456 protein-coding genes, 7 tRNA genes, 18 pseudogenes and 1 riboswitch (2 of these 482 running past the window's edge) are annotated in these 448,488 nt (G+C 63.0%); of the genes and pseudogenes, 280 read left to right on the top strand and 201 right to left on the bottom strand.

Annotation, left to right across the window (positions count from 1 at the left end; genetic code table 11):
- On the top strand, positions 1–1,167 hold the 3' portion of the coding sequence (locus G7077_RS08485) for a TonB-dependent receptor (RefSeq protein WP_166411322.1). 846 nt of this gene lie to the left of the window's left edge; the window shows 1,167 of its 2,013 coding nt (coding positions 847–2,013); the start codon falls outside the window, past its left edge; the stop codon is at positions 1,165–1,167.
- On the opposite strand, the gene G7077_RS08490 is transcribed toward G7077_RS08485, so the two are convergent.
- Together G7077_RS08490 and G7077_RS08495 are read right to left on the bottom strand one after the other, a co-directional pair.
- Positions 1,164–1,316, bottom strand: a complete 153-nt coding sequence (locus G7077_RS08490; protein WP_166411323.1) for a hypothetical protein — start codon at positions 1,314–1,316, stop codon at positions 1,164–1,166. The two genes, G7077_RS08485 and G7077_RS08490, sit on opposite strands and share 4 nt — an antisense overlap.
- A 174-nt stretch (positions 1,317–1,490) precedes the next feature.
- A tRNA-Ser gene (locus G7077_RS08495) sits at positions 1,491–1,581 on the bottom strand.
- A gap of 137 nt (positions 1,582–1,718) precedes the next feature.
- Between G7077_RS08495 and G7077_RS08500 the strand changes: the two genes are divergently transcribed.
- The 3 genes and pseudogenes from G7077_RS08500 to G7077_RS08510 all read left to right on the top strand — a co-directional run bounded on the left by G7077_RS08500 (position 1,719) and on the right by G7077_RS08510 (position 3,314).
- Positions 1,719–2,114, top strand: coding sequence for a metallopeptidase family protein (locus G7077_RS08500; protein WP_166411324.1), 396 nt, complete (start codon positions 1,719–1,721; stop codon positions 2,112–2,114).
- A complete protein-coding gene (ccmA, locus tag G7077_RS08505; protein ID WP_166411325.1) occupies positions 2,111–2,680 on the top strand; it encodes a heme ABC exporter ATP-binding protein CcmA in 570 nt (189 codons plus the stop codon). Before G7077_RS08500 ends, ccmA begins: the two co-directional genes overlap by 4 nt.
- Positions 2,653–3,314 (top strand): annotated as a pseudogene (locus G7077_RS08510) (heme exporter protein CcmB). The gene ccmA and the pseudogene G7077_RS08510 overlap by 28 nt, the downstream one beginning before the upstream one ends.
- On the opposite strand, the gene G7077_RS08515 reads toward G7077_RS08510, so the two are convergent.
- The 8 genes from G7077_RS08515 to G7077_RS08545 are packed head-to-tail and all read right to left on the bottom strand — an operon-like array spanning position 3,311 to position 8,971.
- Positions 3,311–4,174: a class I SAM-dependent methyltransferase gene (locus G7077_RS08515; RefSeq protein WP_166411326.1), complete on the bottom strand. Its 864-nt coding sequence runs from the start codon at positions 4,172–4,174 to the stop codon at positions 3,311–3,313. The pseudogene G7077_RS08510 and the gene G7077_RS08515 sit on opposite strands and share 4 nt — an antisense overlap.
- Complete coding sequence (locus tag G7077_RS08520; protein ID WP_166411327.1) at positions 4,171–5,391, bottom strand: M16 family metallopeptidase; 1,221 nt, start codon at positions 5,389–5,391, stop codon at positions 4,171–4,173. Before G7077_RS08520 ends, G7077_RS08515 begins: the two co-directional genes overlap by 4 nt.
- On the bottom strand, positions 5,388–5,984 hold the full coding sequence (locus G7077_RS08525) for an SURF1 family protein (protein ID WP_166411328.1): 597 nt from the start codon (positions 5,982–5,984) through the stop codon (positions 5,388–5,390). The genes G7077_RS08520 and G7077_RS08525 overlap by 4 nt, the downstream gene beginning before the upstream one ends.
- Positions 5,985–5,994: 10 nt before the next feature.
- Positions 5,995–6,504 (bottom strand): DUF3291 domain-containing protein, encoded by a 510-nt coding sequence (locus tag G7077_RS08530; RefSeq protein ID WP_166411329.1) that lies wholly within the window; start codon positions 6,502–6,504, stop codon positions 5,995–5,997.
- Positions 6,504–7,391, bottom strand: a complete 888-nt coding sequence (locus G7077_RS08535) for a cytochrome c oxidase subunit 3 (protein WP_166411330.1) — start codon at positions 7,389–7,391, stop codon at positions 6,504–6,506. Before G7077_RS08535 ends, G7077_RS08530 begins: the two co-directional genes overlap by 1 nt.
- Positions 7,392–7,428: 37 nt before the next feature.
- Entirely contained in the window at positions 7,429–7,974 is a 546-nt protein-coding gene (locus G7077_RS08540) for a cytochrome c oxidase assembly protein (RefSeq protein WP_166411331.1), read from the bottom strand.
- Entirely contained in the window at positions 7,971–8,096 is a 126-nt protein-coding gene (locus G7077_RS14320; RefSeq protein ID WP_281347025.1) for a hypothetical protein, read from the bottom strand. The genes G7077_RS08540 and G7077_RS14320 overlap by 4 nt, the downstream gene beginning before the upstream one ends.
- Positions 8,093–8,971 (bottom strand): heme o synthase, encoded by an 879-nt coding sequence (locus tag G7077_RS08545; RefSeq protein WP_166412410.1) that lies wholly within the window; start codon positions 8,969–8,971, stop codon positions 8,093–8,095. Before G7077_RS08545 ends, G7077_RS14320 begins: the two co-directional genes overlap by 4 nt.
- Before the next feature lie 414 nt (positions 8,972–9,385).
- Between G7077_RS08545 and G7077_RS08550 the strand changes: the two genes are divergently transcribed.
- The 7 genes from G7077_RS08550 to G7077_RS08575 all read left to right on the top strand — a co-directional run bounded on the left by G7077_RS08550 (position 9,386) and on the right by G7077_RS08575 (position 16,437).
- Entirely contained in the window at positions 9,386–10,432 is a 1,047-nt protein-coding gene (locus G7077_RS08550; RefSeq protein WP_343039917.1) for a glycosyltransferase, read from the top strand.
- Positions 10,429–10,755: a glycosyltransferase family protein gene (locus tag G7077_RS14410; RefSeq protein WP_343039918.1), complete on the top strand. Its 327-nt coding sequence runs from the start codon at positions 10,429–10,431 to the stop codon at positions 10,753–10,755. The genes G7077_RS08550 and G7077_RS14410 overlap by 4 nt, the downstream gene beginning before the upstream one ends.
- Positions 10,752–11,816 carry a hypothetical protein gene (locus G7077_RS08555; RefSeq protein ID WP_166411332.1) on the top strand — a complete coding sequence of 355 codons (1,065 nt, stop codon included), beginning with the start codon at positions 10,752–10,754 and terminating at the stop codon, positions 11,814–11,816. Before G7077_RS14410 ends, G7077_RS08555 begins: the two co-directional genes overlap by 4 nt.
- Before the next feature lie 50 nt (positions 11,817–11,866).
- A complete protein-coding gene (locus G7077_RS08560) occupies positions 11,867–12,775 on the top strand; it encodes a sulfite exporter TauE/SafE family protein (RefSeq protein WP_166411333.1) in 909 nt (302 codons plus the stop codon).
- A gap of 44 nt (positions 12,776–12,819) precedes the next feature.
- Positions 12,820–13,536: a TIGR02186 family protein gene (locus G7077_RS08565; RefSeq protein ID WP_166412411.1), complete on the top strand. Its 717-nt coding sequence runs from the start codon at positions 12,820–12,822 to the stop codon at positions 13,534–13,536.
- Positions 13,537–13,644: 108 nt separating this feature from the next.
- Entirely contained in the window at positions 13,645–15,285 is a 1,641-nt protein-coding gene (locus G7077_RS08570) for an ATP-binding protein (RefSeq protein ID WP_166412412.1), read from the top strand.
- Between the two features lie 363 nt (positions 15,286–15,648).
- A complete protein-coding gene (locus G7077_RS08575; RefSeq protein ID WP_166411334.1) occupies positions 15,649–16,437 on the top strand; it encodes a class I SAM-dependent methyltransferase in 789 nt (262 codons plus the stop codon).
- Here the strand turns inward: G7077_RS08575 and G7077_RS08580 are convergent.
- Complete coding sequence (locus tag G7077_RS08580) at positions 16,412–17,356, bottom strand: Kdo hydroxylase family protein (RefSeq protein ID WP_166411335.1); 945 nt, start codon at positions 17,354–17,356, stop codon at positions 16,412–16,414. The genes G7077_RS08575 and G7077_RS08580 overlap by 26 nt on opposite strands.
- Before the next feature lie 6 nt (positions 17,357–17,362).
- Positions 17,363–18,163 (bottom strand): hypothetical protein, encoded by an 801-nt coding sequence (locus G7077_RS08585; RefSeq protein ID WP_166411336.1) that lies wholly within the window; start codon positions 18,161–18,163, stop codon positions 17,363–17,365.
- 187 nt (positions 18,164–18,350) lie between these two features.
- On the opposite strand from G7077_RS08585, the gene G7077_RS08590 reads away from it, so the two are divergent.
- Both G7077_RS08590 and G7077_RS08595 read left to right on the top strand, forming a co-directional pair.
- Positions 18,351–19,304, top strand: coding sequence for an FkbM family methyltransferase (locus G7077_RS08590; RefSeq protein ID WP_166411337.1), 954 nt, complete (start codon positions 18,351–18,353; stop codon positions 19,302–19,304).
- Positions 19,305–19,380: 76 nt separating this feature from the next.
- Positions 19,381–19,677, top strand: a complete 297-nt coding sequence (locus G7077_RS08595) for a hypothetical protein (protein ID WP_166411338.1) — start codon at positions 19,381–19,383, stop codon at positions 19,675–19,677.
- Here the strand turns inward: G7077_RS08595 and G7077_RS08600 are convergent.
- Positions 19,674–21,029, bottom strand: a complete 1,356-nt coding sequence (locus G7077_RS08600) for a M23 family metallopeptidase (RefSeq protein ID WP_166411339.1) — start codon at positions 21,027–21,029, stop codon at positions 19,674–19,676. The two genes, G7077_RS08595 and G7077_RS08600, sit on opposite strands and share 4 nt — an antisense overlap.
- A 104-nt stretch (positions 21,030–21,133) precedes the next feature.
- On the opposite strand from G7077_RS08600, the gene G7077_RS08605 reads away from it, so the two are divergent.
- The 3 genes from G7077_RS08605 to fdxA are packed head-to-tail and all read left to right on the top strand — an operon-like array spanning position 21,134 to position 24,296.
- On the top strand, positions 21,134–23,650 hold the full coding sequence (locus G7077_RS08605) for a helicase-related protein (RefSeq protein ID WP_166412413.1): 2,517 nt from the start codon (positions 21,134–21,136) through the stop codon (positions 23,648–23,650).
- A gap of 3 nt (positions 23,651–23,653) precedes the next feature.
- A complete protein-coding gene (locus tag G7077_RS08610; RefSeq protein WP_166411340.1) occupies positions 23,654–23,926 on the top strand; it encodes an RNA-binding S4 domain-containing protein in 273 nt (90 codons plus the stop codon).
- Positions 23,927–23,957: 31 nt separating this feature from the next.
- On the top strand, positions 23,958–24,296 hold the full coding sequence (gene fdxA, locus G7077_RS08615) for a ferredoxin FdxA (RefSeq protein WP_166411341.1): 339 nt from the start codon (positions 23,958–23,960) through the stop codon (positions 24,294–24,296).
- 107 nt (positions 24,297–24,403) lie between these two features.
- On the opposite strand, the gene G7077_RS08620 is transcribed toward fdxA, so the two are convergent.
- Positions 24,404–25,189, bottom strand: coding sequence for a MipA/OmpV family protein (locus tag G7077_RS08620; RefSeq protein WP_166411342.1), 786 nt, complete (start codon positions 25,187–25,189; stop codon positions 24,404–24,406).
- A gap of 154 nt (positions 25,190–25,343) precedes the next feature.
- On the opposite strand from G7077_RS08620, the gene G7077_RS08625 reads away from it, so the two are divergent.
- Entirely contained in the window at positions 25,344–26,840 is a 1,497-nt protein-coding gene (locus G7077_RS08625) for a hypothetical protein (RefSeq protein WP_166411343.1), read from the top strand.
- A 13-nt stretch (positions 26,841–26,853) separates the two neighbouring features.
- Here G7077_RS08625 and cysC read toward each other — a convergent pair.
- The 7 genes and pseudogenes from cysC to G7077_RS08660 all read right to left on the bottom strand — a co-directional run bounded on the left by cysC (position 26,854) and on the right by G7077_RS08660 (position 34,599).
- Positions 26,854–28,670: pseudogene (cysC, locus tag G7077_RS08630) on the bottom strand (adenylyl-sulfate kinase).
- Positions 28,671–28,760: 90 nt separating this feature from the next.
- Positions 28,761–30,929, bottom strand: a complete 2,169-nt coding sequence (locus G7077_RS08635) for a sodium-translocating pyrophosphatase (RefSeq protein ID WP_166411344.1) — start codon at positions 30,927–30,929, stop codon at positions 28,761–28,763.
- Positions 30,930–31,228: 299 nt separating this feature from the next.
- Positions 31,229–32,056, bottom strand: coding sequence for a thiamine-phosphate kinase (thiL, locus tag G7077_RS08640; protein ID WP_246167117.1), 828 nt, complete (start codon positions 32,054–32,056; stop codon positions 31,229–31,231).
- A gap of 12 nt (positions 32,057–32,068) precedes the next feature.
- A complete protein-coding gene (gene nusB, locus G7077_RS08645; RefSeq protein ID WP_166411345.1) occupies positions 32,069–32,515 on the bottom strand; it encodes a transcription antitermination factor NusB in 447 nt (148 codons plus the stop codon).
- A gap of 106 nt (positions 32,516–32,621) precedes the next feature.
- Positions 32,622–33,422, bottom strand: a pseudogene (locus tag G7077_RS08650) (alpha/beta fold hydrolase); the annotation flags it as partial.
- Positions 33,419–34,318, bottom strand: a complete 900-nt coding sequence (locus G7077_RS08655; RefSeq protein WP_166411346.1) for a pirin family protein — start codon at positions 34,316–34,318, stop codon at positions 33,419–33,421. The pseudogene G7077_RS08650 and the gene G7077_RS08655, both read right to left, overlap by 4 nt.
- The gene (locus G7077_RS08660) at positions 34,315–34,599 is read right to left on the bottom strand and encodes a BolA family protein (protein WP_166411347.1); all 285 of its coding nucleotides are present in this window, start codon (positions 34,597–34,599) and stop codon (positions 34,315–34,317) included. The genes G7077_RS08655 and G7077_RS08660 overlap by 4 nt, the downstream gene beginning before the upstream one ends.
- A gap of 38 nt (positions 34,600–34,637) precedes the next feature.
- Here G7077_RS08660 and G7077_RS08665 point away from each other — a divergent pair, with 38 nt between their 5' ends.
- Entirely contained in the window at positions 34,638–35,213 is a 576-nt protein-coding gene (locus tag G7077_RS08665) for a J domain-containing protein (protein WP_166411348.1), read from the top strand.
- Here the strand turns inward: G7077_RS08665 and G7077_RS08670 are convergent.
- The 7 genes from G7077_RS08670 to G7077_RS08700 are packed head-to-tail and all read right to left on the bottom strand — an operon-like array spanning position 35,210 to position 39,758.
- Complete coding sequence (locus G7077_RS08670) at positions 35,210–35,860, bottom strand: glutathione S-transferase family protein (protein ID WP_166411349.1); 651 nt, start codon at positions 35,858–35,860, stop codon at positions 35,210–35,212. The genes G7077_RS08665 and G7077_RS08670 overlap by 4 nt on opposite strands.
- Positions 35,857–36,579, bottom strand: coding sequence for a dihydrofolate reductase family protein (locus G7077_RS08675; RefSeq protein WP_166411350.1), 723 nt, complete (start codon positions 36,577–36,579; stop codon positions 35,857–35,859). The genes G7077_RS08670 and G7077_RS08675 overlap by 4 nt, the downstream gene beginning before the upstream one ends.
- Positions 36,572–37,069, bottom strand: a complete 498-nt coding sequence (locus G7077_RS08680) for a VOC family protein (RefSeq protein ID WP_166411351.1) — start codon at positions 37,067–37,069, stop codon at positions 36,572–36,574. The genes G7077_RS08675 and G7077_RS08680 overlap by 8 nt, the downstream gene beginning before the upstream one ends.
- Before the next feature lie 11 nt (positions 37,070–37,080).
- Positions 37,081–37,875: a VOC family protein gene (locus G7077_RS08685; protein ID WP_166411352.1), complete on the bottom strand. Its 795-nt coding sequence runs from the start codon at positions 37,873–37,875 to the stop codon at positions 37,081–37,083.
- On the bottom strand, positions 37,868–38,605 hold the full coding sequence (locus G7077_RS14415) for a DUF1428 domain-containing protein (protein ID WP_166411353.1): 738 nt from the start codon (positions 38,603–38,605) through the stop codon (positions 37,868–37,870). Before G7077_RS14415 ends, G7077_RS08685 begins: the two co-directional genes overlap by 8 nt.
- On the bottom strand, positions 38,602–39,276 hold the full coding sequence (locus tag G7077_RS08695) for a glutathione S-transferase family protein (RefSeq protein ID WP_166411354.1): 675 nt from the start codon (positions 39,274–39,276) through the stop codon (positions 38,602–38,604). Before G7077_RS08695 ends, G7077_RS14415 begins: the two co-directional genes overlap by 4 nt.
- A 41-nt stretch (positions 39,277–39,317) precedes the next feature.
- Complete coding sequence (locus G7077_RS08700) at positions 39,318–39,758, bottom strand: VOC family protein (RefSeq protein WP_166411355.1); 441 nt, start codon at positions 39,756–39,758, stop codon at positions 39,318–39,320.
- A 66-nt stretch (positions 39,759–39,824) separates the two neighbouring features.
- Between G7077_RS08700 and G7077_RS08705 the strand changes: the two genes are divergently transcribed.
- Positions 39,825–40,514, top strand: coding sequence for a winged helix-turn-helix transcriptional regulator (locus tag G7077_RS08705; protein WP_166411356.1), 690 nt, complete (start codon positions 39,825–39,827; stop codon positions 40,512–40,514).
- Positions 40,515–40,546: 32 nt separating this feature from the next.
- Positions 40,547–41,551 (top strand): cobaltochelatase subunit CobS, encoded by a 1,005-nt coding sequence (gene cobS, locus G7077_RS08710; protein ID WP_166411357.1) that lies wholly within the window; start codon positions 40,547–40,549, stop codon positions 41,549–41,551.
- 61 nt (positions 41,552–41,612) lie between these two features.
- On the opposite strand, the gene G7077_RS08715 is transcribed toward cobS, so the two are convergent.
- A complete protein-coding gene (locus tag G7077_RS08715) occupies positions 41,613–43,166 on the bottom strand; it encodes a M10 family metallopeptidase C-terminal domain-containing protein (protein ID WP_166411358.1) in 1,554 nt (517 codons plus the stop codon).
- A gap of 210 nt (positions 43,167–43,376) precedes the next feature.
- Between G7077_RS08715 and cobT the strand changes: the two genes are divergently transcribed.
- Together cobT and G7077_RS08725 are read left to right on the top strand one after the other, a co-directional pair.
- Positions 43,377–45,197: a cobaltochelatase subunit CobT gene (gene cobT, locus G7077_RS08720; RefSeq protein ID WP_166411359.1), complete on the top strand. Its 1,821-nt coding sequence runs from the start codon at positions 43,377–43,379 to the stop codon at positions 45,195–45,197.
- 343 nt (positions 45,198–45,540) lie between these two features.
- Positions 45,541–46,290 carry an esterase-like activity of phytase family protein gene (locus G7077_RS08725; RefSeq protein ID WP_166411360.1) on the top strand — a complete coding sequence of 250 codons (750 nt, stop codon included), beginning with the start codon at positions 45,541–45,543 and terminating at the stop codon, positions 46,288–46,290.
- Here the strand turns inward: G7077_RS08725 and rpmB are convergent.
- Entirely contained in the window at positions 46,287–46,577 is a 291-nt protein-coding gene (gene rpmB, locus G7077_RS08730) for a 50S ribosomal protein L28 (RefSeq protein ID WP_166411361.1), read from the bottom strand. The genes G7077_RS08725 and rpmB overlap by 4 nt on opposite strands.
- 161 nt (positions 46,578–46,738) lie before the next feature.
- On the opposite strand from rpmB, the gene G7077_RS08735 reads away from it, so the two are divergent.
- From G7077_RS08735 to G7077_RS08745, 3 genes are read left to right on the top strand one after another with little or no spacing between them, the layout of a single operon-like run.
- A complete protein-coding gene (locus tag G7077_RS08735; RefSeq protein WP_166411362.1) occupies positions 46,739–47,011 on the top strand; it encodes a hypothetical protein in 273 nt (90 codons plus the stop codon).
- A gap of 35 nt (positions 47,012–47,046) precedes the next feature.
- The gene (locus tag G7077_RS08740) at positions 47,047–47,499 is read left to right on the top strand and encodes a nucleoside deaminase (RefSeq protein WP_166411363.1); all 453 of its coding nucleotides are present in this window, start codon (positions 47,047–47,049) and stop codon (positions 47,497–47,499) included.
- 45 nt (positions 47,500–47,544) lie between these two features.
- Positions 47,545–48,897, top strand: a complete 1,353-nt coding sequence (locus G7077_RS08745; RefSeq protein ID WP_166411364.1) for a hemolysin family protein — start codon at positions 47,545–47,547, stop codon at positions 48,895–48,897.
- On the opposite strand, the gene G7077_RS08750 is transcribed toward G7077_RS08745, so the two are convergent.
- The 4 genes from G7077_RS08750 to purD all read right to left on the bottom strand — a co-directional run bounded on the left by G7077_RS08750 (position 48,898) and on the right by purD (position 54,182).
- Positions 48,898–51,753 (bottom strand): putative bifunctional diguanylate cyclase/phosphodiesterase, encoded by a 2,856-nt coding sequence (locus G7077_RS08750; protein ID WP_166411365.1) that lies wholly within the window; start codon positions 51,751–51,753, stop codon positions 48,898–48,900. It lies immediately after the preceding gene.
- A gap of 156 nt (positions 51,754–51,909) precedes the next feature.
- Positions 51,910–52,359 (bottom strand): helix-hairpin-helix domain-containing protein, encoded by a 450-nt coding sequence (locus tag G7077_RS08755; RefSeq protein ID WP_166411366.1) that lies wholly within the window; start codon positions 52,357–52,359, stop codon positions 51,910–51,912.
- Complete coding sequence (locus tag G7077_RS08760) at positions 52,359–52,922, bottom strand: hypothetical protein (RefSeq protein ID WP_166411367.1); 564 nt, start codon at positions 52,920–52,922, stop codon at positions 52,359–52,361. Before G7077_RS08760 ends, G7077_RS08755 begins: the two co-directional genes overlap by 1 nt.
- Positions 52,923–54,182 carry a phosphoribosylamine--glycine ligase gene (gene purD / locus G7077_RS08765; protein WP_166411368.1) on the bottom strand — a complete coding sequence of 420 codons (1,260 nt, stop codon included), beginning with the start codon at positions 54,180–54,182 and terminating at the stop codon, positions 52,923–52,925.
- On the opposite strand from purD, the gene xseA reads away from it, so the two are divergent.
- The 6 genes from xseA to G7077_RS08790 all read left to right on the top strand — a co-directional run bounded on the left by xseA (position 54,175) and on the right by G7077_RS08790 (position 61,202).
- Positions 54,175–55,584: an exodeoxyribonuclease VII large subunit gene (xseA, locus tag G7077_RS08770; protein WP_166411369.1), complete on the top strand. Its 1,410-nt coding sequence runs from the start codon at positions 54,175–54,177 to the stop codon at positions 55,582–55,584. The genes purD and xseA overlap by 8 nt on opposite strands.
- A gap of 3 nt (positions 55,585–55,587) precedes the next feature.
- The gene (locus tag G7077_RS08775; RefSeq protein ID WP_166411370.1) at positions 55,588–55,797 is read left to right on the top strand and encodes a DUF2093 domain-containing protein; all 210 of its coding nucleotides are present in this window, start codon (positions 55,588–55,590) and stop codon (positions 55,795–55,797) included.
- A 217-nt stretch (positions 55,798–56,014) separates the two neighbouring features.
- Entirely contained in the window at positions 56,015–58,141 is a 2,127-nt protein-coding gene (locus G7077_RS08780) for a TonB-dependent receptor (RefSeq protein WP_246167118.1), read from the top strand.
- Positions 58,142–58,146: 5 nt separating this feature from the next.
- Positions 58,147–59,277 carry a hypothetical protein gene (locus tag G7077_RS14195; RefSeq protein WP_246167119.1) on the top strand — a complete coding sequence of 377 codons (1,131 nt, stop codon included), beginning with the start codon at positions 58,147–58,149 and terminating at the stop codon, positions 59,275–59,277.
- A gap of 69 nt (positions 59,278–59,346) precedes the next feature.
- A complete protein-coding gene (locus tag G7077_RS08785; protein ID WP_166411371.1) occupies positions 59,347–60,795 on the top strand; it encodes a tetratricopeptide repeat-containing sulfotransferase family protein in 1,449 nt (482 codons plus the stop codon).
- 41 nt (positions 60,796–60,836) lie between these two features.
- Positions 60,837–61,202 (top strand): DUF6491 family protein, encoded by a 366-nt coding sequence (locus G7077_RS08790; RefSeq protein WP_166411372.1) that lies wholly within the window; start codon positions 60,837–60,839, stop codon positions 61,200–61,202.
- Here the strand turns inward: G7077_RS08790 and clpB are convergent.
- The 3 genes from clpB to G7077_RS08805 form a co-directional block, all read right to left on the bottom strand.
- Positions 61,199–63,799: an ATP-dependent chaperone ClpB gene (gene clpB / locus G7077_RS08795; RefSeq protein WP_166411373.1), complete on the bottom strand. Its 2,601-nt coding sequence runs from the start codon at positions 63,797–63,799 to the stop codon at positions 61,199–61,201. The two genes, G7077_RS08790 and clpB, sit on opposite strands and share 4 nt — an antisense overlap.
- Before the next feature lie 64 nt (positions 63,800–63,863).
- Complete coding sequence (locus G7077_RS08800; protein WP_166411374.1) at positions 63,864–65,471, bottom strand: M28 family metallopeptidase; 1,608 nt, start codon at positions 65,469–65,471, stop codon at positions 63,864–63,866.
- Between the two features lie 177 nt (positions 65,472–65,648).
- Positions 65,649–66,350, bottom strand: coding sequence for a hypothetical protein (locus G7077_RS08805; protein WP_166411375.1), 702 nt, complete (start codon positions 66,348–66,350; stop codon positions 65,649–65,651).
- Positions 66,351–66,412: 62 nt separating this feature from the next.
- Between G7077_RS08805 and G7077_RS08810 the strand changes: the two genes are divergently transcribed.
- From G7077_RS08810 to G7077_RS08820, 3 genes are all read left to right on the top strand, one after another.
- A complete protein-coding gene (locus G7077_RS08810) occupies positions 66,413–66,736 on the top strand; it encodes a polyhydroxyalkanoic acid system family protein (RefSeq protein WP_166411376.1) in 324 nt (107 codons plus the stop codon).
- A gap of 52 nt (positions 66,737–66,788) precedes the next feature.
- Positions 66,789–68,093 carry an FAD-dependent oxidoreductase gene (locus G7077_RS08815; protein WP_166411377.1) on the top strand — a complete coding sequence of 435 codons (1,305 nt, stop codon included), beginning with the start codon at positions 66,789–66,791 and terminating at the stop codon, positions 68,091–68,093.
- A gap of 85 nt (positions 68,094–68,178) precedes the next feature.
- Positions 68,179–68,255 (top strand) — tRNA-Pro (locus G7077_RS08820).
- Position 68,256: 1 nt separating this feature from the next.
- Here G7077_RS08820 and G7077_RS08825 read toward each other — a convergent pair.
- The 11 genes and pseudogenes from G7077_RS08825 to G7077_RS08875 form a co-directional block, all read right to left on the bottom strand.
- Complete coding sequence (locus G7077_RS08825; protein ID WP_166411378.1) at positions 68,257–70,086, bottom strand: acyltransferase family protein; 1,830 nt, start codon at positions 70,084–70,086, stop codon at positions 68,257–68,259.
- Positions 70,052–70,693, bottom strand: a complete 642-nt coding sequence (maiA, locus tag G7077_RS08830; protein ID WP_166411379.1) for a maleylacetoacetate isomerase — start codon at positions 70,691–70,693, stop codon at positions 70,052–70,054. The genes G7077_RS08825 and maiA overlap by 35 nt, the downstream gene beginning before the upstream one ends.
- Positions 70,694–70,702: 9 nt before the next feature.
- A complete protein-coding gene (locus G7077_RS08835) occupies positions 70,703–71,107 on the bottom strand; it encodes an acyl-CoA thioesterase (protein WP_246167120.1) in 405 nt (134 codons plus the stop codon).
- Positions 71,104–73,164 carry a S9 family peptidase gene (locus G7077_RS08840; protein WP_166411380.1) on the bottom strand — a complete coding sequence of 687 codons (2,061 nt, stop codon included), beginning with the start codon at positions 73,162–73,164 and terminating at the stop codon, positions 71,104–71,106. The genes G7077_RS08835 and G7077_RS08840 overlap by 4 nt, the downstream gene beginning before the upstream one ends.
- 37 nt (positions 73,165–73,201) lie before the next feature.
- Complete coding sequence (yjfF, locus tag G7077_RS08845; protein ID WP_166411381.1) at positions 73,202–74,155, bottom strand: galactofuranose ABC transporter, permease protein YjfF; 954 nt, start codon at positions 74,153–74,155, stop codon at positions 73,202–73,204.
- Complete coding sequence (locus G7077_RS08850) at positions 74,152–75,150, bottom strand: ABC transporter permease (RefSeq protein WP_166411382.1); 999 nt, start codon at positions 75,148–75,150, stop codon at positions 74,152–74,154. The genes yjfF and G7077_RS08850 overlap by 4 nt, the downstream gene beginning before the upstream one ends.
- Positions 75,147–76,664 carry a sugar ABC transporter ATP-binding protein gene (locus tag G7077_RS08855; RefSeq protein WP_166411383.1) on the bottom strand — a complete coding sequence of 506 codons (1,518 nt, stop codon included), beginning with the start codon at positions 76,662–76,664 and terminating at the stop codon, positions 75,147–75,149. Before G7077_RS08855 ends, G7077_RS08850 begins: the two co-directional genes overlap by 4 nt.
- Positions 76,665–76,676: 12 nt before the next feature.
- Positions 76,677–77,639, bottom strand: a complete 963-nt coding sequence (gene ytfQ, locus G7077_RS08860; protein WP_166411384.1) for a galactofuranose ABC transporter, galactofuranose-binding protein YtfQ — start codon at positions 77,637–77,639, stop codon at positions 76,677–76,679.
- A gap of 11 nt (positions 77,640–77,650) precedes the next feature.
- A complete protein-coding gene (locus G7077_RS08865; protein WP_246167121.1) occupies positions 77,651–79,270 on the bottom strand; it encodes an alpha-N-arabinofuranosidase in 1,620 nt (539 codons plus the stop codon).
- Between the two features lie 32 nt (positions 79,271–79,302).
- Positions 79,303–80,285 (bottom strand): annotated as a pseudogene (gene araD1, locus G7077_RS08870) (AraD1 family protein).
- The gene (locus G7077_RS08875) at positions 80,282–81,028 is read right to left on the bottom strand and encodes a FadR/GntR family transcriptional regulator (RefSeq protein ID WP_246167122.1); all 747 of its coding nucleotides are present in this window, start codon (positions 81,026–81,028) and stop codon (positions 80,282–80,284) included. The pseudogene araD1 and the gene G7077_RS08875 overlap by 4 nt, the downstream one beginning before the upstream one ends.
- Positions 81,029–81,164: 136 nt before the next feature.
- Here G7077_RS08875 and G7077_RS08880 point away from each other — a divergent pair, with 136 nt between their 5' ends.
- The 3 genes from G7077_RS08880 (at position 81,165) to G7077_RS08890 (ending at position 84,177) form a co-directional block, all read left to right on the top strand.
- On the top strand, positions 81,165–82,064 hold the full coding sequence (locus tag G7077_RS08880; protein ID WP_246167532.1) for an alpha/beta hydrolase: 900 nt from the start codon (positions 81,165–81,167) through the stop codon (positions 82,062–82,064).
- A 124-nt stretch (positions 82,065–82,188) separates the two neighbouring features.
- Positions 82,189–83,805 carry an FAD-dependent oxidoreductase gene (locus G7077_RS08885; RefSeq protein WP_343039920.1) on the top strand — a complete coding sequence of 539 codons (1,617 nt, stop codon included), beginning with the start codon at positions 82,189–82,191 and terminating at the stop codon, positions 83,803–83,805.
- A gap of 33 nt (positions 83,806–83,838) precedes the next feature.
- The gene (locus G7077_RS08890) at positions 83,839–84,177 is read left to right on the top strand and encodes a hypothetical protein (protein WP_166411388.1); all 339 of its coding nucleotides are present in this window, start codon (positions 83,839–83,841) and stop codon (positions 84,175–84,177) included.
- Here the strand turns inward: G7077_RS08890 and G7077_RS08895 are convergent.
- From G7077_RS08895 to G7077_RS08905, 3 genes are all read right to left on the bottom strand, one after another.
- The gene (locus tag G7077_RS08895) at positions 84,174–84,446 is read right to left on the bottom strand and encodes a hypothetical protein (RefSeq protein WP_166411389.1); all 273 of its coding nucleotides are present in this window, start codon (positions 84,444–84,446) and stop codon (positions 84,174–84,176) included. The two genes, G7077_RS08890 and G7077_RS08895, sit on opposite strands and share 4 nt — an antisense overlap.
- Positions 84,443–84,760, bottom strand: a complete 318-nt coding sequence (locus G7077_RS08900) for a Dabb family protein (protein WP_166411390.1) — start codon at positions 84,758–84,760, stop codon at positions 84,443–84,445. Before G7077_RS08900 ends, G7077_RS08895 begins: the two co-directional genes overlap by 4 nt.
- A 73-nt stretch (positions 84,761–84,833) precedes the next feature.
- Positions 84,834–85,007 (bottom strand): hypothetical protein, encoded by a 174-nt coding sequence (locus G7077_RS08905; RefSeq protein WP_166411391.1) that lies wholly within the window; start codon positions 85,005–85,007, stop codon positions 84,834–84,836.
- 95 nt (positions 85,008–85,102) lie between these two features.
- On the opposite strand from G7077_RS08905, the gene G7077_RS08910 reads away from it, so the two are divergent.
- Positions 85,103–86,905 carry an aminopeptidase P family protein gene (locus G7077_RS08910; protein WP_166411392.1) on the top strand — a complete coding sequence of 601 codons (1,803 nt, stop codon included), beginning with the start codon at positions 85,103–85,105 and terminating at the stop codon, positions 86,903–86,905.
- A complete protein-coding gene (locus G7077_RS08915) occupies positions 86,902–87,324 on the top strand; it encodes a cupin domain-containing protein (protein ID WP_166411393.1) in 423 nt (140 codons plus the stop codon). Before G7077_RS08910 ends, G7077_RS08915 begins: the two co-directional genes overlap by 4 nt.
- On the opposite strand, the gene G7077_RS08920 is transcribed toward G7077_RS08915, so the two are convergent.
- Positions 87,303–87,377 (bottom strand) — tRNA-Thr (locus G7077_RS08920). The genes G7077_RS08915 and G7077_RS08920 overlap by 22 nt on opposite strands.
- A 171-nt stretch (positions 87,378–87,548) precedes the next feature.
- The gene (locus tag G7077_RS08925; protein WP_206367612.1) at positions 87,549–88,376 is read right to left on the bottom strand and encodes a phytanoyl-CoA dioxygenase family protein; all 828 of its coding nucleotides are present in this window, start codon (positions 88,374–88,376) and stop codon (positions 87,549–87,551) included.
- Positions 88,377–88,440: 64 nt separating this feature from the next.
- Between G7077_RS08925 and G7077_RS08930 the strand changes: the two genes are divergently transcribed.
- From G7077_RS08930 to G7077_RS08960, 7 genes are all read left to right on the top strand, one after another.
- On the top strand, positions 88,441–89,442 hold the full coding sequence (locus G7077_RS08930) for a threonine aldolase family protein (RefSeq protein WP_166411394.1): 1,002 nt from the start codon (positions 88,441–88,443) through the stop codon (positions 89,440–89,442).
- On the top strand, positions 89,439–90,278 hold the full coding sequence (locus G7077_RS08935) for a DMT family transporter (protein ID WP_246167123.1): 840 nt from the start codon (positions 89,439–89,441) through the stop codon (positions 90,276–90,278). Before G7077_RS08930 ends, G7077_RS08935 begins: the two co-directional genes overlap by 4 nt.
- Positions 90,279–90,451: 173 nt before the next feature.
- Positions 90,452–90,664: a KTSC domain-containing protein gene (locus G7077_RS08940; RefSeq protein WP_246167124.1), complete on the top strand. Its 213-nt coding sequence runs from the start codon at positions 90,452–90,454 to the stop codon at positions 90,662–90,664.
- Between the two features lie 81 nt (positions 90,665–90,745).
- On the top strand, positions 90,746–90,955 hold the full coding sequence (locus G7077_RS08945) for a hypothetical protein (protein ID WP_166411395.1): 210 nt from the start codon (positions 90,746–90,748) through the stop codon (positions 90,953–90,955).
- 102 nt (positions 90,956–91,057) lie between these two features.
- Positions 91,058–92,335 (top strand): homogentisate 1,2-dioxygenase, encoded by a 1,278-nt coding sequence (hmgA, locus tag G7077_RS08950; RefSeq protein ID WP_166411396.1) that lies wholly within the window; start codon positions 91,058–91,060, stop codon positions 92,333–92,335.
- A complete protein-coding gene (gene fahA, locus G7077_RS08955) occupies positions 92,332–93,618 on the top strand; it encodes a fumarylacetoacetase (RefSeq protein WP_166411397.1) in 1,287 nt (428 codons plus the stop codon). The genes hmgA and fahA overlap by 4 nt, the downstream gene beginning before the upstream one ends.
- 262 nt (positions 93,619–93,880) lie before the next feature.
- Complete coding sequence (locus G7077_RS08960; protein ID WP_166411398.1) at positions 93,881–94,597, top strand: hypothetical protein; 717 nt, start codon at positions 93,881–93,883, stop codon at positions 94,595–94,597.
- 19 nt (positions 94,598–94,616) lie between these two features.
- On the opposite strand, the gene G7077_RS08965 is transcribed toward G7077_RS08960, so the two are convergent.
- Both G7077_RS08965 and G7077_RS08970 read right to left on the bottom strand, forming a co-directional pair.
- Positions 94,617–95,684, bottom strand: a complete 1,068-nt coding sequence (locus G7077_RS08965; protein ID WP_166411399.1) for a glycosyltransferase family 61 protein — start codon at positions 95,682–95,684, stop codon at positions 94,617–94,619.
- 18 nt (positions 95,685–95,702) lie between these two features.
- Positions 95,703–95,778 (bottom strand) — tRNA-Thr (locus G7077_RS08970).
- Between the two features lie 154 nt (positions 95,779–95,932).
- On the opposite strand from G7077_RS08970, the gene G7077_RS08975 reads away from it, so the two are divergent.
- From G7077_RS08975 to G7077_RS08985, 4 genes and pseudogenes are all read left to right on the top strand, one after another.
- Entirely contained in the window at positions 95,933–97,321 is a 1,389-nt protein-coding gene (locus tag G7077_RS08975) for a PAS domain-containing protein (protein ID WP_166411400.1), read from the top strand.
- Positions 97,322–97,402: 81 nt separating this feature from the next.
- Positions 97,403–97,771 (top strand): annotated as a pseudogene (locus G7077_RS14420) (hypothetical protein); the annotation flags it as partial.
- A 494-nt stretch (positions 97,772–98,265) separates the two neighbouring features.
- Positions 98,266–102,021 carry an NAD-glutamate dehydrogenase domain-containing protein gene (locus tag G7077_RS08980; RefSeq protein ID WP_343039921.1) on the top strand — a complete coding sequence of 1,252 codons (3,756 nt, stop codon included), beginning with the start codon at positions 98,266–98,268 and terminating at the stop codon, positions 102,019–102,021.
- A 1-nt stretch (position 102,022) separates the two neighbouring features.
- Positions 102,023–102,886, top strand: coding sequence for an ATP-grasp domain-containing protein (locus G7077_RS08985; protein WP_206367613.1), 864 nt, complete (start codon positions 102,023–102,025; stop codon positions 102,884–102,886).
- Here G7077_RS08985 and G7077_RS08990 read toward each other — a convergent pair.
- The 6 genes from G7077_RS08990 to G7077_RS09015 all read right to left on the bottom strand — a co-directional run bounded on the left by G7077_RS08990 (position 102,860) and on the right by G7077_RS09015 (position 107,132).
- The gene (locus G7077_RS08990; RefSeq protein WP_166411401.1) at positions 102,860–103,099 is read right to left on the bottom strand and encodes a ribbon-helix-helix domain-containing protein; all 240 of its coding nucleotides are present in this window, start codon (positions 103,097–103,099) and stop codon (positions 102,860–102,862) included. The two genes, G7077_RS08985 and G7077_RS08990, sit on opposite strands and share 27 nt — an antisense overlap.
- A gap of 136 nt (positions 103,100–103,235) precedes the next feature.
- Positions 103,236–103,958 (bottom strand): acetoacetyl-CoA reductase, encoded by a 723-nt coding sequence (gene phbB / locus G7077_RS08995; protein ID WP_166411402.1) that lies wholly within the window; start codon positions 103,956–103,958, stop codon positions 103,236–103,238.
- Between the two features lie 30 nt (positions 103,959–103,988).
- On the bottom strand, positions 103,989–104,996 hold the full coding sequence (hemH, locus tag G7077_RS09000) for a ferrochelatase (protein ID WP_166411403.1): 1,008 nt from the start codon (positions 104,994–104,996) through the stop codon (positions 103,989–103,991).
- Positions 104,993–105,973, bottom strand: a complete 981-nt coding sequence (locus G7077_RS09005; protein ID WP_166411404.1) for a molybdopterin cofactor-binding domain-containing protein — start codon at positions 105,971–105,973, stop codon at positions 104,993–104,995. Before G7077_RS09005 ends, hemH begins: the two co-directional genes overlap by 4 nt.
- Complete coding sequence (locus G7077_RS09010; protein WP_166409928.1) at positions 105,895–106,434, bottom strand: hypothetical protein; 540 nt, start codon at positions 106,432–106,434, stop codon at positions 105,895–105,897. The genes G7077_RS09005 and G7077_RS09010 overlap by 79 nt, the downstream gene beginning before the upstream one ends.
- Complete coding sequence (locus G7077_RS09015; protein ID WP_166411405.1) at positions 106,326–107,132, bottom strand: molybdopterin cofactor-binding domain-containing protein; 807 nt, start codon at positions 107,130–107,132, stop codon at positions 106,326–106,328. Before G7077_RS09015 ends, G7077_RS09010 begins: the two co-directional genes overlap by 109 nt.
- Positions 107,133–107,160: 28 nt before the next feature.
- On the opposite strand from G7077_RS09015, the gene lgt reads away from it, so the two are divergent.
- The 5 genes from lgt to G7077_RS09040 are packed head-to-tail and all read left to right on the top strand — an operon-like array spanning position 107,161 to position 111,651.
- The gene (gene lgt, locus G7077_RS09020; protein WP_206367614.1) at positions 107,161–108,060 is read left to right on the top strand and encodes a prolipoprotein diacylglyceryl transferase; all 900 of its coding nucleotides are present in this window, start codon (positions 107,161–107,163) and stop codon (positions 108,058–108,060) included.
- On the top strand, positions 107,955–109,040 hold the full coding sequence (locus G7077_RS09025) for a class I SAM-dependent methyltransferase (protein ID WP_246167125.1): 1,086 nt from the start codon (positions 107,955–107,957) through the stop codon (positions 109,038–109,040). The genes lgt and G7077_RS09025 overlap by 106 nt, the downstream gene beginning before the upstream one ends.
- Complete coding sequence (locus G7077_RS09030) at positions 109,037–109,546, top strand: GNAT family N-acetyltransferase (protein WP_166411406.1); 510 nt, start codon at positions 109,037–109,039, stop codon at positions 109,544–109,546. The genes G7077_RS09025 and G7077_RS09030 overlap by 4 nt, the downstream gene beginning before the upstream one ends.
- Complete coding sequence (gene pgeF / locus G7077_RS09035) at positions 109,543–110,298, top strand: peptidoglycan editing factor PgeF (protein ID WP_166411407.1); 756 nt, start codon at positions 109,543–109,545, stop codon at positions 110,296–110,298. The genes G7077_RS09030 and pgeF overlap by 4 nt, the downstream gene beginning before the upstream one ends.
- A 48-nt stretch (positions 110,299–110,346) precedes the next feature.
- Positions 110,347–111,651, top strand: coding sequence for a cystathionine gamma-synthase family protein (locus tag G7077_RS09040; protein ID WP_166411408.1), 1,305 nt, complete (start codon positions 110,347–110,349; stop codon positions 111,649–111,651).
- A gap of 222 nt (positions 111,652–111,873) precedes the next feature.
- Here G7077_RS09040 and G7077_RS09045 read toward each other — a convergent pair whose 3' ends face one another.
- The 3 genes from G7077_RS09045 to G7077_RS09055 are packed head-to-tail and all read right to left on the bottom strand — an operon-like array spanning position 111,874 to position 114,505.
- Positions 111,874–112,545: an HAD family hydrolase gene (locus G7077_RS09045; protein WP_246167126.1), complete on the bottom strand. Its 672-nt coding sequence runs from the start codon at positions 112,543–112,545 to the stop codon at positions 111,874–111,876.
- Positions 112,542–113,306, bottom strand: coding sequence for an NTP transferase domain-containing protein (locus G7077_RS09050; RefSeq protein ID WP_246167533.1), 765 nt, complete (start codon positions 113,304–113,306; stop codon positions 112,542–112,544). Before G7077_RS09050 ends, G7077_RS09045 begins: the two co-directional genes overlap by 4 nt.
- A 2-nt stretch (positions 113,307–113,308) precedes the next feature.
- The gene (locus G7077_RS09055; RefSeq protein WP_246167127.1) at positions 113,309–114,505 is read right to left on the bottom strand and encodes a CDP-alcohol phosphatidyltransferase family protein; all 1,197 of its coding nucleotides are present in this window, start codon (positions 114,503–114,505) and stop codon (positions 113,309–113,311) included.
- Positions 114,506–114,517: 12 nt separating this feature from the next.
- Between G7077_RS09055 and G7077_RS09060 the strand changes: the two genes are divergently transcribed.
- The 4 genes from G7077_RS09060 to G7077_RS09075 are packed head-to-tail and all read left to right on the top strand — an operon-like array spanning position 114,518 to position 117,952.
- Entirely contained in the window at positions 114,518–115,621 is a 1,104-nt protein-coding gene (locus G7077_RS09060; protein WP_166411410.1) for an MlaE family lipid ABC transporter permease subunit, read from the top strand.
- On the top strand, positions 115,618–116,406 hold the full coding sequence (locus G7077_RS09065; RefSeq protein ID WP_166411411.1) for an ABC transporter ATP-binding protein: 789 nt from the start codon (positions 115,618–115,620) through the stop codon (positions 116,404–116,406). Before G7077_RS09060 ends, G7077_RS09065 begins: the two co-directional genes overlap by 4 nt.
- Entirely contained in the window at positions 116,406–117,353 is a 948-nt protein-coding gene (locus G7077_RS09070; protein ID WP_166411412.1) for an MlaD family protein, read from the top strand. The genes G7077_RS09065 and G7077_RS09070 overlap by 1 nt, the downstream gene beginning before the upstream one ends.
- On the top strand, positions 117,350–117,952 hold the full coding sequence (locus tag G7077_RS09075; RefSeq protein ID WP_166411413.1) for an ABC-type transport auxiliary lipoprotein family protein: 603 nt from the start codon (positions 117,350–117,352) through the stop codon (positions 117,950–117,952). Before G7077_RS09070 ends, G7077_RS09075 begins: the two co-directional genes overlap by 4 nt.
- Positions 117,953–117,959: 7 nt before the next feature.
- Here the strand turns inward: G7077_RS09075 and pepN are convergent, their stop codons facing one another.
- The gene (gene pepN / locus G7077_RS09080; RefSeq protein WP_166411414.1) at positions 117,960–120,566 is read right to left on the bottom strand and encodes an aminopeptidase N; all 2,607 of its coding nucleotides are present in this window, start codon (positions 120,564–120,566) and stop codon (positions 117,960–117,962) included.
- Positions 120,567–120,607: 41 nt separating this feature from the next.
- The gene (locus G7077_RS09085; protein ID WP_166411415.1) at positions 120,608–120,763 is read right to left on the bottom strand and encodes a hypothetical protein; all 156 of its coding nucleotides are present in this window, start codon (positions 120,761–120,763) and stop codon (positions 120,608–120,610) included.
- A gap of 122 nt (positions 120,764–120,885) precedes the next feature.
- On the opposite strand from G7077_RS09085, the gene G7077_RS09090 reads away from it, so the two are divergent.
- A complete protein-coding gene (locus tag G7077_RS09090; RefSeq protein WP_166411416.1) occupies positions 120,886–121,146 on the top strand; it encodes a DUF2171 domain-containing protein in 261 nt (86 codons plus the stop codon).
- 35 nt (positions 121,147–121,181) lie between these two features.
- On the opposite strand, the gene G7077_RS09095 is transcribed toward G7077_RS09090, so the two are convergent.
- Positions 121,182–121,595, bottom strand: coding sequence for a holin family protein (locus tag G7077_RS09095; protein ID WP_166411417.1), 414 nt, complete (start codon positions 121,593–121,595; stop codon positions 121,182–121,184).
- Between the two features lie 66 nt (positions 121,596–121,661).
- Positions 121,662–122,219, bottom strand: coding sequence for a glycoside hydrolase family 108 protein (locus G7077_RS09100; protein WP_166411418.1), 558 nt, complete (start codon positions 122,217–122,219; stop codon positions 121,662–121,664).
- 112 nt (positions 122,220–122,331) lie between these two features.
- On the opposite strand from G7077_RS09100, the gene G7077_RS09105 reads away from it, so the two are divergent.
- The 4 genes from G7077_RS09105 to G7077_RS09120 all read left to right on the top strand — a co-directional run bounded on the left by G7077_RS09105 (position 122,332) and on the right by G7077_RS09120 (position 126,100).
- Positions 122,332–123,639, top strand: a complete 1,308-nt coding sequence (locus tag G7077_RS09105) for a M20/M25/M40 family metallo-hydrolase (protein ID WP_166411419.1) — start codon at positions 122,332–122,334, stop codon at positions 123,637–123,639.
- Between the two features lie 75 nt (positions 123,640–123,714).
- Entirely contained in the window at positions 123,715–124,506 is a 792-nt protein-coding gene (locus G7077_RS09110) for a hypothetical protein (RefSeq protein WP_166411420.1), read from the top strand.
- A gap of 42 nt (positions 124,507–124,548) precedes the next feature.
- On the top strand, positions 124,549–124,695 hold the full coding sequence (locus G7077_RS09115; RefSeq protein ID WP_166411421.1) for a hypothetical protein: 147 nt from the start codon (positions 124,549–124,551) through the stop codon (positions 124,693–124,695).
- A 46-nt stretch (positions 124,696–124,741) separates the two neighbouring features.
- Positions 124,742–126,100 carry an HD-GYP domain-containing protein gene (locus G7077_RS09120; RefSeq protein WP_166411422.1) on the top strand — a complete coding sequence of 453 codons (1,359 nt, stop codon included), beginning with the start codon at positions 124,742–124,744 and terminating at the stop codon, positions 126,098–126,100.
- On the opposite strand, the gene G7077_RS09125 is transcribed toward G7077_RS09120, so the two are convergent.
- A complete protein-coding gene (locus tag G7077_RS09125; RefSeq protein ID WP_166411423.1) occupies positions 126,097–127,629 on the bottom strand; it encodes a L,D-transpeptidase family protein in 1,533 nt (510 codons plus the stop codon). The two genes, G7077_RS09120 and G7077_RS09125, sit on opposite strands and share 4 nt — an antisense overlap.
- Positions 127,630–127,774: 145 nt before the next feature.
- On the opposite strand from G7077_RS09125, the gene G7077_RS09130 reads away from it, so the two are divergent.
- Positions 127,775–128,218, top strand: coding sequence for a hypothetical protein (locus tag G7077_RS09130; protein ID WP_166411424.1), 444 nt, complete (start codon positions 127,775–127,777; stop codon positions 128,216–128,218).
- On the opposite strand, the gene uvrB is transcribed toward G7077_RS09130, so the two are convergent.
- Positions 128,215–130,410 carry an excinuclease ABC subunit UvrB gene (uvrB, locus tag G7077_RS09135; protein WP_166411425.1) on the bottom strand — a complete coding sequence of 732 codons (2,196 nt, stop codon included), beginning with the start codon at positions 130,408–130,410 and terminating at the stop codon, positions 128,215–128,217. The genes G7077_RS09130 and uvrB overlap by 4 nt on opposite strands.
- A gap of 23 nt (positions 130,411–130,433) precedes the next feature.
- Here uvrB and G7077_RS09140 point away from each other — a divergent pair, with 23 nt between their 5' ends.
- The 3 genes from G7077_RS09140 to G7077_RS09150 all read left to right on the top strand — a co-directional run bounded on the left by G7077_RS09140 (position 130,434) and on the right by G7077_RS09150 (position 132,269).
- On the top strand, positions 130,434–130,715 hold the full coding sequence (locus G7077_RS09140) for an HNH endonuclease (protein WP_166411426.1): 282 nt from the start codon (positions 130,434–130,436) through the stop codon (positions 130,713–130,715).
- A gap of 64 nt (positions 130,716–130,779) precedes the next feature.
- Positions 130,780–131,280: a DUF3617 domain-containing protein gene (locus tag G7077_RS09145; protein ID WP_166411427.1), complete on the top strand. Its 501-nt coding sequence runs from the start codon at positions 130,780–130,782 to the stop codon at positions 131,278–131,280.
- Between the two features lie 71 nt (positions 131,281–131,351).
- Positions 131,352–132,269 (top strand): diacylglycerol/lipid kinase family protein, encoded by a 918-nt coding sequence (locus G7077_RS09150; protein WP_166411428.1) that lies wholly within the window; start codon positions 131,352–131,354, stop codon positions 132,267–132,269.
- Here the strand turns inward: G7077_RS09150 and msrA are convergent.
- Positions 132,254–132,847, bottom strand: a complete 594-nt coding sequence (msrA, locus tag G7077_RS09155) for a peptide-methionine (S)-S-oxide reductase MsrA (RefSeq protein ID WP_246167128.1) — start codon at positions 132,845–132,847, stop codon at positions 132,254–132,256. The genes G7077_RS09150 and msrA overlap by 16 nt on opposite strands.
- 409 nt (positions 132,848–133,256) lie before the next feature.
- On the opposite strand from msrA, the gene G7077_RS09160 reads away from it, so the two are divergent.
- The 9 genes from G7077_RS09160 (at position 133,257) to G7077_RS09200 (ending at position 139,517) form a co-directional block, all read left to right on the top strand.
- Complete coding sequence (locus G7077_RS09160) at positions 133,257–135,128, top strand: ribonucleoside-diphosphate reductase subunit alpha (RefSeq protein WP_166412422.1); 1,872 nt, start codon at positions 133,257–133,259, stop codon at positions 135,126–135,128.
- A complete protein-coding gene (locus G7077_RS09165; RefSeq protein ID WP_206367615.1) occupies positions 135,103–135,972 on the top strand; it encodes a class I SAM-dependent methyltransferase in 870 nt (289 codons plus the stop codon). Before G7077_RS09160 ends, G7077_RS09165 begins: the two co-directional genes overlap by 26 nt.
- Positions 135,972–136,142 (top strand): hypothetical protein, encoded by a 171-nt coding sequence (locus G7077_RS09170; RefSeq protein WP_166411430.1) that lies wholly within the window; start codon positions 135,972–135,974, stop codon positions 136,140–136,142. The genes G7077_RS09165 and G7077_RS09170 overlap by 1 nt, the downstream gene beginning before the upstream one ends.
- Positions 136,139–136,333, top strand: a complete 195-nt coding sequence (locus G7077_RS09175) for a hypothetical protein (protein ID WP_166411431.1) — start codon at positions 136,139–136,141, stop codon at positions 136,331–136,333. Before G7077_RS09170 ends, G7077_RS09175 begins: the two co-directional genes overlap by 4 nt.
- A complete protein-coding gene (locus tag G7077_RS09180; protein WP_166411432.1) occupies positions 136,330–136,569 on the top strand; it encodes a hypothetical protein in 240 nt (79 codons plus the stop codon). The genes G7077_RS09175 and G7077_RS09180 overlap by 4 nt, the downstream gene beginning before the upstream one ends.
- Before the next feature lie 2 nt (positions 136,570–136,571).
- Positions 136,572–137,639, top strand: coding sequence for a ribonucleotide-diphosphate reductase subunit beta (locus tag G7077_RS09185; protein ID WP_166411433.1), 1,068 nt, complete (start codon positions 136,572–136,574; stop codon positions 137,637–137,639).
- 249 nt (positions 137,640–137,888) lie between these two features.
- Positions 137,889–138,299: a hypothetical protein gene (locus G7077_RS09190; protein WP_166411434.1), complete on the top strand. Its 411-nt coding sequence runs from the start codon at positions 137,889–137,891 to the stop codon at positions 138,297–138,299.
- A 47-nt stretch (positions 138,300–138,346) separates the two neighbouring features.
- On the top strand, positions 138,347–138,961 hold the full coding sequence (locus tag G7077_RS14525; protein ID WP_166411435.1) for a TIR domain-containing protein: 615 nt from the start codon (positions 138,347–138,349) through the stop codon (positions 138,959–138,961).
- A gap of 1 nt (position 138,962) precedes the next feature.
- Complete coding sequence (locus G7077_RS09200) at positions 138,963–139,517, top strand: toll/interleukin-1 receptor domain-containing protein (RefSeq protein WP_166411436.1); 555 nt, start codon at positions 138,963–138,965, stop codon at positions 139,515–139,517.
- A gap of 127 nt (positions 139,518–139,644) precedes the next feature.
- On the opposite strand, the gene G7077_RS09205 is transcribed toward G7077_RS09200, so the two are convergent.
- The 6 genes from G7077_RS09205 to G7077_RS09230 form a co-directional block, all read right to left on the bottom strand.
- Positions 139,645–140,055, bottom strand: a complete 411-nt coding sequence (locus tag G7077_RS09205; RefSeq protein ID WP_166411437.1) for a hypothetical protein — start codon at positions 140,053–140,055, stop codon at positions 139,645–139,647.
- Positions 140,052–140,267, bottom strand: coding sequence for a hypothetical protein (locus tag G7077_RS09210; RefSeq protein ID WP_166411438.1), 216 nt, complete (start codon positions 140,265–140,267; stop codon positions 140,052–140,054). The genes G7077_RS09205 and G7077_RS09210 overlap by 4 nt, the downstream gene beginning before the upstream one ends.
- Positions 140,268–140,649: 382 nt before the next feature.
- Entirely contained in the window at positions 140,650–141,342 is a 693-nt protein-coding gene (locus G7077_RS13895) for a thermonuclease family protein (protein WP_246167129.1), read from the bottom strand.
- Positions 141,343–141,482: 140 nt separating this feature from the next.
- On the bottom strand, positions 141,483–141,584 hold the full coding sequence (locus G7077_RS14530; RefSeq protein WP_206367616.1) for an SEC-C metal-binding domain-containing protein: 102 nt from the start codon (positions 141,582–141,584) through the stop codon (positions 141,483–141,485).
- A gap of 257 nt (positions 141,585–141,841) precedes the next feature.
- Positions 141,842–142,090, bottom strand: a complete 249-nt coding sequence (locus G7077_RS09225) for a hypothetical protein (RefSeq protein WP_166411439.1) — start codon at positions 142,088–142,090, stop codon at positions 141,842–141,844.
- Complete coding sequence (locus G7077_RS09230; RefSeq protein ID WP_166411440.1) at positions 142,087–142,395, bottom strand: hypothetical protein; 309 nt, start codon at positions 142,393–142,395, stop codon at positions 142,087–142,089. The genes G7077_RS09225 and G7077_RS09230 overlap by 4 nt, the downstream gene beginning before the upstream one ends.
- 329 nt (positions 142,396–142,724) lie before the next feature.
- On the opposite strand from G7077_RS09230, the gene G7077_RS09235 reads away from it, so the two are divergent.
- From G7077_RS09235 to G7077_RS09245, 3 genes are read left to right on the top strand one after another with little or no spacing between them, the layout of a single operon-like run.
- A complete protein-coding gene (locus tag G7077_RS09235; RefSeq protein ID WP_166411441.1) occupies positions 142,725–142,880 on the top strand; it encodes a hypothetical protein in 156 nt (51 codons plus the stop codon).
- Positions 142,877–143,026: a hypothetical protein gene (locus tag G7077_RS09240; RefSeq protein WP_166411442.1), complete on the top strand. Its 150-nt coding sequence runs from the start codon at positions 142,877–142,879 to the stop codon at positions 143,024–143,026. The genes G7077_RS09235 and G7077_RS09240 overlap by 4 nt, the downstream gene beginning before the upstream one ends.
- Positions 143,023–143,247: a hypothetical protein gene (locus tag G7077_RS09245; RefSeq protein ID WP_166411443.1), complete on the top strand. Its 225-nt coding sequence runs from the start codon at positions 143,023–143,025 to the stop codon at positions 143,245–143,247. The genes G7077_RS09240 and G7077_RS09245 overlap by 4 nt, the downstream gene beginning before the upstream one ends.
- Positions 143,248–143,289: 42 nt before the next feature.
- On the opposite strand, the gene G7077_RS09250 is transcribed toward G7077_RS09245, so the two are convergent.
- Positions 143,290–143,589 carry a hypothetical protein gene (locus G7077_RS09250; RefSeq protein ID WP_166411444.1) on the bottom strand — a complete coding sequence of 100 codons (300 nt, stop codon included), beginning with the start codon at positions 143,587–143,589 and terminating at the stop codon, positions 143,290–143,292.
- Between the two features lie 347 nt (positions 143,590–143,936).
- Here G7077_RS09250 and G7077_RS09255 point away from each other — a divergent pair, with 347 nt between their 5' ends.
- Together G7077_RS09255 and G7077_RS09260 are read left to right on the top strand one after the other, a co-directional pair.
- Positions 143,937–144,143 (top strand): cold-shock protein, encoded by a 207-nt coding sequence (locus tag G7077_RS09255; protein ID WP_166412425.1) that lies wholly within the window; start codon positions 143,937–143,939, stop codon positions 144,141–144,143.
- 84 nt (positions 144,144–144,227) lie between these two features.
- Positions 144,228–144,437, top strand: coding sequence for a hypothetical protein (locus G7077_RS09260; RefSeq protein ID WP_166411445.1), 210 nt, complete (start codon positions 144,228–144,230; stop codon positions 144,435–144,437).
- Between the two features lie 47 nt (positions 144,438–144,484).
- Here the strand turns inward: G7077_RS09260 and G7077_RS09265 are convergent, their stop codons facing one another.
- Genes G7077_RS09265 through G7077_RS09275 form a run of 3 tightly spaced genes read right to left on the bottom strand, consistent with a single transcriptional unit; the run spans position 144,485 to position 145,942 of the window.
- Positions 144,485–144,832, bottom strand: coding sequence for a DUF2200 domain-containing protein (locus tag G7077_RS09265; RefSeq protein ID WP_166411446.1), 348 nt, complete (start codon positions 144,830–144,832; stop codon positions 144,485–144,487).
- Positions 144,833–144,873: 41 nt separating this feature from the next.
- On the bottom strand, positions 144,874–145,458 hold the full coding sequence (locus G7077_RS09270) for a YdeI/OmpD-associated family protein (protein ID WP_166411447.1): 585 nt from the start codon (positions 145,456–145,458) through the stop codon (positions 144,874–144,876).
- A 10-nt stretch (positions 145,459–145,468) separates the two neighbouring features.
- Positions 145,469–145,942 carry a DUF2059 domain-containing protein gene (locus tag G7077_RS09275; protein WP_166411448.1) on the bottom strand — a complete coding sequence of 158 codons (474 nt, stop codon included), beginning with the start codon at positions 145,940–145,942 and terminating at the stop codon, positions 145,469–145,471.
- A 101-nt stretch (positions 145,943–146,043) separates the two neighbouring features.
- Between G7077_RS09275 and G7077_RS09280 the strand changes: the two genes are divergently transcribed.
- Entirely contained in the window at positions 146,044–146,439 is a 396-nt protein-coding gene (locus G7077_RS09280; protein WP_166411449.1) for a hypothetical protein, read from the top strand.
- Between the two features lie 107 nt (positions 146,440–146,546).
- A complete protein-coding gene (locus G7077_RS09285; protein ID WP_166411450.1) occupies positions 146,547–149,585 on the top strand; it encodes a glycosyl hydrolase family 28-related protein in 3,039 nt (1,012 codons plus the stop codon).
- Here the strand turns inward: G7077_RS09285 and G7077_RS09290 are convergent.
- The 6 genes and pseudogenes from G7077_RS09290 to G7077_RS09315 form a co-directional block, all read right to left on the bottom strand.
- Positions 149,582–150,976 carry an efflux transporter outer membrane subunit gene (locus G7077_RS09290; RefSeq protein ID WP_166411451.1) on the bottom strand — a complete coding sequence of 465 codons (1,395 nt, stop codon included), beginning with the start codon at positions 150,974–150,976 and terminating at the stop codon, positions 149,582–149,584. The genes G7077_RS09285 and G7077_RS09290 overlap by 4 nt on opposite strands.
- A gap of 8 nt (positions 150,977–150,984) precedes the next feature.
- Positions 150,985–154,162, bottom strand: a pseudogene (locus tag G7077_RS09295) (efflux RND transporter permease subunit).
- Between the two features lie 210 nt (positions 154,163–154,372).
- Positions 154,373–155,485, bottom strand: a pseudogene (locus G7077_RS09300) (efflux RND transporter periplasmic adaptor subunit); the annotation flags it as partial.
- A gap of 2 nt (positions 155,486–155,487) precedes the next feature.
- Positions 155,488–155,916 carry a hypothetical protein gene (locus tag G7077_RS09305; RefSeq protein WP_166411452.1) on the bottom strand — a complete coding sequence of 143 codons (429 nt, stop codon included), beginning with the start codon at positions 155,914–155,916 and terminating at the stop codon, positions 155,488–155,490.
- 287 nt (positions 155,917–156,203) lie between these two features.
- On the bottom strand, positions 156,204–156,815 hold the full coding sequence (locus tag G7077_RS09310; RefSeq protein ID WP_166411453.1) for a TetR/AcrR family transcriptional regulator: 612 nt from the start codon (positions 156,813–156,815) through the stop codon (positions 156,204–156,206).
- A gap of 59 nt (positions 156,816–156,874) precedes the next feature.
- Positions 156,875–157,642 carry a sulfite exporter TauE/SafE family protein gene (locus tag G7077_RS09315; RefSeq protein ID WP_166412426.1) on the bottom strand — a complete coding sequence of 256 codons (768 nt, stop codon included), beginning with the start codon at positions 157,640–157,642 and terminating at the stop codon, positions 156,875–156,877.
- A 159-nt stretch (positions 157,643–157,801) separates the two neighbouring features.
- Between G7077_RS09315 and epsC the strand changes: the two genes are divergently transcribed.
- Positions 157,802–158,488, top strand: a complete 687-nt coding sequence (gene epsC, locus G7077_RS09320; protein WP_166411454.1) for a serine O-acetyltransferase EpsC — start codon at positions 157,802–157,804, stop codon at positions 158,486–158,488.
- On the top strand, positions 158,485–158,829 hold the full coding sequence (locus G7077_RS09325) for a DUF2794 domain-containing protein (protein WP_166411455.1): 345 nt from the start codon (positions 158,485–158,487) through the stop codon (positions 158,827–158,829). Before epsC ends, G7077_RS09325 begins: the two co-directional genes overlap by 4 nt.
- Here the strand turns inward: G7077_RS09325 and G7077_RS09330 are convergent.
- Positions 158,807–159,949, bottom strand: coding sequence for a hypothetical protein (locus tag G7077_RS09330; RefSeq protein ID WP_166411456.1), 1,143 nt, complete (start codon positions 159,947–159,949; stop codon positions 158,807–158,809). The genes G7077_RS09325 and G7077_RS09330 overlap by 23 nt on opposite strands.
- 122 nt (positions 159,950–160,071) lie before the next feature.
- Positions 160,072–160,371: a glycine zipper 2TM domain-containing protein gene (locus tag G7077_RS09335; protein ID WP_166411457.1), complete on the bottom strand. Its 300-nt coding sequence runs from the start codon at positions 160,369–160,371 to the stop codon at positions 160,072–160,074.
- A 216-nt stretch (positions 160,372–160,587) separates the two neighbouring features.
- Between G7077_RS09335 and G7077_RS09340 the strand changes: the two genes are divergently transcribed.
- Positions 160,588–161,013, top strand: coding sequence for a hypothetical protein (locus tag G7077_RS09340; RefSeq protein ID WP_166411458.1), 426 nt, complete (start codon positions 160,588–160,590; stop codon positions 161,011–161,013).
- Here G7077_RS09340 and rsmD read toward each other — a convergent pair.
- Complete coding sequence (gene rsmD / locus G7077_RS09345) at positions 160,985–161,530, bottom strand: 16S rRNA (guanine(966)-N(2))-methyltransferase RsmD (RefSeq protein WP_166411459.1); 546 nt, start codon at positions 161,528–161,530, stop codon at positions 160,985–160,987. The two genes, G7077_RS09340 and rsmD, sit on opposite strands and share 29 nt — an antisense overlap.
- Positions 161,527–162,288, bottom strand: coding sequence for a pseudouridine synthase (locus tag G7077_RS09350; protein ID WP_166411460.1), 762 nt, complete (start codon positions 162,286–162,288; stop codon positions 161,527–161,529). Before G7077_RS09350 ends, rsmD begins: the two co-directional genes overlap by 4 nt.
- Before the next feature lie 74 nt (positions 162,289–162,362).
- On the opposite strand from G7077_RS09350, the gene G7077_RS09355 reads away from it, so the two are divergent.
- A complete protein-coding gene (locus tag G7077_RS09355; RefSeq protein ID WP_166411461.1) occupies positions 162,363–162,803 on the top strand; it encodes a response regulator in 441 nt (146 codons plus the stop codon).
- 66 nt (positions 162,804–162,869) lie between these two features.
- Positions 162,870–164,252, top strand: a complete 1,383-nt coding sequence (locus G7077_RS09360) for an AmpG family muropeptide MFS transporter (RefSeq protein WP_166411462.1) — start codon at positions 162,870–162,872, stop codon at positions 164,250–164,252.
- Here the strand turns inward: G7077_RS09360 and G7077_RS09365 are convergent.
- Genes G7077_RS09365 through G7077_RS09380 form a run of 4 tightly spaced genes read right to left on the bottom strand, consistent with a single transcriptional unit; the run spans position 164,230 to position 167,381 of the window.
- Complete coding sequence (locus G7077_RS09365; protein ID WP_166411463.1) at positions 164,230–165,525, bottom strand: bifunctional folylpolyglutamate synthase/dihydrofolate synthase; 1,296 nt, start codon at positions 165,523–165,525, stop codon at positions 164,230–164,232. The genes G7077_RS09360 and G7077_RS09365 overlap by 23 nt on opposite strands.
- The gene (accD, locus tag G7077_RS09370) at positions 165,525–166,379 is read right to left on the bottom strand and encodes an acetyl-CoA carboxylase, carboxyltransferase subunit beta (RefSeq protein ID WP_166411464.1); all 855 of its coding nucleotides are present in this window, start codon (positions 166,377–166,379) and stop codon (positions 165,525–165,527) included. The genes G7077_RS09365 and accD overlap by 1 nt, the downstream gene beginning before the upstream one ends.
- A 7-nt stretch (positions 166,380–166,386) precedes the next feature.
- Positions 166,387–167,079 carry an orotidine-5'-phosphate decarboxylase gene (gene pyrF / locus G7077_RS09375; protein ID WP_166411465.1) on the bottom strand — a complete coding sequence of 231 codons (693 nt, stop codon included), beginning with the start codon at positions 167,077–167,079 and terminating at the stop codon, positions 166,387–166,389.
- Positions 167,076–167,381: a hypothetical protein gene (locus G7077_RS09380; RefSeq protein ID WP_166411466.1), complete on the bottom strand. Its 306-nt coding sequence runs from the start codon at positions 167,379–167,381 to the stop codon at positions 167,076–167,078. Before G7077_RS09380 ends, pyrF begins: the two co-directional genes overlap by 4 nt.
- Positions 167,382–167,542: 161 nt before the next feature.
- On the opposite strand from G7077_RS09380, the gene G7077_RS09385 reads away from it, so the two are divergent.
- On the top strand, positions 167,543–168,862 hold the full coding sequence (locus G7077_RS09385; RefSeq protein WP_166411467.1) for a serine hydrolase domain-containing protein: 1,320 nt from the start codon (positions 167,543–167,545) through the stop codon (positions 168,860–168,862).
- On the opposite strand, the gene G7077_RS09390 is transcribed toward G7077_RS09385, so the two are convergent.
- On the bottom strand, positions 168,859–169,110 hold the full coding sequence (locus G7077_RS09390; protein ID WP_166411468.1) for a hypothetical protein: 252 nt from the start codon (positions 169,108–169,110) through the stop codon (positions 168,859–168,861). The two genes, G7077_RS09385 and G7077_RS09390, sit on opposite strands and share 4 nt — an antisense overlap.
- Positions 169,111–169,169: 59 nt before the next feature.
- On the opposite strand from G7077_RS09390, the gene G7077_RS09395 reads away from it, so the two are divergent.
- Entirely contained in the window at positions 169,170–169,682 is a 513-nt protein-coding gene (locus G7077_RS09395) for a hemerythrin domain-containing protein (RefSeq protein WP_166411469.1), read from the top strand.
- A gap of 208 nt (positions 169,683–169,890) precedes the next feature.
- Positions 169,891–170,076, top strand: coding sequence for a hypothetical protein (locus G7077_RS09400; protein WP_166411470.1), 186 nt, complete (start codon positions 169,891–169,893; stop codon positions 170,074–170,076).
- Here G7077_RS09400 and G7077_RS09405 read toward each other — a convergent pair.
- The 3 genes from G7077_RS09405 to G7077_RS09415 form a co-directional block, all read right to left on the bottom strand.
- Entirely contained in the window at positions 170,070–171,374 is a 1,305-nt protein-coding gene (locus tag G7077_RS09405; RefSeq protein ID WP_166411471.1) for a L,D-transpeptidase family protein, read from the bottom strand. The genes G7077_RS09400 and G7077_RS09405 overlap by 7 nt on opposite strands.
- A gap of 104 nt (positions 171,375–171,478) precedes the next feature.
- Complete coding sequence (locus G7077_RS09410) at positions 171,479–172,486, bottom strand: sulfotransferase family protein (RefSeq protein ID WP_166411472.1); 1,008 nt, start codon at positions 172,484–172,486, stop codon at positions 171,479–171,481.
- 66 nt (positions 172,487–172,552) lie between these two features.
- Positions 172,553–173,104, bottom strand: a complete 552-nt coding sequence (locus tag G7077_RS09415; RefSeq protein ID WP_206367617.1) for a L,D-transpeptidase family protein — start codon at positions 173,102–173,104, stop codon at positions 172,553–172,555.
- A 173-nt stretch (positions 173,105–173,277) separates the two neighbouring features.
- On the opposite strand from G7077_RS09415, the gene G7077_RS09420 reads away from it, so the two are divergent.
- Entirely contained in the window at positions 173,278–173,862 is a 585-nt protein-coding gene (locus tag G7077_RS09420; protein ID WP_166411473.1) for a DUF4142 domain-containing protein, read from the top strand.
- A 54-nt stretch (positions 173,863–173,916) separates the two neighbouring features.
- Here G7077_RS09420 and G7077_RS09425 read toward each other — a convergent pair whose 3' ends face one another.
- Positions 173,917–175,554 carry a glycoside hydrolase family 43 protein gene (locus G7077_RS09425; RefSeq protein ID WP_246167131.1) on the bottom strand — a complete coding sequence of 546 codons (1,638 nt, stop codon included), beginning with the start codon at positions 175,552–175,554 and terminating at the stop codon, positions 173,917–173,919.
- Positions 175,555–175,816: 262 nt separating this feature from the next.
- On the opposite strand from G7077_RS09425, the gene G7077_RS14535 reads away from it, so the two are divergent.
- The gene (locus G7077_RS14535) at positions 175,817–176,320 is read left to right on the top strand and encodes a PilZ domain-containing protein (RefSeq protein ID WP_166411475.1); all 504 of its coding nucleotides are present in this window, start codon (positions 175,817–175,819) and stop codon (positions 176,318–176,320) included.
- A gap of 121 nt (positions 176,321–176,441) precedes the next feature.
- Here G7077_RS14535 and ctrA (G7077_RS09435) read toward each other — a convergent pair whose 3' ends face one another.
- Entirely contained in the window at positions 176,442–177,149 is a 708-nt protein-coding gene (gene ctrA / locus G7077_RS09435) for a response regulator transcription factor CtrA (protein WP_166411476.1), read from the bottom strand.
- 263 nt (positions 177,150–177,412) lie between these two features.
- Between ctrA (G7077_RS09435) and G7077_RS09440 the strand changes: the two genes are divergently transcribed.
- Together G7077_RS09440 and G7077_RS09445 are read left to right on the top strand one after the other, a co-directional pair.
- Positions 177,413–177,901: a Ros/MucR family transcriptional regulator gene (locus tag G7077_RS09440; protein ID WP_166411477.1), complete on the top strand. Its 489-nt coding sequence runs from the start codon at positions 177,413–177,415 to the stop codon at positions 177,899–177,901.
- A gap of 329 nt (positions 177,902–178,230) precedes the next feature.
- On the top strand, positions 178,231–178,482 hold the full coding sequence (locus G7077_RS09445; protein ID WP_166411478.1) for a hypothetical protein: 252 nt from the start codon (positions 178,231–178,233) through the stop codon (positions 178,480–178,482).
- Positions 178,483–178,517: 35 nt separating this feature from the next.
- Here the strand turns inward: G7077_RS09445 and G7077_RS09450 are convergent, their stop codons facing one another.
- The 3 genes from G7077_RS09450 to G7077_RS09460 all read right to left on the bottom strand — a co-directional run bounded on the left by G7077_RS09450 (position 178,518) and on the right by G7077_RS09460 (position 181,608).
- A complete protein-coding gene (locus tag G7077_RS09450) occupies positions 178,518–179,123 on the bottom strand; it encodes a GGDEF domain-containing protein (RefSeq protein ID WP_166411479.1) in 606 nt (201 codons plus the stop codon).
- 573 nt (positions 179,124–179,696) lie between these two features.
- Positions 179,697–180,407 carry a class I mannose-6-phosphate isomerase gene (locus tag G7077_RS09455; protein ID WP_246167132.1) on the bottom strand — a complete coding sequence of 237 codons (711 nt, stop codon included), beginning with the start codon at positions 180,405–180,407 and terminating at the stop codon, positions 179,697–179,699.
- A gap of 265 nt (positions 180,408–180,672) precedes the next feature.
- Positions 180,673–181,608 carry an acyltransferase family protein gene (locus G7077_RS09460; RefSeq protein ID WP_166411481.1) on the bottom strand — a complete coding sequence of 312 codons (936 nt, stop codon included), beginning with the start codon at positions 181,606–181,608 and terminating at the stop codon, positions 180,673–180,675.
- Positions 181,609–182,978: 1,370 nt separating this feature from the next.
- On the opposite strand from G7077_RS09460, the gene G7077_RS14540 reads away from it, so the two are divergent.
- Both G7077_RS14540 and G7077_RS09470 read left to right on the top strand, forming a co-directional pair.
- Positions 182,979–183,509 (top strand): PilZ domain-containing protein, encoded by a 531-nt coding sequence (locus G7077_RS14540; RefSeq protein WP_425505320.1) that lies wholly within the window; start codon positions 182,979–182,981, stop codon positions 183,507–183,509.
- A gap of 530 nt (positions 183,510–184,039) precedes the next feature.
- Positions 184,040–184,351 carry a hypothetical protein gene (locus G7077_RS09470; RefSeq protein WP_166411483.1) on the top strand — a complete coding sequence of 104 codons (312 nt, stop codon included), beginning with the start codon at positions 184,040–184,042 and terminating at the stop codon, positions 184,349–184,351.
- A gap of 29 nt (positions 184,352–184,380) precedes the next feature.
- On the opposite strand, the gene G7077_RS09475 is transcribed toward G7077_RS09470, so the two are convergent.
- Positions 184,381–184,653 (bottom strand): HigA family addiction module antitoxin, encoded by a 273-nt coding sequence (locus G7077_RS09475; protein ID WP_246167133.1) that lies wholly within the window; start codon positions 184,651–184,653, stop codon positions 184,381–184,383.
- A 389-nt stretch (positions 184,654–185,042) separates the two neighbouring features.
- A complete protein-coding gene (locus G7077_RS09480) occupies positions 185,043–185,681 on the bottom strand; it encodes an Npun_F0296 family exosortase-dependent surface protein (RefSeq protein WP_246167134.1) in 639 nt (212 codons plus the stop codon).
- Between the two features lie 434 nt (positions 185,682–186,115).
- On the opposite strand from G7077_RS09480, the gene G7077_RS09485 reads away from it, so the two are divergent.
- Positions 186,116–186,637, top strand: a complete 522-nt coding sequence (locus G7077_RS09485) for a CAP domain-containing protein (protein WP_166411486.1) — start codon at positions 186,116–186,118, stop codon at positions 186,635–186,637.
- Between the two features lie 385 nt (positions 186,638–187,022).
- Here G7077_RS09485 and G7077_RS14425 read toward each other — a convergent pair whose 3' ends face one another.
- From G7077_RS14425 to G7077_RS09500, 3 genes are read right to left on the bottom strand one after another with little or no spacing between them, the layout of a single operon-like run.
- Entirely contained in the window at positions 187,023–187,364 is a 342-nt protein-coding gene (locus G7077_RS14425) for a DUF968 domain-containing protein (protein ID WP_343039923.1), read from the bottom strand.
- Positions 187,339–188,124: an ERF family protein gene (locus tag G7077_RS09495; protein ID WP_166411488.1), complete on the bottom strand. Its 786-nt coding sequence runs from the start codon at positions 188,122–188,124 to the stop codon at positions 187,339–187,341. The genes G7077_RS14425 and G7077_RS09495 overlap by 26 nt, the downstream gene beginning before the upstream one ends.
- Entirely contained in the window at positions 188,121–189,026 is a 906-nt protein-coding gene (locus tag G7077_RS09500; protein WP_166411259.1) for a YqaJ viral recombinase family protein, read from the bottom strand. The genes G7077_RS09495 and G7077_RS09500 overlap by 4 nt, the downstream gene beginning before the upstream one ends.
- A 268-nt stretch (positions 189,027–189,294) precedes the next feature.
- Between G7077_RS09500 and G7077_RS09505 the strand changes: the two genes are divergently transcribed.
- Together G7077_RS09505 and G7077_RS09510 are read left to right on the top strand one after the other, a co-directional pair.
- Positions 189,295–189,624, top strand: a complete 330-nt coding sequence (locus G7077_RS09505; protein WP_166411489.1) for a hypothetical protein — start codon at positions 189,295–189,297, stop codon at positions 189,622–189,624.
- Positions 189,625–189,967: 343 nt separating this feature from the next.
- On the top strand, positions 189,968–190,645 hold the full coding sequence (locus G7077_RS09510) for an Npun_F0296 family exosortase-dependent surface protein (RefSeq protein WP_166411490.1): 678 nt from the start codon (positions 189,968–189,970) through the stop codon (positions 190,643–190,645).
- An 822-nt stretch (positions 190,646–191,467) separates the two neighbouring features.
- Here G7077_RS09510 and G7077_RS09515 read toward each other — a convergent pair.
- On the bottom strand, positions 191,468–192,427 hold the full coding sequence (locus tag G7077_RS09515; RefSeq protein WP_166411491.1) for a hypothetical protein: 960 nt from the start codon (positions 192,425–192,427) through the stop codon (positions 191,468–191,470).
- A gap of 217 nt (positions 192,428–192,644) precedes the next feature.
- On the bottom strand, positions 192,645–193,223 hold the full coding sequence (locus tag G7077_RS09520; protein WP_166411492.1) for a PEPxxWA-CTERM sorting domain-containing protein: 579 nt from the start codon (positions 193,221–193,223) through the stop codon (positions 192,645–192,647).
- A 652-nt stretch (positions 193,224–193,875) separates the two neighbouring features.
- Between G7077_RS09520 and G7077_RS14545 the strand changes: the two genes are divergently transcribed.
- The 6 genes and pseudogenes from G7077_RS14545 to G7077_RS09550 all read left to right on the top strand — a co-directional run bounded on the left by G7077_RS14545 (position 193,876) and on the right by G7077_RS09550 (position 198,915).
- Positions 193,876–194,268: a PEPxxWA-CTERM sorting domain-containing protein gene (locus G7077_RS14545; RefSeq protein WP_425505275.1), complete on the top strand. Its 393-nt coding sequence runs from the start codon at positions 193,876–193,878 to the stop codon at positions 194,266–194,268.
- 458 nt (positions 194,269–194,726) lie between these two features.
- A complete protein-coding gene (locus G7077_RS09530) occupies positions 194,727–195,767 on the top strand; it encodes an SDR family oxidoreductase (protein WP_246167135.1) in 1,041 nt (346 codons plus the stop codon).
- Positions 195,768–196,020: 253 nt separating this feature from the next.
- Entirely contained in the window at positions 196,021–196,671 is a 651-nt protein-coding gene (locus G7077_RS14550; protein WP_425505276.1) for a metallophosphoesterase, read from the top strand.
- 890 nt (positions 196,672–197,561) lie between these two features.
- Positions 197,562–197,666 (top strand): annotated as a pseudogene (locus G7077_RS14200) (PEPxxWA-CTERM sorting domain-containing protein); the annotation flags it as partial.
- Between the two features lie 263 nt (positions 197,667–197,929).
- The gene (locus G7077_RS09545; protein ID WP_343039924.1) at positions 197,930–198,361 is read left to right on the top strand and encodes a L,D-transpeptidase family protein; all 432 of its coding nucleotides are present in this window, start codon (positions 197,930–197,932) and stop codon (positions 198,359–198,361) included.
- Positions 198,362–198,393: 32 nt separating this feature from the next.
- Complete coding sequence (locus tag G7077_RS09550) at positions 198,394–198,915, top strand: CAP domain-containing protein (RefSeq protein ID WP_166411498.1); 522 nt, start codon at positions 198,394–198,396, stop codon at positions 198,913–198,915.
- Positions 198,916–199,048: 133 nt separating this feature from the next.
- Here the strand turns inward: G7077_RS09550 and G7077_RS09555 are convergent, their stop codons facing one another.
- The 3 genes from G7077_RS09555 to G7077_RS09565 form a co-directional block, all read right to left on the bottom strand.
- Positions 199,049–200,002: a UDP-glucuronic acid decarboxylase family protein gene (locus G7077_RS09555; RefSeq protein ID WP_166411499.1), complete on the bottom strand. Its 954-nt coding sequence runs from the start codon at positions 200,000–200,002 to the stop codon at positions 199,049–199,051.
- Positions 199,999–201,036: a glycosyltransferase family 4 protein gene (locus G7077_RS09560; RefSeq protein WP_206367618.1), complete on the bottom strand. Its 1,038-nt coding sequence runs from the start codon at positions 201,034–201,036 to the stop codon at positions 199,999–200,001. Before G7077_RS09560 ends, G7077_RS09555 begins: the two co-directional genes overlap by 4 nt.
- 1,046 nt (positions 201,037–202,082) lie before the next feature.
- Positions 202,083–203,048: an acyltransferase family protein gene (locus tag G7077_RS09565; protein ID WP_166411500.1), complete on the bottom strand. Its 966-nt coding sequence runs from the start codon at positions 203,046–203,048 to the stop codon at positions 202,083–202,085.
- Positions 203,049–203,883: 835 nt separating this feature from the next.
- On the opposite strand from G7077_RS09565, the gene G7077_RS14555 reads away from it, so the two are divergent.
- A complete protein-coding gene (locus G7077_RS14555; protein WP_425505321.1) occupies positions 203,884–204,936 on the top strand; it encodes a glycosyltransferase family 2 protein in 1,053 nt (350 codons plus the stop codon).
- Positions 204,937–205,289: 353 nt separating this feature from the next.
- The gene (locus tag G7077_RS09575) at positions 205,290–206,171 is read left to right on the top strand and encodes a glycosyltransferase family 4 protein (RefSeq protein ID WP_166411502.1); all 882 of its coding nucleotides are present in this window, start codon (positions 205,290–205,292) and stop codon (positions 206,169–206,171) included.
- Here G7077_RS09575 and G7077_RS09580 read toward each other — a convergent pair.
- On the bottom strand, positions 206,104–207,294 hold the full coding sequence (locus tag G7077_RS09580; RefSeq protein WP_166411503.1) for a glycosyltransferase family 2 protein: 1,191 nt from the start codon (positions 207,292–207,294) through the stop codon (positions 206,104–206,106). The genes G7077_RS09575 and G7077_RS09580 overlap by 68 nt on opposite strands.
- A gap of 305 nt (positions 207,295–207,599) precedes the next feature.
- On the opposite strand from G7077_RS09580, the gene xrt reads away from it, so the two are divergent.
- Together xrt and epsI are read left to right on the top strand one after the other, a co-directional pair.
- Positions 207,600–208,304, top strand: coding sequence for an exosortase (gene xrt / locus G7077_RS09585; RefSeq protein WP_246167536.1), 705 nt, complete (start codon positions 207,600–207,602; stop codon positions 208,302–208,304).
- A 4-nt stretch (positions 208,305–208,308) separates the two neighbouring features.
- Positions 208,309–208,992 (top strand): exosortase-associated protein EpsI, V-type, encoded by a 684-nt coding sequence (epsI, locus tag G7077_RS09590; protein WP_166411504.1) that lies wholly within the window; start codon positions 208,309–208,311, stop codon positions 208,990–208,992.
- Here epsI and G7077_RS14430 read toward each other — a convergent pair.
- Positions 208,989–209,282, bottom strand: coding sequence for an XrtV sorting system accessory protein (locus G7077_RS14430; RefSeq protein ID WP_343040030.1), 294 nt, complete (start codon positions 209,280–209,282; stop codon positions 208,989–208,991). The genes epsI and G7077_RS14430 overlap by 4 nt on opposite strands.
- Before the next feature lie 44 nt (positions 209,283–209,326).
- On the opposite strand from G7077_RS14430, the gene G7077_RS09600 reads away from it, so the two are divergent.
- The gene (locus G7077_RS09600; protein WP_246167136.1) at positions 209,327–210,142 is read left to right on the top strand and encodes a SurA N-terminal domain-containing protein; all 816 of its coding nucleotides are present in this window, start codon (positions 209,327–209,329) and stop codon (positions 210,140–210,142) included.
- Positions 210,143–210,181: 39 nt separating this feature from the next.
- On the opposite strand, the gene G7077_RS09605 is transcribed toward G7077_RS09600, so the two are convergent.
- The 3 genes from G7077_RS09605 to G7077_RS09615 form a co-directional block, all read right to left on the bottom strand.
- Positions 210,182–210,607 carry a P-loop NTPase family protein gene (locus G7077_RS09605; RefSeq protein ID WP_343039925.1) on the bottom strand — a complete coding sequence of 142 codons (426 nt, stop codon included), beginning with the start codon at positions 210,605–210,607 and terminating at the stop codon, positions 210,182–210,184.
- 382 nt (positions 210,608–210,989) lie between these two features.
- On the bottom strand, positions 210,990–212,414 hold the full coding sequence (locus G7077_RS09610; RefSeq protein WP_166411508.1) for a GumC family protein: 1,425 nt from the start codon (positions 212,412–212,414) through the stop codon (positions 210,990–210,992).
- A 1,198-nt stretch (positions 212,415–213,612) separates the two neighbouring features.
- Positions 213,613–214,266 carry a polysaccharide biosynthesis/export family protein gene (locus G7077_RS09615; protein ID WP_246167137.1) on the bottom strand — a complete coding sequence of 218 codons (654 nt, stop codon included), beginning with the start codon at positions 214,264–214,266 and terminating at the stop codon, positions 213,613–213,615.
- A 76-nt stretch (positions 214,267–214,342) separates the two neighbouring features.
- On the opposite strand from G7077_RS09615, the gene G7077_RS09620 reads away from it, so the two are divergent.
- From G7077_RS09620 to G7077_RS09635, 4 genes are all read left to right on the top strand, one after another.
- The gene (locus tag G7077_RS09620; RefSeq protein WP_166411509.1) at positions 214,343–215,746 is read left to right on the top strand and encodes a tetratricopeptide repeat protein; all 1,404 of its coding nucleotides are present in this window, start codon (positions 214,343–214,345) and stop codon (positions 215,744–215,746) included.
- Positions 215,747–215,766: 20 nt separating this feature from the next.
- A complete protein-coding gene (locus G7077_RS09625) occupies positions 215,767–217,239 on the top strand; it encodes an exopolysaccharide biosynthesis polyprenyl glycosylphosphotransferase (protein ID WP_166411510.1) in 1,473 nt (490 codons plus the stop codon).
- Between the two features lie 214 nt (positions 217,240–217,453).
- A complete protein-coding gene (locus G7077_RS09630; RefSeq protein ID WP_246167540.1) occupies positions 217,454–217,990 on the top strand; it encodes a WecB/TagA/CpsF family glycosyltransferase in 537 nt (178 codons plus the stop codon).
- Positions 217,980–219,089, top strand: a complete 1,110-nt coding sequence (locus G7077_RS09635; RefSeq protein WP_166411511.1) for a cell wall hydrolase — start codon at positions 217,980–217,982, stop codon at positions 219,087–219,089. The genes G7077_RS09630 and G7077_RS09635 overlap by 11 nt, the downstream gene beginning before the upstream one ends.
- A 363-nt stretch (positions 219,090–219,452) precedes the next feature.
- Here the strand turns inward: G7077_RS09635 and G7077_RS09640 are convergent, their stop codons facing one another.
- The 4 genes from G7077_RS09640 to G7077_RS09655 form a co-directional block, all read right to left on the bottom strand.
- Positions 219,453–220,373, bottom strand: coding sequence for an FkbM family methyltransferase (locus G7077_RS09640; protein WP_166411512.1), 921 nt, complete (start codon positions 220,371–220,373; stop codon positions 219,453–219,455).
- Between the two features lie 128 nt (positions 220,374–220,501).
- Positions 220,502–221,470, bottom strand: a complete 969-nt coding sequence (locus tag G7077_RS09645) for a glycosyltransferase (protein ID WP_166411513.1) — start codon at positions 221,468–221,470, stop codon at positions 220,502–220,504.
- A 1,056-nt stretch (positions 221,471–222,526) separates the two neighbouring features.
- A complete protein-coding gene (locus G7077_RS09650; RefSeq protein ID WP_166411514.1) occupies positions 222,527–223,954 on the bottom strand; it encodes an oligosaccharide flippase family protein in 1,428 nt (475 codons plus the stop codon).
- A 90-nt stretch (positions 223,955–224,044) separates the two neighbouring features.
- A complete protein-coding gene (locus G7077_RS09655; protein ID WP_166411515.1) occupies positions 224,045–225,400 on the bottom strand; it encodes an O-antigen ligase family protein in 1,356 nt (451 codons plus the stop codon).
- A 160-nt stretch (positions 225,401–225,560) separates the two neighbouring features.
- Here G7077_RS09655 and G7077_RS09660 point away from each other — a divergent pair, with 160 nt between their 5' ends.
- Both G7077_RS09660 and G7077_RS09665 read left to right on the top strand, forming a co-directional pair.
- Entirely contained in the window at positions 225,561–225,905 is a 345-nt protein-coding gene (locus tag G7077_RS09660; protein ID WP_166411516.1) for a glycosyltransferase family 2 protein, read from the top strand.
- Positions 225,866–226,588 (top strand): hypothetical protein, encoded by a 723-nt coding sequence (locus G7077_RS09665; protein ID WP_166411517.1) that lies wholly within the window; start codon positions 225,866–225,868, stop codon positions 226,586–226,588. Before G7077_RS09660 ends, G7077_RS09665 begins: the two co-directional genes overlap by 40 nt.
- 17 nt (positions 226,589–226,605) lie before the next feature.
- On the opposite strand, the gene G7077_RS09670 is transcribed toward G7077_RS09665, so the two are convergent.
- Positions 226,606–228,573 (bottom strand): WD40/YVTN/BNR-like repeat-containing protein, encoded by a 1,968-nt coding sequence (locus G7077_RS09670; protein ID WP_166411518.1) that lies wholly within the window; start codon positions 228,571–228,573, stop codon positions 226,606–226,608.
- Positions 228,574–229,774: 1,201 nt separating this feature from the next.
- Here G7077_RS09670 and G7077_RS09675 point away from each other — a divergent pair.
- The 6 genes from G7077_RS09675 (at position 229,775) to G7077_RS09700 (ending at position 237,927) form a co-directional block, all read left to right on the top strand.
- The gene (locus G7077_RS09675; protein ID WP_166411519.1) at positions 229,775–231,775 is read left to right on the top strand and encodes a WD40/YVTN/BNR-like repeat-containing protein; all 2,001 of its coding nucleotides are present in this window, start codon (positions 229,775–229,777) and stop codon (positions 231,773–231,775) included.
- Between the two features lie 323 nt (positions 231,776–232,098).
- Entirely contained in the window at positions 232,099–233,076 is a 978-nt protein-coding gene (locus G7077_RS09680; RefSeq protein ID WP_206367619.1) for a calcium-binding protein, read from the top strand.
- Between the two features lie 391 nt (positions 233,077–233,467).
- A complete protein-coding gene (locus G7077_RS09685) occupies positions 233,468–233,761 on the top strand; it encodes an ArsR/SmtB family transcription factor (protein WP_206367620.1) in 294 nt (97 codons plus the stop codon).
- A 206-nt stretch (positions 233,762–233,967) separates the two neighbouring features.
- The gene (locus G7077_RS09690; protein ID WP_166411521.1) at positions 233,968–234,609 is read left to right on the top strand and encodes a PEPxxWA-CTERM sorting domain-containing protein; all 642 of its coding nucleotides are present in this window, start codon (positions 233,968–233,970) and stop codon (positions 234,607–234,609) included.
- Positions 234,610–235,361: 752 nt separating this feature from the next.
- The gene (locus G7077_RS09695) at positions 235,362–235,889 is read left to right on the top strand and encodes an FxDxF family PEP-CTERM protein (RefSeq protein ID WP_166411522.1); all 528 of its coding nucleotides are present in this window, start codon (positions 235,362–235,364) and stop codon (positions 235,887–235,889) included.
- 286 nt (positions 235,890–236,175) lie between these two features.
- Positions 236,176–237,927 carry a TolC family outer membrane protein gene (locus tag G7077_RS09700; protein ID WP_166411523.1) on the top strand — a complete coding sequence of 584 codons (1,752 nt, stop codon included), beginning with the start codon at positions 236,176–236,178 and terminating at the stop codon, positions 237,925–237,927.
- 518 nt (positions 237,928–238,445) lie between these two features.
- On the opposite strand, the gene terL is transcribed toward G7077_RS09700, so the two are convergent.
- From terL to G7077_RS09715, 4 genes and pseudogenes are all read right to left on the bottom strand, one after another.
- Positions 238,446–239,939 (bottom strand): phage terminase large subunit, encoded by a 1,494-nt coding sequence (terL, locus tag G7077_RS09705; protein ID WP_166411524.1) that lies wholly within the window; start codon positions 239,937–239,939, stop codon positions 238,446–238,448.
- Positions 239,932–240,270 (bottom strand): annotated as a pseudogene (locus G7077_RS14560) (hypothetical protein); the annotation flags it as partial. The gene terL and the pseudogene G7077_RS14560, both read right to left, overlap by 8 nt.
- Positions 240,271–240,454: 184 nt before the next feature.
- Positions 240,455–241,771: a site-specific DNA-methyltransferase gene (locus tag G7077_RS09710; RefSeq protein ID WP_166411525.1), complete on the bottom strand. Its 1,317-nt coding sequence runs from the start codon at positions 241,769–241,771 to the stop codon at positions 240,455–240,457.
- A 405-nt stretch (positions 241,772–242,176) separates the two neighbouring features.
- A complete protein-coding gene (locus tag G7077_RS09715) occupies positions 242,177–243,562 on the bottom strand; it encodes a glycoside hydrolase family 43 protein (protein WP_166411526.1) in 1,386 nt (461 codons plus the stop codon).
- A gap of 90 nt (positions 243,563–243,652) precedes the next feature.
- On the opposite strand from G7077_RS09715, the gene G7077_RS09720 reads away from it, so the two are divergent.
- The 4 genes from G7077_RS09720 to G7077_RS09735 all read left to right on the top strand — a co-directional run bounded on the left by G7077_RS09720 (position 243,653) and on the right by G7077_RS09735 (position 247,424).
- Complete coding sequence (locus G7077_RS09720; protein WP_166411527.1) at positions 243,653–244,402, top strand: hypothetical protein; 750 nt, start codon at positions 243,653–243,655, stop codon at positions 244,400–244,402.
- Positions 244,403–244,426: 24 nt separating this feature from the next.
- On the top strand, positions 244,427–245,128 hold the full coding sequence (pgl, locus tag G7077_RS09725) for a 6-phosphogluconolactonase (protein ID WP_166412432.1): 702 nt from the start codon (positions 244,427–244,429) through the stop codon (positions 245,126–245,128).
- 7 nt (positions 245,129–245,135) lie between these two features.
- The gene (gene edd, locus G7077_RS09730) at positions 245,136–246,950 is read left to right on the top strand and encodes a phosphogluconate dehydratase (RefSeq protein ID WP_166411528.1); all 1,815 of its coding nucleotides are present in this window, start codon (positions 245,136–245,138) and stop codon (positions 246,948–246,950) included.
- Between the two features lie 108 nt (positions 246,951–247,058).
- Positions 247,059–247,424 carry a hypothetical protein gene (locus G7077_RS09735; RefSeq protein WP_166411529.1) on the top strand — a complete coding sequence of 122 codons (366 nt, stop codon included), beginning with the start codon at positions 247,059–247,061 and terminating at the stop codon, positions 247,422–247,424.
- Between the two features lie 3 nt (positions 247,425–247,427).
- Here G7077_RS09735 and pip read toward each other — a convergent pair whose 3' ends face one another.
- From pip to G7077_RS09750, 3 genes and pseudogenes are all read right to left on the bottom strand, one after another.
- The gene (gene pip, locus G7077_RS09740; RefSeq protein WP_166411530.1) at positions 247,428–248,378 is read right to left on the bottom strand and encodes a prolyl aminopeptidase; all 951 of its coding nucleotides are present in this window, start codon (positions 248,376–248,378) and stop codon (positions 247,428–247,430) included.
- Positions 248,378–249,747, bottom strand: a pseudogene (locus G7077_RS09745) (glutamate--cysteine ligase). The gene pip and the pseudogene G7077_RS09745 overlap by 1 nt, the downstream one beginning before the upstream one ends.
- Before the next feature lie 70 nt (positions 249,748–249,817).
- Positions 249,818–250,566: pseudogene (locus G7077_RS09750) on the bottom strand (16S rRNA (uracil(1498)-N(3))-methyltransferase).
- Positions 250,567–250,667: 101 nt separating this feature from the next.
- Between G7077_RS09750 and G7077_RS09755 the strand changes: the two are divergent.
- From G7077_RS09755 to G7077_RS09765, 3 genes are all read left to right on the top strand, one after another.
- Positions 250,668–253,085, top strand: coding sequence for an HWE histidine kinase domain-containing protein (locus G7077_RS09755; protein WP_166411531.1), 2,418 nt, complete (start codon positions 250,668–250,670; stop codon positions 253,083–253,085).
- Between the two features lie 66 nt (positions 253,086–253,151).
- Positions 253,152–253,997 (top strand): phenylalanine 4-monooxygenase, encoded by an 846-nt coding sequence (phhA, locus tag G7077_RS09760; RefSeq protein WP_246167138.1) that lies wholly within the window; start codon positions 253,152–253,154, stop codon positions 253,995–253,997.
- A gap of 24 nt (positions 253,998–254,021) precedes the next feature.
- Entirely contained in the window at positions 254,022–255,563 is a 1,542-nt protein-coding gene (locus G7077_RS09765; RefSeq protein WP_166411532.1) for an alpha-N-arabinofuranosidase, read from the top strand.
- Here G7077_RS09765 and G7077_RS09770 read toward each other — a convergent pair.
- On the bottom strand, positions 255,560–256,279 hold the full coding sequence (locus G7077_RS09770) for a Crp/Fnr family transcriptional regulator (protein WP_246167139.1): 720 nt from the start codon (positions 256,277–256,279) through the stop codon (positions 255,560–255,562). The two genes, G7077_RS09765 and G7077_RS09770, sit on opposite strands and share 4 nt — an antisense overlap.
- 159 nt (positions 256,280–256,438) lie before the next feature.
- Here G7077_RS09770 and ubiA point away from each other — a divergent pair, with 159 nt between their 5' ends.
- Together ubiA and G7077_RS09780 are read left to right on the top strand one after the other, a co-directional pair.
- Complete coding sequence (gene ubiA, locus G7077_RS09775) at positions 256,439–257,353, top strand: 4-hydroxybenzoate octaprenyltransferase (protein ID WP_166411534.1); 915 nt, start codon at positions 256,439–256,441, stop codon at positions 257,351–257,353.
- A 9-nt stretch (positions 257,354–257,362) separates the two neighbouring features.
- Positions 257,363–258,709: a TldD/PmbA family protein gene (locus G7077_RS09780; protein ID WP_166411535.1), complete on the top strand. Its 1,347-nt coding sequence runs from the start codon at positions 257,363–257,365 to the stop codon at positions 258,707–258,709.
- Here the strand turns inward: G7077_RS09780 and G7077_RS09785 are convergent.
- Positions 258,706–259,134, bottom strand: a complete 429-nt coding sequence (locus G7077_RS09785) for a CoA-binding protein (RefSeq protein ID WP_166411536.1) — start codon at positions 259,132–259,134, stop codon at positions 258,706–258,708. The two genes, G7077_RS09780 and G7077_RS09785, sit on opposite strands and share 4 nt — an antisense overlap.
- Before the next feature lie 27 nt (positions 259,135–259,161).
- Positions 259,162–260,127 (bottom strand): Mrp/NBP35 family ATP-binding protein, encoded by a 966-nt coding sequence (locus G7077_RS09790; RefSeq protein WP_166411537.1) that lies wholly within the window; start codon positions 260,125–260,127, stop codon positions 259,162–259,164.
- A 71-nt stretch (positions 260,128–260,198) separates the two neighbouring features.
- Between G7077_RS09790 and hflK the strand changes: the two genes are divergently transcribed.
- The 6 genes from hflK to G7077_RS09820 all read left to right on the top strand — a co-directional run bounded on the left by hflK (position 260,199) and on the right by G7077_RS09820 (position 267,867).
- On the top strand, positions 260,199–261,284 hold the full coding sequence (gene hflK, locus G7077_RS09795) for an FtsH protease activity modulator HflK (protein WP_166411538.1): 1,086 nt from the start codon (positions 260,199–260,201) through the stop codon (positions 261,282–261,284).
- Complete coding sequence (gene hflC, locus G7077_RS09800) at positions 261,281–262,117, top strand: protease modulator HflC (protein WP_166411539.1); 837 nt, start codon at positions 261,281–261,283, stop codon at positions 262,115–262,117. Before hflK ends, hflC begins: the two co-directional genes overlap by 4 nt.
- A gap of 75 nt (positions 262,118–262,192) precedes the next feature.
- Positions 262,193–263,770: a trypsin-like peptidase domain-containing protein gene (locus G7077_RS09805; protein WP_246167140.1), complete on the top strand. Its 1,578-nt coding sequence runs from the start codon at positions 262,193–262,195 to the stop codon at positions 263,768–263,770.
- A gap of 59 nt (positions 263,771–263,829) precedes the next feature.
- Entirely contained in the window at positions 263,830–265,440 is a 1,611-nt protein-coding gene (locus G7077_RS09810; RefSeq protein ID WP_166411540.1) for a helicase HerA-like domain-containing protein, read from the top strand.
- Positions 265,430–265,822 (top strand): nuclear transport factor 2 family protein, encoded by a 393-nt coding sequence (locus G7077_RS09815; RefSeq protein ID WP_166411541.1) that lies wholly within the window; start codon positions 265,430–265,432, stop codon positions 265,820–265,822. The genes G7077_RS09810 and G7077_RS09815 overlap by 11 nt, the downstream gene beginning before the upstream one ends.
- A gap of 14 nt (positions 265,823–265,836) precedes the next feature.
- Complete coding sequence (locus G7077_RS09820) at positions 265,837–267,867, top strand: OPT family oligopeptide transporter (protein ID WP_166411542.1); 2,031 nt, start codon at positions 265,837–265,839, stop codon at positions 267,865–267,867.
- A gap of 2 nt (positions 267,868–267,869) precedes the next feature.
- Here the strand turns inward: G7077_RS09820 and queF are convergent, their stop codons facing one another.
- Positions 267,870–268,316 carry a preQ(1) synthase gene (queF, locus tag G7077_RS09825; protein ID WP_166411543.1) on the bottom strand — a complete coding sequence of 149 codons (447 nt, stop codon included), beginning with the start codon at positions 268,314–268,316 and terminating at the stop codon, positions 267,870–267,872.
- A 43-nt stretch (positions 268,317–268,359) separates the two neighbouring features.
- Between queF and G7077_RS09830 the strand changes: the two genes are divergently transcribed.
- Positions 268,360–269,184, top strand: coding sequence for a sulfurtransferase (locus G7077_RS09830; RefSeq protein WP_166411544.1), 825 nt, complete (start codon positions 268,360–268,362; stop codon positions 269,182–269,184).
- On the opposite strand, the gene G7077_RS09835 is transcribed toward G7077_RS09830, so the two are convergent.
- The 10 genes from G7077_RS09835 to G7077_RS09880 all read right to left on the bottom strand — a co-directional run bounded on the left by G7077_RS09835 (position 269,181) and on the right by G7077_RS09880 (position 279,741).
- A complete protein-coding gene (locus tag G7077_RS09835; RefSeq protein WP_166411545.1) occupies positions 269,181–269,543 on the bottom strand; it encodes a hypothetical protein in 363 nt (120 codons plus the stop codon). The genes G7077_RS09830 and G7077_RS09835 overlap by 4 nt on opposite strands.
- Before the next feature lie 75 nt (positions 269,544–269,618).
- A complete protein-coding gene (locus G7077_RS09840; protein WP_166411546.1) occupies positions 269,619–270,167 on the bottom strand; it encodes a winged helix-turn-helix domain-containing protein in 549 nt (182 codons plus the stop codon).
- Between the two features lie 31 nt (positions 270,168–270,198).
- Positions 270,199–270,606, bottom strand: coding sequence for a DUF3035 domain-containing protein (locus G7077_RS09845; protein WP_246167141.1), 408 nt, complete (start codon positions 270,604–270,606; stop codon positions 270,199–270,201).
- Complete coding sequence (gene lspA / locus G7077_RS09850) at positions 270,593–271,135, bottom strand: signal peptidase II (protein ID WP_166411547.1); 543 nt, start codon at positions 271,133–271,135, stop codon at positions 270,593–270,595. Before lspA ends, G7077_RS09845 begins: the two co-directional genes overlap by 14 nt.
- 138 nt (positions 271,136–271,273) lie before the next feature.
- Complete coding sequence (gene ileS, locus G7077_RS09855; RefSeq protein WP_166411548.1) at positions 271,274–274,183, bottom strand: isoleucine--tRNA ligase; 2,910 nt, start codon at positions 274,181–274,183, stop codon at positions 271,274–271,276.
- Positions 274,184–274,194: 11 nt separating this feature from the next.
- Positions 274,195–274,824 (bottom strand): anthranilate synthase component II, encoded by a 630-nt coding sequence (locus tag G7077_RS09860; RefSeq protein ID WP_166411549.1) that lies wholly within the window; start codon positions 274,822–274,824, stop codon positions 274,195–274,197.
- Positions 274,821–276,368: an anthranilate synthase component 1 gene (locus G7077_RS09865; RefSeq protein WP_166411550.1), complete on the bottom strand. Its 1,548-nt coding sequence runs from the start codon at positions 276,366–276,368 to the stop codon at positions 274,821–274,823. Before G7077_RS09865 ends, G7077_RS09860 begins: the two co-directional genes overlap by 4 nt.
- Complete coding sequence (gene aroF, locus G7077_RS09870) at positions 276,365–277,381, bottom strand: 3-deoxy-7-phosphoheptulonate synthase (RefSeq protein ID WP_166411551.1); 1,017 nt, start codon at positions 277,379–277,381, stop codon at positions 276,365–276,367. The genes G7077_RS09865 and aroF overlap by 4 nt, the downstream gene beginning before the upstream one ends.
- Positions 277,382–277,555: 174 nt before the next feature.
- Entirely contained in the window at positions 277,556–278,701 is a 1,146-nt protein-coding gene (locus G7077_RS09875) for a trans-sulfuration enzyme family protein (protein ID WP_166411552.1), read from the bottom strand.
- Positions 278,698–279,741, bottom strand: a complete 1,044-nt coding sequence (locus G7077_RS09880; RefSeq protein ID WP_166411553.1) for an alpha/beta fold hydrolase — start codon at positions 279,739–279,741, stop codon at positions 278,698–278,700. The genes G7077_RS09875 and G7077_RS09880 overlap by 4 nt, the downstream gene beginning before the upstream one ends.
- 10 nt (positions 279,742–279,751) lie before the next feature.
- Positions 279,752–279,862: riboswitch (SAM-I-IV-variant riboswitch) on the bottom strand.
- Positions 279,863–279,905: 43 nt separating this feature from the next.
- Between G7077_RS09880 and G7077_RS09885 the strand changes: the two genes are divergently transcribed.
- Positions 279,906–280,364, top strand: coding sequence for a hypothetical protein (locus G7077_RS09885; RefSeq protein ID WP_166411554.1), 459 nt, complete (start codon positions 279,906–279,908; stop codon positions 280,362–280,364).
- Positions 280,365–280,460: 96 nt separating this feature from the next.
- The gene (locus tag G7077_RS09890) at positions 280,461–282,719 is read left to right on the top strand and encodes a PAS domain S-box protein (RefSeq protein ID WP_166411555.1); all 2,259 of its coding nucleotides are present in this window, start codon (positions 280,461–280,463) and stop codon (positions 282,717–282,719) included.
- Here G7077_RS09890 and G7077_RS13905 read toward each other — a convergent pair.
- Together G7077_RS13905 and G7077_RS13910 are read right to left on the bottom strand one after the other, a co-directional pair.
- Positions 282,708–282,974 (bottom strand): globin domain-containing protein, encoded by a 267-nt coding sequence (locus G7077_RS13905; protein ID WP_206367621.1) that lies wholly within the window; start codon positions 282,972–282,974, stop codon positions 282,708–282,710. The two genes, G7077_RS09890 and G7077_RS13905, sit on opposite strands and share 12 nt — an antisense overlap.
- Positions 282,974–283,135: a globin family protein gene (locus G7077_RS13910; RefSeq protein WP_206367622.1), complete on the bottom strand. Its 162-nt coding sequence runs from the start codon at positions 283,133–283,135 to the stop codon at positions 282,974–282,976. The genes G7077_RS13905 and G7077_RS13910 overlap by 1 nt, the downstream gene beginning before the upstream one ends.
- A 107-nt stretch (positions 283,136–283,242) precedes the next feature.
- Between G7077_RS13910 and G7077_RS09900 the strand changes: the two genes are divergently transcribed.
- Positions 283,243–283,959, top strand: a complete 717-nt coding sequence (locus G7077_RS09900) for a response regulator (protein ID WP_166411556.1) — start codon at positions 283,243–283,245, stop codon at positions 283,957–283,959.
- Here G7077_RS09900 and G7077_RS09905 read toward each other — a convergent pair whose 3' ends face one another.
- The 3 genes from G7077_RS09905 to G7077_RS09915 all read right to left on the bottom strand — a co-directional run bounded on the left by G7077_RS09905 (position 283,960) and on the right by G7077_RS09915 (position 285,793).
- On the bottom strand, positions 283,960–284,592 hold the full coding sequence (locus G7077_RS09905) for a L,D-transpeptidase family protein (RefSeq protein WP_246167142.1): 633 nt from the start codon (positions 284,590–284,592) through the stop codon (positions 283,960–283,962).
- A gap of 124 nt (positions 284,593–284,716) precedes the next feature.
- Positions 284,717–285,334 carry a PilZ domain-containing protein gene (locus tag G7077_RS09910; protein ID WP_166411557.1) on the bottom strand — a complete coding sequence of 206 codons (618 nt, stop codon included), beginning with the start codon at positions 285,332–285,334 and terminating at the stop codon, positions 284,717–284,719.
- Between the two features lie 195 nt (positions 285,335–285,529).
- Positions 285,530–285,793 carry a hypothetical protein gene (locus G7077_RS09915; protein WP_166411558.1) on the bottom strand — a complete coding sequence of 88 codons (264 nt, stop codon included), beginning with the start codon at positions 285,791–285,793 and terminating at the stop codon, positions 285,530–285,532.
- A 151-nt stretch (positions 285,794–285,944) separates the two neighbouring features.
- Between G7077_RS09915 and G7077_RS09920 the strand changes: the two genes are divergently transcribed.
- Both G7077_RS09920 and G7077_RS09925 read left to right on the top strand, forming a co-directional pair.
- Positions 285,945–286,082: a hypothetical protein gene (locus G7077_RS09920; protein ID WP_166411559.1), complete on the top strand. Its 138-nt coding sequence runs from the start codon at positions 285,945–285,947 to the stop codon at positions 286,080–286,082.
- 3 nt (positions 286,083–286,085) lie between these two features.
- A complete protein-coding gene (locus tag G7077_RS09925) occupies positions 286,086–287,069 on the top strand; it encodes a 2-hydroxyacid dehydrogenase (RefSeq protein WP_246167143.1) in 984 nt (327 codons plus the stop codon).
- 230 nt (positions 287,070–287,299) lie between these two features.
- Here the strand turns inward: G7077_RS09925 and acs are convergent, their stop codons facing one another.
- From acs to G7077_RS09955, 6 genes are all read right to left on the bottom strand, one after another.
- Complete coding sequence (gene acs, locus G7077_RS09930) at positions 287,300–289,222, bottom strand: acetate--CoA ligase (RefSeq protein ID WP_166411560.1); 1,923 nt, start codon at positions 289,220–289,222, stop codon at positions 287,300–287,302.
- Entirely contained in the window at positions 289,219–290,061 is an 843-nt protein-coding gene (locus G7077_RS09935; protein ID WP_166411561.1) for an HpcH/HpaI aldolase/citrate lyase family protein, read from the bottom strand. The genes acs and G7077_RS09935 overlap by 4 nt, the downstream gene beginning before the upstream one ends.
- The gene (locus tag G7077_RS09940) at positions 290,058–290,510 is read right to left on the bottom strand and encodes a MaoC family dehydratase (RefSeq protein WP_166411562.1); all 453 of its coding nucleotides are present in this window, start codon (positions 290,508–290,510) and stop codon (positions 290,058–290,060) included. Before G7077_RS09940 ends, G7077_RS09935 begins: the two co-directional genes overlap by 4 nt.
- Positions 290,511–290,554: 44 nt before the next feature.
- Positions 290,555–290,815 (bottom strand): hypothetical protein, encoded by a 261-nt coding sequence (locus G7077_RS09945; protein ID WP_166411563.1) that lies wholly within the window; start codon positions 290,813–290,815, stop codon positions 290,555–290,557.
- Positions 290,812–290,973: a hypothetical protein gene (locus G7077_RS09950; protein WP_166411564.1), complete on the bottom strand. Its 162-nt coding sequence runs from the start codon at positions 290,971–290,973 to the stop codon at positions 290,812–290,814. Before G7077_RS09950 ends, G7077_RS09945 begins: the two co-directional genes overlap by 4 nt.
- Positions 290,974–291,053: 80 nt before the next feature.
- Positions 291,054–291,533: a winged helix-turn-helix transcriptional regulator gene (locus G7077_RS09955; RefSeq protein ID WP_166411565.1), complete on the bottom strand. Its 480-nt coding sequence runs from the start codon at positions 291,531–291,533 to the stop codon at positions 291,054–291,056.
- Positions 291,534–291,584: 51 nt separating this feature from the next.
- Between G7077_RS09955 and G7077_RS09960 the strand changes: the two genes are divergently transcribed.
- The 3 genes from G7077_RS09960 (at position 291,585) to G7077_RS09970 (ending at position 292,887) form a co-directional block, all read left to right on the top strand.
- A complete protein-coding gene (locus G7077_RS09960; protein WP_166411566.1) occupies positions 291,585–292,130 on the top strand; it encodes an FMN-dependent NADH-azoreductase in 546 nt (181 codons plus the stop codon).
- Between the two features lie 31 nt (positions 292,131–292,161).
- Positions 292,162–292,569, top strand: coding sequence for a DoxX family protein (locus G7077_RS09965; RefSeq protein WP_166411567.1), 408 nt, complete (start codon positions 292,162–292,164; stop codon positions 292,567–292,569).
- 75 nt (positions 292,570–292,644) lie between these two features.
- Complete coding sequence (locus G7077_RS09970; protein WP_166411568.1) at positions 292,645–292,887, top strand: DUF6582 domain-containing protein; 243 nt, start codon at positions 292,645–292,647, stop codon at positions 292,885–292,887.
- On the opposite strand, the gene G7077_RS09975 is transcribed toward G7077_RS09970, so the two are convergent.
- Genes G7077_RS09975 through G7077_RS09985 form a run of 3 tightly spaced genes read right to left on the bottom strand, consistent with a single transcriptional unit; the run spans position 292,884 to position 296,499 of the window.
- Positions 292,884–294,200 (bottom strand): dihydrolipoamide acetyltransferase family protein, encoded by a 1,317-nt coding sequence (locus G7077_RS09975; protein WP_166411569.1) that lies wholly within the window; start codon positions 294,198–294,200, stop codon positions 292,884–292,886. The two genes, G7077_RS09970 and G7077_RS09975, sit on opposite strands and share 4 nt — an antisense overlap.
- The gene (locus G7077_RS09980; protein ID WP_166411570.1) at positions 294,200–295,213 is read right to left on the bottom strand and encodes an alpha-ketoacid dehydrogenase subunit beta; all 1,014 of its coding nucleotides are present in this window, start codon (positions 295,211–295,213) and stop codon (positions 294,200–294,202) included. Before G7077_RS09980 ends, G7077_RS09975 begins: the two co-directional genes overlap by 1 nt.
- A complete protein-coding gene (locus tag G7077_RS09985) occupies positions 295,210–296,499 on the bottom strand; it encodes a 3-methyl-2-oxobutanoate dehydrogenase (2-methylpropanoyl-transferring) subunit alpha (protein ID WP_166411571.1) in 1,290 nt (429 codons plus the stop codon). The genes G7077_RS09980 and G7077_RS09985 overlap by 4 nt, the downstream gene beginning before the upstream one ends.
- Before the next feature lie 81 nt (positions 296,500–296,580).
- Between G7077_RS09985 and G7077_RS09990 the strand changes: the two genes are divergently transcribed.
- From G7077_RS09990 to G7077_RS10010, 5 genes are all read left to right on the top strand, one after another.
- Entirely contained in the window at positions 296,581–296,880 is a 300-nt protein-coding gene (locus tag G7077_RS09990) for a DUF3297 family protein (RefSeq protein ID WP_166411572.1), read from the top strand.
- A gap of 432 nt (positions 296,881–297,312) precedes the next feature.
- Positions 297,313–297,450: a hypothetical protein gene (locus tag G7077_RS09995; protein WP_166411573.1), complete on the top strand. Its 138-nt coding sequence runs from the start codon at positions 297,313–297,315 to the stop codon at positions 297,448–297,450.
- A 145-nt stretch (positions 297,451–297,595) separates the two neighbouring features.
- Positions 297,596–298,222 (top strand): PspA/IM30 family protein, encoded by a 627-nt coding sequence (locus tag G7077_RS10000; RefSeq protein ID WP_246167542.1) that lies wholly within the window; start codon positions 297,596–297,598, stop codon positions 298,220–298,222.
- A gap of 15 nt (positions 298,223–298,237) precedes the next feature.
- Entirely contained in the window at positions 298,238–298,633 is a 396-nt protein-coding gene (locus tag G7077_RS10005) for a PspC domain-containing protein (protein ID WP_166411574.1), read from the top strand.
- Positions 298,630–298,863, top strand: a complete 234-nt coding sequence (locus G7077_RS10010) for a hypothetical protein (RefSeq protein ID WP_425505277.1) — start codon at positions 298,630–298,632, stop codon at positions 298,861–298,863. Before G7077_RS10005 ends, G7077_RS10010 begins: the two co-directional genes overlap by 4 nt.
- 81 nt (positions 298,864–298,944) lie before the next feature.
- On the opposite strand, the gene G7077_RS10015 is transcribed toward G7077_RS10010, so the two are convergent.
- Complete coding sequence (locus tag G7077_RS10015; RefSeq protein WP_246167144.1) at positions 298,945–301,035, bottom strand: TonB-dependent receptor; 2,091 nt, start codon at positions 301,033–301,035, stop codon at positions 298,945–298,947.
- Positions 301,036–301,180: 145 nt separating this feature from the next.
- Here G7077_RS10015 and G7077_RS10020 point away from each other — a divergent pair, with 145 nt between their 5' ends.
- The 3 genes from G7077_RS10020 to G7077_RS10030 are packed head-to-tail and all read left to right on the top strand — an operon-like array spanning position 301,181 to position 303,037.
- The gene (locus tag G7077_RS10020; RefSeq protein WP_166411575.1) at positions 301,181–302,092 is read left to right on the top strand and encodes a cation diffusion facilitator family transporter; all 912 of its coding nucleotides are present in this window, start codon (positions 301,181–301,183) and stop codon (positions 302,090–302,092) included.
- A 20-nt stretch (positions 302,093–302,112) separates the two neighbouring features.
- Complete coding sequence (gene xth / locus G7077_RS10025) at positions 302,113–302,883, top strand: exodeoxyribonuclease III (RefSeq protein ID WP_166412441.1); 771 nt, start codon at positions 302,113–302,115, stop codon at positions 302,881–302,883.
- 13 nt (positions 302,884–302,896) lie between these two features.
- Positions 302,897–303,037, top strand: a complete 141-nt coding sequence (locus G7077_RS10030; protein WP_166411576.1) for a hypothetical protein — start codon at positions 302,897–302,899, stop codon at positions 303,035–303,037.
- A 1-nt stretch (position 303,038) separates the two neighbouring features.
- Here G7077_RS10030 and G7077_RS10035 read toward each other — a convergent pair.
- Positions 303,039–303,113: transfer RNA gene (locus G7077_RS10035), tRNA-Thr, on the bottom strand.
- Positions 303,114–303,410: 297 nt separating this feature from the next.
- On the opposite strand from G7077_RS10035, the gene G7077_RS10040 reads away from it, so the two are divergent.
- Both G7077_RS10040 and G7077_RS10045 read left to right on the top strand, forming a co-directional pair.
- Positions 303,411–303,755, top strand: coding sequence for a hypothetical protein (locus tag G7077_RS10040; protein ID WP_166411577.1), 345 nt, complete (start codon positions 303,411–303,413; stop codon positions 303,753–303,755).
- Entirely contained in the window at positions 303,756–306,362 is a 2,607-nt protein-coding gene (locus G7077_RS10045) for a M10 family metallopeptidase C-terminal domain-containing protein (protein WP_166411578.1), read from the top strand.
- 35 nt (positions 306,363–306,397) lie between these two features.
- Here the strand turns inward: G7077_RS10045 and G7077_RS10050 are convergent, their stop codons facing one another.
- Positions 306,398–307,252, bottom strand: a complete 855-nt coding sequence (locus tag G7077_RS10050) for a hypothetical protein (RefSeq protein WP_166411579.1) — start codon at positions 307,250–307,252, stop codon at positions 306,398–306,400.
- Between the two features lie 117 nt (positions 307,253–307,369).
- On the opposite strand from G7077_RS10050, the gene G7077_RS10055 reads away from it, so the two are divergent.
- Positions 307,370–308,845, top strand: coding sequence for a hypothetical protein (locus tag G7077_RS10055; protein WP_166411580.1), 1,476 nt, complete (start codon positions 307,370–307,372; stop codon positions 308,843–308,845).
- Positions 308,842–309,165 (top strand): hypothetical protein, encoded by a 324-nt coding sequence (locus G7077_RS10060; protein ID WP_166411581.1) that lies wholly within the window; start codon positions 308,842–308,844, stop codon positions 309,163–309,165. The genes G7077_RS10055 and G7077_RS10060 overlap by 4 nt, the downstream gene beginning before the upstream one ends.
- A gap of 3 nt (positions 309,166–309,168) precedes the next feature.
- On the opposite strand, the gene G7077_RS10065 is transcribed toward G7077_RS10060, so the two are convergent.
- Both G7077_RS10065 and G7077_RS10070 read right to left on the bottom strand, forming a co-directional pair.
- Complete coding sequence (locus G7077_RS10065) at positions 309,169–310,482, bottom strand: mechanosensitive ion channel (RefSeq protein WP_166411582.1); 1,314 nt, start codon at positions 310,480–310,482, stop codon at positions 309,169–309,171.
- Between the two features lie 39 nt (positions 310,483–310,521).
- Positions 310,522–311,834: pseudogene (locus tag G7077_RS10070) on the bottom strand (replication-associated recombination protein A).
- 125 nt (positions 311,835–311,959) lie between these two features.
- Here G7077_RS10070 and G7077_RS10075 point away from each other — a divergent pair.
- Positions 311,960–312,547 carry a PadR family transcriptional regulator gene (locus G7077_RS10075; protein ID WP_246167145.1) on the top strand — a complete coding sequence of 196 codons (588 nt, stop codon included), beginning with the start codon at positions 311,960–311,962 and terminating at the stop codon, positions 312,545–312,547.
- A 1-nt stretch (position 312,548) separates the two neighbouring features.
- On the opposite strand, the gene G7077_RS10080 is transcribed toward G7077_RS10075, so the two are convergent.
- Entirely contained in the window at positions 312,549–313,718 is a 1,170-nt protein-coding gene (locus G7077_RS10080) for a glycosyltransferase family 4 protein (RefSeq protein WP_166411583.1), read from the bottom strand.
- Between the two features lie 55 nt (positions 313,719–313,773).
- Between G7077_RS10080 and G7077_RS10085 the strand changes: the two genes are divergently transcribed.
- The 4 genes from G7077_RS10085 to G7077_RS10100 are packed head-to-tail and all read left to right on the top strand — an operon-like array spanning position 313,774 to position 316,014.
- Complete coding sequence (locus G7077_RS10085) at positions 313,774–314,286, top strand: DNA-deoxyinosine glycosylase (RefSeq protein ID WP_166411584.1); 513 nt, start codon at positions 313,774–313,776, stop codon at positions 314,284–314,286.
- 20 nt (positions 314,287–314,306) lie between these two features.
- Positions 314,307–314,591, top strand: a complete 285-nt coding sequence (locus G7077_RS10090; protein WP_166411585.1) for a hypothetical protein — start codon at positions 314,307–314,309, stop codon at positions 314,589–314,591.
- A gap of 48 nt (positions 314,592–314,639) precedes the next feature.
- Complete coding sequence (locus G7077_RS10095) at positions 314,640–314,921, top strand: PilZ domain-containing protein (protein ID WP_166411586.1); 282 nt, start codon at positions 314,640–314,642, stop codon at positions 314,919–314,921.
- A 49-nt stretch (positions 314,922–314,970) separates the two neighbouring features.
- Positions 314,971–316,014 (top strand): AI-2E family transporter, encoded by a 1,044-nt coding sequence (locus G7077_RS10100; RefSeq protein ID WP_166411587.1) that lies wholly within the window; start codon positions 314,971–314,973, stop codon positions 316,012–316,014.
- On the opposite strand, the gene G7077_RS10105 is transcribed toward G7077_RS10100, so the two are convergent.
- Positions 316,011–317,918: a hybrid sensor histidine kinase/response regulator gene (locus tag G7077_RS10105; RefSeq protein ID WP_166411588.1), complete on the bottom strand. Its 1,908-nt coding sequence runs from the start codon at positions 317,916–317,918 to the stop codon at positions 316,011–316,013. The genes G7077_RS10100 and G7077_RS10105 overlap by 4 nt on opposite strands.
- A gap of 161 nt (positions 317,919–318,079) precedes the next feature.
- Between G7077_RS10105 and G7077_RS10110 the strand changes: the two genes are divergently transcribed.
- The 5 genes from G7077_RS10110 to G7077_RS10130 all read left to right on the top strand — a co-directional run bounded on the left by G7077_RS10110 (position 318,080) and on the right by G7077_RS10130 (position 320,957).
- Positions 318,080–318,155 (top strand) — tRNA-Glu (locus G7077_RS10110).
- Between the two features lie 43 nt (positions 318,156–318,198).
- Positions 318,199–318,951 carry a cytochrome b/b6 domain-containing protein gene (locus G7077_RS10115; protein ID WP_166411589.1) on the top strand — a complete coding sequence of 251 codons (753 nt, stop codon included), beginning with the start codon at positions 318,199–318,201 and terminating at the stop codon, positions 318,949–318,951.
- On the top strand, positions 318,948–319,712 hold the full coding sequence (locus G7077_RS10120) for a molybdopterin-dependent oxidoreductase (protein WP_166411590.1): 765 nt from the start codon (positions 318,948–318,950) through the stop codon (positions 319,710–319,712). The genes G7077_RS10115 and G7077_RS10120 overlap by 4 nt, the downstream gene beginning before the upstream one ends.
- A 158-nt stretch (positions 319,713–319,870) precedes the next feature.
- A complete protein-coding gene (gene rplQ / locus G7077_RS10125) occupies positions 319,871–320,290 on the top strand; it encodes a 50S ribosomal protein L17 (protein ID WP_166411591.1) in 420 nt (139 codons plus the stop codon).
- Positions 320,291–320,429: 139 nt separating this feature from the next.
- Positions 320,430–320,957, top strand: coding sequence for a hypothetical protein (locus tag G7077_RS10130; protein WP_166411592.1), 528 nt, complete (start codon positions 320,430–320,432; stop codon positions 320,955–320,957).
- Here G7077_RS10130 and G7077_RS14565 read toward each other — a convergent pair.
- Entirely contained in the window at positions 320,954–321,355 is a 402-nt protein-coding gene (locus tag G7077_RS14565) for a PilZ domain-containing protein (protein ID WP_425505322.1), read from the bottom strand. The genes G7077_RS10130 and G7077_RS14565 overlap by 4 nt on opposite strands.
- Before the next feature lie 72 nt (positions 321,356–321,427).
- Positions 321,428–321,790 carry a response regulator gene (locus G7077_RS10140; protein ID WP_166411594.1) on the bottom strand — a complete coding sequence of 121 codons (363 nt, stop codon included), beginning with the start codon at positions 321,788–321,790 and terminating at the stop codon, positions 321,428–321,430.
- 116 nt (positions 321,791–321,906) lie between these two features.
- Here G7077_RS10140 and guaA point away from each other — a divergent pair, with 116 nt between their 5' ends.
- From guaA to G7077_RS10180, 8 genes are all read left to right on the top strand, one after another.
- Positions 321,907–323,481: a glutamine-hydrolyzing GMP synthase gene (gene guaA, locus G7077_RS10145; RefSeq protein WP_166411595.1), complete on the top strand. Its 1,575-nt coding sequence runs from the start codon at positions 321,907–321,909 to the stop codon at positions 323,479–323,481.
- Positions 323,482–323,570: 89 nt separating this feature from the next.
- Positions 323,571–323,726 carry a DUF1660 family phage protein gene (locus G7077_RS14570; RefSeq protein WP_166411596.1) on the top strand — a complete coding sequence of 52 codons (156 nt, stop codon included), beginning with the start codon at positions 323,571–323,573 and terminating at the stop codon, positions 323,724–323,726.
- 71 nt (positions 323,727–323,797) lie between these two features.
- A complete protein-coding gene (locus G7077_RS10155) occupies positions 323,798–324,112 on the top strand; it encodes a hypothetical protein (RefSeq protein ID WP_166411597.1) in 315 nt (104 codons plus the stop codon).
- A gap of 39 nt (positions 324,113–324,151) precedes the next feature.
- Positions 324,152–325,021 (top strand): 3-methyl-2-oxobutanoate hydroxymethyltransferase, encoded by an 870-nt coding sequence (panB, locus tag G7077_RS10160; protein ID WP_166411598.1) that lies wholly within the window; start codon positions 324,152–324,154, stop codon positions 325,019–325,021.
- A gap of 129 nt (positions 325,022–325,150) precedes the next feature.
- A complete protein-coding gene (locus G7077_RS10165; protein ID WP_166411599.1) occupies positions 325,151–325,858 on the top strand; it encodes a tetratricopeptide repeat protein in 708 nt (235 codons plus the stop codon).
- A 2-nt stretch (positions 325,859–325,860) separates the two neighbouring features.
- The gene (locus G7077_RS10170) at positions 325,861–327,192 is read left to right on the top strand and encodes an outer membrane protein assembly factor BamB family protein (RefSeq protein WP_206367623.1); all 1,332 of its coding nucleotides are present in this window, start codon (positions 325,861–325,863) and stop codon (positions 327,190–327,192) included.
- Between the two features lie 42 nt (positions 327,193–327,234).
- A complete protein-coding gene (der, locus tag G7077_RS10175) occupies positions 327,235–328,587 on the top strand; it encodes a ribosome biogenesis GTPase Der (RefSeq protein ID WP_166411601.1) in 1,353 nt (450 codons plus the stop codon).
- 149 nt (positions 328,588–328,736) lie between these two features.
- Positions 328,737–329,120: an Hpt domain-containing protein gene (locus G7077_RS10180; protein ID WP_166412443.1), complete on the top strand. Its 384-nt coding sequence runs from the start codon at positions 328,737–328,739 to the stop codon at positions 329,118–329,120.
- On the opposite strand, the gene G7077_RS10185 is transcribed toward G7077_RS10180, so the two are convergent.
- The 5 genes from G7077_RS10185 to G7077_RS10205 form a co-directional block, all read right to left on the bottom strand.
- Entirely contained in the window at positions 329,117–330,385 is a 1,269-nt protein-coding gene (locus G7077_RS10185; protein ID WP_166411602.1) for a DUF418 domain-containing protein, read from the bottom strand. The two genes, G7077_RS10180 and G7077_RS10185, sit on opposite strands and share 4 nt — an antisense overlap.
- Positions 330,386–330,473: 88 nt before the next feature.
- Positions 330,474–330,953 carry a bacterioferritin gene (gene bfr / locus G7077_RS10190; protein ID WP_166411603.1) on the bottom strand — a complete coding sequence of 160 codons (480 nt, stop codon included), beginning with the start codon at positions 330,951–330,953 and terminating at the stop codon, positions 330,474–330,476.
- A gap of 112 nt (positions 330,954–331,065) precedes the next feature.
- The gene (locus G7077_RS10195; protein ID WP_166411604.1) at positions 331,066–331,260 is read right to left on the bottom strand and encodes a (2Fe-2S)-binding protein; all 195 of its coding nucleotides are present in this window, start codon (positions 331,258–331,260) and stop codon (positions 331,066–331,068) included.
- A gap of 55 nt (positions 331,261–331,315) precedes the next feature.
- Positions 331,316–333,556: a phosphoribosylformylglycinamidine synthase subunit PurL gene (gene purL / locus G7077_RS10200; protein WP_166411605.1), complete on the bottom strand. Its 2,241-nt coding sequence runs from the start codon at positions 333,554–333,556 to the stop codon at positions 331,316–331,318.
- Positions 333,557–333,636: 80 nt separating this feature from the next.
- On the bottom strand, positions 333,637–333,966 hold the full coding sequence (locus G7077_RS10205) for a hypothetical protein (protein WP_166409929.1): 330 nt from the start codon (positions 333,964–333,966) through the stop codon (positions 333,637–333,639).
- Between the two features lie 84 nt (positions 333,967–334,050).
- Between G7077_RS10205 and G7077_RS10210 the strand changes: the two genes are divergently transcribed.
- From G7077_RS10210 to G7077_RS10305, 20 genes and pseudogenes are all read left to right on the top strand, one after another.
- Positions 334,051–334,299 (top strand): hypothetical protein, encoded by a 249-nt coding sequence (locus tag G7077_RS10210; protein WP_166411606.1) that lies wholly within the window; start codon positions 334,051–334,053, stop codon positions 334,297–334,299.
- Complete coding sequence (locus G7077_RS10215) at positions 334,296–335,036, top strand: Gldg family protein (protein WP_166411607.1); 741 nt, start codon at positions 334,296–334,298, stop codon at positions 335,034–335,036. The genes G7077_RS10210 and G7077_RS10215 overlap by 4 nt, the downstream gene beginning before the upstream one ends.
- Positions 335,037–335,309: 273 nt before the next feature.
- A complete protein-coding gene (locus G7077_RS10220) occupies positions 335,310–335,810 on the top strand; it encodes a division/cell wall cluster transcriptional repressor MraZ (RefSeq protein WP_206367624.1) in 501 nt (166 codons plus the stop codon).
- A complete protein-coding gene (gene rsmH, locus G7077_RS10225; RefSeq protein WP_166411609.1) occupies positions 335,807–336,751 on the top strand; it encodes a 16S rRNA (cytosine(1402)-N(4))-methyltransferase RsmH in 945 nt (314 codons plus the stop codon). The genes G7077_RS10220 and rsmH overlap by 4 nt, the downstream gene beginning before the upstream one ends.
- A complete protein-coding gene (locus G7077_RS10230; RefSeq protein WP_166411610.1) occupies positions 336,748–337,482 on the top strand; it encodes a hypothetical protein in 735 nt (244 codons plus the stop codon). Before rsmH ends, G7077_RS10230 begins: the two co-directional genes overlap by 4 nt.
- Complete coding sequence (locus tag G7077_RS10235) at positions 337,479–339,176, top strand: peptidoglycan D,D-transpeptidase FtsI family protein (protein ID WP_166411611.1); 1,698 nt, start codon at positions 337,479–337,481, stop codon at positions 339,174–339,176. Before G7077_RS10230 ends, G7077_RS10235 begins: the two co-directional genes overlap by 4 nt.
- A gap of 3 nt (positions 339,177–339,179) precedes the next feature.
- Positions 339,180–340,595 (top strand): UDP-N-acetylmuramoyl-L-alanyl-D-glutamate--2,6-diaminopimelate ligase, encoded by a 1,416-nt coding sequence (locus G7077_RS10240; protein ID WP_166411612.1) that lies wholly within the window; start codon positions 339,180–339,182, stop codon positions 340,593–340,595.
- Positions 340,592–341,974 carry a UDP-N-acetylmuramoyl-tripeptide--D-alanyl-D-alanine ligase gene (locus tag G7077_RS10245; RefSeq protein WP_166411613.1) on the top strand — a complete coding sequence of 461 codons (1,383 nt, stop codon included), beginning with the start codon at positions 340,592–340,594 and terminating at the stop codon, positions 341,972–341,974. The genes G7077_RS10240 and G7077_RS10245 overlap by 4 nt, the downstream gene beginning before the upstream one ends.
- Positions 341,962–343,062, top strand: a complete 1,101-nt coding sequence (gene mraY / locus G7077_RS10250) for a phospho-N-acetylmuramoyl-pentapeptide-transferase (protein WP_166411614.1) — start codon at positions 341,962–341,964, stop codon at positions 343,060–343,062. The genes G7077_RS10245 and mraY overlap by 13 nt, the downstream gene beginning before the upstream one ends.
- On the top strand, positions 343,059–344,360 hold the full coding sequence (gene murD, locus G7077_RS10255; RefSeq protein ID WP_166411615.1) for a UDP-N-acetylmuramoyl-L-alanine--D-glutamate ligase: 1,302 nt from the start codon (positions 343,059–343,061) through the stop codon (positions 344,358–344,360). Before mraY ends, murD begins: the two co-directional genes overlap by 4 nt.
- A complete protein-coding gene (locus G7077_RS10260; protein ID WP_166411616.1) occupies positions 344,357–345,580 on the top strand; it encodes an FtsW/RodA/SpoVE family cell cycle protein in 1,224 nt (407 codons plus the stop codon). Before murD ends, G7077_RS10260 begins: the two co-directional genes overlap by 4 nt.
- Positions 345,577–346,737 carry an undecaprenyldiphospho-muramoylpentapeptide beta-N-acetylglucosaminyltransferase gene (gene murG / locus G7077_RS10265; RefSeq protein ID WP_246167147.1) on the top strand — a complete coding sequence of 387 codons (1,161 nt, stop codon included), beginning with the start codon at positions 345,577–345,579 and terminating at the stop codon, positions 346,735–346,737. Before G7077_RS10260 ends, murG begins: the two co-directional genes overlap by 4 nt.
- On the top strand, positions 346,734–348,146 hold the full coding sequence (gene murC / locus G7077_RS10270; protein WP_166411618.1) for a UDP-N-acetylmuramate--L-alanine ligase: 1,413 nt from the start codon (positions 346,734–346,736) through the stop codon (positions 348,144–348,146). Before murG ends, murC begins: the two co-directional genes overlap by 4 nt.
- Positions 348,143–349,039, top strand: a complete 897-nt coding sequence (murB, locus tag G7077_RS10275) for a UDP-N-acetylmuramate dehydrogenase (RefSeq protein ID WP_166411619.1) — start codon at positions 348,143–348,145, stop codon at positions 349,037–349,039. Before murC ends, murB begins: the two co-directional genes overlap by 4 nt.
- Positions 349,036–349,962, top strand: coding sequence for a D-alanine--D-alanine ligase (locus G7077_RS10280; RefSeq protein WP_166411620.1), 927 nt, complete (start codon positions 349,036–349,038; stop codon positions 349,960–349,962). Before murB ends, G7077_RS10280 begins: the two co-directional genes overlap by 4 nt.
- On the top strand, positions 349,959–350,864 hold the full coding sequence (locus G7077_RS10285) for a cell division protein FtsQ/DivIB (RefSeq protein ID WP_166411621.1): 906 nt from the start codon (positions 349,959–349,961) through the stop codon (positions 350,862–350,864). The genes G7077_RS10280 and G7077_RS10285 overlap by 4 nt, the downstream gene beginning before the upstream one ends.
- A gap of 6 nt (positions 350,865–350,870) precedes the next feature.
- A complete protein-coding gene (ftsA, locus tag G7077_RS10290) occupies positions 350,871–352,127 on the top strand; it encodes a cell division protein FtsA (protein WP_166411622.1) in 1,257 nt (418 codons plus the stop codon).
- Between the two features lie 139 nt (positions 352,128–352,266).
- Positions 352,267–353,654 (top strand): annotated as a pseudogene (gene ftsZ, locus G7077_RS10295) (cell division protein FtsZ).
- Between the two features lie 107 nt (positions 353,655–353,761).
- On the top strand, positions 353,762–355,033 hold the full coding sequence (locus G7077_RS10300; RefSeq protein ID WP_166411623.1) for an SPOR domain-containing protein: 1,272 nt from the start codon (positions 353,762–353,764) through the stop codon (positions 355,031–355,033).
- Positions 355,030–356,190: a deoxyguanosinetriphosphate triphosphohydrolase gene (locus G7077_RS10305; protein ID WP_166411624.1), complete on the top strand. Its 1,161-nt coding sequence runs from the start codon at positions 355,030–355,032 to the stop codon at positions 356,188–356,190. Before G7077_RS10300 ends, G7077_RS10305 begins: the two co-directional genes overlap by 4 nt.
- A gap of 5 nt (positions 356,191–356,195) precedes the next feature.
- On the opposite strand, the gene G7077_RS10310 is transcribed toward G7077_RS10305, so the two are convergent.
- Complete coding sequence (locus G7077_RS10310; protein WP_166411625.1) at positions 356,196–356,750, bottom strand: DUF922 domain-containing protein; 555 nt, start codon at positions 356,748–356,750, stop codon at positions 356,196–356,198.
- 109 nt (positions 356,751–356,859) lie between these two features.
- On the opposite strand from G7077_RS10310, the gene argS reads away from it, so the two are divergent.
- The 8 genes and pseudogenes from argS to tatC form a co-directional block, all read left to right on the top strand.
- Positions 356,860–358,617: an arginine--tRNA ligase gene (gene argS, locus G7077_RS10315; protein ID WP_166411626.1), complete on the top strand. Its 1,758-nt coding sequence runs from the start codon at positions 356,860–356,862 to the stop codon at positions 358,615–358,617.
- Positions 358,618–358,636: 19 nt separating this feature from the next.
- Complete coding sequence (locus tag G7077_RS10320; RefSeq protein ID WP_166411627.1) at positions 358,637–359,281, top strand: SPOR domain-containing protein; 645 nt, start codon at positions 358,637–358,639, stop codon at positions 359,279–359,281.
- A 4-nt stretch (positions 359,282–359,285) separates the two neighbouring features.
- Entirely contained in the window at positions 359,286–360,293 is a 1,008-nt protein-coding gene (nagZ, locus tag G7077_RS10325) for a beta-N-acetylhexosaminidase (protein WP_166411628.1), read from the top strand.
- A 34-nt stretch (positions 360,294–360,327) separates the two neighbouring features.
- Positions 360,328–361,083 carry a segregation and condensation protein A gene (locus G7077_RS10330; protein WP_166411629.1) on the top strand — a complete coding sequence of 252 codons (756 nt, stop codon included), beginning with the start codon at positions 360,328–360,330 and terminating at the stop codon, positions 361,081–361,083.
- Positions 361,083–361,661 carry an SMC-Scp complex subunit ScpB gene (gene scpB, locus G7077_RS10335; protein ID WP_166411630.1) on the top strand — a complete coding sequence of 193 codons (579 nt, stop codon included), beginning with the start codon at positions 361,083–361,085 and terminating at the stop codon, positions 361,659–361,661. Before G7077_RS10330 ends, scpB begins: the two co-directional genes overlap by 1 nt.
- Positions 361,662–361,693: 32 nt before the next feature.
- The gene (locus G7077_RS10340; RefSeq protein WP_166411631.1) at positions 361,694–361,948 is read left to right on the top strand and encodes a twin-arginine translocase TatA/TatE family subunit; all 255 of its coding nucleotides are present in this window, start codon (positions 361,694–361,696) and stop codon (positions 361,946–361,948) included.
- A gap of 12 nt (positions 361,949–361,960) precedes the next feature.
- Positions 361,961–362,329, top strand: coding sequence for a Sec-independent protein translocase protein TatB (gene tatB / locus G7077_RS10345; RefSeq protein WP_166411632.1), 369 nt, complete (start codon positions 361,961–361,963; stop codon positions 362,327–362,329).
- Positions 362,326–363,063 (top strand): annotated as a pseudogene (tatC, locus tag G7077_RS14205) (twin-arginine translocase subunit TatC); the annotation flags it as partial. The gene tatB and the pseudogene tatC, both read left to right, overlap by 4 nt.
- A 220-nt stretch (positions 363,064–363,283) precedes the next feature.
- Here the strand turns inward: tatC and G7077_RS14210 are convergent.
- The 3 genes from G7077_RS14210 to G7077_RS13915 form a co-directional block, all read right to left on the bottom strand.
- Complete coding sequence (locus tag G7077_RS14210; protein WP_246167148.1) at positions 363,284–364,816, bottom strand: sensor histidine kinase; 1,533 nt, start codon at positions 364,814–364,816, stop codon at positions 363,284–363,286.
- A 28-nt stretch (positions 364,817–364,844) separates the two neighbouring features.
- Positions 364,845–365,030, bottom strand: coding sequence for a NepR family anti-sigma factor (locus tag G7077_RS10355; RefSeq protein ID WP_166411634.1), 186 nt, complete (start codon positions 365,028–365,030; stop codon positions 364,845–364,847).
- A gap of 74 nt (positions 365,031–365,104) precedes the next feature.
- Positions 365,105–365,311: a hypothetical protein gene (locus G7077_RS13915; protein WP_206367625.1), complete on the bottom strand. Its 207-nt coding sequence runs from the start codon at positions 365,309–365,311 to the stop codon at positions 365,105–365,107.
- A 48-nt stretch (positions 365,312–365,359) separates the two neighbouring features.
- Here G7077_RS13915 and G7077_RS10360 point away from each other — a divergent pair, with 48 nt between their 5' ends.
- The 3 genes from G7077_RS10360 (at position 365,360) to G7077_RS10370 (ending at position 367,080) form a co-directional block, all read left to right on the top strand.
- Positions 365,360–366,160 (top strand): response regulator, encoded by an 801-nt coding sequence (locus G7077_RS10360; RefSeq protein ID WP_166411635.1) that lies wholly within the window; start codon positions 365,360–365,362, stop codon positions 366,158–366,160.
- A 60-nt stretch (positions 366,161–366,220) separates the two neighbouring features.
- Positions 366,221–366,358 (top strand): hypothetical protein, encoded by a 138-nt coding sequence (locus tag G7077_RS10365; RefSeq protein WP_166409930.1) that lies wholly within the window; start codon positions 366,221–366,223, stop codon positions 366,356–366,358.
- Positions 366,359–366,429: 71 nt separating this feature from the next.
- The gene (locus G7077_RS10370) at positions 366,430–367,080 is read left to right on the top strand and encodes a sigma-70 family RNA polymerase sigma factor (protein ID WP_166411636.1); all 651 of its coding nucleotides are present in this window, start codon (positions 366,430–366,432) and stop codon (positions 367,078–367,080) included.
- Between the two features lie 27 nt (positions 367,081–367,107).
- On the opposite strand, the gene G7077_RS10375 is transcribed toward G7077_RS10370, so the two are convergent.
- Positions 367,108–367,284: a hypothetical protein gene (locus G7077_RS10375; RefSeq protein WP_166411637.1), complete on the bottom strand. Its 177-nt coding sequence runs from the start codon at positions 367,282–367,284 to the stop codon at positions 367,108–367,110.
- Positions 367,285–367,346: 62 nt separating this feature from the next.
- Between G7077_RS10375 and glnE the strand changes: the two genes are divergently transcribed.
- The gene (gene glnE, locus G7077_RS10380; protein ID WP_166411638.1) at positions 367,347–370,049 is read left to right on the top strand and encodes a bifunctional [glutamate--ammonia ligase]-adenylyl-L-tyrosine phosphorylase/[glutamate--ammonia-ligase] adenylyltransferase; all 2,703 of its coding nucleotides are present in this window, start codon (positions 367,347–367,349) and stop codon (positions 370,047–370,049) included.
- The gene (locus G7077_RS10385) at positions 370,046–370,504 is read left to right on the top strand and encodes a peroxiredoxin (protein WP_166411639.1); all 459 of its coding nucleotides are present in this window, start codon (positions 370,046–370,048) and stop codon (positions 370,502–370,504) included. Before glnE ends, G7077_RS10385 begins: the two co-directional genes overlap by 4 nt.
- On the opposite strand, the gene zapE is transcribed toward G7077_RS10385, so the two are convergent.
- From zapE to G7077_RS13920, 3 genes are all read right to left on the bottom strand, one after another.
- Positions 370,497–371,603 carry a cell division protein ZapE gene (gene zapE, locus G7077_RS10390; protein WP_166411640.1) on the bottom strand — a complete coding sequence of 369 codons (1,107 nt, stop codon included), beginning with the start codon at positions 371,601–371,603 and terminating at the stop codon, positions 370,497–370,499. The genes G7077_RS10385 and zapE overlap by 8 nt on opposite strands.
- Before the next feature lie 43 nt (positions 371,604–371,646).
- A complete protein-coding gene (locus G7077_RS10395; protein ID WP_166411641.1) occupies positions 371,647–372,426 on the bottom strand; it encodes a succinate dehydrogenase iron-sulfur subunit in 780 nt (259 codons plus the stop codon).
- Between the two features lie 104 nt (positions 372,427–372,530).
- Positions 372,531–372,977: a hypothetical protein gene (locus G7077_RS13920; protein ID WP_206367626.1), complete on the bottom strand. Its 447-nt coding sequence runs from the start codon at positions 372,975–372,977 to the stop codon at positions 372,531–372,533.
- Between the two features lie 270 nt (positions 372,978–373,247).
- On the opposite strand from G7077_RS13920, the gene G7077_RS10405 reads away from it, so the two are divergent.
- The 5 genes from G7077_RS10405 (at position 373,248) to odhB (ending at position 380,200) form a co-directional block, all read left to right on the top strand.
- Positions 373,248–373,463: a hypothetical protein gene (locus G7077_RS10405; RefSeq protein ID WP_166411642.1), complete on the top strand. Its 216-nt coding sequence runs from the start codon at positions 373,248–373,250 to the stop codon at positions 373,461–373,463.
- Positions 373,464–373,640: 177 nt separating this feature from the next.
- The gene (mdh, locus tag G7077_RS10410) at positions 373,641–374,603 is read left to right on the top strand and encodes a malate dehydrogenase (RefSeq protein ID WP_166411643.1); all 963 of its coding nucleotides are present in this window, start codon (positions 373,641–373,643) and stop codon (positions 374,601–374,603) included.
- Between the two features lie 581 nt (positions 374,604–375,184).
- Complete coding sequence (gene sucD / locus G7077_RS10415; protein WP_166411644.1) at positions 375,185–376,069, top strand: succinate--CoA ligase subunit alpha; 885 nt, start codon at positions 375,185–375,187, stop codon at positions 376,067–376,069.
- 33 nt (positions 376,070–376,102) lie between these two features.
- Complete coding sequence (locus G7077_RS10420; RefSeq protein ID WP_166411645.1) at positions 376,103–378,919, top strand: 2-oxoglutarate dehydrogenase E1 component; 2,817 nt, start codon at positions 376,103–376,105, stop codon at positions 378,917–378,919.
- A 12-nt stretch (positions 378,920–378,931) separates the two neighbouring features.
- A complete protein-coding gene (gene odhB / locus G7077_RS10425) occupies positions 378,932–380,200 on the top strand; it encodes a 2-oxoglutarate dehydrogenase complex dihydrolipoyllysine-residue succinyltransferase (RefSeq protein ID WP_166411646.1) in 1,269 nt (422 codons plus the stop codon).
- Positions 380,201–380,209: 9 nt separating this feature from the next.
- Here the strand turns inward: odhB and G7077_RS10430 are convergent, their stop codons facing one another.
- From G7077_RS10430 to G7077_RS10445, 4 genes are read right to left on the bottom strand one after another with little or no spacing between them, the layout of a single operon-like run.
- Positions 380,210–380,881, bottom strand: a complete 672-nt coding sequence (locus G7077_RS10430) for a spermidine synthase (protein WP_166411647.1) — start codon at positions 380,879–380,881, stop codon at positions 380,210–380,212.
- Positions 380,878–381,981, bottom strand: coding sequence for an NADH:flavin oxidoreductase/NADH oxidase (locus G7077_RS10435; protein ID WP_166411648.1), 1,104 nt, complete (start codon positions 381,979–381,981; stop codon positions 380,878–380,880). Before G7077_RS10435 ends, G7077_RS10430 begins: the two co-directional genes overlap by 4 nt.
- 22 nt (positions 381,982–382,003) lie before the next feature.
- Complete coding sequence (locus G7077_RS10440; RefSeq protein WP_166411649.1) at positions 382,004–383,002, bottom strand: LLM class flavin-dependent oxidoreductase; 999 nt, start codon at positions 383,000–383,002, stop codon at positions 382,004–382,006.
- A 40-nt stretch (positions 383,003–383,042) separates the two neighbouring features.
- Positions 383,043–383,951: a glucokinase gene (locus G7077_RS10445; protein WP_166411650.1), complete on the bottom strand. Its 909-nt coding sequence runs from the start codon at positions 383,949–383,951 to the stop codon at positions 383,043–383,045.
- Positions 383,952–384,120: 169 nt separating this feature from the next.
- Between G7077_RS10445 and lpdA (G7077_RS10450) the strand changes: the two genes are divergently transcribed.
- Positions 384,121–385,518 carry a dihydrolipoyl dehydrogenase gene (gene lpdA, locus G7077_RS10450; RefSeq protein WP_166412444.1) on the top strand — a complete coding sequence of 466 codons (1,398 nt, stop codon included), beginning with the start codon at positions 384,121–384,123 and terminating at the stop codon, positions 385,516–385,518.
- Here lpdA (G7077_RS10450) and G7077_RS10455 read toward each other — a convergent pair.
- Positions 385,515–386,069: a GNAT family N-acetyltransferase gene (locus tag G7077_RS10455; RefSeq protein WP_246167149.1), complete on the bottom strand. Its 555-nt coding sequence runs from the start codon at positions 386,067–386,069 to the stop codon at positions 385,515–385,517. The two genes, lpdA (G7077_RS10450) and G7077_RS10455, sit on opposite strands and share 4 nt — an antisense overlap.
- A complete protein-coding gene (gene sppA / locus G7077_RS10460) occupies positions 386,057–387,907 on the bottom strand; it encodes a signal peptide peptidase SppA (RefSeq protein ID WP_166411651.1) in 1,851 nt (616 codons plus the stop codon). The genes G7077_RS10455 and sppA overlap by 13 nt, the downstream gene beginning before the upstream one ends.
- A 123-nt stretch (positions 387,908–388,030) precedes the next feature.
- Between sppA and G7077_RS14435 the strand changes: the two genes are divergently transcribed.
- Positions 388,031–388,678, top strand: a complete 648-nt coding sequence (locus G7077_RS14435) for an MATE family efflux transporter (RefSeq protein WP_343039926.1) — start codon at positions 388,031–388,033, stop codon at positions 388,676–388,678.
- Positions 388,657–389,454, top strand: a complete 798-nt coding sequence (locus G7077_RS14440) for an MATE family efflux transporter (protein WP_343039928.1) — start codon at positions 388,657–388,659, stop codon at positions 389,452–389,454. The genes G7077_RS14435 and G7077_RS14440 overlap by 22 nt, the downstream gene beginning before the upstream one ends.
- Here the strand turns inward: G7077_RS14440 and G7077_RS10470 are convergent.
- Together G7077_RS10470 and G7077_RS10475 are read right to left on the bottom strand one after the other, a co-directional pair.
- A complete protein-coding gene (locus tag G7077_RS10470; protein WP_166411652.1) occupies positions 389,451–389,789 on the bottom strand; it encodes a polysaccharide pyruvyl transferase family protein in 339 nt (112 codons plus the stop codon). The two genes, G7077_RS14440 and G7077_RS10470, sit on opposite strands and share 4 nt — an antisense overlap.
- Positions 389,738–390,628 (bottom strand): polysaccharide pyruvyl transferase family protein, encoded by an 891-nt coding sequence (locus G7077_RS10475; RefSeq protein WP_166411653.1) that lies wholly within the window; start codon positions 390,626–390,628, stop codon positions 389,738–389,740. Before G7077_RS10475 ends, G7077_RS10470 begins: the two co-directional genes overlap by 52 nt.
- 299 nt (positions 390,629–390,927) lie before the next feature.
- On the opposite strand from G7077_RS10475, the pseudogene G7077_RS14325 reads away from it, so the two are divergent.
- From G7077_RS14325 to groL, 5 genes and pseudogenes are all read left to right on the top strand, one after another.
- A pseudogene (locus tag G7077_RS14325) lies at positions 390,928–391,401 on the top strand (oligosaccharide flippase family protein); the annotation flags it as partial.
- A gap of 121 nt (positions 391,402–391,522) precedes the next feature.
- Positions 391,523–392,371 carry an oligosaccharide flippase family protein gene (locus tag G7077_RS14330; RefSeq protein ID WP_281347035.1) on the top strand — a complete coding sequence of 283 codons (849 nt, stop codon included), beginning with the start codon at positions 391,523–391,525 and terminating at the stop codon, positions 392,369–392,371.
- A gap of 89 nt (positions 392,372–392,460) precedes the next feature.
- Positions 392,461–393,105: a class I SAM-dependent methyltransferase gene (locus tag G7077_RS10490; RefSeq protein ID WP_166411655.1), complete on the top strand. Its 645-nt coding sequence runs from the start codon at positions 392,461–392,463 to the stop codon at positions 393,103–393,105.
- Between the two features lie 140 nt (positions 393,106–393,245).
- Positions 393,246–393,533: a co-chaperone GroES gene (groES, locus tag G7077_RS10495; RefSeq protein WP_166411656.1), complete on the top strand. Its 288-nt coding sequence runs from the start codon at positions 393,246–393,248 to the stop codon at positions 393,531–393,533.
- Positions 393,534–393,618: 85 nt separating this feature from the next.
- Positions 393,619–395,262: a chaperonin GroEL gene (gene groL, locus G7077_RS10500; protein WP_166411657.1), complete on the top strand. Its 1,644-nt coding sequence runs from the start codon at positions 393,619–393,621 to the stop codon at positions 395,260–395,262.
- A gap of 276 nt (positions 395,263–395,538) precedes the next feature.
- On the opposite strand, the gene G7077_RS10505 is transcribed toward groL, so the two are convergent.
- Complete coding sequence (locus tag G7077_RS10505; protein ID WP_166411658.1) at positions 395,539–395,784, bottom strand: hypothetical protein; 246 nt, start codon at positions 395,782–395,784, stop codon at positions 395,539–395,541.
- Positions 395,785–396,047: 263 nt separating this feature from the next.
- On the opposite strand from G7077_RS10505, the gene G7077_RS10510 reads away from it, so the two are divergent.
- From G7077_RS10510 to G7077_RS10530, 5 genes are all read left to right on the top strand, one after another.
- On the top strand, positions 396,048–396,944 hold the full coding sequence (locus tag G7077_RS10510) for an ArsR/SmtB family transcription factor (protein ID WP_246167550.1): 897 nt from the start codon (positions 396,048–396,050) through the stop codon (positions 396,942–396,944).
- 5 nt (positions 396,945–396,949) lie between these two features.
- Entirely contained in the window at positions 396,950–397,870 is a 921-nt protein-coding gene (metF, locus tag G7077_RS10515; RefSeq protein ID WP_166411659.1) for a methylenetetrahydrofolate reductase, read from the top strand.
- Entirely contained in the window at positions 397,870–398,916 is a 1,047-nt protein-coding gene (locus G7077_RS10520) for a homocysteine S-methyltransferase family protein (RefSeq protein WP_166411660.1), read from the top strand. The genes metF and G7077_RS10520 overlap by 1 nt, the downstream gene beginning before the upstream one ends.
- Positions 398,917–398,918: 2 nt before the next feature.
- Positions 398,919–401,540: a methionine synthase gene (gene metH / locus G7077_RS10525; protein ID WP_166411661.1), complete on the top strand. Its 2,622-nt coding sequence runs from the start codon at positions 398,919–398,921 to the stop codon at positions 401,538–401,540.
- 102 nt (positions 401,541–401,642) lie between these two features.
- Complete coding sequence (locus tag G7077_RS10530) at positions 401,643–403,625, top strand: protein-disulfide reductase DsbD family protein (protein WP_425505278.1); 1,983 nt, start codon at positions 401,643–401,645, stop codon at positions 403,623–403,625.
- Here the strand turns inward: G7077_RS10530 and G7077_RS10535 are convergent.
- Positions 403,600–405,258, bottom strand: a complete 1,659-nt coding sequence (locus G7077_RS10535) for an amidohydrolase (protein WP_166411662.1) — start codon at positions 405,256–405,258, stop codon at positions 403,600–403,602. The genes G7077_RS10530 and G7077_RS10535 overlap by 26 nt on opposite strands.
- A gap of 50 nt (positions 405,259–405,308) precedes the next feature.
- On the opposite strand from G7077_RS10535, the gene G7077_RS10540 reads away from it, so the two are divergent.
- Together G7077_RS10540 and G7077_RS10545 are read left to right on the top strand one after the other, a co-directional pair.
- Entirely contained in the window at positions 405,309–406,526 is a 1,218-nt protein-coding gene (locus G7077_RS10540) for a threonine ammonia-lyase (RefSeq protein ID WP_166411663.1), read from the top strand.
- Positions 406,527–406,648: 122 nt separating this feature from the next.
- Positions 406,649–407,464, top strand: coding sequence for an arginyltransferase (locus G7077_RS10545; protein ID WP_166411664.1), 816 nt, complete (start codon positions 406,649–406,651; stop codon positions 407,462–407,464).
- 60 nt (positions 407,465–407,524) lie between these two features.
- On the opposite strand, the gene ctrA (G7077_RS10550) is transcribed toward G7077_RS10545, so the two are convergent.
- Positions 407,525–408,238 carry a response regulator transcription factor CtrA gene (gene ctrA, locus G7077_RS10550; RefSeq protein WP_166411665.1) on the bottom strand — a complete coding sequence of 238 codons (714 nt, stop codon included), beginning with the start codon at positions 408,236–408,238 and terminating at the stop codon, positions 407,525–407,527.
- Between the two features lie 129 nt (positions 408,239–408,367).
- Between ctrA (G7077_RS10550) and G7077_RS10555 the strand changes: the two genes are divergently transcribed.
- From G7077_RS10555 to G7077_RS10565, 3 genes are read left to right on the top strand one after another with little or no spacing between them, the layout of a single operon-like run.
- The gene (locus tag G7077_RS10555; RefSeq protein WP_246167151.1) at positions 408,368–409,111 is read left to right on the top strand and encodes an RluA family pseudouridine synthase; all 744 of its coding nucleotides are present in this window, start codon (positions 408,368–408,370) and stop codon (positions 409,109–409,111) included.
- Complete coding sequence (arfB, locus tag G7077_RS10560) at positions 409,101–409,511, top strand: alternative ribosome rescue aminoacyl-tRNA hydrolase ArfB (protein WP_166411667.1); 411 nt, start codon at positions 409,101–409,103, stop codon at positions 409,509–409,511. The genes G7077_RS10555 and arfB overlap by 11 nt, the downstream gene beginning before the upstream one ends.
- Complete coding sequence (locus tag G7077_RS10565) at positions 409,511–409,990, top strand: GAF domain-containing protein (RefSeq protein WP_166411668.1); 480 nt, start codon at positions 409,511–409,513, stop codon at positions 409,988–409,990. Before arfB ends, G7077_RS10565 begins: the two co-directional genes overlap by 1 nt.
- Here the strand turns inward: G7077_RS10565 and G7077_RS10570 are convergent.
- The gene (locus tag G7077_RS10570) at positions 409,987–410,460 is read right to left on the bottom strand and encodes a universal stress protein (protein ID WP_166412448.1); all 474 of its coding nucleotides are present in this window, start codon (positions 410,458–410,460) and stop codon (positions 409,987–409,989) included. The two genes, G7077_RS10565 and G7077_RS10570, sit on opposite strands and share 4 nt — an antisense overlap.
- Positions 410,461–410,560: 100 nt before the next feature.
- Between G7077_RS10570 and G7077_RS10575 the strand changes: the two genes are divergently transcribed.
- The 12 genes from G7077_RS10575 to tuf all read left to right on the top strand — a co-directional run bounded on the left by G7077_RS10575 (position 410,561) and on the right by tuf (position 420,478).
- Positions 410,561–411,871: a pyruvate dehydrogenase complex dihydrolipoamide acetyltransferase gene (locus tag G7077_RS10575; protein WP_166411669.1), complete on the top strand. Its 1,311-nt coding sequence runs from the start codon at positions 410,561–410,563 to the stop codon at positions 411,869–411,871.
- Complete coding sequence (locus G7077_RS10580; protein ID WP_166411670.1) at positions 411,872–412,084, top strand: hypothetical protein; 213 nt, start codon at positions 411,872–411,874, stop codon at positions 412,082–412,084.
- A 24-nt stretch (positions 412,085–412,108) separates the two neighbouring features.
- On the top strand, positions 412,109–413,524 hold the full coding sequence (lpdA, locus tag G7077_RS10585; protein WP_166411671.1) for a dihydrolipoyl dehydrogenase: 1,416 nt from the start codon (positions 412,109–412,111) through the stop codon (positions 413,522–413,524).
- Positions 413,524–413,814 carry a hypothetical protein gene (locus tag G7077_RS10590; protein ID WP_166411672.1) on the top strand — a complete coding sequence of 97 codons (291 nt, stop codon included), beginning with the start codon at positions 413,524–413,526 and terminating at the stop codon, positions 413,812–413,814. The genes lpdA (G7077_RS10585) and G7077_RS10590 overlap by 1 nt, the downstream gene beginning before the upstream one ends.
- Positions 413,815–413,861: 47 nt before the next feature.
- Entirely contained in the window at positions 413,862–414,203 is a 342-nt protein-coding gene (locus G7077_RS10595) for a DUF3140 domain-containing protein (protein WP_206367627.1), read from the top strand.
- A gap of 47 nt (positions 414,204–414,250) precedes the next feature.
- Positions 414,251–414,481, top strand: coding sequence for a hypothetical protein (locus G7077_RS10600; protein WP_166411674.1), 231 nt, complete (start codon positions 414,251–414,253; stop codon positions 414,479–414,481).
- Positions 414,478–414,882 carry a cupin domain-containing protein gene (locus G7077_RS10605; RefSeq protein ID WP_166411675.1) on the top strand — a complete coding sequence of 135 codons (405 nt, stop codon included), beginning with the start codon at positions 414,478–414,480 and terminating at the stop codon, positions 414,880–414,882. The genes G7077_RS10600 and G7077_RS10605 overlap by 4 nt, the downstream gene beginning before the upstream one ends.
- Positions 414,879–415,940 carry an NAD(P)-dependent alcohol dehydrogenase gene (locus tag G7077_RS10610; protein ID WP_166411676.1) on the top strand — a complete coding sequence of 354 codons (1,062 nt, stop codon included), beginning with the start codon at positions 414,879–414,881 and terminating at the stop codon, positions 415,938–415,940. Before G7077_RS10605 ends, G7077_RS10610 begins: the two co-directional genes overlap by 4 nt.
- 208 nt (positions 415,941–416,148) lie before the next feature.
- The gene (rpsL, locus tag G7077_RS10615; protein WP_114227738.1) at positions 416,149–416,520 is read left to right on the top strand and encodes a 30S ribosomal protein S12; all 372 of its coding nucleotides are present in this window, start codon (positions 416,149–416,151) and stop codon (positions 416,518–416,520) included.
- 60 nt (positions 416,521–416,580) lie between these two features.
- Entirely contained in the window at positions 416,581–417,051 is a 471-nt protein-coding gene (gene rpsG, locus G7077_RS10620) for a 30S ribosomal protein S7 (protein ID WP_166411677.1), read from the top strand.
- Positions 417,052–417,117: 66 nt separating this feature from the next.
- A complete protein-coding gene (gene fusA / locus G7077_RS10625; RefSeq protein WP_166411678.1) occupies positions 417,118–419,211 on the top strand; it encodes an elongation factor G in 2,094 nt (697 codons plus the stop codon).
- Positions 419,212–419,287: 76 nt separating this feature from the next.
- Entirely contained in the window at positions 419,288–420,478 is a 1,191-nt protein-coding gene (gene tuf / locus G7077_RS10630) for an elongation factor Tu (protein WP_166411679.1), read from the top strand.
- A 180-nt stretch (positions 420,479–420,658) separates the two neighbouring features.
- Here tuf and G7077_RS10635 read toward each other — a convergent pair whose 3' ends face one another.
- Together G7077_RS10635 and G7077_RS10640 are read right to left on the bottom strand one after the other, a co-directional pair.
- The gene (locus tag G7077_RS10635; protein WP_166411680.1) at positions 420,659–421,771 is read right to left on the bottom strand and encodes a hypothetical protein; all 1,113 of its coding nucleotides are present in this window, start codon (positions 421,769–421,771) and stop codon (positions 420,659–420,661) included.
- The gene (locus tag G7077_RS10640; RefSeq protein ID WP_166411681.1) at positions 421,768–422,895 is read right to left on the bottom strand and encodes a glycosyltransferase family 2 protein; all 1,128 of its coding nucleotides are present in this window, start codon (positions 422,893–422,895) and stop codon (positions 421,768–421,770) included. The genes G7077_RS10635 and G7077_RS10640 overlap by 4 nt, the downstream gene beginning before the upstream one ends.
- A gap of 347 nt (positions 422,896–423,242) precedes the next feature.
- On the opposite strand from G7077_RS10640, the gene G7077_RS10645 reads away from it, so the two are divergent.
- The 24 genes and pseudogenes from G7077_RS10645 to G7077_RS10760 all read left to right on the top strand — a co-directional run bounded on the left by G7077_RS10645 (position 423,243) and on the right by G7077_RS10760 (position 437,203).
- Complete coding sequence (locus tag G7077_RS10645) at positions 423,243–424,760, top strand: hypothetical protein (RefSeq protein ID WP_166411682.1); 1,518 nt, start codon at positions 423,243–423,245, stop codon at positions 424,758–424,760.
- Between the two features lie 261 nt (positions 424,761–425,021).
- Positions 425,022–425,333, top strand: coding sequence for a 30S ribosomal protein S10 (gene rpsJ / locus G7077_RS10650; protein WP_028969184.1), 312 nt, complete (start codon positions 425,022–425,024; stop codon positions 425,331–425,333).
- 211 nt (positions 425,334–425,544) lie between these two features.
- Positions 425,545–426,414, top strand: a complete 870-nt coding sequence (rplC, locus tag G7077_RS10655; RefSeq protein WP_166411683.1) for a 50S ribosomal protein L3 — start codon at positions 425,545–425,547, stop codon at positions 426,412–426,414.
- Between the two features lie 3 nt (positions 426,415–426,417).
- Positions 426,418–427,044, top strand: coding sequence for a 50S ribosomal protein L4 (rplD, locus tag G7077_RS10660; protein WP_166411684.1), 627 nt, complete (start codon positions 426,418–426,420; stop codon positions 427,042–427,044).
- Positions 427,037–427,351 carry a 50S ribosomal protein L23 gene (locus G7077_RS10665; RefSeq protein WP_166411685.1) on the top strand — a complete coding sequence of 105 codons (315 nt, stop codon included), beginning with the start codon at positions 427,037–427,039 and terminating at the stop codon, positions 427,349–427,351. The genes rplD and G7077_RS10665 overlap by 8 nt, the downstream gene beginning before the upstream one ends.
- A 4-nt stretch (positions 427,352–427,355) precedes the next feature.
- A complete protein-coding gene (gene rplB / locus G7077_RS10670; RefSeq protein WP_166411686.1) occupies positions 427,356–428,192 on the top strand; it encodes a 50S ribosomal protein L2 in 837 nt (278 codons plus the stop codon).
- A gap of 3 nt (positions 428,193–428,195) precedes the next feature.
- Positions 428,196–428,471, top strand: coding sequence for a 30S ribosomal protein S19 (gene rpsS / locus G7077_RS10675; RefSeq protein WP_166411687.1), 276 nt, complete (start codon positions 428,196–428,198; stop codon positions 428,469–428,471).
- Positions 428,471–428,847, top strand: a pseudogene (gene rplV, locus G7077_RS10680) (50S ribosomal protein L22). Before rpsS ends, rplV begins: the two are co-directional and overlap by 1 nt.
- Entirely contained in the window at positions 428,847–429,560 is a 714-nt protein-coding gene (rpsC, locus tag G7077_RS10685) for a 30S ribosomal protein S3 (protein WP_166411688.1), read from the top strand. Before rplV ends, rpsC begins: the two are co-directional and overlap by 1 nt.
- 18 nt (positions 429,561–429,578) lie before the next feature.
- Positions 429,579–430,010 (top strand): 50S ribosomal protein L16, encoded by a 432-nt coding sequence (gene rplP, locus G7077_RS10690; RefSeq protein WP_166411689.1) that lies wholly within the window; start codon positions 429,579–429,581, stop codon positions 430,008–430,010.
- A 4-nt stretch (positions 430,011–430,014) separates the two neighbouring features.
- Positions 430,015–430,224, top strand: coding sequence for a 50S ribosomal protein L29 (gene rpmC, locus G7077_RS10695; protein ID WP_166411690.1), 210 nt, complete (start codon positions 430,015–430,017; stop codon positions 430,222–430,224).
- Positions 430,225–430,233: 9 nt separating this feature from the next.
- Positions 430,234–430,482, top strand: a pseudogene (rpsQ, locus tag G7077_RS14220) (30S ribosomal protein S17); the annotation flags it as partial.
- Between the two features lie 141 nt (positions 430,483–430,623).
- Positions 430,624–430,992 (top strand): 50S ribosomal protein L14, encoded by a 369-nt coding sequence (rplN, locus tag G7077_RS10705; RefSeq protein ID WP_166411692.1) that lies wholly within the window; start codon positions 430,624–430,626, stop codon positions 430,990–430,992.
- 2 nt (positions 430,993–430,994) lie between these two features.
- Positions 430,995–431,315, top strand: coding sequence for a 50S ribosomal protein L24 (gene rplX / locus G7077_RS10710; protein ID WP_166411693.1), 321 nt, complete (start codon positions 430,995–430,997; stop codon positions 431,313–431,315).
- Positions 431,308–431,897, top strand: a pseudogene (gene rplE / locus G7077_RS10715) (50S ribosomal protein L5). The gene rplX and the pseudogene rplE overlap by 8 nt, the downstream one beginning before the upstream one ends.
- A 32-nt stretch (positions 431,898–431,929) precedes the next feature.
- Positions 431,930–432,235, top strand: coding sequence for a 30S ribosomal protein S14 (gene rpsN / locus G7077_RS10720; RefSeq protein ID WP_166411694.1), 306 nt, complete (start codon positions 431,930–431,932; stop codon positions 432,233–432,235).
- 9 nt (positions 432,236–432,244) lie between these two features.
- A complete protein-coding gene (gene rpsH / locus G7077_RS10725) occupies positions 432,245–432,640 on the top strand; it encodes a 30S ribosomal protein S8 (RefSeq protein WP_166411695.1) in 396 nt (131 codons plus the stop codon).
- Positions 432,640–433,173, top strand: a complete 534-nt coding sequence (rplF, locus tag G7077_RS10730) for a 50S ribosomal protein L6 (RefSeq protein ID WP_166411696.1) — start codon at positions 432,640–432,642, stop codon at positions 433,171–433,173. The genes rpsH and rplF overlap by 1 nt, the downstream gene beginning before the upstream one ends.
- Positions 433,174–433,176: 3 nt before the next feature.
- On the top strand, positions 433,177–433,530 hold the full coding sequence (gene rplR, locus G7077_RS10735) for a 50S ribosomal protein L18 (RefSeq protein WP_166411697.1): 354 nt from the start codon (positions 433,177–433,179) through the stop codon (positions 433,528–433,530).
- Between the two features lie 2 nt (positions 433,531–433,532).
- Positions 433,533–434,285 carry a 30S ribosomal protein S5 gene (gene rpsE, locus G7077_RS10740; protein ID WP_166411698.1) on the top strand — a complete coding sequence of 251 codons (753 nt, stop codon included), beginning with the start codon at positions 433,533–433,535 and terminating at the stop codon, positions 434,283–434,285.
- Positions 434,286–434,291: 6 nt separating this feature from the next.
- Positions 434,292–434,471: a 50S ribosomal protein L30 gene (rpmD, locus tag G7077_RS10745; RefSeq protein ID WP_166411699.1), complete on the top strand. Its 180-nt coding sequence runs from the start codon at positions 434,292–434,294 to the stop codon at positions 434,469–434,471.
- A 51-nt stretch (positions 434,472–434,522) separates the two neighbouring features.
- Positions 434,523–435,071: a 50S ribosomal protein L15 gene (rplO, locus tag G7077_RS10750; protein WP_166411700.1), complete on the top strand. Its 549-nt coding sequence runs from the start codon at positions 434,523–434,525 to the stop codon at positions 435,069–435,071.
- A 106-nt stretch (positions 435,072–435,177) separates the two neighbouring features.
- Positions 435,178–436,527 (top strand): preprotein translocase subunit SecY, encoded by a 1,350-nt coding sequence (gene secY, locus G7077_RS10755; protein WP_166411701.1) that lies wholly within the window; start codon positions 435,178–435,180, stop codon positions 436,525–436,527.
- 31 nt (positions 436,528–436,558) lie between these two features.
- Positions 436,559–437,203, top strand: a complete 645-nt coding sequence (locus tag G7077_RS10760; RefSeq protein ID WP_166411702.1) for an adenylate kinase — start codon at positions 436,559–436,561, stop codon at positions 437,201–437,203.
- Between the two features lie 3 nt (positions 437,204–437,206).
- On the opposite strand, the gene G7077_RS10765 is transcribed toward G7077_RS10760, so the two are convergent.
- Positions 437,207–437,695 (bottom strand): dihydrofolate reductase, encoded by a 489-nt coding sequence (locus tag G7077_RS10765; RefSeq protein ID WP_206367628.1) that lies wholly within the window; start codon positions 437,693–437,695, stop codon positions 437,207–437,209.
- 64 nt (positions 437,696–437,759) lie between these two features.
- Between G7077_RS10765 and G7077_RS10770 the strand changes: the two genes are divergently transcribed.
- The 3 genes from G7077_RS10770 (at position 437,760) to G7077_RS10780 (ending at position 440,468) form a co-directional block, all read left to right on the top strand.
- Complete coding sequence (locus G7077_RS10770; protein ID WP_166411704.1) at positions 437,760–439,169, top strand: FAD-binding oxidoreductase; 1,410 nt, start codon at positions 437,760–437,762, stop codon at positions 439,167–439,169.
- A gap of 60 nt (positions 439,170–439,229) precedes the next feature.
- Positions 439,230–440,180 carry a J domain-containing protein gene (locus tag G7077_RS10775; RefSeq protein ID WP_166411705.1) on the top strand — a complete coding sequence of 317 codons (951 nt, stop codon included), beginning with the start codon at positions 439,230–439,232 and terminating at the stop codon, positions 440,178–440,180.
- 123 nt (positions 440,181–440,303) lie between these two features.
- Positions 440,304–440,468: a hypothetical protein gene (locus G7077_RS10780; RefSeq protein WP_166411706.1), complete on the top strand. Its 165-nt coding sequence runs from the start codon at positions 440,304–440,306 to the stop codon at positions 440,466–440,468.
- Positions 440,469–440,535: 67 nt separating this feature from the next.
- Here G7077_RS10780 and G7077_RS10785 read toward each other — a convergent pair.
- Positions 440,536–440,612 (bottom strand) — tRNA-Arg (locus G7077_RS10785).
- 59 nt (positions 440,613–440,671) lie between these two features.
- Between G7077_RS10785 and G7077_RS10790 the strand changes: the two genes are divergently transcribed.
- Positions 440,672–441,412, top strand: a complete 741-nt coding sequence (locus tag G7077_RS10790) for a queuosine precursor transporter (protein ID WP_166411707.1) — start codon at positions 440,672–440,674, stop codon at positions 441,410–441,412.
- A gap of 93 nt (positions 441,413–441,505) precedes the next feature.
- Positions 441,506–441,721, top strand: coding sequence for a hypothetical protein (locus G7077_RS10795; RefSeq protein WP_166411708.1), 216 nt, complete (start codon positions 441,506–441,508; stop codon positions 441,719–441,721).
- A gap of 2 nt (positions 441,722–441,723) precedes the next feature.
- On the opposite strand, the gene G7077_RS10800 is transcribed toward G7077_RS10795, so the two are convergent.
- The 3 genes from G7077_RS10800 to purS are packed head-to-tail and all read right to left on the bottom strand — an operon-like array spanning position 441,724 to position 443,038.
- A complete protein-coding gene (locus G7077_RS10800; protein WP_166411709.1) occupies positions 441,724–442,137 on the bottom strand; it encodes a GFA family protein in 414 nt (137 codons plus the stop codon).
- Positions 442,134–442,802, bottom strand: a complete 669-nt coding sequence (gene purQ / locus G7077_RS10805; RefSeq protein WP_166411710.1) for a phosphoribosylformylglycinamidine synthase subunit PurQ — start codon at positions 442,800–442,802, stop codon at positions 442,134–442,136. The genes G7077_RS10800 and purQ overlap by 4 nt, the downstream gene beginning before the upstream one ends.
- Positions 442,799–443,038 carry a phosphoribosylformylglycinamidine synthase subunit PurS gene (gene purS, locus G7077_RS10810; RefSeq protein ID WP_166411711.1) on the bottom strand — a complete coding sequence of 80 codons (240 nt, stop codon included), beginning with the start codon at positions 443,036–443,038 and terminating at the stop codon, positions 442,799–442,801. The genes purQ and purS overlap by 4 nt, the downstream gene beginning before the upstream one ends.
- Positions 443,039–443,165: 127 nt before the next feature.
- Between purS and G7077_RS10815 the strand changes: the two genes are divergently transcribed.
- Entirely contained in the window at positions 443,166–443,318 is a 153-nt protein-coding gene (locus G7077_RS10815; protein WP_166411712.1) for a hypothetical protein, read from the top strand.
- Here the strand turns inward: G7077_RS10815 and G7077_RS10820 are convergent.
- A complete protein-coding gene (locus G7077_RS10820; RefSeq protein WP_206367629.1) occupies positions 443,315–444,499 on the bottom strand; it encodes an MFS transporter in 1,185 nt (394 codons plus the stop codon). The genes G7077_RS10815 and G7077_RS10820 overlap by 4 nt on opposite strands.
- A gap of 55 nt (positions 444,500–444,554) precedes the next feature.
- Between G7077_RS10820 and G7077_RS10825 the strand changes: the two genes are divergently transcribed.
- From G7077_RS10825 to G7077_RS10840, 4 genes are all read left to right on the top strand, one after another.
- Positions 444,555–444,959: a MarR family winged helix-turn-helix transcriptional regulator gene (locus G7077_RS10825; protein WP_166411713.1), complete on the top strand. Its 405-nt coding sequence runs from the start codon at positions 444,555–444,557 to the stop codon at positions 444,957–444,959.
- A 76-nt stretch (positions 444,960–445,035) separates the two neighbouring features.
- A complete protein-coding gene (gene typA, locus G7077_RS10830) occupies positions 445,036–446,853 on the top strand; it encodes a translational GTPase TypA (RefSeq protein WP_166411714.1) in 1,818 nt (605 codons plus the stop codon).
- A gap of 114 nt (positions 446,854–446,967) precedes the next feature.
- A complete protein-coding gene (locus G7077_RS10835; protein WP_166411715.1) occupies positions 446,968–448,452 on the top strand; it encodes a sensor histidine kinase in 1,485 nt (494 codons plus the stop codon).
- A gap of 26 nt (positions 448,453–448,478) precedes the next feature.
- Positions 448,479–448,488: the start of a response regulator gene (locus tag G7077_RS10840; protein WP_246167553.1), read on the top strand. Its footprint extends 401 nt past the window's final position; 10 of the gene's 411 nt are visible here — the first part of the coding sequence; it begins with the start codon at positions 448,479–448,481; its stop codon lies off the right edge, out of view.

The following is a 448,488-nucleotide window of genomic DNA, read 5'->3' on the forward strand; positions in this document are numbered from 1 at the left end:
GCGCGCACTGCGGCGCGCCGGACCAGCCTTCAATATGACGTCCCCGCTTCCGCGATCGGCTGGAGCGCCGAGGTTCGCCCTCATCTCGGCTCTGGCCTGGAAGCCCGGCTCGGCATCGATGGGCGACGGGCTGCCGGGATGTCGAAGGAATATGCCTCTTATGTCGGCAATGCGCCGACGCGGGATCGGGAGGCGGGCGGTCGACAGTCCAATGCCGGCTTTTTCGGCGAGTTGACGTCGCTCTCGGGGCCCGTGACCCTGACAGCTTCCGCTCGCGCGGATCATTGGCGCATTTTCGACGGCCAATTGGTCGAACGCAGCATCGCAACAGGCTTGCCGCTCGTGGATCAGCAATTCGCGTCCCGCTCCGGATGGCTGCCGACCGCACGGGCGGGAACGGCGCTTCGACTCGACCCACGATGGTCGATCAGAGCCGCGGCTTACGCGGGTTGGCGGCAGCCGACGTTGAACGAGCTCTTCCGGCCATTCCGCGCCGGAAGCGATGCCACGGCGGCCAATGCCGAGCTCAAGCCGGAGCGGCTGCGCGGCGTGGAGGCGGGTATCGACGGGCGAAGCGGTCCCTGGTCGATCGCTGCGACCCTGTTTGCCAACCGGCTCCGCGACGCGATTGCCAATGTGACGCTTGGCATTGGCCCTGGATCCTTCCCGGGCGTGGGTGTCGTCGGGGCGGGCGGTGCCTATCGCCAGCGGCAGAACCTTTCCGCGATCCGCTCCCGCGGCGCTGAGGTCACGGCCGGCTGGAGGGAAGGTCCCTGGCATGTCGATGCAGGATTGTCCCTGTCCAGTGCGCGGGTGGTTGCATCGGGCTCGGCGGCGGCGCTTGACGGGCGCCGCCCCGCTCAGTCGCCCGCACTATCGACGAATCTGGGTGCCGGCTGGATAGACGGGAGCCGATCGCTCAATGTCGACTTCAATTACGAAAGCGCGCGGTTCGAAGACGATCTCAACAGCCTGAAGCTGCCGCGAAGCTTCACGGTCGATGTGGATGGGGAATGGCCGCTTGCCGATGCCGTGAACGTATCCTTGCGCGTCGAAAATCTGCTGAACCGTCGGGTCGTGGCTGCGCTCGCCGTCAACGACGTTCAAGAGCGGGCAATGCCGCGTACGGTGTGGCTGGGACTGAAGCTGAAGCCGCGCCTGCGCTAAAAACGTGTGATGCCGCAGCGATCGGATGCGCGCTTTTCGTAATCCTGCGCCATCTGCATAAACATCGTCTTCAGACGCACGTCACGTTCACTTTCCGCCATCCGGCGGCAGCGGCTTGCAAAATCGCGGAGCATGGTAACGTCGGGCATCGCCAGGATCCTCCTCGTCAATGCAACTAGGTGAGGATCGCTGCCCACATCTTAAATCATATGTCCGATTCAGACCCAATTTTCCGGCGGCAAACCATTGAGTTTGCTGGGATGAGCACAGCGGCGTTCGGCGCAATTCATCCGCATGTCGGGTCGGCACTGGACGCAAGGTGATGGCGGAGCGGGAGGGATTCGAACCCTCGATACGGTTTTGCCGTATACTCACTTTCCAGGCGAGCGCCTTCGACCACTCGGCCACCGCTCCGCATATCCCGTTCGTCGATGCACTGCACCGGCGTGAATCGGGTGTTCAACCAGACGCCTGGAAGGGCAGCCCTTTAGGCATGCCTGGGCCTGGGGGCAACCTTGCCGGTGTGCGCCACTTGCCGCATTGAAGCGCCCATGCGCACGTTCGGCCCACCGCCAAGCCTTGAGGAGCTGGATGCGCTGGCTCGCGCAGCGCTGACGAGCTTGCCGCCGATCTTCGCCGGGCACCTGCGCGACGTCGTCCTGCTGGTCGAGGATTTTGCGGATGAGGAGACGTTGCGCTCCGTGGGTCTCGAGGAGCCTTTTGAGCTCACCGGCATCTACGAGGGCGTGCCGCTTGGCGACAAATCTGTCGAGGCGACCGGTGGTGTACCCGACCGCATCCGTCTGTTCAGGCGCCCGATCCTGGATGAATGGGCAGATGGCGGCGAGCGATTGGAGGTGCTGGTCAGGCACGTGCTGATCCATGAGGTGGGCCATCACTTCGGCCTGTCGGACGACGATATGCACGCGATCGAGGAACAGGCGTGACGTCGCCATTGCTTCGCTTCAGCGACGTTGCACTTGTGCGGGGCGGGCGCCTGCTGTTCGAGCGATTGAGCTTCGATCTGTTGCCCGGTGGCGCGGTGCAGGTGCTTGGGCCGAACGGCATCGGTAAATCTAGCCTGATCCGCCTTGCCGCAGGGCTTCTCACACCGACGGAAGGAACGGTCGACGCCGTCAACTTGGCGCTCTCCGACGATAAAGTCGCACTCGATCGCGAACTCCCGCTCGGCCGAGCGCTGGCCTTCTGGGCCAAGGGGCGCGGACCGGATGAACAATCGGCCGCGCTGCGCTTGTTCGATCTCCAGGGCCTGGTTGAAGTCCCCGTACGCCTGTTGTCGACCGGTCAGTTGAAGCGGGCAGGTCTGGCTCGGGCTGCATTGTCCAGCGCTCCACTGTGGCTGTTGGACGAGCCGCTCAACGGTCTGGATCAGGATAGCGCGGAACGCCTCGACCATGCCGTGGCGATGCATCGGCAAAGTGGCGGCGCGGTGCTTGCCGCCTCGCACGTGCCGCTGGGCGGTGCATGGACGCGGCTGGAGCTGGCGGCGTGATCAGGGCCCTCATCGCCCGCGACCTGCGGCGCGCCCTCACGGGCGCCGCGTGGCTGCCCGCAGCATTCTTTCTGCTGGTTGCGACGTTGGTCCCGTTTGCGGTCGGTCCTGACCCTCGCCTGCTTGGGCGCATAGGATCGGGGACATTGTGGATCGCTGCGCTGACCGCTGCACTGCTCCCGATCGAACGGCTGATCGACCCGGATCGGGCGGACGGCGTCCTCGATCAGCTGAAGCTGCACGGCCTGGCGGACGAGAGCATTGCCGCCGCCAAGATTTGTGCGCACTGGCTGGGGTTCGGCCCGCCCTTATTAATAGCAGCAGTGGTCGCCGCCGGCCTGCTGGAGCTTCCGGCCCAGCTGCTTGGACCTACCCTACTGGCCCTCGCCATTGGGACCCCGGCGCTGGCGGCACTTGCCGTCGCTGTGGCAGCCTTGACGGCGGGCTTGCCGCGCGCCGGCGCACTGGCCGGGCTGCTGCTTCTGCCGCTTGCCGTGCCGTTGCTGATCTTCGGCGCCGCGGCAAGTGGGGATGACGGGTCGGGGCATTGCTGCTCGAGAGCGCGGTCGCAGTGCTGATCGTCGCGGGCGCCCCGTTCGTCACCGCTGCCGCAATCCGAGCCGCGCGAAGCTAGTCGCGGCTCCAGCGGGCGAAGATGGCAGTGGGAAGGAGGAGGCCACGCGCTTCCTCTCGGACCGCCATCTCGCCAACCTCGACGCTGCCGCCGAGATCGGCAAGTGCCTGCCGCACCAACTCGCCGATGGCGATCGCCGACATTCGCACTGCATAGACCGTCAAGACGAGGAAACGGCTGTTGTCGTCCAGCAGCTTTCGGCAGTCCGTGAGGAGCGACGCGAGATTCTGTTCGAGGCGCCACACCTCGCCCTCCGGACCGCGCCCGAATTTGGGCGGATCCAGCAGGATCCCGTCGTAGCGCCGCTCCCGTCGAACCTCGCGGGCGGTGAACTTCGCCGCATCGTCGACGATCCAGCGGATGGGATTGCCCGACAAACCTGACAGCTCGGCATTTCGGCGCCCTGCCTCAACCGATTTTTTGGAAGCGTCGACGTGGACCAACCTGCCGCCCGCGGCACTGAGGATCAGGCTGCCCACGCCCGTATAGCCGAACAGGTTGAGGATGTCGGTGCCGTCGGCCCGCGCGCTCATCCAATCCCATTGGGGCGCCATGTCTGGGAAGAAGGCGAGGTGGCGAAACGGCGTCAGCGACGCGTTGAAGCGAACGGCGCCGCGTTCCAGCGGCCACTCGCGGGCTACCGGGCGATGGTGGACCCAGCGCCCTCCGCCCTCCTCGTCAGCACCGGGCAGAAAGGTGGCGTGGGGGTCCCAGTCCGAATTCGCCGGCGCCCACATCGCCTGCGGTTCGGGGCGGACGACACGCACGTCGCCGTAGCGCTCATACTTGCGTCCATCGCCGCAATCGATCAGCCCATAGTCGGCCCAGGGTTCGGCGATGATGGTGGACAGTGCGCTCATGCGGCGCGGGCTGCGGGCATGCCGATCGTCGCCCGCGCCATCGGACCGGACAGAAGGTCTGCCGCCGCTTCCCCCAATTGGTCGAGAGTAACGGCATCAAGCTCCGCCAGAACCTCGTCGACGCTCTTCACCCGTCCGTAGGTCGCGAGCTGCCGCGCGGCATAGCCAGCGCGTCCCCAGCTGGTCTCGAGATTCATCAGCAGCCCGGCGCGCGCCTGGTTGCGGGCGCGGCTCAGCTCCCGCTCGGTGATATCGGAAGCTGCGGCGGCGATAACATCGCTTATCAGTTGTGCCGCGGCTGGACCGTCGCGCCGTGCCGTGGCGGCATGGACGTAGAAGATGCCGGTCTCCCGGTAGGATTGCAGCGATGCGCTGACCGAATAGGCGAGGCCGCGCTGCTCGCGAACCTCCTGGAACAGGCGGGAGGATGCGCCGCCGCCGACGATGTCCGCGAATAATCGGGCGGGAAGCGCTTGCGGCGTGCCGATAGCAGGACCTTCGAAGGCGAACGTCAGGTGAGCCTGCTCGCTCGGCGTTCGGCCGACGCGAGTTCCGCCGGTGAAGCTCGCGAGTTCACCCGTCGGGTCGACGGCGCTGGGGAGGGGTGAGAAAAGGCGCTCCGCGGCGGCAGTGACCTCGTCATGATCGACCTTTCCGGCCACGGACAGGATCAGCCGGTCGCCGCTGTAATGGCGGTCGCGCCACTGCCGGAGGTCGTCGGCGCTGATCGCATTGACGCTGGCTTCGGACCCGAGGATCGATCGTCCGAGCGGCTGGTCGGCGAATGCGGCGGACCAGAGTTCGTCGAAGATGATGTCGGAGGGAGTGTCCTCGGCCTCTGCCAACTCTTGCAGAACAACCTGCTTCTCCCGATCGAGATCCTCGGCGTTGAAGTGGGGGCGGACGATGAGGTCGGCGAGCAGCTCCAGCGCCAAGGGCACATGCTCCGCCATGACCGAGGCCGTGAAGCTGGTCGCGTCGCGTTCGGTGCAGGCGTTGAGCTCGCCGCCGACGTCCTCGATCGCCTCGCTGATCTCACGCGCCGAGCGGGTTCCCGCACCCTTGAACACCATATGTTCGTACAGGTGGGCCATGCCGTTGAGCGCCGCAGGTTCATGCTGAGAGCCGCAGTCGGCGAGCAGGGTAAGGGCGGCGGTTTCAACGCCCGGCATGGATTGCGTGCAGACGGTAAGGCCGTTGCTGAGCTTGGTGATCATGGCTGCTGATCTGGCGCGCCGCGCCGCTTGCGCAAGGCCAGTCCGTAGATGAGCAACGCCAAGCCGGCGAAGAGAAACCATTGCACCGCGTAGGAGCGATGATTGTTCGGAATGTCAGCAATGGACGGCGGGGCACTTGGCTGGAGCCCCGACGCGGCCGTTGCAGCGACGAGGCGCATCCGCGTGCGTGAGTCTGGTGCGACTACCCCGCGCACCGGGCCACCGCTCCAAGTGACCGTCGCATTGGGGTTGCGCGACCACCCGATGTCGACGGCCAGCCCAGGCCCCTCCGCGCCGGTGGTGCAGTCGACGATCTGCGAATAGCCAACATCGCCGGCTTGATTGCGGCCGGCCGTGGCGCGATGGCCCAGCACCCGCACGCAGACCGCATCGGCCGTCCGGTACAGCGGCAGGTCGGCGCTCTTGCTGGGCATGGTCGGGTAACTGACCGGCGGAAGGTTCCGCGCGGCTTCATACCGTGTCAGCAATGCTTCTTTCTCCTGTGCCCGGCGGATCTGCCAGACGCCGAGCGCGACCATGGTGCCTGCGGCCAGCAGGACGACGATCGTTGCGAGGATCGGCAATCGCCGCATCAGCCGGGACTCAAGCGTGGCCGACGCACCAGGGATCGGGTTTCATATCGACCGGCAGCCCGGCCATATCCGGCGCGGGGAAACGGGCCTTGAAGGTGAACGCCTTGGGCGATGGGCCATAACGGTCGATCAGCCATAGCTTGGATAGACCTTCATCCACGGTGGGGACGTGTCCCGCCGGGATCCACCACAACGCTTGGTAAGCGCCGGGCGGGCGGTGGAACCACTCACGCCGACGCGCCATGAACGGCGTATGCGCGCTCCGGTAGACGAATTCGAATAGGCTGTCTGCGTCGGTCCACACCGACATGTTGACGATGAATTCCAGGTCCGGCGCAGGGCGAATGTCGGTCGCACCCGCAGTGGTGTCGTCCACCAAGCGCCAGACGAAACCCGGCGCCTCTTCCGCCAAGGCATTCACATGCTCCAGCGCATTCATGAAGTCGGCGACCTGCGGATGCTCCGCCGGCGCGACGAGCGTGCCAACGTTGATCTGCGCAAGGCGGAAGCCGCTCTCCATCAACCGTGAACGGGTGCGCCCCAGCCGCCCCAGACGTAAATCGACACGAACAGGAACAGCCACACCACGTCCACGAAGTGCCAATACCAGGCCGCCGCTTCGAAGCCGAAGTGCTGACGCGGGGTGAAGTCGCCCCGGTAGGCGCGGATAAGGCAGACGATCAGGAAGATGGTGCCGACGAGCACGTGGAAGCCGTGGAAGCCGGTCGCCATGAAGAACGCCGAGCCGTAAATGTTGCCCGGATTTTCTTCGTTCAGCCGCGAAAAGCTGAAGGGCGCGTGGATATATTCGTAAGCCTGGACGAAAGAGAAGATCAGGCCGAGGATGATCGTCAGCCACAGGCCCTTTTTGAGACTGTCGTTCTCACCGACGCCGATCAGACCCCACAGGCCCTTCTTCTCGCCGCCACGCTGATTGTGGATGAGCGCGTGGTGAGCCCAGGTCACCGTCGTGCCGGAGCAGAGCAGGATCAGGGTGTTGAGCAGCGGGAAGCCCCACGGGTCGAGCACTTCCATGCCCTTGGGCGGCCACTGGGCGCCGACGCTCTCGGCCGCCGACGGAAAGAGGGATGCGTCGAACCATGCCCAGAACCAGGCAAGGAAGAACATGACCTCCGATGCGATGAACAGGATCATGCCATAACGCAGGTGCAGCTGCACAACCGGCGTGTGATGGCCTTCATGCGATTCACGAACCGTGTTGCCCCACCAATTGTACATGGTGAACAGCACGGCCAGCAGGCCAAGCCCCGCGACGAACTTGCCGTAGGGATTGTCATGCATCCACATCACGCCGCCGCCGGTAAGCGCCAGCGCCGAGAAGGAGCCGATGATCGGCCAGGGATCCGGATCAAGGATGTGATAGTCGTGGTTCTTCGCACCGGCCATCGTGTGGCATTCCCTCTTTGAAACTTTGCCCCGGCCTCTAGCGAGCCTTCGCGGGACTTTCCACTGGGTAAAATGTATAGCTCAGCGTGATTTCGTCGATGTCCTTGGTGGCCTCGTCCTCCCGGATCTTGGGATCGACGAAGAAGACCACCGGCATGTCGACGCTTTGCCCGCCCTGAAGCGTCTGTTCAGTGAAGCAGAAACATTCGATCTTGGAGAAATATTTGCCTGCGCTCACCGGCGTGACGTTGAAAACCGCGGTGCCGGTTGTCTTGCGCGCGGTGTAATTGCTGGCGCGATAGAAAATCTGGGTTCGGGCGCCGGGATGAATGCGGACGGTCTCTTGCACCGGTTCGAACTTCCAGGGCAGCGCCGGATCGATGTTTGCGTCGAAGCGGACGCCGATCTGGCCGGCGACGGCGCCAGGCGCGCGGTCGGCGCGCTGGGTCGTGCCGTCCAGGCCAGTCGCCTCGCAAAACATCCGGTAAAGCGGCGCGGAGGCAAAGGCCAAGCCGATCATGCAGGCGACGACCAGCGCGGCGATCCCGGCAGTCCGCCCGTTGCGGGTGGCAATCGCCGTCATTTCCCGAACTGCACCTTCGCAAGCGTGATGAAGAACAGCAGCACGACAAAGGCGCCAAGGAGCAGCGCCATCAACCGAGTCCGCTCACGCTGGCGGCGGCGGCGTTCATCAAGGTCGGTCACAGGTTCACCCAGCGGTCCGCCACGACGGCCGCAAAGAGGACAAAGAGATAAAGAATTGAGAATGCGAAGAGCCGCCGTTCCGGCTTCATGCCGGCAGGCTCGGTAGAGGCGTTGAGAGTCACCGCCACGGCCAGCGACAGGAAGATCGCGTTAAGAATGACGGCGGTGATCCCGTAGATCGGGCCGGCAAGCCCCATCGGCCATGGCGCGAGCGCGGCGGCGATCATCGGAAAGGTATACAGGAGGATGTGCCGCCGCGTGGTGGGAATGCCCGCAACCACCGGCAACATCGGTACCTTGGCGGCGGCATAGTCGGACTTCACGAACAGCGACAGCGCCCAGAAGTGCGGCGGAGTCCACAGAAAGATGATTGCAAACAGTAGAACAGGGTAGGCCGAGACCTCACCGCTTGCCGCTGCCCAACCGATCAACGGCGGAAAGGCGCCGGCCGCGCCGCCGATAACGATGTTCTGCGCGGTTCGGCGCTTCAGCCAGACCGTGTAGACGAGGACATAGAAGAGGATCGACGCGGCCAGCAGGACGGCAGAAATCAGGTTCACTGCCAGGCCCATCAGGATGACTGAAAAGGCACTCAGGCCCACGCCGAAGTGAAGCGCCGACTGCTTGTCCATTCGGCCTGCAGGAAGTGGTCGGCCTGCCGTGCGGCGCATATGAATGTCGAGGTCGGCCTCGTACCACTGGTTCAGCGCGCCCGCAGCACCCGCGCCGAGCGCGATGCAAAGGATCGCGGTGAAGCCGATCACAAACGGCGGCATCACGGGCGCGGCGAGCAGCCCGCACAGCCCCGTAAAGACAACCAGACGCATCACGTTGGGCTTCGTTAGCGCGAGCAGGTCGCGCCAATCGGCCGGCATGCCGGTATCAGTTGCAAAGGGGAGGCTGGTCACGCGGGCTCCTATAAGGCTGGCCGTCGGGCGAGGAAAGGGGAAGCCGCACGGGCACAGGCTAACCGCCTCACAACACTAAGGTTTGACGGTGAACCCCGCATTTGGGCGGTCTGAAGGGACTGGGCGAAGTCGGATGTAAATATGTCCTGCTAAGACCGTGCAGTACGGGTGAGGTACGGACCCGCGAAAGCGTCGTGGGCCGTGCGCAACAAACGTGCCGCATCTCCCGCCATTTCGGCACAACTTCTGTTCAAACTTGAGAGTTGCCGTCTTTCCGGGCACATCGTTTCGGCTCGGTACAGTGATTCGCCTCGTGGGGAGGGTGACATTGACCGGTTGCGTGTTGTTCCGGCCGTTCGGGTTCGCAGGCGCTGAAGCCTTGTGACCGCCGCCGGTATCCTCGGCCATCTTGCGGTGGAACTCGCCTTGTTCGCAGGGGCGGGTTTTCTTCTGTTCGGCTTCAACGGTCTTGCCGTCGACCTGATCTATTTTTCGCGCAAGTTCTGGCGATCGGCGACCGTCTACAGCCGCTACCCGCGGGCCTATGCCAGCACGATGGATCGCTCCGGTCCGACGCCATTCTTCGCCATCTTCATCCCGGCATGGGATGAGGCGATGGTGATCGGTCCCATGTTGAGGGCAACGCTGACGCGGTTCGATTATCCGAACTACAAATTGTTCGTCGGTTATTACCGCAACGATCCCGCGACAGCCTCAGCGATCGCCGCCGTCGCCGATCCCCGCGTTGAAGCGGTGATGGTCGACGTGGATGGACCCAGTACCAAGGCAGACTGCTTGAACCATCTCTACGATGCCCTGCTCGCCTTCGAAACTGTGACGGGCGACAGCGCGAAGGCCGTGGTGCTGCACGATGCGGAGGACGTCGTCCACCCGCTGGAGCTCAAACTCTTTTCCCTGCTGATCGACCGGGCGGGGGTGATCCAGTTGCCGGTGCTGCCTTTGGTCGACCCCTCGTCCAACTGGGTCAGCGGTCATTATTGCGATGAATTCGCCGAAGCGCACACCAAGGATCTGGTGGTGCGGGAGGCGATCGGCGCATCCGTTCCGCTCGCCGGCGTCGGGTGTGCCATCGCGCGCGCACCGCTTGCCAAGCTTGCTGCCGCGCATGAAGGCCGCCCCTTCGCCGACGGAAGCATGACCGAAGACTATGAGATGGGCCTTCGGATCGGCAGGCTTGGCCTCAAGACCATGTTCGTCCGGATCCCCGCAATGCCGGGGGATCGCAGCGTCGTTGCAAGTCGTGGGCACTTTCCCGCGACGATCGGCGCCGCCGTTCGCCAGAAGGCACGTTGGCTCGGGGGCATCGCGCTCACCGGCTGGGACCGGCTCGGCTGGCAGGGTGGATGGGGCGATCGCTGGATGCTGCTTCGCGACCGCCGGGGCCGTTCGCGGCGCTGTTCCTTTTGACAGGCTACGCAGCGGGTCTGCTGTGGTCGCAGCTCTGGCTTGCAGAGGCGCTTGGCGCTCCGGTGCAGGCGCGGATGGGGCCGATCCTTTTCATGCTCCTTACAGTTAACGCTTATCTGCTCGGCTGGCGGCTGCTGATGCGTGCCTGGTTCACGGGCTCCGTGTATGGATGGCGGCAGGGACTGCTTTCGATACCGCGGCTGGTGATCGGCAACCTCGTTGCGATCCTCGCCTCGCTGCGCGCCCTGTCGCTCCATCTGTCCGGCCAGGATCGGAAGTGGGACAAGACGCGGCACATCTTCCCTGCCGAGTTGGCGCGTTGAGCCCCGCCATCCGCTGCCTCGCGCTGCTGCTGGTCGGCTGGGGCGGGGTGAGGGCCGCGACGCTCGGCATCGTGCCGGGGGGTCAACTCCTCAGCCTATCCGCAAAGGCGGAAGCCAAACCTGTGCCGCCGCGCTTCTTCCCGGCGCTTGAACCGGCCGTTCCGTTCGAAGCTGCGCAGCCGTGGTCCACTCACCTCGCTGTTCCGGCTGGCCAGGCCCAATTGTCCGTCCGCCCCTACGCAGTCCCCTATTTCGTTCCGGCGCTGCAGCGGCAAAGCTACGCGCCACCCGTCACTCAAGGTCCTGCGCTCTATGCGCCGATCCCCTCCATGGAGAGCTGGCGAGCGTCGAGCTTTGCTCCATTGCCGCCGGCGACCATCCCTGCTGCGTCCAGCGCCGCGGCTCTCCCGCCGCCACCGCTACCGGCTCCGCCCAAGTTCGACCGGCTGCAATTGACCGCATGGGCGTTGCTGCGGGGGCGGCAGAGCTTGGGTTCGCCACCTTCTTCGCTTGCGAGCGGCGGAACATTGGGCGGCAGCCAGGCCGGTGCCCGGCTCACCTACCGCTTCACGCCGGAGCTCGCCGCCTCGCTGCGGACCACCTCGGCCGTTGGCACTAGCCAAAGCGAGGTAGCCGCCGGCATCCGGGTCACGCCGCTGCGCAGCCTCCCGCTGTCGATCACCGCGGAGCGGCGACAGGCCATCGGCCATTACGGCGGGCGGTCGGCGTTCGCTCTCTTCGCGGAGGGTGGCATCTACGGCCAGTGGCTGTGGGGCATCGACCTCGACGGCTACGCACAGGGCGGCGTTGTCGGGGTCCGCGATCGTGCCTTCTTTGCGGACGGGGCATTCGCCTTCACCCGCCCCGTCGCGCGGCAGTTTTCGGTGGGCGTCGGCTTCTGGGGCGGCGTTCAGCCGGGCGTCTACCGCATCGATGCGGGGCCGCGGGTGAGCTATCGCATCCGGCCCAATATGCGTGTCCATCTCGACTGGCGGCAGCGGGTGGCCGGAAGCGCACTGCCCGGCTCCGGGCCTGCATTGACCCTGGCGGGCGACTTCTAGCTGGGAGCCGCTTGGCCTTGCCAAGAGTTTGCGGCTAGTCCGGCAAGTGCATGGACATCTACCTCCCGATAGCCGGCCAATCCGTCAACGCGCTGTTGATGGTGATGCTCGGGTTCGTGGTCGGTATCCTGTCGGGCATGTTCGGCGTCGGGGGCGGATTTCTCACGACGCCGCTGCTGATCTTCTACGGCATCCCGCCGACCGTGGCGGTTGCGTCGGCGACGACGCAGATCACGGGCGCAAGCGTTTCGGGGATCATGGCCCACCTGCGGCGCGGCGGAGTCGATCTGAAGATGGGCGGCGTCATGATCGTCGGGGGCATTTTCGGGTCCTTGTCCGGCGCTATCCTTTTCCGCCTGCTTCAGAGCAGTGGCCAGGTGGACCTCGCGATCGGCGGACTTTACGTTTTGTTGCTCGGCTGGATCGGCGGGCTGATGCTGAAGGATGCGCTGACCGCGCTCGGCTACGTCAAGGTGACCGCGACCGCCGCCCGGCCGCGCCATAACCGGTGGATCGCGTCGCTGCCGCTGCGTTGGCGGTTCTACAGCTCGGGCCTGTACGTCTCACCCATCGCGCCGCTGTTGCTCGGGTTCGTTGCGGGCATGCTGACCCTATTGCTTGGTGTCGGCGGCGGCTTCATTCTCGTGCCGGCAATGATCTACCTCCTAGGCATGGGCGCGCGGGTGGTGATCGGCACCAGCCTTGTCATGATCCTGGCGGTCAGCGCGTCGACCACTTTGGTCCATGCCATGACGACGCGGGCGGTGGACATCGTGCTTGCCGGCCTGCTGCTCGTCGGCGGCGTAATCGGCGCCCAATATGGCGCCATTCTTGCAACGCGGATCAAGCCGGACCTGCTTCGCCTGGCGCTCGCCGTCATCATCCTTCTGGTTGCGCTCCGGATGGCGCTTGGTCTTGCCTGGCGGCCGGACGAAATCTTCACGATCGAGGCGCTGTGATCCTGGCCAGGCGTCTTGCCGTCGCGGCCCTTGCGCCTTTGCTGATGGGGCAGGCGTCGCCTGTGCTGGTGCCGGACATCTCCTCGCGCCGGGTGGACATCCGCTACAGTTTCAAGGGCGAGCAATTGCTGCTGTTCGGCGCCATCCTCTATCCCGGCGGCCGCGCGCCGCGCCGTCCGGCAGAGGTCGCCGTGGTGCTGAAAGGACCGGTGAAGCCGATCCGGGTGCGGGAGAAGCGAAAGATCGCCGGCATCTGGATGAATGCGGACTCGCACCGCTTCCGCTCAGCGCCCTCATATTACGCAATTGCTTCCTCCCGTCCCTTGTCCGAGCTGATTGACGAGCGAACGGCTGCAATCTACGAATTGGGTCTGCAGAATTTGCAGTTGTCGCCAGGCGGCGGCGCGCTCCCGGAGAAGGAGCGGCGGTTCGAAGCTGGCCTGATCGATCTCCGGCGCCGCCAAGGCCTCTATATCGAGGATCCCAAGGGTGTCGAAATCAGCGACGGGGTTCTCTACCGCGCCTCCATCACCATTCCCAGTCAGGTGCCGGAAGGAACCTACACGGCCGAAACCTTCCTGATCGAAGGCGACCGGATCATCGCCGCGGCCACGCGGGACGTCGAAATCCGTAAGTCGGGGTTCGAGTTGTTCGTCGCCCGCGCCGCCCGGCGCTACGAGCTCGCTTACGGACTTGTCGCCGTGCTGATGTCCGTGGCGCTTGGCTGGGCGGCGGCGACCCTCTTCAAGCGGCGGTTCTAAGCCAAATTTTAACTGCTCCCGCATATCTACCCACCTCGACTTTTCTTTACCGGGTGGGACCAGAACATCATGAACGATCAGCCCGATCTTCGCCAATTCCTCAATGAAATGAACAATTTCGCCGATGACGGCGGAAACAGCGCAAGTGGGGCGGGATCGGCGCAGGACTCCATCGGCATCGTCGTCGATATCGCCGGGTCGGGCTCTCAGATCCGCCTTGACGCCGCCCGGCTGGGGTCGCTCCAGAACCATGCGGATCCGTCCATTTCCATGTCGGGGCAGGTCGGAAGTCAGGTAAAGATGGTGGTCGGCCGAAATTGGCTGATCGCCAACGTCCGCACGATGCGCGCCAGCGATGACGGACATATCGTCGCCCACATCGACTTCCTTGGCGAAGGCACGCGGGACGGCACGGGCAAGATGACCAATTTTCGCCGCGGCGTCACACGTTACCCTGTTCCGGGCTGCGAGGTCCTGCCGGTCAGCACCGAAGACCTCCGCTCCGTCTTTGCCGCAAGCGACGAGCCGCACATCGAAATCGGCACGGTTTACCCGACGGACGATATTCGCGGCGCGCTCTACGTCGATCCGATGCTGTCCAAGCATTTCGCGATCCTCGGCTCGACCGGCACCGGCAAGTCGACGTCGGTCGCGCTGGTGCTTCACCGTATTTCGCAGCTGAGCCCCGAGGGTCACATCGTAATGATCGACCCGCACGGCGAGTATAGCGCCGCCTTCAAGGGCTGCGGCGAGCTGTTCAACGTCGACAACCTGCAGCTGCCCTATTGGCTGCTTAACTTCGAAGAGCATTGCGAAGTGCTGCTGACCACCGACGGCGCCGAGCGCCAGCGGGATGCCGACATCCTTGCCAAGTGCCTGCTGGCTGCCCGCACGAAGAGCAAGACGGCCGAGCAATATGGCAAGGTGACGGTTGATTCGCCGATCCCCTATCTGCTCACCGATCTCAACACGATCATCGTCGGAGAGATGGGCAAGCTCGACCGCGCCGGCGACAGCACGCCTTACGCGCGGCTAAAGAACAAGCTGGACGAGCTGAAAGCGGACCCGCGCTACAGTTTCATGTTCTCTGGCATGATGGTGTCGGACACAATGGGCAGCTTCCTCGCCAAGCTGTTCCGTCTGCCCGCCAACGGCCGTCCGATCTCCATCGTCGACGTGTCGGGCGTTCCGTCCGACGTCACCAGCGTCGTCGTGTCGGTGCTGGCGCGGATGGTGTTCGACTATGCGATCTGGTCGCGAACCGAGGCGCAGCGTCCGATCCTGCTGGTCTGCGAGGAAGCGCACCGCTACGTCCCCAAGGATGAAAGCGCGAAGGGCCAGGCCGTCCGCAAGATCCTGGAGCGGATTGCAAAGGAAGGCCGTAAATATGGCGTGTCGTTGGGCCTGATTACGCAGCGGCCGTCCGACCTTGCCGAAGGCGTGCTTTCGCAGTGCGGCACGATCATTTCCATGCGACTCAACAACGACCGCGACCAGGCCTGCGTCCGAGCGGCGATGCCCGAAGGTGCACGCGGCTTCCTCGACGCCATCCCGGCGCTCCGCAATCGCGAGTGCATCGTCTGCGGCGAAGGCGTCGCCATCCCTATCCGCGTCCGCTTCGACGATCTGGAAGCGGAAAAGCGCCCGGCATCCTCCGACCCGAGCTTCGCCGCCTTGTGGCGCGAGACCGGCGGCGAGGAAGGGATCATCCAACGCACCGTCAAGCGGTGGCGCGGGCACGGTCGCTAGGCGCGCTCGCTCACCGGACACAGCTGCGACGTGAAGGTGCTCGACGCTGGGCTTCAGGTCGATGTTTCAGGGGCATCAAGGATTGCTGAAGGCTGATCCCAGCTGTTGCAGGGCCCGCGCGACGCGGTAATGATGGTGCCATGTTTAATGGCTTGGCTGGTGCGAGATCTTCATTAGTTCCAACTGCTTGGCAGGCCGACTAAGGTGGATCCGGCCCGCCAATATCATCAATCGGAACCTCCCGAAGTACCGCGCCCTGATCATGCACGCCGTCGCGACATAAGGCGCGGCCTACTGAAACTCAGGCCTGAGATTCCTTGGACCCATCTCATCGATCTGGACGGCCAGAAGACGATCTCGCAATTGCGCGACGGCAAGTGGTTCAAGAAAGCGCAGGGGCTACTACAGCTGGGAGAAATCGCGCTTAAATTGTCCAGGACCATGACCGCCGGGCAAACGATCGCCGGGAAAACGGTTCTCGATCTTGGCTGCGGTGAAGGCGGTCACGCGATCATGTTCGCCCAGGCCGGCGCAAGGCATGTGGTCGGCATCGACGGCCGCCGGTTGGCCGTGGACCGCGCCCGTTTCGCGGCGAACGTTCTTGAGCTCTCCAATATAGAATTCATGCACGAGGATGTCCGAGCTCCGGGAGCGCTCAACGGCCGCTTCGACATCGTCCTATGCTCGGGCATCCTGCACCACATCGAGCCGGAGGCCTGGTTCCTGTTCCTCAAGAACGTGGCCCGCGCAACCGCGGACACGGCGATCTTCTACACCCATGTCGCCGACGAGCAGCTGCAATCCGAGCACAAACTAAAACCGGTTCAACTGGTGGAGAAGTCGTCTCCGCCCCGTTCGTCGTGGCTCGCCCGCCTGTTTGGGCGATTGCTCCTGCGGAAACCCCAAGCAGCGGCCTTTGACGGCTACCTCTACCGCGAACATCGGGAAGAGGAGTCGTCAGATGAGCGGTCATCGAAGATGCGCGCCTCGCTCGACAACGATCACTCATTCTGGGCGACGGAAGAGGTGCTGATCGATGCACTGAAGAAGTGCGGCTTCGAATTGATCCTGAAGGTCCAGTCTCCGCACATGTTCCGGGCTCAGCGCTTCCGGAACACGCGTCAGATCATCGTCGCTCGGAAAGCCTGCTGATACCGCTTCGGACGCGAGCCGCAATCGCTGCCTTTCGCGTGCGCCACCAGTAACCGCCGCGGCCGAGCTTCTGCTTGTGCAGATCCTCTACGATTGCCGGGTAGTAGCGCTCGGGATTTCGCAGGTATGATGCATTGAACAGGAAAACACCGTCGAGCAGGCGCCTGCCGTAGACAACTTCGTGCGCGACCATGTTCGGGTTCAGGAACCAGACCTCGCCAGGCTGAAACGCAATCGAGTGCATCGGCTGATTATGCGCCCCGCTATTGTAGCGGTCGCCATAGGTCGCAACCGTCGTTGCGCGCGTGAACTGGCGCGGATGCAGGCCGATGGTGTCCTGCAGCTTCGCCGTTTCGTAGCAATCGCCAGCCACATGTTCGATCGTGCCTCCAACCCGCCAGATCCGCGGAAAAGCATCGAGGTTGACGAAGATGCGCAGCTGACTGAACTCGCCCGCGTGCTGCGGACTGTCGAAGTGCATGTTGTGCGCCAGCATCTCGGTAAGGTTGTAGACGCAGTAGCGCTTCTCGTACCGGTAGAAGGGAAAAAGTGAGTCCGCGAGGCGGATCAGCTCCGCGTTGGCTGCGCCAACGGCCGACTGAAACTCTTCGTATTCGACGTCGGTCGGGCCGAGCAGTTTTGCCATCTCCTCCCACTCGCGCTTACGCGGCGCCTCTCCATGCGCCTCCTCATCGACGTGAAGAATGGTCTTTGCGGCGTACTTTTGGTTGGGGAAGAGGAGCTTGTTGAAGGTCTCGCAGCCTGCCTCGAACTTGTAGTTCTGAAGGACGAGAAGGTAGCCGTTCTCGTACCAATCGGTCAGTTCCGCACTGAGCTCCTCCGGAGCGTGGGCGTAGCGCTTGTGGTCGACCATCTTCACGCGGTCGGGTACGTTCGGGTTGCGGACAATCTTGGCCATGAAGCGTCAGGCCGCGCGCTTCAGGCGGAAGGCCTGAAGAGCTGTCCGAATCTTTTCAGCAATGGGGACGGGGGCGCCGGATCGGCGCCGCGCCAAGTTCTTCAGTAATGCCGGCAGGCTCTCGGCCGGGTCCGTATAGGAGCGGTAGGGATATTCGTGATGCACGAGGGCTAGAACGTCGCCGCCCCGCACTTGATGCGCAACAAGCGCCGAGTTGGCCAGCCAGACCTCGCCGGGCTCGAATTCGATCATGTGCCGCGGTTCCCTGCACGTATCGGTGCTCACTCCGAACGCGGCCGCACTCAATCGATGATTGAAATCGCAGGGATCATCCACTGCATCGGACAGCTTCGCCCGGTCAAATTCCCGCTCGGCATAATGGCGCCAATGGCGACCGATCGACCACTGACGCGGCTTGTTGTCCAGATTGGCGAACAGCCGAATCTGCGCGGCCTTGTCGCAGCCGTTCAGATTGTCGATGTGCATGTTTTCGCCGCGGTTGCGCTGAAACTTCCACGTGATCGTCTCGGTGAGGAAGCGATGCCGATTGAAGATGGTGCGCGCGATGCCATCGATCTGCGCGTCGACAGATTGAATTTGCTCTCGGAATTTCTCGAACCGGTTCTCGTCGTCTTCGAATACCTCCCTGCGGAAGGTTTCCCACACGGAATTGCGGCCGTCGCGCACCCCGTTCACAACACGCCAGAAGACGTACTTGCCTCGCTTGGAACCAGTGCCGTGCGGTGGCTCGACCGATCTTAAGAAATCGAAATCGGCGTCAATGCGCACATCCTTGAGGACGACCACTTCCCCGCGCTCGAACAGCGACCGGATCGTCCTCGATTCCGACAGGCTGAGCTCGTGGATGTTGCGGGGGATGGTCGGATCGAATTGGATGAGTGCCATTGTACACCGGCTTTACGCTAACGCCGCGCGACACTGGAAGCGGCAAGAACATTTGACAAGCAAGAAGAAGAGGACCGTTGATCTCTTGATGATTTCGAAATTGCTTCGTCGTTTTCGCAAGGCCAACGACGCGCCGGCGCCCCTTCCCCGCATCAAGAACAAGTGGCTTGACCTGGAATATGACGAAGTCCCGCTGCGCGGTAAAACGATGCGTTTCGCGACGACGGGCTCTTCAAGCAGGAAGCGTCTTCGCACCCTGTTCACGAAGGAGCCGATCACGCTCGCGTGGATCGACACGTTTGGGGAAGGCGAGACCCTTTATGACATTGGCGCCAATGTCGGCATGTACACCGTTTACGCGGCAGTCATGCGCAATTCCCAAGTCTATGCCTTCGAACCCGAGGCGCTGAACTACGCCGAATTGAACAAGAACATTTTTCTGAACGATCTCGACAAGCGCGTGTTGGGCTATTGCCTGGCGCTAAGCGATGTCGACAAGGCCGACCGGCTGCTGCTCAGCGACTTCGGCATCGGGATTTCCTATCACGACTTCCAGGAGAATAGCTGGACCGAGGACAAGGCCTTTGCTCCGGACTGGGTCGTCAGCAAGGACGGCCGTCGTCAGCAGGGTTGCATTGGGCGTACCGTCGACTCCCTTATCGAGGAGGGTATGCCGGTCCCGCACCACATCAAGATCGACGTCGACGGGCTCGAGCACCGCGTGATCAGGGGCATGGCCGAGCTATTACGTCATCCTCAGCTGAAGACCGTTCTGGTGGAGATCAATTACGACAATCCCAGGAATTTGGAGATCGTCGACCGGATGCAGGAAGGTGGCTGGCGCTTTTCGTGGTGCCAGCTGGGGATGAACCGGAAACACAAGTTCGACGTGGAAGGGATCAAGGCCTTTCAGCGGCGGCGCGCCGGCGGGTTCAACTATATCTTCTACAAGGACGACAGGCTCGATGCGGTGTTCCAGCAAGCATATGATGCTTATGTTCCCGGGCAGCCGATCGATCTCAGGATGCCCGCTACGCCCTGAAGTTCGCCTTCCGAGGCTTCGACTTTTCGCTGGTGTTTAGTAGGTATGGTCCATCCGATTCTGGGCGGAGGTCAGCATGCAGCGTGTGGCAGGGTTTGGATTGGCGCTGATCGCCTTGTTGGTTCCAGCCGCTGCCGACGCGCAACGCAACCGGTGCGGGGACTATCACCGCGACTATAAAACCGCGACGGCGAAGGTTGCCGACGCACTCCAAAAATATGCCGATTGCCTCGACAATGGCGACCCGACCTATGACTGCGGGAGCCAATATGCGCATCTGCGATCGGGTCAGAAATTGCTCGAGGTCTCGACGTACAACTACCGGAACTATTGCCGCACCACTGGGCGGAGCCGGTCGCAGCTCGACAACTAGACGCGCTGGGTTCCGACGCCGAGCAGGGCCTTGAGGCGCTGACGGACGGCGCTGATCTGGCGGGTGTCGACGGGAGCGGGTGCCGAAAGCCGCACGGTCATCGGATTGACCGGCTGACCCGACACATAGACCGAATAGTGGACGTGGGCGCCGGTCGACAGGCCGGAGGAGCCGACATAGCCAATGACTTGGCCCTGACGGACGAAGCTGCCCGGCTCCGCTGCGATGGCGCTCATATGCGCATAGCTGGTAGCGATGCCGCCGCCGTGGCTGATCCGGACCATCCGCCCAGATCCGCCCGCCCACCCGGCGGCGGTGACCTGGCCGGCGGCTGCGGCCACGATCGGAGTTCCGCTCGGCGCGGCGATGTCGATGCCGGCGTGAAGCCGGCTGTAGCCCAGAATGGGGTGGCGTCGGTAACCGAAGCCGGAGGTGAGGCGCCCGGCCGCCGGCCACATCATCGCGCCTGAACCCGTGTTGGTTGCCTGATCGGCGTTGGCGTCGACCCAGGTCAGCGCATTGCCGCTCCGCCAGCGGACGAGCTGCACCTGCTTGCCGCCGACGCGATCGAGCCCTGCGTAGAGGAGCGGCCCTTCCTGCGCGGCGCCGCTGGCCGAGCTGCGATGGGCAAGGATGAGGTCGAAGCCATCGTTGGGTCCGACCTCACTGCCGACGTCGAGCTGTGCGGCGAGCGCGCGGAGGTATTCCGCCGCCGCTTGAGGCGAGGCACCGGCTGCCCGCAACGCCCAATAGATGCCGTTGCCGGCGCGGCCGCGGATGCGGACAGGACGGCTGTCCACCGCGATGCGCTCGGTCGTGAGGCTTAGGCCCTGGGCAGTGCGAGCGATGTGCAGCCTGCGGTCAACGGCGGCAGTAAGATCGACCCGCATGATCGTCCGGCCGGATGCGGCGCGCGGGCCGAGCACCAGTTGCACCTGGGTGCCGCCAGGAACCTTGCCGACCATGCGGTGGGCTGTGGCGGCGTCGGCATAGCCGGCTCCAGCGCGCATCAGCATGGCGCCGAACGGTTCAGCGCCGGAATAGGTAAGGGTGAAGGTCAGCCGCTGGCGTTCGGGCGCGACCGGGATGGCCTCGACGGCGGCAGTGGCGGACTGGCGCATCCCCGTGCCGCCGCCGCGCGCGATCGGCGCAAGAGAGAGTGCCTGCCATTGACCGTCGTCATCTGTTGTTTCCGGCTGGGCAGCAGGCAATGCGGCGACGGCAACGCCACTGAACAGCAAAGCGGCGGCGCCGACCAGCAGGCCCCGGCGCCGGCGCGCAGGCGCGGCGATGGCCTGTACCGGTGCGGAGCCGAAGCGGCGAAGCGGGTGGGAGGGGCGGTGCAAGGGCATGTCCGGGTGCTTGTCCGCTTCATCGGCGAACAAGGTTAAGAGCCGTTTAAGGCGCGAGAAAATCGGAACTTGCACTCGGGCCAAGCGCTGCCACATTCGTGATCATGCCGCGCGGCGACACAGGACTGGTTCGGGCGATTCTCGGCCCCACCAACACCGGCAAGACCCATCTCGCCATCGAGCGGATGTGCGCCCACTCATCGGGTGTGATCGGCTTTCCGCTGCGGCTGTTGGCGCGCGAGGTTTACGACCGGGTCGTTGCCATCAAAGGTGAGAAGCAGGTGGCGCTGATCACCGGTGAGGAGCGGATCGTTCCGCCCAACGCGCGCTATGTTCTGTGCACCGCGGAAAGCATGCCGATCTCTACGGGCCGCAGCGACCGGCCGGCAGAGGGGCTTTTGCCCGACTTCGCGTTCGCCGCCATAGACGAGGCGCAGCTGGGGATCGATCCCGAGCGTGGGCATGTGTTCACCGATCGAATGATGCGGGCGCGGGGACGGGAGGAGACATTGATCCTCGGCTCCGACACGCTGAAGCCGATGGTTCGGGCGCTGTTGCCGGATGCGGAGATCGTCAGCCGGCCGCGCTTCTCGACGCTGCGCTATGCGGGGTCGACCAAGCTGTCACGCCTGCCGCCGCGTTCGGCGATCGTCGCCTTTTCGGCAGAGCAAGTCTACGCGCTGGCCGAGATGCTTCGGCGCTTTCGCGGCGGAGCGGCGGTGGTGATGGGGGCACTGTCGCCCGCGACCCGCAACAGTCAGGTCGCCATGTTCCAGCGCGGCGAGGTCGATTATCTCGTCGCGACGGATGCCATCGGCATGGGCCTCAACATGGACGTCACCCATGTTGCCTTCGCGGGGCTCGAGAAGTTCGACGGGCGGCGGGAGCGACGGCTGACCATTTCCGAGATGGCGCAGATCGCGGGACGCGCGGGACGGCACCAGCGCGACGGCACGTTCGGTACGCTTGGCCTGACGGGCGACGACCAGGGCCTGAGCGAGGAAGAGATCCAGGCCATCGAGGACCATCGCTTCCGTCCGCTCGACTTTCTTTATTGGCGCAATCCCAATCTCGACTTCACCGACGTCAAATCGCTGATCGGCAGCCTGGAAGCCAAGCCGACCGATCCGCTGCTGCGTGCGGCGCCGCTCGCGGTAGATCTCGCCGTGCTGAAGCTAATCGCCGAGGATCCGGCAATGGCCGACCGGCGCGGCGTGCAGGCGCGTCGGCTGTGGGCGGTGTGCGGCCTACCCGACTTCCGCAAGGTCGGACCGATGCACCACGCGCGGATGGTACGGCGGTTGTTCAGCTACATCGGCGAGGGCGGGCATGTGCCGCCCGACTGGTTCGCGGCGGAAGTCACCCGGCTCGACAATGTGAACGGCGATATCGAGATGCTGGCCGACCGGCTCGCCGGGGTCAGGAGCTGGGCCTATATTGCTCATCGCGCGGACTGGATGGCCGACCCGGCCAGGTGGACGGCACGCACGCGCGAGGTCGAGGCGCGGCTTTCGGACGCCCTGCATGAGCGTCTGACGCAGCGCTTCGTCGACCGGCGCACGGCCGTGCTGGTCCGCGATATCGGCGCCAAGGGCGCGGCGGCGCTGCCAGTGACGGTGGCGGCGGACGGCGAGGTCAGTGTCGGGCCGGAGCCGATCGGGCATCTGGCGGGGTTCGAGTTCAAAGTCGATCAGTCCGCGCGGCTTGCGGACAAGAGGCTGTTGCTTGCAGCGGCGGAGCGGCGGCTCGGCGACGAACTAGATCGCCGGGCAAAGGCGCTGATCGATGCCGACGATGCGGCGTTCGCTTTGGCCGCAGACGCCGATGGCGTGGCAATCTGTTGGGAAGGACACCGGCTGGCGAAGCTTGCGCCTGGCCGGTCGCTGCTGGAGCCGGCAATCCGCACTGCACGTCCGCTCGATCGCCTGTCGGCGGAGGTCCGCGCAGCACTTCGCACCCGGCTGGAGCAATGGTTGGAGCGGCAAGTTCATCGGCATCTTGCGCCGCTGGTCGCCTTGTCTTCTGCGGCGACGGACCGCAGTGCATCATCAGGCGTGCGATCGGTGGCGGCGATGCTGACCGACGCCGGCGGTGTCCTGCCGCGCAAGGCGCTGATGAGTGCGATCGGCGCGCTTGAGCAAGCGGATCGACAGGCGCTCCACAAACTGCGGGTACGTCTGGGCGCGTTAGACGTCTTCCTGCCCGCCTTGCTCAAGCCTGCCGCGCAATACTGGCGCGCGGCGCTGGCTGCCGTGCGGTCGGGCGAGACGATGCCGGCGATGCCGAATGCGGGCGCGGCCACGTTACCCGCAGACCATGATGCTCGGGGCGCCGGGCTGGCGTATCGGCGGCTGGGGCGAAGCTGGATCCGGATCGACCTCGCCGACCGGCTTGCCAGCCATGCACATAAGGTGCGTGCGGCGGGCGGCGCGGATCCCGTCGACCGGGAACTCGCGACCTCCGTCGGCTTGGACGAGCAGGCAGTAGAGCGCCTTATGCAGGAGGTCGGCTTTGCCAAGGCTGGTGACGCATGGCGCTGGCGCGGGCGGCGATCGCAGCGGGAGCGGCCTGAACAGCGGAGCGGTAATGCGTTCGCCGGACTGGCGCAGCTGAAGCGCTGACCGTTGCGCATCGATCGCTACCTGCACTGCATCCGTCTGGTGAAGAGCCGCACCCTGGCGCAGGGCCTGATCGACGCCGGCCACGTGCGGATCGACGGTAGGCGTGTTGAGAAAACCGGCGAGACCGTGAAGGTCGGGAGCGTGATCGCGCTACCGCTCCACGACAAGGTTCGCGTGTTGAAGGTGCTCGGCTTGCCGGAACGACGCGGCCCCGCGACGGAAGCCCGCACCCATTACGAAGAGCTGGGCGTTGACGAGACGAATCCGCCTGCCTAGCGAAGGCCTGTTCAAAGGGGACTGAAACGCCATGACCTACGTCGTTACCGAGGCCTGCATCCGTTGTAAGTATATGGATTGCGTCGAGGTGTGTCCGGTCGACTGTTTCTACGAGGGCGAGAATATGCTCGTCATCAACCCCAACGAATGTATCGATTGCGGCGTGTGCGAGCCGGAATGCCCGGCGGAAGCGATCCTTCCGGACACCGAGAACGGGCTCGAGAAGTTTCTGGAGATCAACGCCACCTTCTCCGCGCAATGGCCGAACTTGACCCGCAAGAAGGACAGCCCCGCCGATGCCGACGAGCATAAGGGCGAGGAAGGCAAGTACGACAAGTACTTCTCACCGGAGCCGGGCGAGGGCGACTGATCCGCTCCCCCGCGACGGACGGGGCTTAGGAGCGCCGGTTGGCGCATCTCATTTTTGAAAGTGCGGCTTCGCACCACCCTGAAGACCCCAGCTTTCGCCGGGAACGATCAACGCGCGATCTTGAAGGTGTAGTTGAGGCCGAGTCCCGCGGACAGCTGGTTACGCGAGCCGATCTCCCGGACGATCGGGGACTTGGCCGCATCGCCGACCAGACGCTCGTAGCGGGCGAAGCTGAACAGGCCGAACTTCGGACTGAACTGGTAGGACAGGCCGCTCGCCAGCGCGACGCCATGAACGCCGCGCTTGGGACGGTACGCGGGGAGACCCGAAGCGAACGCTGCAGCTGGCGTCACGCCGAAATAGGCGCGCTGATAGCGCGAGTCCGAGAAAAGCAGGCGCGGACCCACGGAGAAGACGTACTTGTCGCCGTCGCGGGCGATGTAATCGGCGCCGACGGAGCCAACAAAACCTTCATGACCGTTGACCCCCTTCAACGCCTCCGCATGAAGGCGGAAGTTCTCGCTCGGCAAATAATCTGCGAAGCCGCCGACTTCGATCGTGGTCTTCACCGTGCCAACGGGTGCACCGACGTCCTTTTCCTTCCGCTTGCCCTCGATATTGGCAGCAGGCCCTACGGAGAAATTCTCTCCCGAGAGGAGCCGGACTCCAAAGCTGTCGTCCGGGCCTTCGAAGGCGAACGGGTTGTCGCCGCGGGCGATATCGACGTCCCAGTAGGGCGCGATCTCACGGTCGTCGGCGCCGATGAATTCGGGCCGCACCTGCGCGCCTGCGCCGACGCGGACGCGAATGTCGCGATTGTCGCGATTGTCTTGCGCCTGGGCAACGCTGGCGGTGGCAAGAAGGGCGGCGGAGGCGAGGATGGTTGCTTTCATAACAGCCCCGTAACTGCTGTCGCGTCACTTAGTTGCAGCGAAGTCTTCGCTCCTGTTCCTGTTCAGGATCGCAGGACCGCGCTAGACTGGTCGACTATAGGAGCATCGGGCCCTGAGGTGAGGGGCTTCTCCAGGGGCTTGAGGTTACAATAGAATGCAGATGAGTTTCGCTGCGCACGCCGGCTTCGACCCGCCGCTGGACCTTATGTTGCACGGCCAGCACAACGGAATTCCTCCCATGCTAGCCTGCTTCGACTTTAAGCCGGCACACGCCGTTCCGGAGGGCCGTGACTGCGTTGTCATTGTCGGAACACGCAATCACCGTGCGATCAAACGTGAAATTGCAACGCGGGCCCGAAAAGCGGTGGTTATAACTTGTCATGGCGACAAGACATTCACGAACGACGGCCGGCCGATACCGGATAATGTCGTCCGCGTCTTCACCACCAATCGCGAGCATTCAGATCCGCGGGTCATCAGCATCCCATTGGGGGTGAAGTCTGCGATGCTGCAGATGTTGAAGTTCGCGCGGCGGCACCGTCCCCAGGGCAGCCTCAATGATCGCGCGCTGCTCTACCTCAATTTCGCAACCGGGGACGAGTATGATCTTCCCGCCGCTCAGCGAGGCGTACCGCACAGGAAAGAAATTGCGGAGCGCTTTCGAGGTGAGGAGTGGGTGACCGACCGTGTGTTCACCAGACCCACGCACGACGACGGCGCTCTGTTCAAATATCTTACCGAAGTCATGCGGCACAAATTCGTTGCCTCACCCGAGGGTTTCGGGATCGACTGCCATCGCCACTGGGAAAGTTTGTACCTCGGCGCCATACCGATCGTGCAGCGCAGTCGGCACATGCAGGCATTCGCGGACCTTCCGGTCCTCTACACCGATGATTATTCGGAAATCACCCAAGCCTACCTTGAAGACGTTTACGAGGATTATTCTTCACGCACGTTCGACTTCTCCCGCTTGTACGCGCCGCATTACGTCGCAGAGTTGACCGCGGCCATGAACGAGCTCGACGACCCCGCTTTCGCGTTGCTTTTGTCCGATGAGAGGTCGTCGAAAGAACGTGCCGATGGGATGTCCGGCTCCTGGCCCGCGCGCGACTTTCTGGGGCGCCTTTCCCGGTACGACAGCCCCTACAAATCGGATCTGCAAAGCGGAAATCTCATTCCCTCGGACGATCAGTGTCGGCGCAACTGGCAAGCCGTGAACGGGGCGCGGGTCATTTTCGGCGAGGGTGGAGACATTGTCGTCGAACATGACGGCGATTCAGAAGAGGTCGGAGCGGTCCTGACGCTACCCGCGGCGAAGTACGTCACCTACCGCGTCGTTGGCGAAATCCAGGCTTTGGACAACACGTCCTGTTTGCCCCAGCTGGAGTTACTGTCACCGCAAACGAAAGGCAGGATTACCAGGCATGCCGTCGGCGCGGAGACCGGATCGACAGAGCAGGTCACGAAAGTGAATTTCACCTTCACGTCGGCCAAACATGGCACGTCTGTGCAATTTCGGCCCGGCCGTTGCGCAAGGCTGAGCCTGAGAATCGATCCGGTAGTCGACGAATGCCTGCATCAACATCGTCTAACCGAGGGACGATATGACATCGATCGGGGATGTCCGATGCAGTGCACCCCAGCCTTGTGAACGGTGTCGAAAACTAGGCTCTACCCGCCCGGAGCAGCGCCTCGATAATCCGGTCAGCTGCCTCATCTGCGTTCAACGCCGTGGTGTCGATGTGGAGCTCGGGCGCTTCCGGCGGCTCGTAGGGGCTGTCGATACCCGTGAAATTCTTGATCTCGCCGGCGCGTGCTTTGGCGTAGAGCCCCTTGGGATCGCGGTTTTCCGCCTCAGTGAGCGGCGTGTCGACGAACACCTCGATGAATTCGCCCTCCGGCAGCATTTTGCGCACCATCTCCCGCTCCGCTCGGAAAGGCGAGATGAAGGCGGTGAGGACGATCAGGCCCGCATCCGCCATCAGTCGTGCCACTTCGCCGATGCGTCGAATGTTCTCGATACGGTCGGCATCGGTAAAGCCCAGGTCGCGGTTGAGGCCGTGGCGAACATTGTCGCCGTCGAGGAGGAAGGTGTGACGGCCAAGCGAGACCAGCCGCTTCTCGACAAGGTTGGCAATGGTCGACTTCCCCGCGCCGGACAGGCCGGTGAACCAGACGACGGCAGGGCGCTGGCCTTTCAGCGTCGCGTGAGTCTCCCGGCTGACCTCCAGATGTTGACGGTGAACGTTGAGCGACCGGCGGAGCGCGAAGTGGATCATGCCCGCCGCGACCGTTGCGTTGGTCAGCTTGTCGATCAGGATGAAGCCGCCGAGCTCGCGGCTTGTTTCATAAGGCTCGAACACGATTTCGCGGTCGGTAGCGAATTCGGCGACGCCGATGGAATTGGCTGCCAGCGTCTTGGCTGCGAGATGTTCGAGACTGTTGACGTTGATCTCGAACTTGGGCTGCTGGATCGTTGCGGTGACGGTCTGCGTGGCAAGCTTCAGCCAATAGCCGCGGCCAGGGAGCAGATCTTCCTCTCCCATCCACACGAGGGTTGCTTCGAACTGGTCGGCGGCTTGGGGGGGTCGTCGGCGAGGGCAATCACATCGCCGCGCGAGCAGTCCACCTGGTCAGTCAGCGTCAGGGTCACCGATTGACCTTGCACCGCCTGCGGCACGTCACGTGCGCCGACGAGAACGCGCTCCACTCGGGTGACCCGGCCCGACGCGAGGATTCGCACCTCATCGCCGTTGCGGACGGTGCCGGAGACGACTTGGCCAGCGTAGCCGCGGAAATCCTGATCCGGGCGGACCACCAGCTGGACCGGTAGCCGGAACGGCCGCGCCGTGGCATCGGCAACCGCAACCGGAATGACCTCGAGCTGCTGAAGCAGGGTCTGGCCATCGTACCAGTTCATCGCCGTGCCCGTAAGGACGACATTGTCGCCGTTGAGGCCGGACAGCGGAACGGCGGTCCAGTCGGTGATGCCGATCTCATCGGCGAAGGCGCGGAAGGCCGCGGCGATCGCGTGGAACACATCCGCGTCGTAGCCGACCAGGTCCATCTTGCTGACCGCGAGGATGAAAGAGCGGATGCCAAGCAGGCTACCAAGGTAAGCGTGACGGCGGGTCTGGGTCAGCAGGCCTTTGCGCGCGTCAACCAGCAGCACGGCGGCGTCGGCGGTGGAGGCGCCGGTGACCATGTTACGGGTATATTGTTCATGGCCGGGCGTGTCGGCGACGATGAACTTGCGCTTCGGACTGGCGAAGAAGCGGTAGGCGACGTCGATCGTGATGCCCTGCTCACGCTCGGCGGAGAGGCCGTCGACCAGCGACGCGAAATCGATGCTGTCCTGCTCATTCAATTGGTCGGAATGGACCGCATGGCTGTCGTAGAGCAGGCGGCCGATCAGCGTCGATTTGCCGTCGTCGACGCTGCCGCAGGTGATGAAGCGCAGCAGGTCCTTGTCCTCACCCATGTAGGGCTTCTTAGCCGCTTGGCCGCAAGCGACAAGAAAAAGCCCCGCCGCGGCAGTGCCGGGCGGGGCTGAAGTTCGTTTGTTATTCGGTCAGCCTACGTGGCCCGCCAATGCCGCAAGCAGCAGCAAGGCAACGATGTTGGTGATCTTGATCATTGGGTTGACGGCCGGGCCGGCGGTGTCCTTGTAGGGATCGCCGACGGTGTCTCCGGTCACCGCGGCCTTGTGCGCCTCGGAGCCTTTGCCGCCGTAATTGCCGTCCTCGATATATTTCTTGGCATTGTCCCAAGCGCCGCCGCCACTGGTCATCGAAATGGCGACGAACAGACCGGAGACGATGACGCCCAGCAGAAGCGCACCCAAAGCGGCGAAACCCTGCTCACGGCCCGCAACGGCTGCAATCACGAAGTAAACGACGATCGGAGTGAGCACCGGCAGTAGCGACGGGATGATCATTTCCTTGATCGCCGCCTTCGTGACGAGGTCGACGGTCCGCGCATAGTTTGGACGGCTGCTGCCATCCATGATGCCAGGGTTGTTGCGGAACTGCTCGCGGACGTCGAGCACGACGTCGCCGGCGGCACGGCCGACAGCAGTCATACCCATTGCGCCGAACAGGTAAGGCAGCAACGCGCCAAGCAGCAGGCCTACCACGACGTAGGGATTGGAGAGCGAGAAATCGACGCCGCCTTCCCCGATCTTGAGCTCGCCCGCGAACTCCCGAAGGTCGGTGGTGTAGGCGCCGAACAGCACCAGCGCCGCCAGCGCCGCCGAGCCGATCGCATAACCCTTGGTCACCGCCTTGGTGGTGTTGCCGACCGCATCGAGCGCGTCGGTGCGGGTGCGGACCTCATCCTCCATCCCCGACATTTCGGCGATGCCGCCGGCATTGTCGGTGACTGGGCCATAGGCGTCGAGGGCGACGACCATGCCGGCAAGTGCCAGCATCGCGGTAGCCGCGAAGGCAATGCCGATCAGGCCGGCGAGCAGGTAGGAGGCGATGATCGCGACGCAGATGACGATCGTCGGCAGCGCCGTCGACTCCAGGCTGATGGCCAGACCCTGAATGACGTTGGTGCCATGGCCCGTTTCCGACGCCTTGGCGATCGACTTCACCGGGCGATAGTTGGTGCCGGTGTAATATTCGGTGATCCACACCAGAAGCGCGGTCACCGCCAGACCGATCAGCATGCAGAAGAACAGGTCCCAGCCGGTAAAGCCGCCGGTCTGCTGAGCAACGGCGCCGCCCACATCGGTACCGGCCGCTTCGGGCCCGCCGATCACCTGGCCGAGATCGCCAAGCGCAAGGGTAGTGGCGAGGTAGAGCGCCGGAACGGAAAGCAGCGCCGTGGTCCAGAAGCCCTTGTACAGCGCGCCCATGATCGAGCCGCCCTTGCCGAGCCGGACCATATAGGTGCCGATGATCGAGGTGATGATGCAGACGCCGCCGATCAGCAGCGGCAGGGACATCAGGGCAAGAAGGTCGTCCGCCCCGGTGCGGATCAGCAGCGCGGTGAGCACCATGGTGGCGCCGACGGTGACGACATAGGTTTCGAATAGGTCGGCGGCCATGCCGGCGCAGTCGCCGACATTGTCGCCGACGTTATCGGCGATGACGGCCGGGTTGCGGGGGTCGTCCTCTGGGATCCCGGCTTCCACCTTACCGACGAGGTCGGCGCCGACGTCCGCGGCCTTGGTGAAGATGCCGCCGCCCAAGCGGGCGAAGATGGAGATGAGCGAGGCGCCGAAGGCCAGCGCCGTCAACGCAGTGACGATCTCGCGCCGGTTGCCCGCGTCCGCGAGGTCGGCGCCCATGGCCAGCAGCACGTAGAAGATGCCGGCAATCGCCAGCAACGCCAGTCCGGCGACCAGCATTCCGGTGATTGCGCCGGCGCGAAAGGCAGTGGTGAGACCGCCCTGCAGGCTGGTGCGGGCTGCTTCCGCCGTGCGGACGTTGGCACGCACCGAAATGTTCATTCCAATGTAGCCAGCTGCCCCGGACAGCAAAGCTCCGACGACGAAAGCGATGGCAGGCGTGATGCCCAGGAAGATGCCGACCAGAACCGCGACCACGACGCCGACGATGGCAATGGTGGTGTACTGACGGCCTAGATAGGCCTTGGCGCCTTCCTGGATCGCAGCAGCGATGTCGACCATGCGCTGGTTGCCGGGTGAGGCCCGGAGCACCTGCTGACTAGTGATTATTCCGTAGATGACGGCGAGCACGCCGCAAGCAATCGCGATCAAAAGCAAGTTCATGAAATTCCATCCCCGTTGCGTCGCGAAACGACAGCTAGCATCAGAGAAATGCCAGCGGATGACAATGCTTATTGAGGGGATGCAGGCGTTGCAACCGTGAGTGCAGGATGTGCAATCAGGCTGGATCAGTAGAGAAGCAGCGCCACCGTCATTCCGGAGACGAGCCCGCTAAGGGCGATCAGGCACTGGCGAAGCGACAGATCCGCGATGCTCATGACCCAATGACTCCGGCAAGGACATGGCGGCTCCGTTAAAGATCAGGGCAACGCCCGCGCCTTCAGCAAAGCTGCCGATCCGGGTCATCCTCGTCCCGAAGGTAAAGAAAGCGTGAACGGGTCGAGCTCGGGCGGAAGTGCGATCAGCAGCGCATAGTCGTCGCCTCCGGTCGCAGCGAACAGGAGTGCCTCGACATCTCTGCCCTGCGCGGCTGCGAACGCATCGGAGGTCGGCAGCGTCGCCAGGTCGACGGTGACGGCGCAGCCGCTTGCCTTTGCCATCCGCTCCGCATCCAGCAAAAGGCCGTCTGACACGTCCATCGACGCGCGCGCGAAGGGCGCCAAGGCACGCCCGGCGCAAAGCAGCGGGATGGGCCGGCGATACACGTCTACCAGCGTCCCCGAGGCGTGCTTGTCGCGATGCAGGAGGGCGAGACCTGCAGCGGAGTCGCCAAGAGTGCCCACGACCCACAACGCGTCGCCGGGGCGTGCGCCCGAACGGCTCGGGGCGGGCGCGGCCGAGCGGCCGATGGCGGTCAGGCCGAGCACGCGAGGGGCGCCCTCCGGCAGGGCGATCGTGTCACCGCCGATCAGCGGCATGCCGTAAGTCTCGGCGGCGGCTTCAACGCCGTCGATGAAACCCATTTCCCAATCGTCATCGCCGCGCAGCGTGAGGGAGAGAAGGGCACCAATCGGCTCCGCGCCCTTGGCGGCGAGGTCGGACAGGTTCACCGCCATCAGCTTCCAGCCGACGCTGGCGGGCGGATCGTCGGGCAGGTAGTGGATGCCCTCGGCAATGCTGTCGTGGGTGATGATGAGGTCGCCGAGCTGGGCAACATCGTCGGTGAGGCCGCGGGCGGCGGGGTGCGTAGTGGTGCGTCGTAAGCGCGCAAGGACCCGGGACTCGTCCATCCGCTCTTAAAGCTAGCTTCGGGCGTCCTTGGCAATGCCGTCGAGCAGCCCGTTCACAAAGGCGCTTTCCTTCTTGTCGTAGAAAGCGTGGGCGACGTCGACATATTCGGAGATGACCGAGCCGACCGGCACGTCGGCGCGAGCCAGAAGTTCATAGGCGCCGGCGCGCAGGATGGCGCGCATCGGGCGGTCGAGCCGCTCCAGCGACCAGCCCTCCGCAAGACGAGCAGATATCTTCTGGTCGATTTCCAAACGGCGAGCGCTCGCTCCACTTACCAGGTCGTCGAAGAAGCTCTGTTCCGCTTCGGCATATTCGACGTCCTCGATCGTGGCGCCAAGCCGATGCTCGTGGAACTCGCGGATCAGGCGCGGGATGGGCGTGCCTTCCATCTCGTGCTGATACAGTGCCTGGACGGCGGCGAGCCGGGCGGCGGAACGGGATTTGGAACGCGTGTTCATCGGCGGCGGGCAGTAGCGTCCTCCCGCCCCCAAGGAAGGGCCCAAGCGCTTGTGCCACCTGTTCCGGCGCTTCCCATGGGGTGAAATGACCCGCGTCGGGAAGGCGGACGACCGTGAGTTGCTCAACGATTTGCTCAAGTCCGTCGAGCTGGACCGGAAGCAGAGCGCTATCCTTCATGCCCCAAATGACGAGGGTCGGAACGGTGATCTTGCCAGCGAAATGGAGCACAGCGTCGGGCAGGGGGATAGAGAAGCCCGGTGGCGGCACCAGTACCCTGGCATCGCGGTACCAGCCGAGCATCGCCTTCATCGCACCGGGCTGCGACCATTCGGCGAGATATTGCTGGCGGTCGTCTTCGAGAATGTGCGTGTCCTGCACGTTGGCGGCCATCGCCTGGTCGAAAAAGGCGTCGAGGTCCTGCAGGATCAGCCGGTCGGCGCCCGGCAATTTGAACGCATTGATATATTGCGACGCTCTGCGCTGGTCCGAGCTCTCGATCAGGCTCTTGCCGAAGATGAAGGGGTGAGGTGCGTTAAGGACTGCGAGCCGCTCGATGCGGCCGGGGTGTGCCTGCGCCGCCGTCCAGGCGACCACGCCGCCAATGTCATGGCCGACGAGGAGGAATCGAGCGGCGCCGAGCGCATCGGCGAGGGCCAGGAGATCAGCGACTCCACGCTCGGTGGCGTAGGCGTTGCGTCCGGTTGGGCGGTCTGAGGCGCCAAAGCCGCGCAGGTCCGGCATGATCAGGCGGAAACGGTCCTCGAGCAGCGGCACAAGGTGGCGCCAGGTGCGGCGGGACTCGGGAAAGCCGTGAAGGAAGACGACCGGCGGTGCGTCGGCGGGGCCGGCAAGGCCGACGTTCAGAGTTACGCCCGTTTTCAGGGCGATGCACCGGAACTCCGTCACGGGTAGCTGACGGTCTTCGGCACCTCGGGGATGGGGATGAACTCGTCGTGGTCGTCGGGGATGAGCGGGAAGCGCATCGCCTTCCAATCTTCCTTCGCCTGGTTGATCCGGTCGCGGGACGACGAGACGAAGTTCCAAAAGACGTGCCGCTTGGTCGCAAAGGCGCCGCCGCCCATCAGCATCGCCCGGCCCTCGCTGATGCTCGACAGGCGGGCTTCGTGGCGGGGTTTCAGGACGTAAAGCACGAACGGCTCTAGGCGCTGTCCGTCAAGATCCGCCTCGCCGCCGACCAGCATGATGGCGCGCTCGTCGGCTTCCGCTTCGATCGGCACCGAGCCTCCAGCGCTGAGCAATATGTCGGCATAGATGGTCGGCGAATGGCAGGGCGTCGCGGCCGTCGCGCCCCACAGGGTTCCCATTAGCACACGCACGGACGCGCCGCCGTCCTCGATCAGCGGCAGGCCGCCCGAGGCGACATGGTCGAAGCCGGGGTCGATCTCCTCCTTGCCGTCGGGCAGCGCGAGCCAGGTCTGCATGCCGTAGAAGCTCGGGCCTTCGGCGCGGCGGTCGGCCGGGGAGCGTTCCGAATGGACGATGCCGGTACCGGCCGTCATCAGGTTCACGGCGCCCGGCTCGATCACCTTGCGGGTGCCGAGCGAATCGCTATGCTCGATGGCGCCGTCGAACAAGTAGGTGACGGTCGCCAGATTGATGTGCGGGTGAGGGCGGACGTCCATCCCTTCTCCCGGTGTCAGGCGAGCCGGCCCGAACTCGTCGACGAAGATGAATGGGCCGACCATGGTCCGCTCCCGCGACGGCAGCACGCGGCGCACCTTGAAGTCGCCAAGGTCGTGGGTGACCGGCTGGATGGTCTGGATGATCGGCTCTTCCATCATTCTTCTCCCGGTGCGCGTGCCTTGATCGATAAAGCGTGGACGCGTTCGCGCATGAGGTCGCCGAGCGCGGCGTAGATCATGCGCTGGCGTGTCACGCGATTTTTGTCGGTGAAGGCGGCGCTTTCGATGTGCAAGGTGAAGTGGCTTTCGCCTGACGGATTGTAGCCGCCGTGCCCACGATGCTTCTCGCTGTCGTCGATAAGCTCGATATGCGTCGGCGACAGGCAAGCGAGCCGCGCATGCATTTCGCGGGCAACCGGGCCGGTGAATTGGGTGTTCATGTCCCCTATATAGAGGGGCTTGGCAGTCGAGGAAGTCAGTGGCGTCGCGTACCAGCAAGTTTCACGGAAAGGTCGAGGGAGCAGAGGGCATCTGCGCCGTGCCTGGGTGCCACGCCCCCGGCGAGTTTAAGGCGCCGCTGCAGCCGTCCGATTTCGACGGGCCGGGGGCATGGCGGCTGCTGTGCCTGGACCATGTCCGCGAGCACAATGCGCGCTACAATTACTTCAACGGCATGAGCCCGGAGGAGATTACCGAGGCGCAGGGGCCGTATGGCGGCTGGGAGCGGCAGACGCGGGCCTTCTCCACCGGCGGTGCCGACCCGGCGCCGGCCTGGGCCGACTTTTCCGACCCGCTCGAGGCGATCAGTGCGCGGTTTCAGGGGCGGCGCGCCGAGCCGGCGGTCAGCTCGCGCTTTTCCAAGGAGGAGCGGCGGGCGCTAGGCGTGCTTGGGCTCGGCGAGGACACAGACCGCACCGCCCTTCGCCAGCGCTATTCGCAGCTGGTTCGCAAATTCCACCCTGACCGTAACGGCGGCGACCGCAGCCAGGAGTCGCGGCTAGGCGCCGTTATCGAAGCCTATACGTTGCTGAAGGGCGCCCGCGCCTTTGCTTAGTCGCGGTCCGGCGCTCCCAAGGGGAAGTAGTGGCGATACTTGCGGCCCTCATCCACCGCTCTTGCAACAATCGGATGCGCGAGGAGACGCGCACGATAGGCGGCGAGCTTTGGCCTGGCAGGTCCAATCTCCTGCACCCAATCGGCGTAGAATAACGACGGCGCTGCGGCACAGTCGGCTATCGTGAACTGATCGCCCACTGCCCACGGGCCGTCGCCGAGGTTCGCTTCCAGCCAGTCGTAGGCGGTGGTGAGCCGTTCTATTCCCTTGGAAACCCCATACGGATCTTTGCAGTCCGGAGGCCGAAGGGCATTGGCAACCGCCACGTTCATCTGGTTCATGACGTAAAGGTCGAAGAAGCGGTCCAAGAACCTCGCGCGGCGACCCGCTTCACCGTGCGGAATCCACTGGTGCGTGCCGGGATGATGTGCCTGGAGATGCTCAATGATGCAGCTGGTCTCGAACACCGCCCTGTCGCCGTCGAGGATCAGCGGGAACAAGCCGAAAGGGGAATGGCGGCGGAGCTCGTTCATAACGCCAGGCTGTTCGACGTGCCGGTAGTCGAACGGCGTCTCGTCCGCCCAAAGCGCGATCAGAAGTTTCTGAGTGTAGGATGAGAAGGGGTGACCGAAGAACTGCAGGGTCACCAGCGGTTTTCCTCGATTGCCTTTTGACGTTCCAGCTCGCGCGCGCTGTTCGACTGCGGCCCGGCCCAGCCTTGCTCGATTTCGCCGGCGAACTCGTAAGTGGCGATCACGGCACCGGTACTGGTGACCTTGTGGTTGGTCATCTTCATCGCCTTGGCGGGGGTGCCCTCGCCGAAGATGGTCTTGCCGCCGCCAACCACGGCCGGAAAGGTCATGATCGTCAGTTCGTCCAGCAGCCCATCGCGGATCAGGGCAGGGTAGAGGGTGCTGCTCCCTTGAATCAGCAGGTCGGGACCGTCGCTTTCCTTGATGGCGCGAAGCTCGTCCATGCTGCGCACCGCATGGCTGTTCGACCAGCCGAGGTCGGGATTGCCGCGCGTGAGGACAAACTTGTTCGCGCGTGTGAAGTCCTCGCCCATCTGGATGGCGGCGGCCTCGCCCTCGTCCTTGCCGGTCTTGTCGAAGATCTCGCCGATGCCGGTCGCCTCGCCGCCGACGTATGGCCAGTAGGCCGCGAAGATGTCGTAGGTCCGGCGGCCGAGCAGCAGGTCGTAGGGCTTGCGGAAGAAGCCGTCGATGGCGGCGCCGATGTCCTCGTCGAAGAATTGCGGAAGCCAGCCGCCGAGGGCGAAGCCGCCGCTCGGGTCCTCGGTGGGGCCGCCCGGCGCTTGCATGACGCCGTCGAGCGAGACGAACACGCTGCCCCTGATCTTACGCATCGGCCCGTGCTCCGGCGACGGCGGCTTCGGTCTTGCTGACATCGATCTTGCGCATGTCCATCATTGCCGCAAACGCGGCCTGAGCGATCGCACCGCCTTCCGCCATCGCATCGGTCAGAACGCGCGGTGTGATCTGCCAATTGAGGCCCCACTTGTCCTTGCACCAGCCGCAGGCGCTTTCCTGGCCCCCGTTGCCGACAATGGCATTCCAGTAGCGGTCCGTTTCCTCCTGATCGTCGGTCGCGATCTGGAAGGAGAAGGCCTCCGTCTGCGGGAAATTGGGGCCGCCGTTGAGACCGAGGCAAGGGATGCCGAGAACGGTGAACTCCACCGTCAGCTCATCACCCTTCTTGCCGCCCGGAAAATCGTCGGGTGCCTTGTGGACGGCCTTCACCTCCGTGTTGGGGAAGACAGAGGCGTAGAAGCGTGCTGCCTCGCCCGCTTGATCCTTGTCGTACCAGAGGCAGACCAGATTCTTGGGAGTTGCCATGCTCTTCGCTCCTATGCCTTGCGCGGGCCGACGAGGCCGAAGGCGGCGCCCTGCGGATCCATGCCGTTCAGCGAAAACTCTCCGCCCGGGATCTCCATGGGCTCCATGAACACCTGACCGCCGCCGGCTTTCACTGCTTCGTGCGCCCGGTCTATGTCGTCGACCCCGATGTAAAAGCTCCACATGCTGACCGGCATTTGGGGCATCTTGGGCATCACGGCGCCGATCATCACGTCGCCATGGTATAAGAATTGGTATTTGCCCAATTCCCCCATGTCCATCTCGCCATCCTGCCGCCAGCCGAAGTGGCGGGTGTAGAGGTCGACGGCTGCGGCAGGATCGGAGGTCGACAGCTCGTTCCAGCGAATATGCTGAGGCAGGTCGACCGAGAAGACGTCGCTCTCGGCATTCTCCTGCCCGGCAGGCGGAGTTGGCTTCATCAGGTAGAAGGGGGCGCCCTGAGCGTCAGTGACCATCGCCATCCGGCCGATGCCTTCCACGTCCCAGGCCGGCATCATGACGGTGCCGCCGTCGCCCTCGATCGCCGCCACGGAGGCATCGACGTCATCGACGCCGATGTAGCCGATCCACACCGGCCGGGCGCCTTGACTCTGCATTTCGTCCGTCAGCGGAAGAAGACCACCGGCGTTGCCGCCGTCGCTGCGCTTGATCATGCGATAGCCCATCGGAGCCGCCGACGTGGCGTCGATGTCCCAACCGACCACCGCATCGTAGAAGGCCTTCGCGCCCGCCGCGTCCGGGGTCATCAGTTCGTACCAGATGAAGGTTCCGTGTGGGTTAGGCATTGCTCGCTCCATTGCTCAAGGTGTCGGACAGCGGCTCGAACCCGCCCCAGAACATGCGCTGCCCGACGAACGGCATCTCGCCGTCGGGCTTCATGCTTTCATCGTTCATGATCGCGCCCCACGCCGTGTCGCGCGTCGCCCGGTCGGGCCATTCGATGAAGGAGAAGACGATGGCTTCGCCTTTTTCCGCTTTCACGGCCCGATAGAAGTCCGTGACCTCGCCATGCGAGACGTCGTCGCTGATCGCCTCCACGACGCGGTTGGCGCCATGCTGGCGGAAGACGCCGGCCATTTTGGCGGCCAGCTGGCGGTAGGCTTCGCGATTGTGTTCGGGCACCGGCACAACGAAGCCGTCGATGTAGTTGCCGCCGGGCGTTCCCTCCTCGACAATTGCTTCAAAGCCTCCAAGGATCATACGCTTGCCGTCGAACGGGATGTCGATGTCGCTGCTGGTCATCGCCTCGCTCTGCATCATCCGCGCATTGGCGGCATCGCGGGCGGCGCGATCGGGATATTCGAACCAGGCAAAGCCGACCTTCTCTTCCGGCGCGGCATTCACCGCCATTCGGAAGTCGGTGACCTTGCCTTCGTGGACGTCATTGTCCCAGGTCTCGACGACACGCCCGACGCCGACATCCTGAAGCAAGGGCGCCATTTGCTGCGCGTGCTTGCGATATCTTTCCTTGTTCTCCGCCGGGATGGGGAGGACGAAGCCTTCGAAATAGCTCATGCTGCAAGTCCTTCCGTTTGGTCAAAGTCGCCGAGATGGTCGGTCAGTGCTCGCGCAAACGCCGGCCGTTCCTGCCCGCGGGCGACGTAAGCGCCGAGATTGGGGAAAGGCTCGAGCAGCTTGCCGCGATCGGCGATCCTCAGCACCGTGACCATCATCAGATCGCCAATCGTGAAGCGATCATCCTCCAGCCATTTCCTGTCGCCTAGACGCTCGGAAACCTGGCGAAGTCGCAACCCCGACAGTTCGTCGGCCGAAGGCTTGCTAAGCTTTGCCCATTCCTCGTTGGCGTAGATGCTGTCGAGGAGGACTCGGCGCTGGACGAACGGCTCCACGCTGCTCAGCGCGGCGTGCAGCCATTGGATGGCGGCGTAGCGCCCGCGCGCCTCGCGCGGCAGGAGCGCCTCGGCCTGTTCCCCGACATATTGGAGGATGGCGCCGCTTTCGAAGAGTTCGATGTCCGGGCTAAGAAGATAGGGAACCTGGTTGAACGGCTGCTGCTGAACATAGTCAGTGGGACGATCTCGCGGGTCAAGCAGCCGAACGCGATAGGGGAGACAAGCTTCCTCAAGCGCCCAGCGGACGCGAAGGTCCTTCACCAGGCCTTTGGCGCCATCGGGAACCCAGCCAAAAGCGGTGATCTCGATCGCTGCCGTTTGATCGATCGGCATTGTCCTTCTCCTCTTGTTCAATCCGTTGCGCAGCGCTTCGCTTAGGCGTGCGCATCTTCGGGCGGATGCGCGCCTTGGTCGGCCGCTGCGGCGTTCATCCACATCGGCTCCCAATGATGGCCGTCGGGATCCTCGAAGCTTCGGCCGTACATGAAATCGCCCATCTCCTGCTTGGGACCGGGATCAGCCTTGCCGCCATTGGCGGCGGCCGCCTCGACCATGCGGTCGACCTCCGCCCGGCTGTCCGCGGAGATGCAGAGCAGGACTTGGCTGCTCTTATGCGCGTCGGCGATCGTCTTGCCGGTGAAGGTCGAATAGAATTCGTGCCGGAGCAGCATCACGTAGATGCTGTCGGAAAGGACCATGCAGGCGGCCTGGTCGTTGGTGAACTTGGGTTCATTGGTGGCACCCAACGCCTCGTAGAAGCGCTTGGACCGGTCCAGTTCCACCACCGGCAAATTCACGAAAATCATCCGCGCCATGGTTTTTCTCCTCTCCGCATTCCGATTCGACCTTGTGATTGCGCCAGTCAGTTATATATTGCAACCGTGAAGTTAGAAAAAGCAACCAAGGACTCGCTGGCTCGCGTTAAGCGGCAGTATGATGATGCGTGTGGCCTCGCTCATGCACTCGACTTGATCGGAGAGCGCTGGGCGCTTCTGGTGCTGCGCGAGCTTGCTTATGGTGCGCGTCGTTTTTCGGAGCTGAAGGCCGACCTGCCGGGGATCAGCGCGAACGTGTTGACCCAGCGGCTGACCGATCTCGAAGTGCGAGGCCTGGTGCGTCGGACGAAGCTGCCGCCGCCGGCCTCCGTCCAGGTCTATGAAGCGACGCCCTGGGGCCTTGAAGCGGCACCGCTGATTCGCGCCCTCGGCAAATGGGCCGCGCGTAGTCCGTGGCACGACACCAGCCTCTCGTTCAGCCCGATCTCGGCGATGATGTCGATGGAGACGATGTTCGATGCCGATCGCGCCGGCGATCTTGCAATGACGTTGTCATTCGTCCTGAATGGCACCGCTTTTGCGGCCGAGGTCAGGGACGGCGAGTTTCGCGCCTGGCGGGGAGTGGCCCCCGCGTCGGACGTGAAGTTCGAAGGTGAGCCACGGATGCTCGCGGGCATTCTGTACGGTGGCGCTCCGTTCGAGGTGATGTCCGTCACGGGCGACCTGACGCTTGCCGCACGCTTCGCCGATATCTTCGAGCTGCCGCCCAAGGTCGATGCGCCGCTGCCCGGTTGAGGCGCTCTGCCGCTTGCCCTAAGGCACGCTGCATGACCGACATGTCGAACGCGATGCCCGGAAGCCGGGCCGAAACCCTGCTCGCCACGCCTGACAAGATGATCAAGGTGCGCGACGCGTTCGGCGTCGACAGCGACATGGAAGTGCCGGCCTTCAGCGAGGCCGACGAAAGAGTCCCTGACCTCGACCCGACCTATGTCTTCGATCCCGAAACGACACTGGCGATCTGCGCCGGCTTTGCGCGCAACCGCCGCGTGATGGTCCAGGGCTATCATGGCACCGGCAAGTCGACCCATATCGAGCAGATTGCGGCGCGGCTGAACTGGCCATGCATCCGAATCAACCTGGACGCGCACATCAGCCGCATCGACCTGGTCGGCCGCGACGCCATCGTGCTTCGCGACGGACAGCAGGTGACGGAGTTTCGTGAGGGGCTCTTGCCCTGGGCACTGCAGCATCCCGTCGCTCTCGTGTTCGACGAATATGATGCCGGCCGGCCCGATGTGATGTTCGTCATCCAGCGTGTCCTGGAAGTCGAAGGCAAGCTGACCCTGCTCGACCAGAACAGGGTCATCAGGCCGAACCCGTGGTTCCGTCTGTTCGCCACGACGAACACCATTGGACTTGGCGACACCACCGGCCTCTATCACGGCACGCAGGCCCTCAATCAGGGACAGCTCGACCGCTGGAACATCGTCACGACGCTGAATTACCTGCCTGCCGAGACGGAGGCGCGGATCGTGCTCGCCAAGTCGGGCGAATATGACACGCCCGGTGGCAAGGACGTGGTCGAAAAGATGGTCAAGGTCGCAGGTCTGTCGCGGCAGGGCTTCATCAACGGAGACATCTCCACCGTGATGAGCCCGCGGACGGTTATCAGCTGGGCGCAGAATATGCTGATCTTCGGCGACGTCGGCTTTGCCTTCCGGATCTCCTTCCTCAACAAGTGCGACGAGGCGGAGCGCGGCATCATCGCCGAATATTATCAGCGTGTGTTTGGGCAAGACCTGCCGGAGAGCCTTGTTGCTTCGAACTGAGAGGTCATGAAAAAGGGGCCCCGGATACCGAAGCCCCTTTTCCTTATTGCAGACTATCCGATTACAGGAAGAAGTCTCCGGCTGCGACGTTCGCCGAGCCGAGATTGATCACGAAGTCGGCTACGCCGTTGCCGTCCACATCGCCGGCAACATAGTTGACGCCCGACGTGGTGTAGGTCCGCAACTGGCCGGCGGCGGTGAAGGCCGCGGAGCCGATGAACCCAAACGCATTGTCCCCGCCACCCGTAACGGCATCGATGGCCTTGAGGTCGATCTTGTCGACGCCCGCCGCGAAATCGGTGATCGTATCCGTGAAGCCGATCTGCTCGATCACGAAGCGGTCGGCGCCGCCCGCGCCCGTGTAGTTGTCGGCACCGGCACCGCCGAACAGCGAGTTGGCGACATCGTTACCGCGCAGGACGTCGTTACCGGCCCCCGTACGGCCATTCTCGACCGTGGTGTTATACGCAATGCCGATATTGTCGCTGAGGAAGCCGGGGTTGGAACCCAGCACGCCGTCGTAAAGCGCGTTCCACTGGGCCTGCGTCAAATTGCCGAGGCCGACGGTGTCCAGTTCCGCCTCGACGCCGTAGTTGTACCCGGTGCTGAAGGCACCCGGACGCAGGTCGAGCGTGATCCGGCCGCCGGTGAAACCGCTCAGGTCCAGCATGTCGGTTCCGCCGGCATCGTAGATGGTCAGGAACGGATTCTTGTTGATGGAGAAATCAAACACGGCGCGATCGGCGGTCGAGCCGAACCCGTAGACCGTATTGCCGGTGCGGGTGGTGGTTTCGACACCATATAATTCCTGCGCCGCAGCGATGTCATGAACCATCGGCGTTTGCGGCGTCTGGTAATAACCGCCGGTCGCCCAGTTCACCGAACCGAATGCACCGCTGAAGCGGTGGCTGAAGTAGGACATGATCGAGAACTGATAGGTGTCCTGATAAAATTCGGCGTCGTTCGCATAGGTGATCGGGTCTGGCACACCGTCGCCATTCTTGTCGTCGCTGGCATTATAATCGCCGGTGTGGCTGAGACCGATCGCGTGACCGATCTCGTGCGTCAGGGCCGTCTGGCCGTAGCCGCCATAATATAGGTCGAAGTTATCCGGCTGCCCGGCGTTGACGTAGACGTCGCCTTCGATCTTGCCATACTTGCCCTGATAATCGGGGATAAAGGCCGCAGCCTGGCCAGGTCCACCTTCGCCGGTGTTCATGAACAGGATGTCGGCGCCGCGACCGTTCGACTCCTTGAACTCCGCGTCGAGAACGTCGTCCCACAGCGCAATCGAGTCGCGCGCCGCGGCACGCTGTTCGGCGGTGAATGTCGAGAAATCGCCGACGAGGCCGGCCAGATAGGTTTCGTGCGGATTGTTGTACTGCCCGCCCGGTCCTTTCTCTAGAAAGCTGTAGGTGATCTTTCCGTCGCCACCGCCAACGTTCCAGGAGCCGCCGGTCCTCGTCAGATTGTCCACCGCTCCATCCAGCGTGAGATATTGCTTGCCATTCGGTGCGACGCCCGTCTGGTCGGGCGCGATATAGCGAATGCCGCTGATCGAAGGATTCGAGCCGCTGACTGTCGTAGAATTCAGATCAAGAACAGTTCTTTGCACAATGGTCTCCCATGTCGTTGAACGCTGCCATCTGAGCCCCTCCGAAATCCCTGGCGATGCACCAACCGCAGCGAATGGCGAGAACCTGAAAAGGTTAAGGGAAACTGTCAACGTATATTAACCGATTGAGCTGATTTTGTTTTTCCTTGGATGAAGCGTGCATTCAGGACGGCGCTTCCAGAGACAATTCGGGACGTTTAGAGGGTCGTAGTGGCTGATCGCACCGAGAGATTCAGAGCAGCACTCGCCGGCGCAGCGAGGGCAATCGCGCGCGACCCTGAGATTGAAGTCGTCTTCTCCTCCGACTCCACACCCGCCATCGGCAAAGTTGCGCGGGTCACGTCGCCTGCATCGGCTGGCACCGACTTCAACCCGACCTTGGTCGCGGAGGCGCGTGGCGCGGCCGACGCCGTTGCGCTTCGGCTGAGGCACCACGACGCCGTGATCCACCAGTCGGGTGCGCCCGCAGACCGCGAGGCCCGGGCTGTATTCGACGCCTTGGAAACGGCGCGAGTCGAGGCGCTTGGCGCCCGGGCGATGGCTGGCGTGCGGGCCAATCTGGCCGAGTTGACCCGGGCGCGGGTTCGGGCCGACGCCATCGTGGGGGCCCGCTCAGCCGAGGAAGTCCCCTTGGCCACGGCGCTGGGCCTGCTCGCCCGGCAGCGTCTTAGTGGCGAGGCACCGCCGGACGCTGCCAAGGCGGCGCTGGACATGGTGGCGAACGATATCGAGCTTCGCGCCGGCGCTGAACTCGATGCCTTGGCGCTCACCATCGACGATCAGGAGGCCTTCGCCAAGGTGGCGCGCCGGCTGCTTCAGGATCTCGATCTGGCGCCTGCCGAAGAACCGCAGGAGGAAGAGCCGGACGCGGAGGATGGCGACGACCAGGCCGACGAGGGCGGTGCAGAGGACAATTCGGAAGGTGACGATCAGGGGGAGGGCGGAGCCGAGCCGGAAATCCGTGGTCAGGAAGAGCAATCCGCGTCCGACAATGAGCAGGAGGCGCTTGAAACCGAACGAGGCGAGGATGATGCCGGTAGTGGCGATGATGCCGAGGACGGCGGGCTGACCGCGCCTGCACCACGCAATTGGGACTTGTTGCCGCCGACCGATTACCGTGCCTTCACGACGAACTTCGATGAGATGGTCGAAGCCAAGGATCTCTGCGACGCCGTCGAGCTTGGCCGGTTGCGCGCCTATTTGGACCAGCAGATGGCCAGCCTTCAAACGGTGGTCATGCGGCTCGCCAACCGACTCCAGCGGCGGCTTCTTGCACAGCAGGCCCGCAGCTGGGACTTCGACCAGGAGGAAGGGCTGCTCGACTCGGGCCGCCTGGCACGGGTCGTAGTCAGTCCCGGCCAGTCACTCAGCTACAAGGTCGAGCGGGATACCGAATTCCGCGACACGATCGTCAGCATCCTGATCGACAATAGCGGGTCTATGCGGGGCCGGCCGATCGCGACGGCGGCCATCTGCGCCGACATATTAGCGCGCACGATGGAGCGCTGCGGCGTTGCGACCGAAGTGCTGGGCTTCACGACCCGTGCGTGGAAGGGCGGACAGAGCCGGGAAGCCTGGCTGGCCGAAGGACGCCCCGCGCAGCCCGGGCGCCTGAACGACCTTCGGCATGTCGTCTACAAGCGGGCCGACGAGCCATACCGGCATTCGCGCCGCAACCTTGGGCTGATGATGCGTGAGGGATTGCTGAAAGAGAATATCGACGGGGAAGCCTTGCTCTGGGCCCACAATCGCCTGCTTGCACGGCCCGAGGAACGGCGAATCCTCATGGTGATCTCCGACGGTGCGCCGGTGGACGATTCCACGGCGTCCGCGAACGGCGGCACCTACCTGGAGCGGCATCTTCGGCAGGTGATCGAATGGATCGAGCGGCGGTCGACGGTGGAACTGCTGGCGATCGGCATCGGCCACGACGTCACCCGCTACTACAATCGGGCGGTCACCATCATGGATGCCGACCAGCTCGCCGGGGCCATGGTCGAGCAACTGGCCCAGCTGTTCGACCATCAATGAACCGGGAAGAAAATGGGCCTGGCACAGTTGCCCGTGCCAGGCCCCCCTCGAAACGCGACGCGAGGGAACCAGTATGACGGGGAAAAAGGGGAAAACCCCGTCGAATGAAGGGCTTATGCCTCACTCGGCTACAATGGTCCCTGAACGGCGATTGCAGCTTCCATTCACATTTCCCGAGTTGTTTCAGCTACTTGCCTTTGTTCTGCTGTTTGTCGGAGGTTGGCAGTATCTATCGCGGCGGCCGAACCTGGTCCTGCTTCCGCCGGCGCTCGCGGAGGTTCACTTCAGGTCTGCCTCGATGCCGCTCGTGTCCTCCGCGCGGCTTCGACTTTGGGGTGCTTGGGTGTTGTCCAGCAAGGATCCGCGGTTCGGCGGCTTCTCGGGCCTTGCGTTGGACCGTGGCCGGCTGCTTGCCCTGACCGACCAGGGAAGCGTCGCCTGGCTCCCGTGGCCGGACTCCGCGGACAAGAGGATGCTGATCCGGCAGTTGCCCGATGGGCCGTACAGCCGGGAATATACCTGGTACCGGGACACGGAAGCGCTGTCGCGCGACCCGCAGGGGCGCGGGTGGTGGGTCAGTTTCGAAAAGGCGAACGAGCTGTGGCTCTATGACCTGGCGCTGAGGCGCGCCTTGAAGCGGGTTCGGCTCGGGTTGTATCGGTGGCCCACCAACCTCGGGATCGAGGGGCTGGTTGCTCGCCCTGGCCCGGAACTGCTGATGTTCCCTGAGGCCGAACCGCGCATGTTTGCAATGCGGCGTGGTCGTGGCGTCGCTCAGGGGCTGGCGGGTGGTCAGCTGAAAGTTTCCGAAGCCGCCATGTTGCCCGGCGGAAAAGTCATCGCGCTTGAGCGCGATCTAAGCCTCGGCTTTTCCAACCGGCTGGTGTGGCTTCAGGAAAGTCCGCACGGGTGGCGCGTTGTCCGCCGGCTTCAACTCCCGGCGGGATTGCTCGACAATCTGGAGGGAATGACAGTGCAGCCACTGCCCAACGGGTCAAACCGGCTATGGATGATCAGCGACGACAATTTCCAGCGCCCATTGAGAACGCTACTGATTGCCGTGGACCTGCCGCCAGAGCGGCAAGGTGCTTAGGCTGCGGCCTGCTGCTTCTTGACAAGGTCGCGCTTCAGCTTGCGCACGCGGGTGCTAAGCTTTTCGTCGCTGGTCTTCAGGAGCCAATTGTCGAGCCCGCCGACATGTTCGACCGAGCGAAGCCCGTGAGTCGAAACGCGCAGCTTGACGCTCTGGCCGAGGCCGTCGGAGATCAGCGTCACATTCTGCAGGTTCGGCAGAAAGGTCCGCTTGGTCTTGTTGTTGGCGTGGGAAACATTGTTGCCCACCTGCCGGCCCTTGCCGGTCAGCTCGCAAACGCGCGACATGGTTTCATCCTGATGTTAAGCGAGCACCGTGAAAGCGCCCGGAAAGCGCCGCCCGTTAGCGTGCGAGCCGGCGTTCGTCAACTTGTTCGGACGTTTCGGAAACCTGAAGCGGCATACGCGTTAACATGGATGAAGACCCTAATTCGTGACCGGGAGCCGCAATGCGCACCATCCTGCTGATTCTCATTGTTGGCGTCCTTGCCCTGATCGGCGCCGTCGCGACGGGCTTCGTCAGTCTGAACCAAACCAAGCCGGCGCAGGCGCCAACGGTGGCGGCAACCGGTGACGGCGTCACGGCGAAGGGTGGCCAGGCACCCGCGTTTGATGTTCAGACCGGCTCGGTCAAGGTCGGCGTGGAAGAAAAACAGGTGAAGGTGCCGACATTGAAGGTCGAGCCTGCCGAACCCGCCCAGCCTGCCGTCAACGCCCAGTAAGCTGACTCCGCGCCTCACCTGCGGTAGCAGTGGGCATGGCATTTCCACTGCCCTCTCCGATGCGCCGTGCGCTGGACCTTGCTCGCGAGGCAGGGGAGGCGGGTGAGGTCCCGGTTGGAGCGGTGATCACCCGCGGAGACGTGGTGGTTGCGGAAGCCCGTAACGCGATGCGTGGCTCATGCGATCCGACGGCACATGCCGAGATGGTTGCGATCCGCGCGGCAGGGACGGCGCTTGGCACCTCGCGACTGGACGATTGCACCATCTGGGTCTCGCTGGAACCATGCGCAATGTGCGCCGCCGCCCTCTCGGTCGCTCGTCTGCAGGCGCTTCGCTTCGCGGCGGAAGACCCCAAGGGGGGCGGTGTGGTGCACGGCCCGCGCATCTTTGCGCAACCGACCTGTCACCACCGCCCGGAGGTGATCGGCGGCCTGGGCGAAGAAGAGTCGAGCGCGCTCCTACGGAGCTTCTTCGAGAGCCGTCGTTAGCGCCTTGTGAATCTAACTACCCACAGTTTAATAGATCAGGCGCCTATGGCCGAACCGCTCCTTCCTTTTCCCTGGACAGCACTTCTCCTGGTTATTGCCCTCGCCGGCGTGAACGGCGTGCTGTCGATGAGCGAACTGGCGATCGTTTCCGCGCGTGACGCGCGGCTGAAGGCGATGGTCAAAAACGGCAAAAGAAGCGCGCAGGTCGCGCTTAACCTGGCCGCGGAACCAGGCCGCTTTCTTTCCACCGTTCAGATCGGAATAACCCTGATCGGCGTCCTGAATGGCGTGTTTTCCGGTGCCAAGCTTGGCAACCCGGTCGCACAACGGCTCGTGTTGGCCGGTCTGGACACCGACACCGCCGAGACCTTGGGGATTGGCTTGGTCGTTCTGTTCACCACCTACATTTCGCTTGTGATCGGCGAATTGGTCCCGAAACAATTCGCGCTTCGCTCGCCCGAAGTGATCGCAGTTCTCGTTGCCCGGCCCATGCTTTGGCTGTCCAAGGCCACCGCGCCCTTCGTATGGCTGCTCGACCGGAGCAGCTCCCTGATCTTCCGGGTGCTCGGCCTCAACCGTGAGGCGGAGAATGCCGTCACTGCCGAGGAACTCCACTTGGTAGTGGCCGAGGCGCAGACCGCCGGCGTGCTGGAAGAAAGTGAGCGGGCGATCATCTCAGGCATCGTTCGGCTTGCCGACCGGCCGGTGCGCGAGGTGATGACGCCGCGGACCGATGTCGACTGGATCGATGTGTCGCTGAACGAGGAAGGAATTCGCGCCGCACTCGCGCAAACACCGCACAGCCGAATTCCGGTGGTGGATGGATCGGTCGAGAACATCGTCGGCGTGATCCAGACCCGCGACTTGTTGGACGCAGTGCTGGAAGGGCGCCCGCTCGACCTTCGCGCCCTGTCGCGCGATGCGCCCGTGATCCCCGACCTCATGGACGCCATGGACGCCTTGGCGGTGCTTCGTCAGGCCGACGTTCCGCTAGCGCTCGTTCATGACGAATATGGCCACTTCGACGGGATTGTGACGCCCGGAAGCATCCTCGCCGCGCTCGCAGGTGCCTTCGCCCACGACGTCGACGACGAGACTGATCCGCCGTTGGTGGAACGCGAGGATGGTAGCTGGCTGGTCTCCGGGGCATCGAGCGCCGACCTGCTCGTTGATAGGCTGGGAATGCAGATGCCCGACGACCGGGACTTCTCGACCGTTGCCGGCTTTGCCCTCTCGGTGCTGAAGCGAATTCCTACGGTCGGGGAACGTTTCGATCATGAAGGGTGGCAGTTCGAGGTCGTCGATATGGACGGGCGCAAGATCGACAAAGTGATTGCGCAGCCGCCACGGAGCGGCCGTCGGGATAAAGGGGCCGTCACGGCCGGCATCGAGAGCTGATCAGGCAGCCGCCGCACGCTCCTTCAGCATCTCGGCCAACTCGGCTTCCTCGATCGCACTGCTGAACAGATGACCCTGGGCAAACCGGCAGCCCATCACTTTTAGCAGCTCCAACTGAACCGGCGTCTCCACGCCCTCGGCGACCACGTCGATGGAGATGCTTCGGGCGAGATTGACCACCGCAGCGACAATGGCGGCAATCTCCTCGTCCTCGCTCATCCGCTGAACGAAGCTCATGTCGATCTTCACCTGGTCGACGGGAAAGTCGCGCAGGTGCGACAAGGAGGAGTAACCAGTCCCGAAGTCATCGAGCGAAATGGTAACACCGGCTGCCTTCAATTGGGCGAGAGCCCTCGCAACATATTCGGGGCCATGATCGAGAAGGGCGTGTTCCGTCACCTCGACATCGATCAGGTGCGGCGGAACTCGTTGTTCTTCAAGCACTGCAAGCAATCGTTCCGCATAGTCGTTGCGCAGAAATTCCGCGGGAGCGGCGTTGATCGACACCCGCCCGAATTGAAGTCCACGATCCATCCAAGAGCGCACGTCCTGCGCGCAGCGGCGCTGCATCAGCTCACCTATCTTGGTCGCAAGTTCGTAATCCTTGAAGGCTTCCTGGACGGTCGAGGGAAGCTGAAGCCCCTTGGCCGGGTCGCGCCAGCGTAACAGCGCTTCGAAGCCGACCAGCTTACCGCTGCTCACCTCGATCTTGGGCTGGTAGACGGGAACGACGTTTTGCTCACTGATGGCGCTGCGAGCGCGCCCGAGTTGCGACGCCGCCCTCTCCACACCCGCGAGCATGTAGCGATCGAACATCATGGTTCCGCCGCGTCCCGATCCTTTGAGCGCGTAAAGCGCTGTATCCGCGCTTTTGAACAGGTCGTTGGCGCTGTCGGCGTCTTGAGGGAATAGAGCGCCGCCAATGCTGGCCCCAGTGCTCAACGCGCGGCCGGCAATCGGCACCGGCGCCTGCAATGCCGCGAACATCTTGTGACCAAGCGCGAGCGCATCTTCGCCCGACCGGATGTTTTCAAGAATCACCGCAAACTCATCGCCGCCGACGCGTGCGACGAAGTCGCTGTCGCGGAGCGCGGCCTTGAGGCGGGTCGCGACGGTTTCCAGCACCTCGTCGCCAGCCGCATGACCTAGACTGTCATTGACATGCTTGAAGTGGTCGAGGTCGATCAGCATCAGCCCGAGCGCTTCGCCCGTGATCATCGCCCGCAGCGTCGCTGCCTGCAGCCTGGCCTGGAAGGCCCGCCGATTGGGAAGTGAGGTCAGGGCGTCATGCTCGCTCGCCCACTTCAATTGTTCCGATTTCTCCCGGTCGCTGGTGACGTCGCGGCAGATGGCGAGCAGCCCTTTCACCGTGCCATCCTCGTCGAGCATCGGCGTCAGAACGACGTCCCACCAGCGCGGCGAGCCCTTGGCGGTCGGGCAAAATGACCGAAAGCGGACGGTGTCGCCCTCGCGCGCCCGGGCGAGCGCACCATTGATCATCGTCTTTGACTTGCGCTGCCAGAACTCCGTCCAGTGCTTGCCTCGAATATCGTCGAGCGAATCGATCTCGGCCGCTTTGAGCCCTGGCGCATTGGTATATTCAATCAGGCCCTCGGCACTGAGGATGCAGATGCAATCGGCGCTGGCTTCCAGGATGCCGCGATGGAGCAACTCGCTGCTCTTTAGCGCTTGTGTGGCTTCCACCCTTTCATTGACGTCGGTGCACGACCCGTACCAGCGGCGAACGGCACCCGTATCGTCCAGCTCGGGACGGGCACGCACCGAGGTCCAGCGAAAGGTCTCATCCGGCAGCCTCGCCCGGAACTCCGCCTCGAACGGCTGACCTGTGAGTGTTGCTTCCTGCCAGGCGCTGATTGTTGGACGGCGATCGTCGGGGTGGACGTGCCGGAGCCATCCGCGTCCCAGCAGCGAGCGAGGATCGCCGCCATAAAGTTCGGACCATTGGCGACTCACATAATCGGGGCGACCGCCGGGGCCGACGGACCAGATGATCTCCGGAACATTGTTCAAGGTGTTGATCGCCAAGCGCCGCTTCAGCCGCGCTTCCATTTCCTGTCGTCGCAGCAGCCAGAACAGAGCAATCATCATCCAGCAAGTCGCGATCATTCCGAAGAAGGCTTCGGTGCTGATGATCTGGCGGTCGAACGTGATGCTTTTGATGCGAATATGATGCTGACCCGCTCGGCTGTCGTTGCTGGTGACGAACTCCAGCGCGACGATATTCCCGAACTCGGGACGGAGCTGGTCGGACGGGAGCTTGGCCTTCTCCTTCCACCATTCGGCGACAACGAAGTCGGTAAGCTCGACATGAGCCGTCTGACGGCCAGCCCGCACCGCCACGGTCGACTGGCTGATCATCTCGCCCACCCTCGCGAGAAGGTCTGGACGGCCGTTCGGCCGATTTTTCAAAATGATGCGGAGGAACTCGGCGCGACCCTGATATTCCAGGTCGATGTTCATGGTGCCAAAACCGGACAGGTCGATTCCCTGACCCTTGTGCGCAGTATCGAACAACAGTCCGAAACCGCAGAACGGGTAGGCGTAGGCGCCCGGCAGGGAGCAAGCCCACCCAAGCCCCTCTTGAGGCACGATCTTCGAATGGCCGCCGCGCAGGGCGTCGTTGTAGGCGTAAGGGTAGAAGAGAGTGCCCGAGTCCTTCGGACCGATGGCAACGGTCTGGGTGGTGAGCTGATCGCGGCAGCTGACGGCGGTAACCGTCATTATGAGGCCCAGGACTACCAGCCATTCGAGCGCGTGGGCGCGCATCCGCTGGATTGCCTTGCGAGCAGAGACGAGAACTCGTGGGTAATGCGGGCCGAAGCGGGCGCGTGTCATGGGTTCAGCCGCAACCTGCGGCTGATGATTTTCCCCCGGACGCCCAGTGTGACTCCTTCCATCGACCTCAATCTCAACGCTTGCCGCCCCCACAGCCGCGATGAGATTGGGTTATTTGGCGCGAGTTAATGCTTTGTTACCGCGCCTCATGAAAAGCTACGAGGGGCGCAGATTTCCGAATTGCTCGCGGAAACCGTCCACGTCGCCGCTCGCCAGAAATCGTGCCTGGTCGCGCACGCGGTCGCGCTGAAGTCGCCCGCGAAAGGTACCGAGCTTCTCGTCCAACGACGCCAGCTGCGCGTCGTCAAGCTCGGCAACGTCGGCAAAGCTGTGCAGGCCGTGCGCGTGCAGTAATTGGGCGAGCTTTGGACCAACGCCCTTCATCCGCTGAAAGTCGTCTGCGTCGGCTGGCGTTGCAGCCGAGACCGTGCCCGCTGGCGGCGGAGCAAGCGGCGATACATTTCTTGAAGCGACGTGCGGTCTAAGCGGCGTCTCGTCGCTAAGGCGTACCTTTTGCCGCGGGCGAAAGAGAAGAAAGCCTAGGATGACGCCGATCAGGACGGCGACAATGACGAAAGGCAGATAGTCGGGGTTCAGGAGATCCATCACCAGTTCCAGTAAGAATTGACGCGTCGGCGCAGCTCGACGATCCACGAGAAGAAGAGACCCACGGCGAATGCCGCAAGGCTCAGCAGCGCCGCCTCAACGAACAATGGCAGGTCGAACCCGCGAGCCTGATCGTTCCACCGAACCCGGCTAACACCTGGAAGCTCTCGAAACAGGCGGACGAAGCCGTCCTTCTGGAACTCATTGGCGGACCCTGAGACGATCAGGGTCCGGCTGAGCGGGGTGCGGCCGAGCTTGGCCGTAAACTCCGGCGTGTCGACGCGCTTCAGCTCGTCGGCGGCCGCTGTCTCCACCTTGCCCGCAAACCTGCTTCCGCCACCCAGCGGCCAGTGCCAGGCGGCGACGAGAAACAGCGCGGCCGCCCCTCCGATCCCGAGCATTTTCCTTTTCTGGTGCCGGTAAGCGAGATTAGCCGCAGCAACGTCGGCCGCCGACAATTCGTCCGACAGCTTTCGCTGGCGAAACCCGACGCGGCCGGCCAGAATGCCGACGATAAGGGTCGCGAGAACCACCGGCCAGTAGACTGTCCATAGCACCGTCATTCAGGCGCTCTCCCGCTGAAGTTCGCGCCAGCCGATGTCGCGCCGGCAGAAGCCCTGATCATAGCGGACCTCATCAACCCCGCGGTAGGCACGGGCTCGCGCCTCGGCGAAGCTGTCGGCAACCGCAGTTACCGCAAGCACCCGCCCGCCGCTCGCGACCAGTTCACCCCCCGACAATGACGTGCCGGCCTGGAAAACGGTGACGCCCTCGATCCGCTCGGCCTCCTCCAGGCCCGCGATGCCGCCGCCGGGGGCAGGCGTGCCCGGATAGCCGTCGGCGGCGATGACGACCGTAACGGCATGTTGCTTGGACAAGGCGGGCGGCGGAGCCTGATGCAGCCGACCCGTGGCGGTGGCGAGCAACAAGGCGGCAAGATCGCCTTCGACCAACGGCATGATCGCCTGGCACTCGGGATCGCCGAACCGAACGTTATATTCGATGAGCTTGGGCCCTTCGTCGGTCAGCATAAGGCCGGCGTACAGAATTCCCGAGAATGGTGTTCCCGCCGCCACCATCGCCCGAGCCGTCGGCCTGACGACCTCTTCAATGGCGCGACGCTCAAGCGCCGGGCTAAGCACTGGAGCAGGGGCATAAGCGCCCATCCCGCCGGTGTTGGGACCCGTGTCGCCTTCGCCGACCCGCTTATGGTCCTGCGCCGATGCCAGCGGAACCACGACCTCGCCATCGACCAGCGCGAACAGGCTGGCTTCTTCGCCTTGCAGGAATTCCTCGATGACCATTGGCCCGTCGCCGGCGCGGCGGATCGCTTGCTCCGCCTCCTCGCGACTCGCAGCCACGGTCACGCCCTTCCCGGCAGCAAGACCATCGGCCTTGACGACCACCGGGGCACAGAAAGATTCCAGGGCGGCGAGCGCGTCGGAGACCCGTTCAACCCGCACATAATCGGCGGTTGGGATCCCGTTCGCTTTGCAAAGATCCTTGGTGAAGCCCTTGGACCCCTCGAGCTGGGCCGCTGCGGAGCTTGGTCCGAACACGGCAAACCCTGACGCGCGAAGGCGGTCGGAAACTCCGGCCACCAGCGGCGCCTCCGGCCCGATCACGACCAGGTCGGCAGCAATCTGGTTCGCGAGTGTTTCAACCGCTTGCGGATCGCACGGATCGACAGCAACGCATTCCGCCCAGCGCGCAATGCCCGGATTGCCAGGCGCGGCGACAAGACGGTCGCAACTGGGCGATTGCCTCAGCCGCCACGCCAGCGCATCTTCCCGTCCGCCCGAGCCCAGAAGCAGGATGTTCATGAATTTTCCCGACAGTGATCGCGCTGGCCTGTTAGCGGACGTGCCGCCCGGCGACAATTCGCCGCCGATGAGCGTCGGTGAGCTATCGGGCGCGCTGAAGCGGACCGTCGAGGCCGCGTTCGACAAAGTGCGCGTCCGGGGCGAGATCAGCGGGTTCAAGCGCCATGCGTCGGGCCACTGCTACTTCACGCTGAAGGATGACGCTGCCTGTATCGATGCCGTGATCTGGCGCGGCAACGCCGGCACGCTCGCCTTCCGACCGGAAGATGGCGCCGAGGTCATCGCGACCGGCAAGCTGACAACCTACCCGGGCCGTTCCAAATATCAGATCGTCATCGACCGGATGGAGCTTGCCGGAGAGGGGGCGCTGATGGCGCTGCTGGAGCGCCGGCGCAGAGCCTTGGCCGAACAAGGGCTGTTCGACGTCGCGCGCAAGCGGTCGTTGCCGTTCCTGCCGCGTGTGATCGGCGTTGTGACATCACCAACGGGCGCCGTGATCCGCGACATCCTCCACCGGCTGGAGGATCGTTGTCCAACACGGGTAATCGTCTGGCCGGTGCCTGTCCAAGGCGAAGGCGCAGCCGCGAAGGTGGCGGCGGCAATCCGCGGCTTTGCGGAGTTTGCACCGGGCGGCGACCTGCCACGCCCTGACCTGTTGATCGTTGCTCGTGGCGGTGGGTCGATCGAGGATCTCTGGGCGTTCAACGAAGAAGAGGTGGTCCGCGCCGCAGCGGAGTCTCCGATACCCCTGATTTCCGCCGTCGGGCACGAAACGGACACCACTTTAATCGATCATGCATCAGACCGGCGTGCACCAACGCCGACGGCCGCCGCCGAGATGGCCGTGCCGGTCCGGGCCGAACTCCTGGCGCAGCTCGCCGACCTGCAGCATCGCGGACGGTCATGCCTTTCGCGACACGTCGATCGTTCGCGCGAGCGCTTGGCGCTCACCGCGTGCCGCTGGCCCGAGCCGTCCGATCTCTTCGCTCCCGCCGCTCAGCGCGTGGACGAGCTTGGTGAGCGCTTGCCGCGCGCCCTGTCGGCGAGGGCAGGTCATGCACGGGCAGATTTGGCAGGAGTGGCGCCGCGCCTCCGCCATCAATTGTTGCTCGACCGGGTCACGCGAGGGCATGAACGGCTAGGCGCAATGTGGGCCATGGCCGAGCTTGCTCATCCCGAGCGGCCGCTAAGGCGCGGGTTCGTCCGGGTGACCGACGGCGCCGGCGCAACCGTGACCGCCGCCGCAGCCGCCCGCACATCGGGGAGCCTCAGCCTTCACTTCGCCGACGGTGCGGTTCAGGCGACGGTAGAAGGGGAGGCTCGTCCCGCCCGTCTTGAGCGAACCCGGGCGAAACCCTATGTCGCGCCGCAGCCCGGACTGTTCGACGGCGCGGAGGAGTAGACCATGTTGATGACTGGAGCGGGGAGGGAGGCTAAGCTGCACTATCTCGCCGGCACTTTTCGCGTGCTCTCCTCCGGCGATCATGTCGTCTGCGCTGTTAGCGGTCGCCGCATTCCGCTTCAGGAACTACGCTACTGGAGTGTTGCGCGGCAGGAACCATATGCCGATGCCGCCGCCAGTCTGAGGGCCGAGCAAGCCGCTTCCGGGGAATAAAAAAACCTGCCGCGGCAGGCCCTTAGAAAACAAAATGGGATCCCAAACGCACCTGTGTTTTTGATGACACAGGTCGACTGTCATTTTGTTCAGAAGTGTTACCGCTCGATTGCACCTGCAGCAATTTTCGGAATACGGACATCCATTGCCATTCGCCACTTATGGCGGTTGGTGTCTGATGGCGTCGGCCCCCCGACGCCAGCATGAGGGGAACGACATGAAGAAATCCATCCTTCGCGCCAGCTCCGCACTCCGTGCGGTGGCGTTTATCGGCGCGGGTGCAACTACGGCGTTTATTGCCGCCACGCCCGCGGCTGCTCAGCAGGACTACACTCGCGGCTCCATTGAAGGCCGCGTCACGAACGAAGCTGGCCAGCCTCTTAGCGGCGCGACGGTTACGCTGCGCTCCAACGAGCAGGGCTTTGGACGCACCGTCACCGCTGGCGCCGACGGTCGCTTTCAGTTCAACCAGCTGCCGACCGGCTCGTACACCGTTACGATTCGCGGATCTGCCGGTGAGATCGTCAACGATCCTGCCGTCAACGTTGTCGCGGGTAAGTCCTCGAACTTCGAGTACACCGCCGTTGCAGGTAACACTGGAGCTGTTGAAGGCGAAGCGACTCCGGAAGCTACCGCTGGTGGCGGCGGCTCCATCGTCGTCACCGGCCGTCGTCGCCAGGTCAACGACCTCGGCTCGACCACGACCGGCCTCAGCATCGACGTGGCTCGCCTCGTCGAGAACGTTCCCGTTCCCCGCACCCAGAGCGGCCTGATCCTGCTCGCTCCGGGCACCAACTCCGGCGACGCCCAGTTCGCGGACTGCACCGACTGCGTCAGCTTCGGCGGCGCAACGATCGCCGAGAACAGCTATTACGTGAACGGCCTCAACACCACCAACTTCCGCACCATGGTTGGCAACAGCCTGGTGCCGTTCGAGTTCTACCGTACCTTTGACGTCCGTACGGGCGGCTGGACGGCAGAATTCGGCCGCGCGCTTGGTGGCGTGACTTCCGCCGTTACAAAGTCCGGTTCCAACAACTTTGAGACTGGTGCGGTCATTACGTACAACCCCAGCTGGGGCTACTCGCACGCGCCGAACACCTTCCTGAACACGAATGGTGATCTCAAGCAGCGCAACGACAACGACTTTGACGAAAACGTCACCGCGAACTTCTATGCTTCGGGTGCGATCATCAGGGACCGCCTGTTCTTCTACGGCCTCTTCTCGCCGCGCTACGATCGCCAGGACGACACCAGCGTTTCCGGTGGTTTCCGCTTCAAGTCGAAGTCCACGACGCCATTCTACGGCTTCAAGCTCGACGCGATTCCGATCGACGGTCACCGTCTCGAAGGAACGATGTGGTCGGACGACCGCACCATCTACACCGACTACCTTCCGGTTGACAGCGATGGCGTGGTCACGGGCGCCAGCATCGGCCGTGAGAAGAACCGAATCGGCGGCAAGAACTGGATTGGTCAATACACCGGCCAGTTCACCGACTTCTTCACTCTGTCGCTTCTTTATGGTCGCAACAACTATCGTCGTCAGGACGTCGTCAGCGGATCGCCCGTTCCGATTCTGCAGTCGACCCTTCTCGGTACCCTGACCACGGCTCCGGGTTCGGGCGTGCCGATTGCTCCGACCGACGGCAAGGATCGTCGTACGGTGTATCGTGCCGACGCGGACGTCTACGTCAACGCGCTCGGCCGTCACCACTTCCGGTTCGGTGTGGACCAGGAGAACTTGGAGTCGGAGGAGAACACCTTCTACACCGGTGATCGCATCTATCGTTTCACGCCGACGTACATTCGCACTCGTACCTACCTCAACCAGGGCGGGTTCGAATCGAAGCAGCGCGCTTACTACATCCAGGACAGCTGGGACCTCTTCAACGAGCGCCTCAACCTGAACCTGGGTCTGCGCAACGACAACTATAAGAACTACAGCATCGAAGGCATCAAGTTTATCGAGATGAAGAACCAGTGGGCTCCGCGCCTGGGTGCTTCGTTCGACGTCTTTGGTGACAAGAACACCAAGATCAACGCGTTCTACGGCAAGTACTATCTTGGCGTTCCGACGAACACGAACATTCGTCTTGGCGGCGCTGAGACCTTCTACGAGCAGCGCTTCAATTACGCGACTGGTGTAAGTGGTGCGGTGTTCGATCCGGAGACGGGCATCCCGATCGGTCAGGGCTTCGATAACAACGGAGCTCCGCTACTCGGCACTGTCCGCGCGGGTTCGGCCTGTCCCCGTTCGGACCTGGCGCAGGCTCCACCTGCCAGACGGTCTTCTCTGATGGTTCCGCAGGACCGACTGACACGCTTGTTGCTGAAGATCTGAAGCCGATGTTCCAGAACGAGTTCATCTTCGGTGTTACGCACCGGATGGACGACTGGACCTTTGGTGTTCGCCACATCCGCCGTAACCTCAAGAGTGCTCTGGAAGACGTCGCCATCGACGCCGCCGTGCTCGAATATTGCGATCGCGAAGGCATCGCCGGCTGCGAAGACGTGTTCTACGGCTTCCACCAGTATGTGCTCGCCAATCCGGGTTCGGACATCACCGTCCGTCTCGATGGCGATTGCTCGGTGGACCCGCGTCAGTGCGAAGTGGTCACCCTCTCGGCTGACGACCTTGGCTATCCGAAGCCGGTTCGTAAGTACCGCGCGCTCGAGTTCCTCGTGAACAAGGCGTTCAACGGCCGCTATGGCTTCGACTTCAGCTACACCTGGCAGAAGGTTCGTGGTAACTACGAAGGCAGCGTCAAATCCGACAACAACCAGGACGACGCCGGCCTGACGCAGGACTTCGACCAGCCCGGTCTGACCGACGGTGCCTACGGCATCCTGGCCAACGAGCGGAAGCACACCTTCAAGTTCTTCGGTTCGTACAAGCCGACGGATTGGTTGACACTCGGAACGAACATCACCGTTCAGTCCCCGCGTAACTTCTCCTGTATCGGTGTTCACCCGACGGACGTGTTCGCTCAGGGCTACAGCGCGGCATCGTTCTTCTGCGCCAATCCGCTCGGCAACGGCGGTTCGACGGACAGTGTTCAGGTTAACCGGGGTACCGCATTCAAGGGCCGCTGGTTCAAGAATGTGGACTTGGGTGCACAGTTCCAGCTGCCGGGGGCGCTCAGCCGCTCGTCGATCCGCGTCGATGTGTTCAACGTCTTCAACATGAAGTCGAAGCTCGACTTCGTTGAATTCGGCGAGAACGACGACGGTTCGCTCCGTGACGACTACCGCCTGGTGACCGGATATCAGGCTCCGCGGTCACTTCGCTTCACCTTGGCCCTGCGCTTCGGTGGTGCCTCGTCGGCTCCGGCGCCGGTTGTGGAAGCTCCGCTTCCGCCGGCACCTCCGGCGACGCAGACCTGCTCGGACGGGTCGGTGATCGACGCTACGGCAGTCTGCCCGGTTCCGGCTCCGCCGGCTCCGCCGGCAGCCGAGCCGGCTGGCGAGCGCGGCTAAGCAGCCAACGCGAAAAGAGGGGGAGGCAGGTCAACCTGCCTCCCCTTTTTCGTTTCTGAAACAATGGTGGTGAAATCCAACCCGCTCGAGTCACTTCGCGCCGCCCTGGTTTCCAGGAACCGTGAGCAGGTCAACTGCGCGGCCGGGGCGCTGATCAACGAACGGGCCGTGCTTGGCCGCACCTGGCAAAGCATCGCAGCCGCCCTGATCGCCAACGGGGAGTGCGGGCTTGCTATCAGCGCCGCCGATCGTCTGGTTGCGGATTTGGGAGGCGATTATTCGAGCCGTTACGCGGCGGCATATGTTCGATATCAGTGCGGCCGCGCGACCGATGCATGGGCGATCCTGACCCAGGCCGCGTCATTCGGCGGTCCGAGTGGCCGGACGGAGCAGCTGTCGTACCTCAATTTCCGCGCTTCCCTTGCGCTACTTATCGGCGAAAAGGCGGAGGCTCGGCGGAGCGCTCAGGAGGCGCTTTCAATCGATCCGCGTTCCGGCCAAGCATGGCTGAGCTTGAGCGAAGTGGCGGATTTTCGCGGGCCTGACTCGGCGGCGGCGGAGCAGCTTGAGAGTGCCTATCGCGCGGGCGCTTCTGCACCTGCAGAATCGGTCATGCTGCGCCAGGCCGCAGGGCGTGCTCGCCATCAGTTGAAAGCATTCGTTTCTGCGTTCGAGGCATTCAAGGCGGCTGCCGATGACCAGATTCGAAGGATCGGAAGCGTGCCTCGACGCCGTGACCTCGTCGGCATATCAACCGGCTTCACGCCCGAACTGATTGGCACGGTGGCTGACCGCATCCACGTTCCGCATGACCGTGCGATTTTCGTCACCGGCTTGCCGCGGTCGGGCACCACGCTGGTTGAACAGATCCTCACCAGCCATTCCTCGGTCAACAACGGGGAGGAACTCGGCTTCTTCCGTATCATCGGCGAAGAGATCGGCGGGATTGACGCGGCGAGCTTCGTCCGATGGCTCGAACGCGGAAACGACCCCAACGATCTCGTTCGGCTTTACATGCATCTTGCGTCCGAGCGCTTCGGACCGGAGGGCCGCTTCGTGGACAAGACGGTGGAGGCGGGCAATTACATGGGCCTGCTGCTTGCCTTGTTTCCACATGCTCCGAAATTCTGGCTCCGGCGCGATCCCGCCGATAACGGATGGTCCGCGTTCCGGACCATGTTCGCCAAAGGTGTGACCTGGAGTTGGGACCTGGGAGACATCGGTCATCGGCTGTCGCAGGAGGACCGCATTGCCGAATATTGGACCGCCGCTTCCGGTTCGATCAGCTTCGTGGACTATGCAGGACTAGTACGCGAACCACAGCGGCAGATCCCGCTGATCGCAGGCGCGGCCGGCCTCGACTTACAGCCATCGATGTTGAGCCCACATGAAACGCGCCGGACTGTTTCCAGCGCGAGCGTGAACCAGGTTCGTCAGCCCATCAATCTTGAAGGTCTGGGAGTGGCCGATCCGTACCGGAAATGGCTCGGGCCGATGATCGAAGCCTACACGGGCTGACAGTCAGGACGGGTTCACGCCGCAAGCTCCATGACAGAAGGATGATCAGCCGACTCACCCTCGCCGCCAGCACAGCCTTGTTGTGCGCCGTCCCCGCCACGTCTCAGCCACTGCCCCCGCAAGCCGCCATCCATCACGCCAACAACGGCGGTATTCGCGACTGGTATGCATCAAACGACGCGGGTCTTTACCTGCGCGACCGAACCAACCGCTGGTATTATGCGCAATTCACCCATCGTTGCCCCGGCGTTCTCGATGGCATGACGGTCCTGTTCGATACGCACGGCGACCATCGTTTCGATCGTTCGTCAACCGTTCGCACCAAAACGATGACCTGCGCGGTTCGCAGTCTCGTCCGGACTCAAGCGCCCGCTGAAAAGGGCGGGCGACACAACAACATCCGCTAAGCCGCTTCGCGATTGGGCTGGGCGGGCGCGATGACGAGGGCGCCATCGCCCTCGTCGACACGTACCGTTGAACCGTCGGCGATCTCGCCGGCCAGGATCTTGTCGGCCAGCGGGTCCTGCAGATGCTTTTGCACCGCGCGCTTGAGCGGCCGGGCGCCGTAGACGGGATCGTAGCCGACCCGGCCCAGCCAGGCGCGGGCGCCTTCCGTCAGCTCCAGCCGGATCTTGCGGTCCTCCAGCAGCTTGCCAAGTCGGGCCACCTGAATGTCGACGATCGGCGCCATGTGCGAAGCCGAGAGGCGATGGAACAGGATGACCTCGTCCAACCGGTTGAGGAACTCCGGCCGGAAATGGCTCCGCACCACCTCCATGACCTGCGGCTCGACCTTCGACACGTCCTCGTCCTCGCCGACTGCGGCAAGAAATTGCGAGCCGAGGTTCGACGTCAGGATGATGAGCGTGTTGGTGAAGTCTACCGTTCGGCCCTGACCGTCGGTCAGGCGGCCGTCGTCCAGCACCTGGAGCAGCACGTTGAAGACGTCGCCGTGCGCTTTTTCGACCTCGTCGAATAGCACGACCTGGTAGGGCCGCCGCCGCACCGCTTCGGTGAGCACGCCGCCCTCTTCGTAGCCGACATAGCCGGGAGGGGCGCCGATCAGCCGCGCGACCGCATGCTTCTCCATGAACTCGGACATGTCGATGCGGACCATGGCCGCGGAGTCGTCGAACAGGAACTCGGCGAGCGCCTTAGTCAGCTCGGTCTTGCCGACGCCGGTCGGCCCCAAGAACAGGAAGGAACCGAGCGGACGGTTGGGGTCCTGCAAGCCGGCGCGCGCGCGGCGGACGGCGGCGGAGACGGCCTTCACCGCATCCTCCTGCCCGATGACCCGCTTGCCGATCAGCTGCTCCATCTGCAGCAATTTCTCGCGCTCGCCCGCGAGCATCCGCTCGACCGGAATGCCGGTCCAACGGGCGACCACCGCGGCGATGTCCTGATCCGTCACTTCTTCGCGCAACATGGCGTGCTGGGTGGCGGTGCGGGCTTCCTCCAGCTGCTTTTCGAGCTGCGGGATCCGGCCATATTGCAGCTCGCCCGCCTTCGCGAGGTCGCCGCTCCGCTGAGCCTGATCCAGCTCGATGCGCGCCTGGTCCAGCTGCTCCTGCACCTTGGAGGCGGCGTTGATCTTTTCCTTTTCGCTCTGCCATCGGGTGGTCAGTTCGCTCGACTGTTGCTCAAGATTGGCAAGCTCGCCCTCCAGCGCGGTCAGCCGGTCGCGGGAGGCCTGATCCTTCTCCTTGCGGAGCGCCTCGCGCTCGATCTTGAGTTGAATTATGCGCCGGTCGAGATTCTCGATTTCCTCGGGCTTGCTCTCCACTTCCATGCGGATCCGACTCGCCGCCTCGTCCATCAGGTCAATCGCCTTGTCGGGCAGGAACCGGTCGGAAATGTAGCGGTTGCTGAGCGTCGCAGCGGCAACGATCGCCGGGTCGGTGATCGTGATCCCGTGGTGAAGCTCATACTTCTCCTTCAACCCGCGGAGGATCGATATGGTGTCTTCCACCGTCGGTTCGCCCACGAACACCGGCTGGAAGCGCCGCTCCAGCGCCGCATCCTTTTCGACATGCTTGCGATATTCCTCGAGCGTGGTCGCGCCGATGCAGTGGAGTTGGCCCCGTGCCAAGGCGGGCTTCAGCAGGTTGGACGCATCCATTGCGCCCTCGCTCTTCCCGGCGCCTACGAGCGTGTGCATTTCATCGATGAACAGGATGATGTCGCCCGCGGCCTGCTTCACCTCGTCCAGAACGCCCTTGAGGCGCTCCTCGAACTCGCCGCGATACTTCGCGCCGGCGATGAGCGCCCCCATGTCGAGGCTGAGCAAACGGCGATCCTTGATCCCGTCGGGCACGTCGCCGTTGGCGATCCGCAGCGCTAATCCTTCCGCGATGGCGGTCTTGCCGACGCCGGGCTCACCGATCAGCACCGGATTATTCTTGGTGCGGCGGGCGAGTACCTGGACGGTCCGGCGGATTTCCTCGTCGCGGCCGATGACCGGATCGAGCTTGCCGGCGCGCGCCGCCTCCGTGAGGTCGCGCGCATATTTCTTTAACGCATCATAGCGGTCCTCGGCGCCCTGGGTGTCGGCGCTGCGACCGCCGCGCAGCCGGTCGATTGCAGTGTTCAGATTCTGCGGAGTCAGGCCAGCGCGGGCCAGCGCATCGCCGACGTCACTGCCCTTGGCCAGCGCGAACGCGAGCAGGATCCGTTCGACGGTGACGAAGCTGTCGCCCGCCTTTTTCGCGACCTGCTCGGCCTGATCGAGAATGCGCATCGTGTCGCCGTCCAGACCTGGTGCGGACGTCGCGCCGCTGCCGGTCACCGACGGAATTTTCGCGACCAGCGCGTCCACTTCGCGCTGCGCCGTCTTTGCATCGCCGCCCGCCGCCTGAATCAGGCCAGCGGCCAGGCCCTGCTCGTCATCGAGCAGCGCCTTCAGCAAATGCGCGGGCGCGATCCGCTGATGATGTTCGCGCACCGCGATGGTTTGCGCCGCCTGCAAGAAGCCGCGGGCGCGGTCGGTCAGCTTTTCCAAATCCATTCAATCACCCCTTGTGTTGAGCGCGATATGGTGTGGTATAACGGCAACACAAGGGGCTATTAAATCAGGGTTTCGGCGCCTTTGGAGCGTTGGGCGCGAAGCGGTCGCCGAAGAAGTTGTCCTTGTACCAGAGCGGCGCCTGGGGGCTGTCGGCAAGCTCACGAGCGATCACGTAATTCACCCGAGCGAACTTGGCGCCGACATCCCAGCGGACGGGCAGCTTCATGTCGTCACTGACCTTGTGATAGTGGAGCTTCTGGAACTCTTCGACCTTAGCCTTACCCTCGCCGCCATAGCCGGTCACCAGGAACACGGCGGGGATGCCCTTCTTGACGAAGCTGTAATGGTCGGAGCGGGTGAAAAGGCCCTCTTCCGGTACCGGGTCGGGCGACAACTTAACGCCTATCGATTCGACGGCCCGTTTCACGATCGGGCCCATGGTCGAATGTTCGGCGCCGAACGCGACGACGTCGACGAAGTCGTAGGTGAGTACCGGCATGTCGAGATTGACGTTCGCAACCACCTTCTTGCCGCTCATCGCCGGATGGTGGGCGAGGTAGTCGGAGCCGAGCAGCCCGTCTTCCTCCGCGGTCAACCCCACGAACATGATTGACCGTTTCGGCGCCTGGCCGCTGGCCTGGAAAGCACGGGCCGCCTCCAGCATAGTTCCGACGCCGGCGGCATTGTCCATCAGGCCGTTCTTGATGTTGTCGCCATTCACCGGTGGGACGATCCCATCGTGGTCGAGGTGAGCGCTCAGCATAACCACTTCATTCGCGAGCGCGGGATCGTTGCCGGGGATCATGCCGACGACGTTGGCGCTGTTGATCTTCTTGATGGTCGACTTGCGCTGAATTCGGAGCTTCTTGCCGACCGCAAAGCCCTTCGGCTTGGCGGTCTTGTTTTCAATCGTCTTCAACAAGGTGGGCCAATCCATCGGCGATCCGGCTAGCAACGCAGTCGCGGCCTTGGGGCCGAGCACGCCGCCGACGCGCAGCGTCGGATTTTCGATGTGGGGCGTTCCATTGGGCTCGACCCAGCGCAGGGACCCCTCCGCGGTGCTGGCGCCAAGGTCCTTCCAACTGATCAGTTTTTCGACCGAAGGGGTGAACAGCAACACTGTCCCGATGGCGCCCTTGCTCGCCGCGAGCTTCGAGCGGTTGGCGTTCAGGGTCGCGCCTTCTTCGCTCGGAACGCCTGCCGGCGTGCCGTACAGATAGGCGACCACCTTGCCGCGGACGTCGAGCCCCTCATAATCGTTCAAGCCGAACTGCGGGGCTTCCAACCCGTAGCCGACGAATACGACCTCCACTTCCTCATTCTGGTTGGCAACCAGCGGGGTCGGACCGACGATGCTGTCGACACCGTTGGCAAAGGTCTGGCCGCCAATCGCCAATCTCGGGGGTGCTGCCTTGTCGAGGTCGACGCGAACGAATGGAACGGTCTGGAAGTAGCTTGATCCGGCGCCGGGCTTCAGTCCCATCTTCTGATATTCGGCGGCGACATAATGCGCGGCGATGTCATAGCCGCGCTCGCCGGCATTGCGGCCTTCAAGCAGATCGTCGGCCAAAAAGGCAACGTCCGCCTTGATGCGTTCAGGTGAGAAGGTCTGTGCCGATGCTGCGCCCGGCACGGCGCAGACGCCCAGCAGGAGCAGGTGAAGTTTACGCATATTGGGTCCCCCGAAGTGATGCCCACTTCATGCCAGACGACCTGCAATCCGCAAAAACTTATCGAGAGTCGGTCGCTTGCGGCTGACCAACGGCGGGAGGAACTGAATTCGGAGCGGCAGGAGGCACGGTTGCTGCCGGCGTCGAGGTCGCAGGAGCCGGCACCGCAGCAGGAGGGTTCATTTCTTCCGGGGCATGTCGATGCCCTTTGGCGGCGGGCTTGCGACCGGGACTCGGCAGGGCGATCCGTCGGGCGCCTCGCTCATCCCCCATTTGCGATAGCGCATCGAATCGACGTGGAAGCGCAGGAATGCGTAGAAGCCAAGCCCCACTTGGTAGGGATTGCCGCTTCGCAGGTGAACCGCGCACAGGGTGGCCATCAATTGCTCACGGGTGGTCGGCCGAAGCGGGACCAGGTCGACCGCATAATATTGCTGGTGCGCGCTTCCCGGAACGCCGCCGGCGCAGGTGTTGAGCAGGGGGTTGCGATACACCGACACGGCCTCCACCGGTCCGACGGAGGGAACCACATAATCGCGGATGTATCGGAGCGTCTGAACCATGTTCGGCCATGCGGTGGCCGGCGGAAGCTCATAGGGCTGGGCCGCGCAATTGTGCCACTGGCTGGCCGTACGGAGCAGCTGCCATGTCGGGATCACGCCGCCGACGCCGTGACTCACCAGATATTGATTGAAGCCGGTGACCTGGACTCGCCGGTCAGGAAGCGCAAGGTACCAGCTGCGGTAACCGGGCTCGTCCTGTCCTGCGGTTACATAGCTCGCGGCGGGGTTCCAGACGGTGGGAACTGGAACCGGAACGGGCGCTGGCGTCGGCGGCGATCCGCTCGTCAATTGAGCAAGCAAGGCTAGACTAGAAAGCATGGCCGCACCTTAGCGGCGCCCCGCCGCTTGAAAAGCGCCGGCGGGTGGGCCACGTCCGATCCATGAACCAGCCCATCTCGGTCGACCTGCCGCACAGCCTTGGCAAGGATGAGGCGCGCCGCCGCATCGCCAATAACATTCACAAGCTCAAGGATCACCTTCCCGGCGGTGCGAGCCATACGAACGCCACCTGGGAGGGCGACGAGATGCGCCTCAACGTCGGTGCGATGGGGCAATCGATCGATGCGCGCATCCTGGTTCAGGAGAAGGTCGTCACCTGCCGGATCGTGCTTCCGGGACTGCTTGGCATGTTCTCCGGTCCCATCGAGGCGATGCTTCGGAGCAAGGGCAGCGACGTGCTGCTCGAGGATCACAGCAAAAGCTGACGTTTCCCTTTGCTGTCCGCGCCGCTAGCATCGGCCGGGACAGGAGAGGCGCATGCGTCATTTCGCGATCGTCGGATCGGGCCCGGCCGGTTTTTATACGGCGGAGGCTCTAGCGAAGGCCTATGGTGCCGAGGCGCAGGTCGACATCATCGATCGCTACCCCGTGCCTTATGGCCTTATCAGGTTCGGCGTTGCGCCTGATCATCAATCGATCAAGGCGGTTTCCAAGCGCTACGACAAGGTGGCCGAGGCGGAGGGCTCGGCCTTCATCGGCAACGTCTCGGTTGGAGTAGACGTGTCGGTCGCTGAACTGCTCGATCATTATGACGCGATCGTCCTTGCGACGGGAGCGCCCAACGATCGGAGCCTCGGAATTTCGGGCGAGGATTTGCCGGGCGTGATCGGCTCGGCCGCCTTTGTCGGCTGGTACAACGGCCATCCCGACTTCGCCGACCTTGATCCCCCGCTGGACGGAGCGGCGGCGGCGATCATCGGCAACGGCAATGTCGCGCTCGACTGCGCTCGGATCCTTTCCAAGACTCGGCCGGAATTCGCAGGTTCGGACATCGTCGGCCATGCCTTAGAGGCTCTGGAAAGCTCGGCGATCCGGACGATCAACCTCATCGGCAGAAGAGGGCCTCACCAGATCGCCATGACGCCGAAAGAGCTTGGTGAGCTCGAACATCTGGAAGAGGCGGCGCCGGTGGTTTCCGCCGCCGACTTCCCCGATGCTGAGGCCGACCTTTCGCTTGAACCGGGTCTTCGCAAATCCGTGGCGCATTTGCGCCATTTTGCGGAACTTGCCCCCCACAAGCCGAAGCGGATCGTCTTCGACTTCTTCGCCCGGCCGGTATCGATCGAAGGCGACGGCCGCGTCGAGCGCATTCGGGTCGAGCGTACCGAACTCGCGCCCGACGGGTCCGTACGCGGCACGGGCGAGACGTACGACATCCCGGCGTCACTGGTGATCAGCTGCATCGGCTATTCGACGCCGGCGATCGAAGGTGTGCCTTACGACGATCGGGCGGGCCGCTTCCGCAACGACGGCGGGGTGATCGCCGACCGGCTTTACTGCGTCGGCTGGGCTCGGCGCGGTCCGAGCGGCACGATCGGAACCAACCGGCCGGACGGCTTTGAAGTGGCGGAAAAGATCGTTGCCGCAATGCCGGTGGGGAGCGGGGTCGGGAAGGCCGGGTCAAGCGGGTTGCACCGATTGCTCGACGAGCGGGGCGTCAAGCCGACGAACTTCGACGACTGGCGCCGGATCGAGGAAGCGGAGATCGCCGCCGCTCGGGCTGGCTCACCGCGCGAGAAGATGGTCCGAGTGAACGAATGGCTGTCGGCGCTCGGACGCTAGGCCATTGCGCTTGGCAGCCGTGGCGGTTAGGAGGCCTGCGCCCTGCACCGGACGCTCCGTAGAAAAGCGCGTCCGGGAGCCCGGTCGGGGAGTAGCTCAGCCTGGTAGAGCACTGTCTTCGGGAGGCAGGGGCCGGAGGTTCGAATCCTCTCTCCCCGACCATTCATTTCGCGAGCGCGTCTTCCAGCGCCGCGAACAAGCGCGGATAAACGCGCTTGAGCCCTGCGTCGGATAAATGGCGCGGGTCGGAGTAGAGCAAGGCGCCGGGTTCGCGGACGAGGATACGGCCGTCCGGCCGCTGGAAAATGTCGTCGATCGGAACGAAGCGCATGTTGGGTAGGTAGACCTGCTCGACCAGCCGCTGCGATCGCGCACGATAGCCATCCAGATCGGGATTTCTCGGCGCCAACTCAGATTGCCCACGAGCGATGAGTACGCGGTCGAGGCTGGCAGCGGCGGGCGCCGGAGCCTCGCCCATCAGCACAATAGCGGGTGCGTGGCCGGCGACTTCGCGCAAGGCGGCGGCAAGACCCGGGCCGCCGAGTGCATCCGCCTTGTAGGACCAAGCCTCTGCGACGAGGATGGCGTCGGGTCGCCGTCGGCCAAGGAAAGTTCGAATGGCGGGCCAATGCGTTCGCCATTCCCCGGGCAGCTGCATGACCTCGGATCGTGCCATAAAGGTGATTCGCGCATCCAGCTGGCGTGCGCGGCGACGGAGTTCAGGCTGCAGGATCAACGCGGTGCTGTCGCCGATCACCAGTAGCCAGCGCTTGCCCGACGGGTTGAACGTCAGTCCGCCCCGGGCGATTTGCCCATCGTCGGGATGCTGCAGCCTTGAGCGGAGCATCTGCGCGGCGACCAGGGTGAGCGCCAGTGCCGCGAAGAAGAGCGCGAAGGTGACTCGCCGGCGATCAGGCGCATTGAGCCAGCGACGTGCCGGACGCTCGACCAGATCATGGCTGAAGACCGTTAGCAACAGGGTGAGGCCCAGCTTCAACGAAAAGACCAACCAGGGATCGTGGTCGAACAAGGTGTAGCCGACGAGCGAAATCACTGGCCAATGCCAGAGGTACAGGAGGTAGGATCGCTTGCCGACCCACAGGAGCGGCTCGCTCGCGAGCCACCGACCAGGCCGGCCTGCTTTCGGTCCGGCACCGGCAATCACGAGCGCTGCGGCTGCGACCGGAAGCAAGGCCTGGATGCCGGGGAAGGCCGCCGGCCTGACGACCAGGATCGAAATCAGCGTCAGGACCAGGCCGGCGGCCAGGATCAGCGATTCCTGCCCTTGCACCCGGCGCGACAGTTGTGGGCCGCAGACCGCGATCAGGCCGCCGACCAGCAACTCCCAGGCGCGGGTCGGAAGGAGGTAGAAGGCGAGCGGTTGAGCGACAAAGGTCAGCGCAACGCACAGCAGGAAGCTGATAAGCGCCGCCCCGCCCAACCAAAGAGCCGGACGCCGGGCTTTCGCCGCCAGCAGCCAGAAGGCGAGGGGGTAAAGCAGATAGAATTGCTCCTCCACCGCAAGTGACCAATAATGCGCGAGGGGGCGTGCCTCGGCGGCGATGGCGAAATAACTGCCCGACCGGATGAGCAGGATGTTCACGGCCGACAAGGCAGACGCCATCCCATGAGATCCCACCCTCACCGCATCAACGGTGGAGAAGAGCAAGGCAGCGGCAGCAAGCACCGCGAGAATGACCAGAAAGGCAGAGGGTGCGATCCGTGCGATGCGCCGCTGATAGAAGGTCCAGATGGCGGTACGCCCTCCGACGCGCAGATCGGTCAGTTGGCGCGTGATCAGGAAGCCGGACAGGACGAAGAATATGTCGACCCCGACGAACCCGCCGGGCAGAAGCTTCGGAAAAAGGTGAAACAGGATCACCGCCGCGACGGCGATCGCCCGAAGTCCATCAATCTCCGGCAGATAATTGCCGCGGGCGCCTTCGCTCAGATGGGCCTCACGCGCCTTGTGACTGCCGGTCCGGGTGGGCATTGGCGAACGCCTCAATCGCGCAGGCATTGGCATCCGTTCGCACCAGCGTTGGGAAGGCGTCCAGGGGCACGTTGAAGCGCCGCGCATTGTACATCTGCGGCACAAGGATCACGTCCGCCATGCTGGGGCTGTTGTCCAACAGGAAGTCGCCCGCGCGCGGAGCCGCCAAGGCTTCCAGCGCAGCAAAGCCGTCCGTGATCCAGTGGGCGTACCACGCGTTCTTGGCCGCTTCGTCGATCCCCAGCGTGCCGGTCAAATATCGAAGCACACGAAGGTTGTTGAGCGGGTGGATGTCGCACGCAATGGCAAGTGCCATTCCGGTCACATGGGCCCGGTCGACAATGGACGTGGACAGCAGCGGCGGCATCGGAAAGCGAGAATCGAGGTAGCTGATGATGGCAAGGCTCTGGGTGAGCCGCTGGCCATCGATCTCCAATGCCGGAACCAGCCCCTGCGGATTGACGCTCCGGTAATCGTCGCCCTGCTGCTCGCCCTCGAGAAGGTTCACGAGCCGCTGCTCGTAATCCACGCCCTTGAGGTTGAGTGCGATCCGGATCCGGTAGGCCGCCGAGGACCGCGCATAATCGTAGAGGATCGGACGGGCCATCCCCTTGCCTTACGCCTGTTGGAGGAAGGGCGCTATGACTTCGGCGGGAACGCGGATCGGCCGCCCGGCAGCCTTGTCGATGATTGCCCAGTTGCTGCGGGCACGGACGCATGGCCGTCCGTCGTTGCCGAGGAATTCCATGTTGCGGACGCACTTCGCCCCTTGCGGAGGCTCGGCCCAGGTGCGGGCAGTGATGCGATCGCCCTCCACGGCGGGTCGGAAATAGTCGATCTCGTGCCGAACGATCACCCAGAAGTAATCGCGCTGGTGCTCGGCCGCCGCCACTGCTTCCCAGTGCGCCACTGCAACGGTTTCCATCCACTGCACCCAGACGGCATTGTTGACGTGACCGAGCTGATCGATGTGATCGGGCCTCGCGACCAGATCCATTTCGAAGACCGGCGCGCTCATCATTCCACCTGCGTGAGGATGAAGGCGTAGGTTTCCGCGACTTCGTGGAGGCGCTCCCAGCGGCCGGACTTACCGCCGTGGCCGGCGCCCATGTTGATCTTCAGTAGAAGCAAATTGGTGTCGGTCTTGTACTCTCGAAGCTTGGCCGCCCACTTGGCCGGCTCCCAATAGGTCACACGCGGGTCGTTGAGGCCGCCGGTGATCAGCATCGGCGGGTAAGGCTGGCGCTTCACCTGGTCGTAGGGCGAGTAGCTGCGGATATATTCGAATGCTTGCGCATCGGTGATCGGATTGCCCCATTCCGGCCACTCGCCGGGGGTGAGCGGAAGCGTGTCGTCGAGCATGGTGTTGAGCACGTCGACGAACGGCACGTCGGCGACTACGGCGCCCCACAATTCAGGATCGGAGTTGGCAACGGCCCCCATCAGCTCCCCGCCGGCCGAGCCGCCGTTGATGGCGATCCGGCCCGGCCGGGTGAACTTCTCCGCGACCATTCCTTTCGCGGCATCGACGAAGTCGTTGAACGTGTTGGTTCGCTGCTGGAGCTTGCCTTGCAGAAACCAGTCGTAGCCGAGGTCGTCGCCGCCGCGGATGTGAGCGATGGCGCAGGCCCAGCCACGGTCGAGCAGGCTTATTCGATTGCTGTTGAAGCTGGGCGGGATCGCGTGCCCGTAGGCGCCGTAGGCATAGAGGAATAGCTTGCCCTCGCCGTTCCGTTCGAAGCCCTTCTTATAGACGACCGAGACGGGCACCTGCTTGCCGTCACGGGCGGGCACCAGCAAACGGTCCGTTTCGTACTGCGAGGCGTCGTAACCGGACGGTATCTCCTGGACTTTCAGCACCTCCAGCTCGCCGGATGCCGGATCATAGTCGTAGACGGTGCCGGGCGTCACCATCGATGAGTAGCCGAGCCGGTAGGTGGCGGGAGTGAACTCAGGATTGCCGCCGAAGGCCGCGCTGTAGCTGGCTTCAGCGAAGGGGATGCGGGTTTCGTCGCCGGAGTAAGTGCGCAGGATCAGCTGGTCCAGGCCATCGATGCGCGTGGTGATGGCGAGGTGGTCACGGTAGCTGGTGGCTCCGCGGAGGTAGACGCGGTCGGAGCCGGGGATCACCTCGGTCCAGTTGCCCGGGTCGGCGGGGTCGGCCTGGGCGAGACGGAAGTTCACGTGGGTGTCGTTGGTGACGACCCAGAGTTTTCCGTGCGCGGCGTCGACGTGATATTCGCGCTTCTCCTTGCGCGCGGCGATGAGCACCAGCGGCTGCGACGGGTCGTCGGCCGAGACGAAGCGCACTTCGCTGGTCGCATTGTCGCCGGTCGCGATGAAGATCAGGCTTCTGTCCTGCGACTTGCCGACGCCGACCGAAAAGCCGAGTTCTTCCGTCTCCTCATAAAGGGTCACGTCGTCAGCCGGATCGGCCCCGAGGCGATGGTAGCGGGCGCGATAGCTGCGCCAGTTCTCATTGACCTCGGTGAAGACGACGGCCTTGCTGTCGTTGGACCACACGGGGCTGCCGATCGCGACGTCCGTGACAGTCTCTAACTCCTCTCCGGTCGCGAGGTCGCGAATGCGGAGCTTGAAACGCTCTGAGCCATTGTCGTCGACCAGGGTCGCCGCGAGCTTTCCGTCCGGGCTGACCTCCATGGCACCTAGGCGGAAATAGTCCTTGCCCTCCGCTTCCGTCGGCTCGTCGAAGATGAGCTCGTCGGGGCCGCCGGTGGCGAGCTTGCGAAACCAGCGGCGGTACTGGGCGCCCGGCTCGAACGCCCACCAGTAGAGCCAGTCGCCGTCCTTGACCGGCACCGAACTTTCGTCCTCCTTCAACCGGCCCTTCATCTCGGCGAACAGGGTGTCGAGCAGCTCCTTGTGCGGGGCCATGGCGGCGTCGAAGTAAGCGTTCTCCGCCTTGAGATAGTCCAGCACCTCCTCGTCGCCGACCTGCGGGTAATTGGCGTCGCGCAGCCACGCCCAGGGGTCGTCGATCGTGACGCCGTGGCGCTCGTAGGAATGCGGCTTCTGTGATGCTCGTGGCGGCGGCGGCAGGTCGCTGGGCTTGGTCATCCCGCTTCCTTAGCGCCCTTGATGGATGCGGGAAGGCTTAATGGTCCTTGGCGCGTCCGAACCGTTGAGCGCCGATGAACAGCAACAGCAATGCGCCGGTGGCGATCTTGGCGACCCAACTGGAAAGCGTGCCTTCCAGCGTGATGTAGAGCTGGATGACGCCGAGAATCAGCACGCCGAGCAAAGTGCCGAAGACCCCGCCATAGCCGCCGGTTAGCAGTGTTCCGCCGATGATCGTGGCGGCGATGGCGTCGAGTTCCAGCCCGATCCCGGCGAGCGGATAGGCCGAGCTGGTGTAGAGGGAATAAAGAATGCCGCCGATCGCCGCGGTGAAGCCGGAAAAGGCGTAGATGCGCACCGTGGCTCGGCCGGCGCGAACGCCCATCAACTCGGCCGCGCGGGCGTCCCCACCCAGGCCGTACACGCTTGCACCGAACTCCGTGCGGCGCAGCATCACGCCCGCCGCGACGATGATCAGCAGCATGATGCCGGCCGCGAAGCTGAGCTGCCCACCGCCGGGCAGCGGCACGCCGGCGCTGGCAAGCTGGGTGTAGAGGGGGTGATTGATGGGGATCGAATCCTCGGTCAGCAGGAAGCAGGCACCGCGCAGGAGGAACATGCCGGCGAGCGTGACAATGAAAGCGGGGGCGCCGAGTAGGTGGATGGCGGCGCCCTGGAGCGCTCCGAAGGCGGTGCCGATCACCAGCACGATCGCAAAGGCGAGCAAGGGATCGACCCCCTGCTGCGTGATCAGGACGCCGAGAAGAACCCCCACGAAGGCGAGCACCGAGCCGACGGAAAGGTCGATGCCGCCCGAGATGATCACCACCGTCATGCCGACTGCAATCACGCCCAGGAATGCATTGTCGGTCAGCAGGTTGCCGAGCACGCGGGTCGACAGGACGAACGGAAATTGCGCCGCGCAATAGCCGAGCAGCAGGAGCAGCACGGCGAGCGTGATGAAGACGGTGCGGTTGGCGGCGAAGTTCATGCCGAGGCCTTCCGCAGAGCGCGTCGCTGCAGCCATTGCTGCATCGCGGGCGCCTGCACGACGAGCAGGACCGAAATGACGATGGCCATGAGCACCAGGCTCATCTGCGGCGGAAAGCCGGCCAGCAGGATGCCGGTCTTTAGCGCCTGAAGAGTCACGGCGCCGACGAGGGTCAAGCCGTACGACAGGCGTCCGCCCAGAAGGGAAGCGCCGCCAAGGACGACCACCAGAATGGCGTCGAGCTCAAGCCACAGACCGGCGTTGTTGGCGTCGGCACCGCGAATGTCGGCGGTGGCGATGGCGCCTGCCAATGCGGCGGTCAGCCCGCTGATGACGTATACGGACAAGGTGATCGTCTTCCTGTTGATGCCGACAAGGTCGGAGGCGCGCGGGTTGATGCCGATCGCCTCGATCATCAGTCCCAGCGCGGTGCCGCGCACCAGCAAGGCGAGAAGGGCAGCAACGACCACCACGATGAGGATCGGCGCGGGAACGCCGAGCAGGGTTCCGCTGGAGAGTGCCGCAAAACCCGGTTCGTTAAAGGTGGTGATCTGCCCGCCCGTGATCAGCTGTGCGATGCCGCGGCCCGCGACCATCAGCACGAGGGTCGCGACGATCGGCTGAATGCCGAAGTAAGCCACTAGGACGCCGTTCCACAGGCCACAAGCGACGCCAGCAAGCAGAGCATAAAGGAGCGCTACCTGCCATGACGCTCCATCGACGATGGAAGTCGCGGCGACCGCGCCGGCGATGGCCATGATCGCACCGACGGAGAGATCGATACCTCGGGTTGCGATCACGCCCGCCATGCCGAGCGCGAGCAGCGCCACCGGAGTGCCGCGGATGAGAACGTCGATCAGGCTGCCCGACAGACGGCCGTCCACCATCCCGACGCTGAAGAAGGACGGGAAGATCAGCCAGTCGATCAGCAGCATCAGCACCATGGCACCGAGTTGCGGCCAAGCCCGCCGTGCGCCGCTTAGCAGGCCGTTCATGCCGCGGCCTTTTCTACCGGTGCGGCAATCGCCGCCACGATCTTGGCGACGGTCAGATCATCGCCTTCCAGGATTTGCACCTGCCGCCGATCCTGCATGACGCTGATCCGGTCGCTGTAGGTGATGAGTTCCTCCAACTCGGACGAGATGACGTAAAGCGCCATGCCGTTGTCGCGGAGATTCTCGATCATCTTCACGATCTCGGCATGGGCGCCGACGTCGATGCCGCGGGTCGGTTCGTCGAGGATGAGCACTCGGGGATTGGTCGCCAGCCAGCGGCCGAGCAGCACCTTCTGCTGATTGCCTCCCGACAACTTGCCGATCGGCTTGTCGGCGTCCGACGTGCGGATGTTCATCTGCGCGATGTAGCGGTCGGCAAGCTCCTGCTGCTCGCGCCGCGACAGCTTGCGGAGCCAGCCGCGTTTGGCCTGAAGGGCGATCACGACATTGTCGCGGATCGACAGGTCGGCAAAAATAGCGTCGGTCTTGCGGTCCTCGGGGCTGAAGGCGAGTCCGTATCGGACCGCATCGCGCGGGGAGCGGAGGCGGGCAGATTTGCCGTCGACCTCGACGCTCCCGCCCTCAGCCCGGTCGATGCCGAACATGAGGAGAGCGGTTTCGGTTCGGCCCGAACCGAGCAGGCCGGCGGCGCCAACCGCTTCGCCTTCGTGCAACGCAAGATCGAACGGTTCCACCGATCCCTTCTTCCCCGTCCCGCTGAAGCGAACCACGGCAGCGCCAGCGCGCGCCTCGCAGCGGTGTTCGCCGGCTTCGGCGTGCTGTAATTCCTTGCCGATCATCATCGAGACCAGCTTGTCGCGCGGCAGGTCGCTAGCCGCGAAGGTGCCCAGCGACTTGCCGTTGCGAAGCACGGTGATCCGGTCGCTGAGCGCGTACACCTGATCGAGGAAATGAGTGATGAAGACAATCCCGGTGCCGCGCGATGCGAGCTTGCGGACGAGATCGAACAGGCGCTCGACCTCCGGCGCATCGAGGCTTGCCGTTGGCTCGTCGAGTACCAGCACTCGCGCCTTGGCGTGGACGGCACGGGCAATGGCGACCAGCTGGCGGATGGCCACCGGGTAGGCGCCGAGCGGCCGTGCGACGTCCAGGTCGAGGCCGAGCTCGGTCAGCGTATCCTTGGCTATCCGGTTCGCGGTCTTGCGGTCGATCAGACCGAAGCGTCGCGGTTGGCTGCCGAGCAGGAGATTTTCCGCGACCGTTAAGTTGGGCAGCACCATCACTTCCTGGTGCACGGCCCAGACGCCAGACTTTTGCGCAACCGCCGAGCTGCCGAGTGCAACCTCCTGCCCGTCCAGCGCGATCGTTCCGCCGTCGCGCGACTCCGCGCCGGTCAGGATCTTGATCAGCGTGGACTTGCCCGCGCCATTCTCGCCCATCAACGCGTGCACTTCACCCGCCTGAAGGGAGAAGTGCACGTCGTCGAGAGCCGTAGTGCCCGGATAGGTCTTGGTTATGCCGTGCGCATCGAGCAGCGGCGCGGAGTCACTCACGTTGCGAACGCCTTAGTAGAGGTCCTTGCGGCGTTGATATTCCGCGGCGGCGGTGTCCGGCAGGTACAATTTGGTCGGGGTCTGGTGCCACTTCGGCGGCGCCTTTCCGTCCTTCTTGTACGCGGCCAACATGTCGAGCGCGGGCCCTGCCATGTCAGGGGTCAACTCAACCGTCGCGTTCGCCTCACCATCCTGCATTGCCTTGAAGATGTCCGGCACGCCGTCGATCGAGACGGTGAGCACGTCCTTGCCGGGCCTCAGTCCCGCTTCCTTCATCGCCTGAATGGCGCCAATCATCATGTCGTCATTGTGGGCGTAGACCGCGCAAATCTTGTTGCCGCCAACCGCCTTGATCGCGCTTTCCATGACTTCCTTGGCCTTGGAGCGGGTGAAGTCGCCCGACTGGCTGCGGACGATCTTGACGTTGGCGGTCTTGGCAAGTGCTTCGTCGAAGCCCTTCTTGCGGGCGATGGCCGGGCTGGAGCCAACCGTTCCCTGCAGCTCGATCACCGGGCAATCGCGGCTTCCGACCGTCTTGGTCAGCCACTCGCCGGCGGTGCGGCCCTCGAGCACCTGGTCCGAGGTGACCGCCGAGAGATAGAGGTTCTTGTCCGAGGTCTCGATCAGACGATCGACGAGGACGACCGGGATCTTGGCGGCCTGCGCTTCCTTCAGCACCTGATCCCATCCGGTCGCCACCACCGGAGCAAGGAGGATGCCGTCGACACCCTGCGCGATAAAGGCGCGGATCGCCTTGATCTGGTTTTCCTGACGCTGCTGCGCATCGGAAATACGAAGGTCGACACCCTTCTCCTTGGCCGAGGCCTTGGCAGCGTTGGTCTCGGCGGTGCGCCAGCCCGACTCGGAGCCGATCTGCGCAAAGCCGACGGTCATCCCGCCATTGCCGCCGCCCTGTTTTCCGCAGCCGCCCAATGCCAGCGCGGCAACCGCAACGGCCAGTCCGATCCTCTTCATGCGCCTCTCCATCATTGCACCTCGACCACTGCGACCGATTTGGCCGGCAGGTCAAATGTCAGTTGTCCGCCCGACACCCGGCCGCTGAACGGCTTGGGCGCGATGCGGTTGGGGTTATCGAAGCTGTTGTGGGTGTCGACCGCGGGACCGGTCAGCACCTGGCCAGTCGCGCGCCGGGCGCCGGGCACCGCGGCGGTGATCCGCGCCGGCTTGTTGGCGTCGACATTGGTCAGCGACAGGTAAAGCTTACCGTCGGTACCGCGCGCCGCGATTGCGTCGACGCGCGGCAAGGTGATCCCGCCGTGGGTATAGGTGCCCGCCTCGAAGCTGACCGGCACCACCTTCGCGCCCTGGAACGGCACATACATGTGATAGACGTGGTAGGTGGGCGTCAGAAGCATCTTGGGTCCATCGGTCAGGATCATGGCCTGGAGCACGTTCACCATCTGCGCGATGTTGGTGCCGCGGACCCGGTCCGCATTGCGGGCGAAGATGTTGAGGTTGAGCGCCGCGATCACCGCATCGCGAAGCGTGTTCTGCTGCTGCAGGAAGCCGGGGTTGCTGCCGGGGTTCGGGTCGACCCAGATGCCCCATTCGTCGACATAGAGGCCAAGCTTCTTCTCAGGGTCGTAGCGGTCCATGATCGCCGACTGCTTGGCGATCCATTCCTTCATCGCCAGCGTGGCCTTGATGCCCTTGGCATATTCGTCCTCGCCGAAGCCGACGCTAGGCCCCTTCTTCTCCCAATTGTTGGGGATGGTGTAGCCGTGCAGCGACACACCCTCGATGTCCCAGCTCCACACCTTTGATTTCCACGCCTTCATGACGCTTTCGGTATAATCGCTGTTGCCGCTGTCCCAACCGACCGCGACGCGCTTCATGGCGTTGGGGTGGGACTGCGCCCCGCCGACCGGCGGGACCGCATGGTTCTGGTCCGGATTGAGGTTGCGGCTATAGTGGGCGAACTGCTTCATCTCCTCGACATAATGGTCGTTGGACATGGCGCCGCCGCAGCCCCAATTCTCGTTGCCGAGGCCGAGATATTTGATCTTGTAGGGAGCCGGGTGACCGTTGGCCGCACGTTCCTTTTGCAGCGTCGTCGGCTTGTCGGTCGTCAGATATTCCATCCAGTCGGCGGCTTCCTGGACGGTGCCCGAGCCGACGTTGACGGAGAGGAAGGTCTCGGCGCCAAGCTGGTCGACGAAGTCCATGAACTCGTGGGTGCCGAAGGTGTTCGGCTCGATCACGCCGCCCCAGCTGGCGTTGACTCGCTCGACACGCTTCGGGCCGATGCCCTCACGCCAGTGGTATTCGTCGGCGAAGCAGCCGCCGGGCCAGCGGACGTTGGGCACCTTGATTGCCTTCAGCGCCTGAAGCACGTCGGTGCGAATTCCGCGAACGTTGGGAATGGGCGAGTCCTTGCCGACCCACACGCCGCCATAGATGCCAGTGCCGAGATGCTCGGCGAACTGGCCGAAGATGTCGGGTTCAATGGTGGCTCCGGTGCGGTTCGCCTGCACGTCGATGCGAACGGGTGCGGCCTGCTGCGCGGCTGCGGCGACGGGCTGCAAGATTAGCGCCATGGCGGTTGCTGCCGCCCCGATCCGACCACCCATGTTCAGCATCTTCATCCCTCCAAAATTTTCTTGTTTTCTTGTTCTGTTTACAGCGCGGCGACGGTGACGTCGGCAGCTGCTGCCGGCTCCAGCCGATTGCTGAGCTTGATCGCGAACGGCGCCGCCTCAATCTCGAAGATATCCCCCGGCCGGGTCTGAACATTGTTGGCGAACGACAGGGTCGCCGTGCCAAAGAAGTGAACGTGCACGTCGCCCGGGCGCCGGAACAGGTCATATTTGAAATGATGGTGTTCCAGATTGGCGATGCTGTGCGACATGTTCGCTTCGCCCGAAAGAAAGGGCGCCTCCCAAAGCACACTGCCATCCCGAACGATCCGGCTGGTACCGCGAATGTCGTCCGGCAGATCGCCGACGAGGATTTCGGCGCCCAGGACGGCAGGCCGAAGCTTGGAATGGGCGAGCCAAAGGTAGTTGCCCTTTTCCGTCACATGATCCGAGAATTCGTTTGCCAACGCGAAGCCGATACGCCGCGGATTGCCGTCACCGCCGATCACGTAAATGCCGGCGATTTCCGGCTCCTCGCCGCCGTCGAGCGCGAAATGGGGTGAAGGGATTGGGTCGGACGGGCCGACCAGACAGCCGCCGTCCCCCTTGTAGAACCATTCGGGCTGGCAGCCCGGCATCGTCTCGGGCTTCCCCCTTCGACGCCCATCCGGAACATGCGCATGGAGTCCGTCTCCGCGCCCGCAGCGGCCGCCTTGTGCATCTTGTCGCGCCCTTCGGCTGATCCAAGGTGGGTAAGGCCAGTGCCGGTCAGGTGGAGATGGGCGGGGTCGGAATGAGCGACGGCAGGAAGCAGCCGTCCTTCAGCCTGCACCGCTGCGGCATCCACCTCGTCTCCCAAGCGGCTGCCGACGAGAACAGCCAGGCGCTGACCTGACGCAATCGCTTCAAGCGCGAGGTCGAGTGTGGTCGCCGCACCTTTTACGAGGCGGAACGGCCCATCCGTGGCAGCAGCAACGACCGGCGAACCGTCGGATTGTCGGAAACTCAAAAGACGTAGGCTCATCTCGTGGCCGCTCCGCGGGTGTTTGCTTTGGTCGTCGGCATCGGTGCCGTTTTGGTGTCGAACAGCGCCAGCTCGACCAGCTTTGCCATGGCGGCCCGCGCTCCATCCGCGTTCCGGGCGGCAATGGCATCGAACACGCGTTCATGATCCGGCACGGGATCGCGGACCAAAGGACGCACCCGTTGCTTCAGCGCCGTCGTCCAGGACACCGCTGCAGAGACGCTGCTCGTCAGTGTGCGAAGGAATGGATTGTCGGAGGCGACGAGCAAGGCGGCGTGGAACTCCTGATCCGCGGCGCGGCCCTCGTCTGACGCAAGCGTGTGCTCACTCATCGCCGTCAGCGCGTTGCGCATGCGATCGAGCTGCTCATTGGTGCGCCGGCGGGCGGCCAGGGCGGCCGCCTCCGGTTCGAATATCATCCGAAGCTCGAACAATGATTCCAGCAGATGTTCGTCGGGCTCCGACTGAAACATCCACGAAAGGACGTCTGGATCGAGAAGATGCCACTTGTCGCGCGGCGTGATCCTGGTCCCGACCTTTGGCCGGCTTTCGACCAGGCCCTTTGCAGCGAGGATCCGCACGGCCTCGCGATAGGCAGGGCGTGATACGGCCAGACGCTGGCTCGCGTCGGACTCGGTATCGAGAAGTTCGCCCTCCCGGTAGAAGCCGGACACGATCTGCAGGCCAAGGTCGCGCGCGAGCTTGCCGTGGATGCGCAAAGATTTGATCTCTTCGGCAGCCACGCCGCCCCTCTCCCACTTGCTATTGCCTAGCAATTGGATTTCAATAATCAGACAAAATGACGCTGCGCAAGTCAGAACAGCGGACGGAGGATGCAACGGTATGACGAAATCGACTAAATTTTCGCGCGCTTGGTTCATGGGTGCTGCCGCCCTGGGTTGCTGCCTGGTGTCGGCACCGACCGCTGCACAGAACGACAAGATGACGCCGATCGCTATCCCGGCGCAGCCGACCGCTATCACCCTCAACACCGGGCCGCTGCCGGATGCGAAGTACCAGGAAAGCTGGCACAGCCAATATGGCAGTGTGTTCGCCCGCAACGTGACCGTTGCAACCCTGACGCCCTTCCTTCCCGCGGCTGGCAAGGCCAACGGCACGGCGGTCGTCGTGGCGCCGGGCGGCGGTTTTCGCACCCTGTCGATGGAGAACGAAGGCTGGGACGTCGCCAAGCGGTTGGCTGAACATGGCGTCGCCGCTTTCGTGCTGAAGTACCGGCTCAACCAGACTCCGGCGACCATGCCCGAGTTCGAGAAGTCGATGACCGAGATGTTCCGCGGCGTCGCTCGCAGGCCACCGACGGCGGCCGGCTTCGGCAACCTTGCGCCCCAGATCGCCGACTCCCGCGCGGCGTTTGCTATGATCCGCAGCCGCGCAAGCGAATGGAAGGTCGATCCCAACAAGATCGGCATGGTCGGATTTTCGGCCGGGGCGATGCTGACCATGGCGACTGCACTAGCCGGTGAAGATGCCAAGCCGGCCTTCGTCGGCAACATCTACGGCCCGCTCGCCGCCATGCCGGCCGGCGCCGATGCGCCGCCCATGTTCGTCGCGCTGGCGGCTGACGATCCCCTCTTCGGCAAACCCGAATATGGGCTGATCGACACGTGGCGCAACGGCAAGCGGCCTGTTGAATTCCACCTGTACGAGCAGGGCGGTCACGGCTTCGGCATGTATCCGAAGACCACCACCAGCACCCAGTGGTTCAATAACTTCGTCGCCTGGATGCGCATGCATGGCTGGATCGCCGCCAATCAATAGACTGAATGGTGCCCGTGGATTGAAGCTGCGGGCACCAATTCTTCACCGGGCCCCGCGCTTGACAGGCGTGTGCGGAACGCGCCTCTAGCCTGCCATGGAAAGCATTGGCGGCGACCTGCGGGCAATGAGCCCGCAACCTTTCAAACAGGAACATCTGGAGGCGTTGAAGGCCCTTGGCAGCGAGCGCAGCTATGCGTCGGGTGAGACGATCACCGGCGTCGGCGAGCGGATGGATAGCTTCCAACTGGTGCTGGACGGCGAGGTTGAAGTGGTCAACCCGTTCACCGGCGTGCGCATGGTGCCGTCCACGCTGCGGGCCGGGCAGTTCCTCGGCGAGTTGAACTTTTTGAGCGGCGGTTCGGCCACTTTGCCAATGCGCGCCGCGGAGTTGACTACCCTCCTCGAAGTTCCGCGCGCCGCAATGCTCGAATTGATGTCGCGCATCCCTGAAGTGGGGGATCATGTCCTTACCGTCTTCTCGGCTCGCCGACGCTTGCAAGTAGAGGAAAAAAGAAGCGCTCTGACCGTGATCGGCGCCGATCGCGATCCTGCCGTGCAGCGGGTCGCCAGCTTCCTGTCGCGCAATCGCATTCCGTTCCAGCAGTTCGACCTGGACGAGAAGAATGAGGACGTGGCGCCGATCTGCGCGGTTGCCCAGCACCGGCCATCGGTAATCCTCGGCACCGATACAAGGCTCGACGATCCGACTCCGCGCAAGGTTGCAGCCCTGCTCGGCCTCGACCTTGAGATCAGCCAGGAGCAAGACCTCGATCTCCTGATCGTCGGTGGCGGCCCTGCCGGCGTTGCGGCGGCGGTCTACGCCGGATCGGAGGGCCTATGCGCCCTGGTGGTGGAGGACACGGCCATCGGCGGGCAGGCGGGTACCAGCAGCCGCATCGAGAACTTCATGGGCTTCCCGACCGGCATCTCGGGCGCCGACCTTACCTATCGCGGGCAGGTTCAGGCGATGAAATTCGGGACTCGGTTTGTGATGCCGCGCCGCGTAACAGCGCTCAACCATGATCCGCGAGGGTTCTGCGTCACGCTGGACGACGGCGAGAAATTATGTGCGCGATCGGTACTGGTTGCGACGGGCGTTCAATATCGCGGCCTTCCGGTCGAGCGGCTAGAAGAGTTCGAGGGCGCCGGCGTCTATTATGCCGCGACCGAGATGGAGGCGCGCTTCTGCCGACAGACCGAGGCGGTGGTAATCGGCGGCGGCAATTCGGCAGGGCAGGCTGCGATGTTCCTGTCCCGTGCCGCCCGCCACGTGCACCTGCTGGTCCGCCGACACGAATTGGCCTCGACCATGAGCCACTATCTCCGCGACCGCCTGGAAGCCGACCCGACCATTACTATCCACTACGGCTCTCAGCTTGCCGAGGTGCATGGCGACGATCACCTGCGCGCCGTCGTCATCAAGACCCCGGACGGGAACAAGAGGCTTGATGCCTCCGCCTTGTTCATCATGATCGGCGCTGCTCCCAACACCGACTGGCTGTCGGGAATGGTCGACCTGGACTCCAAGGGTTATGTGCTGACCGGCGCGGACGTCGGTGCCCGAAGCGCTTACGAGACGTCCCAGCCGGGCATCTTTGCCGTTGGCGACGTGCGGTCGGGATCCACCAAGCGGGTCGCTTCTTCGGTGGGAGAGGGATCGGTTGTGGTCAGCGCCATCTGGAGCCATATCGACGCGCAGCGCGCCGAACCGGCGCCCCCGCCCGAGCGCATCGTGGCCTAAAGTCCCGCCGGAACGGACATAGCGCTGCGAACGTTGTCCGGGCGTGTCGAAGATTGCTATCCCGTCCGCTGGTTCGGCAAGGCGCTTGTCGCCGTCGGGCTATTCGCCGCCATCGCATTAGCGATCGCCGCGCCAATCGCTTTCACATTGGAGGCAGCACCGATCCTTCTCCTTCTGGAGATCGCCGGGGGTGGGATCCTTGTCAGCCTGCTTCTCGTCAAGCTTGGCGACCTGATCGCCGATAGTGTTGTCCGCCGAAGGGATACGGAACCGGTCGGTGTACTGCCGCAAACGCGTGAGCCCCGCGACCGGTCGCTACGTTCTCATCCGGTGCGCCACGCCGAGCAAGCGCCCCGCGTTCAGCAAGTCTAACGCCCCTCTTCGGGATGTCCGACAAGGGGTTGCGGAGGTGGAGGACCATCGGCACGGATGCCGTCGTCGCTCAACCGGTCGCCCGTGAGCACCACTGCAACGCCAACGGCGATGATGACCAGCGCAATGGCAATCGCCGGTAAGGTATCCAGCCAGTCGAGCGCATAAGCGACCGGTGTCAGCACGGCGCCGATCGCGACGATCGTGTAGCCGAGACCGATTAGAACCCGGCCAAGCCGTATATCGCGCTGCTTCTTACTCTCGGTCATTGCGTAACCACGTCGTAGACGAGGACCTTGCTCCACAGGTGGCCGCATTCGTCAATAAATTGATGGTGGAGCGGATGGTCCTGGTACGCGGCCTGATCTTCCAGGCTATCGAAGATCATCGTCTCCGACACGGCGAAGCTGGAATCGACCACGTCGCGCTGCTCGGTCGAGGCGGGTACGCCTACTTCCAGGCTACGGACGCCGTCGATGACCGCGAGCCTGCGCAAGCCGGCAATAAGCGCATCGCGATCCTCAACCGACGTTGGCTGCTGAAGCCAGAAGAACACCTGGTGAATGATCTTGTTAGCCGCCATTCCTCACTCCTCGTGACCCTGATGGCGACAAGTGGAGGGCGGCGCAACGGCCTAGGCCTTTAGGGCCGCCCGATCAGAGGCCGAACCAGATCTCCAGAAAAGGGCTCTCGACCGCGGCCACGACGGTCACGGCAAGCAATCCGACACTCACCGCCACCTCGAACAGCAATTCTTTCATGACGAACTCCGACTGGCACGCGGAGCCCGAAAATAGAGGCCGGACGGTCACCCGAAGGTTGCCGACCATGGTTAATGGTCGCCCCTAAACAGGAGAACGGCATCCATTTCGGACCGGCCGCCCACACTCTTGTTGCCAACGGTCCGCGGGTCTAAAAATCTGCGATGTCCACTTATGCAGACCGGCTCGCAGCGCTTCGGGCGCAGCTCAGGGCCGATGGCCTTCACGGCTTCGTTGTCCCGCTCACCGACGAACATATGAGCGAATATGTCGGCACCTATGCCCAGCGGCTCGCCTGGCTGACGGGCTTCGAAGGCTCGGCGGGCTCGGCGGCGGTCCTTCCGGAGGAAGCGGCCATTTTCGTCGACGGCCGCTACACGCTCCAAGTCCGGAGCCAAGTCGACGGTGCGCACTGGAGCTACCAGTCGGTGCCGGAAACCAGCATTTCCGAATGGCTGAAGGACCATGCGCCTCAGGGTGCGCGGATCGGCTATGATCCGTGGCTGCACAGCCGCGATTGGGTGAAGAGGGCGAGGGAGGCGCTGGCTACCCGCGGCGCCCAACTGATCGCGGTCGGGCAGAACCCGATCGACAAGATTTGGTCCGACCGGCCTGAGGCCTCCAAGGCGCGGCTGGTTACCCACCCAGACCGTTATGCTGGCAAGACCTCTGCGGAAAAGCGCGCCGACATCGCCGATTGGCTGTCGAGCAAAGGCGCCGATGCAGCCGTGCTGTCTGCGCTGGATTCGATCGCCTGGGCCTTCAACGTGCGCGGCGCCGACGTTGCACGAACGCCGGTCGCGCTCGCCTTCGCGCTTGTTCACGCGGACGGCACTGCCGACCTGTTCATAGCACCTGAGAAGGTGGACGAGGATGTTCGCCGCCATCTCGGCAATGTCGTCCGGCTGCATGATCGTTCCGAGTTCGAGACTGCCCTGGGCGCACTGAGCGGAAAGACAATTGCAGTCGACGCTGAACGGGCCGTCGCTGCGATCTTCGACGCCTTGGAGGAAGCCGGCGCAAAGATCATTGCCGTTCGCGATCCGACGGTGCTCCCCAAAGCGCTCAAGAACGCCGCCGAAATTGCAGGTCACCGTGACGCCCAGGTCAGGGACGGTGCTGCGATCGCCCGCTTCCTGAAGTGGGTCGAGGAGGAAGCGGTCGGGGGCGACCTCGACGAACTGACTGCCTCGGACCGGCTCGAGGCCTTGCGCCGCGAAGACCTGGACCTGCGCGACCTGTCGTTCGACTCCATCTCGGGTGCCGGGCCCAACGGCGCCATCGTCCATTATCGCTCCAGCGAGAAAACCAACCGCAAGCTGGAAGCCGGCTCGCTCTACCTGATCGACTCGGGCGGTCAGTATCTGGGCGGCACCACCGACATCACCAGGACGGTTGCGATCGGCACCCCTACCGACGAAATGCGGGATCGCTTCACGCGCGTGCTCAAGGGCCACATCGCCGTGGCGACAGCGATCTTCCCGCGCGGCACGCGCGGAAGCCAACTCGACAGCTTCGCCCGGCGCCCCTTGTGGGAGGCGGGCCTCGATTACGCTCACGGCACAGGCCACGGCGTCGGCAGCTTCCTGTCCGTGCATGAAGGGCCCCAGCGTATTTCGCCGGTCGGGAGCGCGCAGAGCGGCGGCGACGAGCCGCTTCAGCCTGGCATGATCCTTTCCAACGAGCCGGGCTATTATAAGACCGGGGAGTACGGCATCCGGATCGAAAATCTGGTGCTGGTCGTCGAACGGCCGCTCGCGGGCGCGGAGAAGCCGACCCTCGGCTTCGAGACGCTGACCTTTGCACCGATCGACCGCCGCCTGATCGTGGCCGACATGTTGAGCCCGCAGGAGCTTGGCTGGCTCAACAACTACCACGCCGAGGTACGGGCCAAGATCGGTCCGGAGCTTGGTGATGCGGAACGTGCCTGGCTCGATCAGGCATGCGCCCCCATCGGCGCCGCATGACGGCGCGGTCGCTCGAGCGCTTTCCCCTACATCTGGGGCTGGGTGGAACCGCCGTTCCGCAGCCGGAGATGGGCGGGCCGGAGTGGTACGAGGCGTACGGCGATCGAACTGCAGGGGACGGCCGTGATGGGCGGCTGGTCAGCCTGTTCAGCTTCTCGGAGAGCTGGAGCAGTTGGGAAATGCACCCGTCAGGGGATGAGGTCGTGATGTGCTTGTCGGGCAGCATGACGCTGCACCAGCAGCGCGCGGACGGGAGCCCCACCACGACGGTGCTGAACCAAGGGGAATATGCGATCAACCCGCCGGGCGTCTGGCACACCGCTGATGCGGACGGGCCGGTGACTGCCCTGTTCATAACCCCTGGCGAGGGCACGACCCACAAGGCCAGGGAGGGGAATGGTGCTGCCGGTGAGGATTGAACTCACGACCTCAGCCTTACCAAGGATGCGCTCTACCACTGAGCTACGGCAGCAATTTCCCGGAGGGTGGCGCGCCTATGGCGGTCACGGCCTCGCACTGTCAAGCCAAAGCCGGTGAAGCCGAAGGATGAAAAAGCCGAGCGGCTCGCGGCGGCGCTGCGCGAGAACCTCCGGCGGCGGAAGGCGCAGGCGCGGCAGTTGAACGAGGCTGACCCGCAGCCCGATCAGGAATAGTCGGGCTCCAGCAGTCCTTCGATGACATGGTGCTGGATCACCGTCTCGAGGTCGTCCGTCACCCGGTAGGTCAGGTGATCGCGCACCTGCGGCGGCAGACTGTCGAGGTAAGCACGGGTGACCTGAAGGTCATGGTGGTGGGCGTTGGTGGCGTCGGGCGCATCGACGCCGATCACCAGAACCGGCCGAGCTTCGTTCGATCGGTTGGCAGTGCCGCGGTGGATGGTAAGCGCCGAACGGGCCGAGATGTCGCCGCGCTGCGGCATCTTCTGAACCGCCCGGTCGATATAGCGGCCCCACAAGCTCTTGTCCGGGAACATGCCGTCCTTGGCGTCCGGAATTGCGTCCCACTGCGTACCGGGCGCGATCTCGAAGGGGCCATGCTCGGGCCGCGTGTCGATGCAGGTGAGATTGAAGGCCAGACTGTTCAGCCGACGCCCTGTCAGCGTCGCCTCGGGCGCGCGAAAGTCGCGGTGCCACGGCTGGTCCTGCGCGCCGGGGAAGGGGATGTCGAAGCCGACTTCGACGATCTTGTAGTCGGGCCCGAGCACGGCCTCGCACACCGCCATGAACCAGGGGTGCGTCGCAATGTCGACGAAGCCGCTGATCCGCTCGGGATGACATTCGACATAGAAGCGCTGGGGGCCGCGGGGGAGCGCGCCGCCGGGCGTCGCCTGAGCTTCCTCGAACAGCGCCATGATCTCGCGTCCGAGATTGTCCGCCCATTGCGTGCTGTAGGCGCCTTTGCAGGCAATGATCCCGTCGCCGTACAAGCCTCCCATGATGGAGGCGACGTCAAACTGCGCTTCGTCACTCACGTGCGGCTCCTTGCGGTCGAAAGCTGCTTGCCTTGATCCTACCGATCCGCTTGGAACGCCTCAAATGCGCTTCTTTTCCGACAACGCCGCTGCCGCCCATCCGGCGGTGATCGACGCGATCGCCGAATCGAACCGGCTCGACACCGCTTACGACGGCGATTCATGGAGCCAGTGCCTGGACGCAGCCTTTTCGGAGCTGTTCGAAACCGACGTGCGCGCATTATGGGTGGCGACGGGGACGGCCGCCAACTGCCTGGCCCTGGCGACGTTATGCCCATCCTACGGCGCCATACTATGTCATCGGGATGCGCATATCGAGAATGACGAGGCGGGGGCGCCGGCGCTGTTTACGGGCGGCGCCAAGCTGACCCTGCTCGACGGCGAAGGTGCGAAGCTCCTCCCGGAAACGGTCGAGGCGGCCTGCGCCCGGGTGCGCAAGGATGTGCATCAGGTCCAGCCGCGGGCGCTGTCGATTACCAATGCGACGGAATATGGCCTGTCTTACCGAGCTTCGGAGGTCGCTGCGATCGGCGACGCGGCCCGGCGACATGGGCTTGGCCTCCACATGGACGGTGCCCGCTTCGCTAATGCCGTGGCGTTTACTGGCGAAAGCCCGGCAAACCTGACCTGGCGCGCAGGCGTGGACGCGTTGAGCTTCGGCTTCGTCAAGAACGGCGGGCTTAATGCCGAGGCGCTGATCTTCTTCCGGCGCGAATTGGCGGACGAGGCGGTGGTCATGCGCAAGCGGTCGGGCCACCTTTTCTCCAAGGGCAGAAGCCTCGCAGCCCAGTTGTTGGCGATGCTGGATGGCGACCTGTGGATGGAGAATGGCCGCAAGGCCAATGCGGCGGCACAGCGGATGGCAACGGCGGCACCCGATCGGCTGGTCCATCCCGTTGAGGCGAATGAAGTCTTCCTTAGGATGACGTCCGATGAGGCGGCAGCGCTCCGCGCGCAGGGCTTCGACTTTTACGACTGGGGTGTTGGCGAAATCCGCCTGGTGACCAGTTGGAATTCGGACGACACGGCGGTGGCCAAGCTGTCCGCCGCAATCGCCAGTCTGTGAGTAGCGAGCAACGGTCGACGCTCGTCGCCGTCGTCATCCCGTTCGTCATCTTCACCGCCATCTGGGGCTCGACCTGGATCGTGATCCGCGACCAGCTCGTCCACGTTCCGGCGCAATGGTCCGTGGCGTACCGCTTCGTCATCGCTGCCGTCGCGATGGCGGCGCTGACGCTTTACCGCGGAGAGACGCTCCGCCTGGACCGGCCCGGCATCAAGGCCGCGGCGGTCATCGGCATCAGCCAGTTCGTGGTGAACTTCAACGGGGTCTACATCGCCGAGCGGTTCATCACCTCCGGCCTGGTTGCGACCGTGTTCGCCCTGCTGCTCATTCCCAACACCCTGCTCGCCTGGGCGATGCTCGGTCAGCGTCCGAGCCGTCGCTTTCTCCTGTGGTCGATCCCATCAGTCGCGGGCGTGCTGCTGCTGTTCGCTCATGAATTGGGCGAGCATCCGACCGAACTGAACCGGATCGCGTTGGGCATAGCGTTCACGTTCATCGGAATCATGGGCGCGTCCTTCGCCAACGTTTACCAGGCGCAGGACAAAGTGAAACGCTACGGCCTGTTCGCCCTCCTCGCATGGTCGATGGCGATTGGCGCATTGTGCGACGCGCTTCTCGCCTTTCTCATCGCCGGCCCGCCGGTGATCGAGGCGCGCCCAGGATACTGGATCGGCCTGCTCTATCTTGCGCTCGCCGCGTCGGCTTTGGCGTTCAGCCTTTACTTTCCCGTCGTGCGGCGGATCGGCCCGGCCCGCGCGGCTTATTCCAGCGTCACCGTCCCGCTGATCGCCATGAGCTTTTCTACCTGGCTAGAAGATTATCGCTGGACCCCCTGACGATCGCCGGCGTGACGCTCGCGCTTGGCGGCATGTTCGGCGCACTGAGCAGCGGCAGGCCGCGTGTACCCGCGCCGGACGCGGCATAACGGTTCGACTCACCGGAGAGTCGGTTCGGCGCACAGCGGGAATCCTTACCGGCGCTCGTGGATTCCAGCGGTGTGGAAAGCTCAGTGATCCGTGGCGCATGGTACCGGCCCGACCAGGCGGAACTCGACCTGCTGTTCGTCAGCGGCCGCCGGTACGTCTATTCGGACGTGCCGCCCGAGGTGGCGCAAGGATTTGCCGCGGCCGCGTCCAAGGGCGTCTTCTACAACCGGACTATCCGCAACGCCTTTCCTTGCCGCGAAGTCAGCAGGAGACGGCGTCGCATCGTCCCGGGCTGAGGCGGGTGCGCAAGCAACGGAACCGCGCTGCACGATCTTCGTTCGTTACGCGATTGCAACAGCCTCAACAGGGAGGACGACATGGTTGATCCGGATCGCGATACGGTTGAGCGCGAACATACAACGATTGTGGAAACCGGCGGGGATCGCGGCGGTGGCGGCGTGCTTGCCGTTGTGCTGCTCATCATCGCCGTTCTGGTGCTTCTGTTCCTCTTCCGCGACCAGCTCGGTTTCGGAAGCGAGACGACGGAAGTGAAGGTTCCCGACTCGATCAACGTCAACGTCAACTAAGCCTTCGGCGCGGGATGCGAGTCCCTGCGCACGGCGGGCGCGGTTCCTTCACTGGAACCGCGCCCGTTTGAGTTTGAATTCGGCGGGGTTTAGGTGCGGTCCATGACGCATTCCTATCTGACCGGCTTCGGCAGTCACTTCGAGACGGAGGCGGTGGCCGGCGCATTGCCGAAGGGGCGCAACAGCCCGCAGCGTCCAGCCTTCGGCCTGTACGCCGAACAATTGTCCGGTTCGGCGTTCACGGCGCCGCGCCACGAGAATCGCCGCAGCTGGCTCTACCGTGTGCGGCCGACCGCCGACCATCGGCCGTTCCGACCATATGAAGACGTACCCCTCTTCGGAGCGCCGCCAAGCGCGGCGCCGCTTGCGCCGAACCGGTTGCGGTGGGACCCGCCTTCGGACTTGCCCGGCGGTGACTTCATCGACGGACTCGCAACCATCCTGCACGCGCGGGAGCCACAGGAACTGGAAGGCTGCGCGCTGCACTTGTACCGCGCAACGCGGAGCATGGGTTCCCGCGTGTTCGTGGATGCCGACGGTGAGATCCTGATCATCCCGCAGCAGGGCGCATTGCTGATCGAGACCGAGCTTGGCCGGATGGATGTTGCCCCGGGCTCGATCGCGCTCATTCCCCGGGGACTGAAGTTCCGCGTGCAGCTGAACGAGGGTGAAGCGCGCGGCTACCTCGCCGAAAATTACGGAGCGCCGTTCCGTTTGCCGGATCTCGGTCCGATCGGGTCGAACGGCTTGGCCAACCCACGCGATTTCGAGAGTCCCGGCGCGTGGTACGAGGACGTGCAAGGGCCGATCGAAGTGGTTCAGAAGTTCCTCGGCAAGCTGTGGGTTACGGAGCTCGACCATTCGCCGCTCGACGTCGTGGCCTGGCACGGCAATCTCGCGCCCTGCCGCTATGACTTGTCGCGTTTCAACGTCATGGGGACGGTAAGCTTCGACCATCCCGATCCCAGCATCTTCACGGTGCTGACCAGTCCCAGCAACGTGCACGGTCGCGCCAATGCCGACTTCGTGATCTTTCCGCCGCGCTGGATGGTGGCGGAGGACACGTTCCGGCCCCCCTGGTTCCACCGCAACGTGATGAGCGAAGCGATGGGGCTGATCCACGGGGCCTACGACGCGAAGGCGGACGGCTTCGCGCCGGGCGGCTTGTCACTGCACAATATGATGAGCGGACACGGGCCCGACGTGGACAGCTGGCGCAAGGCGAGCGAGGCGGAACTGAAACCGCACAGGATTGAAGGAACCATGGCGTTCATGGTCGAGACCTGCTGGCCCTACCGTCCGACCGACTGGGCGCTTGAGCGGGCGCAACCGGATTATGACAACAGCTGGAGCGGCTTCCCGCCGGCGACATTGCCATGAACCGTTTGGACGAGACCCATGATACAAAGCGGGTGAGCTGGGTTCCGGGCGCGGAACCTGGATCGGACTTTCCAATCCAGAATTTGCCGATCGGCATCTTCTCGTCGGACGGTGAAGAGCGCCGCGCCGGAATCGCGATCGGAAGTCACATCCTTGACCTCGCCGCTGCCGCCGACCTGCTCGATCCAACATGGGCGAGGGACTTTGCACAGCCGGTGCTCAACAGCTGGCTCTCGCGCGGTCCTGCGGACCACCGTGAGTTGCGGCTCCGCCTGTCTCAATTGCTGAGCGATCCCGGTCGGCGCGACGCGGTTGAACCTTTTCTGGTGCCTCAGGTCGAGGCACGGATGCACCTGCCCTGCCTGATCGGCGACTACACGGATTTTTACGTCGGCATTCACCATGCGACCAACGTCGGCAGGCAGTTCCGGCCTGACAACCCACTGCTGCCCAACTACAAATATGTGCCGATCGGCTATCACGGCCGGGCAAGTTCGGTGCGCGCCTCGGGCCAGCCGGTTGTTCGTCCATCCGGCCAGCGAAAACCGCCGGAGGCCGACGCACCCGAATATGGTCCCAGCCGCAGGCTCGATTACGAGTTGGAACTCGGTCTATGGATCGGCCGCGGCAACGACCTCGGTCAACCGATACCGATCGGCGAGGCGGCGGGCCACATCGCCGGCTATTGCCTGTTGAACGACTGGTCGGCGCGAGACCTGCAGGCATGGGAATATCAGCCGCTGGGTCCCTTTCTCGCCAAGAACTTTCTGACGTCGGTCAGTCCTTGGATCGTGACCGCCGAGGCGCTTGCGCCATTTCGTAAAGCGATTCCTCCCCGCCCGGATGGAGATCCGCAACCGCTCCCGTACCTGAAGGACGCTGCCGACACGGAGGCGGGAGCGATCGGCATCCAGCTGGAGGTGACCTTGTCGACCGAGCGGATGCGCGCGGAGGGCGTGCCGCCGCACGTGCTGTCACGCGGCAGCGCCGATTCCGCAATGTACTGGAGCGCGGCTCAGATCGTCACCCACCACGCCTCCAACGGCTGCAACCTTCAGCCGGGCGACCTCATCGGCACCGGCACCTTGTCGACGGCGGACGACTATGGTCTCGGCTCGCTCCTGGAAATCAGTCGTGGCGGCAAGCAGCCGGTAACGCTCGCAACGGGGGAGACCCGCTGTTTCCTCGAGGATGGGGATGAACTTTCCATGCGCGGCTGGTGCGAAGCCGATGGTGCAGTCCGGATCGGTCTTGGCGAGTGCGTCGGGCGTGTGATCGGCTGATATCTCAAAGCAATCGCATGGAGGGTGCGCCGGCCGCGGTGTGCTTCGCCAGCCTGACTTGAACACGAGATAATCTGCGGGATGCGCCTTCCTCTACCGGTCGCGCAATCTGCTCAGTTCTTATAGGTGCACAGGCGCGACGGAGTTTCTTGCCGACATGGGTTTACTAGATTGGACATCGTCGGCGGCCCGCGTCGCGGATGTCAAACGCAGAACCATCATCGCGTTTGGGGACAGCCACACGGATTCCTTGCGGCGGGCAGTGGCAGGCCGGACCCTGCTCGGTCAGCCGGCACCGGTGACCGTTCTCCGACAATATAAAGAGAAGAAGGGGGTCGCCATTGGCGATCTAAGCTTCGAGCATCTTCTTCGCCGAATTGCGAAGCTCGGCCCCGATGACATTGTCCTGTCGATGATCGGGGGAAGTCAGTACGCCGTCTTCAGCACGGTGCAGCATCCTCAGCCGTTCGATTTCTACGTCACGAACGGCAGCATCGAGCCTGACCCAGAAGCGCAGATCATCCCGTTTCGAACGCTTGAAGAATTCTTCGCCACAACCGTGTTGGACGGAGCAAGCCTGGACGACGGCGGCAAGATCAGAGGCGATCGCCAGAGACTGGAAGCGGTGAAATCGGGAACTCAGGCCCAGGTCATCCACCTTCTTCCGCCACCCCCAGCGTACGATAACGAAAATATCGCGCGTCGCCATGAAAACCTGTTCGCCGACGGCATTCGCGACTTCGGCGTTGCGCCGCCGGAACTTCGGCTGAAGTTCTGGTCGTTGCAGGCCGACATTTTGACGCGATTTTGTGCGAATCACGGGATCGAGCTGATGCCGCCTCCCGGCAAAGCCACATCGAATGGCTATTTGCGGCCGGAATATCACCACGGCGGAGCACACGCTAACCAGGCTTATGGAGAGCTTCTGCTGCAGGCGGTCGAAGCAAGATTACGGACGGATGACAGCAAAATCGGATGAGCAGTCGGATTTGGACGCGTCATCCGCGCGGTCCGGTGTGCGTGTGAGCTGACACCAAGCCGGCCTGTTCCATAAGGCGAATGGTCAACCCGACGTCGAGCGGATGCTCGCCATCGTCGCCAGGAGTCCCGATCGACTTCAGATAGGCGGATTTGTGCTGCTTCAACGAGTCGACGAGGAGGCAATTCTCGAAGCCGCGTCCCCAGTTAAGTATTGCCAGGTTTGCCCGTCCGGTTCGGGAAAATAGCGCGGTGTGGAAGGCCGATCCGATGATGCCCACGATCAATGGCGCTTCCTCGAACAGCGCGATCTGGTCTGACAGAGGCAACGCTTCCGGGTGAACGACGTCGAAGCCGCGCCTTGACAGCTCCGACTCCAGCTCCGGCTCGGCATCGCTCCTGCGCATCTTTCCACGGACTTTGCCGATCGCATCCGTAGCATCAGCCAATCCCGTGCGGGTCAGGTAGACCGGACGACGCCACCTGCGTGCGCTGCTGCTAAGCCTGTTGGAAGCGGCAAGGTGCGGCTCGTCCGCCGCACGAAAGGCCTTCCACCGATATTCAAAGGAAGTCCCCGGACAGACCAGTTCGCGGAAGAGCGTCGGCCCGGGCGCCGAGATGATTCGAGATGAAAGACCCAGCGCATCGAGCGCATCAGTGCTGAAGGGGCGTCGGCCACCGTCCGCAGCAGGTTGCGTGAACAGGAGAGGAAGGGTCGGAAACATGTCTCTGGCCCAAAGCCGGGACATGCCGTCGATGACGAAATGGCCATAGTGACGCGTAAGATAGCCTGCAAACAGCACCGGCCCCTCAACGACGTTGAGGCTTGTTGGAAGGCTGACTTCCGCTTTGGGCCGGGACTTTAACTTGTCTCTGAGAGCCGCCGGCGCTTCCGCCGACAATGTCATCTCTGCGGCTTCGTCAATTCGGCGCCCTTCCGTGGTGTAAAGGCTGGCGAACCCTGGAAGTGCGACGACGTCGTGAAGCTTGTGGATCAGAGGCTGCGCTGGATCAGGATTCCTCAAGACCTTCTTGAGCCGATGCTCTGCTTCGCCGGGCGCGAAGCCATGAAAAGTCTGCTTTGCCATCTGATCTCGGGACAAAGGTGGTGCCGCTTGGGGGACTCGAACCCACGACCCCATCATTACGAATGATGTGCTCTACCATCTGAGCTAAAGCGGCATTCCGGCAAAGGGGCATGGCCCCCGCAGGCGCGGCTCCCTAACAGCAAGGCTGTTCAGGGGCAAGGCGCGCCGCAAGCTGAACGGACATGCTTAACATTTTGGTAAGAGCTCTCGTTCATTCCCCCATGTGACTGAATTGTGGGGCAGTCTCTATGGATTCCTATCGCGAACATCCCAGTGACTTCGATTACGCCGCGGACAACCAGCCCGACCGCGAAGTCGCACTGACTGCAGGCGGTGATGAGCGCCGGATGCATGTCCGCGCCTACAATTATTGGGTGTCGCTGCTCGACGGGCGTGACTTCCCGTCGATCGAGGATCTGGAGCCGGAAGACCTTAACGACTTTTCCGCTCACAGCGTTCTGCTCGACTTCACCTGCGGCCGCGACAATCCGGCGACTCCCTACATTGGCGCGGCTATTCGGGAGGAGTGCGGTCTTCAGGACGAGGTGCGCACCATCTCCGATGTGCCCAGCCGCTCGCTCCTGTCGCGCCTGACCGACCATTACATGCAGATCATCGCCAATCGGGCACCGGTTGGGTTCGAGGCCGAGTTCGACAATCAGCGCGGTGAACCGATCTGCTATCGCGGGATCCTGATGCCCTTTTCGTCGGACGGCGACACGATCGATTTCATCTATGGCGTCATCAACTGGAAGCATGGCGAGGTTCGCACGTCGCAGCAGGTCATCGTGCCAATGCTGGATGTCGACGACGCTGCCGAACCGCAAGCTCAAGATCTGGCGCCTGACGAATCCGAGTTGGTGCTCGATGTGCCAGCGCAGGTGTCGCGAAATCCGCTTGGCGGCTTCTCCGCCAGCATTCCCGACATCGAAGAACCCAGTTTCCCGCGCGCTACCAAGCCTCCCGAAGAAAACGGCTCCGAACTCCCGGTCGTAATCGCCGATCTGGAAGAAGCGATCGAAGAAGATGCGATTCCCGCCATCGCCCTTTCCGACGATGCCGAGCTTGCCGACCGCCTTTGGGCGGCGCGAGAGACCGCGGAGGCGGTGAAGTCGGCGGACGGGCGCAGCCGCGCCGCTTTGTATAGCGCATTGTCGCTCGCCTATGACTTCGCAATCGCGGCGCAGAGTCATCCCGACGATTATGCGGAGCTGCTTCAGGACTCCGGCGTGAAGGCCCAGGCCCGTGCGCCGATGACGCCGATCGTGAAGCTCGTATTCGGGATCGATTACGACAAGACGCGCCTGACCGAATTCGCGTCGGCTTTGTCCTATGCGCAGCGCGTGCAGGTCTCGCTGGGCGGGTTCAAATCCTTCATCGAGACCCAAACCGGCGGCCTTAAGGCGCTGGTCGCCGCGGAACGTCAGGCCAAACGGCCCGAAGCGCGCGCCGACACAAAGCTGGACGCCGCGCGCGATCGCCTTCGCGCAGCTGAACCGGTGGCGCTCGCCGACGTCTCGATCGAGAGTGAATTTGCGTTGGTCGTCACCCGCCGCGCCGCGGACGGAAGTCACGAGGTGGTGGCGCTGATCGACGACGAAGCAATGGTGGAGAAAGCGATCCGCCGCCTCGCATAACGATGGAGGCCGGGGTTGTCCCGGTTGCGACCGCGGGTCTATAGGCCCGTGCAATCGCAGCCATGCGGAGCATCTTCCATCATGACAATCTCGTCGCGCCCGGCCAGTTCCTTGGTCGACGGCGTGCTTGCGGCATTGACCGCCAACGCCCTTCCCGGTGAAACGGAAGGGTTCGATCCCACCCAGCAGTACGACGCCGCCGCTTTTGTCGCTCAGGCCTTGCAGACGCGCGCTGCCCAGCAGTCGGTCGTCGAGCTTCAATCGATCGGCGGCGAAGCGGGCAACCGCCGGATGCGTCTGGTCACCGTCAACGAGGACATGCCGTTCCTCGTCGACAGTGTCGCGGCAGCGGTTGCATCCAATGGGATTGCCATACATCGCTTGCTGCACCCGATCGTGGCGATCGAGCGCGACGGCAAAGGTCATGCACAAGGGCTCGGCCGCGGCGCGCCGGAGTCGATCATCTATATGGAACTGGATCGCGTCGAGGCGCGTGGACGGCGTGAGCTGGTTGACCAGCTTCAGGCCGTTCTCCGCGACGTACGCTCGGCGGTGCAGGACTGGCCGGTCATGCGCGACCGATTGTCCGCCGATGCCGACCGGCTGAGCAATGGCGACACGGAAGGCGCAGAGTTCCTACGCTGGCTGTCGAACAACAATTTCACCCTGCTTGGTCACGTCGATGTTGCGGCGAGCGGTCGAACCTCGGGGCCGCTCGGCATCTTCAGGAACGAACTTGCGATCTGGGATGAGGAGGCTTCGCGCGCGGCACTCGACCATCTTGCGAACAACAAGACCGGCTTGCTGATCCTGAAGTCCAGCCGGGTCTCGCCCGTGCACCGCCGCGCCCCCTCGACATCATCATCGTTCCGCAGGCGAACGGCACCTATTCGCTCCACGCGGGATTGTGGACCAGTGCTGCCTTACGCGCGCCGGCAGAGGAAGTGCCGATCCTGCGCGAGCGTCTTTCAAGCCTCGATCGTGAGCTTGGTTTCGCGCCGTCCAGCCACGGCGGCAAGGCCCTTGCCCACGCCATCTCGACGCTGCCTCACGACCTCTTGGTGGCCGTTGATGAACGCTATGTTCGGGCAGCCGCGCTCACCGCAATGTCGCTGGTCGACCGGCCTCGGCCCAAGCTGCTGCTTCTGACCGACAGCATCAACCGTCAGCTCTACGTCTTCGCCTGGACCCCGCGCGAGCAATTGTCGACCGAGCGGCGGCGCGCGCTTGCGACATTGCTGGAACGGGAAATCGGAAGCCCTCTCAGCAATTGGTCGGTCGAACTTGATGAAGGTGAATTGGCGCTGCTCCGGTACATCCTGCCGCTTGCGCCCGATGCCAAGCTGCCCGACATCGAACGGCTTGATTCGACCTTCGTTGCCATGGTGCGTGGCTGGGCGCCCGCGGTGGAGTCCGAACTGGTCGGGCGCGCAGGCGTGGCACGGGCCGCGCGTCTCGGACTGACCTACATCGGAGCGTTTCCGGAAGATTATCGCACCCGTGCCGATGCGGCGGAAGCGACCGCCGACATCCTCAAGCTTTCGAGCCTGTCCGGACCGGCCGAGCGCGCGGTCCTGATGTGGCGCGACGAGGGTGAACATGCGGGCGAGCTGCGCCTCAAGACCTACGCCCGCGGAGGCCTCGTGCCATTGTCCGAGGTCGTGCCGGTTCTCGAGAATTTCGGCTTCCAGGTTTTGGAGGAAGTGCCGACGGAGCTGTCGGGCGACCTTGGCTATATCCACGACTTTCGGCTTCGGCTCGTCGGCGCCGAGCTTTCCAGGCTTACCCAGCGCTTCCCCGCAATCGAGGCCGCCATCGCCTCGGTGCTGAGCGGCACGGCGGAGAATGACGAGTTCAACCAGTTAGTGCTGTTTGCCGGCTTGGAGATGCGGGCCGTGGTGTGGATCCGCGCCTGGTTCCGCTACTTGCGCCAGACCGGCAGCAGCTTTGGCCTCGTCACCATCGTGGACGCGCTGCGCCGCGCCCCGGCCGCGACCGAGGCGCTGATCCAGCTGTTCGAAGCCGCGCATGACCCTGCGGCCCTCAAGTCACGCGACGCCAGGGTCAGCGCTGCCGCAACCGCGTTCGACGAGGCCTTGGCTAACGTGCGCTCCATCGACGATGACCGCATCCTCCGGCGCTTTCGAGCGCTCATCGACGCGGTGTTGCGAACGAATGCGTTTGCACCCGCGGGCGAGGAGGCGCTCGCCTTCAAGATCGACAGCAGCCGCGTTCCCGGCCTGCCGGCGCCCGTCCCATGGCGCGAGATCTGGGTCTATTCGCCGCGGGTTGAGGGCATTCACCTGCGCGGCGGCCCGATCGCTCGCGGAGGCCTTCGCTGGTCCGACCGCCGCGATGACTTCCGGACCGAGATCCTCGGCCTGATGAAGGCGCAGCTGGTAAAGAATGCGGTGATCGTGCCGACCGGCGCCAAAGGGGGATTCTACCCCAAGCGCTTGCCCCTGTCGTCCGACCGTGAGGCGTGGCTGGCAGAAGGCACGGAAAGCTACCGCATCTTCATCCGGTCTTTGCTGTCGATCACCGACAACCTCGTCAATGACAAGGTCGTGCACCCTGACGGCGTGGTCGTGCTCGACGGCGACGATCCCTATTTCGTGGTCGCCGCCGACAAGGGCACCGCAACCTTCTCCGACGTGGCGAATGCTATCTCGCTGGAGCGCAACTTCTGGCTGGGCGACGCCTTCGCCAGCGGCGGCTCGAACGGTTACGACCACAAGGCGATGGGCATCACGGCCAAAGGCGCGTGGATTTCAGTGCAGCGTCACTTTCTTGAAATGGGCGTCGACGTGCAGACGCAGCCGGTGCGCGTCGTGGGGTGCGGCGACATGTCCGGGGACGTGTTCGGAAACGGCATGCTGCTGTCGCAAGCGATCAAGCTGGTAGCCGCGTTCGACCATCGGCACATCTTCATCGATCCCGACCCAGACCCGTCAGCAAGCTTTGCTGAACGGCAACGGTTGTTCGAACTGCCACGTTCCAGCTGGGACGATTACGACCGAAAATTGCTGTCGAAGGGTGGCGGGATCTTCGCCCGCAGCGAGAAGTCGATCCCGCTCAGCAAGGAGGCTCGGGCGGCGCTCGGAATCGACTTGGAGGCGACCGATCCAGCCACGCTGATCAACGCCATCCTGAAGAGCCCCGTCGACCTCATCTGGTTCGGCGGCATCGGCACCTACATGAAGGCGAGCACGCAATCGCACGCGGACGTCGGCGATCCCGTCAATGACGGCCTACGCGTCGATGCGACGGAGGTTCGTGCCAAGGTGATCGGCGAGGGCGCAAACCTCGGCACGACGCAGGCGGCGCGCATCGAGTTCGCTGCGCACGGCGGTCGGATCAACACCGACTTCATCGACAATAGTGCGGGCGTCGACTGCTCGGACAATGAAGTGAATATCAAGATCCCGCTCAACCGCGAGGTGCGGGAAGGGCAGCTCACCGAGGCGAAGCGCAACGCCCTGCTGGTCAAGATGACCGACGAGGTCGCGGACATCGTGCTGGAGGACAACCGCCTGCAGACGCTGGCACTGTCGATTGCGGAGACTGGCGGCGTCTCGGCATTGCCCAGCCACGTCCGCGCCATCGAATTACTGGAAGCGTCGGGCCGGCTCAACCGCAAGGTCGAGGGGCTGGCGAGCAGCGACGAACTGCTGCGCCGGTCGCAGGAGCGTCGCGGGCTGACACGGCCGGAACTGGCCGTCATCCTGTCGATGGCCAAGCTCGCGCTGCAGGATGCGGCGGAAAGGCTGAAGCTCGGCGACTCCAAGATGCTCGAGCAGCAATTGTTTGACGCCTTCCCGACCGCCATGCGCAAAAGCCATGCGGCCTCGATCCGCAGTCACCCGCTGCGCGACGCGATCCTCGCCACCAAGGTCGCCAACCGCATCGTCAACCGGCTTGGGCCTGACACGGCGCTGGAACTGACGGAGGAGGAGGGCGCCTCGCTCAGCCAGGTCGTCGTCGCCTTTCTCGTTGCCGAACGCCTGCTCGACCTCGGCAGCTTGTGGCGCCGGATCGAGGAAGCGCCCCTGGCGGAGAATGTCCGCATCGAATTGTTCGCGGTGGCTGCGACCACGGTGCGCTCGCACCTGTCCGACATCTTGCGGGCATCGGGCGCGGAGACCGACCCGGCCAAGCTATGCAAATTGTTCGAGCCCGGCCTCAAGAAGATCAGCGGCGCCGCGACGCGCCTGATCCGTGCCGAGGTCCGCAACGAGGCCGTCGCCCGCCGCGAGCGGCTGCTTGCACTTGGCGCCAACGAGGAGGTGATCCGCGACCTCGTGCGTCTATTCGAACTGGACGGTGCGTTCGGGCTCGCGGCCTTGGCGGCGCAGCGCGACTTCGACGAGCTCGCCCTGGTGCGCGGCTACACCATGCTCGGCGAGTCGCTCGGCATCGATTGGGCGCAGCAGCAGCTGGCGCGTTTCACCCCGACCAATAATTGGGAGCGTTTGCTCACCGCCGGCCTCAGCCGGGACTTCGAGCAATTGCGCATCGACTTCCTCGCCCGGAGCCGCGGCAAGGATCCCGAAGAGAGCGTCACTGCCTGGGTCGACAAGCAGGGGCCGCGCCTGGAGCAGTTCCGCGCCCTGATCGCCCGCGCCCGCCGCGAGGGCAGCGTCAGCACGCCGATGCTTGCCCAGATTGCAAGCCAGGCGCGCATCCTGCTCGCGAGGTAAAATGCCGAAGATCGCGTTCCTGACTCCGGCGGAGGATTATCCGGAGGATTGCTCCTGGTCGTTTCAACCGCAGGCCGATGCGCTTCGCGCGCGGGGCGCCACGGTCGATGGCATTCGCTGGACCGAGGCGGGCGATCTCTCCGGCTACGACCTCATCATGCCGCTGCTCACCTGGGGCTATCACCTCCGCTACCCGCAATGGCTGGACTTTCTGGACCGGCTCGAGCGTGAGCGATTGCCGGTCGTAAACCCGCCCGAGTTGCTGCGCTGGAACAGCGACAAAGCCTACCTCGCGGAGCTGCCGTCGCATGGTGTGTCGACCATCGCGACGGTCGCAGTGGATGCTTGCTCCGACGGCGACCTCGAAGAGGCGCGACAGCGCTTCGGCAAGCAAGAGATCGTCGTCAAACCGCCGGTCTCCGCCGGTGCGTGGGGCACGTATCGGCTCGCCGCCGGCGAGCGTTTGCCCGACGACTTGCAGGGGCAGCGCGTCATCATCCAGCCCATGATCGACAGCGTCGTGACCACCGGCGAAAACTCACTGCTGCTGTTTGACGGCGAACTCAGCCATGCAGTGGTCAAACGCCCGAAGCCCGGTGACTTCCGCGTCCAACCTTCACTGGGCGGCAGCACCGTCCGGTGCGACCCTCCTCCCGGCAGCGAAGCGCTGGCGAAAGCAGCGCTCGCCGCCGCGCCGGCGCATGCGACCTACGCGCGCATCGACATGGTCGAAGGCGAGGGTGGCCAGCTGATGATCATGGAGATGGAGCTGATCGAACCGGCGCTGTTCCTCGGCGAAGCGCCCGAAGGCACGCCGGCGTTCGTCAACGCCGTGCTCTCAGCCGCTGAGCGAGCGCGCGAATAACCATTGCCGGATCGCGGAGGTGAGGTTCGGCGGCGACTTCACGTTCAGCCGCGCCGCATCGATCTGCGCAACGAGGGCGTTAACCGGCAGTCCCTGATCGTGCGCTGAAATCTCCAGCGCCCGCCAGAACAAGGGCTCCAGGCTGATGGAGGTCGGATGCCCCGCGATCAGCACCGATCGCTTCACGGGCGGGGCGTAACCGACGGTCTCCATCCACCTACTCCAGCAAAGCGGCGCGGAGTGAATCCGCGCCGTCGGCCGGGCTTGCTGACGCAACCCGCCGTCCGCACCTCGCCGTTTCTCCGGCAGCTAAAGATTGCTGCGCAATCTCGTCGCTGCCGTCGGCGGCTCAGTACATGTGTTGGCCGCCGTTGATGGACAAGGTCGAGCCCGTAATGAACCCGCCATTCTCGTCACAAAGGAAGGTCACGCCGCGCGCGATCTCATCCGCTCGGCCGAGACGTCCGACCGGAATCCGCTGAACGATCTTACCAAGCACTTCTTCCGGCACCGCAGCGACCATGTCGGTGTCGATATAGCCCGGGGCGATCGCGTTCACCGTCACCCCGAACTTGGCGCCTTCCTGCGCCAGCGCCTTGGTGAAGCCGTGGATGCCAGACTTGGCGGCCGCATAGTTGACTTGGCCGTACTGCCCCGCCTGCCCGTTGATCGAGCCGATGTTGACGATCCGGCCATAGCCGCGGCTAGTCATGCCTTCGAAGACCGCCTTCGCCATGTTGAAGCAGCCGCCTAGGTTGGTGTCGATCACGTCCTGCCACTTGGCGTGATCCATGCGCTTCATCGTGCCGTCGCGGGTAATTCCGGCATTGTTGACCAGCACGTCGACCGGCCCAAGCTCCGCTTCGACTTGAGCGACACCGGCTTGGCAGGCGTCGAAGTCCGACACGTCCCATTTATACGCCTTGATGCCGGTGCGCTCGGTGAACTCGCGTGCCCGCTCCTCATTGCCCGCATAGTTCGCTGCAACCTGAAGCCCCAAGTCACGAAGCGCGATGCTGATCGCCTCACCGATGCCGCGCGTGCCGCCGGTGACGATTGCCACTCGAGCCATTGATCCTCTCCTCCTGTTTTGCGGGAAGGCTTATTCGGCGGGCAACCAGCCTGCAAGCTCGCGGCGCACAATCGCTTCCAGCATCGTCATGCCTTCGTCGCTGGCGTTGAGGCAATCCAGTCGGGCAAAACGCTCGCCGCCCGCCGCCTCGAACGTCTCGCGCCCGCGAATGCCGAGTTCCTCGATCGTCTCGACACAGTCGGCCGAAAAGCCTGGTGCGGCGATAGCGATGCGGGTGACGCCTTCGGACGGATAGCGGGCCAGAACCTCGTCGGTTGCAGGCTGCAACCACTGCGCGCGGCCGAACCGCGACTGAAACGCGACGTCCACCGAGCGCCCAAGTGCCTCCGTGAGCAGACGCGCGGTTTTCTGGCAGTGGCAATGATAAGGATCGCCCAGCTCCAATGTCCGCTGTGGCATGCCATGGAAGCTCAAAAGCAGCCGCTGCGGCTCGAAGTCGAGCGACGCCAGCTGCCGCGCCAGGCTCGCCTGCAGCGCCTGGATGTGCAGCGGATCGTCATAATAGGGCGGGAGCATGCGCAAGCTTGGCTGATGCCGCATCGGCGCGACGGCAGCGAACACCGCATCGCTCGCGCTTGCCGTCGTTGCTGCGCAATATTGCGGGTAGAGTGGAGCAGCGAGGATACGCGTGCAGCCAGCGGTCATCATCCGCGCGACGGTCGTGCGGATCGCCGGATTGCCGTAGCGCATCGCGAATTCGACATGCACGTCGGGTCCCAGACGATCTGCCAGTGCCCGCGTCTGTGCCTTGGTGATCGCGGCCAGCGGCGACCCCTCATTGGTCCACACCTGCGCGTAAGCGTGGGCCGACTTCTTGGGGCGCGTGCGCAGGATGATGCCGTGGAGGATCGGCTTCCATGCGATGGCCGGTATCTCGATGACGCGAGGATCGCTCAGGAACTCGGCGAGGTAGCGCCGCACCGCACTGGCCTCCGCAGCATCGGGCGTGCCGAGGTTGATCAGCAGAACGCCAATCTTCGGCTTCGAGATCGAGGGATGATCGGGAGGAGGAATCATGCGGCCATCACGTCGAAGGGCAGACTCCGCATCCGCTTCCCGGTGCCGGCGTGCAGGGCATTGGCGAGCGCCGGCGCGAGCACGACCGTGGCAAGCCCGTTGACGCCGCCGGGAGCCGCCGCGCTCGGCACCAGGTCGACGCGAATGTCGGGTACCTTGTCGATCCTGGGCAGGCCAAGGGCCCGGAAAGTTCGCGACAGCGGCATCCCGCCCGACCATTCCGGCGCGGCCACGGTCGCTTGGCCCAGAGCCCACATCAGCCCGCCTTCGATCTGCTGCCGGACGATCCGCGTATTCACGATCCGGCCGCAATCCACCGATGCCACCAGCCGGTGAACTTCGATGCGCTGATCGCTGCCGATGCTCGCCTCCGCCACCAAGGCGATGTGTGAGCCGAAGGCCGAGGCGACGGCAAGACCCATGATGCTTCCAACTCCGCCGCCATCCCACCCCGCCGCACTTGTGGCCCGCTGCAGGCAATTGGCGAGCCTAGGGTTGGTGCCCAGCATTGCGATCCGGTACGACAAGGGATCGAGCCCCGCCGCTCGTGCCATCTCGTCGGCGAAGCTTTCGGTAAAAAAGGTCAGTTCCCGCTCCGGCGATCCGCGCATGTACCCAGGCGCGAATGGAAGGTCGGGCGCAACCGCGTCGATACGGACATTGGGCACGCTGTAGGGAAAGGCGGATGCGCTCGCCGTCAACGCCTCCAACGGTACATCGCTACCGGTCAGACGGGCGATGCTTGCGCCGAAGCCGTCTGCCGTTACCACCCGCATCTTCCACGCCGCCGCTGCGCCCGACGGGCCGTTCAGCCCATACATGCGCGCCAATGCACCGGGCGCAGGCCGGCCGTGGTTCTGCGCAACGTTCGGGGAGAGGCCCACCTGAACCGGGCGCTTCAGCTGCCGTGCCAGCGCAATGGCGATCGGAACGGCGGCATTCTCCAGCGCGACCCCACCCTGATCGCCGACGGGCATCGGGTAGAAGGCGACTCTCCCCCCGCCGCATGGTCGGCCCGCATCCGCGCCAGGCCTGGCGCCTGGGTACCCGCCCAGACCTCGACCCGGTCCCCACTCACGCGCGCTGTCGCGTTTGGAGCTTCCAGCCCGAAGGGAAGCGCCGGTGCGACGCGATAGATGGCGCTTAATGCCCTCGAGCCCTCGACAGCGCCGGCGTAATCGCCCCGCTCATACCAGCGGGTCGCGTCGCCCGCGGCCAGCGCATCGTCGAAGAGGGCATCGACCGGGATCGGGTTGTTCTTGGCCTCGATCCGCACATCGGCGGCTTTCAACGCCCGCTCCGCCGCCCACCAGGTGTCGCCGATCCCGGCTACCCAGCCGTCGCCGGCGACAATGCCGGCGGCCTTCGTGAAACCTTGAATCGAGCCTCCCTCGGGCGCGAGCCGAACCGAGGCGAAGAGCTGTTCGGGAAGGCGCACATCCGCGCCGAAACGGAACGCACCGTTGCTCTTCGCCGGCTGGTCGAGGCGCGGCATCGGCTGGCCGGCGAACGGGCGATCACGAGCCCGCAGCCGGGGGCGGATGGCGACCGGCCGGCGGCTTCCTCTGCCAGCTCACCGAAGCCGATGCTGTTGCTGCCATTGACGACTTTGCCGTCCCTGGTGTCGCAAGCACCGGGCGCGACGTTCCAGCGCGCTGCCGCGGTCGCCACCAGCATTGCACGCGCGATCGCCCCGGCTTCCCGCATCGGCTGCTCGAACGCGGCCACGGACGTCGACCGGGCCGTGATCCTTGCCGCATCGTCGTCGAGCTGAAACCGCCGGATCGGGCCAAGTTCTTCGAAACAGTCCTGCCCACCGGCGAGGGGATTGACGAAGCCTGGGCCGAACGGCGCAGGCTCGACCCCGACCATCTCCCACGCCGCACCCAGCTCATCGGCCACGAGTTGAGGAAGGGCGGTCCAGATGCCTTGACCTGTCTCCACCTGCGGCACCGCGACGATCACTCGGCCATCACGGCCGATCTTCAGGTAGGAACCGAACCGCGCTTCGTTCCGCCCCTGGGGCTGGGCCAGCCAGCGCCAGCTGCTCCAGCCGACGATCAGCCCGACGCCGATGCCGCCGCCGATCAGCACTGTGCGCCGGTCCATGTTGAGAAGCTGGCTTTGCCCTTTCATGCGGGCCGCCTTATGAGGCGCGCACCTTTTGGGGGAAAGCCCTTTGCTCGCCGATCCAGACGCCAATTTCCTCAGCTACAACGACCTTGGGCTAGACCCGGTCATCTTTCAGATCGGCGCCTTCGCGTTGCGCTGGTACAGCCTCGCCTACATCGCCGGCATTTTCCTCGGTTATTGGTATCTACTGAAGCTGATCGCCAAGCCGGGTGCACCGATGGCGCGCCGCCACGCCGACGACCTTGTCTTTTACGGCGCTCTCGGCGTGATCCTGGGCGGGCGGCTCGGCTATGTTCTTTTCTATCGGCCGGGCTTTTACCTCTCGAACCCGGTTGAGATCATCCGCCTTTGGGACGGCGGCATGTCGCTTCACGGCGGGGTGATCGGAACGACGCTCGCCATCCTCTACTTCGCGCGCAAGCATGGGCTCAATTGGCTCAGGGTCCACGATTACGTCGCCTGCTGCGCGCCGTTCGGCCTGGGGCTCGGCCGCGTCGCCAACTTCATTAACGGCGAGTTGTGGGGCGCACCGAGCCACGTCCCCTGGGCGGTCCGCTTCAACGAGGTCAGCGCCGCGGGCGAGCGGTTCGTCGGACCCGCGCGCCACCCCAGCCAGCTCTACGAAGCCGTCCTCGAAGGCATCGTCCTTTTCGCAATCCTTGGCTTCATGTTCTGGCGTACCAAGGCCCGCTATGAACCGGGCAAGCTCGTCGGCGCCTTCATCTTCTTCTACGGCCTTTTCCGGTTCCTGGTGGAATTCATCCGTGAGCCCGACGCACAATTTCGCGGCACGATCATTGAGGCGAGCGGCCTTCACATGGGCCAGTGGCTATCGGTGCCGATGATCCTTGGCGGCGTCTATCTCATGGCGACGGCGAAGAAGCGCCGAGTTCGCGTGGAGGCGATTGCGGGTACGGAGAGCGTCGCCTGACCCCACTGGAGCGCGCCATCCGCGAACGGATCAGGAGCGAAGGCCCGATCAGCGTCGAGGCCTATATGGAGGCCTGCAACGCCTATTATTACGCGACTCGCGACCCGCTCGGGACCGCCGGCGACTTCACCACCGCGCCCGAGATCAGCCAGATGTTCGGTGAGATCGTCGGCGCCGCACTGGCGGACTGCTGGGCGCGGGCAGGGCGGCCAGCCGACACGTCCTACGTCGAGCTCGGCCCGGGGAGGGGGACGCTTGCCGCCGACGCCCTTCGGGTCCTTCGAACCGTCGGACTTAACCCATCCGTGCACCTCGTAGAAACCAGCCCGATATTGCGCGAAGCTCAGGCGCGGCTGATTTCAGATGCCCGCTGGCACGACTGCATCGAGGATCTACCAACGGGAGGGCCGCTGCTCGTCGTAGCCAACGAATTCTTCGATGCCCTGCCGATCCGTCAAGTCGTGGTTGGGATCGAGCGGCGTGTACAGGCCGCGGCCGGTGGGCTGGCGTTCGACCGCGACGGCGAGGTCGTAGAGCTATCGCCCGTGCGTTCGGAGGTCATGACGCAGCTTGCACGGAATCTGGTGAACCAGGGCGGCGCAGCGCTCATCATCGACTACGGACACGAACGAACCGCGCCGGGCGACACGTTGCAGGCCGTGCGCCGCCACCGCTTCGCCCATGTGCTTGAAGCGCCGGGCGAGCAGGATCTCACCAGCCACGTCGACTTCGAGGCGCTCGGTGCCGCGGCAAGATCGGCCGGCGCCACGGTCACCCAGGTCGTCCAGCAAGGGCCGTGGCTGGAGCGGCTCGGCATTATGGCTCGTGCGCGCCAACTCGCCGCCGCGACTCCGACGCGGACCGAGGAGATCGAAGCTGCCCGCGCCCGCTTTTGCCGGCCGGATCAGATGGGCAGCCTGTTCAAGGTCATGGCCGTGACCGCACCCGGCTGGCCGACACCCGCAGGACTGACTGGATGAGTATCACCTATCGAACACCCACCACGAAGGACTGGTCGACCATCGACCATCTGTTTCGCGTCAGCTTTTGCGACACCTTCGCACATCTATATGCGGAGGAAGATCTCGACGCTTTCCTCGCCGACTTCACCGAACAGGCGTGGACCGCTCAACTGACGGACGCGGCTTATGCCTTCTTGTTGGCCGAAGATGAGGGCGAGCCCGTCGGCTATGTAAAGCTCGGTCCCCGCGAGCTGCCGGTCGCATCGGCGGAGAACAGCATCGAGCTTCGCCAACTGTACCTGCTCAAACACTGGCACGGGCAAGGCATTGCCGAGCATCTGATGCGCTGGGCAGTGGACACGGCAAAGGAGCGCGGAGCCGCGGAAATGTTCCTGACCGTCTACACCGACAATCATCGCGCCCGCCGCTTCTATGAACGCTGGGGCTTCGACTATGTCGGACCCTACACCTTCATGGTCGGCAATCACCGCGACGAGGACATCATCATGCGGCGGCCTCTGTGAGCGTAGAGGCGGTCAAGGCAGGATTCCGGGTTCCACACGGCTTTCTCGGCAGGCGCGGCGGGGTGTCCACGGGTGAGATGGCCGGCCTCAACGTCGGTCCGGGCAGCGGCGACGACTCCGAGGCGCTCGGGGAGAACCAGCGCCGGGCCGTCGCGGCGGTACTTCCCGGCGCCACCTTGCTCCTCGTTCACCAGACTCATTCCGCGGATGTGGTGACGGTCACCGAGCCGTGGGAACTTGAGGCCCGGCCGCAAGGCGATGCCATGGTAACGAGCGAACGCGGGCTGCTCCTTGGCATACTCACCGCCGATTGCGCGCCTGTCCTGTTCGCGGATGAGGAAGCGGGCGTGATCGGCGCGGCCCACGCCGGCTGGCGCGGGGCCTTTGGAGGGATCACGGACACAACGATCGCGGCCATGGAACAGCTTGGCGCCCGCCGCGACCATATTGCAGCCGCTGTCGGTCCCTGCATCGCCCGCACCAGCTACGAGGTGGACGAAACATTCCGCACTCGCTTTCTCGACCAGTCGCGGGACAATGAAGCTTTCTTCACCGACGGTTCGGTCGGCAAGCCTCACTTCGACCTCGAAGCCTACGTCGCCGCTCGCCTCGCCGCCGCCGGCATCCGGAGGGTAGAGACGCTTAGCCTCGATACCTACGCCGACCCAGGTCGTTTCTTCAGCTACCGCCGAGCGACGCACCGCGGCGAGTCTGCCTACGGACGGCAGGTCAGCCTCATCGGCTTGCCCTAGCGGCGCTCCGATCATCCGCGCTAAGGCACCGGCATAGGAGACACATCCGTGCCTGATGAAAATGAACTCAGCGGTTCGCCGCGCCGCCGTCCAAAACCCTCGAAAACCCAGCTCGGCAATCACAAGCTCAGCCCCTCGACCCTGATGATGGGCTTCGGCTTCGATCCCGCGCTCAGCGAAGGATCGCTCAAGCCCCCGATCTTCCTCACGTCCACCTTCGTGTTCGAGAATGCCGCCGCCGGTAAGCGCTTCTTCGAGGGCGTGACCGGAAAGCGTCCCGGCGGCGCTGAGGGCCTTGTCTACTCGCGCTTCAACGGCCCCAATCAGGAAATTCTCGAAGACCGGCTCAGTATCTGGGAAGATGCGGAGGATGCGCTGACCTTCTCCAGCGGCATGTCGGCCATCGCCACCCTTTTCCTGACCTTCGTCCAGCCGGGCGACGTCGTCGTCCATTCCGGCCCGCTCTACGCGGCCACCGAGACGATGATCGCGAAGATCCTGGGTCGCTTCGGCGTGTCCTACCTCGACTTCCCGGCAGGAGCGACGCGGGAGGAGATCGACGCCGTCATCGCCGCTGCGAAGGCCAAGGGCCGCGTCTCGCTCATCTATCTCGAAAGCCCAGCCAATCCGACCAATCAGCTTGTGGATGTCGAAGCGGTCGCTGCGGCGCGCGACGCCGCCTTCTCCGGCGATGAGCGCCCGCCGATCGCGATCGATAATACCTTTCTCGGCCCGCTCTGGGCCAAGCCGCTGAAGCAGGGCGCCGACCTCACCATCTACAGCCTGACCAAATATGCAGGCGGCCACAGCGATCTCGTGGCCGGCGGGCTGGTCGGGGGCGCTCAGTTGATCAACGCGGTGCGAATGATGCGCAACACCATCGGCACCATCTGCGACCCGAACACCGCCTGGATGCTGCTTCGAAGCCTGGAAACGCTGGAGCTGCGGATGAGCCGCGCCGGCGACAATGCCGCCAAGGTTTGCGCCTTCCTGCGCGATCACCCGAAGGTTGAACGCGTCGGCTATCTCGGCTTCCTTGAAGAAGGCTCACGCCAGGCCGACATCTACAATCGTCACTGCACCGGCGCCGGCTCCACCTTCTCGCTTTACCTGAAAGGCGGCGAGCGCGAGGCTTTTGCCTTTCTCGACGCGCTGCAGATCGCGCACTTGGCGGTCAGTTTGGGCGGCACCGAAACCCTCGCCAGCGCACCGGCAGCGATGACCCACCTGTCCGTGCCCGACGAGCGCAAGCAGGCGCTCGACATCACCGACAATCTGGTGCGCATATCCATCGGCGTCGAGGACCCGGACGATCTCATCGCCGACTTCACGCAAGCGCTGGACGCGATCTAATCACCGAGCGCAGCGAAGCCGGCGTGTAGCGCCGACTGCAGCAGCGCGTGCAGATGAGAAGATGCGGACGGCCTGCGCGTCGTAGACGTGACAGGACCGACGGCGCGGAATTTACTTCTGCGCCGCAGACGATCGCAGTCGGCATGGATTAAATCCGCGCCGGCTGCGACGGCTCTTCGCGCTGCTTAGGATTGCGCAGCAATTCTGCGCTGCGCTTGGGTCTTAGCCCCAATCCTCGATCCGCCAGCCGCGCGCCTGCGCGAGCCGGCGGAGACGTCCATGCGGGTTCACCGCCACCGGCTCGTCCGACCATTCGAACACCGGCGCGTCGGAGACGTGGTCGGAATAGAAGCGGACGTGACCATGCTTACCGGTCAGACCTTCGGCTTCCAGCCAGATGTCGATCATTCGCTTCTTGGCCGGGCCGTAACAATTCTCGCCCTCGATCCGTGCGACGAGCTTCTCGCCCAAGCCGACGACTGAACCCGTGGCCACGACATCGTCGAAGCCCAGCCGCTCGGCGATTGCCTCGGCGTACAAGCGGTAGGACGCGGTCGCCAACACCAGTCGTCGTCCCTCGGACGTATCCCGCGCGATCGCGTCCCGAGCACCCGGCCTGATATTGGCCGCCACCGTTTTGTCCGCAAAGCTCTCCACCAGCGGCCTGAGCTGCGATGGCTGCACCAGATGGCCAAGCATCAATGCGTGGTTGATCTCCTTCAACCGCGCACGGTCGATCAGCTTGGCCGTATAAATCACCATCGACACGGCGGCGACCGGAGTCAGCGCAAGCCGCCACGGCTGCCGCCGACGCGCGCAGTGAAGAAGGAATGGCGTATAGGTGGCATAGCGAGTGACCGTCCGGTCCATGTCGTAGATGGCGAGGTCGGTCACTGGCGGCCCGCGAGGATCGCCTCCACCTGCTGGTGGTCGCTCGGCTTGTCGACGTCGATCGCCGCCAAGGGGTCGGACAAGCGCACGGCCCGGATCGATACGCCCAGGCGAACGCTGATCTTGTGCAACAACTCCTCGATGGTGAGCCGCCGCAGCGCTGCCTGGAAGAATAGACTGGGTCCAAGCGACCACAGCAATTTGCCGACCTTTTTCCGGTCCTGCTCAACCGACCGCCACACCTCGATCACGGTTCTGACCTTGTCCGATCGCAGAACGAACAGGTTCGCGCCCGTGAATGAGCCGCCTTTGAACGGGATCCAGGTCCGCTTCGTGTCGGGAAAACGCCCCAACAATCGCCGCTTGCTGACGACGCCGATGCCGACGTCGGACCGGGTCGACTTCCAGCAGACGTCGCGCACCATCTCCGGCGTCAGCAGCGCATGATCGGCGGTGGTGACGAGCAGTGGCCAGACCGTTTCCGGATCGTCGCAGAGGCTGAGCAAGGTCTCAGCGATGGTACCCGCTGACGTCCGGACCTGTAGCCGCTTGTCCTCTGGCAAGGTCGCTGCGATCCGCTCCGCCTCTTGCGCCAGCACCGTGACTGTCGCGATTGCATCGCAATTCAGCAGCGCTTCGACCGGATGACGCACCATCGGCACGCCGTTGACCGGGATCAATGCTTTAAGATTCGCCCCCATGCTGAGCGCGAACGGATCGCCTCCCGGCCGGCTGCCCGCGAGCACCACGGCATGCCAGCGCATGCTCACCGGTCGAGCCAGGAGCGGATCGTTCCGCCGCGCTCCGCGACTGCATCCGCCTGAGCCAAGCGCACTGCGTGGAAGATCAGGCTGACGATGGTCCACACCGCGACCAACTCGATCCCGACATCGGGCCGTGCGAACAGAAGGGCGCCCACGAGCAGCACCATGTTCGGGTTGCGCCGCGCGGTGATCAGCCGGAACTGACTGTCGATCGGTCGCCAGACGTGAATATGCATTCCGTAGCGCCGCATGAAGATGCCCTCGATCACGCGCTGGAGAATGTAGCCGCCGACGATCGCCCACATCAGCATCGACGCATACACGGGCTCCGGTGCCTCCCCGTAGGCAGCAAGTCCGTGCATCCACGCCCACCACCAGAAAGGCGGGTGGACGAGGTCGATGCCGTGATCGAATATGTTGCCCCACTTGGACGAGGCGCCGGTGCATCGCGCCAGCTTTCCGTCCACGGTGTCCAGGACCATGAACACAAAGCCGGTCGCAACACCTGGCCAATATTGCCCGCGCCAGAAGAACCAGAAGGCGAGGGCGCAGAAGATCGCGCCGACCGCCGTCACCAAGTTCGGCGTGATCCGCGCATGCGCCGCCCACTTGGTCAGGTAAAAGGCTGGCCGCCGCCACAGGTATAGCGTCAGCACGTCCGTGACGCCCTTGTAGGCGGCGTCATAATAGGCGCGCTCGACCTGGTCGCGGTTGCTCTCCTCAAGCGGAAGAACGAACGGCCGCTCGCGCTTGCGCAGCTCGGCATAATTGAGCTCGGCCGTCTCGGCGTCCAGCACCGTCAGTCCATCGGGTAGGCTGCCCGTCGCGATCAGCTCAGGAGAAGCATCCGCACCGTCGGCCAGATGCACGATGACTGGCTGGCCGCGATAGAGCAGCGCCGTGTCGGGGGTCTTTCCGATCGCCTTCAGCCATGCCGGGTCCCAAGCGAACGCGAGATTGCCGAGCAAGGCGCCGCGCCCTGCTTCGCCGGAATCGGCAGGCGGAAACTTCGCATTGCCGGCCAGCCGCCGGGCGTGAACTGCCCGGTCCATCCCGAACAGCGGCACCGGATTGTCACCGACCGGTAAGAATAAGGGGGGCTGCGCGTCGCTCACCGTCTTGCGCATAATCGGGCAGGTGCCCGCTGGAAAGTGGGCGACATGCGCACCGCCCTTGCCGTCCGAAGGCAATTCGCGCACTAACCGGCGGGAATGGCGCGGCGGCAACGACAGACAGTGGATGCAGGCGACGGCGGCCTCTGCGCGCTGACCGGCACGCTCACCATTACTCGCGCCGCCACAACCAATCGTGAGATCGAGGGGGCGCCCGATCCGCTCACCATCGATATGGCAGGCGTCGACCGCATGGACACGGTCGGTGCATGGGTGATCTACCGGGCAGTTCGCGATCGCGGTGCCAAGCTCGTCAATGTCTCGGACGAACAGCGCAGCCTGCTGGATCAGGTCGCGGAATTCGACGCACCGACCCAGGTGCGCCCGGAGCAGGCGCCGGGCTTCACCCGCATGCTGTCGGAGCTTGGCTTCTGGACGTCTGAGGTCGGCCGCACCCTCGTCGGTCTATTGGGCTTCTTCGGCGCGACATTGATGGGCTTCGCGGCGGTCATCCGCCGTCCCAAGAAGTTTCGCTTCAATGCCGTCGTCCAGCGCTTCGACGTCGTCGGTGTCCGCGCACTCGGCATCATCGGGCTGATGAGCTTCCTGATCGGCATCGTCATCGGTCAGCAGGGCGCAGTCCAGCTGCAGCAGTTTGGGGCTGAAGTTTACACCATCAACCTCATCGGCCGCATCACGGTGCGCGAATTGGGCACGCTGATGACGGCGATCATGGTCGCGGGCCGTTCCGGCTCCGCCTTCGCGGCGCAGATCGGCACCATGAAGATCACCGAGGAAATCGACGCCATGCGCACCATCGGCGTGTCCCCGATCGAGGCGCTGGTGATCCCGCGCATGCTCGCCAGCGTCTTGATGATGCCCCTGCTGGCTTTCTTCGCGATGATTATGTCCCTCTTGGGTGGCGGCGTTTTCGTTTGGCTGGAGCTTGGCTATGCGCCCGCCACTTACCTGCAGCGCTTGCAGGAAGTCGTTCCGCTGACGGACCTTTGGATCGGCCTCATCAAAGCTCCGGTGTTCGGCTTCATCATCGGCCTGGCCGGCTGCTTCCAGGGCATGCTGGTCCAGGGCAACAGCGAGGAAGTGGGCCTTCGCACCACCACGGCAGTCGTGCAGTCCATCTTCCTGGTTATCGTGCTCGACGCCGTCTTCGCCGTCTTCTTCAGCTCGGTCGGCTGGATATGAGCGAACAGCCGATCATCAAGATTCGGGGCCTTAGCAACAGCTTCGGCGACCAGGTCATTCACCAAGGCCTCGACCTCGACGTGCGCCGCGGCGAAATCCTTGGCGTGGTCGGCGGCTCTGGCACCGGCAAGTCGGTACTGATGCGCTCGGTCATCGGACTTCAGCGGCCGACTGCCGGCGAGATCGAAGTGCTCGGCGAGAATATGATCGACCGGTCGGAGGATGAGGCCAAGAACATCCGCCGCCGCTGGGGCATCCTGTTCCAGAACGGCGCGCTCTTTTCCACGCTGACCGTCGCGGAAAATGTCGAGGTGCCGATCCGCGAATATTTTCCGCATCTGAAGCCGCCGCTGCTGGACGAGATCGCCGGCTACAAGATCGCGATGAGCGGGCTGCCGGCTGACGCGGGTCCCAAGTATCCGTCGGAGCTGTCGGGCGGCATGCGCAAGCGGGCGGGCCTGGCGCGGGCTTTGGCGATGGATCCGGAATTGCTGTTCCTTGACGAGCCGACCGCGGGTCTGGACCCGATCGGAGCGGCCGCGTTCGACGAGCTCATTCGCTCACTTCAGAAGCGCTTGGACCTCACCGTTTTTCTGATCACCCACGATCTCGACACGCTTCACGAAATCTGTGACCGGGTTGCGGTGCTCGCCGATCATAAGGTGATTGCGGTTGGAACGATTGCGGAACTGCTCGCTTTGGACCATCCTTGGATTCAAGAATATTTTAATGGGCCTCGCGGCAGGGCTGCGTCGGTCAATCACGGGGAAGCAGTGCCAGGCTGATGGAAACGCGGTCCAATCACGTGATGGTGGGTGCGGTGGTTCTGGCATTGCTTGCCGGAACCCTGCTCTTCATCGTCTGGCTTGCGCGCCTCAACACCAACGAGAACAAATGCTTCGACATCTACTTCCCGGCCGTCGGCGGCCTGGCGAAGGGTTCGACGGTCAGCTTCTCGGGCGTTCCCGTCGGCCAGATCGAGAAGATCTCGCTGCTTCCGCAGCGACCGGAATTCGTCTGGGTGCGGATCAACGTCGAGGCGGAAACGCCGGTGCTTCAGGGCACCACGGCGCAGATCAAGAGCGTCAGCCTGGCCGGCGCCAACGAGATCCAACTCGACGGCGCGGTCAAGGGCGGCAGCCCGATCACGCAGCTCGGTCCGCAAGGCTGCCCGGTCATTCCGGCAAGCTCGGGCGGCCTTGGCGCCCTCCTCAACAGCGCGCCGGAATTGCTCGATCGCATTCAGCGGCTGACCGAGCGCCTGACCGAGCTGCTCAGCGACCGTAACCAGAACGCCATTTCCGACATCCTCGAGAATGTCGACGCGACCACCCGTATCCTTCGCGAGCGGGCGCCGGAGCTTGCCGATGCAATGCAGGACGCACGCATCGCCGCGCGCAACGCCGGTGTCGCGGCGCAGAACGTCGCCAATCTCGCCGCAAGCACCGACCGCCTGGTGCAGGAAGAGGGCCGTCCGGCGGCGCAGGATCTTCGCCGAGCCATCGCCGGTGTCGAGCGCGCGACGACCAACCTCGACGCCATCATCGCCGACGCACGTCCGGGCGTTCAGAACCTGACCAAGTCGACGTTGCCCGAAGCCAACCGCCTGGTCCGCGACCTTCGCGAGTTGTCGGAATCGCTTCGCGGCTTTTCCGACCGGTTGAGCAGTGGCGGCATCGGTGGCGCGCTCGGTCCGGAAAAGCTGCCCGACTATAAGCCGAGGAAGAAATGATGAAGCTGTTGCGTCTTGCTCTTCCCCTGGCAGTCGCCGCGGCCCTTGGTGGCTGTTCGCTCGGCAGCCTGCTCGGCGGTGGCGGCAAGGTGCCGCCGACCTTGCTCCGGTTGACCCCGGAAGCGACACCCGTGTCGATCCAGCGTTCGGCGAGCGCCGGCCAAGCGGTGACCGTTGCTGTTCCGGTGATCTCAAAGGAACTGCGCACCACCCGTATCGCGGCGCAGGTCAGCCCTTACGACGTTCAATATTTGACCGATATTCAGATGATCGACACGCCCGACCGCCTGTTCCAGGATCTGGTCGCCGAGACGCTCCGCCGCCGCACCGGCCGCGTGGTGCTCGATCCCAAGACGACGACGCTGGATCCGGGCATCGTCGTCAATGGTGAACTTCGCCGCTTCGGCTTTGACGAGGCGAGCAGTTCGGTGGTCGTCGAATATGATGTCGCTCTAGCGCGCGCCGGTGGCACCGCGGTGGAAACGCGCCGCTTCACTGCGACCGCCCCGGCGACTGCCGTGGGTGCCAGCGTCGGCCCGGCCCTGAACCGCGCCGCGAACCAAGTCGCGCTCGACGTCGCAACCTGGATCGGCGGCTAGCCGAGCCTCAAGCCAGGCTCTTGGACACCTGCTCGAACGTGTCCTTGGACAGCTTCGGCGCAGCCAGGATGCGCTCCAACTCCGCCCGCATCAGCGCCGCGCGCTTCGGCTCGAACCTTTTCCAGCGTCCAAGCACCGGCACCTGCCGCGCGGCTACCTGAGGGTTCAGCGCATCCACAGTGATGATCATATCGGCCATCAGGCGATAGCCCTCACCGGTCGCGCGGTGGAACACCCACTGATTGACACCGAAGCTGCCGACCACTGCGCGAAAGCGATTGGGGTTCTGCAACGTAAAATCCGGATGCTCGAGCAGTGCCTTGACCTGTTCGACACCGTCGGATCGCTGCGCCGCGGCCTGAAGACCGAACCATTTGTCGAGCACCAGCGCATCGTCCTTGAAGCGGTGGTAGAACGCCTGAAGGGCCTCCGCGCGCTCGGGAGCATCGAGCGACACCAGCGTCGTCATCGCGCCTTGCCGGTCGGTCATATTGTCGGCCGCATCGAACTGCGCCTTGGCGAGTGCCGCACCACGCGCAGGATCGCCGGCGGCAATCAGCCCAAGGGCAACGCTGCGCAAGCGACGCGCCCCCTTGCCGTTCGGCGACAAGTCGATCCCGGCGGCGCCGCCGGCCTGCGCATCGGCCAGTTCCTGCTCCAATTCGCGGCCGAGCGTCTCCCGCAATGCATCGCGGGCGACGTGGATCGCGTCGGGATCGACGTCCATCATCCGGTCGCCGATGATCCCCTCCGACGGCGGCAGGATCGCTTCGCCCTTGAACCACGCGTCAAGCGCGTTCGACTGGAGGGTATTGCGGACCGCCTGCACGACGGGTTCCGGATCGACGTTCTTGCCTTCCGCGCCGGCGATCAGCACGCGAAGCATCATCTCCTGAATGGCCTCGTAGCGGGCAAACGGGTCGGTGTCGTTGGCCGCGAGTTGCTCCAGCTCACCCGCACCCCGCTGGACGTCGAGCAGGATGGGTGCGGAGAAACCGCGATTGATCGACAGGATTGCGGGCTCGTTCACGCCCTCGATCCTGACTTGGTCCTCCGCCTTGTCGAGCAGGATCAGCCGCTCCCCGACGATCTCTCCACTGCCGTCCGCTGCAAGCAGCGCGGTCTTGAGGGGGATCGGCATCGGCTGCTTCACCGGCTGCCCCGGTGTCGGCGCGACCGCCTGGGTCAGGTGGAGGGTCGCGCGCTCACCATCCTGCTCCAGCCGCGCGGCGACCTTGGGCGTGCCGGCCTGCGAATACCACACCTTGAACGCGGACAGGTCGACACCGCTCGCATCCTCCAGCGCTTTCACGAAATCGTCGCAGGTCGCCGCTTCGCCGTCGTGCCGCTCGAAATAGAGGTCGGTGCCGGCGCGGAACTTCTCGGCGCCCAGCACCGTGTGGAACATGCGGATGAGCTCGGCACCCTTGTTGTAGATGGTCGCCGTGTAGAAGTTGGAGATCTCGATATAGCTGTCGGGCCGCACCGGGTGGGCGAGGGGACCCTGGTCCTCGGGGAATTGCGCCGCCCGAAGCATCTTCACATCCTCGATCCGCTTCACTGCGGCGCTGCCGTGGTCGGCCGAAAAGCCCTGGTCGCGGAAGACGGTGAAGCCTTCCTTGAGGCTCAGCTGAAACCAGTCGCGGCAGGTCACCCGGTTGCCCGACCAGTTATGGAAATATTCGTGCGCCACCACGCCAGCCACATTGTCGAAGTCGGCATCGGTGGCGGTTTCCGCGTCGGCCAGGATGTAGCGGGTGTTGAAGATGTTCAGCCCTTTGTTCTCCATCGCGCCCATGTTGAAATCGCTGACGGCGACGATGTTGAACAGATCGAGGTCGTATTCCCGGCCATAAACGCGCTCGTCCCAGGCCATGCTGTCCTTCAGCGCCTGCATGGCATGGCCGGTCTTGGGGACATCGCCGTCGCGGACGTAGATGTTGAGCTCCACCTCGCGGCCGCTCATCGTCGTGAAGCGGTCGTTGTTGGCGACGAGATCGCCGGCGACGAGCGCGAACAGGTAGCAAGGCTTGGGGAACGGATCTTCCCACTCCGCCCAATGCCGCCCGCCTTCAAGCTCACCGCTCGCAACGCGATTGCCGTTGGACAGCAGCACGGGGAAGAGCGCCTTGTCGCCTTCCATATGGACCCGGTACTTCGACAACACGTCGGGACGGTCCGGGAAGAAGGTGATGCGCCGGAAGCCCTCTGCTTCGCACTGGGTGCAGAGCATGCCGTTCGACGCATACAATCCCATCAGCTTGGTGTTGGCCGCGGGATTGAGCTTGGTCTCGATACCGATTTCATGACGGTCCCCGGGCAAGTCGATCAGCAGGTCGGGGCCGTCCATCCGCCAGGCATCGGTCACCTCCCCATCGATCCACACGCCGGCAGGGGTGATCTCGTCGCCGTTCAGGCGAAGCGTCTCCGATTGATCTCCGGCCGGGTTGCGCGCGACCAGCAGCTTCGTCTGAACCCGCGTGTGCTCATCCCCAAGTGTGAATCTAAGGCCGATCTGAGGCACCAGCCAGTCGGGCGGCCGGTAATCAAGGCGGCGGATCTCGTTATGGACGGGGGCGGCGGGTTGGTCAGGGTTGGTGCGAACGTCAGGCATCCGAAGCACTTAGGCAGCGCCCCCGCCGCCCACAAGGCGGGTCAGTTCAGGTGGCCTTTATCGGTGCGTGCCGATTCCGCCCAGCAGTCGAAGCTCAACATCAATGTTCGAAGCAGCGGCGCCCGTATGGCGGCAAGCATTGCCACGCTCACCGTTCCGCACATGAGCAGGAGGAAAGCTGCGATGATCATGAACATGTCATCGCATGGGTGCATGACGTGGGCGTGCCGAGGCGGTTACGGTCCAATGACGGCATTCGGGGCTGTGGAGCGCGAGGCGGGTTGATGCGTTCAGCGGGCAAACAAGAAGGAGAAACGACATGAGCGGTTTCGAAGATATCCGTGAACATATGCAGGTGGTGGGTGCCGACGAGGTGCCGCTGGGCACCGTCGATCGGGTCGAAGGCGACCGCATCAAGCTGACCAAGGCGGACAGCGGCGTTACCCATGGCGACCATCACCACTACATCCCACGCGGCCTGGTTGCCGCGGTCGAGGGCGACACAGTGCGCCTCAGCTCCAACGCGGATGTCGCCGCGTCCCTGTTCGAGGAAGAGGAAAGCGGCGAACCGCTCTCCTGATCCCTTGAGGTTCTAATTTGAGGGCGTCGGGCGCATCAGCGTTCGGCGCCCTTTGCTTTGCCCCATGCCCGCGCCGCCGTGTAGCCGAGGTAGCCGGTACCGAAGAGGGCATAGAGTTCTTCCGGAATGCCGCGGAGGTAAGCGGTCATGCCGCCTGCAATCCCGGTCGCCATGCGCGGGTCGACCGCCGCGATCAGGCCCATCGGGATCGACCACAGGATCAGCGCATACATCATGTAGAGGAAGCTTGGTCGAGCGCGGCTGGTCCACGGGTCGGACGAGTTCGCTTCCGCGATGATCGCCTGCATCTGCGCAGCGATGCCCTGCATTTCCTGGTCGCCCTGCAGCTTCAGCAATTCCAGCTTGGCTTTGTCCCGCGCCTGCGGGTCGGGAATGATCTTGTCGAGCAGTTTCGACAGCGGCGCGACAATGGCTTCAATCATAGGCATGTTGGAATTCTCCCGAGGGGAAGTTGACTTAGGTGACGTGTTTTCGTGGTCGAAGTGTCGCCTTCGTTAACCAACACGGTTGGCTAGCCAGCCGTAGAGGAAGGCCTCGTTCGCTGGACGCCGTTCTGCCAGCCGGAGGTAGCGCTCACCTTGTAACGCTTCGAGCGCCCGCAAGAGCACCGTCTCCCCGCCGGTGCGTCCACGGGCAGCCATGAAGGCGTCCAGCGCCTCCAGGGTGCAGCTGCCGATCCGCCCGTCCGGCGTGAGGTCGGGGTAATCCGAGCCATTCCGGTTGAGCGCCGTCAGCGCACGCTGAAGAAAGGTGACGGCGACGGACGGACCCATGTTGATGCCGGTGTCGAACAGCTCGGCCGCGATCTTGGCCGCTCGTTGCGCGACCTGGTCCAGCTTCGGCCGAAGCCAATATAGCCGCCGGTAGATTCCGGCTGCCTCCTGGCGGGGTAATTGCTTCATCGCCCCACGGTAACCATGGGCCCGCGCCACCGCCTCGGTGATCCCGAAGCGGGTCGGACCGCCCCGGTCCGCCGGATGGTTCACATAATCGCCTTCGCGCTCGATCACCGCGTCGATCAACGGATCGACGACGTTCGCTTCCTCACTCATTCCCCACTCCCGCAATCATCCACCGAGTCGCAGAACAATAACCAAATAGGTTTGCTGTAGGACAATGGTTTTGCGCGGTTGTGCCGGACGTGAGTAGCGCTACTGTTGAGCGATGCTTCGTTCGCTCGCCTTCGCCGCCGCGCTCCTTGTCTTCTCAGTGCCCGCTTCTGCCCAGCTCAGCAGTCCCGAGCAGCTGATGGTGCAGACGGTTGATGCCGAGCAGGAGCGAACCATCGCCATGCTCGAGCGCTGGGTGAACCAGAACAGCGGCACCCTGAACCCGGCGGGCATTCGCGCCGTGGGCGAAATGGTCCGCGCGGAACTGGAGCCGCTCGGCTTCAAAGTGCAGTGGGTCCAGGGCACGGCCGACCGCGCGCCGCACCTGGTGGCCCGCCACGCGCCTCGTCCTCGGGGCCGCGGCAAGAAGATGCTGTTGATCGGCCATCTCGATACGGTGTTCGAACCGTCTTCGCCCTTTCAGCGCTGGGAGCGAAAAGGAGGCGAGGCGACCGGCCCCGGTGCCGGCGACGACAAGGGCGGCATGGCGGTGATGATCTCGGCGCTTCGGGCGATGAACGCCGCCGGTACGCTGAAGCGGGCGGATATCACGGTGTTCCTCAGCGGCGACGAGGAAGATGCGGGCAGCCCGATCGAGGTCGCCCGACGCGACCTGATCGCCGAGGGCAAGCGGGCCGATGTCGCGTTCGACTTCGAAGGGCTGGTCCGGGACGGAGGGCGCGACATGGGCTCGACCGCGCGCCGCAGCTCCGGCGAGTGGATGGTCCGCGTTACCGCGCGCAGCGGTCATTCAAGCGGGATCTTCGCTCAAGGGTCTGGAAGCGGCGCCGTTTACGAATTGGCGCGAATCCTCGACACATTCCGCCGCGAGGTGCCGGAGGACAAGCTGACCTTCAATGTCGGCATCATGGCGGGCGGCACAACGGCGGAGCTGAGCGATGGCCGCAACGAGGTTCGTGCCACCGGCAAGGGCAACATCATCCCCGGCGTCGCCATTGCGCGCGGTGATCTTCGCGCGATCAGCCAGGAGCAGATCGACCGCGCCAAGGCGAAGATGAGCGCCATCGTTGCCCGTTCGCTCAACGGCGCCAAGGCGGAGATCGTCTTTGAGCCCGGCGATTATCCGCCGATGAGCCCGACCACCGGGAACCGCGCGCTGCTGACCCGCCTCAACGCGGTCAACCGCGACCTCGGCCTCGACGAGCAGGGCGAGCTCGATCCCGTGAAGCGGGGCGCCGGCGACATCAGCTTCGTCGCAGCGGACGTCGACGCGCTCGCGGGCCTCGGCGCCTCAAGCTACGGCGACCATGCGCCGGGCGAGACGGTCGATTTGCCCTCCATCTTCCGCCAGGCGAAGCGCGCCGCAATCCTGCTCAGCCGTCTGTCGCGGGAGCGGCGGTGAAGCCTCGCTGCTAGGGTTTTCGCCCAATCAGACGTTCGTCACCTGGGATCGGGCCTTGGCGGGTCCAACCATCGCATGGACAAAGCAACCGGAATGACGCCAACCCCGAACGGATCGATCATGACGGAGCAACCGACAATCCTGCTGTTCGGTGATAGCCACAGCCATGCCGTTCACCTTGCAGTGGAAAAACGGCGGACTAAGGGCCTTTCCTCGCCAGTAACCGTCCATCGAATTCGCAAAAGGAAGGAGACCGGGGAGTGGGTCGGCAACACCAGCTTTGACGGCTTTCTTAATCACATCTCCACGCTAGGCCCCAGCGATATCGTTCTTTCGGCGATCGGCGGGAACGAGCATGCAGCTTTCAGCATCGTTCAACATCCCGTGCCGTTTGACTTCCACATGGAGAACCTTGCGCTGACGAAGGGTAGTCAGATCATACCTTATCGAATGATCATGCCTGCCCTTGCAGAGAGCATCGAGAGAGGTACTGCACGAAAACTGAAGGCGGTGTGTGAAGCGACAAGTGCCCGTGTTGTGCACCTCATCCCACCACCGCCGATCGCCGCTAATGAATTCATTTCTCGCCATCGTGAGCCATTGTACGCAAGGCAGGGTATCCACAGCTCGGGCGTTTCATCTCCGGAACTGCGGCTGAAGTTTTGGCTCCTCCAGTTGCGCATCCTGTACAAACATTGCCGGGCCTACGGCGCCGAGGTGATGCTACCGCCAGCAAAGGCCGCAGAGGCCGGTTTCCTGCGCGCCAAATATTACGGAACCGATGCAACGCATGCGAACCGGCATTACGGCGAACTCGTGCTTCGATCAGTGGAGGCACAGTTCTGTTCTCACGGCACTCAGCGCTGAGCACGGGGACCTGACACGTTCTTGTGTCGGAAATGCTTGGACGTGGCACCGCTCGTGAACGTCCGCTTTCCACCCGTTGCACATACTTACCTGATCGCGTCGCTTGCCAACCAACCCTATCTTCTTCGCGCCGCCGATTGCGCGACGCCCAAGTCGGGACGGCTCGGGTTGGCCGCGATCAACATCTGAGCGCAAGCGGACGGTTCCTTAACCTCGCGCGTGCGAGAAGCGCGGCATGTTCCACCGTCCGATCTCCGCCGGATCGCCGCTGGCGCCGACCGTGCATCTGCCGGAGCTGATCGGCGCCTTCAGCTATGCGCTCGACATCACCGAGGGACAGCCGGCCGGCCATGCGGTGCGATGCGCCTTTATCGGCGGGGAAATCGGCAAGGCCATCGGGCTTGGCACGGCCGAGCGGCGGGAGCTTCACTACGCCTTGTTGCTCAAGGACCTGGGCTGCAGCAGCAATGCGGCGCGGATCAGCGAGCTTTATGCCGCTGACGATCTCGCCTTCAAGCGCGGCTACAAGACGGCGGGGACCTCGCTCGCCGCCACCCTGTCTTTCGTTCTCAAGAATACCGCGCCCCGCGCCAGCTTCGGCGAGCGCGCGGCAAAGGTCGGCACCATTCTTCGCAACGGCAAGCAGTTCGCCGACGAGCTGATCGCCGCGCGCTGCACCCGCGGCGCCGACATCGCCCGGACGCTGCGTTTCTCCGATGCCGTGATCGCGGGTATCTATGCGCTCGACGAGCATTGGGACGGCTCGGGCAGGCCCGACGGCTTGGCGGGCGACGCCATCCCCTTGTTCGCACGCATCGCCTTGCTGGCGCAGGTCGCGGACGTCTTCCGAAGCGAGTTCGGAGCGGAGGCGGCTGTCGCCGAAGTCGGACGAAGGGCCGGGAACTGGCTCGATCCGAAACTTGCGGAGGCATTCTCCGTCATCGCTCGTGAGCCATCATTCTGGGCCACCCTTGCCTCGCCGTTCCTCGACACCATCGTCAGCGCGGCCGCTGGCTGCGATGAGCAGGTTGCAGACGAGGACTATCTCGACGCCGTTGCCGCAGCCTTCGGTCAGGTGGTCGACGCCAAGAGCCCCTACACGGGCGGTCATTCGGTCCGCGTGGCCGAATATGCCGCCGCGATCGCGCCGGAGGTGGGCGTCGACCCGGCCCGTCGCCGCTGGCTCCGCCGCGGCGCCTTGCTTCACGACATCGGCAAGCTGGGCGTCTCCAACGCGATCCTCGACAAGCCGGGCGGGCTCGACGAACCCGAATGGCAAGTGATGCGCGACCATGCCGTGCATACGCAGGAGATCCTCGGCCGCATTGCGGCGCTCAAGGATTTAGCACCTGTCGCCGCCGCACACCATGAGCGGCTGGACGGCACGGGTTATCCGCTCGGACTGACGGACCATGCGATCAGCCGCGAGACGCGGATCATCACCGTTTGCGACTTCTACGATGCGCTGACTGCCGATCGTCCCTACCGCGCCGCAATGCCGCCCGAACAAGCGTTGGCGATCATCGGCGACGAGGTCGGCCGTGCAGTCGACGGGGACTGTTTCGCGGCACTCTGCAAGGTTGTGCGCGCTTAGGGACCGATGTCCCCGCCGTCACGGCGCTTGACCTTCTGCCGCACCGACTTCGGCCGTCCGAGAGCGGCGGAGACCAGTTCGTCCCAGCCATAAGCGTCGGCGCGAAAGCGGATCTGGTTCGCGCCGTCGAGGTAGGCGGTGTGGTAGAGCAGGCGCACGGGGATCTTCTGCTTGAGCTGCACGAACGCCGTGTCGCCCTTGGCGAGCTTGGCCGCGAAATCCTCGGTCAGTCCCTGGTCGGCGGCGATCAGATCCGCAAAGCCAAGCGCATCGAACACGCGGACGCAGCCGTGGCTGCCATGCCGCTCCGCCGATTGGAACAGCGCCTTGGAAGGCGTGTCGTGCAGATAAATCGCATGCGTGTTCTGCATGTCGAATTTGACCTGCCCTAGGGCATTTTTGGGCCCCGGAAGCTGCACATAACGGCCGTTCTTCTGAACGATGCGCTGCGCCGCGAAGTAGGCGGCGCCCTTGGACGCAAGCTCGTCCTGCTCGATTGACCGCGGTACCGTCCAGTCCGGGTTGGCGACCAGCCGGAACATGGGCGAACCGAGCTGCGGGGTCTCCCAATCGGTTTGGCCGACGACCACCACGCGCCGGTCGCGCAACCGCCCGTCCTTCCAATATTCGAGGAAGGTCGCGGCGGTGTTGACGTCGATGCGGGTCTGCGGCGCTTCGCGGGCGAGCCAGCGCCGGCGCTCCATGTTGACGGCGATCTGCCGCGCCCGGTCCTGCGCACTGGTGTTGAGGATAGCGAGCGTGTCGGGGCCGACGACACCGTCGTCTTTCAACCCATAGTCACGCTGCAGCGCCTTGACCGCCGCTTCCACTTGCGGAGCGAACAATTGGTCGCCTTCCGACTGCGCATAGTCGGCCGCCAGATAGCCGTTTTCACGAAGGCCATCGATCAGCCGCCCGACGCGCGGGTCGGTCACACCCACCTTCAAAGGCTCTCCGGCCGCAATGGGCTGTTCGGTGCCGGACGAGGCGAGCTGGGCATAATGAAGGAATGCCTTCGACAGCGCCTGATATTCCTCCGTCTGCGGCGCCTGAGCCTCCAGCCACTCGCCGACATTTTCGTCCTGGATAGCCTTGGTCAGGCCCGCCACCATGTCGACCTTCGGGCGGGGCAGGGTGTAGACCTGAAACACCTCGACCGGGTTCACCCGGCCTTGCGCAAGCGCGAGTCCGTAGGCCAGTGCCGCCTTGGTCAGTTCCGCTTCCCGGCGCGCGGGATCTTCAGGGGTCGCTTCGGGCAGAAACATGGTGGGGAGCAGGGCATGTTCCGGCGCACGGTGGATCGTGTCGGCCAAGTCCTGTGCAAGCCCGTCGGTCCATACCGCTTTCCAGTTGCGCGCTTCGTAGAACTTCCGGCTGGCCGGATCGCTGACTGCGGCCTTCAGCGCCGCCGGGGAAACGTCGTCCGGATTGACCTCAGCCCATTCGACGCTGTGGGCGCTGTCACTTCGGCCGCAGCCCGCGAGGGATAGGGCGGCTGATGCCAGGATGATCGATATGGTGGAACGCAACTCGGGTCCTTTGGCTGTGACTCGTTTGTTCATTACCCGCGACACCCCGCGCCTGTTCCCCCGGGGCAGAAGTTGACATTGGTTAGTCCCGGGCGTTTGTTCTGCTAGCCCGGATCGGCGGGCTGCAAAAGGAGGGGCTCCGGCAATGGCTTCGCGCATCTCAACACCCTGGCATCTTTGGCTGGTCGGTGGACTTGCCACCCTGTGGAACGGCTTCGGCTGCTTCGATTACACAATGACCAACGTGCGGGGCACGGAATATATCGGATCAATGATGCCCGGCCTTGATGCCGAGGCAATGATGGCCTGGATCAATGCATTTCCCGCCTGGGTGCACGCCGGCTGGGCAGTGGGCGTCTGGTTCGGCCTCATCGGCTCCATCCTGCTGCTGGCACGAAGCCGCTTTGCCTTGCCGGCGCTGATAGCCTCGCTGGTCGGCGCAGTGGTCACCTTCATCTATCAATTCACCAGTGCGCCGGAGGCGCCGCAAGGTGCCGACGGCGGCGCCATGCCGCTGGCGATCATCGCCATCGCTGTCGCGCTGGTCGCCTACGCCGCGCAGATGAAGAAGCGCGGGGTGCTCCGCTAACGTTTGCCGCCGAAGCCGCGGCGCTGCTCGCGGCCGAAGCGGCCTTTGCGGGTGCCCGGCTTGCCTTCGGTTGAGTTACCGAGCGGACGCGGGGCGACGCGTTCTCCGTGCGGAATACCGAGGTCGTCTTCTTCGAGTCTGCGAATTTCGTCTCGCAGCCGCCCGGCTTCCTCGAACTCCAGGTCGGCAGCGGCCTTGCGCATGCGCTGCTCGAGATCGGCGATATAGGCCTTCAGGTTGTGGCCGACGAGGTGCGGGCGTTCGTCGTCACCGGTGTCGACCACCACGCCGTCGCGCGTCGAAAGGTGGGCCAGCACGTCGCTGATCTGGCGCTTGATCGTTTCCGGCGTAATGCCGTGCTCGGCATTGTAGGCGAGCTGCTTCTCGCGCCGCCGATCGGTCTCGTTCAGCGCCCGCTCCATCGATCCGGTCACCCGGTCGGCGTAGAGGATGACACGCCCCTCGACGTTGCGCGCTGCACGCCCGATGGTCTGGATCAGCGACGTTTCCGAGCGGAGGAAACCCTCCTTGTCCGCGTCGAGTATAGCGACGAGCCCGCACTCGGGAATGTCGAGACCCTCGCGCAGCAGGTTGATGCCGACCAGCACGTCGTAGACGCCCAGCCGAAGCTCGCGGATCAGCTCGATGCGCTCCAGCGTCTCCACGTCCGAGTGCATGTAGCGGACGCGCAAGCCCGCCTCGTGAAGATATTCGGTAAGGTCCTCCGCCATCCTTTTGGTCAGCGTGGTGACCAGGGTCCGATAACCCTTGCGCGCCGTCTCCTTGGCCTCGTGCACCAGATCGTCGACCTGGTCCTCCACCGGCTTGATCTCGACGGGCGGGTCGATGAGGCCGGTGGGGCGGATCACCTGCTCGCTGAACACGCCGCCGGTCGCTTCCATCTCCCATGATCCGGGAGTCGCCGACACGAACGTCGTCTGCGGCCGCATTGCGTCCCATTCGTTGAAGCGCAACGGCCGGTTGTCGATGCAGCTCGGCAGCCGGAAGCCATATTCGGCAAGCGTGATCTTCCGTCGGTGGTCGCCCCGCGCCATGGCGCCGATCTGCGGCACCGTCTGGTGGCTTTCGTCCACGAACAGAAGCGCATTGTCCGGCAGATATTCGAACAGGGTCGGCGGCGGCTCGCCCGGCAGGCGGCCGGTGAGGAAGCGCGAGTAATTCTCGATCCCCGCGCACGATCCGGTGGCCGCGATCATTTCCAGGTCGAAGTTGGTGCGCTGTTCCAGCCGCTGCGCCTCCAGCAGCCGGCCTTCCGCAACCAGCTCCTTCAGCCGTTCTTCAAGCTCATGCTTGATCGCGCCCATCGCCTGCTTCAGCGTCGGGCCGGGCGTCACATAGTGCGAGTTTGCGTAAACCTTGACGCTGTCCAGCGACGCGACCTTCTTGCCGGTCAGCGGATCGAACTCGACGATCTCCTCGATCTCGTCGCCGAAGAAGCTGATCCGCCATGCCGTGTCTTCGTAGTGCGACGGGAAGATCTCAAGATTGTCGCCCTTCACCCGGAAATTGCCGCGCGCGAACGCCTGGTCGTTGCGCTTGTACTGGAGGGCGACCAGCTTGCGGATGATCTCGCGCTGGTCCTCGCTTGCGCCCTTCTTCAGGCTGAACACCATCGCCGAGTAAGTCTCGACCGACCCGATACCGTACAGACAGGAGACGGACGCGACGATGATGACGTCGTCCCGCTCCAGCAGCGACCGCGTCGCCGAGTGGCGCATGCGGTCGATCGCCTCGTTCACCGAGCTTTCCTTCTCGATGTAGGTGTCGGTGCGCGGGACGTAGGCTTCCGGCTGATAATAATCGTAATAGCTGACGAAATATTCGACCGCATTGTCGGGGAAGAAGCTCTTGAATTCCCCGTAGAGCTGCGCCGCCAGAATCTTATTGGGCGCGAGCACCAGCGCCGGCCGCTGCAAGGTCTCGATCACCTTGGCCATGGTGAAGGTCTTGCCCGAACCGGTGACTCCCAGCAGCACCTGGTCCTTCTCGCCGGCAAGGACCGCTTCTGTCAGTTCCTTGATTGCGGTCGGCTGGTCACCCGCCGGCGAATAATCCGACACAAGCGTGAACTTCCTGCCCCCTTCAGCTTTCTCCGGGCGCGCGGGGCGGTGCGGGACGAACTCTTCGCCGGTTTCCGGCTCGGCAAGGGAGGTGCGGATCTGAATCGCCATCGGGCTTTATATGGTGCGCGACGATGACCGGAACAACCGAAGAACGCTGCTGGCTGTGCGCGCGTCCGCTCGGCGGCCGCGTGCAATATCATCATCCGGTCCCCAAGAGCCGCGGCGGCCGCGAGACGGTCCCGGTCCATCCGATCTGCCACAGCATTTTGCACAAGACGCTCGACAACAAGGCGCTCGCCCGCATCGGGATGGACGTGGACGCCCTGCGCGCTCACCCCGACATTGCGCGCTTCCTCGGCTGGATCGCGTCGAAGCCGCCCGATTTCCACGCCCCCACGCGGCGGCCGAAGTGAGCCCATTGCCAACCGCAACGTCACGCATATGCTGCCCACATCAAAAGAACAGGAGGGGATGACCATGCGCTCGTTTCTCGGCACGGCAGCGGCTGCCTTGATGCTTTCGGCCTGCGGCGGCGACGCCACGGAGGCGAACAATACCGCCGACGCGGCACCCACCAGCCTCCAGGCCGGCGAATATGAAATCAGCGCCAGGGTCGACGACCTGCGCTCGACCGACAAGACGACGCCTTCGACGAAGCTGGAAGTGGGCGGTGCGCCGGCGGTAACCCGCGCCTGCATCGGACCCGACAATGCGATCCCGCCCGCCGCGCTCGGCGAGGCCGGCGACAGCTGCACCGCCAGGGAGACGTACATCCGCAACGGCCGGCTGAACCTTCAGTTGATGTGCAAGCGGCCGGGCAAGGGCGATATCACCCACGCGGTCGACGGTCAGTTCAAGGCGGACAGCTTCGACGCGCAGGTGATCAGCGGCACGTCGTTCAGCGGTACCGGCGACTATGCGATGACCCGCTCCATCACCGCCAAGCGGGTCGGCGATTGCGCGGCCAAGGGCGCATGATCGTCAGCGCTTCCGGCTAAGCCGCCCGGAAGCGCTTTCCTGCGCAGCGCCTATCGGGCACAGACGGACGGGTGACCAGCACCGCGCTCACCGTCGTCATCAACGCGGCCGGCGGGGCTGCTTCGGCTGACGCTGCGGTCGAACAGACAGTCCGCGACCAGTTCGAAGCGGTCGGCATTGCCGCGGACTTTCGAACCGGTGACGCCGACACCATCAGGGCGGCGTGCAAGGAGGCCAAGGCCGGTGCGGCGAAGGCCGTCGTCGTCGGCGGCGGCGATGGCAGCATCAGCCTCGCAGCTTCAGAACTGTGCGGCAGCGATACGGCCCTGGGCATCCTTCCGCTCGGGACGCTCAACCATTTCGCGCGCGACCTCGCCGTAGGCACGACGGTCGAAGAGGCGGTGGGGACCATTGCTGCCGGCCACAGCCGCCGCGTCGACCTCGCCGAACTAAACGGCCGAACCTTCATCAACAACAGCGCGATCGGCCTTTACCCGCTGATGGTGTTCGACCGCGAGGCGCAGCAGAAGCGCCTCGGGCGAAGCAAGCGGCTCGCGATGATCGTGGCGTCGCTTCACACGCTGGCTCGGTTCGATCATCAGCGATTGACGCTCACGGTCGACGGCCGCCGCCGGCAGGTCGACACGCCGTTGCTGTTTGTCGGCAACAACGATTATCTTCTCGAACTGCCGCGCGCGGGGCAGCGCGACCGGCTGGACGACGGCAAATTGTGCGTCCTCGTCATGCGCAGCAAGAGCCGGCGAGCCTTCGCGGCCGCGACCTTGCGGGCACTGCTCGGCCGCACCCGCCCTGACGACATGGTCCGGCTGGATGAAGTCGAGGAACTGATCGTCGAAAGCCGCCGGTCGCGGCTGCGAGTGGCACTGGACGGGGAGGTCGAGCATCTCCCGCCGCCGCTAACCTACCGGATTCGCCGCGCCGCGCTTACGGTCCTGGCGCCGCCGCCGGCCGATCAGCCGCGCCAGTAGCTCGGATAGGCCTTCTTTAGCGCCGCGAGCTTGGGCATGTCCCAGCGGACGATGTAGGAGTGTCGTGGATTGCGGCGGAGGAAATCCTGATGCTCGGCCTCGGCCGGAAAGAAGGCGCCGGTCTCGATCTTCGTCACCACCTTTCGCCGCTGGGATAGCGCGGCGAGAAAGCGCTGTGCCACCGCGCGCTGCTCAGCCGATTGTGGGAAGACGGCGGAGCGGTAGCTTGTGCCCTCGTCGGGGCCCTGGCGGTTCAGCTCGCCGGGGTTGTGGGCAACCGCCGCATAGATTTTGAGCAGTTCGGAATAGCGGATTATGTCCGGATCGTAGGTGATGCGAACCGCCTCGGCATGGCCGGTTCGTTCGCTGCTGACATCGCGGTAGTTCGCCGTCGCACGCGTGCCGCCGGCATAGCCCGAAACCACATCCTTCACCCCTCGGACATGTTCGAACACGCCCTCCACGCCCCAAAAGCAGCCGCCGGCCAGCACCGCCGTCTCGGTTCGGGCCGATGCGGAGGCAGGCACGGCAGCCAGCAGAATGGACAGCAGGAGCGGCAAGGTTCGGGTGCGAGGCATGGGCATCAACTCCGTCGAAGGGCACACCCTATCGCCGGCGAGAGATGAACCCAAGATGTTGTGGTGGGCGCCCCGCTTTTCGAACCCGCAAGAAACCGCAGTTTTGGTCTGTGTTGCGGCAGCTGACCCACAAAATTTTGCGTTAACGCGCATTTACCCGCTTGCGTCTGGCAACGAATGAGGCACAATATATGGCAGTAGCTGAGGGGCTTTGCTCAACACCTAGTGTTCTGCGCCGGAACCACTATATTCCGCGAACAGACTTTTGCGCCCTGTGGATATCGGGACGGGCCGAGAGAAAAGCGCCTCTTGGGCGACGAAAAGGAGTAGGGTCAAGCCCATGACTCCGAGTCGAACATTACAGGAACATCCGGTTGCCGAAGCACCGGATCAGGAACGGGGAAGCGCGATGGATTTTGCAACCACGAGCGAAGTGACCAGCGACGATGTGGCCGCGCCGGCCCGGACCAGCAAGACCGTCGATGCCCGTGCCTTCGATGTGAAGACCGATGCATCGCGCGATGCCCTGCTGACCGAGTTCGGCAAGGACACGCTGCGCGACCGCTACCTGCTTCCCGGTGAATCCTACCAGGACCTGTTCGCCCGCGTGGCCTCCGCCTACGCCGACAATGCCGAGCATGCGCAGCGGGTCTATGAGTATATTTCGAAGCTGTGGTTCATGCCGGCGACCCCGGTCTTGTCTAACGGCGGCACCGGCCGCGGGCTGCCGATCAGCTGCTACCTCAACAGCGTGTCCGACAGCCTCGACGGCATCGTCAACACCTGGAACGAGAATGTCTGGCTTGCTTCCAAAGGTGGCGGCATCGGTACTTACTGGGGCAACGTCCGCGGCATCGGCGAGCCGGTCGGCCTCAACGGCAAGACCAGCGGCATCATCCCGTTCGTGCGGGTGATGGACAGCCTTACGCTCGCGATTTCTCAAGGCTCGCTGCGCCGCGGTTCGGCGGCCTGCTATCTCGACATCAACCATCCGGAGATCGAGGAATTCCTCGAGATCCGAAAGCCAAGCGGCGACTTCAACCGCAAGGCGCTGAACCTGCACCACGGCGTGCTGATCACCGACGAGTTCATGGAAGCGGTGCGCGACGGCAGCGAGTTCACGCTCCGCAGTCCCAAGGATCAGTCAGAGCGCGGCAAGGTCGACGCCCGCGCCCTGTTCCAGAAGCTCGTGGAAACTCGCCTTGCGACGGGCGAGCCCTACATCATCTTCATCGACCAAGTGAACCGGTCGATGCCCAAGCACCACCGCGACCTCGGACTCAAGGTCTCGACCTCCAACCTCTGCTCGGAGATCACACTTCCGACCGGCAAGGATCATCTCGGCGCCGACCGCACCGCGGTCTGCTGCCTGTCCTCGCTCAACCTGGAAACCTGGGACGAGTGGAACGGCGACAAGATGTTCATCGAGGACGTGATGCGTTTCCTCGACAATGTTCTGTCAGATTATATCGCCCGCGCGCCCGACGAGATGGCGCGTGCCAAGTATAGCGCCGAGCGTGAGCGGTCCGTCGGCCTCGGCGTCATGGGCTTCCACTCCTTCCTGCAGGCGCGCGGCCTGCCGTTCGAAGGCGCCATGGCCAAGTCGTGGAACATGCGCATCTTCAAGCATATCAAGGCGCAGGTCGACGAGGCGTCGATGCACCTGGCGACCGAGCGCGGGCCGTGCCCGGATGCCGCCGACATGGGCGTGATGGAGCGCTTTTCCTGCAAGATGGCGATCGCGCCGACCGCGTCGATCAGCATCATCTGCGGCGGCACCTCGGCCTGCATCGAGCCGATCCCGGCCAACATCTATACCCACAAGACGCTATCCGGCAGCTTTTCGATCAAGAACCCCTATCTCGAGAAGCTCCTCCAGGAAAAGTCGAAGGACAGCCAGAACGTCTGGAACTCGATCCTGGAGAATGGCGGCAGCGTGCAGCACCTCGACTTCCTGAGCCAGGAAGAAAAGGACACGTACAAGACCAGCTTCGAGATCGACCAGCGCTGGCTGATCGAGCTTGCGGCTGACCGCACGCCCTATATCGACCAGGCGCAGTCGCTGAACCTGTTTATCCCCGCCGACGTCGACAAGTGGGACCTGCTGATGCTCCACTTCCGCGCGTGGGAGCTGGGCATCAAGTCGCTTTACTATCTCCGCTCAAAGTCGGTGCAGCGCGCCGGTTTTGCGGGCGGGGTCGAGGCCGACAACACGCCCGAGCTCAAGGAAATCCAGCTCGCCAGCACGACGGACTATGATGAATGCCTGGCCTGCCAGTAGCGCCGTTGCAGGCGGTGGAGGCGTGTCGGCGCTGATGGCGTTCGACCGCGCTCCTGGGCGCGCGCCCGTCGTCACCAGCGACGCGGAGCGTGAGACGGCGGGTCATCGCCTGATCAAGCGCATCTTCCCGGAGGCGCAGGTCTCCGGCTTCGCGCATATCGATCAGGAAGTCGCCTTCTTCACCCAGGTCGCGGCCTTGCTTCGGCCCGACGACGTGGTGCTCGACTTCGGTGCCGGCCGCGGCGCCTGGCTGGAGACGGAGCCGAGCCTCTACAAACGCTGGTTGCACAATTTCCGTGGCCGCTGCGCTCATGTCGACGGCTGCGACGTCGATCCGGTCGTGAAGGACAATCCGACGCTGGACGCCGCCGCCACCTTCGCGCCCGGCGAGGCATTGCCCTATCCCGACAACCGCTTCGACCTCATCGTTTCGCGCTATGTGTTCGAACATCTGCCCGATCCCGAGTGGGCAGCGCGGGAGCTGCTGCGCGTGCTTCGTCCCGGCGGCTGGATCTGCGCGCTGACGCCCAACAAATGGGGTTATGTCGCGCTCGCCTCGCGATTGCTCCCGAACCGTCACCACGCCCGCGCCTTGTCGAGCGTCCAGCCCGGCCGGCAGGAGCGGGACGTCTTCCCGACCGTCTACCGGCTCAACCGCCCGGCGGACGTGCGCCGCCATTTCGGTCACGGCGCCGACGTCTTCCACTACAGCACGTCGGCGGTGCCCTCCTACCATTTCGGAAGCGCCCTGCTGTTCCGGTTGCTGCGCCTGGTCCACCGCCTGACCCCGCCGCCGTTCGACGTCGGCCTGCGTTTCTTCATCCGCAAGCGGGAGGCGATGTAATGCCTTTGAAGACCCTCACCAGCTTCGCCCGGAAACGCCTGCCCAAGCCGAAGACCAAGGCCGGCAAGGCGGGCATGATCGCGGGCGGCGTGGTCGGCGGCCTGCTCGCGCTCGACCTCATCGCGCTCGCCGCAACCGCGGTGATCGCCGCGACGATAGGCAGCCGATGACCACCCCGGCGCTCCTCGAGCTGCTTGCCGGCATCGTGATCTTCGTGGCCGGCCTGTGGCTGTACCGCAAGCGGGGCCGCGAAGACGGCCGCCGCGGCAGCCAGACCGCCGTGCTTTTGTTCGCCGTCGCCGCGATCATGATCATCCACGCGACTGGGCTGCTCGACTATCGCCCGGGAGCGGCCGGATGACCGCCGCCACCACCTTCTTCCTGGTTGTGGGCGTCATCGCGCTGATCGCCGGCATCGCCCTCATGACGGTCGCGATCCGCGGCGGCGTCAACGATCGCCCGCGCAACCACATGATGCTGATCGCCGGCATGATGAGCGCCGCCTTCGGCCTCATCCTCGGCGGCTTCGCCATCGGCTACGCGACTACCGCGCCGCTCGACTTCAACACTTCCGAACCCGACATCCAAGGAGCCTGACGATGCCCCTCCTCCAAGCCAATAAAGCCTACAAGCCGTTCGAATACCCCTGGGCGTTCGAATATTGGAAGCGTCAGCAGCAGATCCACTGGATGCCCGAGGAGGTGCCGCTGGGTGAGGATTGCCGCGACTGGGCGCAGAAGCTCACCGACCATGAGCGCAACCTGCTGACGCAGATCTTCCGCTTCTTCACCCAGGCCGACGTCGAGGTGCAGGATTGCTACCACGACAAGTACGGCCGCGTGTTCAAGCCGACCGAGATCAAGATGATGCTGACCGCGTTCAGCAACATGGAGACGGTGCACATCGCCGCCTACAGCCACCTGCTCGACACGATCGGCATGCCCGAGAGCGAATACAGCATGTTCCTTCAGTATAAGGAGATGAAGGACAAGCACGACTATCTCTCGACCTTCGGCGTCGACACGGACGAGGACATCGCCAAGACGCTCGCCATGTTCGGCGGCTTCACCGAAGGGCTGCAATTGTTCGCCAGCTTCGCGATGCTGATGAACTTCCCGCGCTTCAACAAGATGAAGGGCATGGGCCAGATCGTCAGCTGGTCGGTCCGCGACGAAAGCCTCCACTGCGAAGGCATCATCCGCCTGTTCCACGCCTTCGTGAAGGAACGCGACTGCCTGACCAAAGACGTCAAGGAAAGCATCATCGACACCTGCCAGAAGACGGTGCGGCTGGAGGACGCCTTCATCGACCTCGCCTTCGAACAGGGCCCCGTCGAAGGCATGACGCCCAAGTCGATCAAGAAGTACATCCGCTACATCGCCGACTGGCGCCTGGGCCAGCTCGGCTTCCAGCCGATCTACATGGTCGACGAGCACCCGCTGCCGTGGTTGGCGCCGCTGCTCAACGGTGTCGAGCACGCCAACTTCTTCGAAACCCGCGCGACGGAGTATTCGAAGGCGGCGACGCGTGGCGACTGGAATACGGTCTGGGATAATTTCGACCGGCGGCAGAAGGCCAAGGGGTCGGCGGCTAATGATGGGGAGGGTGGCGCTGCGCCGGCGGGTGAGGCGGATATGTTCGCTGCTGCTGGGGTTGCGGCGGAGTGAGAGAAATAAGAGATATGACTGACGAAGAGTGGCACCTCTATCGTGCGCGCGAGTGGGCGGCGTCCAGGTACCGCGCAGAGGGCCATCATGTTTTCGCGAAGCAGGTTGAAAGTGGTCTTCGGGATGAATGTTCGCAGGTTAGGTTAGGAGTCTTCATTTTCGAGAATCCTCGGCCTCATGACCCGGCATTCATTTCAGCGTGGAAGGAGATGGCGGACCTAACCGAAGCTGGAGCAGCCTGATCTTACTATGAGCGAGTTTCGCGAGAAGTGGCCTGAGATGCGCATGAAGCATCTCGAACTGGTGCAAAACGCGATTACTCGCATGGGTACCAACAGCGCGGGTCTCAAGGGATACTGCATGGGGATCGTGGCTGCTTTGATTGCGCTCGCCGGTGCGATTGAGAAGCCACGGATCTTGTTTTTAGGCCTTCCCATAATCGTGGCGTTTGCGGTGCTTGATGCAAGCTACCTAGTCCTGGAGCGCGGTTTCAGGGATCAGTACAACGAGTTGCGGTTGAAGCCGCTCGAGTCCGAGCCGGACTTCCATATCGAGCCGAAAGAGTCCGCAACACTGGCGGACGCACTACTGAGTTGGTCGGTTCTAGGGTTCTACGGCGCTGGAATCCTGATCGTGGTCGCTGTCGGAGTGTTCATTTGACGGGAGTTCCGCGAATGCACAGCAACTCACTTCTTCTTGGTTCCGCTATGAAGATCAAGCGTCGGCGCGTGTTCTTCTCATTTCACTTTCAACGAGACGGTTGGCGCGCAAATCAAATCCGGCAATCTTGGCGGTTCGGCAATGAAGCCACTCGCGCTGGCACGGGCTTTTTCGACGGAAGTTTGTGGGAGTCTGCTCAGAGGAAGGATGATGCATCTTTAAAGGCCCTAATAAACACAGGCTTGGAAAACACGTCAGTTACCTGCGTGTTGGCAGGCACTGAGACCTACGCGCGACGGTGGGTTAGGTTTGAGATCGCGAAAAGCGTTGCGCGTGGGAATGGCCTCTTGACCGTGTGGATCGACCAAAAGCGAGACCCAAACGGTTTGACCTGTGCAAGAGGGCCGGACCCCCTCGGCTATATGGGCGTGTATCTAGCGGAGCCGGGAAAAATCTATCTGGCGGAATACCATTCAGGACGTTGGCAGCGTTACTTGGACTACCGAATGCCGGTGCAGCTTCCTTCTTCTTGGAGGGCACCAACAAGCAGCAACGTAATCCCGCTTCACAATTACGCGCGGAACCACTGCTACGTGACAGAGGGAGGCTCCACCAGCTTCGCGATGTGGATCGAAGCTGCCGCTCAGTCAGTCGGTCGGTAGCATGCTCTTCACCGAAGGAGAGCTTCGTGCCAAGGTTCAGTTTCGCGAGACTGTTACAGCGAAAAAAGCCGATCAAATATTGACGGAGTCGCGCGACTTAACTTCGTCCAACTTCGACGTCTTCCTGTCCCACTCCATTCTGGACAAGGAACTAATCGCAGGAGCAAAGCTCGCCTTAGAAGAACGTGGGCTTTCTGTGTATGTCGATTGGATCACTGATCCTCAGCTGGATCGCACCCGTGTGAGCACAGGAACTGCCAGCCACCTTCGGCGTCGGATGAGGCAGTGCCAGATGCTAGTTTATGTGCACTCAGAGAATGCCGCAGTTTCGAAGTGGTGTCCTTGGGAACTTGGTTATTTCGACGGGATGCGCCGTGGAAACGTCTTCATCATGCCAGTAGCATCGAACATCAAATATGGCTTCGAAGGCCAAGAGTATTTGGGGCTGTACCCTTATCTGGTTCGCACTAGCGACCGCGCTAACGTTCTGGTCATGGAGGCGAATGTTCCCGCTTTCATTGAGCAAGCAAAATCGGCGATACTCACCCGTAAGTAGTAAAGCCGTTACGAAGTAAATCCGTGACGTCGAACGGGTTGGCCTGACGGCCACCCGCCGGCCGGGCTTTCGCATCTCTCGCACAGCTTCGGCGACGCTTCGCGTCGGCGGCGCTATGCTCGGTGCTTCAGCCTTGCCGACGAGTCAGATCCCATCGTCTCAACATATGTCCGATTCCGCCGATCAACAGCAGGTTCAACGTTCCCAGGACAGGGTTGAAGCTCAGGTCAGGCATTTCCGGCGGCAAGAACGGCTTTGCGGTAGGGTCGAGAAAGACTATGGCGGTAGTGACGCCGGCAAACAGCGTAAAAGCAGCCACGATCATCAGCGTAAGCCCAAGATCGGCCCACCTTGCTCCAGGACTCGCCCAGGCGCCGAGAAGCAGGAAGGCGAGGGCAAACAAGCTCATGAACAGCATGACGCCAAGTGCAATGCCAAGCCCCGCCCCGGCGTCGATCCAGGCGATCATCGCCTCGCCGCTGAGCAACCAGCCTCCGAGGAAGAGGAGGATGATGCTGGTCATCCGGCGCGCCGTCACGGCTGCTCCAACTCCATGGGCGCACCTTGCTGGAACCATGCCGACCCCGCAGGCCGGAACAGGAAGTAAGCAATCACCGCCAGGAACAATACCCCAAGCAAAAGCGTGGAGATGATCGGCACGGTGACGAGCCCGAACAGCAAGCCGAGCGCTCCCCCGCCACGTACAGGTATCGTGACCAGTTCAAGCCCTTCAGGATCCCGAAGCCGCAAGCCAAGTTGATGATCGCGGACAGGACGCCGATTGCCTGATGGACGCCAAGTGAGAACGGACTCCGCTCTAGCATCCGCGCGACCACGGGATTGTTGAACATTGTCAACGTACTGAACACGCCAAGGATGGACGTGATAATCAGGAACCAACCGATAATGGTCAGCGAAAGCGGCCGTTTGATCATGAAAGCGTCTCCCCCGAGCGGGGCCAACCTATTCACTTTTCCGTTGTGGACAAGCTACGCTTTGAGGTGGGAAGTCGTCACGGAGTAAATCCGTGACGTCGAACGGGTTGGCCTGACGGCCACCCGCCGGCCGCGCTGAAGCATCTCTTCGCGCTGCTCGCGCGGCGCTTCGCGCCGGGCTCTCTGCGCTCGGTGCTTCAGCTGCACCAGCTCCTTCTTCCTCCGCCATATTCCCGCGCCAGGCCTTCGGCGATCAGCGTCTCGCCCACGTCCCGCCCGTCCACCGCAACATTGCGCAGCTTGCGGCCGTACACGTCCTCGTCGCGGTCGATGCTGGTCAGGGTAATGGCGCCCGAATTGACCAGCTGCTGCAACCGTCCCGCCGCCCGCTCGCCCAGCGCCAGCTCGCTGTCGCAGCCATAATCATGCGTCTCCGGCGCATCGATCCCGGCGATCCGGATTTTCTGCCCGTCCAGGAAGATGGTGTCGCCATCCACCACGCAATTCGTTCCGCCGCCCCATTTGCACGCGCCGAACGCCTGTCTTGAGCTTGTCGTGGGGTTCGTCCGCACCGAGGGCGAGTCCGAAACCGTCGGCACCGGCGCATTGCCCGAATTCGTCGGCACCAGCGCCTCAGCCGAAGCCGTCGGTACCGCCGTCCGCTCCGCCGTCGAGTCCTCGGTTGGCAGATAGTGCCACACGGAAAAGCCGACGAACGCCGACAGCAGGATCGTCAGCCGCCAAAAGGGAAGGTCGGCAGATTGGGGACGGGGGCGCCGCCCACGCCGGCCGCCGTTGCTGACATGGTCCATCCCATGCCAGCTTCGCCGCGTCCGCTGAGGGGCGCGAAGAGGGGCCGCCTCGCCGCCGGGATGCCAATGCTTGCTCACCGCCGCGGCATAGACGAGGCGCGGTTGCGAACTCGTTAGCTATCGGCTCCGGTTCGGATGCGACCCGCACTGCGTCTGCTAGCGCCAGTAATCATGCCGCTCGCGCCCGTCGAAACCGGCCCGAAGCCAAGCAGCACTTCTTAAAACCTCTTCCCCGATCCGCATGGGCACGGATCGTTGCGGCCGAGCTTTTCGACCAGCTCCTTCTCTCTGCCGCGCACGAAGCGCAGCCCGCGCTTCACGCGCGTCTCGCTGGGGAAGCCCTTACGCCGCTTGGACGTGCGCTCGAAAGCAGGGCAGGTCGGCGTGTGTTTGGATCGTCTTCATGATCGCCTCCTGTGCTTGCGGAGGCGGGCGAGTAGGGGAAAGCCGTCACGGAGTAAATCCGTGACGTCGAACGGGTTCGGTCAGCGCGGCTGACCGCCCCGTCGGCCGCGCTGAAGCTTCTCCTCGCGCTGCTCGCGCGGCGCTTCGCGCCGGGCTCTCTGCACTCGGTGCTTCAGCGGAGCGGCACGATCCTTAGCGCGTCGATGGGGCTGGCGCTGGTGCGCATCATGTCGGTGGCGTCCTGGATCAGGCGGTCGAGCTTGGCCGAATCGAAGCCGGGGTAGCCCGGCCGCAATTCCAGCGCAGTCTCAACGCACAGGATGATCCGCCGCTCGCCGCCGTCCAACTCCCACTCGTGCCAGGACTGAAGCACGCAGCGGTCGTTGTCCGCGCTCGTTGCCCGTTCGGGATTGTCGCTCATCGCGGCGCCTCGTCCTGCTCGCCATCGGCGTGCCCGATATCCGGATTCTCGTTGATCCCATCCGTCGCGGCCTCTTCGGCATCCCGGGCGAAAGCCTGGTCCAGCTCGGTTCCGCTGACCTGGCGATGCAGGGTTCCGGTGGGTGTCGGGACGACCAGCACGGTGGAGGTGCGCCGAAGCGCCCGGTGGCCCTGCGCCTCCCACGCTTCCTCCCGCGTCTCCACCTCATAGGTGCCGGCGGGGTAAACCTCGGGCGCCTTGCCGAGCATGAAGGGCCGCGCGAAGACCAGGCGCCTGCTGGTCACGCGTTCAAATCCGTCTTCATGGCCTGACATGGTTTCGCATCTCCTCGGGGCCGGGAGCGCGAACCTGTCTCTCAGTCGCCAAGCGGCAGGGGTCGGCCTTGGCGATTCAATACAAGCGAACGAACGGCGCCTTCGGGTGCAAGCAATCGCACTTGGCGTGGGGCGCCGGCGTCATCCGCGCCCGATGGCGGCGTTCCGCCAGTTTAGGTGATCCGCACTGCCCGTGTTACAAGGGCGTATCGCACGCAGACATCAGTAGGCGCGTGCGGCTGAGAGATCCCCTTCATCCCAGTGGATGGCGCGCTCCCGCTTACGAAGGGAGTTCCGTCATGGATCTCAACTATCTCTACAAACGCCACCAGATCTCGCTCCACATGTCGGATCACGCCGCCTGCGCCCAGGCGCGCGGCATCCACCGCGATTTCACGCGCGCCTATGCGGCATTGATCGGCGTCGAACGCAGCCGGCTTGGGGCCGCGGCATGACCGTCAACGACAATCATCCCGACGCTGGCGAGATGGAGCGGCTCGGCGTCGTCCGGGTCCAGACCGAAAGCTTCCTGTGGGGCGGCTTTCGCTACGGCACCGCCCGCGAAGCCATGGCTGCCGCACGCCGGGGGCCGTCCAAATGAGCCGTGCGCTCTTCGTGAACCTGACGGAGGCGCAGGTGATCGCCAGCTGCGAAGCCGAAAATGTCGGCATCTCCGCGATCGAGCGCATTCCCCAGGGCGGAACGCGCGTCGTCTGCATGAGCGTCGAGGGCGCGGGCACCATGACCCGCAAGTTCAAGGGCAAGCTGATCACCGAAGAGGTCACCCGCGAACGCCACCGTCCGCGCACGCCCCTTTGGTAAGGTAAGCCTCAGCACCGTTGACCGCTCCGTCCGCCGGGCGCGCTACGCACCGGGCTCGCTGGGCTCCGTCCTTGCGCCGCTCGCCGGCGACGTCCGGTCCGCAAATCCATTCTCCCGCTGCTCATAAGTCACCGACCAATCGAGGGTCGCCATGCGCTCGGCGATCAGCTCCGCGACCAGCCGCTTCGGGTCCTGCTCGTCGTCGGGATTGATGCGATAGCCCTTCTTCACCCGCGCCGCGAAGTCCGGGTCCTTGCCCCACACCCACTTGGGCAGGCGCCGCAACCAGATCGCCACCACAATCGCCAGCGCGCGGCCCTCAACCTTGATTCGCTCTCCCATGGGAGGAACAAATAGAGAACGATAGGGAAGCTGTCACGACGCGTCTGGCGACCCGCGCCGAATTTCGCTGACCTGCTCGGCCGATCCGAACGGCCATCGGAAGGCTCATTCGACTGTGCTTAAGTCCGCACCTGGCGCGCGAACACCGAAACAGTTGAGAGTTTAAGCTGGCGCAAGAGGCGCGCGCTTCGGGCCTAACAATTGTTGCACCGATGCTGTAGGGTGGATTCCGCTACTAGTCGCATCTGACGGTCTTCGGGCGCTTTGCGGCTCCTCATTCCTTCTCTTCGCTTCTCCTAGCCGAAGCGGGACCGATGTCGGATCCGCCCAAACAAGGAATGACCATCATGCCGATCGGCACCGTAAAATTCTTCAACGAGACCAAGGGCTACGGCTTCATTCAGCCGGAAGACGGCGGCACCGACGCCTTTGTCCACATCAGCGCCGTCGAGCGCGCCGGCATGAGCACGCTGCAGAAGGAACAGCGTGTGAGCTACGAGCTTGAGGAAGACCGCCGCGGCAAGACCAGCGCGGTCAACCTCCAGAGCGCCTGACGCCTACCGCCCTCCCTCGGGAGGGCAACCGGCCCGCTCACCACCGGGCGGGCCGGACTCACATTCCAGCGGAAGGAACCCAGCATGACGATCAGCACCCGCCTTGGCGAGATCGACACCTACCGCGCCCGCGCCGCCGAATGCCGCGCCCAGGCCGACGAAGCGACGCTTCAGAACGTCAAGGACCGCTGCCTCCGCGCCGAGGAAGCCTGGACCGGCATGGCGCAGCGCCTCGAACGGCACGAAAAGCTGAAAGCCGTCGCGGCGCCGTCGGTAGAAGCAGTCGCGGAGTAACATTCCAGCGTGCCGTAGCTACGGCTGGAACCGCGCTGACCACCTGATCAGGCGCGCAGCACCTTCTCCATCGCCTTGCCGCGGGCGATCTCGTCGATCAGCAGGTCGAGGTAGCGGATCTCCCGCATCAGCGGCTCCTCCACCTCGTGCACCCTCACGCCGCATACCGTCCCGCGGATGGTCTCCCGCGCCGGGTTCATCATGGGCGCCCTGGCAAAGAATTGTTCAAACGTCCTGGCGTCGGCCACCGCCGCGGCCAATTCCTCATCCGAATAGCCCGTGAGCCAGCGGATCGCCTGGTCGACCTCCGCCTTGGTGCGCCCCTTGCGCTCCGCCTTGGTGACGTACAGCGGGTAAACGGAGCCGAAGCTGGTCGAATAGATGCGGTGCGCCACAAGTGGATCGTTGCCCGCCGCGGCGGAAAGCGCAAGCGCCGCTAGCCGTGCACCGTCTCGCCGCGCTCCAGCATGGCGACGAACTTGGCGACGTTGCGAGCCCGCGCTTCGGCCGTCTTCACCGCGCCGATGCGATAAAGAATGGCGTAGCGGTTGGCGCCGCTCAGGGTCGCGAAGAAAGCGGCAGCCTTTGGGTTGTCGTCCAGGGCGGCACGGAGATCGGGCGGCACCTCGGCCTTGCTCGCCGGCGCATAGGCCGCGTCCCAGCGGCCGTCAGCCTTCGCGGCCTCGACCTGCGCCATCCCGCGGGGACGCATTCTTCCTTCGGCGATCAGCTGCCCCGCGCGCTTGACGTTGACCTGCGACCATTTGCTCCGTGCCCGCCGCGGCGTGAAGCGGATCAGCCACCAGGCGTCGTCATACTTGTCGAGCTGCCCGTCGATCCAGCCATGGCACAATGCGGCATCGATAGCTTCGGCCTTGGACACGCTCGCGATTCCGGAACCGTTCTTCGCGAGCTTGAGCCACATCCCGCGCGAGTCCGCCGGCTGCGCCTCTAGCCAGCGCTCCAGCGCGGCGAGATCCTCAAACGCAATGATCGGCAGGCCTGCGCGCTCTTCGGTCATGTCGGGCAACTCAGTCGCACAGCTTTCCGGTTTGTTTGCAGTATGCGGCGGCAACGTCTTTCTTAAAGTCCATGCCTTCGATCGCCGCGACGGTGCCCGCGATCACCTGCGGCTGGCTGGCGCGCCAGCGTTGACCCGCCGGGCTTTCCATAAAGGCGGCGACCGCCTTCAGCTCGTCGACGCTCAGCGCCTCGGCATAGGCATGGCCGTTGGCGCTTAGCGCCTTGTCGATGCCTGAGCTTGCGGTCCTTTGCGCGATTCGGCGAAGCTCGGCCTGCTCGGCGGCGGTCAGTTCCTTGTGCCGAGCGACGAGCTCGTCCGTGTCTTTCTTGACCATCATCGGCAGCAAGGTGCCGAGCAAGCCCGCGTTGGCGATGCGGCGGCCAAGCGCCTCCGCCTCCGCGCTCGGCGCGGCAGCTGCAAGGACCAGTGCCATCATCAACGCCATCGTCGCTCTCCCGATACCCTCGACTAGCCTAGCCATCGCCGTTGCTGCTGGCCAGAAATGACACGACATCCGGTGCCGTCGGCGCCAAATTTGCGGTCGTGCGTTGGGGGAGGCAGGCAATTCGGGAGACAGGCAAGATGAACAGGCTTTGGGGTCGTGCGGCGTCATATTGTTCGGTGCTGATGCTCGCGGCGGCGACAGCGTCGCCCGCACCCGCGATCGAGCCCGGACGCGCTGCCCGGATCAGCAGCACGGTGACGAGCGATGTGCGCGTTCATCGTGGCGGCGGCGACTGGATGAACCACCGCCGCGACCGTCGTGGCGCCGGACGCCGCGGCTGGGGCGGTTTCGATAATTATGGATATTATTATGCGCCAGGCGAGTGGGCGCGGTCGAACAACCGTGCCTGGGAATCGGACAGCTTCAACGACTGGTGGCATGACGATCCGAGCCGCTCGATGCCGCGCTGGACGCAAGGAAACCGCCGCGAGTGCCGTCAGCAATATTGGACCAGCGCCGGCTGGACCTGCTGAAATGGCGGGAACGGTAACGTTATCGTTCCCAGTTCCAATTCCGGCGAATAGGACGTAGCAACCCTCCAAAGCCACCGACGATCGGTGGTGCGATTGGGGGTGCTGGGATGCGAACGACGTGGGTCATTGCGGCGCTGGCCGCGTCGGCACTAAGCAGCGCGGCCCTGGCTTCTCCATCGGTGATGACGACGCTTCCGGACGATCCGCGGGCGGTGGTCGTCAAGGCAGTCGGCGACGGCCGGGCGGACGATACCGCTGCGATCCAGCAAGCGATCGACAAGGCGGCAAGCACTGGCGCCGGCGGCATCGTTTTCCTGCCGCAGGGCCGCTACCGGATCACCCGCACCCTGTTCATCTGGCCCGCGGTGCGCCTGTTCGGGGTCGGCGCGACCCGCCCGGTGATCGAACTTGGCGATCGCACCCCGGGCTTCCAGCGCGGCATTTCCAACATGATCGTGTTCACCGGCACCAGCAAGGTGAATGCACTGGGTAACGAGGGACCGCGCATCGCCTTTCCCGTGCCCGGCAGCGTGCCGTTCAACCCCAGAATCGGGGACGCCAACAGCGGCACTTTCTACTCCGCCTTGAGCAATGTGGATTTCAAGATCGGTAGCGGCAATCCGGCCGCCACGGCGGTCCGCTTCCACACCGCGCAGCACAGCTTCGTCAGCAATGCGGACTTCGATCTCGGGTCCGGTCTCGCCGGATTGTACCAAGTCGCCAACGTTGCGGAGAACCTCCACTTCCGTGGCGGTCGCTACGGCATCCTCGCGGAGAAGACATCGCCGGCCTGGGGCTTTGCGCTGGTGGATTCCACCTTTGACGGGCAGCGGGATGCGGCGATCCGGGAGCATGAGGCGGGGCTCACCATGCTCAACGTGTCCTTCCGCAACACGCCGGTCGGAGTTGAGATCGACAAGGGGAATGGCGACTGGCTGTTCGGCAAGGGGCTGCGGTTCGACAATGTCCGCCGGGCCGGCGTCGTCATTTCCAACGAGAAGAGCGCAACCACACAGGTCGGTTTCGAAGATGTGACCGCGACGAACACGCCGGTGTTCGCCCGCATGCGCGACAGCGGCAAAGAGGTTCGCGGGCAGGGGCGGGCGTATAATGTCGCGTCGTTCACTCACGGCCTGACGCTGCCGGGCATGGGAGCGATGGGGACCTTCAAGACGGACATGAAGGCGGCGCCGATCGCTTCGGCGCCTGCAGCAAGCACGCCGGTGCTTCGCTCGCTCCCGCCGGTCGGCGAATGGGTCAATGTTCGAACGCTTGGCGCAAAGGGCGACAATGCGACCGATGACACCGCCGCCATTCAGCGCGCGATCGACACCAACAAGACCGTCTATTTTCCGGCTGGCTTCTATCTTGTCACAGATACGCTCCGTCTACGGCCGGACAGCGTGCTGGTCGGGCTCCATCCCGGTCTCACGCAAATTGTCATTCCGGACAAGACGCCGGCCTTTCAGGGCGTCGGTGCGCCCAAGGCGCTGGTCCAGACGGCAGAGGGCGGCGAAGCGGTCGTCGTCGGGCTTGGGCTTCACACGGGCGGGATCAACCCGCGTGCGGTCGGACTGCTGTGGACGGCAGGCGCCAACTCCATGGCAAGCGACATCAAGTTCCAGGGCGGCCACGGCACGGACCTGTTCGACGGCAAGCGCGTCACGCCGATCAACGACAATGGCACCGGCGATCCCGACCCCGCCAAGGGCTGGGACCGGCAATATTCCAGCCTTTGGGTGACGAAGAACGGCGGCGGCACCTTCTTCAACATCTGGAGCCCAAGCACCTACGCTCACCCGGGCCTCTATGTCTCCGACACGACCACGCCGGGCAAGATTATCCAGGCATCGGTCGAGCACCACGTGCGCACCGAATTCGCCTTCAACCGTGTCGCCAATTGGGAGCTGTATGCGCCGCAGACCGAGGAGGAAGCGGGCGAGGGGCTGTACACGGTCGGGCTCGAGATAAGGGACTCGCGCGACATGCTGGTCGCCAATTATCATGGCTATCGCGTGACCCGCACCCGCGAGCCGGCGCCGGCAGCCGTGACGCTCTACAATTCCCGCAACATCCGCTTCCGCAACATGGCGGTGAATGGGGAAAGCGGCCTGCCGCCGTGCGACGACGAGGGCTGCTTCACCTACTTGCGGCTCACGAAATATCCGTTCGACAATGCGATCCGCGATGTCGCTAAGGGTATCGATGTGCGCGAGCGGCAATTTGCAGTGCTCGACGTCACGGGCCAAGCGAGCAAGCCGGCAGTATCGACTTTCGGCGGCGCGCAGGTGGAGAAGCTTGCCAGCGACTTCCACTCGATCGGCGGTGGTGCGGTTGGGGCTGACGGAACGCTCTATTTCACCGATCGCAAGCGGCAGCGGATCTACGGTTGGTCGGATTCCAAGAAGCTGGAGATCGTTCGCGACCAGCCGCTTGATCCCGTCAACCTGGCCGTGGATGCGTCGGGCAACATCATGGTGCTGTCGGCGGCGGAGCGCGGCGGGCCGGTGTACAGCTTCATGCCTGGCAGTCCGGACGACCAGATCAACGTCATCAAGCCGGCACCCGTCGCTGGAACTGCCGGTGCGGCGGTTGCGATACCGGCGAATTGGTGGGCAAATTCAGAGTTCCGCGACCGGCTGAACCCTCGGACTTACCAGTTCGAAACCATGGCCGAGATCTTCGCCAAGGAAGCCGGCGCGGGCAGGCCGAAGCAATATGTATCGCCGGACGGGTCGCTGGCGATCCCTGCATGGCGGGTGGTTCAGCAGGGGCCGGACGATTTCCGCGCGATGCGCTTCTCGCACGGACTCGACACCTACGGCTTCGTCACAGCCAAGGTCGGCGAGCGGGTGCTCGTCGCCAATTCGTCAGAGAACAAAACCTATAGTGCGCTCGTCGGCAAGGGAGGTTCGCTGACCGATCTTCGGGTGGTAGCGGACCGGGGAGGCGAGAGCGTCGCGAAGGGACCGGACGGACGCATCTACGTCGCCAACGGTCAGATCTTCGTCTACTCGCCCGACGGCGCGGAACTGGGCCGCATCGACGTGCCCGAGCGGCCCCTGCAGCTCATCTTCGGCGGCGCGGACCGGCGGTCACTGTTCGTGCTGACCCACCGGTCGCTGTACCGGGTGCGGTTTCCTTAGGCCTGCCAGCTTCCGCCGAGCGCGCGGAACAAGGCGATCTGGGCTTCGGTGATTGCCGCGTCGGCCAAGGCCAGCTGCGCCTGGGCATCGGCGACGGTGCGTTCGGCGTCGATCAATTCCAGCGAACTGATGTCGCCCTCGCGCTGACGAGCGCGGGCAATTCGTGCAGCAGCCTCCGCCTGGTTGCGCGCCGCGGCCAGTGCGGTCCGCCGGGCAACGCTTTGCTGATACCTGGAGAGTGAGGTCTCCGTCTCCTCCAGCGCGCCGAGCACGGTTCCGTCGAACTGCGCGAGCGCGGCCTGTGCATCGGCTTCGGCGCCGGCAATGCGCGCGCGCGCGGCGGTGCGGTTAACCGTCCAATTCAGCAGCGGCCCAATCACCCATGACAGAGCATTGCCGGTGAAGAGGTCGCCGATCGGGTTGGTCGCGCCAACCGAGCCGCCCAGCGAAATGCGCGGATAAAGATCTGCGGTGGCCACGCCGATGCGGGCCGTTGCAGCGGCAAGCCGGCGCTCGGCGGCACGAACGTCCGGCCGGCGTGCGAGGAGCAGGGCACCGTCGCCAACCGGAATCGGGCGGTCGAGCTTCAGCGATGAGGTGCGGAAGGTCGTTTCGACGGGCAGCTCGCGCGGTGCGCGCCCTGTCAGTGTCGCCAGCCGGAACAAGGCCGCTTGCCGCTCCGCCAGATACAAGGGAATTTCGGCCAGCCTTTGGTCGCGAAGACCAGCGATGCGGGCGACATCGAGCCCGTTGCCGAGCCCAACATCCTTGCGCCGCTGGGTCAACGACAGCGAGCGGTTCAGCAAGTCGACGATCCGCTGCGCCACCGCAGCTTGTTCCGCGGCCGCGACGGCGTCCGCATAGGCGCGGGTGGTGTCGGCGACGATCAGGACGCGGACCGCGTCGGCATCGGCGGCGGAAGCGGCGACGTCGCCGCGGGCCGCTTCGACCCGGCGGCCGATGCGGCCAAACAGGTCGACTTCGTAGGAAACGTCGGCGCCGACATCGCCGACGATGTTGGAGCGGTCCTGGCCCGGAATCTCCGGTCCTGGCGTGCGTTGATACTGGACGCCACCGCCGACGCCGATTTGCGGCTCACGTGCGCCGCGCTCTTCACGAAGCAGGGCACGGGCACGGGCGAGCCGCGCCTCGGCGACACGGATGTCGGTGTTGGCGGCAAGCGCGTCGGCAACCAGGCGGTCGAGCACCGGGTCGTTGTAGAGGCGCCACCAATTCTGGTCCGGCTGAGCGGAGGACACGAGCGTGGAATTAACGTCACCGATGAACGGCGCGGCAGCCGCCGGAGCGACCTGCTTGGCCTGATAGGTAGGACCGGTGGCGCAGGCGGCGAGGGCAAGGGCGCCGGCGCTGGCGAGGAGGATGCGGGTCATGGCTGTTCCTATTCAGCGGGGACGAGCGCCGGCTCGGCCCCGGTGGACGCCGTCGGCGGCTGGCGATCCGGTCGGCGACGGTGCGGCTGACGACGTAGAAGGTCGGCGTGAAGATCAGGCCGAAGGCGGTCACACCAACCATCCCGAAGAACACCGCGGTTCCAAGCGCCTGGCGGAGCTCGGCACCGGCACCACTTGCGATCAGCAATGGCACGGAACCGAGAATGAAGGCGAAGCTGGTCATCAGGATCGGCCGCAAGCGGTCGCGGGCGGCACGTACCGCCGCTTCAATCGGCGACATGCCATGCTCCTCGTCCTGGCGAGCGAACTCTACGATCAGGATGGCGTTCTTCGCGGCAAGCGCGATCAGCACCACCAGTCCGATCTGCGTCAGCACATTGTTGTCCATGCCGCGCAGGTTCACCCCGATCATCGCCGCAAGCAGACACATCGGGACGATAAGGATGATCGAAAGCGGCAGCACCAGGCTTTCGAACTGCGCCGCAAGCACGAGGAAGACGAACAGCACCGCAAGACCGAAGACCAGGGCCGAGGTGTTTCCGGCCGCACGCTGCTGATAGGCGATGCCCGTCCACTCATAGGTGTATCCCGGAGGTAGGCTCTGGGCGGCGAGATCCTCCATCGCCTTCAGCGACTGCCCGGACGAGTAACCGGGTGCTGTGTCCCCGTCGATCTCCACCGCCGGAAAGCCGTTGTAGCGGGCGACGCGGAACGGCCCCGTCCGGTTCTCGAAGGTAGTTATCGATCCGATCGGCACCATTGCGCCTGAGTTGGAACGGGCACGCAGGTTGGCGATATCCGACTCGCTGGCGCGGTAAGAGGATTCCGCCTGGGCGGTCACGCGATAAGTGCGGCCAAGCAGGTTGAAGTCGTTGACGAAGGCCGAGCCCAAATAGACCTGCAGCGCTTCGAACACGCGGCTCGGCGGAACTCCCAGCATTTCGGCCTTGTCGCGGTCGATGTCGGCGAACACTCGCGGCGTGTTGATGTCGAACAGGGTGTACACCTGCTGCAGACCCGGCGTCTGGTTGGCCTTTGCGATGAGACCCCAGGCGATGCCGTTGAGCGTCGGGAAATCGCCGCCGCCCTGATCCTTGATCATCAGGCGGTAACCGCCGGCCGAGCCGATACCCTGAATGACAGGCGGCGGGACGATGAGCAGGCGCGCCTCGTTGATGTCGGCGGTCCGCTTTTGCGCTTCGGCCATGATGCCGGGAAAGGTGACGCCGAGCTTCTTGCGCTCTTCGAACGACTTCAGTGGGACGTAAGCGGCGGCGGCATTCGGCGCCTGCGTCTGGGACGCACCATCGAAGCCGGCGAGCATCACGGAACCTTCCACGCCCGGGATCGGCAGGATGCGCGCGACGACCTTGCGCAAGACGGCGTCGGTACGCTCGAGCGATGAGCCCGGCGGAAGCTGGATCACAGTCAAGAAGTAGCCCTGATCCTGTTGCGGGATGAAACCGCTGGGCGTGATCGCGAACAGGCCGAAGGTGGCGGCGATCAGAGCCGCATATGCGGCCATCATGCGCTTCGGCGCTTGCACCAGTCGGCGGGTGAGGTTGGCGTAACGCTCGCTGAAGCGGTCGAACATGCCGTTGAACCAATGACCGAAGCGCTCGACCAAGGCGGCCGCACGGTTCTTCGGCGGCGCGTCCGAGTGCGGCTTCAGCAGCAGCACGGCAAGCGCCGGCGACAGGGTTAGCGAAACCAGCAGCGAGATGACCGTGGCGGCCGAGATGGTGACCGCGAACTGGTGGTAGAAGGCACCGGACAGGCCGTTGAGGAACAGGGTCGGCAGGAACACCGCGCAGAGTACCAGAACGATCGCGACCAGCGCGCCGCCGACTTCATCCATCGACGTTCGCGCAGCCTCCAGCCCAGACAGGCCCTTGGCGAGGTTTCGCTCAACATTTTCAACCACGACGATGGCGTCGTCGACGACGATGCCGATCGCCAGCACCAGCCCGAACAGCGACAGGTTGTTGAGCGAATAGCCGACCGTTAGTAGCACTGCGAAAGTGCCGATCAGCGACACGGGGATTGCGATTACCGGAATGATCGCGGCCCGCCAGCGTTGGAGGAAGACGATGATCACCAGGACGACGAGCAGGATCGCCTCGGCCAGGGTCTCGATCACCGCGTCGATCGACTGGGCGATGAACTCGGTGGGGTTGTAGATGACCCGATATTCCAGCCCGCGTGGGAAGGTTTTGGAGGCGACCTCCATCTCCTTTTCGACGGCGGTTGCCGCTGCGAGCGCGTTGGACCCCGGCCGCTGGAAAACGGCGAGAAGAACGGTCGGCTCACCGGAAAGATAGGTATTGGACGCATAATCGGCAGCGCCGAGCTCGACCCGCGCGACGTCTGAGACGCGAACCTGGCGGCCGTCCTGATCGGTCCGGATCACCACCTTCGAAAACTGCTCGGGATCGGTCAGGCGGCCCTGCGTCTGAACGTTAAGCTGAAAGGCACCGCCGCCGGAATAAGGCGGCTGGCCCAGGGTGCCGGCCGCGACCTGGACGTTTTGATTGCGAAGCGCATCGACGATCTCGCCCGCGGTCAGATTGAGCGCGGCGGCTCGATTCGGGTCGATCCAGACGCGCATGGCATAGTCGCGCGCGCCGAAGATGCGCACGTCGCCGACACCGTCGATGCGGGAGAGGCGGTCGCGCAGCTGGCTCAGCGCGTAACCGGACAGGTAGCTTCGATCGAGGCTCTTGTCGGGTGACACGAGGTTGACGATCAGGAGGAAGTCCGGCGACGTCTTCTGCGTCACAACGCCCAGGCGCTGAACCTCCTGCGGCAGGCGGGGCGCAGCGATTGCAACGCGATTCTGAACCAGCACCTGCGCGGCGTTGAGGTCGGTATCCTGCTTGAAGGTGACGGTGATCGTCACGCGCCCGTCGCCGGTCGATTGCGACGACATGTAGATCATGCCGTCGACGCCGTTGATCTCCTGCTCGATCGGCGCGGCCACGGTGGAGGCCACCGTTTCGGCATCGGCGCCCGGGTAAACGGCGGTTACCGTCACCGTCGGGGCACGATGTCCGGATATTGGGACACCGGCAGCGCGAGGTAGGCCATCGCCCCCATCACGGTGATCAGGATCGAGATCACGGCCGCGAAGATCGGACGCGTGATGAAGAAGCGTGAAAGGCGCATCTTGTTTGTCTCCCCGGCCGCGGCCGGCGTATCTGAAAGCGTGCGGTCTTTAGCGGCCGACGAAGGTTGCCTGGCCGCTTGGCGTGACCTGTGCGGCAGCCGGCGGGGCGGAGTGGTGACGGGCGAGATGATGCCCTTCTTCACCTGCGGCTTCATTCCCGGCATCACCGACTGGGCACCCGCGATCACGACGAGGTCGGAGGTGCTCAGGCCCGACCGGATGACCCGAAGACCATCGATCAGCGGGCCTGTCTCGACCGGGCGAGGCGTCAAATTGCCGTCCTTGCCGGCAACCATCACGATCTTGCGAGTTTGGTCGGTCGAGATCGCGGCGTCGGGCACCAGCAGCGCTGTCACCGTGCCGGACGTTGCAAGGCGCATGTTGCCGAACATGCCGGGCGCCAGGAACTGGTCCGGGTTACTCAGCACTGCGCGCAGACGGATGGTGCCGGACCGGGTGTCGAGTCCATTGTCGGTGAAGTCGAGACGTCCGCGCCAGCGGTAATCGGTTTCGTCCTGAAGACGAATTTCGACCGACGAGGGGCCAATCCCGGCTTGCTGCGCTCGGCGAGCCTTGAGGAACAGGGCCTCGGACGCGTCGAAGTTGAAGTAGATCGGGTCGAGCGAGTTGATGGTGGTCAGCAAGGTGCCGCCGCCGGCTCCGCCGCCCTCGACGATGTTGCCGGCATCGATGCGGCGGTCGGAAACGCGGCCGCTGATCGGTGCGCGCACCTGAGTGAAGCCGACGTCGAGCGCGCGTCCCTGGATTCGGGCGGTGGCCGCGGCGAGCGACGCCTGCGCGACCTGAACACGCGCGCGGAGCCGGTCGACGTCGCTCTTGGATACGGCATCCACCTCGAGCAAACGGGTGGCGCGGCCGAGATCGGCCTGCGCCAGCGCCAGCTCGCTGCGTGCGCTCTGTGCTGCCGCGCGGGCTTCCGCGAGCGCGGCCGAGAAGGGGCGCGGATCGATCGTGAACAGCAGTTGGCCTTGCCGGACAACGGAGCCGTCGGTGAAGTGAACGCCGACAATGGCGCCGGACACGCGAGGGCGCACCTCAACCGTGCGGCTCGCCTCGAAGCGACCCGAATATTCGTCCCACTCGGAGATCTGGCGCACCAGGGGGGTCGCTGCGGTAACAACCGGTGGCGGCGGGGCGGCCGCCACCGGCGCGCCGGAGAACTTGCCGAGCAGAAGCCCGGCAATGATCACCAGCGGCAACGCAATCAGCGCAAATTTCTGAGTCGGCGACAGACGGTTGAACCGCTGCCGGAGAGCCGGCACCTGTTCGGCCCAGACCTTGCCTTCATCCTTGCCGATCATATTCACTTGGTCTTGCTCCGGTTACGTGCGGAGCGCGCCTTGGCGATCCGGCGTTGGATGAGTTCGTACTGGTCCTGCGAATAGCCGGCGTCGAAGAAGCCGCGCAGCACCTCTTTCCCGATGTTCCAGCGATAGCGCCACGCCTGAACGGCAACCCTGCGCAGCGCCTCGAGCCGCTCGTTGGCGAGCTGGTTCGCAGGCTTGAGACCGAAGATCGCATAGATGATCTTGCGCAGGCGGGTGGGTGCACGAAGGCTGGCGAGGCTGTCCAAGCGCGCCATGTCGACGATCGACCACTCGAGGTCGGACAGCAGAGCGGCGGGTGCAATTGTCTCAGTCGCCGGAGTAGAGGCCACCAGCTTCGGCATGCGCAATGCGTTGCGCAGCGGGGTGGCCGGCTCTGCCCATTGTTGCATCGGAAGCGTTGCCATCGTCATTCTCCAGCTCGGGCAAGCGTGCGCTGCCCTTCGCGCACGGCGGGCCGAGCGCAGGTTCGATCGTTCGCGCCGAGGAGCGTCCGCGCAGCGTGACTGCCCGGACCGCCCTTAGGCGGTGAGTGTTACTGAGGAGCGTCTCCGTGCCGAGTGAGGGCTCGCCCTTTTCGCGATGATACGCATCACGGTGCCGGCTTATGTCCGGTCTTCTATACTGACCGGTATATAAAGAGCGAGCCGGTCAGGTCAACAGCTTTTTTTACCGAGCGGTACTGAAATGCGAATTATTTACCTGGCCACATGCCGAGACTGGTGTCGATCAAGGATTCCAGCTCCCGCCTAGTGGCACCGGCGGCCGCCTGGACCGACATGGCTTGAAGGATTGCAGTGACGTAGGAGCAAAGCCCGTCGGCGCTGGTGTCGCTCGGCAGGTCGCCTTCGGCCTTGGCCTGCTCGATACGGGCGCAGATCGCGTCACGCGATGATTGCCGACGAGCGTTCAGGTCGCAACGGATCGAGTCGGCTTCAGGCCCGCAGCTCAGGGAACTCATGATCCGCATGCAGCCACGCGGCTGACAGTCGCTGAACTGCATGTCGAGTGCGCCACGCCACAAACGCTCCACCACCTGGCGCGATGTCGGTGCCTTCAAGGCCTCGCCGACATATGCCAGCTTCTCGCGCTCGTAGAGATCCAGCGCCTTGCGAAACAAGGCTTCCTTGTTGCCGAACGCTGCGTAGAGGCTCGGACGCGTAATCCCCATCGCCTCGGTGAGGTCGGTCAGCGAGGCGGCTTCATAACCCTTTTGCCAGAACACGCGCAGCGCTGCCGCAAGGGCATCGTCGACATCGAATTCGCGCGGGCGCCCCTTGCAAGGCCGGATTGCGTCAAATTTCATAACGAGCGGTACATAAGTCGCATCGTGTTGATTGTCCACCGGAACTGTCGGGGGAGAACTTAAGTGAACAGCGCCCGGTACAATCCGTAGAGGCTGGTCAGGGTGACCAAGCCGCCGACGAATGTCAGCAACACGTCCGGGTTCACGCGCTTGGCAATCATCGCGCCGAATGGCGCCGCGAACACGCCGCCGATCAAGAGCCCGACGGTCGCAGTCGTAAAAGCTTCCCAGCCGAGCGCCAGCAGGAAGGTGGCGGAAATCGTCACCGTCAGGAAAAATTCGGCCGTATTCACGGTGCCGATCGTCTTCCGGGGATTGCTGCCCTGGACAAGAAGGTTGGAGGTGACGATTGCGCCCCAGCCACCACCGCCCGCCGCATCGAGAAATCCGCCGACGAGCCCAAGCGGGGCAACAACCTTTGGGCTGCGCTCTGTGTGACGGTGCATGACGCCGCGATAAAAGAGGTAAAGTCCGAGGGCGGTCAGGTAAGCGAGCACGAACGGCTTGGCGATGCCTGCATCCACCGTGGTCAGAACGTAAGCGCCAAGAACGCCGCCGATGACGCCGGGAACGACAATCCGGCCGAATAGCTTCCAGTCCACATTGCGGTGCGCGACGTGGCTGATGGCCGATACGGCGGTTGTGAACGTTTCCGCCGTATGCACGCCGGCCGAAGCCTGGCGAGGCGGCACCCCCATGCTCAGCAGAAGAGTGCTCGAAATCTGCCCGTACGCCATGCCCAAGGCGCCATCGACCATCTGCGCGGCGAAACCGATCAGGACGAACAGCAGCAGCTGGTTCGGGTCAGCGAAGACGGTCTGGATGATGGAATCGAAAATGGGGCTTTTTCCCTCGGCCGGGCGCGCGCCCTTTGCCCAACGGCGGGGTTATTCGCAAGTGGCGGGATCCCAAAACCAGCCCCGGCGTCTGGCAATCGTGCGGCAGGCGTCCTAAATCATCGCCGTTTGTTCAGGGGAATTCGTCAGGTGGCGTCCGGCTTTCTTTCCTATCTCGACTCGGTCAAGTCGCGGGATCCCGCCGCTCATTCACGGTGGGACGTCGCCTTCTATCCTGGCGTTTGGGCACTTGGGCTCCACAAGGTCGCCCACTGGCTTTACGTCGGGAAGCTCTTCTTCCTTGCGCGGCTTGTGAACCATATTTCGCGGTTCGTGACGGCGATCGACATCCATCCGGGTGCGAAGATCGGCCGCAACTTCTTCATCGATCATGGCTTCACCGTCATCGGTGAAACTGCCGAGATCGGCGACAATGTCACCATTTATCAGTGCGTGACGCTGGGCGGCACCAACCCGACGACGGGGGTCGCGGGCAAGCGCCATCCGACGTTGCGCGACGGGGTGGTGGTCGGATCGGGCGCTCAGGTGCTTGGGCCGATCGATGTCGGCGAGGGCGCCAAGATCGGTGCCAACAGCGTGGTCACCCGCGACGTCGCGCCGGGTGCGACGGTGGTCGGAATTCCGGCCAAGGCAGTGCCGGTCGACTCCGTTCATTACAGCGCGGGTTTCGTCCCCTACGGCACGCCGTGCGGCGAGGATGTCGACCCTGCCCGCGTGCGCGTTGCCGAGCTGGAGCGTGAACTCGACGACCTTCGCAAGGATGTCGAGATGCTGAAGGCGCAGCGCCAGCCCGCGCCCAAGGTGAAAAGCGCTTGAGCGTCATCACCCCGTTCCCATCGCCGCGCGACCGCCAGAGCGTCACGACGTTCGACCGCAAGGAACTCACCCGGATCCTTGATCTCTATGGGCGAATGGTCGCTGCCGGTCACTGGCGCGATTATGCAATGGGTTGGGACAAGGATGTCGCGGTTTTTTCCGCTTTCCGGCGTACTGCCGAGCGTCCCGAGATCCGCATCGAAAAACGTCCCGCGCTTCGGCTGAAGCAGGGGGCGTTTGCATTGATCGGCGAGCATGGAATGACGCTCAAGCGGGGCCATGACCTTGGTGCGGTCCTGGCCCCGATCGAGCGCCGCCTCATGCGGCTGGTTGAGGAATAGGCGCCGCTCGGTCCAATACCGGGAGCCGAAGCCGAAGGCTTTGTGGCAGCGGCGACACGATCGCTGAACGAGCCTGATGCCAGAAGGCCGATAGCGACAGCAGGGCCGAGCCGATCACCAGTGCGGTCAACGCGACGTTGAGCTCGACGGCGCCGAATTCGCGGAACAACGATTGAAGCGCGAACAGGACGTAGGCGAGCGCCGACACCAGCAGCGCACGGCGGTCGATCGCCAGCGCGGTGATGCCCAGCGCAACATAAAGCGCGATGACGACGACGCCTTCGGCAATGCTGGCGCTGCCGTCGTTGAGGCCCAGCAGGCTGAACACCGGGTGGACGATCATCGGCGCCGCCAACAGGTGGAGCCAGAAGGCCACGTCCGATCGGCGGGTGGTGCGGGTCCGGTCGGATCCGTCCCACCTCATCGCGAACAGGAAGACGGCGATGCCAAGCACCAAGACGAAGCCAAGCGCGACGTCCCGGGTGTACGAAGTGTCGCCGATTGCAGCGAATAGCAGGGCGAGAGCGATCCCCGACGCCGCCGCGGCGCCAGCGGCAACCGTTACGGGGACGCGGAAGGTGCGCCAGTGAAACCATGCGGCGGCGGCACTGACGGCAAAGGCAATGCTGCCGAGAATGGCGACCATGACCTTGCCGGCGTCGCTGTTGCTGTCGCCATATCGTTGGGCAAGTTCCTGTTCGCCCATGCTGAACATGATCTGCGCTTCGACCAGTGCAACGGTCGCGAACACGGCGCCGACGAAGGCGAAGACCAGCAGAATCGATGGCAACGCCATGCGCCGCCTGGCGGTGAAGAATAATGCCAGGGCCCAAGCCGTTCCGGCGATCGCCAGCGGGCCAAGGAAGCTCGGTCCCCCACGGTCGACGACGATGCCGGTGGACTGTCCGATCGACTGGCCGATCCAGCCGACCGCGACCAGCAGAATGGCCGCTGCGATGGACACGAAGATGTCGTTGAAGCCGGTGAGGAGCCGGAAATTCTCCTCGTCGGGGACGCTGGTGGAGCGCTGCCCTTCCACGAATGTGCGAAGCGCGTCGGCCGAGGAAGCGCTGATCGCCCCCGCCGCGACCGCTTCGTCGATCTCGTTCTGACTGTACATGATGTACGCCTCCCTGTTGAACCCGGAAGGCTAAGCCTACTGTATTATTGTGTCAATACAGTGGATCGGTAGGGGTGACCGGCGCCGGGTGAAACCGGCGCCGGTCGAGGGGACTGGTGGTCTTAGCGGCAGCGGACGCGGCGGCTGCGGTCGATATGGCGGCCAGCAAGCGCGCCGACCGCGGCGCCGAGGATGGTGCCAGTCGCTCGTTCGCCGTGCGTGTCGACGGCACGGCCGATGAGCGCACCGCCCGCCGCCCCGACGATCAAGCCGGTCGTGCCGTTGGGACGACGGCAGCGAATCCGGCCTTGGGAATCCCGCCAGGTTTTGCCCTGATAATAGCCTTGCGCGAACGCCGGCGTCGGAAGGGCAACGGGCGCCGCCATCGACGTCGCGGCCAGTGCCAGCATGATCTTGCGCATCAGTATCTCCTGTTTCTGTTATGCGTTTGACGTGAGTAACGCCCGCTTGGTGGAGGCTGTTGCATGAACATTCGGCAACGCGATCGTCAGGGTTAACGCTGATCGTTCCGTTAACGACGAACCGTTGATCTCTGCTTGGCGGACCGAGTCCATTTACCATCAGGGATACGGCAGCCACCGCGAGAGTTAAGGTGTCAAACCTTCAAGGAGACGAACATGGCCAAGAGCGCGAGCAAGGCGACCGGCGCCGGATCACGCAAGGCGTCGGACAAGACGACCAAGAGCGATGCAAGCAGCAAGACTCCCAGGAGCGCGCCGCGTAAGGATGTCGCGGTGCGTGCGTCCGGGCAGGGCGGCGACCAGTCGCGACAGGGTGCTGCGGAAGGTGCCGCAGATATGTTCCTGAAGCTGCTCCAAAGCCCGATCGTTGCCGACCTGCTGGCCGTTGCCGCGACGGCCGCGCTTGCATCGCTCGCGGAACATGGTTTCAACCGCGGCGGAGCGAACGGCAACAACAAGCGTGCCGGCAAGGCCGTCAAGGAAGCCGGCAAAGCGGCCGCAGCGGCAATCGGCCGCCGTCTCGCCACGGAAGTGGAGGAGATCCGAAAGGCAGCTAAGCCGAAGGCCGACGCAGAAGCGTAATGCGGGCGGGACCGATGTCCCGTTCCACCTCTACCTCCAAGCCGCCCGCGCTCACCGACTGACCGCGGGCGGTCTCGATGGAACACCAGCCGCCGGCGGCCAACCAGCCGGCGGCGGCGATGGCGCTGAGCGCCGCGGTACCCGCGCCGGGGCCGTAAGGCGGATCTGCGAACAATATGTCGAACGGCTCAGCGCGTGGAAGCGACAGCGCGGAGCCGGCGATCGTCTGGATGCGACTGTCAGCGCCGAGCGTAGCCGCATTCTCGCGAATGGCCTTGAGTGCCGCCGGGTCCTTTTCCACGAACGTGGCCGACGCGGCGCCGCGTGACAGTGCCTCGAGCCCGAGCGCGCCGCTGCCGGCAAAGAGGTCGGCGACCCGCAGGTCTTCGAAGGTGCCGAGCCGGCTCGTCAACATGGAGAACAGCGTCTCGCGGACGCGATCGGCGGTTGGGCGCGTCGCCGCACCGGCGGGCGCCCGCAGCGGGCGGCCTCGCCATTCGCCGGCGATAATCCTCACTTCAGGGTTGCGCGGAACTGCTCCAGCGCTTGGCGATCAATCTCCCGCACCTCGCCGGGCTGCATGTCCTCGAGCGCGAACGGCCCGTAGGAGATGCGGATCAGGCGGGACACCTGCATGCCGAGATATTCGAGGACGCGGCGCACCTCGCGGTTCTTGCCTTCGGTGAGGCTCATCTCAATCCAGCAATTGCGGCCGGTGCGGCGTTCCATGTTGGCGTCGATCGAGCCGTAGCGCATGCCTTCGATCTCGACCCCCTCGGACAAAGCCTCGAGCTGTTCCTGGGTGACGTCACCGAAGGCACGCGCGCGATAGGTCCGGACGACTCCCGTGCGCGGGAGTTCCAGCTGCCGCTTCAACTCGCCGTCGTTGGTCATCAACAGCAGGCCCTCGGTCATGTAATCGAGCCGGCCGACGGGGATCAGCCGCGGCAATCCGGCGGGCAAGCGGTCGTAGATGGTGGCGCGGCCTTTGGGATCGCGCTCCGCGGTCAGGGTCGATGGCGGCTTGTAAAAGGCATAGAGTCGGGCGGCCGCGGGAGGGCGGACCGGCTTGCCGTCGACGGTCACGTCCGACAGGTCGGTCAGCAATGTCGCGGGCGTGGTCAGCTTCTCGCCTTTGAGTGCGATGCGGCCCTCGGCGATCATCCGCTCCACGTCGCGTCGGGAGGCGACGCCGGCGCGGGCGAGCAATTTGGCGATGCGCTGCGGCCCGCTGTCCTGCGCCTGCTGGGCACGCGCTTCAGCCCGACGCGCCATTCTGTTACGGGGCGGCACCGGTTCGGACTTCGTTCGTTGCGGGGACAAGGGTTTCTCGTTTCAATGGAGCGCGAATGCTGTTCGGCAAGCCGAAGCGTAAGGTCAAGCGTATCCTCATCGTCGAGGATGAGCCGCTGACGGCATTCGACAACGAAACCACGCTGAAAGACGACGGCTACGAGGTCGTGGAGACGCTGGACGGCTTCGACGAGGCCTTGAAGGCGATCGAGCGGGAGCCTGTCGACCTGATCTTGAGCGACGTCCGCCTTCGCAGCCAGCAGACCGGCATCGATCTCGCGCGCGCCGCCAAGGAGCGCGGCATTCCCACCCTCTTCGCCACAGGCCAGGCCTACCCGCATGCCCGCGAGGTTGCGATCGGTTGCCTGATGAAGCCTTATAGCGAGAAGCAGTTGAAGGCGGCCATCGAAAGCGTCGACCGGCTGCTGCAGGGCGGCAAGGTCAAGGTTCCAAAGGGCCTTCAGCTCTTTCATCCGGAAACCGGCGAGCCGGTCTGACGCCCGCGCGGGCTGTTCCATCCGCGCGCTCCGCTGCTAAGCAGGGGCAAGACTGGAAGGAAGCGGATGGCAACGGAAATTCAGCACGACGAGGTCACCGGCTGGCGCGCATCGCTGCCGGCAGGCATTCGCCCTTATACGGAAGCGGCGCCGATCGCGTCCTTCTTTCTCGGCGTCTCCTCCGGCTTCCCTTATGCGATGATCGGTGCGACGCTGACGACGCGGCTCGCGCAGGACGGGATCACCAAATCAACGGTGACAACCTTCACGCTCGCCTTCCTCGTCTACAATCTGAAGTTCCTTTGGGCTTGGATCGTCGATGGGGTTCGCATTCCCGTGCTTGGACGGTTGGGCCAGCGGGTCTCATGGCTTATCGTTGCCGGATTGCTGGTGATGGCCGCTGTGGCCAATCTGGCGCTTCAGAACCCGTCGCAGGACATTTACCAGACGGCTATCGCAGCCATTCTGGTCGGCGTTGCCGGGGCTACGTTCGACATCGTCATCGACGGCTACCGAATCGAGCTACTGAAGCCGCGTCAGCTCGGCGTCGGCTCGGGCATGTCGCAATATGGATGGCGGATCGGATCGGTGGCAGCCGGTGCGCTGGCGCTGGTGCTTGCGGCGCGGGTCGGTTGGCAAGCGGCGTACCTGGCCTGCGCGGCATTTGCCTTGCCCGCCATGTTAACGGGTCTGGTGATGGGCGAGCCGGAACGTCATCGCGATCCTGTCGAGCGTAAGGGTATCGGCCAGGCGGTCCGCGCGATTTACGGTCCTTTTGCCGAGTTCTTCATGCGCAAGGGCGCGCTGCTCGTCCTCCTTTTCATTCTGCTTCACAAGATTGGCGACACGCTGGGCCAGTTGGTGCTGCGCCTGATGCTTGATGACCTACAGTTCACCAATGACGAAATTGCCATCTGGGACGTAGGCGTGGGCTTCTGGGCTTATCTGATCGGCATTTTCATCGGTGGGTGGCTCTATGCGCAGATCGGGATGAAAAGGTCGGTGCTGATCAGCCTCATCCTGATGGGCGTTTCCAACGCGACATTCGCATTCCTTGCCGCAGCAGGACATTCGAACGTCGGCCTCGCAGCCTGCATCGGGTTCGAGAATATCGCGAGTGGCATTGGCGGCGTTGTGGTCGTGGCGTATTTTTCGGCGCTTACCGACCTTCGCTTCACGGCGTCTCAATATGCGCTGATATCGGCGGCGGCGAGTGTCGTCGGTCGTGTTCTCACGGGGACGACTGCCGGCGCGATGGTAGAATCGATGGGCTACGTAAACTTCTACTGGCTCACCACCGCTGCGGCGCTCCCTGGCATTGTGCTGTTCTGGTGGATGATGCGCACGGGCCTGATTGATCAGTCGATCGGCACCGCGGGGACCAGAGGCAGTGGCGATGCGCGAGCCGATGGCCCGCAGGACGACGTCAGTCCGGCAACTGGCCGTTGAGCTTCAGCGCCTCGCCGGCGAGGTAGAGGGAGCCGAACACCAGCACCGCCGCGTCGGTCGGGGCGGCAGCGATCGCATCTTCCAACGAGGTTGCAACGCTCGCGGCGAAGCCGAGCTCTGTGGCCATCGCGGCAAGTTCTTCAGGGCTGCGGCAATCGTGACCTGTTATCGGCAAGGTGCTCACACTCGGGGCGATGCCGCCGAATGGCTGGAGCACGCCGGCCGCGTCCTTGGACTTCAGGCTGGCGAAGATGAGGTGAAGCCGGCGATCGCGAAACTGGCGCTTGGCCCAACCAGCGACGAGGCGAGCGGCCGAGGGGTTATGACCGCCGTCGATCCATACGTCGCGGCCACGGCTCAACGGTCCATCGGTTAGCTGCTGCAGACGCGCCGGCCAATTCGACCAGCCCATCGCCGCGGTGAGCGCGCTCGGCGGGAAGGAGATACGCTGCTGATGACGAAGAAGGGCGACAGCCAGGGCCGCGTTGAGCGCCTGGTGCCGACCCGGCAGGCGCGGGATCGGCAGGTCCAGTTCGCCCTGCTCGTCCCGATATCGAAGGGTCTTGCGCTCAACGATCGCATCCCATCGGGCGCCGCGCGGGCTCCAGATCGCCCCGACGTCCTCCGCGATCTTTCCGATGCGGCCGCCGATGGCGGGCGGATAGAGCTGCGTCACCAGCGGAACGCCGCGCTTGGCGATCCCCGCTTTCTCCGCCGCGATGTCGGGTAAGCGGTTTCCCAGGAACTGCTGGTGGTCCAGACCCAGGCTCGCGATGCCGGTGATGAGCGGCCGTTCGATCACATTGGTCGCGTCGAGCCTGCCGCCAAGTCCGACTTCGAGGATGCAAGCGTCGGCTTGGGTGCGAGCAAAAGCGAGGAAGGCGGCGGCGGTCGTGACTTCGAAGAAGCTCGGCTCGATCGCTTCGCCGGCGTCCAGCACTTCAGCAAGGAGACTTGCGAGCACTTCATCCCCAATCAGGCTGCCGGTAACGCGAATGCGCTCGTTGAAGCGCACCAGGTGCGGGCTGGTGAAGACGTGGACGCTCTTGCCGGCGGCCTCCAGTGCAGCACGAAGGAAGGCGCAGGTCGAGCCTTTGCCGTTGGTTCCGGCCACGTGAAACACGGGCGGGAGATCGTCCTGAGGACGTCCGAGCTTATCGAGCAGGCGCGTGATCCGGTCGAGGCCGAGCCGGTCGCCGCCTGGGGACAAGAGCGAAAGCCGGTCCAGCTGCTCCTGAACGGCCGGGTGATCCGACCGCGCGAAATCGGCCATTACGCCGCCGCTTTCTCCGGTGCGAGATAGCCGATCAGCTGTGCCAGCCGGTCGCGAAGCTGCGACCGCGGCACAACCATGTCGATCATTCCGTGCTCAAGTAGATATTCGGCGCGCTGAAAGCCTTCGGGCAGCTTCTCGCGGATAGTCTGCTCGATCACGCGCTGGCCCGCAAAACCGATCAGCGCGCCCGGCTCTGCAAGCTGAACGTCGCCGAGCATCGCGTAGGAGGCGGTGACGCCACCTGTGGTCGGATCGGTCAGAACGACGATGTAGGGGAGGCCCGCTTCGCGTAGTTCTGCAAGCGCAACGGTAGTACGCGGCATTTGCATCAGCGACAGAATGCCTTCCTGCATCCGCGCGCCTCCGGCAGCGGTGAACAGGATGTAGGGACAGGCGTCGGTAATTGCGGCGCGAATGCCGGCGACGATTGCGGCGCCGACACCGATGCCCATCGACCCGCCCATGAAGGCGAAGTCCTGAACTCCGACAATGGCCTTCTGACCTTCGATCAGCCCGCGTGCATTCTGAAGCGCGTCCCGCTCATGCGTTGCCGCTCGCGCGGCCTTAATGCGGTCGGTGTAGCGCTTGGTATCTTTGAACCTCAGCGGGTCTTCGCGAACTTCCGGCGCCGGCAGGACCTCATGCTTGCCACCGTCGAACAGGTAAGCGAAGCGGTCCACAGGGCCGATGCGGTCGTGATGCTCGCAGCGCGGGCAGACCTTCAGATTGTCTTCCCATTCCTTGGTGAAGATCATCGTGCCGCACTTGCCGCACTTGTGCCAAAGATTGTCGGCCGTCTGCCGCTTGGGCAGGAACGGGATGCCGTTTCGGACTCGGCTCAGCCAGCTCATGGTTGCTTCAAACCTCGATCGGTTGCGGGCGAAGGCTGTCCGCGATGGTGCGGGCGGCTTCGGCGGGATTGGGTGCGTCGGTGATCGGGCGCCCGATTACCAGCATGGAGGCGCCATCTTCAAGCGCGCGGGCGGGCGTGACGACGCGCTTCTGATCGCTAGCACCGCTGCCTTCCGGCCGAACGCCTGGCACGACGAAGTAGCCGTCGGGCCAGGCCGCCCGCGCTGCAGCCACTTCGGCCCCTGAGCAGACGATGCCGTCGACACCGGATGCGCGGGCTAAATCGGCAAGGCGGCGCACCTGTTCGGCCGGACTGCCGGTCACCCCGGCATCGGCAAGGTCGCCTTCGTCGAGACTGGTGAGAACGGTAACAGCCACGATCTTGGTGTTTGCGGCGGCAGCACGCTTCGCAGCTTCCAGCATTGTGCGTCCGCCGGCCGCGTGCACGGTGAGAACTGCCGGCGCGATCGGCGCCAATGCAGCGACGGCTTTGGCTACCGTGTTGGGAATGTCGTGAAGCTTGAGGTCGAGGAAGATCGGCAGGCCGAGGGCCGTCATCGTCGCAACGCCAGCAGGTCCATGCGCACAGAAAAATTCAAGGCCGAGCTTCAGGCCGCCGGCGCTGCGCTTGACGGCCTCCGCAATTGCCATTGCCTGGCCGTGGTCGGCCGTGTCGATGGCGACGAAGATCGGGTTCATGCCGTTGGTATCTCACGGGCTGGTTCGACGGTGGGCGCGGCAGTCGAAGGCGAAGGAGCGACCGGCGTGTAACTGCGCTCATGTGCTTCGAGACGGCGGCGAAGCGACCAGATGCGGCCACGCAGGATGAGGAAGGTCGGGAGAAAGCCACTCAGTCCGGCAAGCAGCAGCAGCAGGGGCAGCTTGATGTCCGCGCGAAGATCGCTCCACAGGCTAAGCGTCACGTCGAACCAGTTATTCGATGAAAAGGCGTAGATCAGGACCGCGACCAGCACCCAGAACAATGTCTTCAAGAATTGCATCGATCGGCTCCTGCGCGGCCTTTAAGCCCTAGTGGCCGGGAACGCCAGCTTGGCAGGCGTTCGTCGCACGTCAGAATCGCTTCGCCGCAGGCGCAGAGGAGGGCTGTTGAGCCCTCCTGCGGCGGTCGCCACAGCAGTTCGAGCGGGGCGGGGAGACAGGTTTGAAACGAGGTCACACGATCGGGCTCGGAGCCGTCGCGCTTGCCGTGGCGGGTACGGTTGTCGCGATGAAGTCCGAGCCTGCCGCGAAGGCGGACCACCCCGTTCAGCTCAGCCAGGCCAAGGTCGAACTCGCCAAGGTGGATTCGGGCGCCCGCCAACGGTTGAATTATCAAGCGCTGGACAGCCGCTTCAAGCAACTGATGAGCGAGCCTTCGATGGTCGGCATGGCGGTCGGCGTGGTCGAGAACGGCCGAATCACCTTCCTGTCGGGCTATGGCGAAACGCTCGCCAAGTCGGGCGAACAGGTCACGCCCGAGACCGTCTTCCGCTGGGCGTCGGTATCGAAGGGCGTTGCCGCCACAATGGTGGCCAAGCTCGCCGAACAAGGGAAGGTCAGCTTTTCGGCACCGGTCGCCAATTATTCGGCGACGCTGAAGTTGCCGGGCGGTACCGAACGCTATGCGACCGTCGGCGACCTGATGTCGCACCGGCTGGGCCTTTACCGCAACGCCTATGACAACAAGTTGGAAGAGGGGCAGGATCCACGCTTCCTTCGTCAGACGCTGGCGCAGCTGAATTCCATATGCCCGCCCGGCACCTGCTGGAGCTATCAGAACGTCGCTTATGACGCTTCCACGGAAATCGTCGAACGGCTGACCGGCAAGAGCTACGGCGACGCGCTGCGCGAACAATTGTTCGGGCCGATCGGGATGACGAGTGCAAGCGTCACGCGCGATGGCATCGTTAGCGCGAAGAGCTGGGCACGGCCGCACGCTGCCGGCCGCCGTCCGGTGGATCTGCTCGACACTTACTACAAGGTGCCGGCCGCGGGCGGGGTGAACAGCAACATCAAGGATATGAGCCTGTGGATGATCGCGCAGATGGGCCTCATGCCCGACGTGGTCTCGACGCAGGTGCTGAACACCATCCACGCGCCGCTGGTGAAGACGCCGGGAGAGCGCGGCCGGCTTCGCAAGTTTCTCGAACGTCTCGGCGAAGCGGATTACGGATACGGCTGGCGGAGCTATGATTATGCCGGTCACCGCATCGTCGGCCACCGTGGCGGCGTGAGCGGCTACCGCTCCCTGATCCTGTTCGACCCGCTGCTCAAGAGCGGCGTCGTGGCCTTGTGGAACAGCAATACGAGCCAGCCGGGCGGCCTCGAGTTCGAAGTGATGGACATGCTTTATGGCCTGCCATTCCGCGACTGGCTGGAGCTGGATACCGCAGCGCCCGTGACGCCAGCACCAGAAGAAGAGGGTGCCCCGCAAGGGACAGCCGCGATTGCGGAAGCTCCCCGCGGCAGGCGCGCGGCCTAGCCTCCTGTCTTTTGCATTTTGGCCTGCTGCAACTCCCGCCGTTGCTTCAGGTGGGCAAGGTAACGAAAGCCCATGCCGAGGATAGATGTGGCTATGCCGGCGAGCAGCACCGATTTGTGCCACTGCGGTTCCGAGCGGGTGGGCCAGGCAACGATGCCGAGCAGAATGACGCTGGCGATCGACACCAAATAGCCCGCCGCCTTGAAGTCAAAGCCGGGCCGGTCGACTGTGACAGTTTCATGACGCATGTCCGTAGGAACTAGTAAGGTCTGCGGAGGTTTCCTTGATCGACATCAGGGAGCCCACCATGGCAGAGACGAAGACCTTGGACGCGATCGCGTTGCTGAAGCAGGACCACCGGGAGGTGGAGGATCTGTTCGAGCAGTTCGAAAAGGCGCGGGGCGAAGGCCGCAAGCAGAAGCTGGCGCAGCAGATCTGCCAGGAACTGATCATCCACACCAAAATCGAAGAGGAAATCTTCTACCCGGCCTGCAAGGGTGAGGTGGAGGAGGACGACCTCAAGGAAGCCTATGTCGAGCATGACGGCGCGAAGGTGCTGATCACCGACATCCTCAATGGCGATGGTGAGAGCGACGAATACTTCGATTCCAAGGTGAAGGTGCTTCAGGAAGAAATCGAGCACCACGTCAAGGAAGAGGAGAGCGGCAAGGACAGCATCTTCGGTCAGGTCCGCGGCAGCAAGATCGACTTGGATGCGCTCGGCGAGCAACTCGCGGCCCGCAAGATGGAGCTGAAGGCCGAGTTCGAGGCGAACGGTATCCCCAAGCCGGAACTCACCACCATCAAAGAGTCAGTCTGACGGAGCTGAGACGTGCGGCGAGTCGCTTTGGCTCGCCGCATTTTCCTCTAACCAATGTTATTCTTGCTGCCGCTTAGGCTGCAAATTTCCGCCATATTAGGTCGCTCACGGCGAATTTGGTATAAAAGGACCGAAGGCGCCTATCGAAACCAGGCCGGCACCTTTGACAGCCCACAAGCTGCCGCTTGCACGTGTGGGAATTCGTCAGATGACCTACGAGGACCACCTTTACCACGCCGAGCGCGAGCGTCAGTGCCGCGCTCTCGCCGCTTGCTCAACCGATCCCGAAATTCAGCGACTTCACGCCGAGCTTGCGGAGCTGCACGCGGAGAGAGCGGCAGCTTATACACCGGCGCCCGTCGCTCAGATAAAGGCGTTCAGCGCCGTTCAGTAAGCTGCGGCCACGACCGCGCCGCTAGCCGAGCGGTTGCGGCCATAAACGTCGGGCAGCATCGCCAGCCGTCCATTCTCCGACTGAGCAGTCAGATAGGTGACATAGACTGGAACGCCTTGAGGAAGCGCGATGTGCTGCTCCGGAGCTGAAGCTTGCACGGGGTCGCGGCCGAGCAGCCAGCGACCAAGCCGCTGTGCGTCCTCAAGTCGGATGCAGCCGTTGCTGAGATCGCGGCTCGCCTGGGCGAACAATTCCTTCTTAGGCGTGTCGTGCAGGTAGATGCCCAAGTCGTTCTGAAACGGGAACTTGATCTGGCCCATCGAATTGTCGGCACCGGGCCGCTGCCGCACACGAACCTGCGCCGCGCCGCTCGCTACCGCCTTCCAATCCACGGTCGAGGGATCGATGATCTCGGCGTTTTCGTCGTAGCTCGCAAGAACCTCATAGCGGTGCGATTTGAGGTAGGCGGTCCCGTCCTGAAGCACTCGGGGTGCGATGATCTTACGCGCCAAATCGGTTGGAACGTTCCAATATGGATTGACCGTGGCGTAGTAGATTTGGCTGGCGACCATCGGGGTCTGACTGCTGCTCTTTCCGACGATCACCTTCATGCTGTCGCGGATCTGTCCATCCTCGATCATCAGCAGGCGCGCGCTGGCGGCGTCCACCACCACGTACCGTCCGCTCCTTGGAACGAAGCGGGCATGGTCGAGACTTGCCGCGACCTGTGGATCGAGGCCCGTTCCGTTCGCCTGCATCTCATTCCATGCAGCGTCACGAAGCTGAGCGTAAATCGGGTTCACCGACGCCGTTTTCCGGACGTAGTCGGACAGCGACGCCGCGGCCGCTGCTTCGGTCAACATCGAGCGAGCATCGCGCTGCGCGGGCAGCAACGACGCATCTTCGAACCGCATTCCGGAAGGCGGAGTTCTCAAGATGCGAACATAGCGGACCCAGGCCGATGAAAGCAGACGATCGGCCTCTGTGCGTGCCGTCAGGTCGCCCGCAGAGGCACGCTGAAGCGCCGATTGCACGGCATTGGCCAATTCGGGGCCGGCGGCAAACCCGTCGAGGGGCGCCCGCTGCAATACAGACAATGCTGCATCGATTGCGCCAGGCTGCGACAGCCATAGCGGCTTATCGCCGCGCGCCTGATAAAAGGCCTGGACGCCCGGCTCGAATGCCCCGAAAGCAATAGCGGCAGCGCCCGGCAACACGGATGTGTTGGCCGCAAATGCCGGCGTGCCGCATAAGAGCGCAGCCGCAATAGCGGCGCGCGTCATCATGCGCTTTGTCACTGTGATCTCTTTGTAAAAACTAGGTTTGTCAGCTCAACGCGCTACGACGAACCCAGTTCAATTAAATGCGACGAAGCGCTTGACGTCAGTCGAAAGTTGGGCAGTCAATTCGGCTGCGACCGCCCTAGCCAATGCGAAAGATCCCGCCCGATCAGCGTCGCGAGCCGATCGATGTCGGGCGACAATAAAGCGCGGATCTCCGACCGGACCTCGTCCGACATGCTGGGCGGCGGCGGCGCCGTCTGGTTCAGCGCGATCAGCCGCTTGCGCGCCGACATCAGCCCACGCGCGACGGCGCCGGGCTGCTTCGCGGGACGTTTGGCTACCCGGCGCCGGAACTGTTCGCCCGCAAGCACAGCACGGGTGACCACCGGCGGACGCTTCAGCAATCGTTGCAGCCATCCGAACCGGAACCCGCGGCTCTCCCGGCGTCGCCGCTCTTCCTGGTACACGAAGGGCTTGAGGCCGAGGAATAAGCGAACTTGCTCGAACACTGCATCAGCATCGGCAGCGATGTCGTCGTAAACGACGACCAAGCAGCGCTCGCGGCCGACAGCGTTGAAGAATGCTTCTACATTGGCACCCAGCCGGCCGACTTCGTCATAGCGGAGCAGGCGCGGGTCAAGGCATGAGCGGGGGATCTTCTTGCCTTCCGCGCGAACCTTGGTCAGCCGCCAGGCCTTGTCGAAATCGCGTACATTCTCGTCGCCCTGATACAGCAAGCGCTGATGAATGGACGGCAAGAGCTGCAGGGGGTCGCGGACGGAGATGATGAACTTTGCTTCCGGCCAGATCCTCAGGATCGCGTCCATCTTGTCGGCGGCATAAAGATAGGAGACCGACCCTTCAGCCAGCATGGATGCATTGTCGCGGCATTCGCCGAAGAAGCGATCAAGGTAATCGCGGTCTACCCGCTCGCGAAGCTCGTTGTCTGCGACATCGTGAAAGTCGTTGAGGATGAAGAAATGCGGCTCCTTCGGCTTGGCGAAGCAGACGTCTGGATGGGCCCGGATGTAGCGCGAAATGGCGGTCGTGCCACACCTCGGCGCGCCGACGACAGCAGCAAAGGATGGTAATGTGTCGCCGCTCGGGCCGTCGCGCTGATCGGTCATGGACAAGCCAATGCCGCCATCGCCAAGGGGATTCAAGCGATGGCGGCTGGCCTGCGGATCGGCAGCTTACGCGCCGATCAGGACGGGAGTTCCAACAGGCGTGGTCTTGAAGAGCTTCGCAGCGAATTGGGACGGCAAGCGAACGCACCCGTGAGATGCCGGCCGGCCCGGAAGATGACCGGCGTGGAGCGCGACTCCGAAACGGTCGATCCGCTGCATGAAGGGCATCGGCGCATTGTCATACTTGCGCGAGCGATGCATCGGCTTCTTTTCGAGGACATTGAAGATGCCGGTCGGCGTCGGTGTCGAGGTCTTTCCGCTCGAAACGGTCGAGACCGCCATCAACTCATTGCCGCGATATAGATAGGCAAGCTGGTCCGACAGGCTGACGACCACGCGCTCGGCGCCCGCCTCTTCGGGAACGTCACGCCAGAGGTAGTGTCCGGGCTTCAGTTCCTGATCGCCGAACACGGCATACATGTCGCTGCGCGCCATCGCGGCAGCATTGGCGGCTTCAGACTTCGCCTCGACGGTCTCCAGCGATGCGATGGCAGGGGCCATCGGGATCACCAGGGCGAGGGCAGCCGTGGCCGCAAGCTTGAGAGCTAGCTGCTTCATTTTTGTTACTCATTTAAAAGTTGACTTTTGCCGCGAGAATGCTCCGCTCCCGATTCGGGTTCCGCGATTCGTCGCTACGTATGCGTCACGAACCTAACCTAAAGCAGTACGTATCTCCGGGAACGTGACGGCTTCCTCTCTCGTTTCATGCGGGCGAACAGAGGGAGTGAAACATGAAACGTTTGTTGCTTTGCGCCGCATCCGCCGCGGCAATCGCCGGCTGCACCACTACCGAGCCTGCGCCGCCGGTCGACCCGATGCCCCCCGTTGCCGCAGCTGTCGACCAGACGAACCCCCTGTTCTGGCCGACCTACACCCGCATGGCGGCAAGCGGCGACCAATTCGAAATCCAGTCGGGGCAATTGGCGCTGCAGATGTCGCAGAACCCGGCGGTCCGCCAATTCGCGCAGATGTTGATCGATCACCATAGCCAGACCACGGCTCAGCTTGCCTCGGCAGCGCAATCGGCCGGCCTTCCGCCGCCAGCGCCGGCACTAACGGGCGCTCATGCCCAGATGCTGGCCAACTTGCGCGCGACCCAAGGAGCGTCGTTCGATACTGCGTTCCGCGACGCACAGATCCAGGCGCACCAGGAAGCGCTTGCGCTGCATCAGAACTATGCCGCCAGCGGCGACGTTCCGGCGCTCCGCACCACTGCGGGAAGCGCAGTACCGGTCATCCAGCAGCATTTGCAGATGGCACAATCGCTCGCGGTTACTGCACCCCCGATGGGGCGCAGCCCGGGCGAACGCGGCTAAGCTTCGGACAACATCAAAGCGGCGGGCGCCACTGCGCCCGCCGCCTGACTACCACTATCCGCGCTCACCGGGAACCTTGGCGGTCTTCCCCGGTGAATAAGCATAAAGCCCGAACACCGTGCCGACGAAGCCGCCGGCTGTTTTCGTGCTGAGGATCTTGCCGTCCTGATTGGCGGCTAGTGTCTGCCAACGACCGCCACGAATTGCATATTCGAAATCGTAGGCGCCTCCGCGTGCACGGATCCGCAGTTGAACGGGCGTGCCTGCGCCGGTCGACAACGGGGCCGAAGCCAGCACCGTGCCGCTGGCTGGATCGTTCGGCCCAGCCCGGCGCTCAAGCCGAACTTCGGGACCTGCCGATCCCCGAGCGACCGACAACAAATACCAATATTCGTCGTTCTGAAGTGCCGTAAGTCCGGCCTTGTCGCCGGAGGCCGCCGGATTGAAGCGCACGGAGGTCGACGCGGTGGCATACATATGCTGCTGGCGCCGGCCCACCATCGAAGGATTGGCGAAGTCGCCGAGGCCGACGGGACGCGGGGTCAGCTGCAACGCTCCGCCCGACAGGCTGTACCAGCGCTCTCGCGGGTTGCGCATCATCATCCAGTCGAGCGGCAATGCCTGGCCGTTAAATTCTTCCCGAACCCGTTCGCGGCGGCCATTGGCAGCCGTGCCGGACGGTCGCAGGTTCGGACGCTTCAGAACGTAGGGGATGGTCTCCCCCGGTCGGGTGATCCGCGGCCAGCCTTCGGCCCAGCTGACCGGCATGAGGAATGTCTCTCGGCCGGTGTTGTAGAAGTCGCCTTCGTAGGGGCGGACCGCGAGGAAGCTGGCCCACCAGGAGCCGTCCGGAAGCTGCACTAGGTCGGCATGCCCGGCCGAGGTGATCGGGCTCTTGCGGTCGCGCGGCAGGTCGCGCTGGGTCAGGTAAGGGTTGCCTTCCCAGGGTGTATAGGGGCCGGTGACGTTCTTGCTTCGCAGCGCCACCTGCGAATGGCCTTCCGCCGTTCCGCCTTCAGCGGCGCTGAGGTAGTACCAGCCATCCTTCTTGTAGATGTTGGGGCCTTCGATCCAGATCGGCTTCTTGCTGATATCGACGCCGCCGTTGACCAGCAACGTGCGCGGTCCAAACGTCTTGTTGGTGCGAACGTCGAATTCCTGGATCCAGATGGCGCGATGGCCCTCGTAGCGCGGCTTTTCGGTCGGGGCGCCGTTGTTGAGCATCCAGGCGCGGCCGTCGTCGTCGAAGAAGATCGACGGATCGATGCCGTCGACTTCCGGCTGCCAAATGGGATCGCTCCACGGGCCAGCGGGGTTTTTCGCGGTGATCACGAAATTGCCGCCGCAGTCGACGCAGGTGTTGGCGATGTAGAAGGTGCCGTTTCGATGCTCGATAGTGGGCGCGAATACGCCGCGCGACAGGCCGAGCTTCTTGAAGTCGAGCTGGGTCGGACGCGAAATGGCGTTACCGATCTGCTTCCAGCTGACGAGGTCTCGGCTGTGCCAAATCGGAAGGCCGGGGAAGTAGGAGAAGGTCGAGGTGACGATGTAATAGTCGTCGCCGACCCGGGTGATGCTTGGATCGGGGTAAAAGCCGGTCAGGATCGGATTGTTGAACTCGCCCGCGCCTGCCTGCGGGAGCGGATCATTGCCTTGATATTCGAACCAGTCAAAGACCGCTGGCGCTGCCAACGAGGCCGCCGGACAGGTTACTGCCCCTGCAAACGCAACAAACAACTTTGAACTTATGCGCATGACGTTCCCTCCGCGTACTGTTTGAGCGGAACAAGCCCGCGTGTCGAGCCTCAGAAACGGATCGAAGCGTCGTGGGTATGCTTATCCCTCTTGAGAGATTTGAACGGCTATCGGAAGCTGTCAAAATCGACACCATTCCCGAAGGATAAGTAAGACTTTGTTAACCTAGAAGGTCCAGTTTGCACTTGGGGGTAGAGGTATGACGTCACATCGAGCGTTCATCCAAACTGAAGAGCTCGAGGTAAATCGTCGTTTTGCGACGCGACACAAACTTCGACTGACGACACGGGGCGTCACTACGTCCGGGGACGCAGATCTCCTTATCCTGGACATATCGGTTACAGGCTTACTCTTGGAGACTGCCTTCGATCTCACCGAGGGCGACTTCCTGGACTTGAACATACCTGGAGCCTCAGGTTCTCGCGCTGTCGTAAAATGGGTAAGTGGGCGCCTAGTAGGGTGTGAGTTCCAAGAGACGATCTCAAGCGCGGCCATTAGCGCTGCGCTGTTGCAGTCGGCACCGGCTGCGCGAGGCGCCCTCGAAGCGCAGTATGCAGAAGGCTTTCTAATTGCTGATGACAGCCTGCCAAACCTCCAATCCGCCGAAGTTGAACTATCGTTCGGTGCAAAACTTCGTTGGATACTTGGGCTAGCAATCGTCGGGTGGGCGGCTGCCGCAGCTTTGCTTTGGTGGATCACCTAACCCCCAGCGGGGATGTTGCAAAAGGCTCCACCTGTCCGTTCGACACCGGCGAAACGATCGAGCGAGTTTTAACATGTGAGACTGGCAGATTGCGCTTGAGGTGGGGGGCTTGCAGCCCTCCTCACGCGGCGACGAGATGATCCGCGGAAGCTTCTGCTTCATCTCGCAAAGAGTATCCACGCCCCCAAACCGTCTCAACATAATCAATTCCATCTGACGCCAGTCTAAGCTTCTTGCGAAGCTTGCAGATGAAGACGTCGATGATCTTCAGCTCTGGCTCGTCTAACCCGCCATAAAGATGGTTGAGGAACATGTCCTTCGTCAGGGTTGATCCTTTACGCAGCGCTAGCAGCTCTAGCATGGCGTACTCTTTGCCTGTCAGATGCACGCGTCGACCGTCAACCTCAACTGACTTCGAGTCCAAGTTGACTGCAAGCTTGCCTACCCGAATGACCGACTGGGAGTGGCCCTTCGAACGGCGGACAATCGCATGAATGCGAGCAGTCAATTCGTCACGGTGAAACGGTTTCGTAACATAGTCGTCGGCACCGAAGCCAAGCGCGCTGACCTTGCTTGCCATGTCGCCTATTCCCGAAAGAATGAGTACGGGCGTACTAATCTTCGCTATGCGGATCTTCTTGAGGACGTCATTGCCGTGAAGGTCCGGAAGATTAAGGTCGAGCAGAATGATGTCGTAGTCATAAAGCTTGGCGAGATCGAGACCCTCTTCCCCCAGGTCAGTGGTGTCAACTTTGAAGCCCTCGCCACTGAGCATAAGTTCGATGCTTTTTGAGACAGTCGGTTCGTCTTCGACAAGTAGCGCACGCATTGGGATTCTCCCCAGTTTTCGACCTGCCAGGCGGCCCGAATTAAGGAAGGTTAATGCGATAGAAACCTTAACAAATCATAAAGAATGGGTGCGCCTTGGTTCTGAAAGGCACGGGTCTTCATACAAGAGGATTCAATTACGTCCTTTTGAACTAACCCGTCAGACTTGACGCTCCACAATGTGGGAGGTCGGCACAATCTTGATTGAAATATGTAAAGCAGCGTCGGCTGAATTGCCGATTGTCAGAATGGCTTTGCAAGCTAATGCAGGGCACACATCAATCGGAGGAAGCTTTGGATACAAACACGGACCTTACCGAGCTTACAGCTGACATTGTTGCTGCTCATGTGGCAAACAACTCGGTGGCCATTGGCGATGTCGGGAACCTCATCCAGTTGGTGTACTCAACCCTTTCTTCGCTCGGAAAAGATCCAGGTGATGCACTAACGCCAAAGACACCGCTCGTGCCTGTGCGAGCATCAGTGAAGCCGGATTTCATCGTCTGTATGGAATGTGGTCGTAAGCAGAAGACGTTGAAGCGGCACCTCCAGACAGCACATGGGATGACGCCAGATCAGTACCGCAGTGACTACGGGTTGCCGGACACTTACCCGATGACCGCACCGAACTACTCCGAACAGCGGAAGGCACTTGCGAAAACACACAATTTGGGGCGCAAGCCGAAGAATTCGGTGTCTGCAAAGGAGCCGAAGGCGACAAGGCCCAGGCGCAGGTTGTCTATTAAATCCTAACAAACAGGCGTTCGTCGCAAGCTGCGCAGCATCTGCAGCAATGCCAGTCAATCCGAGCCATTGCGGCAGCAGTAGACCGTCTCAGTCGGTTTGCGGGTGGGCGCTGTTCAGAAGGAGCTTAAACGCTCCTGAAATATCATAACTAAAACGTGCCTGGCGGCAAGTCTTTGGAATTCGTGCCTCATTGAGCCCTTGCTCGTCTTAGGAGGGGGGATTGAAGAAATAGAAAGGCGCCTGGAAAGTCCTTGTTCCGGGGCGGGAACACTGTTTAACTCTGCCGCTGTGACGTCATGACGTCACGGTCCGATGTGGATAGGGGTGGGGCTCAGATGACCAACGACGCACAACTTTTGCTTGCGCGTGCGGCCAAAGAGATGGTGCTTGCGGCGGAAGAGCCGGACCCAATCAAGAGGTCCCATCATCAGGAGTTTGCAGATCGCTACCTTGCAGAGGCACTTGCCTCGAAAGGAGGTGCGAAACCCTCAAAAGCGCATCTGAAGAAGCCGAGGCTTGCATCGGTCGCGGTGGCGCTCAGGCAGGTGGGTAAATCTTTTCAATTGAGGCAAGCAGCACGTCCATAGCCTGGCAGGTCTGTGGCAGATCAAAAGACTGACGATTAGCCGTTCATCCGGGACGGTCTCTTGATACGGTACATCTGCTCATCCGCTCTCTTGATAGCGTCATGTGGAGTGTCGTCCGGCTTGATCATACCGACGCCCACCGCGACGCTCAGTCGAACAACGTTGTCGTCGATTGCGAATGAGGAATTCGCGATGCGTTCCACAACGCGAAGGGCCATGTTCCAAGCGCCGATTTCATCTGTGTTTTCCAGGAGGACGCCGAACTCATCGCCCGAGAGTCTGCCGACGCAATCAGAAGTTCTCACAGCCTCTTGTAGTAGGCGAGCGATATGCACCAGCGAGGAGTCACCAGCAGTGTGTCCATAGGTGTCGTTTATCTGCTTCAGCGCGTCGACATCAATGAAGATCATAGCAGCGGATAGATCGTACCTCGCTACTCTTCCGATCAGCTTTTCTAGGCTGTGGAGAAAGCTTCTTCTGTTTGGCAGGCCTACTAGCTCGTCGACCCCTGCCAATTGTTCCAATTCGTGGACACGCAGGCGCAGCACCTCGACTTCAGATCTGAGCCGCTCCACCTCGCTAGTTAGGAGTTGGCTCTGCGCATCCACCAAGGCAGTGCGCTTGTAGGTGAGCTTGAACATGGCGTTCTACCCTTGCTGCACCTGAGGCTCTGCCTTGGTCCCGAGCGCTAAACAACCGCTTCTTAGCTGGTGCTCCGTTATAGGACGGTGACTACGCGCATTGCAGCTTCACTAGCTAAGATTAGCAGCGTTCGTCCTAGCACCAGGAATTGCTGCTCAGCAGCATCCACGCTGATCCATGGGATCATTACGAAAGAAAAGCTATGATCATCAGGATTGCGGTCCAAGCAGCCAGCCCGGTAGCGATAGCAGCCTGAACATAGAGGTGTCGGGACCCGCTAGCGGCACGCGCCCACATGGCGGCGCAGAGAGCAGCTGCGGATCCAAAGAGTAAAAGGGCGCCAAGCGGACTCAAGTTCATCCGAGTTCCTCCTCGCCTGAATGCCTACTTAGCGTCCGTTGTTAAACTTTGATTATTTTGGACCCTTTGACAAGCATCGGCGAGTCCTGGTTCCCCTAGATAATTGAGTTCCCCGCCGGATTACCTCATCTGCTCACGACCATTCGGGCCATCGTTCGTGCCGAGGATGTCGCGGCTATGCTCCCGTCTATCTCAATCTCGGCCAGTGGATCTTACGCTTCAGCTCCAATCAGAAATCGGCCCCGAGCATGCAGCGGCTCCCCTGCGGCAGCTACGAGGCAGTCGCCCGGTTTTGCAGAATGGTCTCCACTTCGCACTTCACCTTCAAGAGGCACCACCCAGCGGCGCTGTTCCAGGAAGTAGTTGTTGATACTGTCCGCCCTCGCATGAGCAAACTTGAAGTGCTCCCCCTGCACCAATAGCGCGCTCGAACCAGGATTGACGTGCCGAGATAACTCAGGTGGATAGGGCATTGCATTGGCCACGTTGGCAGCCTCTCGGATGTGCAACTCGCGAGGACGGCCGTAATCGTACAATCGGTAGGTCACGTCCTGGTTCTGCTGGAACTCCAGGAGGGTTATACCGGCTCCGATCGCGTGAATGGTTCCCGGCGGAACGTACAGGAATTCGCCAGCTTTCACCGGTCGCCAGTGCACTAATTGCTCAATAGAACCGTCCTGCGCGGCCTGCTGCAATTCTTCGGGGCTGAGTTGCGTGGTTAGCCCTAAGCCGATCTGGGCATTGGGTTCAGCATCTAAGATGTACCAACATTCTGTTTTTCCGCCAGCGAACCCACTGCTACGTGCCTGCGCGTCGTTCGGGTGGACCTGGACAGAAAGACGTTCGCTGGTGAACAGATATTTCACAAGGAGCGGCAATGGCTGTGGCGAGACGAACCAGACCTCGCCAATTTTCTCGCCCATTGAAGGGAAGGGCGCAGGCAGTGTCTCGCGACCCCAAGGCTTTACTACAAACCGACGCTCTAGATCCATTCCCTCCCTTTAATGGCGCGGATTGCAGAGCGCCATCGCATGTCTGAAGCTTGAAGAAGGGGGCAGGGTCGGACGTATTCCAGTGGTTCGGAAGGTATATGGAATGACCCTTGAATATGTAGTGCTCAATGGATCCTCTATGCGCCTCGAATCTACCGTGAGTAGTGCAAGAGCCTGACAGGTCGAAGAATAAATCTCATGGCTGCTGAATGATCTCCGTTGCGGGCATGCGAATAGAATTCTTGTTTGAACGAAGTCCGAGGAATGCCCTGTTCAAATAAGGCACGTTCTGCAAAGCCCGATGGAGAGCAATGGGGAGCGCGATCCCCGCCGCCGTGCCGAGCAGGAACATCACCAGAGTGGAAGAAATGCCGACGTCTTGTAACACAATGCGAGCCCCAGCGGTGCCGAAGACGTGGAACAGGTAAATTGTGTAGGAATAGAGGCCGATACGGGCCAATGGCCTCACCTTGGGCGTAAGGGCAAGCAGGGCGGCCGAAGCCACCACGCCGATCTTGATCTGCCAGAACGGTGCGAGGAGAGCGATTAGAAGAAGCGCGGCGGTCCATCTCACGTCGAACCGCTTTGCGATGATACCCGCGAGAAAGAACGGCAGCAGGTAAAGGGCTCGATTCCAGCTGAACACGCCCACAGCGCCGTTGTGGAATTGAAAGAAGAAGCAGCTTGCGGCGAACACGGCCAAGGCACCCAAAGGGCGGCTTAGCAAGCCGTAAGACTCCAGCGCCACTGTGAGCATGAAGATCAGGAACAGGGCGGGCAGGAACCAGAAGTGAGCATTAGGCCAGATCAGGGTGGCGGGAATTACCTCCCATGGTAGCCGGCTGTTCGCGCCTGGCACCATGCACTGGACGACCGTGAACAGCAGTCCGACGCAGACGAATGGAATGAGCAGCCTTTTCGCCTTGCCCTCCAAAAACGTGGCTACACTGTCCATTGACAACGGCCTCAGAGCGTAAACCAGACCGGACAGAAACGTGAACAGCGGCATACGCACATAGGCCAAAGCGTCGTTCACGGTCCGATAGACGGACCCCGCAGGGAGCCTGAGGCCAGAGGAGTCATTGCCGATGACGTGATAAGCGACAAGTAGAAGGCACGCGATGCCACGCACCGTGTCTATCCTGTTCCGCCTACTTTCCATCAGGAGGCAGTACAGGAATCCTCGGTGTTATGAAGGAAAACTTCGGTAGGCTGGAGCAGCTGTTCTCAGCATGACACATCGGAGATTCTATTGGCTACACGGCTCGTCGCGATAGGTGCACGTACCCCTGACCAGTAATGCGATCCAGTATCAAACCTCACGTCTTCTCTTCGGGGATGCCTCAAGCCGGTAGAGGCTAGCGTCCAAGGAGCCGTGAAGGCCACCTTCGTTCACTCAAGCCCGCATCAACTCCGAGCTATCCGCAGCGCGTTGCGCCGCGGGCGGTACTACCAGGTCCTTCGATTTGCCCTCTCTAATGCGGTTGACCAACCGTGCACCACCGCAAAGGCAGAACCAAACGAGAGCTGAACGGCTAAAGCGGGTCGAAAGCGGAAATTCCGAAGCTAAACGCAAATGCGCCAGAAGCAGAAGTTCGGGGAGGACAAGCAGGTTAATCGATGCTCCCGAGCCAGCCGGATAGCGACGAGCAGCGTTTCCCCAGCCACTTCTGGGAGCACGGTGAATCTTGTTGAACGATCCAAAGGTTAACGCGTAGGCTCGTATAAACGAAGAGGTCGCGGAACGAGCTGTTGCAGTTTACCGTATTGGTGAGTCGCTCCAACCCGCAATGGAGAATCATCCATGATGCCTTCAGCATTGCTGAATGCATCAGTGGCTGTTGCGGCAAATTTGTTTACGATGCGGCGACCTATTCGCAAACTCCTCCGCCAGCTCTGCCATGTATTTGCCATTCTTTCTTTCGAACGCGGGTTCACCGATCCAGTACTGCTCCATGTGTTGATTGGGACAGGGGCTGATCACCCATTTGGGGGCACAAGATTAGTTTTTGGTGGTGCATCGCCGTCCATAAGTCAGCCGTTCGCAAACGAGCAGCTGTTTGCGATCTTCGGTCCGCAAGGCGCACTAAACCCGGCTGCGGCGCTAAACCTAACCACGGCGGACGCAGTGCTTCAACCATCGACTTGGGCAATGATGCTTTTGGGCTTTGAAGGTGTTGGGTTTTCAATGCGTCTTCGGAAGGGTACCTCCAAACTACCCAGGCGGCCTGATCCGATCCACTCAGGCTAAAGCTGCACCAACGGTGTCCGTACCTTGCCTGATAGCTTCATGCTGACAACCTTGAACCAGTTCCGCTGACCTAGGTGTCTGCAATGGATTGATCGCAAGTTGAATCATCGTGTGTTCTGAATGAAGGCGGCCAGCACGCCCGCTACCTTCTATCCGGAAAGCCTCATTCTCCGGTTGAGCGTGGTTAAGTTTTTGGTGACCATATTCGGATAACTGATTGGCAGCCGTTGATGGGTGCAGAAATGTTAATGATGACGGACGATGATAGTCGCCGCACGTCTCGTGTGGCCCTGACCTTGAACGCTGCGGCGCGACAGCCGGGTCGTGGCAAGTTTCCTGTTCGCCTGGTAGACATCTCACCTCATGGGTGTCGCATTGAGCTCTTTAGCTCCCTTTCGGTTGGGTCTCACCTTTGGCTAAGCATCGCCAGCTTGGAAGCGAAGCAGGCGCGCATCGTGTGGTGCAAAGGTGACTTTGCCGGACTTCAGTTCGACGAACCACTTAACGAGTGCGTTCTCGCCACTCTTCTTACGCAACACGGTCCAACTAAGAGCATAACGGAAGATCTGCGAAGTCTCGCTACGCGTCTTAAGCACCAATCATCGAGATTGGTTGATGCAGACTCTGATCTGCTGCTCCTTTCCAGGGACTGTGCGGTATACGCGCTTGTTCATTCGCTCGAGTCAGTCCAGCAGGAAGTCGTTCAGTCGAGCCCTCCGCAACTGACTGGTTCTTTGATTCGCCGAGTTGTGACCGATCAGCAGTTCGCGCCGAGCATCTGACTCCCGCTCAAGCTGGGCGGTGAGCGCCTCTACAGAGCACAAGCGCCATGACGGCATCCCTTTAGGGGTGAGCCGCAGCTATGGTGTGACCCACTCTTTCGAAGCTCCGCGGACTGGCAAACTTCTAACAAGGAATGCCCGCGTGACGTGGTGTAACCTGCAGTCTGTCCCAAGACGTGCCGTGCCCGAGCCGCTTCGTTTCAATCGGCGACGGCGCTCTCGGAAGACCAGCCATGCTTTCTTGGAGAGTCTCGGCACTCCGGCGTCTTCAGCGACACTGCAAGTTTATCTCAGCACCTTCGCTGCCACTCGGCTTCATCCAGGTCGGTCAGCACCTGCTGGAATAAACAAGGCTCATCGACTGAGGTCGGCTGACTCAAGGTCGCCACGATGATCCTCTTCATCTCCAGGCGCCGGTGCGCAAATCGACTAAGCCTTGCACCTGTTATGTGGATGCAACGGCAAGCTCCAACTTGGGACAGCCGGAACATAGCCGTTGTGAGATGTGCATATTACTAACAACTGGACTCATGGACGAGTATCAGATCCAAGTGGCGGGCCGGCTCACCGCGTTAGGGTTCGTGCTGGAAGTTCTGCTCGCAAACGAGCTGGCTGCACAGCCTGTCGAGCATACCGAGGTTTTCAAGCAAGAGCTGCTCTCAGGAGCCCGATTCATTCAGGCGAAGCCGCAGAGCGTTATCGCTCTTCGAGCCATTCAGGCGGAGGCGGCCTCGGTGCTCGAACGGTTTGTTGAAAAGGTGAGGGAACGCGAAGCAGACATCAGGAGGCAGCGCGAAGGTGACCAGCAGGGCGACGAGGGAAGTGCGGTCACGACAGGCTAAAGTCAGCCTGCTTGCACTTTGCTCTGCCCTTAATTGCGATGACGGTAATGGGGGAGGCCTTGATCAGGCTCCGGTAAACGCTTGATGTCCAGTTGCATGTGGTGTTCGCGAACTCCTACCAGATCATGTTCGATCTGCATCGCCATTATCTTCTCAGCAGAGACCCCAAACGCCATTTCAAACCTGACCGCCATGTCCAGCGTCAGAGTAACCCTGCCGTTGAACACCTTGCTTAAGATCACGCGGGACACGCGCAGGTGCTTGGCGATCGCCGTGTCTGTCAGCCCGTAGCGAGCTACCACTTCTCTTTTCAGCCATGGTCCAGGATGGGTCGACAAAGAGGGGTTGAGGTGAAACGAGCTGGGCGGTCGTCCAGTTCTTGCCACGTCGAGTGTAGTCCTCTCTCTTCGCTAAGGTGCGGAATGCCAGCGGATTGGCTGAGGTGCAATGCGGCTGGGCACCTTGGACGCCGCGTGGCGGTGATGGGCTGTCTAGCTTCGATGCCACTGCCCTGTCTTTTTCTGCTGCCTAGCTCGGTGACATTCTTTGAAGGCGAGTGTCCGCAACGAATAAAGAGCTTTCGCCGCTGGGTCGGCTGCACGTCGTCTCGGAGCTGCATGTCTGCTCAATGCGAAACGCCGCCAGTCTTTCGACTAGCGGCGTTGCAACTTCTACGCTGAACTTGTGAGCGTTAAGCAGCTTGAAGCAGGCCACCGCGTGATGACCGACGGCCACGGCGCATCGAGAACCCTATTCCGCCAAAGCCGAGCAGCATCATTGCCCAGGTAGCGGCTTCAGGAACTGCGGAGGTTACCCCGTAATTGTCCGTTTCAAGCGAATTGCCGCCTGAGAATAGGCTAAGTCCCGTGATTGTTGTGCCCGCGTCCGCGAAGAAGGTGAGACGGCCGTTTGTGCGGGGCGATGACTGATCTCCGTCTGCGCTTCCAAGCGCGACGATGTCGTCACCGTTGAACGTAACAGAGCTGACCAGCCCACCGGTTAGAAACAACGTGAAGATGTTGAACGCATCAGCCGAGCCATAGTCGAGCCCTAACTGGGACAGACCGCCACCCGCGAAGCTGGTGAAGTCGAAAGTTGCTGTCTCTCCACCGAAGACGGCGAGATACGGATCACCTTGTCCGCCCACAGCAGGATCAGCCCCAAGGCCAGGAACGTCGCCGGTCAAGACGTGGAACCCACCCGTGACGCCGCCGGTGCTTCCTGGATCAAAGGTGGCGAGAGAAACCTCCCCACTTGAAAGTCCACCGTTACCTTCGTCAAACGTCACATTGACCTGAGCGTTGGCACTGGCAGCGCCGATAAAAGTCAATGCGGCGGCTGTAGCCAAGAGCAATTTGCGTCCCATGAGCTTAGTCCCTTTAGAACAAGCCCCCCTTGGCGTCGGCCCCTAGCCCAATATTCGAAGAAATTTTAACGAAATTTTCACCTTCCTGGCAGCCATGGATAAATTTGCTTTATCTGCAGTGAGTTACCTTCGAAAAATATTCGCATCTACTAAAGCGTGCGACGGCTTAGGCGACAGTAGATTACCACCGCTGAACTCAAATCTGCTAAGATCCTGAGGCGGCCTTTGACTGAGCTCATCCTGACCCGAGGTCGGCTGATCCCCTGGACGGCGCAAAGAATGCCGGATCAGCAGGGGCCGTTCCTGCTCGTGGAAACAATTGCCACAATCCGCAGCTCGGCTCGTCGTATTCGGCCGACATTCGGGACGTAGCCGCACCTCGTCTGGAGGCGTGTTTTATGTTTTCGAGAAGGCTCGTGTGGGTCCTGGCATTAATTGGTTCATGCCTACTTGATCCGCGCTCTGCGGCAGCAACAAACAACTTAGAGGTTCACGATGTGAACAGTCGGCTGTTGGCGGCCCAGAACCGAGAAAGAGAGGCTGCCGGCGTGCCACCGCTGCAATGGAGCAACGATCTGGCGCTAGAAGCAGAGGCATGGGCGGATGAGCTAAGTCGGTCTGGTGAGTTCCGCCACGCAGATCAGACTGTTCACGGCGAGAACCTCTGGGCGGGTTCCTCAGGCGCTTTCACCCCAGAGCGAATGATAGAAGGGTGGGTGCGCGAGAAGGCGGTCTATCGTCCCGGTCGTTTTCCTGAAAACAGCACAACCGGCAACTTTGCTGATGTCGGACATTACACTCAGCTGATGTGGCGTCGGACTCGGCACGTTGGATGCGCGGTCAAACAAGGGCGCAGAGAAGACATACTTGTTTGTCGCTACGCTCAAGCAGGTAATGTCGTCGGCGAAGTACCCTATTGAGGCGGGAGCTCGAGGGTGCTGCGGATTGCTTCGATTTCCGATCGATCAGGTTACGCCAGAGGAGTTCGCCTCGTCGAGCGCACAGTTGAATGAACGTCTGCAATGGGCCGAAAGCGGAAATTTTCGAAGTTGGACGCAAATGCGCCAGACGTAGAGGCCTGAGGAAGGAACGAGCAAGCTGATCGGTGGCCGGACAGCGACGGCGTCTTCCCAGTCACTTCTGAGTGCACGGCTAATTCATCTCGTTGAACCAGCCTACGGTGAACGCTGACGCGTAGATTTATGGAGAGATCGTGGAACAAGCTGTAGGAGTTTACCGCTTCGGCGAGTCACTCCAACCCGCAATGGGGTGTCATTCCTGATACCACCAGCATTGCTGATTGCCTCAGCCGCTGGTGCGGCAAAGTTGTTTGCAATGCGGTGACCTTCTCGCAAACTCCTCCGCCAGCTCTGCCATGCAGATGCCGTGTTTCCGTTCGAACGCGGGTTCACCGATCCGGTGCTGCTCCATGTGGTGATCGGGGCAGAGGCTAATCACCCATCGGTCGGAGGGCTTGAGCGCCGTGCCGCCGTCGGTGCCGCGGCGCACGTGAGCACATTCGCAGGGGTGGTTGGCGCAGCCGGGCACCGAGCAGGCGTGGCGACGCACCCAGGCGCGGTGCGCGGGGCAGGAACGCTCAGGTGAGGGTGCCTTTACGCGCTTAATGTAGCGGGGCAGCCGGGCCATTGGCCTTGCTCGTCCTGGGGGTAGGTGGGGTGGGCCGTCCCTTGCGGGTGCGCGAGGAGCGGCGTTCCGATGTTTTAGGCCTGGGCTCAGTGGAGCCGACGTTGCTCCGTCGCGCTGCGAACGCCTTGCCAAGCTCGGTATAGAGCTCGGGCCATGCTCGGCTCAGCCGCCGCAGCAGCGGCCGATGCGTATGTTGCAGCCGCTCCAGTGCCTCGATGCTCTCACAGCTGGCGATCAGCGCCGTGATGTCCGCTGACCATTGCTGCCAGCCCTGCGGCGGCTCAGTGTCATGCACGGCTGTTGCCTCTTTGCTTGACGCGGCGCCGTTCAGCCTTGGCGAGCTTGCGTCCGCATCCTCCATGCCGGCCACCGGCACGCAGAACGTCTGCAGCATGGCGGCCTTGTAGGCAGCGGTGAGTGCCTTGGGCGTCGCCTTGTCGCTGCGGTCGAGGGCCTCGCCATAGACCTCCACCGTATGGCTTGAGCCATCCTCGGGGCTGACCAGGTCATAGGCGACCTTCAACGTGACGTTGGTGAGAAGGTCATCGCCTTGCCTGCGCTCGGCCGACGTCCGCTCCAGCACCCGGGGGAGGATGCACAGCTTGCGCACGGCAAGGATCGGCGCCAGCCGGTTCATCAGCTGGTCGATCGAGCGATAGCCATAGCCATCGTCGGTGTTGATCATCGACTTGGCCAGCCCGAGGTTGGCAAGATCGGCAGCAACGCCGCTGATCGCCTGGTACACGAGGGCCCCGCTCACGGCACAAGCTCGCGGATGGTCAGCGCACCGGCCTTCGATCGCTTCGCTTCAACACCATGGCCGAACGCTCGTCCGACATCGTCATCAACCATGCCCTTGATCGCGGATGCAGCTTCTCCGAACAGCCTCGCAGCGGTCCTGTGCTGCAGCCAGTCGTCGGCTGCCGCTGCCCAGGCATTGTTGCCCTGGAGGCAGATCTCGCGGGAGCCGAACACGCGTGGCGGCGGGGGAGGGGCGACCACCACCGGCGGCGTGCCATCCACCACCGCGCTCCAGAACGCTTCTTCTGCCTCAAGCAGATCGAGCTGGTAGAGCCAGTCGGCGGCAACCTCCATCACCTCGTGCTTGTGGTTTCCGTAGATGACCGACAGGATCGCACGGTCGACCCTTGCGATCGCCATGTTGTGCTGGAGCTGGGGCATGTAGCGCTCCAGCACCTCCTCGCCCTTCACGAACGCGCCCGTGTGCTTGGCCTCCCACACGGCGCCCGTTCGCTCCACCAGCCCATCCAGCGTGCAGGTGCGCCAGCCATAGGTCGGGCAGGTCATGGTCATGCCGGCAAACACGACCCGCTCGCCGCTGACCTGCTCATACCATTGCCGGTTGAACGGCTCGGTCCAGCAGCCAAGCATCACCGGCAGCTTGGCACTGAGGTCCTCAGGCTCGCGCTGACCGGTCTTCTGCTCCCACAGCTCCAGAACACGCTTCGGATCGCCCGACAGGATGATGTTGGCATCCGAGCCGCCGATGCTCTCGCGCCTCGCTGCAAGCTGGCCCGGGGACAAGCCCAAGGAGCCAAGCATTGGCCAGTGGGCCGATACAGGCTGCTCAGCCGCGGCCAGGTCGAACGATTGCTGTGGATCAGGCTCGCGGATCGCGGATCCAGGTGACTGCGTGATCATGTAGGTTGCTCCCTCTACTGCGTGGGAGCTGGGTGATTGCTCTGGTTCTTAGACACATCCACCAGAACATCGAACAGTGTCTGATGTTGGCCAGTGAATGTCGGGGATAAGTCAGAGCAGGCTACCCTGCACAGCAAATCTTTGAGCCAAAGCCCTCTAGGCAATGCAAATCTGTCCCGCTTGAAGAACAACCTTCCGCTCACCGGTTTTGCTTGTGCGGGGCCGCGTTCGGGCGTCTACTGCGCATTCTCGGGAAGGAGATGGGTCGATGTTGTTGGAGCTGGCTTTTGCTTTGAGCGCGTCGTTCGCAACTGCTGAGACTCCAGTGAAGGGACCGCCTGTGAACGATGTTCGTTGCCTCGTTCTCAGTTACACCTTTGGTCTCAAGGCAAATAACGAGGCTGCCAAGAAGGTAGCTCAGTCTGCCGCGATATTTTATCTCGGGCGCATCGATGGGCGGTTCACCAGTACCCAGCTCCGGGCGGCTGTCGCACGAGAGCGCAGGTTAATCACTCCACAATCGGCGGGGTCATTGATGCAAGAATGCGCCGGAAAGATGCAAGCAAGCGCCCAGATTTTGAAAAGCATTTCCCGGTGAAAGTTATGCGTCGGGCTCAGGCGGGGAGGAGCTCGTTTAGTTAAGTCTGCTCGCTGGAGTCGAGTGGCTTCAATGCTCTAAACCTGAGCGCAAGGTCACCTGTTTTGAAGGCAACACCCGGCGGATCGTCCAGTCTGCTAGCAAATAGCCGAGTCGACATCTCTGCTGGGCAGGGCTCAAGCCCTGTGCCCACCGTGAATAAAAGTGAGTCGGCACGGTTTCCATCTAAGCTGAAGTTTTTTCACGGAATAACTTTCCTTGCGATTCATCGGTTAATAATTTATTTACGAGTCGCGCCAGGCTCCTTTTTGGTAAGCCGCAGCACTTAACAGAGGGAACGACGATGATCACACTTCGAAAGGCATTGCTTGCGGCTGCGGCCACAGTGATGAGCGCCACCGCGGCGCAAGCTCAAGTTACACTGACCTTCAACGAGGGTACAGGTGGTCTTGGTGCAGGCGAGGTTTCTCTCGCGACCTTTGATGGCGATGCGACCACCTACGGCGGAGTTGTCGGTGGAGTTGTGATGACGGGCAGCAATGGCAACGGCGCAGACCCAGCTGTTGGCGGCCAAGGTGATCCGTATCTGAGCGTTCTCGGCGGCCAAACGGCCGATTTTGATTTCAGTGGTTTTTCCGGTGGCGGCCTTTCTCAGCTCGGGCTCGATTTCGGCTCGGCCGACACTTACAACCTGTTCACGCTTTTCTTGACTGGAGCGATGGTTTCGTCGGTTCAGTTTACAGGCCAGGATATCATCAACGCAGGTAATATTGCTGATGGTAATCAGACTGCCGGGCGCACAAATGGCCGGTTGACGTTTTTCGCGGATGCAGGTGCTACTATCACTGGTCTCCGCCTGCAATCGGATGCCAACTCTCTCGAAACCGATAATTACGGCGTAATTGCTTCGGTCCCGGAGCCAGCAACCTGGGGTATGATGCTCCTTGGCTTTGGCGGAATCGGAGCGGCGATGCGCCGCAGCCGTCGTTCGAAGAGCGATGCGCGCCTGCAGATCGCCTAAGAGCTTTCAGCAAGTTTCAAGGCGGTGCCTCCAGCGATTGGAGGCGCCGCCTTGTTCATTTCTGAATAGCCTAAGCCACTATAGTTACGACTGACGAATAGTACGATCAATCTAGCTCGATAAATAGAACGTACGCAGGCTCATCGCTGCAAACTCTTGTAAGCTAAGCGCACGGGCTCCATCGCTTAGGCAACTTCGCTCTCTTTGGTATCGTGCTGTTTATCGATGTGATGAGGCGCTAGACAGCAAGCCCCACATCCGCATCTGCCGTATGGAGACCAACTCGCTTGAAGAGTGCCCGCGAGCACGTTCGGGAATACGCGACCCCCGCCCTCGCTGAACCTCTACGGCGGACACCCACGCGGCGGAGAAATGATACATAATTGTGAATATACTCCGAAGTGGCGAGTGGCTGGGTGTCAGGGTCGGGCCAAAGCACTTCTATGATGTCATCAACGCCCACCGGAAGATGACGTGGGCGAAGGAGAAGCAAAGTTAAGACGGCGTGAGACTTGGGCCGAATACTTACGCGCCTTGAGGCCACAACGGCTTCGAGCCGCAAATACTGCGGCACCGTCATACTAATGGTCGGAATAGAGCACCCCCCGGTGCAGCTAAATTTGCGATGCGAACGATACGTTCGTGAGCGCCTCTGCCCAGATGAGCTACGCTGTGTCAGCCATTTAGCGGGCGAAATAACGACGGTAACGACAAGGAGCGCCGGAACATCGCCGATCGAAGCTGCGCCCAGCCTTCACGTGCACACAACCTAATAGCGATAAAACCCGCGTGATACCTGCCAGCAATCAAGAACCCACTTAGTCAACTGACCTCTGCCGTGTCGGGGGAGGAGCTGTGCAGTGGCCAGAAAACATTGATCCCTAGAGAGGATATATCGGCAGGTTTGGAGTTGGTGTAAGTGCGACCTTCGACGTTTGGTCCTGAACTCACGGTCTCTAGGATAGCTGTGATGTGTATTTCTCCGTGAAGTAGTACTCCATCCACTCCATAGTGCTGCTCTGTCGTGGCAATCGCTCGAACTATGTCGCCTTTTCGAACATCGATCCCACGGTTGGAGAACGCAGACAGCCAACCTTGATCATGAATAGCAACTTCTACATTCGTTCCGTTATGCTGCATTTTCCAGACACGCCCACCCGAGTAGTCAGGTTCCTGGACAACCAGGACTATCTCTACAGCCGTGTTCTTAAGGTGCCAGTGCGCGGCGAGTTGGAGCAAATGGCCAACAGGGACATAGGATGAAGCGTCTAGCTTCACGTCTCCTGCTAGTGCAGTAAAAAGTATTCGTTTGAAGTCAGGAAAAGTGGCGCGAACTTCCTGAAGCTCACCAAGCGAAGCGAGGAGGTCCGCGGCGTTCAAGTGAATGGGTAGGTTGTTTGCCGCCCGCTGCTCTCCGATGATGCGTAGAAGCTCTTGATAGGGCACACCGGCTCGACAATCACTTAGCCATCTTAAGCAGTCGACAATATTGCCGACCGCGGCTTCTCCTAAAGTTTGGGATCTAGTGTCTTCTGCATTTTCCTCTAACCGAATCCAGGAAATTACAGACCGTGAACCAAGGTCCTCTAGGATGGCACGAGGTTGAAGCAGGAGAGGCGCTCCAGGGAACAACGCTACGACCAACTTAGTACAAGTGCTTACGATCAGCTCGGTCGCTCGGAATAGGTGAGCCAGGTCACCGTCTTTCCTCGAAGTAACGACTTCAATCGTTAGATCCGCCTTGAGATCGCGCCACGAATTATCCGCCGTAAGACTCTTCATGAAAGCTCCAATCGACTCAAGTGCGTACGTTCGAAAGCTCCAGTCAGCACCATGATTGAATAAGCCGTATCAGATTGGGTCAACTAAGGGCGGCAGGAGTAGGGGCGCGTAGCTCTCGAATGCCTTCAAACAAGCAAACGCCGCCGGTTTTTAACCAGCGGCGTTCACTTCTAACATTGCCTGCGGCGACCCGCGCGCGTGGAGAAAGCGTTGATGGCTAGCCGACTTGCAAGCTTGTACCGTTTCTTGCCTTTCGACGCATCGAGAAGCCAATACCTCCAAAGCCCATCAACATCATCGCCCAGGTGGTAGGCTCCGGAACACCGCTCTGTACTGTGCTGCGATTTCCAAAAAACGCCAGATGTGACAAACCGTTCTTACCAGGCACGGCCCAAGTATTGCTTCCGGTGTACTGGTATAGGGCGAACTGATTTCCTGCCTTCACCGCGTAGTATTGAACATCCCAACCGGGAAGGTTGAACGTGCCACTTTTACCCTTTTCGCCGGTGAAAGTCCCAAAAGACGAGAAGTTGCTTGCGTCTGTGCCGGTGATCCAGTTCAGGGTAATGTCTGGATTCATCAGCGCGTTGTACGCAGCTTCTGCGTTCTTGTAAGAATTCTTGTTCGTCGGATCGGGGCTCTCGTTTATGTTCCCCGAGAAGAGACAGCCCTGAGCATCTCCATCCGTCACAGAGTCGCATTGGGCTACTACGACCGTTGAGGCTGTTGCCGGAGCAGCAATAGCAGCTGCGCCGAACGCTGCACTTACCAAAGCGACCTTTAGTACACGGTTCATAGATAATCCCTCGTCTGATGAGTCTTAGCTCTTCGGAGCCTCGCCTCGTTGGTCGCTCTATAACGAAAATTTAACGCGACAAAGAACGTTGAGATTCAGGTCATCGACGCTTTGCCCCAAATTGGCACAGGCGAGGGTATATAGACGTGCATCAACCGAACGGTTGAGGGGCGTGTAGCGGCAAGGGTCGCCTCTTAAGGCACTACGCGATGTGTAGGCCGCAACCTTCATGATGAAAGGCTCTAGGTTCGGGTGCGATGCAGACGACGGGCCGGCGAGCTGCGGCGCGGGAACAGTGCCGGCTACGCCTTGGGAGATTAATTTCCTTTAGTTGATGGGTAGTTAACTGCTATGATGCAATCTCACCGCCGGGACTCGCAAACATGGCCGTAGCTGAAGCGTTGCCCTCTAAAGCTCTCGCGTCGTTACGCGTCGCAGCTAAGAGCCGTTCCGGAAAGATCGCCCTTGGTGTTGCGTTGGCACTTATTGCGGCTGCCGTGGCGATCCAAACACTAGCCCCGCCCGGTGGAATCCCGTTCCTGCGAGGTAAAGATGCCATCGCCAACCAGGGGGGGGCAAACCCAGCTCATTTCGCTCGATCTTGGACTTGCTTGCTGGACGATCTCCGGGCGAAAGAACGCGAGCGGAGTTGATGAAGCACCGCCGTCAACAGCTCGCAAGGCGTCCGCGCGAGAGGGCGCTCGGGAAAGTGTTTAGACCGTCCAGTCCCGAGAATCCCTCGCTAGGGCCTAGTCTGGTTGTGCCGTACACTTCAGAAGTTTTTGTGTTCCCCCCGGCTCAGGACAGCAGTTTATTCAGTCCAGCGCTTGTTGAGCCAACGCCCTTCTTGCCGGGAACGGGATTGCCCGCGGTCCCCGGCTTCGTCATCACGCCCGCGCCACCTACCACAATTGTCGGACCTGCGAGTCCCGTTCCTGAACCGAACACGTGGACTAGCATTCTCGTGGGCTTTGGAACGGCTGGTTCTCTGCTACGTCGGCGCCGTCGGGTGGCACGGGGCTCAGAGAAGGGTACCTCTCGTTAGTTGAATCTAACGCCAGGCGCCGACCAGCCACCTGTCTGACGCAAGTCTGAAGGTTCAACCGCTTTCACCTACACGTGTTCTGTTCAGACCCGCGAGAGTAGGCGTCAGTATATCAGTCGGCTCGTACACCTGTTCGTGGCCCAGTAGCCATAGATGGTCGTTTTTCCGTCTCGCGAGAGCGGCGGTAAATTGCGAAAATGCCATCGTGAGCGCAGCGACGCATGCAACGGGCGCCTTTAAGCAGCAGGTAGCAGACCGCTAATGCTGTACTAATCAGATCACCTAACCCGTTTGAAATCGATTGTTGGTGGCCAGCGGCAAAGCTTGGTTGCTAGGATAATGATCACAGCTCGCCCCACGGAGACAAGTTTCATCTTTCCCTAGGCTCACTTGCTTAAGGGGCAAGCTCGCACGTAGCAGGCGTCAGTCGCCTGCTCAAAACTAGGGGTATGATGGTAGTGGAGAAATTAGCCCGGGAGTTCGGGCCGGAGAAGATGCAGGCCAGCCGCTCTAAGTGGCTGGTAACGGGCGCGGCCGGCTTTATCGGATCCAACTTAGTCGAGTCGCTCCTAAAGCTCGGCCAACAGGTGGTTGCGCTTGACAACTTCGCGACAGGTCACCGTGCTAATCTAAGGGGAGTGGAGGAAGCCGTCGGCGCGGATCTATGGGCTAACTTCAAGTTAGTTGAAGGCGACATTCGTGATCGCGAAACGTGCGATCATGCAGTCTCCGGGGTAGATTACGTGCTGCACCAGGCGGCGCTTGGGTCGGTGCCGCGATCGATCGAAGATCCGCTGACAGCAAACGAAGTCAACGTAACAGGATTCCTGAATGTCTTGGAGGCGGGGAGACGTGCTGCCGTTAAGCGGGTTGTATACGCCGCTTCAAGCGCCACCTACGGCGACGAAACCACTCTGCCCGCATCGGAAGAGCGGATCGGAAATCCTCTTTCTCCTTACGCGGCGACGAAGCTGATCAACGAAGTTTACGCGGGTGTTTATGCGAGAACCTACGACCTTAAGATCGTAGGCTTGCGTTACTTCAACGTATTTGGTCCTCGACAAGACCCTGCCGGTGCTTATGCCGCAGTCATTCCCAGATGGGTGGCAGCAATGATCAAGAACGAGGAGGTGGTCATCAACGGGGATGGCAGCACTACTCGGGATTTTTGCTACGTAGCCGACGTCGTACAAGCAAACCTCAGAGCCGCACTGGCCGATGATATTGCATGCGCGGAAGTGTACAACGTTGCGGTAGGTCAGAGTACCAGTCTTAATAAGCTGTACGAACTGATCAAAGGATCACTTCAAGATCACGACATTGCCTATGAAAAGGAGCCATCTTACGCTCCCTTTCAAATGGGTGATGTACGTCACTCTCGTGCTGACATCAGCAAAGCCAAGGATCGTCTCGGCTATTCACCACAATATGTGCTAAGTTCCGGGATAGCCGAAGCCTTGCCGTGGTACATCCGCTCGTTTGAGAAGCACCATGCTTAAGGCTTTCAGGTCACGGATGCTCAAGCCGAAGTGAGTTTTGTCGCCCACGTCCGGAAGGTAGGGCCTCTTGGGCCAAGCATAGGTGCTCCTTGCCTGCGGGGCGTGATTCTAGGGTCTAAATGAAAGCATGTCTGTCGCAAGCCACGAGCTTACCCTACATCGGCGTCCCTTAAGGTCGCCTCCACGGGGAGCTCCTGGAGAACGTATTTATGCCATCGGCGACATTCACGGCCGAGCTGACCTGCTAGCTGAGATGTTGGAGGCTATCGAGCGGGACTGCCTAGCCCGACCCACGCAGGGGCGTAAGGTCCGCTTAGTTTTTCTAGGTGACTTTATCGACAGAGGTCCGTCGTCGAAACTGCTTATATTGGCACTAAGGGAGGCCTCACGATCAGAATTCGCGACAGTGCTACTTGGCAATCATGAGCAAGCAATGTTGAGCTGTGCGTCAGGGATGGACGAGGCGCGCGATAGTTGGTTGATGTATGGTGGTGCGGCTACTTTGGCCAGCTTCGGGATCCGCGAGCCGGCCGAGTATGAGTCGACAGAGGAATTTGCGGGAAGGCTCTCAGAAGGTTTGGGTGAGGGCATTTTGAATTGGCTACGAGACTTGCCTCTTTATTGGAGATCAGGTGACTTCTTCTTCTGTCACGCGGGGGTCAGACCCGGGCGTGCCTTACACCGGCAGCGTCCGCGCGACCTCCTCTGGATCCGAAGCGAGTTCCTCGAAAGCAGTCGCTATCACGGAGCGATAATCGTCCACGGCCATTCAATCACGTCCACGATCGATGTGCAGCGCAACCGAATTGGTATAGACACCGGAGCTTACCGAACCGGACGGCTGACAGCCCTTGCGATAGAAGACGCTCAAACGTGGTACTTAGCGACGGAGCCGACAATCTAGTTGCCGCATGCGGATATGAAGACCGATCGTCCCCGGCTGCCGTCTACCTTCTGCGGGCCGGGCGAACTCCAATATCGATTCTGCAAGCTGAAAGATTGAGGTGTCTCATCATGCGACCTTGCTGAGCGCATGTTTGTGGAACTTTAATTTTTGCTTAACCGTTTCGCAGGGAGTCAGACGGGAGCGTTCTGTTGGGAAAAAGCAAGCTGAGCAAAGCTCAAGTCGGAGCGGCCTCGATCGCTGCGCTTTCACTGCTGACTGCCACGCCACTCCTCGTACGAGCCGTCAACAAGCAGGCGATTGAACTCGGGAATGGCACTGCGGCAACTGCTTTAGAGGTCTTATTGAATGCACGATCTCCTGGCGCACGAGACAAAGGCGCACTCTTCATAAACAAGGTTGCCGCCAAGAGAAAATCAGAGTCTCCACCGGCACGGCCCTCGCAAAGGGCTTTGGGCAAAATACAGCCGAAAGAACGTGCATTGGGCAAGGTGACTCAGAATCCGCCGCAACTCTCCGACGAGTTTGTGAGCGCAATAATTCCCGTACTGCCGATATTAGATCTGCCGGGTTCATCTGACTCTGTGGGCCCGGTCGAGACATCAAGCCCGTCGGGCACCTTAAGTTTGCCCGCTCCATTGCTTATCGCGAGTGGAAGCGGCGGCGTAGGAGGTGGAGGAGGCATCGACGTAGGCGGGAGCGGCGGCGGAGGAGTCGGTGGAGGTATCGGCGTAGACGTTGGCGGAGGCATTGGTGAAGGCATCGGCGGAGTCATCGGAGAAGGCGTCGGCGTCGTCGTGGGCGTCGACGTTGGGGTCGGAGGAGGCGTGGGTGGGGGCACGCCTGACCTTCCTAACCTTCCAGTAACTGGCGTTTCGCCTCCGCCGGTATCAGCGGTTCCTGAGCCAGCAACTTGGATGTTCATGCTGATTGGCTTTGGAGCCATAGGTGCAGGTTTGCGGGCGCGCAGGCGAACTTTCTGCGTTCAGCGGTAGCCTGGTTGAGACCTCGCTTACGCCCTTTCTTGCTGTCCGTTCTTTTGATCGCGGCAATGGCGTTCAGCATCCACGCATTGATGCAGGTTAATGCTGCGAAATCGGCACCTGCGCGCGTTGGAACTGCGCATGCTAAAGCACCTAGATTAGAAGCGAGAGTTTCTGGGCCCCGCATTTGGCTCACTCCTAGTCAAAAGAAGGAAGCTTTGGGTGCGGGCGGGTTCGTAGGTCCAGTCCAATCCTTACTCATCGTTGAGCGGCCAATGAGGTACGGTGACTTCATCTGGAATGATCAAGGCATCCCATCCGGGCCAACTTCGGTGCGGGTCGACTTGAGGACTCAATTGCTAAGTGTTTTCCGCGGGGGGCACGAGATTGGCACTTCAGTGATATTGTACGGCGCCGACACGAAGGAGACACCGCTTGGTCAATATCCAGTTCTTTGGAAAGGTAAGGACCATCGCTCCAGCCTATACGACGCGCCAATGCCGTACACACTTCGACTTACGGGAGACGGTGTTGCGATACATGGCAGCGACGTTCGTTGGGGCGCAGCCACGCATGGTTGTATCGGAGTGCCAACCGACTTCGCACGGCGACTATTCTCGGAGGTAAGCGTAGGCGAGCCAGTAGTTATCCTCCGCTCAGTCGCGACCTCAGAGAGGCTCAAAGCTAACAAAATTTTCACTTTCTAGCGGCAAATGTAGGCCTCGAACGAGGCCAAACCATGCGCTTTTACCGCCGCAGCAACGTTGCTACGCTTGCACTTGGAATCTTAGCACCATTTCTCTTAGGGGCATCCGACTTCCGCGTTGATTTCAACGAGCGGATCCTTGCCGAACACAATCGTGAACGTAAGGAGATGTCGGTTGCACCACTGCAATGGGACGACGAGTTGGCCGCGGGGGCGCGGGAGTGGGCGCGGTACCTAAGTCGAACTGGTCGATTTGAGCATTCGCCTGACAGCCCGGGCCAAGAACCCCTTGGCGAGAACATCTGGGGCGGGACGCCAGCACACTACTCGCCCGAGCAGATGGTCAGGCTGTGGATCGCCGAGAAGAAAAATTATCAACCTGGCGTTTTCCCGTCGAACAGCCGCTCAGGTCGCGTGGAAGATGTGAGTCACTACACGCAACTTATATGGCGGCGCACCACTCGAGTGGGCTGTGCGTTGAGCGGCGAGGGCGAGGAAGAGATCTTGGTATGTCGCTATAGCTCGCCCGGCAATGTTATTGGACAGCCCGCCTAAGCCTTCACAAAAGTAGGCAGAACGTCAGCTTTGCCTACCCGGGCGTCCCATACTGGAGCGTTGAAGAAGCCCAGGGTGGGTCGCACGACCCTGACTGCTGGTGAAAGCGGCCTGCCATTTGCTTATAAGCCGATCAGCATACTTTTTTAAAATAATCGATAGTAGAAGCAAGACCTTCGGCGAGGTTGATGTTGGGCTTCCAGCCTAGAAGCTCCGCCGCCCTTCGTATATCAGGTTGCCTTTGGCGAGGATCATCGACAGGCAAAGAGCGGAACACAAATTCTGATCTGCTTCCAGTTTGATCTCGCACCAACTCAGCCAACTGCAACATCGAGAATTCATTTGGATTGCCGATATTTATCGGACCGGTGATTTCGTCTGGGCTATTCATCAGCCGGATCAGACCATCGATCAAATCGTCAACATAGCAGAAGCTGCGAGTCTGCTCGCCGTTTCCGTAGAGAGTGATAGGTTCGCCCCGGATCGCCTGCACAATGAAATTTGAGACAACCCTTCCGTCCGCGGGATGCATGCGTGGACCATAGGTGTTAAAGATCCGAGCGATCTTTATCTTCAACCCATGTTGGCGGTGGTAATCAAAGAATAGTGTCTCCGCGCAGCGCTTGCCTTCATCATAGCAAGAGCGCGGACCAATCGGGTTGACACGCCCCCAGTAGCTCTCTTCCTGCGGATGAACATCGGGATCGCCATACACTTCACTAGTAGAAGCTTGCAGGATCTTAGCGCCCACGCGCTTTGCAAGACCCAGCATGTTGATTGCCCCGTGAACACTGGTCTTGGTAGTTTGAACCGGATCATGTTGGTAGTGGATGGGAGAGGCCGGGCACGCGAGATTGTAGATCTCGTCGACCTCTAGATACAGCGGGAAGGTCACGTCATGGCGAAGCAGCTCAAAAGATGGATTTGGCAGCAGATGCGCAACATTGCGGCGGCTACCCGTAAAGAAGTTGTCGGCACATATGACGTCATGACCGTCGGCGAGCAGGCGATCGCAGAGATGCGAGCCGAGGAATCCGGCTCCGCCCGTTACAAGGATGCGCCTCGTCTCGTTGTAAACACGCGTCATTCATCAACCCCCATGTGCTTGCCCGTCACAACATTCAGGAACTCGCGGTATTGTTGCGCGATGGAAGTCCACGAAAATTGCAGCGCCCGACGTGTGATTACATCCTTTGATTTTGGATGCTCTATGGCCTCTATTAATTGACCAATCAACGCTGCTTCGTCACCATCCGGCGATAGCATTGCCGTTTCACCCGTGATCCAACGTGTTCGCTCTAAGTCCCAGGCGACCGTTGTCACTCCCGACGCCATGGCTTCTACGAATACGTTCCCGAAGCTTTCATCGCGAGAGAGATGCAGGAAAACATTCACGCTCCGGTAAAGCTCTGGCATGCGGTCGGCGGCTACAGTGAAGTTGTGATAGCGGCCGGGCATGATGGCCTCCGCCTTCGCTCTAAGCTGTTCTCTCAAAGGACCGTCGCCTGCAACTACGAGGTGTACGTCCGACATTGAACTGACCGCTCTGATACCGGTCTCGACCATTTTGCTCTCGATCAAGGCGCTGACCATGAGAACGATTGGGACACCAGACGGCAAACAAAATTGCGCTCGGCTATCTGCTCCAGGGTGAAACTTGGTAAGATCAACGCCATTCGGAATGAGCGCAACTTCATAGCGACTTTGGTTGTGCCGATAGTAATCTGGATTGATGCAGATAAGTCCATCACAATCGAAGTAACGGAACTCTGACCGTTGTGAGCGCGCGGGCCAGTCTCCGTTCTGAGTCACAAATACATGCGCGGGACGCGTTCCTTTGAACTTACGCGCCCTTAGCGCCCAATTGAGGAACGGATACGAGCACGTCAGCGTCACGTCGTATTGTTGCGGCCGATAGATTTTCAGGAAGCCTGCCAAGAATGTCGCTTCTTCCCAAGCTGTCTCGCTGCGAAAAACTGGTAGGCTCGGAATTCGCTCGAACCGCTCACGTGGGATTAACGGTGCACGCAGATACCTATAGGGGATATCTGATCGGCAATCGCCCGAACCGATGAGCGTTACTTCGTGGCCCAGTCGCGCAAGCTCAGAAGCGACCGCCATAAACGCCACCTCTGCTCCGCGCGAAACCCTGTGCAATCCCGGGAGGGCAAACAGTATTCTCAATTGAATTGCTCCGAATTGCCTGTCCACGAAGGGTTGATGTCGAATATGCCGGCCCAAGACCTAAGAGTCTTTAAAACAGGGGTATTGCAGGTCTGAATATTCGTGATCGGTTCTAACGAAGGTGAGCGTCTCCTACATCGGCAGAGCACACCTATGTCAAACGTCGTTGCAGATCCATCAAATCGGAGGCCTCGTAACAGCTCGTCTAGGAAGCTTCGGCAGGGGATGGGCTCTCCTCCTTGCAGCGTTTCCCCCCCCCCCAGCGATTTCGAGCCTCATCTTTTTTTCTATCATTTCAAGCGCGAGGTGAGGCGCCGACGATTGGAGCAGCCGGTGCTATCTGCAGTCTGGTAGACTTGCTGCTCGGCAACTTCTCAACGAAGAAGTCGAGTTTGTTTCAGTCCGCATGCCACCTCGAGCAATCGCTCATTCATCAGGAGCAAAACGCTCTTTTAACTCCTGCTGGTGCTTGGCGGACGGCTTGCCCGTCTATCCAGCTGACGATAGGGAAGCTTCTTTGGTAGCTTTCCTTCGGCTTATGTAGGCCGATGTTTTGTGCCACTGACAAGATGAGCGAGTGTTCGGAGTTAGACGGAATGTGCTCTTTGTTCTCGTCTACTTGCGACGAACAAATTCTTGCTCGTATGCCTCGGTCAAGCATTGTCGAACCTGCACGCTTCTAGACATTAATCTTGCACACGCTCACATTTCGAGCGGCGCAAGCGCGGTACTGGTTATCGTATTGCTTCTGATCTCCGGTTGAGCTTCGCAGCGCACGGTGCGCCGCTCTGTTCAAACAGCCAATTTGGGCAGATGATTTCCGGAGCCGCATAGCCTGACGGTGCCGATTTATTGGTGGGCTTCGACATGTGCGCTGCTCTTTGCTTACGTTATAAGGAAGGCGACAGGAACCTGACCGCGGCAAACAAAAACCGATTGGAACCTTTACGAGCCGCGGGGGCCACATGGCGTGTTTCGCTGAATCACGTTGCTCTGTTGACGGCAGTTGTCCGGCGCTGACCCAGCTTCTGGATGGGGCGCTCAAAATACTTGAACGAGAGGTGTGCAAACAAGAAGGTTACAATAAACAGCAAGGGTCGCTTAACATACTTCACCAGCTTGTCGCCACTGCCGAGCCAGGTATCTACCAACACACCGTGCAAGACATAGAGTCCGTATGATATTTCGGCGATCCATCCGGCTAGCCTACTGGTAAACAGGGCGGACATGAGACCTGGTGCAGCATAGATGCTGGTTCCTACCGCGGCTGCCGCCAAATACGGGCGAAGATAGGCTACCGGGGTGGGATAGGCTGCTGCAACGATCAGAGGCGCAAGCAGCACCGTGGCAAATGCAGGAACTCTCACTTTCGGGTAGTGGTGGACCACAAGGGCCAGGCAAGCACCTGCTAGAATTTCATCAACCCGAAACCATGTCGTGATCGACATCGTTGTTCCAGTGAAGACCCGAAGCGCAGTGACCGAGAGCGCAAGGGCAGGAATAAGGTACAGCGCCCTCTTGCCACCCAACGCGACCATGATTGCGATGACTGCATAGAACTGGACCTCCACACAAAGGCTCCAGAGGTGTCCGCCACCATTCATCAATGGATGGGGAGGCAGGTTAGACACAAATAGCAGATTGCTGATCGCCACAGACCAGCTCGTGTTATTCAAAATGATCAAGACCAGCATCGCCACCCATGCGAGGGGAAGAATGCGTAACAAGCGCCTGGTGAGAAACCGCGGCACATCCTGGTTCGCAAGCAACATGCTGGCAATCAGGAAGCCGGACAGAGTGAAAAAGATCGCCATTCCCGAAGCGGCAATGGCTCCATTGAGTCCGAAGCGCGATGGCCCAAGCGGCAGCAAGTGACCTCCGAGAACAAGCAGGATGCTCACGGCCCGCCAGCCATCGAGGATTGGAATACGCGGCAATGTGATGAACATTAACACACACCCCAGAAGAGGAATAGATGGCAACACGCCTCATCTATACGGCGCCGCTGACCGCACGGATAACTTCAGGTTGTCCCATCCCAGCAGAAGCTGACATCAGACCGAACTTAACGCAGCTGGCACGTCGGCTCGGTCCACCACCTCGGCCAATGGTGTGTCGATGGTCGGCGTACCGCCCACCAAGCTGTGCAGTTGTTCTCGGTCATTGCTGGCTGGAAGTTTCCAGAACGCACTCTAGTTAGCCAAGAGCTGGGCCAAAGCTTCAAGCCGCCGAATTGGCGGAAAGGGGGATTGATGTTGGCAAATGCTAACCCGCCCACAGCAGGGAGAGGCCGCTCAAGGGTTTACCTAACAAGACAAAGCAAATTGCCCAGGATGCGATTGCTTTGGCTGCCGACAAGCTGGGGCGGTGTCGATCGACTGATCGTGTGGGCCAAGGAAGAGCTGCCCAATAGGCGCCCGATCGAGAAAAGAATACGAGCACTTCAGCGTCGCTTCGTGATGTTGAGGCCGATAGACCTCCAAAAGTCCCGCCAAGAACGTCGCTTTCTCCCAACTGCCTCGCCGCAAAGAACCGGAAGTTTGGAAATCACTCGAACCGCTCACTTGGAATACGCGGTGCACGCAGGTACCTGTAGGGAACTTATGACCGCTATCGCCCGAACCGATGAGCGTTACTTCGTCACCCTCGTCGTGCAAGCTCAAAAGCGACGGCCATAGAAGCCATGTCTGCTTCACGCGAAACCCTATGAAAACCCGGAAGGTCAAACAAAGTCCTCACTTGAATAGCTCCGAACTGCCAGTCCACTGAGGGTTGATGTCGCATATGCAATTGGAAAACCTAGAAGTCGCTAAAACGCAGGTAACGCAGATCGGAATAGTCGTAATCGGTCGTAACGAGGGTGAGCGATTGCTACTCAGCCTCGGTGCTGCGAAGTCTCAGTGCCAGCACGTCGTTTACGCCGATTCTGCGTCAACAGACGGCAGCGTGGAAGCCGCTCTGGGCATGGGTGTTACCGTAGTTTGTCTAAGCGCCGATGGGTTGCTCACCGCAGCTCGGGGCCGACGTGCTGGATTTGAACAACTAGTCCAAGACGCGCCAGAGTGTCGTTTCGTGCAGTTCATCGACGCTGACTGCATTTTGGAGGAAGAGTGGCTCGCTACTGCATCGAGCTTCTTGGACAGTCGCAAGGAAGCTGGTGTAGTATGTGGCCGACGCTATGAGGCCTTTCCAATGGCTTCCTTATACCATCGCCTCATCGATGCCGAGTGGGATACGCCTATCGGTCTCGCCAAAGCGTGTGGGGGCGATGCCCTGATGAGGGTAGAGGCGGTTCGGTCGGCAGGATCTTTTCGTGCGGATTTAGTAGCCGGTGAGGAACCCGAACTCTGCACCCGACTGCGAGCAGCCGGCTGGGAAATTTGGCGAATTGATGCACCTATGACGGAACATGATGCTAAAATAAGCAGACTTCGCGAATGGTGGAAACGTTCTGAGCGGGGTGGTCTTGGCTACGCACAGGCTAGAGCCGCTACGCAGAGGACCGGCCAACCACTTTATGGACGCCAAATTGCGAGCGCCCTGTTTTGGACAGTTATCCTGCCTTTACTCGTCGCAGCGGCTGCTTCACTAGAACAAGATTGGCGCGTGCTACTTCTGCTTCCAGCTCTGTACATGCTGCAGGGTTGTCGTATCTTCGTGCGTCGAGGAGGTGGCACAGACTTCGCTTTTCGAGTGAGCGCCGCCGCCGTCATGATGTTAATGAAGATAGCCGAAGCGAAAGGCATCTTCAGTTACTTGGTAGGACAAAAAAAACTAGAGGCCAGAGCTCACCGAAACGGCGAGGTGCGGGTTCTTAGGCCGACTGCCCGGGCCTGAGTATGCGGATTGCCTACCTGACTAGCCAATACCCGGCAACGTCGCACACGTTTATACGTCGTGAAATTAGTGCCATGCGACAGCTCGGGTGTCAGATTGACACCTTTAGCGTGCGAGCCCCCGCACATGCGGAACTGCGAACCGACGAGGATGTCCGAGAAGCGCAGGCTACGTATACTCTGCTGGCCCGTCCATGGCGGGACTACCTCTTGGCACATGTCCAAGAATTAGTCCGGCAACCCGCACGATACCTGCGGACGCTCGTCGTCGCGGCTCGTCATCGGCCGCCAGGATTAAGAGGTTCGCTGCTGTCCGTTGCCTACTTCGGCGAATGTATTTTGCTGGCTCGGGAGATGAAGCGGCGCGGGATTGGTCATCTTCACAATCATTTTGCGAACGCTGGTGCCGCGGTCGGATTACTCGCAAGTATCCACGCAGAGATCGGATGGAGCTTTACAATCCATGGTATTTCAGAGTTCGATTACCCAGCTGGGCTCCTATTACCAGAGAAAATATCTGCAGCTAAGTTTGTTGCCTGCGTTTCGTACTTCGGGAGAGCTCAAGCCGCACGGGTTGTCGGTCCAGAGATGTGGCCCAGACTTAAAGTCGTGCGCTGTGGCTTAGAACTTGAACGACTGCCGCATGTCGCTTCTGTCGAAACGGGCGAAGTCAGACTTATTGTGGTCGGTCGCCTTTCAGCGGAGAAGGGAGTTGCGGGGTTGCTGGAAGCGTTGTCGCTGATGAGGTCAGACTCAGCACCTCGGCTAGCCGTCGTAGGAGATGGCTCACTGCGAGCCGAACTGGCTAGGCAAGCTGAAGCTCTTGGTATCTCCGAGCGCGTGGACTTTTTAGGGGCGCTTTCAGAAGCTGACACTCTGAGCGAGATTGCACGGAGTGACGTGCTAGTTCTTCCAAGCTTCATGGAAGGCCTGCCGATGGTGCTCATGGAGGCTCTGGCGCTCAGGGTGCCAGTTGTTGCTTCCAGGGTGGCTGGCATTCCCGAGTTAGTCGAAGAGGGAAAAACAGGGTTCTTGTTCTCGCCATCAAACTGGCAGGAATTGGCCACCACGTTAGATCGCCTGGTCGTAGATCGTGCACTTCGCCGGCGCTTGGGAGATGCGGGTCCTGCTCGGATCGCGGAGGAATTTGATATCCGCCTTTCCGCAGCTAAGCTCCGCGATCTTTTTCGTCAGGCCGAGGAGTCCGAAGCCACTCCTGAGGAGCTCCCTTCTTAAGCAGCCCGGCATACATAGGCACTTTCCACAGAGCGTAGACGGGAAGGCTGAGGAGTGCTGCTACCCCGATGAAATCTCGACCCTCACGCCACCAAACTACGATCATCGCGACGGTCATAAGCAGACCCAAGCTCGCTAGAATCGCCGGCGGCGTCCAGCTCGATAAATCTAAAACGGTTATGAAGGTGGTGAGCAGTAGAACGACGGCATTCATCGCGGCCAAAAGTGCGAGCGGCGGAACAAACAAGTCCAGGCCGCGCAAAGTCATAGGAATTGAAAGTCGCCGAATTCCGCTAATTAACATTCGAGGACCGGCTACGCGCGCAATTGTCAGAAATCCCCCTTCCCAGCGGCTCCGCTGCGCGAGTGTGTCGCCGACGTCGGCGTGCCCGCTCCAGACATAGCTACTTTGAATAAGTTGCGGAGGTGCCCCGGCCTCACTCATTTCAATACCGAACCGAAGATCTTCTACGATACTAGAGGTCGCGAGATCGGCTATTTCGAACTGGTTCCAAGGCACAGACATGCCCGTGCCTGTCAAATGAACGCCGCCGGTCAGGCGCTGCAGCCCACGCTGTCGGACAAGATTTTTTAACAGGAATGCGAAGGTGGAAATCTGAACCATCGGAGATTTGGTGCGGCAGGGCTCGAACAGGTAAATTGCTTGGCAGGGCTTCTTCTTCTCCAAGCACGCAGCAGCTAGATTTGTGAGGCTCGCCCGGTCTATTCGACAATCAGCGTCAAGGACAATCACAGCGTCTGGTGGTGACCTCCGGAGCCACTCGCGCGCGAACGCAAGCGCGAACCCCTTGCCGCGCTGATCTTCGTCCTTACGCGAAATCACCGCAACGCCATGTTCTGCGGCTATCGTGGCTGTATCGTCGCTGCAATTGTCTGCTACCACCAAGATGTCGAACTCCCGCCCAGCATGGCGCACGAGTGCATCTAGACACGCTTTGATTGTGCGCGCTTCGTTGTGCGCTGGGACGATGATCGTCGTTTTTTGGCTCAGCCGCTGGTGTCCTTCCCGCGCTGCAAGGGGAAGTCCGGCAATTACCTCTGCTAAGAATGTTAAATTCATCAGGAGAAGTGGTGCAACAAGCATCATAATCAGTAAGGTCAATTCTTGCTCCACCCGCTTTGTGATTGTCCGCGCGCACCTCGCGATTGCCAAACATATTATTGCAAAGTAGCGTCCTGGAACAATCTCGCACTCTGCCAATTTCGAAAAGGCATTTCTGCTTTGCTCCTGGCTAGAAGGTACCTGCCCGCAGCTGGGTTAAAAAAGCTACGGTTTGCCGATTTGCTCATCGTCTCGAGCGTGCTGCTTTTCATTGTACCGCCGATGGTGGAGGTTGCGCGATACAACTGGTCTACTGAGCAGGGGGGCACGGGCCCATCGTGCTCGCAACCGGATTATGGTTGCTCGTGCGCGAGTACCGACAGGCGCGCAGTAAGCGTCGACCAGGTAACAAAATTATAGGATTCGGCGCGTTGGCAGTGCTTTTGCCAGCGTATATAGTGATGGGTATCACGGGCATTATCGAGCTGCAGGTGTTCGTGATGTATGCGGCACTTATTGCCGGAGCTTACCTGCTGGTCGGAGCTCGCGTTCTTCTCGCCTGCTGGTTCCCAGTTCTATACCTGGGCTTTGCTGTGCCGCCACCGGACACATTGGTGGCAGTAATCACTCAACCTGTGAAAATAGCGATTTCTGAGTGGGCCGTCGCACTGCTGTATGCGTTAGGCTACCCTGTCGGCAGCGCGGGCGTCGTCATCCAAATCGCGCAATTCGAGATGCTTGTTGCGGCGGCTTGCTCAGGCCTTAACTCGTTGATCAGCCTGTCGGCTATTTGCCTGTTCTACGTTTACCTGCGGCATCGCCATGATCTAACGGCCTTAATCTTGATGTCACTGCTCGTAGTTCCGGTGACGATTTTGGCGAATTTCATCAGAGTGATTATCCTGATTTTGACCACGTACTATGCGGGCGAAGCAGTGGCGCAGGGAATCCTGCACGACTTCGCCGGGTTGGTAACCTTTGCAGCAGCGCTTGCGACAATGATGGCGATCGAAGCTGTCTATACTCGCCTGCAACCTACCCGGTTGAAAGTGGGAAGTGTGGAACGATAGGGTCATGAACTTCGAACCTAAACTCGATCGTCGCAAGATGCTTTTAAGCCTTGCACTGACAGCGTCGGCTGGGATTACTTTCGCTCGGCAACCGCGAAACAAAGTCGATTACCTTGGGTCGCGCAAGCTTGAGCGTCTCATCCCGACGCAGATCGGGGATTGGCGATTCGCCACGACGAGTGGGTTAGTTGTTCCTCCCGAGGACCCGCTTTCTGATGCTCTATATTCTCAGTTGCTCACCCGAGTGTACTCCGACGGCATCAACCCCGACATGATGCTCCTCATCGCGCAGAGTTCTGCTCAGACTGGTTTATTGCAGGTTCACCGCCCAGAGTTCTGTTACCCGGCTGGCGGATTTCAGCTATCACCGATCATCCAGCGGCAGGCGCTTATCGGCGGTGAGCGGACGCTTACCATGAACCAGCTTACAGCAAGTAATCCGGGGCGCGTAGAACGCATCTTATATTGGACGAGGGTCGGCAACGCGATGCCAATCAGCTGGGCTCAGCAACGCTTAGCGATCGCCGTCGACAACTTGAAAGGCCGCATCCCCGATGCTGTTCTAGTCAGGGTCTCGACAGTAGATGCTGATGGCCCCTCCGCGTTCACTCGCCTCGCCGACTTCGTTGAAGCGATGATTAGCGGGATCCAAACTGCCGATCGCAGAATCCTTGTAAGTGACGTTTAAAGAGGCTTTCGGCTCGAGAAGGGCTTGAGGAAGTGAAAAATGAAAGCAAGCGTCACAACGATGGTTCCGATGCCGAGTATATCCATGTCTTTGTTTCCGAGATAGTTCGCGAGCCCACATCCAGCTCCTGCAGCTAGATACATCCAGAGTGAGTCATGCTCATGCTCGGTCTCAGCTGTCGATCGCTGCATGAAAAGTACAATCAGACCAGCGAAGATCCCGACAGTGATCCAGTCGTATGGTGTTTCCACGACAACTCCCTTTGGCTCTCTCTGGCATGAGCGTAGCATCAATGCTATCGACACTGAAGGATAACTTCCGTAGGGAAAAGTTCATGAAATCGCGCTTCCTTCTGGGGCTAATTCTGGTGACCACCACTTTGTCCGGTTGCCAGAAGAAAGCGGATGGTCAGACCGTTGCAGTCGTGAACAACGATGAGATTACCAGCTCAGAACTGAATGCAGAGCTCGCGGGGGCAAACCTTCCTGCAGGCGTGGACAAGAAGCAAGCCACTGCTAGAGTCCTGCAGGGTTTGATCGACCGTAAGCTGGTGGCGCAGCAAGCGCGTCAAGAAGGAATTGATCGCTCACCTGAGTTCATAAACCGGCAGCGCCGTGTGACCGAAGACCTATTGATTGGTATGCTCACCAGTCGACAGCTGGAGACTGGTAAGATTCCTACCCCTGCTCAGATTGCTGACATCCAATCTAAACAACCGCAGGTCTTCGCAAAACGGGAAGCCTGGAAGCTCGAACAGCTGCAGTACGACACGCCAAAGGACCCCAAGGTATTAGCGCAGGTGGCACAAGCTAAGTCCCTTGAGCAACTTTCAGCTCTGCTATCTCAATCAAGCATTCCGTTCCAGCGCGGCACTAACCAGCTTGTAACTAGTGTCATTCCTGCTGAGATTTATGCCAAGCTGGTGACGCTTGATCCGGGCGAGCCTTTTATCGTTCCCGCAGGCAACCGCTCAGTTGCAAGCGTCATTGTTGCAAGACAGCCTGTACCGCTTCCGGATTCGGCTGCCCGTACTCAGGCAGTTGAAATGGTTCGGCGTCAGAGGGCCTCTGACTTGCTTCAGCAGCGGGTAAAGCAGCTGCGGACCTCTGCAAAGATTGAGTATAAAGAGGGCTACGCTCCCGGGAAGTAAGGCCTGGGTGCCCGCGGTAAGACCACCTGCGTTTTGCGTTCAACGTGGCGAGGTAGGCGAGCCATAACCTTGAGCATAGTACGGATCTACTCCGTAGCCATCGCTGACAAGTCCTCCACGAAACTTGTTCAGGATGACACCTGCCAAGCGCTCTCGTCCCAGTGCCGCAACTGCGTCTCGAACTTCTCGTTCAGTAGTCCTACCTTCTTCCGAGACAAGAACGTAGCAATCCAAGTGCGCCATAGCTGCCACGGCGTCGTCGTTCGCGAAAACCGGTGGGAGGTCGCAGATAAATAGATCTCGGTCGTTGCTGCTTTGCAGCGTTTGAAAAAACGCTTCCGCGCGAGGTGATGCAAGCAGCTCAGCAGAATGCATGAATCCTCCCATTGTAGGAACAATGGTCAAGTTTTCCCCGTTCAGCTGGAAGGTTTCTAGCGGCGTGCCGGTTGACAGGTGTTCGCTCAATCCACGCTCCGGTACGATACCGAACTGCGCAGTGAGCGATCCTCGACGAAGATCCAGATCAACCGCAAAGGTCCGTATTCTAGGGTCTCGACTTAGACTCGCGCTGATGTTGGCTGAGACGAAAGACTTCCCGACCTCCGGCGTAGCAGAGACAACGCCGACCGCACGAGAACCTCTTTGCCTCATCAGTTGCAGCAAACGCCCGCGAATAAGATTAAAGCTTCTTGAACGAGGATCTATGCTGTCGAAACCGTAAATCGCGCCTGCCAGTGCTCGTTCGGAACTCCACTGTACATGAGTGGGGTTGTCGAGTGAGTGCCGGACCTCCGACGACGGGGTTGCAGGGGTATTCGCCTGATGCGATCCGCGATGATGCAGGCTGTTATGCAACACTTACTCTTTTCCTCTGAAAGACTTTGCCAAAGCGGTTTGGCTGCTTATTCTCACCTATCAATGGCACAACGCCTATCAACGGCAGCCCCAATGTTTCTATCTGCGATGGGCTGCGTAGCGGCCTTCGAATGAATTCGACTGCGCACGCAAGCAGCAGCCCGAAGATCAGCCCTGCTGCGGCGCCGGCTGCAACGAGCAGCGGGCGGTTGGGTGAATACGGACTGTCCGGAAGACTCGGAGGCTCCACGAGCGAAAGCCGCTCTGCCCTCTGTTCGTTCGCAAGCCGGGCGCCATTTTGAGCCTTCAGCAAGTTGTCTGAAACTAACTTATACTGGTCACGTAGGCCAGAAACCTTATTCTCAAGCTGCATAGCCTGCTCGAGAATGGCGGGGGCTCGTGCGGACCCAGTTGCCGACGCTTGAGCTCGGGCCATGGCAGCTGCACGAGCCTGCTGAAGTGAGGCGATCGTCGCATTGTTGGCGGCAATTTGGCTTCGGATCACTGCGGAGTCGTTTGGGGCCGAACTTTCGCGCGCTAATTGTTGCGCCAAGCGCAAGCGAGTCCGAGCAGCTTGGACGTCCGGATGGCTGTCGCTGTACATAGCTTCTGCAGCCGCCAAGGCAGCCTCTGCTGCTGCGAGCTCTGGAAGCTTGGGAGGGGCGCGGCTGGCCTGTGCGAGTAACTGCCGATTATCGTTTTCTAAACTCGCAATCTGAGTCGAATAGCTACCCAGGTCCAGCATTGGGGGAGCGCCGGTACTAGCAAGCGCCGAGCCGTTCCTCGCCTTCAGGCTGGTCAGCTGGTTCTCGATGGTGGAGATCTGCGACCTCAATTTGGTTGCCTGATCTTCCAAGAAGCGAACACTTAGCTGTGCCTGAGCCGCAACGTCTTCGGTGTCCATCGTCAAAAAGCTATTCACGAAGCTTTGAAGAACCACTTGGGCCTGAGTGGGATCTGAATAGTCAAAACTCATGTCAATAGCGATCGGCGCGCTCTTGGCAGATTGGCCACCGAGATCGTTGGCCTGGGCTCCTACAGTCGTTGAATTCCGCATCTTTTCCACCACCTTGGAGAGCGGTTTCGAGCGGCGAAGATTCGGATATAGGTTGTTCTGCTCAATAAGCTGTATCAGGTCTCCCCGACTTAGCACCCTTTCACGGATGCGAGCGATCCTTTGTTCGATGTCTCCGGCTTCCGGCGATTGCACGAGTGCGTCCGGCAAGTCCTGAGACTGGACAAGCAGGCTGGCTGTCGAACGATAAACTGTCGGCAATGCAAAAGCTGCGATAGTCGCGGCAAGAGACAGTACGACAAACGGCACCAGGACGAGATTTCGACGTTGCCACAGAATTGTAGGCAGGTGATTGAAGAACCACCCCATGCCGCCCTCGGACTGTTCAGTCTCGGAAATCATCGAATGTCTCCTAGACGGTACCGCAGAAAAACAGACCCGCTGAGGTCATTCTTTGGATCGGGACCAAATCTCGTTAGCTTTCTGGCGGACAGGTTAATGCCGCCCGAAAATCGTTGATTGAGCCTGCGATCATAGGAACCAGCAAGGCTAAGGAAGGTCGAGGTAAAATCCTGATCAAGGCTACGCAAGCTACCAGTTTGGATGACAGAGGCTGCCAGTTGCACGCGGTCATCTGCACCCAATTGGCGATAATAAGTTAAGCCGGCAGAAGTAGATGTTCTAGCACCGCCCACAATCGAGGATTGGTTGCGACGTGCGAAGTTTACGCAAATACGCTCATATTCAAGTGTCCGACAGACGGAGCCGTCCAAAGCTAGATCTATAGAGGACTGCGAGCTTCTAACCGTGCCTGAGTCCTCACTCGTCCTTACGAAACCAATCGCAGCAGAGACATCCCATTGAGAGCTGAAGCGAACACGGGCAGTCGCCTGCGGCCCAACTGAGGTAATCGATCGGCCACCGGTGTAGTCTGATAGCTGTGCGATAAGGCGGCCACCGACCGTCACTCGCTCATTCAATTGGTGATCGTAAGCGACCGATCCGTCGTATTGTGCGAAGGAAAGATCATCTTGATTTCCGCTCAGGAACAACTTTTCAGCGGCAAAAGAGCTTGTAACGGAGTCTCTAGCCGACAAGGCAACATTAGCTCCAATCCGTCCGGACAATCGGTAAGTTCGTCGAGAAAGGGCGTAAAGGTCGGGATCGACGACGTCTGCTTGAACAGGATCTGGGGGTACAGAGCCTGCGGGTACGCCGTAGAAGCGAGAACCTAATTGGCCGCCAACATCTCCGCTAAAGCTTAAGTGCCCGAACAGCTGCACCTTTTCAGTAGCGGCCCGACTAGTGTTCGCGCTAAGATCGAATGTCTGCTTGTTGGAATGGCGACGAATGTAACTCGTGTTTTCGATGTACGCCGAAAGACTGCTAGCGCTTCGCTCGGTTGACCATCCATGAAACCCATAAGCGGAGATCCGACCAAAGGAGCTGGATGTGCTGGCGCCAGGTCTCAGTAGAGGATTAGTCGAATAACCTAGGCCTGCCTCCAGATCCACGTAAGATTGGCTGGCCGCGGCCGCGGCGTTCCCCGGGCAAATCAAAACAGCTGCTCCAAGGAAGCGTCCAAGTGTCGGCGTGCGCATTAGGGTACCACCAGCGTGTCGCCGCTAATGATCTGCGGGATCTCTGAAGCAGTCAGTCGACCCGCGTTTCCTCTTAGCGCATCGCCAATCTTCACCCGAATAATCTCAAGATTGCTTCCCGCTTTTCGTACAATGCGGATGTTGCTGAGGTCAGCGAACTCGGTCGGGCCACCGCCAATGCTGAGGGCTTCAAGAGCGTTAACGTAACGCCCTGGCGTAAATGTCCCAGGACCTTTCACCTTGCCAATCACGGAAAATTGAAATCCGGAGGGGTTCTTCACGGATACGCTCACCCTCGGGACTTCCCCCTTATACTGCGGCTGAAGTCCAATGGTGATCGTGCGTTCGAGTTCCGCGGGAAGCCGACCTGCCGCAGAGATCTGGCCAACTAGCGGGAATGCAAAAGTCCCATCGGGCAAGACCCTTACAGTCCGCTGCAGCCTCTCTTCGCCCCAAACCAGCACCTCGAGCTCATCCCCAGGGTTGATGCGGTAAGCTACTCCGGCAGCTGCAGGTAAACCGGGCTGAGCAGCGGCCTGCATCGGCACACCACTTATGATTGCTGCTGCTAGGATAAAAACTCTAAGTAGCCGCACGTGAAAACTCCCATTTTCGCTGATGACACCGATTCGGGTCATAACGGCAAACCGCATCGTTGAGCTTCTGGTCACCTTTGGCTCGTACGTCTAGTGTTACTAACCAATGGCTAACTCCAGATGTATAAACGCGTTGCTGCTTGCTTCGTGCGTCGCACTCGCTGCACTTGCGGGATGTCAATCACGACAGGACCGCGCCGGTGAAGCGTACCAAAGATACCAAGCGGCTGCCGCCGCGGGCGATCTGTCAGGCGTGCGTCAGGCTCTTCTGCGCCTTGTATCCGCTGATGACACTGTTGCTGAGTACTGGGCTGAACTCGGGAAAGTTCAACTTCAGCTTGGCGACTATTCGGCCGCGTACGAAGCTTTTTTGCACGCCCATGAACTTGATCCAGCGAACGCATCGATTCTTGCCATTCTAACCCAAATCACGCTGCGGTCAGGCAACTTAGAACAAGCAGAGCAGCGGGCGCGGGAGCTTGAGATAGTCGCACCTGAAGATCCAGCAGTGCGACTGACCTTCGGGTACGTAGCTTTGCGTCGCGGTGACATAGAGGAAGCAAATAGGCAGGCTGATCTTCTGCTAGCCTCGGCGCCCTACGAGTCCTCCGCCAAGGTTCTGCGAGCTCGAATCTTGCTTCGGTCGGGTGAGTCGCAGCAGGCCATCGACGTGCTGCGAGAGCAAGTACGCCTGCAGCCTTCGGATGAGCCCAGCCTCCGTGCTCTCCTAAGCATTTACGAATTTCGGGAGTTATGGCCCGACGCCGCAGCTACCGCGAGTCATCTGTTAAGATTGCAACCTGCAGACGGTCAGCTAAGGGCTCAGTTGATTGAGAGTGAGCTGAGGGCGGGTAGGGCCTTAGTTGCGGCTCAGGTGACAATTGAAGGGCTTAAAAGCGCGAACGCGACCCAGATTGAAAAGCTGTTGTATCCTTGGGTTGCCTTGGGAACACAGAGGGAAATAGCACGCGCGGTCTTCAAGTTTGGAAAGGCCGCAACTGGCGCTCGCCGAGAAGCGTTCGCGCGATTTCTGATTGCAGCCAATCAACCGCAATGGGTAATCGAACTTACGCAAGATGCTGCAACCCTGCCAATCAATCCGACAAACGCGGTGCCTAATGCTTTGTACGGCCTAGCAATGGCAAGAATTGGTCAGCGCGCCGCTGGTCTGGATCGGCTTAATCAGGTAATCGCAATGGACTCATCGAACGCAGACGCGATCCGTGGGCGTGCCGAGCTGCGCAGTGCGGCCGGGGATCACCGGCTGGCAATTGAGGACGTTCAGCGGCTAATCACGCTTGAGCGTCAATCTGCCCAAGCCCGGCTTATGTTGGCGCGGATCTACCTAGCAGCTGGACTCCCAAATGACACCAGGCGGACGCTCTGGGACGCCTTTCACGAAATTACTGCGGATCGTACGATTTATGTGGCTTTGAGGAACTGGCTTTTGAGGACCGAGGGGAACGACGCGGCTATTCGTCTTTCGAAAGAGTTCGAAGATCAACGAAACCAGCGAATGGCACGAAGTTTCGCATGATGCCCCCAAAGAAAGGTCACTTGCCGATCAACAATGAGTTGCGGCCCAGTTCACGTCAGACTGAGCGTCCTGCTTCAATGTTGGCTCGTGTTCGGTTTACATCGAACATCGTTGGGCCCTTGGTTTTTCTGCGGGACATGCTGAGTTGCGCGTTGTCGATACCAATTGCGCTCATCCTGTATCATTGGCTCTTCGGCGATCGGCTTGTGCTTTCTGTCCATCTGTTCGCCGGCACAGCGATGATGGGAACGTTCATACTGATGCGCGTCTCGAAGGACAGTTATCTCCAAAACCTCTTCACGATCAACGAGCGAGGCGACAGCGCTGAGTTTGACGCTCTCATGAGCGGTCTAGTGGCCACAGCCCTCGTTTTTCTAGCAGGCATGGTAGAAAGCTTTTCACGAGGCTTAAGTACGATTTACCTTGGGACGACAGTACTATTGCTCACCGCGTCGCGAATACCATTCCGTGGTTTGCTCGCCAAATTGGCTTCGCGAGGTGTGATCGGGCAACGCATTGCTTTCTACGGCGCGGACCCTGACTCCATTAGCGGCATCCGCCGGCTGCTGAGTTCTAGCGAACTACTGCATCTTAGCTTTATTGGTGTTGCAGACGACAGACCAAAACTTCAGGCGTACTCCGATCTTCCATTCTTAGGTGGAAGCGAGGAGCTCGCAAACATGGCCCGCGACGGGCTGGTCGATCAAGTTCTAATCAGTGTCCGAAATCTGCCTTCTGCTCGCCTGCAGGAGATTATGAATCGACTAAGCTCCGTGTGCATCGATATCTCGCTAATTCCGGACCAGGCAGTCGACCTTGCGCCGCAATATCGGGTGCGGCTCCTTGGTTCTGTGCCGGTGCTGACATTATGGCAGCGACCTTGGCGCGATGTCAGCGGTCTGCTGAAGCGCTTCGAGGACCTGCTACTTGCCTCCATCGCACTTCTAGTGGTGCTACCCGTCATGGCCTTATCGGCACTGCTGATTAAACTAACAAGCACCGGCCCGGTGTTCTTCGTTCAGCCTCGTATTGGCTTTAACAACGAAATCATCGAAGTACTTAAGTTCCGGTCCATGTACTTGGATGACGCCGACTTTAAAGGTTTGCAAACGACAACGAAAAAGGATCCGCGCGTAACCCCAATTGGGCGCATCCTCCGGCGACTTAGCATAGATGAGTTGCCGCAGCTTTTCAATGTGCTCAGGGGGGACATGTCCATGGTAGGGCCAAGGCCTCACGCGACCCACATGCAGGTCGAGGACCGTTACTATCAGGAGGCGGTAAAGGGGTATGCTGGTCGGCATCGCGTGAAGCCAGGCATCACCGGCTTGGCACAAGTGAAAGGTCTTCGGGGCGAGATCCGAACATTGGAACGCGCGAAGCGCCGGGTGGAGCTTGATCAGCAGTATATCAATCAATGGTCCATCTGGTTGGACCTTTGGATCTTGATGCTAACCCTTCGAGCGGTTTTTCTGGATGCTGATGCATACTAAGCGAACCCAATTCATTGGTGTCGGCTTCGACTGTCTTACGATGGAAGATGTACTCAGTCTTCTCTCCGCTGTCTCAGCGCGCACTCCGTACGTTTACCTCGTGACTCCGAACGTGGACCATGTGGTCCGGTTGAACGATGGCGACACGGGCGAAACGCTGAAGCCCCTCTACGAGCAGGCAGACCTGTCACTTTGCGATAGCCGAGTTCTAAGGATGTTGGCGCGTCTGCAGGGCACAGATTTGCCGGTGGTAGCCGGAAGTGATCTAACCTCGCGCTTGCTTCACGAGGTCGTACGGCCAAAGGACTCGATCGCTATCGTCGGGGGTAGCCTGAAGCTTCTAGACCAGCTCAGACTGCTCTTTCCACATGTACTATTTACTCAACACATTCCGCCAATGGGCCTACGCAACGATTTTGCGGCTCAAGAGGCAGCGGCAGATTTCGTTCTTCGCCAGAATGCGCGCTTTATATTTATAGCTGTAGGCTCACCGCAGCAGGAGATGATCGCCGCTTCGGTTTACCGTCGTGGCGGAGCTGGAGGAGTGGCACTATGCGTAGGGGCAGCTTTGGACTTTGTAGCGGGACTACAGCGTCGAGCTCCCCGCCCTGTGCAGCTACTCGGTTTAGAATGGGCTTACCGCCTTTGTAGAGATCCTAGACGTATGTGGCGTCGCTATCTGGTTGAGGGCCCTCGGATATTCATTTTGGCGGCACGGTATCGCAATTCCAAGCCGACTGATGAAGGCTAATGCGCCGGTGAAGAAAATTTCGAGCGTGGCCCAGCAGCTCCCTCCGTCATGGACTGGGAAGGCCATCCGCAAGTCCCGACTGTTAATACTGTTGGCAGCCTTTACCCTTGCGGTTGCGGCTGCTTGCGTCGCCTTACTGCAAGGGCAGAACAGTGGCGGTACGTTACGAGCGCAAGCAGTTGAGCCCCAACGTGTATCATTGCCGCGGTTACCTGCTCCTGATCTGCTACGAGCGCTCACGCCCGATGATGCAAAGGCCGCCAACGCCGAGCGGCCCATTGTAGAGCGACGCTATGATCCTGCCGCGAGTTTTAGGCTTACCGGCCAGACTGCCAGCCGCCTACGTGCGGTCGAGTGCCTGACCCAGGCCATTTATTATGAGGCAGCGTCCGAAGGCGTGGATGGAGGGCGCGCTGTAGCGCAAGTCGTTTTGAACAGACTGCGTCATCCCGGCTATCCCAACTCCGTTTGCGGTGTAGTTTATGAAGGCAGTGCCCGGACATCAGGTTGCCAGTTCAGTTTCACTTGCGACGGCTCGTTAGCAAAGATCCCGATAGCGTACCTTTGGAAACGTTCTCGCCGCATTGCTAGTGAGGCGTTGGCGGGCCGTGTATTTGGGCCAGTTGGCCACGCGACGCATTATCACGCGGACTATGTCCTTCCATATTGGGCAGATTCGCTTGACAAAGCTGCAGTAGTAGGACGGCACATCTTTTACAGTTTTCGGGGAAAATTGGGAGCCAAGGCAGCGTTTCACCAAGGCTATGCAGACGAAGAGCCCGCTCCACCGTCTCCTCCACCTTCGCTCGAGTTGATCGACCCAGCGCAGCTTTCCATCGCTCCGGAGGCCACAACTGAAGCTATGTCTATACTTGAGGCAGACAAACTGATCGGTCTGCAGCCTCGGGAGAAGGCGAGTACGCAACAAACTACATCACTGAAGGCTGATCAAGGTGGGGGTGTGTTGATTCTTGGCGGATCTTCTGCGGCAAAGACCAAGGTCGAAGAACCTGCTAAATGCCCGAAGGGAGGAGTGGGACAGATGAAGCCACTAGAAGCGAATAACCTTAAGTTCTCCTCCTCATCCAGCGGCTGCTAACGTCAAGAACAGCCCGAAAAACGACTCCAGCACTATCACCGGAGCTCTCAACGTATAGAAAGTGGATGGCCTTGACTTTTGCGGGAAGCACTTGATCAGGTAATACGAAATTCGCTACTACTAAAGCAATTGTTCGGCTCGATTGTTACTAGACGCATTTGAAGGTCACACGGGTGATGACGAACGCAAGGTAAGGCTAACTGCTACCGTTCGCCCGACGCTTATTTTCATCAGGACTTCAACTCAGCTACAAAGCCCTGAGCCTTTGTTAATCCACCCGAACACCCATTGAACTGGAATGCTTGGTGTTGCTGCTTCGTAGTAATCTTTGCCAAAACTGGCGTGCTCTGCCTGCGCTACGAGTCAGGCCGTCAGAAATGAGGCGCGTGGATCGTCCTTATGAAGGAATAAAGCATCATAGCCTTCATCGCCTTTGGGTAGCGCCTCAAGCTTGAACCTATGATGGCCATTAGACCTTTGGATACCTAGCATGCGACCTGAATAGCCCAAGCTCTCGATGTAGGAGATAACTTGCTCCGGTGATGATCCGGCGCGGGCGAGATGTTTGCGCGCAATCTCGATGATGAGCGGGGGACGGTCGCGGTTGAAAGTTTCAGTTAATCCTTTGAGTGCGTGCAGCTCGAAACCCTCCACGTCCAGTTTGATGAGTGCGATGCGCTCGCTGCAAAGTGCATTGTCGCCCACCCTGACCTCGGCAGTGACAGCCTTTGTTTGATTAGGATCGAATGCACCTTCGCCGGCAAACGTCGCTTCGCCATCGTTATAAGCTGGAATATAGAGGGTGAGTTCGGCGGGTTGATCGCTAAGCCCGAAAGGCTGGACAGCGATGTTGCGAATCGAATTGCGCTCAATGGTCTCAATCAGCCTGCCACGGCATACCGGGTTAGGTTCAAAAGAGATCACCTTACCTTGTGGTACGACCGAGGAAGCAAATAGGGAGAAGTCACCACGGTTCGCGCCAATATCTACAATCGTGTCACTTGGCTTGACCAGTTCTTTCACAGCCGTTTGAATGGCTATGTCGCTCCAGCGTCCGAGGAAGTAAGTCAGCCGGTCAGCCCACTTGGTCAGATCCAGAAGGGTAACATAACCATGATCGCGGTGCCGCATTTCAACGGTTGGCGCTCCCGTCCAGCGATCGTTCTGCTCCCAAGCTGCTAACCGATTGTATAGCCTGCCCCAGCCTGGAAGTTGCCGCAATGTGTATGGACGCAGCGTGGCGATGACGACCTTCTGATAGGCTCGGGATAGTGCTAAAGTCATTTGCTATACTTAGAGCAATTGCGTTCAGTTGTTCAACGGCGGGTTAGACTGGGCGAGCGTACGGCCAGCTGGAATCGCCATATCGCTAACAGGTAGGGTGAAGCGACCTTGCTCATCGGCCTCGATAGTCACGTCCCCAGCCTGTGCGGACCAGGGCGCTCAAAATGCTCGTCCTTGAGCTGAAGACGCTTTCCGCTCGCACGATTGGCCTTCACCATCTCTACTCTCTTTCGAAGCAACGCATCTCGGTCGAACTCACGTCCTGATGCTGCCGCGCTTGCGATCAGGTCGGCCAATTTGGTCCGATCCTTGTCTAGTCTCGCCACAATCTCTGCCAAGCCGTTCACGTCGCCCATATCGCTGAACAGACCGCCACCGTGGTCAGACACTAAGTCAGCGGGATAGTCCGTGCGGAAACCGATTAACGGGGCACCGCAGGCTAAGGCCTCGCCAAGGATGCGAGCCGACTCGAGCGTATTGTGGCAGAACAGGAAGACGTGAGCCCCTCTGAGGACCGTAAGCATTAGATTACGGTCGCCGACGAACCCTGCCATGTGGACGCCAGGAATGTTTTGCGCTTTCATCGCGTCGAGCATCGGCCCGTCACCAAGCCAAGTCGCCTCGAACTTAACTCCTCGTTCGTTGAGGTGCTGGAGGGTCGCCATCCATTCGAGAGGCCCCTTCATGTCAATTGCGCGTCCGGCGTAGACGATCTTTAGCCTGTCGCCTTGCTGAGCCGATACCAGCTTTGTTTCGAGTTGATCTGGGGAAATGTGGTCGCCGGCGTAGACCGGAACGTGGTGGTTCAGCTTGACTGGGCGAGGGCAGTAGCGAGCATAGGCATTGTAAACGTCCTGCCCCTGAAAAATGGCTAGGGCCGAGTGCCGCAGGTTGTAACGATAGTTTAGATCGAATGCCGGGAACTCTACATTACGCTTGACCCAACGTTTCCATGCGACATGGCTGATGTGCCGCTTTCGTAAAATGTCGCCGTGCACCCCGTCTGCTTCGATGGTGTAGCATTTGCCCAGTTTTACGGTCTCGCGAATTGCAATGCTCGGCCAATCGCCGATCAAAGAGTACGGCGTGAAGATCAAGTGTTCGGCGGCCTCAACCTCGGCACGCAGGATCTTTCGAACGCTAGGTAGGCTTTTGAGGAACGGGCCAGGCCGATGGACAGTCGGAAGCGGGATGAAGTTGAATCTCTCAGGCCCCACGGCAGATCTTTGAACGGGACACACTGACCCAGGCCCCACGCCTCAGGGTCTTCAACCCGGACTGGGCAAGCCAACGAAAAGCTTTCGAAAGTGTCCATGTAGATCGACAGGCTCTTGAGGAAATCCTGATCCATCTCGAACCCGTTGCCGACATCGCGGACGACCGGTGGCACCACTTGGAACACCTGCATAACACAGATTTACAACACATTTTGAAGGGAGAATAGATGCCGTGACTTGCGGCTACGTCATCACCCGCGTCGTGAAGAAGGCGCGCATAGTCGCCGGGCGAAACGCCTCAGGCTTATCAATCTAAGAATGGATTGGACGAACAAAGAAGACTTGGGAGACACTAGAGATTTAACGGCACGTTCGAACGTCTGACGAACGTTTCCTTTGCTGTGGACTATGAGGCCTGCTACTCAAGAGCACGTTATCGTTACAGCCGCTGCGACGATCATCTTTCCAGCAATCGCTGAACGATGGGAGGTTAGGCTTCTTCAAGCGAGACGGCGTGTATAGAGATTGTCGATACCGCTTACGGCACCTTATCACCCCGCCACGACGTAAACGCCTAGGCGGGCACAAGCGAGATTGAAGGCGAGTGCGGGACCGGCAGGCTGGAGCATGTTGGCGCGTTCGCGTAAACTGTCGATGAAGGCGCTTGTCGCCTAGCAACAACTTTCGCTATGTTTGACTTGCAGTCACCAGCCGGCCGCCCAGAGGCCTACACGCGAGAAATGGGCGGCTGCTTATCGTCATAACAGCTATCCTGACGGTTAAAATGGTGGCGTTCTACTGAACGTTCGACCGCGAGGCGGCAATTCAGGAGTGTATCAGCCTCATCGAGCAATATCCAGTCGCTGACGTCACTATTGATCTTAAGTTGGACGCGAGCGCCACCAGAAAGCTGGAGGCGATCGTCGAGGGCGGACCTTACCTTGGCCCGGGTTCGGCGTTCTGGCGAACTGGCCAGAGGTTGCTAACCTCGTCAACAATCGGATGGCGCAGACGAATAATCAGCAGAACCCAGAATAGGACGCCGAGGGCGACCGAACCGAATACCAAAGTCAGTGGGGTCTTCGGCGAATTGTGAAAGATCAGGGTCAGCACGCCACTCGGCAGACATGCTGCAACCGCAAGGACGAGAGACTCGCGGTAGACTGACTCCAGTTCTCCCGGTCGCCCGCCGACCAATTCATCCATCGGCTTTCGGTAGATGAAGTAAGCGATCATAACTTCGAGCACCTTGGCTAGCGCCGCCAGCGTCAGGCTGAAGGTCGCGCCGATCAGGAACAGAAACAACCCGACCAAAGCTCGAAAGGTCTCGATCTTCGCCTGTTTCCTCGTTTCATGGCGCAGGATGTAGATCTCGGCACTCATTCCAATTGCGAGCGTGACAGCGGTCGAGAGCATAAGCAGAGCCAGAGGCGTCGCAGCTCCAAGCCATTTCGACCCGTAGAGCAGGTTCACCAAGGGTTGAGCCAAGATGGCCATGCCGAGCATCGCCGGCCACAGGGCACCGAGCAAGAGCCGCATGAAACGGAAATAGGTTTGGTGGAATTCGCCGTGGTCCCGCAGATCCTGCGACAGGCGGCTGAAAATCACGTTTGTCCCAACCCCATAGACATTCAGATGCAAGGTAGTCGGTAAGCTGGACGCGCGCGTGTAGAGACCAAGGTTGCCGAGCCCCAGTATCGACCCGAGCGCCATTTCGCCGGCGCGCGAGCTCAGCTGATTGAGGCCTCCGACGCCGATCATGTCGATCCCGAAGTGAACGAGTTTACGAAAATCCCTGAATCGCGGTTTCCAGACGTCGGGTCTGAAGCAGGCAACATTGTAGCAGATGGCCGTCACAGCCGCAGCAAGCACCGAAGCCCAAGCGAAACTCATGTAGGCAAAACCTAGGTGGGCGAAGCTGATCGTGACCGAGAAAATGACGAGCGCTTTGATCACCGCAATTGTCGAGATGATGCCGAATTTCATCGAGCGGGCGCAGAGAGTGCCCGGGATAAACTCGAAAATCGCGATCAAGGGAAAAAGGGAGAAGACAAGGAGAAAGTGCCCGACTTCAGGAGCATTCGTCCACAGCGAAATCCAGGCGCCAACCTGAATTGCAATGAAATAGCCGAAGGTAAGGATGGTGTTCACGGTAAAGAGGGATCGCAACAGGTCGCGATTGACTGTTTTTTCCCGAATGATGTAGCGCGCCAGCCCAAACTGCAGAAATACATTCAAGATGGACGTAATAGCGACGGCCATCCCAAAGATGCCGAAATCACGCGGACTGACTAGCCGGGCGACGATGATCGATGAACCAAAGCCCATAAGGAAATTGGTCGCTTGGGCGAGGTAAGTCCACACGAGTGAGCGCCGAACAGACAATTGCTCAAACCTAAATCTTGGAGGGGAGTCGATACTTCCGGGACAGCGCCGATCGGGGCTCGGACGACATCAAACCGAACCGGGCTCCAAGCGCGAAGCCCTCATTTTGTGCAGCATTTTCCGGCGGAGTGCTGAAGATCTGACTTCCACCAAAATACGGTTTCGCAAGCCGGCGATCATACCAAGTGAGATCGCGAAAAGGTACTGGGTAGGGTACATCACAAACATCCACTCGACGAAGCCGTGAATGCACATGGCGATAATCCCGCACGCGAGCCCGATCAGCAACTCGCTGGAAGGGTGAGCACGATGCCGGAAGGCAGTGACCAGGGCAGTGAAGATTGCACCCGCAAGAAGGAAGACGAGGGTTAATATGCCTAAATAGCCGCTTTCCGCCGCCACAAGGAGGTAGGAGTTGTGGACGTTTGTCGAGCGGCTGCCTGAGGCCCATGTCACGCCTGCTCGTTCCGAATAGCCCTCGGTGTTTGCAACAAACACGTAGTGATTAGGCCCGACGCCCATTGGGCGCGCCTTGATCATCGCATTTGCGGCGCGTTCGAATGCCAGACGCTCTTCGTCGGCAGCGAAGAAAGTAGTTTTCTGAAGTTGAAAACGCCGCTGGAGTTCTGCGTTCGCCAACGGGAAGGCGGCTGCGATGGCTACCGTGAACAGAACGCCAGTCGCTAGCTTTCTTCCTGTAGGCTTCATGGTCAGGCAGAGAAAATAGGTCAATGCTACGCCAATGAGGCTGATTGCGATCGTAGCGCGTGAAACTGTAAGAATGACTGCGAGGCCGCCCGAGAGGCACCCCACTGCCCCAACCTTTGTCCAACGTCCAGAAAGGAGGGCGGCGAAGGAAAGCATAAGCACCAAATGCGAGACAAACCCGAGCAGGTTTTGATGTCCGAGCGAACCACCCGTCTGCAGCGCTCCGCCGAACCGCGCGAAAATGGCGTATCCGGCTTGAAGCGCGATTCCACATGCCAGACCGATCAGAAGCGCTCTCTCGCCCTTCTCGTATTCGGTGACGCGGGCCACCGCCAAAAAGACGATCGCTGCGCGAACGAGCTGAATGACATAGGACCAGGCAAACATCGGGAATTTGGCCTGAGAGACGGCCAAGGTTACCGACAGGATATAAATCAGCAGTAAGAACAAGTTGGCTGGTTTTCGCCAGCTCCGCTTCGGCATGACCAGGAGGATAGCGACAGCCAAAGCGTCGAGCAGACTGATTTCCCAACCCCTAACATAACCACTCCAGACTGGCGTCGCATAGGGCGCGATCATCAGATGCCACGGACCGATTACGAAGGGGAGGAAGCCAACCAGACCCCAGAATAGGGGCGCCTTGGACGGGTTAGAACGGATCAGGCCTGCAGAAATCGGCACGGCGGCAAGAATAAGGAGGAGGACAATCCACTTCATTGCCCCGAGGTCCAGTTTTTTCGGCCGTTGCTCATCATAGCCTCAGCTAGAGCAAACTTGTTACCAAAGCGATGGAGGAAGGCTTGGCTCGACATCAACTTCCCCGCTTTCTAGGAAGGCTCGCGTTTCGATCAGAGGCTTGGACGGACCCCAAACTGGCATGCAAACTCAACAAGTGAGACTCGCCATTTGTATTCTCGCTCGCAACGAAGCGAAGAATATCGGCAAAACGCTGACCCATCTTGCCGAACAAAGTTTATTCGCTGATCGCTCCTATGCGATCGAAGTCCATGTCGTCGCGAATGGCTGTACTGATAACACCGCCTTGGAAGCGGCAGATCGTGGCAAGACGTTCGCTGCCCGGAATGCCATTCTGAATGTGCATGACATTCGTCAGGGCGGGAAAAGCCGCGCTTGGAACCTTGCCGTTCACGAGCTCTTGAGGGCAATGAATTTGTCGTCTTCGTGGATGCGGATATCGAATTCGTTGACCGTGGCGTCTTAGCAGGGCTTCTCGATCAACTTCGATCCCGTCCATCTCTCGCGGTGCTGAGTGGCTTTCCAGTCAAGGATATCAGTCGCAAGGAAAAAGGTAGCCTCATCGATCGTTTCTCATTGGCAATCTCGTCAGCTTCCCGCCAGCCGGACGTGATCAATGGCTCGCTCTACGTGACGCGCCTATCGGATATCGACAAGATCTGGCTGCCAAGTGACACGCCAGCGGAGGATGGCTTTCTGAATGCCATGGTGACGACGGAGGGCTTCACTAAGCCGATAGTTCAAGGACGCGTAGTCAGTGCTTCTCAACCGACCCACTACTTCAAGGCACACAACGTGTCGGAGTTCTTTGCTCATGAACGGCGCATCCTGGTGGGTACGATGGTGAATCGCTGGATATTCGAATTCTTGTGCGCACAGAAGCGGACCTTGCAGGCAGGCTATGACATCGCGCAGTGGAACGATAGCGATCCCGATTGGGTCGATCGCATCGTGGGCGAAAAGATCCGCGGCAAACCCTGGGTCATACCGCGATCCATCCTAATAGGTCGCATTCGCGGCTCCAATGTGCGGGGCGTGAGATCATTTGCGATGCTCCCCATTCGCATTGCAGCGGTGGTCGTGTCCATAATCCCGGCAATCACCGCCAACCGCCTTCTACGTCAAAAGGGCGCGAACAAGCTTTGGTAGCGCTCCTACAAGGATCGTCACTGGCAGGCTTGGAAGACGCCGTATCCTGCACCAGACCCCGAGAAACCGAAATATACTCGACCGGTCTTTTGCATATCGCCTGAAATGGCTCGGATTCCGTCAGGGTTTCCAAACGGGGCCTCTGTCAGGCGGGTCCATGACAGGCCTTCATTGACTGAGCAGAAAATTCCCGGTTTGAGATCTCCATTCGCGAAGCCAGCGATGAAAATAGTCGGATAGGACCGACCAGCGGCAGCGCGACCGAAACCGGCAGCCCACACCTCCTGCGTACGGCCCAGTGCCCTCCAGGTGACGCCGCCGTCGCGCGAGGCTTGCAGCGCGAAACCATACGGATGCTTGTCAGTAAGCCCCGTCGTCCCGGCGGCAAAGAGGAGATGACCTGCCATTCCGGGCACTGCCATGAGCCTGGCCGAGGTTCCAATACTACCCGGAATACCAAAACCCTTCGAGACTTTTGTCCACGTCGCCCCGCCATCACCCGAGCGATAGATGCCTGCCGCGCGTTTGTTTGCCGATGGCCCGTAATTGTAGGCATAGAAGGTACCTATTTTGACTCGATCCGCGGCGAACACATGGCGATTCTGGTACATGCTGAAGGTCCACCCCAATGCTCCCGTTGAGGAAGTGTCGGCCGGAAATTCCGCTATTTGCCAGGAGCGACCACCGTCCCGGGTATAGAAGGGGCGGCCATTGTTAGACGGTGCCCAAACGAAGTTCTTGTCCGTTGAGACCGCGATCGAACCGCCCAGGTGCCCGGGTGCTTTCGCGGGTGCTGACGACACGAACGGCTGCCAAGATTGGCCTCCGTCAGTAGAGTAGCCTGAGCGATCGTTCGCTCCGCCATTTGCGATTAGCGCGATAAATCGTGGGTTTCCGGCAGCATAATCCACCGCCCAGCCGTGACGAATGGGAACGTCATAAGCGGGGCCGTGTGACTCCGGAAAGCATCCTGGATTGGTGATGGTGAAGACGCCACGGTCCTGAACGGCAACGATAGGAGTTCCTCCCGGCGGTACCACTAGATCGTTGACGATAAGTTCTTCGATGCCACGGGTCTGCGAATGCCACACGGGCTGCGCACTCGAGCGGGAGGGGATGGTCCTCCAGATACCAATACCCTCAGCAAAGAGTAGACCATCGGGCTGCATCGGGTCGAACAGCATGTTGCCATTCGTCATCCAGCTCTCGTTCGTCTTGGCCAACCAAGGAACATCTTTGGCGATGCGGGACGGCGCATTCATGTAATAGTCGTTCCAGGTTGCGCCTCCATCTTCGGAAAACGCGATGTTGCCTGCCGCCGCGCCGAGAACAACCACGTCTGGATTGATCGGAGATATGGCGATGGAGTGCCAGCTATTTCGACGTCCTGGCGCTTTGATATTAAGTCTTCGCCATTGCGATTGCGTAAGCTTCCAAGCATTGTACGGTGAATTGTTTTCGCGATCCGTTGCGAACAGTACCCCATTGCTAGCGTAAAGCCGCGCGATTGAAGCGGGACCCCCAACCAGACTTGTCCAATTTTCGCCCAGATCATCTGACCAGTAGGTTCCATTTGTTCCGGTCGAAACGACGAGGCCGATCGGCCCGAAGTCATTTTTCACGAAGGCGATCGCGGGCTCCGAACCGACGGGAACGCCCCGGGCTACTTCCCACGTTTCGCCGCCGTTCACCGTCCGATAGATACGCCCGGCACTATCGCCCACAAAGACGACGTTGGGGTTTTCAGGGCTGATCGCCATCTTGGGGCCCAAAGTACGACCTGCTGATTGAACAGACATTTCCTGCGGGCGAAAGTTCGTTCGACTCCAGTGTTCCCCGCGGTCGTCACTGCGATATATCCAAGAAGCGGATCCATTGAAGGCTGGAGCAACCATGTAAACACGACGGGCATCGCTTGGCGCAACTCTTATCGCGTAGACACCAGTGGCATTTCCTGTCGAAACGAGATGGTCGTCCTTTGGCATCGATTGGGCGGTTACCAGCTGTTTCCAAGCATTGCCTCTCCGATCCCAACGGTAGGCACCATGAACGTCGGTTCTCGCGACGATTGTTCCGCCGTCCCGAGATGTGTCTATGTCGACGACATAACCCCCGCCGCCCAAACGGATAGGCCTGAAGCCAACAGTATTAGGGTCGATACTCGGACACGAGTCCGCAGGCTCATTTGCAGGCGTCGGGGATGTTGCGCCCGAGCATGAGGCGCATGCAAGTAAAAGAACTAGGAACATCTTGCTTTTGGCTCGTGACAAAATCGCTTTCCTCATACTGCGACAGGGTTTCAATCCTACTATGAGCTCTGCGATCAGTTCGGCTGGCGGATTACAATTAGCATTTGAACCCTTTTTTCAATCCTCGCACCATGATTCTAATGCCGAGAACTTGCGCCTACATGAGGAAGCCCCCGCGCGGTTTCATTGTGCAACTCGACCGGGGAAACGTTAGAAACCGTAACAACCATAAGATATCATTACCTGGGGATACGATCATCTCAAAGCCGTAGATTTCCACCTTCACAAGCTCGAGCCGTTAGATGGGCTTGGCGCTCGAGAGTGTTGATATATCATTTTTTTTAGGTTTCCGAACGTCCTTCGACTTGTGCGCCTGACGAGCCCACGCGTCGGTATACCCATCGTCGACCCATGGCCCAGCATACAGGCTCAGACATTAATACTCGCTCGACAATGCAAGCGCTCGCTTTCCATTGAAGACCAGCTCGAGCGCGAAGATGTTCTGACCGTCAGGTTCGATGGCGATGACTTTGAAATTGCCAGAACACGAAAGCACATCCGCGAAGGCGGAGCGACGTTCGCCCATTCGACGACGAGTGTTCCAATGCTGCTTGATAGACCAGTTGACACAAGATGCGATAAAAGATCGTTATATCACGATAATTAACCGCGTTAATATAAACAAAATCTAGCGGCCTTGCGTATAACGCTGCTAATCAATCATACAATAGATTCAAAGCATTTATATCTGCAGCGAAGCCCGCTAGGGTCCGAATTGGTCCAAGCAACATGTTGGTAAACATGTGTCGTTTAACCTAAAATCATCAAGTCCTTAGAAACTGTAAACTTACTCGCAAGGTAATTTTTACCTTTTGGTACGAGCTTGGCCACGCACCTAAGCGCGGCCGGAGGGGGTTGCGTGTGAATGGAGACTGCAATGGCGCGTACGATTGCTACTGATAGCACCTGGAAGCCAGTAAAGATCGGTGGGGGCGGCATGTCGACCGGGATCGACAGCAATGCGGATGGAACGATCGTATGCCGAACTGATGGTGCGGGTGCGTATATCTGGACGGGAAGCGTGTGGAAGCAACTCGTTACCGCGAGCAGCATGCCTGCTGGCCTACAGCAGGCGGAGGGGGTATACGAAATCCGGATAGCGCCCAGTGATAGCAACATCATGTATATGGAGCTTGCTGGCGGATTGTACAAAACCACTGACCGCGGTGCGCACTGGACGAAGACGAATTTCCCCAATGTCTCCATGGACGCAAATGGTGCGAGCCGTGCTGATGGTCAGCGCATGGCAATTGATCCAAGCGACCCCAATACCGTCTTTGCAGGCACGCAGAAGGACGGCCTGTGGGTAACTCGCGACGGAGGTATGACCTGGCAGAAGGCTGCGGGAATCCCGGTCCTGGCAACCAATAAAGACGCGGGTCTTTCCGGTATAACGTTCCATGGCGACACAGTGTACGTCGGAACCGACGGCGGCGGCGTTTATCGCAGTGATGACAAGGGTGTCACTTGGAGCCGCACATCGGGCGGTCCGAACGACATTGCCCATGCAGCGGTCTCACCCAATGGCAACCTTTTCGTCACTGACGCGAATGACCATTCCGTCTGGAAACTGTCCGGCGATGTTTGGACCAAGACTGCCGTCACCCAAGCTCACGCCATTGCGGTCGATCCATTCAACGCTAATCACATCGTAGTGTCGACGGGCGGAGGTTCGCTTCAGCAGAGCATGGACGGCGGTGCATCCTGGCAGGGCTACGCGTGGGGCACCAAGCTGGAGGCCACAGGCGATGCTCCCTGGCTTGCAGGCAGCGGCGCCTACATGTCGACTACGGCAATTATGTTCGACCCCCTCACACCCAACAAGCTGTATCAGTCGGCAGGCGTTGGCGTATGGAATACGATGCTAACACCCACTTTGGGCGTCGATGCGTCCGGCAAATACGTAGATACGGTCTGGCATTCTCAGACTGCCGGAATCGAGAATCTGGTGTCGAACGATATCATAGCGCCTGCCGGCGGGGACCCGATTTTTGCGTCGTGGGATCGTCCGTTTTTCACCGAGCATAATCTCGACGACTATGCGACCAGCTACGACGGGGGTAGTTTCTCGATGGGCTGGTCGTTGGACTACGCCTCGAGCAATCCCTCGTTCGTTGTCGGACTATCTGATTGGGGTTCACAAGAGAATAGCGGCTTTTCGACCGACGGAGGACGAACTTGGCAAAAGTTCACTGGCCTTCCGTCGTTTGCCTTAAAGACAATCGGAGGTAGCATCGCGGCAAGTACGCCAGAAAACTTCATCTGGGCGTCGGCGAGTGCCAATGCACCGGCCTACACGTTGGACGGCGGGAAGACGTGGACCGACGTCGTCCTTCCGGGCAAGACAGACTGGACGGGGTTTCATGCCGGCTATTATCTCAAGCGCACCACTGTCACGGCCGATCGTGTAGAACCGAACACGTTCTATCTCTATGACGTCAAGTCAGGAGTTTATGTAACCCATGATGGAGGTGTGAACTGGACCAAGGTGTTCAGCGGCACAATTAGCCTATGGTCGTCCTTCAACGCGAAAATTGAAGCAGTCCCGGGGCAGGCGAGGGAATTATTTTTCACATCGGGGCCGCTCGACGATTTCGATCCCAATAAAGGGGCTGACGTTCCCTTTATGCACTCCAAGGACGGAGGCGCTTCGTGGCAGCAGGTCGCTGGTGTTAAGGAAGTAACCTCGTTCGGATACGGTGCACCGGAAGTTGCCGGCGGGCCGGCGACAATCTTCATCGTTGGGTATGTCAACGACGAGTACGGGGTGTTCTACTCTGCCGACAACGCGGAAAGCTGGACCCAGATCGGACGCCATCCGATGGGCAGTCTCGATACAATCAGGACCATCTCGGGGATATGGACCAGTTTGGCGTAGCTTATATCGGTTTCGGGGGGTCTAGTTTCGCGTACCTTGATTTTGCTCATGCATCGCCTGATCCGACACCGACACCGACACCGACACCGACACCGACACCGACACCGACACCGACACCGACACCGACACCGACGCCAACACCGACGCCGACGCCAACACCGACGCCAGAGCCTACGCCGACGCCGACACCAACGCCGACGCCGACGCCAACACCGACGCCGACGCCAACACCGACGCCAGAGCCTACGCCGACACCAACGCCGACGCCACCGACGCCAGGGCCTACGCCTACGTCGAGGCCCGCGCCAAATTCCGACTCAAGGGTGTCTGATAACGCAGACTCGCTTCAGGGCCTCTCGAAATTGGGCATTGTCCCGACACTGCAGGGCGATCAGAAAGACAACATCCTCAAAGGAACGGACGCAAGGGACGTGATCGCTGGCCTCAAGGGTCACGATCAGCTTTCTGGCGAAGGCGCTGCCGATGTGCTCCACGGCGGCAGTGGAGATGACATGCTCTCCGGCGACCGAATGAATAGCTTCGACAACGGCCGTGATGTGGACGAAATCTACGGCGGTACCGGTAACGATATGATCTTCTCGGGTTTTGGTGACATTGTCGACGGAGGAGATGGATTTGACACCGTCGCTCTCTCGTATGTTGGCGCAACTGCCGGGATCAACGGTGATACGCGCACCTTACATACTGGTCAGCCGCTTACTCCCGGTGGGGGCACCTTCAAAAACGTGGAACGATTCAGCGACATTGCGTTGACTTCTTACGATGACAAAATGGTCATCGGCGATCAGTCCGATCCTGCTGTTGTTCGTGCGTGGGATGGCAATGATCACCTAATCGGCCAAGAGATGAGCATCACCATGTACGGTGGTAACGGCAATGACATGCTTGTGGGCAGTACTGCCAACGACGTGCTCTACGGCGAGGCCGGGAACGACACCCTAATGGGTCATTTGGGCAATGATGAACTTTGGGGAGGCTCCGGCGCCGACCGCTTCATTATCACTGATTTCAAAAACGTGTCGAACATCAAGGACTTTGAGCATTCCAGCGACAAAATCGACGTCGGAAGCCTAGATGCAAATAGCAAAATCGCTGGCGATCAAGCATTTGACTTCGTCGGAGGTGGCAACTTCACCGGAATTGCAGGGCAGTTAAGAGTGGTTCAAACCTCTTCAGCCACATATGATGTGCAAGGTGACGTCAACGGCGATGGGGTTGCCGACTTCTTGATCCATCTGGGATCCGGCGTGGCTCCGACGCAGTCGGACTTTATGCTCTGAGGCAGACGGCACTCGCCACAAGGTAAGTAGGTCCTCGGAGCTATCGATCGATAAGATGCTCTATAAAATTACAGCGTGCTTGCACCGAGCAGGAACATTCGCACCTTACCCCTAGGTGCGAATGTTTCGCCGCTCAGCCGTTGTCGCCTGGTTCTAAGCACTGGAGCTTGGGTTCGTAGCGGCATGGCGAGCCTATTAGGACACGTACGAGTGTCGGCACATGAAGCGCTGCAAAGCCGAAGGTTCGCCACAAGCTCAGAGTGCGCGAAAGCAGGGCACTAGCCTGCGTGTTAACGATGTGTTACCTTCAATGCGTAAACAACTTCCTTCCGCGCTAAGGAAGGATTCTTGCCTAACTTCGCGTTCACTCGCCTGTAATCGCCATTGGAGAATGATGGAACGCGTCTTTGCAGCTTTGAAGTCCGATGTTCGCAGGCAGATACTTGTTTATCTCTCTTCGGGCGAACTCACTTTTAGGCAGCTCAAGGCTCGCTTTCCCTTTTCGGGGCCGGCCATCCTCTACCACTTGCGAATGCTCGAAGAGGCCCAGTTCATCGAACATCGGGGACCTTACTACGCCCTTCTTACAGACAATGTTCGAAAGGCTTTCGAGGTTTTCCTGAGCGGCCTGGAGGCGCAAGCTCCATTGATAGAACCCTCGCGGGCGACTGTCTCTGCTTGCTAAGCATCTTGCTATGAGAGTGCATGCATTTTTCGAACCGGAACTCCATTGCGTTGCTCAAAGGCTGACTGCGCTTGCTCGCCAGCCATTGGCCGGAGGCTCTAGATTGTCCCGGGTCGGGACGGGATGTTTTCGATTTTCTAAATCATTAAAAATCTGTTAATGGCTACCTGTATCGAGTCGCTAATGGCTCAATCAGGGGACAGACAATGAAGCGTTTATTGCTGCTGGCGGCTATGGCCGCTTCGGTTGCTACACCTGCAGCTGCTACGGTCACTTTGGCGCCGAGCAAGGGACAGCTTGCGAATCACATCAACGGTGATGACCGTAACGATGGTGATGCAAACACCGTGTTTGGTCGTTCGGAAACTGGTGGAGAGGTGAAGTTCACCGCGAACACGGCAATCGGTATCACCAATGGTTTCGCTTCAGTTTCCGAAATCGTTCCGAAGGGTGAGCAAGAAGACTTCTTCTGGTTGATAGTTAATCCTGACGAGGCCTTCTCAAAGCTCGACTTTTCGGTCCAGTTCCTTAAAGCTTCTACCTTCCAGATTGACTACGGTCTGGTCGGCGGCGCAACTGGTTCCCTGGGCGTCTTCAGCCAGAACTCCGACAAATTGGTTGATTACTTGCTGAGCGGCGACAATGGTGAGTCTTTTGACTACATGAAGATCACCAGCCTTGGAAGCGCGATCAAGTTGGAAAAGCAGAACTCCCTGGAGTTGGCGAGCGTGACTGCTCCGGTTCCTGAAGCAAGCACCTGGGCTATGATGCTTGTCGGTTTCGGCGGGGTTGGGGCTGCAATGCGCCGTCGTCGTCGTACTGGAGTGCTGACACCGCAAGTCGCCTAACTCAGGCAATTCTTATAGAGGGGCCTAGTTAATGCTGGGCCCCTTTTTTTGCCCGCGAACGAGCCTAGTAACGATAAGCATGTTCTTTCGAACGTGTCTTATGATTGTTCGCATGGCATCCCGCCGGCACTTGCTCTCGACGAACTAGAGTAGTCGATCGGGGCATCAGGATTAAGCGAATGCCGCGTCTGGGTGCAAAAGCTAGGTTGCTCCCTGGCGACGAAGTGTCCATTACACAGCAGCACTCGGGGCGGCTATTCTAACGTCACGGAACGCAGGGCACCTCAAGTCCTTCAATCGTGCTAGATCGAGCGTCCACTTTAGTCTGACTTAGGCAGAGGAAGCGGCAGCAACATGAGCCTTTCGGGCCGACTGAAGGACTGCTCTTTTCACGGACTGGGATCACAGTGGCAGTGGTGCTTTCAAGCCCATAGTCCTGCGTCATCGACGCAGCTGCCGCAGGATGGCGCGGCTAAGGACAGCGCAGCCACAATTTGCACTTCTGCGACGTCAGTTCGCAACGTTCGCGACGTTGGGGTACGGTTGAAAATTGCCAGGCTTACCACGCGTCGAACTGCAACGCGCCAAAGGGGCGCCGCCTGGATGAAGTGAAACTTGGTCCCGAAAAGAGACAGAAATATTCACCTTCCTCACATTCCCGCTGCAACTAACTAGTTAATAGATGTTTAATACGCTACAAGCCGAGTCGAAATTGTGGGGCAGTGCCCAGAGGAGCAAACATGCGAAAGATTATGGCAGCGCTGATCGGTGTGGCAGCGATGGCGGGGGCAAGCCCTGCGAGTGCGGTGGTGCTCAAGACCGAACTCAACCAGGTAGCCTTGGACACGGCAAACGCCTCCAACTTCGGAGCCATTTTTTCCAATCAGCCAGCTTTCAATTTGGCTTTTGGATTTACGCTCGGCACTGATATGGACGCGATCTCGTCGATCACTACCACATTGAACACGTCGAATGACGTTGATTTCTCCTCTGTGCTTCTCGACGGCTATGCGTTCACGCAGACGGGTTTTGACGGCAGCGGGGCTGAGGTCTGGGAGCTCCTTATGCCGGTTAGCCTCTCAGCTGGTCTTCACAACATCTTTGTAAATGGCACCACGGGGCCGTCCCGCAATGGTTCTTTCGGTGGTAATCTCGAACTTTCTGCCCCGGCCGTTCCGGAGCCAGCGACTTGGGCAATGATGCTCGTCGGGTTCGGAGCTATCGGTGCAAGTGTCCGCCGGTCTCGCCGCACAATGCGGCACGTGCTTCAGGCCGCCTAAAGCCCGGTTTACAGAACAGAGCGGCTCGGGCTTTCGCCCGGGCCGCTTTTTTGTAAGTTTGCGAAGCAGGAATCTTGGCTATCGGGATTAGCCATTTGAACTCCTTCTGCCTAAATTCGCCCGCTACCGTTCGGATCTCGTCAACGAGGTAGAGCACCCCTTGCGAACGGCATGGAGACGTAGCTTAGAGTTGCCAACCAGCTGCAATTCGATTGGGTGGCTTGCCCACAATTCAACGCTAAGTTAATCAAGTTGCTTGGCGCGCCTTTCTCCCGTTGCATGGCTCATGATTGTTGCCTTTGGCAGCACTGCTCCAGCGTGCGCTGATACGCTCCAAGAGGCATTAGCCTCTAGTTTTAGAACGAATTCAGCGCTCATCGGGCAGCGCAGAGTGGTAAGCTCTAGTGAAGCAGCGGTAGCAATTGCCAGCGCAGCTGGTCGTCCGCAGATTGTAACAACAATCGGAGCTGAACGCCGATTGACGAGATCTGGTTTGTTCGCCCTAAACGATTCAGGCAATGCCCTTTCAGGTGGGATCGACCTGGCTCTTCCCCTGTTCAATGGTCATCGTGTTCACAACTCCGTTGAAGCCGAGCAAAGTCGCTTAAGAGCAGATCTGGCGACGCTTAAGGCGGTCGAAGGTGATGTTTTCACTGAAGTCGCAACTGCATACATGGACGTTCTGCGTGATCACGCGATCGTCAAACTATATGAGAACCAGGTGCGTGTGTTAGGCGAGAATCTTCGCGCGACCCAAGCCACATTCGACAGCGGTGATCTCACGCGCACCGATATTGCGCAATCTCAAGCTCGTTTGAGCCTCGCTGCAGCCCAACTTTCGCGTGCGACAGCGCAGCTGACGAGGACCGCCGAGAACTACTGGCGAGTTATCGGCCTACCACCTCGAGACTTGGAGTTTCCGCCGCCGCTTGCTGAACTGCCTGCCTCGGCGGACTCCGCAGTGAAAGAAGCGCTCTCAAACAACCCCGACCTGATAGCAAGTGCTTACAAAGCGCGTGCCGCCGAATTCGACGTCAAAGTTGCAAGAGCTTCTCGGCTCCCGAAGTTAGAGGGTTCAATGACCGGCGACTACGTTCGACGCCTAGGAAGCTCAGGAAGCCTAGCTGGTCTGGAACCGAACCGCTCTGGGCTGCAAAGCAGTGTGGGCCTGGATCTAAGGATCCCATTCTATCAGGGTGGCCGACCTTCTTCGCAAATCCGGCGGGCGCAAGCCCTCCAAGGCGAAACGCTTGAACAGCGCGTTGAGCTTGAACGTGCCGTAATTGCGAACACACGGTCCCAATTTGCAGCGTATGAGGCCGGCGCAAGAGCTGTGCTTTCAAGCAAAGTAGCTGTAGCAGCTAACAAACTGGCACTTGAGGGTGCTCGTATTGAGCGAAGGCTTGGTACGCGCACAGTACTCGACGAGCTCAATGCCGAACAGGAACTACTTAACAGCCAGGTTGAGCTCATATCGGCTCGCAGGGACGTTTACGTGGCTGGCTTTCAGCTCCTCAACACAATGGGCCGAGCTAATGCAGGCGATTTGAAGTTAGAGTTGACCGTAAGGGGTGCTGTCTTGCGCGACGCTGTGTCTGATCGCAACGACTGGTCTGAACAGCTGGCGCTGAAGCAATCGGAGACGCCAACGGCCGCGAAAGCTTCACCGGGTTTCGGACGCTTTGATGTCTCCCAGATGGTCACGAAAGAACTTCAGCCTAAGACCGAGAGCGAGCCCGCTCTAGTTTCGATGTTCGCAAAGGTGAGACCCGCCAAGCAGCAGAGCGAGCGTGCAGCGTCGAGGATCGAGCAGAATGGCACCTGGCAAATTCAATTAGGTGCTTTTCGGGTAAGAGGATCTGCGCAGTCCTTGTATAAGCAACTGTCGATGCACCTACCTACCAAACTGCCCGTCTATAGCAGTGTCGGAGCGTTTACGCGGCTACGTGTGGGACCTTACCAAAGTAAGAGCCAGGCCTTAACAGCTTGCCGTATGGTAGTGACCCGCGGGCACCCGTGCATTGTGATCAGTGGCTAATAAGCGGTGCAGCGTTCAGATATTGTCGACAGTCGGCTGACCGGAGCGCTTTTAGAGTTCGAGCAAGGGTTAAGTCGGCAACTCTATAGCGGCACGACAATCGTGCGAGACCGCCGCACCATGCTTCTAGCTTAAAGTAAGACTTGCCTCGTCTTCCTGCTCACAGGCCTCGATGCGGTCCGTACTACGTTCCGTCCTTTCTTAAGCTCTGCGCACTACGCTCCAGCTCCTCAAACGCCTGAGCGATCTTCAACAGAAAAGAGGCATCAGGCTTACCGGCTAGAAGCTTTGCATTTTGCCGGCAGGTGTTCGCCTCGTCCCGCAATGACACTTTAGCCATCAATTAGACTCCAAGCAGAGTGCCTGGATTAATTCTGCGTAGGCTTATGGGAGCTCAATGGAATTAGCTAAGGGCAGAATTACCTTATTTCGAAGCGTCGCTCACGTCCCCTTTTTATACAATTTCGCCTGATCAGCCAGCTGTGACACGGATTGGGCCATTCCGCCTCGGGCACCATTCACAACCCTGACCAAGGATCATAGTTGGACGGGTATTGATCAGAATAGTCCTCCCAATCGTCCTCTTCGGTAATAAGAATTGGACCCTCGTTCATGGGGACGCGGTAGGTATCCTTCTCCTGAACCCACAGCAGGAGCTGCGACGTTGCGTCTACCTGATCATCGAAGGCCGCACCCGGAAAGCCCAGCAACTCGGCGGTAAATTCCGAAACCCAATGTCCTTGGTCCGGCACAAAGAGGCGGCCGGCTTGTATCATCACGCTAGCTCCAAGAACGCGCGAGTTCTTGTCGCCCTTTGGGCGGCGAGGGATGGGGAGTGGTACACCGGCCGGCTCTTCGGCCTGAAGCCTTTGGATCAACTGCATCCCTGACACGGCGTCCTCAATCAGCAAGACACTGGCATTATGCAACCGAGCGAGCTCGATCGTCTTAAGCTCCAAGGCCGGAAGCTTTAGACGAGCTCGGAACACATCTATGATGTGAACCGACTTTCCCAACACACGAGCGACTACGATAGCGGAGTAGTCGTTGAACGGATTGTCCTTGCTGGCGGTGTCGAGCGACATTACGATTTGACCTTGAGTAAGGTCGATGCTCGACGCCTCGTATGTCCGTAGCCAAGAAGCCTCGATAATGTTCCCAATCCCTGGGATTGGGTCTTGCTGAAACTGACCAGCGAACACGTACGGGCTGGCCGCCTGACGAGCCTTAAGCCTATCCAGTGAATGACGCGCTGCATGCAATGCGCATCCTGCTCTGCGGCGCCAAAAGCGACCGCGCGTCAGAGGAACAAGCTCATCTTGGGTAGCGATCGCTGGGAGGCAAAGTTCATGGTATCCGCCCTGCTTCTTTAGCGTCCCAACCAAGTCTGCCTCGTGCAGGCGTTGCATGGTGACGATGATGGCTCCCGTCATTTGACTGTTCAGACGCTGAGAGAGCGTTTCATCGAACCAGCGGTTTGCCGCCTCGCGGGCGGCAACCGATAATGCGTCCTGCGCCTTCAGTGGGTCATCAACAATGATGATGTCTGCGCCGAAGCCGGTAGTTGCGCCTTCGACCGAGCTCGCCATGCGCCCGCCACCCGCAGTTGTTCTCAGATAGGCGACGGCGCGGCTCGCGAGTACGGTGTTCGGGAAGGCACGAGTGTACCAGCGGCTCTGCATGATCCGCAGGCAATCCGCAGCGTGGTCTTCTGATAGAGATTGGCCGTAGGTTACGCAAAGGAACGTCAACGCGGGATTGTGACCAAGCATCCACGCGACCCATGCGATGCTCAGGATACGGGATTTAAGATGCCTCGGCGGCATCGTCACAATCAGCCTCTGGTTTTCGCCAGAGCGGATGCGGTCCAGCTGATGGACAATCGCATCGATGTGCCAATTGTGCATGTAGGCGTCGTGTCCGCCTAACTCGTGAAACGCCATGCGAAGGAAGAAGTCGAACTCCAGTCGCAGAAGAGCGGATATCGCATCGTCAGTGTCGACCTCAGCCATCAGACTTATCCTCTTCCTCACAGGAAGGCGGCTCTTGCGGGTCGCCGAAGAGGTTCGGGTCAATCGACAGCTCTGCTGAACGCTCCTGAATGTACCGTCGGAGGATGAGCGTGTCGCTGAGTGTATGGTAGCGGCGAGCAGTCTCCTCCTTCTCAGCGGCAATCCTTCGACGCCGCTGGTCGACCATCTCAATTGCCTTGTTGTCGCCCTTTGTTGCGGCATTGTGAATCAGGCGCAGGTCTACACCCAGGCTCTTGCTGACCCTGCGCTCTTTTCCATCCTCACGAATGGTGACCGTCCGATTGAGCTCTCGCTCGAACTCCGTGTCAGCATTGCGGACGCCCTTGCCCCGGCGTCCACGCGGTCTCCCATCATCCTTTGCGAACCGCGTTGCTACCGGCGTAGATTCTTTCCGACGCCATAGCTGCCATCATACCGAGTATTGCCCTCCTTGTACGGCTTTCCATCCTTCCGACGACCCACCCCGAAGGGAGGCTCCTGGCTATCCGAGCCGCTCATTCGCCATCTCCACGGCGGAACGCGGCGACCTCCGCTAAGGGCGTGACTCCATCAAGGAGTGGTTCGCAGCTAGTTGCTTCGCCTAATCGGCGAAGAATGACGTCACCGTAGGTTGGATCGAGCTCGACGAGCCGGGCTCGACGTCCAATCATCTCGCAGGCTACCCCGGTTGTGCCGGAGCCAGCGAATGTGTCGAGGACAACGTCGCCACGCTTCGACACGTCTAAAATCGCGTCTCGCGTCATATATCGGCACTTGATAGTCGGGTGCTCAGACAGATCCAGCATCCGACCCTTCCGAAAAACATTCGCCGAGGGGTACCGCCAAACGTTAGTGCGGTTGCGCTTGCCTAACGCGATATTGCTGGTGTGCTTGCCATCGCTGACTTTGAAGACATAGCAAAGCTCATGAGCTGACCGATAAAATGCTCCGAGTCCCGGATTCTTGATCCATACAATTAGGTTTTTGACCTCGTGGAACACGCCTTCCGCTGCTGCGAGCAAATGGGGGGCGCCGCGCCAGTCCATGAACACGAAGGCGATCGCTCCCGGCTCGCAATGTTTAGTTATTGTCTGGAAGGCCGGGCGCAGTAGCGTTTTGCCGAACTCGGGCAGTGAAACTTCGCCCGATCCCATCACGAAATTTCCGTGCTTAATTTTGCCATTGCCGGACACGTTGTTGGCGATCCTGTTCCCGTAGGGCGGATCAATCATCACCATATGCGCACGTTCACCCGCGAGAAGGCGTCCAACAACTTCCTGAGAACGTCCGTCCCCGATGACTAGGGCGTGCTTGCCGATCTGCCAGTGATCTCCCAACCGACATACCGGCACCCGAGAAGCCTCGGGCAAATCTACACGATCTTCGTTGCTCTCCTCTCCTGCGTCGTCAAAGTTGATGATGCCGTCGACTTCAAACATCTCGAAGCCGGTCATTTCGATATCGTAGCCGAGCTCAAGCAGGCCTGAGAGTTCTGAACGCAGCAGCGCCTTCGACCACGTCGCCGTTTCTGCAAGCTTGTTATCCGCGATGATGTAGGCTCGACGATCAGCCTCGCTCATCTGCCCAAGGCTGATAACGGGCACTTGGGTTTCGCCGTTGAGCTTGGCAGCTTCTAAGCGGCCGTGACCGCAAATGAGGTTACCCTCATCATCGATTATGAGCGGGTTCGTCCATCCGTACAGCTGTAAGCTTCGCTGAAGTTTGCGGATCTGCGCGCGTGGATGCTGACGCGCATTATTGGCGAATGGGACCACCGACTCGATTGCGCGGTAATTTAGCGCAAGTGGCGACCGACCGCTTTTCCTGGACATAACTTCTCCACGTTCGACCGTTGTTCACATCGGTCGCCATGAAGGCGTCTCCGGGCTAAAAGCCTGCTGGGGGCGAGATAGCAGCGCACGCGCCTAATTGCCAGCCAGGTAGAACAAAACGTGTTTGGGAGTTGACGCTCCCAGTCAGGCGACGCGGGTTCCCACGAAGACGCTCAATGGGAACTAATCCGCCCGAAGCCCATAAATACGCCATTTTCGCGAATGCCCAAGGCTGCCGAACGGTTCATTCCGCCTGTTTTCCCACTACTTTCCCTTAAACATGGGAATATCCGAGCACTGACACCGTCGTGCGAACATCATCGGCTACTTCAATGACAATTGAAAATTAAGCTGTTTAAAGGACGAGTTCTGGCCGGCCATCTGCTCTGGATTTCGCACCGGTAATCACTCCAGGAACACTTCCGGACCTTCGAAACGCAATCGTGTAGTCAGCAGCGCCCGAAATTCATTGTAGCCGCCGGTGCCGGGGTGAAAGGCGTGAAAGAAAAGCTGCGGCTTGCCATTGAGTCCGGGAGCGACCGACGCATGCCCCGGGGCGGTCCATTCCCGTGTCGATTGAAGCAGCGGCAGCGTCCGCTTCGTGTAGGGGCCGAGCGGATCATCGGCTACGGCGACCCCGATCCCGTAGGCGGGCGTGCCGAAGTCGTTGCCAGCGTAGAACATGTAATATCGACCGTCCTGGCGGGTCACGAAAGGCCCTTCGATGAGATGCCCCTCCCAGGAGAGGTCATTGGTAAGTACGGTTACCGGATCGCCCACCAATGACTCCCCGTCGTCACTGAGCCGCTGCCCGTGCACCGGCGTCGTCATTGCATCGAGGATCGCTCCGGCAATTCCAGTGTCGCGCAGGACCTGTTGCACGCGTTCCCAATTGTCGAGAGCGGCGTCGATCAGGGTTCCGACGAGAAAAAAGCGTTCCATCGGCTTGCGGCCGGCTGCCCAGGGCGCAACGGCTGAGACGAAGGCGGCAGTACGGCGATCTTCTTCCCGGTCGAAGAGTTGATCGATCAGCTCCGGTCGCTCGCACAGAAGCGCGGCGAGGGGCAGAGGCCAGACGCCGTTGCGGTCGTCCTTCCAGAAGATGAAGAGCGACCCATCCTCATCTTTGAAGATGTGGGAGTCGATGACGCCGCCAGTCATCACCAGCTGCTCGCCGCCCTTGGCCGCAACGCCGGTGTCGACAGGCTCGCCGATGATCAGAGGTCGCCCGTTGTCCGTCCAGGGCCCTGCCGGATGCGGCGCCCTCGCGAGCCCGATCGCCAGCGCGTTGTTGGTGCGCCGCGCGGTATAGCAAAGCCAATATTCGGCCCTGACCTGGACCATTTCCGGCGCCCAGAAGTCGGACGTGCCCTTGCCGCGGGCGGCCCACGCCGGCTGCGTCCCTTCCGGGAATACGAAGCCTTGCGGCTCCCAATGGAGCAGGTCATCCGAATGGAGGATGGGAAAAGAGTCCGGTGCATCGTTGGACGTCGCGACGAGCCAGTAGCCGTCGTCCGTTTTCAGCACCGCCGGATCGCCGTAGCCGCACAGGATCTGCGGATGCGCATTCTCCGTCAGCAATGGCTGCCAGAGAACCGCGCTTGGCGGATGCTCGAACGTCCGGTGAAGATGGGGCAGGCGGGTTCCGAAATCCGCGGCAAGCGCCGCGAAGAAGTCGACGTAATGCTGATATTCCGAACCCGGCAGATCATAGGCCTTGGTCAAGCCGTCTGCCCGCACCGTCAGCCGCGACCCTTCGCCTTGCTCAACCGCCTCAATCTCGAACTGCATGCACCGTGCCTCCGCTGCCGCGCCAACGCAGCCGCCGCGGTCGGGATGCATGAAGCAACCGCCGCGCGCCATCTAGCGTTGATTTTGGCGATGTACCGGTCGGACCTCGACACCCGCCATAAGGGCGGCGCGATCGTCGGCGTGGTGGCGATCCACGCCGCGTTGGCGCTCGCCCTGCTGCATCTGTCGGGGACAGTCGACCTCACGGATGTGCAGGAGGGCCTCAGCGTCTTCGACGTCACCGAGGTGACTTCGCCTCCGCAGGAGGTTCCGCCTCCGCCGCCGCAGAAGGCCGCCGAACAGCAGAAGGCGGAGAAGCCCGCGGGCGGTTCGGAACCGAACATCAAGAGCGAAGCGACTCCGATCGTCGCGCCCAAACCTCCAGTCCAACTTCCGGTGCCTTCGCCCGTTGCGACGACGGAGACGCCGCGGGAGGGCGTCGCCCCGACCCAAGGCGCCGCGCCAATCCCCGGGCCGGGCACGGGTTCTGGCGGCAGCGGAACCGGCAGCGGCGGCGGAGCGGGCGCAGGCCGCGGCGGCGGGGGAGAAGGCTTTGCCGTGGTCCGCACGCGCCTTGCCACCCGGCCGCTCCGAGGCCGCGACTTTCCGCCGGCACTGCTTGATGCTTGGCCGCCGGGCGCGCGCGTCTTGATGCGCATGCGGATCGACGCCAACGGCGTTCCGATCCAGTGCATCGTCGATTTCGGCACCGGCAATGCCGCCATCGATGCGCAGATCTGCGCCATCGCCAAGCAGCGGCTTCGCTACCGCCCCGCGCTCAATCGCAAGCGGCAGCGGGTTGCGGATTGGGCGGCTTATGGGCAGGAGCCTCCGCACTAAGTGATTTCTCGAAAGTGCGTGCAGATGATCGAAGCGGAATGGTGGGACTATGACAGCGTCGACGAGCTCGCCGATGCGGTCGCTGGCGATGTCGGCTTCATCATCGAGAGCGCACTGGATGCCCGCGACTCCGCGTTGATCGCGGTGCCGGGCGGCAGCACGCCGGTGCCGATCTTCGCCAACTTGACCAAGGCCAAGATGAACTGGCGCAAGGTGACGGTGGTGCCGACCGACGATCGGTTGGTCCCAGTTGAGAACGACCTCAGCAACGCCAAGCTGCTGGCCCGATCCTTCCTTCCGAGCGGTGCCCGGGTCATTCCGATCGCAACGTCGATCGATGACTATAAGCTGGCAGGCAATTCAGCCGACGCTCGGCTCCAGGATCTGCCCTGGCCGCCAGACCTCGTCTGGCTTGGCATGGGCAAGGATGGCCACACCGCGTCGATCTTCGCCGGACCCGACCTTCAGGATGCGCTCGACGCACCCAAGGCGCGCCGGGCGGTTGGCGTCATGCCCGACCCGCTGCCGCCGGAGGCACCGGTGGCCCGCGTGACCCTGACCCGCGCCGCCATCCTGTCGGCCCGCACGATCCTCGTCACCATTACCGGTCAGGACAAGCGCGACCTGCTGGAACAGGCGATCGCTGACGGACATAGCTCCAAACTTCCGATCGGCCGGGTCCTTGCAGAAGCCGAACAGCCGATCGATATCCATTGGTGTCCCTGAGAACCAAATGACAAATCTGAACAGCATCGTCGGCCGGGTCACCGACCGCATCATCGAGCGCTCGCGTTCCACGCGCAGCCGCTATCTCGATCTGATCCGTAACCAGAAGGAGCAGGGCATCAATCGCCCGCGCCTAGCGTGCGGCAATCTCGCGCATGGCTTCGCTGGCGCCGGCGAGGACCAGGGCGCCATCCGCGCCATGGCGGGGCCAAATATCGGCATTGTTACCGCCTACAACGACATGCTGTCGGCCCACGCGCCTTATTACCGCTACCCCGAGCAGATGAAGATCTTCGCGCGCGAGGTCGGCGCCACTGCGCAGGTCGCGAGCGGTGTCCCTGCGATGTGCGACGGGGTGACGCAGGGCCTTCCGGGCATGGACCTGTCGCTGTTCAGCCGCGACACGATCGCGATGAGCACGGCGGTCGCGCTCAGCCACGGCATGTTCGATGCGGTCGCCCTGCTCGGCATCTGCGACAAGATCGTCCCCGGCCTGCTGATCGGCACCCTTCGCTTCGGCCACCTGCCGACCCTGTTGATCCCCGGCGGCCCGATGACCTCTGGCCTCCCTAACAAGGAAAAGGTCCGCGTCCGCCAGCTCTACGCCGAGGGCAAGGTTGGGAAGGCCGAGCTTTTGGAGGCGGAGGCAAAGTCCTACCACGGGCAGGGCACCTGCACGTTCTACGGCACCGCCAACAGCAACCAGATGATGATGGAGCTGATGGGCCTTCACGTGCCCAACGCCGCCTTCGTCAATCCGGGCACGCCGCTGCGCCAGGCGCTGACCCGCGCCGCCGTCCACCGGCTTGCCGAGCTTGGCCGCGACAAGGCCCGGCCGCTGGGCGAGGTCGTGGACGAGAAGGGCATCGTCAACGCATTGGTCGGCCTGCTCGCAACCGGCGGCTCGACCAATCACGCCATCCACCTGCCGGCGATCGCGCGGGCGGCGGGGATCATCATCGACTGGCAGGACTTCGACGAGCTGTCGGCGGCGGTGCCGCTGATCGCCCGCGTCTATCCCAACGGCGCCAAGGACGTGAACGACTTCCACCATGCCGGCGGCATGGCGTTCGTCACCAGCGCGCTGGCAGCGGAAGGGCTGATCCACGTCGATACGCTCACCGCCGGGGCCGACGAACTGGAGGCGTGGAAGTCGACCCCGACCTATGAAGGTGATCAGCTGACCTGGCGCCCGGTGCCGGAAAGCCTCGACCCCGACATGCTGCGCCCGGTCAGCGACCCGTTCCTGCCCGACGGCGGCATGCGCCTTGTGCAGGGCAACCTCGGCCGCGCGACCTTCAAGACCAGCGCCGTCGACCAGGAGCGCTGGACGATCGAAGCGCCCGTGCGCTGCTTCTCCGACCAGCAGGAAGTGCTCGACGCCTTCAAGGCCGGCGAACTCGACCGCGACGTGATCGTCGTCATGCGCTTCCAGGGCCCCCGCGCTAATGGCATGCCGGAACTGCACAAGCTCACGCCAGCATTGGGTGTCCTCCAGGACCGCGGCCACAAGGTCGCGCTGGTCACCGACGGCCGCATGTCGGGCGCCAGCGGCAAGGTCCCCGCCGCCATCCACTGCTCCCCCGAAGCGCTTCCCGACGGCCCGCTCGCCCGGCTTCAGGATGGCGACGTAGTCCGACTCTCCGCGCACAGCGGCGAGCTCAACGTCCTGAACGTCGACCTCGCCACCCGCCAGCCGGCCCAACGCCCCGCACCCCCGCTCGGCACCGGCCGCGAACTCTTCGCCCTCATGCGCAACTTCGCCGACGACGCCGAGCGTGGCGCCTCGGCGATGCTCGCGCAGATGGATGCGGAGATTTAGAAGCGGTTGGCTCGCTACTTGGGGGTCACACATCGTCGTTTCGCGATCCTCACCTGACGCTCAGCAAATGCTCATGACGACGACGGCGATCGGGGGCAGTCAGCACGAATGGAATACGACGATGTGGAATCGAGCGCTCGAACGCGTTGGAAAGACAAGCCGCTGCTGCTTGCTGTCCTCCTGCTCCTGTTGTTGGCAAGCCCTTTAGGCGCTCCGCTTGTGGGTATGAGTATCATATCTGGATGCGATATCCCCTGGGAGGGTTCCTACCAGTGCGCTGTGCCTCAGCGGCTGCAAGACTACTTCATCGGCTTGATGATGCTGTCGTTTCTCTCGATCGGGCTCGGAGTCGGCCTGCTTTGGCTGGGTCTTGCCGTGGGTCTAACGGCATACGTCGGCTATCTCTTGGTAGTCGGCGTTTGGAACACTTTCGCCGGGCGCTTCGCTACGGGTTTGGTTTCTCAGGACGTGTAGTGCCTAAGCAGCAAAACGATCCGTCGCCCGAACCAGTCCATCCAGCACCCCCGGCTCGCTGAACAGATGCCCGCCGTCGGGCACGATCTGCAGCTCCGCTTCCGGCCACGCCTTGTGCAGCGCCCAAGCGGCCTTAGGCGGGGTGCAGCAGTCGTGCCGCCCCTGGACGATCACCGCCGGAATGCCGCGCAATTTCTCGGCGCCGCGGAGTAGCTGGCCTTCCTCAAGCCAGCCCTTGTTGATCATGTAATGATTCTCGATCCGGGCGATGGCGATCGCATGATCGGCGTTGACGCTATGGGCGATCACCTCCGGGCTGGGGAGCAGGGTGACGGTGACGCCCTCCCACTTGCTCCACGCCTTGGCCGCTTCCAGCTGCACCGCTTTGTCCTCGCCGGTGAGGCGTTTGCGATACGCCTCGACCAAATCGCCGCGCTCCTCCTCGGGGATGATCGAAACGAACTCCTCCCAACCGTCCGGATAGAGCGATGACGCGCCGTCCTGATACAGCCAGTCGAGCTCATATTCGTCGAACAGGAAGATGCCGCGCAGCACCAGTTCGGTGACCCGCTCAGGGTGCGTCTGGGCGTAAGCGAGCGACAGGGTCGAGCCCCACGAACCGCCAAACACCATCCACTTGTCGACGCCGACCATCTCCCGAAGCCGCTCAATGTCGGCGACCAAGTGCCAAGTAGTATTGGCCTCAAGGCTCGCATGCGGCGTCGACCGGCCACAGCCGCGCTGGTCGAACAGTAGTATGTCGTACTTAGCCGGATTGAACTGCCGCCGGTGCGCCGGGCTGCTGCCAGCGCCCGGACCGCCGTGCAGGAAGACGACTGGCTTCGCGCCCTTGGTCCCGCAGCGTTCCCAGTAGAGCCGGTGCCCATCGCCGACGTCGAGCATGCCGCTCTCATACGGCTCGATCGGGGGGTAGAGGGTGCGCCGCTCGGCCATCAGAAGCTGAACTCCTCGTAAATGCGGCGGACGTCACCGTTCCACTCGCCGTGATAACGCTCCAGCAAGCGATCGGCCGGAGCGTGACCGGTGGCGATCACTTCGCGAAGCGGATCGAGGAAGCCGCCCTCATTGTCGCCGGCGGCGTTCAGTTCGGCCCGGCGGGTGAGGCCGAGAGCGGCAATGTCGAGCACCTCGCGGCCGAGGTCCAGTACCGTGCCGCCCCCGGCACGAGTGCCTGTAGTCCGAGCTTAGGCACGTCGCTGCGAAGCTGCTCGCGCTCTTCGATGGACCATTGCTTCACCCGATCCCAGGCGGCGTCGAGCGCCTCGTCGGAGTAGAGCAGGCCGACCCACAGCGCCGGCAGCGCGCAAATGCGCCCCCAGCGTCCGCCATCGGCACCGCGCATTTCGAGGAAGCTCTTCAGCCGTACTTCCGGGAAGGCGGTCGAGAGATGGTCGGTCCAGTCGTTCAGGCGCGGCTTTTCGCCCGGTAGCTGCGGCAGCTTGCCATCGAGGAAGGCGCGGAAACTTTCGCCGGCGCAGTCGATATATTTGCCGTCGCGGAAGACGAAATACATCGGCACGTCGAGCGCGTAATCGAGATAGCGCTCATACCCGAACCCATCCTCGAACACGAACGGCAGCATGCCGGTACGATGCGGATCCGTGTCTTCCCAAATGTGGCTTCGGAAGCTCTTATAGCCGTTGGGCTTGCCTTCGGTGAACGGCGAATTGGCGAAGAGGGCGGTGGCAAGCGGCTGCAGCGCCAGACCCACCCGGAACTTCTTCACCATGTCGGCTTCGGACGAATAGTCCAGATTAACCTGAATGGTACAAGTGCGAAGCATCATGTCGAGGCCGAGATTGCCCACCCGCGGCATGTGCCGAAGCATGATGGCGTAGCGGCCCTTGGGCATGATCGGCAGTTCGGCGCGGGACTTGTCGGGCCACATGCCGGTGCCGAGGAAGCCGAGGCCGAGCCGGTCGCCGATGGCCTTCACCTGGTCAAGGTGGCGCCCCGCCTCGTTGCAGGTCTGGTGCAAGTCGCTGAGCGCCGCGCCCGACAGCTCCAGCTGACCCGCGGGCTCAAGACTGATCGTGCCGTCCTTGCCGGACAGCGCAATCACGTTCCCGTTCTCGATCACCGGCTGCCAGCCGAATTCGGTGAGGCCCATCAGCAGGTCGCGGATCCCGCCGGGTTCGTCATAGCTCGGCGCGCGGTGATCGCTGAGACGGTAAACGAACTTCTCATGCTCGGTGCCGATCCGCCAACGCTCGCGCGGCTTCTCGCCGCCGCTGAAGACGGACAGCAAATCGTCGCGGCTCTCGATCAGCGGGCTTTCGCTATCGTCGGTGCGGGTCGTCATGGCTGCGCGCCCCTAAACCCGAGCAAGCCTTCGCGCCAGCACTTCCGCTTTATCGGCCGATCAGCCGCGCTTATCGCGGCGCCTTCCAGTCACCCGCCACGGTCATCCATGCCGCAACGGCTGCCAGCGCGGCGGTCTCCGCCCGGAGGATGCGCGGCCCGAGCGAGATCGCCACCGCGCCTTCCGCCGCCTGCACCCGCGCCCGCTCGGCGTCCGTGAAGCCGCCTTCCGGCCCCGTCAGAATGATTGCCGGACCGGGCGTGAAGGCCGTCGCCGCCGCTGCGCCACCGGTCTCATCGGCGAAATAGAGCCGGCGGCCGTCGCCTTGCCGGTCCAGCAGCTTTGGCAATGTGATAGGCTCCGAAATCTCCGGCAGCACGGTTCGGCCGCACTGCTCCGCCGCCTCGGCCGCGATCGTCTCGAGCCGCTCGAGCTTTACCCGCTCCACGATCGTTCGCTCGGTGATCACCGGGATCAGCCGCGCCACGCCAAGCTCCGTCGCTTTCTCGACCAGCCAGTCGACCTGCGCGCGTTTGACCGGAGCGAAGGCAAGCCACAGGTCGGGGATGGTCTCCGCCGGGCGGGTCATCCGCTCCACTGTCAGCGTCATGCGCTTCCTGCCCGCCTCGGCGATGCGCGCCAGCCACTCCCCGAGCGGCCGTCGAACAGCAGCACCTCACCGCCTTCGGTCAAGCGCAGCACGTTGCCGAGGTAATTGGCCTGGCCGGCATGCAGCTCCACCTGCGCGTGCGGCGCCAGGGAAGACTGCACGTACAGGCGCGGCAGGCTCTTGGGCGGCCAGGCGGGTGTTGCAATCATCCTCGCGCGATACCGCCCGCGCCGCTTACCCGCCAGCCTGCGGCGGCGACGCGGTTTCCGGCCCCGTTGCGCTTTACCGACAAACCGCTAGGGCAGGGGTCGTGCTTCCGGCTGACCCACAGCGTAACGGTGAAGGTCCCGCCTCCGTCCGCGCCCTGATCGCACAACGCGATTGGGATGGAACGCCCATTGGCCCCCCGGCGCAATGGCCGCAGTCGCTTCGCACCATTGTCGACCTGATGCTCCATTCGCGCTTCCCGATGTTCGTTGCGTGGGGCCCTGATCTGACCTTCATTTATAATGACGCCTATGTGCCGATCCTTGGCGGCAAGCATCCCCAGGCGCTCGGGAATCCTTTTCAGGAAATCTGGTGGGAAATCTGGCACGACGTCGGGCCTTTGGCTGACCGCGCGCTCGCCGGCGAGGCGACCTGGCTGGAAGACCTGCCGCTCCTCATGCACCGTCACGGCTATGATGAGGAGACCTGGTTCACCTTCTCATACTCGCCGGCGCTGGATGACGACGGGAAGATCGCCGGGGTTTTCTGCGCCTGTACGGAAACGACGGAAAAGGTGCTCGCCGTCCGCCGCAATGCCGCCGAGCGGCACCGGCTCGAACAATTGTTCGGCAAGGCTCCGGCTTTCATGGCGCTGCTGGTGGGTTCGGACCATGTGTTCGAATTGGCGAACGCTGCCTACCTGCAACTTGTCGGCCATCGTGATATCATCGGCAAGCCGGTTCGCACCGCGCTTCCGGAGATCGCGGGGCAGGGTTTCTTCGAGCTTCTCGACCAGGTCTACGCCACCGGAAAGCCCTTTGTAGGGCAGCAGGTGCCGCTGATGATCCAGCGCCGTCCCGGGGACGAGTTGGAACAGGCCTATGTCGACTTCGTCTACCAACCGATTGTCGACGAGGCAGGCAGCGTCACCGGCATTTTCGTGACGGGCTACGAAGTCACCGCGCTCCGGGTCGCTCAGGACCGCCTCAGCATCGCTCAGACCGCCGGCAAGGTCGGGACCTTTGAGCTATTCCCCAAGCTGGGCAGCATCCTCGTGTCCGAGGAGTTCTGCCGCATCTGGGGCGTGCCGTATCAAGAACAATTCAGTGTTCACGACCTGCTCCGCGCGATCCTGCCTGATGACATGGACCGGGTGGTTACGGGCAACAAGGATCTTAGCGCCGACGCGCTCGGCTATATCGAATATCGGATTCGGCGACCCGACACCGGGCAGATCAGATGGATTGCGCGCCGGGCTGAAGCGGTGCTCGACGCCGCTCAGGACGTCGTCCGCTTCGCGGGGGTGATCTACGACATCACCGACCGCAAGGAAGCCGAACTCGCGCTTGAGGCGTATGCCCGCAACCTTGAGGTGCTCAACCAGACCGGCGATGCCTTGGCTTCGATGCTGGACGTCGGGTCCATCGTTCAGCGGGTCACGGACGCCGGCGTCGCGCTGATCGGTGCTCAGTTCGGCGCATTCTTCTACAATGTGAACGATGACAGCGGCGAAATCCTGACGCTCTACACCCTTTCCGGAGCGGACAAGTCGCAGTTCGACGGCTTCGGTCACCCGCGGGCGACGCCGGTGTTCAAGCCGACCTTCGACGGCACCGCCAACGTCCGGTCCGACGACATCCTGGCAGACCCGCGCTATGGACAGTGGGCGCCGCATTTCGGCAAGCCCAAGGGCCACTTGCCCGTCCAGAGCTACCTTGCCGTCCCCGTCAAGGCGCGCGACGGGAACGTCATCGGCGGCCTGTTCTTCGGGCACGAAGACACCGGCAAGTTCACCGAAGCGCACGAGCAATTGCTTACCGGGATCGCGGCGCAAGCGGCGATCGCGATGGACAATGCGCGGCTCTACCAGGATGCACAGCGCGAGATCGAACGGAGGCGGCAGGCGGAAACCCATCAGCATCTGCTGATCAACGAGCTCAACCACCGGGTGAAGAACACGCTGGCGATCGTCCAAAGTCTCGCTCAGCAGAGCTTCCGCGACGACACGCCGACCGAAGATGCGCGGAACACGTTCAATGCCCGGCTGAGTGCGCTTGCGGCCGCGCACAATCTACTTACCCGCCAAAACTGGGAGCAGGCCCCGCTGGATAAAATCATCGCCACCAGCGTCGAGGCGGCATCGGGCGGCGCGTCGTCACGGGTATCCATTCGCGGCGACAATGTCTTGCTCGCGCCGCAAACGGCCGTCTCCGTCGCGATGGCAATCCACGAACTCACCACCAACGCGCTCAAATATGGAGCACTGTCCAACGATGCGGGCACGATTGACGTGTGGTGGCACGTGGACGATAGCCCTGAGCCAATCCTTCAGCTCTGCTGGGAGGAGAAGGGCGGCCCACCTGTTATCGTTCCAAGCAGCCGTGGCTTCGGGTCCCGCATGATCGAGCGGGGACTTGCGGCCGAACTGCGTGGTAAGGTGTCGATCGACTTTCGCCCGGCAGGCGTCATCTGCAGCATCGAAGCGCCGCTCCCCGCACTGCCGAGGAACAGCATCAACTAGGCCCATTCGCATCCATTCGGCACATCAGCTATTATGATGCTCATGAATGATCTGGGCCCTGGAACCATGAAGCCTCCTGCGGGCGACTACACCATCCCGCAGAACTGGAGCCATTACACCGCGGAAGAACATGCCACCTGGGACGCGCTCTACGCGCGGCAGACGAAGCTTCTTCCCGGAAGGGTCGTTCCTCAATTTCTCGACGGTCTGAAGCTGCTTGGGCTTGAGGGGCCGGGAATTCCGAATTTCGAACAGCTATCCGACATCCTGATGAAGAGGACCGGGTGGCAGGTGGTCGCAGTCGAGGGCTTGATTCCGGACGGCGCCTTTTTCGATCATCTCGCCAACCGCCGCTTCGTTGCGGGCAATTTCATCCGCCGCCCCGACCAGCTCGATTATCTTGAAGAGCCGGACGTGTTTCACGACGTCTTCGGGCATGTGCCACTGCTCGCCCATCCCGTCTTCGCCGATTACATGCAGGCTTACGGCAAGGGCGGCCAGCGCGCGACGCAGCTCGGCGCCATCCAGCGTCTGTCCCGGCTCTACTGGTACACGGTCGAGTTCGGCCTCATCCGCAATGGCGATGACCTCGCAATTTACGGCGCCGGGATCGTCTCGTCTGCGGGCGAGTCCGTCTTCGCACTGGATGATCCCTCACCCAACCGGATCGGCTTCAACCTGGAACGGGTGATGCGCACACCCTACCGGATCGACGATTATCAGCAGACCTACTTCGTCATCGACAGTTTCGAAGACCTGCTGCACCAGACCCTCGATCAGGACTTCGCGCCCATCTATGCTGCGATGGATGCCAAACAGGATTTTGCAATAACTGATATTGCACCGAACGACCTGATCTATACGCAGGGTACGCAAGCCTATGCGTCGGCCAAGGCCGCCAAGGTCGAGTAAGCAAAAGTAAGGGGAGGATGATCGATGAAGTTGACGGTTAAAGCCGCATTGTTGGCGATGGTAGCGCTAACGGCCAGCCCGGCGCTTGCCGAGATCCGCGCGTCGGCGTCGGTCAATTCGACCGGGACCGGACCCGTCATCCGCCCAGAAATTTACGGTCAGTTCGCCGAACATCTGGGCACCGGCATCGACGGCGGCATCTGGGTCGGCGAAAATTCCTCCATTCCCAACGTCCGCGGGTATCGTCGCGATGTCGTGGATGCTTTGAAGGCGCTTAAGGTGCCGGTGGTCCGCTGGCCCGGCGGCTGCTTCGCCGACATCTACCGCTGGCGCGACGGCATCGGCCCGCGCGCTCAGCGTCCGGTGACGCTCAACATGTGGTGGGGCAATACCGAAGAGAATAACCACTTCGGCACCCACGAATTCTTCGACTTCGCCGAGCTGATCGGCGCCAAGACCTACCTCAACGTCAATGTCGGCACCGGGACCGCCGGTGAGGCGCGCGAGTGGCTGGAATATATCACGTCCCCCTCGAATAGCTCGATGGCCAAGCTTCGCCGGGCCAACGGCCGCGACAAGCCGTGGAAGGTCGATTATGTCGGCATCGGGAACGAGATGTGGGGCTGCGGCGCCAACATCACCGCCTCCGATTTCGCCCCGATGGCGCGCCAATATTCGACCTTCCTCAACGAAAAGGGCGTGACCCTGATCGCCGGCGGCGCGTCGGGCGACGATTACGACTGGACCGAGAAGGTGCTGGCCGGAAAGCGTGGCGAACTCGACGCCATTTCGCTCCATTACTACACGCTGCCGACGGGCAATTGGGACAAGAAGGGCCCGGCCGTCGGCTTCACGGAAGCCGATTGGGCCGCCACCTTCGCCCGCACGCGGCGCTTGGACACCTATATCGCCGAACATGACAAGCGCATGGACGCGGTCGACCCGGAACAGAAGCTGGGCCTGATGGTCGCCGAATGGGGCACCTGGTACGACGCGACCCCCGGCACCAACACCGCCTTCCTGCAGCAGGAAAACACGCTTCGCGATGCGCTGATTGCGGCAACCAACTTCCACATCTTTCACCGCCACGCGGACCGCGTCCACATGGCCAACATCGCGCAGATGGTGAACGTGCTTCAGGCTATGATCCTAACGAACGGGCCGCAGATGTCGCTTACGCCGACCTATCACGCCTTCATGATGTATCAGCCGTTCCAGGGCGCGACCGCACTGCCGCTTGAGGTTTCTTCGCCCGAGTTCCGGGCGGGCGCGGATTCTGTGCCCGCCGTTGATGTTACGGCGGCCCGGGACAAGGCCGGCGCCGTGCATGTCGGACTCGTCAACGTCGACCCGGATGAGAATGCGACGTTGGAACTGGACCTCGGCGCCTTCCGTGGTCGCCGCATTGAGGGACTGGTTTTGACCGCGTCGAAAATGGATGCGCAGAATCGTCTCGGTGCTCGTCCCGAGGTGACGCCGGTGCGCTTCAATGGTGCTAGCTGGTCCGGCGGAAAGCTGCGGGTGCGCATGCCCGCCAAGTCGCTGGTGCGCCTGACGCTTCGCTAGCGCGGGCGCTTTTCCAGGTAGAGGTAGGCCGGGTCGAACTCCGCAAGTTCTCGCAAGCCGTCGAGATCGTGAATGATGACCCGGCCGCTTCGGAAATCGATCAACTCGCGTTCGCGCAGGTCCTTGAGCGTTCGGTTGACGTGCACCGCCGTCAGCCCAAGGCAATCGGCAAGCTCGTCCTGCGTCAACGGCAGGTTGAATGACAAACCGTCCGTCAGACCGACGATGCCGAGCCGAACATGCATCTCGCAAAACAGATGCGCCATCCGCGGCGATGCCCGACGCCTCCCGAGCGACACTTCCCAGACGCGGTGAATGGCAGCATCGAGGTTGGTGCCGAACCAGTAGCAGCGCGCAACGTGCGGGAACTCTTCGGTCAGTCGTATCAGCCGGTCGTGGGGCACCACTGCGGTTCGGCACTTGGACATGGTCACCAGATCATGGTCGAGCCGCTTGAGTGTGAAGCCGTGAAGGTCGGCGAAGTCTCCGGCTACGTGCAGTTCGGTGATCTGCCGCCCACCCTCCGCCAGATTGTGCGAGCGGGCAAGAATTCCGTCGATCAGCAGAGTTGAGGCGCTGAGTTCATCGCCGGCCTTCACGATCACCGTGTCGGCAGGATGTTCACGAACGTCGCTCACCAGGTCGCGGATTGCCTGCTCTTCGGCGGCGTTGATGTCGGTGCGCGCGCGCAGCTTGAGCAAATGACATTCGATCACTGACGTTTCCCTTCGGCTGGACCCATGTACCGGGGTTGCGAAGCAATGTCGGCATCGGTTCGGAGGAAGGGCATGACGGCTCAACTCACGACGGCGCGTAAGGTTCGTTACGGGCGCGAACTCGGCGACATGTGGGGGCGAAGCCGCTAAGAACCGGGCATGACAGTAGTCGCAGACATCGTCCCCGATAGCGAACGGCGCGGCCTGATCGGCGCTCTGCCGCCCCGCCTTCGCCCCCATGCATCCCTGATGCGGATCGACCGTCCGATCGGAACCTGGCTTCTTTATTGGCCCTGCGCTTGGAGCGTGGCGCTTGCAGGCGTTGAGGGCCGCTGGGACCTGTTCGCATGGTTTCTGATCGGCGCTTTCGCAATGCGCAGCGCAGGCTGTGTCTACAACGACATCGTCGACAAGGACCTCGACGTCGCGGTCGAGCGGACCCGGCTTCGCCCCGTGGCGAGCGGCCGTGTGTCGAGGCGATCGGCATGGGTGCTGACCTTGCTCCTCTGCGGCATCGGCCTGATCGTCCTTTTGCAGCTGACGCCGGTCGCCCAACTGGTGGCGCTTGGGAGCATTGCCCCCGTCGCGGCATATCCCTTCATGAAGCGGATCACCTGGTGGCCGCAGGCGTGGCTTGGACTGGTCTTCTCCTGGGGGGCGCTGGTCGGTTGGCCATCCGTGACCGGCGAACTCGCCGTCGCGCCCCTTTTCCTTTACGCCGGCAGCATCGCTTGGGTGATCGGCTACGACACGCTTTATGCCATTCAGGACATGGAGGATGACGCCTTGGTCGGCGTTCGCTCCTCCGCCCGGCGAATGGGCAGCAAGGCTCCGCTTGGGATCGCAATCTTCTACGCTGTCGCCATGGTCCTGTGGGCGGCCGCGATCTGGAGCGTCCGGCCGCAGTTGTTGGCGCTGCTTGCCTTGGTCCCCGCGGCACTCCATCTCACCAACCAGGCACTTCGTGCGGACCCAAAGGATCCGGCGGGGGCGCTTACCTTGTTCCGTTCCAACCGCACGTGCGGCTTTCTTGTTTTTGCGGGCATGCTGGTCGTCGGGCTGTCGGCAGGCTAGTCGCGCCTCATGCTTTCCATTGATCAGTCCCGCGACAGAGCGGAGAAGCTTGTCGAGCGTGCCGTTGCGGCCGGAGCGGACGCCGCCGACGCCATCTACGTCGCCCAAGGCAGCAGCAGCGTCGAGGTGCGCATGGGCGCGCTCGAAGCCGTCGGCAGCTCTGAAGGCGAGGAAATCGGCCTTCGCCTTTTCCTCGGGCAGCGCTCCGCCAGCGTGTCCTCTTCGGACCTGTCGGACGAGGCGTTGGAAGCGCTCGTCGAGCGGGCGATAGCCATGGCTGGGGAAGCGCCGGAAGACCCGTTTGCGGGGCTGGCGCCTGCCAACCGGCTTCATCACGGCGACGGCCCGGCAATCAACTCCTACGATCCGCAGCCGGTCGAGCCGAAAGACATGCACGAACGCGCCCTGGCGGCCGAAGCTGCAGCACTGGCGGTCGCAGGGGTCACCAACTCCACCGGCGCAAGCGCCGGCGCCTCGAGATCGGTGGTCGCTCTGGCAACGTCGCACGGCTTTTCCGGCGCATATTCCAGCACTAGCCATAGCGTCGCAGCCGGGGTGATCGCGGGGGAGGGTGCCGGGATGCAGCGTGACAGTGCCTGGCACAGCACCCGCTTCCTGGCAGACCTGGATGCCGCGGACGAGATCGGCAGACTGGCGGGCGAGCGTGCAGTGGCGCGCCTCAATCCAACCCGGCCGCGGCCGGGCAAGATGCCGGTGCTGTTCGACCCGCGGGTCGCATCATCGCTGCTCGGGCATTTCGCTGGGGCGATCGGCGGGCAGTCGATTGCCCGCAAATCGAGCTTCCTGCTCGGTAAGCTGGGCGAACGGATTTTTGCGGCCGGCGTGACCATCATTGACGATCCGCTTCGCCCGCGCGGGCTTCGCTCGCGGCCGTTCGACGGGGAAGGGCTGAGCGTGGACCGCACCGAGCTGGTCGCCGACGGGGTGGTTCGAACCTGGATGGCGGACAGCGCTTCGGCGCGGCAGCTCGGCATTGCACCGACGGGCCATGCGGCGCGCGGCGTGGGCGGTGGCCCGGGCGTGGCCGCAAGCAACCTCTACATTGCCGCCGGCCCGCGCACCCGCGAGGAACTGCTCGCCGCCTTCCCCGAGGCGATCCTGGTTACCGAGCTGATCGGGCAGGGGGTTAATCCAGTCACCGGCGATTACAGCCGCGGTGCCGCGGGCTTCATGGTACGCGATGGGGCGATTGCCGAACCGGTGGCGGAGATTACGGTTGCGTCCAACCTCCTCGACATGTTCGCAACGCTGGAACCCGGATCGGACCTCGAGTTCCGCCGCGGTGTCGATGCGCCGACGATCCTGATTCCCGAGATGACGGTGGGCGCGGCCTAGGCGACCTTCGGCAGCCCAAGCCGCATGATCTCGATCTTGGGGCAGCGATCCATGACGACCTTCAGGCCAGCCGCCTCGGCCCGCGCTGCCGCCTCTTCGTTGATGACGCCAATCTGCAGCCACACCGCCTTTGCACCGACGAAAATCGCCTGGTCGACCGCTTCGCCGGCCGCATCGGGCCGCCTGAATATATCGACGATGTCGATCGGCTCCCCGATTTGCGACAGCTCCCGCCACACGAATTCCCCGTGGACATGCTCGCCGGTGATCTGCGGGTTGACCGGCAGCACGCGGTACCCCCAGTCCTGCATGAACTTCATCACTCCATAGGCCGGACGGTTCGGCCGGTCGGACGCGCCGACCAGCGCGATCGTGCGTGCCTTGGTCAGCAGCTCGGCAATGTCTTCGTCACGGGTCAGCGGCATGGTCGCTCCTCCTTGCGCAACAATGCGTCAGGCGGCCGCGGTATCCAGTGCGGTCAGGAGCTTGCCGGCAAGCTCGGCAAAGGCGTCGGATTCGGATCCGGTGCCGGAAGCAGGCGGCACCCCTTCGTCGGACGCCGCCCGAATGGCGCGGGACAGCGGCAGGCGGCCAAGAAACGGCACGCCGATTGCTGCGGCCTCGCGCTCCACCGAGCCGGTACCGAAGGGGTCGGATGACTCGCCGCAATGGGGGCAGACATAGCTCGCCATATTTTCCACGAGCCCGAGCACCGGCACGTTGAGCTTGCCGAACAGGTCGATCGCGCGCCGCGCATCGATAAGCGACAGGTCTTGCGGGGTCGACACGACCACCGCGCCCGCCGGCCGCGCCTTCTGGAGCAGGGTTAGCTGAACGTCTCCGGTGCCTGGTGGCAGGTCGACCAGGATGATCTCGCAATCGCCCCAGTCTGCTTCGATGAGGCGGCTGAGCGCACCCGTCGCCATCGGCCCACGCCAAGCCAAGGCCTGCCCGGCGCCGACCAATTGGCCGAGCGAGAGAAAGCGGATGCCGTGTGCGGCGACGGGGATCAGCCGGTCGTTCTCGGCGCGCGGCTTCTCCTCACTTCCGAGCAATGTCGGCTGTGATGGCCCGTAGATGTCGGCATCGATGACGCCGACTCTCTTACCCGCGCGCGCCAGGGCGATGGCGAGATTGGTGGTCAGCGTCGACTTGCCCACACCGCCCTTGCCGCTCCCCACCGCCACGATCGTCCGGGACTGTTGCGCCGCGGTCAGCGCGATGCGGACCTCCGACACGCCGGCAATGCCAAGGGCGGCGGAACGCAGCGATCGCTCGAGCGCCGACCGGTCCTGATCGCCAAGTCCGGTCACATCCACGACGAGCGTTGCGATGCCGCCGTCGAGCTTGCGCGAGCGAATACGGCCCGCGTCCGCAACCTTGTCCAATTCTGCAAGTGGAGCCGCTGTGTCTGCCATCGGCGGTCACATAGGTGGTCGAAAGACCGTTGCCACTGTTTTTCGTGGCCCGGGCTTCCTATACAGGGCTTATGAGCATCTTTGTGGGGGTGGGCCGCCGTGCCCTGCGCCTGTTCGCAGACAATAAGGGACCATGGGGATCGTCTGACGGTTCCTCCGGTGACGAGCCGCAATCGGCACCGGACAAGGGGCCGTGGGGCGAACAGCCCGTAAGCGGCGCGCGACGCCCGGCCAGCAGCCGTCCGAGCGCGGCCTCGTTCGACGATCTGCTGAAGCGCGGCCGCGCCCGGTTCGGCGGTGGTGGCGGTAAGCTGCCGGTGGCACCCGACCGCTCGTTCATCGTCTGGGGGATCCTTGCCGTCCTTCTGGTCGCGTTGCTTTCCTCCATGATGCACGTGATCGCCGCCGAGCAGCGCGGGGTCGTGACCCGCTTCGGCCGCTATAGTCACACCTTGTCACCAGGCTTCAGCCTGACTCTGCCGTGGCCAGTCGATAACGTTCAAAAGGTCGACGTCGACAAGATCCAGGAAATCGCCATCGGCTCGGGTCAGGAAGAAACCCTGATGCTGACGGCCGACCAGAACATCATCGACATCGCCTACCAGGTGCGCTGGAAGATCCGCGATCCGGAGCAATATCTCTTCTCGCTTGCCGAACCGGACGAGACGATCCGCCAGGTCGCCGAAAGCGTGATGCGCTCGGTGATCGCCAACGTGTCGCTGAATGGCGCCATGGGCGAACAGCGCGGTATTATCGAAGCCCGCGTCGCCGACGAGATGCAAAAGACGCTCGACGCTTATCAGTCGGGAGTGATCGTTCAGGGCATTGCGCTCCGTCAGGCCGACCCGCCGGCCGCCGTCAACGAAGCCTTCAAGGCCGTGACCGCGGCTCAGCAGGCTGCCAAGACGGACGTCAACAATGCCACCGCCTACGCCCTTCAGCAGCGCCAATTCGCTCAGGGACAGGCAACGGCGTTCGACAAGGTCTACGAGCAGTATAGGCTGTCGCCGGAGGTCACGCGCCGCCGCATGTATTATGAGACGATGGAGCGCGTGCTCCGCAACGTCGACAAGACCATCGTCGAAACGCCCGGTGTGACGCCTTATTTGCCGCTTGGCGAAGTGCGGCGCTCGCCCGCTCCGAGGCCTGCCCAATGACCGATATCATCCGCCGCCATCCGATTGCACTCGGCGCCGCACTGCTCGCTCTGCTGATGCTGCTTCTGTCCAGTGTCTCGGTTGTTACCGAAACCCGGCAAGGAGTCGTGACTCGCGTCGGCAAGCCTGTGCGGCTGATCGGCCGTCAATATGCGGGCCTCAACTTCACCATTCCCTTCGTTGAGAGTGTTGTCTGGATCGACAAGCGCGTCCGCGATCTCGACATGGACACGCAGCAGGTATTGTCGACCGACCAGCGCCGGTTGGAGGTGGACGCGTTCGCTCGGTATCGCGTCGTCAACCCGCTGCAGATGTACCTTGCGGCCCGTTCGGTGGAAGGGGTGGAGCAGCAACTGGCGCCGATCCTCGGCTCCCAGCTCCGCAACGAGCTCGGCAGGCGACCTTTCGCGGCGTTGCTGTCGCCCGAGCGCACCGGACTGATGGACAATATTCAGGCAGGGCTTAACCGCGTCGCCAACCAGTATGGCGTCGAAATCGTCGACGTTCGCATCAAGAAGGCGGATCTGCCCGACGGCACGCCGCTCGATACCGCTTTCGAACAGATGCGCACTGCGCGGCAGCAGGAAGCGCGCTCTATCCTTGCCGAGGGCCAGAAGCGGGCGCAGATCATCCGCGCCGAGGCCGACGCTGAAGCCGCGCGCATCTATGCGGCGAGCTTCGGCAAGGACCCCCAATTCTACGACTTCTACCGGGCGATGCAGTCCTACCAGTCGACTTTCCTGCCCAATGGCGAGGACAAGGGCGCGGACACCACGATCATCCTGTCGCCCCAGAACGAATATCTCCGGGAATTTACCGGCCGTGGGCGCTGAACTTACCGCATTCAATCGGCGTTAAGGGGATCCCCACTTAGCCTTTGCGCACAACAGCCGAATGATGGAGTATCGATGAGCTCGAAGGAGTCCAGGAAAGTGCGTTATGCCTATGGGGTCACCATGGCCCTGCTCGCAGGTGGAACCGCTCTGTCGATCGCGACCGGCCCGGTCGGGGCGCAGGTCGCGCAGAACGCTCCGGCTGCGATGCCGCCGAACGGCGCGCCGCAATCCTTTGCCGACCTCGCCGCGCGCTTGCAGCCGGCGGTCGTCAACATCTCCACCAAGCAGCGCGTCCCGGTCCGCAGCCAGAGCGATCCGTTTGCTGAGATGATGCGCCGGTTCGGCTTGCCCGGAACGCCGCAAGGTCAGGATGACGGCGACGGTACCCCCCAGGGCGGTCAGGGGCAGGGCGGTCAGGGCCGCACCCGCGAAACGGGGTCGCTGGGCTCCGGCTTCATCATCTCTCCCGACGGCTACATCGTAACCAACAACCACCTGATCCAGAGCCAGACCGGCAATGGCACCGTGGACGAGGTCGTCGTTACCCTGACGAACCGCAAGGAATATCCCGCGCGGATCGTCGGGCGCGACCAGGCGTCCGACCTCGCGCTGCTGAAGATCGACGGCGCCAACCTGCCTTACGTCAACTGGGGTGACAGCACGCGCGCGCGGGTCGGCGACTGGGTGCTGGCGATCGGCAACCCCTATGGCCTGGGCGGCACAGTGACCGCGGGGATCATCTCCGCGCTTCACCGTAACATCACCGGCGGCGGTGCCTACGACCGCTACATCCAGACCGATGCCAGCATCAACATGGGCAATAGCGGCGGTCCGATGTTCGACCTCAACGGCAATGTCATCGGAGTCAATTCGGCGCTGATCTCACCGACTGGCGCGTCAGTCGGCATCGGCCTGTCGATCCCTGCAGAGGCAGCACGGCCAGTCATCGACTCGCTCCGCCGCGGCCAGCGCCCGCAGCGCGGCTATCTCGGTGTCGGCCTTCAGCCGCTCGACGAGAATCTGGCGGAAGCCTTCGGTCTGCCCAAGGACCGCGGCGAGGTCGTCCGCTCCGTCGTGCCCGGCGAGCCTGCTGCCAAGGCCGGCCTGCAGCAGGGCGACGTCATCGTCCGGGTCAATGGGCAAGAGGTGAACCCCGAACAGTCGGCGTCTTACCTCATTTCCAACATCCCGGTCGGATCGCGGGTGCCGATCGACATCCTCCGCGACCGTAAGCCGCAGAGAGTGACCGTCACTGTTGGGCTTCGCCCGACCGATGAGCAGCTCGCACGTTTGCTTGGCGACGACAGTGGATCGGTGACGCCGGAAACGCCGGCGACGCCGACTCCCCAGACGCTCGGACTCTCGCTTGCGCCGGCCAATCCTGCGCTCCTCAGCCGCTACAAGCTTCCATCCGGTTCGACCGGCGTGGTCATCACCGGTGTCGATCCCAACAGTGTCGCCGGTGAGGAGGCGCTTCGGGAAGGCGATTTGATCGTGGCGATCGGCAACCGTCGGGTCACGAGCCCGGCACAGGTGGTCGAGGCGATCGCCGCGGCACGTCGCGCCGGCGCTCCCCGGATTGCCTTGCTGGTCAAGCGCGGCAGTGGCCCCGAGGCATTCGCCACGCTGGACCTTCGTCCGCAACGCTAAGGCGGCACCCTCTTGCGCTCCGCACCGCACTCGGCGAAACGAGTAGGTGAGGAGAGAGGGTGCCGACCACTAATCTATTCATCGGCAGCGGAGCCGGCGGTGTCGAGCCGCAGCGGCTGGAGCTATCCAGGGCCAATCGCCACGGCCTGATCGCCGGCGCGACCGGCACCGGCAAGACGGTCACGCTGCAAGGGATCGTCGAGGGCTTCTCGGCTGCGGGAGTCCCGACCTTCGTTGCCGACGTGAAGGGCGATCTTGCGGGTCTCGCGATGGCGGGGTCTCCCGCGGGCAAGACCCACGATATCTTTGCCGCCCGCGCGGCCGACATCGGCTATGCCGACTGGGCCTATCGTGAGAGCCCGGCGCAGCTATGGGACCTGTTCGGCATCCAGGGTCATCCGATCCGCACGACCGTCAGCGAAATGGGCCCGCTGCTGCTCGCCCGGCTGCTCAACCTCAACGAGGTTCAGGAAGGCGTTCTCACCATCGCATTCCACGTCGCCGACAAGGACGGCCTGCTGCTGCTCGACCTCGATGATTTGCAGGCGATGCTGGTCAACTGCGGTGAGCGTGCTGAGGAACTCACGCTTTCCTACGGCAATGTTTCCAAGCAGTCGGTCGGCGCCATCCAGCGCTCCCTGCTGCAGCTGCGCAGCCAGGGCGGTGACCATTTCTTCGGTGAACCCGCGCTCGACCTTTCGGATTTCCTGAAGATCGACTCCGAAGGCCGTGGCATCGTCAACCTGCTTGCCGCCGACAAGTTGATGGCCAGCCCCAGGCTCTACTCGACCTTCCTCCTGTGGCTTCTGTCCGAGCTGTTCGAGCAATTGCCCGAAGTCGGCGACCTGCCGCAGCCGAAGCTCTGCTTCTTCTTCGACGAAGCGCATTTGCTGTTCGACGATGCGCCCCCGGCGCTGCTCGAGAAGGTCGAGCAGGTCGTGCGCCTCATCCGCTCGAAGGGCGTCGGCGTCTACTTCATCACGCAGAACCCAATCGACATTCCCGAGAAGATCGCCGGCCAGCTCGGCAACCGGGTCCAGCACGCGCTCCGCGCCTTCACCCCACGCGACCAGCAGGCGGTGCAGTCGGCCGCCGACACCTTCCGCCCGAATCCGGCGATCGACGTCGCCAGCGCCATCACCGAGCTGAAGGTCGGCGAAGCCCTGGTGTCGCTGCTTCAGCCCGACGGCTCGCCCTCGCCGGTGCAGCGAACGTTGATCAAGCCGCCCGCATCACGTGTCGGGCCAATCACCGCGGAAGAGCGCAAACTGCTGATCACCACCGACGAGATCGGCAGCAAATACGACCTCAAGATCGATCGCGAGTCTGCCGAGGAAATCCTCGCCGAGCGCGTTTCCATGACCGCCGCTAACGAAGCGGAGGCGAGAGCTCGCGCAGAAGAGCAGAAAGTTGCTGCCGCTCAGGCCAAGGCCGACGCTGCCGCCGAGCGCGAGCGGCTGAAGCTGCAACGGGAGCAGGAGCGTCTCGACTCCCAGCGCCGCCGTGAGGAAGAACGGGACCAGGCCCGTGCCGCGCGCGAAGCCGCCAAGCCGACCATGACAGACAAGATCATCACGTCGGCAACGCGCGCGGCGGCAAGCTCGGTCGGCCGTCAGCTCGGCAGTCAGCTGCTTCGCGGCCTGCTCGGAGGACTGCTCCGTGGCCGGTGATTGCGCGCTGATCGCCGAACTGGAGAATGAGTGGCGCGATGCGCTGTGCGCCAAGGATATGGACCGGCTCAGCGCCCTTATTCATCCCGACTTCGTTCTGATTGGTACGCGCTCGACAGGCGCCTTCACCATGAGCCGTGAGGAGTGGCTGGACGCCATCCAGAAACGCGATCCGCTCACTATCGAGCTGAAGGTTCATCAAGCGACAGTGCTCGACAAGGTGATGGTCGGCACCATTCACGCACGCTGGAAGCTCAAATATCTCGGCCGGGAAATCGAAGATTGCGTGCTGCTGACGGACGTGTGGGCCTTTGACGAAGGCCGCTGGCGCGTCGTCAGACGGCATTCCACTCCCGCTCCAACAGACATTTGCGCCAACTGAAAGAAAGACACGATATGGCGACTACCAGTACGGCAGCATCGAGCAGCCTTCGGGAGCTGACTTTTCGCGGCGTCATCCTCGGCGCCCTGCTGACCGTCCTGTTCACGGCTGCCAACGTCTATCTGGGCCTGCGCATCGGCATCACGTTCGCGACGTCCATTCCCGCGGCGGTCATTTCCATGGCGCTGCTCAAGGCGTTCCGCGATTCCACGATCCAGGAAAACAACATCGTCCAGACAATCGCCTCGGCGGCGGGGACGCTGAGCGCGATCGTGTTCGTGCTTCCCGGCCTCATCATGGTCGGCTGGTGGACGGGCTTCCCATATTGGCTGTCGGTCGCGGTAATCGCGATCGGCGGTATCCTGGGCGTCATGTATTCGGTGCCGCTCCGCCGGGCCCTCGTGACGGGCAGCGATCTGCCGTATCCGGAGGGTGTCGCGGCAGCCGAGGTGCTGAAGGTCGGTGCAGGTGTCGGCGGGGTCGAGGAAAACCGCCGGGGGCTCCGCGCCATCGTCGTTTCAAGCATCGCTGCCGCCTTCTACTTCATGTTCGCCAAGACCCGGATCGTCGCCGAGGCGGCCGAGCGCAGCTTCCGCGTCGGCGCCGGTGCGACAAGCGCGTCCGTAAGTTTCTCCGCCTCGCTGATCGGCGTCGGCCATCTCGTCGGCATGTCGGTCGGAATCGCGATGATCATCGGCCTTTTGATCGCACGGGCGGGCCTGCTGCCGTGGCTGACGGCCAGCCAGGGCATCCCCGCTGGCGAACTGAGCGACTTCACGGGCACCGTCTTCCGCCAGCAGGTCCGCTTCGTCGGCGCAGGCACGATCGGCGTTGCCGCCATTTGGACCTTGCTCAAGATCATCGGCCCAATTCTCAAGGGGATTAGCGCGGCACTTGCGGCGAACCGCAAACGGGGCGCTGGCGAGACGCTTGCGCTGACCGAGCGCGACCTTCCCATCACCATCGTCGGCGGCACCATCCTTGCCGCCATGATCCCGATCGCTTTCCTGCTCACCGGCTTCGCGCAGTCGGGTCCGATCGCTGCTGCCGGCGGAACGACGATTGGATTGTCGATCCTCTACATCCTCGGCGCCGGCCTCGTGATTGCCTCCGTGTGCGGTTACATGGCCGGCCTGATCGGCGCATCCAACAGCCCGATTTCGGGCGTCGGCATCCTTTCGGTGCTTGGCATTTCGCTGATCCTCGCGGCACTGTTCGGAAGCGGCCATTCCGACCCGAACACGACCAAGGCGCTGGTCGCCTTTGCCCTGTTCGTCACCGCCATCGTCTTCGGTGTTGCCACTATCTCCAACGACAATCTCCAGGACCTCAAGACCGGCCAGTTGGTCGGCGCGACGCCGTGGCGGCAGCAGGTGGCGCTGGTGCTCGGCGTCATCTTCGGCGCGCTCGTCATCCCGCCGATCCTCGACCTCTTGAACAGCGCCTTCGGCTTTCAGGGTGCGCCCGGTGCGGGTGAGAATGCGCTTGCCGCGCCTCAGGCCGCGCTGATCTCGGCGATCGCGCAGGGCGTTCTCGGCAACAATCTGGACTGGAACCTGATTGGCATCGGCGCTGCCATCGGCGTTGCGGTGATCATTGCCGACGAGCTGCTTCGCAAGGGCAGCGCCGGCAGATATGCATTGCCGGGGCTAGCCGTCGGCATGGGCATTTATCTGCCGATGGACCTCACGCTTTTGATCCCGATCGGCGCATTGCTCGGCTGGTTCTACAATCGCTGGGCCGAGCGTCAGTCCAACCCTGGTTTCGCCGAACGAATGGGCACGTTGATGGCCACGGGCCTCATTGTCGGCGAAAGTCTGATGGGCGTGCTCTATGCGGGCATCGTCGCAGCCGCCGAACGCGCGGGATCGGAGAATGCCGGCGAGGTTCTCGCGCTGGTCGAGGAATTCCCGCTGGCGACGCCGCTGGGCATCATCCTGTTCACGGCCATCATCCTCGGCCTCTACGCCTGGACTCGGGGCCAGGCGAAGGATGCGCCCGCAACGGCCGAGCCGGACGCGGAAGTGGAGGCGACGTACCGCTAGGCTCAGCCGCGGCCGCGGTAGCTGGCGACGCCCTGGTCGGGCACCCACAGCCCTTCGGGCGGCGTGCCGGTCTGCCAGAAAACGTCGATGGGAATGCCGCCGCGGGGGTACCAATAGCCGCCGATCCGCAGCCAGCGCGGCTTCATCTCGTTGGTGAGCCGTTGGCCGATGCCGACCGTCACATCCTCGTGGAACCCGCAATGATTGCGGAAGGAGCCGAGGAAGAGCTTCAGGCTCTTGCTCTCGACGATCGTCTCGCCCGGCGCATAGTCGATGACGAGATGCGCGAAGTCCGGCTGGCCGGTGACCGGGCATAGCGAGGTGAATTCCGGTGCCGCGAAGCGCACGAGATAGAGGGTGCCGCTGCGCGGGTTGGGCACATAGTCGAGCACTGCTTGTTCCGGCGAAGCGGGAAGCTGGCTGGTCTGTCCGAGATGTTTGACGTCCATGCGCGCCCCTTAACCCTTCGCATGAAGGGAGTATAGAAAGGCGATGGACAGCCTCGTCAGCACTGGATGGCTCGCCGATCAGCTCGGCGCCGGCGACCTCAGCATCGTCGATTGCACCTTCTTCCTGCCCGAGCTTGGCCGCGATGCAGAAGCCGAGTTCCTTGCAGCTCACATCCCGGGCGCGGTGCGGATGGACATCACGGAGGTCGCGGACCGATCCAACCCAGCGCCGCACATGCTGCCGAGCGCGGACCAGTTCGCGGCGGCGATTGAGCGGATCGGTGTGTCGAGCAGCGACCGCATCGTCGTCTACGACAACAGCCCGCACCGGACCGCGGCGCGCGGCTGGTTCACCTTCCGCCATTTCGGGGCCGCCCAGGTCGCGATTCTGGATGGCGGGTTCCAGAAGTGGGCCGCGGAAGGACGGGCGGTGGAAAGCGGCGAGCCAAAACCTCGCCCTGCAAGGTTCGAGGCCACGGAACGACGGGATGTCGCCGCCAAGGCAGAGCTGCCCGGGAGCGGAACGATCGTCGATGCGCGCAGCGCCGAACGGTTCGAGGGTCGGTCACCCGAGCCCAGGCCGGGTCTGGCGCCCGGTCACATCCCGGGATCGCGCAGCCTGCCGATGGCTTCGCTCTACAATGCCGACGGAACGATGAAGGGCCCTGACGAGCTTCAAGCCTTATTCGCGGTGGCAGGAGTCGATCCGATGGAACCGTTCACTTCGACCTGCGGGTCCGGGGTGACCGCCAACAGCCTGATCTTTGCCGCGCACCTGCTGGGGAATGACTCAGCAAAGCTCTACGATGGCAGTTGGAGCGAGTGGGGCGCCGATCCCGATACCCCGAAGGCGGTTGGACCCGCTTAGCCCAGCATCATCCGGGACACGGCGTCGAGCTCACGGCGGATCTCGTCGACCAAAGCGGTGCTGGCCGCCTGATGCGGTTCGAAGCCGGCAGCCCGGGCAGCAAGGAGTGCTTCGATTCCGGCGGCGGCGCCGGATGCGGTCCGTGCCGATTGCGTGTCGAAGACGCTGCGCTTGGCTTCCGTTGCGGTCGGCCAGACGGCGGCGATGTCGCAATCTCCATCCTCGTCCGGCGCCGGGCCGGCGAACGGATCGACCAGCCGAAGCGCGTGGCGAATGCTGGCGAGGCGGGTAACCGCCTCCGCATAAGGTTCGCCGGAAAGCGGAGTCGCGGTTGACGAGTCGGGGAAGAGGTGCAGCATTTGCCCGAAAGTAAGGGGGCAGGGCTAAGAAAGTCTGAATCCCTTCGCTGCCCCGCTCCCGCGGGTCCGGCTACCCTAAGCCGCTTGCGCCTCGATATCGCGAAGGATCCAGCCGCGCTGCGGGATCGTCTCGATGAACTCCGCACCGCCCGAGGCCATCCGCAACTTCTTGCGCAGCTTGGAAATGAAGACGTCGATGATCTTCGGCTGCGGCTGATCGTCGGCGCGGCGATAGAGATGCTTCAGCAGCATCGCCCGGGTGACGACATTGTTGCGGGCATAGGCGAGCAGTTCCAGTACGCGATATTCCATCTCGGTAATGCCGATGGGATGACCGTCGATGCGGATCAGGCGCTGCACTTGGTCGACCGCAAGGCGGCCGCCGCACAGGCTTTCCGGCATCTCGCCGCCGCTGGCCTTCAGGGAAGCGAGCAGCTTGGAGCTGACCTCGTCGCTGTCCTCGGCACCGATTTCACCCGGCGAGCCGAGCAGTTCCTGCTGGAGATCGCCAAGCAGCTTGTGCGCATCCTCGACGAGGCGCGACCCTTCCTCGAAACGCCGCCGCGAGCGGTCGAGCATCGATTCGATCTCGACGAGGCGGGACGAGAGACTTTCTTCGGCCATGGACCCCCCTGGCAAACCTATTGAGGTACGCTCACTGCGGGACTTGGGCCGACGCTACCTGCCCATCCGACTGCGGTGCATTTAGAATGGCAGTGGTTACCGTACCCTTGTCAATGACCCGCGTATCCGGATCACCCGCCGTGGAGCGGATGCCGACGGTGGCACGATCGCGGCCCGCGCGGTCCAGCAAGCTGCTCTCGGTCGCGCTGCGCGGTGCCGGGCCGCCGAACAGAGCGTCGATCGCCTGACCCTGCGCGTCCTGCGGGCTGAGGCCGGCGGTACCGGCGACCGGCGGGGTCAGCGTGTAATCGGGCGGGATAATCAGGGGTGCGTTGCGCGCGACCGCGAACTCGTCGGGCGCGGCCGACTTGCGAAAGGCGGAGCAGCCGCTCAGCGCTACCGCGATGATCAGGACGGGCACGGCCTTACGCATGTTCATGGTTCTCCTTGGGTTCCTCCTTCTTGTGGAGGAGCGCACGCAATAACAGGATGACGACGCCAATGCTAATCGCTGCGTCGGCGACATTGAAGATCAAAAAGGGGCGGCAGACACCATCGCTATACGACCAACATAGCTGTTGCGGCCAGCTGCGGAAGTTCAGGTCGGCGAAGTCGACCACATAGCCTAGCCGGGCGCGATCGAGAATGTTGCCGACGGCTCCACCGAGGACGAGGCCGAGTGCCACCCGCTCCCACTGTTCCTTTTCCTTCACCAGCCAATAGGTCACGCCGACCGCGATCGCGGCTGTGAAGGCGACCAGCAGCCAGCGGATCTGGTCGGTGTCGGCATGGAGAAAGCCCCAGCTGATCCCGAAATTCTGGGTGAAGGTCAGGCTGAAGAAAGGCAGCAGAATGAGCTGGTCGCCGACCTCGTTCACGCCAAGGGGGCCGGTCACGGCCCACTTGGTCATCTGATCGGCGAAGAAGATGACGGCGGCGATCAGGAAGCCGGTCAGGCGGGGGTTCATAGGATTTCCACCAAGGGGAAGTTTACACGGTTTACGCGTTGGCGGCGTTTCGCGGTCCGGCCGCCGGACCCACTGAAATGCGCGCTAACGACGATCATCGGCCCACATTGCATATCTGCATCGATGTAGGACAGCATCTTACCCATTCACCACCGCATCGCAGCGGTTGCAGAGGTCGCCGTCGTCCCCGACTTCCGGCAGGTGGCGCCAGCAGCGGCCGCACTTATGCTTTTCGGTCTTGGTCACGGTCAGCGCTTCGCCCGGCGTGACTGACGATACGATGAACAGCTCGGCGAGGTCGATGTCCGCGTCGGTGACCGGCACGGTGACTTCGGCCTCAAGGCTGGAGCCGACGACCTTTTCGCGGCGGAGCGGCTCGATCGCCTCGGTGACCTGGGTGCGAAGACCGCGGAGTGCTTCCCACGAATTCGTCGCAGCGGAAGCTGCCGGCAGCTCAGGCCATTCCAGCAGGTGAACGGAGCCGCCGTCCGGGTATCGGGTGCCCCAGACCTCCTCACTGGTGAACACCAGCACCGGCGCGCACCAGCGGACAAGGGCGTGGAACAGGGTGTCGAGGACCGTGCGGTAGGCGCGGCGCTTGGGGTCCAAGGCCGCGTCGCAATAGAGGCAGTCCTTGCGGATATCGAAGTAGAAGGCCGACAGGTCGTTGTTGGCGAAGTCGGCGATCAGGCGGGTGTAGCTGTTGAAGTCATAGTCCGCGACCGCCTGGCGGAGCTTGCCGTCGATCTCAGCCAGGAGCGCGAGCATGTAGCGCTCGAGCTTCGGCATCTCTCCCGCTGCGACCTTCTCCTCGTCGCTAAACCCTTCGAGAGCGCCAAGCAGGTAGCGGAAGGTGTTGCGAAGCTTGCGGTAGCCGTCGGCGACGCCCGACAGGATCTCCTTGCCGATGCGGTGGTCCTCGGTGAAGTCGACGCTCAAGGCCCACAGGCGCAGGATGTCGGCGCCATGCTCCTTCATCAGGTCGAGCGGGCTCACCGTATTGCCGAGGCTTTTGGACATCTTCATGCCCTTCTGATCCATGGTGAAGCCATGGGTCAGCACCGCCTTGTAGGGCGCGCGGCCGCGAGTGCCGCAGCTTTCCAGCAGGGAGGATTGGAACCAGCCGCGATGCTGGTCGGAGCCTTCGAGATAGAGGTCGGCGGGCCAGCTCAGCTCGGGCCAGGTACCGCTGTCGAGCACGAAGGCGTGGGTGCAGCCGCTGTCGAACCAGACGTCCAGGATGTCGGTGACGCGTTCGAAATCGTCGGGATCGCGGTTTGGCCCGAGGAAGTGGGCGGCGTTTTCATCGGACCAGGCGTCCACGCCCTGTTCGGTAATGGCGGCGACGATACGTTGGTTGACGTCGGCGTCCACCAGCAGCTGGCCGCTGCTACGCTCGACGAACAAAGCGATCGGGACACCCCAGGCGCGTTGACGGCTGATCACCCAGTCGGGTCGGCCTTCGACCATGGAGCGGATGCGGTTTTCGCCTTTTTCCGGCACCCAGCGGGTGTCGGCGATGGCCTGGAGGGCCGTTTGGCGGAGGGTGGCGCGCCCCTCGACTTCGCTCGGGACGAACGAACTTTGTTCATCTTCCCCAACCCCGTTCGTGCCGAGCGAAGTCGAGGCGCGCCCGTCCAATGGACGGTCCATCGCAATGAACCATTGCGGGGTGCAGCGGTAGATGACCTTGGCCTTGGACCGCCACGAGTGCGGGTAGGAATGCCGGAAGTCGCTGGCGGCCAGCAGCGCGCCGGCGTCGCGCAGGTCGGAGCAGATGGGGCCGTCGGGCGCGGTGAACTTGTTGTTGATGACGCTGCCTTGCCCGCCGAGCCAGGCCCAGTCGGCGCGATACTTGCCGTCCGCTTCGACCGCAAAGACCGGGTCGATGCCGTGCGCCTTGCACAGGTCGAAGTCGTCCTCGCCATGGTCGGGCGCCATGTGGACGAGGCCAGTGCCGGTGTCGGTGGTGACGAAGTCGCCGGGGAGGAACGGGCGCGGCTTGGCATAGAAACCGCCGAGGTGGTGCATCGGGTGGCGGGCGATTGTGCCGGCGAACTCGGAGCCCAGCCATTTCACGACCGGTTCTTCGGGCAGATCGTCCATCATGGCCGCCATCGCCAGGAGGTCCGCTTCGGGAATCTCCGGCACGTCGACGTCCTGATCCCGGTCCAACGCGTCGGAGAGGCGCGCGATCAAGGCATTTTTGAGTGGTGACGCCACGAGATAGCGCCGAACCGGGTAGCCCCACTCGATCAGCTCATATTCGACCTCCGGCCCATAAGCGATCGCCTGATTGACGGGGATCGTCCAGGGCGTCGTGGTCCAGATCACCGCATGGGCGCCGACCAGCTCGGGGATGGGGCTTTCGACGATCTCGAATGCGACATCGATCTGGGTGGACGTGATGTCCTCATATTCGATCTCGGCTTCGGCGAGCGCGGTCTTTTCGACCGGGCTCCACATCACGGGCTTGGCGCCGCGGTAAAGCTGGCCGCTTTCTGCGAACTTCATCAGCTCGGCGACGATGGTGCCTTCCGCCTGATAGTTCATGGTGAGGTAGGGCTTGTCCCACCGCCCGCCGATGCCGAGGCGCTTCAGCTGCTCGCGCTGAACGTTGACCCAGTTCTGGGCATAGGCGCGGCACTCGGCGCGGAATTCGGCGACCGGCACCTCGTCCTTGTTCAGCTTCTTCTTGCGATATTGCTCCTCGACCTTCCACTCGATGGGAAGGCCGTGGCAGTCCCAGCCGGGGATGTAGGGCGCGTCCTTGCCCAGCAGGGTCTGGGTGCGGATCACCATATCCTTGAGGATGTGGTTCAGCGCATGGCCGATGTGGATGTCGCCGTTGGCGTAGGGCGGGCCGTCGTGGAGGATGAACTTCTCGCGGCCATCGCGGGCGCGGCGGACCTGGTTGTAGAGGTCCGCCTCCTGCCAACGGCTGAGGATCGCCGGCTCCTTCTGCGGAAGGCCGGCCTTCATCGGGAAGTCGGTCTTGGGCAGGAAGACGGTGGAGCGGTAATCGGGTTTGGAAGGCGCGTCGGACATCGCGCGCGGCTTTAGCGGGTGGGGCAGGGGATGCAAACCGCAGCCCCTGCCGCCGGGTGCCTAGAGGGAGTCCATCTCGTCGACGATTGCCTTGAGCAATGTGTCGCCGCGCGGGTGAGCACCGATTCCGGGTGGAACTGCACCGCGAACTGCTTGGCGTCGCGGTCGCTGATCGCCATCGCCATGTCGTCGATCCATGCGTGGACGGTGAATCGCTCCGGCAGCTTGCGGGTGCAGAGCGAATGGTAGCGGCCGACGCGGAAGGGGTTGGGGACGGAGGCGAAGGCGCCCTGGCCGTCGTGGGTCAGCGCCCAGCTCTTGCCGTGGACCGTCTCGCCCGCGCGCTCCACCGTGCCTCCCGCCTCATGGACGATGGCCTGGTGGCCGAGGCAGACGCCGAACACCGGCACCTTGCCCTTGGCCTTGCCGATCAGCTCGACCATGCAGCCCGCGTCCTGCGGCTCGCCGGGGCCGGGGGAGAGGACGATGGTGGCGTTCGTCTCCTCCGCCTGGCGGAGCGCCTCGTCGGCGGCGATGTCGTTGCGCACCACCTTCACCTGCTTGCCCATCAGGCGAAAGCATTCGACCAGGTTGAAGGTGAAGCTGTCGCGATTATCGAGCAGCAGGATGTTGTCGCTCATCTGGTCTCTCCGCGAAGCGCCGCAAGGACGGCGCTCGCCTTTTGCTTGGTTTCTTCCATTTCGGCGCGCGGATCGCTGTCGTGGACGACGCCTGCGCCGGCGCGGACATAGGCCTGGCCGTTCTTGACCACGGCGGAGCGGATGATGACGCCGGTGTCCATCTCCCCGGTCCCGGACAGCCAACCGACCGCACCGCCGTAGGGGCCCCGCTTGGTAGCTTCATAGCCGCGCAAGAGCTCGGTCGCGCGCAGCTTGGGGGCGCCGGACAGGGTGCCGACGTTGAGGCAGCTCTGCAGCGCGTCGAGGCAGTCGAGGCCCTGGGCGAGCTCGCCGGTGACGGAAGAGACGAGGTGCATGACTCGGGCGTAGCGTTCGACGGTGAGCAGCTTGGCCACGCGGCGCGATCCCGGCGTGCTGACCCGCGCGACGTCGTTGCGGGCAAGGTCGACCAGCATGATATGCTCGGCGCCTTCCTTGACGTCGAGGCGGAGGTCCGCCTCCAGCCGGTCATCCTCGTCCGCCGTCTCGCCGCGGCGGCGGGTGCCGGCGATCGGCTTGACCTCGACCATGGGCGTGCCGCCCTCCCGCCAGACCTTGACGCTGGTCTCGGGCGAGGCGCCGAACAGGATATGCTCGGCGCCCGAGACGAAGAACATGTAGGGTGAAGGGTCCGACTTTCGCTGGCGGGCGTAGGCGGCGAGCGGGTCGGCGCAGGGCACGCGGAAGGTTCGGGAGGGGACGATCTGGTAGACGTCCCCGGCCGCAATATTCTCCTTCACGCGAGTGACGAGGTCGGCGTACTCCGCGTCGTTGAGGTCGGGTTCCGGTTCAAGATCGTTGGCGGTCGGGCGCACCTCTTCGGGAACTTCGAGTTTCGCTTGGGTTCGTTCGTAGAGGGCATCTAGCCGCGCGACGGCCGAATGATAGGCGCGGGTGGCGCGACCGGCATCGTCGCTCCCGAAGAAGGTCGACAGGATCCGCGCCTTGCCGCCGGGCTCGACGAGGACCAACCCCTCGCCGACCCAGAACTCGAAGTCCGGGTAGCCGAGCGGGTCGGACGCGGGCTGCGGCAGTTCCTCGAACAGGTCGACATGGTCGAAGGCGACAACGCCGCCGCAGAAGACGGTGAACTTCTCCTCCGGCGAGGAGGAGGGAAAGCGGGTCAGCGCGCGAAGCACGTCGAAGGGCGAGGGGGCGAGGAGGCGCTCTTCGAGGTCGCTGCTCGTGCTTCGCTCGTAGCGGAGGCGAAGCTCGCCCTCCGCGCGGTTAGATACTCGCTCGGCAAGCTTGTCCGCCAGTGCGGCAATCACGTCCGGCCCGCCATCGCCGAGGCTTGTCACAACCACTTCGCCGCCCCGGCAGGTCACCCGAACAGCGGCGGCGGCGAGGATCATCGCCTGACCCGCCGCATTCTCGAACAGAGCCGTGTTCGGCGCACCGTTGCGCGAAAGCTTGCGGTAGAGCTCCAGCGGGTCATGGCTCCCCGGCAGCTGCCGATAGAGCGCCATCGCATCGCCGGACTTGAGGCTTGGCGTGCGCATCATGCGAAGCTGCGCCCCAGTACCGGCAGCAGGCCCTGGAGCCGCTCGGACAATTCCTTGAGCTGATGCGGGTGAAGCGACTGCGCCCCGTCCGACCAGGCGTGCGCCGGATCGTGGTGAACCTCGACCATCAAGCCGTCGGCGCCCGCCGCGGCGCCGGCCAGCGCCATCGGCGGAACCAGGTCGCGGATGCCGGTGCCGTGCGACGGATCGACGACGATCGGCAAGTGGGTCTTCTGCTTGATGTAAGGCACGGCGTTGAGGTCTAGGGTATTGCGCGTCGCAGTTTCGAAGGTGCGGATGCCGCGCTCGCAGAGCACGACCTGGTCGTTGCCCTCGGCCAGGATATATTCCGCCGCCAGCAGCAGATCCTCGACTTTGGCCGCCATGCCGCGCTTCAGCACCACCGGCTTGCCCGCCTTGCCGACCGCCTTCAGCAGTGAGAAGTTCTGCATATTGCGGGCGCCGATCTGCATCGCATCGGCATATTCGACGACGGCGGGGATGTCGGCGGTTTCCATCACTTCGGTGACGACCGGAAGGCCGAGTTCCTGCCCGACCTTGGCGAGGATCTTCAGCCCGTCCTCACCATGTCCCTGGAAGGCGTAGGGCGAGGTGCGCGGCTTGAACGCGCCAGCCCGCAATATTGTCGCTCCGGCAACCTTTGCCGCCTGAGCAGACTCCCGAAGCCGCTCTTCCGTCTCAACCGCGCACGGACCCGCGATCAGGCAGAAGCGGTTGCCGCCGATCGCCGCATTGCCGATGCGGACGATGGTGTCGTGCGGATGAATTTCGCGGCTGACGAGCTTGTAGGGCGCCAGGATCTGCTTGACCGATTCCACCTGCGGGTGGCTCTCCAGGTTGAGGTCGTGAAGCATCCGCTCGTCCCCCAGGGCGCCGAGCACCACGCGCTCCGTCCCCGGCATGTGCAGCGGTTTGAGCCCTCGCTGCTCGATGGCGCCGAGCAATTCCTCGACGACTTCGCTGCTGGCATTCGGCTTGAGAACGATGATCATGTGATGTGCTCCAGATACGAAAAAGGCCCGCTGAGCGGGCCTGTTGCGTGATGTCTAAGATCCTGTTCGGTCTAGGTCAGCCGCGCCCGCGCAAATGCATATGCTGCCACCACCGCCAGGTGCGGAGCGACGCGGTTGCGGAAAAAGCGGTGGCGAGTGTCATCGGCTGCATCCTTAGAGCGCAGCGAACCCGCGTGACAAGTCCCCAATTAGGTCGTCGGCATCTTCGAGGCCGACGGACATGCGAATGAGGTCGGGCGTGATGCCTGCTTCCGCCTGCGCTTCGGGCGGCATTCCGCGATGGGTCATGCTCGCCGGCGTACACACCAAGGTTGCGAAGCCGCCGAGCGACGAAGCAAGCGTGATCAGCTCCGGCGCCTTCGCGAACAGTGCGACGCTGCCGTTCACGCGGAAACTGACCATGAAGCCAGGCCCGGACTGCTGCGCCTCGACCAGAGCCCGTTGGGGGAAGCTCTCCAGTCCTGGATAATGCACCGCTGCCACCTGCGGGTGGCCTTCGAGCCATTGCGCCAGCTTGAGCGCCGTTTCCTCCTGCCGCGCGACCCGCAACGGAAGCGTCCGCATTCCCCTCAGGGTCTGCCAACTGTCGTACGCCGATCCGCTAAGCCCCGCAGCGTTTGCCCACCAGGCGATCTGCTCGGCAAGCCCGTCGTCGTTGCTGATCAGCGCGCCGCCGAACAGGTCGTTGTGGCCGTTGATCGCCTTGGTCGTCGAATGAAGCACCAGGTCGGCGCCGAGCTTGAGCGGCTGCTGGCGGCATGGCGTCAGCAATGTGTTATCGCAGATCGTCAGCGCGCCCACCGATTTCGCCTGAGCGCAGCGCTGGGCGATCGGCACCAGCCGAAGCAGGGGATTGCTGGGCGATTCCAGCCACACCAGCCGCACGTCCTGCTGCAGCGCCATGGCGAACATGTCGTCGTCATTCTGGTCGACGAACAGGGGGCGAACGAGCCCCTTGCGCTCCAGCCCCTGCAGCAACCGGTACGTGCCGCCATAGCAATCGTGCGGCGCCAGCACCGTCGCGCCCGGCTCCAGCTGCAGCAGCGCGAGCAGGGCCGCGGACTGTCCGGAATTGGTCACCGCACAATGCTTGCCGCCTTCCAGCTCCGCAATCGCCCGGGCCAGCAGATCGCGGTTCGGGCTTACCGTTCGCGAATAATCATAGTCCGGCTTGTCCTCTGGCCCGTCCCATTCGAACGTGTCCGACGCCCACAGGGGCGGAGCCACGCCGCGGTAGGTCGGATCGTCCGTCACCCCCGCCGAGGCGACAATGGTGCCGTGCCCCTCCGGCTTGCTCACCGGCCTTCATCCAGGAATTCACGGATATAGGCGCCGATCCGTTCCGGCTCCTTCAGGAAACTGTCGTGGCCGAAGATCGACTGGATGACCCGGAAACGGGTCTTGCCGCCAAGCTGCGCCGCGAGCCTCGAAATCTGCTCCAGCGGCACGACCTGATCCTCGGTCGCCGCGATTACAAGCGCATCGTTGAGAATTGCCGACGGATCCACCTTGTGCCGGTCGATCGATGCCGACAGGCTGAGGAACCGCTCCGGGCTCATCACGTCCAGGAACGCCCGTCCGCGCGCACTGAGATAGCCCCACGGTTCCGACCCTGAGAGCGGATCCCCGTTCGCAATCCCGCCCGGGAAGCGCGCCCCGAATTCCCGCGGAGTGCGGTAGGTCGTCATCGCCATCGCTCTCGCGATGCTCAGCGCCTGCTCGGCGTTGCCGGTCGAGCGTCCAAGTGCGACCACCTGACGCTGCAAGCTGCGTTGCGCCGTAGCCATCGCATGCGGCTCTGCGGCCGCGCCGAAGATCACCAGCTTGGATTGAGGCCGGTACCTTTCGGCATAGGCGAGGCAGACCATGCCGCCGTAGCTGGCGCCGATCAGCGCATAGGGATCGCCCTCCCCGATTACGGCGAGCGCATCGCGGATGATCGCCGCCTGATCGAAGGTCGTGGGCGCGAAGTCTCCGCTCGCATCGGCGACGAAGTCGATGCCGAGCACGCGAAATTCGCCATGCCCGACCGGACCTTCCGGACCGAAGATCGACGACCACCAGCCCGAACGCCCGTCTTCGTTGGCGCAGGCGTGACGGTTACCGGAGATGCCGCCCAGCACCACCAGCAGCGGCGCGCCTTCCGGTCCGATCAGCGCCGCCTTCGTGCGATCGGGGAGCCGCTCCCGCGCCTCACCCTCAAGGCTCACCAGCGGTACGTCGAAGGTGGTCGGCTTGATACAGGGCACGGGCAAAGGCTCGGCTTCGTCCGCCGCCAGTTTCCCCGCATCGACATTCGTCTCGTACACGTCGCCCACCTTCACCTCTGGCGAAGTCACGATGCTGCCTGGAAGCCCGCTTGGTTGCCGCTCCGGCCGCATCGCTTCTTCAGAAAAGAAACCGCCACCTTGCCCGGGAAGGCAGGTTGGCGTGGGCGTTCGCCCACTCTTGATGCTGGTGCCCGGATATCGCGAGGTGGCGCCAAAAGCAATAACGGCGGCTTGTGCCGCCGGCGGCTAGCGGTCACACCGGCGTCATGAATGCCTTCCTCCAGCTGCTGGCGTCCGTCATCCTGTTCGTTCTTTGCGCGGTGATTCACGGAACCGGGCTGGTTCTGACGACCAAGGCATTCAAAGCCGAGGAACGAGAGCTGAAGCGGCAGAAGCTGCTTACCCGGGAGTTCGGGACCATGGTTCCGATGGCCTTGTGCCTGTTCCTGATGCACCTTGCCGAAGTGATGCTGTTCGCCTGCTTTTATTGGGCGATCGGCGCGCGAGGCAGCTTCGACGACAGCCTTTTCCACTCCGCGGCTGCCTACACGACGCTCGGAATCCCAGACAATGCTCAGGACGACTGGCGTCTGATCGGCGCTCTGGAGGGGCTGACGGGTTTCCTGCTGATTGGTTGGTCGGCCGCCATCTTCGTGACCGACATGGAACGGGTCCTTCGCAAGCGATTCTGACGGGGCGTTCGCCGATTTTTGCTGCGATTGTCGAGCTTTGAACGTTGAGACCGCCGCAAGCTCTGCTAATAAGGCAGTGGGGATCGGGGGTTATCAATGCCGTATAACAGGGACGCAATCCTTGCGTCTGTCTTTGCGACATCGTTGGACAGCATCATCATCGTGGATGCGGATGGGATCGTCGCGGAATTCAATCCGGCGGCCGAGCGGACGTTCGGCTACACTCGCGATCAGGCCGTCGGTGCCGACGTTGCCGATCTCATCATCCCGCCTCAAATGCGCGACGCCCATAATGCAGGATTTTCCCGCTATCTGGCCGGAGCCCCCTCCAAGGTCGTCGGCCAGCGGGTCGAGGTCGATGCCGTCCGCTCGGATGGCAGCCTGTTTCCGATCGAGATCGCGGTTACCGAGATAGCCGGCGGTGGCGAGAAAAGGCTGTTCATCGCTTCGATTCGCGACCTGACGGAACAGCGCGCCACCCAGGCCGCCTTGCGCAACAGCGAAGCCCAGCTGACCGCCTTCCTCGATCATGCGCCGGCGTCCATGTACCTCAAGAACATGGACGATCGCTACGTCGTCGTGAACCGCTTCACCTCCGACCGGTTCGGTTTGAAGACCAGCGAAATGGTGGGCAAGCATCCGACCGAAATCCTCGACGCGGCGGCCGCGGCGGAGGCGTTGGACGTGGCGTCCAAAATCAAGGTTAGCGGGCAGTCCGTCACCACCGAGAGCACGTTCCACACGCCCAACGGCACGCTGTCGGCGCTCGCAATCCGCTTTCCGGTGCGCGATCATCAGGGCGACATTCAATATATCGGCGGGGTCATTCTCGACACGACCGAACGGACCGAGGCCGAACGCAAGCTTCGGGATAGCGAGGCGCGGCTGAAAGGCCTGCTCGATCACGCGCCGCTCACCATGTACCTCAAGGATCGCGGCGGGCGCTTCCGCGTCGTGAACAAGTTCATGGCTGCGCAGCTCGGCAAGACCCCGGAGGAGATCCAGGGGCTGAGGCCGGCCGACGTCCTCACCCCGGAGTCGGCGGCCGAGGCTGCCGAGATCGACCGCTGGATCATCGCCAATCGCCGCCCGCACGTGCGCGAAAGCGAGTTCATGGCGGTGGATGGCAAGAAGGTGGCGGTTACCGTCCGCTTCCCCGTCTTCGACGAGCATGGCGCGATCATCTACATCGGGGGCGTCTTCCTCGACCTGACCGATGAAAAGCGCGCGCAGGAAGAACTCGCCCGCTCCCGCGAGGCGCTGGCGCAAAGCGAAAAGCTGACCGCGCTCGGTTCCTTGCTCGCGGGCGTGAGCCACGAGCTCAACAACCCGCTTGCGGTCGTGGTGGGCGAAGCCATTCTGCTGGAAGAGGATGCGGAAGGAACCGAGTTCGCCTCGACCGCGATGCGGATCCGCAAGTCGGCCGAGCGCTGCTCGCGGATCGTGCAGACCTTCCTTGCCATGGCGCGCCAGAAACCGCCGGAGCGCGTATCGCTGAACGTCGCCGCCATCTGCAAGGCGGCGGTCGAGCTGACCGACTATGGAATGCGCAGCAACGGCATCAAGGTTCGCGCGGAGTTCGACGAGGGCCTTCCCCATGTCGCCGCCGACAGCGATCAACTCCACCAGGTGATCGTCAACCTGCTCGTCAACGCGCAGCAGGCGCTCCAGGAGTGTGAGCCGCCCCGCGAGATCCGCATTTCAACCAGCCACAACATCGCGGAAAACCGCGTCTGCATCGAGATCGCGGACAATGGTCCGGGTATCCCGGCCGAGATCGCCAAGCGCATCTTCGAACCGTTCTTCACGACCAAGCCGCAGGGGTCGGGGACCGGGCTCGGCCTGTCGTTCAGCCACGGCGTCGTCGAGGCGCACGGGGGCACGCTGTCGCTCAAGGAAGGGGAGGGCGGCGCCGCCTTCCTGATCCAGCTTCCGATCAGCGTTCCCGAGGCGCAGAAGAAACAGGAAGCTCGACCCGTTCAGTCGGCGGCGGCCGGATCGGCACTGATTGCCGACGACGAGCCGGAGCTTGCCGATGCGCTTGCGCGCTTCCTGGCGCGCGAAGGTTATGAGACCGTGGTGGTGAACAGCGGTCGGGAGGCGATCGCCAAGGCGGAGCAGGAGCGGTTCGACGTCATCCTGTCGGACCTTCGCATGCCGGACGTCGACGGCCCCGCCTTCCACCGCTGGTTGGCGGAGCATCGGCCGGAGCAGGCGCAGCGCCTCGGCTTCGTCACCGGCGACACGCTGGGCCCCGCGGCGGTGCGCTTCCTCGATGAAGCCAAACGACCCTATATCGAGAAGCCGTTCAACCGCGAAAGCGTTCGGCGGCTGCTGGCGGAGCTACGCCGCTAGGAACTCGCGGTCCTTGGTGGCACCGATCATCCGCGTGCTGAGGATGGTGTAGGCTTCACGCCAGGCTTCCTCAGTCTCCGGCGTGAAGGTTGCGCCAAGACCGCCGCGAAGGGTCATGATCAGCGCCTGGCCGACCACGGCATAATGATCGTCCTCGACCCCATAGGTCACATGCCGGCGCGCCATGTCGTCGATGGACGGCAGCAGCGGCTCAAGGTTCTCCAGCGAGCGAACGACCACTGTGAGCACTTGCATCAGCTTCTTCCCTGGTCCGTAAGGTCGGCGGGGAACATCGGCCGGACTGCCGGAGCAAGCGAGAAGACATTGTCGTAAAAGGCGCGCGCAACCGAGTCCCGGTGGGGCACGATCATGGCGAAACTGTCTTGAATCAATTGGATGGCACGAGGAGTCATCACGGTTGTTCCTGTGAGAATTTCATCCGCGGAGCAGTGACGAGGGGCTGTCAGGCAGGCGTGTCGCGCGCTAAACAAAGTTGTTTCAATTGTTTCAGCGGGGGCTGGGCGTGGGGGAAAGTGCGCATATCGCGGTGGTGGACGACGAGCCGGATATCCGCGGGCTTGTGCAGAACTACCTGACGCGTCACGGCTTTGCAGTCAGTCAGGCGGAGGGCGGCGCGGCTCTTCGGGCCTTGATGGCCGAGCGCCCGGTCGACCTCGTCATCCTCGACGTCAACATGCCGGAGCAGGATGGGGTCAGCATCGCCCGCGAGCTTCGCGCCGCCGGCCGCGTCGGCATCATCATGCTGACGGCGAACAGCGACAGCGTCGACAAAGTTGTGGGGCTGGAGGTCGGTGCCGACGATTATGTCACCAAGCCGTTCGATCCCAGGGAATTGCTTGCGCGCGTCCGGAGCGTGCTTCGCCGCGCCGCGACGCCCGAGGCACCGGCAGCGACCTTGGGCCGGGAAGTGGTGGTGGGAGAGGTCCGGCTGAACCTGGATAGCCGCAAGATGTTTGCGGCGGACGGGTCGGAGATGCCGCTGACGGCAATGGAGTTCGATTTGCTCCGGACCTTCGTCGAGCATCCCAATCGCGTGCTGACGCGCGACCAGTTGTTGGATCTGGCGCACAGCAAGGAGCCGGACGTGTTCGACCGTTCGGTCGACACGCGCATTGTTCGGCTTCGGCAAAAGGTGGAAAAAGACCCGCGCCGGCCGCAGGCGCTCAAGACCGTGCGGGGCGCGGGTTATATGTTCGTGCCTGCCAGGACCGGCCTCTGATCACAGGGTGATCGTCACGGGCGTTCCGCGCCGGGTGACCTTGAACAGGTCGGCAGCAAATTTCGCTGGAAGGCGGACACAGCCGTGGCTTGCCGGGTGACCGGGGATACGGCCGGCGTGAAGCGCAACACCGTCGTTGGTCAGCCGCTGCATGTGCGGCATCGGCGCATTGTCATACTTGCTGGAAAAGTGGACGGCGCGCTTCTCCGTGATCGGAAAGGTGCCGGTCGGGGTGCGATGGCCGGGCTTGCCGGTCGAGACCGTCGACACGGCGACCAAGGTCTCGCCACGGTACACATAGGCGCGCTGGTCGGAGATGCTGACGGTCACCCCCACCGGGCCCTCGATGCCGGCAGCGCCTTCGCGCCAGACGAAATCGCCGGGCTTCAGGCCCTTGTCGGCGATTTCCGCGGCGAAGGGATCGGCTGCAACCACCGGTTCGGCCGGTGTCACGGGCTCGGCATCCGGTGCAGCAGCAACCGGCACCGCTGCGACTAGCGCCGGCTGCTCAGGCGTTTCCAGCGTGGCGGCGAAGACCGGCGCGGCAACCGCGACCGCCATGGTTGCGCAGCACAAAGAAGCGAAGAAGATCGCTGCCTGGCGCATGGCCGGCAGCCCCGAAGTGTTTTCCATTTGTCGTCCCCTGTTTTTTGATCGAGGCGGCGCCTCTCATGGGGAGCGAATTGGACGAGTCCTGTTGCACGCGATTGTCGTGCACGGACCCAAGTTGTTGCAATTGTTGCAGCGCAGCAGCGGGCTACTGAAGGCCCTTCTTCATCATCTCGCGAATCCATGGGACGAGCGAGGTCCAGCTCAGCTCTTCGAACAATTCAATACCGGCGAGGTCGTCCTTGCGCCACACCACCTCGCCAGCAGGAACGGCAAGGCCTTCAATCGCGATCGTCAAAAAGGTGTCCGCATCCGGCAGTCCCACGCCCTGCACCTGCAACCCCTTGGCGGAAATATTGCGGAGCGTTGCAGGCTCCCAGTGACCTGCCCAGCGCAGGTGCACGGGACAGCGGATCTCGACCCGTGGCATGGTCCGGCGCTCGGCCGGTTGAGCGATCAGCGATCGGTTGATCAGCGCCAGCAAGTCCACCGGCTGCTTGAACGCAAGGCCTGCCTCGCCACCGCGCACCCATTCCACCGTTGCGGCTGGACGCTGGCCGGTGCCGAGTTCGACCGAGACGCTGGCGCCAGGCGCCGTCTTCAACGATCCGCGGACCGTCGCGCCCCGCGCCGAGATCTTGCGGAAGACACAGTCGTGGCGCCTGGAGGAATCGTAAATGGCGCCGCTGTCGAAGGGGCCCAGCGCCTCGCGCGGCGGCACATCGTCCGGCCACGGAAGCCGGTCGCCGACGATGAAGGTGGTCACCGAAGCTGCTGCAGCCATTACCTGTCCCGAGCGTGTCGGCACGGGAATGCGCCCCTACAAGCTAATAAGTGGTGAACTCAGGAGGCGGCAAAGAAAAAGGGCGCCGGCAGGGGAAAACCGCGGCGCCCTTCCTCGCGGGCTCAAGCCGTCTGCGTGCGGACGGCCGGCCCGAAGTAATCGATTGCCCTAAGGCAATTACATCGCGTTGACGGCGTTGGCGTCACCATCGCGAACAGCGTCGGCAGCGTTGGCGCCGGCGTCCTCAACGGCATCCGCCTGATTTTCCAGCGCATCTTCCGCATTCTCGGTCGTCGCGTTGTCGGCGGCTTCCTCGAGATTGTCGGCGGTCGCTTCGGCATTCGCCTCGATGTTGTCGGCGGCTTGCTCGGTCGGGCTGCTGTTGCAGGCGGCGAGACCGACGAGGCCGGTGGCGATCACAAGAGCGGTTTTGATCTTCATGAGAAACTCCCTGTTTGCAGCCTGTTCGGCTCTGCAGCGTCCAATACGCCTGACGCATGTTACTGTTCCGTGCGCGCAATGAAAGGGACAACTTAGATTAGCCCGTCAACGTTTGCGTCCCCGGCCGTCCCCGTTAGAGATGGGGACGGAGATGATCAGGCGAATACTCTGCAAGCTGGGCTGGCATAGCGAGGACCGGGCGTTCATCGGCAAGCGCAAGTCGGGTCGCGTTGCCTATCGCTATTATTGCAACGCTTGCGCGCGCGAGTTCACGACGAGCCGCCGCTGACCATTGACCGACCTGCGGCCCGAAATCCTGGCGATCGCGCCGATGCTTCCTTCGCTGATGGCGAAATTGCAGGAAAGCTTTACGGTTCATTGCTTGTGGCAGCAGGCCGATCCTACAGGTTTCCTCGCCGACATCGGACCTCGGATCCGCGGCGTCACGAGCAGCTTCGCTGGACCGGTGCCAGGCGGGTTGCTCGAGCAGTTCCCGAACCTTGAGATCATCGCCAGCTTCGGCGTCGGCTATGACAATGTCGATGCCGCTGCCGCTGCCGCACGGGGCGTGGTCGTCACCAACACGCCCGGCGTGCTCGACGACGAGGTGGCGGACCTTACGCTCGGCCTGTTGTTGGCGACGCTTCGGCGAATTCCGCAAGCCGACCGCTTCGTGCGGACGGGCCAGTGGATCGAAGGCGCCTTTCCATTGTCGCCGAGCTTGCGCGGACGACGGGTGGGGATCGTCGGAATGGGCAATATCGGCCGTGCGATCGCGCAGCGGTTGGCCGGTTTCGACGTGGAGATCGCCTATCATGCGCGCTCGGCCAAGCCGGACCTGACGCTACCCTACCACTCCAGCGTGGTGGCGCTGGCACAAGCGAGCGATGTCCTGATCGCCATTGTTCCAGGCGGTGAGGAGACTCGGCACCTTATCGGTGCCGAGGTCCTGAAGGCGCTTGGGCCTGATGGCGTGCTGATCAACGTTGCGCGCGGCAGCGTGGTCGACGAACAGGCGCTGATCACGGCACTTCAGTCGGGCACCATCCTTGCCGCCGGGCTCGACGTCTACGACGATGAACCGAACGTTCCGCGGGCACTGATCGACATGCCCAATGTCGTACTTCTGCCCCATGTGGGATCGGCATCGGCGCGGACACGTGATGCGATGGGTCAGTTGGTTGTCGACAATCTCGTTGGCTGGTTCGGCCAGGGCTCTGTGCTGACCCCGGTTCCGGAAAGCGAACCTCTGCTGGGCCGCGGCGTTACGCGATAGGGGCGCCCTGAGCGCTTGCGACGGCCTTCATCAAGCCGACAATCACGACGCACAATCCGCTGACCGCGGTGGTGTGGACGATGAGGCAGAGTTCTGCGCGCATGAAGCGAGTAAGCATTACTTGAATTCCCGAAAGCTGGTGGCTGGAAAGCCGATGCCCGGGAACTAGAGTTGCTTTGTCGTTCGGTTGTGCCGGAGGCGAAACCTTATTGTGTCAATTGTGTCGGCGCTTACTGCCGTCCGGCAAGCAGTGCATCGACCACGGACGGATCGGCGAGGGTGGACGTGTCGCCAAAGCCGCTCGTTTCGCCTTCCGCAATCTTGCGCAGGATCCGGCGCATGATCTTGCCCGACCGGGTCTTGGGCAGCGCGGGCGTGAACTGGATCTTCTCGGGCGCCGCGAGCGCGCCGATGTCCTTGCGCACCTCCTGGTTCAATTCCCTGCGCAGCGCATCGTCGCCTTCTTCACCGGCGTTCAGCGTCACATAGGCGTAAATGGCCTGCCCCTTGATCTCGTGCGGCATGCCGACCACCGCCGCTTCGGCGACCTTTGGATGTGCGACCAATGCACTTTCCACCTCGGCAGTGCCGATGCGGTGTCCGGAAACGTTGATCACGTCGTCGACCCGGCCGGTAATCCAGTAATATCCGTCCTCGTCGCGGCGGCAGCCATCGCCGGTGAAGTAGAGCCTCTTGTACGTCGAGAAATAGGTCTGGAAGAAGCGGTCGTGATCGCCCCAGACGGTGCGCATCTGTCCGGGCCAGGACGCGGCGATGCAGAGGTTGCCGGACGTGGCGCCGTCCAACTCCTTGCCCTCCGCGTCGACCAGCAACGGCTGGATGCCGGGAAGTGGCCTGGTCGCCGAACCGGGCTTCATGTCGGTCGCGCCCGGAAAGGGGGCGATGAGGATGCCGCCGGTCTCGGTCTGCCACCAAGTGTCGGTCACCGGGCAGCGGCGGTCCCCGACCACGCGCCAATACCAGTCCCAAGCTTCCGGGTTGATCGGCTCGCCGACCGTGCCGAGCAGGCGCAAGCTCTTGCGGGAATGGCGGGTCACCCAATCGTCGCCCTCACGCATCAGCGCGCGGATGGCGGTGGGCGCGGTGTAGAAGATGGTGACTCCCAGGCGGTCGATCGTCTCCCAGAAACGGCCGAAGTCAGGGTAGTTGGGAACCCCGTCGAACATGACGGTCGTCGCGCCCATCGCCAGGGGACCATAGACGACATAGGTGTGCCCGGTGATCCAGCCGACGTCGGCGGTGCACCAGTAGATGTCGTCTTCGCCGGCGCCGAAGATCCAGTCGAAGGTGGTTGCCGCCCAGGTCGCATAGCCGCCGGTCGTGTGAACCACGCCCTTCGGCTTTCCGGTCGAGCCGGACGTGTAGAGGATGAACAGCGGGTCTTCCGCGTCCATAACTTCGGGCGCGCAGTCAGTGGCGAGGCTGCCGCGTACCGCCGAATAGCTGACGTCGCGGCCGTCCTTCATCGCCACGTCCGCGCCCGTGCGGCTGACGACGATCACAGTGGCAACGTCGCGCTTCTCCAGCGCCTTGTCGACGTTGGCTTTTAGCGGGATGACCTTGCCGCCCCGCACGCCCTCGTCGGCGGTTATGACGCAGGTGGCGTCGCAATCCTCAATGCGCCCCGCCAAGCTGTCGGGGGAGAAGCCGCCGAACACGACCGAATGAATGGCGCCGATCCGCGCGCAGGCGAGCATAGCAGCGGCCGCCTCCGGGATCATCGGCATGTAGATCATCACCCGGTCGCCGCGCGCAACTCCGCGTTGCTTGAGCAGGTTGGCGAAGCGGCAGGTCTCTTCGTACAGCTCGCGATAGGTGAGCGTGCGGCCCTGACCCGGCTCGTCGGCCTCAAAAATGATCGCCGTCCGGTCGCCGCGCTCGGCCAGTTGGCGGTCGAGGCAGTTGACGGAGAGGTTGAGCTGCCCGTCGGCATACCAGCGGATGTGGAAGTCGGCCTGATCGTAGGAATAGTCACCGGCCTGTGCGGGGAATCGAGTCCAGTCGAGCCGTCGCGCCTGGTCGAGCCAAAAGGCTTCGGGATCGCGCGCAGCCTGCTCGTGCAATATTGCGAGCTCGGCTGGGCCGGTCCTGGCGCCAAAATCTTGCGGGACGGGGTGCACGGTGTCGCTCATTTGACGCTCTTCAGCTTGGCGCGGTCCAATATGCTTTGCGCCTGGAGGAGGTGGGGCCGGTCGACCATCTTGCCGCCGACGCTCAGCACGCCTGCGTCCGGAGCCCGTGCGAACGCATCGATGACGGCGCGGGCCTCGGCAAGCTCCTGAGGCGAGGGGGTGAAAGCGGCATTGATGACCGGCACCTGATCGGGGTGGATGGCGAGCTTGCCGGTGAAGCCGTCGCCGCGCGCGGCCGCCGCTTCCGCCTGCAAGCCGTCGAGATCGCGAAAGTCGGCGTAGATGCCGTCGACCGGCTGAACGCCCGCTGCAACGGCGCCGGCGAGACACAGCGTTCTGGCCAGCTGAAAGGTAAAGGTCAGCACACCATTCTCGTCGGTCTTCGACGACGCGCCGAGCGCCGCGGACAGATCCTCCGCCCCCCAACTCATCGCCGCGAGCGTCGAGCCGGGCACGCGGTAGGACAGCAGGCCGAAAAGACTGGCCGGGGTCTCGGTGACGATCGCATGGATGGGGATATTCCCGGTGCGATGCGCGAGCTGGGTGACGTCGGCTCCGCTTTCCGCCTTGGGGAGGACGATCCCGGCCACATCGGCAACGCCCAAGACCTCGAGATCGTCCTTGTGATACTCGCTGGTGAGCGGGTTGACCCGGACCCACCACTCCGGCCCGCCCGCACGCTTCGGCAGGCCCCGCAGCATTTCGCGCGCAGCCGCCTTGCGACCTGGCGCAACGCTATCCTCCAGATCGAAGATCAAGGCATCCGCATCGCTATCGATCGCCTTGGCGATCTTCTTCTCGCTGTCGGCCGGGACGAACAGCCAGCTGCGGTGGGTCATGCGGGCTTCTTGGCGAGCAAGGCGGTGCGGGTGCAGCGCGCGACCAGCTCATCGCGCTGGTTGAAGCTTCGGTGCGTGAAGGTGACGACCCCGGCGGTCGGCCGGGACGTGCTGTCGCGAAGTGCGGTCACTTCCGTTTCCGTGCGGAGCGTATCGCCGACGAACACGGGCGCGGGGAAGGTGACCTGGTCGTAGCCGAGGTTGGCGACCAAGGTGCCGAGCGTCGTATCCTCGACGCTTACCCCGATCATCAGCCCGAAGGTGAAGACGGAATTGACCAGCGGCTTGCCGAACTCGCTTGCGGCGGCGGCTTCGTGGTCGAGGTGGAGCGGCTGCGGATTGTGGGTGAGGGTGGAGATGAGGACATTGTCCGTCTCCGTCACCGTGCGCCGGATCGCATGGGCGATGCGGTCGCCGACCTGCCACTCATCGAAGAAGCGTCCGGGCATGTCGCCTCCCTAGGCAGCGCCGACCGGCTTGCCAAGCGTTCAGCCTAGCCGAGGCTTCGGCGAGTCAGTCGCGCCTTGAGGTCGCCCATCCCGATCAGCTCCACAGCCTCCTCGCGCCGGCTGGAGCGGATGACAGTGGCGATGTGGCCAAGCATCTGGCCGGCGATGTCCACCGTCTGCAGCGCCGTTTCGTGCCGCATGACGACGGCGGGGTCGCTGCACAGGTCATCACCCATCGCATCGAGCATTCGCCGGGCGTAATCGAGCTCCTGCCCGAGCCGCAGAAGCAGCGGGTCGTCGGTCATCGGCGGCGGCGGGGCGGCAAGGCCGGCTTGGCGGCAGGCGCGGGCACTGGGTCGGCGCGGTATCGGGCAATGATCCGGTCGCAGCGTTCCTGTGCGCTGGCGGCGGATTGGACCTCGGTCTTCAGGTGCGAGGGCGCACCATAATAGTCTTTGCGCAAGATCCGCGGCCTTTCCATGGCTGCGAGTTTAGGGCGCCACCGTAAACAAAGGATTTTAAAGCCGAATTGGATGAATCTGGTTAATCGTCCGTTTGGCTTGAGGCGTCGAACCGCTCTTGCGCGGCGCGGATGCACTCGATGTGTTCGGCCGCCCACGCGCCAAGAGCACGCACCGGACCGCGAAGCGAAGTGCCCAATTCCGTCAGCTCATAATCGACCCGCGGTGGGATCGTCGGAGTGACGTGGCGGCTGATGAGGCCGTCCCGCTCCAGCCCGCGCAGGGATAGGGTAAGCATGCGCTGTGAAATGCCGTCGATCTCCCGCTTCAGCTCGGAGAAACGCCGGGGCCCATAGCCCAGCGCCATGACGATCTGCATACTCCACTTGTCGCCGACCCGGTTGAGAACGGGCGTGATGCGCGTGCAGGCGTGACTGACGAAGCGGTCCTGCGCGACCGGCTCCTGGTGGGGCTTGGGAGTCACATCTTCGGAGGGCACGGCCCCCGAGGTCACATCAATGTGCCCGAGGGACAAATTTGTGCTGTCTTGAAGGCGGTCCATAGGTGGTTACTTAGACGTCCTCGGTAACAAATCAATACCAAGGATAAACCAATGACCATCCTCAAGATCGACAGCAGCATCACCGGCGAGAATAGCGTCAGCCGTCAGCTCACTGCCCGCATCGTCGACCAGCTTCGCGGCGCCGGTTCGGACGTGATCGAGCGCGATTTGGTGGAGCAGCCGCTGGACCATCTGACGCTGGACGCCTTTGCCGACAGCAGCATCCTCGACGAGTTTCTCGCGGCGGACACGATCGTGATCGGCGCGCCGATGTATAATTTCACCCTGCCAAGCCAGCTGAAGGCCTGGCTCGACCGCATTCTCGTCGCGGGCAAGACGTTTCGCTACACCGAAGCGGGGCCCGAAGGACTCGCGGGTAACAAGCGCGTGATCGTCGCTCTGTCACGCGGCGGATTTTACGCTGCAGGCTCGCCGGCCTCGGCGCTCGAGCATCTCGAAACCTACCTGACCGGCGTATTCGGCTTTATCGGCATCGTCCCCGAGTTCGTCCATGCCGATGGGATTGCAGTTGGGCCTGAAGCGCGCGAAGCTGGGATTGCGAACGGGCTGCAGGAAATCGAGCGGCTCGCCGCCTGACGCGTTCACGCCTCAACTGGGGGACAAATGAATGAACAACGATCGTCTAACTGCCTGGGCGCCGGCCATGCTCGGCGTCCTGCGCATCATGTCCGGACTTTTGTTCCTGGAGCACGGCACGCAAAAGTTCCTGTCCTTCCCGGCGGGTGAGTATGCCGGCATGGGCCTGACCTTCTCCAACCCGGGTGCCTATGCGGGCGTGATCGAGCTCATCACCGGGCTGTTGATTGCGATCGGTTTGTTCACACGCCCCGCGGCATTCCTTGCGTCGGGCACGATGGCCGCGGCCTACTTCATGGCCCACGCGCCGCAGAACTTTTTTCCGGTGAACAACGCTGGGGACGCAGCAATCCTGTACTGCTTCGTCTTTCTTTACTTCGTCTTCGCAGGCCCCGGCCGGTTCAGTATCGACGGTAGCCTTCGCGCCCGCCGGGCCTGAGGTAAGGGCGCGGGTCTCGGCCGCCGGGCTGAACCCGCGCCTGCCTCCAGCGTTTTCTCCTCAAAGGAGAATGCGATGACGGAACTTAGCGAAAAGCAGCGCGATGCGCTGGACGACGAGAAGTTCGCCTTTCCAAAAGAACGCAAGATGCCGATCGAGGATGCAAGTCACGTCCGCAATGCGGTGGCGCGCTTCAATCAGGTCGAAGGCGTTTCCGACGGCGAACGCGACGCAGCGTGGAAGCGGATCAAGGCCGCGGCGACGAAGCACGGCGTCGAGCTGAATGAGAGTAGCTGGCGCGAGCTTAAGTCGAACTAGGCGCTAAGCAGCCGAAGTGGGTTTTCGATCAGCGCCTTCATGGCCTGAAGAAAGCTCGCCGCGTCCCAGCCGTCGACGACGCGGTGGTCGCAGGACAGGGACAGGTTCATCCGCTTGCGAACCTCGATCTCGTCGCCCACCGGGACGAGCTTCTCCTCGATCTTGTTGACGGCGATGATTGCGACTTCCGGCCGGTTGATGACCGGCGTCGAGGTGATGCCGCCCATCGGCCCGAGGCTCGACAGGGTGATTGTCGAGCCCATCAGTTCGTCGCGTGTCGCCTTGCCGGTGCGCGCTGCCTCCGCGAGACGAACCGCTTCAGAAGCGATCTGCCATACGCTCATGCCTTGAGCATTGCGGATGACCGGCACCATCAGGCCGCCCGGAGTCTGCGTCGCCATGCCGAGGTGCACCGCGCCATGCCGCGTGACCACCATCCCCTCATCATCGAAGGTGGCATTGAGCATCGGCCAGTCGGCAATCGCCTTGCCCATGGCGGCAATCAGGAAGGGAAGCAGCGTCAGCTTCGGCTGGTCGCCTCTGTCCCGGTTCATCATCGCGCGCGTGTCTTCAAGCGCGGTGACGTCGAACTCCTCGACGAGTGTGAAGTGCGGAATCCGGCGCTTCGCCTCCGCCATATTCTCCGCGATCTTGCGGCGGAGGCCGACGACCTTGATCGCCTCGTCGGCACGGGCGGCCGAGCCCCGGCCGGAGACGCTGCCGCCATTGTAGAGCAGGTAAGTGTCCAAGTCGGAGTGGCGAATGCGGTCGCTATTGGTGCGGACGTGGGCAAGGTCGATGCCGAGGTCGCGGGCGCGCTGGCGAACAGCGGGAGAGGCGAGGACTTTTCCGTCAGTTGAACCCCCTACCTCGTTCGTCCCGAGCGAAGTCGAGGGGCGTTGCTTCATCGCCGGTGCTTCACGCACCTCGACTTCGCGCTTCGCGCTACGCTCGGCACGAACGGGTTCTAAGGTTGGCTCTACGTCAGTGGTTGGAAGCTCTTCCTCCATCGCTGCCGTGGGTTCCACCGCGCCATCGGCCAGCGGCACTTCCTCCGCCGCAGCCGCATCACCGCCCGTGTCCAGCACCACCAGCACCGACCCGATCGGCACCAGATCGCCGACCTCGCCCGCCAGCTCGACCACCGTGCCCGCGACCGGCGATTCCATCTCCACCGTCGCCTTGTCGGTCATCATGTCGGCAAGCTGCTGGTCTTCCTCGATCCGGTCGCCCACCTTCACGTGCCAGGCGACGATCTCCGCCTCCGCAATGCCCTCGCCGATGTCGGGGAGCTTGAATTCGTACCTAGCCATCAGGCCTCCAGCACTTTCTTGAGGGCCGTCCGCATGCGGATCGGGCCGGGGAAATAGATCCATTCGTAGGCGTGCGGGTAGGGCGTGTCCCAACCGGCAACGCGAACCACCGGCGCTTCGAGATGGTAGAAGCAGCGTTCCTGCACCAAGGCAGACAGCTCGGCGCCGAAGCCGCTGGTCCGCGTCGCCTCGTGCACGACCAAACAGCGGCCGGTCTTCTTCACGCTTTCCTCGATGGTCTCGATGTCGAGCGGAAGAAGGGTGCGCAGGTCGATCAGCTCGCCGTCGATGTCATTTTCTTCCAGCGCTGCCAGCGCGACGTGAACCATCGTGCCGTAGGCAAGGACCGTTACCGCCTCGCCGGGGCGGACGATTGCGGCCTTGCCCAGCGGCACGGTGTAGTAATCGTCCGGAACCTCGCTCGCCGGGTGCTTCGACCAGGGCGCCACCGGCTTGTCATGGTGGCCGTCGAAGGGGCCGTTGTAGATGCGCTTGGGCTCGAAGAAGACCACGGGGTCCGGATCTTCGATCGCCGCGAGCAGCAGGCCCTTGGCGTCGTAAGGGTTGGACGGAATCACCGTTCGGAGGCCGGACACGTGCGTGAACAGGCTTTCCGGCGATTGGCTGTGCGTCTGCCCGCCGTAAATGCCGCCGCCGTAGGGCGAGCGGATCACCAGCGGCATCGTCCACTCGCCCGCCGTGCGATAGCGCATGCGCGCCGCTTCGGACACGATCTGGTCATAGCCCGGATAGATGTAATCGGCGAACTGGATCTCGACGACCGGCTTCAGCCCATAAGCCGCCATGCCGATGGCGGTGCCAATGATGCCGTTCTCGCTGATCGGCGTGTCGAACACGCGGGTCTTGCCGAACTGTTGCTGCAGCCCGTGCGTGGCGCGGAAGACGCCACCGAAATAGCCGACGTCTTCGCCGGCGATGACGATACGGTCGTCCTGCTCCATCGCGCACTGGAGGCCATGGTTGATGGCCTGGATCATGTTGCGCGCGGTCATTCGACGTCGTGCCCGAGATATTCGCGCGCTTCGCCGAGCGCGAGCTCACGCTGCTCCTGAAGGTGCCAGGGCGTATGTTCGAACACGTCCTCGAACATCGAACCGATCCGGTCGAAGCCTTGTTGCGGGAGAACGCCGAAGCCTTCGGCCTCTTTTTGCAGCTTGCGGACCTCGGCGGAGATTTCCGCCTCCATGGCCGCGTGCCGTTCGTCGTCCCACTCGCTCAAGGCGACGAGGTGCGCCTTTAGCCGCGCGATCGGATCGCCAAGCGGCCATTGCTGCGCTTCGCCGGCAGGGCGATAGCCGGTCGGGTCGTCGGACGTGGAATGGCCTTCCGCGCGGTAGCTGAAATATTCGATCAACGTCGGCCCGAGGTTCAGCCTTGCCCGCTCCGCCGCCCAGTGGGTTGCCGCATAGACGGCGAGCGCGTCATTGCCGTCTACCCGTAGCGAAGCGATCCCATAGCCGACCGCCCGCTGGGCGAACGTCGCCCGCTCCGCCCCGGCGATCCCTGAGAAGGTCGAGATTGCCCACTGGTTGTTGACCACCGCAAGAATGACGGGCGCATTGTACACAGAGGCGAAGGTCAGTGCGGCGTGGAAGTCGCCTTCCGCCGTTGCGCCCTCGCCGGTCCAGGCCATTGCAATCCGGCTGTCGCCGCGGATCGCCGATGCCATCGCCCAGCCCACGGCCTGCGGATATTGCGTCCCGAGGTTGCCGGAGATGGAGAAGAAGCCGTGGCGCCTGTCGCTGTACATGATCGGCAGCTGGCGGCCGTGCAGCGGGTCTTCGGCATTCGAGTAGATCTGGCACATCATCTGCGCCATCGGGTAACCCCGCGCGATCAGCAGACCCTGCTGGCGGTAGGTCGGGAAATGCATGTCGTCGAAATCGGTGGCATGCGCCGCGGCGATGGCGATCGCCTCCTCGCCCGTACACTTCATGTAGAAGCTGGTTTTGCCCTGACGCTGGGCACGATACATGCGGTCGTCGAAGATACGCACGGTAACCATGTTGCGTAGCATGGTCCGCAGCACGTCGGGACTAAGCTTCGGGTCCCAGGGCCCAACCGCGCGATTGTCTTCGTCCAGCACGCGCACCAGTTGCAGCGCCAACGGATGCGTGTCCGTGGGCGACGCTGCGACATCGGGCCTCGGCGTCGAACCTGCCGAGGGAATGACCATTCCGGAAAAGTCGGGCGTGTCGCCTGGCCGGAACGGCGGTTCGGGTACGTGCAAACTCAAAACAGGTCGGTTGGACCGATCGGTGGAGATACGGTCGTTCATATGCACGGCTTAGTCGTGCCGGAAGACGGCGGCAACAGCCGTGCGTTGACCTTGCCGCGCCGGTCGCGCTAGGCGCCGCGCATGGCCGACCCGCAAGACACATTCCCCGACCGCCTCTCGCTCGACCCGCGCAGCCCGCACTTCAACCAAGACGTGCTGAGCCGCGGGGTCGGGATCAAGTTCAACGGTCAGGAAAAGACCAACGTCGAGGAATATTGCATCTCAGAAGGATGGATCCGGGTCGCGGCCGGCAAAAGCCGCGACCGTTACGGCAATCCGATGACCGTGAAGCTCAAAGGCACGGTCGAGCCTTACTTTGAAACGTCGCCCGTTGCCGAGCCTGACGCTCAGCGCGACGAGGGTGTCGCCGACGAGGGGTAAGCTGGCCTTGCGCGGCGACGCTCGCGCAACTTGTTGACTCCCCACAATACCGCGGCACCCGCAGCCAGCGGGCCAAGCCCGCGACGGGCCAACGCTGCCGCGCCATAGCCCAGAATGGCACCCCTGGCGCCGCTGTTACGCCCGGCAACTTTCTCGCCGAGCCATGCGCCTGCAATCTTTCCAAGCATTTTCGAGTCCTTGTCCCAAGTGGCTTTCAACGGAGTCAAAGGACGAAGCGTGCGAGAGTTCCGGTGCAGGCGGCCATGCGGGTTGGGATTTCTCGCCAAACCCGTGTGGCAATTCCCACCATCCAACCTGAAAATTCTCCCAAGCCAAGCAGAAACCGCAGTTTTCAGCGTTTGGCACAACCCTTGAATAGAAAGGGACATCCCCGCCGATCGGAAAGCGGCGGGCCAAAAGGGAGAAGTTGAAATGTCCGGTCAGTCCAAGATCATGACCACGTTGATCGCGGCTCTGGGTAGCTTGCTGCTGAGCAGCGTCACTGTCGCCGCGGCCGTCGGCCCGGCCCATGTCGTCGCGAACGGTGCGGAAGTCACCACCTATGCGTGACATGGACATCATCGAGGCACAGGTTCCGGCGCGGCGGCTGATCGTTCAGCCGGCCACCGCCGACCTGCCCCGCCCGCTGGCGGCATTGTCCAATTGGTTTTCCGGCCCGGTCTTCTCCCGCACCCGCGACATCGTTGCGGCCAACATGACGGAGATGCTGGATCGGTCCGAGGACCCGGCGCGGATGATCCGCATGATCATCCTCGAGATGGAAGAAACCCTTGTGGAGGTCCGGGCGTCGGCGGCACGGCTGATCGCGGACAGCAAGGATTTGCAGCGTCAGCTCGTGCGGCTCGACCAGCTCCAGGCGAACTGGACGGACAAGGCCGAGCTTGCGCTCAGCAAGGGCCGCGAAGACCTTGCCAAGGCGGCACTGACCGAAAGGCAGAGCGCCGAGGACATGGCCGCGGAACTCCGAGCCGAAATGGCCGGCCTGGACGAGACGCTCAAAGGCTATGAGGCGGACATCGCCAAACTTCAGGGCAAGCTCCGCGAGGCGCGGGCCCGGCAGAACAGCATTGCCAACCGCTACGAAAGTGCGGTCGCTAGGGCCAAGGCGCGCGAGGCGACCTACGGCATGCGCACCGAAGAGGCGTTCAGCCGCTTCGAACTGCTCGAACGCCGCGCCGACTTCGCCGAGGGCCGCGCCGACGCGCTCGGCCTGACGGGACCGAAGAGCCTGGAAGAAGAGATTGCCGAGCTGAAGGCCGCAGAGAAGGTCGACGCGGAGCTGGAAGCACTCAAGGCCGCGCTTGCCGCGCGCACGAATTAGGAAAGGGGAAGGACCATGGTCCGCAATCGTTACCGCTACTCACTCGACCGCCGCGACGCCAAGATCGCCGGTGTTTGCGCCGCTGTCGGCGACAAGCTGGGCATCGATCCGACCTTTGTTCGCGTCGGCTTCGTCGCCGTGCCTTTGTTGACGCCGATGACCTTCGTGCAGGCGCTGATAATTTACGCCGTCGTCGGCGTGATCATGGCGGTCCAGAACGGCGGAACGAAGTCGCGCACCAAGGACAGCGAATTCGACCAGATGGACCTGTTCAGCCGCCGTCCCTCCGTTCACGCGATGCGCACGGAGCTGGACGAAACCGACCGTCGCCGGATGGCGATCGACCACCACTTGTCGAAGCAGAATGACGAGCTGGCGCGCGAAATCGAAGCGCTGCGGGAGGACAAGTGATGGAACCGCTGTCGATGGGCGTACTGGTCGCCGGCCTTATCGCGGGCCTCGGCACCGCAAGTTGGGCTGCTCTCAAGGGCTGGCAGGGTTGGCTTGAGCTGAAGCGGCTCGAGCTTAGCCAAGGGTGCAACGCCCCGCCGCCGCCGGTCAGCAGCGGGCGGATCGAGTTGGCGGATCTTCGCGAACGGGTCCGCAAGCTGGAAGCGATCGCCGCCGGGATCGACCTTTAGATTCAATAAGCCTTTTCGCCGGACGACCCTCAGTCCGGTGGAACAGCGGCCCGGCCTTCCCGTTGGCCGGGCCGCATTTTCTTACAAATGCAGTGTCGCGCTTAGCCGAACATCGCGGCCCGCCAGCGGAGCATAATCCTTCAGCAAGCTTGCGTGCCGCCGCGCGACCACGTCGAAGATGTTGTTGGCGGCGAGCGAGAGCGTCAATCCCAGGTTGTCGGGAAGCGGGTGCCAGTCGACCGACGCGTTCACCAGAGTGTAGGCCGGCGTTTCCGTTTCGAGGTCGGCATTGCGGTTCTGGCGAAACGCATGCTCCGCCTCCAGCCGGCCGTCGAAGCTACCGATCGTTCCCTTCAAGGCGCCGATCATGCGGAGCGGCGGGATTTGCGGGGCGGGACCATAGCCGCGGATGGTGGCGCGGGTGGCATCCGCGACCAGTTCCCCGTCCCAGTCGATCCCGAGCGCCTTGCCGAGATGGGCATTCGCCTCTAGCTCGAAGCCATAATATTTCGCGCGGCCCTGCCGATAGGAATAGACGGGAAGAACTTCTTCGACGCTGCCGGTTGGGGCCTGGTAGATGAAGTTGGCGAAGCGGCTGAAGTAGAGCGTCCCTGTAAACTTCACCGGGCCTTCGCTGCGCCGCAGACTCGCTTCCGCCGACAGGCTGCGTTCGGGATCGAGGTCCGGGTCGCCGACCTCGAAGGCCTGGGTGCCGGCATGCGGGCCATTGGCGAACAGCTCGTCGATCGACGGCGCGCGCGCGCTTCGCGAAAGGGTCAGGCCGGCGCGCCAGTCCGATCCGAGGTCGTAGGAGCCGCCGGCCGACAGCGACAAGGTGCGGAAGCGGCGGCTTTGCTCGGGCGTGCCGAGCAGATCATCCTGATCTGCCGACAGGCGGCTGAACTCCAACCGTGCGCCGCCCTCCAGGCGAACCGGCCCACTGATCAGCGTCTGCATGGTGAACAGACCGAGCTGCTTCTGCCGGCTGTCCGGCAGGAACTTCTCATCACCGCGAATGCGGACGTTGCGGCCGAGATATTGAACCCCGCTGGTTCCGCCCCAACCGCCGCGTTCGTTCTGCACCAGCTCGGCGCGGCCTTCACCGCCCTTGCTGAAGAAACTCGTGCCGATAGCGCCGTCTTCCTCCAGCTCGTCGTGCCGGTAATTGGCGTAGCCGCCGCGTAGGCGCACCTGGCGGAAGGCGCCGGACAGCGGCACTTCGGCGCGCATGTCATAGCGGGTTTGCTCGACGTCGATGCGCGGCGCTTCGGCTTCCACCGCGGGGTTGAGCGAGAAGCGGATCGGAACGCCGTAAAGGGCGGTGTGGCGCGTGACCGACGCGCCGATGTTGAGCGGACCGTCGACATAAGCGACTCCGCCCGCCAGCTCCTTGGCTTCGGCGGCGGTGTTGGGCAGCCGTCCGCGCAGGGCGGCGAGATCGCGCACCTCTTCGAACGGGCTCGCCGCCGCTTGCTCCCGCAACCCGCGGGAGAGGAGGTAACCGCCCGTTCGCTGGTCGTCGCTCTTCGACCAATTGCCGTCGACATGGCCGACCCAGTGACTGCCGAGAGCAACGCTGGTCGCGATGTTGGCCGAGCGTTCCTTAGCCGCCGTTCCGTACGTCAGCAGCGCGTCGACGTCATAGCCGCCCTCCGGCTCGCGGCGCGGGATTCGGGTGTCGATGACGTTGACGACTCCGCCGATCGCCGAGGACCCGAACAGCAGTGCAGACGGGCCGCGGAGCACCTCGATCCGCTCGGCGGTGAGCGGATTGATTGCAGGCGCATGGTCGGCGCTCGATGACGAGACGTCCAGACTACCGATGCCGTCTGTCAGAACGCGGATCCGGTCGCCCGACAGGCCGCGAATGATTGGCCGCGATGCGGTCGGCCCGAAACTGGTCGCGGAAAGACCCGGCTGCCGCGCCAATGTCTCACCGATGCTGGGCCGAACTTCGCGCGCCAGATCGGCGCGGTCGATCACTGACACACCCCCGAGCACGTCGCCCGCCGGACGGCGGATGCCGGTGACGACGATCTGGTCGTCCGCATGGTCGTGGTGAGGCTGACGTGCGGCGGTATCGCCGTCCTGGGCGTGCGGCGGAGCGGCGAAGGCTGGGGCGAGGGGAAGGGCGGCTAGACCGCCGGCGATCAGCAAACAACGATGGTTCAACGAAGGACTCCGATACTTCGTCCGAGCCGCTAGAGGCAATGATATAATGTCGCAAGCTTGAAACGGCAGGCCGTTCGTCGGCTTCGATGGGCGGCTAGTGCGACGCGGCTTGCCGCTGCGTGAACATGCTCTAGGCTCACCGGAGATGAGCGGCTCTCACAGTCACGATCATGATCATGGGCATGGCCATAGCCATGCACCGGCCGATTTCGGCCGCGCCTTCGCAATCGGCATCGCGCTGAACCTCGCCTTCGTGGTGATTGAAACGGTGTACGGCTTCTTGGCCGATTCCGTCGCTCTCGTGGCCGATGCCGGTCACAATCTCTCGGACGTGCTGGGCCTGATCGTCGCCTGGGCTGGCGCAACCATGGCCCGGCGCGAGCGGTCGGCGCGATTCACGTTCGGCTGGAAAAAGGCGTCCATCCTGGCCGCCCTCGTCAATTCGCTGTTTCTGATCCTGGCTGTCGGCGCCATCGCGGCGGAGGCGGTTCGCCGCCTGTTCGAACCGGCGACACCGGACGGACCGACGGTGATGGCGGTCGCCGCCGTCGGCATCCTGGTCAACGGCATCACCGCCTTGCTGTTCGCGCGGGGCCGCACGCACGACATCAACGTTCGCGCCGCCTTTCAGCACATGCTGGCGGACGCGGGCGTTTCCGCGGCGGTGGTCTTTTCCGGCGCCCTGATCCTTTGGACCGGTCAGCAGTGGGTGGATCCGGTGATGAGCCTCGCGATCGCCGTCGTCATCCTGTGGGGCAGCATCGGGCTCCTCAAGGAATCGGTCTGGATGTCGCTGGCGGGCGTGCCGTCGGGCATAGAGATCGACGAGGTGGAGGACGCACTCGAACAGCTCGAAGGCGTTCGGGGTGTCCACCACCTGCACATCTGGCCGTTGAGCACGACGGAGACGGCACTCACCGCCCATCTGATCGTTCCCGCCGGACACTCCGACCGTCTTCTCGAGCAGGCCCGAACCATGCTGCACGACCGCTTCCACATCGATCATTCGACCATCCAGGTCGAACGCGGTGCGGACGCCGACTGCGACGATTGCTGACGATGGCGAACCCCGGGCGCCTGAAAGTCGCAAGCTACAACATCAACGGCATCAACACCCGGCTCGACATCCTGCTGCGCTGGCTTGAGGAGTCCGCGCCAGATGTTGTTTGCCTTCAGGAACTGAAGGCGCCCGACGACAAATTCCCCAAGGCAGCGATCGAGGACGCGGGTTATGCCAGCCTCTGGCATGGCCAGAAAAGCTGGAACGGAGTCGCGATCCTCAGCAGGGTCGGCGAGCCGGTCGAGACTCGCCGAGGGCTTCCCGACGATCCCGATGCTACCCAAAGCCGCTACCTCGAAGCGGCGGTGTGCGGAGTCCTGGTCGGTTGTCTCTACCTTCCCAACGGCAATCCATGGCCCGGTCCCAAGTTCGACTACAAACTAGCCTGGATGGATCGGCTCCATGCCCATGCGCAGACGCTGCTAGACAGCCAGGTTCCGGCGATCCTCATCGGCGACTACAATGTCATTCCGACGGACGAGGACGTCTACAAGCCCGAACGATGGGCGAAGGACGCACTTTTCTCACCGCCGGCAAAGGAGAAGTTCGCCGAGCTGGTCTCGCAGGGCTGGACCGACGCCCTCCTCGCGAAAAACCCGGACCACCCCTTCACCTTCTGGCCTTACTGGCGGCAAAGCTTTGAGCGCGACGCCGGCATCCGCATCGACCATGCGTTGCTTAGCCCTAGCCTGGCGCCCAAGCTGAAGGCCGCGGGAGTGGAACGCACCCCGCGCGGCTGGGAAAAGACCAGCGACCACGCCCCGGTGTGGGTCGAACTGGCGCTATAAGGGAGTCACGCCGATGCTGGCAGGGATCGTCCGAGCGGCGCTGGTGGCGATGATGGGCTGGGTGGTGATCCGCGCCTGGCTCGACCCGAGCAAGCGCGACCGGACTCCGCCGACCGGCGGCCCCGACACGGGACCGGACGGTTTCGACTGGTAGCTGGTGCCGGCTGAGGGATTTGAACCCCCGACCTTCGGTTTACAAAACCGCTGCACTACCACTGTGCTAAGCCGGCTCGGCGGCGCTAATGCGTCAGGCCGCGCGCAAGGTCCATCCTTTTGAGCGTTGAAGGATGCTTGGCCGATCATCCGCAAGCCTCGAATGTGCATCGCGCCTGCGCGCCGAGCTAGCTGCCGACAGCCGTAATCCAGTCGGAAATGGCGCTTAGTCATTGAGAGTTAATAATTTTTGTGGTCTTGTCCGCAGGTCGGACGGCGTGTTGGGGAGGTGCGACGTGTCTATAAGCGTTTCGCTGGCCCCTGCGCTCGCCTCTTTGTTGATGATCGGGAGCGGTGCTGCGATGGAGCCAAGAGTGCAGGCCGCCGAACCTCGTTGCGTGGTGAACGCGGGGCAGAAAGTGGCCCTCGATCCTGCGCTGGCAACCTCGATCTGCCGTGAGATCGGTCGGGCCATGGAGCCTGGCACCTCGGCCCAATCCATCGATGTGCAGGTGCGGCGTTCGCACTTGCGCGCCCAGGTCCTGCTGATCGACGGGACGCGGCTGCCGGACATCGGATTTTCGGTGTCGGATGCGGCGCTTTCCGAGCAGTCGATCAGGGACTTTGCCGAGCATGTGGCGGGCACGGTCAAGAGTGCGGTTGTTTCACGCGGGTCCGGACGGTCCGCTGCTAATTCTGTGAACTCGGAGGTCAGGTAAGTGGTGGACGTTCCTGGAGATGGCTCGACGACGAGCACGATCGGCATCGGCGACACGGTGGCCGGCACGATCGAAACTGCGGGCGACCACGACTGGTACCGCATTACCCTGACCGCCGGGCAGCGGATCGAGGTCCAAATGACGATTGCGGGCGGGACCCCGATGGAGGATCCTTTTCTGCGCATCCGCGATTCCTCCGGTCAGGAATTGGCATCGAACGACGATGGCGGCGACGGCAGGAGCGCCCGCATCGGGTTCGAAGCGACCCGTTCCGGCACCTATTACATCGATGCCTCGGCTTGGGAGCCAGACAGCCCCACGCCCGGCTATACTGGAACCGGCACATATCAGTTGGCCGTCAAGAATTATGTCGCCCCCAGCGCCTGGAACAACGATCAGATTTCCAATCAGCTGACCAGCGGGTATTGGGAAGGCGACGCGCACCATTTCAACGTCACGCAGGGCGGCAGCTTGACCGTCGACCTGCAGGGTCTCGGGTCCAACGCCCAGGTCCTGGCCCGCGAAGCGCTCGGCCTTTGGGGCGACACCATCGGTGTTACTTTCCGCGAGGTATCCGGCGGAGCGCAGATCACGTTCGATGATAATGACGAGGGAGCGTCGACGTCGGACCAGTGGAACGGGGGGATCATCTCTTCGGCCAAGATCAACGTCGCTTCGGATTGGGCGCCGAACTCGGGCAGCGGTCTGAACAGCTACCTATTCCAAACCTTCATCCACGAAATCGGTCATGCGCTGGGCCTCGGGCATGCCGGCGATTACAATGAAGAAGCCAAATATCCGTTCGATGCGTCCTACTCGAACGACGGCTGGCCGATCACCGTCATGTCCTATTTCAGCCAGGGCGAAAGCAGCTATTATTCCAGCCGCAACTTCTCCGGCGTCTATGTCGTGACGCCCATGGTTGCCGACGTCATGGGCATGGCAACCTTGTACGGGCTGTCCACCACGACCCGCACCGGCAACACCGTCTACGGGATCGCCAACTCGGCATACGGCACCATGGCCGACCGGCAGGTATATGACGCAGCGCGGTTTCCGAACGTCGCCGTCACGGTGTTCGACAGCGGCGGTACCGACACGCTCAATTATGCCAGTTTCAGCTCGAGCCAGCGCATCGATCTCAATCCGGAGGCATTCTCCAACGTTGCGGGCCTGACAGGCAATCTCAGCATCGCGCGCGGTGTTACGATCGAGAATGCCATTGGCGGAAGCGGCGGCGACTCCTTGATCGGCAATGGCGCCGGGAACCTGCTGGTCGGCAACGGCGGCGCCGACAATATCCAGGGCAATGACGGTGACGACGTCCTCACTGGCGGAAGCGGAAGCGATACCCTTTCCGGCGGCGGGGGTGCGGACGTCTTTGCCGACAGCCGCGGCAACCTCAACGGCGACACGATCACCGACTTCCTCGTCGGCGACCGTCTCCGTTTTACCGACGCGACATCCGGAAGCTTCACTTACTCTCTGTCCGGTTCGGTCCTGACGTTTACCGGCGGCACGCTTACGTTCAGCAATTCGGTGTCGGGCACCCTCCTTTCGGAGGCAGCAAGCGGCGGCGGCGTCGATCTCTACTTCTCCGGAGCATCTTCTCCGGGCACGGGCACGGGGTCGGGTACGGGTACGGGTACCGGAACTGGCACAGGCGCTGGAACGGGAACCGGCTCCACCATCTCGGGTTCGGGCGGGGCCGATCACCTGGTCGGAACGTCGTTGGGTGACACCCTTCGCGGGTTTGATGGCGACGACAGGATCTCGGGCGGTGCCGGCGCGGACGTGCTGGACGGCGGCAATGGCGGCGACTTCATTTCGGCGGATGCGGAGAACAGCTTCGACAATCTGCGCGAAGTCGACCAGATCTTCGGTGGCGCCGGGAACGACATGATCTTTTCCGGCTACGGCGACATCGTCGACGGCGGCGCCGGGTTCGATACGATCGGCCTGTCCTATGTCGGCGCAACCGCCGGCATCGATGGTGACACGCGCGTGTTGCATGCCGGCCAGGCGCTGGTCGCCGGTGCCGGCACCTTCCAGAATGTGGAGCGCTTCAGCGACATCGCGCTGACGGCCTACAACGACCGGATGGTGATCGGCGACCAGCACGACCCGGCTGTGGTGCGGTCCTGGGATGGCGATGACTATCTGATCGGGCAGGAAGTCAGCATCACCATGTACGGCGGCAACGGCAACGACATGCTGGTCGGAAGTACGTCGGGCGATGTTCTGTATGGAGAAACCGGCAACGACACGCTGATGGGGTATCTGGGGAGTGACGAGCTGTGGGGCGGTTCGGGCGCCGACCGGTTCATGGTGACGCGCCTCAACACGACGGCTCGCATCGGGGACTTCGAGCGTGGATCGGACAAGCTCGACGTGTCCAGCCTTGACGCGAACAGCGGGGCAGGCGGTGACCAGGCTTTCGCCTTCATCGGCTCCGCGAACTTCTCGGGTTCGGCGGGCGAGCTGCGCTACTTCGGAAGCGGTGCCGGCTACAGCGTCGAAGGCGACGTCAACGGAGACCGCGTTGCCGACTTCCTCATCACCCTGGGCTCGGTTGCCAATGTCAGCGCTTCAGACTTCATGCTGTAGCGGAGCACGGGGCTGCGCTTCGTGGTAGCTCGGGCCTAGAGAATACCGAACGTCCAGCCCTCGCTGCGCGCAATCTTGGGTGTGAGGCCGGTGGGCCGGAAGGCGCGCGGCTCAGCTTGCGCCAGCGCGCGCATGCCGGCGGCGGTGACGAGCGCGTCGGTTTGGTGATCGTCGGGGTTGAAGCTCAACCGCGTGGGCTTGCTGCCGAGACCTTTAAGCGCACGATTGAGGTCGACTTTGGTCCGGAGCTTCGTCCCGCTCATGCCGGCGCGGCGGAGATAGATGCGCGTGTAGATTTCGACGACGGCGCTGCCGTGATCGGGAAGCGCGTCCATCGGCCAGATTGCGACTTCGCCGTCCAGTCGCCGGAGCAACCGCATCCCTGAAAAACTCGCCTTCGCCACCTGCGCCGCGCCGATTGCGTCATAGGCGCTGGCGGTCTTGCGTCCGCCCTGCGCGTTCAATCGCATGTCGCATTGGCGAAAGCGAACGAAGTCGCCTTTCACCCCGTCGGCTATGCCGAAGTAGAAGTGGCGCCGGTGAACCCGCTCCAGGAAGCTTGCGGCGCCGAGGTCATCGTCGGTGCAGCGATCATCGACATAGGCCCAGAACTCCCGGGCGGTCCGCGGCACACCAGGTTCGCCGATCAGATATTCGCCGCGCTCCACGATCGGCGGCGCGAAGCTGAAGTCGAACCCGAACAATGTGGGCTCCTTGGCCGCGCGTTGCAGCAGCCAGTTCAGCACCTCTTCGCGCGACCAGACATGCCCGGGTCGGATCAAGCGAGGCGCCGCGTCGCCACGTGCTTCTGCAATGGCTATGCCCTTGTGCCGCCGGCCCTTGGCTCCGGACCAATCGATGGCAACGAACGAGGTGAATTGCGGCACCATGTGGCGGCGGACTAGCGGTCGGCCGAATTCCAATCCATCGAATTGACACCCGCAGTTGCGAAACTTGCAATCGCCTCAGTTTCGGTATCTCATCCATGGGCTCGGGGAGATTTTCGGATGATGAAGCGGGCTTGGCTGATGTGCGCGGCGGCTGCCTTGAGCATGCCTGCGGAGGCGCAGCTGTCGGCGCCGGTGAAGAATGGCGATACGACGATCACGGTCACCGGCACCCGGCAGCGCCAGCCCGGCGAACCCAAGATCGAGATGAGCAGCTGGCGGATGGCGGAAACGCCGCATGTCGTGGTGTTCAGCCAGGGCGATGAGAAGCTACTCGTCAATGCGGCGTCCAAGCTGGAGAAGCTCCACTTCCTCCTGACGGCGCTGACCGGCCGTGTTGGCGACCCCGACGACACGATCAAGATCGCGGTAACGATGATCGACGATGCCGGCGGGTTCGAGCAGCTTCGGCTGACGGACTCGCGTTGGCAGTACGGGCCCTACGTCCCGCAGTTCACGAAAACGGTCTACTATGACCCGCGCGAGGAAGGTCCGGTGCTGGCCTCGACCAATGCGGGCGTGAACCTGATCATTAGACCCTCTGAAGGTAAGCCGACGAGTCGCAATTGTGTTGCAGGCGAAGGCGACCAGTCATTGCAGAGCGTCAGCTTCGCTCCGTCGATCGATCCGACCACGGGGGCAGAGGATTGGAGCGGCATTGCCGGGCAACTTCCCCGCAACGAAATCGCATTCTGCCTGCCGGCCGAGTCCCGCCTCTACTCGGGCTTCGCGCAAAACTACCTGATGACCTATTTTCCGGCGGCCTACCCCCGCTGGTACCTTCAGGGGTTCGGCGAGATGTTCGCGACGATGCTCGCGAAGGACGATTACGTCGAATATGGCCATGTCCCCGTCGGTTTCTGGCGGGTGATGGAGGAGTTTCACGACTTCCCCGTCGCCCAGCTGCTCGATGGCCGGTACTTAAACACCAAGAGATCGTGGACGCCCTATCATGCGTGGCGCATTGCCCACATGCTCTACTTCTCCGAGGAGTGGAAACCCAAGCTGAAGGCCTATCTCGCCGCCCTTGCGCGCGGCGAGGATCAGAAAAGCGCTGCCGCCTTGCTGGGCGATTCGGGGGAGCTGCAGCGCGCAGTCAACAACTACCGCGGGCGCAAGATGCAGCATGAGCGGTTGACCTTCCCCGCCGGCCAGATCCCGGAACCCTCGGTGCGGCGCCTGACCCGCGCCGAGGCTGGCCTGGTCCGCGGACGGTTGGAGCTGGTGCCTCGCATCGAGCTTCCGGAAGGGGATACGGCGCGCGCCTACGCAGCCCGACAGCGCGATGCCTGGCTGAACCAGCTGCGCACAAACGCGCAACGCTTCCCGGCGCTGATCGAAAATCACCTGCTGCTTGCCGAGGCCGAATGCCGCTCCGGTAACGCCGCGGAGTGCCTTGCGTCCGCCGACCGTGCTTTGGCGATGACCTCCGACGAGCCCTCGGCGTTGGTGTGGAAGGGCTCGGCGATGACCCAGCTGGCGGTACGTGGACCGGCCCCCAACGCGCCGCGCGGCTCAAGGAAGCACGCGGGGTGATCGCGCGTGCCAACCGGCTCAACCCCGACGGCATCCTGCCGCTGATCGCTTACTACAACAGCTTCGCACTGGCCGGGGAAGCCGCGCCCGACGTGGCGGTGGACGGCCTGTTCAAGATCGTCGCAAGCTCCCCCGCCGCGCCGAAGCCGCGGCTGATGCTGGGCAAGGAACTGGTCGATCGGGATCTCGATCGCGAAGCGCGCAAGACCCTGCTCCCGGTCGCAAGAGGACCGTTCGACAGCCCTGAGAAGGCCCCCTCCGCCGCCCTTCTCCGCAAGACGGGGAAGGACGGCGAACGAGCGGGCAAAGGCGGGAACTAAGCCTCAGACCAAAGGCGGCTGGCTGTCGTCCGCGGTTGGGCGGGGCGCCGGCGGGATACGCTTTGGCGGCGCAGGCGGGGCAGGCGGCGGCGTGTCGTCGACGTAGCGCTCCAGCACCCGCGCGGCGGCATCGCGCCCGCCCAAGCCGAACGCCAGCGCCGTGGCAACTGCTGCCGAGCCGAGGATCAGTCCGAACGCCATCTGCACGATCGCATCGGCAAGTCCCATGAAGGTGAGGCCGATGGCGGTGAACAAGGCGATGATCGCATATTTGACCATCGTCTGGGCATAGCCGCCCTCGCCGGTGCCGCTTCCGACCAGGCCGGAGATGACGCGTGCGAGGAAGATGCCGACAACGATGATCAGCGTGCCGAAGATCACCTTGCCGCCAAGCTCCGTCACCTGCGCCAGGAAGATGGCAACCGTCCCGCCGCCGAGCTGCTTCGCCGCTTCGATTGAGGCGATGAGCACGATGGCGACCAGTGCGATGTTGGCGACCACGCGCGACGGCGTTGTGCTTGCCGGAACGATGCCGGTGGAGCGGATCGCCTGGTCGAAGCCGGTCGGTGGAAGGATCGCCTCGATGATCGACTTGACGAATTTGGCGAGGATGAAGGCGATGCCGATCCAAAGCGCCGCGCTGAGGATACGCGGGATGGCGCCAAGCACCTGGTTCAGCATGTTGATCGCCGGGCCGGAGATCGCCTCGATGCCCAGCACCTGAAGGGCGGCGATGGCGACTGGGATTATGATCAATGCAAACACCAGAATGCCGGCGGCACGCGCAAGGCTCGTGCGGGTCGCGCCAGGCGTGGTGCCGGGCGGAACCGCGGCCGGGTCCGTGCGGACCGTGCCTTCCGTGCTGCCGATCCCGGCGCGGGCAAGCAGCCCATCGACATTGGCGGCGGCCAGCAGGGTCTGCACTAGCTGGCGAACGATGCGCGCGACGATCAGGCCGATGAAGAAGATCAGCCCGGCGCCGATCAGCCGCGGCAGGAAGTTGAAGATGTCCATGGTCAGCGCGTTGATCGGTTGCAGGATCTGGCCGATGCCGAGAAATTGCAGCGCGGCCATGATGCCGACCAGCCAGACGATCAGCTTGGCGACCGTGCCGATCTGGTGACCTACCGTCTCATGCTGGTTGCCCGGCGTATGCTTTTGCAGCGCGGGGGTCCGGGAGATGGTCTTCTGGAGCCCCCATTTCACCGCCCGGGCGACCAGCCAGGTCGCGACCAGGATCAGGGCGGCGATCAGGACGCGCGGTCCCCACTCCATTACCTGGCTCTGCCAGTAAACTCGCTGCGTATCGTCGTACATCGCATCCGTTCCCTGTTTCCCGTGTCGCATCCAACCCGATCAGTCGGGCTTTGTTTCCTTTTCCGCCCGGAGGCGGTCCCAGTAGGCCAGCCGCTCCGCCACTTTGGCCTCGAACCCACGGCCGGACGGCTCGTAAAAGCGTTGAGGGGTCATGTCGTCGGGCCAATAATTCTGTCCGGAGAAACCCTCGTCCGTGTCGTGGTCGTAGGCGTATCCCTTGCCATATCCCGCATCCTTCATCAGCCGCGTCGGCGCGTTGAGGATGTGGGCGGGGGCATCAGCGAACCTGTTTCCTTGGCGCTCCGCCATGCCGCTTTCTGCGCCGCGTAGACGGCGTTCGATTTGGGGGCGGTCGCCAAATAGAGACAGGCTTGCGCGATCGCCAGTTCGCCCTCGGGCGAGCCCAGGAAATCGTAGGTATCCTTGGCCGCGATGCATTGGACCAGCGCCTGCGGGTCGGCGAGGCCGATGTCCTCCACGGCTGCCCGCGTCAGCCGGCGAAGCAAAAACAAGGGTTCCTCGCCGGCGGTGAGCATGCGTGCGAGATAGTAGAGCGCTGCTTGCGGATCAGACCCGCGGATCGATTTATGGAGTGCGGAGATGAGGTTGTAATGGCCCTCCCGATCCTTGTCGTAGACCGCGACCCGCCGCTGCAGAAGCTCGGCAAGCGCACCAGGCCCGAGTGGTTCGGGCGGAGCGATGTCGAACAGGGTTTCCACCTGATTGAGCAGGAAGCGGCCATCGCCGTCGGCGCTGGCGATCAGCGCCGCTCGGGCATCGTCGGTCAGCGGCAGGGGTGCACCGAGTTCGGCTTCGGCCTTCTCGATCAGCCGGCCGAGCGCGGCTTCGTCAAGACGTCGGAGGATCAGCACCTGGCATCGGGACAGCAGCGCGGCGTTCAGTTCGAAGCTGGGGTTCTCGGTGGTGGCACCGACCAGGGTGACGGTGCCGTTTTCGACAAAGGGCAGGAAGCCGTCCTGCTGCGCCCGGTTGAAGCGGTGGATTTCGTCAACGAACAGCAGGGTCCGCCGCGGCGATGCAGCAGCCTCGGCGAATACCTTCTTCAGGTCCGCAACGCCGGAGAAGACCGCGGAGATGGCGACGAAGCGCATGCCGACCGCATCGGCGAGAAGGCGGGCGATGCTGGTCTTGCCAGTGCCGGGCGGACCCCACAGGATCATCGACGACAATTTGCCGGCCGCCACCATTCGGCCGATCGCGCCGTCGGGCCCGACTACATGGTCTTGTCCGACCACGTCGGCGAGCGACGCGGGACGTATGCGGTCGGCGAGCGGGGCGGTGTCGTCGGGCGCTGCCGGTGTGGTCTGCGGATCTCCGAACAGGTCGGCCATGCGGTCCCTCTAGAAGTCACAAAGACAAATTGCACACAGGCACTTGCACTGATGGCTCTCAGATATATCTTAGAGGCATCGAAAGGATCTTCATGCACCATCATCAATGCCATGGACGCGGGCACATGCGTCATCACCGCCGCCATCTGGAGGCTCTCGCCGGCATGGTCGCCATGCGCGGGCGTCACCGTGGGTTTGGAGGCTTCGACTTCGACCCCTTCGCCGAACGTGGCGGCCGCGCGGGCAACCGGCGCCGCATGTTCGAAGGCGGCGAGCTGCGGCTCGTCCTCCTGAAGCTGATCGCGGACGAGCCGCGCCACGGCTACGACCTCATCCGCGCCATCGAGGAATTGACGGGCGGCCGCTATGCGCCCAGCCCCGGCGTCGTCTATCCGACGCTGACCATGCTTCAGGACATGGGCCTGATCGAGGAAGCGGCGGCCGAGGGCTCGCGCAAACCGTTTCAGGTCACCGCCGAGGGCCGGGCCCATCTTGCGGAGAATGCGGAGGAGGTCGAGCGGCTGCTTGCCCGCCTTGCCGAACTAGCGCCGGGCGAACGCCACGCGGGAGGACCGCCGGTTCGACGCGCCGTCCGAAATTTGATGACTGCCTTGGGCGAGCGTGTCGCCCGCGACGGGGTCGACGACGAATTGCTGCACGAGATCGCGGCCATCCTCGACGAGGCCGCGCAGCGAATCGAACGGGCGAAGTAGCCTAGCGGCCCTTTACCCGTTCCAGCCGCGCGCGCTTGCGGATGACCCGGTCATAGACCCGCAGCACGGCCGAGTTGATCGTGTCCCAGTCACGGACCGAGGCGAGCTTCAGGCCCGCCTCGCCATGGCGGGCCCGAAGTTCGGGTTCCCGCGCATAGGCTTCAAGCGCTTCGGCCATCGCCTCCGTGTCCCCCGGCTCGACCAGGATGCCATTTTCGTTATCCTTGACGAGGCTCGTCGTCCCGGTCGCTGCTGCGGCGATGACCGGCAAGCCGCAGGCCATTGCCTCCAGAGTGACGTTGCCGAACGTCTCGGTGATCGAGGGGTTGAGCAAAACGTCGGCGCTGGCGAGCGCGCGGGCAAGATCGTCCTTCACCTGCTCGCCGAGAAAGATGGCTTCGGGCAGCTGCTGCTGCATCCAGGGACGGGCGGGGCCTTCGCCGATGACGAGCACGCGGTGCGGAACGCCGCGATCCGCAAGGGTTCGAACCGCGGCCGTGAACACGTCCAGGCCCTTTTCCATGACGATCCGGCCAAGAAAGCCGACCACGAACTCCTCATCCGCAACGCCGAGGCCGCGCCGCCAGGCGAGGTCGCGGCGGCCGGGGTTGAACTGCGCATGGTCGATCCCGCGCGACCAGATCGCGATATCCTTGTTCATCCGCTGCGCACGAAGCACCGCCGCCATGGACTCCGCCGGTGCGAGCAGGGCGTCGCAGCGGCCGTAGAAGCGCCGCATGATGGCACGCACCGTCGGCTCGAATGCCTCCAGGTGATAATATTCGAGGTAGGTATCGAAGCGGGTGTGGACCGAACCGACGGTCGCAATGCCGCGACGCCGCGCCCAGGTCAGCGCCCGATGCGATGCGATGTCGGGGCTGCACACCTGCACGATGTTCGGGTCGAACTCCTGAACATCCCGGCGAATTCGGCCCGGCAGTCCAAGCGCCAGGCGGTACTCGGGCCGGAATGGAATGGCGACGGACGGGACGCTGATCAGGTCGCCGGTCGGCTCGAAAGCCGGTTCGGGCACTGTCGGCGCATAGACTCGCACCTGGGCGCCCACCTTCAAGAGATAGCCGACAAGCCGGTTGAGCGACTGGTTGGCACCGTCGCGCACATAGTTGTAATTGCCCGAAAAGAGGGCGATCCGGAGCTCGGTCGGGTCCACCGCCCAGCCCTTAAAGGAGCAGGCTGCAAAGGCAAATGAGGGCATCGCTTGCTTTATGTTGAAGATCGGCCTTCCGCCCGTCGCGCCCAATGACGCGACCTTGTTCATCCTGGGAAGCCTTCCCGGCGATGCCTCGCTCGCGGCGCAGCGTTATTATGCGCACCCCACCAATCAATTCTGGCGCTTGCTGGGCAGCGCGCTCGACGAGCCGCTTGCGGACCTGGACTACCAGCAGCGGCTTGAACGTCTTGCCGGGCGGCAGGTTGGCTTGTGGGACGTGATCGCGTCGGCGCGCCGTCCAGGCAGCCTTGATCAGGCGATCCGCGATCCCGAGCATAACGCGTTGGAGACGCTGCTGGATCGCTTCCCCCAGGTTCGTGCCGTTGCCTTCAATGGCACTGCGGCAGCCAAGGCGGGCTTGCCGATGCTTGAGGGCAGGACGTCGGGGCTGCACCTGATCACGCTGCCATCGTCCAGCGCTGCCAACACGGCCACCTTCGCCGCCAAGTCATTGGCGTGGGCCGAGTTGAGCCGCTGGGCTGGAGCAAAGCGGTTGCACGAAGCGTAGAGCCGTGCAGGATGACATTCATGACAGCAGACGAGGAAACCCAAGAGAGCGACAAGCAATTGTCGATGGTCGACGAAGCTTTGGTCGCGGGCACGATCGCGAACACCAACGGCCTCCTGGTGATCCTTGCCAAGCTGGTGGCCAAGGGCGTGTTCGACCGCAACGACCTGACCGCCTTTTCGGATAGCTATTCCAAGCCGCTCGACCATGTCGGCATGCGGGAGAATGAGCTGGTCAGCCAGATGCAGGACCAGATGGAATCGACCCTTGCGGAACTGATGCGCTTTCTCAGCGAACGGAGCTGAACAGCCCTATTCAACATTCGGTTACGTTTAGCCGTTATGCCGACCCGAATGGCGACGCGTGTTGCACTGGATATGCGGCGGGAGCCGGGCTGGGTCGGGCGTGAGGAACGCCTGCCCGTACAGCTCAACGGTTACGCGCGCCGCGCCGACGATCAGGTCTTTCCGGTCGTGATCCACGACTTGTCGTGCGATGGCTGCCGGATCGAATGCACCGATCGCATCCTGGAGATCGGCGAATGGCTGAGCCTCGATGTTGCCGGCCTTCAGAGCTTCCGCGCACAGGTACGCTGGTCGTTGCTTGGAAGCGCGGGAATCCGCTTCGAAGACTGACAGTTCCGCTGCCGGAACAGGAGCGCGCGGCAAGCGCTTAGCTTCATCAATGGCGCAACCTTCACAATCCATCGACGATAGGATGTTCGTTCGCCGCGTGCTGATCGTTATCGGTCTGGTCGCGCTGGCCCTGCTTGCCTGGCAGCTAAGGCAAGTCGTGGTGATGCTATTCGGCGCGGTGGTCGTTGCCGCCGTTTTCCGCTCCCTGGCCGACCCGATCTGCCGCTGGAGCAGGATGCCGAGCGGCGTTTCCGTAGCCATCGCGGTCGCCATCGTGTTCGGCGCCTTGGCGCTACTCGTCGCCTTCTTCGGAGTCGAGGTACGCGGTCAGATCGATCAATTGGGCGCCACCTTGCCGGAAGCGGTAAAATCCCTCGAGGAGAGGGTCGGCGACAATGACTTCGTCCGCCGGGCACTCGCGACGGCGCGGGAGGGTGCAAGCGGCGGCATCGGCAATTTCGGGCGTATCATCATGTCCATCGGCAATGCGGCGGCGGACGCACTGGTGATCATCTTCGGCGGCATCTTCCTCGCCGCGCAGCCGCGCTTCTACAAGACAGGAGCGATCAAGCTGGTGCCCGAGGCTAAGCGCGACCTGGTCTCGAGCGCGATGGACGACAGCGAGCGCGCGCTTCGCCTGTGGCTCAAGGGTCAGCTCATCGCCATGGTGGCCGTCGGGCTGATGACCGGCCTTGGCCTGTGGCTGCTGGGCATGCAGTCCGCATTGGCGCTAGGTCTACTCGCCGGCCTGCTGGAGTTCGTGCCTTTCGCCGGACCAATCATTGCCGCCATTCCCGCGGTGCTGATAGCCTTGGCGGTAAACCCCGAAATGGCGCTTTGGGTGGTGCTGCTCTACACAGCGGTTCAGCAGGTGGAGAGCTATCTGCTGCAACCGCTCGTCCAGCAATATGCGGTCGACCTGCCGGGCGTGGTGTTGCTGTTTTCACTGATCGCCTTCGGCATCCTGTTCGGTGCCATCGGCGTTCTGTTCGCCGCACCGTTGGCGGTCGTCACCTATGTGATGGTCAAGAAGCTCTATGTTCGCGAAACATTGGGAACTGAGACCCCCATCCCTGGCGAAGACAAGGGCTAGGCGGCCGCTGCGTCCTGTGTCGCAAGCAGGCGGGTGATCGCCCGACGAAGTTCCTTTGCCCCATAAGGTTTCACCAGCACGGCCGAATCCGGCAATCCCTTGACCAGTTCGTCGCTGTACCCGGTCGTCAGCAGCACGGGCAGGCCGGGATGTGCACGCTTGAGCTGCGCTGCGAGTTCGAGGCCGCCCATGCCCGGCATGACCACGTCCGAAAAGACGAGGTCGGGCTGCACATCCGGGAGTTGGGAAAGCGCGTCCTCGGCGGAGGCGGCGAGGTGAACCTCGCAGCCAAGATCGCGAAGAAGATCTTCGGCGAAGCCGCGCACGTCCGCATTATCCTCAACCAGCAGCACCTTCAGGTTGGGCGGAACAGACGCATCTGCCTGCTCCGTAACGTCGGCGCCGACCGCCTTGCCGCTTGCCGGCAGCAGCAGCGACACGGTTGTTCCGGTGCCCTCGACCGAGTCGATTTCGGCGCGTCCCCCCGCCTGGGCCGCAAAGCCGTGGATTTGCGACAGGCCAAGCCCGGTCCCCTTGCCGATCTCCTTGGTTGTGAAAAAGGGTTCAAAGGCCCGATCCAGCACGCGCTGGGGCATGCCGAGGCCGGTGTCTGCAACGGACACTCGCACCACAACGCCGTCCGCGTCCGCTTCGCGGCGCGAGCTGAGCGTAATTCGTCCGCCGTCGGGCATCGCGTCACGGGCGTTAAGCGCCGCGTTGAGGACCGCAGTTTCGAATTGGGAGAGGTCGACCTCCACGTTGCCGGCGTCGGCTTCTAGGTCGAGCACCAGCTCCACGTGGCTGCCGAGGGTGCGTCCCATGACGTTGGCGAAGCTCTGCAGCCGCTCGTTGACGTCAACGACCTGCGGCTTGATCGGCTGACGACGCCCGAATGCGAGGAGATGGTTGGTCAGCGACGTCGCTCTTGCGGACGTCTCGGCGATTGCCGAGAGATATTGCTGCTTCTTCTCGTCAGAGAGATCCGGTCGGCGGATCAGGAAATCGGCGGAGCCCGAGATGACGGTCAGCAGATTGTTGAAGTCGTGGGCAATGCCGCCCGTGAGCTCACCCAGTGCCTGCAGCTTCTGCGATTGGGCCAGTGCTTCGCGGGTTCGGTCCAGCTCTTCCTGCGCTCTTTTCTTCTCGGTCGCGTCGCGGGTGATCTTGGCGAAGCCGACATGCTCGCCCTGTTCGTTGTAGATCGGATCGATCAGGACATGTGCCCAGAACAAGGAGCCATCCTTGCGCACGCGCCAGGCCTCCCGCTCATATTTTCCTTCGCGCAGAGCCGTTTCCAGCGCCCGTTGCGGCTCGCCGCTGGCGCGGTCGTGATCGGTGTAAAAGCGCGAGAAATGCTGCCCGACGATCTCGTCGGCCGAATAGCCCTTGATGGCCTCAGCACCTGAATTCCAGTTGGTGATGATGCCATTCCTGTCGAGCATGTAGATCGCATAGTCGCGCACGCCCTGCACGAGCAGGCGGAAACGCTGCTCGCTTTCGAACAGCGCCTGTTCCTGCTGACGACGTTCGGTCACATCGCGGGTGATCTTGGCGAAGCCGAGCAGCTGACCATCTTCATCGCGGATGGGGTCGACCACCACGTGTGCCCAGAAGCGCGTGCCGTCCTTTCGCACCCGCCAACCTTCGGATTCGAACTTGCCGTCACGCGCGGCGATCCTGAGTGCTCGGCCGGGGAGGTCGCTGTCGCGATCCTCGTCGGTGAAGAAGCGGGAAAAATGTTCGCCGATGATCTCGTCTGCGGCGTAGCCCTTGAACCGCTGCGCGCCGGCGTTCCAGGTGGAGATCCGACCCGTCGAATCGAGCATATAGATGGCGTAGTCGGTGACCGCGCTGACGAGGAGCTGAAAGCGCTCGTTGTGTGAAATCGTCCCGAGATCAGTCATGCACGCCTAGCCGTTAGCCGGTATTGACCGGCAACGCCCACCCCTGCGGCTCACCTGTAGTCAGGAGGCCTTGAAAGCAAGGTAAAACGTCTGCCGCCGCGGTCCGTGAGGCTGGATTGACTGGCGGCACGGAAGCTCACATATGGCCGCCTCCTCGGCGAGGCCCCTTCGTCTAGCGGTCTAGGACGTCGCCCTCTCACGGCGAAAACACGGGTTCGAGTCCCGTAGGGGTCACCATTCGCCCGCTTCCCCGCCGACGGTTACTCCTGTACCAGGAGGCATGGCGGACGAAGCCGATCAATCCGCCCGGGGCGGCGATCTGGTTTACCGGCATCGGCTGCCGACCCGAATCTGGCATTGGGTGAATGCGGTGACCGTCGTCGTCATGCTGATGAGCGGCGCGATGATCTTCAACGCCCACCCGCACCTCTACTGGGGAAATTACGGCGCGAACTTTGATCGGCCCTGGTTGTCCTTCCAGGGCCGCCCGTTTCCCGGCTGGGCAACGATACCGTCGACGTACAATCTGGCGTTGTCGCGCCAATGGCACTTGTTCTTCGCCTGGATCCTGAGCCTCGGGCTGCTGTTCCATCTGGTGGCGAGCCTTGCCAACCGCCACATTCAGCGGGATTTGCGGCTATCGCGTGCGGAATTGGCGCCGCGGCACCTTTGGCAAGACATCATGGACCACGCACGGCTGCGTTTCCCGACGGGGCAAGCGGCATTGCGGTACAACGTGCTTCAAAAGATCGCCTATGTGGCCGTGATCTTCATCCTCCTGCCCCTGCTGATCCTGACCGGCATGTGCCTGTCGCCTGGCCTTAACGCGGTGTTCCACTGGCCAATGGACCTGATGGGCGGCCGGCAGTCCGCGCGTTCAATCCACTTCATCTGCGCGGCGCTGATCCTTGCCTTCACCATCGTCCACCTGGCGCTGGTGCTACTTGCCGGGCCGTTCAATGAGGTTCGCTCGATGATTACCGGCCGCTATCGCCTCCCTCTCGATCAGGCCGCACCGGAGGTGGATGGATGAGCCGCCTGATCACCCGCCGCGCATTGGTCGGGGGCATGATTGCCGGCGGCGGCGGCTTGTTGGCGGGCTGCGACCGCCTGGGCCAGAATGAGGAATTCCGGGCGCTGCTCGGAACCGGCGAAAAGGCCAACCAGGCGGTTCAGCGCCTTCTCCAAAACCGGACGGCCCTGGCTCAGGAGTTCGCGCCTTCGCAGCGCTCGCCGATCTTTCGTCCCAACGGCACCAGAATGCCGGCGGGGCCCGATTATGCCGCGCATCTCGCCAACCAGTTTGCCGACTGGAACTTGATCGTGGACGGGGCCGTATCTCGCCCTCGCGCATTTTCACTGGCCGAGGTGAAGGCGCTGCCGGCGCGCACGCAGATCACCCGCCACGATTGCGTCGAGGGCTGGAGCGCGATCGCCAAGTGGACCGGCGTCCCGCTGAAGATCCTGCTCGACTTGGCGGGCATTCGGCCGGAAGCCCGCTTCATCGTCTTTCACTGCGCCGACAGGCAGTCGAACGGAACGATGTGGTATGAATCGATCGACCGTATCGACGCCGCGCATCCGCAAACCATTCTGGCGTGGGCGATAAACGATCAGCCTTTGCCGGTGCAGAACGGTGCCCCGCTTCGCATGCGGATTGAGCGGCAACTCGGCTACAAGCATGCGAAATATGTCCAGCGCATCGAGGCGGTGACCACGCTGGCACATACCTATGGCGGCAAGGGCGGCTATTGGGAGGATGTCGCGGGCTACGAGTGGTACGCCGGCATTTAGCGTTGCTTCGCCTTGACTTGTGGGCGCTTTTCGGGTTGAGGCGGCGTCATCGCGGGGCGGAAACGCTCCGCTTTTGTTTTCAGGGTCATGGGCGGTCCCCTCAAGCACCGCCTGGCTGGAGCTACCTCACACGGGCTCCTGACGAACGGAGAAAGACTATGCGTCATCGCGTCGGCGGACGGAAGCTTCAGCGTACCTCGAGCCATCGTGCGGCCCTGTTCCGCAACATGGCTGCCGCGCTGATCAAGCATGAGCAGATCACCACCACCACCGCCAAGGCGAAGGAGCTTCGCCCCTATGTCGAGAAGCTGATCACGCTTGCGAAGAAGGGTGGCCTTTCCAATCGCCGCCTTGCGCATGCCCGCCTGCTCGACGATGCGCAGCTGGTGAAGCTGTTCGACGTCATCGCCCCGCGTTACGCCGGCCGTGAGGGCGGCTACACCCGCATCATCAAGGCCGGCATCCGCCAGTCGGATGCGGCACCGATCGCGATTATCGAATTGGTCGACCGCGACGTTTCGGCCAAGGGTCAGGACAGCGGTCCGGTTGTGACCGAAGACGAGTTCGAGGCCGCCTAAGCGCGTCGAACCTTCGTTAAGGTCGCTGAACCGCGGACAACATGCGGTTCAGCACCACCCCATTGCGAATCATGTAGGCATCCCAACAGGACAGCCGTGCGTTGTGCCGGCAAGAAAGTCCCAGTTGAGGAGAAAGCCCATGACGGCGATCAAATATCTGCTTGCTGGCGGCGCTGGCCTCGCGGCGATGGCCGCGGCAACTCCGGCCTCCGCTCAGATCTACCCCGGCTACGGTTACGGCGGCGGCAACGTCGTCGGCCAGGTGCTCGGTCAAATCCTGAACCCTGGTTATGGCGGTTACAACAGTTACGGCGGTTATGGCATGAACAGCCAGGCGGCAGTGAACCAATGCGCCGCCGCGGTGACTGATCGGGTCAACCGTCAGTATGGCGGTTACGCTGGCTACGGCGGTTACAACGGCGGTGCCCGCGTTGCTGCCATCACCAGCGTCGAGCCGCGCTCGAACGGCAAGATGCGGGTGCGCGGCATTGCGCAGTCGGCGGCCTACGGCGGCTACAATGGAGTACCGCAGGAGTTCGCGTTCAAGTGCAACGTCGATTACCGCGGTTACATCACCGACATCGACCTTGACCGCACCAACACACGCTATGGCTACGGCACCTACAACAGCCCGTATCAGCCGTATGGAACCTATCGCCGCTACTAAGCGGATGATGGAATGAGAGGCGCGGGCGTTCTTCGGATCGCCCGCGCTTTTTCTTTACGCGAGCGCCTCGGCAGGGTCGAGGAAGATCCCCCGGCCTCCCGCCCACGAGTCCAGCAGATCTGGGCCCGAAGAGGGCGCGACCGCGCAAGCTGCAGCATGACCTCGGCGCCGACGTCCAGTTCGGCATGCGAGTTGATCCGGAAACCGGAGCTTGAAACGTCGAGAACCTGGACGCGGAACTCGCAGCCGTCCGATTCTCTTATAAGGGCTTCGAATTGGACGGAGATCCGCCGTTCCCGACCAAACCGCTCACTGTTGCCTTGCACTTCACCGCTCCCTGCACGAACCCGCACAGGACGTCTTTCACTCACAGGCAGCAGCCGAGCTGCCCGAACCACGTCCAAATGTCGATTTACTCGGGACCGGTTAAGGCTGAAGCACCAGAAGAGGTTAACGTGCCGCTGAGCACGTCAGCTTTGAACGGCCGGTCGTTGGCCGAGCGCCTGTTTCACGGCTGCTGAGAGCGCATCCGCCTTGACGGGTTTCTGGACGATGATCGCGTCGGGCGCGCGGTCCTGCAATTCTTCCGCATAGGCCGTGATGAAGACCACGGGAATTCGGCGTTTGCGGCAGATTTCGCTGACCGCTTTCAGCCCGTCGCCCGGCAACAAGCGAACGTCGGCGGTGATGAGGTCGATGCTCTGCTCGCCGGCGCCCATCACGGCTGCGTCCTCGGATCGAGCGAAACTGAACGTCGTGAAGCCAAGCCCCTCCAGCATATCCTGAAGCGAGCGGCTGATGAGATATTCGTCTTCGATGATGAATACGTGCATGACCCATTTAATGACTTGATGGACGATAAGCTCCCAAAAGTCGGCTTGGCGACCTTTGTTCAAGCGCCCTGCCGGGGTGAACTTGCCTCCGCTGCCAGAACGGCTAACGGGCAGCCATGACGGCGCAACCTCCATCGCTCGCCACCGGCGATTCCATCCTCATCGTCGATTTCGGAAGCCAGGTGACCCAGCTGATCGCCCGCCGGGTGCGGGAAGCCGGAGTGTATTGCGAGATCGCGCCGTTCAACTCGGCCGCCGAGGCCTTCGAAAGACTTGCGCCAAAGGGTGTGATCTTCTCGGGTGGACCGTCGTCCGTGACGTGGGAGGACAGCCCGCGGGCTCCGCAGATCCTGTTCGACAGCGGCGTGCCCCTCCTCGGCATCTGCTATGGCCAGCAAACGCTTCACCAGCAGCTCGGCGGGCGGGTGGTGAGTTCCGACAACCGCGAATTCGGCCGCGCCTTCGTTGAGGTGGTAGCGCCGAGCGCGCTGTTCGAGGGCGTCTGGAACGTCGGCGAAAGCCATCAGGTGTGGATGAGCCATGGCGACCGCGTCGAAACTCTCGCGCCCGGCTTCGCGGTGGTGGCGACCTCACCCGGCGCACCCTTTGCGATCGCCACGGACGAGGCGAACCGCCGCTATTCGATGATGTTCCATCCGGAGGTGGTGCACACGCCGGACGGTGGCAAGCTGCTCGCCAACTTCGTCCACAAGATCTGCGGCGTCTCCAGCGACTGGTCGATGGGCGCTTACCGCGAGGCCAAGATCAAGGAGATCCGCGAGCAGGTCGGAAGCGGAAGAGTGATCTGTGGCCTCTCCGGCGGAGTCGACTCCTCCGTGGCGGCGATCCTGATCCACGAGGCGGTCGGCAGCCAGCTGACCTGCGTCTTCGTCGATCATGGCCTGCTGCGATTGAACGAGCGGGAGCAGGTCGAAAGGCTGTTCCGCGATCACTACAACATTCCGCTGGTCGTCGTCGACGCGGAGGAGCGCTTCATGTCGGGCCTCGCCGGAGTCACCGACCCGGAAGCCAAGCGCAAGTTCATCGGCGGCGAATTCATCGCCGTGTTCGAGGAGGAAGCCAAGAAGCTGGGCGGTGCCGACTTCCTAGCGCAGGGAACCCTCTACCCCGACGTGATCGAAAGCGTGTCCTTCACCGGCGGGCCGAGCGTGACGATCAAGAGCCACCACAATGTCGGCGGCCTGCCCGAACGGATGAACATGAAGCTGGTCGAGCCGTTGCGCGAGCTGTTCAAGGACGAGGTCCGGGCGCTCGGCCGCGAGCTGGGCCTCAACGATCAATTCGTCGGCAGGCATCCGTTCCCTGGACCCGGGCTGGCGATCCGCATCCCCGGTGAAGTCACCAAGGAGCGCTGCGACATCCTCCGCAAAGCCGATGCGATCTACCTTGAGGAGATCCGCAACGCGGGGCTGTATGACGCAATCTGGCAGGCGTTCGCGGTGCTGCTACCGGTGCGGACGGTAGGCGTGATGGGCGATCATCGCACCTATGACAGCGTCTGCGGCCTCCGTGCGGTCACCAGCGTCGACGGGATGACCGCCGACGTTTTTCCATTCGATCCTGCTTTCCTCAGCCGGGTTGCGACCCGGATCGTCAATGAGGTGCAGGGCATCAACCGGGTCGTCTACGATTATACCTCCAAGCCGCCGGGAACCATTGAATGGGAGTAAACCGGCGGCCAGTAAACTCTTGATTTCCGACGCACGGCAGCGTTCATTCCTTTTTGGGGCAAGGTACGCGCCGAAGTGGGGGATAGGGGATGCTGATATGCAAGGTCTTCGGTCATAAGCGCTCGGCACGAAAAGCGCGCTTCAACTCAGACACCATGCAATGGGAAAGCGTGTGCAAGCGCTGCGGCGAACCTTTGGTGCGGCACCAGCATGGCGACTGGCGGCCCGCGATCTCGAAACTTTGAAGCGACCAACACGATGGTCGGAACCGCCACCTTTCTCCTGCATTAACAAGGATGCTGCTGAAGGGAGAAGGATGGCAGGAATCGGGGCATTGCTGATCGTTGCGGCTGCAGCCGGCATCGGCGACGCAGTGCCACCTCCCGTTGCCGTACGCCCATTCGTAACAACGGCTCGCTCCAGCGCACATTTCAGGATGCCGCGTTTCCAACAGGAGGAGCAGCCCGGGTTGCCGTTCATTGCCGCCGTTCCGGTAACGTCGAGTGCGGTCGTCGGGATCGGCAGGTTTCACGCCCAGCCCAGGCGACGTCTTGCGGCCCAGGATCTGCCGATCGCACTTGAGCCGCGCAAGGCGCGCCGCGCCGCCGTGGGTCTGTCGCTCCGCTTCTGAGTTTTTGCCCGTCCGGCCTGCAGCCGCTAAGACCTGCGCATGTCCACGTTCACCATCGACAACAGCACCAGCCGCGCGACTCCGTCGCCGGTGCCGGGAAAGCGCACAACAGTGCCGTCCATCCGCGCCCGCAAGGTGAACGGAAGAACCGAACAGCCGATCGTGATGCTGACTGCCTACACGATGCGCACTGCGCAGTTGCTGGACGCGCATTGCGACATGCTGCTGGTCGGCGACAGCCTGGGCCAGGTGATTTACGGTCTTCCGTCGACCATTCCGGTGACCCTGGAGATGATGTGCGCGCACGGCGCAGCGGTGGTTCGGGGAAGCTGGCATGCGTTGGTCGGTGTCGACATGCCCTTCGGCTCCTACGAGGCCTCGCCCGAGGAGGCCTTTGCGAATGCATGCAGAATCATGAAGGAGACGGGGTGCGCGGCGGTGAAGCTGGAAGGGGGCCGCGCTATGGCTCCGACCGTCCGCTTTCTCAGCGAGCGCGGCATCCCGGTCATCGGCCACGTCGGCCTTACGCCGCAGGCGGTGAATACTCTCGGGGGCTACGGAGCACGCGGGAGGAGCGAGGAGGAAGCGTCTAAGATCCTCGCGGATGCCGTCGTGGTCGCGGAAGCGGGTGCCTTCTGCCTTGTCGTGGAGGGTGTCGTCGACGAGATCGCGACCCGCATCACGGGCGAAGTGGGGGTACCGACAATCGGCATCGGCGCCTCGGCCGACTGCGACGGCCAGGTGCTAGTGACCGAAGACATGCTCGGCCTGTTCGAGCGGACACCCCGCTTCGTCAAGCGGTACGACGATCTTGCCCAGCGCATCGGCAATGCCGCCGCAGCCTATGCCGGCGAGGTCCGGAGCCGCGCCTTCCCGACGGCGGACCAGATCTACAAAGCGCGCTCGTAGGCGCCCGCGCGCAATCCGCTTTGCGTTTTGCGTGTCCGGCGCTAGACGAAGCGCCGCCAGCTTCGGTTCACATTGGGTGGGTCAGGGGGATCGCGGCTGAGCCGAATTTTCACAAGGTTAGAGGCTTTCTTGGCGCTTGCTCCCGACAGTGGCGATTCCTTCCTTCGTGAGGTCGAAGAAAATCTGAAGCGCGATCAGGCGCGGGACTTCGCCCGAAAGAACCTGCCTTGGCTGATTGCGCTGGTTGTAATCTTCCTGCTGGCCGCAGGCGGCTACCTGTTCTGGCAGCACCGGCAGAATGAGCATGCGTCGGCGCAGTCCGAGCAACTTGTCGGCATCTTCCGCAAGGTCGGAACTCCGACGGAAGCTGCCGCAAAGTCGGAGCTGGGCAGTTTGGCGGCCGACAGCGACGGCGCGATGCGCGCAACCGCACGGCTGACGCGCGCAGCGCTTGCATTGAACGGCAATGACCGCGCCGCAGCGATTGCGGAATATGGGCAGGTCGCGGCGGACGATGACGTCCCGGAAGCCTATCGCGACCTCGCGACCATCCGGAAGACCAGCCTGGAATTCGATACGCTGAAGCCCTATCAGGTCATCGCGCGGCTGCAGCCTTATGCCAAGGCGGGGAACCCGTGGTTCGGAACGGCGGGCGAGCTGACGGCCGCGGCGCTTATCAAGCAGGGCAAGAAGGCTGAGGCTGGGCGGATGTACGCGGCAATCGCTGCGGACCCCGAAGTGCCGGCTGCCTTGCGTAGCCGCGCCGGCCAGTTGGCCGGAACGCTGGGGGTCGATGCAAGCGCCTCCATCCAACTATTGAATCCACAAGGGCGATGAGAATGACGTCAAAGGCAATGCGCGCCGCAGCGCTCCTCATGCTGGCGATGGCGGCAGGCGGCTGCAGCATCTTCAACAAGGGGCCGAAGAAGACGCCGGTACTTGGCGATCGCGTCGCGGTCCTGTCGGCGGAATCCGGCGCCCAGGTCGATCCAGCCCTTGCAGCGCTGCCGATGAACCTGCCCGCGCCCGTGGCGAATGCACAATGGGCCCAGCCGGGCGGCAACGCGCAGAAATCCATGGGTCACCTTGCCCTTGGCGGCACACTGGGACAGGCGTTTGCCGTCTCCGCCGGCCAGGGAAGCACGCTCAAGGCCCGCCTGGCATCGCCGCCGGTCGTCGCCGGCGATCATGTCTTCACCATCGACACCAATGCCACCGTCCGCGCTTTCAATGCGCAGACCGGTGCCCAGCTATGGCAGTCGCGCTTCGGCGTCGACAAGGGCAACGAAGCATCGCTCTACGGCGGAGGCATCGCCTACGATAGCGGGCGCATCTATGCGACCAACGGCCTCGGCTATGTCGCGGCGTTGGACGAGCGCAACGGTGGGCTGATCTGGCAGGTTCGCCCGGGCGGACCGCTGCGGGGTGCGCCGACGGTCGCTTACGACAGCGTTTACGTCATGAGCCAGGACAACCAGATCTACGCGCTGCGGACCAGCAATGGCGAGAGGATTTGGGAAGGTGCGGCATCCCTGGAGATCGCCGGCGTCTTCGGCTCCGCAAGCCCCGCGGTTGCGCAGGGCACAGTGGTTGCCGGTTTCTCGTCGGGCGAGCTCAACGCGTTCCGATACGAGAATGGCCGCGCATTGTGGCAAGACACCCTGTCGCGCACCAGCGTTACTACGACGAGCGTCTCCTCGCTGTCGGACATCGACGCGCACCCGGTAATCGATAACGGCCAGGTCTTCTCCGTCGGCCAGGGCGGCCGGATGGTCGCGCTTGAGCTGCTGAGCGGGCAGCGCATGTGGGAAATCAACATCGCCGGCATTTCCACGCCCTGGGTTGCCGGCGATTGGGTGTTCGTGGTCACCGATGAAGGCAAGCTGATGGCTGTCGCGCGCACCACGGGACGGGTTCGCTGGATCACCGAGCTGCCGCAGTTCCGCAAGGAAAAGTCCAAACGCGGGCTCATCACTTATGCAGGCCCGATCCTTGCCGGCAACCGGCTCATCGTGGTCAGTTCGCAAGGTGCGATCATCAGCGTCGATCCGACCAACGGCGCCGTGCAGGGCCAGACGGCAGTCGGTACCGGCATCAGCCTTGCGCCCGTGGTCGCCAATTCGACGCTTTACGTGCTCGACAACGACGGCCGCCTTCGCGCCTTTCGCTAGCGCCGAGTTGACCGGCTGAACCCCGGCGGGCAGGGGAGGGGCATGCCCCTTCCCACCGTCGCCATCGTCGGCCGCCCCAACGTCGGCAAATCCACGCTGTTCAACCGGCTGGTGGGCAAGAAGCTTGCTCTGGTCGACGACCGGCCCGGCGTCACCCGTGACCGGCGCGAGGGCGACGCCAGCCTGCTCGGTCTCGAATTCCGGATCGTGGACACCGCCGGCTTCGAGGATGAGGATCCAGCAAGCCTGCCCGGGCGCATGCGCCGGCAGACCGAAGCCGCGGTGCGCGAGGCCGACGTCGCCCTGTTCCTGATCGATGCCCGAGAGGGACTGACGCCACTCGATGAAGAGATCGCGCGCTGGCTTCGGGTGGAGGACACCCCCGTCATCGTCGCCGCGAACAAGGCCGAGGGGAAGGCGGGCGAGTCCGGCCGGATGGAGGCATTTGCGCTTGGCCTCGGCGAGCCGCTGGCGATCAGCGCCGAACATGGCGAAGGCGTGGTCGACCTGTTCGAAGCCTTGCGGCCGTTCGTCGAGCGGGAGGAATCGGACGAGGAAGAAGAGGAGGACCGTCCCGACGGGCCGCTGAAACTGGCGATCGTCGGCCGTCCCAACGCCGGCAAGTCGACCCTGGTCAACCGGCTGCTCGGCGAAGAGCGCATGATCACCGGTCCCGAAGCGGGCATCACGCGCGACTCCATCAGCCTCGATTGGGAATGGCAGGGCCGCCCGGTACGATTGGTCGACACGGCGGGCCTGCGGAAACGCGCCAAGATCGAGGACAAGCTGGAGAAACTATCGGTTGCGGATACGCTTCGCACGATCGACTTTGCCGAAGTCGTCGTTCTCCTGCTCGACGCGACGCGGGGCCTTGAGGTTCAGGACCTGAAGATCGCCGACGCGGTCATCGAGCAGGGCCGGGTGCTCGTCATCGCACTCAATAAGTGGGACGTTGCGGAGCATGCCTCCTCGCTGTTCAACGGAGTTAAGGCGGCGCTTGAGGAAGGGCTGTCGCAGCTCAAGGGCGTCCCGGTGCTGACCGTCTCGGCCAAGACCGGCAAGGGCACGGACACCATCCTTCAGGTCGCCTTTGAACTCCGCGAACAATGGAGCCGGCGAGTGTCGACGGGCGAGCTCAACCGCTGGTTCGAACGAGCGATCGACGCCAATCCGCCGCCCGCACCGGGCGGTCGGCGGATCAAGCTCAGGTACATCACGCAGGTGAAGACCCGTCCGCCGAGCTTCGTCATCTTCGGCAACCGCGTCGACGAAATACCCGAAAGCTATCGCCGATACCTGCTCAACGCGCTCCGCCGCGACCTGGAGCTTGGGCCGGTTCCTCTCCGCCTGACGCTGCGTGGGTCACGAAACCCGTTCCAACCGGACCAACGCTAAGTTTCCCTTTACCCTTTTGGGCGTAAAACCGGCTGGTGGGACCACGGCCGGGGTGACCGGTCGCTTTTGACAGTGGAGCAACGACTATCGTGGTCGAGGCGGCGAACGATATCATCGATTGGGCACACTTCGAGAAGACCAGGTCCGAGATGGGGCCGGCGTTCATCCGGGTGCTCAGCTACTTTCACGAAGACGGCACCAAGTCGATCACGCAGCTTGAAGAAGCGATGCGGGAGCAGAATACGGTCGGTCTGGTCATCCCGGCGCATACGCTGAAGGGCGAGGCCCGTCAGTTCGGCGCCAACCCCTTGGCGACCGTGGCCGAGTTGATCGAGTCGACCGCGCGTATCTGCATTGAGACCAAGCGCTTCCCGGACGAATTGGTAAAGGACGTGGTGGAGCTTCGCCGCTTGTTCGACGAGACGATCCAGCTGTTCGACAAGGCTACGAACCCGCTGCGCTCCCGCGGTCCGCAGCCGGCACCCGGCGGCTTTGGGCGCAAGGTGACCAATCAGGGCTTCGGTCGGCTCTAGGCCACTTCCATCGGTCGATCAGCGGTGGTCCTGCGAAGCGGCTGCAGCTCCAGCCGCGACAGGCTTCGCCACAGCCACTCCAGCGGACCATAGTGGAAGCGCTCCAGCCACCACTTCGACCATAGGAGCATGAAGGCCCATACGGGTGGCACGAGCAGCCAAGCCTCCCCGCGCGACAGCTGCGCATAGAGGTCAAGCCCGAACCCGTAGAAGACGAAGGTGCCGATAAGGGTGCAGGCGATATAATTGCTGAACGCCGTGCGGCCTACGGCGGCAAAGCGGTCGCGAAGTGCACTGCCTTCCCGGAACATGAGGATGATCAGGGCGGCGATGCCCATCGCCATGATCGGACGAAGCGGCGGCGCATAGATGCGGTTGACCATAGTAAACTCGATGGGTGCAAAGCCGTATTGCCAAGCATAGGCGCCGAATGCCGCGAATATGACCAGCGGCCCGCCAAAACAGAGGATTGCGACCCTGCAATAGCGCCGGTCATCCCACGCGCCGGTCAGGAACCCTGATTTATAACCTGCCATGCCGAGCAGCATGAACCCAAGCGTCTCAATCCAGAGCGGTCCGAGGTCGAGCGGTGCGAGGGGGCCTTTTTCTTGCGCTGCGCGGAAGTGGGCCGGGATGCTGGCGTGGGCGGCTCGGTCCTCGGAGATGGCCTTTGCGTCCGGCCGAATACCAGCCATCCGCTCCGCCCACTTCTTCTTCAACTCGGGCGGCGCACCGGGCTCCAGTGAATGATGGTAGCTCTGCGCTTCCTTGTTGAAGAAATAGACGCCGGGAGCCGCAAAGGCGATGAAGGCGACCGCGGACAGGGCAAATAGACGCTGGGCGTTTAGCTTGCTGAGCAAGACTACCACCATCCCGACGGCGGCGTAGTGGGTCAGAATGTCGCCCCACCACAGGACGAAGAAGTGAAGAAGTCCAAACCCGAGCAGGACCAGCATGCGTGCATAGTGGGTCTTCCACGGATCGCGGCCGGCACGCCGCGCCGCATCCATGACGAGCAGGATGGATGCGCCGAACATGACCGAGAAGAGGCCGCGAAGCTTTCCGTCAATGAAGATGAAGTTCAGCAACCACATGATCCGGTCGCCAAGTCCGTCGAAACCGAAGGCGGGCGGGTAGAAATAGGCGCTTTGGATCATCGCCATGCCGACGACGTTGACGGAAAAGATGCCCATCACGGCAATGCCGCGCGTCACGTCCAGCGTGACGATGCGGTCCTTTGCAGCGCGTTCTGCCTGTCCTGCCATCCTGCAATCCCCAACTCGATCATCGAGCCTAGGTGATGTAGCAGACTAATACACCTGTGAAAGGGAATTCGACGAACACGTCGCCGTATCAGTCCTCGGCCGCCTCGGACTGCAGCTGGATATAATTAGGCAGGCCCATCTGCCGGATCATTTCGAATTGCGTTTCAAGGAAGTCGACATGCTCCTCCTCGTTTCGGAGCACTTCCGAGAAGAGGTCGCGGGAGGCATAATCGCGCAGCGCCTCGCACTCCGCGACGGAATTGCGGTACATTTCGACCGCCTCATATTCGGCTTCCAGATCCGCTTTCAGGATCTCCTCGACCGTCTCACCGATCCGAAGCCGGTTCAGCGCCTGGAAGTTCGGCAGGCCGTCGAGAAAAAGAATGCGCTCCGAAAAGCGGTCGGCATGCTTCATCTCGTCAATCGACTCGTGACGCTCGTAATCAGCGAGCTTCTTGACGCCCCAATTGTCGAGCAGGCGGTAGTGGAGCCAATATTGGTTGATAGCGGTGAGTTCGGCCTTGAGGGCGTCGTTCAGCAACTCGATGACCCGCGGATTGCCCTTCATGCCCGATCTCCTTTGAGCGCAGCTTCTACTCTCGAAGATCCTTTGTGGCCAGCAGAAAAGCGGCGGAAAACTGCGAATTATTTGCGAATGAGAGTTAGTCGCAGCCGCAAGTTCAGGCGGCGATCCGCTCCGGCGTGCGTGCTTCGACGTGAACTTCGTCGATGATCTCCTGCGCATAGTCGAGGCAGGTGCCGCATTGGGGCTCGCAGCCGAGTGCCGCGTAGGCAGATCGCGGGCAGCGCGCGCCGCACTTGGCGACCCCGCGGATCTCTTCCTCGCGAATGGCATTGCAGACGCACACGATCATGAGTCGGCTTATACCACTATTGCGACACACTCGCAACTACGAGTTTAAGGTCCGATCAGGCGACTGCGCCGTCACCGCCCATGAGCTTGGGGAAGAAGCCTTCATGCGCCTTACGGAGGTCGGCAATCGATACCGCGTGGTCGCTGTCGCTGAATTCAAAGATCAGGCGCGTGCCCGCCGTGCGGCCGATCGGCGCAATCGGGATGTCGCGCTCCGTCGCGTCGCCGAGCAGATCGAGGATTGCGTGATCGGCAACCGTCGCAACGAATAGCCCCTGATCTTCCGCGAACAAGGCGGCCGATCCTCCAACCAGCTCAAGGCCGTCGACGAGCGCACCGACATTCCCCGCCAGCGCCATTTCGGCAAGAGCAACGGCAATGCCGCCATCGGCGACGTCGTGAACGGCGGTCAGGCAACCGCTTGCGATCCGCTCGCGCACGAACTCGGCGGCACGGCGCTCCGCGGCAAGGTCGACGCTCGGCGGCGCGCCTCCCGTGTCGCCCCGGATTTCCCGTGCCCAAAGGGACTGGCCCAGCTGACCGCGGTGCTCGCCGATGAGGACGATGATGTCACCCGCATCCTTGAAGGCGATGGTTGCCGACTTGCTCCAATCGGCAAGCAGCCCGACCCCGCCGATGGCCGGCGTCGGCAGGATTGCGCTGCCCCCGCCGGTTGCCTTGCTCTCGTTGTAGAGGGACACGTTGCCACTCACGATCGGGAAGTCGAGCGTGCGGCAGGCCTCGCTCATTCCGTCGAGGCAGCCGACGATCTGGGCCATGATCTCCGGCCGCTGCGGATTGCCGAAGTTCAGACAGTTGGTGATCGCCAGCGGTTTCGCGCCAACTGCGGACAGGTTGCGGTAGGCCTCGGCGACGGCCTGCTTCCCCCCTTCGAACGGGTCGGCATAGCAATAGCGCGGAGTCACGTCCGTGGTCATTGCCAGCGCCTTTTCGCTTCCGTGCACCCGGACCACAGCCGCATCGCCGCCGGGGCGTTGCACCGTGTCGCCGCCGACTTGGTGATCATACTGTTCCCAGATCCAGCGGCGGCTGGCGAGGTTGGGTGAGCCCATCAGCTTCAGCAAGTCGGCCGCAACATCCGCGTTGGCCGGAATTTCGCCAAGCGGCTTTACCTGCGCCCAGGCCTTATACTCATCGCGGCTGATGAACGGCCGCTCATATTCCGGCGCTTCGTCCGCAAGTGGGCCGAGCGGAATGTCGCACACCACCTCGCCGTCGAACTCCAGCACCATATGGCCGGTGTCGGTCACCTCGCCGATGACTGCGAAGTCCAGCTCCCACTTGCGGAAGATCGCCTCGGCCTCGGCCTCGCGGCCGGGCTTCAGGACCATCAGCATGCGCTCCTGACTTTCGGAGAGCATCATCTCGTACGGGGTCATGCCTTCCTCGCGGCACGGCACCTTGTTCATGTCGAGCCGGATGCCCGCGCCGCCCTTGCTCGCCATTTCGACGGAGGAGGAGGTAAGCCCGGCAGCGCCCATGTCCTGGATGGCGACGATCGCGTCCGTGGCCATCAGCTCGAGGCAGGCCTCGATCAGCAGCTTCTCAGTAAACGGGTCTCCGACCTGGACGGTCGGGCGCTTTTCATCGCTGTTCTCGTCGAAGTCGGCGCTGGCCATGGTCGCACCATGAATCCCGTCGCGGCCGGTCTTGGAGCCGACATAGACGATCGGATTGCCAATGCCCGTTGCGGCTGAATAGAAAATCTTGTCAGTCTTGGCGACGCCAACCGTCATCGCATTGACCAGGATGTTGCCGTCGTAGGCCGGGTCGAAGTTCACTTCTCCGCCGACGGTAGGAACACCGACGCAATTGCCATAGCCGCCAATGCCGGAGACGACGCCGCTGATGAGGTGGCGCATCTTAGGATGCTCGGGATTGCCGAAGCGAAGCGCATTCAGGTTGGCCATCGGCCGCGCGCCCATGGTGAACACGTCGCGCAGGATGCCGCCGACGCCGGTCGCCGCACCTTGGTACGGCTCGATGTAGGACGGGTGGTTGTGGCTCTCCATCTTGAAGATGGCCGCGTCGCCGTCGCCGATGTCGATCACGCCGGCATTCTCGCCGGGACCGCAGATGACCCACGGCGCCTCGGTGGGCAGCTTCTTCAAGTGAACGCGCGACGATTTGTAGGAGCAATGCTCCGACCACATGACCGAAAAAATGCCGAGCTCGACCAGGTTCGGCTCCCGCCCGAGTGCCTTAAGAATGCGCTGGTATTCTTCCTCGCTAAGGCCATGCTCGGCGACGATCTCGGGCGTGATGGGGGCGGTCATGTCGGCGCACTAGCGGCGAGGCACGCATAAAAAAACCCCGGGGGTGGCCCCGGGGTTTGTGGATGATCGGCGTTGAAAGGTCAGGCCTTGCAGCTCTGCCCGTTGACGGTGACGGTGGCATCGGCGGCCGCGCCCTTAAGCGGCGCGCCGTCGGCGCCCGGGGTAACCACCGGTGCGGAATAATCTTCCTTGTTCTTCTTGATCTTGGCGGTGCCGTCGCTCAGCCAGTCGATGTAGACGAGGCTGTTGTCCTTGCAGCGATAGGTCTTGGAGGCGGTGATGGACGGCGGAAGCACGACCGGCTCGTTCATCACTTCGTTCGCAGCGTTCTCGTTGGAGGAATCGTCCTTGCTGCAGCCGGCTAACGCGGCGGCCGCAACAAGCGTGAGGGTCACAAGGGTGCGAGTCATGTCGGGGCGCCTTTCGCGGGTGCACAAGCACTCGTCAAGGTGAAGTGCTTGCATTGTCGCCTAAGCAACAATAGCTTTCTGCCAATGGTGGATCACACCGGCACCAGCGCGCAGCGAATCCGCATCGGGCTGACGGGCCTTGCCTTTGCTTTCGTCCTCGTCCTGCTCGGGTCGGCCATCAGCCGCTCGGGCGGCGACCGGCCGCAGGAAGTCGGCAACCAGACGGTTGCTGCGGCGCCGAACGAGCCGCTTGCCGAACTCGGCGTCGCGCCAGGATCGGGCGAAGAGGCGAACAGCAGCCAGATGAACGGCAGCAACGCCGTCATTCCATGAACTTTCCTCCGGTCCGGCGGACGGCGCGGATCGCAACCGCGCTGCTGGTCCTTCTTCTGCTTGTCGGCGCGGCAGCACTGATCCGCGCTCACCGGACCGAGCCCTCACTTCCCTCTCGACCCGCTGCCGAGCGGCCCACCTTGCTGCTGCTGACCTCTCTGCCGCTGGTATTCGGCGAGCGCATGAGCCTGACGGAGGGCGGAGCGCCGGCGCTGACCGCTCTTGAGACGCGCTACACCGTCGTTCCGGTTTCGGCTGCGGATGCCGCAACGCTGGGCAGGGCAGGGTTGCTCTTGATGGCTCATGCTCGGGCGCAGACGGCGGAGAATCTCGTGGCGCTGGACAAGTGGGTTCGCAGCGGGGGACGGCTCCTCCTGCTCGCCGATCCCGCGCTCGAATGGGAAAGCCAACGTCCGCTTGGCGACCCGTTCCGACCGTCACCGATGTTCACTGACACGGGCCTGCTTGCGCACTGGGGGCTGAGGCTCGACGCCCCGGCAGAGAAGGGCCCGACGAGCCGGAAAATGGCAGGGCGCGAGATCGAGACCCTTTCGCCGGGCAAACTTAGCGGGTCATGCTCAATCAGCCGCGACGGCTTCACCGCCGACTGCGCGCTTGGGCAAGGCCGTGCGGTCGTCGTCGCAGACGCAGACTTCCTGGATGCCGGGAGGTTCGAGAAGGGACCGGCAAATCTGGACAGCCTCCTGGCGGAACTTGCGACTCTCGAGTCCAAGTAAAACTCACGCCCGCATTCTTTTCCAACAATCTTATCCACAGCCGCTTCATGGGAGAACATCCCACGAACAAAGCTGTTGAGTCGGCCACGTTTCCCCTCTAGAGACCGCATCAGCCCACAACTTCCCACGTTATCCCACGAAAACCCATTGTTTCCCGACGCTCGTTGAGTTACCAACAACGGGTAGCGCGGGGCTGACCCCAATCGAGTTGAAGCAGACGCGGGTGCAACGGTGCGCCCGTGAACGGAGAGGCTTTGCGCTGCGGAACGGGGAGTGTTTTTCGTGGCGCTGGAGCATCTGTTTCAAGGCAGTGCGCTCAACGCGGTGGATGCGAAGGGTCGCGTCTCCGTGCCCGCCTTTCTGCGCTCCGTCATCGAGCGGCGCGGCGACGCCAAGACCATCGTCCTCGCCAAGCACGAGAACTTTCCGGCACTCAGCGCCTATGACCCCGCCTACGCGGCGCTGAAGCATGCCAAGCTCGAGCGCCTGCTCGAGAAAGAGGAAACCAACCCGGACGCGCAGCTTGAGTATCAGCAGCGCAACCTGATGGCCTTCGCCGCTACCGAAGAAACGCCATACGATAGTTCGGGCCGAATCCTGTTTCCGCCGATGATGCGCCGCAAGGGCCAGATCGAGGATCTCGCGCTTTTCCTCGGCACCGGTGAAACCTTTCAGATCTGGAACCCGCGCTTGTTCCTCGCCGAGGCGGGCATTCCGGAAGACCTGAAGGACATCGCCCGTTTCCGGCTCGAGGAAAGGGGAGTGAGCCTGTGACCGGCGCCGCGCCCCACGTTCCGGTCCTTATCGACGAAGTGATCGCCGCGCTGGCAATCGGTGGCGGCGAGACACTGGCCGACGGCACCTTCGGTGCCGGCGGCTACACGCGCGCCATGCTTTCTGCGGGGGCGGGACGAGTGATCGGATTCGACCGCGATCCGGATGCGATCGCAGAAGGATCCGCACTCGTCCCGGACGCGCGCCTGACCCTGATCGAAGATCGCTTCAGCCAGATGGACCGGGTTCTCGCCGATCGCGGCATCGGACCTGTCGACGGTATCGCACTTGATATCGGCGTCTCCTCCATGCAGCTCGATCGGGCCGATCGCGGCTTTTCCTTTCAGAAGGACGGCCCACTGGACATGCGGATGAGCCAGTCGGGCCTCAGCGCCGCCGAGCTCCTGAACGAAGCGGATGAGGCGGAGATCGCCCGAATCCTGCGCGACTATGGCGAGGAGCCGCGCGCACGCACGGTTGCCCGCGCGATCGTTCGTGAGCGGCCGATCACCCGCACCGCGGAACTTGCCGCGATCGTCCGCAAGGCCCTGGGCTTCCGGCCAGGCCAGAAGAGCGATCCCGCGACCCGCACGTTCCAGGCAATCCGAATCCACCTCAATGCCGAGCTGGAAGAGCTGGAGCAGGGGCTCGCCGCCGCCGAGCGGGCGCTGAAGCCCGGTGGCCGTCTTGCTGTCGTTACTTTTCACAGCCTCGAAGACCGTATCGTGAAGCGCTTCTTTCGCGAGCGAAGCGGAGGGACGCCTTCCGGTTCGCGCCACCGACCCGTGCTGACCGGCGGGCCCGAACCTTCGTTCGAGCGCGTCGCAAAGCCGGTGTCCCCGTCGGTGGCCGAACTGGAAGGCAACCCGCGCGCCCGCTCGGCCCGGCTCCGAAGCGCCGTTCGTACCTCAGCCCCAGCCTGGACCGGAGGAGTCCAATGAGCGCCAGCAGTTTCCGTGGTGTCTTCATGGTCGCAACATGCGCCGGTGCAGCGCTCAGCTGCTACCTGGTGTCGCTCCGCGTCGCGTCCGAGCGGACGGCCCTGGAAGATGTCGAGACCAAGATCGTCCTGGCGCAGCGCGACATTCGCCTGCTCCAGACGGAGATCGGTACGCGCGGTCGACTGGCGCAGCTGGAGCGCTGGAACGTCAAGGTGATGGCTCTGTCGGCACCGACGGCCGATCAGTTCCTGAAGGGTGGTTTCGAACTCGCCAAGCTGACGACTCCGGAACACAAGCCGGCAGTCGAAGCGCCGGTGCTGCTGGCTTCCGCCCCCGCACCGGTGGAGGAAGAGCCGGCGGCACCTCAGCGGTCGGTTGCACCTGCGCAATTGCTGCATGAAGCAAGCCTCAAGACCTCGGGGCCGAGCCTGGCGACCGAGCTGCAGAAGGCGCAGCCGGTCCGCAAGCCTGCACCCGTCAAGGTTGAAGCCAAGCCAACGGTCGCAGCCAAGGCGGCGCCGAAGACTACGGAGGCCAAGGCCAAGCCTGTCGCCACCGCAACGGCGAAGCCCTCGGTCAAGCCGACGGCAGCCTCCCCCAAGGCCGCGACGCCGGCCGGTAAGCAGCCGCGCACGGCGGCCCGAGACCCGCTGGCTCCCTTGCCCGAGAAGAAGGTCAAGGTGGCGGCCGCTACACCGAAGTCCACCAAGGCGCCGGCCAAGAAACAATGAACGCGATCAGCCCCGCCCTCGTCGCCCCCCGGCCCGAGCGGCTCCGACTGGTCGGGCAACGCCGGCAGATTCTTGCCGTCATGCACCAGCGCCTGATGATCGGCATGCTGGTCTACGGCGGGATTATCGCCCTGATCGTTCTCCGGCTTCTCTATCTCGCTGCGTTCGGCGAGCATGCCGGGCGAAAGATGGGCGTGACCAGCCTCGTTCCCGATCGTGCCGACATCGTCGACCGCGACGGCTACCCGCTGGCACGGACTATCGACGCCTGGATCGTCGGCATTCATCCCGCCAAGATTCTCGGCAACAAGCTGGAGCTGGCCCGGTCGCTGGCGCAGCTGATGCCCGAGCATGACGAAGCGCATTATTACGGCCTGCTGCGATCGACCAAAAGGTTCGTCTACCTTCGCCGCCGTGCCTCGCCGGCTTTGGTCGAGGCGGTCAACGCCCTTGGCGAGCCTGGCCTTGCGATCCAGCGTGAACCCGACCGCCTCTATCCGCAAACCAGCCTGGCCGCGCATGTGATCGGCTACACCGACGTCGACGGCCAAGGCGTCGCCGGTGTCGAGCGCTCCTTCGAAGCGCAGCTGTCGGATCCTGCGACCCGGGACAAGCCGTTGGTCCTGTCCATCTCCAGCCGGTTCCAGCAGGCACTCGAGCATGAATTGCTTGCCGCCATGCAGGAATTCTCCGCGGTCGGCGCAGCGGGCATCATCATGGATATCCATACCAGCGAAGTGCTGGCCATGACCTCCTTGCCGCAGCTCAACCCCAATGCGGCAGGGCAGGGGAGCGAGCAGGCGCGCTTCAACCGCGTGACCTCGGGCGTTTATGAACTGGGCTCCACCTTCAAGCCGTTCACCGTCGCCATGGCGATGGATGCCGGCGTCGTGAAGTCGATGGGGCAGATGTACAATTGCTCCAACGGTCTGAAGGTCGGCCGCTTCACCATCACCGACACCCACCCCTTCAACCGGCCCTGTTCGGTGGCCGAGATCATGAAGGAAAGCTCCAACATCGGCACCGCGCAGATCGCGATGCAGATGGGCGGCGTTAAGCAGCGCGAGTTCCTCAAGAAGATGGGATTCCTCGACCGCCTCGAACTGGAACTGCCGGAGCGCAGCCGCACCCTCTTCCCGAAGGATTGGGGCGACGCCGCCACCATGACCGTCGGCTTCGGCCACGGCATCGCGGTCACGCCCATGCATCTCGCAACCGGCTATGCGACCCTGTTCAACGGAGGCATCTATCGTCCGGCAACGCTCCTCAAGGTAGATCGCAATCATGCCGTTCCGAAGGGACGCAGGGTCTTCAGCGAGGACACCAGTTACAAGATGCGCGCGCTGCTACGCCTGGTGGTGACGGAAGGTACCGGCAAGAAGGCCGATGCCCCCGGCTACCGCGTCGGCGGGAAGACAGGCTCTGCCGAGAAATATGAGAACCGCTCACTTCTCGTCACCAGCTTCGCGGGCGTTTTCCCGATGGACGAACCTCGCTATGTGATCGTCGCGATGCTCGATGAACCCAAGGCCACCGCCAAGACCTACGGCTTCCGCACCGCCGGATGGAACGTCGCGCCGGTGATCGGCCGCACCGTCAGCCGGATTGCGCCGATGCTCGGCGTCCGCCCAGACAAGGCCCGCGAGCCAAATCTCGCTGAGGTCCTCCCCTACGTCCGTAAAGAAGAGCATTAAGGCGTGCGGCTTCGCGAGTTGGCGGGGATCGATAGCGATTCCGAAGTCACCGGTTTCGCCATCGACCATCGAAAGATCGCACCCGGCTTTCTGTTCGGCGCCTTCAAAGGCTCGACCTCCAACGGGGAAGACTTCATCGCTGACGCCGTGAAGCACGGGGCGGTAGCGGTGGTTGCTGGGCCCGATGCCAAGGTCGATGGCGTGCCGCACCTGTCGGCCGATGAACCCCGCCGTCTTTTCGCCGATCTCGCGGCGCGCTTCCATGCGCCCTATCCGGAGGTTGCGGTTGCGGTCACCGGTACCAATGGCAAGACCTCGACCGTGGAGCTGACCCGCCAGATGTGGCGCATGGGCGGGCACCGGTCCGCCTCGATCGGCACGCTGGGCGTCACCACGCATGACGACCAGGTAAAGACCGGGCTCACGTCGCCCGACATCGTGACCTTCCTCAACAACATGGCCGGCCTCAAGAAGATGGGCATCAGCCATGTCGCCTTCGAAGCCTCTTCGCACGGGCTGGATCAGTTCCGGTCGGAAGGCGTGCCGATCAAGGCCGCCGCCTTCACCAACTTCAGCCGCGACCATCTCGACTATCACGGCACGATGGAGGCCTATTTCGACGCCAAGATGCGGCTGTTCGACGAGGTCTTGCCGGAAGGCGGCTCAGCCGTTGTGTGGACCGGCGATCCCAAATCCGGTGAGGTCATCGAGCGGGTCAAGCGCCGCGGACTGGCGTTGCTGACCGTTGGTCCGGGCGGCGACACGATCGACCTGATTGAGCAAACGCCGACTCCACTCGGCCAGGTGCTCATCATCCAGCATGGCGGCAAGAAGCACCGCATCGCCCTGCCGTTGATCGGCGCCTATCAGGCCGCGAATGTGCTGATCGCTGCCGGTTTGGTGCTCGCCACCGAAGGGTCGCCCGAGCAGGTTATCTCGGCCATGTCGCGCGTCGCACCGGTTCGGGGACGCCTGGAGCGCGCGGTCATCACGCGGGCCGGTGCGCCCGTCTATGTCGATTATGCCCATACGCCGGACGCGATCGAGGCGGCGATTGCCGCATTGCGCCCGCATGTGCACGGCAAGTTGATCACCGTGTTCGGCGCCGGTGGCGACCGCGACAAGGGCAAACGGCCGGAGATGGGCGCCGTGGCGAGCCGCTTGTCCGACGTCGTGATCGTCACCGACGACAATCCGCGTACCGAGGATCCTGCAGCAATCCGCGCCGAGATCATGGCCGGTGCCCCGGGTGCGCGCGAGATCGGCGGACGTCGGGAGGCGATTGCGGAAGCGGTGAAGATGGCCGGAAACGGTGACATCGTCCTTCTTGCCGGCAAGGGGCACGAAACGGGCCAGATCGTCGGCACGCGCGTGCTGCCGTTCGACGATGTTCTGGTGGCGCGGGAATGCGCCGCATGAGCCCGCTGTGGACCAGCGCCGAGATTGAGGACGCGACCGGGGGAACCGCCGGTGGGACCTTCGACGTCACCGGAGTCACCTTCGACAGCCGCGAGGTAGGGCCGGGCGACCTCTTCGTCGCCATGCCCGGCACCGCGTTCGACGGGCACGACTTCGTCGCCAAGGCCTTTGCAGCAGGTGCCGCCGGCGCTCTCGTGTCCCGGCCGGTCGACGGCCCGCACGTGCTGGTTGCCGACGTGCCTGCGGCGCTTGAGGCACTTGGACGCGCCGCCCGTTCGCGAACGGCGGCGACCGTGATTGGCGTCACGGGCTCGGTCGGCAAGACCAGCACCAAGGAAGCCCTTTTCGCCGCGCTCGACCGCTGCGCGCCGGGCAAGGTCCACCGTTCGGTGAAGAGCTACAACAATCACACGGGCGTGCCGCTCAGCCTTGCACGAATGCCGCGCGATTCCGAATTCGCTGTGCTCGAAATGGGCATGAACCATGCCGGCGAGATCGCGGCGCTGACCCGGATGGTCCGCCCGCACGTGGCTCTGATCACCGCCATTGCGCCCGCGCACATCGAGAACCTGGGCTCCGAAGAGGCTATCGCCGATGCCAAGGCCGAAATCTTCGAAGGTCTGGAAGCTGACGGCGTCGCCATCATCCCTCACGGCACGCCCCATCGCGACCGTCTGATCCGGGCTGCCCAAGGCCATGCCGATCGCATCGTCACCTTCGGGCGCGGCGATGCGGACGTTCATGCGGTCCATGCGGTGACCGAGGGCAGCGGCAGCCTGATCACTGCCGAACTGCTCGACCGCGCACTGACCTTCAACATCTCGCAACGCGGCGAGCATTGGGTGTCCAACGCGCTCGGCGTGCTGGCGGCGGTGGAAGCGGTGGGCGCCGATGTTGCGCTTGCCGGGCTGGCGCTTGCCGACATGGGTGGGCTGAAGGGCCGCGGTGCGCGCCATACCATTCCGATCGAAGGCGGCGAGCTGCTGCTAATCGACGAAAGCTACAACGCCAACCCCGCGTCCATGGCGGCTACTCTCAAGAGCCTCGGGCAGGAACCGGGCGTGGTGCGCCGGATCGCCGTGCTTGGCCCAATGCGGGAGCTTGGCGCCCATGAGGCTGCGCTTCATGCCGGATTGGCCGAACCGGTGCGTGCGGCAAAGGTCGACCACCTGATCCTGATCGGTGAGGAAATGGCTCCCCTGGCGGAAGCAGCCGGCGGCGCTATCGCTGTTGATCGCGTTCCCGACGTCGACGGCGCCACTGACCGGTTGCTCGGCATCGCCCAGCCGGGCGACGCGGTGTTGGTCAAGGCATCCAATTCGGTCGGGCTTGCGAAATTGGTCGACCGCGTTGTGAAGGGCGCGCCATGCTTTACCTGATCGCGGAGCAGCTGGGCTTTCCCGGCGTCCTCAACCTCATTCGGTACATCAGCTTCCGCGCTGGCGGTGCCAGCGCGACCGCCCTGCTGATCGGCCTGATCATGGGGCCCAAGTTCATCAGCTGGCTTCGCGTGCGACAGGGCAAGGGGCAGCCGATCCGCGAGGACGGGCCGCAGAGCCACTTAGCCAAGCGTGGCACGCCGACCATGGGCGGCCTGCTGATCCTCATTTCAATGTCCGTGTCGGTGCTGCTGTGGATGGACCTCAGCAGCCCCTACGTCTGGGCCTGCCTGCTGGTGATCGGCGGCTTCGGGCTGATCGGGTTCATGGACGATTACGACAAGGTCAAGAAGGCGCACCATGCCGGTCTGTCCGGCAAGATGCGGCTGCTGCTGGAGTTTGCGGTGGCGGGCATCGCCACCTGGCTGATCGTCGGCGTTGGCCGGCTCGACTGGGCGATCTGGGAGACGGGCAACACCAACCTCTATCTCCCCTTCATTCAGGGGCCCGTGCTCAACCTCGGCTGGCTGTACATCGTCTTCGGCGCCTTCGTGATCGTCGCCTTCGGCAATGCGGTGAACCTGACCGACGGGCTCGACGGGCTGGCAACCATGCCGGTGATCATTGCCGCCATCGCCTTCCTGCTGATTGCCTATCTGGTCGGCAATGCGCGCTTTGCCGATTATCTCGGCATTCCCCACATCGACCGGGTCGGCGACCTTACCGTGCTGCTGCTTGCGCTGGTCGGAGCTTGCCTTGCCTTCCTATGGTTCAATGCACCACCTGCGGCAGTCTTCATGGGCGACACGGGCAGCCTGGCACTTGGCGGCGCATTGGGTGCGGTGGCGGTAGCCTGTCATCATGAATTCGTGCTGGCGATCGTCGGCGGCGTATTCGTGGTCGAGGCTTTGTCCGTCGTCATCCAGGTCTTTTTCTTCAAGCGGACGGGCAAGCGCGTCTTCCGGATGGCGCCGATCCACCATCATTTCGAACATCTCGGCTGGTCGGAGCCGACGGTGGTGATCCGCTTCTGGATCATCAGCTTCGTGCTGGCGCTCGCGGGCCTCAGCACCCTGAAGCTGCGGTGATCACGGCACGGGCGTTCGCCGGCAAGCATTACGCGGTTTACGGGCTTGCGCGGTCTGGACTGGCGACCGTCCAGGCGCTGCTTGCGAGCGGTGCAAAGGTTACCGCTTGGGACGGCAAGGAAGAGGCGCGGGCGAAGGCACCCGTCGGAACCCAAATTGCCGACTTGGACGAAACCGAGCTTACCCAGTTCGACTCCCTCGTCGTCACGCCCGGCCTGCCGATAAACCGTCACCCGATTGCCGCCCGTGCCCGCGAGGCGAACCTCGAAATCATCGGCGACATCGAGCTGTTCGCCCGCGCTCGGCCGGAATTGCCGTCGCACAAGGTGGTCGGCATCACTGGCACCAATGGCAAGTCGACCACCACCGCGCTGGTCCACCACATCCTCAAAACCGCAGGCGTACCGACGACCATGGGCGGCAACATCGGCCTGCCGATCCTCTCGCAGGATCCGCTGCCGGAAGGCGGGGTCTATGTCCTGGAACTGTCGAGCTACCAGATCGACTTGACGCAGAGCCTCGACTGCGACGTCGCCGTGCTGCTTAACATCACGCCGGACCATCTGGATCGGTACGAGAGCTTCGAGGCTTATGCACGGTCCAAGGCGCGACTGTTCGACATGCAGATCGATCCGCATCATCGCGCGATCATCGTCGATGAGGATGAGGCGACCCGGGAGATTGCCGAGAGGGTCGGCAGAATGCCGCAACATTCAGTTACCGCTCGATCTTGCGACATCGACGATCAGGGTTTTGGCGAAGAGCTTTCACCTAGCCTGGCAGGCCCGCACAACCGACAAAATGCGTCCGCAGCTTGGTGGGCCCTCGGCACTTTGTTCGACAGCGACGCAGCACTGGTCGGGGGCTTCAAAACTTACCCCGGTCTGCCTCACCGGATGGAACGTATTCGCGAACGTAACGACGTCCTCTTCGTCAACGACAGCAAAGCGACCAATGCCGAGGCCGCCGCGCCCGCGCTTGCCGCTTACCCGCGCATTCGCTGGATCGTCGGCGGGCAGGCGAAGGCGAAAACGCTGGGCGATACGGAGCGCCACCTCGACCATGTCGTTCAGGCCTACACCATCGGCGAGGCCGGCCCCATGTTCGCGCGCTTGCTTCGGGACAAGGGGGTGGCCGTCACCACAAGCGAAACGCTTGAAAATGCGGTGAATCAGGCCGCGAGGGATTCACAGGCAGGCGATGTTGTTCTACTCTCGCCAGCCTGCGCGTCGTTCGATCAGTTCCGGGACTTCGAGGCGCGCGGGGACAGGTTCCGGGAGCTTGTGGGGGCTTTATGAAAAACGCACTTTCCGGCAAGCTCAAGGCCGCGGCGCCTTTCGCCGACTCAAATCGCTACGGCCGATCCGACACGTCGGCGGTGGGCCGCTGGTTTTGGGAAATCGACAAGGTCCTGCTGCTGCTGGTCAGCGTCCTCATCGGCATCGGCCTGATCGCCGTCGCGGCCGCGTCGCCAGCATCGGCCGAGCGCTACTCGGGCGGCTCCGTCCAATTCTCGGGCCTCCACTATTTCTACCGTCAGATCGTATGGATCGCGATCGGCATCCCGGTAATGATCGGCATCTCGATGATGCCGCGGGAGCGGGCTCGGCGGCTGTCGCTGTTCGGTGCCGCCTTCTTCTTCGTCATGCTGATCTTCGTTCCGGTCCTTGGGCCGGAAGTGAACGGCGCCCGCCGCTGGATCAATTTCGGCCTTGGCCAGGTGCAGCCGTCCGAATTCCTGAAGCCCTTCTTCGTCGTCGCCATGGCCTGGCTTCTGAGCCTTCGTGAAACCGACAAGTCGCTTCCCGTCTTTACCTTGTCGGCGGGCCTGACGGGTGTGGTCGCGGTGCTGCTGATGGCACAGCCGGACTTCGGTTCCACGATCATCTTCGGTGCGGTCTGGATCGCCATGCTCGCGCTCGCCGGCGTCAACATGCGCATCCTCATTGGGCTGGGCGTCGCCGCAATCGTCGGCGTCATTCTTGCCTACTTCTTCTATGACGTGGCGACGACCCGCATCGACGGCTTCCTCTATGGGGAGGGCGACAATTTCCAGGTCCAGAATGCAATGCGGACGCTGACCGCCGGCGGCCTGTTCGGCATGGGCCCCGGGGCCGGCACCCGCAAGTTCGGCTTGCCGGAAGCACATACCGACTATATCTTCTCCGTGATCGGCGAGGAATTCGGCCTGATCGCCTGCCTCGCCATTGCGCTGCTGTACTGCACCATTATCGCCCGAGTGCTGATCAAGCTGCTCGACGAGGACAACAGCTTCGCCATTCTCGCGGCGGCCGGCCTTGCGATCCAGTTCGGGTTGCAGGCGCTGATCAACATGGCGGTGAACGTCCAGATCGCGCCGTCCAAGGGCATGACCCTGCCGTTCATCAGCTATGGCGGCTCGTCCATGCTGGCGCTGTCGATCGGCATGGGATTGTTGCTCGCCTTCACCCGCCGAAATCCCTATCTGACCCGCTCACCCTACGTCGTGAAATGGAGCGGGGAGTCGCTGACCGCATGAACTTCACCTTGGCTGCCGGCGGCACCGGCGGGCATATGGTTCCGGCCCATGCGCTTGCCGCCGAGCTCAAGGCGCGGGGGCATGGCGTGATGCTGATCACCGACGCGCGCGGGGCCCGCTTTCCCGGCTTGTTCGACGGTGTTCCCGTGCACATCCTTCCGGCGGGCCGGCTGGGCGGCGGACCGATTGGCATGCTGAAGGCGGTCGGCTCCGTTCTGAAGGGTCGCGCCGAGGCGAAGAATCTCTATCGCGAACACAAGCCCGACGCCGTTGTGGGCTTCGGCGGCTATCCCGCGTTTCCGTCACTGCTGGCGGCGAGCGCTCGGCGGATCCCGACGGTGCTGCACGAACAGAACGCGGTGCTCGGTCGCGTGAACCGCTTGCTCGCGCGGGAGGCGGACGCGATTGCCACCGCCTTTTCAGAAATCGGACGGCTCAAATCCGCGTACCAGGACAAGACGGTGCTGGTCGGCAATCCCGTCCGCGACGAGATCGTGAAGCTCGGCGAGCTGCCATTTCCTGCGTTTGACGACACCGCGCCGCTCAAGATCCTCGTCACTGGCGGCAGCCAGGGCGCGACGATCCTCAGCCAAGTCGTTCCGGACGGCCTCGGCATGCTTGAGCCCTCGCTTCGCCGCCGTCTTCAGGTGGTGCAGCAGTGCCGGCCTGACGATCTCGATTCAGTGCGCGAACGCTACAAGCAGCTGGAAATCCCGGCCGAGGTGCTGACCTACATCGAGGACATGGCGGGCCGCCTGCGCGACGCGCATCTGTTTATCGGCCGTGCCGGAGCGTCGACCGTTGCGGAGCTGAGCGCCGCCGGCCGCCCGGCGATCCTCGTGCCGTTCGGCGCCGCCACGGACGACCACCAGACCTTCAACGCCCGGGAGATCACCCAGGCGGGTGGCGCACGCACCATACAGCAGAGCGACTTCACGCCCGACGTGCTGGCGCGGCAGGTGGAAGCAATCGCGCTCGATCCCGACGCGCTGGCGAATGCCGCGTCGCGGGCACTCTCCGTCGGCCGTCCGCACGCCGCCAGCGATCTCGCCGACCTCGTCGAACGCATCGGCAAAGGCATTGCCCCGATCATCGTCGGTCCGGTCAGTGAACCGGTTGCGGCGCCTGCCTTCGCTGCGCAGGGAGTGCCGGCATGAAGGCGTTGGGCACGGACATCGGCACCATCCATTTCGTGGGGATCGGCGGCATCGGCATGTCCGGTATCGCCGAAGTTATGCACCACCTGGGCTACAAGGTGCAGGGTTCGGACGTTTCCGAAAGCTATGTCGTCGAGGGACTTCGTAAGGCCGGGATCCCGGTGATGATCGGCCACAAGGCCGAGAATCTTCAGGACGCCGCAGTGGTCGTCTGCTCGACCGCGATCAAGAACGGCAATCCGGAGATCGAGGCTGCTGCCGAGCGCCGCCTGCCGCGCGTTCGCCGCGCCGAGATGCTGGCCGAGCTGATGCGCATGCAAAGCACCGTGGCGGTGGCGGGCACGCACGGCAAGACGACCACCACGTCGATGATCGCCGCCATGCTGGATGCCGGCGGGCTCGACCCAACGGTGATCAACGGCGGGATCATCAACCGCTACGGCTCCAACGCCCGGCTCGGCAAAAGCGACTGGATGGTGGTGGAAGCCGACGAGAGCGACGGCAGCTTTCTGCGCCTCGATGGCACCATCGCGGTCGTAACCAATATCGATCCCGAACATCTCGAACATTACGGCAGCTTCGACCGGGTCAAGGATGCCTTCGTCGAGTTCATTGAGAATGTGCCTTTCTACGGTCTCGCGGTGCTGTGCGTGGACCATCCGGAAGTTCAAAACATCCTGTCGCGCATCCGGGACCGGCGCGTGGTTACCTATGGCTTTTCGGCACTTGCCGACCTTCGGGCCGACAATGTCTCGGCGGCTGACGGCGTAAGCCGCTTCGACGCGGTGATCCTGGAAAAAGATGGGTCGAGGCGGACGATCCCAGACATCGCCGTTCCGATGCCGGGGCGGCACAATGTCCAGAATGCGCTTGCCGCGATCGCGGTCGGTCTTGAACTCGGCATGAGCGACGAGGCCATCGTTCGCGGGTTTGAGCGGTTTGAGGGTGTCAAGCGGCGCTTCACCCGCGTCGGCGACGTTGATGGCGCCATTATCATCGACGATTATGCGCATCATCCGGTTGAGATACGCGCGGTGCTGTCTGCTGCCCGGGAGTCGGCACGGGAGCGGGTAATCGCCGTGGTGCAGCCTCACCGCTACACCCGCTTGCAGAGCCTGATGGACGACTTCCAGAACGCCTTCAATGACGCCGACATCGTCTATGTCGCGCCGGTCTACGCCGCGGGTGAGGAGCCGATCGAAGGCATCGATGCGTCAGCGCTCGCCGAAGGGTTGCGCGCGCGTGGGCACCGAATGGTGAAGGCGGTCACCGATGCGGGCGATCTCGCGCTGCAGCTTCGGGACGTCGCGGCGGAAGGCGACATGATCATCTGCATGGGCGCCGGCGACATCACTAAGTGGGCGGCAGGTCTGGCGGGCGGAATCAAGCAGGCGAGGGCGGCCAAATGAGCGCGGTCGCGACGATGCCTCAGGTTCGCGGCAAGCTGACCCCGAACGCGCCATTGGCGCCTCTGGTCTGGTTCAAGAGCGGCGGGACCTCGGAATGGCTGTTCGAACCCGCCGACGCGGACGATCTGTCGGACTTCCTGCGTGAACTCGACCCTGCCGCGCCGGTGATGGCGCTTGGGCTAGGCTCCAACATGATCGTGCGCGACGGCGGCGTGCCGGGCGTGACCGTCCGCCTCGGCAAGACGTTCGCCAAGGTGGAAGCGACGGGCGACCTGACGCTGCGATGCGGCGGCGGCGCCAGCGGAATCCTCGTCTCCTCTACCGCGCGGGACGCGGGGATCGCCGGCATCGAGTTTCTCCGCTCCATCCCTGGAACCGTCGGCGGCTTCGTCCGGATGAACGGCGGTGCATATGGCCGCGAGACCTGCGACATTCTGGTCGATTGCGAGGTGGTGTTGCGCTCCGGCGAGCGGCGGACCTTCACCGCCGACGAGCTTGGCTACACCTATCGCCACAGCGCGTTGCCCGATCAGGCGATCGTCGTTTCCGCCAGCTTCCGCGGCATGCCCGGCGATCCTGCCGCCATTCAGGCCGAAATGGACCGCATCGCCCAGGCGCGCGAGGAATCGCAGCCGCTCCGTTCGAAGACCGGCGGCTCGACCTTCAAGAACCCGCTGCCGCACAAAGCGTGGCAGGTCATCGACGCCGCCGGTTGCCGGGGACTCACTCGGGGCGACGCGCAAGTGTCGGAAAAGCATTGCAACTTCCTGCTCAACCTCGGTAGCGCGACGAGCGCCGACATCGAGGCGCTTGGCGAGGACGTCCGCGCCCGCGTGAAGGCGCACAGCGGCATCAATCTCGAATGGGAAATTCAGCGGGTCGGCCGAGCATGAACAAGGACCTCCACATTGTCGTGCTGATGGGCGGTTGGTCCAGCGAACGCGAAGTGTCGCTGACCAGCGGCCGCGGAGTCGCCGCTGCGCTTCGGGAGCGGGGCTGGAGCAACGTTACCGAGCTCGATATGGAGCGCGACGTTGCGGCCCGTTTGGCGGAGCTGAAGCCCGACGTCGTCTTCAACGCGCTTCACGGCACGCCGGGGGAGGACGGCACCGTGCAGGGCCTGCTCGACCTGATGGGCATTCCCTACACGCACAGCGGCGTGACGACCTCCGCCGTCGCCATCGACAAGGAGCTCACCAAGGCCGTGCTGGTCCCCGGCGGCGTCCGCATGCCCGCTGGCAAGGTCGTGGATAGCGAGAGCCTGTACGAGGGCGATCCCATCGCCCGGCCCTACGTCGTGAAGCCGGTCAACGAAGGCTCGTCGGTGGGGGTCGCGATCGTCACTGAAGAGGGCAATTACGGAAGTCCCATCGGGCGGCACGTGGAAGGGCCCTGGAAGCATTTCGACCGCCTTCTTGCCGAGCCCTTCATCAAGGGACGTGAGCTGACCGTCGCGGTGCTCGGCGATGAGCCGCTCGCGGTGACAGAGCTCAAGCCCAAGGCGGGCTTCTACGACTTCGATGCCAAATATACCGATGGGATGACCGAGCACGTCTGCCCCGCCGAGGTTCCGGGCGACATTGCCAAGTCGATGATGGACATGGCGGTCCAGGCCCATCGCCTGCTCGGCTGCGAAGGCGCCTCCCGTTCCGATTTCCGCTGGGACGATGAGCAGGGCGAAGCGGGCGTCTACTTGCTGGAGGTCAACACCCAGCCCGGCATGACGCCGCTCAGCCTGGTACCGGAACAGGCCAGGTTCCGCGGCATCAGCTATGGGGAGCTGGTGGAACGCCTGATCGCGGAGGCGCTGCGGTGAGCGCGGCGCATGTTCGCCGAGGCGGCGCTGCCCGCACCAAGGCGCGCAAGCCGGCTGTTCAGGTGCCGAAGAAGATCGCAAAGAAGTTGCCGGTCGATCAGGCCCGGGCCAACAAGCTTGCGGGTCTCGCGTTCAGCCTCTTCATCGCGGCGATCGGCATCGTCGCGCTGGTCGCGTTGGACATCCCGTCCAAAGCGGCAACCTCCGCTGGTGCCGCCATCGGCCGCGCCGGTTTCGCGGTGGGTGGCTACCAGATCGTCGGGCTGAAAAAGATGGACCGCGCCCGCGTCGATGCGGTGGTCAGCGAAGAATTGCAGAAAGCGGCCGAGCGCAGCGGGTCGGACAAGCCTGCACAGTTGCTCGTCGACGTGTCGGCCATTCGCAATCGCCTGCTTCAATATGGATGGATTCAGGACGCCCGGGTGTCGCGGCGGCTTCCCAATTCGCTGGTGGTCGACATCGTCGAGCGCAAGCCTGCGGCTCTGTGGCAGGACAAGGAGCAATTGGCGCTCGTCGATGCCGACGGCGTGGTTCTGGACCGCGTGCCGATCACCCAGATGCCGGACCTGCCGTTGCTGATCGGGCCCGGCGCGAACCGTCAGGCACGCAAGCTCGATCAGTTGATGCGCACCGCGCCGACTTTGCAGCCACAACTGGCCTCGGCACAGTGGGTCGGTCAGCGGCGCTGGGACCTCCTGTTCCAGTCGGGCGAGACCGTCTCACTTCCCGAAGGCGAGCCGGCGGCGCGGGCGGCGCTGGTCAAGTTCGCCAATATGGACAAGTCAGCCGGTCTGCTTGGGCGCGGCCTTGTCCGCATCGATCTTCGCCTCCCCGGCAAGATGATCGTGCGCTTGCCCAAGGTGCCGGAACCCGCTGGAACCGAAGTCGCGCAGGATAGCTAGACCCAAGTGGCCGCCCCCTCCGACCAGAAGCTGATCGCCGCTCTCGATATTGGCTCGTCGAAAGTGAGCGCGCTGATCGTGACTCCGGAAGAGGACGGCCGTCTTCGCGTGCTCGGGACCGGCCAGCGGGAAAGCCGCGGGGTGAAGCGCGGCTTCATCACCGATATGCAGGCGAGCGAGCATGCTGTTCGCGAGGCGGTCGAGCTTGCCGAGCGTATGTCGGCGGTCACCGTCGAGGACGTGTGGGCTAGCTTCGGCGCCGGCGGGCTCGTCAGCGACATCGCCAATGTCGAAGTGGAACTCGGCGGCCATCAGGTCGAGCAGGCGGACATCGACGAGCTGCTGTCGGCCGGCAAGGGCGCCATCGACCAGAACGGCCAGGTCGTGCTCCACGCACACCCGGCGCTGTACACCATCGACCGCGCGCAGGGCGTGCAGCAGCCGATCGGCCTCTTCGCCCACCGCCTGGGCGTCGACATCCACGTGATTGCCGCCGACCCGGCACCGCTCCGCAATATCGACTATGTCATCCGTTCCGCCCACCTGGGCGTCGCCGCCGTGGTTGCGTCGCCGGTTGCGGCAGCGCTGGCCTGCCTCAGCGAGGAGGAGCGCGAGCTCGGCGTTGCGCTGGTCGAGTTGGGCGCGGAGGTCACCAACGTCTCTGTCCACTACGGCGGCATGCTCGTCGGGCTCCGATCGATCGCGATCGGGGCGCGCGACATCACCAACGACATCGCCGGCACCTTCGGTGTACAGCGCCGCGATGCCGAGCGGCTGAAATGCTTCTACGGCTCGGCCATGACCAGTCCGCGCGACAATCATGAGATGATCGAAGCCAATCAGATGGGCGTCGAGCCGGGCGCGGAGCCGACGCGCATCACCCGCGCCCAGCTGATGATGGTCATCCGTCAGCGGGTCGAGGAACTGACCAACGAGATTGACTCGTCGCTGAAGGCGCTGGGCTTCACCGGACCGGTCGGTCGACAGGTGGTGCTGACGGGCGGCGGTGCGGAACTCAAGAATATCGCCGATTACATGCAAGGCGTGCTCGGCCGCGCGGTGCGGGTAGGCCGGCCCAAGACCCTGATGGGCATGCCGGAGGCCCACAGCGGCCCGGCATTTTCTACGCTTGTCGGCCTTGCGATGCTCGCATCATCGGGACGAGGCGACCTCCGCGACATCGCGGTCCGCAACGTCTCGGAGCGGAAGGTAAGCAAAGGCGTCGTCGGCAAGCTGATCGCCGCCATGCGTGGCAATTTCTGATCGGCTCCCGGCTGACTCATTCCGGCACATGTGCATCCAAGTTTTTTGGGGATCGTTAACTTTTTCGCTTGGCTTCCGAGTCGGGTTGATTCATTGATTCTTCTTGACGGTTCAACATGTTGTTGAGGGGGAGATTGGGATGAGCATCGACTTCATTCGGCCGACGGTCGACGAGCTTCGCCCGCGGATCAGCGTCATCGGCGTGGGCGGTGCCGGTGGAAACGCCATTGCCAACATGATCGCTGCCGATGTGCAGGGTGTCGACTTCATCGTCGCCAACACGGACGCGCAGGCGCTCAACGCGTCCGCTGCCGACTCCCGCATCCAGCTCGGCCTCAAGATCACCCAGGGCCTCGGCGCCGGCTCGCGGCCCGAAATCGGCCGCGCTGCCGCCGAAGAGACGATCGAGGAAATCGACCGCGCCCTCGACGGCGCGCACATGTGCTTCATCGCGGCCGGCATGGGCGGCGGCACCGGCACCGGCGCTGCCCCGGTGATCGCAAAGGCTGCTCGCGACAAGGGCATCCTGACCGTTGGCGTGGTGACCAAGCCGTTCGCGTTCGAAGGCTCGCGCCGCACCCGCTCGGCCGACTCCGGCATTTCCGAGCTTCAGCAGCATGTCGACACGCTGATCGTCATCCCTAACCAGAACCTGTTCCGCCTCGCCAATTCGGAAACGACCTTCAAGGAAGCGTTCGAAATGGCCGACGAGGTGCTCCAGCAAGGTGTTCGCGGAATTACCGACCTGATGGTCATGCCGGGCCTAATCAACCTCGACTTCGCCGACGTCCGGTCGGTGATGGGGAGATGGGCAAGGCGATGATGGGCACCGGGGAGGCGTCGGGCGACAATCGCGCGATCGAGGCCGCCGAAAAGGCAATTTCCAACCCGCTTCTCGACGGCGTCAGCATGAAGGGCGCCAAGGGCGTCATCATCTCCATCACCGGTGGCGAGGACATGCGCCTGATGGAGGTCGACGAGGCGGCCAGCCATATCAAGGAACTGGTCGACCCCGACGCCAACATCATCTGGGGTTCGGCGTTCAACAACGATCTCGACGGCAAGATCCGCGTCTCGGTCGTCGCGACCGGCATCGAGGCGGAAGCCGCGCAGCAGCCGCAACCGGCCGGCAAGGTCTTCACCTTCCCGAACTCGCGCAGCAGCGTCGCAGCGACGCCGAAGGCCGCGCCGGCACCGGTTGCCGCCCCGACCACGCCCGCCCCGCAGGATCTGGCTTCGGACAACGACATGCTGGAGCTCGGTCAGGACGACGAACTCGTTCTCGACAGCGACGATATTCTGACCAGCCCGGTCGCACCTGCACCGATCGCTCCGCCGAGCGACGATGAGTTCAACACGGCGGCGCAGCCGCAGGCCGCGGCACCGCGCGAGACCGGCACCTTGTTCGAGCGTATGTCGAACATCGCCCGCGGCGCGGCGCAGGCGAAGGTCGATGAGGACAGCGGCACGGTCCGCCGCGATCCGCTCGACATCCCGCGGTTCCTCAACCGTCAGAACAATCAGTAAGCATCGGAAGGCCGTGCAGCCCGTCTTGTCGACGGCGCTGCACGGCCCGCCGTTCCACCACTGGCGATAAAGGCTAGCGCAAGCTCTGCTGCGCCATGCCGAATCCCATGGTTCCACCTCCGCAAAATCGAACGCGCATCGCCGCGCTGATCCTCAGTTGCGTCGGATTGGTGCTGGCCGCGACGTCCGTGGCGGCGCTGTCGCAGGCGCCGCTTTCGGGGGCCGCAGTGGGCCCGGAAAGCGCATCTGACGCGCTGGCCCGCTACCTGCGCGTGCTTGCCGGCACGCCGCGCGATTTCCAGGCGCTGATCGGGGCAGGCCGCGCCGCGCTTGAGCTTGGCGACACGCAAGCCGCGGCCGGATTTTTCGGCCGGGCCGACGAGGTTTGGCCCACCAGTCCTTTGCCGCAGATCGGAATGGGCGCGGCGACGGCGCTGGACGACGATCCGCAAGGCGCACTTGCCTACTTCCAGCGCGCCGAGCGGCTAGGGGCGCGGCCCGTCACGATGGGGGCGGATCGCGGCCTTGCCTACGACCTGCTCGGCCGCCATGCGGAGGCTCAGGCCGATTACCGTGCAGCGTTGGCGGGCGCATCGGCGGACGAGGCGCGGCGACGCCTCGCGCTCAGCCTCGCCATCACCCGCGACAAGGCAGGCGCGCTGGAGGCTTTGGGACCGCTCCTCGCCCGCCGTGACACAGGCGCTATCCGCGCTCGGGCGCTGGTGCTTGCACTGACCGGCGACCAGACGGGGGCACGGCAAGCGATCGAGTGGAGCATGCCGGGCGGCTGGAGCCAGATGGCGCCGTTCCTGAGCCGCTTGAATTCATTAAGTTCCGCCCAGCAGGCGGCGGCTGTGCACCTCGGCGTGTTTCCTGGCAGCGGCCAGCCCGCAAGTGGCGGGCCGCTGATCGCGGGAACCGATCGCAACCGGCTCGCCGACATTGACGCTTTGCTGCGCGGCGCTCAGCCGCCGAGCACCTCGACAACTCAGTCGCCGGTTGCTTCCGTTCCGACGACATCGCCTCCCGTCGCCCCGACGGTCGCGGCCACGTCGCCGGTAACCGCCGGGACAGCGGTCCGACCGGCATCGCCAGGTACGCCGCAGCCCCGGCGCTTCTGGGTGCAGCTTGCAAGCGGCCCAAACCCGCAGGCGCTTCCCGAACTCTTCCGGCGCTCTCAACTTCGAAGCCGCGAGCTGCTGGATGGAAAGACCGGCTATGTCGCTGACGATGAAGGCCGCGCCCGGCTTCTGGTCGGGCCGTTCCGCAATGCACAGGATGCGCGGATTTTCGCCGAGGACCTTGCGGTCGACGGGGTTCGCGCGTTTAGCTGGGTCAGTTCCGAAGGCCAGGTCATCAGGAAAATTACCACCGAATGACATTGCTTCGCCACCTTGCCGCCGAACCATCACGGTCTCGCGGCAGGGCTTACCCGGAGGACGACTCCGGCCCGCGGGGTCCGCGCGACGCCTTCCAGCGAGATCGTGACCGGATCATCCACTCGGTTGCCTTTCGGCGCCTTCGCCACAAGACCCAGGTGTTCGTCGCACCCGACGGAGACCACTACCGAGTCCGCCTGACGCACAGCATCGAAGTCGCGCAGATCGGCCGAACCATTGCCCGGGCGCTCGGCCTCAACGAGGACCTCACCGAAGCTCTGTGCCTGGCCCATGATCTCGGCCACCCGCCCTTCGGTCACGCTGGGGAGGATGCGTTGACGGAGGCGCTCGCCGACGTCGGTGGTTTCGATCACAACGCTCATAGCATTCGGTTGGTGACCAGGCTCGAGACGCCTTACCCGACGTTCGACGGACTGAACCTCAGTTGGGAGGCGCTTGAAGGTCTTGCCAAGCACAACGGGCCGGTCGTTGACCCGGGCTGGGCAATGCGCGAGGCCGACCGGGCGTTCGATCTGGAGCTCGAGACCTGGCCCAGCCTTGAAGCGCAGGTCGCCGCGATCGCCGACGACATCGCTTATGACAATCACGACATCGACGACGGGCTGCGCGCGGGCATCCTGGACGTGGAGGCGCTTGCCGAGTTGCCGTTCGTCGCTGCGCACTGGAACGACATCGCCTCGCGCCATCCGGGGCTTTCGCTTGAACGACGGCAGCGAGCGCTGGTACGCGATCAGATCGGGACCATGGTCGGCGACGTTCTGGACGAGACGCGCCGACGCGTGCGGGACAGCGGAGTGGGATCGCTCGACGAGGTTCGCGCGGCAAAACGTTCGCTCGTCGGCTTCTCTACCGACCTTGCAAGCCAGGAACGGTCGCTGAAGACCTATCTTTACCGCAACCTATACAATGCCGCGGTTCTGCAGCCGGTCCGTTGTGAGGCGCAGCGAGTCGTGGGCAACCTTGCCCGCGTCTATAGCAAGGACTCGTCTCTTCTTCCGGAGAATTGGCAATGCCCGGACGACCCGGTGGCCGCAGGTCGTCAGGTCGGCGACTTCATCGCAGGGATGACCGACCCCTTCGCCATTGCCCGCCATCGGGAACTGGTCGGGCCGGTCGAACTGCCCGACCGTTTTTGACCCGGCTAGCGGACTGTCGGCTGAAACGCGGCGGCGTCGGCCTTCATTTTGTCGAGGGCCGCATTGCCGTCGCGGCTTGCCACATCGCACGGCTTGCCGACCACCGCCTGTTCAAAGGCAGTGCGCCGGTCATAGGCAAACCACAACTTCTCGGCCGCCTGTGCCTCGGTCAGCGCCAGATATTTCGTCCATTCGGCGGCATCGGCGGGCTTGAGCGACGCAGGATTGAAGCGCGGCAGGTCAGCCGAAGCGGAGAAGTTGATGGCGGCCGAAGTGGCAGTGCACTCGGTTCCCTTTTTCAGCTGAGTCATCCGCGGGTTGGTCTTCCAGTCGGTGGTCGCGCCAAGCAATGCTTGTTGCGCGGGTGTCAGCGGCTTCTTCTTGGCAAGCGCCTTGGTGATGTCCTTGAGATCCTTTTCGGAAATATCGTGGTAGGTAATCTTGATACCGGGGAGGTCCCGAAGCGACCGGCCGGGCGCAGTCAAGGGAGCAGAAGGAACGGCAGCGGGTGAAGGGGTGGCCTGAACCGCGGCAAGCAGGACGGCGAAGCTAGTCAGCATAAGAATCATCTCTCCAGTTTGCTCGGCTTCTAACCGGCTCGCACGAGCCAACAAGTCCATCGGACGTGATTTGGTGACGTCCCGTCGAAGCTGGGCTAGAGGGCGGCCCGTGACCCAGCCTCAAGACAGCAACCCGACCATCTTCGCACATTATTCAGCGCTCCTCGACGGTGCGCTCGACCAACTCGTTGACGAGGGCGGGCTTCCCGCCGGCCTCGATCGCCGCAACGTGGCGGTCGAGCCGCCGCGGGACTCAGCCCATGGCGATCTCGCGACCAACGCTGCAATGGTGCTTGCAAAGCCCGCCGGGACTAACCCGCGTGCTCTGGCGGAGTTGCTCAGGCCAAAGCTGCAGGCGCTGCCACGGATCCTTGCCGTGGATATTGCGGGACCTGGGTTCATCAACCTCCGGCTTGAGTCGGGCGCATGGCGTGAGGAGCTGCGCGCCATCCTGTCCCGAGGTGGCCGATACGGTTTGTCGAGCGTGGGCAAGGACGAGCGGGTCAACGTCGAATATGTGTCCGCCAATCCGACCGGGCCGATGCACATGGGTCACTGCCGCGGCGCGGTTGTCGGCGACAGCCTTGCTCGCCTGCTCAGGGCGGCGGGCTTCCGCGTCACCAAGGAATATTACGTCAACGATGCCGGGGGTCAGGTCGACACGCTCGCCCGCTCGGTACACCTGCGCTACCGCGAGGCGCTCGGGGAAGAGATCGGCGACATCCCTGAAGGCATGTATCCGGGCGACTATCTGATCCCGATTGGGACCTTGCTCGCCAGCGAGTATGGCGACCGCTATGTGTCGGCACCCGAAAGCGAATGGCTGCAACTGTTCAAACAGCGGGCTTCGGCAGCGATGATGGACCTGATCCGCCACGACCTCGGCCTGCTCGGGATCCAGCACGACAAATTCGCTTCGGAAGCCGAGTTGCAGGCGTCCGGAGCGGTCGATGCCGCGATGGACAATTTGCGCTCGAAGGGCTTGGTCTACGAAGGCGAGTTGGAGCGGCCCAAGAGCCTCGACGAACATGACGAATGGGAGCCGGTCGAATTGACCCTGTTCCGATCGAGCCAGTTCGGCGACGACCAGGATCGCCCGATGAAGAAGTCGGACGGCAGCTGGACCTACTTCGGGGCCGACGCGGCGTACCACCTGCAGAAGGCGGAGAACGCCGACCACCTCGTCAACATCTGGGGTGCGGATCACGCCGGAACCGTGAAGCGCGTGCAGGCCGCAGTGAAGGCGCTCACCGACGGCCGTGTCGATCTCGACGTTAAGCTGGTCCAGATGGTGCGCCTGTTCCGCGCCGGCGAACCGGTGAAGATGTCCAAGCGATCCGGCAGCTTCGTGACCCTGGCCGACGTGGTGAACGAGGTGGGCAAGGACGTGGTCCGCTTCATGATGCTGACCAAGCGCGCCGACACGATGCTGGATTTCGACTTCGCCAAGGTGGTTGAGGCGTCGAAGGACAATCCCGTCTTCTACGTTCAATATGCCCACGCCCGCATCTCATCACTGAAGCGCAAGGCGGTGGACGCCGGGATCGACCTTTCAGAGGCGGCGGACCTCGATCTGCTAGACGAGGCGGAACTCGGCCTAGTGAAAAAGGCGGCGCAATATCCGCGCACCGTCGAGAGTGCCGCGCTGGCGCACGAGCCGCACCGGATCGCCTTCTTCCTCTACGATTTGGCTGCCGAGTTCCACGCGTTGTGGAACCGCGGCAACGACGATCCTGCCCGCCGCTTCCTGCTGGAGGACAATCCACAGCTTTCTCGGGCGCGGCTGGAACTGGCGCTCGGGATCGGGCAGATCATCAGGAGCGGGCTCGACATCATGGGCGTCGAGGCCGCAGAGGAATTGCGCTGACCGGCGTTGAGAGACTGGGATGACCGACCGCCACCCTTCCTATGACGAGCAGCTTCCCTGGCTTCAGCCGGTGGAGGATGAGGATGCGCCGTCCGGCATCTCGGCGAGCAAGATGCTGGCCTGGGTTGCAATCGTCATCGTCGGCGCGGCGCTGATCGCCGGAAGCTTCTTTCTGATCGGCCGCACCGGCTCCTCCGACATCGGGACCGGCGAGCCGGAACTGATCGCCGCCGAACCCGGCCCTTACAAGGTCAAGCCTACGGACCCGGGCGGGCTGGACGTCGCCGGTGAAAGTGAAACGGCGTTCCAGACAAGCGCTGGGGAGGACCATGACGCCCAGCTAGCCGGCCCGAATGGGGCGGCGCCGCCCGCGCCTCAGCCCAAGGCGCAGGAAGAAGAGGTGCCGGCGGCGGTTCCCGAGCTTGCGCCGGAACCTGCAACGCCCAGCGGGGGTGCCGTCATCCAGCTCGGCGCCTTCAAGAATAGCGGCCAGGCCGAACGTGCCTGGGCTGCTCTGTCTGCACGTTTCCCGTCTGTGGCGGCGCTCAACAAGATGATCGTGCCATTTTCCGGCGGCGTTCGCCTCCGCGCTTCGGGCGCATCCGCGAAGCAGGCCTGCGACGCCGTCCGCGCCGGCGGCGAAAACTGCTTCATTGCGCGGTAGCGGCATGCAGGCGGCAATCTACGGCCTTTCCGGATTCGTGCTGACACCGGAGGAACGGACGCTGTTCGCCAAGGTGCAGCCCGCCGGCTTCATCCTCTTCGCGCGCAATTGCGAAAGCCCGCAGCAGCTGCGCGCACTGACCGACTCCCTGCGCGACCTTACCGGTCGCGACGACGTTCCGCTCCTTATCGACCAGGAGGGCGGGCGAGTCGCCCGCATGAAGGCGCCGGCTTGGCCCCTCTTCCCAACTGGCGAGGCGTTTGCCCGGCTTTACCGGCTGGCCCCGTCGTCCGCGATCGAGGCGGTGCGCGCGAATGCAAGGGCAATTGCCTTGATGCTCAAGGAGGCGGGGATCAACGTCAACTGCCTGCCTTTGCTCGACGTCCGGCAGGAGGGCGCGCACGACATCATCGGCGACCGCGCGCTGGGCAGCGAACCGATGCAGGTTGCGGCCCTTGGACGCGCGACACTTGACGGCATGGCGTCGGCAGGCGTCGTCGGCGTCATCAAGCATATCCCCGGCCACGGCCGGGCGATGGCCGACAGCCATGTGGAATTGCCGGTCGTCACGGCGTCCGCCGATGAGCTGGAGACCGACGTTGAGCCATTCGAGCGACTGCGCCATGCCCCCATGGGGATGGTGGCCCACGTAGTTTACACCGCGTGGGACGCCGAGCGCCCGTCCAGCATCTCGCCGACGGTAATCCAGGGCATCATCCGCGAGCGCATCGGGTTTGACGGCTGGCTGATGAGCGACGACGTCAACATGGAGGCGCTGAGCGGAACGGCCGGCGAACGCGCTCGAGCAGTGGTCCTCGCCGGCTGCGACGTGGCACTTCACTGCTCGGGGAAGATTGAGGAAATGCGCGAAGTGGCCGAGCTCGTACCGCCGATGAGCGTGGAGGGTGAGGCACGCCTTGCGCGGGCCATGGCTACCGTGGTGGCAGACGAGCGCGGCGACGACTTCGCGGCAGCCGTTGCCAAGCGCGATACCCTGCTGGCCCTTGCCTGATTGCGCCTCAGTTCCGGGGCGCTAGTCTCCCGACATGGGGGACGAATCGTCGGGTGAGCTGCCGCTCCGGCACAATGAGGAACTGAACCTCAGCCTCGACGGCTGGGAAGGGCCGCTCGACCTGCTGCTCAATTTGGCTCGGGCGCAAAAGGTCGACCTTGCGCAAATCTCCATCCTGCAGCTGGTTGAGCAATATCTCGGCTATCTTGCCGAGGCACGGGCGCTCAAGCTGGAGATCGCCGCCGACTATCTGGTGATGGCGGCCTGGCTTGCTTACCTCAAAAGCTGCCTGCTTCTGCCGAAGGATCCCGAGCAGGACCCAAGTCCCGAGGAGGTCGCGCTTCGGCTTCAGCTCCGGCTCCAGCGGCTGGACGCGATGCGCGAAGCGGGGGCGCGCCTGATGGGCCGGGATCGGATCGGTCGCGACGTGTTCACGCGCGGGGCGCCTGAAGGTTTGCGGCTGGTCCGCAAGTCCGCCTGGCAAGTCCGCGATTTCGACCTGTTTGCGGCCTATGGTTTCGTCAGGGCGCGGACGCAGCCTGCGCTGCACGTGGTCCACGCCCGCGCCGTGCTGACATTGGAAGAAGCAATCGAGCGCGTGGCACGGATGATTGGCAGCGCGGTCGAATGGACCAGGCTTGAGACCTTCCTACCGCCGACGCTTGACCCGCAGTTCCGTAAGTCGGCGCTGGCGTCCAGCTTCGTCGCGGCGCTGGAACTCGCTCGGCGCGGAAGGCTGGAGATTGCGCAGAAGGAGCCGTTCGCACCGATCGAGTTGAGAGCCGCCTGATGGATGAATTCGCCCGTGCGGTCGAAGCCACCCTGTTTGCTTCCGCTGTTCCCCTCACCGTTCAGGAGATCGGCGAGCATTCGGGCGATGGCGATGTGGATGAAGCGCTGACTGCCTTGCAGGCGCTCTACGAAGGGCATGGCATAGAGTTGGTCGAGCGTGGCGGACGCTGGCATTTCCAGACGGCGCCCGACCTCGCGCACCTGCTTCGCCGTACTCGCGAGGAGCCGCGCCGACTCTCGCGGGCGGCGACGGAGACCCTAGCCATCATCGCCTATCACGAGCCTGTCAGCCGCGCCGAGATCGAGGCGATCCGGGGTGTCCAGATCTCCAAGGGCACGCTCGACGTTCTGATGGACTCAGGCTGGGTCCGGCCGGCCGGCCGCCGCGAGGCGCCGGGACGGCCGTTGCTTTATGCCACGACCGGAGAGTTCCTCAGCCACTTCGGCCTGCAATCGCGGCGCGACCTGCCTGGCATCGACGACCTCAAGGCGGCGGGTCTCCTCGATCCGCTGGACGAGGCGATGAACGGCTCCCTTGGACAACTGCAACTGGAAAGCGGCGACAAGGAGGACTAAGAGGCACTCCAACCCTTCTCGGAGAGACTCACATGGGCGGTTTCAGCCTTTGGCATATCCTGATCTTCGCGGTGATCGTGCTGCTTCTGTTCGGCGGCAACCGCTTCTCGGCCATGATGGGCGACGTGGCAAAGGGCCTCAAGAGCTTCAAGCAGGGCATGGCTGATGACGACAAGCCGGTAGAGCGGCATGAGAGCCGCCCCCTTCCGAGGTCGCAGGATCCGATCGACGTGACCCCGCGCCAGACCGACACGACCTCGACGGCGCGCGAGGACGATCGGCGCTAAGATCGGACAGCCGTGTTCGGCATCGATTCTTCAGAGCTGCTCGTCGTGGCAGTGCTCGCTCTGCTGTTCATCGGGCCCAAGGAACTGCCTCGGGTCCTGATGACCGTTGGTCGATGGGTCGGACAGGTGCGGGGCTACGCCCGCCACTTCACCTCGGGGATCGAGAATGTCATTCGCGAGGCGGAGCTTGAGGAGATGGAGCGCCGCTGGCGCGAGGAAAATGAGCGTATCATGCGCGAATTTCCCGCCCTTGAGGCTCCGGTCGTAACTGGCCAAGATCTACCGCCGCCCGCAGCCGAAGGGGGTTTGACGGAGCCGCAAACGGAGGATGCGACGCCCGATCAGCGTCACCTTCCGCCAGAGCAGCGCGAACTGCCATGAAGGACATCGATGATTCCAAGGCGCCGTTGCTCGATCATCTGATCGAGCTGCGTCGGCGCTTGCTTTGGTGTGTGGCGACGTTGCTGATCGCTTTCTTCGTCTGCCTTTACTTCGCAAAGCCGATTTTTGCGGTGCTGGTGCAGCCCTTGCTCAAGGCCGGACAGGGCAAGCTCATCTACACCGACATCTTCGAAGCCTTCTTCGTCGAAGTGAAGGTCGCTTTTTTCGCCGCACTGATGATCAGCTTCCCGGTGCTTGCGACGCAAATCTGGCGGTTCGTCGCGCCGGGCCTCTACGCCAAGGAGAAGAAGGCGTTTTTGCCATTCCTGCTGATGACGCCCTTCTTTTTCGCGGGCGGCGTGAGCTTTGCATACTTCCTGACCGTTCCCTGGGCCTTGCACTTCCTGCTCGGCTATCAGGGCAACGTCGGTGGAGTGACACAGGAAGCTCTGCCGGGCGTCGGCAACTATCTCAATTTCTGCACGCGGTTCCTGTTCGGCTTTGGCGTGGCATTCTTGCTCCCAGTCCTGCTGATGGTCCTGGAACGCGCCGGAATTGTCACGCGTGAGCAGCTCGCCGCTTCTCGGCGTTACGCAATCGTCGGCGCCGCCGGAGTATCTGCGGTTTTGACTCCGCCGGATGTGGTTTCCATGCTGATGCTGCTGGTGCCGCTCTACCTGCTGTACGAATTCGCCATCGTCGCCATTCGCCTCACCCACTGGCGCGCAAGCCGCCGCGCGGCCTCGGCCGCCTCTGGCTCTCAATCAGTTCAGGATGCTGAAAATGTTGAGGGCCCGGAAGCGCCACCGGGGGGGGGAGGGTTGGCGGTTCCGGGCCCATTTAAGCGGATAGCGAGAGCGGGGGGGCAAAAGGTCACTATCCGAACTGCTCAACGCCCGATTTTTCAGATGGGTTCCACCGCCCAAAAGATTTTCGAAATTATTTTTGGGCGGCTCAGTTCGGGAATACGGGCAGGTCCACCGAGTAGCGTCCGAGGCGCCGATCAAGGGGCGAGCGGAGCTGTTTGGCGAGGCCAGAAACGATCCGTTCGAACTGAACCTTGCCCGGCTGATCAGTCTCGTCAGGGTTGAGAACAGGACTTCCCACCGACAGGCGGGCGGTGAGTTCGCTCGTTCGCCGCAGCGTCACATCCACTTCGGCGCTCGGCCGGTTTAGCATGGCGAACTCGACGATTTCCGTGATCAGGAAGGCGACGGAGACCGCCACGTCCTGGGTCGAATGCATCGCCTCCAGCTCAAGTTCGATCATGAAGCCTCGGGCGCCCTCGGGCGCACCGGCCCGAAGTTCCGCGGCTAGCTCGGTAAGGAGCGGCCGGAGCGCGATCCCGCGATTCTCCTCCATTTCCGCAAAATGGTTGCGGTGGACGATCGAGAGTGCCCCGACGCGACGGGCGATGGCGGCATAGGCATGTTGCGCCTCGGGCGTAGGCGCGCTGCGGCTGTGGATGTTGAGCAGGGACGCGACGACCTGAAGATTATTCTTCACCCGGTGATGGACCTCGCGAACCAGGCGGCGCTGGCCGTCAAGCGCAAGGACCATTTCCTGCTCGGATTCCTCCACCCGGCTGAAGGCCCTCCGAAAGGCATCCCGAAGCTCGCGGATTTCCGTCGCGGGGCCGAGTTTTCGTGGGAGTTCGACCGGCTCGCCGGGCGTGTAAGCGGCGACGCCGCGCTGAAGGTGCTTGAGCGGGCGGATGAGCAAACGGGTGACCAGCAGCCAAGTGATCAGGGCCGCCAGCACCCACATCAGAAGCGGCATGAGGAGAAGCAGCCGATCGAGCGTCGATATCCGCGGCATGGCGGCTGAGGCGCGGGCGGCGATCTGGCCGTTGCCGATGTCGTGATTCAGCAGAACCGGAACTCGGTCATCGGAAGGGGGGTCGGGGCGGTCGAAAATGGTGAGCCGTCGATAGCCGTCCGACAGTATGAGCGAATCGAGGTCAGCGGTTCCGGCCTCGGCAATCTCTCTTAGTTCGTTGAGGGATATCGTGCCGGTCGCCATTCCGCCATTCACGCCGACCCGCAGCACCAGCGCGTCCCGATCCGGTGCCAGGCGCAGAACGACTGCACCCGGCGCCACCAGCGGCAGCCCGGCGGTGATTGCGCTTTCGCCAACGGTGCAGATCGGCTTGCCGTTGACGTCGTCCAGTTCGAAATTCTTGGCGACGCCCGGCGCGATGCTGAGCGCCCGTTGCGCGCGGTCGCAGCTGCCCGCCAGCCCGCCCGAGTAAGCGGCGTTCGCGCCGATTCGAAGCGCCAGGACGTTGCGCGCGACCAGGCTTTCCATCTCGCGAACCGCCGCGCGGGCTTGGTCGTCCGTGCGTCCGCGAAGAGCCCGGTTCGCCTCCACGATCTCGCCATTGGCGAAAAAGATGAGAAGAATTGCCACGGGTACGATCGCGGCCGTTAGGATCAGGAGAAGTTTGGCGGCCGTCGGAAAAGAGGCGAACCAGCGGCGAAAGCTCATTTATCCGGCCCCGCCGAGGCCGCGACGGTCAGCTAAGCTTTCCGAGCAGGTCCATGAAGTCGTCAGGAACGTCTTCGCGCAAGGTGTCGTCATAGACGCTGCGCAGCGCGCGGCTGACCTCGGCCGGCGGTTTGCGCCGATCCTTTGCATCGCTTTTTTTGTTCGAAGCGCCGTCGTCGCCGGAGGACGCTTCCTTTCGATCCGCTTGATGCAACTTGTCCTGCCGCCTACCACTCAACCTCTCGTCCCCCTTGCGCGGGTGTGCGCGCTCTTACTGATGATTCCACGTCACGCAACGGTCTGAATGATTCCCCGCGCCCACATTGCATCAGGCTGATACGCCTTTTGCCGGCACGCCAGCGGCTGCCGGAAAGTCTTCAGCGCCATGGAAACCAAATGGCTCGTCCTTTGTTCCAGCGTCGGTTGATTCTTCTGGGGGCGGCGATCCGCGCTACGATAGCGCGCAAATCCTTCCAGGGTTGCAACGAAGTTCAACGGCCCCCAAAGGGGTCCAAAGTCATTCATACGGGAGAGCCATCACTTATGTCCCTTGGCCAGGAACTCGCCCCCCATTTGCCCTTCCTTCGCCGTTATGCCCGTGCGTTGACAGGCAGCCAGGCGCATGGCGACGCCTTTGTGCGCGCTACCTTGGAAGCCATCGTTGCAAGCCCCGACGAGTTTCCGCGCGATGTCGATCCGCGGCTCGGCCTGTACCGCACATTTCATGCGATCTGGTCGACCGCCAACATCGAGGAAGGCGAGGAGCCGCAGCGTGAATATTCGGGCGCTGAAGGGATTGCCCAGGCGCGCCTGTCCCGGATCACCCCGCTCTCGCGCCAGGCCTTGTTGCTGACTGCGCTTGAAGGCTTTTCGTCGGAGGACGCTTCCTATCTGATCGGCGCCAGCCCGTCGGACGTCGAGTCTCTCGTCGCAGAAGCGCTGAGCGAGATCGAACGGCAGACCCATGCCGACGTGCTGATCATCGAGGATGAGCCGATCATCGCGATGGATATCGAAACCATCGTTCGAGACCTCGGCCACAACGTCACCGGCGTTGCGGTCACCCGCGACGAAGCGGTGTCGCAAGCGCGCCAGCATCCGCCGGGACTGGTCCTCGCCGACATTCAACTTGCGGACGACTCAAGCGGGATCGACGCGGTGAAGGACATCCTGGCGGAATTCTCGGTCCCCGTGATCTTCATCACGGCATTCCCCGAGCGCCTGCTGACCGGCACTCGTCCGGAGCCGACCTTTTTGATCACCAAGCCGTTCCAGCGCTCGACGGTAAAAGCCGCGATCGCCCAGGCCCTCTTCTTCGACGCGGCCACGGTTCCCGCGGCTTAATGCCGACGGAACAAGGCTGCGCAGAGGCGCGTTCCCCTTGAAATTTGGAACGAGATGGAAATGAATGATCAGCAGGAACATGTAACGACGACCGAGGCGCGGGCCGGCTCGACCCCGCACATGACCCGTTATGTGCTGAGCATCGGACTTGTGCTCATCGTGGTGCTGTTCGCCATCATCTTGTTCGCGGCCGGTTGAGCACTACGTCTTGTTACATCTCGGGTCGATGATCGACCATACGCCGCGCGTCCTTGCGGCAAGAATCTAGGGTGGGGAACGCGTTGGCCGACGACAGCCAGGAAGTTTTGGAAGTTCCGCATGAGCCGGTTCCACTGTCGGATCCGGAATTCAAGGAACAGCTGGCAAGCGTCATCCCGCACTTGCGCGCGTTCGGGCGGTCGCTGTCCGGCAGCCGCGACCTGGCCGACGACCTCGTGCAGGAGACGTTGCTGAAGGCGTGGGCCGCGCGCAAGCGGTTCCAGGCCGGCACCAACATGAGGGCCTGGACCTTCATCATCCTTCGCAACCTGTTCCTCAGCCAGATGCGGCGCGCGCGCTTCAAGGGCGAGTGGGACGATGTCACGGCGTCCAAGATCCTTGCCGCGCCGGCAAGTCAGGACCGCCACATCGAACTCGGTGACATGCAGCGTGCCTTGTTGCACCTGCCGCAGCCCCAACGCGAAGCGCTGATCCTCGTCGGCGCTGGCGGCTTCGCCTATGAAGAAGCGGCGGAGATCTGCGGTTGTGCCGTGGGCACCATCAAGAGCCGCGTGGCCCGCGGTCGCGTTGCACTGGAAAACCTGCTGTCGAGCGGCAAGCTGCCTTCACGCCGCCAGCACAAGCAGGACCCGGACAAGTCGGCGCTTCAGACCATCATGAACGAGGTGGACGAACTTAGCGGCGAGCACGGCGAGTTCTGATCGCCCTGCCCGTCAAGCAAGTGACGCTTAGTTCAGTTTGCGCAGTAATTCGTCGAAATCACGATCAGTCTGTTCCGCCGCCGCAGCCTCGAAGGCGCGACGAAGAGCTGCGGTTATGCCCGCATGCGACGGTGGGATGTCGACCCGGATGATTTTGCGATCCATGTTGACTTCCGCCGCCGTGAGATGACGATCCGACTTCATTTCGGGGGCCAACGACCGAAACCGCGTGGAAGTTTCCCGCAAAAGGCGTTTTAGATCCACTGATGCAGATGAACATCGGTCCCGACCGCCAAGTGCGGGCCAATGCCGTCGAACGGGCACGATCCTTCTCGCCCTTTCTGCGCGCGGCTGCGGAATCCCGACCTGAAATCGTGTCGGCATTCGTTGAGCGCGGAAGCGAGCAGGCGATTTCGCTTGCGCTTCAGGTTGCCGACGAAGCTGTCGACATTCGGCTTCGGCGTCAGCGGCTGGGACTTGCGCTTGCCGTCGCGCTTGGCGATCTCTCGGCCGAACTGTCGCTCGAGCAAGTAACTGCGGCACTTTCGGACTTTGCCGACACCGCAATCGATCAGGCGATTACCGCCGCTCTCCTCGAAAGAGCGCCCGATGCGCCGCCGGCAGGGTTTGCGGCGATCGCGCTGGGCAAGCTAGGCAGCAGCGAACTCAATTACTCGTCCGACGTCGACTTGCTGTTCCTCTTCGACCCGGAAACGCTGCCGCGTCATCCGCGTCATCCGCGTCAGGAGGCGGGCGAGGTTGCCGTGCGCATTGGCCGCCGAGTGATTGAGCTGCTCCAAGCACGAACCGCCCATGGCTATGCCGCGCGGGTGGACCTCCGCCTCCGCCCCTCCCCGGAGGCGACGCCGATCGCATTGCCGGTCAACGCCGCCATTTCCTATTATGAATCCAGCGCCCTGGCGTGGGAGCGGGCCGCCTTTATCCGCGCCCGCGCGGCCGCTGGCGACAAGCTGCTCGGCCAGATGTTCCTTGACGCCATTCTGCCATTCGTGTGGCGACGGTCGCTCGATTTCGGCGCAATCGAGGAAATTCGTCAGGTCAGCGTTCGGATCCGCGACCATTACGAGCAGGTGCAGGCGTTCGGCCCCGGGTACGACCTCAAGCGCGGTCGCGGGGGGATCCGAGAGGCGGAATTCTTCACCCAGGTGCAGCAATTGATCCATGGAGGCCGCGAGCCGGCACTGCGCGTGCCCGCCACGCTCGATGCGCTGACCGCCTTGACCGACAGCGGCCACATGGACGCGGACACCGCCGCCGCGATCGGCGACGCCTACCGGCTGCTGCGAACGGTGGAACATCGCGCGCAAATGATCGCCGATCAGCAGACACACCGTCTTCCGCTCGATCGCGACGCGCTGGATCAGATTGCCAGGCTCGACGGATCGCCGGATGGGGAGGCGCTGCTGGACCGCCTCAAGCCCCACGTCGGTGCCGTCGGCCGTCTTTTCGACGGCCTGGTCAGCGAGACCGGCGACCGGCTGTCGATGGATCCGCAGATTCTGCAGGACGAACTCACTGCCATGGGCTTCGCTCAGGTTGAGCAGCCGGCCGCCCGCATCGCCGAGTGGCGGGCCGGAAAGGCACGCGCGCTCCGCTCGGCCGCCGCGCAGTCGGCGTTCGAAGCGATGCTGCCGACCCTGATGCGGGCGATCGCCAGCGGTCCCGATCCCGACCATGCCCTCAACCGCTTCGCCGACATCGTCGAACGCTTGTCGAGCGGCGTGAACCTCTTCCGTTTACTGGAGGCGCGGCCGGGGCTTGCCCGTGATCTGGCTCTCATCCTGTCCCATGCGCCGATCCTCGCCGATCAGCTCGCCAGGCGACCCGACCTTCTGGACGGCCTGATCGATCAGTCCAGTTACGAGTTGCCGGCATCGGCCGAGTCGGTGGCCGAGCGATTGCGCGACGCCATGGCTGGCCAGCCATATGACCAGGCGCTCGACAAGGCCCGGCGGCTGGTCAACGAACGTCGATTCGCACTTGGAGTGCAGCTGATCGCAGGCCGCGGCGACGCGTTGGAAGTCGCCAAGGGTTATAGCGACGTCGCCGAAGGGACCATTGTCGCACTTGCCGACATTGCGGAAGCGGAGTTCGCCGACAGCCATGGAAGGATCGAGGGCGGCGAACTCCTCCTGCTTGCCCTCGGGCGGCTCGCGGGGCAGTCGCTGACCCACGTCTCGGACCTCGACATCGTCTATATCTTCGATGCGCCGCCCGGAGCGGTGTCGAACGGCCGCCGTTCGCTGAGCGCGACAGACTATTACAATCGGCTCGCCAATCGGATCACCGCTGCACTGAGCGTCCCGACTGCGGCGGGCCCACTGTACGACATCGACACGCGTCTTCGTCCGCAAGGAGTGAAGGGGATGCTTGCCGTCTCACTGGACGGGTTCGTCGACTATCAGCGAAGCGAAGCCTGGACATGGGAGCATATGGCCCTTTGTCGGGCGCGACCGGTGCGCGGTACGCAAGAAGGAAAGGCACGGTTGCGGCGGGCGATCGATGCGATCCTGACCACGCCGCACGACCCGGCCAAGGTGCGGGCCGATTCCGCCCAGATGCGGCTTGAGATGGCGCGCCACAAACCTGCCACTGGACCGCTCGACATCAAGCTGGGCCCGGGCGGGCTGGTCGACCTGGAATTCGCGATCCACACGCTTCAATTGATCAGCGGCGCCGGGCTTGATCCGCGGCTTGAGCGAGCGATCGCGGGTCTCGCAGGTGCGGGGCTTATGGATGCTCAGATGGAGGCGGACCTATGCCTTCTTGCGCGGTTGCTTGTCGTGTTGCGCCTCGTCGCCCCGTCGGGCGGAGATCCGCCGCCGCAATCGCGGGAGCTGATCGCCCGGCAGTGCGGATACGACAGTTGGGACAGCCTGCTTGAAGCGCATGGAGAGGCGCGGCAGAGGATTGCGGAGCTCTGGTTGAAGGTTAGGGACGGCAAATGAACGAAGGCGACAAGGCACCGGCGATCGATGTGACCGCCAGCGACGGCTCAACCGTCAACCTCGCCACGCCGGGGCAGCCGCTGGTGCTTTATTTCTACCCCAAGGACGACACGTCGGGCTGCACCCGCGAGGCGCAGGACTTCACCGCGCTCGCGGGCGACTTCGCGGCAGCGGGCGCAAAGGTGATCGGCGTCTCGCGCGATCCGATGAAGAAGCATGACAAGTTCATCGAGAAGTACAGCCTCGCCGTCCCGCTCGCTTCCGACGAGGACGGCCGCATCTCCGATGCCTTCGGCACCTGGGTCGAAAAGTCGATGTACGGCCGCAAATATATGGGCATGGAACGCGCGACCTTCCTGATCGGCGCCGACGGCACGGTCGTGAAGGCCTGGCGGAAGGTGAAGGTGCCGGGGCATGCGGCGGAGGTGCTGAAGGCGGTTCAGGCAGTCAGCTGATCGTACCGTGCCCCTCCGCGAGGTAATCGGCGCTGCGCATCTCCTCCAGACGGCTAACGGTCCGCTGGAACTCGAAGCTGCCGTGGCCCGACGGGTAGAGCCCCGCAGGTTGCGCGTCCGCGGCGGCGAGCAGCTTGACGCGATGTTCGTAGAGCGCGTCGATCAGGGTGACGAAGCGGGCCGCCTCGTTGCGCTTTTCAGGGCCGAGCACCGGGATGCCGACGATGATCACGGTGTGGAAACGCTGGGCGACGGCGAGATAGTCGCTGGCGCCGCGCGCCTCTCCGCACAGCCTTTTGAAGGAGAAGACGGCGACGCCTTTCAGGCTCTTGGGCACGTGCAAAGTCCGCCCGCCGCCGACCGCCAGCTCCTCCGATGGCACCTTGGCGCGATCCGCGACGTCATAGTCGGTCAGCTTGAAAAACGCCTCGCTCAGCTTCGCGGTTGCCTCCGGGCCGTTCGGCACGTGCCAGACCTGTACGCCCGTTAACCGGTCGAGCCGGTAGTCGGTGGCGCCGTTCACCTCCACGACGTCCATCCGCCGGCCGATCAGGTCGATGAAGGGCAGGAACAGCTCGCGATTAAGCCCGTCCTTGTAGAGGTCCGCAGGCGGCCGGTTGGAGGTGGTGACCACCTTGACGCCGATATCGAGCAGACGGGTGAACAGCCGCGACAGGATCATAGCGTCGGGCGGGTTGTTCACCACCATCTCGTCGAAGGCGAGCAGCTTGGCCTCGTCCGCGATGGCCTCCGCCACTGCCTCGATCGGGTCGCCGCCCTCGCTCCTGCGCGCCTCGCGAAGCCGGGTGTGAACCTCGAGCATGAAGGCGTGGAAGTGGACGCGGCGCTTCGGCCCGACGTCGAGATGCTCGAAGGCGAGGTCCATCAGCATCGACTTGCCCCGCCCGACGCCGCCCCACAGGTAGACGCCGTCGCAGCCCTTTGCCGGCTTGCCGAGCAATCGTGCGAACAGACCCTGGCGCCGTGCCATCCCGGCCGCCAGCCGCTCCAGCGCCGCGACTGCCCGGAGCTGCGCCGGGTCAGCCCTGAGTTCTCCGGCAGTGACGAGCTGATCATAGGCCGAGCGAATGGCCGTCACAGGCCCTCCCCTCGATCCCCTCCCGCTCGCGGGAGGGGAGAGATCAAGCGGCGCGCTCCGCAATCATCTTCTTGGTCTCGGCGATTGCCTTGGCCGGGTTCAGGCCCTTGGGGCAGACGTTCGCGCAATTCATAATCGTGTGGCAGCGGTAGAGCCGGTAAGGATCCTCGAGCTGATCAAGCCGCTCGCCCGTCATTTCGTCGCGGCTGTCGGCCAGCCAGCGATAGGCCTGGAGCAGGATGGCGGGACCCAGGAACTTGCCGCCGTTCCACCAGTAGCTCGGGCAGCTGGTGGTGCAGCAGAAGCAGAGGATGCACTCGTACAGGCCGTCCAGCTTGGCGCGGTCCTCCGGCGATTGCGCCCGCTCCTTGCCCGACGGCTGCGGAGTCGCCGACTTCAGCCACGGCTGGATCGACGCATATTGGGCGTAAGCATGGGTCAGGTCGGGAACCAGGTCCTTGACCACCTCCATGTGCGGCAGCGGGGTGATCTTCACCGTGCCCTTGATGTCGTTGATCGCCGTGGTGCAGGCAAGACCGTTGCGGCCATCCATGTTCATCGAGCAGGAACCGCAAATGCCCTCACGGCAGGAACGGCGGAATGTCAGCGTCGGGTCGATCTCATTCTTGATGCGGATGAGGGCGTCGAGCACCATCGGTCCGGTCTTCTCGAGATCAATGGTGTAGGTGTCGTAGCGCGGGTTGGCGCCCGTATCGGGATCGTAGCGGTAGATCTTGAACGTCTTCAGCTTCTGCCCGGACTCGCGCGCATGCTCGCGGCCCTTGGTGATGCGGCTGTTCTTGGGAAGGCGGAACTCGGCCAAAGCGTAACTCCTGTGCTTGGGCGCGCCGCTAGCATGGAGACCGGCCAAAAGAAAAGGCCGCGCGGGCGCTTGCCGACGCGGCCTTTGGTCTTGCCCTGGCAGGTCTAGCGCAGAAGCGCGCTGACGACCTGCTCGATCAGCATCGTCCGGGGGTCGACCTGATAGAGGTAGCCCTGATTGTAATAATACCGATCGCTGGGATCGAACTGGTACTGATAACGCAGATAGTCCGGGATCTGGTTGTAGCCCCAGGTCGTCCCGAAGTTGCGGCGATAGCGGTCGCCGACGTTGTACATCTTCCTGGCCTGGCCCGGCGGCATGCAGCCGTTGCCCTTGCGCGCGAGACCCGGCGGGCAGGTCCCGCGGCTGTTCAATGCGTAGAGCCGGCCGTAACGATCGCTCGTCACGACACCGCGCGCCGACTTGCCATGGTTCATTTTCGCATGATTGGCATGCCCGTTGCCGCGGCCGTGGCCCTGACCCTGATTGGCAAAGGCCGGTGCCGTCGACGCCAGTGCCGCAGCGCCGGCGATAAGAAGCAATTTCTTCATCGTGTCACCTTTCTAGTGGTCACAATAAGCTGATGGTCCTGAACCGCGGTCTGTGTTCCCGCTCATCCGAAGGACAGCTTGGCGGCCGCGTGTAACCTGATCGAAGTTGCAACGGCTGGTGACGTGTTCGGTTGCCACGTCGGCGCCGGGCACCGGGCTGGGAGGCCATGCGCGCGGGCGACATTCCTGTTGAACTTTGTCGGTCGATTAATGACGGTTACCCTTGGGCTTGGCAGACTTATCCACACGGGATCCACATTGAGATCATCCGTGGTGGATGAAGTGGCCTACTGGTGTTTTTGGGATCCTGTTCTATTTGGCGCCATGCTCGATTCGCGCAATCTTCGCAGCATGGCCGATCAATGCCGGACGTTGGCGTCCACGCGCCAGACGGAAGAAGCAATGCAGGCGCTTCTCAGGATGGCCGACAGCTACGATCGTCAGGCGCGGCAGCGCGACCGCATGCTCGAGACCTTCGACGCCTGACGGCAAGCGTCGGTAGCGCTAACATTTCATCGGCGCCCGCCGCGTTTTCGGGATCCAAGCGGTTGCCCCGGCGGGGTCATGCCGCTAATCGGGCGCCCGAGCGCCAGTGCCGGCGCATGTCGTTGCGGACGCCCTCTGACGTTCGCGCCCACAATAGAAAGGCTGGAGCTGGCCCCCATGGCTCGCAAGAAGATCGCGCTGATCGGCGCCGGTAATATCGGCGGCACCCTCGCTCACCTCGCTGCTCAGAAGGAATTGGGCGACATCGTCCTGTTCGATGTCGTTGAGGGCGTTCCCCAGGGCAAGGCGCTCGACCTGTCGCAGTGCGGCCCGGTCGAAGGCTTTGATGCCAAGATCACCGGCTCCAACGATTATGCCGACATCGCCGGCGCGGATGTGATCATCGTCACCGCGGGTGTCGCTCGCAAGCCAGGCATGAGCCGCGACGACCTGCTCGGCATCAACCTCAAGGTCATGAAGGCTGTGGGGGAGGGCATCAAGGCCAATGCGCCGGACGCCTTCGTCATCTGCATCACCAACCCGCTCGACGCGATGGTGTGGGCACTTCGCGAATTCTCAGGGCTCCCGCACAACAAGGTCGTCGGCATGGCCGGCGTTCTCGACAGCGCGCGGTTTAGCCACTTCCTGGCGGAAGAGTTCAACGTCTCAATCCGCGACGTGAACACCTTCGTGCTCGGCGGCCACGGCGACACGATGGTGCCGGTGGTCGAATATTCGACCGTCAACGGCATCCCCGTTCCCGACCTCATCAAGATGGGCCTGTCGACGCAAGAGCGGATAGACGATATCGTGAAGCGCACCCGCGGCGGCGGCGGCGAAATCGTGGCGCTGCTGAAGACCGGATCCGCTTTCTACGCACCGGCCGCGAGCGGCATCGCAATGGCTGAGGCCTACCTCAACGATCAGAAGCGCATCCTCCCCTGCGCCGCCTACGTCAGCGGCGAATATGGCGTGAACGACCTATATGTCGGCGTGCCGGTGATGATTGGCGCGGGCGGCGTCGAGAAGATCGTCGAGATCGAACTGGACGACACGGCCAAGCAGAACCTTCAGGTCAGCGTCGAGGCCGTCAAGGAACTGCTCGACGCCTGCAAGCAGATCGACGGCTCGCTGGCATAAGTGATTACACGCTTCTTCGCCTTTGCATGCATTACGGCATTGCTTCCGGGACTTGCGTCAGCGATGCCCGGTGCTGCGTCGTCTCACGCATCGAACTTATTCCGCAGTGTGTGCTTGGCTGAGAAGGCTGAACTATCGGCAGCAGAGTTCAGGCAAGTCGAATATAAGGAGCTACCGTCGGCGATTATCGAGTCTCTCCAGTACTCGCTCCCTCCACGGATAATTGGGCGCAGCGTAACTTTTTCTCCGTTAACGGAAGCCGACGTCCCAAATCAGGTGCTCCTCTCGCTGCCCGCAAGAAGCGTCTACGTCATTCTGCCTTCCCTCGGTAAAAAGGGGCGAGCGGCTCCACACTGCACGGTTCTCTGGCGCGGCAATCATTACTCCGACGCTCTCCAGATTGCGAACGGCGCGTTCGATGGGAAAGATATGTCTAATCTTCTCGCAAGTGGCCGTGGGGTGCCAGGGATGCAGTCCGTGTCGATTACGTCCGACGGTCGTGTTGTAGGGGCAAGTGAATTCAATGGTTGGACGATCGTCAGGATCGCACCCGACCTGTCTCCTGAGGAGCAAACAGTTCAATGAGCATTTTAGTCGACCGCAACACCAAGGTCATTACGCAGGGCATGACCGGTGAGACCGGCACCTTCCACACCCAGCAGGCGCTCGCCTACGGTACGCAGATGGTCGGCGGTGTGACGCCGGGTAAGGGCGGCACGGAGCATATCGGCCTGCCCGTGTTCAACACGGTTGCCGAAGCGGTCGAGACGACCGGCGCCGATGCCTCCGTCATCTACGTCCCGCCGCCCTTCGCGGCGGACTCGATCCTTGAAGCCATCGACGCGGAAGTGCCGCTGATCGTCTGCATCACGGAGGGCATTCCGGTGCTCGACATGGTGAAGGTGAAGCGCGCGCTCGACGCGTCCAAGTCGCGGTTGATCGGGCCGAATTGCCCGGGCGTGCTGACGCCCGACGAGTGTAAAATCGGCATCATGCCCGGCAACATCTTCAAGAAGGGCAGCGTCGGCGTCGTCTCGCGCTCGGGCACCCTGACCTACGAGGCAGTGTTCCAGACCTCGAACGAGGGCCTGGGCCAGACCACCGCCGTTGGCATTGGTGGCGATCCGGTCAAGGGCACCGAATTCATTGACATGCTCGAAATGTTCCTCGCCGACGACGCCACCCAGTCGATCATCATGATCGGCGAGATCGGCGGCAGCGCGGAAGAAGAAGCGGCGCAATTCCTTGCCGACGAGAAGAAGCGCGGCCGCTGGAAGCCGACCGTCGGCTTCATCGCGGGACGGACCGCCCCTCCGGGCCGCCGCATGGGCCATGCCGGCGCCATCGTGTCGGGCGGCAAGGGCGACGCGGAAAGCAAGATCGCGGCCATGGAAGCCGCTGGAATTAAGGTGTCGCCGAGCCCATCTGAGCTTGGCAAGACCTTGAAGGAATTGCTGAACGCCTGAGCGCGCACGTCGGCGCGGCCACACGAGGAAGTCATGGACGATCTGAGCCAAATGTTCGAACCGGAGCCGGGACCCAGCTGGGCGCGGCCGAACTGGCCTGTGTCGGATCTCGACGCGGTGAACGCCGGGCTCGATCCCACCGACGCGGTGATCGAGAAGGTTGCGAAGGAGGCGAAGGCTGCTGCCGTTGCCTCCGGCGCCAGCGACGACGACGTCCGTCGCGCTGCGAACGACGCGATCTGCGCCATGACGCTTATCCGCACCTATCGGGTGCGTGGTCACCTCGCGGCCAAGCTCGACCCGCTCGGCCTCGTAAAGCGCGAACTGCCGGCAGAGCTGACGCCGCAATATCACGGCTTCACCGACGCCGACCTCGACCGTCCGATCTATCTCGGCGGCGCCCTTGGTCTCGACCGCGCGACGGTACGTGAGATCGTCGCCGTTCTGCAGAAGAATTACTGCGGCAGCGTCGGCATCGAATATATGCACATCAACGACCTCGACGAGCGCCGCTTCCTGCAGGAGCGCATCGAGGGCAAGGACAAGGACATCCACTTCACCCCCGAGGGTAAGCAGGCCATCCTCGCCAAGGTCATCGAGGCGGAGCAGTGGGAAAAGTTCCTCGCCAAGAAGTATGTCGGCACCAAGCGGTTCGGCCTCGACGGCGGTGAGAGCGCGATTCCGGCGCTTGAGGCGGTCATCAAGTACGCCGGGCAATATGGCGTCAAGGAAATCACCGTCGGCATGGCCCACCGCGGCCGGCTGAACGTCCTCTCAAACGTGATGGGCAAGCCCTATCGCGCCATCTTCCACGAGTTTGCGGGCGGCGCCACCAACCCGGCCGACGTCGGCGGCTCGGGCGACGTGAAATACCACCTCGGCACCTCGTCGGACCGGGAATTCAACGGCAACAAGGTTCACCTTAGCCTCGTCCCCAACCCGTCGCACCTGGAAGCGGTCGATCCGGTCGTGCTCGGCAAGGCGCGTGCTGTGATGACGCTGAACGGCGACGAGGAAGGCAAGTCGGTCATCCCGGTTCTGCTTCACGGCGACGCGGCGTTCGCCGGCCAGGGCGTGGTGTGGGAATGCCTCGGCTTCTCCGGCTTGCCGGGCTACGGCACCGGCGGCACCATCCACTTCATCATTAACAACCAGGTCGGCTTCACCACCAGCCCGCAGTTCGCGCGTTCGTCGCCCTATCCGTCGGACGTGGCGAAGGGCATCCAGGCGCCGATTCTGCACGTCAACGGCGACGATCCCGAAGCGGTCACCTTCTGCTGCAAGTTGGCGACCGAGTTCCGCCAGACGTTCGGCCGCGACTTCGTGATCGATATGTGGTGCTACCGCCGCTTCGGGCACAATGAGGGCGACGAGCCGAGCTTCACCCAGCCGCTCATGTATGCGGAAATCCGCAAGCATGCCTTGGTTTCGGAGCTTTATGGCCAGCGGCTGATCGCCGAGAAGGTGGTCGACCAGGCGTGGATCGACAATCACACCAAGACCTTCACCGACCATCTGGAGCAGGAGTTCCAGGCCGGTGCCAATTACCTGCCCAACAAGGCGGATTGGTTCGAAGGGCGCTGGGCCGGCCTTGGCCGCCCTGACGAGCCGGTGCTCGGCCGTCGCAACACCGAGACGTCGATCGAAGAAGATGAGATCGCGACCCTCGGCAAGATTTTGACCACGGTCCCCGAGGGCGTGAACGTCCACAAGACACTGGCCCGCGTAATCGACGGCCGCCGCGCCATGTTCGAAAGCGGCGAAGGCTTCGACTGGGCGACGGCGGAAGCGCTGGCGTTCGGAAGCCTGGTCTATGAGGGTTTCGGCGTCCGCCTGTCGGGTCAGGACAGCGGCCGCGGCACCTTCAGCCAGCGCCACGCTGTGTGGGTCGACCAGAATACCGCGACCAAATACATCCCGCTGACCACCATCGAAAGCGGCCGCTTCGAAGTGCGCGACTCTCCGCTTTCGGAGTTCGGCGTGCTCGGCTTCGAATATGGCTATTCGATCGCCGACCCGCGCACCCTGGTGCTTTGGGAGGCGCAGTTCGGCGATTTCGCCAACGGTGCGCAAACCATCATCGACCAGTTCATCGTCAGCGGCGAGGCCAAGTGGCTCCGCGCCAGTGGGCTGGTGCTGCTGCTTCCGCACGGGTTCGAAGGGCAAGGGCCCGAGCATAGCTCGGCGCGTCTGGAGCGCTTCCTGCAGCTGTGCGCCGAGGACAATATCCAGGTGGCGAACTGCACGACGCCGGCCAACTATTTCCACATCCTCCGCCGTCAAATGCGGCGCGAGTTCCGCAAGCCGCTGATCATGATGACGCCCAAGTCGCTGTTGCGGCACAAGCTGGCGGTGTCGAAGACCTGCGACTTCACAGGCGACAGCCACTTCCGCCGGATCCTCGACGACCTCAATCCGCCGCAGAAAGGCGATACGCGGCGGCTGGTGCTGTGCAGCGGCAAGCTCGCCTATGAGCTGATGGAAGCGCGCGACAAGGCAGGCGACCTGGGCGTCGAAATCCTGCGCGTGGAGCAGCTCTACCCGTTTCCGACCAACCCGCTGATCCGGCGGCTCAAGGAAATGCCGAAGCTGGAACAGGTGATCTGGGCCCAGGAAGAGCCGCGCAACAACGGTGCCTGGTTCTTCGTGGAGTCGCTGATCGAGGCGGCGTGCAAGGAAGCCGGCCATCCGCTTCGGCCGCTTTATGCGGGCCGCGACGCGGGCGCATCGCCGGCGACCGGCCTTGCCAAGAGGCATGCGGCGGAGCAGGCGGCCCTGATCGCCGCCGCGCTCGGTCACGAAACGGAACAATCGGCACCTCAGGCGACCAAGCGCGCCAAGGCCAGCTAACAAAGGACGACCATGGCAACCGACGTTCAACTTCCGGCACTTGGCGAATCGATCACCGAAGGCACGCTCGCGCAGTGGCTGAAGAAGCCCGGCGAAGCGGTGGCAGCGGACGAGCCGATCGCAAGCATCGAGACCGACAAGGTGAGCGTCGAAGTGCCGTCGCCGGTCGCGGGCACCCTGTCCGAGACGCTGGTGAACGAAGGTGACACGGTCGCCGTCGGCGCGGTCATCGCACGCATCGGCGAAGGTGGTGCGGCCGCCGCCGCAACGCCTGCGCAGTCTGCTGCAAACGCCACGACCAACCCGGCCGGCCCGAGCGAAACCCCGCAGCTTCGCGGCAGCGAGCATGCGCCGGAGCCTGCAGCAGGCGATCAGGACAATGCAACCCGCCTTTCGCCCGCCGTCCGCCGCGCGGTGCTGGAAAACCAAGTCGACCCGACTAGCATCAAGGGGAGCGGTAAGGACGGTCGCCTGACCAAGGAAGACGTGCTCGCGGCCGCGCAGTCCCGGTCCGCTCCGGCACCGCAAGCTGCGCCCGTTCCGGCCCCCCAGGCCGCCGTCGCTCCGTCGGCGCCGGGCGAGCGCAAGGAAGAACGCGTCAAGATGACGCGCCTTCGCCTCACCATCGCCAATCGCCTCAAGGAAGCGCAGAACACCGCGGCCCTGCTGACGACGTTCAACGACGTCGACATGTCGGCGGTGATCGACGCCCGCGCCCGCTACAAGGACCTGTTCGAGAAGAAGCACGGCATCCGCCTCGGCTTCATGGGCTTTTTCGTGAAGGCGGCAGCTCTCGCGGCACGTGACGTTCCCGCCGTCAACGCCCGCATCGACGGCGATGAAATCGTCTACCACGACTACCTCGACGTTTCGGTCGCCGTCTCCGCGCCCAAGGGCCTCGTCGTCCCCGTCATCCGCAACGCCGACAGCATGAACTTCGCCGAAATCGAAAAGTCGATCGCTGGCTATGGCAAGAAGGCCAAGGACGGAACGCTGACCGCCGAGGACATGAAGGGCGGCACCTTCACCATCTCCAACGGCGGTGTCTTCGGCTCGCTGCTGTCGACCCCGATCATCAACCCGCCGCAGTCAGCGGTGCTCGGCATGCACCGCATCGAGGAGCGCCCCGTCGTTCGCGACGGCCAGGTCGTGGTGCGTCCGATGATGTACCTTGCGCTCAGCTACGATCACCGCCTTGTCGACGGGCGGGAAGCGGTGACCTTCCTGGTCCGCATCAAGGAAGCGATCGAGGACCCGACCCGGCTGCTGATCGACCTCTAAGCGGGTCGCTCAGCGCCGTCGCGCCAGCCAGATCGTGTGCTGCGCGCCTTTGCCGTTAGCGCGGGCGCGAACTTTTTCGATTGCGACCTGAAAGCCGGCACCGCCAAGCCTTCGCGTGAACGCCGGGTCGTCGCCCGCAGACCAGACGGCCAGGATGCCGCCCGGCACCAGCGCAGCCTTGGCAGCGCGCAGGCCGTCGTCGGAGTAGAGGCCATTATTCTCTTCGCGGGTGAGTCCGTCGGGTCCGTTGTCGACGTCGAGCAGAATGGCATCGTAGGTTCCCGCTCCGCCGCCGATCAGGTCGGCGACATCCTGTTCGGCAATTGTGACCCGCGGATCGTCGAGGCAGCCGGCGGTCAGTTCAGCCATCGGCCCTCGCGCCCAGGCGACGATCTCCGGTACCAACTCGGCCACCACCACCTCGGCCTGGCGGGAGAGAGCTTGAAGCGCGGCGCGCAACGTGAACCCCATTCCGTAGCCGCCGATCAGCAGACGTGGGTTGGTCCGGTTCTTCAGCCGTCCGACCGTCAGCGTCGCGAGCGCCTCTTCCGATCCGCTCATGCGGCTGTTCATCAGCTCGTTGCGGTCGAGGACGATCATGAAGTCCTTGTCGCGGCGGAACAGGCGCAGTTCCTCGCCGCCGGGGACCTGTGCCGTCCCTAGGAGCTCGCGAACCTTCACTGGCCGTCGTCGAACAAGTCGCGATGCTGGCGCGGCTGGGAGCGAAGATATTGCGGTGGCGCCTTGACGCTTGCGCCCAGATGCGCCGCCGCGTGCCATGGCCAGCGCGGGTCGTAGAGAATGCCACGGGCCAAGGCGATCATGTCGGCGTCGCCGGTGCCGACGATGGCCTCGGCTTGCTCATAGTCGGTGATCATGCCGACGGCGACGACGGGTATCGATGTGGACGCCTTGATCTCGCGGGCAAGAGGGACCTGGTAGCTCGGCCCGACCGGGATCTTCTGGCGTGGGTCGAGGCCGCCGCTCGACACGTGCACCGCAGCGCAGCCGCGCGCCTCCAGCTCGCCAACGAAGACCTGGCTCTGTTCAACGTCCCAGCCACCCTCGACCCAATCCGTTGCGGAGAGGCGCACCGTCACCGGCTTATCCGCGGGAAAGGCAGCACGTACGGCGTCGAACACCTCCAGCGGGAAGCGCATGCGGTTCTCAAGACTGCCGCCATAGTCGTCCTCCCGGCGGTTCGAGAGCGGCGACAGGAACTGGTGGAGGAGATAACCGTGCGCCCCGTGGATCTGGACGGCATCCAAGCCGAGCCGCGCGGCCCGGCGCGCTGCAGACGCAAAGGCATCGCGGATGCGCTGAAGCCCCGCCACGTCCAACGCCGTGGGCGCATTCTCGCCGTCGGCGAAGGGCAGGGCAGAGGGCGCTTCGGTCTGCCAGCCGTTTGCGTGATCAGGCGCGATTTGCGCGCCACCAAACCATGGCTTGTCCGTCGACGCCTTGCGTCCGGCGTGGCCGAGCTGGATGGCGATCGGCATGTCAGACCAGCGGCGTACGCTGTCCAGAACCTTGGCCATCGCAGCTTCATTCTCGTCCGACCACAAGCCGACATCGCCATAGCTGATGCGGCCCTCGGGCGTGACCGCCGTCGCCTCGATCGTCAGCAGCGCCGCACCCGACTGAGCAAGGGTGCCGAGGTGGATCGTATGCCAGTCGGTCATGCAGCCGTCTTCGGCCGAATATTGGCACATCGGCGCGATCACGATCCGATTGGCGAGGGTGAGGCTTCCGACCTCGAGCGGCGTGAAGAGTGCGGACATGAGCTTCCTTCAGGATAGAAGATTAAGCGGCGCGGCGCGCGTCCTGGCCGACGGCATCCATCAGCAACGTGTAGGACTTCAGCCTAGCCGCAGGATCGTAGATCTGAGACGTGACGATCAGCTCGTCGGCACCCGTGCGCGCAACGAAGGCCGCAACCTGGTCGCGCACCGTCGCCGGGCTGCCGACCGCCGATGAGGACAGCACCTGGCGAAGCATGGCGCGGGCCTGCAGCGGCAAATCGTCGGCAAAGCCCGGCTTGGGCGGCGGCAATTTGATCGGGTTGCCGGTGCGCAGGGCGACGAATGCCTGTTGCTGCGACGTGGCGAGCAGTTCCGCTTCCTCGTCGGTGTCGGCGGCAAAGCAATTGAAGCCCAGCATCACGTAGGGCTTGTCCAGCTGTTCCGACGGCTGGAAGCGGTGGCGGTATAGGTCGATCGCCTCCATCATCTGCCCTGGCGCGAAATGCGATGCGAAGGCGTAGGGCAGACCGAGCATCGCCGCGAGCTGCGCGCCGAACAGGCTGGAACCGAGAATCCACACGGGCACCGACAAACCTTCGCCGGGCACCGCGCGAACCTTGTTCTCACCACCACGGAAGTATTCCATCAGCTCGACAACATCGCGCGGGAATTGGTTCTCGTCGGATGTCAGGCCGCGACGCAGGGCGTAGGCCGCGGCCTGATCGGTGCCGGGAGCGCGGCCCAGGCCCAAGTCGACTCGCCCGGGATAAAGCGACTCAAGCGTCCCGAACTGCTCCGCAATCGTCAGCGGCGCATGGTTGGGCAGCATGATCCCGCCCGCGCCGATACGGATGGTCGACGTCTGGCTGCCGACGTAGGCGAGCGCCACGGCAGTCGCCGCGCTGGCGATCCCCGGCATGGAATGGTGCTCCGCCATCCAGAAGCGGCGATAGCCCAGCCGCTCCGCGTGGCGGGCAAGCTCGGCCGACTGCCGGAACGAATCGGCGGCGGTCGAACCTTCAGGGATAGGGGCGAGGTCGAGGACGGAAAGCGGCACCATCCCGGCCAAGTGGGAAGGCAACCGCGTTATTCAATCCCGCTCAGGCGGCGTCGCGAAGCTCCACGCGGACATTCTGCGACAGGCATTCGGCAGCGCCGGTCAGCACAGCTTCGCGCTGCTCGACCCGCCACGACGGCGCACCGATGACCAGGCGGCTGAAGTTGCGGCGGCCGTTGAATGCCGCGTCGAATGCCGGGCGTGCGCTGGATTCCAGCAGGCGCGCGCCGCGGCCGCCGGTGATCATCACGCCCTGCCACGCGCCATAGGCATGCATCAGGTTGACCGCGAACCGGCCAAGGAGGTTGGCGAGGATCTTGGGACGGTCGCTGTCCGGAATGTCGCCCGCCTGGCTCCAGATCTGACCCTGGCGATCGAGCATCAGCATCTTTTCCCAGCTGACATACTGGTTGATGCCCTTGGCAGCATGGGCCAGCCGCTCCTCGCGCTCACAAGCGGGCGAGAAGTCCATGTGGCCTGATTCGGTCTCAAGGATGCGGATCACCCCGTCGCGGTCGACGTCGATGATCGCGGCGCCGACGCCTTCTTCCACCATCAGCATGATGTAACGGCCGGTACGGTTGAGGTTGGGCGATCCGATGCCGCGCAATGTCTCCATTGTCGCGGTACCGGAACGGGTCGCCCAGGCGCGGGCCGCCACGTCGTTGATGATGATGACGTCCTTGCCGAACACCGCGGCAAGGCCGGAGCGGGTTATTGTCCACCGCGACCGGACGAGCGACAGAGTCTCACCGCTGGTCGCGCCGGCGATGGCCATCGCGCAGTTGAGGCCGCGAAGGGCGACTCCGCTTTCACGTTCGAATTGCTGAAGCGCGTCGGTGAAGGTCGGCAGCCCCCGAATGTCGATCTGCCGAATATTCGCGAGCCGCGGACGGTCGGAGGGCGTAGCCGTCGCAAAGCGAAGCACGCCTTCTGACGACGCTTCGATCATTAGCCACGGTCGTGACTCTGCTGAGGACGCACCAAACATATTAACTCTCTCCGAGCCTCTTCTTATGACGGCACTGTTACACGCTCCCGCGTTAAACATCTGTTACCTCTCGACGCATGCTGCACCGAAGGTTTAAGGGCGCGGCAAACTTCCCATATTGAGGTGCATGATGGCCGACGGCTTCGACTTCGACGTGCTTGTGATTGGCGCTGGGCCCGGCGGCTACGTGGCGGCGATCCGCGCGGCGCAGCTCGGCCTGAAGACGGCGTGCGCGGAAAGCCGCGAGACGCTGGGCGGTACCTGCCTCAACGTCGGCTGCATTCCTTCCAAGGCGCTGCTGCACGCCTCTGAATTGTTCGAAGAGGCCGCGCACGGAACACTCGCCAAATGGGGCGTGAAGGCCGGCAATGTCGAGCTCGACCTGGACACGATGCACGGCACCCGCCGCGAGGCGGTGAAGGGCCTGACCGGAGGCATCGAGTTCCTGTTCAAGAAGAACAAGATCGAGTGGCTGAAGGGCTTGGCATCGTTCGAAGGCGCCAACAGCGTCAAGGTTGGCGACCGCGCCGTTACGGCCAAGAACATCGTCATCGCCACCGGCTCATCGGTCACGCCGCTTCCCGGCATCGCGGTCGACCAGGAACGGATCGTCGACTCGACGGGTGCGCTGGAGCTTTCCGAAGTGCCGAGCCACCTCGTCGTGATCGGCGGTGGCGTCATCGGGCTTGAACTCGGCTCGGTGTGGAAGCGTCTGGGTGCCAAGGTGACCGTGGTCGAGTATCTCGATCAGATCCTGCCCGGCATGGACGGTGAGGTCCGCAGGGAAGCCAACAAGATCTTCAAGAAGCAGGGCTTCGAGTTCAAGCTTTCAACCAAGGTCACTGGCGCCGAGCGCAAGGGTGATACGGTGGCCCTCACGGTCGAACCCGCGCCTGGCGGCGCTGCCGAGACGATCGAGGCAAGCCATGTGCTGGTCTCCATCGGCCGGCGCCCCAACACTGACGGGCTCGCGCTCGACAAGGCAGGCCTGCAGGTCAACAATCGCGGCCAGATTGAGACCGACCATGACTTCCGCACCTCCGTTCCGGGCATTTGGGCGATCGGCGACGTCATCCCCGGCCCGATGCTTGCCCATAAGGCGGAAGACGAAGGCATCGCCGTTGCGGAGAATATCGCCGGCCTGACCGGAATCGTGAACCACGACGTCATTCCCAGCGTGGTCTACACCAATCCGGAAATCGCCGGTGTCGGCCTGACGGAGGAGCAGGCGAAGGAGCATGGTGAGGTCAAGGTCGGCAAGTTCCCGATGCTCGCCAACAGCCGCGCCAAGACCAACCATGAGCCCGATGGCTTCGTGAAGGTCATCGCCGATGCGAAGACCGACCGCGTCCTCGGCGTCTGGGTGATCGCCTCGGTCGGCGGGACGATGATCGCTCAGGCCGCGCAAGCGATGGAGTTCGGCGCCACCAGCGAGGACATTGCCTACACCTGCCACGCCCACCCGACTCACAGCGAGGCGCTCAAGGAAGCAGCGATGGCGGTGACCGGCAAGCCGATCCACATCTAACCGACGGGCAGCGCCTCGAAGCAATCGCGGCAGGCCTTCAACTCGCCCGGCGGGTTCGTCCTTGGCGCGAGGTCGCGCTGATAGCGCGCGACATCCGACCAGCCACTGAGCTTGAAGCCGACGCCGCGCTCCACGCCCATCAGTCGGAAGCCGAGCGCTTCGTGAAGGCCGATGCTCGCGTCGTTGGGCAAGGCGATCCCGGCGAATGCGCTGGTAAAGCCCTGGTTTTCCAGCAGGGTCAGGTGCGCCGACAGCAAAGCCTTGCCTAGCCCTTGGCCCTTCGCGCTCTCGGCAAGGTAGATTCCGGTCTCCACACTCCAGCGATAGGCGGCGCGGGCGCGCATCGTGGCCGTCGAAGTGTAACCGGAGATGATGCCGTCCTTCTCCAGCACCAGCCAGGGATGGCAGGGATTACTCATCCGCTGCACGATCTCATCCGCCGCCGGCGGCACTTCCTCGAATGTGATGCGCGTGTCCGCGACATAAGGGCGGTAGATGGCGGCAATCGCGGACGAATCCTCCGCCCGCGCCAGCCGGATCAGGACAGCCACGCCGCAATCCGCTCCAGCAAACCGGATCGGGGGGCGTCATTGCGTGCCGGTAAGCCGGGGCATTCCAGGCACCGGACCTGGATCGTCGGGCCGGACAGGATCATCCGCGCATCGGTCAGCGCCCGCGCGACGATTGTCTCGGCATCGCCACGCAGCCCCGCGAACGCATCTTGCGAAGCATCCTCGTCCTCCGCTCCGGCAAGCGTTGCGATCAGGCTTTCCGTCAAGCTCCTGGGCCGCTCGAGGTCGCGCACGCCGCGATTGTCCTCATCCAGCTTGGCGAGCTCGCCCGCTTTGGCAATCGCCTCTTCCATGCCGCCGAAGCCGTCGACCAGCCCGATCTGTCGCGCGGACCCGCCATCCCACACCCGACCTTGCGCGATCCGGTCGATCTCGGCCGGCGATTTACGACGAGACTGCCCGACGATGCCGAGGAAGCGTCTATACGTGGACTCGACGCCCGTTTGGATCAGTTGGCTGACCTCCGGTGACGGGCCGCGCAGCAGGTCCGGCTCACCGGACAGCGGCGTCGATTTGACGCCGTCAGCGCCCACTCCGAGCTTCTGCAAGGTGCCCTGAAAACTCGGAAGGACGCCGAACACGCCGATCGATCCGGTGATCGTCGAGGGCTCGGCGTAGATGAAGTCCGCCGGCGTCGAAACCCAATAGCCGCCCGATGCGGCGACATTGCCCATCGACACCACGATCGGCATCTTCTTTTCCTTCGCGGCAAGCAGCGCCTGCCGGATGCGCTCGGACGCTGTGACCGATCCGCCCGGGCTGTCCACCCGAACCACTAGCGCCTTCAGGTCGTCGTTTCGCAGCGCCGCCTCGATGGACTCGGCGATACTGTCGCCACCGGCCGTGCCCTGAGGCGACTTGCCGTCGACGATCATGCCCGCGATCGTCACCACCCCGATCGTGCCGCTGCTGTTGGGCTTCACCTTGTCCCGAATGTAGGATTCCAGCTTGATCGACGCGAAGCCGTCCCCGCGGTCGCTCTTGCCGCCAAGTTGCTCCAGCCGTTGCTCGTAAGCGCGCCGGTCGGCGACCTTGTCGACCAGCCCGGCGCGCAGAGCCGCCTGCGCGATATCGCCGCCCGCCGCCTGGACCGCGCCATTCATGTTGCCCAGGAAAAGGTCGACGTTGGCATTCGGGCGAAGCTGCTGCACCCGCTCCCGCCACGTTTCGAGCAGGGCGCCCGTCAGTGCCTGATAATTGGCGCGAGCCTCGGGCGACATGTCGCTGCGCGTGTAGGGCTCGACCGCCGATTTGTAGGTCCCTACCCGGTAGATGTTCGCGGTGACGCCCAGCTTGTCGAGCAATCCCTTGTAATAGAGATTGCTTCCGCCCGGTCCCGTAACCACGACCGCGCCCAGTGGGTTCAGCCAGATCTCCGACGCTGCTGCGGCTACGAGATAACCGGCGTCGCTATAGCCTGTGGCGTAAGCAACCACGGGCTTGCCTGACTTCCGGACCCGGGCGACCGCCTCGGCAAGGTCTGCCGCTCCCGTCTGTCCGCCAGCCGAGAAGCCGTCCAGTTCCAGTGCGACGGCCTTGACGCTGCCGTCGGTGCGCGCCGCATCCAGCGCCGCGATCATGTCGCGCAGGCGATACTCCCGCGTTGCGCTTCCACCGGCGAGTTCGCTGAGCCTGGCGCCCGCGGGTTGCTCCATGACCGGCCGGCTCAGCTTCATCGCCAGGACGCCGCTTCCCGCCGGCTCGGGCGAGGAACGCAGAACGGCGTAGAGCGCGCCGAAGAACAGCAGCAGGAGCAGCAGGACCAACGCATCCTTGATCCCGACCAGCAGCTTCCAGATGGCGGACACGAACTTCATTTGCGCACAACCTCAACCAAGTGTGTCGCTGCAAATAGTGCAGAGCAGCCTTGAAAGCGAGCAGGGCGACCGGCGCGTGCCTGCCGCATTGCGTCATCGCCCCGCACCCTTCAATGACGCGCCATGACCGATGAGGCTGAACAGGGTGTAAGGCAGGGCTGGGTGCCGGAGCTTGCGGCGACCATTGCGCTCGCCTGGCCGCTCATCCTGTCCAACCTTACCATGGCCTTGATCAATGCTACCGACGTGGTGCTGATCGGCTGGCTCGGCCCGCGTCAGCTTGCGGCGGCGACGCTCGGCCTCAATCTCACCTGGGCCTTTACCCTGTTCGCCATGGGCGTCGTGACCGCCGGCTCGCCGATGATGGCGACTGCACTCGGCGCCAAGGTGAAAAGCGTTCGCGACGTTCGCCGCACCTTTCGGCAGTCGCTCTGGCTGGTTGCAATCATGGTGGCGCCGCTGTGGCTGGTGCTGTGGAATGCCGAGCCATTGATCCTCGCGCTCGGCCAGCAGCCGGAACTGGCCAGTGAGGCGGCACTGTTCCTCCACGGCTATATGTGGTCGGCGCTGCCCTTCCTCCTGTTCCAGGCGATGCGCAATTACCTGTCCGCCGTGCAGCGGCCGGGCTGGATTCTTGCGGTCAGCGTCGTCGGCATTGCCCTCAATGCGCTGGTCAGCTGGTCGCTGATCTTCGGCAAGTTCGGCCTTCCGGCACTTGGATTGTTCGGCGGGGGCTTGGCAGCTCCATCGTGTGGACCTTGCTGGCGATAGGATTGGGGCTGGTCCTGCTGCGCGACCGCCAGTTCCGGCGGTTCCACCTGTTCGGTCGCTTCTGGCGTGCGGACTGGGGACGGCTTGGCCGCTTGTTGCTGCTTGGCTTGCCGATCGGCCTTGCGATGGGGTTCGAAGGCGCCGTGTTCAGCGCCGCGGCTTACCTGATGGGCCTGATCGATACGGACAGCGTCGCCGCTCACGCGATCGCGCTTCAGATCGCCGCACTCACCTTCATGGTGCCCTTAGGGCTTGGGCAGGCGGCGACCGTGCGGGTCGGGCGAGCACTTGGCGCTGGTGACCTGCAGGGGATTACGCGCGCAGGTTGGACGGCGCTCGTGACCGGCGTCGGGTTCATGAGCCTGACGGCGCTTGCGATGTGGCTGTTCCCGACGCAATTGGTCGGGCTCTTCCTCGAAGCGGACGCCGAGCGGGGGCGGGTGATGGGGCTTGCCGTATCGTTCCTCGCGGTCGCCGCCGCCTTTCAGATCGTCGATGGGGCGCAGGTCATTGCCGCGGGCATGCTCCGGGGCCTTCACGACACCCGCATTCCGATGATGTTCGCTCTGTTCGGCTATTGGGTGGTCGGCATCGGCGCCGGCGTGTGGCTTGCCTTTCCGGGCGGCCTGCAGGGCGTCGGCATCTGGATCGGGCTCGCGGTGGGCCTAGCCCTTGTCGCAGTTCTTCTGATCGTGCGCTGGTCGATGCGCCAGCGCTTGGGGCTCGTCAGTTCGGCAGTAGTTGCGTCACGCTCAGGGGCGGTCCCACTTCATTAGCCGAGGCGGAGTCGGTGGATGACGCCGTCGACGAACTCATCGATGCTTTCCCGCTGTCGCCGTACGGCGGCGCCCGCCCAGGCCCGTGCGGCGGCTGGGTCGGCAAGGATCGAGTCCAGTGAACGAAGAACATTGTCGACCCAGCCAGGGTCGCCCGGGCGGACGGCGGCGAGTGGGACGCCTGCAGCGGTCATCGCTGCGGTGATCTTGAACTGAAGTCCTTCGATCGGAACCACGGGCGTGGAGGCGGTCAACGCCAGGACGCCAGTGTGAAGGCGGCTGCTCACCACTGCATCAAAGGTGCCGAGAAAGCCTGCATATGCCTTGGCGGGCATTTCCGCGCCCCTTGGGGCAGGCCGAACCTTTCGCGCAGGCGGTCGAGAGCCGGGCGGTCCGTCGGGAAATCGTTGGTGACCAGGGTAAGATCGTACTCCCGATCGAGCAAAGCCTGGATCAGGTCGCTCCAAACGTCTTCGGCCTGATCGAGGTATGCGGTGTTGGGGCAAATGGCGACCCGGGCGCGGCCGCTTGCCGGATGTGCGTCGGACGGCGCGGGTTCGGTCATGAACACCACGTCGGGCGCAACCGTGATGAGGTCGGGGTCGATCCCAAGAGAAGTCAGCCTGGCCTTGGAGCTTTCTTCCCGGACGGAGATCACGTCCATCGCGGAATATACGTGTTTGACGACCTGCAGCAGGCTTGGTTCGACCAATTCAAAGGTGTGGTTGACGATCGCGGTCAGACAGCCGAGTTTTTTGGCGACATAGATGTCCAGCAGGTGCCGCATTGGGATATCGGTCGCCGAGATCCAGAACTCTCCTGCCGGGTTGAGGATCACGCAGCCCGCTTCCTGGAAGGCCGAAAGCCGGTTGCGATAGTCGGACCGATACCGTCCCGCGTGCGCGAGCCGGGACCGGATCCCCAGCTTTCGGCGAACCTTGAACAAGGGTCCCGGCCGGGCGATCTCGGTTTCGTCCAACACTGGCATCGTGACACCGAACCGGCTTGCGGGTGGCCGATTGGCGGACCAATCGGCAACGATCTGCTCCGCCCACTGCTCGAAACGCGCCGCCGCTTGATCCGGTGGTCCAAGCGCGCTCAACTCGTACAGCGTCAGATGGTTGGGAACGCGCGGGGCGATGCCGAAGGGGCGATCGCCAAGCCTTGATCTCAAAAGCTCAATCCACCTTGCGGACAAAGCTTCGTTGCCCTTGTTGCCGGTCTTAAGCCGCGTGATGAACAGGGCTCCAAGTGGCCCCTGATCCGAAATTTGCAGGACCAACCCCCAAGAAAGAATGGCGACCGTTATCCGAGTTGGACCCTCGCTGGGAAGTGGCACCATGCTTGGGCGATGCAGCTTTGACCGCTAGAGACGGGTCACGACGGTTGAGGGAAGCGTCATTGGGTAATGAAAAACCGGGCCTCGACGGGCAGGGTTCGCTTGGCCGGGCGACGGTTCATGGCGTTCTCTGGATGACGGCGGGTCGCGTTCTTAAGGCGCCACTCAATCTCGTCACCATCGCGGTCCTGGCGCGCTTGCTTACCCCGTCGGACTTCGGCGTGGTGGCCATTGCGGTCGTCGTCATGGGCCTTGCCACGCTGTTGGTCGACGGAAGCTCCGGGATGGTGCTGATCCAGCGGGCGGAAGTCACGCCATCGCTCGTCGGTGCGTCGCTCCTGCTCTCCGCGGTCCTGGCGTCGCTTTTCGCGGTCGGCATCATCGCCGCGGGTCCTCTGATCGAAGGACAGTTCGATTTCCAGAACATGTCCGAAATCCTTATCCCATTCGCCCTCATCCTTCCGATCAGCGCGGCCATGGCGATCAGCACCGCCCTGCTTCAGCGCGGTTCCCAGTTCGGCGTACTGGCGATCAACTCGTTCGTTGCCCAGGCGGCCTACGGGATCATCGCCATTGCCCTTGCTTTTGCCGGTTTCGGGCTGTGGTCGCTGGTATGGTCGCAGATCGCCTCCGTATGCATCGAAACCTTGCTTTGCTGGCGGGCCGCGCGCGCGCTATCCGATCGCATTCAGCCGCAGCGCCATCGGCGATGCGCTCCGATCCGGCGGGATGTTCACGGTGACGAAGCTTCTGAACTGGGCGGCCGGCAACGTCGACCGGATCGTCGTCGGCAAATTGCTCGGGGCGTCGGCGCTCCGCTATTATTCGCGTGCCTCATCCCTGATGCTGACGCTGAATCAATTGCTCGGCACGGGTGCGATGCGCGTTCTGTTCTCGACATTTTCGCGGATGCAGGATGACCGTGCCCGATTGACATCAGGTTTCGATCGGGCGCTGTCCACCGGCCTTATAGGGTCGACCCTTGCTTCCGTCTTCGTTGTCATGTTCGCGGACCTTATCGTCGACGTTCTCCTGGGGCCGGGCTGGCAAAGCGCGACGCCCTTGATGCAGGCGCTATTTGCCGCCTTCGTCGCGCGAAGCGGCTATGTCGTTGCGGAAGCGGTTCCGTTGGCACTCGGCCTCGGCCGGCAAAGCGCTGTCCGCCAAGCTATCCACCTGGTCCTTGTCTGCGCAGGCGCTGTCACCGGCGCACGGTACGCGTTGGTCGGGGCAGCGGTTGGCATCGCCATCGCCTACTGGATCTTCTACCTCATCTGCCTTGGCTTGGTCATGCGTCTAATCGACGTTAGCCTTGGGCGCTTGTTCAGGATTCACAGCTCCGCGCTGCTGGTCGCGCTCCCGCCCGGGGTGATAGCGGCCGGCGCCGCATGGTTGCTTGGACCGGGTCAAAGTCTGATGCTCCGTCTGGTGCCGCCGTTGCTGTTCGGCGCGATCGCCGTGTTCATGATCGCCTTTGGCCCTGCCTCGCTGCTTTCGCAGGACCTGGCGCGCATACGGCAGACGGCGATCGGACACATTCGTTCGCGCCTTGCTCGACAAGGGCGAGCGGCAGTTTGAGAAAGGTACGCGCGGGATCGGACCCGAAACGGCTCCGAACGTGCTAAGCGGCCGCTGGATCACGATGGCGGGAACGGGAAAGCGGACCGATGCGAATTGAAGAAGCCCAGGTCGTTGCCGACTGGGTGCGGGACCTTGCGTTGCCTGCCGGCTCCGTATGCCTCAACATCGGCTCGTCCACGGAGGCGTTTCGCCGCTCCATGCAGCCGCATGTCGGCCTGCTGTTCGACCAGCTTCAGGAGGCAGGTCTCCGGATCGTTCACTGCGACATGAAGAGGGCCGACGGAGTCGACGAAGTTGGCGACGTGCTCGACCCGGCCTTCCAGGATCGCCTGCGCCGCTACGATGCGGACTTGCTGATCTGCTCCAACCTTCTTGAGCACCTCGTCGACCCGGCACCTTTTGCGGAGGCCTGCGCCTCGCTCGTGAAGCCGGGCGGCTGGGCGCTCGTCACCGTGCCCTACAGCTACCCCTATCATGCCGATCCGATCGACACGATGTTCAGGCCATCGCCGGAAGAATTGGTCCGGCTGTTCCGCGGTTGGGAGATCGAGCGCGGGCAGATCCTCGACTGCGGACATTTCCGACCCGGGCGCCAGGCGTTGATCAATCACCTCGGCCGGGTGGCGATGCCATTTTATCGGCGGGATCGATGGTGGCCGATGGCGCATCGCCTTCTGTGGCTGTTCAGGCGCTATCGCCAGACGGTGCTGCTGGCGCGAAAGCCTGCCTGACCGGCGCAATTTTTTTGAAGCGTACGGCGGTTGACGCTCGCGAACCATGCACCCATATGCCGGTCGTCGCTGGCACTCTCGCATCGGGAGTGCTAACGCGCAAAACCATTCTAGAGCAACCAACAAGGGGCTAAAAGGCTATGGGTTTCAGGCCGCTTCATGATCGTGTCCTCGTCCGCCGCGTCGAGGCCGAAGAGAAGACCGCCGGCGGGATCATCATCCCGGATACGGCGAAGGAAAAGCCGCAGGAAGGCGAAGTCATTTCCGTGGGCACCGGCGCCCGCGCCGAGAACGGCACGATCACGCCGCTCGACGTCAAGGCCGGCGACCGCATCCTGTTCGGCAAGTGGTCGGGCACCGAGGTCAAGGTCGACGGTGAAGACCTGATCATCATGAAGGAAAGCGACATCCTGGGCATCGTCGGCTGAAGCTGCACCCCGGACCGACTTTCTTTTTCTTCCAAATTCCCGGCTTTGAACCCGTTCAAAGCCGAAAGCATGAAAGGGTAGCCAGATGGCAGCCAAAGACGTGAAATTCAGCCGCGACGCGCGTGAGCGCATTCTGCGCGGCGTCGACATTCTCGCCGATGCAGTGAAGGTGACGCTGGGCCCCAAGGGCCGCAACGTCGTCATCGACAAGAGCTTCGGCGCTCCCCGCATTACCAAGGACGGCGTCACCGTCGCCAAGGAAATCGAGCTCAAGGACAAGTTCGAGAACATGGGCGCACAGATGCTGCGCGAGGTTGCGTCGAAGACCAACGACCTCGCCGGCGACGGCACCACCACGGCGACCGTTCTCGCCCAGGCAATCGTCCGCGAAGGCATGAAGTCGGTTGCGGCCGGCATGAACCCGATGGACCTGAAGCGCGGCATCGACCTCGCCGTCGGCAAGGTCGTCGAGGACATCAAGTCGCGCTCCAAGCCGGTCGCCGGTTCCAACGAGATCGCCCAGGTCGGCATCATCTCGGCCAACGGCGACACCGTGGTCGGTGAGAAGATCGCCGAAGCCATGGAAAAGGTCGGCAAGGAAGGCGTCATCACCGTCGAGGAGGCCAAGGGCCTCGAGTTCGAACTGGACGTCGTCGAAGGCATGCAGTTCGACCGTGGCTACCTTTCGCCTTACTTCATCACCAACCCCGAAAAGATGCAGGTCGAGCTCGCCGACCCCTACATCCTGATCCACGAGAAGAAGCTGTCGAACCTGCAGGCGATGCTCCCGATCCTGGAAGCCGTCGTTCAGTCGGGCCGTCCGCTTCTCATCATCGCCGAGGACATCGAAGGCGAGGCTCTGGCCACGCTCGTCGTCAACAAGCTCCGCGGCGGTCTCAAGGTCGCGGCCGTGAAGGCACCGGGCTTCGGCGATCGCCGCAAGGCGATGCTCGAGGACATCGCGATCCTCACTGGTGGTGAGATGATCAGCGAGGATCTTGGCATCAAGCTCGAGAACGTCACCGTTCAGATGCTCGGCACCGCCAAGCGCGTCACCATCGACAAGGACAACACCACCATTGTCGACGGCGCGGGCACGGGCGACGCCATCAAGGGCCGCACCGAGGCGATCCGCCAGCAGATCGAGAACACCACCAGCGACTACGACCGTGAGAAGCTCCAGGAGCGTCTCGCCAAGCTCGCCGGCGGCGTTGCCGTGATCAAGGTCGGCGGCGCGTCCGAAGTCGAGGTGAAGGAGCGCAAGGACCGCGTCGACGACGCGCTTCACGCGACCCGCGCCGCGGTTGAGGAAGGCATCGTCCCCGGCGGCGGTACCGCGCTCCTCTACGCGACCAAGGCGCTGGAAGGCCTCAAGGGTCAGAACGACGACCAGACCCGCGGCGTCGATATCGTCCGCAAGGCGCTCTACGCGCCGGTCCGCCAGATCGCGCAGAATGCCGGTCACGACGGCGCGGTGATCTCGGGCAAGCTGCTCGAAGGCAATGACCCGACCCAGGGCTTCAACGCCCAGACCGAAACCTACGAGAACCTGGTTCAGGCCGGCGTGATCGACCCGACCAAGGTCGTCCGCACCGCGCTTCAGGATGCGGCGTCGGTCGCCGGTCTGCTGATCACCACCGAAGCCACGATCGCCGAACTGCCGGAAGACAAGCCGGCTCCGGCCATGGGCGGCGGCGGAATGGGCGGCATGGGCGGCATGGACTTCTAAGTCCGGCGACCAAGCCTACTCGCTTGAAGGAGGGCCGGGGCTTTGCTCCGGCCCTTTTTCGTTGGCGAGAGCATCAAGGAGGTCTTCGGCGTCGTTTAGCTGTTCGGATTGTTCATCCGTCGGTGCCGGCGGCCGATCATCGCGGCAGGCGCAAAGCAGCAAAGCGGCACCAAGAAGCGCAATTCTCATGAGCATTCTTTATCACGTGCATCGCGCACGAAAAAGGGCCGCCCCGAGGGACGGCCCTTCCATTTGCTTCGGTGAGGAAGCGAATGCTTAGAGGGCGTTGTCCGCCGAGTTGACGGTGCTGTCCACCGTGTTGCCGGCGGCGTCCACGCCATTGTCGATCGCATTGAGGCTGGCGTCGGCAGCGTTCGAGAGGGCGTCCGTCGAAGTGTTGACGTCGGAAGCGGCTTCGGTCTCGATGGTGTTCTCGGTGCTCACAGCGTTGTCAGGCGCATTGTCCTGGCAAGCGGCAAGGCCGAGCCCGAGGACCGCAACGGTCAGTGCAATGGTCTTCATGATCGTTCGACTCCTAAGATGTGACCGTCAGCGGTCACTTTCCTCGGCCTGTCGCTGATAAAGCACAGGCCAGCGCCGGCAGATATAGGCGCCCAAAAGACGATGCAATCCCTATTTGCGCTTAGGAGATTGTTTCGCCTCACATTTCGGGTTTTCCGTTGACTGATATAAAGATATCCTTATATCGTTAAATCGTGGCGACGGACCTTCCAATCGCGGACTTCTTCCAGGCCCTTGCCGACTCCACGCGGCTGCGGGTTCTGATGCTGTTACGCGAAATGGAGCTTTCGGTCGGGGAGCTTGCGCAAGTTCTCGGCCAAAGCCAGCCGCGAGTGTCCCGCCATCTCAAGATCCTTGCCGACGCCGGCGCGCTGGAGCGCCGCAAGGAAGGCAGCTGGGTGTTCCTGACGCTCGCCGACGCGCTGCGCACCGATCCGGTTTTTGCGCTGATCGACACGCTGGCGGACGGGGAAATCAAGAATTTGTTTCGAAGCGATGCGGTTCGGCTCGAGTCCGTGCGCGCGGAGCGGACGCAGGCGGCCACCCGTTATTTCGAAGCTCATGCCGCCGTGTGGGATCAGATTCGCTCGCTTCATGTGGCCGAGAGCGAGGTGGAGCGCGCCATTGCCGATGCTCTGGGCAGCGCCGACCTGGGCTGCCTCGTAGACATCGGGACGGGCACCGGGCGGATGATCGAACTGTTCGGTCCGCAGGCAAGCCAGGCGATCGGCATCGACCGTTCGTCAGAAATGCTGCGTCTGGCCCGGGCGAAGCTCGATACGACGGGCATTCGCGCCAGCCTTCGGCAGGGCGACATTTATGCGCTTCCGCTGCCCGACGAAGTCGCCGACTGCGTGATCCTTCACCAGGTGCTGCACTACGCCCATTCGCCCGCAGCAGCCGTTGCGGAGGCTGCCCGCGTGCTCGGCGCCGGCGGCACGTTGCTGATCGTCGACTTCGCTGCCCACGAACGCGAGGAATTGCGCGAAACGGATGCGCATATCCGCCTGGGCTTCGAAGACGAGGTGATGACGGACTGGTTCGCGTCCGCAGGCCTGCAGGTCGACCGCGTCCAGCATCTCGAAGGCGGCGAACTGACCGTCACCCTGTGGCGCGGCGTCAAGGCGACCGCGACCCTGACCCGCCGGAAAGCTGCCTAAATCACATGAGTTCGGTTCTTCCTCAAACGCGCGCACCCTTGTTCGCCGAAACCCACGGCGACATCGACGTCAGCTTCGAATTCTTCCCGCCCAAGACGGAGAAGATGGAGCAGACGCTGTGGGAGTCGATCAAGACGCTGGAGCCGCTCGGCCCGCGCTTCGTGTCGGTCACCTACGGTGCCGGCGGTTCGACGCGCGAGCGGACACATGCGACGGTGGAGCGCATAGCGCGCGACACCAGCCTTACGGCGGCGGCGCACCTCACCTGCGTGTCGGCCACTCGGGAGGAAGTGGATGAGGTCGCCCGCCACTATTGGGAAGCGGGCGTGCGCCACATCGTGGCGCTGCGCGGCGACCCGCCCGAACTCGGCAGCAAATATGAGCAGCACCCCGGAGGCTACGCCAACGCCGCGGAGCTGGTTGCCGGTCTCAAGAAGATTGCGCCGTTCGACATCTCGGTCGCCGCTTATCCCGAATGTCATCCGGACTCGGGGGACAAGGCAGCGGACCTCGAAAATCTGAGGCGCAAGGTCCATGCCGGTGCCGATCGCGCCATCACCCAGTTCTTCTTCTCGCCCGACGCCTTTCTGCGTTTCCGCGACGATGTCGCCGCCGCCGGGATCGACGTGGAAATCGTGCCCGGCATCCTGCCCGTCTCCAACGTTGCCCAGACCCGTAAATTCGCCGGCGCGTGCGGCGCGGCCATCCCGAAGTGGATGGACAATCTGTTCGAAGGGCTCGACGAGCTACCCGAAGCGCGCAAGCTGATTGCGGCGACCGTCGCCGCGGAGATGTGCGGCCAGCTTTATGCCGGCGGCATCCGCCACTTCCACTTCTACACCCTGAACCGGGCGGAGCTCAGCTACGCCATTTGTCACCTGCTCGGCGTGCGCGCGAGCAAGCCAGCCATCGAGGAGGCCGCGTAATGGGCGCCCGTGAGACATTTCTGGCCCAAGCGGCCAAACGCATCCTGATCAACGACGGCGCGTTCGGGACCGAGATCCAGCGTTGGAAGCTGGACGAGGCAGCCTATGCCGGCGATCTTGGCTTGGCCAAGGATCAGCGCGGCAACAACGACATTTTGGCGCTGACGAACCGGGAGGTGCCGGCCTCCATTCACCGCGCCTACTTCGAGGCGGGTGCCGACATTGCGTCCACCAACACTTTCTCGGCGAACCGCATCAGCCAGGCCGATTATGCCGCCGAGCATCTGGTCCGCGACATCAACCTTGCAAGTGCGCAGCTGGCCCGCGGCATCGCCGACGAGTTCCAGGCGAAGGACGGCCGCCCGCGCTTCGTCGCCGGCGCGATCGGACCGACCAACAAGACCTTGTCCCTGTCGCCGGACGTCAACGATCCCGGCTTCCGCGAAATCGACTTCGACTTTTTGAAGGACGTCTACCGCGAGCAGGTCGATGCCCTGGTCGAAGGCGGCGCTGACTTCATCCTCATCGAGACCATCTTCGATACGCTGAATGCCAAGGCCGGCATCATGGCGGCCTTGGAAGCGGGCCAGGCGCTCGGCCGCGACCTGCCGATCATGCTGTCGATGACGCTCACCGACCTTTCGGGGCGCAACCTGTCCGGCCACACGGTCGAGGCCTTCTGGTACGCGGTCCGCCATGCCAGGCCGCTGACCGTTGGCCTAAATTGCTCTTTCGGGGCCGAGCAGCTTCGCCCGCATGTCGCGACCCTGTCCAAGGTCGCGGACACGCTGATCATGGTCTACCCCAATGCCGGCCTGCCCAACGACCTGGGCGAATATGACGAGGAGCCGGCGACGACCGCGTCCTTGGTCAAGGAATGGGCGGATGCAGGCCAGGTGAACGTGCTCGGCGGCTGCTGCGGCTCGACACCGGAGCATATCGCCGAGATGAAGCGCGCGGTGGAGGGACTTGCGCCCCGGACCGCGCCCCAACTCGACGTCCGCACTCGCCTCGCCGGGCTCGAGCCGATGGTGCTGGCAGCCTAACAATGGAACAGAGCAACGTGGAACAAGCGGCCGCTGCCGGCGCGCGCTTCGTCAATGTCGGCGAGCGCACCAATGTCACCGGGTCGGCCAAGTTCAAGAAACTGATCCTCAACGGCGACTATGACGCCGCCGTCGAGGTCGCGCGCGACCAGGTCGAGAATGGCGCCCAGATCATCGACGTCAACATGGACGAGGCCTTGCTCGATTCCGAGCTGGCGATGACGACCTTCCTGAAGCGCATCGCCGCCGAGCCGGACATCGCCCGGGTGCCGGTGATGGTCGACAGCTCCAAGTGGAGCGTGATCGAGGCGGGTCTGAAGTGCGTGTCGGGCAAGCCGGTCGTCAACTCGATCAGCCTCAAGGAAGGCGAGGGGCCGTTCCTGGAGCTCGCCGCCAAGTGCCGAAACTATGGCGCCGCGGTCGTCGTCATGGCCTTCGACGAGGTCGGCCAGGCCGACACCAAGGAGCGCAAGGTCGAGATTTGCGAGCGGGCCTACAAGCTTCTCGTCCAGCACGGCACGGACCCCGCCGATATCATCTTCGATCCGAACGTCTTCGCGGTCGCGACCGGCATCGACGAGCATCGCCGCTACGCCATCGATTTCATCGAGGCGACGCGCGAGATCCGCGCCCGCTGCCCCGGCGCGCACATCTCCGGCGGGCTTTCCAACCTCAGCTTCTCGTTCCGCGGCAATGAGCCGGTGCGCCGGGCGATGCACAGCATCTTCCTCTACCACGCCATTCCCGCCGGCATGGACATGGGCATCGTCAATGCCGGCCAGCTGGACGTCTATGACCAGATCGACCCAGAGCTTCGCGAGGCTTGCGAGGACGTCATCCTCGACCGCCGCGACGATGCGACCGAGCGGCTGGTCGACCTGGCCGAGAAATATCGCGGCACCGACGCAGCGGCGGAAAAGAAGCTTGCCGAGTGGCGCAGCCTGCCGGTCGCCGAGCGCCTGTCTTATGCGCTGGTGAAAGGCATCGATAGCGACATCGTTGAGGATACCGAAGAAGCACGCCAGCAGTTCGCGCGTCCGATCGAGGTGATCGAAGGTCCACTGATGGACGGCATGAACGTCGTCGGCGACCTGTTCGGCGCCGGCAAGATGTTCCTGCCGCAGGTGGTGAAATCCGCCCGCGTGATGAAGAAGGCCGTCGCCTACCTTTTCCCGTTCATCGAACAGGAAAAGGAAAAGAACGGCGTCACCCAGGGCAAGGGCAAGGTCGTCATGGCGACCGTCAAAGGCGACGTTCACGACATTGGCAAGAACATTGTCGGCGTGGTCCTGCAGTGCAACGGCTTCGAGGTCGTCGACTTGGGCGTCATGGTGCCGTGGCAGGACATCCTTAAAGCGGCGAACGACAACAACGCCGACATGATCGGACTGTCGGGCCTGATCACCCCGTCGCTCGACGAAATGGTGACCGTGGCGAGCGAGATGCAGCGCTCGGCCATGTCGATGCCACTGCTGATCGGCGGCGCGACCACCAGCAAGGCGCATACCGCGCTGCGCATCGACCAGGCCTACAACGGGCCGGTGATCCACGTCCTCGACGCCAGCCGGGCGGTCGGCGTCGCGTCCAATCTTATGTCCGACACGCAGAAGGACCCGTTCGTTCAGAAAACGGCCGAGGAATATGAGCAGGTGCGGATTGCCCGCGCCCGTGGCGGTCAGAACGAGCTTGCGACGCTGGCAGACGCACGCGCCAACGGTCAGGCCTATGACCGCGAGGGCAAGGTGCCGCCCCCGCACAATCCCGGGGTTCACCAGTTCGGCGAGTGGCCGCTTCGCGACCTGCGCGCCTCCATCGACTGGACGCCTTTCTTCCGCGCCTGGGAGCTTGCCGGCAATTACCCGGCAATCCTGACCGACGAGGTCGTGGGCGAGAGCGCGACCAGCCTGTTCAACGATGCCAACGCCATGCTCGACCAGATGATCGCCGAGCGTTGGGTGACCGCGCGGGGCACCGTCGGCTTGTGGCGGGCGAAGCGGGAGGGCGACGATATCCTCGTGCTCGCCGGCAACGACTGGACCCGCGTGCCGATGCTTCGCCAGCAGGTGAAGAAGCGCGAAGGGCGCGCCAACATGTGCCTCGCCGACTTCATCGATCCGGACGAGGAGGATTGGTTCGGCGGCTTCGCGGTCGGCATCCACGGGCTGGAGCCGCACCTCGCGCGCTTCAAGGAAGCCAATGACGATTATAACGACATCCTGCTGAAGGCGCTGGCTGACCGATTGGCGGAAAGCTTTGCCGAAGTGCTTCACGCCGAGGTCCGCAACCGCCTGTGGGGCTATGCCGAAGAGCATCTGTCGAACGAGCAGCTGATCCGCGAGAAGTACCAGGGCATTCGCCCGGCCCCCGGCTATCCGGCCTGTCCGGATCATAGCCTCAAGCCTATCCTGTTCGACATGCTGGGTGGCGACCCGGCCGGCGTGACCCTGACCGAGAATTTCGCGATGCTTCCGACCTCGGCCGTGTCCGGCTTCTACTTCGCGCACCGCGACAGCGACTATTTCGGTGTAGCGAGGATCGGTGAGGACCAGGTCGCCGACTATGCGGAACGGCGCGATGTCGACCTCGATCAGGCCAAGCGTTGGCTGCGACCGAACCTCGACTAGGTTTCTTCATCGCACGCGGAGCGTGAGCGGCAGCGAGCGTTGGTCCACTAATCAAAGGGCCGAAGAACTGGATTGCTTCGTCGCTCCGCTACTCGCAATGACGTGACCGTGATCCAACGTATCCTCGTCCTCCTCGCAGCCCTCCTTCTTCTCCCCACGCTTGCCCAAGCACGGGGCATCGAACCCGAAATGGTGGCGGAAGGTCCAGTCCAGCCCGGCGGTGAGGTCGAGCTGGCGCTTCACATGCGGACGAATCCGGGGTGGCACGGCTATTGGCAGAACCCTGGCGACGCCGGCCTGCCGATGACGGTGGACTGGACGCTGCCCGATGGCGCGAGCGTCGGACCTTTGCGGTACCCGGTGCCGACCAGGCTGCTGATCGCCGGCCTCATGAACTATGTGTTCGAGCGGGAATATGCCGTGCTCGTCCGGTTGAAGGTGCCGGCGGATGCGCGTGGAACCGTGCCGATCCGCGCCGCTGCCCGCTGGCTCGCCTGTACCGACAAGGTGTGCGTGCCGGAGGAGGGTGAGCTTTCCACCAACCTTGTCGTGGGAACGGGAGCTCCGGATCGCCGCCCGCAGTTCGACACATGGCGCCAGGCCTTGCCTCAGCCGCTTGCTGCACCGGTGCAGTTTGCCACCGCCGGCGACAAGCTTCGTCTCGCCATTCCGCTTCCTGCAAGCGTTCGGGCGGACGAACCTTATGTATTCCTCGCGACCGAGAAGATCGGCGACTATGCCGGCGAGCAGAAGTTCAGCCGCTCGGGAGACACGCTGGTCGCGGAACTTCCGCGGAAGGGAGGCGGCGCCAACCGGTTCGAAGGTGTGGTGGCGCTTGGCGATGGACGCGGCCTGTCCTTCCAAGCCGTTCCGGGAGCGGTGCCGGACGCGAGCGGGACTACCGGGGGTAGCGAGACCACGCTCCTGTGGGCTCTCCTGGGCGCCATTGCAGGCGGCATCCTGCTCAACCTCATGCCCTGTGTGTTTCCGATCCTGGCGCTGAAGGCATTGCACCTGTCCAAAGCGGGCGGCGATTCGCGAGAGGCGCGGCGGGACGCATTGGCTTATGCTGCGGGCGCAATCGTCGGGACGGGTGCACTTGGCGCCGCGATCCTCGCCATCCGTGCCGGCGGATCGGCGGTGGGCTGGGCGTTTCAGCTGCAGGATCCCCGGACGATCGTGCTGCTGTTCCTGTTGGCGCTTGCGATCACCCTGAACCTGTTGCGCCTGTTCGAGCTGCCAGTGCTTGGCGGCAGCGCTCGCCCGGCCGGCGGCTTCGGAACCGGCCTTCTCGCCGCCTTTGTCGCGACACCCTGCGCAGGCCCATTCATGGGGGCGGCGCTTGGTGCCGCCCTCCTGCTACCGCCGGCCGGATCGCTGCTCGTGTTTGCGGCGCTGGGGTTCGGGCTCGCACTGCCGTTCGTTCTGGTCGCATTCGTCCCAGCACTCCGGCGACGCTTACCCAAGCCCGGGGCGTGGATGGCGCGGCTTCAGCGCTTCCTTGCCATTCCGATGGCCGCAACAGCCGCCGCCTGTTTGTGGCTGCTGTGGCGTCAAGGCGGGATGCCGGCGCTTCAACTGGCCGCCGCGGCCGGGGTGATCGTCGCCGCAATGCTGGTCAGCTGGGGCTGGGCGCAACGCAATGGTGAGCGCCGGCAAGGTTGGGCCATCGCCGCGGTGATCGTGCTGGTCTCCTTGGGCGCAATGATTGCCGTTCCCGGCCCGGCCCCGCGCTCGGCGGCTGCAAAGAGCGTCAATGCGTGGAGCGAAGCCAAGGTCGCGGCCCAGCTAGGGCAGGGAGGCCCCGTGTTCGTCTATTTCACCGCCGACTGGTGCCTCACCTGCAAGGCGAACGAAGCAGCCGCCATCGACCGACCGGAAGTGCAGGATGCATTCGAGAAAGCTGGCGTAAAGGTGCTCGTCGGCGACTGGACGAACGGCGACCCGGCGATCACCCGCTTCCTCGAAAGCCGCGGGCGGGCGGGTGTTCCGCTCTACCTCTGGTATGCGCCCGGCCAGCCGGCCGAGGAACTGCCGCAGGTGCTGACACCGGGCATGCTCATTTCCCGGGCGACGGCGCGCTAGCGTCAAACACCTTCTCACCCGCGATCCAGGTCTGCAGCACCGTGGTGCCGGCAAGCTCCTGCGGGTTGACCACGGTGGGATCACGGTCGACGAGGATGAAGTCGGCCCACTTGCCGGGTTCCAGGCTTCCGATCCTGTCCTCGGCAAAGCCTGCATAAGCCGCGTCGCGGGTGAACCCTGCCAATGCTCGCTCGAAGCTGACGCGCTCCTGCGGCCGCCAGCCACCGCGGGGCTGTCCGTTCGGGTCTTGACGGCTGACCGCGGCCGACAGTCCCGGGAAGGGATTGGGGCTTTCCACCGGGTAATCGGACCCGAAGGCGAGCCGCGCTCCGCTGCGGGCGATGGTGCGCCAGGCATAAGCACCGCCCAGCCGCGCCGTTCCAAGCCGCTCGGATGCCATCAACCTGTCGCTGGTCTGGTGCGTCGGCTGCATTGAGGCAATGATCCCCGCTTTGGCGAGACGCGGAATGTCGACCGGGTCGACGACCTGCGCATGCTCGATCCGGAAGCGGCGCGCCTTGCCGTATCTCTTGCCGAGCGCCTCATAGGCCGAAATGACCTGGGCGTTTGCAGCATCGCCAATGGCGTGAACCGCCGGTTGCAACCCTAGTGACAGGGCACGGCTCAGCTGTTCGCGAAGCTGGGCGTTGGAAAGGAATTGGAGACCGCGTGTGTTCGGCGCATCGGCGTAGGACCGCTTCAGCCAGGCCCCGCGTGAGCCGAGCGCGCCATCGTCGTAGATCTTGACGCCGCCCATCCGAAGCCGGTCGCCGTAGTGCCAGACCTTCGTGTCGGCAGCCGTCTCCAGCGGATCGTTGACGGTGGCATAGGACATGATCCGCAGCTTGAGTCGGCCATCGTCGCCCATCGCCCGCATGGCCAACCATTCGTCACGGGAGGTTCCCATGTCGGCCGTGGCGGTCACCCCGTAGGACAGCAAGATCGACTGCGCCTTGGCCAGTCCTGTCACTCGGTCGGCGAGTGTTTGCTTGGGCTTCTTGGCCTCGATGATCTTGGTCGCAGCGTCGATCAGCAGGCCGGTTGGCCGCCCTTGAGCGTCACGCTCGATCTTGCCGCCAATCGGATCCTTCGTTGCGGACGTGATCCCGGCAGCCGTCAAGGCGGCGCTGTTCACAACCAATGCGTGGCCGTCCACCCGCTCGAGCACCACCGGCCGATCCGCGACGATCCGGTCGAGATCGGCGGCGCTTGGGAACGCCTTGCCAGACCAAAGCTCCTGATTCCAGCCGCGGCCGATGATCCACGGCAGACGGTTGTTGGCGGCGGCATAGGCTCTCAAGCGCTGCTGCAGGTCGGACAGCGACGATGCGCCGGTCACGTCCAATTGCAGTGCGCCCATCCCAAGCCCCATCACATGCCCATGGGCGTCGATCAGGCCGGGGAGCAGGGTCCGTCCACCACCGTCGATCGTGCTCGTGATATTTGCCAACCGCACCAATTCCGGGCGTTCGATCAGCTGGCGGACCTTGCCGTCTTCGCCGATCGTCATCGCGCCGAACCGCTGCAGCTTGCCGTCGGCACCGACCTGGACGCCTTTCACATTGGTGACGAGCGTGTCGGCGAAAGCGGGGGAAGAGAGGAGGGCGGCAAGCAGTGCGAAGCGTTTTAGCATGCCGTATCCCTAGCATTGTTCCGTCCCGCCGGAAGGGCTAGTCGCTGCCCATGCTGGTTCCACCGACGATCGACGACATCCGCGCTGCCGCCCAACGCATCCACGGCGCGGTGATTCGCACGCCCACGCTCAAGAGCAAGGCGCTGTCGGAAATCGTCGGCGCCGACGTCTGGCTGAAATTCGAGAATCTGCAGCTCACTGCCGCCTACAAGGAGCGCGGTGCGCTCAACAAATTGCTGCAACTGACGGACGAGGAGAAGAAGCGCGGAGTCATCGCGGCCTCCGCCGGAAACCATGCGCAGGGCGTCGCTTACCATGCCAAAAGGCTGGGCATCCCCGCGGTAATCGTCATGCCGCAGGCGACTCCGCTGGTGAAGATCACCCAAACGGAGGAGCATGGCGCCAAGGTCGTGATCCACGGCATCATGTTCGACGACGCTTATGCCAAAGCGCGCGAGCTGGAGGCGGCGGAAGGCTATGTGTTCGTCCACCCGTTCGATGATCCGCAGGTGATCGCCGGGCAGGGCACGATCGCGCTGGAAATGCTGGAGGATGCGCCGGACATCGACACCTTGTGTGTCCCGATCGGCGGCGGCGGTCTTCTATCCGGCGTGGGCACCGCGGCGCGGGCGCTGAAGCCCCAAATCGCCCTGTTCGGGGCGCAGGCGCAGCTCTACCCGTCGATGAAGTGCGCCATCGAAGGGTGCAACCTTCCGCTCGGCGGGGACACTTTGGCCGAAGGCATTGCGGTGAAGCAGCCGGGCGAGCTGACCTCATCAATGCTCCAAAAACTGGTAGACGAAGTGCTGCTGGTGCCGGAACGGGCGCTGGAGCAGGCGGTCGCCATGCTCGTGTCGATCGAGAAATCGGTGGTCGAGGGCGCTGGCGCCGCGGGACTGGCCGCCATGCTGACCCACAAGCATAAGTTCGCGGGGCGGACGGTTGGCACGATCCTTTGCGGCGGCAACATCGACACGCACCTGCTCGCGAACGTGCTGGTCCGCGACCTGGTGCGCAGCGGCCGCATCGGCCGGCTACACATCGAGGTCGAGGACCGGCCGGGTGCGCTGGCGCTCATCGCCGCGCAGTTCGAGGCGGCCAAGGTCAACATCATCGAGATCAATCACAGCCGGATCTTCAGCCGCCTGCCGGCCAAGGATGCGGTGGTGGAGGTGGAGTGCGAGGCGCGCGATCCAGGTGCGATCGACCATCTGATCACCCTGCTCGAAAGCGTCGGCTTCAAGGTCGATCGGGCGCTGCTGGACTAGGGCGCACGCGGCCCAAATTAGGACAAAAGGCCGTTAACCACCTTTTCCGGGCACCGCGGCCTTTTCAAGGGCGTTTACCAGCATCATAAAGGTGTCTGTAACCATTTAGGAAAGGCGGCCGGGTGAGCGCTCCATTTCGCTTCCCGAAATTCTTCGTCACCAGCCCAAGCCCGTGCCCTTACCTGCCGGGCAAGGTCGAACGCAAAGTGTTCACCGAGCTGAACGGCCGTCACTCAACCGAGCTCAACGAAGCGCTGGGCCGGATCGGCTTTCGTCGCAGCCAGTCCGTCGCCTACCGCCCCAGCTGCATCGATTGTTCCGCCTGCGTGTCGGTTCGGGTACTCGCCGCCGAGTTCGAGCCGAGTGCGACTCACCGCAAATTGCTTCGCCGCAACGGCGACCTGGAAGTTACCGCCTGCAAGCCGTGGACGACCGAAGAGCAGTTCGCACTCCTTCGCCGCTACCTCGCCCAGCGTCACCCGGGCGGTGGCATGGCGGAAATGGACGAGAGCGACTTCGCCGACATGGTCGAGCAGACCCCGGTGAAGACCTATCTGATCGAATATCGCGAGCCCTCTGTGGATGGTCGACCGGGCAAGCTGGTCGGCGCCTGCCTGTCCGATCAGCAGGGCGATGGCCTGTCGATGATCTACAGCTTCTTCGACGTCGGGCCCGACTCCCGCAAGGGGCTAGGCACCTACATCATCCTCGATCACATCACGCGTGCCGCAAAGGCAGGGCTGCCTTACGTCTACCTCGGCTATTGGGTCGAGGGCTCACCGCGCATGCAGTACAAGACGACGTTCCAGCCAATGGAGCGGCTCGGCCGCGACGGCTGGCGCCGGATGGACGAGGTCGGGCCGGGCGCCGAGGCGGACCGTAGATTGCTCGACCTGCCGGTACGCCGCGAGCGACGCGGGAGCTTGCTCAGCGCATAAGAAAAGGCGGAGCGCTTGTTCAGCGCCCCGCCCTTTTGTGTGCCCCGCTTAGTCGTCCTTTCAGGCGACCGCGACTTCCGGTTCGAAGCTGCCTTCGCTCTCGCTGTCGCGCAGCACGTAGCCGCGGCCCCAGACCGTTTCGATGTAGTTCGCGCCGCCGCAGGCGAGGCTGAGCTTTTTGCGCAGCTTGCAGATGAAGACGTCGATGATCTTCAATTCCGGCTCGTCCATGCCGCCGTAGAGGTGGTTGAGGAACATTTCCTTGGTGAGGGTCGTGCCCTTGCGGAGCGACAAGAGCTCCAGCATCGCATATTCCTTGCCGGTCAGGTGAACTCGGCTGCCGTCGACTTCGACCGTCTTGGCGTCGAGGTTCACGGCCAGCTTGCCGGTGCGGATGACCGACTGCGAATGGCCCTTCGAGCGGCGGACGATGGCGTGGATTCGAGCGACCAGTTCGTCGCGGTGGAACGGCTTGGTGACGTAATCGTCGGCGCCGAAGCCCAAGGCGCGGACCTTGCTGTCCATCTCGCCGATTCCGGACAGGATCAGGACGGGAGTGCCGACCTTGGCGGTGCGCACCTTCTTAAGCACGTCATAACCGTGCATGTCGGGAAGGTTAAGATCGAGTAGGATGATGTCGTAATCATAAAGCTTGGCGAGGTCCAAACCCTCTTCGCCAAGATCCGTCGTGTAGACGTTGAAGCCTTCGGTCCCGAGCATCAGTTCGATGCTCTTGGCGGTGGTCGGTTCGTCTTCGATCAGCAGCACACGCATTTAAGCTCTCCCCGTTCCCGACCTTAAGGTTTGTTACCCCGCCTTAAGAGCCTTGAAGCAGTCATTAACCATTCGGGGAATGAAGGCAAAAGGTTAATAATGCGTAACTGGCTGGAATCCTTGAGAGTCGTGGCGGACGAGTCACAGGCCGCTTCGTTGCGCGCAATCGAGCCGAACAGAACTGGATTGCTTCGTCGCACCGCTCCCCGCAATGACGGTCCTGTGACCCTTGCCGAACGCATCCTCTACATCGACGCGGAAGCGATCGTTATCGACAAGCCGGCGGGGCTGCCGGTGGACGAGCCACGCCGCGGCGGCCCGAGTTTAACGTCCAGACTGGATGAACTTCACTGTGGATTTAAGCGACTGCCGGTGCCGATGCACCGACTTGACCAGGATACCAGTGGCTGCCTGCTGCTCGCGCGCAGTCCCAAGTCGCGGGCCCGCCTCCAAAAGGCGTTCGAGGCACGGCAGGTGGGTAAATTCTATCTTGCCGTCGTCGGTTGCGAGGTGGCGGACGTCGAGGGCGTGATCGACGTCCCGTTGGGCAAGAAGTCGAGCTTCGAGGGCGGCTGGAAAATGGTGCCCGACGCTGAGGGGCAGACCGCGACCACGCATTGGCGCACGCTGCTTACACGGGACGGGCGCAGCCTCGTCGAATTCCGTCCGGTAACCGGTCGAACGCACCAGATCCGCGCGCATGCCCGCGAGGCGTTCGGATGCGGCATCGTCGGCGATCGGGTCTATGGGGTGCCGGGTGGGCCGATGCTGCTCCATGCCACGCGCCTCGTGGTGCCGCGCGACAATCATGCGACCATCGACGTCACCGCTCCGCTGCCGGAGCATTTCGGCGAGTGGCGGAATGCGTCCTGAAGATGTGACCATTCCCGACGAGGCGCTGAGCGAAACGTTCCTCGCGGCGACCGGGCCGGGCGGGCAGAACGTCAACAAGGTGGCAACGGCGGTACAGCTGCGCGTTGATCTGTTCAAACTTGGACTGAACCCCACCGCCTACCACCGCTTGAAGGAACTTGCCGGAAGCAAGGTGACGTCCGGCGGCGAGCTTCTCATCACCGCCCGCAAGTTTCGCACGCAGGACGCCAACCGGCAGGATGCGCGGCGGCGGCTGGCGGAACTGATTGCCGATGCCCATGTGGTGCAGGCCCGCCGCCGGCCGACCAAGCCGAGCCGGGCGGCCAAGGCGCAGCGGGTCGACAGCAAAAAGCAGCGCAGCACGGTCAAGCAGGGCCGCGGGAAAGTGACGGATTACTGATGTACGACTTCAAGATCGAAGCGGCCGACAAGGCGACCATGTACCGCGACCTTCAGTCTGCGCTGGAAGGATTGATCGCGGGCGAGCCTGACCCGATCGCCAATATGGCCAATGCGGCGGCATTGATCTGGGAGACATTGCCCGACCTGAACTGGGCCGGGTTTTACCGCAACGTGGACGGTGAATTGGTCCTGGGGCCGTTTCAAGGCCGTCCGGCCTGCATCCGCATTCCATTCGGCAAAGGCGTTTGCGGCGCTGCGGCCGAGGCAAAGCAAGTTCAGCGAGTCGACGATGTCCACGCCTTTCCCGGTCACATCGCCTGCGATGCGGCGAGTGCGAGCGAACTGGTCATCCCGATTGTTCGCGACGGCAAGCTGATCGCAGTGCTCGATCTCGACAGCCCGTCAAAAGGCCGGTTCGATGCCGAGGATGAAGCGGGCTGTGTTCGGGTCTGTGAGCTTCTCGCCCGGATCCTTTAGCTCAGCTGCTCAAGTCGCTCGTCGCTTAATCCGCCCGGGATGATCATGACCGGGCAGGGCAGCTTGCCAGCATCGGTGCCGGTGAACGCTTCAACCATCGCCCCCGGATCGCCTGAAGGTGTCGCCCCCAGCACCAGCGCCGCGACATCCTGGCGCTGGCCTATATAGTCGCGCACCGTTTTCACCGGTTCACCCTGTTGCACGACGATGGTCGGCTCGATCCCCGCCTCGTCGAGCAACTCGCCGACGGCGCCGCTGACGATGCCTTCGATCCGCAGCCTTTGTTCTTCCTCGATCGCCTGCTGGACTCCGCCCCACTGGACGAAGTCCTGCGGCGCGGCGACCGCCAGCACTTCCACGCGCCCGTCCGTCTTGGACGCGCGCCTCGCCGCGAAGCGAAGCGCGACGCGCGCCTCGGCGCTGTCGTCGATCACGACGAGATAGATGCGTTTGGCGGCCCCTGTTGGCATCACCACCTAGCTGCTTGAAACCACGGCGAAGCGCAAGGCACCCTTGACCGGGGCGCGCGCATTGGCTTTGAGCCGACTTGTTCTTGGAGATGCGACGCCCATGCCGTTGGAACTGAAAATGCCCGCGCTGTCCCCGACCATGGAGGAAGGCACTCTTGCCAAATGGCTGGTCAAGGAGGGGGACACGGTCAGCTCCGGCGACATCCTGGCGGAGATCGAGACCGACAAGGCAACCATGGAGTTCGAGGCGGTCGACGAGGGGACGATTGCCAAGATCCTGGTCGGCGAAGGCACGGACGGGGTGAAGGTCGGAACGCCGATCGCGATCCTGGCCGGTGAGGGTGAGGATGCCAGCGCTGCTGCAGCCGCGCCTGCGCCGAAGGCCGACGCGGCACCTGCTCCGACGGCTGCCACTGCCCCAACGCCGGAACCGGAAGTGAAGGGCTACGGCACCAATCCCGCCGAGGACAAGCAGATCGCCCGAGCCGCTACGGTTCAGCCGGCCCAGAGCGGCGGCGAGAGAATCAAGGCCTCCCCGCTGGCCCGCCGTCTAGCCGAACAGCAGGGCGTCGACCTCTCGTCTCTACAGGGAAGCGGCCCTGGCGGACGCATCGTCAAGGCCGACCTTTCCGTCGCTGGTGCCGCACCCAAGGCCGCAGCCCCCGCCCCTCAGGCAAGCGCGGCGACTCCGCCTGCGGCGCCTCATGCCACGACCAGCGACATTCCGCATGAAGCGGAGAAGCTCAGCAACATGCGCAAGACGATTGCGCGCCGCTTGACGGAGTCGAAGCAGACGGTTCCGCACATCTATCTGACGGTGGACATCAACCTCGACGCGCTGCTGAAGCTCCGCGGCGAACTGAACGCCAGTCTCGCGCCGCGTAACGTGAAGCTCAGCGTCAACGACCTGCTGATCAAGGCGCTCGCGGTGTCGCTGATCCAGGTGCCGGAGTGCAACGTCCAGTTCACCGGCGACCAATTGCTAAAATTCACCCGCGCCGACATCAGCGTCGCGGTCAGCATCGAGGGCGGCCTGATCACTCCGATCATCGCCGATGCGGCGGGCAAAGGCGTCGCCTCAATCTCGACCGAGATGAAGGACCTCGCCGGCCGAGCCCGAGAGGGCAAGCTGCAGCCTGCCGAATATACCGGCGGTACTGCGTCGCTCAGCAACATGGGCATGTACGGCATCAAGCAGTTCGAGGCGATCATCAACCCGCCGCAGGGCATGATCATGGCGATCGGCGCCGGCGAGAAGAGGCCCTACGTGGTCAACGACAGCCTTCAGGTTGCCACGGTCATGTCGGCGACGGGCAGCTTCGACCATCGCGCCATCGACGGCGCGGATGGCGCCAAGCTGATGCAGGCCTTCAAACAGCTCGTTGAAAACCCGCTGGGTATGCTTGCCTAAGTGCGGTGGCTCACCGCCCTGCTGATCGGTGCCATCCTGGGGTTTGCCCTTCCGCTTGCGTTCGGAGGGCCCGACGGCATCTGGTTGAACAGCTGGGCAGGAGTGGGCACCATTCGTCCGCTGGCCGGGTCGCCTGGTTTGCTGTTCTCCGTCCCCCTTGCCGTTGGGGCGGCGGTCTGCCTCCGGCTCGTCTTCAACTGGCACTCGCGATGAGCGGCGCCTCCAATAGGATCCACCATGGCTGAACAATATGACCTCATCGTCCTCGGCTCCGGTCCCGGCGGCTACGTCGCCGCGATCCGGGGCGCGCAGCTGGGGTTGAAGACCGCTATTGTCGAGCGCGAGAACCTGGGCGGCATCTGCCTCAATTGGGGGTGCATCCCGACCAAGGCACTGCTGCGGTCGGCCGAGGTGTTTCACCAGATGCAGAATGCAAAGGCTTACGGGCTCGCGGCTACCGGGGTTGCGGCCGACCTCGCTGCCGTAGTCCAGCGCAGCCGCGGCGTGGCGTCCCAACTCAACAAGGGCGTCACCGGCCTAATGAAGAAGAACAAGATTGCGGTGCACATGGGTGTCGGCAAGCTCACCGCCGCCAACAAGATCAGCGTTACCGGCCAGGATGGCAAGACCACCGATCTCGAGGGCAAACACATCATTGTCGCCACCGGGGCGCGGGCGCGCGAGCTGCCGTTCGCCAAGTCGGATGGCAAGCGCATCTGGACCTACCGCCACGCGATGACTCCGGCCGAGATGCCGACCGAGCTGCTGGTCATCGGTTCGGGCGCGATCGGCATCGAGTTCGCAAGCTTCTACAACGACATGGGCGCCAAGGTGACGGTCGTCGAAATGCTAGACCGGATCGTGCCCGTCGAGGATACGGAGGTCAGCGACTTCCTCGCCAAGAGCCTCAAGAAGCAGGGCATGACCATCCTGACCGGCGCCGGCGTCGAGAGCCTGGCCGCGGACGGGCAGGGCGTCGCCGCCAAGATCAAGACCAGCGACGGCAAGGTCGCGGATCATCGCTTCAGCCACGTCATCGTTGCCGTCGGGATCGTTCCGAACACGGAAGAGATTGGTTTGGAGGCGCTCGGCGTGAAGACCACCAAGGGCCACATCGACACCGACCCGATGTGCCGCACCAGCGTCAAGGGCCTGTGGGCGATCGGCGATGTCACGGCGCCGCCCTGGCTCGCGCACAAGGCCAGCCACGAGGGCGTGATCGCCGCCGAAGCCATTGCCCAGGAGCTCGGCAACAAGGACGTCCACCCGCACGCGATGAATGCCGCCAGCATCCCGGGCTGCACCTATTGCCGTCCGCAGGTCGCAAGCGTTGGAATGACCGAAGCCAAGGCCAAGGAAGCGGGCTATGAGGTGAAGGTCGGCAAATTCCCCTTCATCGGCAACGGCAAGGCCATCGCCCTGGGTGAGACCGAAGGGTTCATCAAGACGGTCTTCGATGGCAAGACCGGCGAATTGCTGGGCGCCCACATGATCGGTGCGGAAGTCACCGAGCTCATTCAAGGGTACACCGTCGGCAAGCAGGCGGAGCTGGTCGAGACGGATTTCATGCAGACCGTCTTCCCCCATCCGACGCTGAGCGAGATGATGCACGAAAGCGTGCTCGCCGCTCACGGCAAGGTGATCCACATCTGATGGACCTCGACGCCGATCTGGATCGCCTCGACCGCAACCGGTTGGCAGAGGAGGTACGCAAACTGCGCGCCGCGATCCGCGAGCATCGCGACACCAGCGGGATGGAGCTTTGCTGGCATCATCCCAAATTGTGGGGGCTGCTGCCTGAGCGGGTAGAGCCGGAGATTGCGGTGCCCGAGTGGCCTCAGTTCCTGCGCGGATGCGTTCGCTATCGACAGAATTTGGATGAGGAGCGGCCTGACGCGCCACGCATGACGGAAGAATATCAGGGCGAGCGCGGCACGGATTAGGGCCAAGAGCCGTATCAACCTTTCGCGCTTCCATGCATTTTCCCCACATGGAAACACTCGACCGCGACCAGGTGCTGAAGGACTTCCACGATGCGGTGAACATGACCGCGTCAGAGATCGAGCGCTGGCTGAAAACGCCCGAAAGCAGGGAAGTGGGCTGGAAGGGCGAGGACGGCGGCGACGCTGAGAGCGTCGGGCATGCCAGCGGGCGAAAGATCGCCTCGATCCTGCGCAACGGTCACGCCAAGCTCTCGCCGGCGGACTATGACCATATGCGCAAGGTCACCGGCTATGTTCACCGCCATCTTGCGCAACGGCCCAAAGAGGTGGAGCACTCCCACTGGCGCTACAGCCTCATGAATTGGGGGCATGATCCGTTGAAAAACTGACGTAGACGGAACGGGGCGGTCGTCAGCGGGTTAGTCGGCGCATGCGGGTGTTGGCGTTGTGCTTCGCGAGTGTGCTGCTGCTGTCGGCTTGTGACCGGCGGGAGGATGAGGCGTCGGTGAATGCCGAAGACGGCGTTCTCGATCAGGCAGTTGTGAATGCGGCCTTGGGCGTTGGAGTGCCCGTTGCGGTGGGCAACTTAGACGTCGCCGGCGACGACGACATCGCCGGGACACAGGACAATGCCGCATCAGACCAGGCGGAGGAACCATCGGAATGAAGCGCGGCTATTGCGACAATATCGAAAAGCAGACGGTCGAGAATGAGGATTTCCGCCGCGTCGTCTACACGGGCCATCATCTGCAACTGGTGCTGATGACGCTTCAGCCGGGCGATGAGATCGGCGAGGAGGTCCATGAGGACCGCGACCAGTTCTTCCGCATCGAGGAAGGGTCCGGGATCATCGACATCGACGGCAAAGAGAATCCGGTCGAGGACGATTTCGCGGTAATCGTCCCCGCGGGCGCGCGTCACAACGTCCGCAATACGAGCCAGGCACCGCTTCGGCTGTACTCCATCTACGGTCCGCCCGAGCATCTCGACGGGGTCGTCCAGTCGAGCAAGGCAGAGGCTGACAAGCGCCACCCGCACGAAGAATGGGACGGAAAGACCAGCGAATGACCTTTCAGCCGGCCAGAGCAATCGGCGCCAACAGCGCTGATGAGGCGCTCCATCAGTTCAATATCGAGCGTCGTGAGCCCGGTCCTCGCGACGTGGCCATACGCATTGCATACTGCGGGGTCTGCCACTCCGACCTTCACACCATTAAGGGTGAGTGGGGCGGCACGCTCTACCCTTGCGTCCCCGGCCATGAGATTGTCGGCGAAGTCGTAGCGGTCGGCGGCGACGTCACCCGTTTCAAGACTGGCGACGCGGTCGGTGTGGGCTGCATGGTCGACAGCTGCCAGCATTGCGCCTCCTGTGCCGAGGGCGAAGAGCAATATTGCGAGAACGGGTTGGTCGGAACCTACAACGGTGCGACGCAGGACCCGCCGGGACACACGCTGGGCGGCTATTCAGACAGCATCGTGGTGGACGAACGCTTCGTCCTCAAGGTGAGCCACCCGGCCGATCAACTTGCGGCGGTCGCACCGTTGCTTTGCGCCGGAATCACGACCTATTCGCCGCTGCGCCACTGGAACGTCGGCCCCGGCAAGAAGGTCGGCATCGTCGGGATCGGCGGCCTCGGTCACATGGGTGTGAAGCTTGCTCACGCCATGGGCGCGCATACGGTTGCCTTCACGACCTCCGAGAGCAAGCGGCAGGACGCCTACGACCTTGGTGCTGACGAGGTCGTCATTTCGCGGGATCCCGAGCAAATGGCCGCGCATGGGCGGAGTTTCGACTTCATCCTCAACACCGTCGCGGCGCCACACAATCTCGACGCCTTTACCTCGCTGTTGAAGGTCAACGGCACAATGTGCCTGGTCGGCGTTCCCGCGGAGCCCCATCCGTCCCCCAATGTCGGTGTGCTGATCTTCGGGCGCCGCGCAATTGCGGGATCCCTGATCGGCGGCATTCGCGAGACCCAGGAAATGCTCGATTTCTGCGCCGAGCACGGCATCACCTCCGACATTGAGATGATCCGCGGCGACCAGATCAACGAGGCCTATGAGCGGATGCTGCGGAGCGACGTTAAGTACCGCTTCGTCATCGATATCGCGACGTTCGCTGCCTGACTCCGGCGGTTGACCTCACCCGCCCTCTCCTGTAGTGGGCGCGACGTCCGCGGGGATGCGCTTGCCGCCCCCTGACGGACAGAGCTGAACATTGCTCGATGCGTGAAGGCCGGTGGCCCTTGTGATGAGGGTCGCCCAGGCGTTCACGCTTTTCATGTTGGGCAAAGTAACCGCCGGCGTGTCCGGCAAGATAAAGGTGAAGGGCTTCATGCCAACGATTAACCAGCTGATCCGCAAGGGTCGCGAGCCGCAGAAGGCCAAGTCCAAGGTCCCTGCGATGGAACAGAACCCGCAGAAGCGCGGCGTTTGCACCCGCGTCTATACGACGACCCCGAAGAAGCCGAACTCGGCGCTGCGCAAGGTGGCCAAGGTCCGCCTGACCAACAGCCGCGAAGTGATCAGCTACATCCCCGGCGAAGGCCACAACCTCCAGGAGCACAGCGTTGTGCTGATCCGTGGCGGCCGTGTGCGCGACCTTCCGGGTGTCCGCTACCACGTGCTTCGCGGCGTCCTCGACACGCAGGGCGTCAAGGACCGCAAGCAGTCCCGTTCCAAGTACGGCGCCAAGCGCCCGAAGTAATCGCACGAGTAAGCCCCGGGCCCAAGGCTCCGGACCAGGCTGAAGAGAAAGGATACCAATATGTCCCGTCGTCGCCGCCCAGAGAAGCGCGAGATCCTGCCGGACCCGAAGTTCGGCGATCAGGTGCTTTCCAAGTTCATGAACAGCGTCATGCTCGACGGCAAGAAGTCCGTCGCAGAGAGCATCGTCTATGGCGCGCTTGAGAGTGTCGAGACCCGCCTGAAGCGCGAACCGCTTGGCGTGTTCCATGACGCGCTCAACAATGTGAAGCCGGGCATCGAGGTCCGCAGCCGCCGCGTCGGCGGTGCGACCTACCAGGTTCCGGTGGAAGTCCGTGCCGAGCGCGCCCAGGCGCTGGCGATCCGCTGGCTCATCTCCGCGGCTCGTTCGCGCTCGGAGAAGACCATGGCTGGCCGTCTGTCGGGTGAGCTGATGGATGCTGCGCAGAACCGCGGCAACGCCGTCAAGAAGCGCGAAGACACGCACCGTATGGCCGAAGCGAACCGCGCCTTCAGCCACTACCGCTGGTAGTTTTCATACCTATATAGTGGGGAGCCGGCACCGGTCGGCTTCCCACATCGCTAAGGAAGACCGACCATGGCCCGCAGCCATCCGCTCGAACGTTATCGCAATATCGGCATCATGGCGCACATCGACGCCGGCAAGACGACGACAACCGAGCGCATCCTTTATTACACCGGCAAGTCCTACAAGATCGGCGAAGTGCACGAAGGCACCGCCACCATGGACTGGATGGAGCAGGAGCAGGAGCGGGGCATCACCATCACCTCCGCCGCCACCACCTGCGTGTGGCGCGCCGCTGAAGGCAAGGGCGAAGAGCACCGCATCAACATCATCGACACCCCGGGCCACGTCGACTTCACCATTGAAGTCGAGCGTTCGCTGCGCGTCCTCGACGGCGCGGTCGCCTGCTTCGACGGCGTTGCCGGTGTGGAGCCGCAGTCGGAGACGGTGTGGCGGCAGGCCGACAAGTATGGCGTTCCGCGCATGTGCTTCGTCAACAAGCTCGACCGCACCGGCGCCAGCTTTGACTATTGCGTACAGTCGATCATCGACCGCTTGGGCGCGCGGCCGGCCGTGCTTTATCTCCCGATCGGTATCGAGAGCGATTTCAAGGGCCTCGTCGACCTGGTCGAGAACCGCGCGATTATCTGGCTCGAGGAGAGCCTGGGCGCGAAGTTCGAATATCAGGACATCCCCGACGACCTGAAGGACAAGGCCGCTGAAGCGCGCCAGAACCTGGTCGAGCTTGCCGTCGAGCAGGACGACGAGGCGATGGAAGCCTATCTCGAGGGCAATGAGCCCGACGTCGCGACGCTGAAGGCGCTGATCCGCAAGGGCACGCTCAACATGTCGTTCGTGCCGGTGGTCTGCGGCTCGGCGTTCAAGAACAAGGGCGTCCAGCCCCTGCTCGACGCGGTTGTGGACTATCTGCCGAGCCCGCTCGACGTTCCCGCCATTAAGGGCATCCTTCCCGACGGCAGCGAAGATTCGCGCGCCTCGGACGACAATGCGCCCTTCTCGGCGCTGGCGTTCAAGATCATGAACGATCCGTTTGTCGGCACCCTGACCTTTGCCCGCATCTACTCGGGCAAGCTGGAGACCTCCTCGCAGGTCACCAACTCGGTCAAGGACAAGAAGGAAAAGGTCGGCCGCATGCTGCTGATGCATGCGAACGAGCGTGAGGACATCCAGATCGCTTACGCCGGCGACATCGTCGCCCTAGCGGGTCTCAAGGACACGACAACCGGCGACACCCTGTGTGCACCGAATGCACCGATCATCCTGGAGCGCATGGAGTTCCCGGATCCGGTCATCGAGCTGTCGGTCGAACCCAAGACCAAGGCGGACCAGGAGAAGATGGGCGTCGCGCTCAACCGTCTCGCCCGCGAGGATCCGAGCTTCCGCGTGTCGACCGATCACGAATCCGGCCAGACGATCATCAAGGGAATGGGGGAGCTCCACCTCGAGATTCTCGTCGACCGCATGAAGCGTGAGTTCAAGGTCGAGGCAAACGTCGGTGCGCCGCAGGTCGCCTATCGCGAATATCTCGCGAAGCCCGTCGAGCTCACCTACACGCATAAGAAGCAGTCGGGCGGCTCCGGCCAGTTCGGCGAAGTCAAGGTCAACCTCATCCCCGGTGAGCGCGGCTCGGGCTTCCAGTTCTTCGACGAGATCAAGGGCGGCAATATTCCCAAGGAATATATTCCCTCGGTCGAGAAGGGCATGCGCGAAACGGCCGAGACCGGATCGCTCATCGGCTTCCCGATCATCGACTTCGAAGTGCACCTGACCGACGGTAAGTATCACGACGTCGACTCCTCGGCGCTGGCCTTTGAAATTACCGGTCGCGGCGCAATGCGCGAAGCGGCGCAGAAGGCGGGCATCAAGCTGCTCGAGCCGATCATGCGCGTTGAAGTCGTCACCCCCGAGGACTATCTCGGCGACGTCATCGGCGACTTGAACAGCCGCCGTGGTCAGATCCAGGGCACCGACACCCGCGGCAATGCGCAGGCGGTCGAGGCCATGGTGCCGCTGGCCAACATGTTCGGCTATGTGAACCAGCTGCGTTCCTTCACCCAGGGACGTGCGCAGTACACGATGCAGTTCTCGCACTATGACGAAGTGCCGCAGAACGTTGCCGACGAAGTGAAGGCGAAGCTGGCGTAAGCCAAAAATTGAAGCTATGGGCGCGTCCGCAAACGGGCGGGCCGCCCCGTTTTTTTAGAACAAGAAGAGGCGTAAAATGGCGAAGGCTAAATTTGAGCGGAACAAGCCGCACTGCAACATCGGCACCATCGGTCACGTCGACCATGGCAAGACGTCGCTGACGGCCGCGATCACCAAGGTGCTGTCGAAGCATGGCGGCGGCGAAGCCGTCGATTTCGCCAACATCGACAAGGCTCCGGAAGAGCGCGAGCGTGGCATCACCATCTCGACCGCGCACGTCGAGTATGAGACGGAAGCCCGTCACTATGCGCACGTCGACTGCCCGGGTCACGCCGACTATGTGAAGAACATGATCACCGGTGCCGCCCAGATGGACGGCGCGATCCTGGTCGTGTCGGCCGCTGACGGTCCGATGCCGCAGACCAAGGAGCACATCCTGCTCGCGGCGCAGGTCGGCGTTCCGACCATGGTCGTCTTCCTCAACAAGGTCGACCAGGTTGACGATCCCGAGCTGCTCGAGCTCGTCGAGCTGGAAATCCGTGAAGAGCTTTCCAAGCGCGGCTTCGACGGCGACAACATTCCGATCGTTGCCGGTTCGGCGCTCGCGGTTCTTGAAGACCGCGACCAGAACATCGGCGACGAGAAGATCCTCGAGCTCATGAAGGCCGTTGACGACTGGATCCCGCAGCCGGAGCGTCCGCTCGACAAGCCGTTCCTGATGCCGATCGAAGACGTGTTCTCGATCTCGGGCCGCGGCACCGTCGTGACCGGCCGCGTCGAGACCGGCGTCGTCAAGGTTGGCGAAGAAGTCGAGATCGTCGGCATCAAGGACACCAAGAAGACCGTCGTGACCGGCGTCGAAATGTTCCGCAAGCTGCTCGATCAGGGCCAGGCCGGCGACAACATCGGTGCGCTGATCCGCGGCGTCGGCCGTGAAGAGGTCGAGCGTGGCCAGGTTCTCTGCAAGCCGGGCTCGATCACGCCGCACACGGACTTCCAGGCGGAAGTCTACGTCCTGTCGAAGGACGAGGGCGGCCGTCACACGCCGTTCTTCGCGAACTACCGTCCGCAGTTCTACTTCCGCACGACCGACGTGACGGGCGAAGTGCAGCTGCCGGAAGGCACCGAGATGGTCATGCCGGGCGACAACGTCTCCCTTGGCGTGAAGCTGATCGCTCCGATCGCCATGGACACCGGCCTCCGCTTCGCGATCCGCGAAGGCGGCCGTACCGTCGGCGCCGGCGTGGTGGGCAACATCACTAAGTAAGCGTCACCGCCCTAGGGCGATGAACAAGAAGGGCCCGGTGCTTCGATGGAAGCGCCGGGCCTTTTCTTTGTTGCGTCGGCCCGCAATCGAGCGGGCCGTCGACACTGCCGTTGTGCAGAACGGGCCAGCTAGTCTGTTCGACTGCTCATTACCCAGCCAGCTTGCGCCAGGCGCTGTGGTTCAGGGCCGGATCAAGGCTCGTTCAAGATGATCCTTGGAGAAGCGCGGAGCGCAAGCTCGAACGAGGTTCTTGATGGCTGCCGGCGCGAAGATCAGGCCCATGTGCAGGGTCGGCACAACCAGGCAAGCCCAATAGAAGTTGTTGGCGCGAGCGAATGCCATGAGGATCAGTGCCAAGGCGAATTGAAAGCTCAGCACCACAAGCGCGAGCCGCGACCGGCACGCGCTCCAGCCCAGAAGCGCGATCGGCACAAGGATCGCGCTGATGCAGCTTGGGAGGAAGCGCAATGCCGACACCTGGTGAACGAAGGCGACGTACGTGTGCCACCCGCCCATTCCGCTCCATCCAGGGCTGGCGAGATCGTCAGGGCGTAACACCGCGGACAGGGTGGAGGCATGGAGGCCGACGGCGGCTAGCAACACGGCACCGGCTCCGGTCCACGCCAGCAATTCGGGCCAACGTCGGTCGTACAATGCGAAGCAGCCGAAGATGATGGCAACGGGAAGCGCGGTTTCACGGACGAGGATGGCTGCAAGGATTGTGAGCAGTGCCGCCCAGGGACGTTCGGGCCGGTAGAGTGCGAAGGCCAGCGCGATCAACGCGCCCGCAAGAACTTCGTGGATCATGACCCAGTCGCGCATCAAGATCGGGGCCATGTTCGGCGCCATCAGCAACGCGGCAAACCGAGCATATCCAGGAAGACCGGGCTCGCTGATGAGGCGCTTCCGCCATGCAAGGATTGCCGCAACGCCGACCGCAGCGACGAGCAGCCACCCGCCCGTTCTGCCGAAAAGGGCGAAGATATAGGCCGCGGTAGGCAGCCGGACGGTCACGAACGGCTTCAACGGATATCCGTTCGCCCGGTGTTCTGCCGCGGCTGCGGAGTAGTAGGGTTCGCCCGCGGACACCCGGCCGGCGATTTTCGCATACAAAGCATGATCGCCGATCATGTCCTCGGCATGCATGTCGGACGGCCCCGCAATCTCAACCCGCGGCTGTGGCGCTGCTCCCACAAAATCCGCCAGGCCATAGAGGATGGCCCCCAGAAGGAGGGCGAGGACCGCAATCGCCGTGGGACGGTTCACCGCCTCCCATCGGTTCCACCCGCTCATTTGCGCCACGTCACGGACCCCGACATGGCGAAGTTCCAGACGGCACCGACGATGACGCCTGCCATGCCGGCGACCCACCAGCGCTCGTCCTGTCCCGCCATCCAGTTGCCAATGCCGATGTTGGCCACGGCACCGGCGGCCGAGATCGCGTAGAAAGAAGCGAGGCCCGGGATGACCTTCCACCCTCGCAGCTTGCGATCCGCGTAGGTGAAGCTGTTGTTGAGGAAGAAGTTTGAGGCGATCGCGATCATCACGGCTGCCGTCTGCGCGGCGAGGAAGGAATAGCCTGCATGAAGCGCGGTGGTGAGCACGCCGAGATGGACGAACACCCCCAGACCGCCAACGAAGAGGAACTTGAACATGCGGACTGGAACGAAGCGTCCAATCGACTTCTCGGCGATCAGTTCAGCATATTCCGCAAGGACGCGTGCGCCGAGCTTGCTTTCACCGGCAACCCGCTTCCCAAAGCTATATGGCACTTCGGCGACGCGCAGCGTCGTCGGCGATGATGCAAGTAAGTCCAGCAGGATCTTGAAACCGATCCCCGACAATTTTGGGAGCGATCTCTCGAACGCCGTTCGATCGACGGCGAAAAAGCCGCTCATAGGATCGCTGACATTGGTGCCGAGCGCAACCTGACCCAGGCGCGTCGCCAGGCGGCTCATGCGGGCGCGGCCCGCGTCCCAGTCTCCGACGGTTCCGCCCTGATTGTACCGGGTGCCGATCGCGATATCCGCACCGTCCAAGGTAACCGCATCGATCAGCTGCGGCAGGATGCCGGCATCATGTTGCAGGTCACCATCCATGACGACCACCGTCGGCGCCGCAGTGGCGAGAATACCCTCGATTACGGCCGAGGAGAGGCCGCGTCGTCCAACACGTTCCACGACCCGGACATGACGCAGGTCCCGTCCGATGCTGCGGATAAGACCGCTGGTGCCGTCGGAAGAATTGTCGTCAACGAAAACGACCTCCCAGCCCCGTCCCGCGAGAACGAGAGACAGGTTGGCAATGAGCGCCTCGACGTTCCCAACTTCGTTCAGGGTGGGAACGACAACGGCCACCTCGAGGGGTAGGGCGCTTGCGGCATCGGCAAAGTCCGCAGTCAAACGCTCGTGACGCATGGTACCTCAATGTCGCGGCAGGTGGATGCTTGCCGATGCGCGCGAGGACTATGCAGATATGGTAAACAAACCGTACCGCTGGAGCATGGCCGTGGTGGGGTTCAGCGCTTGAAGTTGAATGATGGAGGTACCAGGTGCTTCACCCGAAGCGGAGGGCCTTCTTCTTTCCGTAGTCAAAGGCAGCTTGCGCGGCTCCACCCCTGTGTGAATAATGCGGTTGGGGGGTTTTGCGTGACATGACTCGATATCGATCGCGGCGCGACAATTTACGGGTCGGTCGTTCTGCCCGGCGCACATCGCGGACCTTCCTGGGCAAGCTAAGCAGGATCCTGCTTCCCGCCGTCCTGATGGCAGCATCAACACCAGCCGAGGCGGGCTGGTCTCGCGCTGTGACGCCGCACTTCACGATCTACTCGGATCAGCCTGCGCAGCAATTGCGGGCTTATGCAGCCAGGCTGGAAACCTTTGATCAGGCGGTCCGGTTTGCCCGCGGTGTCAGCGATCCTCTGCCCGGGCCGGCAAATAAGCTGACGATCTACGCCGTGCGGGATTTTGCGATGATCGAGCGCCTCGCCGGTCAGTACGGAGTGGGCGGCTTCTATATTCCATGGGCCGGTTACTCGGTCGCCTTCGTACCCCTGAACACCGGGGCGGGAACCCGATTGGATCTCACGTCGGAAGCCGTGTTCTTCCATGAATATGCCCACCATCTCATGTACGAAAGCCTCAACGTCGCGCTGCCGCTGTGGCTGACTGAAGGGTTTGCCGAGTTTTTCTCGACGGCCAAGTTCGAGAGCGATGGCGCCGTGGGACTGGGAGCGCCTGCCGCACACCGCGCGGGCGTGCTGCTAGGGAAACGCTTTGCTCCGATGCCTATCGAGGTGATGCTTGGTGGCACATGGAAACAACTGAAGAAGTACCAGCCCGACGAAGTTTACGGCCGGGGATGGTTGCTCACGCACTATCTTATCTTCTCGGCGGCCAGGAAAGGCCAGCTGGAGCGATACGTAGGCGCCATTTCCCAGGGCACGCCGGCACTCGACGCCGCCCGGTTGGCCTTCGGCAACCTGAACGCGCTTGACGGTGAGCTTAAGGATTACGTCCGGTCGATGCGTTTTCCCTACGTCACCGTCCCCACCACCAAGATCAAGATCGGTTCGATCTCGATTGAACCGCTGACCGTGGGACAAGGTGAATATGTCGAAGTGCTGATGCAATCGCGGCGCGGCCCGACCGATGAGCAGGCAAAGAGGCTTGCTCCTCGGGCGAGGCAAATCGCCTCCAAATACCCCGACGATCCGGCCGTTCAGGCTTGGCTGGCAGAGGCAGAGGTGGACGCCAAGAATTACAACCAAGCCGTGATCGCCGCGGACAGGGCACTTGCGCGCGACCCCAAGTCTATGGACGCCTTGCTCCAAAAAGGTCGCGCACTCATGCTGCAAGCGAGGGCCGATAAGGCGGCCAAGCCTGATTGGGGCGCCATTCAGCAGATCTTCCTCTCGGCAAACCGGCTTGATCCGGAGGACCCTCGCGCCTTGATCGGCTATTACGAGAGCTTTTTGGAGGCAGGTGTCGCTCCTCCGAAAAGTGCGGTCGATGGATATCTTTATGCTTTTGAACTTGCGCCGCAGGACGGGACGCTACGCTGGGGAGCCGTGAAGGAGTTGATCAATCAGGGTCGAACGACGGAGGCTGTGGCGGCGATCAAGCCTCTTGCGTTTGCGCCTCATGGCGGTGCGTCCGCCCAGCGTGCTCAAGAGCTTTTGGAAACCATGAGCTCGGGAGACTTAACCGCGACCCGCAATAAGATTCGCGAGATCGAAGCTCCGAAACCAGATACCGGGAAGGGAGGTCGGAAGGCTTAGGGTCGAGGGGCAGTCGCTTCGGCCGTGCTCGCCAGCTTGCCTCACCTCTCTGGTTAAGGGCCCCGATCCAACTGCGCATCGCATGCTTGGGGGTTGATCTCGAAGGCGCTCCTCTGTAGAGGCCCCTTCCACAGACGCAGATTCGTCCGCGTCACCAGACATCAGAGTTGAGGTCGCTCATCCCGGTTCGCCGGCGCTTGGGTCGGCCTCTTGTTTTTCGGGTTGGCAACATCCCGTTGGCTCTTTCGCATCGGTAGGGACATGGAAACGCAGAATATTCGTATTCGCCTGAAGGCGTTCGATCATCGAGTGCTCGATCAGGCAACCGGCGACATCGCCGACACTGCCCGTCGCACGGGCGCTCTCATTCGCGGTCCCATTCCTTTGCCGACGCGTATCGAGAAGTTCACCGTCAACCGCTCGCCCCACGTCGACAAGAAGTCGCGCGAGCAGTTCGAGGTGCGCACCTACAAGAGGCTGCTCGACATCGTTCAGCCGACCCCGCAAACGGTCGATGCGCTCATGAAGCTCGATCTCGCCGCGGGTGTAGACGTGGAGATCAAACTGGCGTAAGGGCCAGCGCGCAGCGGTTGAATCGCTTAATCGGCGATCCTGCTGAGCAACGACATAGGGATACCGCGGGCGTCCACCAGGACACCCGGTCATGCGTCCCCGTCTCCTGCCACTGCGGCAGGTTAGCCCGGACGGGGGCTCGTAAACATCATGGGCTGCACGCTCCCGAAGCCGAACGGCGGACGGAGCCTCTGTATGGGAGTGACTGATCATGCGCACTGGCGTGATCGCGAAGAAAGTAGGAATGACCCGCCTGTTCCAGGCAGACGGCCGGCACGTCCCCGTGACCGTCCTCCAACTGGAAGAGCTGCAGGTCGTCGGCCGCCGCGAGGCCGATCGTGATGGATATACCGCCGTTCAGCTCGGCGCCGGCACCGCGAAGGCGAAGAATGTCGCCAAGCCGCAGCGTGCCGCTTTCGGCAAGGCCGAAGTCGAGCCCAAGGCAAAGGTCGTCGAATTCCGCGTTGCCGAGGATGCGCTCCTCGACGTCGGTTCGACCATTTCCGCAGAACATTTCGTACCCGGCCAGCTGGTCGACGTCTCCGGCGTCACCCAGGGCAAGGGCTTTGCCGGCGCCATGAAGCGCTGGGGCTTCGGTGGTCTTCGCGCCACCCACGGCGTGTCCGTGTCGCACCGTTCGCACGGTTCGACCGGTAACCGCCAGGATCCGGGCCGCGTCTTCAAGAACAAGAAGATGGCCGGCCACATGGGCGCCCGCAACCGCACGCAGCAGAACCTCGAGATCGTCCGCACGGACGTCGCTCGCGGCCTCCTGTTCGTGAAGGGCTCAGTTCCGGGCCACAAGGGCAGCTGGCTGACCGTTCAGGACGCCATCAAGCTCCCGCGCAACGAGAATGTGCCGTATCCGGCTGGCATTCTCACCCGCGACACCGTGATCGAGGAAACGCCGGCCGGACTGGTCGACGATGCCGCGGTTCACGAAATCCCGGCGCTCCCGGGTGCCGAGGAAGTCGCAGCGATCGCCGCCGAGCAGGAAGCCGGCGCGCTCCCGGAAGCGACCGAGACCAATGATGCTCCGGCCGGCGACACGCCCGCTGGCGACGAGAGCAAGGAAGGCTAAGCGATGAAGGTCCAAGTTCAGACCCTCGACGCCGGCAAGGGCGGCGACATCGAGCTCAACGACGAGATCTTCTCGGTTGAGCCGCGCGCCGACATCCTTCACCGCGTCGTTACCTGGCAGCTCGAGAAGCGCCGCGGCACCGCCCGTGGTGCCCGCGAGCGGTCGGATGTTGCCCGCACCGGCAAGAAGTTCGGCAAGCAGAAGGGCGGCGGTACCGCTCGTCACGGCGATCGCCGCGCACCTATCTTCGTCGGCGGCGGCAAGGCCCACGGCCCGCGTGTCCGCGACTTCAACCCGTCGCTGAACAAGAAGGTTCGTGCGCTCGGCCTCAAGATGGCGCTTTCATCGAAGGCGGCTTCGGGCCAGCTGGTGGTCGTCGACAACCTCGATGTCGCCGACGGCAAGACCAAGGTGCTTCGCGAGAAGCTCGGCGGCCTCGGCTTCGGCAAGACCGCTCTGGTGATCGATGGCGATGCGCTCAACGTCGGCTTCGCCCGCGCCTCGTCGAACCTGTCGAGCATCAACCTGATGCCGGCGGTCGGCGCCAACGTCTACGACATCATGCGCCACGAGACGCTGGTCCTGACCCGCGCCGCGGTCGAGAAACTGGAGGCCCGGTTCAATGGCTAAGCAGCCGACCACGACGGTGGACAACCGTCACTACGATATCGTGCTTGCCCCGCACATCACCGAGAAGTCGACCATGCTCTCCGAGCAGAATGCGGTCGTGTTCAAGGTGGCGGGCGGCGCCTCCAAGCCGGAGATCAAGGCCGCGGTGGAGGCGTTGTTCGGCGTCACCGTGACCGGCGTCAACACGATGGTCACCAAGGGCAAGACCAAGCGCTGGAAGGGTCAGGCCTATCGCCGGTCCGACTCCAAGAAGGCGATCGTGACCCTGGCCGAGGGCCAGTCGATCGACATCACGAGCGGGATCTAATCAGATGGCTCTCAAACAATATAAGCCGACATCGCCGTCGCGGCGTGGCCTGGTCCTCGTCGACAAGTCGTCGCTTTGGAAGGGCAAGCCCGTCAAGGCGCTGACCGAAGGCAAGCGCAAGACGGGCGGCCGCAACAACAAGGGTCATGTGACCTCGCGCGGCATCGCGGGCGGCCACAAGCAGAAGTATCGCATCATCGACTTCAAGCGCCGGACCTGGGACGTCGCTGCGACCGTCGAGCGGCTCGAATACGACCCCAACCGGTCGGCGTTCATCGCGCTGGTCACCTACGAAGGTGGTGAGCAGGCCTACATCCTGGCCCCGCAGCGTCTGGCGCCGGGCGACAAGGTCATCGCAGGCCGCAAGGTCGACGTGAAGCCGGGCAACGCGATGGAGATCGGCCAGATGCCGGTCGGCACCATCGTCCACAACGTCGAGCTGAAGCCCGGCAAGGGTGGCCAGATTGCGCGTGCCGCCGGCACCTATGTGCAGGTCGTCGGCCGCGACAAGGGCATGGTTATCGTCAGGCTCAATTCAGGCGAGCAGCGCTATGTGCGCGCCGACTGCATGGCGACGGTGGGTGCCGTGTCCAACCCGGACAACGGCAACCAGACCTTCGCCAAGGCCGGTCGCACCCGCTGGATGGGCCGCCGTCCGCTGACCCGCGGCGTCGCCAAGAACCCGGTCGACCACCCGCACGGCGGTGGTGAAGGCCGGACCTCGGGCGGCCGTCACCCGGTCACTCCGTGGGGCAAGCCGACCAAGGGCGCCCGCACTCGTCACAACAAGGCTACGGACAAGTTCATCATCCGCAGCCGCCACGCGAAGAAGAAGGGTTAATCCATGGCCCGTTCCATCTGGAAAGGTCCGTTCGTCGAGCTGTCGCTCTTGAAGAAGGCGGAAGCCGCTCAGGAAGCTACCAAGCGCGCCCCGATCAAGACCTGGTCGCGCCGTTCGACGATCCTGCCGCAGTTCGTCGGCCTGACGTTCAATGTCTACAACGGCCGCAAGTTCGTGCCGGTGTCGGTCAATGAAGACATGGTCGGAATGAAGCTCGGTGAGTTCGCGCCGACCCGTTATTTCCCCGGCCACGCCGCGGACAAGAAGGGCAAGCGCTAATGAGCAAGCCAGCAGCCCCCGCAAGGTCGGCGACAAGGAAGCACTCGCCGTCGGCACCACCATTCGTGGTTCGGCGCGCAAGCTCAACCTGGTTGCGACCCTCATCCGCGGCCGCAAGGTCGAGGAAGCGCTCAACATCCTGAAGTTCAGCCCGAAGGGCATGGCCGAGGATGTCCGCAAGGTGCTCGCATCGGCCGTTGCTAATGCCGAGAACAACCACAACCTCGACGTCGACGCGCTGATCGTCGCCGAGGCGAGCGTCGGCAAGTCGATCTCCATGAAGCGCTTTGCGACCCGCGCCCGCGGCCGCTCGAGCCGGATCGTTAAGCCGTTCAGCCGCCTTCGGGTCGTCGTTCGCGAGCAGGAAGAAGCGTAATGGGTCAGAAATCCTCTCCGGTCGGCCTCCGGCTGCAGATCAACCGCACGTGGGATAGCCGCTGGTTCGCCGAAGGCGCGGACTATGGTCGCCTGCTGCTCGAAGACCTGCAGATCCGCCGCTACATCATCAAGAACCTGCCGCAGGCCGCGATCTCCAAGGTCGTGATCGAGCGTCCGGCCAAGCTTTGCCGCATTTCCATCTATGCCGCGCGCCCCGGCGTGATCATCGGCAAGAAGGGCAGCGACATCGAGAAGCTGAAGGCCACGTTGTCGAAGATGACGAGCTCCGAAGTGAGCCTGAACATCGTCGAGATCCGTAAGCCCGAGATCGACGCCAAGCTCGTCGCCCAGGGCGTTGCCGACCAATTGGAGCGCCGTATCGCGTTCCGCCGTGCCATGAAGCGCGCGGTTCAGTCGGCGCTTCGGCTGGGCGCGGAAGGCATCCGGATCACCTGCGCCGGCCGTCTCGGCGGCGCGGAAATCGCGCGCACCGAGTGGTACCGCGAAGGCCGGGTTCCGCTGCACACGCTGCGCGGCAACGTCGACTATGCTGAAGCCCAGGCGCACACCGCCTACGGTGTTTGCGGCGTCAAGGTTTGGGTCTTCAAGGGTGAGATCCTGGGTCACGACCCGCTCGCCCAGGACCGGCTGATGATGGAGGCTCAGACCTCCGGTGTCCGTCCGGCCCGCGAAGATCGCGGCAACCGGTAAGCGCGAAGGACTTAAGACATGTTGCAACCCAAGCGCACCAAGTTCCGCAAGGCCTTCAAGGGCCGCATCCATGGCAATGCCAAGGGTGGAACGGAGCTCAACTTCGGCGCCTTCGGCCTCAAGGCCATGGAGCCGGAGCGGATCACCGCCCGTCAGATCGAAGCGGCTCGCCGCGCGATCACCCGTCACATCCGCCGTCAGGGCCGGTTGTGGATCCGCATCTTCCCGGATCTTCCGGTCAGCTCCAAGCCGGCGGAAGTCCGCATGGGCTCCGGTAAGGGTGCGCCCGAATATTGGGTCGCCCGCGTGAAGCCCGGCCGCATCCTGTTCGAGCTGGACGGCGTTCCCGGTCCGCTCGCCAAGACGGCGTTCGAACGCGCCGCCGAAAAGCTGCCGATCAAGGTCAAGGTTGTCGCCCGTCTCGGCGAAACCCTGATCGAAGAGGAATAAAATTATGGCCCAGATCGACGACCTCAAGGCCGCCTCCGACGATCAGCTGCAGCAGCAGCTGTCGGAGCTGAAGCGGGAGCAGTTCAACCTGCGCTTCCAGGCCGCCACCAACCAGCTCGAGAAGCCGTCGCGGGTGCGCGAGGTGCGTCGCACCATCGCCCGCATCAAGACGCTTCAGACCCAGCGCTCCGCCGCTCAGACGGCCAAGGCGTAAGGAGTAGATATGCCAAAGCGCGTCCTCACCGGCACCGTGGTGTCCGACAAAGGCGACAAGACCGTGGTGGTCCGCGTCGAGCGGCGGGTGAAGCACCCGCTGTACGGCAAGATCATCAAGCTGTCGAAGAAGTATCACGCCCATGACGAAGGCAATGCCTTCAAACTGGGCGAGCAGGTGCGCATCGAGGAATGCGCTCCGATTTCGAAGCTGAAGACCTGGACCGTGACGGAGCGCGTCGGCGCTGCCAAGGCGGCCGAGATCGAGATCAGCGACGAAGCCGCAGTTCAGCCGGCCAAGTCGGCCAAGGGCTCCAAGGGTGCGAAGGCGTCGGCTGAAGCCGAAGACGTCGCAGCCGCGGACGCCTGAGCAGATAGATAAGAAGGTAAGGGTCGAACCATGATCCAGATGCAGTCCAACCTGGACGTAGCGGACAACAGCGGCGCCAAGCGCGTTCAGTGCATCAAGGTGCTGGGCGGCTCCAAGCGCCGGACCGCGACCGTCGGCGACATCATCGTCGTCTCGGTCAAGGAAGCCGCGCCGCGCGGCCGCGTGAAGAAGGGCGACGTTCACCGCGCAGTGATCGTTCGTACCGCCAAGGACATCCACCGTCCGGACGGTTCCACCATCCGCTTCGACGGCAATGCCGCGGTGCTGGTCAACAAGAACGAGGAGCCGATCGGCACCCGTATCTTCGGCCCGGTCGTCCGTGAGCTTCGCGCCAAGAAGCATATGAAGATCATTTCGCTTGCGCCGGAGGTCCTCTAACCATGGCCGCTGCCAAAATCCGCAAGGGCGACACCGTCGTGGTCCTGTCCGGCAAGGACAAGGGCAAGACTGGCGAAGTCGTCCGTTCGATCCCGAAGGATTCGAAGGTCGTCGTGGCCGGCGTCAACGTCGCCACCCGTCACCGCAAGGCTAGCCAGACCAACCCGCAGGGCGGTCTGGAGCGCAAGGAAGCGCCGCTTCACGTGTCCAAGGTCGCTGTTGCCGACCCGAAGACCGGCAAGGCGACGCGGGTCCGTTTCGAAACCAGGGACGGCAAGAAGGTCCGCGTGGCCGCCAAGTCCGGGGAGCTGATCAATGGCTGAAGCCAAGAAGGACGGCTACACGCCGCGCCTCAAGAAGGATTATGACGACCGCATCGCCAAGGCGATGACGGAGAAGTTCGGCTACAAGAATGCTCTTGAAGTGCCGAAGCTCGAGAAGATCGTCATCAACATGGGCGTTGGCGAAGCGACCCAGGACAAGAAGAAGGTCGAGACCGCCGCTGCCGAAATGCAGGCGATCTCCGGCCAGAAGCCTGTGGTCACCAAGGCCAAGAAATCGATCGCTCAGTTCAAGCTGCGCGAAGGCATGCCGATCGGCTGCAAGGTGACGCTCCGCCGTGAGCGCATGTACGAGTTCCTGGACCGCCTGGTCACCGTCGCGCTGCCGCGCGTCCGCGACTTCCGTGGCCTGAACCCGAAGTCGTTCGACGGCCGTGGCAACTATGCCATGGGCTTGAAGGAACAGATCATCTTCCCCGAGATCAACTACGACCAGATCGACAAGGTCCGGGTATGGACATCATCATCACCACCACCGCGAAGACGGATGAAGAGGCGCGCGAACTGCTCCGCCTGTTCAACTTCCCGTTCCCCCGCGACGAAGAGGCAAAGCAGGCCGCGTAAGCGGACCTGCGTTTAGGAGAAGAACTTAAGTCATGGCGAAACTGAGTTCGATCAACAAGAACGAGCGTCGCAAGAAGCTCGTCCAGAAGCATGCGGCGAAGTACGCGAAGCTGAAGGCGATCGCGGACGATGAGTCGAAGGACGAGACGGAGCGCCTGATCGCGCGCCTGAAGCTCGCCGAGATCCCGCGCAACGGGAACCCGACGCGCATCCGCAACCGTTGCGAGCTGACCGGTCGGTCGCGCGCATATTATCGCAAGTTCCGCCTGTCGCGGATCATGCTTCGGGAACTGGCCAACAAGGGCCTGATCCCGGGCGTCACGAAGTCGAGCTGGTAAGGTCCAGATATGGCAATGACCGATCCCCTGGGTGACCTGCTCACCCGCATCCGCAACGGCCAGCAGGCGCGCAAGGATTCGATCCTGACGCCGGCGTCGAAGCTGCGCACGCGCGTCCTCGACGTGCTTCAGCGCGAAGGCTACATCCGCGGCTATTCGGAAGAAGAGCTTGCCGGCCAGCGTGGCCTGCGCATCGAGCTCAAATATTTCGAAGGCCAGCCGGCCATTCATCATCTGGCGCGCGTGTCGAAGCCCGGCCGCCGCGTCTATTCGGGTGCGCAGGAACTGCCGCGCATCCGCAACGGCCTTGGCACGGTCATCGTCTCGACGCCTCGCGGCGTGCTTTCCGATGCGGAAGCGCGTGAGCAGAACGTCGGCGGTGAAGTGCTGGCGGAGGTGTTCTAATGTCCCGTATCGGTAAAAGGCCGGTGCCGCTGCCTTCGGGCGTGAGCGCCACCACCGAAGGCCAGATCCTGTCGGTCAAGGGTCCTAAGGGCACGCTGCAGCTGCAGATGCGCGAGGAGATCAGCTATGACATCTCCGACGGCGGCATCAGTGTTCAGCCGGCCAACGAGACCAAGGCGGCGCGGGCCTTCTGGGGCATGCAGCGCACGTTGGTCCAAAACCTGGTCACCGGCGTCACGGACGGCTTCACCAAGGTGCTTGAAATCACCGGCGTCGGCTATCGCGCCGCGGCTCAGGGGCGTAACCTGCGCCTGCAGCTCGGCTACAGCCACGATGTGAACTATGCCGTGCCGGAAGGTGTCGAAGTGAAGACGCCCGACGCCAACACGGTCGAGATCAGCGGCATCGACAAGCAGAAGGTGGGCCAGGTTGCGGCCGAAATCCGCCGCTGGCGCAAGCCGGAGCCCTACAAGGGCAAAGGCATCAAGTATCGCGGTGAGTTCATCTACCGCAAAGAAGGCAAGAAGAAGTAAGCCATGGCGAAACTCTCTCTCTTCGACCGCCGCCGTCAGCGCGTGCGCACCTCGCTCCGGGCGACCGCGTCGGGCAAGCCGCGTCTGTCGGTTCACCGTTCGGGCCGGCACATCTATGCCCAGGTCATCGACGACACCGCCGGCCGCACGCTTGCTGCCGCGTCGACGCTCGACAAGGACCTCAAGGGCAAGACCAATGCCACCCGCGAAGGCGCTGCTGCCGTCGGCAAGGCGTTGGCCGAGCGGGCCAAGGCGGCCGGCGTGTCCAAGGTCGTGTTCGACCGTGGCGGTTTCCTTTTCCATGGCCGGGTCAAGGCCCTGGCCGACGGCGCCCGTGAAGCCGGGCTGGAGTTCTAAGCATGGCTGACGAAATCGAAACCCAGACCCAGGCGGGCAACCCCGACGCCCCGACCGCGGCTGCCGAGGCCGATGCCGGTGCTCCGGCGCAGACTGAAGGTCGTGGTCCGCGTGGCGGACGTGGCGGACGCGGTCCGGGCGGACGCGACAATCGCGGCGGCGGCAATCGTGGCCGGCGTGACGACCGTCGCGGCAACCGTGGCGGCGACGACGATGGCGGCGAGGAGCTGATCGAAAAGCTCGTCCACATCAACCGCGTCTCCAAGACCGTGAAGGGCGGCAAGCGCTTCGGTTTCGCCGCGCTCGTCGTCGTTGGCGACGGCAAGGGCCGCGCCGGCTTCGGTCATGGGAAGGCCCGCGAAGTTCCGGAAGCGATCAGCAAGGCGACCGCCGCTGCCAAGAAGGCGATGGTTCGCGTTCCGCTGCGCGATGGCCGCACCTTGCACCATGACGGCAACGGCCACTTCGGCGCCGGCAAGGTGACCCTTCGTGCTGCTCCGTCGGGTACCGGCATCATTGCCGGCGGTCCGATGCGCGCCATCTTCGAAAGCCTCGGCGTTGCCGACGTGGTCACCAAGTCGGTCGGCACGTCCAACCCGTACAACATGATCCGCGCGACCTTTGAGGCGCTAAAGGATCAGTCGAGCCCCCGCTCGGTCGCCCAGCGCCGTGGCAAGAAGGTCGCTGACCTGCTTGGCCGTGGCGGTGCAAGCGCTGCCGAAGCCGAGGCTCAGGCCGAAGCGATCACGGAGTAAGCCAGCATGGCCAAGATCAAGATCACCCAGATCGGATCGCCGATCCGCCGCGACAAGACCCAGCGCGCGACGCTGGTCGGTCTCGGGCTCAACAAGATCCGCCGCACCGTGGAAGTGGAGGGCACGCCTGAAGTGCTCGGCCAGGTTCGCAAGGTGCAGCACCTTGTGAGCGTCGAGAACGCCTAATCTCTTCCCCTCTCGGGGATGCGCGACAAAAGCGAAAGCGAGTGCACACACATGAAACTGAACGAACTCAAGGACAATGATGGCGCCCGCAAGGGCCGGATGCGCGTCGGACGCGGAATCGGCTCGGGTAAGGGCAAGACCTCCGGCCGCGGCCAGAAGGGTCAGACCAGCCGTTCGGGCGTCAGCATCTTCGGCTTCGAAGGCGGCCAGATGCCGCTCCACATGCGGCTTCCGAAGCGCGGCTTCAACAACATCTTCGCCAAGGACTATGCCGAGGTGAACCTCGGCGCGATCCAGAAGCTGGTTGATGCCGGCAAGCTCGACGCCAAGGGCACGATCGACCATGCGGCGCTGAAGGCTGCCGGTGTTGCCCGTGGTGGCAAGGACGGCGTCCGCCTGCTCGGCAAGGGTGATTTCTCGGCCAAGCTGAACTTCACCGTCGCCGGCGCGTCCAAGGGTGCGCGTGAGGCGGTCGAGAAGGCCGGCGGCTCGGTCTCGATCATCGAGCGAAAGGACAGCGCGGAGCTCGCCAAGGCCAAGAAGGGCAAGGCCCGCGAAGCGCGCATCGCCGACAAGGCCGCGAAGAGCGCCGCCAAGTAAGCTTGCCCAAGCCTCATTGTTGAGGCCTTAGACAAACGGCTTCTAGGCATTATATCGGCGGCGGGGACGAAACTGTCCGTCGCCGCCGTTTTCTCAAGGATCACCGATGGCTTCTGCCGCCGAACAAATGGCTTCCAACATCTCGCTGTCGAGCTTTTCGAAGGCGACCGAGCTTAAGCGGCGCCTGTGGTTCACGCTTGGTGCGCTGATCCTGTTCCGCTTCCTGTCCTATGTGCCGATGCCGGGCATCGACCCACGCGCGATGGCGAGCCTTTTCAACAACCAGCGCGGCGGCGTCCTCGACTTCTTCAACACCTTCTCGGGCGGCAGCCTGGAGCGCATGAGCATCATCGCGCTCGGCGTCATGCCCTACATCACCGCCTCCATCGTCGTTCAGCTCGGTGCCACCCTCTACGGTCCATGGCAGGCGCTGAAGAAAGAAGGCGAGACCGGGCGCAAGAAGCTCAACCAGATCACTCGCTACCTCACCGTCGCGATCACCCTGGTGCAGGGCTATGTGATCGCCGTCGGTCTGGAGAGCGCGCAAGGGTCGCCGGTCGTCGAGCCCGGCATGCTGTTCCGTGTTGCTGCCACCATCAGCCTCGTTGGCGGTACCCTGTTCCTGATGTGGATCGGTGAGCAGATTACCAGCCGCGGCATCGGCAACGGCGTGTCCCTGATCATCATGGCCGGCATCGTCGCGTCGCTGCCGGGCACCATGGCCCAGCTGCTCGAAGGCGGCCGTACCGGCACCATGGATCCGGTGCTGATCGTCGGCATCATCGTCCTGGTGGTCGCGCTGGTCCTGTTCATCTGCTTCATGGAGCGGGCCCAGCGCCGGGTGCTGATTCAATATCCAAAGCGGCAAACGGCGCGCGGGATGCAGCAGGAGCGCAGCCACCTGCCGATGAAGATCAACATTGCGGGCGTCATTCCGCCGATCTTCGCCTCCTCGCTGCTGCTGATGCCGTTGACCGTGTTGCAGATGGCGGGCGGCGGCGGAACGAGCGCCGACTCCAGCGACTGGCTGATCACCGTCAGCACCTACCTGCGCCACGGTTCGCCGCTCTACATGCTGCTCTACGGCGCCGGCATCGCCTTCTTCTGCTTCTTCTACTCGGCGGTGCAGTTCAACAGCGAGGAAACAGCCGAGAATCTGAAGCGGCACGGCGGCTTCATTCCCGGCAAGCGCCCCGGCAAGCAGACGGAAGAATATTTCGACTATCTGATCAGCCGCCTAACGGTTGTCGGCGCCGCTTACCTGGTAATCATCTGCCTGGTCCCGGAGCTTCTGTTCAGCCAGGCCGGCGTGCCCTTCTATCTCGGCGGCACGAGCCTTCTGATCGTGGTCAACGTCACCATGGACACGGTGGCGCAGATCCAGAGCCACTTGATCGCGCACCAATATGGCGATTTGATCAAGAAGGCGAAGCTGAAGGGTGCGCGCAAGCGCTAGTTCCAACGGCGCGACAAGCAGGGGAAGCGCATTGAACATCATCCTCCTCGGGCCTCCGGGCGCCGGCAAGGGAACACAGGCGCAGCGTCTCGTCGCCGAACGGGGGATGGTCCAGCTGTCGACTGGCGACATGCTTCGCTCTGCGGTCGCCAAGGAGACTCCGGTAGGCCTCAAGGCGAAGGCGGTGATGGAGGCGGGGGAGCTGGTCTCCGATGCCATCGTCAGCGCGCTGATCGGCGAGCATCTCGATGGCAGTGATGGCAAGGGCGCCATCTTCGACGGCTTTCCGAGGACCAAGCATCAGGCCGAAGCGCTGGAGATCCTGCTGGCGGAGCGCGGGCGCAAGCTCGACCATGTCGTCGAGCTTGAAGTGAATGAAGAGGCACTAGTCGACCGCATCACCGGCCGGTTCAGCTGCGCCAGCTGCGGGACGGGATACCATGACACGTTCAAGCAGCCGAAGGTCGAAGGCACTTGCGACGTATGCGGCGCCCACGAGTTCAAGCGCCGGCCCGATGACAACGAACAGACGGTGCGGACCCGCATGGCCGAATATCGCGCCAAGACCGCGCCGATCCTACCCTATTATGAGGACAAGGGACTCGTTCGCCGGGTTGACGGCATGGCGTCCGTCGACGCCGTCGCGGCCCAGATCGACTCCATCCTCGACGGCTGACGCTTAAGCGCGTTCCAACGTTACGAAACGAAACGGTGGTCGATTGCCGTCGGCCGCATGAGGTTCACTCCACGTCTCGCGCCAGTCGCCGCTAGTCCGCGGGTCGGGCATGGTGACGTCGCCCGGCACGTCGGCGAGCACCTCGGTCAGTTCGATGCGGGTCACGTTAGGAAGGAAGAGCGCGAAGATCTCCGCGCCGCCGATAACGGACAGCTGCTGATCGCCCGAAGCCGCCAAGGCCTCCTCGACGCCGCCGACCACCTCCGCACCTTCTGCCTGCCAGTGGCGGTCGCGGGTTAGCACGATGTGCCGACGTCCGGGCAATAGTCCCGGCAGGCTGTCGAACGTCTTGCGTCCCATCACCATGGCGCCGCCCATCGTCAGTGCCTTGAACCGCTTCAGGTCCGCAGGCAGGTGCCACGGCAACTTGCCCGCGCGGCCGATGATTCCGTTCTGCGCCCGCGCGACGAGGAGGGTAATAGGGCAGCTCATGCGCCTGCTCATGCCGCCGCACGAGGGATATGCCAAGCGGCGTCTTCGCCGCTAAAGAAGCGGCATGAACGCTGAGCAGACCCGCCTCGTCACGACCATCCGCGACCGGTTCGGACCCAAGTCGGTGGTGACGGACAGTGCCGATATCGCGCCCTGGCTGACCGACTGGCGCGGCAAGTTCCAGGGCATTTCGGGGGCGATGCTGACTCCCGGCAGCACGGAGGAAGTGGCGGCGATCGTCTCGCTGGCGTCGGAGCTTCGGATTCCGCTCGTTCCCCAAGGCGGCAACACCTCCATGTGCGGCGGTGCGACCCCGCCAGGGGACGGCTCGGCATTGCTCATCAGTCTTCGGCGGATGAACCGCATCCGATCCGTCAGTGCCGGCGACCGGCAGGCGATCGCCGAGGCGGGGGTGATCCTGTCCGACCTCCACGACCGGGTCGCCGAGGAGGGCTGCCGCTTTCCGATGACGCTTGGAGCCAAGGGCAGCGCCACCATCGGCGGCCTGATCGCCACCAATGCGGGCGGCACGCAGGTGCTTCGCTTCGGCACCATGCGCTCGCTGGTGGCGGGCATCGAGGCGGTGATGCCCGACGGCTCCGTCCACAACGGGCTTGCGGCGCTGAAGAAGGACAATCGCGGCTACAATCTCGATCAATTGCTGGTGGGGGCGGAAGGAACGCTGGGCATCGTCACGGCCGCCACGCTGCGGCTGTTCCCCGCCGTCGCCGCGCGGACCACGGTTTGGTGCGGCGTCTCTAGCCCGGAACAGGCGCTCGACCTGCTGCGCTTTCTCGAGGAAAGGGTTGCCGGGATCGAGGGGTTCGAGATCGTTCCCCACGACACGCTTGCGCTCGTTCTCCGGCACATCCCGAACACGCGTAGCCCACTCAGCGGCGAGCATGCCTGGCACGTCCTTATCGAGGCGACCACCAGCGGCGACGGCGACCTGCTGCGCGCCGCGATTGAGGAGGGGCTCGGTGCCGCGCACGAGGCGGGCCATCTCGCCGACGCCGCCATCGCCGCCAACGAAGCGCAGGCCGAGGCCTTTTGGCACTTGCGCGACAGCATCGCCGAGGCGGAGCGGGCGCACGGCGCCAGCATTGCCCACGACATCTCCGTCCGCGTCGCCGACATGCCCCGCTTCATCGAGGAGGCAGGCGCCGAGGTGGAACGCCGCTTTCCCGGCACCAAGGTGGACGCCTTCGGTCACCTGGGCGACGGCAACGTCCACTTTCATGTCCGGGCACTTGATGGTGTATGGGCGCCGGAGCGTGCAAAGGAAGTCTCGCGGCTGGTCTACGACTTGGTCGGCGAGGCAGGCGGCTCCGTCTCCGCGGAGCATGGCATCGGCCAGCTTAAGATCGGCGAGTTCGAGCGGCTGACGGAGCCCGCGCGGGTCGCCGCTGTGCGGGCGATCAAGCATGCGCTCGATCCGCTTGGCATCATGAATCCCGGCAAGCTGGTACGGTAGGCCCTTCGGCAGCGTTGCCAAACGTCGGGGATTGAACGACAATTCAGGTCAGAGGTCCGCTTGGCCAAGTTCCGAACCCATTACGACAACCTGCAGGTCTCTCGGTCCGCCAGTCCCGAGGTGATCAAGGCCGCCTATCGCGTGCTGAGTGCCAAGCATCATCCCGACCGCAACCTCGGCGACCCGCAGGCAGCCGAGATGATGACCAGTCTCAATGCCTCCTACGCCGTCCTCACCGACGAGGATGCGCGGCGCGAGCATGATCGCTGGATCAGGCGCCAGGAGACGGCGGGCGAGGAGCGTCGCGCCGCCGCAGCCGTCCGCACCAACCTTTCGGCCGCCGACCCGCCGCTCTGGTCGCAGCCCTCACCCACGGCCGTCCGCTTCAGCCGTGACACGCGCAGCGTGTCGGGCGCCGTTGAGGCAGCGATGGCGCCGGGGCGGCTGCGAAGCGTCGGCACCCTGATCGTGGCGGTACTTGCCGGCTTGATGCTCGTTGCCGCCTTATTGTCCGAACAAGACGCGGGCCGACGCGCGGCCGAGCGCTGGCGCCGTGCCGCTGCTGCCCCGACGCTCCCACAGCAGCCCGCGATTGACCTTGCCGCGATCCGTGACCGTGCTCCCAATGGACAACCCTGGCCGGCCAGGGCCGACTATGTTCGGGGCTATCCGCAGTTGGAGGAGGGCGGCCGCTCCACCCTCACCATCGACAACGGTCCCAATTCCTTCCCCGTTTACCTGAAGCTCAGCAAACGCGACGCGGGCGATCGCATTGCCGTGCGGCACGTCTATCTTCCGCCCCGCACGAGCTTTGCCATTCGCGCGCTTGCCCCCGGGACCTACGACGTCGCCTATCTCAACCTCAATGACGGAAGCATCGCGCGCAGCCAGCCGCTGGATCTGACGGAGGTGGTGGAGGCGAACGGCACGCGGTTCAGCAATGTCTCGCTGACCTTGATGCCCGTGACGATGGGCAGCGGAAGGTCCTCGCCAAACCTGTCGGACTTTTAGCCGCCCCGGCGCCGCGCGAGATCGGACCTAACCCGCATTTACGTCAGGCCCCGAAGGGCGCACCTTGCTTGGGTCTCAGCGTGCCGAGTCGCTGACGCGCCGCATCCATGAAGGGAGCGCGCGATGAAGACGATGAATCTGCTGGTGAAATGGCAGCACCGGATCGAGCCGTCCAGCTTCCACCTGAGCGACCATCCGCACATGCTGTTCGTGAGCTACAGCGCCGTGGCGTCGACGCTTTGCATCCTCGCCATCATGGCGGCGCGGGCGCTTCTGGGAGCAACTTGATCGGGTAAGCTGGCCGGCAGGTTAGGCTCGCTCCGCTTCGACTCCGACGAGGTTCGATCTGGGTCGATGGCGCGCCCGGCAGGATTCGAACCTGCGACCACAAGCTTAGAAGGCTAGTGCTCTATCCAACTGAGCTACGGGCGCTCCGAGGGCTCACCTAACCTGCTTTGCGCGGGCAGGGAACAGCGATAGGATTGCGGGTCATGGGGGAACCACCAGCCGTCAGCACCGATGCGACCGCCGCGAGCGGGCGTCACTTCCGCTATTTCGACCTGGTCATGGCGGCGTTCGTCGCCATCCTCCTGCTGTCCAACGTACTCGGCGCGGGCAAGCGGGCATTGATTGACCTGCCGCTACTCGGTCCCTGGCCGTTCGGTGCCGGCATTCTCTTCTTTCCACTGTCCTACGTCATCGGCGATATCCTCACCGAAGTGTACGGCTATGCCCGGGCCCGACGCTGCATCTGGGTCGGTACAGCCGCGCTGCTCTTCATGGCTTTCATGAGCTGGGTGGTCGTCAAGCTTCCGCCCGATGCCGGCTGGACCGGGCAAGGCGCCTATGAGGCCGTGTTCGGCCAGGTGCCCCGCATCGTCTTCGCCTCCATCGTCGCCTTCTGGGCGGGCGAGTTCGTCAACAGCTTCGTTCTTGCCAAGATGAAGGTGCTGACCAGCGGCAAGCATCTGTGGTCGCGCACCATCGGATCGACGGTGGTGGGGCAGGCGGTCGACAGCCTGATCTTCTACCCGCTCGCCTTTTGGGGCGCCGAAGGCTGGACGACGCAGAGCGTGCTGACCGTTCTGCTAACCCAATGGTTCCTGAAGGTGTCGTGGGAAGTTCTCCTCACTCCGGTCACCTATCTGGTCGTCAACGCGCTCAAGCGCCGCGAAGGCGTCGACCTGTTCGACGTCCGAACCGATTTCACCCCCTTTCGTGCCGCCGTTTAGACTCCATAGCTTGCGGGAAGCGAACGCCTCCGAAACGTTCATCTACCCTTCAGCCGCGGAACGTGACATTCTCCTCATCAACCAGGGGAAGTTATGCGCAAGATTGCTTTGGCTCTCGCACTGATGGTGATCGGCTCGTCGGCCCAAGCTGCGACGGTGGTCATCCTGACCGACCCGACAACGCTGGAGCGTCAGACCATCGTCGTCGACCGAAAAGGCCCGGACCGAGTCCTGATGTGCATGGCGCCGCCCGCAAGCAGCGGCTGCACCGAGCTTCCGGTCCGCCGCGCACCGTCCGCGCGCCGCTAGGATCAAGCGGCCGGCGGCACCTGCGCCGGGTGGCTGGGGATCGTCTCGTCGATGCAGGCCCATGCCGGTGCCTGGCTCGTCCAGATGGTCGCTTGCGGTGCGGCGATGCTGGTGTCGTCCAGCGTTCCGCCGCGAAGGAAGATGAGGTGCGGCCGCGCTTCCGCGGCGCTCGTTACCGGTGTCCCGCACTTGGGGCAGAAGCCGCGATGCATGACGTTGCCGCTGTCCGCGACGCTTTCGTAATCGGCGAGTTCACCGGTGATGGTCACCGCGTCGGATGGGAAAGCGACGTTGGCGGTCGCCGTTCCACCGCCCAGATACTGGCACAGACGGCACCAGCAGGTGCGGGCGGCCAACGGCTCGGCGGTGACCTCGTACCGCACCGCCCCGCATAGGCAGCCGCCGGTGATCGTCACGCGCTCACCGCTTCCAGTAGACCTTCGAACAGGCGGCGGCCGTCCGTGTTGCCATGCGCAGCCTCGACCGCCCGTTCCGGATGGGGCATCATGCCGAGCACATTGCCGCTCTCGTTGAGGATTCCGGCTATGTCATTGGCCGAGCCGTTGCAGCCTTCCTGATAGCGGAAGGCAACGCGGCCCTCGCCCTCGAGCCTCTTGAGGGTCTCGGGATCGGCCTGATAATTGCCGTCGTGATGGGCGACGGGGATCGTGATCTGTTCACCCGCCTGGTAGCGGCTGGTGAACAGGCTCTGGCTATTCTCGACCTTCAGCGCCACCGGCCGGCACACGAATGACAGCCCGGCATTGCGCATCAGCGCGCCCGGCAGCAGCCCCGCCTCGGTCAGCACCTGAAAGCCGTTGCAGACGCCGAAGACGGGAACGCCGCGCTTCGCCGCATCTGCAACCGCCTGCATCACCGGCGAGCGGGCCGCCATCGCGCCGGAACGCAGATAATCGCCATAGGAGAAGCCGCCCGGCAGGCCGATGAAGTCGGTTCCGTCCGGAAGCTCCGCCTCGCGATGCCACACCATCGCGGGTGCGCGGCCGGTCACCTGCTCGATCGCCACCGCAAGGTCACGATCGCAATTGGACCCGGGGAAGACGATAACCGCGCTCTTCACGCCGCTTGCAGCCTTTCGATCCGGAAATTCTCGATCACCGTGTTGGCGAGAAGCTTGCGGCACATCTCCTCGATGTCGCCGTCCGATGTGCCCTCGGCAAGGTCGAGTTCAATCAGCTTGCCCGCGCGAACGTCGTTGACGCCGCCGAAGCCCAAGCCTTCCAGCGCATGGTGGATCGCCTTGCCCTGGGGGTCGAGAACACCCGGCTTCAAGGTCACGAACACGCGCGCTTTCATGTGTCTTTTCCCGGCTGCTTGCTGTTGCCGCCCCTATGGCTTTGCGCAGCCGCGACGGCAAGCTTTACCCGGTGTTTACCGTAGCGGGTGCATGGCATGACCAGGAGCTTCTGCCCGGGGGTGGGTCATGCTTTGGGGTTTGTGCATCGCGCTATTCGTCGCCCTGGTCGGCTGGGGCGGCGCTTACTTCGGCTGGAGCGACCCGGAAGGAAAGGTGCAGCTGGCGCTAATCACCACCTTCATCATGGGCATCATCTGCGGCTACAAGTCGAAGGCCTAAGCCACCGCTTTGCGATCCGGAAGCAAGGTCAGCATCACCAGGGTAACCGCGGCGACGGCGGCACCGGCGACGAAGGCGGCGGCTGACCCGTCCCGATCCCAGATCAGGCCGGCGGCAAGACTGGCGAGCAAGGTCGCGATCCCGGTCACGAAGTAGAACGCGCCGAAGCCGGTCGCGCGCAGCTGCGGTGGTGCCGCATCGGCGATCATCCGCGCCATGACGCCCTGACTTAACGCCATGTGCGCCCCCCAAAGCGCGACGCCGAGCGCCAGCCCTGCGAGGCCCGGAACACCGGCCAGCACCAGGTCGCCGGCAATCAGCACCGCCAGCCCGGCCATCAGCAATGTTCGCGGCGCCACGCGGTCGCTCAGCGCGCCTGCGGGATACGCGAAGGCGAGGAACACCAAGTTGAAAAGGACCAGGGTCAGCGGCGCATAGGTTTGCGACAATCCGGCCTCCACGCCCTTGAGAATGAGGAAGCCTTCGGAAAAGCGGGCGAGTGCGAACAGGAAGCCGACCGCGATCAGGCGCCGCATGTTCCGGTCCAGATCTCGAAAGGCGGCGACCATCTTCTGCGACGATGCGGCGAGCCGCTGCTCCGGCTCCTTCAGCGCGATCAGGACCAGTAGGAAGGAGAGGGCGGCCGGGATCACCGCTACCCAGAAGACGGCGCGAATGTCGTCCGCGAACAGCAGCATCAGCCCGATGGCGGCGAGCGGCGCCAGCAGCGCACCGACCGTGTCCAGCGCCTGCCGCAACCCGAACGCGCGGCCGCGGATCTCGGGCGGGGTCTCATCGGCGATGATCGCATCTCGTGGCGCGCCGCGGATGCCCTTGCCGATCCGGTCGGCGAAGCGCGCCCCAAGGACCGCGACCAGGCTCCCGGCCATTGGGAACAAGGGCTTGGACAAAGCGGCGAGCCCGTAACCGGCTGCGACCAAGGGCTTGCGCCGGCCCGTGCGATCCGACAGCCGCCCCGACGCGAGTTTCGCAAAGTTCGCCGTCGCTTCCGCAACGCCGTCGACCGCACCCAGCGCCGCGGCAGGCAGGCCGAGAGTTACGGTGATGAACACCGGCAGCAGCGAATGATAAATCTCGCTGCTGAGGTCCATCAGCATGCTGACGAAGCCGAGCACCCAGACGTTGCGGGGGAGCTTCGCGCGGGTTGAAGGCGGCTTCACGGCATCAAGCTATCGGCAATATTGCATCTCCGCAAACATTTGCTACGCTGCAACGATGAACTGGACCGTTCCCGTCGACAAGCTTGCCGAGCGCTTGGGCGCGGTGGCGCAGCGTTGGGTTGTGGACGGTCCGGCGGAGCGTGCCGACCGCGCGCGGCGCAACCTTCTCGCCGCTATCGCCGAGCGCGAGCCGTCGACGCTGAATGAGGTAGCGGCCAACGTCGGCCGCGGCGCTCCGGCGGTCAGCCGCGCGGTGGACGCGCTGGTCCGCTCCGGCCACGTCGAGCGCGCGCCCGATCCCGACAATCGCCGCCGCCTGTGCCTGCGCTTGACCGAGGACGGGCGCAAACTGCTCGACGCCAAGCCCAAGGCGAGCGCCGTCATCGCCGACCGTCTCGGCCGCCTTGCTCAGTCGGAGCTTCGCGCCGTGGAGCGCGCCGTCGAAATACTCGAGCGCTAAAAGCCCGCCGCGACCGGTTGCCGCATTGCAGCAATTCCGCTAAGCGCGCGGCCAACTCTTACCCCCAGGAAAAATCATGAATCTGCGCAACGTGGCGATTATCGCCCACGTCGACCATGGCAAGACCACGCTCGTCGACCAGCTCTTCCGCCAATCCGGTACCTTCCGCGACAACCAGCGCGTCGAAGAACGGGCGATGGACTCCAACGACCTGGAGAAGGAGCGCGGGATCACCATTCTCGCCAAGTGCACCTCGGTCGAATGGAACGGCACCCACATCAACATCGTCGACACGCCGGGCCACGCCGACTTCGGTGCCGAGGTCGAGCGCATCCTGTCGATGGTCGACGGCGTCATTCTGCTGGTCGACGCCGCCGAAGGGCCGATGCCGCAGACCAAGTTCGTCACCGGCAAGGCGCTGAGCCTCGGCCTTCGTCCGATCGTCGTCGTCAACAAGATCGACCGTCCGGATGCGCGTCCGGCGGAAGTGCTCGACGAATGTTTCGAACTGTTCCTCAATCTCGATGCCAACGACGACCAGCTCGACTTCCCGGTGCTCTACGCCTCGGGCCGCGCGGGCTACGCGGGAGAGGAAGACACGGTTCGCGAGGGCGATCTGACGCCGCTGTTCCAGAAGATCGTCGATCACGTGCCCGCACCGGCGCTCGATCCTGCTGGCGAGTTCAAGATGCTCGCGACCTTGCTCGATCGCGACAATTTCCTCGGCCGTATCCTGACCGGCCGCATCGAGAGCGGCACGCTCAACGTCAACGACCCGATCCGGGCCGTCGACGTGAACGGCAAGACCGTCGAGGACGGCCGGGTCACCAAGCTGTTCGCCTTCCAGGGTCTTGAGCGTGTTCCGGTGGAGTCCGCCAAGGCGGGCGACATCGTCGCCATCGCGGGTCTTATGAAGGCGACGGTTTCCAACACCATCGGCACGCCGCAGATCACTGAGCCGCTTCATGCGCGCGAGATCGATCCGCCAACGCTCAGCATGACGTTCGCCGTCAACGACAGTCCGTTCGCGGGCAAGGACGGCGACAAGGTCCAGAGCCGCGTCATCCGCGAGCGCCTCGAGCGCGAAGCGGAAGGCAATGTCGCCATCCGCATCAGCGAGACTCCGGGCGGCGAAGCGTTTGAAGTCGCCGGCCGCGGCGAGCTTCAGCTCGGCGTGGTGATCGAGACGCTGCGCCGCGAAGGCTTCGAGCTCGGGATCAGCCGCCCCCGCGTGCTTTACCGCGACGGCCCGAACGGCCGCGAAGAGCCGTATGAAACGGTCGTCATCGACGTCGACGACGAGTTCAGCGGCACGGTCGTCGAGAAGATGGCGATGCGCAAGGCCGAGATGACCGACATGCGCCCGTCTGGCGGCGGCAAGACCCGCATCACCTTCTCCGCCCCGTCGCGTGGCCTGATCGGCTACCACGGCGAATTCCTGTCCGACACGCGCGGCACCGGAATCATGAACCGTTTGTTCGAGAAGTATGGTCCCTACAAGGGTCCGATCCAAGGCCGCCAGAACGGCGTCCTCATCTCGATGGAGACGGGCGCCGCGGTCGCTTACTCGCTCAACATGCTGGAAGAGCGCGGCGTGCTGTTCATCTCGCCGGGCGACATGCTCTACGAAGGCATGGTGATCGGCGAAAATGCCAAGCCGCAGGACCTTGAGGTCAACCCTTTGAAGTCCAAGCAGCTCACCAACTTCCGCGCCAGCGGCAAGGATGAAGGCATTCGCCTGACCCCGCCACGCCGCATGACCCTGGAGCAGGCGATCGCCTACATTCAGGACGACGAGCTTGTGGAGGTCACCCCCAAGGTGATCCGCATTCGCAAGCGCTACCTCGACCCGCACGAGCGCAAGCGCCAAAGCCGGAAGGCCGAGGCCGCCTGAACGGACGAGTTGCCCGCGCCATCCATTGGGTGCGCGCGGGCCACACGGCTTGTTGCAAGCCTATCGTCCGACTAGGGCCGGAGCCATGCGCCACGAGCAGCAAGGCCTGACCTGATGTTTCAACTGGACGACCGGCGTTTCAACCGGCTGGCGCTGTTGGGGGTCGCGGCGGGATTCCTGCTGCTCCTCGTCGCCCTCATCAGTGCCATCTTCGTCTTTTCGTTGAACCAGCGCTCCGTCGACGCTGTCCGCCAGACCTATTCGGTGGTGGGACAGCTCTCGCTGCTTGAGATTCAGCTTGAGCGTGCGGAGAACGGACGCCGCGGATATCTCCTGGCACGCTCCGACTATCGCCGTCAGGTCTATGAGGAGAATAGCCGCCTGGTGCCGGCCACGATGGCGGAACTTGAGGGTCTTGTTGCGCAAGTCCCCGACCAGAAAGCGCGAGCAGCTCGCGTACGACCGTTGATCGACGCGCAGCTGGCGGAACTGCGTCGCTCGATGCAGCTTGCAGACAGTAACCGTGCAGAGGCGCTGGCTAAATTCCAGGCGGCAAGCGCTGCAACCACGCTTCGTCAGATCCGCGCCCTCACAGGACAGATGCGCGAGGCCTCCTATGGACGCCTGAAGGAGCGAAGCGACCGGGAAAAGACGACGCTTCGCTGGATGCAGGCGGTGCTGGCGCTCACCGGCCTCCTGCTGCTGGCTGTCGGCGCCGCAAGCTTCTGGCTCGTGCGTCGCTACACGCGGGATCTCACCAGCGCGCGCGACCGGCTGCACCTGCTCAATACCAATCTCGAAGCGGCGGTCCGCGAACGCACCACCGATCTTCAGCGCGCCAACGACGAGATCCAGCGTTTCGCCTACATCGTCAGTCACGACCTTCGATCGCCGCTGGTCAACATTCTCGGTTTTACCGGTGAACTGGAAGCGGCCAGCAAGTCGATCGGCAAGCTGGTGGAAAAAGCGGATGCCGAAGCGCCACAGCTGGTGTCGGACGATGCGCGCATGGCGCGCGAAGATCTGCCCGAAGCGATCACCTTCATCCGGTCGTCTGCACAGAAGATGGATCGGCTCATCAACGCCATCCTCAAGATTTCCCGCGAAGGCCGGCGAACACTCGCCCCTGAACGACTGGAGATGGACACAATCGCGGGCGAGGTGATCAACAGCCTCAGCCACCGCGCCGTGGAGCTGGGCGCGTCGATCGAGGTGGAGGGCAAACTGCCCGACATCGTCAGCGACCGGATCGCCGTGGAGCAGATCCTTTCGAACCTTACCGAAAATGCGCTGAAATATTTGCAGACGGGCCGTCCGGGCGTGATCCGGATCCGCGGGGCCAGACGGGGAGGACTCGTCGAATATGACGTTGCCGACAACGGCCGCGGAATCGCTCCGGCCGATCATGAGCGGGTTTTTGAACTATTCCGCCGCGCGGGAAGTCAGGACCAGCCCGGCGAAGGCATCGGGCTCGCGCACGTCCGCGCGCTTGCCTACCGCCTCGGCGGCATGGTGACGGTGGAGTCGACGCTTGGCGAAGGCTCGACATTCCGTCTAAGCCTGCCGCCAAATTACATTAGCCAGGAAGGTGGCCAGTGAACACGCAACGCCCCGTCAACATCATCATGATCGAGG

Source organism: Sphingomonas piscis (genome assembly GCF_011300455.1).
Taxonomy (GTDB): Bacteria; Pseudomonadota; Alphaproteobacteria; order Sphingomonadales; family Sphingomonadaceae; genus Sphingomicrobium; species Sphingomicrobium piscis.

Excerpts from the sequence above, each read along its gene's own strand:
- yjfF (WP_166411381.1), bottom strand. The coding sequence starts at position 74,155 with ATGAACTTCGCCGCCAACCGCACCGTCTTCATCACGCTCGCCGTGCTG.
- G7077_RS09975 (WP_166411569.1), bottom strand. The coding sequence starts at position 294,200 with ATGGCTAGGTACGAATTCAAGCTCCCCGACATCGGCGAGGGCATTGCG.
- G7077_RS09545 (WP_343039924.1), top strand. The coding sequence starts at position 197,930 with ATGAGGTACGGTGACTTCATCTGGAATGATCAAGGCATCCCATCCGGG.
- G7077_RS08600 (WP_166411339.1), bottom strand. The coding sequence starts at position 21,029 with ATGCCCTTGCACCGCCCCTCCCACCCGCTTCGCCGCTTCGGCTCCGCA.
- sppA (WP_166411651.1), bottom strand. The coding sequence starts at position 387,907 with ATGAAGTTCGTGTCCGCCATCTGGAAGCTGCTGGTCGGGATCAAGGAT.
- G7077_RS08700 (WP_166411355.1), bottom strand. The coding sequence starts at position 39,758 with ATGGCGCGGATGATTTTCGTGAATTTGCCGGTGGTGGAACTGGACCGG.
- rplP (WP_166411689.1), top strand. The coding sequence starts at position 429,579 with ATGTTGCAACCCAAGCGCACCAAGTTCCGCAAGGCCTTCAAGGGCCGC.
- G7077_RS09945 (WP_166411563.1), bottom strand. The coding sequence starts at position 290,815 with ATGACCGACGACCCGCTGCTTCTGCGGCTCGGGCAGGAGCTCGATTAC.
- G7077_RS09995 (WP_166411573.1), top strand. The coding sequence starts at position 297,313 with ATGTCCGGTCAGTCCAAGATCATGACCACGTTGATCGCGGCTCTGGGT.
- hflK (WP_166411538.1), top strand. The coding sequence starts at position 260,199 with ATGAGCATCTTTGTGGGGGTGGGCCGCCGTGCCCTGCGCCTGTTCGCA.
- G7077_RS09095 (WP_166411417.1), bottom strand. The coding sequence starts at position 121,595 with ATGCCTATGATTGAAGCCATTGTCGCGCCGCTGTCGAAACTGCTCGAC.
- G7077_RS14425 (WP_343039923.1), bottom strand. The coding sequence starts at position 187,364 with ATGGCCCGGCTGCCCCGCTACATTAAGCGCGTAAAGGCACCCTCACCT.
- G7077_RS08590 (WP_166411337.1), top strand. The coding sequence starts at position 18,351 with ATGATTTCGAAATTGCTTCGTCGTTTTCGCAAGGCCAACGACGCGCCG.
- G7077_RS10065 (WP_166411582.1), bottom strand. The coding sequence starts at position 310,482 with ATGTACGACGATACGCAGCGAGTTTACTGGCAGAGCCAGGTAATGGAG.
- G7077_RS09890 (WP_166411555.1), top strand. The coding sequence starts at position 280,461 with ATGCCGTATAACAGGGACGCAATCCTTGCGTCTGTCTTTGCGACATCG.
- G7077_RS08760 (WP_166411367.1), bottom strand. The coding sequence starts at position 52,922 with ATGACGGTGCTATGGACAGTCTACTGGCCGGTGGTTCTCGCGACCCTT.
- G7077_RS10095 (WP_166411586.1), top strand. The coding sequence starts at position 314,640 with ATGGCGACGCGTGTTGCACTGGATATGCGGCGGGAGCCGGGCTGGGTC.
- G7077_RS08565 (WP_166412411.1), top strand. The coding sequence starts at position 12,820 with ATGGGGCAGGCGTCGCCTGTGCTGGTGCCGGACATCTCCTCGCGCCGG.
- G7077_RS08915 (WP_166411393.1), top strand. The coding sequence starts at position 86,902 with ATGACGGCGCGGTCGCTCGAGCGCTTTCCCCTACATCTGGGGCTGGGT.
- G7077_RS09780 (WP_166411535.1), top strand. The coding sequence starts at position 257,363 with ATGCTTTCCATTGATCAGTCCCGCGACAGAGCGGAGAAGCTTGTCGAG.
- G7077_RS09640 (WP_166411512.1), bottom strand. The coding sequence starts at position 220,373 with ATGACTTTAGCACTATCCCGAGCCTATCAGAAGGTCGTCATCGCCACG.
- rplQ (WP_166411591.1), top strand. The coding sequence starts at position 319,871 with ATGCGTCATCGCGTCGGCGGACGGAAGCTTCAGCGTACCTCGAGCCAT.
- G7077_RS09285 (WP_166411450.1), top strand. The coding sequence starts at position 146,547 with ATGCGAACGACGTGGGTCATTGCGGCGCTGGCCGCGTCGGCACTAAGC.
- G7077_RS09130 (WP_166411424.1), top strand. The coding sequence starts at position 127,775 with ATGGCTTCGCGCATCTCAACACCCTGGCATCTTTGGCTGGTCGGTGGA.
- G7077_RS09005 (WP_166411404.1), bottom strand. The coding sequence starts at position 105,973 with ATGCCCGTCGGCGATCAGGGTGGGGTCGCGCTGGAGAATGCCGCCGTT.
- G7077_RS09935 (WP_166411561.1), bottom strand. The coding sequence starts at position 290,061 with ATGACCCACCGCAGCTGGCTGTTCGTCCCGGCCGACAGCGAGAAGAAG.
- G7077_RS09170 (WP_166411430.1), top strand. The coding sequence starts at position 135,972 with ATGCCTTTGAAGACCCTCACCAGCTTCGCCCGGAAACGCCTGCCCAAG.
- pgl (WP_166412432.1), top strand. The coding sequence starts at position 244,427 with ATGATCGAAGCGGAATGGTGGGACTATGACAGCGTCGACGAGCTCGCC.
- G7077_RS08945 (WP_166411395.1), top strand. The coding sequence starts at position 90,746 with ATGGTTGATCCGGATCGCGATACGGTTGAGCGCGAACATACAACGATT.
- G7077_RS09865 (WP_166411550.1), bottom strand. The coding sequence starts at position 276,368 with ATGATGCGCACGCCAAGCCTCAAGTCCGGCGATGCGATGGCGCTCTAT.
- G7077_RS10540 (WP_166411663.1), top strand. The coding sequence starts at position 405,309 with ATGCTGGTTCCACCGACGATCGACGACATCCGCGCTGCCGCCCAACGC.
- G7077_RS09355 (WP_166411461.1), top strand. The coding sequence starts at position 162,363 with ATGCTGTTCGGCAAGCCGAAGCGTAAGGTCAAGCGTATCCTCATCGTC.
- G7077_RS10590 (WP_166411672.1), top strand. The coding sequence starts at position 413,524 with ATGGACCTCGACGCCGATCTGGATCGCCTCGACCGCAACCGGTTGGCA.
- G7077_RS09260 (WP_166411445.1), top strand. The coding sequence starts at position 144,228 with ATGACGATCAGCACCCGCCTTGGCGAGATCGACACCTACCGCGCCCGC.
- rpsH (WP_166411695.1), top strand. The coding sequence starts at position 432,245 with ATGGCAATGACCGATCCCCTGGGTGACCTGCTCACCCGCATCCGCAAC.
- G7077_RS10300 (WP_166411623.1), top strand. The coding sequence starts at position 353,762 with ATGGTTCCACCTCCGCAAAATCGAACGCGCATCGCCGCGCTGATCCTC.
- G7077_RS10825 (WP_166411713.1), top strand. The coding sequence starts at position 444,555 with ATGAACTGGACCGTTCCCGTCGACAAGCTTGCCGAGCGCTTGGGCGCG.
- G7077_RS09235 (WP_166411441.1), top strand. The coding sequence starts at position 142,725 with ATGGATCTCAACTATCTCTACAAACGCCACCAGATCTCGCTCCACATG.
- rpmC (WP_166411690.1), top strand. The coding sequence starts at position 430,015 with ATGGCCCAGATCGACGACCTCAAGGCCGCCTCCGACGATCAGCTGCAG.
- G7077_RS09015 (WP_166411405.1), bottom strand. The coding sequence starts at position 107,132 with ATGAAAGGGCAAAGCCAGCTTCTCAACATGGACCGGCGCACAGTGCTG.
- G7077_RS10790 (WP_166411707.1), top strand. The coding sequence starts at position 440,672 with ATGGGGGAACCACCAGCCGTCAGCACCGATGCGACCGCCGCGAGCGGG.
- G7077_RS09335 (WP_166411457.1), bottom strand. The coding sequence starts at position 160,371 with ATGCGCAAGATCATGCTGGCACTGGCCGCGACGTCGATGGCGGCGCCC.
- G7077_RS10005 (WP_166411574.1), top strand. The coding sequence starts at position 298,238 with ATGGTCCGCAATCGTTACCGCTACTCACTCGACCGCCGCGACGCCAAG.
- G7077_RS08620 (WP_166411342.1), bottom strand. The coding sequence starts at position 25,189 with ATGAAAGCAACCATCCTCGCCTCCGCCGCCCTTCTTGCCACCGCCAGC.
- G7077_RS08975 (WP_166411400.1), top strand. The coding sequence starts at position 95,933 with ATGGATTCCTATCGCGAACATCCCAGTGACTTCGATTACGCCGCGGAC.
- G7077_RS08900 (WP_166411390.1), bottom strand. The coding sequence starts at position 84,760 with ATGGCGGCTAACAAGATCATTCACCAGGTGTTCTTCTGGCTTCAGCAG.
- G7077_RS14430 (WP_343040030.1), bottom strand. The coding sequence starts at position 209,282 with ATGCTACGCTCATGCCAGAGAGAGCCAAAGGGAGTTGTCGTGGAAACA.
- nusB (WP_166411345.1), bottom strand. The coding sequence starts at position 32,515 with ATGAACACGCGTTCCAAATCCCGTTCCGCCGCCCGGCTCGCCGCCGTC.
- pip (WP_166411530.1), bottom strand. The coding sequence starts at position 248,378 with ATGGCCGAGCGGCGCACCCTCTACCCCCCGATCGAGCCGTATGAGAGC.
- G7077_RS13920 (WP_206367626.1), bottom strand. The coding sequence starts at position 372,977 with ATGAAGAAATTGCTTCTTATCGCCGGCGCTGCGGCACTGGCGTCGACG.
- scpB (WP_166411630.1), top strand. The coding sequence starts at position 361,083 with ATGGATGAATTCGCCCGTGCGGTCGAAGCCACCCTGTTTGCTTCCGCT.
- G7077_RS09830 (WP_166411544.1), top strand. The coding sequence starts at position 268,360 with ATGGACAGCCTCGTCAGCACTGGATGGCTCGCCGATCAGCTCGGCGCC.
- G7077_RS09140 (WP_166411426.1), top strand. The coding sequence starts at position 130,434 with ATGACCGGAACAACCGAAGAACGCTGCTGGCTGTGCGCGCGTCCGCTC.
- G7077_RS10170 (WP_206367623.1), top strand. The coding sequence starts at position 325,861 with ATGACGTCAAAGGCAATGCGCGCCGCAGCGCTCCTCATGCTGGCGATG.
- G7077_RS09060 (WP_166411410.1), top strand. The coding sequence starts at position 114,518 with ATGGCGCGGCGGCAACGACAGACAGTGGATGCAGGCGACGGCGGCCTC.
- G7077_RS10305 (WP_166411624.1), top strand. The coding sequence starts at position 355,030 with ATGACATTGCTTCGCCACCTTGCCGCCGAACCATCACGGTCTCGCGGC.
- G7077_RS09190 (WP_166411434.1), top strand. The coding sequence starts at position 137,889 with ATGAGCGAGTTTCGCGAGAAGTGGCCTGAGATGCGCATGAAGCATCTC.
- G7077_RS08680 (WP_166411351.1), bottom strand. The coding sequence starts at position 37,069 with ATGGCAACTCCCAAGAATCTGGTCTGCCTCTGGTACGACAAGGATCAA.
- G7077_RS10445 (WP_166411650.1), bottom strand. The coding sequence starts at position 383,951 with ATGATCGAAGCGTCGTCAGAAGGCGTGCTTCGCTTTGCGACGGCTACG.
- phhA (WP_246167138.1), top strand. The coding sequence starts at position 253,152 with ATGAAGCCTCCTGCGGGCGACTACACCATCCCGCAGAACTGGAGCCAT.
- murC (WP_166411618.1), top strand. The coding sequence starts at position 346,734 with ATGAAGGCGTTGGGCACGGACATCGGCACCATCCATTTCGTGGGGATC.
- G7077_RS09445 (WP_166411478.1), top strand. The coding sequence starts at position 178,231 with ATGACCAACGACGCACAACTTTTGCTTGCGCGTGCGGCCAAAGAGATG.
- arfB (WP_166411667.1), top strand. The coding sequence starts at position 409,101 with ATGCGTCCTGAAGATGTGACCATTCCCGACGAGGCGCTGAGCGAAACG.
- G7077_RS08990 (WP_166411401.1), bottom strand. The coding sequence starts at position 103,099 with ATGGAGACCGTCGGTTACGCCCCGCCCGTGAAGCGATCGGTGCTGATC.
- rpsS (WP_166411687.1), top strand. The coding sequence starts at position 428,196 with ATGGCCCGTTCCATCTGGAAAGGTCCGTTCGTCGAGCTGTCGCTCTTG.
- G7077_RS10330 (WP_166411629.1), top strand. The coding sequence starts at position 360,328 with ATGGGGGACGAATCGTCGGGTGAGCTGCCGCTCCGGCACAATGAGGAA.
- G7077_RS09940 (WP_166411562.1), bottom strand. The coding sequence starts at position 290,510 with ATGCCCGGACGCTTCTTCGATGAGTGGCAGGTCGGCGACCGCATCGCC.
- G7077_RS10120 (WP_166411590.1), top strand. The coding sequence starts at position 318,948 with ATGAGCCGCCTGATCACCCGCCGCGCATTGGTCGGGGGCATGATTGCC.
- G7077_RS09165 (WP_206367615.1), top strand. The coding sequence starts at position 135,103 with ATGATGAATGCCTGGCCTGCCAGTAGCGCCGTTGCAGGCGGTGGAGGC.
- rplD (WP_166411684.1), top strand. The coding sequence starts at position 426,418 with ATGAAGGTCCAAGTTCAGACCCTCGACGCCGGCAAGGGCGGCGACATC.
- G7077_RS09785 (WP_166411536.1), bottom strand. The coding sequence starts at position 259,134 with ATGCCGCTGACCCGTGACGAAGACATTGCCGAGCTGCTGACCAAGGCA.
- G7077_RS10205 (WP_166409929.1), bottom strand. The coding sequence starts at position 333,966 with ATGACTCGCACCCTTGTGACCCTCACGCTTGTTGCGGCCGCCGCGTTA.
- G7077_RS08695 (WP_166411354.1), bottom strand. The coding sequence starts at position 39,276 with ATGCCGATCGATCAAACGGCAGCGATCGAGATCACCGCTTTTGGCTGG.
- G7077_RS09340 (WP_166411458.1), top strand. The coding sequence starts at position 160,588 with ATGGCCAAGAGCGCGAGCAAGGCGACCGGCGCCGGATCACGCAAGGCG.
- G7077_RS09275 (WP_166411448.1), bottom strand. The coding sequence starts at position 145,942 with ATGGCTAGGCTAGTCGAGGGTATCGGGAGAGCGACGATGGCGTTGATG.
- G7077_RS09840 (WP_166411546.1), bottom strand. The coding sequence starts at position 270,167 with ATGGCCGAAGAAAGTCTCTCGTCCCGCCTCGTCGAGATCGAATCGATG.
- fahA (WP_166411397.1), top strand. The coding sequence starts at position 92,332 with ATGAACCGTTTGGACGAGACCCATGATACAAAGCGGGTGAGCTGGGTT.
- G7077_RS10310 (WP_166411625.1), bottom strand. The coding sequence starts at position 356,750 with ATGCTGACTAGCTTCGCCGTCCTGCTTGCCGCGGTTCAGGCCACCCCT.
- G7077_RS09280 (WP_166411449.1), top strand. The coding sequence starts at position 146,044 with ATGAACAGGCTTTGGGGTCGTGCGGCGTCATATTGTTCGGTGCTGATG.
- G7077_RS09470 (WP_166411483.1), top strand. The coding sequence starts at position 184,040 with ATGGACGAGTATCAGATCCAAGTGGCGGGCCGGCTCACCGCGTTAGGG.
- G7077_RS09565 (WP_166411500.1), bottom strand. The coding sequence starts at position 203,048 with ATGTTCATCACATTGCCGCGTATTCCAATCCTCGATGGCTGGCGGGCC.
- G7077_RS10375 (WP_166411637.1), bottom strand. The coding sequence starts at position 367,284 with ATGAAGTCGGATCGTCATCTCACGGCGGCGGAAGTCAACATGGATCGC.
- G7077_RS09655 (WP_166411515.1), bottom strand. The coding sequence starts at position 225,400 with ATGAAGTGGATTGTCCTCCTCCTTATTCTTGCCGCCGTGCCGATTTCT.
- G7077_RS10385 (WP_166411639.1), top strand. The coding sequence starts at position 370,046 with ATGAACGAAGGCGACAAGGCACCGGCGATCGATGTGACCGCCAGCGAC.
- purD (WP_166411368.1), bottom strand. The coding sequence starts at position 54,182 with ATGAACATCCTGCTTCTGGGCTCGGGCGGACGGGAAGATGCGCTGGCG.
- rplO (WP_166411700.1), top strand. The coding sequence starts at position 434,523 with ATGAAACTGAACGAACTCAAGGACAATGATGGCGCCCGCAAGGGCCGG.
- G7077_RS08835 (WP_246167120.1), bottom strand. The coding sequence starts at position 71,107 with ATGATGAGCGCGCCGGTCTTCGAAATGGATCTGGTCGCGAGGCCCGAT.
- G7077_RS09560 (WP_206367618.1), bottom strand. The coding sequence starts at position 201,036 with ATGGCGGTCGCTTCTGAGCTTGCGCGACTGGGCCACGAAGTAACGCTC.
- G7077_RS09970 (WP_166411568.1), top strand. The coding sequence starts at position 292,645 with ATGACGGAACTTAGCGAAAAGCAGCGCGATGCGCTGGACGACGAGAAG.
- G7077_RS09980 (WP_166411570.1), bottom strand. The coding sequence starts at position 295,213 with ATGACCGCGCGCAACATGATCCAGGCCATCAACCATGGCCTCCAGTGC.
- G7077_RS08800 (WP_166411374.1), bottom strand. The coding sequence starts at position 65,471 with ATGCGTAAACTTCACCTGCTCCTGCTGGGCGTCTGCGCCGTGCCGGGC.
- G7077_RS08905 (WP_166411391.1), bottom strand. The coding sequence starts at position 85,007 with ATGGTCGGCAACCTTCGGGTGACCGTCCGGCCTCTATTTTCGGGCTCC.
- G7077_RS14545 (WP_425505275.1), top strand. The coding sequence starts at position 193,876 with ATGAAGCACCGCCGTCAACAGCTCGCAAGGCGTCCGCGCGAGAGGGCG.
- G7077_RS10470 (WP_166411652.1), bottom strand. The coding sequence starts at position 389,789 with ATGCCCGCCAAGGCATATGCAGGCTTTCTCGGCACCTTTGATGCAGTG.
- G7077_RS10360 (WP_166411635.1), top strand. The coding sequence starts at position 365,360 with ATGTCCCTTGGCCAGGAACTCGCCCCCCATTTGCCCTTCCTTCGCCGT.
- aroF (WP_166411551.1), bottom strand. The coding sequence starts at position 277,381 with ATGATCATCGTTCTCAAGCCGAATGCCAGCAGCGAAGTCGTCGAGGAA.
- G7077_RS09985 (WP_166411571.1), bottom strand. The coding sequence starts at position 296,499 with ATGAACGACCGTATCTCCACCGATCGGTCCAACCGACCTGTTTTGAGT.
- G7077_RS08540 (WP_166411331.1), bottom strand. The coding sequence starts at position 7,974 with ATGACGGCGATTGCCACCCGCAACGGGCGGACTGCCGGGATCGCCGCG.
- G7077_RS10645 (WP_166411682.1), top strand. The coding sequence starts at position 423,243 with ATGGCAGCATCAACACCAGCCGAGGCGGGCTGGTCTCGCGCTGTGACG.
- G7077_RS08515 (WP_166411326.1), bottom strand. The coding sequence starts at position 4,174 with ATGAGCGCACTGTCCACCATCATCGCCGAACCCTGGGCCGACTATGGG.
- G7077_RS09675 (WP_166411519.1), top strand. The coding sequence starts at position 229,775 with ATGGCGCGTACGATTGCTACTGATAGCACCTGGAAGCCAGTAAAGATC.
- G7077_RS09085 (WP_166411415.1), bottom strand. The coding sequence starts at position 120,763 with ATGTTCATGATCATCGCAGCTTTCCTCCTGCTCATGTGCGGAACGGTG.
- G7077_RS08635 (WP_166411344.1), bottom strand. The coding sequence starts at position 30,929 with ATGAACTTGCTTTTGATCGCGATTGCTTGCGGCGTGCTCGCCGTCATC.
- G7077_RS09350 (WP_166411460.1), bottom strand. The coding sequence starts at position 162,288 with ATGGCGCGTCGGGCTGAAGCGCGTGCCCAGCAGGCGCAGGACAGCGGG.
- typA (WP_166411714.1), top strand. The coding sequence starts at position 445,036 with ATGAATCTGCGCAACGTGGCGATTATCGCCCACGTCGACCATGGCAAG.
- phbB (WP_166411402.1), bottom strand. The coding sequence starts at position 103,958 with ATGGCTCGAGTGGCAATCGTCACCGGCGGCACGCGCGGCATCGGTGAG.
- G7077_RS10605 (WP_166411675.1), top strand. The coding sequence starts at position 414,478 with ATGAAGCGCGGCTATTGCGACAATATCGAAAAGCAGACGGTCGAGAAT.
- G7077_RS09505 (WP_166411489.1), top strand. The coding sequence starts at position 189,295 with ATGTTGTTGGAGCTGGCTTTTGCTTTGAGCGCGTCGTTCGCAACTGCT.
- G7077_RS10180 (WP_166412443.1), top strand. The coding sequence starts at position 328,737 with ATGGGGCCGGCGTTCATCCGGGTGCTCAGCTACTTTCACGAAGACGGC.
- G7077_RS09765 (WP_166411532.1), top strand. The coding sequence starts at position 254,022 with ATGAAGTTGACGGTTAAAGCCGCATTGTTGGCGATGGTAGCGCTAACG.
- G7077_RS10050 (WP_166411579.1), bottom strand. The coding sequence starts at position 307,252 with ATGGTGCCGCAATTCACCTCGTTCGTTGCCATCGATTGGTCCGGAGCC.
- G7077_RS09990 (WP_166411572.1), top strand. The coding sequence starts at position 296,581 with ATGGCCGACCCGCAAGACACATTCCCCGACCGCCTCTCGCTCGACCCG.
- rpmD (WP_166411699.1), top strand. The coding sequence starts at position 434,292 with ATGGCCAAGATCAAGATCACCCAGATCGGATCGCCGATCCGCCGCGAC.
- G7077_RS10030 (WP_166411576.1), top strand. The coding sequence starts at position 302,897 with ATGCTGGCAGGGATCGTCCGAGCGGCGCTGGTGGCGATGATGGGCTGG.
- G7077_RS08735 (WP_166411362.1), top strand. The coding sequence starts at position 46,739 with ATGCGCACCATCCTGCTGATTCTCATTGTTGGCGTCCTTGCCCTGATC.
- G7077_RS08840 (WP_166411380.1), bottom strand. The coding sequence starts at position 73,164 with ATGACCAAGCCCAGCGACCTGCCGCCGCCGCCACGAGCATCACAGAAG.
- G7077_RS09240 (WP_166411442.1), top strand. The coding sequence starts at position 142,877 with ATGACCGTCAACGACAATCATCCCGACGCTGGCGAGATGGAGCGGCTC.
- G7077_RS10085 (WP_166411584.1), top strand. The coding sequence starts at position 313,774 with ATGTTGAAGATCGGCCTTCCGCCCGTCGCGCCCAATGACGCGACCTTG.
- rpsL (WP_114227738.1), top strand. The coding sequence starts at position 416,149 with ATGCCAACGATTAACCAGCTGATCCGCAAGGGTCGCGAGCCGCAGAAG.
- G7077_RS10490 (WP_166411655.1), top strand. The coding sequence starts at position 392,461 with ATGCGAATTGAAGAAGCCCAGGTCGTTGCCGACTGGGTGCGGGACCTT.
- rpsE (WP_166411698.1), top strand. The coding sequence starts at position 433,533 with ATGGCTGACGAAATCGAAACCCAGACCCAGGCGGGCAACCCCGACGCC.
- acs (WP_166411560.1), bottom strand. The coding sequence starts at position 289,222 with ATGAGCGACACCGTGCACCCCGTCCCGCAAGATTTTGGCGCCAGGACC.
- G7077_RS09845 (WP_246167141.1), bottom strand. The coding sequence starts at position 270,606 with ATGAACATGCGTAAGGCCGTGCCCGTCCTGATCATCGCGGTAGCGCTG.
- G7077_RS08675 (WP_166411350.1), bottom strand. The coding sequence starts at position 36,579 with ATGCGTAAGATCAGGGGCAGCGTGTTCGTCTCGCTCGACGGCGTCATG.
- G7077_RS10815 (WP_166411712.1), top strand. The coding sequence starts at position 443,166 with ATGCTTTGGGGTTTGTGCATCGCGCTATTCGTCGCCCTGGTCGGCTGG.
- G7077_RS09390 (WP_166411468.1), bottom strand. The coding sequence starts at position 169,110 with ATGCGTCATGAAACTGTCACAGTCGACCGGCCCGGCTTTGACTTCAAG.
- groL (WP_166411657.1), top strand. The coding sequence starts at position 393,619 with ATGGCAGCCAAAGACGTGAAATTCAGCCGCGACGCGCGTGAGCGCATT.
- G7077_RS10765 (WP_206367628.1), bottom strand. The coding sequence starts at position 437,695 with ATGAGCTGCCCTATTACCCTCCTCGTCGCGCGGGCGCAGAACGGAATC.
- pyrF (WP_166411465.1), bottom strand. The coding sequence starts at position 167,079 with ATGAACCCGATCTTCGTCGCCATCGACACGGCCGACCACGGCCAGGCA.
- G7077_RS09965 (WP_166411567.1), top strand. The coding sequence starts at position 292,162 with ATGAACAACGATCGTCTAACTGCCTGGGCGCCGGCCATGCTCGGCGTC.
- G7077_RS09380 (WP_166411466.1), bottom strand. The coding sequence starts at position 167,381 with ATGCAATTCTTGAAGACATTGTTCTGGGTGCTGGTCGCGGTCCTGATC.
- groES (WP_166411656.1), top strand. The coding sequence starts at position 393,246 with ATGGGTTTCAGGCCGCTTCATGATCGTGTCCTCGTCCGCCGCGTCGAG.
- mdh (WP_166411643.1), top strand. The coding sequence starts at position 373,641 with ATGGCTCGCAAGAAGATCGCGCTGATCGGCGCCGGTAATATCGGCGGC.
- G7077_RS08605 (WP_166412413.1), top strand. The coding sequence starts at position 21,134 with ATGCCGCGCGGCGACACAGGACTGGTTCGGGCGATTCTCGGCCCCACC.
- G7077_RS09685 (WP_206367620.1), top strand. The coding sequence starts at position 233,468 with ATGATGGAACGCGTCTTTGCAGCTTTGAAGTCCGATGTTCGCAGGCAG.
- fdxA (WP_166411341.1), top strand. The coding sequence starts at position 23,958 with ATGACCTACGTCGTTACCGAGGCCTGCATCCGTTGTAAGTATATGGAT.
- G7077_RS10245 (WP_166411613.1), top strand. The coding sequence starts at position 340,592 with ATGAGCCCGCTGTGGACCAGCGCCGAGATTGAGGACGCGACCGGGGGA.
- rpsJ (WP_028969184.1), top strand. The coding sequence starts at position 425,022 with ATGGAAACGCAGAATATTCGTATTCGCCTGAAGGCGTTCGATCATCGA.
- G7077_RS09700 (WP_166411523.1), top strand. The coding sequence starts at position 236,176 with ATGATTGTTGCCTTTGGCAGCACTGCTCCAGCGTGCGCTGATACGCTC.
- G7077_RS09110 (WP_166411420.1), top strand. The coding sequence starts at position 123,715 with ATGGACAAAGCAACCGGAATGACGCCAACCCCGAACGGATCGATCATG.
- G7077_RS09075 (WP_166411413.1), top strand. The coding sequence starts at position 117,350 with ATGATGAAGCTGTTGCGTCTTGCTCTTCCCCTGGCAGTCGCCGCGGCC.
- G7077_RS09915 (WP_166411558.1), bottom strand. The coding sequence starts at position 285,793 with ATGAAGATCAAAACCGCTCTTGTGATCGCCACCGGCCTCGTCGGTCTC.
- G7077_RS08500 (WP_166411324.1), top strand. The coding sequence starts at position 1,719 with ATGCGCACGTTCGGCCCACCGCCAAGCCTTGAGGAGCTGGATGCGCTG.
- G7077_RS09410 (WP_166411472.1), bottom strand. The coding sequence starts at position 172,486 with ATGACCGATCAGCGCGACGGCCCGAGCGGCGACACATTACCATCCTTT.
- G7077_RS09720 (WP_166411527.1), top strand. The coding sequence starts at position 243,653 with ATGTACCGGTCGGACCTCGACACCCGCCATAAGGGCGGCGCGATCGTC.
- G7077_RS10520 (WP_166411660.1), top strand. The coding sequence starts at position 397,870 with ATGGGCGCCCGTGAGACATTTCTGGCCCAAGCGGCCAAACGCATCCTG.
- hflC (WP_166411539.1), top strand. The coding sequence starts at position 261,281 with ATGACCGATATCATCCGCCGCCATCCGATTGCACTCGGCGCCGCACTG.
- G7077_RS09670 (WP_166411518.1), bottom strand. The coding sequence starts at position 228,573 with ATGCCAAAGGACGACCATCTCGTTTCGACAGGAAATGCCACTGGTGTC.
- G7077_RS09105 (WP_166411419.1), top strand. The coding sequence starts at position 122,332 with ATGCTTCGTTCGCTCGCCTTCGCCGCCGCGCTCCTTGTCTTCTCAGTG.
- G7077_RS10235 (WP_166411611.1), top strand. The coding sequence starts at position 337,479 with ATGAACGCGATCAGCCCCGCCCTCGTCGCCCCCCGGCCCGAGCGGCTC.
- G7077_RS09860 (WP_166411549.1), bottom strand. The coding sequence starts at position 274,824 with ATGAGCGACAACATCCTGCTGCTCGATAATCGCGACAGCTTCACCTTC.
- G7077_RS10130 (WP_166411592.1), top strand. The coding sequence starts at position 320,430 with ATGACGGCGATCAAATATCTGCTTGCTGGCGGCGCTGGCCTCGCGGCG.
- G7077_RS10570 (WP_166412448.1), bottom strand. The coding sequence starts at position 410,460 with ATGCCAACAGGGGCCGCCAAACGCATCTATCTCGTCGTGATCGACGAC.
- G7077_RS14525 (WP_166411435.1), top strand. The coding sequence starts at position 138,347 with ATGAAGATCAAGCGTCGGCGCGTGTTCTTCTCATTTCACTTTCAACGA.
- G7077_RS10565 (WP_166411668.1), top strand. The coding sequence starts at position 409,511 with ATGTACGACTTCAAGATCGAAGCGGCCGACAAGGCGACCATGTACCGC.
- G7077_RS10835 (WP_166411715.1), top strand. The coding sequence starts at position 446,968 with ATGTTTCAACTGGACGACCGGCGTTTCAACCGGCTGGCGCTGTTGGGG.
- G7077_RS09090 (WP_166411416.1), top strand. The coding sequence starts at position 120,886 with ATGAGCGGTTTCGAAGATATCCGTGAACATATGCAGGTGGTGGGTGCC.
- accD (WP_166411464.1), bottom strand. The coding sequence starts at position 166,379 with ATGAGCTGGCTGAGCCGAGTCCGAAACGGCATCCCGTTCCTGCCCAAG.
- rplX (WP_166411693.1), top strand. The coding sequence starts at position 430,995 with ATGGCCGCTGCCAAAATCCGCAAGGGCGACACCGTCGTGGTCCTGTCC.
- G7077_RS10435 (WP_166411648.1), bottom strand. The coding sequence starts at position 381,981 with ATGTCCGCACTCTTCACGCCGCTCGAGGTCGGAAGCCTCACCCTCGCC.
- G7077_RS10185 (WP_166411602.1), bottom strand. The coding sequence starts at position 330,385 with ATGGCAGGACAGGCAGAACGCGCTGCAAAGGACCGCATCGTCACGCTG.
- rpmB (WP_166411361.1), bottom strand. The coding sequence starts at position 46,577 with ATGTCGCGCGTTTGCGAGCTGACCGGCAAGGGCCGGCAGGTGGGCAAC.
- ctrA (WP_166411476.1), bottom strand. The coding sequence starts at position 177,149 with ATGCGTGCGCTACTTGTCGAAGACGAACCGACTGTCTCAAAAAGCATC.
- G7077_RS09450 (WP_166411479.1), bottom strand. The coding sequence starts at position 179,123 with ATGTTCAAGCTCACCTACAAGCGCACTGCCTTGGTGGATGCGCAGAGC.
- G7077_RS08660 (WP_166411347.1), bottom strand. The coding sequence starts at position 34,599 with ATGAACACCCAATTCACCGGCCCGGTTGCCCGCGAAATGCATGCGCGG.
- G7077_RS10420 (WP_166411645.1), top strand. The coding sequence starts at position 376,103 with ATGGACGATCTGAGCCAAATGTTCGAACCGGAGCCGGGACCCAGCTGG.
- G7077_RS08965 (WP_166411399.1), bottom strand. The coding sequence starts at position 95,684 with ATGGCAAAGCAGACTTTTCATGGCTTCGCGCCCGGCGAAGCAGAGCAT.
- clpB (WP_166411373.1), bottom strand. The coding sequence starts at position 63,799 with ATGGATTTGGAAAAGCTGACCGACCGCGCCCGCGGCTTCTTGCAGGCG.
- ubiA (WP_166411534.1), top strand. The coding sequence starts at position 256,439 with ATGACAGTAGTCGCAGACATCGTCCCCGATAGCGAACGGCGCGGCCTG.
- G7077_RS09310 (WP_166411453.1), bottom strand. The coding sequence starts at position 156,815 with ATGAAATTTGACGCAATCCGGCCTTGCAAGGGGCGCCCGCGCGAATTC.
- G7077_RS08780 (WP_246167118.1), top strand. The coding sequence starts at position 56,015 with ATGAAGAAATCCATCCTTCGCGCCAGCTCCGCACTCCGTGCGGTGGCG.
- G7077_RS08745 (WP_166411364.1), top strand. The coding sequence starts at position 47,545 with ATGGCCGAACCGCTCCTTCCTTTTCCCTGGACAGCACTTCTCCTGGTT.
- G7077_RS10780 (WP_166411706.1), top strand. The coding sequence starts at position 440,304 with ATGAAGACGATGAATCTGCTGGTGAAATGGCAGCACCGGATCGAGCCG.
- G7077_RS09030 (WP_166411406.1), top strand. The coding sequence starts at position 109,037 with ATGAGTATCACCTATCGAACACCCACCACGAAGGACTGGTCGACCATC.
- secY (WP_166411701.1), top strand. The coding sequence starts at position 435,178 with ATGGCTTCTGCCGCCGAACAAATGGCTTCCAACATCTCGCTGTCGAGC.
- purS (WP_166411711.1), bottom strand. The coding sequence starts at position 443,038 with ATGAAAGCGCGCGTGTTCGTGACCTTGAAGCCGGGTGTTCTCGACCCC.
- ileS (WP_166411548.1), bottom strand. The coding sequence starts at position 274,183 with ATGTCCGACGCGCCTTCCAAACCCGATTACCGCTCCACCGTCTTCCTG.
- G7077_RS14195 (WP_246167119.1), top strand. The coding sequence starts at position 58,147 with ATGTTCCAGAACGAGTTCATCTTCGGTGTTACGCACCGGATGGACGAC.
- G7077_RS09660 (WP_166411516.1), top strand. The coding sequence starts at position 225,561 with ATGCAAACTCAACAAGTGAGACTCGCCATTTGTATTCTCGCTCGCAAC.
- G7077_RS10535 (WP_166411662.1), bottom strand. The coding sequence starts at position 405,258 with ATGCTAAAACGCTTCGCACTGCTTGCCGCCCTCCTCTCTTCCCCCGCT.
- odhB (WP_166411646.1), top strand. The coding sequence starts at position 378,932 with ATGGCAACCGACGTTCAACTTCCGGCACTTGGCGAATCGATCACCGAA.
- rplF (WP_166411696.1), top strand. The coding sequence starts at position 432,640 with ATGTCCCGTATCGGTAAAAGGCCGGTGCCGCTGCCTTCGGGCGTGAGC.
- G7077_RS14435 (WP_343039926.1), top strand. The coding sequence starts at position 388,031 with ATGACCGATGAGGCTGAACAGGGTGTAAGGCAGGGCTGGGTGCCGGAG.
- G7077_RS10640 (WP_166411681.1), bottom strand. The coding sequence starts at position 422,895 with ATGCGTCACGAGCGTTTGACTGCGGACTTTGCCGATGCCGCAAGCGCC.
- edd (WP_166411528.1), top strand. The coding sequence starts at position 245,136 with ATGACAAATCTGAACAGCATCGTCGGCCGGGTCACCGACCGCATCATC.
- rpsC (WP_166411688.1), top strand. The coding sequence starts at position 428,847 with ATGGGTCAGAAATCCTCTCCGGTCGGCCTCCGGCTGCAGATCAACCGC.
- G7077_RS10075 (WP_246167145.1), top strand. The coding sequence starts at position 311,960 with ATGCGTCATCACCGCCGCCATCTGGAGGCTCTCGCCGGCATGGTCGCC.
- G7077_RS10105 (WP_166411588.1), bottom strand. The coding sequence starts at position 317,918 with ATGACTGATCTCGGGACGATTTCACACAACGAGCGCTTTCAGCTCCTC.
- G7077_RS09330 (WP_166411456.1), bottom strand. The coding sequence starts at position 159,949 with ATGTACAGTCAGAACGAGATCGACGAAGCGGTCGCGGCGGGGGCGATC.
- G7077_RS10505 (WP_166411658.1), bottom strand. The coding sequence starts at position 395,784 with ATGAAGACCATTGCACTGACCGTTGCGGTCCTCGGGCTCGGCCTTGCC.
- G7077_RS09250 (WP_166411444.1), bottom strand. The coding sequence starts at position 143,589 with ATGGGAGAGCGAATCAAGGTTGAGGGCCGCGCGCTGGCGATTGTGGTG.
- G7077_RS09820 (WP_166411542.1), top strand. The coding sequence starts at position 265,837 with ATGGCGACTACCAGTACGGCAGCATCGAGCAGCCTTCGGGAGCTGACT.
- G7077_RS08525 (WP_166411328.1), bottom strand. The coding sequence starts at position 5,984 with ATGCGGCGATTGCCGATCCTCGCAACGATCGTCGTCCTGCTGGCCGCA.
- G7077_RS09715 (WP_166411526.1), bottom strand. The coding sequence starts at position 243,562 with ATGCAGTTCGAGATTGAGGCGGTTGAGCAAGGCGAAGGGTCGCGGCTG.
- bfr (WP_166411603.1), bottom strand. The coding sequence starts at position 330,953 with ATGAAGGGCAATCCGCGGGTCATCGAGTTGCTGAACGACGCCCTCAAG.
- G7077_RS09175 (WP_166411431.1), top strand. The coding sequence starts at position 136,139 with ATGACCACCCCGGCGCTCCTCGAGCTGCTTGCCGGCATCGTGATCTTC.
- G7077_RS08895 (WP_166411389.1), bottom strand. The coding sequence starts at position 84,446 with ATGACCGAGAGTAAGAAGCAGCGCGATATACGGCTTGGCCGGGTTCTA.
- G7077_RS09100 (WP_166411418.1), bottom strand. The coding sequence starts at position 122,219 with ATGAGTGAGGAAGCGAACGTCGTCGATCCGTTGATCGACGCGGTGATC.
- G7077_RS09600 (WP_246167136.1), top strand. The coding sequence starts at position 209,327 with ATGAAATCGCGCTTCCTTCTGGGGCTAATTCTGGTGACCACCACTTTG.
- G7077_RS08685 (WP_166411352.1), bottom strand. The coding sequence starts at position 37,875 with ATGCCTAACCCACACGGAACCTTCATCTGGTACGAACTGATGACCCCG.
- queF (WP_166411543.1), bottom strand. The coding sequence starts at position 268,316 with ATGGACGTCAAACATCTCGGACAGACCAGCCAGCTTCCCGCTTCGCCG.
- G7077_RS09690 (WP_166411521.1), top strand. The coding sequence starts at position 233,968 with ATGAAGCGTTTATTGCTGCTGGCGGCTATGGCCGCTTCGGTTGCTACA.
- G7077_RS09145 (WP_166411427.1), top strand. The coding sequence starts at position 130,780 with ATGCGCTCGTTTCTCGGCACGGCAGCGGCTGCCTTGATGCTTTCGGCC.
- G7077_RS09835 (WP_166411545.1), bottom strand. The coding sequence starts at position 269,543 with ATGCTGCACCTCTTCCCCGACTCGTCAACCGCGACTCCGCTTTCCGGC.
- maiA (WP_166411379.1), bottom strand. The coding sequence starts at position 70,693 with ATGGCCCGTCCGATCCTCTACGATTATGCGCGGTCCTCGGCGGCCTAC.
- G7077_RS10020 (WP_166411575.1), top strand. The coding sequence starts at position 301,181 with ATGAGCGGCTCTCACAGTCACGATCATGATCATGGGCATGGCCATAGC.
- G7077_RS08815 (WP_166411377.1), top strand. The coding sequence starts at position 66,789 with ATGCGTCATTTCGCGATCGTCGGATCGGGCCCGGCCGGTTTTTATACG.
- G7077_RS10055 (WP_166411580.1), top strand. The coding sequence starts at position 307,370 with ATGATGAAGCGGGCTTGGCTGATGTGCGCGGCGGCTGCCTTGAGCATG.
- G7077_RS10575 (WP_166411669.1), top strand. The coding sequence starts at position 410,561 with ATGCCGTTGGAACTGAAAATGCCCGCGCTGTCCCCGACCATGGAGGAA.
- G7077_RS08520 (WP_166411327.1), bottom strand. The coding sequence starts at position 5,391 with ATGATCACCAAGCTCAGCAACGGCCTTACCGTCTGCACGCAATCCATG.
- G7077_RS08850 (WP_166411382.1), bottom strand. The coding sequence starts at position 75,150 with ATGAACGGCCTGCTAAGCGGCGCACGGCGGGCTTGGCCGCAACTCGGT.
- G7077_RS08985 (WP_206367613.1), top strand. The coding sequence starts at position 102,023 with ATGCCGAAGATCGCGTTCCTGACTCCGGCGGAGGATTATCCGGAGGAT.
- G7077_RS08865 (WP_246167121.1), bottom strand. The coding sequence starts at position 79,270 with ATGAAGATGCTGAACATGGGTGGTCGGATCGGGGCGGCAGCAACCGCC.
- G7077_RS08655 (WP_166411346.1), bottom strand. The coding sequence starts at position 34,318 with ATGATGGAAGAGCCGATCATCCAGACCATCCAGCCGGTCACCCACGAC.
- G7077_RS09695 (WP_166411522.1), top strand. The coding sequence starts at position 235,362 with ATGGCAGCGCTGATCGGTGTGGCAGCGATGGCGGGGGCAAGCCCTGCG.
- G7077_RS09185 (WP_166411433.1), top strand. The coding sequence starts at position 136,572 with ATGCCCCTCCTCCAAGCCAATAAAGCCTACAAGCCGTTCGAATACCCC.
- G7077_RS08535 (WP_166411330.1), bottom strand. The coding sequence starts at position 7,391 with ATGGCCGGTGCGAAGAACCACGACTATCACATCCTTGATCCGGATCCC.
- G7077_RS08560 (WP_166411333.1), top strand. The coding sequence starts at position 11,867 with ATGGACATCTACCTCCCGATAGCCGGCCAATCCGTCAACGCGCTGTTG.
- G7077_RS08595 (WP_166411338.1), top strand. The coding sequence starts at position 19,381 with ATGCAGCGTGTGGCAGGGTTTGGATTGGCGCTGATCGCCTTGTTGGTT.
- G7077_RS10000 (WP_246167542.1), top strand. The coding sequence starts at position 297,596 with ATGACGGAGATGCTGGATCGGTCCGAGGACCCGGCGCGGATGATCCGC.
- G7077_RS08930 (WP_166411394.1), top strand. The coding sequence starts at position 88,441 with ATGCGCTTCTTTTCCGACAACGCCGCTGCCGCCCATCCGGCGGTGATC.
- G7077_RS09245 (WP_166411443.1), top strand. The coding sequence starts at position 143,023 with ATGAGCCGTGCGCTCTTCGTGAACCTGACGGAGGCGCAGGTGATCGCC.
- G7077_RS09070 (WP_166411412.1), top strand. The coding sequence starts at position 116,406 with ATGGAAACGCGGTCCAATCACGTGATGGTGGGTGCGGTGGTTCTGGCA.
- G7077_RS08775 (WP_166411370.1), top strand. The coding sequence starts at position 55,588 with ATGTTGATGACTGGAGCGGGGAGGGAGGCTAAGCTGCACTATCTCGCC.
- G7077_RS10260 (WP_166411616.1), top strand. The coding sequence starts at position 344,357 with ATGAAAAACGCACTTTCCGGCAAGCTCAAGGCCGCGGCGCCTTTCGCC.
- G7077_RS14555 (WP_425505321.1), top strand. The coding sequence starts at position 203,884 with ATGCAATTGGAAAACCTAGAAGTCGCTAAAACGCAGGTAACGCAGATC.
- G7077_RS09920 (WP_166411559.1), top strand. The coding sequence starts at position 285,945 with ATGATCAGGCGAATACTCTGCAAGCTGGGCTGGCATAGCGAGGACCGG.
- rplN (WP_166411692.1), top strand. The coding sequence starts at position 430,624 with ATGATCCAGATGCAGTCCAACCTGGACGTAGCGGACAACAGCGGCGCC.
- G7077_RS08570 (WP_166412412.1), top strand. The coding sequence starts at position 13,645 with ATGAACAATTTCGCCGATGACGGCGGAAACAGCGCAAGTGGGGCGGGA.
- G7077_RS13905 (WP_206367621.1), bottom strand. The coding sequence starts at position 282,974 with ATGCAAGTGCTCACAGTGGTCGTTCGCTCGCTGGAGAACCTTGAGCCG.
- G7077_RS08750 (WP_166411365.1), bottom strand. The coding sequence starts at position 51,753 with ATGACACGCGCCCGCTTCGGCCCGCATTACCCACGAGTTCTCGTCTCT.
- G7077_RS10215 (WP_166411607.1), top strand. The coding sequence starts at position 334,296 with ATGAACTTTCCTCCGGTCCGGCGGACGGCGCGGATCGCAACCGCGCTG.
- G7077_RS09270 (WP_166411447.1), bottom strand. The coding sequence starts at position 145,458 with ATGACCGAAGAGCGCGCAGGCCTGCCGATCATTGCGTTTGAGGATCTC.
- G7077_RS10090 (WP_166411585.1), top strand. The coding sequence starts at position 314,307 with ATGACAGCAGACGAGGAAACCCAAGAGAGCGACAAGCAATTGTCGATG.
- G7077_RS09065 (WP_166411411.1), top strand. The coding sequence starts at position 115,618 with ATGAGCGAACAGCCGATCATCAAGATTCGGGGCCTTAGCAACAGCTTC.
- G7077_RS09305 (WP_166411452.1), bottom strand. The coding sequence starts at position 155,916 with ATGGCAACGCTTCCGATGCAACAATGGGCAGAGCCGGCCACCCCGCTG.
- G7077_RS09420 (WP_166411473.1), top strand. The coding sequence starts at position 173,278 with ATGAAACGTTTGTTGCTTTGCGCCGCATCCGCCGCGGCAATCGCCGGC.
- G7077_RS14415 (WP_166411353.1), bottom strand. The coding sequence starts at position 38,605 with ATGAGCTATTTCGAAGGCTTCGTCCTCCCCATCCCGGCGGAGAACAAG.
- G7077_RS08805 (WP_166411375.1), bottom strand. The coding sequence starts at position 66,350 with ATGCTTTCTAGTCTAGCCTTGCTTGCTCAATTGACGAGCGGATCGCCG.
- G7077_RS14540 (WP_425505320.1), top strand. The coding sequence starts at position 182,979 with ATGACGGACGATGATAGTCGCCGCACGTCTCGTGTGGCCCTGACCTTG.
- G7077_RS09365 (WP_166411463.1), bottom strand. The coding sequence starts at position 165,525 with ATGGCCGATTTCGCGCGGTCGGATCACCCGGCCGTTCAGGAGCAGCTG.
- lpdA (WP_166411671.1), top strand. The coding sequence starts at position 412,109 with ATGGCTGAACAATATGACCTCATCGTCCTCGGCTCCGGTCCCGGCGGC.
- G7077_RS09400 (WP_166411470.1), top strand. The coding sequence starts at position 169,891 with ATGACCTACGAGGACCACCTTTACCACGCCGAGCGCGAGCGTCAGTGC.
- terL (WP_166411524.1), bottom strand. The coding sequence starts at position 239,939 with ATGGCTGAGGTCGACACTGACGATGCGATATCCGCTCTTCTGCGACTG.
- G7077_RS08810 (WP_166411376.1), top strand. The coding sequence starts at position 66,413 with ATGAACCAGCCCATCTCGGTCGACCTGCCGCACAGCCTTGGCAAGGAT.
- guaA (WP_166411595.1), top strand. The coding sequence starts at position 321,907 with ATGACGGCGCAACCTCCATCGCTCGCCACCGGCGATTCCATCCTCATC.
- G7077_RS10665 (WP_166411685.1), top strand. The coding sequence starts at position 427,037 with ATGGCTAAGCAGCCGACCACGACGGTGGACAACCGTCACTACGATATC.
- G7077_RS10195 (WP_166411604.1), bottom strand. The coding sequence starts at position 331,260 with ATGATCGTGTGCGTCTGCAATGCCATTCGCGAGGAAGAGATCCGCGGG.
- G7077_RS08885 (WP_343039920.1), top strand. The coding sequence starts at position 82,189 with ATGAGCCCGCAACCTTTCAAACAGGAACATCTGGAGGCGTTGAAGGCC.
- G7077_RS09520 (WP_166411492.1), bottom strand. The coding sequence starts at position 193,223 with ATGAACCGTGTACTAAAGGTCGCTTTGGTAAGTGCAGCGTTCGGCGCA.
- msrA (WP_246167128.1), bottom strand. The coding sequence starts at position 132,847 with ATGCCTCGCACCCGAACCTTGCCGCTCCTGCTGTCCATTCTGCTGGCT.
- G7077_RS09050 (WP_246167533.1), bottom strand. The coding sequence starts at position 113,306 with ATGCGCTGGCATGCCGTGGTGCTCGCGGGCAGCCGGCCGGGAGGCGAT.
- G7077_RS10100 (WP_166411587.1), top strand. The coding sequence starts at position 314,971 with ATGGCGCAACCTTCACAATCCATCGACGATAGGATGTTCGTTCGCCGC.
- G7077_RS10210 (WP_166411606.1), top strand. The coding sequence starts at position 334,051 with ATGGTGGATCACACCGGCACCAGCGCGCAGCGAATCCGCATCGGGCTG.
- G7077_RS09500 (WP_166411259.1), bottom strand. The coding sequence starts at position 189,026 with ATGATCACGCAGTCACCTGGATCCGCGATCCGCGAGCCTGATCCACAG.
- ytfQ (WP_166411384.1), bottom strand. The coding sequence starts at position 77,639 with ATGAAGAGGATCGGACTGGCCGTTGCGGTTGCCGCGCTGGCATTGGGC.
- G7077_RS09200 (WP_166411436.1), top strand. The coding sequence starts at position 138,963 with ATGCTCTTCACCGAAGGAGAGCTTCGTGCCAAGGTTCAGTTTCGCGAG.
- G7077_RS09180 (WP_166411432.1), top strand. The coding sequence starts at position 136,330 with ATGACCGCCGCCACCACCTTCTTCCTGGTTGTGGGCGTCATCGCGCTG.
- G7077_RS10595 (WP_206367627.1), top strand. The coding sequence starts at position 413,862 with ATGGAAACACTCGACCGCGACCAGGTGCTGAAGGACTTCCACGATGCG.
- G7077_RS09790 (WP_166411537.1), bottom strand. The coding sequence starts at position 260,127 with ATGGCAGACACAGCGGCTCCACTTGCAGAATTGGACAAGGTTGCGGAC.
- G7077_RS10115 (WP_166411589.1), top strand. The coding sequence starts at position 318,199 with ATGGCGGACGAAGCCGATCAATCCGCCCGGGGCGGCGATCTGGTTTAC.
- tuf (WP_166411679.1), top strand. The coding sequence starts at position 419,288 with ATGGCGAAGGCTAAATTTGAGCGGAACAAGCCGCACTGCAACATCGGC.
- glnE (WP_166411638.1), top strand. The coding sequence starts at position 367,347 with ATGCAGATGAACATCGGTCCCGACCGCCAAGTGCGGGCCAATGCCGTC.
- G7077_RS09575 (WP_166411502.1), top strand. The coding sequence starts at position 205,290 with ATGAAGCGGCGCGGGATTGGTCATCTTCACAATCATTTTGCGAACGCT.
- nagZ (WP_166411628.1), top strand. The coding sequence starts at position 359,286 with ATGCAGGCGGCAATCTACGGCCTTTCCGGATTCGTGCTGACACCGGAG.
- G7077_RS10155 (WP_166411597.1), top strand. The coding sequence starts at position 323,798 with ATGGCAGGAATCGGGGCATTGCTGATCGTTGCGGCTGCAGCCGGCATC.
- ctrA (WP_166411665.1), bottom strand. The coding sequence starts at position 408,238 with ATGCGTGTGCTGCTGATCGAAGACGAACCGACCACCGCCAAGAGCATC.
- G7077_RS09555 (WP_166411499.1), bottom strand. The coding sequence starts at position 200,002 with ATGACGCGTGTTTACAACGAGACGAGGCGCATCCTTGTAACGGGCGGA.
- G7077_RS09515 (WP_166411491.1), bottom strand. The coding sequence starts at position 192,427 with ATGAAGAGTCTTACGGCGGATAATTCGTGGCGCGATCTCAAGGCGGAT.
- G7077_RS09455 (WP_246167132.1), bottom strand. The coding sequence starts at position 180,407 with ATGGGCGAGAAAATTGGCGAGGTCTGGTTCGTCTCGCCACAGCCATTG.
- G7077_RS09120 (WP_166411422.1), top strand. The coding sequence starts at position 124,742 with ATGTTCCACCGTCCGATCTCCGCCGGATCGCCGCTGGCGCCGACCGTG.
- G7077_RS08755 (WP_166411366.1), bottom strand. The coding sequence starts at position 52,359 with ATGGATCTCCTGAACCCCGACTATCTGCCTTTCGTCATTGTCGCCGTC.
- rplC (WP_166411683.1), top strand. The coding sequence starts at position 425,545 with ATGCGCACTGGCGTGATCGCGAAGAAAGTAGGAATGACCCGCCTGTTC.
- G7077_RS08530 (WP_166411329.1), bottom strand. The coding sequence starts at position 6,504 with ATGGAGAGCGGCTTCCGCCTTGCGCAGATCAACGTTGGCACGCTCGTC.
- G7077_RS10610 (WP_166411676.1), top strand. The coding sequence starts at position 414,879 with ATGACCTTTCAGCCGGCCAGAGCAATCGGCGCCAACAGCGCTGATGAG.
- G7077_RS09960 (WP_166411566.1), top strand. The coding sequence starts at position 291,585 with ATGACCATCCTCAAGATCGACAGCAGCATCACCGGCGAGAATAGCGTC.
- G7077_RS14535 (WP_166411475.1), top strand. The coding sequence starts at position 175,817 with ATGACGTCACATCGAGCGTTCATCCAAACTGAAGAGCTCGAGGTAAAT.
- G7077_RS09955 (WP_166411565.1), bottom strand. The coding sequence starts at position 291,533 with ATGGACCGCCTTCAAGACAGCACAAATTTGTCCCTCGGGCACATTGAT.
- G7077_RS14550 (WP_425505276.1), top strand. The coding sequence starts at position 196,021 with ATGTTGGAGGCTATCGAGCGGGACTGCCTAGCCCGACCCACGCAGGGG.
- sucD (WP_166411644.1), top strand. The coding sequence starts at position 375,185 with ATGAGCATTTTAGTCGACCGCAACACCAAGGTCATTACGCAGGGCATG.
- thiL (WP_246167117.1), bottom strand. The coding sequence starts at position 32,056 with ATGGACGAGTCCCGGGTCCTTGCGCGCTTACGACGCACCACTACGCAC.
- G7077_RS14210 (WP_246167148.1), bottom strand. The coding sequence starts at position 364,816 with ATGAGCTTTCGCCGCTGGTTCGCCTCTTTTCCGACGGCCGCCAAACTT.
- pepN (WP_166411414.1), bottom strand. The coding sequence starts at position 120,566 with ATGCCTGACGTTCGCACCAACCCTGACCAACCCGCCGCCCCCGTCCAT.
- G7077_RS10140 (WP_166411594.1), bottom strand. The coding sequence starts at position 321,790 with ATGCACGTATTCATCATCGAAGACGAATATCTCATCAGCCGCTCGCTT.
- G7077_RS09225 (WP_166411439.1), bottom strand. The coding sequence starts at position 142,090 with ATGAGCGACAATCCCGAACGGGCAACGAGCGCGGACAACGACCGCTGC.
- G7077_RS09710 (WP_166411525.1), bottom strand. The coding sequence starts at position 241,771 with ATGTCCAGGAAAAGCGGTCGGTCGCCACTTGCGCTAAATTACCGCGCA.
- G7077_RS08880 (WP_246167532.1), top strand. The coding sequence starts at position 81,165 with ATGGGTGCTGCCGCCCTGGGTTGCTGCCTGGTGTCGGCACCGACCGCT.
- uvrB (WP_166411425.1), bottom strand. The coding sequence starts at position 130,410 with ATGGCGATTCAGATCCGCACCTCCCTTGCCGAGCCGGAAACCGGCGAA.
- rpsG (WP_166411677.1), top strand. The coding sequence starts at position 416,581 with ATGTCCCGTCGTCGCCGCCCAGAGAAGCGCGAGATCCTGCCGGACCCG.
- G7077_RS08580 (WP_166411335.1), bottom strand. The coding sequence starts at position 17,356 with ATGGCCAAGATTGTCCGCAACCCGAACGTACCCGACCGCGTGAAGATG.
- lpdA (WP_166412444.1), top strand. The coding sequence starts at position 384,121 with ATGGCCGACGGCTTCGACTTCGACGTGCTTGTGATTGGCGCTGGGCCC.
- G7077_RS08490 (WP_166411323.1), bottom strand. The coding sequence starts at position 1,316 with ATGCCCGACGTTACCATGCTCCGCGATTTTGCAAGCCGCTGCCGCCGG.
- G7077_RS10230 (WP_166411610.1), top strand. The coding sequence starts at position 336,748 with ATGAGCGCCAGCAGTTTCCGTGGTGTCTTCATGGTCGCAACATGCGCC.
- G7077_RS09160 (WP_166412422.1), top strand. The coding sequence starts at position 133,257 with ATGGATTTTGCAACCACGAGCGAAGTGACCAGCGACGATGTGGCCGCG.
- G7077_RS09615 (WP_246167137.1), bottom strand. The coding sequence starts at position 214,266 with ATGCGGTTTGCCGTTATGACCCGAATCGGTGTCATCAGCGAAAATGGG.
- metH (WP_166411661.1), top strand. The coding sequence starts at position 398,919 with ATGGAACAGAGCAACGTGGAACAAGCGGCCGCTGCCGGCGCGCGCTTC.
- rplB (WP_166411686.1), top strand. The coding sequence starts at position 427,356 with ATGGCTCTCAAACAATATAAGCCGACATCGCCGTCGCGGCGTGGCCTG.
- G7077_RS09290 (WP_166411451.1), bottom strand. The coding sequence starts at position 150,976 with ATGACCCGCATCCTCCTCGCCAGCGCCGGCGCCCTTGCCCTCGCCGCC.
- G7077_RS08910 (WP_166411392.1), top strand. The coding sequence starts at position 85,103 with ATGTCCACTTATGCAGACCGGCTCGCAGCGCTTCGGGCGCAGCTCAGG.
- G7077_RS10440 (WP_166411649.1), bottom strand. The coding sequence starts at position 383,002 with ATGGTGCCGCTTTCCGTCCTCGACCTCGCCCCTATCCCTGAAGGTTCG.
- fusA (WP_166411678.1), top strand. The coding sequence starts at position 417,118 with ATGGCCCGCAGCCATCCGCTCGAACGTTATCGCAATATCGGCATCATG.
- G7077_RS09415 (WP_206367617.1), bottom strand. The coding sequence starts at position 173,104 with ATGAAGCAGCTAGCTCTCAAGCTTGCGGCCACGGCTGCCCTCGCCCTG.
- lspA (WP_166411547.1), bottom strand. The coding sequence starts at position 271,135 with ATGAACCCCCGCCTGACCGGCTTCCTGATCGCCGCCGTCATCTTCTTC.
- G7077_RS10280 (WP_166411620.1), top strand. The coding sequence starts at position 349,036 with ATGAACAAGGACCTCCACATTGTCGTGCTGATGGGCGGTTGGTCCAGC.
- G7077_RS09255 (WP_166412425.1), top strand. The coding sequence starts at position 143,937 with ATGCCGATCGGCACCGTAAAATTCTTCAACGAGACCAAGGGCTACGGC.
- epsI (WP_166411504.1), top strand. The coding sequence starts at position 208,309 with ATGAACTTCGAACCTAAACTCGATCGTCGCAAGATGCTTTTAAGCCTT.
- G7077_RS08790 (WP_166411372.1), top strand. The coding sequence starts at position 60,837 with ATGATCAGCCGACTCACCCTCGCCGCCAGCACAGCCTTGTTGTGCGCC.
- G7077_RS14330 (WP_281347035.1), top strand. The coding sequence starts at position 391,523 with ATGTTCACGGTGACGAAGCTTCTGAACTGGGCGGCCGGCAACGTCGAC.
- G7077_RS10510 (WP_246167550.1), top strand. The coding sequence starts at position 396,048 with ATGCTGTTACGCGAAATGGAGCTTTCGGTCGGGGAGCTTGCGCAAGTT.
- hmgA (WP_166411396.1), top strand. The coding sequence starts at position 91,058 with ATGACGCATTCCTATCTGACCGGCTTCGGCAGTCACTTCGAGACGGAG.
- murG (WP_246167147.1), top strand. The coding sequence starts at position 345,577 with ATGAACTTCACCTTGGCTGCCGGCGGCACCGGCGGGCATATGGTTCCG.
- G7077_RS09440 (WP_166411477.1), top strand. The coding sequence starts at position 177,413 with ATGCAGGGCACACATCAATCGGAGGAAGCTTTGGATACAAACACGGAC.
- xseA (WP_166411369.1), top strand. The coding sequence starts at position 54,175 with ATGTTCATGAATTTTCCCGACAGTGATCGCGCTGGCCTGTTAGCGGAC.
- der (WP_166411601.1), top strand. The coding sequence starts at position 327,235 with ATGCCCCTTCCCACCGTCGCCATCGTCGGCCGCCCCAACGTCGGCAAA.
- G7077_RS09630 (WP_246167540.1), top strand. The coding sequence starts at position 217,454 with ATGTTGGCGCGTCTGCAGGGCACAGATTTGCCGGTGGTAGCCGGAAGT.
- G7077_RS09735 (WP_166411529.1), top strand. The coding sequence starts at position 247,059 with ATGGAATACGACGATGTGGAATCGAGCGCTCGAACGCGTTGGAAAGAC.
- G7077_RS14570 (WP_166411596.1), top strand. The coding sequence starts at position 323,571 with ATGCTGATATGCAAGGTCTTCGGTCATAAGCGCTCGGCACGAAAAGCG.
- G7077_RS10320 (WP_166411627.1), top strand. The coding sequence starts at position 358,637 with ATGACCGACCGCCACCCTTCCTATGACGAGCAGCTTCCCTGGCTTCAG.
- cobS (WP_166411357.1), top strand. The coding sequence starts at position 40,547 with ATGACCGACATGTCGAACGCGATGCCCGGAAGCCGGGCCGAAACCCTG.
- G7077_RS10770 (WP_166411704.1), top strand. The coding sequence starts at position 437,760 with ATGAACGCTGAGCAGACCCGCCTCGTCACGACCATCCGCGACCGGTTC.
- G7077_RS10340 (WP_166411631.1), top strand. The coding sequence starts at position 361,694 with ATGGGCGGTTTCAGCCTTTGGCATATCCTGATCTTCGCGGTGATCGTG.
- G7077_RS10365 (WP_166409930.1), top strand. The coding sequence starts at position 366,221 with ATGAATGATCAGCAGGAACATGTAACGACGACCGAGGCGCGGGCCGGC.
- G7077_RS09610 (WP_166411508.1), bottom strand. The coding sequence starts at position 212,414 with ATGATTTCCGAGACTGAACAGTCCGAGGGCGGCATGGGGTGGTTCTTC.
- rpsN (WP_166411694.1), top strand. The coding sequence starts at position 431,930 with ATGGCGAAACTGAGTTCGATCAACAAGAACGAGCGTCGCAAGAAGCTC.
- G7077_RS09510 (WP_166411490.1), top strand. The coding sequence starts at position 189,968 with ATGATCACACTTCGAAAGGCATTGCTTGCGGCTGCGGCCACAGTGATG.
- mraY (WP_166411614.1), top strand. The coding sequence starts at position 341,962 with ATGCTTTACCTGATCGCGGAGCAGCTGGGCTTTCCCGGCGTCCTCAAC.
- G7077_RS09635 (WP_166411511.1), top strand. The coding sequence starts at position 217,980 with ATGAAGGCTAATGCGCCGGTGAAGAAAATTTCGAGCGTGGCCCAGCAG.
- G7077_RS10635 (WP_166411680.1), bottom strand. The coding sequence starts at position 421,771 with ATGAGCGGGTGGAACCGATGGGAGGCGGTGAACCGTCCCACGGCGATT.
- rplR (WP_166411697.1), top strand. The coding sequence starts at position 433,177 with ATGGCGAAACTCTCTCTCTTCGACCGCCGCCGTCAGCGCGTGCGCACC.
- G7077_RS09550 (WP_166411498.1), top strand. The coding sequence starts at position 198,394 with ATGCGCTTTTACCGCCGCAGCAACGTTGCTACGCTTGCACTTGGAATC.
- G7077_RS09805 (WP_246167140.1), top strand. The coding sequence starts at position 262,193 with ATGAGCTCGAAGGAGTCCAGGAAAGTGCGTTATGCCTATGGGGTCACC.
- hemH (WP_166411403.1), bottom strand. The coding sequence starts at position 104,996 with ATGATTCCTCCTCCCGATCATCCCTCGATCTCGAAGCCGAAGATTGGC.
- murB (WP_166411619.1), top strand. The coding sequence starts at position 348,143 with ATGAGCGCGGTCGCGACGATGCCTCAGGTTCGCGGCAAGCTGACCCCG.
- G7077_RS10795 (WP_166411708.1), top strand. The coding sequence starts at position 441,506 with ATGCGCAAGATTGCTTTGGCTCTCGCACTGATGGTGATCGGCTCGTCG.
- G7077_RS09360 (WP_166411462.1), top strand. The coding sequence starts at position 162,870 with ATGGCAACGGAAATTCAGCACGACGAGGTCACCGGCTGGCGCGCATCG.
- G7077_RS09395 (WP_166411469.1), top strand. The coding sequence starts at position 169,170 with ATGGCAGAGACGAAGACCTTGGACGCGATCGCGTTGCTGAAGCAGGAC.
- G7077_RS08740 (WP_166411363.1), top strand. The coding sequence starts at position 47,047 with ATGGCATTTCCACTGCCCTCTCCGATGCGCCGTGCGCTGGACCTTGCT.
- G7077_RS09905 (WP_246167142.1), bottom strand. The coding sequence starts at position 284,592 with ATGGAAAACACTTCGGGGCTGCCGGCCATGCGCCAGGCAGCGATCTTC.
- G7077_RS08545 (WP_166412410.1), bottom strand. The coding sequence starts at position 8,971 with ATGCCGGCCGATTGGCGCGACCTGCTCGCGCTAACGAAGCCCAACGTG.
- G7077_RS08825 (WP_166411378.1), bottom strand. The coding sequence starts at position 70,086 with ATGCCCACCCGGACCGGCAGTCACAAGGCGCGTGAGGCCCATCTGAGC.
- G7077_RS08625 (WP_166411343.1), top strand. The coding sequence starts at position 25,344 with ATGCAGATGAGTTTCGCTGCGCACGCCGGCTTCGACCCGCCGCTGGAC.
- panB (WP_166411598.1), top strand. The coding sequence starts at position 324,152 with ATGTCCACGTTCACCATCGACAACAGCACCAGCCGCGCGACTCCGTCG.
- purL (WP_166411605.1), bottom strand. The coding sequence starts at position 333,556 with ATGACCGCCCCCATCACGCCCGAGATCGTCGCCGAGCATGGCCTTAGC.
- metF (WP_166411659.1), top strand. The coding sequence starts at position 396,950 with ATGAGTTCGGTTCTTCCTCAAACGCGCGCACCCTTGTTCGCCGAAACC.
- G7077_RS09485 (WP_166411486.1), top strand. The coding sequence starts at position 186,116 with ATGTTTTCGAGAAGGCTCGTGTGGGTCCTGGCATTAATTGGTTCATGC.